Annotated in this window: 423 protein-coding genes, 6 pseudogenes and 1 riboswitch (1 of these 430 running past the window's edge); of the genes and pseudogenes, 239 read left to right on the forward strand and 190 right to left on the reverse strand. The window is 69.5% G+C overall.

The annotated features are described in order from the left end of the window. Positions 1 to 99 precede the first annotated feature (99 nt). A complete protein-coding gene (locus ACYVF6_RS20605; RefSeq protein WP_460523712.1) occupies positions 100 to 1,410 on the reverse strand; it encodes an MFS transporter in 1,311 nt (436 codons plus the stop codon). A 261-nt stretch (positions 1,411 to 1,671) separates the two neighbouring features. Between ACYVF6_RS20605 and ACYVF6_RS20610 the strand changes: the two genes are divergently transcribed. From ACYVF6_RS20610 to ACYVF6_RS20620, 3 genes are all read left to right on the forward strand, one after another. Further along, positions 1,672 to 1,800 (forward strand): hypothetical protein, encoded by a 129-nt coding sequence (locus ACYVF6_RS20610; RefSeq protein WP_460523714.1) that lies wholly within the window; start codon positions 1,672 to 1,674, stop codon positions 1,798 to 1,800. A gap of 93 nt (positions 1,801 to 1,893) precedes the next feature. Continuing rightward, positions 1,894 to 5,172 carry a S41 family peptidase gene (locus ACYVF6_RS20615; protein ID WP_460523716.1) on the forward strand — a complete coding sequence of 1,093 codons (3,279 nt, stop codon included), beginning with the start codon at positions 1,894 to 1,896 and terminating at the stop codon, positions 5,170 to 5,172. A gap of 294 nt (positions 5,173 to 5,466) precedes the next feature. After that, positions 5,467 to 6,342, forward strand: coding sequence for an EamA family transporter (locus ACYVF6_RS20620; RefSeq protein ID WP_460523718.1), 876 nt, complete (start codon positions 5,467 to 5,469; stop codon positions 6,340 to 6,342). A 26-nt stretch (positions 6,343 to 6,368) separates the two neighbouring features. On the opposite strand, the gene dgoD is transcribed toward ACYVF6_RS20620, so the two are convergent. The 3 genes from dgoD to ACYVF6_RS20635 all read right to left on the reverse strand — a co-directional run bounded on the left by dgoD (position 6,369) and on the right by ACYVF6_RS20635 (position 9,318). After that, on the reverse strand, positions 6,369 to 7,544 hold the full coding sequence (gene dgoD / locus ACYVF6_RS20625; RefSeq protein ID WP_460523720.1) for a galactonate dehydratase: 1,176 nt from the start codon (positions 7,542 to 7,544) through the stop codon (positions 6,369 to 6,371). Further along, positions 7,528 to 8,376: an SDR family NAD(P)-dependent oxidoreductase gene (locus ACYVF6_RS20630; protein ID WP_460523722.1), complete on the reverse strand. Its 849-nt coding sequence runs from the start codon at positions 8,374 to 8,376 to the stop codon at positions 7,528 to 7,530. The genes dgoD and ACYVF6_RS20630 overlap by 17 nt, the downstream gene beginning before the upstream one ends. A 192-nt stretch (positions 8,377 to 8,568) precedes the next feature. Next, positions 8,569 to 9,318 carry a FadR/GntR family transcriptional regulator gene (locus ACYVF6_RS20635; RefSeq protein WP_460523724.1) on the reverse strand — a complete coding sequence of 250 codons (750 nt, stop codon included), beginning with the start codon at positions 9,316 to 9,318 and terminating at the stop codon, positions 8,569 to 8,571. A gap of 133 nt (positions 9,319 to 9,451) precedes the next feature. Here ACYVF6_RS20635 and ACYVF6_RS20640 point away from each other — a divergent pair, with 133 nt between their 5' ends. The 3 genes from ACYVF6_RS20640 to ACYVF6_RS20650 are packed head-to-tail and all read left to right on the forward strand — an operon-like array spanning position 9,452 to position 12,843. Further along, complete coding sequence (locus ACYVF6_RS20640) at positions 9,452 to 10,996, forward strand: ABC transporter substrate-binding protein (protein ID WP_460523726.1); 1,545 nt, start codon at positions 9,452 to 9,454, stop codon at positions 10,994 to 10,996. An 18-nt stretch (positions 10,997 to 11,014) separates the two neighbouring features. Continuing rightward, entirely contained in the window at positions 11,015 to 11,995 is a 981-nt protein-coding gene (locus tag ACYVF6_RS20645; protein WP_460523728.1) for a carbohydrate ABC transporter permease, read from the forward strand. Then, a complete protein-coding gene (locus tag ACYVF6_RS20650) occupies positions 11,992 to 12,843 on the forward strand; it encodes a carbohydrate ABC transporter permease (protein ID WP_460523730.1) in 852 nt (283 codons plus the stop codon). The genes ACYVF6_RS20645 and ACYVF6_RS20650 overlap by 4 nt, the downstream gene beginning before the upstream one ends. Before the next feature lie 74 nt (positions 12,844 to 12,917). Here the strand turns inward: ACYVF6_RS20650 and ACYVF6_RS20655 are convergent, their stop codons facing one another. Next, positions 12,918 to 13,859: a hypothetical protein gene (locus ACYVF6_RS20655; protein ID WP_460523732.1), complete on the reverse strand. Its 942-nt coding sequence runs from the start codon at positions 13,857 to 13,859 to the stop codon at positions 12,918 to 12,920. Positions 13,860 to 13,868: 9 nt separating this feature from the next. Continuing rightward, positions 13,869 to 14,366, reverse strand: a complete 498-nt coding sequence (locus tag ACYVF6_RS20660) for a GNAT family N-acetyltransferase (protein WP_460523734.1) — start codon at positions 14,364 to 14,366, stop codon at positions 13,869 to 13,871. A gap of 82 nt (positions 14,367 to 14,448) precedes the next feature. Between ACYVF6_RS20660 and ACYVF6_RS20665 the strand changes: the two genes are divergently transcribed. After that, complete coding sequence (locus ACYVF6_RS20665; RefSeq protein ID WP_460523736.1) at positions 14,449 to 14,880, forward strand: MmcQ/YjbR family DNA-binding protein; 432 nt, start codon at positions 14,449 to 14,451, stop codon at positions 14,878 to 14,880. 18 nt (positions 14,881 to 14,898) lie between these two features. Beyond that, a complete protein-coding gene (locus ACYVF6_RS20670; RefSeq protein WP_460523738.1) occupies positions 14,899 to 16,233 on the forward strand; it encodes a winged helix-turn-helix domain-containing protein in 1,335 nt (444 codons plus the stop codon). 57 nt (positions 16,234 to 16,290) lie between these two features. Here the strand turns inward: ACYVF6_RS20670 and ACYVF6_RS20675 are convergent, their stop codons facing one another. From ACYVF6_RS20675 to ACYVF6_RS20745, 15 genes are all read right to left on the reverse strand, one after another. Beyond that, positions 16,291 to 18,165: an alpha/beta hydrolase gene (locus tag ACYVF6_RS20675; protein ID WP_460523740.1), complete on the reverse strand. Its 1,875-nt coding sequence runs from the start codon at positions 18,163 to 18,165 to the stop codon at positions 16,291 to 16,293. A 481-nt stretch (positions 18,166 to 18,646) separates the two neighbouring features. Then, positions 18,647 to 19,591: a serine hydrolase domain-containing protein gene (locus ACYVF6_RS20680; protein WP_460523742.1), complete on the reverse strand. Its 945-nt coding sequence runs from the start codon at positions 19,589 to 19,591 to the stop codon at positions 18,647 to 18,649. A 45-nt stretch (positions 19,592 to 19,636) separates the two neighbouring features. Beyond that, complete coding sequence (locus ACYVF6_RS20685; RefSeq protein ID WP_460523744.1) at positions 19,637 to 21,676, reverse strand: hypothetical protein; 2,040 nt, start codon at positions 21,674 to 21,676, stop codon at positions 19,637 to 19,639. A gap of 45 nt (positions 21,677 to 21,721) precedes the next feature. Further along, entirely contained in the window at positions 21,722 to 24,571 is a 2,850-nt protein-coding gene (locus ACYVF6_RS20690; protein WP_460523746.1) for a BTAD domain-containing putative transcriptional regulator, read from the reverse strand. Between the two features lie 230 nt (positions 24,572 to 24,801). After that, positions 24,802 to 25,764 (reverse strand): aldo/keto reductase, encoded by a 963-nt coding sequence (locus tag ACYVF6_RS20695; RefSeq protein WP_460523748.1) that lies wholly within the window; start codon positions 25,762 to 25,764, stop codon positions 24,802 to 24,804. 290 nt (positions 25,765 to 26,054) lie between these two features. Then, positions 26,055 to 27,104, reverse strand: a complete 1,050-nt coding sequence (locus tag ACYVF6_RS20700; RefSeq protein WP_460523750.1) for an ABC transporter ATP-binding protein — start codon at positions 27,102 to 27,104, stop codon at positions 26,055 to 26,057. After that, entirely contained in the window at positions 27,091 to 28,095 is a 1,005-nt protein-coding gene (locus ACYVF6_RS20705) for an ABC transporter ATP-binding protein (RefSeq protein ID WP_460523752.1), read from the reverse strand. The genes ACYVF6_RS20700 and ACYVF6_RS20705 overlap by 14 nt, the downstream gene beginning before the upstream one ends. After that, complete coding sequence (locus ACYVF6_RS20710; protein WP_460523754.1) at positions 28,092 to 29,009, reverse strand: ABC transporter permease; 918 nt, start codon at positions 29,007 to 29,009, stop codon at positions 28,092 to 28,094. Before ACYVF6_RS20710 ends, ACYVF6_RS20705 begins: the two co-directional genes overlap by 4 nt. A 4-nt stretch (positions 29,010 to 29,013) precedes the next feature. Then, positions 29,014 to 30,021 carry an ABC transporter permease gene (locus ACYVF6_RS20715; RefSeq protein ID WP_460523756.1) on the reverse strand — a complete coding sequence of 336 codons (1,008 nt, stop codon included), beginning with the start codon at positions 30,019 to 30,021 and terminating at the stop codon, positions 29,014 to 29,016. Positions 30,022 to 30,082: 61 nt separating this feature from the next. Continuing rightward, a complete protein-coding gene (locus ACYVF6_RS20720; RefSeq protein WP_460523758.1) occupies positions 30,083 to 31,900 on the reverse strand; it encodes an ABC transporter substrate-binding protein in 1,818 nt (605 codons plus the stop codon). A gap of 197 nt (positions 31,901 to 32,097) precedes the next feature. Then, positions 32,098 to 32,424 (reverse strand): rhodanese-like domain-containing protein, encoded by a 327-nt coding sequence (locus ACYVF6_RS20725; protein WP_460523760.1) that lies wholly within the window; start codon positions 32,422 to 32,424, stop codon positions 32,098 to 32,100. A 36-nt stretch (positions 32,425 to 32,460) separates the two neighbouring features. Then, positions 32,461 to 33,249: an SDR family NAD(P)-dependent oxidoreductase gene (locus ACYVF6_RS20730; protein WP_460523762.1), complete on the reverse strand. Its 789-nt coding sequence runs from the start codon at positions 33,247 to 33,249 to the stop codon at positions 32,461 to 32,463. Beyond that, complete coding sequence (locus ACYVF6_RS20735; RefSeq protein ID WP_460523764.1) at positions 33,246 to 33,398, reverse strand: hypothetical protein; 153 nt, start codon at positions 33,396 to 33,398, stop codon at positions 33,246 to 33,248. Before ACYVF6_RS20735 ends, ACYVF6_RS20730 begins: the two co-directional genes overlap by 4 nt. Before the next feature lie 9 nt (positions 33,399 to 33,407). Beyond that, entirely contained in the window at positions 33,408 to 34,295 is an 888-nt protein-coding gene (locus ACYVF6_RS20740; RefSeq protein ID WP_460523766.1) for an LLM class oxidoreductase, read from the reverse strand. After that, positions 34,292 to 34,741: a nuclear transport factor 2 family protein gene (locus ACYVF6_RS20745; RefSeq protein ID WP_460523768.1), complete on the reverse strand. Its 450-nt coding sequence runs from the start codon at positions 34,739 to 34,741 to the stop codon at positions 34,292 to 34,294. The genes ACYVF6_RS20740 and ACYVF6_RS20745 overlap by 4 nt, the downstream gene beginning before the upstream one ends. A gap of 74 nt (positions 34,742 to 34,815) precedes the next feature. Between ACYVF6_RS20745 and ACYVF6_RS20750 the strand changes: the two genes are divergently transcribed. Next, positions 34,816 to 37,584 (forward strand): ATP-binding protein, encoded by a 2,769-nt coding sequence (locus ACYVF6_RS20750; RefSeq protein WP_460523770.1) that lies wholly within the window; start codon positions 34,816 to 34,818, stop codon positions 37,582 to 37,584. Here ACYVF6_RS20750 and ACYVF6_RS20755 read toward each other — a convergent pair. Beyond that, positions 37,562 to 37,966, reverse strand: coding sequence for a VOC family protein (locus tag ACYVF6_RS20755; protein WP_460523772.1), 405 nt, complete (start codon positions 37,964 to 37,966; stop codon positions 37,562 to 37,564). The genes ACYVF6_RS20750 and ACYVF6_RS20755 overlap by 23 nt on opposite strands. Before the next feature lie 39 nt (positions 37,967 to 38,005). On the opposite strand from ACYVF6_RS20755, the gene ACYVF6_RS20760 reads away from it, so the two are divergent. Next, positions 38,006 to 38,335 carry a winged helix-turn-helix transcriptional regulator gene (locus tag ACYVF6_RS20760; RefSeq protein WP_460523774.1) on the forward strand — a complete coding sequence of 110 codons (330 nt, stop codon included), beginning with the start codon at positions 38,006 to 38,008 and terminating at the stop codon, positions 38,333 to 38,335. Here the strand turns inward: ACYVF6_RS20760 and ACYVF6_RS20765 are convergent. Both ACYVF6_RS20765 and ACYVF6_RS20770 read right to left on the reverse strand, forming a co-directional pair. Further along, positions 38,326 to 39,303 (reverse strand): cation diffusion facilitator family transporter, encoded by a 978-nt coding sequence (locus ACYVF6_RS20765; RefSeq protein ID WP_460523776.1) that lies wholly within the window; start codon positions 39,301 to 39,303, stop codon positions 38,326 to 38,328. The genes ACYVF6_RS20760 and ACYVF6_RS20765 overlap by 10 nt on opposite strands. Positions 39,304 to 39,388: 85 nt before the next feature. Beyond that, positions 39,389 to 40,306, reverse strand: a complete 918-nt coding sequence (locus tag ACYVF6_RS20770; protein WP_460523778.1) for a LysR family transcriptional regulator — start codon at positions 40,304 to 40,306, stop codon at positions 39,389 to 39,391. A 71-nt stretch (positions 40,307 to 40,377) separates the two neighbouring features. On the opposite strand from ACYVF6_RS20770, the gene ACYVF6_RS20775 reads away from it, so the two are divergent. Beyond that, positions 40,378 to 41,451, forward strand: coding sequence for an SDR family oxidoreductase (locus ACYVF6_RS20775; RefSeq protein ID WP_460523780.1), 1,074 nt, complete (start codon positions 40,378 to 40,380; stop codon positions 41,449 to 41,451). 10 nt (positions 41,452 to 41,461) lie between these two features. Here the strand turns inward: ACYVF6_RS20775 and ACYVF6_RS20780 are convergent, their stop codons facing one another. Beyond that, a complete protein-coding gene (locus ACYVF6_RS20780) occupies positions 41,462 to 41,863 on the reverse strand; it encodes a RidA family protein (protein ID WP_460523782.1) in 402 nt (133 codons plus the stop codon). A gap of 60 nt (positions 41,864 to 41,923) precedes the next feature. Beyond that, complete coding sequence (locus ACYVF6_RS20785) at positions 41,924 to 42,799, reverse strand: hypothetical protein (protein ID WP_460523784.1); 876 nt, start codon at positions 42,797 to 42,799, stop codon at positions 41,924 to 41,926. An 82-nt stretch (positions 42,800 to 42,881) separates the two neighbouring features. Between ACYVF6_RS20785 and ACYVF6_RS20790 the strand changes: the two genes are divergently transcribed. Beyond that, entirely contained in the window at positions 42,882 to 44,312 is a 1,431-nt protein-coding gene (locus tag ACYVF6_RS20790) for a hypothetical protein (protein ID WP_460523786.1), read from the forward strand. A gap of 13 nt (positions 44,313 to 44,325) precedes the next feature. Here ACYVF6_RS20790 and ACYVF6_RS20795 read toward each other — a convergent pair whose 3' ends face one another. Next, complete coding sequence (locus ACYVF6_RS20795; RefSeq protein ID WP_460523788.1) at positions 44,326 to 45,000, reverse strand: TetR/AcrR family transcriptional regulator; 675 nt, start codon at positions 44,998 to 45,000, stop codon at positions 44,326 to 44,328. 109 nt (positions 45,001 to 45,109) lie between these two features. On the opposite strand from ACYVF6_RS20795, the gene ACYVF6_RS20800 reads away from it, so the two are divergent. After that, positions 45,110 to 45,814: a DUF998 domain-containing protein gene (locus tag ACYVF6_RS20800; protein ID WP_460523790.1), complete on the forward strand. Its 705-nt coding sequence runs from the start codon at positions 45,110 to 45,112 to the stop codon at positions 45,812 to 45,814. 7 nt (positions 45,815 to 45,821) lie between these two features. On the opposite strand, the gene ACYVF6_RS20805 is transcribed toward ACYVF6_RS20800, so the two are convergent. Then, entirely contained in the window at positions 45,822 to 46,733 is a 912-nt protein-coding gene (locus ACYVF6_RS20805; RefSeq protein WP_460523792.1) for an NADP-dependent oxidoreductase, read from the reverse strand. 55 nt (positions 46,734 to 46,788) lie between these two features. Between ACYVF6_RS20805 and soxR the strand changes: the two genes are divergently transcribed. The 4 genes from soxR (at position 46,789) to ACYVF6_RS20825 (ending at position 50,010) form a co-directional block, all read left to right on the forward strand. Next, positions 46,789 to 47,271 carry a redox-sensitive transcriptional activator SoxR gene (gene soxR, locus ACYVF6_RS20810; RefSeq protein ID WP_460523794.1) on the forward strand — a complete coding sequence of 161 codons (483 nt, stop codon included), beginning with the start codon at positions 46,789 to 46,791 and terminating at the stop codon, positions 47,269 to 47,271. Positions 47,272 to 47,581: 310 nt separating this feature from the next. Next, entirely contained in the window at positions 47,582 to 48,286 is a 705-nt protein-coding gene (locus tag ACYVF6_RS20815; protein WP_460523796.1) for a GNAT family N-acetyltransferase, read from the forward strand. A gap of 53 nt (positions 48,287 to 48,339) precedes the next feature. Then, positions 48,340 to 49,104, forward strand: a complete 765-nt coding sequence (locus tag ACYVF6_RS20820) for a DUF6883 domain-containing protein (RefSeq protein WP_460523798.1) — start codon at positions 48,340 to 48,342, stop codon at positions 49,102 to 49,104. A 162-nt stretch (positions 49,105 to 49,266) separates the two neighbouring features. Continuing rightward, positions 49,267 to 50,010 (forward strand): D-Ala-D-Ala carboxypeptidase family metallohydrolase, encoded by a 744-nt coding sequence (locus ACYVF6_RS20825; protein WP_460523800.1) that lies wholly within the window; start codon positions 49,267 to 49,269, stop codon positions 50,008 to 50,010. Positions 50,011 to 50,014: 4 nt separating this feature from the next. Here the strand turns inward: ACYVF6_RS20825 and ACYVF6_RS20830 are convergent, their stop codons facing one another. Together ACYVF6_RS20830 and ACYVF6_RS20835 are read right to left on the reverse strand one after the other, a co-directional pair. Then, the gene (locus ACYVF6_RS20830) at positions 50,015 to 50,230 is read right to left on the reverse strand and encodes a hypothetical protein (protein ID WP_460523802.1); all 216 of its coding nucleotides are present in this window, start codon (positions 50,228 to 50,230) and stop codon (positions 50,015 to 50,017) included. Between the two features lie 45 nt (positions 50,231 to 50,275). After that, the gene (locus ACYVF6_RS20835; protein ID WP_460523804.1) at positions 50,276 to 51,994 is read right to left on the reverse strand and encodes a sensor histidine kinase; all 1,719 of its coding nucleotides are present in this window, start codon (positions 51,992 to 51,994) and stop codon (positions 50,276 to 50,278) included. A gap of 183 nt (positions 51,995 to 52,177) precedes the next feature. Here ACYVF6_RS20835 and ACYVF6_RS20840 point away from each other — a divergent pair, with 183 nt between their 5' ends. Next, the gene (locus tag ACYVF6_RS20840; protein ID WP_460523806.1) at positions 52,178 to 52,549 is read left to right on the forward strand and encodes a VOC family protein; all 372 of its coding nucleotides are present in this window, start codon (positions 52,178 to 52,180) and stop codon (positions 52,547 to 52,549) included. Positions 52,550 to 52,780: 231 nt separating this feature from the next. Here ACYVF6_RS20840 and ACYVF6_RS20845 read toward each other — a convergent pair whose 3' ends face one another. After that, entirely contained in the window at positions 52,781 to 53,197 is a 417-nt protein-coding gene (locus tag ACYVF6_RS20845) for a pyridoxamine 5'-phosphate oxidase family protein (RefSeq protein WP_460523808.1), read from the reverse strand. A 188-nt stretch (positions 53,198 to 53,385) separates the two neighbouring features. On the opposite strand from ACYVF6_RS20845, the gene ACYVF6_RS20850 reads away from it, so the two are divergent. The 5 genes from ACYVF6_RS20850 (at position 53,386) to ACYVF6_RS20870 (ending at position 58,528) form a co-directional block, all read left to right on the forward strand. After that, positions 53,386 to 53,910 (forward strand): hypothetical protein, encoded by a 525-nt coding sequence (locus ACYVF6_RS20850; protein WP_460523810.1) that lies wholly within the window; start codon positions 53,386 to 53,388, stop codon positions 53,908 to 53,910. Positions 53,911 to 54,129: 219 nt separating this feature from the next. Continuing rightward, complete coding sequence (locus ACYVF6_RS20855) at positions 54,130 to 54,336, forward strand: hypothetical protein (RefSeq protein WP_460523812.1); 207 nt, start codon at positions 54,130 to 54,132, stop codon at positions 54,334 to 54,336. 25 nt (positions 54,337 to 54,361) lie between these two features. Next, positions 54,362 to 54,793, forward strand: coding sequence for a MarR family winged helix-turn-helix transcriptional regulator (locus ACYVF6_RS20860; RefSeq protein WP_460523814.1), 432 nt, complete (start codon positions 54,362 to 54,364; stop codon positions 54,791 to 54,793). A gap of 535 nt (positions 54,794 to 55,328) precedes the next feature. Then, complete coding sequence (locus ACYVF6_RS20865; protein ID WP_460523816.1) at positions 55,329 to 55,958, forward strand: MarR family winged helix-turn-helix transcriptional regulator; 630 nt, start codon at positions 55,329 to 55,331, stop codon at positions 55,956 to 55,958. Positions 55,959 to 55,990: 32 nt separating this feature from the next. Then, entirely contained in the window at positions 55,991 to 58,528 is a 2,538-nt protein-coding gene (locus ACYVF6_RS20870; protein WP_460523818.1) for an MFS transporter, read from the forward strand. Positions 58,529 to 58,558: 30 nt separating this feature from the next. Here ACYVF6_RS20870 and ACYVF6_RS20875 read toward each other — a convergent pair whose 3' ends face one another. Both ACYVF6_RS20875 and ACYVF6_RS20880 read right to left on the reverse strand, forming a co-directional pair. Next, entirely contained in the window at positions 58,559 to 60,352 is a 1,794-nt protein-coding gene (locus ACYVF6_RS20875) for an FAD-dependent monooxygenase family protein (protein ID WP_460523820.1), read from the reverse strand. Continuing rightward, a complete protein-coding gene (locus ACYVF6_RS20880) occupies positions 60,349 to 61,035 on the reverse strand; it encodes a PadR family transcriptional regulator (protein WP_460523822.1) in 687 nt (228 codons plus the stop codon). Before ACYVF6_RS20880 ends, ACYVF6_RS20875 begins: the two co-directional genes overlap by 4 nt. Before the next feature lie 158 nt (positions 61,036 to 61,193). Here ACYVF6_RS20880 and ACYVF6_RS20885 point away from each other — a divergent pair, with 158 nt between their 5' ends. Continuing rightward, positions 61,194 to 62,267, forward strand: a complete 1,074-nt coding sequence (locus tag ACYVF6_RS20885) for a glycoside hydrolase family 172 protein (RefSeq protein WP_460523824.1) — start codon at positions 61,194 to 61,196, stop codon at positions 62,265 to 62,267. A 49-nt stretch (positions 62,268 to 62,316) separates the two neighbouring features. On the opposite strand, the gene ACYVF6_RS20890 is transcribed toward ACYVF6_RS20885, so the two are convergent. After that, on the reverse strand, positions 62,317 to 63,111 hold the full coding sequence (locus ACYVF6_RS20890) for a FadR/GntR family transcriptional regulator (RefSeq protein ID WP_460523826.1): 795 nt from the start codon (positions 63,109 to 63,111) through the stop codon (positions 62,317 to 62,319). A 248-nt stretch (positions 63,112 to 63,359) separates the two neighbouring features. Here ACYVF6_RS20890 and ACYVF6_RS20895 point away from each other — a divergent pair, with 248 nt between their 5' ends. From ACYVF6_RS20895 to tpiA, 11 genes are all read left to right on the forward strand, one after another. Next, positions 63,360 to 64,952 (forward strand): UxaA family hydrolase, encoded by a 1,593-nt coding sequence (locus tag ACYVF6_RS20895; protein ID WP_460523828.1) that lies wholly within the window; start codon positions 63,360 to 63,362, stop codon positions 64,950 to 64,952. Positions 64,953 to 65,130: 178 nt separating this feature from the next. After that, positions 65,131 to 65,622 (forward strand): Rieske (2Fe-2S) protein, encoded by a 492-nt coding sequence (locus ACYVF6_RS20900; protein WP_460523830.1) that lies wholly within the window; start codon positions 65,131 to 65,133, stop codon positions 65,620 to 65,622. Between the two features lie 68 nt (positions 65,623 to 65,690). Continuing rightward, positions 65,691 to 67,739 carry an excinuclease ABC subunit UvrC gene (uvrC, locus tag ACYVF6_RS20905; RefSeq protein ID WP_460523832.1) on the forward strand — a complete coding sequence of 683 codons (2,049 nt, stop codon included), beginning with the start codon at positions 65,691 to 65,693 and terminating at the stop codon, positions 67,737 to 67,739. Further along, the gene (gene rapZ / locus ACYVF6_RS20910) at positions 67,717 to 68,589 is read left to right on the forward strand and encodes an RNase adapter RapZ (RefSeq protein ID WP_460523834.1); all 873 of its coding nucleotides are present in this window, start codon (positions 67,717 to 67,719) and stop codon (positions 68,587 to 68,589) included. Before uvrC ends, rapZ begins: the two co-directional genes overlap by 23 nt. Then, positions 68,586 to 68,801: a hypothetical protein gene (locus ACYVF6_RS20915; RefSeq protein ID WP_460523836.1), complete on the forward strand. Its 216-nt coding sequence runs from the start codon at positions 68,586 to 68,588 to the stop codon at positions 68,799 to 68,801. The genes rapZ and ACYVF6_RS20915 overlap by 4 nt, the downstream gene beginning before the upstream one ends. Beyond that, positions 68,798 to 69,742 carry a gluconeogenesis factor YvcK family protein gene (locus ACYVF6_RS20920; protein ID WP_460523838.1) on the forward strand — a complete coding sequence of 315 codons (945 nt, stop codon included), beginning with the start codon at positions 68,798 to 68,800 and terminating at the stop codon, positions 69,740 to 69,742. The genes ACYVF6_RS20915 and ACYVF6_RS20920 overlap by 4 nt, the downstream gene beginning before the upstream one ends. A 209-nt stretch (positions 69,743 to 69,951) precedes the next feature. Then, positions 69,952 to 70,932, forward strand: coding sequence for a DNA-binding protein WhiA (whiA, locus tag ACYVF6_RS20925; protein WP_460523840.1), 981 nt, complete (start codon positions 69,952 to 69,954; stop codon positions 70,930 to 70,932). 67 nt (positions 70,933 to 70,999) lie between these two features. Further along, a complete protein-coding gene (locus ACYVF6_RS20930; protein WP_460523842.1) occupies positions 71,000 to 71,497 on the forward strand; it encodes a GNAT family N-acetyltransferase in 498 nt (165 codons plus the stop codon). A 234-nt stretch (positions 71,498 to 71,731) separates the two neighbouring features. Further along, a complete protein-coding gene (gene gap / locus ACYVF6_RS20935) occupies positions 71,732 to 72,754 on the forward strand; it encodes a type I glyceraldehyde-3-phosphate dehydrogenase (protein ID WP_460523844.1) in 1,023 nt (340 codons plus the stop codon). Positions 72,755 to 72,763: 9 nt separating this feature from the next. Further along, positions 72,764 to 73,945, forward strand: coding sequence for a phosphoglycerate kinase (locus ACYVF6_RS20940; protein WP_460524543.1), 1,182 nt, complete (start codon positions 72,764 to 72,766; stop codon positions 73,943 to 73,945). 52 nt (positions 73,946 to 73,997) lie between these two features. Beyond that, positions 73,998 to 74,774: a triose-phosphate isomerase gene (tpiA, locus tag ACYVF6_RS20945; RefSeq protein WP_460524544.1), complete on the forward strand. Its 777-nt coding sequence runs from the start codon at positions 73,998 to 74,000 to the stop codon at positions 74,772 to 74,774. A 434-nt stretch (positions 74,775 to 75,208) separates the two neighbouring features. On the opposite strand, the gene ACYVF6_RS20950 is transcribed toward tpiA, so the two are convergent. The 3 genes from ACYVF6_RS20950 to ACYVF6_RS20960 are packed head-to-tail and all read right to left on the reverse strand — an operon-like array spanning position 75,209 to position 77,518. Beyond that, complete coding sequence (locus ACYVF6_RS20950) at positions 75,209 to 76,030, reverse strand: amidohydrolase family protein (protein WP_460523846.1); 822 nt, start codon at positions 76,028 to 76,030, stop codon at positions 75,209 to 75,211. Continuing rightward, complete coding sequence (locus ACYVF6_RS20955; RefSeq protein WP_460523848.1) at positions 76,008 to 76,832, reverse strand: NAD(P)-dependent oxidoreductase; 825 nt, start codon at positions 76,830 to 76,832, stop codon at positions 76,008 to 76,010. The genes ACYVF6_RS20950 and ACYVF6_RS20955 overlap by 23 nt, the downstream gene beginning before the upstream one ends. After that, the gene (locus ACYVF6_RS20960; RefSeq protein ID WP_460523850.1) at positions 76,832 to 77,518 is read right to left on the reverse strand and encodes an RraA family protein; all 687 of its coding nucleotides are present in this window, start codon (positions 77,516 to 77,518) and stop codon (positions 76,832 to 76,834) included. Before ACYVF6_RS20960 ends, ACYVF6_RS20955 begins: the two co-directional genes overlap by 1 nt. A gap of 173 nt (positions 77,519 to 77,691) precedes the next feature. Here ACYVF6_RS20960 and ACYVF6_RS20965 point away from each other — a divergent pair, with 173 nt between their 5' ends. The 5 genes from ACYVF6_RS20965 to ACYVF6_RS20985 all read left to right on the forward strand — a co-directional run bounded on the left by ACYVF6_RS20965 (position 77,692) and on the right by ACYVF6_RS20985 (position 83,326). After that, the gene (locus tag ACYVF6_RS20965; RefSeq protein WP_460523852.1) at positions 77,692 to 78,210 is read left to right on the forward strand and encodes a gamma carbonic anhydrase family protein; all 519 of its coding nucleotides are present in this window, start codon (positions 77,692 to 77,694) and stop codon (positions 78,208 to 78,210) included. Positions 78,211 to 78,273: 63 nt separating this feature from the next. Beyond that, positions 78,274 to 79,464, forward strand: coding sequence for a CaiB/BaiF CoA transferase family protein (locus ACYVF6_RS20970; RefSeq protein WP_460523854.1), 1,191 nt, complete (start codon positions 78,274 to 78,276; stop codon positions 79,462 to 79,464). Next, the gene (locus ACYVF6_RS20975; protein WP_460523856.1) at positions 79,461 to 80,243 is read left to right on the forward strand and encodes a Clp protease/crotonase-like domain-containing protein; all 783 of its coding nucleotides are present in this window, start codon (positions 79,461 to 79,463) and stop codon (positions 80,241 to 80,243) included. The genes ACYVF6_RS20970 and ACYVF6_RS20975 overlap by 4 nt, the downstream gene beginning before the upstream one ends. A gap of 79 nt (positions 80,244 to 80,322) precedes the next feature. Continuing rightward, complete coding sequence (locus ACYVF6_RS20980) at positions 80,323 to 81,744, forward strand: transporter permease (protein WP_460523858.1); 1,422 nt, start codon at positions 80,323 to 80,325, stop codon at positions 81,742 to 81,744. Between the two features lies 1 nt (position 81,745). Further along, a complete protein-coding gene (locus ACYVF6_RS20985; protein WP_460523860.1) occupies positions 81,746 to 83,326 on the forward strand; it encodes an N-acyl-D-amino-acid deacylase family protein in 1,581 nt (526 codons plus the stop codon). Positions 83,327 to 83,338: 12 nt separating this feature from the next. Here ACYVF6_RS20985 and ACYVF6_RS20990 read toward each other — a convergent pair whose 3' ends face one another. Further along, positions 83,339 to 84,046 (reverse strand): alpha/beta fold hydrolase, encoded by a 708-nt coding sequence (locus ACYVF6_RS20990; RefSeq protein ID WP_460523862.1) that lies wholly within the window; start codon positions 84,044 to 84,046, stop codon positions 83,339 to 83,341. A gap of 140 nt (positions 84,047 to 84,186) precedes the next feature. On the opposite strand from ACYVF6_RS20990, the gene ACYVF6_RS20995 reads away from it, so the two are divergent. Continuing rightward, the gene (locus ACYVF6_RS20995; RefSeq protein WP_460523864.1) at positions 84,187 to 85,374 is read left to right on the forward strand and encodes an MFS transporter; all 1,188 of its coding nucleotides are present in this window, start codon (positions 84,187 to 84,189) and stop codon (positions 85,372 to 85,374) included. 3 nt (positions 85,375 to 85,377) lie between these two features. On the opposite strand, the gene ACYVF6_RS21000 is transcribed toward ACYVF6_RS20995, so the two are convergent. After that, a complete protein-coding gene (locus tag ACYVF6_RS21000) occupies positions 85,378 to 86,610 on the reverse strand; it encodes a type 2 periplasmic-binding domain-containing protein (RefSeq protein WP_460523866.1) in 1,233 nt (410 codons plus the stop codon). Positions 86,611 to 86,757: 147 nt separating this feature from the next. Between ACYVF6_RS21000 and ACYVF6_RS21005 the strand changes: the two genes are divergently transcribed. From ACYVF6_RS21005 to ACYVF6_RS21025, 5 genes are read left to right on the forward strand one after another with little or no spacing between them, the layout of a single operon-like run. Next, on the forward strand, positions 86,758 to 88,320 hold the full coding sequence (locus tag ACYVF6_RS21005; RefSeq protein WP_460523867.1) for a hypothetical protein: 1,563 nt from the start codon (positions 86,758 to 86,760) through the stop codon (positions 88,318 to 88,320). 39 nt (positions 88,321 to 88,359) lie between these two features. Further along, the gene (locus ACYVF6_RS21010) at positions 88,360 to 89,436 is read left to right on the forward strand and encodes a hypothetical protein (RefSeq protein WP_460523868.1); all 1,077 of its coding nucleotides are present in this window, start codon (positions 88,360 to 88,362) and stop codon (positions 89,434 to 89,436) included. Beyond that, complete coding sequence (locus tag ACYVF6_RS21015; RefSeq protein ID WP_460523870.1) at positions 89,433 to 90,017, forward strand: hypothetical protein; 585 nt, start codon at positions 89,433 to 89,435, stop codon at positions 90,015 to 90,017. Before ACYVF6_RS21010 ends, ACYVF6_RS21015 begins: the two co-directional genes overlap by 4 nt. Beyond that, positions 89,930 to 91,123 carry a sensor histidine kinase gene (locus tag ACYVF6_RS21020; protein WP_460523872.1) on the forward strand — a complete coding sequence of 398 codons (1,194 nt, stop codon included), beginning with the start codon at positions 89,930 to 89,932 and terminating at the stop codon, positions 91,121 to 91,123. The genes ACYVF6_RS21015 and ACYVF6_RS21020 overlap by 88 nt, the downstream gene beginning before the upstream one ends. Then, entirely contained in the window at positions 91,120 to 91,782 is a 663-nt protein-coding gene (locus ACYVF6_RS21025) for a transcriptional regulator (RefSeq protein WP_460523874.1), read from the forward strand. Before ACYVF6_RS21020 ends, ACYVF6_RS21025 begins: the two co-directional genes overlap by 4 nt. 64 nt (positions 91,783 to 91,846) lie before the next feature. Here ACYVF6_RS21025 and ACYVF6_RS21030 read toward each other — a convergent pair whose 3' ends face one another. Next, complete coding sequence (locus ACYVF6_RS21030) at positions 91,847 to 92,389, reverse strand: hypothetical protein (RefSeq protein ID WP_460523876.1); 543 nt, start codon at positions 92,387 to 92,389, stop codon at positions 91,847 to 91,849. A gap of 197 nt (positions 92,390 to 92,586) precedes the next feature. Here ACYVF6_RS21030 and ACYVF6_RS21035 point away from each other — a divergent pair, with 197 nt between their 5' ends. Together ACYVF6_RS21035 and ACYVF6_RS21040 are read left to right on the forward strand one after the other, a co-directional pair. Further along, a complete protein-coding gene (locus ACYVF6_RS21035) occupies positions 92,587 to 94,017 on the forward strand; it encodes an MFS transporter (RefSeq protein ID WP_460523878.1) in 1,431 nt (476 codons plus the stop codon). Beyond that, complete coding sequence (locus ACYVF6_RS21040; protein ID WP_460523880.1) at positions 94,014 to 94,439, forward strand: hypothetical protein; 426 nt, start codon at positions 94,014 to 94,016, stop codon at positions 94,437 to 94,439. The genes ACYVF6_RS21035 and ACYVF6_RS21040 overlap by 4 nt, the downstream gene beginning before the upstream one ends. Here ACYVF6_RS21040 and ACYVF6_RS21045 read toward each other — a convergent pair. After that, positions 94,426 to 94,707 carry a YciI family protein gene (locus ACYVF6_RS21045; protein ID WP_460523882.1) on the reverse strand — a complete coding sequence of 94 codons (282 nt, stop codon included), beginning with the start codon at positions 94,705 to 94,707 and terminating at the stop codon, positions 94,426 to 94,428. The genes ACYVF6_RS21040 and ACYVF6_RS21045 overlap by 14 nt on opposite strands. Before the next feature lie 153 nt (positions 94,708 to 94,860). Here ACYVF6_RS21045 and secG point away from each other — a divergent pair, with 153 nt between their 5' ends. Next, positions 94,861 to 95,094: a preprotein translocase subunit SecG gene (secG, locus tag ACYVF6_RS21050; protein ID WP_460523884.1), complete on the forward strand. Its 234-nt coding sequence runs from the start codon at positions 94,861 to 94,863 to the stop codon at positions 95,092 to 95,094. 128 nt (positions 95,095 to 95,222) lie between these two features. Beyond that, positions 95,223 to 95,579 (forward strand): RNA polymerase-binding protein RbpA, encoded by a 357-nt coding sequence (locus ACYVF6_RS21055; RefSeq protein ID WP_460523886.1) that lies wholly within the window; start codon positions 95,223 to 95,225, stop codon positions 95,577 to 95,579. Between the two features lie 176 nt (positions 95,580 to 95,755). Here ACYVF6_RS21055 and ACYVF6_RS21060 read toward each other — a convergent pair whose 3' ends face one another. Next, entirely contained in the window at positions 95,756 to 96,409 is a 654-nt protein-coding gene (locus ACYVF6_RS21060) for an HAD family hydrolase (protein ID WP_460523888.1), read from the reverse strand. A 191-nt stretch (positions 96,410 to 96,600) separates the two neighbouring features. Here ACYVF6_RS21060 and ACYVF6_RS21065 point away from each other — a divergent pair, with 191 nt between their 5' ends. Then, on the forward strand, positions 96,601 to 97,293 hold the full coding sequence (locus ACYVF6_RS21065; RefSeq protein WP_460523890.1) for an XRE family transcriptional regulator: 693 nt from the start codon (positions 96,601 to 96,603) through the stop codon (positions 97,291 to 97,293). 132 nt (positions 97,294 to 97,425) lie between these two features. Here the strand turns inward: ACYVF6_RS21065 and ACYVF6_RS21070 are convergent, their stop codons facing one another. The 8 genes from ACYVF6_RS21070 to tkt all read right to left on the reverse strand — a co-directional run bounded on the left by ACYVF6_RS21070 (position 97,426) and on the right by tkt (position 107,387). Then, on the reverse strand, positions 97,426 to 98,178 hold the full coding sequence (locus ACYVF6_RS21070; RefSeq protein WP_460523892.1) for a class I SAM-dependent methyltransferase: 753 nt from the start codon (positions 98,176 to 98,178) through the stop codon (positions 97,426 to 97,428). Between the two features lie 153 nt (positions 98,179 to 98,331). Further along, positions 98,332 to 99,204 carry a Rossmann-like and DUF2520 domain-containing protein gene (locus tag ACYVF6_RS21075; RefSeq protein WP_460523894.1) on the reverse strand — a complete coding sequence of 291 codons (873 nt, stop codon included), beginning with the start codon at positions 99,202 to 99,204 and terminating at the stop codon, positions 98,332 to 98,334. A gap of 9 nt (positions 99,205 to 99,213) precedes the next feature. Further along, positions 99,214 to 99,993, reverse strand: a complete 780-nt coding sequence (pgl, locus tag ACYVF6_RS21080; RefSeq protein WP_460523896.1) for a 6-phosphogluconolactonase — start codon at positions 99,991 to 99,993, stop codon at positions 99,214 to 99,216. Next, entirely contained in the window at positions 99,990 to 100,985 is a 996-nt protein-coding gene (locus tag ACYVF6_RS21085) for a glucose-6-phosphate dehydrogenase assembly protein OpcA (protein WP_460523898.1), read from the reverse strand. The genes pgl and ACYVF6_RS21085 overlap by 4 nt, the downstream gene beginning before the upstream one ends. Continuing rightward, positions 100,982 to 102,502, reverse strand: a complete 1,521-nt coding sequence (gene zwf, locus ACYVF6_RS21090) for a glucose-6-phosphate dehydrogenase (protein ID WP_460524545.1) — start codon at positions 102,500 to 102,502, stop codon at positions 100,982 to 100,984. Before zwf ends, ACYVF6_RS21085 begins: the two co-directional genes overlap by 4 nt. Before the next feature lie 23 nt (positions 102,503 to 102,525). Next, positions 102,526 to 104,133, reverse strand: coding sequence for a glucose-6-phosphate isomerase (locus tag ACYVF6_RS21095; protein WP_460523899.1), 1,608 nt, complete (start codon positions 104,131 to 104,133; stop codon positions 102,526 to 102,528). Then, positions 104,130 to 105,248 (reverse strand): transaldolase, encoded by a 1,119-nt coding sequence (gene tal, locus ACYVF6_RS21100; protein ID WP_460523901.1) that lies wholly within the window; start codon positions 105,246 to 105,248, stop codon positions 104,130 to 104,132. Before tal ends, ACYVF6_RS21095 begins: the two co-directional genes overlap by 4 nt. Positions 105,249 to 105,299: 51 nt before the next feature. Continuing rightward, positions 105,300 to 107,387: a transketolase family protein gene (tkt, locus tag ACYVF6_RS21105; RefSeq protein ID WP_460523903.1), complete on the reverse strand. Its 2,088-nt coding sequence runs from the start codon at positions 107,385 to 107,387 to the stop codon at positions 105,300 to 105,302. 250 nt (positions 107,388 to 107,637) lie between these two features. Between tkt and ACYVF6_RS21110 the strand changes: the two genes are divergently transcribed. Then, positions 107,638 to 108,573: a heme o synthase gene (locus ACYVF6_RS21110; RefSeq protein ID WP_460524546.1), complete on the forward strand. Its 936-nt coding sequence runs from the start codon at positions 107,638 to 107,640 to the stop codon at positions 108,571 to 108,573. A 96-nt stretch (positions 108,574 to 108,669) separates the two neighbouring features. Beyond that, positions 108,670 to 109,410, forward strand: a complete 741-nt coding sequence (locus ACYVF6_RS21115; RefSeq protein WP_460523905.1) for a tyrosine-protein phosphatase — start codon at positions 108,670 to 108,672, stop codon at positions 109,408 to 109,410. Here ACYVF6_RS21115 and ACYVF6_RS21120 read toward each other — a convergent pair. After that, positions 109,400 to 109,873, reverse strand: coding sequence for a hypothetical protein (locus ACYVF6_RS21120; RefSeq protein WP_460523907.1), 474 nt, complete (start codon positions 109,871 to 109,873; stop codon positions 109,400 to 109,402). The two genes, ACYVF6_RS21115 and ACYVF6_RS21120, sit on opposite strands and share 11 nt — an antisense overlap. A 72-nt stretch (positions 109,874 to 109,945) precedes the next feature. Here ACYVF6_RS21120 and ACYVF6_RS21125 point away from each other — a divergent pair, with 72 nt between their 5' ends. From ACYVF6_RS21125 to ACYVF6_RS21135, 3 genes are all read left to right on the forward strand, one after another. Continuing rightward, complete coding sequence (locus ACYVF6_RS21125; protein WP_460523909.1) at positions 109,946 to 110,662, forward strand: tyrosine-protein phosphatase; 717 nt, start codon at positions 109,946 to 109,948, stop codon at positions 110,660 to 110,662. A gap of 97 nt (positions 110,663 to 110,759) precedes the next feature. Then, entirely contained in the window at positions 110,760 to 111,707 is a 948-nt protein-coding gene (locus tag ACYVF6_RS21130) for a phosphoketolase family protein (protein WP_460523910.1), read from the forward strand. Positions 111,708 to 111,713: 6 nt separating this feature from the next. Beyond that, on the forward strand, positions 111,714 to 112,817 hold the full coding sequence (locus ACYVF6_RS21135) for an acetate/propionate family kinase (RefSeq protein WP_460523912.1): 1,104 nt from the start codon (positions 111,714 to 111,716) through the stop codon (positions 112,815 to 112,817). Here ACYVF6_RS21135 and ACYVF6_RS21140 read toward each other — a convergent pair. Then, entirely contained in the window at positions 112,814 to 113,422 is a 609-nt protein-coding gene (locus ACYVF6_RS21140) for a TetR/AcrR family transcriptional regulator (RefSeq protein WP_460523914.1), read from the reverse strand. The two genes, ACYVF6_RS21135 and ACYVF6_RS21140, sit on opposite strands and share 4 nt — an antisense overlap. 101 nt (positions 113,423 to 113,523) lie before the next feature. On the opposite strand from ACYVF6_RS21140, the gene ACYVF6_RS21145 reads away from it, so the two are divergent. The 20 genes from ACYVF6_RS21145 (at position 113,524) to ACYVF6_RS21240 (ending at position 142,412) form a co-directional block, all read left to right on the forward strand. Then, a complete protein-coding gene (locus ACYVF6_RS21145; RefSeq protein ID WP_460523916.1) occupies positions 113,524 to 113,928 on the forward strand; it encodes an ester cyclase in 405 nt (134 codons plus the stop codon). Between the two features lie 356 nt (positions 113,929 to 114,284). After that, the gene (locus ACYVF6_RS21150) at positions 114,285 to 116,099 is read left to right on the forward strand and encodes a phage tail sheath C-terminal domain-containing protein (RefSeq protein WP_460523918.1); all 1,815 of its coding nucleotides are present in this window, start codon (positions 114,285 to 114,287) and stop codon (positions 116,097 to 116,099) included. Positions 116,100 to 116,125: 26 nt separating this feature from the next. Then, the gene (locus ACYVF6_RS21155; RefSeq protein ID WP_460523920.1) at positions 116,126 to 116,647 is read left to right on the forward strand and encodes a phage tail protein; all 522 of its coding nucleotides are present in this window, start codon (positions 116,126 to 116,128) and stop codon (positions 116,645 to 116,647) included. A gap of 24 nt (positions 116,648 to 116,671) precedes the next feature. Then, positions 116,672 to 117,403: a hypothetical protein gene (locus ACYVF6_RS21160; RefSeq protein WP_460523922.1), complete on the forward strand. Its 732-nt coding sequence runs from the start codon at positions 116,672 to 116,674 to the stop codon at positions 117,401 to 117,403. After that, entirely contained in the window at positions 117,396 to 118,100 is a 705-nt protein-coding gene (locus tag ACYVF6_RS21165; RefSeq protein ID WP_460523924.1) for a hypothetical protein, read from the forward strand. The genes ACYVF6_RS21160 and ACYVF6_RS21165 overlap by 8 nt, the downstream gene beginning before the upstream one ends. After that, positions 118,097 to 119,293, forward strand: a complete 1,197-nt coding sequence (locus ACYVF6_RS21170; RefSeq protein ID WP_460523926.1) for a Pvc16 family protein — start codon at positions 118,097 to 118,099, stop codon at positions 119,291 to 119,293. The genes ACYVF6_RS21165 and ACYVF6_RS21170 overlap by 4 nt, the downstream gene beginning before the upstream one ends. A 36-nt stretch (positions 119,294 to 119,329) precedes the next feature. Continuing rightward, positions 119,330 to 121,240 carry an AAA family ATPase gene (locus tag ACYVF6_RS21175; RefSeq protein ID WP_460523928.1) on the forward strand — a complete coding sequence of 637 codons (1,911 nt, stop codon included), beginning with the start codon at positions 119,330 to 119,332 and terminating at the stop codon, positions 121,238 to 121,240. After that, positions 121,231 to 121,485: a hypothetical protein gene (locus ACYVF6_RS21180; protein ID WP_460523930.1), complete on the forward strand. Its 255-nt coding sequence runs from the start codon at positions 121,231 to 121,233 to the stop codon at positions 121,483 to 121,485. The genes ACYVF6_RS21175 and ACYVF6_RS21180 overlap by 10 nt, the downstream gene beginning before the upstream one ends. Beyond that, positions 121,482 to 127,676 (forward strand): eCIS core domain-containing protein, encoded by a 6,195-nt coding sequence (locus ACYVF6_RS21185; protein ID WP_460523932.1) that lies wholly within the window; start codon positions 121,482 to 121,484, stop codon positions 127,674 to 127,676. The genes ACYVF6_RS21180 and ACYVF6_RS21185 overlap by 4 nt, the downstream gene beginning before the upstream one ends. Beyond that, on the forward strand, positions 127,673 to 128,275 hold the full coding sequence (locus tag ACYVF6_RS21190; protein ID WP_460523934.1) for a hypothetical protein: 603 nt from the start codon (positions 127,673 to 127,675) through the stop codon (positions 128,273 to 128,275). Before ACYVF6_RS21185 ends, ACYVF6_RS21190 begins: the two co-directional genes overlap by 4 nt. Further along, positions 128,272 to 128,913: a hypothetical protein gene (locus ACYVF6_RS21195; protein WP_460523936.1), complete on the forward strand. Its 642-nt coding sequence runs from the start codon at positions 128,272 to 128,274 to the stop codon at positions 128,911 to 128,913. The genes ACYVF6_RS21190 and ACYVF6_RS21195 overlap by 4 nt, the downstream gene beginning before the upstream one ends. Positions 128,914 to 128,930: 17 nt before the next feature. Next, on the forward strand, positions 128,931 to 129,302 hold the full coding sequence (locus ACYVF6_RS21200; RefSeq protein WP_460523938.1) for a LysM peptidoglycan-binding domain-containing protein: 372 nt from the start codon (positions 128,931 to 128,933) through the stop codon (positions 129,300 to 129,302). A gap of 7 nt (positions 129,303 to 129,309) precedes the next feature. After that, positions 129,310 to 130,437, forward strand: coding sequence for a hypothetical protein (locus tag ACYVF6_RS21205; RefSeq protein WP_460523940.1), 1,128 nt, complete (start codon positions 129,310 to 129,312; stop codon positions 130,435 to 130,437). Positions 130,438 to 130,464: 27 nt separating this feature from the next. Further along, positions 130,465 to 130,977, forward strand: coding sequence for a phage baseplate assembly protein V (locus ACYVF6_RS21210; protein ID WP_460523942.1), 513 nt, complete (start codon positions 130,465 to 130,467; stop codon positions 130,975 to 130,977). 22 nt (positions 130,978 to 130,999) lie between these two features. Further along, on the forward strand, positions 131,000 to 131,332 hold the full coding sequence (locus tag ACYVF6_RS21215) for a hypothetical protein (RefSeq protein ID WP_460523944.1): 333 nt from the start codon (positions 131,000 to 131,002) through the stop codon (positions 131,330 to 131,332). Then, positions 131,329 to 131,775, forward strand: a complete 447-nt coding sequence (locus ACYVF6_RS21220; RefSeq protein ID WP_460523946.1) for a GPW/gp25 family protein — start codon at positions 131,329 to 131,331, stop codon at positions 131,773 to 131,775. The genes ACYVF6_RS21215 and ACYVF6_RS21220 overlap by 4 nt, the downstream gene beginning before the upstream one ends. Then, positions 131,772 to 134,984 carry a baseplate J/gp47 family protein gene (locus tag ACYVF6_RS21225; RefSeq protein WP_460523949.1) on the forward strand — a complete coding sequence of 1,071 codons (3,213 nt, stop codon included), beginning with the start codon at positions 131,772 to 131,774 and terminating at the stop codon, positions 134,982 to 134,984. Before ACYVF6_RS21220 ends, ACYVF6_RS21225 begins: the two co-directional genes overlap by 4 nt. 113 nt (positions 134,985 to 135,097) lie before the next feature. After that, complete coding sequence (locus ACYVF6_RS21230) at positions 135,098 to 138,793, forward strand: putative baseplate assembly protein (protein ID WP_460523952.1); 3,696 nt, start codon at positions 135,098 to 135,100, stop codon at positions 138,791 to 138,793. Beyond that, complete coding sequence (locus ACYVF6_RS21235) at positions 138,790 to 140,997, forward strand: hypothetical protein (RefSeq protein WP_460523954.1); 2,208 nt, start codon at positions 138,790 to 138,792, stop codon at positions 140,995 to 140,997. Before ACYVF6_RS21230 ends, ACYVF6_RS21235 begins: the two co-directional genes overlap by 4 nt. Positions 140,998 to 141,020: 23 nt before the next feature. After that, positions 141,021 to 142,412 (forward strand): DUF6519 domain-containing protein, encoded by a 1,392-nt coding sequence (locus ACYVF6_RS21240; RefSeq protein ID WP_460523956.1) that lies wholly within the window; start codon positions 141,021 to 141,023, stop codon positions 142,410 to 142,412. A 31-nt stretch (positions 142,413 to 142,443) separates the two neighbouring features. Here the strand turns inward: ACYVF6_RS21240 and ACYVF6_RS21245 are convergent, their stop codons facing one another. The 3 genes from ACYVF6_RS21245 to lexA form a co-directional block, all read right to left on the reverse strand. Then, positions 142,444 to 142,773 (reverse strand): TfoX/Sxy family protein, encoded by a 330-nt coding sequence (locus tag ACYVF6_RS21245; protein WP_460523958.1) that lies wholly within the window; start codon positions 142,771 to 142,773, stop codon positions 142,444 to 142,446. Between the two features lie 11 nt (positions 142,774 to 142,784). Then, positions 142,785 to 143,618: a hypothetical protein gene (locus ACYVF6_RS21250; protein WP_460523960.1), complete on the reverse strand. Its 834-nt coding sequence runs from the start codon at positions 143,616 to 143,618 to the stop codon at positions 142,785 to 142,787. A 111-nt stretch (positions 143,619 to 143,729) separates the two neighbouring features. Further along, positions 143,730 to 144,476 (reverse strand): LexA family protein, encoded by a 747-nt coding sequence (gene lexA / locus ACYVF6_RS21255; RefSeq protein ID WP_460523962.1) that lies wholly within the window; start codon positions 144,474 to 144,476, stop codon positions 143,730 to 143,732. Between the two features lie 246 nt (positions 144,477 to 144,722). Between lexA and ACYVF6_RS21260 the strand changes: the two genes are divergently transcribed. The 8 genes and pseudogenes from ACYVF6_RS21260 (at position 144,723) to ACYVF6_RS21295 (ending at position 153,453) form a co-directional block, all read left to right on the forward strand. After that, entirely contained in the window at positions 144,723 to 145,250 is a 528-nt protein-coding gene (locus tag ACYVF6_RS21260) for a LysM peptidoglycan-binding domain-containing protein (protein ID WP_460523964.1), read from the forward strand. Positions 145,251 to 146,641: 1,391 nt separating this feature from the next. Then, positions 146,642 to 147,139, forward strand: coding sequence for a transcriptional regulator NrdR (gene nrdR / locus ACYVF6_RS21265; protein ID WP_460523966.1), 498 nt, complete (start codon positions 146,642 to 146,644; stop codon positions 147,137 to 147,139). A 61-nt stretch (positions 147,140 to 147,200) separates the two neighbouring features. Next, positions 147,201 to 150,056, forward strand: a complete 2,856-nt coding sequence (locus ACYVF6_RS21270) for a vitamin B12-dependent ribonucleotide reductase (protein ID WP_460523968.1) — start codon at positions 147,201 to 147,203, stop codon at positions 150,054 to 150,056. An 82-nt stretch (positions 150,057 to 150,138) separates the two neighbouring features. Next, positions 150,139 to 150,498 carry a hypothetical protein gene (locus ACYVF6_RS21275; protein ID WP_460523970.1) on the forward strand — a complete coding sequence of 120 codons (360 nt, stop codon included), beginning with the start codon at positions 150,139 to 150,141 and terminating at the stop codon, positions 150,496 to 150,498. A 560-nt stretch (positions 150,499 to 151,058) separates the two neighbouring features. Beyond that, a pseudogene (locus ACYVF6_RS21280) lies at positions 151,059 to 151,484 on the forward strand (ATP-binding cassette domain-containing protein); the annotation flags it as partial. A 144-nt stretch (positions 151,485 to 151,628) separates the two neighbouring features. Then, a complete protein-coding gene (locus tag ACYVF6_RS21285; RefSeq protein ID WP_460524547.1) occupies positions 151,629 to 151,967 on the forward strand; it encodes an NIL domain-containing protein in 339 nt (112 codons plus the stop codon). Continuing rightward, positions 151,964 to 152,620: a methionine ABC transporter permease gene (locus ACYVF6_RS21290; protein ID WP_460523972.1), complete on the forward strand. Its 657-nt coding sequence runs from the start codon at positions 151,964 to 151,966 to the stop codon at positions 152,618 to 152,620. The genes ACYVF6_RS21285 and ACYVF6_RS21290 overlap by 4 nt, the downstream gene beginning before the upstream one ends. 20 nt (positions 152,621 to 152,640) lie before the next feature. Beyond that, a complete protein-coding gene (locus ACYVF6_RS21295) occupies positions 152,641 to 153,453 on the forward strand; it encodes a MetQ/NlpA family ABC transporter substrate-binding protein (protein WP_460523974.1) in 813 nt (270 codons plus the stop codon). Here the strand turns inward: ACYVF6_RS21295 and ACYVF6_RS21300 are convergent. Next, entirely contained in the window at positions 153,450 to 154,487 is a 1,038-nt protein-coding gene (locus tag ACYVF6_RS21300) for a DUF2293 domain-containing protein (protein WP_460523976.1), read from the reverse strand. The genes ACYVF6_RS21295 and ACYVF6_RS21300 overlap by 4 nt on opposite strands. Positions 154,488 to 154,877: 390 nt before the next feature. Further along, positions 154,878 to 155,213 carry a nuclear transport factor 2 family protein gene (locus ACYVF6_RS21305; RefSeq protein WP_460523978.1) on the reverse strand — a complete coding sequence of 112 codons (336 nt, stop codon included), beginning with the start codon at positions 155,211 to 155,213 and terminating at the stop codon, positions 154,878 to 154,880. Between the two features lie 50 nt (positions 155,214 to 155,263). Between ACYVF6_RS21305 and ACYVF6_RS21310 the strand changes: the two genes are divergently transcribed. From ACYVF6_RS21310 to ACYVF6_RS21325, 4 genes are all read left to right on the forward strand, one after another. Next, positions 155,264 to 156,076: a helix-turn-helix domain-containing protein gene (locus tag ACYVF6_RS21310; protein WP_460523980.1), complete on the forward strand. Its 813-nt coding sequence runs from the start codon at positions 155,264 to 155,266 to the stop codon at positions 156,074 to 156,076. Between the two features lie 85 nt (positions 156,077 to 156,161). After that, positions 156,162 to 156,359, forward strand: coding sequence for a hypothetical protein (locus ACYVF6_RS21315; protein ID WP_460523982.1), 198 nt, complete (start codon positions 156,162 to 156,164; stop codon positions 156,357 to 156,359). Between the two features lie 9 nt (positions 156,360 to 156,368). Beyond that, positions 156,369 to 156,869 (forward strand): GNAT family N-acetyltransferase, encoded by a 501-nt coding sequence (locus ACYVF6_RS21320; protein WP_460523984.1) that lies wholly within the window; start codon positions 156,369 to 156,371, stop codon positions 156,867 to 156,869. A 9-nt stretch (positions 156,870 to 156,878) separates the two neighbouring features. Further along, positions 156,879 to 157,577 (forward strand): maleylpyruvate isomerase family mycothiol-dependent enzyme, encoded by a 699-nt coding sequence (locus ACYVF6_RS21325; RefSeq protein WP_460523986.1) that lies wholly within the window; start codon positions 156,879 to 156,881, stop codon positions 157,575 to 157,577. A gap of 574 nt (positions 157,578 to 158,151) precedes the next feature. Here ACYVF6_RS21325 and ACYVF6_RS21330 read toward each other — a convergent pair. After that, on the reverse strand, positions 158,152 to 159,561 hold the full coding sequence (locus tag ACYVF6_RS21330) for an MFS transporter (protein ID WP_460523988.1): 1,410 nt from the start codon (positions 159,559 to 159,561) through the stop codon (positions 158,152 to 158,154). Between the two features lie 59 nt (positions 159,562 to 159,620). On the opposite strand from ACYVF6_RS21330, the gene ACYVF6_RS21335 reads away from it, so the two are divergent. Continuing rightward, a complete protein-coding gene (locus tag ACYVF6_RS21335) occupies positions 159,621 to 160,139 on the forward strand; it encodes a winged helix-turn-helix transcriptional regulator (protein WP_460523990.1) in 519 nt (172 codons plus the stop codon). Positions 160,140 to 160,361: 222 nt separating this feature from the next. Continuing rightward, positions 160,362 to 161,399 carry a sigma-70 family RNA polymerase sigma factor gene (locus tag ACYVF6_RS21340; protein ID WP_460523992.1) on the forward strand — a complete coding sequence of 346 codons (1,038 nt, stop codon included), beginning with the start codon at positions 160,362 to 160,364 and terminating at the stop codon, positions 161,397 to 161,399. A 247-nt stretch (positions 161,400 to 161,646) separates the two neighbouring features. Here ACYVF6_RS21340 and ACYVF6_RS21345 read toward each other — a convergent pair whose 3' ends face one another. Further along, positions 161,647 to 162,108, reverse strand: a complete 462-nt coding sequence (locus tag ACYVF6_RS21345) for a PNPOx family protein (RefSeq protein ID WP_460523994.1) — start codon at positions 162,106 to 162,108, stop codon at positions 161,647 to 161,649. 103 nt (positions 162,109 to 162,211) lie between these two features. Next, positions 162,212 to 163,924 carry a hypothetical protein gene (locus ACYVF6_RS21350; RefSeq protein ID WP_460523996.1) on the reverse strand — a complete coding sequence of 571 codons (1,713 nt, stop codon included), beginning with the start codon at positions 163,922 to 163,924 and terminating at the stop codon, positions 162,212 to 162,214. A 252-nt stretch (positions 163,925 to 164,176) separates the two neighbouring features. On the opposite strand from ACYVF6_RS21350, the gene ACYVF6_RS21355 reads away from it, so the two are divergent. Next, the gene (locus ACYVF6_RS21355; protein ID WP_460523998.1) at positions 164,177 to 164,383 is read left to right on the forward strand and encodes a hypothetical protein; all 207 of its coding nucleotides are present in this window, start codon (positions 164,177 to 164,179) and stop codon (positions 164,381 to 164,383) included. Between the two features lie 6 nt (positions 164,384 to 164,389). Beyond that, positions 164,390 to 165,874, forward strand: coding sequence for an amidase (locus tag ACYVF6_RS21360; protein WP_460524000.1), 1,485 nt, complete (start codon positions 164,390 to 164,392; stop codon positions 165,872 to 165,874). Between the two features lie 365 nt (positions 165,875 to 166,239). Here the strand turns inward: ACYVF6_RS21360 and ACYVF6_RS21365 are convergent, their stop codons facing one another. The 4 genes from ACYVF6_RS21365 to ACYVF6_RS21380 form a co-directional block, all read right to left on the reverse strand. Then, entirely contained in the window at positions 166,240 to 166,626 is a 387-nt protein-coding gene (locus tag ACYVF6_RS21365; RefSeq protein ID WP_460524002.1) for a hypothetical protein, read from the reverse strand. Further along, a complete protein-coding gene (locus ACYVF6_RS21370) occupies positions 166,623 to 169,040 on the reverse strand; it encodes an AAA family ATPase (RefSeq protein ID WP_460524004.1) in 2,418 nt (805 codons plus the stop codon). The genes ACYVF6_RS21365 and ACYVF6_RS21370 overlap by 4 nt, the downstream gene beginning before the upstream one ends. 155 nt (positions 169,041 to 169,195) lie before the next feature. Beyond that, complete coding sequence (locus ACYVF6_RS21375; RefSeq protein ID WP_460524006.1) at positions 169,196 to 170,464, reverse strand: SWIM zinc finger family protein; 1,269 nt, start codon at positions 170,462 to 170,464, stop codon at positions 169,196 to 169,198. Beyond that, positions 170,461 to 173,595, reverse strand: a complete 3,135-nt coding sequence (locus ACYVF6_RS21380) for a DEAD/DEAH box helicase (protein WP_460524008.1) — start codon at positions 173,593 to 173,595, stop codon at positions 170,461 to 170,463. Before ACYVF6_RS21380 ends, ACYVF6_RS21375 begins: the two co-directional genes overlap by 4 nt. 96 nt (positions 173,596 to 173,691) lie before the next feature. Here ACYVF6_RS21380 and ACYVF6_RS21385 point away from each other — a divergent pair, with 96 nt between their 5' ends. Next, positions 173,692 to 174,792 (forward strand): carboxypeptidase-like regulatory domain-containing protein, encoded by a 1,101-nt coding sequence (locus ACYVF6_RS21385; protein ID WP_460524010.1) that lies wholly within the window; start codon positions 173,692 to 173,694, stop codon positions 174,790 to 174,792. A 13-nt stretch (positions 174,793 to 174,805) separates the two neighbouring features. Here the strand turns inward: ACYVF6_RS21385 and ACYVF6_RS21390 are convergent, their stop codons facing one another. From ACYVF6_RS21390 to ACYVF6_RS21410, 5 genes are all read right to left on the reverse strand, one after another. Then, complete coding sequence (locus ACYVF6_RS21390; protein ID WP_460524012.1) at positions 174,806 to 175,813, reverse strand: NAD(P)/FAD-dependent oxidoreductase; 1,008 nt, start codon at positions 175,811 to 175,813, stop codon at positions 174,806 to 174,808. Positions 175,814 to 175,874: 61 nt separating this feature from the next. Then, the gene (locus ACYVF6_RS21395) at positions 175,875 to 176,330 is read right to left on the reverse strand and encodes a hypothetical protein (protein WP_460524014.1); all 456 of its coding nucleotides are present in this window, start codon (positions 176,328 to 176,330) and stop codon (positions 175,875 to 175,877) included. A 106-nt stretch (positions 176,331 to 176,436) separates the two neighbouring features. Continuing rightward, on the reverse strand, positions 176,437 to 177,204 hold the full coding sequence (locus ACYVF6_RS21400) for a GntR family transcriptional regulator (RefSeq protein WP_460524016.1): 768 nt from the start codon (positions 177,202 to 177,204) through the stop codon (positions 176,437 to 176,439). A 24-nt stretch (positions 177,205 to 177,228) separates the two neighbouring features. Beyond that, the gene (locus ACYVF6_RS21405) at positions 177,229 to 178,044 is read right to left on the reverse strand and encodes an alpha/beta hydrolase (RefSeq protein WP_460524018.1); all 816 of its coding nucleotides are present in this window, start codon (positions 178,042 to 178,044) and stop codon (positions 177,229 to 177,231) included. Positions 178,045 to 178,095: 51 nt separating this feature from the next. After that, the gene (locus ACYVF6_RS21410; RefSeq protein WP_460524548.1) at positions 178,096 to 178,845 is read right to left on the reverse strand and encodes an NUDIX hydrolase; all 750 of its coding nucleotides are present in this window, start codon (positions 178,843 to 178,845) and stop codon (positions 178,096 to 178,098) included. Positions 178,846 to 178,920: 75 nt separating this feature from the next. On the opposite strand from ACYVF6_RS21410, the gene nadA reads away from it, so the two are divergent. Genes nadA through nadC form a run of 3 tightly spaced genes read left to right on the forward strand, consistent with a single transcriptional unit; the run spans position 178,921 to position 182,437 of the window. Then, positions 178,921 to 179,928, forward strand: coding sequence for a quinolinate synthase (nadA, locus tag ACYVF6_RS21415; protein ID WP_460524020.1), 1,008 nt, complete (start codon positions 178,921 to 178,923; stop codon positions 179,926 to 179,928). Then, positions 179,925 to 181,565, forward strand: a complete 1,641-nt coding sequence (locus ACYVF6_RS21420) for an L-aspartate oxidase (protein ID WP_460524022.1) — start codon at positions 179,925 to 179,927, stop codon at positions 181,563 to 181,565. Before nadA ends, ACYVF6_RS21420 begins: the two co-directional genes overlap by 4 nt. Beyond that, a complete protein-coding gene (gene nadC / locus ACYVF6_RS21425) occupies positions 181,562 to 182,437 on the forward strand; it encodes a nicotinate-nucleotide diphosphorylase (protein WP_460524024.1) in 876 nt (291 codons plus the stop codon). The genes ACYVF6_RS21420 and nadC overlap by 4 nt, the downstream gene beginning before the upstream one ends. Positions 182,438 to 182,507: 70 nt before the next feature. Here the strand turns inward: nadC and ACYVF6_RS21430 are convergent, their stop codons facing one another. The 5 genes from ACYVF6_RS21430 to ACYVF6_RS21450 form a co-directional block, all read right to left on the reverse strand. Next, entirely contained in the window at positions 182,508 to 183,806 is a 1,299-nt protein-coding gene (locus ACYVF6_RS21430) for an AGE family epimerase/isomerase (RefSeq protein WP_460524026.1), read from the reverse strand. Between the two features lie 65 nt (positions 183,807 to 183,871). Next, on the reverse strand, positions 183,872 to 185,071 hold the full coding sequence (locus ACYVF6_RS21435) for an N-acetylglucosamine-6-phosphate deacetylase (protein WP_460524028.1): 1,200 nt from the start codon (positions 185,069 to 185,071) through the stop codon (positions 183,872 to 183,874). Next, positions 185,061 to 185,801 carry a glucosamine-6-phosphate deaminase gene (locus ACYVF6_RS21440; RefSeq protein WP_460524030.1) on the reverse strand — a complete coding sequence of 247 codons (741 nt, stop codon included), beginning with the start codon at positions 185,799 to 185,801 and terminating at the stop codon, positions 185,061 to 185,063. Before ACYVF6_RS21440 ends, ACYVF6_RS21435 begins: the two co-directional genes overlap by 11 nt. Positions 185,802 to 185,866: 65 nt before the next feature. Then, the gene (locus ACYVF6_RS21445; RefSeq protein WP_460524032.1) at positions 185,867 to 186,703 is read right to left on the reverse strand and encodes an alpha/beta hydrolase fold domain-containing protein; all 837 of its coding nucleotides are present in this window, start codon (positions 186,701 to 186,703) and stop codon (positions 185,867 to 185,869) included. A 53-nt stretch (positions 186,704 to 186,756) separates the two neighbouring features. After that, the gene (locus tag ACYVF6_RS21450; RefSeq protein WP_460524034.1) at positions 186,757 to 188,376 is read right to left on the reverse strand and encodes a glycoside hydrolase family 10 protein; all 1,620 of its coding nucleotides are present in this window, start codon (positions 188,374 to 188,376) and stop codon (positions 186,757 to 186,759) included. Positions 188,377 to 188,454: 78 nt separating this feature from the next. On the opposite strand from ACYVF6_RS21450, the gene rbsK reads away from it, so the two are divergent. Then, positions 188,455 to 189,366, forward strand: coding sequence for a ribokinase (gene rbsK, locus ACYVF6_RS21455; protein WP_460524036.1), 912 nt, complete (start codon positions 188,455 to 188,457; stop codon positions 189,364 to 189,366). Between the two features lie 160 nt (positions 189,367 to 189,526). On the opposite strand, the gene tesB is transcribed toward rbsK, so the two are convergent. Then, positions 189,527 to 190,399, reverse strand: a complete 873-nt coding sequence (gene tesB, locus ACYVF6_RS21460) for an acyl-CoA thioesterase II (RefSeq protein WP_460524038.1) — start codon at positions 190,397 to 190,399, stop codon at positions 189,527 to 189,529. 55 nt (positions 190,400 to 190,454) lie between these two features. Here tesB and ACYVF6_RS21465 point away from each other — a divergent pair, with 55 nt between their 5' ends. The 3 genes from ACYVF6_RS21465 to ACYVF6_RS21475 are packed head-to-tail and all read left to right on the forward strand — an operon-like array spanning position 190,455 to position 193,226. Then, positions 190,455 to 191,585, forward strand: coding sequence for a glycosyltransferase family 4 protein (locus ACYVF6_RS21465; protein WP_460524040.1), 1,131 nt, complete (start codon positions 190,455 to 190,457; stop codon positions 191,583 to 191,585). Next, positions 191,582 to 192,406, forward strand: coding sequence for an ABC transporter permease (locus ACYVF6_RS21470; RefSeq protein ID WP_460524042.1), 825 nt, complete (start codon positions 191,582 to 191,584; stop codon positions 192,404 to 192,406). Before ACYVF6_RS21465 ends, ACYVF6_RS21470 begins: the two co-directional genes overlap by 4 nt. After that, positions 192,372 to 193,226, forward strand: coding sequence for an ABC transporter permease (locus ACYVF6_RS21475; RefSeq protein WP_460524044.1), 855 nt, complete (start codon positions 192,372 to 192,374; stop codon positions 193,224 to 193,226). The genes ACYVF6_RS21470 and ACYVF6_RS21475 overlap by 35 nt, the downstream gene beginning before the upstream one ends. A gap of 6 nt (positions 193,227 to 193,232) precedes the next feature. Here the strand turns inward: ACYVF6_RS21475 and ACYVF6_RS21480 are convergent, their stop codons facing one another. Further along, a complete protein-coding gene (locus ACYVF6_RS21480; protein ID WP_460524046.1) occupies positions 193,233 to 194,741 on the reverse strand; it encodes a radical SAM protein in 1,509 nt (502 codons plus the stop codon). Here ACYVF6_RS21480 and ACYVF6_RS21485 point away from each other — a divergent pair. From ACYVF6_RS21485 to ACYVF6_RS21495, 3 genes are read left to right on the forward strand one after another with little or no spacing between them, the layout of a single operon-like run. Beyond that, a complete protein-coding gene (locus tag ACYVF6_RS21485; RefSeq protein WP_460524048.1) occupies positions 194,697 to 195,884 on the forward strand; it encodes a glycosyltransferase in 1,188 nt (395 codons plus the stop codon). The two genes, ACYVF6_RS21480 and ACYVF6_RS21485, sit on opposite strands and share 45 nt — an antisense overlap. 41 nt (positions 195,885 to 195,925) lie before the next feature. Next, the gene (locus ACYVF6_RS21490; RefSeq protein WP_460524050.1) at positions 195,926 to 196,882 is read left to right on the forward strand and encodes a dihydrodipicolinate synthase family protein; all 957 of its coding nucleotides are present in this window, start codon (positions 195,926 to 195,928) and stop codon (positions 196,880 to 196,882) included. Next, positions 196,879 to 197,937 carry a sialidase family protein gene (locus tag ACYVF6_RS21495; RefSeq protein WP_460524052.1) on the forward strand — a complete coding sequence of 353 codons (1,059 nt, stop codon included), beginning with the start codon at positions 196,879 to 196,881 and terminating at the stop codon, positions 197,935 to 197,937. Before ACYVF6_RS21490 ends, ACYVF6_RS21495 begins: the two co-directional genes overlap by 4 nt. A gap of 22 nt (positions 197,938 to 197,959) precedes the next feature. Here the strand turns inward: ACYVF6_RS21495 and ACYVF6_RS21500 are convergent, their stop codons facing one another. Next, positions 197,960 to 198,928: a sigma-70 family RNA polymerase sigma factor gene (locus ACYVF6_RS21500; protein ID WP_460524054.1), complete on the reverse strand. Its 969-nt coding sequence runs from the start codon at positions 198,926 to 198,928 to the stop codon at positions 197,960 to 197,962. Positions 198,929 to 199,008: 80 nt separating this feature from the next. On the opposite strand from ACYVF6_RS21500, the gene ACYVF6_RS21505 reads away from it, so the two are divergent. The 3 genes from ACYVF6_RS21505 to ACYVF6_RS21515 all read left to right on the forward strand — a co-directional run bounded on the left by ACYVF6_RS21505 (position 199,009) and on the right by ACYVF6_RS21515 (position 203,530). Then, the gene (locus tag ACYVF6_RS21505; RefSeq protein WP_460524056.1) at positions 199,009 to 200,460 is read left to right on the forward strand and encodes an efflux MFS transporter permease; all 1,452 of its coding nucleotides are present in this window, start codon (positions 199,009 to 199,011) and stop codon (positions 200,458 to 200,460) included. Positions 200,461 to 200,663: 203 nt separating this feature from the next. After that, the gene (locus ACYVF6_RS21510) at positions 200,664 to 203,159 is read left to right on the forward strand and encodes a DEAD/DEAH box helicase (protein WP_460524058.1); all 2,496 of its coding nucleotides are present in this window, start codon (positions 200,664 to 200,666) and stop codon (positions 203,157 to 203,159) included. Positions 203,160 to 203,227: 68 nt separating this feature from the next. Further along, entirely contained in the window at positions 203,228 to 203,530 is a 303-nt protein-coding gene (locus ACYVF6_RS21515; RefSeq protein ID WP_460524060.1) for a thiamine-binding protein, read from the forward strand. On the opposite strand, the gene ACYVF6_RS21520 is transcribed toward ACYVF6_RS21515, so the two are convergent. Then, complete coding sequence (locus ACYVF6_RS21520) at positions 203,517 to 203,993, reverse strand: cupin domain-containing protein (protein WP_460524062.1); 477 nt, start codon at positions 203,991 to 203,993, stop codon at positions 203,517 to 203,519. The genes ACYVF6_RS21515 and ACYVF6_RS21520 overlap by 14 nt on opposite strands. A 93-nt stretch (positions 203,994 to 204,086) precedes the next feature. On the opposite strand from ACYVF6_RS21520, the gene ACYVF6_RS21525 reads away from it, so the two are divergent. After that, positions 204,087 to 204,953, forward strand: a complete 867-nt coding sequence (locus tag ACYVF6_RS21525) for a LysR family transcriptional regulator (protein ID WP_460524064.1) — start codon at positions 204,087 to 204,089, stop codon at positions 204,951 to 204,953. On the opposite strand, the gene ACYVF6_RS21530 is transcribed toward ACYVF6_RS21525, so the two are convergent. Genes ACYVF6_RS21530 through ACYVF6_RS21540 form a run of 3 tightly spaced genes read right to left on the reverse strand, consistent with a single transcriptional unit; the run spans position 204,938 to position 207,037 of the window. Beyond that, positions 204,938 to 205,741 carry a spermidine synthase gene (locus tag ACYVF6_RS21530; RefSeq protein WP_460524066.1) on the reverse strand — a complete coding sequence of 268 codons (804 nt, stop codon included), beginning with the start codon at positions 205,739 to 205,741 and terminating at the stop codon, positions 204,938 to 204,940. The genes ACYVF6_RS21525 and ACYVF6_RS21530 overlap by 16 nt on opposite strands. A 10-nt stretch (positions 205,742 to 205,751) precedes the next feature. Beyond that, complete coding sequence (locus tag ACYVF6_RS21535) at positions 205,752 to 206,495, reverse strand: NACHT domain-containing protein (protein WP_460524068.1); 744 nt, start codon at positions 206,493 to 206,495, stop codon at positions 205,752 to 205,754. Continuing rightward, positions 206,435 to 207,037: an ATP-binding protein gene (locus ACYVF6_RS21540; protein WP_460524070.1), complete on the reverse strand. Its 603-nt coding sequence runs from the start codon at positions 207,035 to 207,037 to the stop codon at positions 206,435 to 206,437. The genes ACYVF6_RS21535 and ACYVF6_RS21540 overlap by 61 nt, the downstream gene beginning before the upstream one ends. Positions 207,038 to 207,183: 146 nt before the next feature. Here ACYVF6_RS21540 and ACYVF6_RS21545 point away from each other — a divergent pair, with 146 nt between their 5' ends. Both ACYVF6_RS21545 and asnB read left to right on the forward strand, forming a co-directional pair. After that, a complete protein-coding gene (locus ACYVF6_RS21545) occupies positions 207,184 to 207,891 on the forward strand; it encodes a TetR/AcrR family transcriptional regulator (protein WP_460524072.1) in 708 nt (235 codons plus the stop codon). A 14-nt stretch (positions 207,892 to 207,905) separates the two neighbouring features. Beyond that, positions 207,906 to 209,765 (forward strand): asparagine synthetase B family protein, encoded by a 1,860-nt coding sequence (gene asnB, locus ACYVF6_RS21550; protein WP_460524073.1) that lies wholly within the window; start codon positions 207,906 to 207,908, stop codon positions 209,763 to 209,765. 24 nt (positions 209,766 to 209,789) lie between these two features. On the opposite strand, the gene ACYVF6_RS21555 is transcribed toward asnB, so the two are convergent. Further along, the gene (locus ACYVF6_RS21555) at positions 209,790 to 210,812 is read right to left on the reverse strand and encodes a serine hydrolase domain-containing protein (protein WP_460524075.1); all 1,023 of its coding nucleotides are present in this window, start codon (positions 210,810 to 210,812) and stop codon (positions 209,790 to 209,792) included. Between the two features lie 275 nt (positions 210,813 to 211,087). Here ACYVF6_RS21555 and ACYVF6_RS21560 point away from each other — a divergent pair, with 275 nt between their 5' ends. Together ACYVF6_RS21560 and ACYVF6_RS21565 are read left to right on the forward strand one after the other, a co-directional pair. Further along, positions 211,088 to 211,756 carry a GAF and ANTAR domain-containing protein gene (locus ACYVF6_RS21560; protein WP_460524549.1) on the forward strand — a complete coding sequence of 223 codons (669 nt, stop codon included), beginning with the start codon at positions 211,088 to 211,090 and terminating at the stop codon, positions 211,754 to 211,756. Positions 211,757 to 211,877: 121 nt separating this feature from the next. Next, positions 211,878 to 212,651, forward strand: a complete 774-nt coding sequence (locus ACYVF6_RS21565) for a GAF and ANTAR domain-containing protein (RefSeq protein ID WP_460524077.1) — start codon at positions 211,878 to 211,880, stop codon at positions 212,649 to 212,651. A 119-nt stretch (positions 212,652 to 212,770) separates the two neighbouring features. On the opposite strand, the gene ACYVF6_RS21570 is transcribed toward ACYVF6_RS21565, so the two are convergent. From ACYVF6_RS21570 to ACYVF6_RS21595, 6 genes are all read right to left on the reverse strand, one after another. Further along, positions 212,771 to 213,493 carry an urease accessory protein UreD gene (locus ACYVF6_RS21570; protein WP_460524079.1) on the reverse strand — a complete coding sequence of 241 codons (723 nt, stop codon included), beginning with the start codon at positions 213,491 to 213,493 and terminating at the stop codon, positions 212,771 to 212,773. Between the two features lie 136 nt (positions 213,494 to 213,629). Further along, complete coding sequence (gene ureG / locus ACYVF6_RS21575) at positions 213,630 to 214,301, reverse strand: urease accessory protein UreG (protein WP_460524081.1); 672 nt, start codon at positions 214,299 to 214,301, stop codon at positions 213,630 to 213,632. After that, on the reverse strand, positions 214,291 to 214,953 hold the full coding sequence (locus tag ACYVF6_RS21580; RefSeq protein ID WP_460524083.1) for an urease accessory protein UreF: 663 nt from the start codon (positions 214,951 to 214,953) through the stop codon (positions 214,291 to 214,293). Before ACYVF6_RS21580 ends, ureG begins: the two co-directional genes overlap by 11 nt. Further along, positions 214,953 to 216,674 (reverse strand): urease subunit alpha, encoded by a 1,722-nt coding sequence (locus tag ACYVF6_RS21585; protein ID WP_460524085.1) that lies wholly within the window; start codon positions 216,672 to 216,674, stop codon positions 214,953 to 214,955. Before ACYVF6_RS21585 ends, ACYVF6_RS21580 begins: the two co-directional genes overlap by 1 nt. After that, on the reverse strand, positions 216,671 to 216,994 hold the full coding sequence (locus ACYVF6_RS21590) for an urease subunit beta (protein ID WP_460524087.1): 324 nt from the start codon (positions 216,992 to 216,994) through the stop codon (positions 216,671 to 216,673). The genes ACYVF6_RS21585 and ACYVF6_RS21590 overlap by 4 nt, the downstream gene beginning before the upstream one ends. Next, positions 216,991 to 217,293: an urease subunit gamma gene (locus tag ACYVF6_RS21595; RefSeq protein ID WP_460524089.1), complete on the reverse strand. Its 303-nt coding sequence runs from the start codon at positions 217,291 to 217,293 to the stop codon at positions 216,991 to 216,993. Before ACYVF6_RS21595 ends, ACYVF6_RS21590 begins: the two co-directional genes overlap by 4 nt. Positions 217,294 to 217,456: 163 nt before the next feature. On the opposite strand from ACYVF6_RS21595, the gene ACYVF6_RS21600 reads away from it, so the two are divergent. Next, the gene (locus ACYVF6_RS21600) at positions 217,457 to 217,930 is read left to right on the forward strand and encodes a carboxymuconolactone decarboxylase family protein (RefSeq protein ID WP_460524091.1); all 474 of its coding nucleotides are present in this window, start codon (positions 217,457 to 217,459) and stop codon (positions 217,928 to 217,930) included. Positions 217,931 to 217,996: 66 nt separating this feature from the next. On the opposite strand, the gene ACYVF6_RS21605 is transcribed toward ACYVF6_RS21600, so the two are convergent. Then, entirely contained in the window at positions 217,997 to 218,128 is a 132-nt protein-coding gene (locus tag ACYVF6_RS21605) for a hypothetical protein (RefSeq protein WP_460524093.1), read from the reverse strand. Between the two features lie 59 nt (positions 218,129 to 218,187). Further along, positions 218,188 to 218,304 (reverse strand): annotated as a pseudogene (locus ACYVF6_RS21610) (erythromycin esterase family protein); the annotation flags it as partial. A 369-nt stretch (positions 218,305 to 218,673) separates the two neighbouring features. On the opposite strand from ACYVF6_RS21610, the gene ACYVF6_RS21615 reads away from it, so the two are divergent. From ACYVF6_RS21615 to ACYVF6_RS21640, 6 genes are all read left to right on the forward strand, one after another. Beyond that, positions 218,674 to 219,255: an ATP-dependent Clp protease proteolytic subunit gene (locus ACYVF6_RS21615; RefSeq protein WP_460524550.1), complete on the forward strand. Its 582-nt coding sequence runs from the start codon at positions 218,674 to 218,676 to the stop codon at positions 219,253 to 219,255. Next, positions 219,255 to 219,869: an ATP-dependent Clp protease proteolytic subunit gene (locus ACYVF6_RS21620; RefSeq protein ID WP_460524095.1), complete on the forward strand. Its 615-nt coding sequence runs from the start codon at positions 219,255 to 219,257 to the stop codon at positions 219,867 to 219,869. The genes ACYVF6_RS21615 and ACYVF6_RS21620 overlap by 1 nt, the downstream gene beginning before the upstream one ends. 70 nt (positions 219,870 to 219,939) lie before the next feature. After that, positions 219,940 to 221,091: a pectate lyase family protein gene (locus ACYVF6_RS21625; protein ID WP_460524097.1), complete on the forward strand. Its 1,152-nt coding sequence runs from the start codon at positions 219,940 to 219,942 to the stop codon at positions 221,089 to 221,091. A 272-nt stretch (positions 221,092 to 221,363) separates the two neighbouring features. After that, positions 221,364 to 221,681 carry a hypothetical protein gene (locus ACYVF6_RS21630; RefSeq protein ID WP_460524099.1) on the forward strand — a complete coding sequence of 106 codons (318 nt, stop codon included), beginning with the start codon at positions 221,364 to 221,366 and terminating at the stop codon, positions 221,679 to 221,681. Positions 221,682 to 221,951: 270 nt separating this feature from the next. Beyond that, a complete protein-coding gene (locus ACYVF6_RS21635) occupies positions 221,952 to 222,269 on the forward strand; it encodes a hypothetical protein (RefSeq protein WP_460524101.1) in 318 nt (105 codons plus the stop codon). A gap of 94 nt (positions 222,270 to 222,363) precedes the next feature. Beyond that, the gene (locus tag ACYVF6_RS21640; protein ID WP_460524551.1) at positions 222,364 to 223,791 is read left to right on the forward strand and encodes an alpha/beta hydrolase family protein; all 1,428 of its coding nucleotides are present in this window, start codon (positions 222,364 to 222,366) and stop codon (positions 223,789 to 223,791) included. Between the two features lie 67 nt (positions 223,792 to 223,858). Here ACYVF6_RS21640 and ACYVF6_RS21645 read toward each other — a convergent pair whose 3' ends face one another. Further along, positions 223,859 to 225,523 carry a cellulase family glycosylhydrolase gene (locus tag ACYVF6_RS21645; RefSeq protein ID WP_460524103.1) on the reverse strand — a complete coding sequence of 555 codons (1,665 nt, stop codon included), beginning with the start codon at positions 225,521 to 225,523 and terminating at the stop codon, positions 223,859 to 223,861. Positions 225,524 to 226,044: 521 nt separating this feature from the next. Between ACYVF6_RS21645 and ACYVF6_RS21650 the strand changes: the two genes are divergently transcribed. The 9 genes from ACYVF6_RS21650 to ACYVF6_RS21690 all read left to right on the forward strand — a co-directional run bounded on the left by ACYVF6_RS21650 (position 226,045) and on the right by ACYVF6_RS21690 (position 237,208). After that, complete coding sequence (locus tag ACYVF6_RS21650; protein ID WP_460524105.1) at positions 226,045 to 227,439, forward strand: LacI family DNA-binding transcriptional regulator; 1,395 nt, start codon at positions 226,045 to 226,047, stop codon at positions 227,437 to 227,439. Next, a complete protein-coding gene (locus tag ACYVF6_RS21655; protein ID WP_460524107.1) occupies positions 227,436 to 228,383 on the forward strand; it encodes a carbohydrate ABC transporter permease in 948 nt (315 codons plus the stop codon). The genes ACYVF6_RS21650 and ACYVF6_RS21655 overlap by 4 nt, the downstream gene beginning before the upstream one ends. Next, positions 228,384 to 229,217: a carbohydrate ABC transporter permease gene (locus tag ACYVF6_RS21660; RefSeq protein WP_460524109.1), complete on the forward strand. Its 834-nt coding sequence runs from the start codon at positions 228,384 to 228,386 to the stop codon at positions 229,215 to 229,217. A gap of 11 nt (positions 229,218 to 229,228) precedes the next feature. Further along, the gene (locus ACYVF6_RS21665; RefSeq protein ID WP_460524111.1) at positions 229,229 to 230,506 is read left to right on the forward strand and encodes an ABC transporter substrate-binding protein; all 1,278 of its coding nucleotides are present in this window, start codon (positions 229,229 to 229,231) and stop codon (positions 230,504 to 230,506) included. A gap of 23 nt (positions 230,507 to 230,529) precedes the next feature. Beyond that, complete coding sequence (locus tag ACYVF6_RS21670) at positions 230,530 to 231,672, forward strand: ADP-ribosylglycohydrolase family protein (protein WP_460524113.1); 1,143 nt, start codon at positions 230,530 to 230,532, stop codon at positions 231,670 to 231,672. Between the two features lie 257 nt (positions 231,673 to 231,929). After that, positions 231,930 to 233,291, forward strand: coding sequence for an ADP-ribosylglycohydrolase family protein (locus tag ACYVF6_RS21675; protein WP_460524115.1), 1,362 nt, complete (start codon positions 231,930 to 231,932; stop codon positions 233,289 to 233,291). Next, entirely contained in the window at positions 233,278 to 235,200 is a 1,923-nt protein-coding gene (locus ACYVF6_RS21680) for a formylglycine-generating enzyme family protein (protein WP_460524117.1), read from the forward strand. The genes ACYVF6_RS21675 and ACYVF6_RS21680 overlap by 14 nt, the downstream gene beginning before the upstream one ends. Further along, complete coding sequence (locus tag ACYVF6_RS21685; RefSeq protein ID WP_460524119.1) at positions 235,197 to 236,381, forward strand: CaiB/BaiF CoA transferase family protein; 1,185 nt, start codon at positions 235,197 to 235,199, stop codon at positions 236,379 to 236,381. Before ACYVF6_RS21680 ends, ACYVF6_RS21685 begins: the two co-directional genes overlap by 4 nt. Next, on the forward strand, positions 236,378 to 237,208 hold the full coding sequence (locus tag ACYVF6_RS21690; protein WP_460524121.1) for an HpcH/HpaI aldolase/citrate lyase family protein: 831 nt from the start codon (positions 236,378 to 236,380) through the stop codon (positions 237,206 to 237,208). The genes ACYVF6_RS21685 and ACYVF6_RS21690 overlap by 4 nt, the downstream gene beginning before the upstream one ends. A 65-nt stretch (positions 237,209 to 237,273) precedes the next feature. On the opposite strand, the gene ACYVF6_RS21695 is transcribed toward ACYVF6_RS21690, so the two are convergent. Beyond that, on the reverse strand, positions 237,274 to 238,290 hold the full coding sequence (locus tag ACYVF6_RS21695; RefSeq protein ID WP_460524123.1) for an acyltransferase domain-containing protein: 1,017 nt from the start codon (positions 238,288 to 238,290) through the stop codon (positions 237,274 to 237,276). Positions 238,291 to 238,403: 113 nt separating this feature from the next. Between ACYVF6_RS21695 and ACYVF6_RS21700 the strand changes: the two genes are divergently transcribed. Beyond that, positions 238,404 to 239,237, forward strand: coding sequence for a fructosamine kinase family protein (locus ACYVF6_RS21700; protein ID WP_460524125.1), 834 nt, complete (start codon positions 238,404 to 238,406; stop codon positions 239,235 to 239,237). Between the two features lie 99 nt (positions 239,238 to 239,336). Here the strand turns inward: ACYVF6_RS21700 and ACYVF6_RS21705 are convergent, their stop codons facing one another. Beyond that, positions 239,337 to 239,888 (reverse strand): CHRD domain-containing protein, encoded by a 552-nt coding sequence (locus ACYVF6_RS21705; RefSeq protein ID WP_460524127.1) that lies wholly within the window; start codon positions 239,886 to 239,888, stop codon positions 239,337 to 239,339. Between the two features lie 255 nt (positions 239,889 to 240,143). Here ACYVF6_RS21705 and ACYVF6_RS21710 point away from each other — a divergent pair, with 255 nt between their 5' ends. Further along, the gene (locus ACYVF6_RS21710; RefSeq protein WP_460524129.1) at positions 240,144 to 241,553 is read left to right on the forward strand and encodes a hypothetical protein; all 1,410 of its coding nucleotides are present in this window, start codon (positions 240,144 to 240,146) and stop codon (positions 241,551 to 241,553) included. Between the two features lie 28 nt (positions 241,554 to 241,581). On the opposite strand, the gene ACYVF6_RS21715 is transcribed toward ACYVF6_RS21710, so the two are convergent. Together ACYVF6_RS21715 and ACYVF6_RS21720 are read right to left on the reverse strand one after the other, a co-directional pair. Continuing rightward, positions 241,582 to 242,565, reverse strand: a complete 984-nt coding sequence (locus ACYVF6_RS21715) for a phosphotransferase enzyme family protein (protein WP_460524131.1) — start codon at positions 242,563 to 242,565, stop codon at positions 241,582 to 241,584. A 40-nt stretch (positions 242,566 to 242,605) separates the two neighbouring features. Next, positions 242,606 to 243,910: an erythromycin esterase family protein gene (locus ACYVF6_RS21720; protein WP_460524133.1), complete on the reverse strand. Its 1,305-nt coding sequence runs from the start codon at positions 243,908 to 243,910 to the stop codon at positions 242,606 to 242,608. A gap of 69 nt (positions 243,911 to 243,979) precedes the next feature. Here ACYVF6_RS21720 and ACYVF6_RS21725 point away from each other — a divergent pair, with 69 nt between their 5' ends. Beyond that, positions 243,980 to 244,543, forward strand: a complete 564-nt coding sequence (locus ACYVF6_RS21725) for a helix-turn-helix domain-containing protein (protein WP_460524135.1) — start codon at positions 243,980 to 243,982, stop codon at positions 244,541 to 244,543. Here the strand turns inward: ACYVF6_RS21725 and ACYVF6_RS21730 are convergent. Both ACYVF6_RS21730 and ACYVF6_RS21735 read right to left on the reverse strand, forming a co-directional pair. Beyond that, complete coding sequence (locus ACYVF6_RS21730) at positions 244,540 to 245,460, reverse strand: hypothetical protein (RefSeq protein ID WP_460524137.1); 921 nt, start codon at positions 245,458 to 245,460, stop codon at positions 244,540 to 244,542. The two genes, ACYVF6_RS21725 and ACYVF6_RS21730, sit on opposite strands and share 4 nt — an antisense overlap. Positions 245,461 to 245,469: 9 nt before the next feature. Continuing rightward, entirely contained in the window at positions 245,470 to 246,483 is a 1,014-nt protein-coding gene (locus ACYVF6_RS21735; protein ID WP_460524139.1) for a helix-turn-helix domain-containing protein, read from the reverse strand. Positions 246,484 to 246,632: 149 nt separating this feature from the next. Here ACYVF6_RS21735 and ACYVF6_RS21740 point away from each other — a divergent pair, with 149 nt between their 5' ends. After that, positions 246,633 to 250,508, forward strand: coding sequence for a S8 family peptidase (locus ACYVF6_RS21740; protein WP_460524141.1), 3,876 nt, complete (start codon positions 246,633 to 246,635; stop codon positions 250,506 to 250,508). Between the two features lie 72 nt (positions 250,509 to 250,580). On the opposite strand, the gene ACYVF6_RS21745 is transcribed toward ACYVF6_RS21740, so the two are convergent. Continuing rightward, positions 250,581 to 251,492, reverse strand: coding sequence for a sigma-70 family RNA polymerase sigma factor family protein (locus ACYVF6_RS21745; RefSeq protein ID WP_460524143.1), 912 nt, complete (start codon positions 251,490 to 251,492; stop codon positions 250,581 to 250,583). Positions 251,493 to 251,617: 125 nt separating this feature from the next. Here ACYVF6_RS21745 and ACYVF6_RS21750 point away from each other — a divergent pair, with 125 nt between their 5' ends. The 7 genes and pseudogenes from ACYVF6_RS21750 to ACYVF6_RS21780 all read left to right on the forward strand — a co-directional run bounded on the left by ACYVF6_RS21750 (position 251,618) and on the right by ACYVF6_RS21780 (position 256,148). Beyond that, complete coding sequence (locus tag ACYVF6_RS21750) at positions 251,618 to 252,406, forward strand: SDR family oxidoreductase (protein ID WP_460524145.1); 789 nt, start codon at positions 251,618 to 251,620, stop codon at positions 252,404 to 252,406. 6 nt (positions 252,407 to 252,412) lie between these two features. After that, positions 252,413 to 253,267, forward strand: coding sequence for an LLM class flavin-dependent oxidoreductase (locus ACYVF6_RS21755; protein ID WP_460524147.1), 855 nt, complete (start codon positions 252,413 to 252,415; stop codon positions 253,265 to 253,267). 4 nt (positions 253,268 to 253,271) lie between these two features. Next, complete coding sequence (locus ACYVF6_RS21760; protein ID WP_460524149.1) at positions 253,272 to 254,060, forward strand: class I SAM-dependent methyltransferase; 789 nt, start codon at positions 253,272 to 253,274, stop codon at positions 254,058 to 254,060. A gap of 9 nt (positions 254,061 to 254,069) precedes the next feature. Continuing rightward, the gene (locus tag ACYVF6_RS21765; protein ID WP_460524151.1) at positions 254,070 to 255,011 is read left to right on the forward strand and encodes an SMP-30/gluconolactonase/LRE family protein; all 942 of its coding nucleotides are present in this window, start codon (positions 254,070 to 254,072) and stop codon (positions 255,009 to 255,011) included. 47 nt (positions 255,012 to 255,058) lie between these two features. Beyond that, positions 255,059 to 255,322, forward strand: a pseudogene (locus tag ACYVF6_RS21770) (glycosyltransferase); the annotation flags it as partial. 527 nt (positions 255,323 to 255,849) lie between these two features. Then, positions 255,850 to 255,936, forward strand: a pseudogene (locus tag ACYVF6_RS21775) (nucleotide disphospho-sugar-binding domain-containing protein); the annotation flags it as partial. An 86-nt stretch (positions 255,937 to 256,022) separates the two neighbouring features. Then, on the forward strand, positions 256,023 to 256,148 hold the full coding sequence (locus ACYVF6_RS21780) for a hypothetical protein (protein WP_460524153.1): 126 nt from the start codon (positions 256,023 to 256,025) through the stop codon (positions 256,146 to 256,148). Here ACYVF6_RS21780 and ACYVF6_RS21785 read toward each other — a convergent pair. After that, positions 256,141 to 256,563 (reverse strand): PNPOx family protein, encoded by a 423-nt coding sequence (locus tag ACYVF6_RS21785; RefSeq protein WP_460524155.1) that lies wholly within the window; start codon positions 256,561 to 256,563, stop codon positions 256,141 to 256,143. The genes ACYVF6_RS21780 and ACYVF6_RS21785 overlap by 8 nt on opposite strands. Positions 256,564 to 256,594: 31 nt before the next feature. Then, a complete protein-coding gene (locus tag ACYVF6_RS21790; protein WP_460524157.1) occupies positions 256,595 to 257,002 on the reverse strand; it encodes a hypothetical protein in 408 nt (135 codons plus the stop codon). Positions 257,003 to 257,181: 179 nt separating this feature from the next. Here ACYVF6_RS21790 and ACYVF6_RS21795 point away from each other — a divergent pair, with 179 nt between their 5' ends. Both ACYVF6_RS21795 and ACYVF6_RS21800 read left to right on the forward strand, forming a co-directional pair. Continuing rightward, complete coding sequence (locus ACYVF6_RS21795) at positions 257,182 to 258,033, forward strand: helix-turn-helix domain-containing protein (RefSeq protein WP_460524159.1); 852 nt, start codon at positions 257,182 to 257,184, stop codon at positions 258,031 to 258,033. Then, positions 258,030 to 258,209, forward strand: a complete 180-nt coding sequence (locus ACYVF6_RS21800) for a DUF397 domain-containing protein (RefSeq protein WP_460524161.1) — start codon at positions 258,030 to 258,032, stop codon at positions 258,207 to 258,209. Before ACYVF6_RS21795 ends, ACYVF6_RS21800 begins: the two co-directional genes overlap by 4 nt. Here the strand turns inward: ACYVF6_RS21800 and ACYVF6_RS21805 are convergent. After that, positions 258,197 to 258,910 carry a hypothetical protein gene (locus tag ACYVF6_RS21805; protein ID WP_460524163.1) on the reverse strand — a complete coding sequence of 238 codons (714 nt, stop codon included), beginning with the start codon at positions 258,908 to 258,910 and terminating at the stop codon, positions 258,197 to 258,199. The genes ACYVF6_RS21800 and ACYVF6_RS21805 overlap by 13 nt on opposite strands. Positions 258,911 to 258,920: 10 nt before the next feature. After that, entirely contained in the window at positions 258,921 to 260,297 is a 1,377-nt protein-coding gene (locus ACYVF6_RS21810) for an MFS transporter (RefSeq protein ID WP_460524165.1), read from the reverse strand. 64 nt (positions 260,298 to 260,361) lie between these two features. Between ACYVF6_RS21810 and ACYVF6_RS21815 the strand changes: the two genes are divergently transcribed. The 4 genes from ACYVF6_RS21815 to arfB are packed head-to-tail and all read left to right on the forward strand — an operon-like array spanning position 260,362 to position 263,468. After that, positions 260,362 to 260,877, forward strand: a complete 516-nt coding sequence (locus ACYVF6_RS21815; protein ID WP_460524167.1) for a winged helix-turn-helix transcriptional regulator — start codon at positions 260,362 to 260,364, stop codon at positions 260,875 to 260,877. A gap of 58 nt (positions 260,878 to 260,935) precedes the next feature. Continuing rightward, the gene (locus ACYVF6_RS21820) at positions 260,936 to 262,048 is read left to right on the forward strand and encodes a Gfo/Idh/MocA family protein (RefSeq protein WP_460524169.1); all 1,113 of its coding nucleotides are present in this window, start codon (positions 260,936 to 260,938) and stop codon (positions 262,046 to 262,048) included. 5 nt (positions 262,049 to 262,053) lie between these two features. Further along, on the forward strand, positions 262,054 to 263,040 hold the full coding sequence (locus ACYVF6_RS21825; RefSeq protein ID WP_460524171.1) for an SDR family oxidoreductase: 987 nt from the start codon (positions 262,054 to 262,056) through the stop codon (positions 263,038 to 263,040). Next, on the forward strand, positions 263,037 to 263,468 hold the full coding sequence (gene arfB, locus ACYVF6_RS21830; RefSeq protein WP_460524173.1) for an aminoacyl-tRNA hydrolase: 432 nt from the start codon (positions 263,037 to 263,039) through the stop codon (positions 263,466 to 263,468). The genes ACYVF6_RS21825 and arfB overlap by 4 nt, the downstream gene beginning before the upstream one ends. Positions 263,469 to 263,798: 330 nt before the next feature. Here arfB and ACYVF6_RS21835 read toward each other — a convergent pair whose 3' ends face one another. Together ACYVF6_RS21835 and ACYVF6_RS21840 are read right to left on the reverse strand one after the other, a co-directional pair. Beyond that, positions 263,799 to 264,815 (reverse strand): phosphotransferase enzyme family protein, encoded by a 1,017-nt coding sequence (locus tag ACYVF6_RS21835; protein WP_460524175.1) that lies wholly within the window; start codon positions 264,813 to 264,815, stop codon positions 263,799 to 263,801. 298 nt (positions 264,816 to 265,113) lie between these two features. Next, the gene (locus ACYVF6_RS21840; protein ID WP_460524177.1) at positions 265,114 to 266,013 is read right to left on the reverse strand and encodes a helix-turn-helix transcriptional regulator; all 900 of its coding nucleotides are present in this window, start codon (positions 266,011 to 266,013) and stop codon (positions 265,114 to 265,116) included. A 112-nt stretch (positions 266,014 to 266,125) separates the two neighbouring features. On the opposite strand from ACYVF6_RS21840, the gene ACYVF6_RS21845 reads away from it, so the two are divergent. From ACYVF6_RS21845 to ACYVF6_RS21860, 4 genes are read left to right on the forward strand one after another with little or no spacing between them, the layout of a single operon-like run. After that, positions 266,126 to 267,175, forward strand: a complete 1,050-nt coding sequence (locus ACYVF6_RS21845) for a zinc-dependent alcohol dehydrogenase family protein (RefSeq protein ID WP_460524179.1) — start codon at positions 266,126 to 266,128, stop codon at positions 267,173 to 267,175. Then, positions 267,172 to 267,495: a carboxymuconolactone decarboxylase family protein gene (locus tag ACYVF6_RS21850; protein WP_460524181.1), complete on the forward strand. Its 324-nt coding sequence runs from the start codon at positions 267,172 to 267,174 to the stop codon at positions 267,493 to 267,495. Before ACYVF6_RS21845 ends, ACYVF6_RS21850 begins: the two co-directional genes overlap by 4 nt. Continuing rightward, positions 267,492 to 267,866, forward strand: coding sequence for a DUF2255 family protein (locus ACYVF6_RS21855; protein WP_460524183.1), 375 nt, complete (start codon positions 267,492 to 267,494; stop codon positions 267,864 to 267,866). Before ACYVF6_RS21850 ends, ACYVF6_RS21855 begins: the two co-directional genes overlap by 4 nt. A gap of 39 nt (positions 267,867 to 267,905) precedes the next feature. Then, positions 267,906 to 268,874 (forward strand): aldo/keto reductase, encoded by a 969-nt coding sequence (locus ACYVF6_RS21860; RefSeq protein WP_460524185.1) that lies wholly within the window; start codon positions 267,906 to 267,908, stop codon positions 268,872 to 268,874. Between the two features lie 68 nt (positions 268,875 to 268,942). Here the strand turns inward: ACYVF6_RS21860 and ACYVF6_RS21865 are convergent, their stop codons facing one another. After that, positions 268,943 to 270,670, reverse strand: coding sequence for a prealbumin-like fold domain-containing protein (locus ACYVF6_RS21865; RefSeq protein WP_460524187.1), 1,728 nt, complete (start codon positions 270,668 to 270,670; stop codon positions 268,943 to 268,945). A gap of 417 nt (positions 270,671 to 271,087) precedes the next feature. On the opposite strand from ACYVF6_RS21865, the gene ACYVF6_RS21870 reads away from it, so the two are divergent. The 4 genes from ACYVF6_RS21870 (at position 271,088) to ACYVF6_RS21885 (ending at position 274,316) form a co-directional block, all read left to right on the forward strand. Then, a complete protein-coding gene (locus ACYVF6_RS21870) occupies positions 271,088 to 271,732 on the forward strand; it encodes a methyltransferase domain-containing protein (RefSeq protein ID WP_460524189.1) in 645 nt (214 codons plus the stop codon). Positions 271,733 to 271,826: 94 nt separating this feature from the next. Continuing rightward, positions 271,827 to 272,339: a SigE family RNA polymerase sigma factor gene (locus ACYVF6_RS21875; RefSeq protein WP_460524191.1), complete on the forward strand. Its 513-nt coding sequence runs from the start codon at positions 271,827 to 271,829 to the stop codon at positions 272,337 to 272,339. Next, positions 272,336 to 273,229 (forward strand): hypothetical protein, encoded by an 894-nt coding sequence (locus ACYVF6_RS21880; protein ID WP_460524193.1) that lies wholly within the window; start codon positions 272,336 to 272,338, stop codon positions 273,227 to 273,229. The genes ACYVF6_RS21875 and ACYVF6_RS21880 overlap by 4 nt, the downstream gene beginning before the upstream one ends. Before the next feature lie 52 nt (positions 273,230 to 273,281). Further along, positions 273,282 to 274,316 carry a hypothetical protein gene (locus ACYVF6_RS21885; RefSeq protein WP_460524195.1) on the forward strand — a complete coding sequence of 345 codons (1,035 nt, stop codon included), beginning with the start codon at positions 273,282 to 273,284 and terminating at the stop codon, positions 274,314 to 274,316. A gap of 28 nt (positions 274,317 to 274,344) precedes the next feature. On the opposite strand, the gene ACYVF6_RS21890 is transcribed toward ACYVF6_RS21885, so the two are convergent. Both ACYVF6_RS21890 and ACYVF6_RS21895 read right to left on the reverse strand, forming a co-directional pair. Beyond that, complete coding sequence (locus tag ACYVF6_RS21890) at positions 274,345 to 274,932, reverse strand: TetR/AcrR family transcriptional regulator (protein WP_460524197.1); 588 nt, start codon at positions 274,930 to 274,932, stop codon at positions 274,345 to 274,347. Further along, a complete protein-coding gene (locus tag ACYVF6_RS21895) occupies positions 274,929 to 276,122 on the reverse strand; it encodes a cytochrome P450 (RefSeq protein ID WP_460524199.1) in 1,194 nt (397 codons plus the stop codon). Before ACYVF6_RS21895 ends, ACYVF6_RS21890 begins: the two co-directional genes overlap by 4 nt. A gap of 134 nt (positions 276,123 to 276,256) precedes the next feature. Here ACYVF6_RS21895 and ACYVF6_RS21900 point away from each other — a divergent pair, with 134 nt between their 5' ends. After that, positions 276,257 to 276,853, forward strand: a complete 597-nt coding sequence (locus ACYVF6_RS21900; RefSeq protein WP_460524202.1) for a TetR/AcrR family transcriptional regulator — start codon at positions 276,257 to 276,259, stop codon at positions 276,851 to 276,853. Between the two features lie 48 nt (positions 276,854 to 276,901). Continuing rightward, the gene (locus tag ACYVF6_RS21905) at positions 276,902 to 277,813 is read left to right on the forward strand and encodes an alpha/beta hydrolase (RefSeq protein ID WP_460524204.1); all 912 of its coding nucleotides are present in this window, start codon (positions 276,902 to 276,904) and stop codon (positions 277,811 to 277,813) included. Positions 277,814 to 278,034: 221 nt separating this feature from the next. On the opposite strand, the gene ACYVF6_RS21910 is transcribed toward ACYVF6_RS21905, so the two are convergent. Continuing rightward, the gene (locus ACYVF6_RS21910; protein WP_460524206.1) at positions 278,035 to 279,171 is read right to left on the reverse strand and encodes a glycosyltransferase family protein; all 1,137 of its coding nucleotides are present in this window, start codon (positions 279,169 to 279,171) and stop codon (positions 278,035 to 278,037) included. After that, entirely contained in the window at positions 279,168 to 280,310 is a 1,143-nt protein-coding gene (locus tag ACYVF6_RS21915; RefSeq protein ID WP_460524208.1) for a glycosyltransferase family 4 protein, read from the reverse strand. The genes ACYVF6_RS21910 and ACYVF6_RS21915 overlap by 4 nt, the downstream gene beginning before the upstream one ends. Before the next feature lie 73 nt (positions 280,311 to 280,383). Here ACYVF6_RS21915 and ACYVF6_RS21920 point away from each other — a divergent pair, with 73 nt between their 5' ends. After that, the gene (locus ACYVF6_RS21920; protein ID WP_460524210.1) at positions 280,384 to 281,304 is read left to right on the forward strand and encodes a glycoside hydrolase family protein; all 921 of its coding nucleotides are present in this window, start codon (positions 280,384 to 280,386) and stop codon (positions 281,302 to 281,304) included. 168 nt (positions 281,305 to 281,472) lie between these two features. Continuing rightward, entirely contained in the window at positions 281,473 to 282,621 is a 1,149-nt protein-coding gene (locus tag ACYVF6_RS21925; protein WP_460524212.1) for an ADP-ribosylglycohydrolase family protein, read from the forward strand. On the opposite strand, the gene ACYVF6_RS21930 is transcribed toward ACYVF6_RS21925, so the two are convergent. Further along, entirely contained in the window at positions 282,606 to 283,469 is an 864-nt protein-coding gene (locus tag ACYVF6_RS21930) for an aminoglycoside phosphotransferase family protein (protein ID WP_460524214.1), read from the reverse strand. The two genes, ACYVF6_RS21925 and ACYVF6_RS21930, sit on opposite strands and share 16 nt — an antisense overlap. Before the next feature lie 36 nt (positions 283,470 to 283,505). Further along, on the reverse strand, positions 283,506 to 284,546 hold the full coding sequence (locus ACYVF6_RS21935; protein WP_460524216.1) for a TetR/AcrR family transcriptional regulator: 1,041 nt from the start codon (positions 284,544 to 284,546) through the stop codon (positions 283,506 to 283,508). 70 nt (positions 284,547 to 284,616) lie between these two features. Between ACYVF6_RS21935 and ACYVF6_RS21940 the strand changes: the two genes are divergently transcribed. After that, positions 284,617 to 285,270, forward strand: a complete 654-nt coding sequence (locus ACYVF6_RS21940) for a GNAT family N-acetyltransferase (RefSeq protein WP_460524218.1) — start codon at positions 284,617 to 284,619, stop codon at positions 285,268 to 285,270. Here ACYVF6_RS21940 and ACYVF6_RS21945 read toward each other — a convergent pair. The 6 genes from ACYVF6_RS21945 to ACYVF6_RS21970 all read right to left on the reverse strand — a co-directional run bounded on the left by ACYVF6_RS21945 (position 285,267) and on the right by ACYVF6_RS21970 (position 291,419). Next, positions 285,267 to 286,442, reverse strand: coding sequence for a 4-hydroxybenzoate 3-monooxygenase (locus ACYVF6_RS21945; RefSeq protein WP_460524220.1), 1,176 nt, complete (start codon positions 286,440 to 286,442; stop codon positions 285,267 to 285,269). The genes ACYVF6_RS21940 and ACYVF6_RS21945 overlap by 4 nt on opposite strands. Before the next feature lie 173 nt (positions 286,443 to 286,615). Beyond that, on the reverse strand, positions 286,616 to 288,076 hold the full coding sequence (locus ACYVF6_RS21950) for a benzaldehyde dehydrogenase (protein WP_460524222.1): 1,461 nt from the start codon (positions 288,074 to 288,076) through the stop codon (positions 286,616 to 286,618). Then, positions 288,073 to 288,873, reverse strand: a complete 801-nt coding sequence (locus tag ACYVF6_RS21955; RefSeq protein WP_460524224.1) for an ABC transporter ATP-binding protein — start codon at positions 288,871 to 288,873, stop codon at positions 288,073 to 288,075. Before ACYVF6_RS21955 ends, ACYVF6_RS21950 begins: the two co-directional genes overlap by 4 nt. A gap of 12 nt (positions 288,874 to 288,885) precedes the next feature. Continuing rightward, on the reverse strand, positions 288,886 to 289,686 hold the full coding sequence (locus ACYVF6_RS21960; protein ID WP_460524226.1) for an ABC transporter permease: 801 nt from the start codon (positions 289,684 to 289,686) through the stop codon (positions 288,886 to 288,888). After that, positions 289,683 to 290,441 (reverse strand): ABC transporter permease, encoded by a 759-nt coding sequence (locus tag ACYVF6_RS21965; RefSeq protein ID WP_460524228.1) that lies wholly within the window; start codon positions 290,439 to 290,441, stop codon positions 289,683 to 289,685. Before ACYVF6_RS21965 ends, ACYVF6_RS21960 begins: the two co-directional genes overlap by 4 nt. 3 nt (positions 290,442 to 290,444) lie before the next feature. Continuing rightward, positions 290,445 to 291,419, reverse strand: a complete 975-nt coding sequence (locus ACYVF6_RS21970; RefSeq protein WP_460524230.1) for an ABC transporter substrate-binding protein — start codon at positions 291,417 to 291,419, stop codon at positions 290,445 to 290,447. Positions 291,420 to 291,596: 177 nt separating this feature from the next. Between ACYVF6_RS21970 and ACYVF6_RS21975 the strand changes: the two genes are divergently transcribed. From ACYVF6_RS21975 to ACYVF6_RS22010, 8 genes are read left to right on the forward strand one after another with little or no spacing between them, the layout of a single operon-like run. Further along, positions 291,597 to 292,397, forward strand: a complete 801-nt coding sequence (locus ACYVF6_RS21975; protein ID WP_460524232.1) for a CoA transferase subunit A — start codon at positions 291,597 to 291,599, stop codon at positions 292,395 to 292,397. Next, a complete protein-coding gene (locus tag ACYVF6_RS21980; protein WP_460524234.1) occupies positions 292,394 to 293,140 on the forward strand; it encodes a CoA-transferase subunit beta in 747 nt (248 codons plus the stop codon). Before ACYVF6_RS21975 ends, ACYVF6_RS21980 begins: the two co-directional genes overlap by 4 nt. Continuing rightward, positions 293,137 to 293,871 carry a protocatechuate 3,4-dioxygenase subunit beta gene (pcaH, locus tag ACYVF6_RS21985; RefSeq protein WP_460524236.1) on the forward strand — a complete coding sequence of 245 codons (735 nt, stop codon included), beginning with the start codon at positions 293,137 to 293,139 and terminating at the stop codon, positions 293,869 to 293,871. Before ACYVF6_RS21980 ends, pcaH begins: the two co-directional genes overlap by 4 nt. Then, a complete protein-coding gene (locus ACYVF6_RS21990; RefSeq protein ID WP_460524238.1) occupies positions 293,868 to 294,377 on the forward strand; it encodes a peptidase associated/transthyretin-like domain-containing protein in 510 nt (169 codons plus the stop codon). The genes pcaH and ACYVF6_RS21990 overlap by 4 nt, the downstream gene beginning before the upstream one ends. Positions 294,378 to 294,402: 25 nt before the next feature. After that, positions 294,403 to 295,665: a class-II fumarase/aspartase family protein gene (gene pcaB, locus ACYVF6_RS21995; RefSeq protein ID WP_460524240.1), complete on the forward strand. Its 1,263-nt coding sequence runs from the start codon at positions 294,403 to 294,405 to the stop codon at positions 295,663 to 295,665. 8 nt (positions 295,666 to 295,673) lie between these two features. Then, entirely contained in the window at positions 295,674 to 296,450 is a 777-nt protein-coding gene (gene pcaD, locus ACYVF6_RS22000; RefSeq protein WP_460524242.1) for a 3-oxoadipate enol-lactonase, read from the forward strand. Next, the gene (gene pcaC, locus ACYVF6_RS22005; RefSeq protein ID WP_460524244.1) at positions 296,447 to 296,830 is read left to right on the forward strand and encodes a 4-carboxymuconolactone decarboxylase; all 384 of its coding nucleotides are present in this window, start codon (positions 296,447 to 296,449) and stop codon (positions 296,828 to 296,830) included. The genes pcaD and pcaC overlap by 4 nt, the downstream gene beginning before the upstream one ends. Next, on the forward strand, positions 296,827 to 297,630 hold the full coding sequence (locus tag ACYVF6_RS22010; protein ID WP_460524246.1) for an IclR family transcriptional regulator: 804 nt from the start codon (positions 296,827 to 296,829) through the stop codon (positions 297,628 to 297,630). Before pcaC ends, ACYVF6_RS22010 begins: the two co-directional genes overlap by 4 nt. Before the next feature lie 7 nt (positions 297,631 to 297,637). Here ACYVF6_RS22010 and ACYVF6_RS22015 read toward each other — a convergent pair whose 3' ends face one another. Beyond that, positions 297,638 to 297,793: a hypothetical protein gene (locus ACYVF6_RS22015; protein WP_460524248.1), complete on the reverse strand. Its 156-nt coding sequence runs from the start codon at positions 297,791 to 297,793 to the stop codon at positions 297,638 to 297,640. Positions 297,794 to 297,811: 18 nt separating this feature from the next. Here ACYVF6_RS22015 and ACYVF6_RS22020 point away from each other — a divergent pair, with 18 nt between their 5' ends. From ACYVF6_RS22020 to ACYVF6_RS22030, 3 genes are read left to right on the forward strand one after another with little or no spacing between them, the layout of a single operon-like run. Further along, on the forward strand, positions 297,812 to 298,432 hold the full coding sequence (locus ACYVF6_RS22020; RefSeq protein WP_460524250.1) for a hypothetical protein: 621 nt from the start codon (positions 297,812 to 297,814) through the stop codon (positions 298,430 to 298,432). Positions 298,433 to 298,468: 36 nt separating this feature from the next. Next, positions 298,469 to 298,714, forward strand: coding sequence for a DUF2630 family protein (locus ACYVF6_RS22025; protein WP_460524252.1), 246 nt, complete (start codon positions 298,469 to 298,471; stop codon positions 298,712 to 298,714). Further along, positions 298,711 to 299,616 carry an arginase family protein gene (locus tag ACYVF6_RS22030; protein ID WP_460524254.1) on the forward strand — a complete coding sequence of 302 codons (906 nt, stop codon included), beginning with the start codon at positions 298,711 to 298,713 and terminating at the stop codon, positions 299,614 to 299,616. The genes ACYVF6_RS22025 and ACYVF6_RS22030 overlap by 4 nt, the downstream gene beginning before the upstream one ends. An 86-nt stretch (positions 299,617 to 299,702) precedes the next feature. Here the strand turns inward: ACYVF6_RS22030 and ACYVF6_RS22035 are convergent, their stop codons facing one another. Beyond that, positions 299,703 to 300,389, reverse strand: coding sequence for a GOLPH3/VPS74 family protein (locus ACYVF6_RS22035; protein ID WP_460524256.1), 687 nt, complete (start codon positions 300,387 to 300,389; stop codon positions 299,703 to 299,705). Positions 300,390 to 300,433: 44 nt separating this feature from the next. Here ACYVF6_RS22035 and mgrA point away from each other — a divergent pair, with 44 nt between their 5' ends. Next, positions 300,434 to 301,474, forward strand: a complete 1,041-nt coding sequence (mgrA, locus tag ACYVF6_RS22040; protein ID WP_460524258.1) for an L-glyceraldehyde 3-phosphate reductase — start codon at positions 300,434 to 300,436, stop codon at positions 301,472 to 301,474. 359 nt (positions 301,475 to 301,833) lie between these two features. Further along, positions 301,834 to 302,010 (forward strand): hypothetical protein, encoded by a 177-nt coding sequence (locus ACYVF6_RS22045; protein ID WP_460524260.1) that lies wholly within the window; start codon positions 301,834 to 301,836, stop codon positions 302,008 to 302,010. 14 nt (positions 302,011 to 302,024) lie between these two features. Here ACYVF6_RS22045 and ACYVF6_RS22050 read toward each other — a convergent pair whose 3' ends face one another. The 5 genes from ACYVF6_RS22050 to ACYVF6_RS22070 form a co-directional block, all read right to left on the reverse strand. Continuing rightward, a complete protein-coding gene (locus tag ACYVF6_RS22050) occupies positions 302,025 to 303,218 on the reverse strand; it encodes a carbohydrate kinase family protein (RefSeq protein WP_460524262.1) in 1,194 nt (397 codons plus the stop codon). 507 nt (positions 303,219 to 303,725) lie between these two features. Further along, positions 303,726 to 304,679 carry a sigma-70 family RNA polymerase sigma factor gene (locus ACYVF6_RS22055; RefSeq protein ID WP_460524264.1) on the reverse strand — a complete coding sequence of 318 codons (954 nt, stop codon included), beginning with the start codon at positions 304,677 to 304,679 and terminating at the stop codon, positions 303,726 to 303,728. A gap of 134 nt (positions 304,680 to 304,813) precedes the next feature. Beyond that, complete coding sequence (locus ACYVF6_RS22060) at positions 304,814 to 306,352, reverse strand: ATP-dependent DNA ligase (protein WP_460524267.1); 1,539 nt, start codon at positions 306,350 to 306,352, stop codon at positions 304,814 to 304,816. Positions 306,353 to 308,431: 2,079 nt separating this feature from the next. Then, positions 308,432 to 308,635: a DUF397 domain-containing protein gene (locus tag ACYVF6_RS22065; protein WP_460524269.1), complete on the reverse strand. Its 204-nt coding sequence runs from the start codon at positions 308,633 to 308,635 to the stop codon at positions 308,432 to 308,434. Between the two features lie 5 nt (positions 308,636 to 308,640). Further along, complete coding sequence (locus ACYVF6_RS22070) at positions 308,641 to 309,492, reverse strand: helix-turn-helix domain-containing protein (protein WP_460524271.1); 852 nt, start codon at positions 309,490 to 309,492, stop codon at positions 308,641 to 308,643. A 573-nt stretch (positions 309,493 to 310,065) separates the two neighbouring features. Between ACYVF6_RS22070 and ACYVF6_RS22075 the strand changes: the two genes are divergently transcribed. The 3 genes from ACYVF6_RS22075 to ACYVF6_RS22085 are packed head-to-tail and all read left to right on the forward strand — an operon-like array spanning position 310,066 to position 312,372. Beyond that, entirely contained in the window at positions 310,066 to 310,899 is an 834-nt protein-coding gene (locus tag ACYVF6_RS22075) for an SAM-dependent methyltransferase (protein ID WP_460524273.1), read from the forward strand. 52 nt (positions 310,900 to 310,951) lie between these two features. Further along, on the forward strand, positions 310,952 to 311,182 hold the full coding sequence (locus tag ACYVF6_RS22080; RefSeq protein ID WP_460524275.1) for a DUF397 domain-containing protein: 231 nt from the start codon (positions 310,952 to 310,954) through the stop codon (positions 311,180 to 311,182). 47 nt (positions 311,183 to 311,229) lie between these two features. Continuing rightward, positions 311,230 to 312,372, forward strand: a complete 1,143-nt coding sequence (locus ACYVF6_RS22085) for a quinone-dependent dihydroorotate dehydrogenase (protein WP_460524277.1) — start codon at positions 311,230 to 311,232, stop codon at positions 312,370 to 312,372. 397 nt (positions 312,373 to 312,769) lie between these two features. On the opposite strand, the gene ACYVF6_RS22090 is transcribed toward ACYVF6_RS22085, so the two are convergent. From ACYVF6_RS22090 to ACYVF6_RS22110, 5 genes are all read right to left on the reverse strand, one after another. Beyond that, positions 312,770 to 313,843, reverse strand: coding sequence for a S1C family serine protease (locus tag ACYVF6_RS22090; protein WP_460524279.1), 1,074 nt, complete (start codon positions 313,841 to 313,843; stop codon positions 312,770 to 312,772). A 388-nt stretch (positions 313,844 to 314,231) separates the two neighbouring features. Beyond that, positions 314,232 to 315,659, reverse strand: coding sequence for a sensor histidine kinase (locus tag ACYVF6_RS22095; RefSeq protein ID WP_460524281.1), 1,428 nt, complete (start codon positions 315,657 to 315,659; stop codon positions 314,232 to 314,234). After that, positions 315,656 to 316,336, reverse strand: coding sequence for a response regulator transcription factor (locus tag ACYVF6_RS22100; protein WP_460524283.1), 681 nt, complete (start codon positions 316,334 to 316,336; stop codon positions 315,656 to 315,658). Before ACYVF6_RS22100 ends, ACYVF6_RS22095 begins: the two co-directional genes overlap by 4 nt. 95 nt (positions 316,337 to 316,431) lie before the next feature. Further along, positions 316,432 to 316,719: an acylphosphatase gene (locus ACYVF6_RS22105; protein ID WP_460524285.1), complete on the reverse strand. Its 288-nt coding sequence runs from the start codon at positions 316,717 to 316,719 to the stop codon at positions 316,432 to 316,434. Then, entirely contained in the window at positions 316,716 to 318,140 is a 1,425-nt protein-coding gene (locus ACYVF6_RS22110) for a DNA polymerase IV (RefSeq protein ID WP_460524287.1), read from the reverse strand. Before ACYVF6_RS22110 ends, ACYVF6_RS22105 begins: the two co-directional genes overlap by 4 nt. Before the next feature lie 123 nt (positions 318,141 to 318,263). On the opposite strand from ACYVF6_RS22110, the gene ACYVF6_RS22115 reads away from it, so the two are divergent. The 3 genes from ACYVF6_RS22115 to ACYVF6_RS22125 all read left to right on the forward strand — a co-directional run bounded on the left by ACYVF6_RS22115 (position 318,264) and on the right by ACYVF6_RS22125 (position 322,035). Continuing rightward, the gene (locus ACYVF6_RS22115) at positions 318,264 to 319,853 is read left to right on the forward strand and encodes a DUF4192 domain-containing protein (protein ID WP_460524289.1); all 1,590 of its coding nucleotides are present in this window, start codon (positions 318,264 to 318,266) and stop codon (positions 319,851 to 319,853) included. A gap of 268 nt (positions 319,854 to 320,121) precedes the next feature. Next, positions 320,122 to 321,597, forward strand: coding sequence for a glutamate--cysteine ligase (locus ACYVF6_RS22120; protein ID WP_460524291.1), 1,476 nt, complete (start codon positions 320,122 to 320,124; stop codon positions 321,595 to 321,597). A gap of 171 nt (positions 321,598 to 321,768) precedes the next feature. Then, positions 321,769 to 322,035: a WhiB family transcriptional regulator gene (locus tag ACYVF6_RS22125; protein WP_460524293.1), complete on the forward strand. Its 267-nt coding sequence runs from the start codon at positions 321,769 to 321,771 to the stop codon at positions 322,033 to 322,035. 356 nt (positions 322,036 to 322,391) lie between these two features. Here the strand turns inward: ACYVF6_RS22125 and ACYVF6_RS22130 are convergent, their stop codons facing one another. Then, complete coding sequence (locus ACYVF6_RS22130) at positions 322,392 to 323,231, reverse strand: hypothetical protein (RefSeq protein WP_460524295.1); 840 nt, start codon at positions 323,229 to 323,231, stop codon at positions 322,392 to 322,394. A 109-nt stretch (positions 323,232 to 323,340) separates the two neighbouring features. Here ACYVF6_RS22130 and ACYVF6_RS22135 point away from each other — a divergent pair, with 109 nt between their 5' ends. The 4 genes and pseudogenes from ACYVF6_RS22135 to ACYVF6_RS22150 form a co-directional block, all read left to right on the forward strand. Continuing rightward, on the forward strand, positions 323,341 to 323,724 hold the full coding sequence (locus tag ACYVF6_RS22135) for a universal stress protein (protein WP_460524297.1): 384 nt from the start codon (positions 323,341 to 323,343) through the stop codon (positions 323,722 to 323,724). Positions 323,725 to 323,736: 12 nt separating this feature from the next. Beyond that, positions 323,737 to 324,420, forward strand: coding sequence for an HhH-GPD-type base excision DNA repair protein (locus ACYVF6_RS22140; RefSeq protein ID WP_460524299.1), 684 nt, complete (start codon positions 323,737 to 323,739; stop codon positions 324,418 to 324,420). Between the two features lie 327 nt (positions 324,421 to 324,747). Then, positions 324,748 to 326,526, forward strand: coding sequence for an RNA polymerase sigma factor (locus tag ACYVF6_RS22145; protein ID WP_460524301.1), 1,779 nt, complete (start codon positions 324,748 to 324,750; stop codon positions 326,524 to 326,526). A gap of 135 nt (positions 326,527 to 326,661) precedes the next feature. Beyond that, positions 326,662 to 327,711: pseudogene (locus ACYVF6_RS22150) on the forward strand (RNA polymerase sigma factor); the annotation flags it as partial. 112 nt (positions 327,712 to 327,823) lie between these two features. Here the strand turns inward: ACYVF6_RS22150 and ACYVF6_RS22155 are convergent. The 3 genes from ACYVF6_RS22155 to ACYVF6_RS22165 all read right to left on the reverse strand — a co-directional run bounded on the left by ACYVF6_RS22155 (position 327,824) and on the right by ACYVF6_RS22165 (position 331,114). Then, complete coding sequence (locus ACYVF6_RS22155) at positions 327,824 to 328,564, reverse strand: YaaA family protein (protein ID WP_460524303.1); 741 nt, start codon at positions 328,562 to 328,564, stop codon at positions 327,824 to 327,826. Positions 328,565 to 328,643: 79 nt separating this feature from the next. Then, positions 328,644 to 330,293 carry a hypothetical protein gene (locus ACYVF6_RS22160; RefSeq protein ID WP_460524305.1) on the reverse strand — a complete coding sequence of 550 codons (1,650 nt, stop codon included), beginning with the start codon at positions 330,291 to 330,293 and terminating at the stop codon, positions 328,644 to 328,646. 110 nt (positions 330,294 to 330,403) lie between these two features. Next, positions 330,404 to 331,114, reverse strand: a complete 711-nt coding sequence (locus ACYVF6_RS22165; RefSeq protein ID WP_460524307.1) for a LysE family translocator — start codon at positions 331,112 to 331,114, stop codon at positions 330,404 to 330,406. Positions 331,115 to 331,197: 83 nt separating this feature from the next. Here ACYVF6_RS22165 and ACYVF6_RS22170 point away from each other — a divergent pair, with 83 nt between their 5' ends. Both ACYVF6_RS22170 and ACYVF6_RS22175 read left to right on the forward strand, forming a co-directional pair. Further along, positions 331,198 to 331,656 (forward strand): Lrp/AsnC family transcriptional regulator, encoded by a 459-nt coding sequence (locus ACYVF6_RS22170; RefSeq protein ID WP_460524309.1) that lies wholly within the window; start codon positions 331,198 to 331,200, stop codon positions 331,654 to 331,656. Between the two features lie 68 nt (positions 331,657 to 331,724). Continuing rightward, on the forward strand, positions 331,725 to 332,717 hold the full coding sequence (locus ACYVF6_RS22175; RefSeq protein ID WP_460524311.1) for an aldo/keto reductase: 993 nt from the start codon (positions 331,725 to 331,727) through the stop codon (positions 332,715 to 332,717). A gap of 124 nt (positions 332,718 to 332,841) precedes the next feature. Here the strand turns inward: ACYVF6_RS22175 and ACYVF6_RS22180 are convergent, their stop codons facing one another. The 5 genes from ACYVF6_RS22180 to ACYVF6_RS22200 all read right to left on the reverse strand — a co-directional run bounded on the left by ACYVF6_RS22180 (position 332,842) and on the right by ACYVF6_RS22200 (position 338,682). Further along, positions 332,842 to 334,371 carry a glucoamylase family protein gene (locus ACYVF6_RS22180; protein WP_460524313.1) on the reverse strand — a complete coding sequence of 510 codons (1,530 nt, stop codon included), beginning with the start codon at positions 334,369 to 334,371 and terminating at the stop codon, positions 332,842 to 332,844. 9 nt (positions 334,372 to 334,380) lie between these two features. Further along, a complete protein-coding gene (locus ACYVF6_RS22185; protein ID WP_460524315.1) occupies positions 334,381 to 335,397 on the reverse strand; it encodes a LacI family DNA-binding transcriptional regulator in 1,017 nt (338 codons plus the stop codon). 79 nt (positions 335,398 to 335,476) lie between these two features. Further along, positions 335,477 to 336,178 carry a hypothetical protein gene (locus tag ACYVF6_RS22190; protein WP_460524317.1) on the reverse strand — a complete coding sequence of 234 codons (702 nt, stop codon included), beginning with the start codon at positions 336,176 to 336,178 and terminating at the stop codon, positions 335,477 to 335,479. Positions 336,179 to 336,263: 85 nt separating this feature from the next. Then, complete coding sequence (locus ACYVF6_RS22195; protein ID WP_460524319.1) at positions 336,264 to 337,988, reverse strand: IlvD/Edd family dehydratase; 1,725 nt, start codon at positions 337,986 to 337,988, stop codon at positions 336,264 to 336,266. A 4-nt stretch (positions 337,989 to 337,992) separates the two neighbouring features. After that, positions 337,993 to 338,682: a GntR family transcriptional regulator gene (locus ACYVF6_RS22200; RefSeq protein ID WP_460524321.1), complete on the reverse strand. Its 690-nt coding sequence runs from the start codon at positions 338,680 to 338,682 to the stop codon at positions 337,993 to 337,995. Positions 338,683 to 338,781: 99 nt separating this feature from the next. Between ACYVF6_RS22200 and ACYVF6_RS22205 the strand changes: the two genes are divergently transcribed. From ACYVF6_RS22205 to ACYVF6_RS22225, 5 genes are read left to right on the forward strand one after another with little or no spacing between them, the layout of a single operon-like run. Beyond that, a complete protein-coding gene (locus ACYVF6_RS22205; RefSeq protein ID WP_460524323.1) occupies positions 338,782 to 340,077 on the forward strand; it encodes an ABC transporter substrate-binding protein in 1,296 nt (431 codons plus the stop codon). Beyond that, the gene (locus ACYVF6_RS22210; RefSeq protein ID WP_460524325.1) at positions 340,074 to 340,952 is read left to right on the forward strand and encodes a carbohydrate ABC transporter permease; all 879 of its coding nucleotides are present in this window, start codon (positions 340,074 to 340,076) and stop codon (positions 340,950 to 340,952) included. Before ACYVF6_RS22205 ends, ACYVF6_RS22210 begins: the two co-directional genes overlap by 4 nt. Further along, a complete protein-coding gene (locus tag ACYVF6_RS22215; RefSeq protein ID WP_460524327.1) occupies positions 340,945 to 341,802 on the forward strand; it encodes a carbohydrate ABC transporter permease in 858 nt (285 codons plus the stop codon). The genes ACYVF6_RS22210 and ACYVF6_RS22215 overlap by 8 nt, the downstream gene beginning before the upstream one ends. Positions 341,803 to 341,807: 5 nt before the next feature. Then, a complete protein-coding gene (locus ACYVF6_RS22220; protein ID WP_460524329.1) occupies positions 341,808 to 343,430 on the forward strand; it encodes a GH39 family glycosyl hydrolase in 1,623 nt (540 codons plus the stop codon). 10 nt (positions 343,431 to 343,440) lie between these two features. Further along, positions 343,441 to 344,874 carry an NAD-dependent succinate-semialdehyde dehydrogenase gene (locus tag ACYVF6_RS22225; protein ID WP_460524331.1) on the forward strand — a complete coding sequence of 478 codons (1,434 nt, stop codon included), beginning with the start codon at positions 343,441 to 343,443 and terminating at the stop codon, positions 344,872 to 344,874. On the opposite strand, the gene ACYVF6_RS22230 is transcribed toward ACYVF6_RS22225, so the two are convergent. From ACYVF6_RS22230 to ACYVF6_RS22250, 5 genes are all read right to left on the reverse strand, one after another. Next, the gene (locus tag ACYVF6_RS22230; RefSeq protein ID WP_460524333.1) at positions 344,871 to 345,068 is read right to left on the reverse strand and encodes an antitoxin; all 198 of its coding nucleotides are present in this window, start codon (positions 345,066 to 345,068) and stop codon (positions 344,871 to 344,873) included. The genes ACYVF6_RS22225 and ACYVF6_RS22230 overlap by 4 nt on opposite strands. 133 nt (positions 345,069 to 345,201) lie before the next feature. Next, entirely contained in the window at positions 345,202 to 345,423 is a 222-nt protein-coding gene (vapB, locus tag ACYVF6_RS22235; protein ID WP_460524335.1) for a type II toxin-antitoxin system VapB family antitoxin, read from the reverse strand. 40 nt (positions 345,424 to 345,463) lie between these two features. Further along, positions 345,464 to 346,375 (reverse strand): MerR family transcriptional regulator, encoded by a 912-nt coding sequence (locus ACYVF6_RS22240; protein WP_460524337.1) that lies wholly within the window; start codon positions 346,373 to 346,375, stop codon positions 345,464 to 345,466. Positions 346,376 to 346,408: 33 nt separating this feature from the next. Then, complete coding sequence (locus tag ACYVF6_RS22245) at positions 346,409 to 347,812, reverse strand: sulfatase family protein (RefSeq protein WP_460524339.1); 1,404 nt, start codon at positions 347,810 to 347,812, stop codon at positions 346,409 to 346,411. Positions 347,813 to 347,954: 142 nt separating this feature from the next. Further along, positions 347,955 to 348,149 (reverse strand): DUF7455 domain-containing protein, encoded by a 195-nt coding sequence (locus ACYVF6_RS22250; RefSeq protein ID WP_460524341.1) that lies wholly within the window; start codon positions 348,147 to 348,149, stop codon positions 347,955 to 347,957. 382 nt (positions 348,150 to 348,531) lie between these two features. On the opposite strand from ACYVF6_RS22250, the gene ACYVF6_RS22255 reads away from it, so the two are divergent. Then, entirely contained in the window at positions 348,532 to 350,613 is a 2,082-nt protein-coding gene (locus ACYVF6_RS22255; RefSeq protein WP_460524343.1) for a DNA gyrase/topoisomerase IV subunit B, read from the forward strand. Positions 350,614 to 350,626: 13 nt separating this feature from the next. Here ACYVF6_RS22255 and ACYVF6_RS22260 read toward each other — a convergent pair whose 3' ends face one another. The 5 genes from ACYVF6_RS22260 to ACYVF6_RS22280 all read right to left on the reverse strand — a co-directional run bounded on the left by ACYVF6_RS22260 (position 350,627) and on the right by ACYVF6_RS22280 (position 354,177). Next, positions 350,627 to 351,433: a hypothetical protein gene (locus ACYVF6_RS22260; RefSeq protein ID WP_460524345.1), complete on the reverse strand. Its 807-nt coding sequence runs from the start codon at positions 351,431 to 351,433 to the stop codon at positions 350,627 to 350,629. Between the two features lie 118 nt (positions 351,434 to 351,551). After that, complete coding sequence (locus tag ACYVF6_RS22265) at positions 351,552 to 352,436, reverse strand: hypothetical protein (RefSeq protein WP_460524347.1); 885 nt, start codon at positions 352,434 to 352,436, stop codon at positions 351,552 to 351,554. Positions 352,437 to 352,661: 225 nt separating this feature from the next. Next, positions 352,662 to 352,961, reverse strand: a complete 300-nt coding sequence (locus ACYVF6_RS22270; protein WP_460524349.1) for a hypothetical protein — start codon at positions 352,959 to 352,961, stop codon at positions 352,662 to 352,664. Positions 352,962 to 353,113: 152 nt separating this feature from the next. Beyond that, a complete protein-coding gene (locus ACYVF6_RS22275) occupies positions 353,114 to 353,617 on the reverse strand; it encodes a beta-class carbonic anhydrase (RefSeq protein WP_460524351.1) in 504 nt (167 codons plus the stop codon). Beyond that, positions 353,614 to 354,177, reverse strand: coding sequence for a thioredoxin family protein (locus ACYVF6_RS22280; RefSeq protein WP_460524353.1), 564 nt, complete (start codon positions 354,175 to 354,177; stop codon positions 353,614 to 353,616). The genes ACYVF6_RS22275 and ACYVF6_RS22280 overlap by 4 nt, the downstream gene beginning before the upstream one ends. Positions 354,178 to 354,419: 242 nt before the next feature. Between ACYVF6_RS22280 and ACYVF6_RS22285 the strand changes: the two genes are divergently transcribed. Beyond that, positions 354,420 to 355,838, forward strand: coding sequence for an APC family permease (locus tag ACYVF6_RS22285; RefSeq protein WP_460524355.1), 1,419 nt, complete (start codon positions 354,420 to 354,422; stop codon positions 355,836 to 355,838). Here ACYVF6_RS22285 and ACYVF6_RS22290 read toward each other — a convergent pair. Further along, entirely contained in the window at positions 355,753 to 357,507 is a 1,755-nt protein-coding gene (locus ACYVF6_RS22290; RefSeq protein WP_460524357.1) for an MFS transporter, read from the reverse strand. The genes ACYVF6_RS22285 and ACYVF6_RS22290 overlap by 86 nt on opposite strands. Beyond that, on the reverse strand, positions 357,504 to 358,199 hold the full coding sequence (locus ACYVF6_RS22295) for an LppX_LprAFG lipoprotein (protein ID WP_460524359.1): 696 nt from the start codon (positions 358,197 to 358,199) through the stop codon (positions 357,504 to 357,506). Before ACYVF6_RS22295 ends, ACYVF6_RS22290 begins: the two co-directional genes overlap by 4 nt. Positions 358,200 to 358,244: 45 nt before the next feature. Between ACYVF6_RS22295 and ACYVF6_RS22300 the strand changes: the two genes are divergently transcribed. Then, complete coding sequence (locus ACYVF6_RS22300) at positions 358,245 to 359,183, forward strand: hypothetical protein (protein WP_460524361.1); 939 nt, start codon at positions 358,245 to 358,247, stop codon at positions 359,181 to 359,183. A gap of 8 nt (positions 359,184 to 359,191) precedes the next feature. On the opposite strand, the gene ACYVF6_RS22305 is transcribed toward ACYVF6_RS22300, so the two are convergent. Next, on the reverse strand, positions 359,192 to 359,362 hold the full coding sequence (locus ACYVF6_RS22305) for a hypothetical protein (RefSeq protein WP_460524363.1): 171 nt from the start codon (positions 359,360 to 359,362) through the stop codon (positions 359,192 to 359,194). Between the two features lie 188 nt (positions 359,363 to 359,550). On the opposite strand from ACYVF6_RS22305, the gene ACYVF6_RS22310 reads away from it, so the two are divergent. Continuing rightward, positions 359,551 to 360,120, forward strand: a complete 570-nt coding sequence (locus ACYVF6_RS22310; protein WP_460524365.1) for a TetR/AcrR family transcriptional regulator — start codon at positions 359,551 to 359,553, stop codon at positions 360,118 to 360,120. 20 nt (positions 360,121 to 360,140) lie between these two features. On the opposite strand, the gene ACYVF6_RS22315 is transcribed toward ACYVF6_RS22310, so the two are convergent. The 4 genes from ACYVF6_RS22315 to ACYVF6_RS22330 are packed head-to-tail and all read right to left on the reverse strand — an operon-like array spanning position 360,141 to position 364,117. Continuing rightward, entirely contained in the window at positions 360,141 to 360,911 is a 771-nt protein-coding gene (locus ACYVF6_RS22315; RefSeq protein ID WP_460524367.1) for a DeoR/GlpR family DNA-binding transcription regulator, read from the reverse strand. 4 nt (positions 360,912 to 360,915) lie between these two features. Next, on the reverse strand, positions 360,916 to 361,914 hold the full coding sequence (gene pdxA, locus ACYVF6_RS22320) for a PdxA family dehydrogenase (RefSeq protein ID WP_460524369.1): 999 nt from the start codon (positions 361,912 to 361,914) through the stop codon (positions 360,916 to 360,918). Continuing rightward, the gene (locus ACYVF6_RS22325) at positions 361,911 to 363,095 is read right to left on the reverse strand and encodes a four-carbon acid sugar kinase family protein (protein WP_460524371.1); all 1,185 of its coding nucleotides are present in this window, start codon (positions 363,093 to 363,095) and stop codon (positions 361,911 to 361,913) included. The genes pdxA and ACYVF6_RS22325 overlap by 4 nt, the downstream gene beginning before the upstream one ends. Beyond that, positions 363,092 to 364,117: a 2-keto-3-deoxygluconate permease gene (locus ACYVF6_RS22330; RefSeq protein WP_460524373.1), complete on the reverse strand. Its 1,026-nt coding sequence runs from the start codon at positions 364,115 to 364,117 to the stop codon at positions 363,092 to 363,094. The genes ACYVF6_RS22325 and ACYVF6_RS22330 overlap by 4 nt, the downstream gene beginning before the upstream one ends. Before the next feature lie 157 nt (positions 364,118 to 364,274). Here ACYVF6_RS22330 and ACYVF6_RS22335 point away from each other — a divergent pair, with 157 nt between their 5' ends. Further along, a complete protein-coding gene (locus ACYVF6_RS22335; RefSeq protein ID WP_460524375.1) occupies positions 364,275 to 365,084 on the forward strand; it encodes an LLM class flavin-dependent oxidoreductase in 810 nt (269 codons plus the stop codon). A 10-nt stretch (positions 365,085 to 365,094) separates the two neighbouring features. Here ACYVF6_RS22335 and ACYVF6_RS22340 read toward each other — a convergent pair whose 3' ends face one another. Both ACYVF6_RS22340 and ACYVF6_RS22345 read right to left on the reverse strand, forming a co-directional pair. Continuing rightward, entirely contained in the window at positions 365,095 to 366,294 is a 1,200-nt protein-coding gene (locus tag ACYVF6_RS22340; protein ID WP_460524377.1) for a cytochrome P450, read from the reverse strand. 18 nt (positions 366,295 to 366,312) lie between these two features. Next, positions 366,313 to 367,341 (reverse strand): hypothetical protein, encoded by a 1,029-nt coding sequence (locus ACYVF6_RS22345; RefSeq protein WP_460524379.1) that lies wholly within the window; start codon positions 367,339 to 367,341, stop codon positions 366,313 to 366,315. A gap of 72 nt (positions 367,342 to 367,413) precedes the next feature. Between ACYVF6_RS22345 and ACYVF6_RS22350 the strand changes: the two genes are divergently transcribed. Continuing rightward, positions 367,414 to 368,028 carry a TetR/AcrR family transcriptional regulator gene (locus tag ACYVF6_RS22350; RefSeq protein WP_460524381.1) on the forward strand — a complete coding sequence of 205 codons (615 nt, stop codon included), beginning with the start codon at positions 367,414 to 367,416 and terminating at the stop codon, positions 368,026 to 368,028. 122 nt (positions 368,029 to 368,150) lie between these two features. Here ACYVF6_RS22350 and ACYVF6_RS22355 read toward each other — a convergent pair whose 3' ends face one another. The 3 genes from ACYVF6_RS22355 to ACYVF6_RS22365 form a co-directional block, all read right to left on the reverse strand. Beyond that, positions 368,151 to 370,598: a DNA gyrase/topoisomerase IV subunit A gene (locus ACYVF6_RS22355; RefSeq protein WP_460524383.1), complete on the reverse strand. Its 2,448-nt coding sequence runs from the start codon at positions 370,596 to 370,598 to the stop codon at positions 368,151 to 368,153. A 64-nt stretch (positions 370,599 to 370,662) separates the two neighbouring features. Beyond that, a complete protein-coding gene (gene yidC / locus ACYVF6_RS22360; protein ID WP_460524385.1) occupies positions 370,663 to 371,394 on the reverse strand; it encodes a membrane protein insertase YidC in 732 nt (243 codons plus the stop codon). A gap of 48 nt (positions 371,395 to 371,442) precedes the next feature. Beyond that, positions 371,443 to 371,673 (reverse strand): DUF6412 domain-containing protein, encoded by a 231-nt coding sequence (locus ACYVF6_RS22365; RefSeq protein WP_460524387.1) that lies wholly within the window; start codon positions 371,671 to 371,673, stop codon positions 371,443 to 371,445. A 72-nt stretch (positions 371,674 to 371,745) separates the two neighbouring features. On the opposite strand from ACYVF6_RS22365, the gene ACYVF6_RS22370 reads away from it, so the two are divergent. Genes ACYVF6_RS22370 through ACYVF6_RS22380 form a run of 3 tightly spaced genes read left to right on the forward strand, consistent with a single transcriptional unit; the run spans position 371,746 to position 377,326 of the window. After that, the gene (locus ACYVF6_RS22370; RefSeq protein ID WP_460524389.1) at positions 371,746 to 374,859 is read left to right on the forward strand and encodes a BTAD domain-containing putative transcriptional regulator; all 3,114 of its coding nucleotides are present in this window, start codon (positions 371,746 to 371,748) and stop codon (positions 374,857 to 374,859) included. Positions 374,860 to 374,905: 46 nt separating this feature from the next. After that, the gene (locus ACYVF6_RS22375) at positions 374,906 to 376,096 is read left to right on the forward strand and encodes a Rossmann-fold NAD(P)-binding domain-containing protein (RefSeq protein WP_460524391.1); all 1,191 of its coding nucleotides are present in this window, start codon (positions 374,906 to 374,908) and stop codon (positions 376,094 to 376,096) included. 54 nt (positions 376,097 to 376,150) lie between these two features. Continuing rightward, a complete protein-coding gene (locus ACYVF6_RS22380) occupies positions 376,151 to 377,326 on the forward strand; it encodes an MFS transporter (RefSeq protein ID WP_460524393.1) in 1,176 nt (391 codons plus the stop codon). On the opposite strand, the gene ACYVF6_RS22385 is transcribed toward ACYVF6_RS22380, so the two are convergent. Together ACYVF6_RS22385 and ACYVF6_RS22390 are read right to left on the reverse strand one after the other, a co-directional pair. Next, positions 377,321 to 378,172: an alpha/beta fold hydrolase gene (locus ACYVF6_RS22385; RefSeq protein ID WP_460524396.1), complete on the reverse strand. Its 852-nt coding sequence runs from the start codon at positions 378,170 to 378,172 to the stop codon at positions 377,321 to 377,323. The genes ACYVF6_RS22380 and ACYVF6_RS22385 overlap by 6 nt on opposite strands. A gap of 57 nt (positions 378,173 to 378,229) precedes the next feature. Next, entirely contained in the window at positions 378,230 to 378,751 is a 522-nt protein-coding gene (locus ACYVF6_RS22390) for a hypothetical protein (RefSeq protein WP_460524398.1), read from the reverse strand. A gap of 50 nt (positions 378,752 to 378,801) precedes the next feature. Here ACYVF6_RS22390 and pip point away from each other — a divergent pair, with 50 nt between their 5' ends. The 3 genes from pip (at position 378,802) to ACYVF6_RS22405 (ending at position 381,908) form a co-directional block, all read left to right on the forward strand. Then, positions 378,802 to 379,749, forward strand: coding sequence for an alpha/beta hydrolase family protein (pip, locus tag ACYVF6_RS22395; RefSeq protein WP_460524400.1), 948 nt, complete (start codon positions 378,802 to 378,804; stop codon positions 379,747 to 379,749). Between the two features lie 180 nt (positions 379,750 to 379,929). Then, positions 379,930 to 381,051: a DNA glycosylase AlkZ-like family protein gene (locus ACYVF6_RS22400; protein WP_460524402.1), complete on the forward strand. Its 1,122-nt coding sequence runs from the start codon at positions 379,930 to 379,932 to the stop codon at positions 381,049 to 381,051. Next, the gene (locus ACYVF6_RS22405) at positions 381,048 to 381,908 is read left to right on the forward strand and encodes an MBL fold metallo-hydrolase (RefSeq protein WP_460524404.1); all 861 of its coding nucleotides are present in this window, start codon (positions 381,048 to 381,050) and stop codon (positions 381,906 to 381,908) included. Before ACYVF6_RS22400 ends, ACYVF6_RS22405 begins: the two co-directional genes overlap by 4 nt. Here the strand turns inward: ACYVF6_RS22405 and ACYVF6_RS22410 are convergent. Then, on the reverse strand, positions 381,901 to 382,386 hold the full coding sequence (locus ACYVF6_RS22410; RefSeq protein ID WP_460524406.1) for a GNAT family N-acetyltransferase: 486 nt from the start codon (positions 382,384 to 382,386) through the stop codon (positions 381,901 to 381,903). The two genes, ACYVF6_RS22405 and ACYVF6_RS22410, sit on opposite strands and share 8 nt — an antisense overlap. Positions 382,387 to 382,900: 514 nt before the next feature. Beyond that, positions 382,901 to 383,128: a hypothetical protein gene (locus ACYVF6_RS22415; RefSeq protein ID WP_460524408.1), complete on the reverse strand. Its 228-nt coding sequence runs from the start codon at positions 383,126 to 383,128 to the stop codon at positions 382,901 to 382,903. 110 nt (positions 383,129 to 383,238) lie between these two features. On the opposite strand from ACYVF6_RS22415, the gene ACYVF6_RS22420 reads away from it, so the two are divergent. Then, on the forward strand, positions 383,239 to 384,003 hold the full coding sequence (locus ACYVF6_RS22420; RefSeq protein WP_460524410.1) for a hypothetical protein: 765 nt from the start codon (positions 383,239 to 383,241) through the stop codon (positions 384,001 to 384,003). Here the strand turns inward: ACYVF6_RS22420 and ACYVF6_RS22425 are convergent. After that, on the reverse strand, positions 383,993 to 384,199 hold the full coding sequence (locus ACYVF6_RS22425; protein ID WP_460524412.1) for a hypothetical protein: 207 nt from the start codon (positions 384,197 to 384,199) through the stop codon (positions 383,993 to 383,995). The two genes, ACYVF6_RS22420 and ACYVF6_RS22425, sit on opposite strands and share 11 nt — an antisense overlap. Positions 384,200 to 384,320: 121 nt before the next feature. Between ACYVF6_RS22425 and ACYVF6_RS22430 the strand changes: the two genes are divergently transcribed. Next, complete coding sequence (locus tag ACYVF6_RS22430) at positions 384,321 to 384,710, forward strand: VOC family protein (RefSeq protein ID WP_460524414.1); 390 nt, start codon at positions 384,321 to 384,323, stop codon at positions 384,708 to 384,710. A 41-nt stretch (positions 384,711 to 384,751) separates the two neighbouring features. Here the strand turns inward: ACYVF6_RS22430 and ACYVF6_RS22435 are convergent, their stop codons facing one another. Continuing rightward, the gene (locus tag ACYVF6_RS22435) at positions 384,752 to 385,759 is read right to left on the reverse strand and encodes a phosphotransferase family protein (RefSeq protein WP_460524416.1); all 1,008 of its coding nucleotides are present in this window, start codon (positions 385,757 to 385,759) and stop codon (positions 384,752 to 384,754) included. A gap of 199 nt (positions 385,760 to 385,958) precedes the next feature. On the opposite strand from ACYVF6_RS22435, the gene ACYVF6_RS22440 reads away from it, so the two are divergent. The 3 genes from ACYVF6_RS22440 to ACYVF6_RS22450 all read left to right on the forward strand — a co-directional run bounded on the left by ACYVF6_RS22440 (position 385,959) and on the right by ACYVF6_RS22450 (position 388,125). After that, positions 385,959 to 386,216, forward strand: coding sequence for a hypothetical protein (locus tag ACYVF6_RS22440; RefSeq protein ID WP_460524418.1), 258 nt, complete (start codon positions 385,959 to 385,961; stop codon positions 386,214 to 386,216). Positions 386,217 to 386,309: 93 nt separating this feature from the next. Next, positions 386,310 to 387,044: a class I SAM-dependent methyltransferase gene (locus tag ACYVF6_RS22445; protein ID WP_460524420.1), complete on the forward strand. Its 735-nt coding sequence runs from the start codon at positions 386,310 to 386,312 to the stop codon at positions 387,042 to 387,044. Between the two features lie 49 nt (positions 387,045 to 387,093). Then, complete coding sequence (locus tag ACYVF6_RS22450) at positions 387,094 to 388,125, forward strand: phosphotransferase enzyme family protein (protein WP_460524422.1); 1,032 nt, start codon at positions 387,094 to 387,096, stop codon at positions 388,123 to 388,125. A gap of 574 nt (positions 388,126 to 388,699) precedes the next feature. Here ACYVF6_RS22450 and ACYVF6_RS22455 read toward each other — a convergent pair. Genes ACYVF6_RS22455 through ACYVF6_RS22465 form a run of 3 tightly spaced genes read right to left on the reverse strand, consistent with a single transcriptional unit; the run spans position 388,700 to position 391,628 of the window. Then, complete coding sequence (locus ACYVF6_RS22455; RefSeq protein WP_460524424.1) at positions 388,700 to 389,716, reverse strand: phosphotransferase enzyme family protein; 1,017 nt, start codon at positions 389,714 to 389,716, stop codon at positions 388,700 to 388,702. A 47-nt stretch (positions 389,717 to 389,763) separates the two neighbouring features. After that, a complete protein-coding gene (locus ACYVF6_RS22460; protein ID WP_460524426.1) occupies positions 389,764 to 390,627 on the reverse strand; it encodes an amidohydrolase family protein in 864 nt (287 codons plus the stop codon). Beyond that, positions 390,624 to 391,628 (reverse strand): aldo/keto reductase, encoded by a 1,005-nt coding sequence (locus tag ACYVF6_RS22465; RefSeq protein WP_460524428.1) that lies wholly within the window; start codon positions 391,626 to 391,628, stop codon positions 390,624 to 390,626. Before ACYVF6_RS22465 ends, ACYVF6_RS22460 begins: the two co-directional genes overlap by 4 nt. Positions 391,629 to 391,713: 85 nt before the next feature. On the opposite strand from ACYVF6_RS22465, the gene ACYVF6_RS22470 reads away from it, so the two are divergent. Next, a complete protein-coding gene (locus ACYVF6_RS22470; protein WP_460524430.1) occupies positions 391,714 to 393,015 on the forward strand; it encodes an enolase-like domain-containing protein in 1,302 nt (433 codons plus the stop codon). Between the two features lie 262 nt (positions 393,016 to 393,277). Here the strand turns inward: ACYVF6_RS22470 and ACYVF6_RS22475 are convergent, their stop codons facing one another. Continuing rightward, entirely contained in the window at positions 393,278 to 393,790 is a 513-nt protein-coding gene (locus ACYVF6_RS22475; RefSeq protein WP_460524432.1) for a hypothetical protein, read from the reverse strand. A gap of 113 nt (positions 393,791 to 393,903) precedes the next feature. Here ACYVF6_RS22475 and ACYVF6_RS22480 point away from each other — a divergent pair, with 113 nt between their 5' ends. The 5 genes from ACYVF6_RS22480 to ACYVF6_RS22500 all read left to right on the forward strand — a co-directional run bounded on the left by ACYVF6_RS22480 (position 393,904) and on the right by ACYVF6_RS22500 (position 399,720). After that, complete coding sequence (locus ACYVF6_RS22480; protein WP_460524434.1) at positions 393,904 to 394,890, forward strand: carbohydrate kinase family protein; 987 nt, start codon at positions 393,904 to 393,906, stop codon at positions 394,888 to 394,890. Positions 394,891 to 395,158: 268 nt separating this feature from the next. Next, positions 395,159 to 396,073, forward strand: a complete 915-nt coding sequence (ctaC, locus tag ACYVF6_RS22485) for an aa3-type cytochrome oxidase subunit II (protein WP_460524436.1) — start codon at positions 395,159 to 395,161, stop codon at positions 396,071 to 396,073. Beyond that, on the forward strand, positions 396,070 to 397,857 hold the full coding sequence (ctaD, locus tag ACYVF6_RS22490) for a cytochrome c oxidase subunit I (protein ID WP_460524438.1): 1,788 nt from the start codon (positions 396,070 to 396,072) through the stop codon (positions 397,855 to 397,857). The genes ctaC and ctaD overlap by 4 nt, the downstream gene beginning before the upstream one ends. Then, positions 397,854 to 398,249: a cytochrome c oxidase subunit 4 gene (locus tag ACYVF6_RS22495; RefSeq protein WP_460524440.1), complete on the forward strand. Its 396-nt coding sequence runs from the start codon at positions 397,854 to 397,856 to the stop codon at positions 398,247 to 398,249. Before ctaD ends, ACYVF6_RS22495 begins: the two co-directional genes overlap by 4 nt. A 253-nt stretch (positions 398,250 to 398,502) precedes the next feature. Beyond that, positions 398,503 to 399,720 carry a L,D-transpeptidase gene (locus tag ACYVF6_RS22500; protein WP_460524442.1) on the forward strand — a complete coding sequence of 406 codons (1,218 nt, stop codon included), beginning with the start codon at positions 398,503 to 398,505 and terminating at the stop codon, positions 399,718 to 399,720. Positions 399,721 to 399,816: 96 nt separating this feature from the next. Here ACYVF6_RS22500 and ACYVF6_RS22505 read toward each other — a convergent pair whose 3' ends face one another. After that, positions 399,817 to 401,763 (reverse strand): multicopper oxidase family protein, encoded by a 1,947-nt coding sequence (locus tag ACYVF6_RS22505; protein ID WP_460524444.1) that lies wholly within the window; start codon positions 401,761 to 401,763, stop codon positions 399,817 to 399,819. A gap of 290 nt (positions 401,764 to 402,053) precedes the next feature. Between ACYVF6_RS22505 and ACYVF6_RS22510 the strand changes: the two genes are divergently transcribed. Beyond that, positions 402,054 to 403,154 (forward strand): hypothetical protein, encoded by a 1,101-nt coding sequence (locus ACYVF6_RS22510; protein WP_460524445.1) that lies wholly within the window; start codon positions 402,054 to 402,056, stop codon positions 403,152 to 403,154. 66 nt (positions 403,155 to 403,220) lie between these two features. Here ACYVF6_RS22510 and qcrB read toward each other — a convergent pair whose 3' ends face one another. Genes qcrB through ctaE form a run of 4 tightly spaced genes read right to left on the reverse strand, consistent with a single transcriptional unit; the run spans position 403,221 to position 407,413 of the window. Next, positions 403,221 to 404,912: a cytochrome b gene (qcrB, locus tag ACYVF6_RS22515; RefSeq protein WP_460524446.1), complete on the reverse strand. Its 1,692-nt coding sequence runs from the start codon at positions 404,910 to 404,912 to the stop codon at positions 403,221 to 403,223. Next, positions 404,909 to 405,943 carry a ubiquinol-cytochrome c reductase iron-sulfur subunit gene (qcrA, locus tag ACYVF6_RS22520; RefSeq protein WP_460524447.1) on the reverse strand — a complete coding sequence of 345 codons (1,035 nt, stop codon included), beginning with the start codon at positions 405,941 to 405,943 and terminating at the stop codon, positions 404,909 to 404,911. The genes qcrB and qcrA overlap by 4 nt, the downstream gene beginning before the upstream one ends. Then, the gene (qcrC, locus tag ACYVF6_RS22525; protein ID WP_460524448.1) at positions 405,940 to 406,746 is read right to left on the reverse strand and encodes a cytochrome bc1 complex diheme cytochrome c subunit; all 807 of its coding nucleotides are present in this window, start codon (positions 406,744 to 406,746) and stop codon (positions 405,940 to 405,942) included. The genes qcrA and qcrC overlap by 4 nt, the downstream gene beginning before the upstream one ends. Positions 406,747 to 406,765: 19 nt before the next feature. Then, positions 406,766 to 407,413: a cytochrome c oxidase subunit 3 gene (ctaE, locus tag ACYVF6_RS22530; protein ID WP_460524449.1), complete on the reverse strand. Its 648-nt coding sequence runs from the start codon at positions 407,411 to 407,413 to the stop codon at positions 406,766 to 406,768. 165 nt (positions 407,414 to 407,578) lie between these two features. Here ctaE and ACYVF6_RS22535 point away from each other — a divergent pair, with 165 nt between their 5' ends. Further along, positions 407,579 to 408,010: a hypothetical protein gene (locus tag ACYVF6_RS22535; RefSeq protein ID WP_460524450.1), complete on the forward strand. Its 432-nt coding sequence runs from the start codon at positions 407,579 to 407,581 to the stop codon at positions 408,008 to 408,010. A 267-nt stretch (positions 408,011 to 408,277) separates the two neighbouring features. Beyond that, on the forward strand, positions 408,278 to 409,318 hold the full coding sequence (trpD, locus tag ACYVF6_RS22540; RefSeq protein WP_460524451.1) for an anthranilate phosphoribosyltransferase: 1,041 nt from the start codon (positions 408,278 to 408,280) through the stop codon (positions 409,316 to 409,318). Positions 409,319 to 409,343: 25 nt separating this feature from the next. On the opposite strand, the gene ACYVF6_RS22545 is transcribed toward trpD, so the two are convergent. Continuing rightward, on the reverse strand, positions 409,344 to 410,147 hold the full coding sequence (locus ACYVF6_RS22545; RefSeq protein ID WP_460524554.1) for a flagellar basal body-associated FliL family protein: 804 nt from the start codon (positions 410,145 to 410,147) through the stop codon (positions 409,344 to 409,346). On the opposite strand from ACYVF6_RS22545, the gene ACYVF6_RS22550 reads away from it, so the two are divergent. After that, positions 410,142 to 410,519, forward strand: coding sequence for a hypothetical protein (locus tag ACYVF6_RS22550; protein ID WP_460524555.1), 378 nt, complete (start codon positions 410,142 to 410,144; stop codon positions 410,517 to 410,519). The genes ACYVF6_RS22545 and ACYVF6_RS22550 overlap by 6 nt on opposite strands. A gap of 126 nt (positions 410,520 to 410,645) precedes the next feature. Here the strand turns inward: ACYVF6_RS22550 and ACYVF6_RS22555 are convergent. From ACYVF6_RS22555 to ACYVF6_RS22580, 6 genes and pseudogenes are all read right to left on the reverse strand, one after another. Further along, positions 410,646 to 410,750 (reverse strand): annotated as a pseudogene (locus ACYVF6_RS22555) (DUF2510 domain-containing protein); the annotation flags it as partial. A gap of 41 nt (positions 410,751 to 410,791) precedes the next feature. Next, positions 410,792 to 411,076, reverse strand: coding sequence for an Lrp/AsnC family transcriptional regulator (locus tag ACYVF6_RS22560; protein WP_460524452.1), 285 nt, complete (start codon positions 411,074 to 411,076; stop codon positions 410,792 to 410,794). Positions 411,077 to 411,092: 16 nt separating this feature from the next. After that, the gene (locus ACYVF6_RS22565; protein WP_460524453.1) at positions 411,093 to 411,467 is read right to left on the reverse strand and encodes a YccF domain-containing protein; all 375 of its coding nucleotides are present in this window, start codon (positions 411,465 to 411,467) and stop codon (positions 411,093 to 411,095) included. Between the two features lie 61 nt (positions 411,468 to 411,528). Beyond that, positions 411,529 to 413,310: a DEDD exonuclease domain-containing protein gene (locus ACYVF6_RS22570; RefSeq protein WP_460524552.1), complete on the reverse strand. Its 1,782-nt coding sequence runs from the start codon at positions 413,308 to 413,310 to the stop codon at positions 411,529 to 411,531. A 143-nt stretch (positions 413,311 to 413,453) separates the two neighbouring features. Then, positions 413,454 to 414,233, reverse strand: coding sequence for a class I SAM-dependent methyltransferase (locus ACYVF6_RS22575; protein ID WP_460524454.1), 780 nt, complete (start codon positions 414,231 to 414,233; stop codon positions 413,454 to 413,456). A 21-nt stretch (positions 414,234 to 414,254) separates the two neighbouring features. After that, positions 414,255 to 414,935: a phosphotransferase family protein gene (locus tag ACYVF6_RS22580; protein WP_460524455.1), complete on the reverse strand. Its 681-nt coding sequence runs from the start codon at positions 414,933 to 414,935 to the stop codon at positions 414,255 to 414,257. A gap of 195 nt (positions 414,936 to 415,130) precedes the next feature. Between ACYVF6_RS22580 and ACYVF6_RS22585 the strand changes: the two genes are divergently transcribed. From ACYVF6_RS22585 to ACYVF6_RS22605, 5 genes are all read left to right on the forward strand, one after another. After that, positions 415,131 to 416,468: an NYN domain-containing protein gene (locus tag ACYVF6_RS22585; RefSeq protein ID WP_460524456.1), complete on the forward strand. Its 1,338-nt coding sequence runs from the start codon at positions 415,131 to 415,133 to the stop codon at positions 416,466 to 416,468. Positions 416,469 to 416,565: 97 nt separating this feature from the next. After that, positions 416,566 to 416,781: a hypothetical protein gene (locus tag ACYVF6_RS22590; RefSeq protein ID WP_460524457.1), complete on the forward strand. Its 216-nt coding sequence runs from the start codon at positions 416,566 to 416,568 to the stop codon at positions 416,779 to 416,781. Between the two features lie 151 nt (positions 416,782 to 416,932). Further along, a riboswitch (cyclic di-AMP (ydaO/yuaA leader) is annotated at positions 416,933 to 417,126 on the forward strand. A gap of 72 nt (positions 417,127 to 417,198) precedes the next feature. Beyond that, positions 417,199 to 418,167 (forward strand): C40 family peptidase, encoded by a 969-nt coding sequence (locus ACYVF6_RS22595; RefSeq protein WP_460524459.1) that lies wholly within the window; start codon positions 417,199 to 417,201, stop codon positions 418,165 to 418,167. Positions 418,168 to 418,268: 101 nt separating this feature from the next. Continuing rightward, the gene (locus tag ACYVF6_RS22600; protein ID WP_460524460.1) at positions 418,269 to 418,967 is read left to right on the forward strand and encodes a tyrosine-protein phosphatase; all 699 of its coding nucleotides are present in this window, start codon (positions 418,269 to 418,271) and stop codon (positions 418,965 to 418,967) included. 125 nt (positions 418,968 to 419,092) lie between these two features. Then, entirely contained in the window at positions 419,093 to 420,547 is a 1,455-nt protein-coding gene (locus tag ACYVF6_RS22605; protein ID WP_460524461.1) for a hypothetical protein, read from the forward strand. A gap of 149 nt (positions 420,548 to 420,696) precedes the next feature. Here ACYVF6_RS22605 and ACYVF6_RS22610 read toward each other — a convergent pair whose 3' ends face one another. Beyond that, the gene (locus ACYVF6_RS22610; protein WP_460524462.1) at positions 420,697 to 422,886 is read right to left on the reverse strand and encodes an MMPL family transporter; all 2,190 of its coding nucleotides are present in this window, start codon (positions 422,884 to 422,886) and stop codon (positions 420,697 to 420,699) included. A 5-nt stretch (positions 422,887 to 422,891) separates the two neighbouring features. Further along, positions 422,892 to 423,518 carry a TetR/AcrR family transcriptional regulator gene (locus ACYVF6_RS22615; RefSeq protein ID WP_460524463.1) on the reverse strand — a complete coding sequence of 209 codons (627 nt, stop codon included), beginning with the start codon at positions 423,516 to 423,518 and terminating at the stop codon, positions 422,892 to 422,894. 105 nt (positions 423,519 to 423,623) lie between these two features. On the opposite strand from ACYVF6_RS22615, the gene ACYVF6_RS22620 reads away from it, so the two are divergent. Further along, positions 423,624 to 424,757, forward strand: a complete 1,134-nt coding sequence (locus ACYVF6_RS22620; protein ID WP_460524464.1) for a glycosyltransferase family 4 protein — start codon at positions 423,624 to 423,626, stop codon at positions 424,755 to 424,757. A gap of 35 nt (positions 424,758 to 424,792) precedes the next feature. Here the strand turns inward: ACYVF6_RS22620 and ACYVF6_RS22625 are convergent, their stop codons facing one another. The 3 genes from ACYVF6_RS22625 to ACYVF6_RS22635 form a co-directional block, all read right to left on the reverse strand. After that, positions 424,793 to 425,668 (reverse strand): MerR family transcriptional regulator, encoded by an 876-nt coding sequence (locus ACYVF6_RS22625; protein ID WP_460524465.1) that lies wholly within the window; start codon positions 425,666 to 425,668, stop codon positions 424,793 to 424,795. Next, positions 425,661 to 426,185 carry a VOC family protein gene (locus ACYVF6_RS22630; RefSeq protein WP_460524466.1) on the reverse strand — a complete coding sequence of 175 codons (525 nt, stop codon included), beginning with the start codon at positions 426,183 to 426,185 and terminating at the stop codon, positions 425,661 to 425,663. The genes ACYVF6_RS22625 and ACYVF6_RS22630 overlap by 8 nt, the downstream gene beginning before the upstream one ends. Before the next feature lie 63 nt (positions 426,186 to 426,248). Next, positions 426,249 to 427,226 (reverse strand): hypothetical protein, encoded by a 978-nt coding sequence (locus ACYVF6_RS22635; RefSeq protein WP_460524467.1) that lies wholly within the window; start codon positions 427,224 to 427,226, stop codon positions 426,249 to 426,251. 92 nt (positions 427,227 to 427,318) lie between these two features. Between ACYVF6_RS22635 and ACYVF6_RS22640 the strand changes: the two genes are divergently transcribed. The 4 genes from ACYVF6_RS22640 to ACYVF6_RS22655 all read left to right on the forward strand — a co-directional run bounded on the left by ACYVF6_RS22640 (position 427,319) and on the right by ACYVF6_RS22655 (position 430,223). Then, positions 427,319 to 427,690, forward strand: a complete 372-nt coding sequence (locus tag ACYVF6_RS22640; protein WP_460524468.1) for a hypothetical protein — start codon at positions 427,319 to 427,321, stop codon at positions 427,688 to 427,690. A 58-nt stretch (positions 427,691 to 427,748) separates the two neighbouring features. Next, positions 427,749 to 428,852, forward strand: coding sequence for a WD40/YVTN/BNR-like repeat-containing protein (locus tag ACYVF6_RS22645; protein WP_460524469.1), 1,104 nt, complete (start codon positions 427,749 to 427,751; stop codon positions 428,850 to 428,852). Positions 428,853 to 428,945: 93 nt separating this feature from the next. Next, positions 428,946 to 429,164: a MoaD/ThiS family protein gene (locus ACYVF6_RS22650; protein WP_460524470.1), complete on the forward strand. Its 219-nt coding sequence runs from the start codon at positions 428,946 to 428,948 to the stop codon at positions 429,162 to 429,164. A 72-nt stretch (positions 429,165 to 429,236) separates the two neighbouring features. Then, complete coding sequence (locus tag ACYVF6_RS22655; protein WP_460524471.1) at positions 429,237 to 430,223, forward strand: DUF3500 domain-containing protein; 987 nt, start codon at positions 429,237 to 429,239, stop codon at positions 430,221 to 430,223. A gap of 66 nt (positions 430,224 to 430,289) precedes the next feature. On the opposite strand, the gene ACYVF6_RS22660 is transcribed toward ACYVF6_RS22655, so the two are convergent. Continuing rightward, positions 430,290 to 430,667 carry a DUF4267 domain-containing protein gene (locus ACYVF6_RS22660; protein ID WP_460524472.1) on the reverse strand — a complete coding sequence of 126 codons (378 nt, stop codon included), beginning with the start codon at positions 430,665 to 430,667 and terminating at the stop codon, positions 430,290 to 430,292. Between the two features lie 88 nt (positions 430,668 to 430,755). Between ACYVF6_RS22660 and ACYVF6_RS22665 the strand changes: the two genes are divergently transcribed. Continuing rightward, positions 430,756 to 431,331, forward strand: a complete 576-nt coding sequence (locus ACYVF6_RS22665; RefSeq protein ID WP_460524473.1) for a TetR/AcrR family transcriptional regulator — start codon at positions 430,756 to 430,758, stop codon at positions 431,329 to 431,331. Positions 431,332 to 431,343: 12 nt separating this feature from the next. On the opposite strand, the gene ACYVF6_RS22670 is transcribed toward ACYVF6_RS22665, so the two are convergent. Continuing rightward, on the reverse strand, positions 431,344 to 433,344 hold the full coding sequence (locus ACYVF6_RS22670; RefSeq protein WP_460524474.1) for a hypothetical protein: 2,001 nt from the start codon (positions 433,342 to 433,344) through the stop codon (positions 431,344 to 431,346). A 25-nt stretch (positions 433,345 to 433,369) separates the two neighbouring features. Here ACYVF6_RS22670 and ACYVF6_RS22675 point away from each other — a divergent pair, with 25 nt between their 5' ends. From ACYVF6_RS22675 to ACYVF6_RS22700, 6 genes are all read left to right on the forward strand, one after another. Beyond that, on the forward strand, positions 433,370 to 434,002 hold the full coding sequence (locus ACYVF6_RS22675) for an MBL fold metallo-hydrolase (protein WP_460524475.1): 633 nt from the start codon (positions 433,370 to 433,372) through the stop codon (positions 434,000 to 434,002). Between the two features lie 46 nt (positions 434,003 to 434,048). Next, a complete protein-coding gene (locus ACYVF6_RS22680) occupies positions 434,049 to 434,483 on the forward strand; it encodes a hypothetical protein (protein ID WP_460524476.1) in 435 nt (144 codons plus the stop codon). Positions 434,484 to 434,526: 43 nt separating this feature from the next. Beyond that, positions 434,527 to 436,113 carry an ATP-binding cassette domain-containing protein gene (locus ACYVF6_RS22685; protein ID WP_460524477.1) on the forward strand — a complete coding sequence of 529 codons (1,587 nt, stop codon included), beginning with the start codon at positions 434,527 to 434,529 and terminating at the stop codon, positions 436,111 to 436,113. 66 nt (positions 436,114 to 436,179) lie between these two features. Then, positions 436,180 to 436,614, forward strand: a complete 435-nt coding sequence (locus tag ACYVF6_RS22690; RefSeq protein ID WP_460524553.1) for an SRPBCC family protein — start codon at positions 436,180 to 436,182, stop codon at positions 436,612 to 436,614. Positions 436,615 to 436,672: 58 nt separating this feature from the next. Then, positions 436,673 to 437,617: an ROK family glucokinase gene (locus ACYVF6_RS22695; protein WP_460524478.1), complete on the forward strand. Its 945-nt coding sequence runs from the start codon at positions 436,673 to 436,675 to the stop codon at positions 437,615 to 437,617. 16 nt (positions 437,618 to 437,633) lie between these two features. After that, positions 437,634 to 438,677, forward strand: coding sequence for an ROK family glucokinase (locus ACYVF6_RS22700; RefSeq protein WP_460524479.1), 1,044 nt, complete (start codon positions 437,634 to 437,636; stop codon positions 438,675 to 438,677). On the opposite strand, the gene ACYVF6_RS22705 is transcribed toward ACYVF6_RS22700, so the two are convergent. Beyond that, complete coding sequence (locus ACYVF6_RS22705; RefSeq protein WP_460524480.1) at positions 438,674 to 439,411, reverse strand: GntR family transcriptional regulator; 738 nt, start codon at positions 439,409 to 439,411, stop codon at positions 438,674 to 438,676. The genes ACYVF6_RS22700 and ACYVF6_RS22705 overlap by 4 nt on opposite strands. A gap of 44 nt (positions 439,412 to 439,455) precedes the next feature. Here ACYVF6_RS22705 and ACYVF6_RS22710 point away from each other — a divergent pair, with 44 nt between their 5' ends. The 8 genes from ACYVF6_RS22710 to ACYVF6_RS22745 all read left to right on the forward strand — a co-directional run. After that, positions 439,456 to 440,487, forward strand: a complete 1,032-nt coding sequence (locus tag ACYVF6_RS22710; protein ID WP_460524481.1) for a Gfo/Idh/MocA family oxidoreductase — start codon at positions 439,456 to 439,458, stop codon at positions 440,485 to 440,487. A gap of 2 nt (positions 440,488 to 440,489) precedes the next feature. Beyond that, complete coding sequence (gene iolC / locus ACYVF6_RS22715) at positions 440,490 to 441,440, forward strand: 5-dehydro-2-deoxygluconokinase (RefSeq protein ID WP_460524482.1); 951 nt, start codon at positions 440,490 to 440,492, stop codon at positions 441,438 to 441,440. Then, a complete protein-coding gene (locus tag ACYVF6_RS22720; RefSeq protein WP_460524483.1) occupies positions 441,433 to 442,326 on the forward strand; it encodes a Cgl0159 family (beta/alpha)8-fold protein in 894 nt (297 codons plus the stop codon). Before iolC ends, ACYVF6_RS22720 begins: the two co-directional genes overlap by 8 nt. Then, positions 442,323 to 443,189, forward strand: coding sequence for a 5-deoxy-glucuronate isomerase (gene iolB / locus ACYVF6_RS22725; protein ID WP_460524484.1), 867 nt, complete (start codon positions 442,323 to 442,325; stop codon positions 443,187 to 443,189). The genes ACYVF6_RS22720 and iolB overlap by 4 nt, the downstream gene beginning before the upstream one ends. Beyond that, positions 443,186 to 445,063, forward strand: a complete 1,878-nt coding sequence (gene iolD, locus ACYVF6_RS22730) for a 3D-(3,5/4)-trihydroxycyclohexane-1,2-dione acylhydrolase (decyclizing) (RefSeq protein ID WP_460524485.1) — start codon at positions 443,186 to 443,188, stop codon at positions 445,061 to 445,063. Before iolB ends, iolD begins: the two co-directional genes overlap by 4 nt. Positions 445,064 to 445,080: 17 nt before the next feature. Then, on the forward strand, positions 445,081 to 446,577 hold the full coding sequence (locus tag ACYVF6_RS22735; protein ID WP_460524486.1) for a CoA-acylating methylmalonate-semialdehyde dehydrogenase: 1,497 nt from the start codon (positions 445,081 to 445,083) through the stop codon (positions 446,575 to 446,577). Positions 446,578 to 446,647: 70 nt separating this feature from the next. Continuing rightward, positions 446,648 to 447,658, forward strand: a complete 1,011-nt coding sequence (locus tag ACYVF6_RS22740) for a sugar ABC transporter substrate-binding protein (RefSeq protein WP_460524487.1) — start codon at positions 446,648 to 446,650, stop codon at positions 447,656 to 447,658. Positions 447,659 to 447,662: 4 nt separating this feature from the next. Beyond that, positions 447,663 to 448,658 carry the 5' portion of an ABC transporter permease gene (locus ACYVF6_RS22745; protein ID WP_460524488.1) on the forward strand. Its footprint extends 36 nt past the window's final position, so 996 of the gene's 1,032 nt are visible here — the first part of the coding sequence; the start codon lies at positions 447,663 to 447,665; its stop codon lies beyond the right edge, outside the window.

The raw sequence follows: 448,658 nt of genomic DNA on the forward strand, positions 1-448,658 counted from the left end.
ACGAGGTCTCCGCGTATGAGGTTCGTCTTGGTCGATGAACCCCTCTACCGGAGACCTCACTTGTCGACGATCACGACACGCCCGACTTCGAAACACGGCCTAGGCGGCCCTGGCTCCACCGCGTTCGGCTTCGATCTGTTCCAGGGACTTGCCGGCGGTGTTCGGCATGAAGAGGAAGCCGACCACACCGCTGATCAGCAGGAAGACCGTCAGCAGGGCGGCCACCGGTTTGATGCCCGCCGTCGCCAGGACGGGGACGAAGAAGCTCCAGATCCCCAGGAACGTCCGCGCCACCGCCCAGGTCAGTCCCTGTGCCGTCCCGCGCAGCATGGTGGGGAAGAGCTCCTGGCTGAACGTCTTGTACGTCGGTTCGCCGGCCAGCGAGCCGCCCACCGCGAACATGACGATGTTCAGCACGATGATCGGGATGACGAACGGCGAGAACAGGAACAGCCCGTACGCCACCACCTGCAGCAGCGCCCCCACACCCCACATCAGCCGGCGGGCGTTGTGGGAGCGGTCGGCCTGCGGCATGTAGATCAGCCAGACCGAGATCGCCGAGATGATGAAGCCGACGGCCGAAAGCCCAACGCTGGCAGCCTGTCCGCCCGCGTTCAGCGTACGGATGAAGTACGGCTGGAAGATCCCCGCCGTGCCCGCGGCCAGTCCCCAGAACACGTAGATCGTCGCGGTCCAGACGACCGCGCGCAGGTTCGCGCCGCGGAACAGCATGCCGAGCGTGACCCGCGCGGCGCCGACAGTGGAAGCAGCCGCGGCCGACGCCTGCTTCCAGCGGGCCGACTCCGTGAGCCCGCGCCGCAACGCCCACGTCACCACGGCGACGACGAACAACTGCAGGAAGACGATCCGGTTGCCCCACAACCCCAACGGCGAGAGGACGAACGCGAGCAGGAGTACGACCACCGGCCCCAGGCTCCACGCGATCTGCGTGTAGCCGAGCAGCTTGCCCCGCGCCTTCGACGGCGACAGCTCACCCACCAACGCCAACGACGCGGGTACGTCCGCGCCTACCGCGAGCCCCACGACCAGCGTTCCCGCGAACAGCATGAACGGGTTGACGGCGAACGCGATCAGCAGCACGCCGAAGGCGTACACCAGCAAGTCGTACTGGTAGATCCGCTTTCGTCCCAGCGTGTCCGCAAGCCGTCCGGCAACCAGGGCGCCGGCCGCACATCCCAGCGCGTTCGGCCCGATCGCGGCCAGCGCACCGACCGCGGTGTTGCCGAGCTCGAGGTATTCCTGGAACGGAGCAAGCGCCGCGCCCAGAGCCACGATCGAACCCGCGTCGAGATAGGACGCCATGCCTGCCAGCGATGTCCACTTCCACTGTTCCCGGGTGATCGTGCCGTCGTCGTCCCGCGTACGCACGTTCGGCTGCTGTGGGTCCATGCTTCCACCATGCGACGCCGAACCGCCGCCAAACCCACCACCCCCGATTTGTCCGGGGTCGGACGCGAAGGAGCTCGCCCGTGACGCCTACCTCTTCGAACCCGCTCGACCTGTCGGAACGTACGGTGCTGATCGCGGGTGGCGCGGGCGCACTCGGCCGCGTGATCGTGGAACGCCTGACCGGCCTGGGCGCGCGCGTCGTCGTCAACGACGTGGTGCCGGACGAGGAGGCCGCGGGGCCTGCCGGCAGGCGTGGCGTACGTGCGCGCCCAAGCCCATCCTGTGCAGGACTTTCCGGCCGAGACGTTCGACCGGATCGTGAACGTCAACCTCATGACAGGATCCGTGCTCGTCGTCGACGGCGGGTGCAGTCTGTACCCGATGGACTGAATCCATCTTGACGGCACGGGCGCGTGACGTCATAGTGATGTCACGATGATGGCGGCGGCGCTCGTGACCGTCGTTCGACAGGGGAGGCACTGAGTGGGCAAGGCAGCGGGTTACCTGCGGTTCCCGACGATCAGCGGCGACACGATCGTGTTCGTCAGCGACGACGATCTCTGGTCCGTCGGAGCCGAGGGCGGACGGGCGTGGCGGCTGACCGCCGGCATCGCCGAAGCAAGCCGTCCGAGACTCTCGCCGGACGGAACGCGGGTCGCGTTCACCGGCAAGGCGGAAGGCCCGACCGAGGTCTACGTCCTGCCAGCTGAAGGCGGTGACGCCCGGCGGCTCACGTTCGACGGAGCCCGGTGCGCGACCGCGGGCTGGCTCGACGACGACACGATCGTCTACGCCGGCAACGCTGGCCTCCCGTTCGGTGGCGACCAGCGGCTGCATCGCGTCAGTGCGAACGGCGGCGCTCCTGCCCTGCTGAACGTCGGTTTCGCCGGCGCGTTCTCCTACAGCACCCCAGGCGGCGGACCGATGGTGCTCGCCCGCCACACCGGCCGCGAGCCCGCCGAGTGGAAGCGCTACCGCGGCGGCACCGCGGGCCAGCTGTGGATCGACCAGACCGGCGAAGGTACGTTCCAGCCGCTGCTGCGCGACCTGCGCGGCAACCTCGCGTCCCCGTGCTGGGTCGGCGAACGCATCTACTTCCTGTCCGACCACGAGGGCATCGGCAACGTCTACTCCGTCCGGCCGGACGGGACGGACCTGCGCCGGCACACCGACCACGCCGACTACTACGCCCGCAACCTGACCACCGACGGCACCCGGCTGGTCTACCACTGCGCCGCCGACCTCTATCTGTTCGATCCGGCCGAGAACGCCGCCGAGCGACTCGACGTCCGGATCGAGGCGGCCGGAGGCCAGCGCGCCCGCCGCTTCGTCGACGCAGGCGAGTACCTCGACTCCGCGCGGCTGTCCAAGGACGGCGCCCGGATCGCGGTCACCACGCGCGGCAAGGCGTTCAGCCTCGGGGCGTGGGATGGTCCGGTCGCCCAGCACGGTGAGCCCGAAGGCACGCGCTATCGCATGCTGAGCTGGCTGCCGTCCGGTCAGGAGTTGCTCGCGGCCGCCGCCGACGTCGGGCCGGACGAGAGCCTGGTCGTGTTGTCCGCGGACGGTTCCGAGCCGCCGCGGCCGCTGGAGGGTCTCGACCTCGGAGGGATCAACAGCTTCACGGTGTCGCCTGCCGACGCGAGGGTCGCGGTCAGCAACCATCGCAACGAGCTGGTCCTCGTCGACCTGACCGGCGACGCGCCGGTCGCGACGATCCGCGACAGCAGCCGGTTCGGCCCGCTCGCAGACATGGTGTTCTCACCGGACGGACGCTGGCTGGCGTACCGCTTCCCCGAGGCGATGGCCGACCCCGACTCCGACCAGCACTCGTCGATCAAGCTGCTGCACGTGGAGACCGGGCGCACGGCACGGGCCGCCGAACGGGTGCTGCACGACTGCAGCCCGGCGTTCGACCCGGACGGCAAGTACCTCTATTTCATCGGCTATCGCGAGTTCAACGCGCTGTACGACTCGCTGCACTTCGACCTGTCGTACCCCCGCGGCGCCCGCCCGTACGCGATCGCGCTGCGGCCCGACGTGCCGTCGCCGCTCGTGACCGAGCCGCGCCCGCCGGGCGACGACAAGGAGAACAAGGGCAAGGAGGGCAAGGAGGGCAAGGAGGGCAAGGAGGCGGCCGTCCCAGACCCGGTGGAGATCGAGCTCGAGGGCATCACACGCAGGATCGTGCAGGTCCCCGTCGCGGAGGCGCGCTACACGCGCATCCTCGCGCTGCGCGGCAAGGTGGCCTTGCTGTCGACGCCGACGGACGGCTCGGTCTGGTGGGGTGATCAGCTGATGAACTACCAGGGCACCCTGGAGTGCTACGACCTCGCCACGAAGGAAACCGAGAAGGTCGCCGACCACGTGACCGACGTCCAGCTCAGCGCCGACGCGTCGACGTTGCTGTATCGCACGGGCGAACGGCTGCGCGTGCTCAAGGCGGGGGAGAAGGTGCCGGAGGGCGACGAGCCGGGCCGCAAGTCGGGCTGGGTCGACCTCGACCGCGTGAAGGTCAGCGTGCGCCCGGCGTACGAGTGGCCGCAGATGTTCCGCGAGGCCTGGCGGGCGGCCAAGCACTACCACTGGTCCGACACCATGTCCGGCGTCGACTGGCAGCGGGTCTACGACCGTTACGCCCCGCTGGTCGCGCGGATCGCCACCCGCGGCGAGCTGTCCGACCTGCTGCGGGAGATGCAGGGCGAGCTCGGCACGTCGCACGCGTACGAGTCCGGCGGTGACTACGGCCGGCGCAACGACTACGCGCAGGGCCATCTCGGTGCCGACTACACCGTCGACGCCGAGACCGGGGCCTGGCGGATCGCCCGGATCGTGCAGGGCGACCCGGCCGATCCCACCGCGTCGTCGCCGCTCGAACGTCCAGGTGTCAACGCCGCCGTCGGCGACGAGATCGTGGCGATCAACGGTCTGCCGGTCGGACCTGCCACGGCGGGCCCGGCCGAGCGGCTGGTGAACCTCGCCGGGCAGGAGCTGAACCTCACCCTGCGCGACAGCTCCGGCCGTACCCGGACCGTACGCGTCGAGGCCATCGGCGACGAGCGACGCGCGCGCTATCGCGAGTGGGTCGAGACGAACCGCCGGAAGGTGCACGAGGCCAGCGCCGGCCGGCTCGGGTACGTCCACATCCCCGACATGCTGCCGCCGGGATACTCCGAGTTCCTGCGCGGCTACCTCGCGGAGTACGACCGCGACGGCCTCGTGATCGACGTCCGTTTCAACGGCGGCGGGCACGTGTCCGGGCTCGTGCTGGAGAAGCTGGCCAGGCGGCGGCTGGGCCAGAACTACCTGCAGTGGAACGTGTCGCAGCCCTATCCCGCCGAGTCACCGCGCGGCCCGATGGTCGCGCTGACCAACGCGAACGCGGGATCCGACGGCGACATCGTGTGCCAGGGCTTCAAGATGCTGGGGCTCGGGCCACTGCTCGGCGAGCGCACATGGGGTGGTGTGGTGGGCTACACCCGTACCCAGCAGCTGGCGGACAACTCGATGACGACGCAGCCGATGCTCGCGTTCTCCTTCGACGACGTGTCCTGGGGCGTCGAGAACCACGGCGTAGACCCCGACATCGAGGTGCTGTGCGCACCGCAGGACTACGCGGCGGGCCGGGATCCCCAACTGGACAAGGCGATCGAGGTCGCGCTGGAGGAGCTGGAGAAGCGGCCACCGCATTCACATCGCCCGGCCGAACGTCCGCACCTCGGCCTGCCGACGCTGCCGCCGCGGCCCGGAACGACCGCGTAACGGCACGCGCCAAGGCGATCCGCGCCGTCCGGTCAGCTGCCGGTCGGCGTCGGTCGACGCGCTCAGGGCGCTCGCCCGCAGCGCGTCCGACCGACGCATCCAGCACGGGCGGGAGCTGTCGGGTAGCCTGAGCTCGTAGTGTCTAGGGTTCCGCCGCCGAGCTGATCGTCGCGCTCGGCGGGTCTGGTCCGAGCGACACCACCGGCGGCTGTGGACGGCTGCCGGTCATCTGAAGGGACAAAAGCCTGGAGGACCCCGGATTCCCGTGCCCTACGGGGATTCAGAGAGGTCCTCGTGAGTTTCGGTGTACTTGTCCTGTTGCTGGTCGCCGCCTCGGCGCACGCCGTCTGGAATCTCGTCGCCAAACGAGCCGGATGTGGTGGCACGCTGTTCGTCTGGATGTACCAGACCGTGTCGGCGATCCTGTTTCTTCCGGTGGCGGTTGTCGCGACAGTGGTGATCCACGTTCGGCCGGACAGATCCTGGCTACTCGCGGTGGCGGTGACCGGCGTGCTGCACGCGGGCTACGCCCTCGCACTGCAGCACGGCTACGCGGCCGGAGACCTTTCGGTGGTCTACCCCGTGGCCCGCGGCAGCGGCCCGCTCCTGTCGGTTCTCGCGGCGGTCGTCGTGTTCGGCGAACGGCCCGGGTGGATCGGCCTGGTCGGCGCGGTCGCGGTCGTCGCCGGGGTACTCCTGATCGCCATTCGGCCGCGTCAACGCAGTGCGGCTGTCGCGGTGAGCGTGCGCCACGGCCTGCTGGCCGGCGTCCTGATCGCGGCGTTCACGCTCTGGGACGCCTATGTCATGCGGGTCGTCGGCGTACCCGAGTTGCTCTACTACTGCGGACGGTGCTGCGTGCAGTCGTTGTTGCTCACGCCGTACGCGATCCTGCACCGAGGCCGGATCGCCGAACAGTGGCGAGCCAACCGGCCGGCCATCCTGACGATCGCCACCGTGGCGCCGGTCGCGTCCGTGCTCGTGCTGATCGCGATGCGAACGGCACCGGTGACACTCGTCGCGCCGGGCCGGGAGCTCTCGATCGTGATCGGGACGATCGTGGCGTGGCGCTGGCTCGGCGAACCTGATCCGGTACGCCGGCTGGGCGGCTCGTTCGTCGTCCTGACCGGCATCGCGGCGATCGCGCTCGCGGCGAGCCAGGCGCCGTAGATCCGGGTGGGGCATCGCGAAGGCTGTCACCATTCGGCGATCCTGCCGTCGGGGTGGCGCCAGTCCGGATCGGGCTGGCGCCATTCGCCGGCGCGGGCGCGGACGGCGCTCTCGGCGAGGTCGATGCCGAGGCCTGGGCCGGCCGGCACGGCGATCCGGCCGGCGTTCGACGTGAGCGGCTCCGGGTCGGTCAGGTACTCGAACAGCTCGCCGGTGCCGAGGCCCTCGTACCCCTGGTGGTAGTGCAGCCCGACGCTCTGCTCGTGCCACGGAACGTTCAGGCACGCGCTCGCCACCTGCAGCGACGCCGCCAGCGCGACCGGGCCGTACGGGCAGTGCGGCACCACCGCCACGTCGTACGCCTCGGCCATCCGGCAGATCTTCTCCAGCTCGAACAACCCGGTCAGCGACACGTCGGGCTGGAGGATGCTGACGCCGCCGCGCTCGAGCAGGCCGCGGAAGTCCCAGCGCGAGGTGAGGCGTTCACCGGTGGCCAGCCGAATCGACGGCGCGGCATCCGCGAGCGACGGCAGCAGGTCGTCGTGTCCCGGCGGGAGCGGTTCCTCCACCCACAGCAGGCGAAACCCCGACAGCTCGGTCAGCAGCTGCCGCGCCATCGTCCGGTGCACCCGCCCGTGGAAGTCCAGCGCCACCGCCAGCCGATCGCCGTACGTGGAGAGCAGCGCGTCGACCCGAGACACCACCGCGTCGATGTCGGCGGCCGAAGCGATGTAGTCGAGCTCGGACGTCGCGTTCAGCTTGACGGCCCGGAAGCCCTGGTCCAGCCGAGCCTGCGCGTCCGACAACACCGCAGACGGATCGCCCGGCCGATCGCCCGCGATCCACGCGTACACAGGGATCTGCTCACGCACGCGCCCGCCGAGGAACTCGTGCACGGGTACGCCGAGCCGCCGCGCCTTGAGATCCCACAACGCGTGCTCGATCGCGGCCGCGGCGGTGGCGACCACCGAGCCGTCGCGGAAGAAGCCGCCGCGGCGCATCCGCTGCCACAGCTCCTCGATCCGGTCGGCATCGGAGTCGCGGATGTTCTCGAAGATGTCCTCCAGCGCGCCCAGCACCGCGCGCCGGCGCTTGGGCACGATCGCCTCGCCCCAGCCGATGCCGCCGTCGGAGGTCGAGACCCGGACGAAGACCCAGCGCGGCGGCACACAGAACGCCTCGATGTCACGAATCTTCGGCACGCACGGCCTCCTCCCGGCGCGGCTGGGAAAGCTGGCTGTCGTGTCGCCGGGAGATCCGCCGCCCGCCGTCGACGGCGAGCACGGCACCGGTGACGTACGACGCCTGGTCCGAGGCCAGGAACGCGATCGTCTCGGCCACCTCGTCCGGCGTGCCGGCCCGGCCGAGCAGCGTGGGCGCGCCGTACTCGTCCTGCTCCCAGCTGTGCTCCAGCTTGGCCAGCATCGCCGGGCTGTCGACGATCCCCGGCGCGACCTGGTTGACCCGGATGCCGTGCTCGCCGAGCTCGACCGCCAGCGCCGACGTCAGCGCACTGAGCGCGCCCTTGGACGCGACGTACGGCCCGTGCCCCGGCAGCGGCAGGGCCTCCTGAACGCTGCCCACGTTGACGATCGCGCCCGGGCGGCCGTCGCGGATCAGCCGCTGCGCGACCGCCCGGGACAGCCGTGCGGCCGCGATCACGTTGACGGCGAGCACGTGCTGCCAGTCGGCGTACGTGCTGTCGAGCACGCCGCCCGACGGCGTCGTCGCCTGCGTGACCATCTGCGACGCCGACCTCGGACCGCGGTACGCGGCGGCGCAGTTGACCAGGATGTCGGCGGGGAAGTCGGAGTCGAGCGTTCCGGCCAGCGCCTCGAGCCCGCTCGGGTCGGCCAGGTCGGTCAGTTGTGGCCGCAGGTGGCCGGCGTACGGCTCGTCCCGCAGCGCGGCGACAGCGGGGGAGATGTCGACGGCGAGGACGGAGGCGCCGAGCTGGGCCAGCCGAACGGCGGTGGCGCGCCCGATGCCCTGAGCCGCTCCTGTGACGAGCGCGTACCGGCCCGCGAGATCCATGATGGAAGAGCTCCTTCGGTGTCGGCTGGCAGTGCCTTCGCGAAACGTGGGCGAGAGGTCAGACCAGTGCGAATGACCACGTTAACCACGGAAACCCGTGCTTCGCCACGCGTCGACACGTGGCGAAGCACCTACGGGCGTGGCGAAGCACCTGATGACCACGTTAACCACGTAATTCTGTGGTTAACGTGGTCATTCGCGTGCCCGCGCCGGCGCCGGCGACCGGTCGGCCGTGGTGTGCTCGCGCGCGATCCGGTTCATCGCGGCTCCGCGGGCGCTGCGGATGTGTGCCCGCGCCGCCCGTCCGGCGCCCGCGGAGTCGCCGGAGGCCAGCGCGGTCAGGATGCGCTCGTGCTCGCGCCGCGACTTCTCCCTGCGCCCGGGCAACAGCAGCGTCGTCTCCATGCCCGACAGCAGGATGTCGTGGAGTACGTGGCTGGTCTGCTGCAGGAAGCGGTTGTTGGCCGCGGCCGCGATCGTCAGATGGAACTCCGCGTCCAGGCCCGCGAGCTTCTCGAAGTCGGTCGGCTCGCGGTCGAACTCGGCCGCGAGCTGGTCGAGGATCGCCCGCAGCCCCGCCAAGTGGTCGGGGGTGATCCGTTCGGCCGCCCAGCTGGCCGCCGGCACCTCCAGGACCTCGCGCATCGCGAACAGCTCGCTCAGGCTGTGCTCCGCCTGCTGCAGCGAGGACCGCAGGTCGATCTCGGACGGGGGACGGGTCACGAACACGCCCTGCCCGTGCTTGACGATCAGCCGCCCGCGCGCCTGCAGGATCCGCACGGCCTCCCGCAGCGACGGCCGGCTGACACCGAGCAACTGCGCCATCTCACGCTCGGACGGCAGCCGGTCACCAGGCTTGAGCCGTTCGTCCCTGAGCAGCTGTTCGACCTGGGCGACGATCCGCTCGGACAGGCTTCCGCGCTTCGCTACCGGCTGCCACATGGCTGCTTCCTCAAGACTCGCTGGACAAGGTCGGCCGCCCACCCGCTCGGGCGGGCGGTCCACGGTGACCTCATAGTACGGCCGGTTTTGACACCTTGACCCGCACTGGTCAGTGGTCTAACCTCCGGCAGTGATGAACGATCCGAAGCGAATCAGCCGACGCGGCCTGCTGGCCAGTGGTGGCGGGCTCGCGGCGGCGGCCGCCGTCCCGGCGCTCGCAGGCTGCGGTGACGGCGCTGATCGGGGTGGCACGGGGAAGGCGCCCGAGGCCGGCATCCAGGTACCCGACGCCAAGGTGAAGTTGCCCTCCGGTGACGCCACGCTCCGCCTGGTCGACAGCAACGACACGAAGACTCCTTTCTGGAAGCAGTTGTTCGCGGCGTACCAGAAGAAGCACGCGAACATCACGTGCCAGTACGACGGCCTGCCGTGGAACAAGATCGAGGAGATCGTTCCACTCGGCATCCGGAACAAGACAGCGCACGACGTCATCCAGCTGCCGTCGACGATCCCGCTGGACCAGGCCGTCGACAGCGGCTGGGTCGCGCCGCTCGACGACGTGATCCCGGACATCCAGGCCTGGAAGAAGAACTTCCCCGAGCTGTCGTACGTCGAGGGCTCGAGAGTCTTCGACGGCAAGGTCTACTCCATCCGGCTGGCGAGCGACCGGCGCTACTACGGCGCGATCCACTACAGCAAGAAGCTGATGGACGAGGCCGGGTACGACCCGCAGGCCAAACCTCTCACCTGGGACGACTACCGCGACGCGGCCAAGAAGATCACCAAGGCCGGCAAGGGCCGCTACTACGGCGTGGTCTTCGAAGGCGGCCAGCCCGCGCGGCTCAGCGTCTTCGTCGACTACCTCGCCCGCGGAGCCGGCGCTGCCGCCGTCAACGGCATCGACCTGCGTACCGGGGAGTACTACTACACGCAGCCGCAGGTGACCGAGGCGATCGAGTTGATGCTCGCGCTCAAGCAGGACGGCAGCGTGTTCCCAGGCTCCAACTCGCTGCTCGCGCCGCAGACCTGGCCGCGTGTCCAGCGCGGCAACGTCGGCATGGTCTGCGCCGGTCCCTGGGTCACGGTGCTGTGGAACACCCAGAGCCCCGACTTCGAGTTCGGTGTCGCCGCCGCACCGGTCCAGGGCGACAGCGCGCTGCCGCAGGGTTTCTCCGAGCTCGGCGGCGACTCGGTGGCGGTCTACGCCGGCAGCAAGGTCAAGGAGGTCGCGGCCGACGTCCTGACCTACGTCACGAGCCTGGAGGGCCAGACCGCCTGGGCGAAGATCTGCGGTGTCGGCAACCCGCCCGTGTTGGAGGACGCGACCAAGGCGGCGGCGAGCAAGTTCACGCCGCAGGCCAAGCAGTGCGTGGCGCTCGGCGAGAAGCTGGTGGCCAATCCCGAGCCGCTGATCGCCAATCCCGAGATCGCCAAGGTGTTCAAGGAACAGAAGGCGCTCTCGCCCGACTTCGGCACGGTGATCCAGGGCATCTTCGTCGGCAAGATCACCAACGTCAAGCAGGCGTTGGCGGATCTGAAGGACCGCTCGGAGCAGAGTCTGGACGAGGCGATCGCGGCCGCGGCCAAGAAGGGCGCGAAGGTCTCCCGCGACGACTGGGTCTTCAAGAACTGGGATCCGGCCAAGAGCTACGCCAAGAGCGACTACGACGCCCGCTGACGGCGAAGGGACAGCTTGGTGTCGTTCTTGAGCCAGACCGCGCGGCTCGGCGGAGCCGACTCCGGCGGCGGAGGCACGCTGCGGGAGCGGATCTGGGGCGCGCGGTGGTGCTATCTGTTCATGCTGCCCACGCTCGTGCTGGCGATGCTGTTCACGTTCTACCCCCTGCTCGCGTCCTGGTACATCTCGTTCCTCGACTGGTCCGGGCTGGACCAGGACCGCGAGTTCATCGGCTTCGGCAACTACTCCGAGGCGCTGAACGACCCGATGTTCTGGGACGCGTTCGGGCGTACGTTCGCCTTCGCGTTCGCCACCGTCCCCACCGTGCTGGTGCTCTCGCTGCTCGTGGCCATCGTGCTGAACGACCAGTCGCTGCGGCTGCGTACGGTCTTCCGCACGGTGTTCTTCCTCCCGGTCGTCACCACGACGGCGATCGTCGGCATCGTGATGTCGCTGATCGTCAACCCGTTCGACGGACCGTTGAACGCGGCGCTGCTCAACGTGGGCCTGATCGACGCGCCGATCGACTTCCTCGGCAACCCCGACGTCGCGTTGTGGTCGGTCGCCGGCGTCTACGTCTGGAAGTGGATGGGCATCTCGATGATCTACTGGCTGGTCGCGCTGCAGACCGTGCCGAAGGACATCTACGAAGCAGCGCAGGTGGATGGCGCTTCCCGCTGGCGTACCCATCGGCACATCACGGTGCCGCTGATCTTCCCGTTCGCCGTCGTCATCACGCTGATCGGCTTCGTCGGCGCGCTGCAGACATTCCCTCTCGTCCAGGCGATGACGCAGGGCGGCCCGGCGATGTCGACCGAGCTCGTGGAGGTCTACATCTACCGGCTCGCGTTCGCCGCGGACCAGCAACCCCGCCTGGGCTACGCCTCGGCGGTCGCGGTGTTCTTCGGGCTGACCGTGCTGGTGCTCACGCTCGTACAGGCGTGGGGCGTACGCAAGGTGACCTCGGCGCGGCGGGACCTTTCCGGAGCCCGCCGATGACGATTGGCGGCAGTCGCAGGGGCCTGGCCGGCTACACGCGCGAGATCATCACCACACTCGTCCTGCTCCCGATCTGCTTCCTCTGGCTCTATCCGTTCCTCTGGATGGTCAGCGCCTCGCTCAAGACCGACTCCGAGATCTTCGGCAGCGTCGACCTCATCCCCGAGGTGCCGCAGTGGGAGAACTACGCGCGCGCGTGGTACGAGGCCAACATCGGGCCGTACTTCTGGAACACCGTCATCATCGCCGTCGCCTCGGTCGCGATCGTGACCATCACGACGGCGATGATCGGCTACGTGCTCGGGCGGTACTCCTTTCCCGGCAAGCGAATCGTCGTGGTGGCGTTCCTCGCGACGCTCTTCCTGCCGGAGGGCTACACCATCATCCCGGTCTTCGAGCTGATCAGCCGGCTCGGCCTGTCGGGCTCACTCTGGGGCATCATCCTGGCGGAGTCCGGCGGCGCGCACGTCATCATGATCTTCCTGTTCGCCGGCTACTTCCGGCAGTTGCCGAACGAGCTGGAGGAAGCGGCCAAGCTGGACGGCGCCGGCTTCGTCCGGATCTTCTGGCAGGTCATGCTGCCGCTGGCCAGACCGGCGATCGCGACCGCCATCATCCTGTCGTTGATGCGGGTGTGGAACAGCTTCCTGATCCCGCTGGTGCTCACGCTCGCGCGGCCGGACCTGCGCACGCTGGCCGTCGGCGTCTACTCCTTCCAGGGCGAGAACCTCAGCGACTGGTCCGGCATGGCGGCCGCGTCGACGATCAGCCTGCTGCCGATCGTGCTCATCTTCCTGCTGTTGCAGAAGTACTTCGTCGAGGGCATCGCCGGAGCTGTCCGCGGGTGAGGTTGTGAGTCGCTGCCGCGAGGGGAGCGCTCGAACTCGGCCGTGGGACTTCCAGATCGTTGTGGAGGACGGGGCTAGACGCCGGCTCGGCGGAGGCGTTCGGCTGCCTGCGTTCGCAGGGCGGTGCCGGCGATCGGCTGGTCGCTGTGGAGCGCTTCCCAGCGGGCGTTGTGGGCTGCCGGCCACAGGCTGGCCGCCCATGCGACCTCCCGTTCCTCGGTGGTGAACGCGCGTCCTCGCCTGTCCTGGTAGGCGGTCAGGAACGCTTCGGAGCTCTCGATCGGTGCCAGCGTTGGCCTTCCGGAGTTGGCGAACATGCCGCCGGCGGCTCCCACCAGTGCGGCTTCGGGCTGCCAGGCCAGGCTGTCCCAGTCGTGCACCGCCCAGATCTCGCGGCCGTGCCACCGCAGGTTCTGAGCCTCGTAGTCCGCGTAGCCGAGTACGCACGGCAGGCTCGCCGCCAGGAGCCGTTCGCGGACGCGGCGGACTGTGTCGACGACCTCTGTGGGCACGAGGCTCTGGTCGCGGTCGTCGAGGTAGTCGATCGCCGGCCACAGCCCCGGGTCGGTGTGGTCCCAGCGCACCCAGCGCGGGTTCGGCAGCGGCGGCGCAGCCGCGTTCAGTGTGGCCGGCTCGGACAGCTCGGACAGCTCGGACAGCAACCAGGCGAACACCTCGGCGTAACGCACGGCCACGTCCGGCGAGTCCCCGTACAACATCTCGCCGCCCCCGCGGAGCTCCTCGGCATGCACGGCCAGCGAGCCGACATCGACGACCGGCGTGAGCGGCAGTGCGCACGGGAACCCGCGTTCGGCGAGCCGGGCCTGCGCCGCGACACAGGTCGTGGCCCGGCCCTCCTCGGGGCGTGCCTTGACCACGGCGTTGCTGCCATCGGCCAGCCGGAGGCCGAACACCATCGAGATCGAGGTCCGGTGGAACAGCACCTCGGCGGGCGCGCTGCCCAGGTGGTCCAGGCACCAGGCCGGCAACCAGTCCGGCAGATCGTCTGTCGGCACGGCCCTGGCCTAGGTGACCGTCTTGACGTAGCGGTGGCAGGGGACGGTGATCGGCTCGCCGGCGCCACCGGCCTGGTAGTCGAACGCGCCGTCGTCGACCCAGCCGTTGCGCTCGTAGAACCTGCGGGCGCGTGCGTTGCCGGCGACGACCGCGAGCCAGGCTTGCTTGTGACCGGCGACGCGGACCTGTCGTTCGGCTTCGGCGAGCAGCAGGCCTGCGATGCCGGTGCCGCGGTGCGTGGAGGAGACGTAGACCTGCTCCACCTCGTCGTCCACGACCATGACGAATCCCGCGACGTCGTCGCCGACGGTGGCGATCGTCGTGTCGGCGACGCGCTCCGCGGCCCTGCGGTGGAACGACTCCGCCGTACGGGCGGCGACCAGCTCGTCGGGGACGTGGCCGAGGTGACCGTCCGGCCAGCCGTCGTGCCAGATCCTCGCGACGGCCGGCGAGTCACCTGACCCGGCGGGCCGAAGCGTCACCTGCGCACTCTCGTCCGTCGTCATGCGCTCGACTCTAGCGATCGGGGTCTGTCGGTGGGCGGAGGTAACGTCTGGCGCAGGACCTGGAAAGTGAGGTGAGGCCCTGGTGGGAGACAGGTCAGATCTGCCGCCCGAGCTGGTCGCGCGGCTGGGAAAGGTGTGTTTGGAGCTGCCGGACGCTTACGAGGAAGACGCGTGGATCGGCGTGCGGTGGCGAGTCCGCAAGCAGACGTTCGCGCACGTCTTCGGCGCTGACCTGGAGTGGGTCGCGGGCTTCGCGCCGGCGCTCGCGGCACCCGATGGGCCGGGCGCGGTGCATGCGGTGCTCACGTTCCGTTCCGAAGATCCGGAGCGTGATGTGCTGCTGCGCTCCGGCTTGCCGTTCTTTCCGATGGACTGGGGTCCGACCGTGATCGGCATGCTGCTCGACGATGCGCCCGACTGGCGGGAGATCGAGGAGCTGCTGACCGAGAGCTACTGCCTGCGCGCGCCGAAGAAGCTGATCGCGCTCGTCGACCGGCCGGGCGAGGCCGGCTGAGCTGGGTATCGTTCCGGCATGGCGGCGAAGTCAGCTGGCAAGGAGTCGATGCCGCGCGATGTGGCGCGGCGGATGGCGCTGGCCGCGCAGGGATTCGCGGCGCCGCGGCCGGCGGCCGGGTCGCGGGTGGACCGGCGGCGGATGGTCGCGATGGTGGAGCGGATCGGGCTGCTGCAGCTCGACTCCGTCAACGTGGTGTGCCGTTCGCACTACCTGCCGCTCTTCGCCCGGCTCGGGCCCTACTCTCGTTCGTTGCTCGACGAGTTGTGCTGGGGGCGGCGGCGGGCGCTGTTCGAATACTGGGGACATCAGGCCTCGCTGCTGCCGCTGAGCAGTTTTCCCTTGCTGCGCTGGCGAATGACCGCGGCCGAGCACTGGGACTGGACGAAGTGGTCGCCCGACGGGCTGCCTCCGAAGGACTGGAGCACCTCGCTCGACCCGGCGCTCCGGCTGGCACCGTGGGCCGTGATCTCCGGCATGGCGCGAGTCGCGCGGGAGACGCCGTCCCTGGTCGACGACGTGCTCGAGCTCGTCCGCCGCGATGGGCCGATCGCCGCCGGCGACGCGACGCCGGCCGACACCGCGCGCGGCGATGGTGACGACTACGGCACCGGCACGATGTGGAACTGGAAGAACGCCAAGATCGCGCTGGAGTGGCTGTTCTACCGTGGCGCCGTCAGCACCGCGTCGCGCCGGCACTTCGAGCGGCTCTACGACCTGACCGAACGCGTGCTCCCGGCCGCCGCGCTCTCGACGCCGGCGGTCGCACCGGACGACGCGCAACGCGAGCTGGTGCGGATCGCTGCGCGCGCGCTGGGTGTCGCGACGGAGAAGCAGCTCCGGCAGTACTTCCAGCTGCCGGCTGACCCCGCGAAGGCCCGGGTCGCCGAGCTGGTGGCGGCGGGGGAGCTGGTGCCGGTCAGAGTGGAGGGCGTTTCGCAGGCGATGTTCCGCTGGTCGGATGCCCCGGTGCCGGATCACGTGCACGCCCGCGCCCTGCTGTCGCCGTTCGACTCACTGATCTGGGACCGCGACCGGACGCTGAAGCTGTTCGGCTTCCACTACCGCATCTCGATCTACACGCCGGAGCCCCAGCGAGTGCACGGCTACTACGTCCTCCCCTTCCTCCTCGGCGACCGCCTGGTGGCCCGCGTCGACCTCCGCGCCGACCGCAAGACCTCGACGCTGACCGTGCCGGTCGTGCACCGGGAACCGGACGCGACACCGGCCCGTGAAGTGGCGGCCGAGCTGGCCGAGGAGCTCCGGCTGATGGCTACCTGGCTGGAGCTCGACCACGTTCAGGTCGCTGACCGCGGCGATCTTGCTCCAGCTCTCGCCAAGGCTCTCCACTGACTTGTTGGAGGCATCTCGGCCTGGAGACCGAGACACCTCCAACAGGTCGTTATCGCGTCAGCGGATCGACGCCGTCTGCGCTGCGGACCGGTCGAGGACCTGCTGCAGCAACGGGTTCGGCCGCTGGTCGCCGGCGCTGCGCAGCCCGTTGCGGCTGTTCGGCAGCGGTACGGACTTGCCGTCGACCGGGCCCCTGACCGGGTAGACCGAGCCGTCCTCCGGCAGCGGCGACGTGCCGCACACCTGGTCGCGGCCTGGGAGCTCGCCGCTGAAGACGTACCGGTCACCGATCGCCTCGACGCAGGCGGACGGGCCGCCGACGTACTGGCCGTGCATTCCCTCGTCGTCGATGGCGATGAAGCGGGTGTAGCGCGAGGTGTACTCGTGGGTGCGCAGCGAGCCTTCGTACGCCGTCGCCGGGTCGAACTCGCTCTGCACCATCAGGATGCGCGGCGAGCCGGTCAGGTTGGCGTTGCGATCCTGCGGCGCGTACGGCCAGTCGGCGCACATCGGCACGCCGTTGAGGTAGCCGAAGTAGGGGTACTTCCGCGCCATCCGGTCGGCCTCGCGCAGGTAGAACCCGACGTCGTGGCTCCACTTGGTGTCGTTGCAGCGCACCGTCGTGCCGATCGCGCCGAGGTTGACCACCTGGTCGTCCGCCGCGTCGGTCGCCGCCGCGGCGGCTCGGGCGTCGGCGATCGCCGAGCCGGGAGTACGGACGGCGGCCGCGGCCACTGCCGACGGTGCCGCGACGCCGTAGCGTGCCCGGATCGCCGCGAGTGAGTCGTAGGCTTGCAGCTCCGGCGCGATCCGCGCCCACGCGCGCTCGATGTGGGCGTTCTCGACCGCACCGGACGCCGACGGCGCCTTCACGAACTCGTCGTGTACGAGGATGTCGAGCGTCGCGCGGATGAAGCGGATGTTGCTGTATTCCGCGCTGTAGACGAGCCCGTCGAGGTTGTCGCCGCGCATCTCGCTCGTGCCGGCCTTTACCAGCGCGACGAGTTGCGCGCGCACGCTGTCGTACTTCGCCGTCACCTGTTTACGCGTCGACCCCAGCCCGTCGATCTGGTCGGCGTGCCGCGCGATCCACGGGAACAGCTGCGCGTCCCGCCGGCGCTGGCTGGAGAACGGGTCGAAGTTGACGTTGTCCCACTGCGAGTGGGTCCAGTCCATGTTGGAGTCGAGCACGAACCTGCCGACCCGGCGAGGGTACGTGTCGGCGTACCAGCCACCGAGCCACGTGCCGTAGCTGTAGCCGATGAAGTTCAGCTGCCGCGCGTCGAACAGCGCGCGCAGGAAGTCCATGTCGTAGACCGTCTGCTGGCTGCTCACGAACTGGCCGAACTCGGTCGCCGAGCACGCGTCGGACAGCAGCTTCGCCTCGGCCACCTCGGTGCGGTGGGTCTGGCGGTTGCGCTCCTTGTAGTCGGGCGTGGTCGGCAGCGCGTTCACCTTCTCGACGGTGGTGAGGCACTGCAGCGGCTGGCTGGTACCGAACCCGCGCGGGTCGAAGCCGAGCAGGTCGTAGTCGGAGAACAGCTGCGGCTTGTCGATCGCAAGACCGGCGGACAACGTGAGGCCGGCGCCGCCAGGCCCGCCGGGGTTGCTGGTCATCAACCCGCGCGACGTTCCGGTCGCCTGGCTGTAGGCGATCGCCAGGTTGATGTCGGGGTGCGCGTCGGGGTGGTTCCAGTCCATCGGCACCTTCACCTTGGCGCAGTTGGTGGTGGGCGCCTGGGGGTAGAGCTGCTTCACGGTCGCGTCGAACGGGCAGACGGACCACTGGATCGGCTGGTCCAGATATCGCTGCGGGATCGACGGCGTGGCCGGATCGGACGGCCCGCGTGCGGGCGCCGCCGCGGTGGCCGAAGCGCCGGACAGCGCGATGGAAACGGTCAGGACGACCAGGATGCTGAGGAGTTTTCTCACGTTCGATGCCCCTTCGGACTGTCCGCACAGCCCGGACCGCTCTGCCCTCCCCGTCGTGGCTGATGGCCCGGTGAACGCCACGTTTTCACACGCCGGCAGACGCTGTCCGCCGATTACGGGAAGCTTTCACAAACCTTGCCCCTCCCGGCCGACCCGCCCGCGAGGCGTTCGGCGGCGGCCAGGAGAGCGCGCATTGTCAGCCAATGGGACGGATCGAAACGCTCGCCACCGCACGTTCGACCAGCCCCGGCTCGGCGGCTTTCCACTGGCCGGCCGCCAGGCCCTCGGCATCCGCGTCCCGCACCCACGTGTCGACGTAGAAGTCGAGCCCGCCGATGTCGGTATGCCGTGTACAGCACCCATCGGTCGGCGCCCAGATAACGCGCCGTCTCGGGCAGCGCGATCCGCACGGCTGGATCGCGCTCCGAGACGATCTGGTTTCCCCGGACCGCACGCTCCGGCTCGCTCATCGACGACAGGCCTAGAGCCAGGCCTCGGCGAGCTTGATGGTCATCTCCTGCGAGTCGAACTCGTCGTGGTTACTGAGCACGACGATGTACGCGTCGAGTTCGGGGAACCAGGCGTTGAACGTGCGGAACCCCGCGTTGCCGCCGCTGTGGAAGCGGACGGCGTGACCGGCGATCGTGCCGAGCTGCCAGCCGTAGCCGTACGCGTCGGCCAGCCGGTCCGGGCCGGTCTTGGCGTGCGGCGTGAACGTCAGCTCCCGCGACCGGTCGGAGAGGAACGAGCCGGAGGCCAGCGCGCGGTCCCAGCGCACCATGTCGTGCGTGGTCGACCAGGCGTCGCCCGCACCCATGCCGAGCGAGTCGAGCTCGAACGAAGGCGTCGGCTCGCCATCGGCGTACGGCACGGCCATCCGGTCCTGGCCGTCCGGCATGCCGACGAGCGTGTCGGAAAGACCGAGTGGCTCGAAGATCTCCTCCTGCAGGTACGAGCGGTAGGGCCGGCCGCTCGCGCGCTCCACGATGTGCGCCAGCAGGACGTACCCAGGGCTGCTGTAGTACCAGTCGGTGCCCGGCTCGAAGCGCAGCGGCTTGGCCTGGAACGCCTTGATCGCCTCCGACGGTGGCGTCCAGCCGCACAGGTCGAGCTCGGGATGGTCGTTCCAGTGGTTGAGCCCGGAGGTGTGGGTCAGCAGATGGTGCACGGTGATCTCGCTCCACGCCGGCGGGCAGTCGGAGATCCAGTCGCCGACCGGGGAGTCGAGCCCGACGCGGCCGGCCTCGACCTGCAGCAACGTCGCCGCGGCGGTGAACTGCTTGCTGACCGACGCGAGCTGGAACCGCGTCGCCGGTATGCAGGCCACACCGTTGGCGACGTCGGCGAAGCCGCCGCTCGCTTCGTACAACGCCTTGTCGCCCCGGACGACGAGCACCGTTCCCTGGATCTGCGTTACCTCGGACATGGATGAACCCTCCCTGGATGATGTCATGATGACATTAACATGACATCAAGCTGGCGCAAAGGTCCACACCGTGCTGATCCTGCCGCCGGCGGGAGAGTTCTCGCTCGCGATGATCGTCAGCGACTTTGGCGTCCGCTTCCAGGTGCCGGCGTGGAACGGATCGGCTCGGAAGATCGACCGGCACCCACCGCTTCCCGGCGACGCCGACTGACGCAGGCGAGTCGGAGAGGTGACGTCGATCGTTCCGGACGAGCCGATCGCGCCGATCGTCGGTTGCCAGGCGCCCCCGCTTCCGCTGAAGGACTTCGCCGGCAGCGAGCCCTTGTCAACACCAGTGCAGATGACTGTGCCGGCCTGCCGTACTTCCGGAATGGTGTACGACAGCTTCCGCATGCCGGTGTAGTCGACGCTCACCTTGCCCTTCGGGTCGATCGTCAGCTTGATGCCCGCGCCGCCGTCGACGTTCCAGTGCCAGTCGCTGTTGCCCGGGCCCTGTGGGAGTGTCGATCTCGACGTGACGGAGACCGCACGCCACTTGCCCGGCTTCCCGGGCTTCCCGCAGAAGTCCTCGAGGCTCTGCCCGCTCACCGAGACGGACGCGTTCTCCAGGCCACCCGTCACGCCGGCGTACTGTTCGCCGCGTTCCATCGGCGTGAACTTGGTGCCGGCTCGTTCACTGTCGGGCGGGCACGTGCATGCCGACCCGCCGAGCGCGCAGTAGGTCGCCGACCGGGCGACGTCGAGCGTCACATCGGTGCCGACGGAAAGACTGATCCGCCCCTTGGCAGCCGGGCTGGGGTCGACCTGAACGACCTCGGCCGCGATACTCAGCCGCTTCATCCTGGCCGCCGTCGGATTCGACACCACGGAACGGGTGTCTCCGTTGGCGATGGTCTCCTGCTCGAACCTCGGCACGGAAGCCGCCAGGTTGGGACCGGTCGACATCCACGCCTTACCGCGCGATGGATCCTGGACGAAGCCGGAGCCCCAAGTCTCCTCGAAGCTGGAGCTCATGCCGGACGCCCGCCACGCCTCAGGCGTCCCGGTGCCGTCGCGCAGCTTCCGGCCCATCGGGTCGATGACCTTCCACGGATCGGTGCCAGTCTCGGCGAGGTGCACGAAGAACCCCATGCCGTCGTACGTCCGGCCTTCCAGAGGCAGGTTCGGGTGCCGCAGGTAGTACGCCCAGTGGTTGGCGAGCGGCTGGTTCGGCGGCCCGAGCGCGCCCATCGCCCAGGACGGCACACCTTCGGCGTACCAGTCCGGCAGCGGCGCGAGGCCGAACTTCTGGAAGATGAAGCAGTGCATGACCTCGTGGACCAGCGGCCCGCGTACGTCGGCCTCGAAGTTCGCCGCCAGGGTCGACCGCGGCCTGAGGTGGATGGTGCAACCGGTGACCCGGCCGTCCGCGACGTGGTCCGACCGCATCACGCCGGCGCAGGGATAGGTGTACATCCACGCGTCCGGGCCGGCCTCCTCGATGTCCTCCGTGGTGTCGACCGTCACGGTGGTCTGGATGCTCAGCGACCTGCCGAGCCTCGCGGAGATCTTGGCGATGGCGTCGTCGACCAGCTCGCGGTAGGGCCCCGCGCCGGCCGAGTCGGCCGTTTGACAGGCCAGGTTGGGGTTCGGTGTTCGCACTGGTGCGCCCAGCGCGCCGCCACCGGACGGTGCTCCTTGGAGCAGCTTCGTGCCGAGCGCCTTCAGCACCGCGTCGCGTTGCGGGCCGGTCAGCTCGTTCCAGTGGGCCAGGACGGATCGCACCGCGATCGTGCCGGAGACGATGTCGTCGGTGTTCCCGCCAGGTCGTTCGACGCCGGGGAGCGGCCCGATCGCGAGCGTGTACGCGGCCAGCGCCGCGTCCCTGCCCAGCCTGCCGTCCGGGCCGAGCCGGCTGATCGTCTGCTCCCACAACGTCGGCGCGTCGCCCCCGGCCGCGCGTGTCGTGGAAGGTGTCGGCTCAGCCGGCCCGTTCCCCCCGGTTTCCATCCCCGCGTTGGTGCACCCCGTGAGAGTGCCAACAGCCAGCACGAACGTGAGCAGTCCGCCCACGATCCCTCGTGTCGTGTTGTTCGATTGGCTCATGTGCGGAAGCTTGGAATTCCGCGCTAAAGGCTCGCTAAAGGTTGCTCAAAGCAGCTGGTCGACGGCTGTTGCGAGCGGTTCTTCGGGGATCTCGTACGCCCCTCCCAGCGCCGCCAGCGCGCCCGTGCGGGTCGCCTCCCGGTCCTGCTCATGGTCGGCTGAGAACGGCCGGGCGGCCAGGCGCTCCCAGCCGCGGTCGGCGGTGAGCAGGAGATGTAGCGCCTCCTTGGGTCTGCCCTCGTCCAGTGCCACACCGGCCAGGCCGTCCAGCGCGTTCAACTGGCCCGTGACGAGGTCGAGCCGGCGATAGAGCCGCAGGCTCCGTACGTACAACGACCGCGCATCGGCCGGCCGGCCCTCCGCTCTGGCCAGCGCCGCCAGGTTGCTCAACGCGAACGCCTCGCCGGTGCCCGGGCCCAGTGCGGTGGACCGTTCCAGCGCTTCGGTGAACGCGGCCTCGGCTTCGGCAATCCGGCCGAGTCCGCGCAGTGCCACGCCGAGCGGGTTGTAGGTCAGCGCCGTGCGGATCTCGTCGCCGAGCTCGCTGGTGAGCCGCAGGCAGTCCTCGGCGTACGCGAGGGCGGCGGAGTAGTCGGCCTGGTAGAGCGCGACGTGCGCCAGCCCGTTCAGTGCGCTCGTCATCCCGACCCGGTCGTCCAGCTCGCGGTAGGCCCGCAGGGCGAGCTCACCGAGCCGGCGGGCCTCCGCGTCGTCGCGGTTGGCCCGGGCCAGGGCCGACGAGGCGCGTAACGCGTCCGCCCGCAGCGCCCGTGGCACTGACCCGAGCGAGGGCAGCAGCTGACGCAGCCAGCTCCAGGCCTCGACGGCCAGGCCGTGGTCGTACCAGAACCACCACAGCGAAGACGCGATTCGCAACGCGGCTTCGGGATCGCGACCCTCGCCGAGGCACCAGCCGACGGCGGTACGGAGGTCGGGGATCACCTCGGTGAGCCGGGGTAGCCACCCGGAGTCGAAGCGCTCGCGGTTGGCGGTCTCGGCCAGCTCGGCGTACCAGGCCGCGTGCCGCTGCCGCAGCGGACGCTCGTCCACCATCTGCTCGGCGGCGTACTCCCGGATCAGCTCGAGCATCCGGTAGCGCGTGCCGCTCGGCGACGGCTCGGCCGTAACCAGCGACCGGTCGGCCAGCCGGACCAGGACGTCGCCGGGCTGTTCGGTGACGTACTCCGCCGCGTCCCGCCGGAACGCGCCCGCGAACACCGACAGGCCGCGGAACATGGCCCGTTCCTCGGCCGACAGGAGCGCATGGCTCCAGCCGATCGCCGCACGCAGCGTGCGGTGCCGGTCCGGTGCCGTCCGCGAGCGGGCGTCGGCCAGCCCGAGCCCGCTGTCGATCTCGGCCAGCGACATCACCCGCAGCTGGGCCGCGGCCAGCTCGATCGCCAGTGGCAACCCCGACAGCCGGCGGCACAGCTCGGCGGCCACCTCGGCGTTGCCGCTGTCGATCGTGAACCCGCGGCGCGCCTCGGCACCTCGAGCCGCGAGCAACCGGACCGCCTCGGGAACAGCGAGCCCGGACACCAGCCACACCTGCTCACCGGCCACACCGAGCGGCTCGCGGCTGGTCGCCAGCACGCGCAGGCCTGGGCAGTGGGCGAGGAGTGCGGCCACGAGCCGTGCGCTGTCCTCGATCACGTGCTCACAGTTGTCGAGGACGAGCAGCGCCCGAGTCCCGCGCAACTGGGCGGCGAGTACTGGCAGCAGAGGCTCACCACTCCGCGGCAAGATGCCGAACGCCTGCCCCACAAGCTCCGCCACCACCGACCCCGTCGCGGAGTCGGCCGCCGTCGAGCCGGGCGTGGCTGAGCTGGGCACCGTCGAGCCGGGCGTGGCTGAGCTGGACACCGTGGAGCGGGCGGGCGCGGACGCAGCCGCCACTGAGCCGGCCACTGCTGAGCCAGCCGCCGTCGAACCAGGTGCAGCTGCACCTGGTGCAGCTGGGCCGGCCACCGCTGGGCTGGGTGCTGCCGCGGCTAGTTCGACGACGTGAACGCCGTCGCGGTGGTCGGGTTCGGTGTCGCGGGCTAGTTCGAGTGCCAACCTGGTCTTGCCGGCGCCGCCCGGGCCGGTCAGGGTGAGCAGCCGGGTGCGGAGCAGGTTGCCGGCGAGTTGTTCGAGCTCGCGGCGCCGGCCGATGAACCGGCTGGCGGCGACGGGAATCGACGACGGCGGGTCGAGGGTCGGGTCGTGGCGGTCGATCGCGCGGGCGAGCGCGGCTACTTCCTCGCCAGGTGCGGTGCCGTACGCGTCGGCGAGGCTGGCGCGCAGCGCCTCGTACGCCATCCGCGCATCGGCGGTCCGGCCGCAGCGATAGAGCGCGAGCAGGTACAGGCCGGCCAGGCGCTGCCGAACCGGATGCTCGGCCACCAGGCCGGCCAGCTCGGCCACCAGCTGCGCGTGCCGCCCCCGGGCCAGGTCGGCGTCCAGCCGGTCCTCCAGCGCGGTGAGGCGGAGCTCGGTCAGCCTGGTCCGCGCGGCGAGCACATCGGGGGAGTCCGGAACACCGGTATAGGGATCGCCGCGCCACAGCTCGAGCGCGGCAACGAGGTCTCCCGCGGCGATCAGAGCATCGAACGTGAGCGCGTCGACCTCGGCGCAGCCGGCGTCCAGGAGGTAGCCGCCTGCAGTGGTGACCACCCGCTCGCCGAGCACCTTGCGTAGCGCCGACACGTGTACCTGCAGCGACGTACGCACGGTCGCCGGCGGGTCGTCACCCCACAGCTGATCGATCAGCCGGTCCACCGAGACCGGAGCGCCCGCGTTGGCGAGCAGGATGCCGAGCAGAGCACGTGGCCGAGGACGGTCGAGCGGGACGGCAACGCCGTCGACGAGAACGTCCAAGGGCCCGAGCACCCTGAACTCGACGGCGGTCGCCATGGCGCGTTTCCCCGTTCCCGGACCACACAATGACCACACAATGGTGTACGCAGCCTACTGCGGAGAAGTCCGGCGCAAACGGTGGCAGTGGGTGGAGATCGGACGACCCGCCCTCCGGGGGATCACGGGCCGGAGGACCGGTCAGTCCGTACGATGTCCGATCTCCGCACCACCACCTCCGCACCAACGAAGGCGCGGCAGTCAGCCGGCCGAGAAGTGGGTCACCAGGCCTACCAGGCGTAGTCCTCGGGTGCGGTCTTGTGGCCCGGGAAGATCTCGTCGATCCGCTCCAGCGTCTTGCCGTCGAGCGTGATCTCGAGCGCCTTCTCCGCGGTGTCGAGCTGCTCCATCGTGCGCGGCCCGATGATCGGCGCGGTCACGGCCGGCTGGGCCAGCAGCCAGGCCAGCGCGAGCTCGCCCGGCTCGTGGCCGAGCTCCTCGGCGAGGTCTTCGTACTGCGCCAACTGCTCGCGGTGCTTCTCGATCCGCTCGGCCTGGTTGCGGCGCTTGCCGTCGCGCTCCTTGCGGATCACGCCGCCCAGCAGGCCACCGGCCAGCGGCGACCACGGGATGATGCCGATGCCGTGGTGCTGCGCGGCCGGGATCACCTCGAGCTCGATCGCGCGGTTCAGCAGGTTGTAGATCGACTGCTCGCTGACCAGGCCGTAGTAGTTACGCCGGGCCGCGGCCGCCTGCGCCTCGGACAGGTGCCAGCCGGCGAAGTTGCTGCTTCCGGCGTAGAGCACCTTGCCCTGGGCGACGGCCGTCTCCAGCGCCTGCCAGATCTCGTCCCACGGCGTGTTCCGGTCGACGTGGTGGAACTGGTAGAGGTCGATGTAGTCGGTCTGCAGCCGCTTCAGGCTGGCGTCGAGCGCCCGGCGGATGTTGAGCGCCGACAGCTTGCTCTCGTTGGGCCACTGGCCCATGTCACCGTAGACCTTGGTGGCGAGCACCGTACGTTCGCGACGGCCGTCGCCGCCTGCGAACCAGCGGCCGACGATCTCCTCGGTCCAGCCACGGTGGTCCTGCCCGCCGTAGACGTTCGCGGTGTCGAAGAAGTTGATGCCCTTGTCGTGTGCGGCATCCATGATGGCGTGCGAGTCGGCTTCTTCCGTCTGCGGTCCGAAGTTCATCGTTCCGAGGCAGAGTCTGCTGACCTTCACACCCGTCCGGCCAAGTTGTGTGAATTCCATATCTTTCTATCCTTCGCGGCATTGCTGGCTGCGTCCAATAGAAAGTTTCGCTGGGACTCAGAACTGAAACTTCTCAATCGCAACTGAGTACGGACGCTAGGTTGCAGCCATTGCAACGTAGCGTGTTCGCCCCACGGCGCTGTACCGTATTGCCGTCAGTGTTTGTGCGGTTCCGCGCACGGACCTAGCCCCTGTCCGATTCGTGTGGGTACTCGACCAGAAACCTTGCACCCACACGAATCGACGGCTCGGAACCGCCCTGATTCGGATCTGTTCCAGATAAAGCCACTTCAGCTGAGTTCGAGCAGGCTGCTGATGTCGTGTCCGTCCAGTTGTGGCGTGTCGTCGTACAGATAGCAGTTCGCCGCGTGCCGTGGGGTGGGGAGGTACGCCGGTGGCGGAGTCTCCACGCACCGCTGCATCGCCGACGGGCAGCGGTCGGCGAACCGGCAACCAGGGTGGCGGTCCGGCACCTCGATACCGTTCTGTTTGCCGACTTTCTGCTGACCCCAGCGCAGCTTCGGGTTCGGCCACGGGATCGAGTCGATCAGCAGCTGTGTGTACGGGTGTTTCGGCGAGGTGATGACCGTCTCGACCTCGCCGGCCTCCACGATGCTGCCGCGATACATCACGAGGATGTGGTCGCTCACGTGGTACGCCGTGCCGAGGTCGTGCGTGATGTAGAGAATCGGCACGTTCAGCGTGCGGTTGACCGTGCGCAGGCTCTCCAGGATCGTCGCGCGCAGCGAGGCGTCGACCATCGACACCGGCTCGTCGGCGACGATCAGCTTCGGCCGCAGCATCAGCGCCCGCGCCACGATGATGCGCTGCCGTTGGCCGCCGGAGAGCTGGTGAGGATAACGCCCGAGGGTTTCGTCCGGCCGCAGCCCGACCGTCTCCAGCGCCGACACCATCAGGTCGTGCCGTTCGCCCTTCGACTTGGCGATCCTGAACTTCTGGATCGGCACCGTCAGCACGTGGTCGACCTTGTAGAACGGGTTGAACACGGCGAACGGATCCTGGAACACCGCCTGCACGTCACGGCGGAACCGGCTCAGCCGGTCGCCTCGTAGCTTCGAGACGTCCGAGCCCTGGAACCGCACCACACCCGACGTCGGCGAGATGAAGCCCATCAGCAACGACGCGAGTGTGGTCTTCCCGCTGCCGCTCTCGCCGACGACCGACACGATCTGCGGCTTGTCGCCTTGTACGGTGAGCGAAACGTTGTCGAGCGCGACGGTCGAGTCACGCGACAGCACGCCACCGCCGTAGACCTTGGTGACCTCGCTCAGCTCGACCAGCGGAGCCGTCTCGCGGTATGCACTGTCAGCGGCCGGCATGACTCTCCTCACCTTGACGTGCGGTCTCCAGCAGGTGGCAGGAGGCGAACCGGTTCTGGTCGTGCTCGCGGTACTCCGGTGCCTCCTCCCGGCACAGGTCCATCGCCTTGGGACACCGCGGGTGGAACAGGCATCCCTCCGGCAACGACCTCAGTGACGGCGGCAGGCCGGGAATTCCGCGGAACGTGCCACGCTGCTCCAGCTTCGGCAGGCTCTCGATCAGCAACTCGGTGTACGGATGCAACGGCCGCGCGAAAATCTCCTCGATGGGCGACAGCTCGGCCAGCTTGCCGGCGTACATCACCGCGAGCCGGTCGACGGTCTGCGCCATCAGGCCCATGTCGTGACCGATCAGGATGACCGCGACACCGAGCTCCTCCTGCAGCCGCATGATGGTGTCCATCACCTGCCGCTGCACCACGACGTCGAGTGCGGACGTGGGCTCGTCGGCGATCACGACCTGGGGCTCCATCGCGACCGCGATCGCGATGCAGGCGCGCTGTTTCATGCCGCCGGAGAGCTCGTGCGGGAACATCCGCCCGACATTGCGTTTCAGGCCCACCGACTCCAGCGCGGACCGGGCGCGCTCCCGGAGCTCCTGCTTGGAACGCCTGCCGTTGCCGAGAACGCCGTGGTCCTCGAGCGTGTCGACGATCTGGTCCTCGATCCGCGTGACGGGATTGAGCGAGTTCATCGCACCCTGCGGAATCATGCTGATCTTGCTGGAACGCCGTGCGCGCATCTGGCGCTCCGGCAGCTCGATCAGGTTCTCGCCGTCGAGCCGCACCTCCCCGGAGATGCTGCCCGGAGGCCGGATCAACCGCATCAGGGCGAGCGCGATCGTCGACTTGCCCGACCCGGACTCACCGACCAGCCCCAGTTTCTCGCCTGGCATGAGATCGAAGCTGACGCCGTTGACAGCCTGCACCGGACCCGCGTCGGTGTGATAGCGGACCTCGAGATCGCGGACGGACAGCACCGGATCGGTCATTGGGACCTCCTCGACCGCGGGTTGGCCCATTCGTCGAGGGCGAACGAGATGAAGTACAGCGACAGGATCAGCACGATGATGATGGCGATCGGGATTCCCCACCACCACCAGAGATTTCGCAGCAGCGCGGAGTACTTCTGCATCCAGAAGAACGTCATGCCGAGCGTCGGTTCACGTTGCGACCCGAGGCCGAGCAGCTCCAGCCCCAGCGCGCCGTAGACCGCGCCGATCAGCGCGCCGACGAAGCCCGCCAGCAGGAACGGTGCGAGGTTCGGCAGCAGTTCCCGCACGATGATCTCGGGGCCGCGCATGCCGGACAGCCGGGCCATCCGGATGAACTCCCGTTCCCGCAACGACAGCACCTGCGCCCGAATCCCGCGGGTCGGCCCGGGCCACGCGAACGCGGCCAGGATGAACGCCATGTTCTCGATCGAGATGTACTGCCGCAGCAGCGACGCGATGATGACCATCACGAGGAAGCTCGGGATCGTGAACATCACGTCGACGATCCACCGGATGACGTTGTCGATCCAGCCGCCGTAGAACGCGGAGATCAGCCCGAGGACGATGCCGATCGCGAGGCCGATCGCGCCGGCCAGCAGCCCGATCTTCAGGCTGAGCCGGGTGCCCACGATCATCACCGCCAGCAGGTCACGACCCTGCGAGTCGGTGCCGAACGGGTAGTCCAGCGACGGTGGCCGGCTGGCCGGACCCGCCAGCGGATAAGGGTCCTTGAGCGGATCGATGAACAGCTGGCCCAGCGTCGAGAACAGCACGAGCGCCAGGAACATCGACAGCCCGATGATCAGCAGCGGGTTGCGCCGCAGGTAGCGGAGGGCACCCACCGCCTTGGCGGCCACCGGAGACGGGGCGAGCAGGGTCGCCGTCTGGGTCGACGTCGTGGTCGCTGCCACTTTCTCACCCCTTCTCGTAGCGGATTCGAGGATCGAGCAACGGATAGATCAGGTCGACGACGAGCGTCGCGATGCAGACCGCGAACACCAGGATCATCGTGATGCCGTAGAGCAGGTTGTAGTCCAGCACCTGGATCGACCCGTTGATCAGGCCGCCGAGGCCCGGATAGGAGAACAACGTCTCGACGAGCACCGTGGAGAAGATGAACGTGCCGAGCGACATCACCAGGCCGGTGACCTGAGGCAGCAGCGCGTTGCGCACGGCGTACCGCAGGAAGATCCGCCGCGGCTTCAGTCCCTTCGCGTCGGCGAACGTGATGAAGTCCTCGCCGGTCGTCATCACCATCAGGCTGCGCATCTGCAGCGCCTGATGGCCGAGCTGGAACAGGATCAGCGCCATCGCCGGCAGGAACGCGTGGTCGAGCACGTCCAGCATGAACGGCAGGCTCCACTCCGGAGAGGAGGTCTGGGAGTACGCACCGGCCAGCGGGAACACGCGCCATCGGAACGCGAACGCGTAGATCAGCAGGAAGCCGAGCACGAACGCCGGCACCGCGCTGGTGAGCATGCTGGCAGGGATGAACGCGCGCAGCAGGCGAGGGGAGCGCGGCCAGCCGAGGATCGCGCCCAGGATCGTCCCGATCACGAACGAGATCAGGATCGCCACCACGCCGAGGCCGATCGTCCACGGCAGCGCGGTGCCGATGACGTCGTTGACCGTCCGCGGATACTGCGAGATCGAGTAGCCGTAGTCGAACTGGACGACCTTCAGCAACGAGTGGAGGTACTGCTTCCAGATCGGCTGGTCCAGGCCGAACTGCGAGTTGTACGTGTCGGCCATCGCCTGCAGGCCGGTCTGGTTGCGGCCGCCCTGCGTCGCCGCCTGCAGGAGGCGTTCCTTGATGGGGTCACGCGGGCTCAGCTTGGGGATGAAGAAGTTGATCGTCGCCGCTGTCCACATCACGGTGATGAGAAGCAGGATCCGCTTGACGAGGTACTGCCACGAAACCAATCCGAACCTCCTAGGCCCGGGCGGGCCGGCTCGCACCGGCCCGCCACGAGAACGTCGTCGCTCAGGCGCCCGTCGACTTGAGGTGGGTGAGCTCCAGTGGCAGCGTCTTGAACCAGAAGGCACCTGGCAGGTACGGGTCCTTGGCGGTCGGCCAGCCGGTCCAGTACTTCGTGTTGTAGGCGATCCGGTGGTACCACTGCAGCAACGGCGTGTGGGGCAGCTCGCGGAGATAGATCTCCATCGCCTGCTGGAACAGCGGCAGCTCGGCGGGGTCGTCGACCTTCAGTGACGCCATCTGCTCGACGATCTGGTCGAAGTCCTTGTTACGCCAGCGGCTGCTGATGTCGCCCGCGACCTTCACCTTGGAGTAGTGCCGCGAGTGCATCAGCTCCAGCGAGGGGTACGGGTCGGCGAGCGCGCCCGCGAAACCGAACAGGAACAGCTTCGCCGAACCGTCGGACATCCGCGTCGAGGAGTCGCCCGGCGTCTGCAGCGAGGCCTCGAAGCCGGCGTTGCGCAACTGCTCGGCGAGGATCGCGCCGTAGTCGTTGACCAGGTCGAGGATGCCGTAGATGGTGGCGTCGACGCGCTTGCCGTCCTTCGCCCACAGGCCCTGGCCGTCCTTGGCGTACCCCTTGCCGGTCATGATCTGGTCGACCTTGGCCAGGTCGTGCGCGTTGGTGGGGTACTTGTCGAGCGTCGGCTTGACCGCGTCGAGGTACTTCTTCAACGGCGGGAAGTCCGGGAACGGCAAGTCTGAGATCGTTCCCGCACCCTCGTACCCGATGTCGACCAGTTGCTGCCGGTCGATCGCGTGGTTGACCGCGCGCCGGATCTCGACGTCGTTGTAGGGCGGGACCGCGCAGTTGAAGAACAGCGACTGCGGCCACCAGTCGGTGTAGCCGTAGGGCGCGTTCCGGTCGGTCCAGGCGATGATCTTCGGGTTCTCCTTGACGACCTGCTTGATGACCGGCGGCCGCAGGTCGAGCGAGGAGTCCAGTTCGTCGTTGATGAGGCGCTGCGCGGTGTTGGTCGGGTCGGTGAACGGCACGACGACGATCCGCTCCGGGCCGGGCTGCTCGGCCACGCCTGCCTTGACGGCCCACCAGTCGTCCCGCCGGTCCAGCAGGCGCTGCTGCACGGTCCAGTCGACCATTTGGTACGGGCCGGTGACGACCGGCCACTTCTTGGCCGGGTCGTAGAACAGGAAGCCGTACTGGTTCTTCTGGTCCTTGAAGATGTGCTCGGGGACCAGGAAGATGCCGAGGTCGTTCTTCATGTAGAGGTAGTCGAAGACGAACCGCGGCGCCGGCTTGGTGAACTTGATCTCGATCGTCTTCTCGTCCGGCGCCTCCGCCGACTTCACCCACTCGCGGATGTCCGCGGAGTAGGTCATCGCCTGGTTCTTCTTGTCCTTCAGCATGTTGAGCGTGAAGGCGACATCGCCCGCGGTGAAGGGCTTCCCGTCGCTCCAGGTCGCGTCGGTCCGGGTGGTGATCGTGACGCTGGTGTTGTCGGAGGAGTACTTCGGATCGCCGTCCGCGAGCCATGGCGTGGTTTCGCCAGTAAAGGCTGAGTAAAAGTAGAGCGGCTCGAACATCGCCGCCAGGCCGCGCTGGTGGTTGAAGCCGGAGGCGTACGGGTTGCAGATGCCGACGTCGGAGCCGTCGCCGTTGGCCAGCATCAGCGTCTTCTCGCGCGGAACCTTCTTCGGCTTTCCACGTGGGACCTTCCGCGCCGGCGACTCACTCGACGACGGATCCGGAATCTCCGGTGCGGGCGGTGTGCCGCAGGCCGCGGCGACCGCCAGTCCGGCGGAACTCAACCCGGCCAGCTTCAGAAAATCACGACGCGAGCGGTCGGAAAACCCAGGTGGCATGACAGACCTCCAACGAACAGTCCCCGTTCACCGAGACACGCTGGAGCGTGGCGAGCTGGCCTGTGATCCAGCTCACCTCGCAATTGGTCTAGGACTACCGCTCGCGTCAAACCGTGTCAACGCAGGTTGCCGTCATAGTCCGGAAACGGCAATGTAACAAGGGATGAATCCGTAACCACCTGGGTGAATCGGTGGGGTCATGCGGACTCGACGGGAAGCCCGGCTTGCACCCAGTCCGCGATGCCTTCGGAATAGAGGCGAACGTCGGTGTAACCGAGGCGTTCGAGCAGGCCGGCCAGGTCAGGGCCACGTGTGCAGGCGGAATCGGTGGAGTACGTCACGATCGTCGCGCTCTTGTCGGGCAGGAGATCGGCGGCCTTCGCATCGGCCTCCTCGGAGGTCAGGTTGAGTGCTCCGGGCAGATGCCGCGCGGAATAGGGCGCGGCCGGCAACGCGTCGATTACCGTTACCGTGCCGTTATCGATGGCCGCCCGGAGTTCGTCACGTGTGATCTGCGTGCTCATATATCACCAATCCTTGGAGAAGTGGGGGGATATTCTTCAGCGGCCGAATGGCGCGATGCCGGCCAGCAGTCCGCCGTCGATCGGCAGCGTCGCGCCGGTGACGAACGACGACTGGTCCGAGCAGAGCCAGACGACCGCGTCGGCGACCTCGTCGGGCCGGCCGATCCGCTTGACAGGGAGGGTCTGGCCCATCTTCAGCAGGGCCTGCTCGCCGGCCCGTTCGACCTGTTCGGTGCGGATCGGCCCGGGTGCCAGTGCGTTGACCCGGATGCCGGCCTCGGCGTAGTCGAGTGCGGCGGTGCGGGTCAGGCCGATCACACCGAACTTGGCCGAGACGTAGCCGGACAGCCCGGCGACGGCCTCGAGCCCGGCCGTCGAAGCCATGTTGACGATCGCTCCGCCACCGCCGTCGAGCATCGCCGGGATCTCGTACTTCATCGACAGGAAGACGCCTCGGAGGCTGATCGCGAGCGCGCTGTCGAAGTCGTCGACGCTGACGTCCGCGAGCGGGGTCGGCCGGTGCCCGCCGCCCGCCGCGTTGTTGAGCGCGACGTCGAGCCGTCCGTACGCGCCGAGCGTCTGCTCGACCATGCGCAGCACGGAGGCCGGGTCGGACACGTCGGTCGGAACCGCCAGAGCCTTGCCGCCCTCCGCGCGGATCTGATCTGCGAGGGTGGTGAGCGACTGCTCGCTGCGCGCGGCCAGCACGACCCGGGCGCCGGCCCGGCTGAACGCCAGCGCCGTGGCCGCGCCGATCCCGCGGCTGGCACCGGTGACGATCGCGACCCGGCCGGCGAGCGGGTACTGGCCGTCCGCGCCGCTCATGTGTTCTGCTCCAGCCAGGTCTGGATCATCGTCGCGTTGGTGTGGATGCAGACGATCTCCAGCCGGTCCGGCCCGACAACCGCGATCTGCTCGCGTGCTCCTTCGAGCTGCTTCGGCGTCATCGTCGTGCGGGGAATCATGTGCAGCATGTTGGGCTCCTAGGGCCATTCGCTGATGACAGGGAACACCTCGCGGGCCATGACCTCCAGTGGCTCGATCCGCTCGACTCCGACGACCCAGCCGAACACGGTCTGGATACCCAGGTCCGACAGCCAGCGCAGCTTCGAAAGCAGCTCGGGCACCTTCTCGCCATTCTCGCCGACGTCGAAGAGGAACGGCGCGGTCTTCTCCAGCGCGTCGAAGTCGCGTCCTTCCTGCTCGAACAGGCGCTTCAGCAGGTCGAGCTGACGCGGGATCTCCGGCGTCGGGCGGATGTTGCACGCGTCGGCGTACTTCGCGACGAGCGGCAGCGTCCGCTTCTCGCCGCTGCCCGCGATCAGGATCGGCGGGTGTGGGCGCTGCAACGACTGCGGCACGTTGAGCGCGCGCTCCAGGCGTACGTGCTCGCCCTCGAACGGCTGCTGCGACCCCTGCTCGCCCTCCCACATCCGCAGGCAGACCTGGACCGTCTCGTCCAGCAGGTCGAACCGGTCGCGCAGCTTCTCCGGGAACGGCAGCCCGAGACCGGCGGCCTCCTCGGGGTAGTCACCGCTGCCGATGCCGAGCATCGCGCGGCCGCCGGACAGCACGTCGAGCGTCGTGACGATCTTCGCCAGCAGGCCCGGCGGCCGGTACGGCGCGGCGGTCGCGAGCGTCAGCAACCGCGCCTTGCGGGTGTGCGCCGCGAGGAAGCCGAGCGTGGTGTAGGCCTCGAGGTGGTTCTGCTCCGGCCCGCCCATGATCGGGTGCAGCCATACGTGGTCGGGGATCGTGATCAGGTCGAAGCCGGCCTCCTCGGCCGCGCCCACGACCTCGGCGAGCTTGCCCGCCAGCCCGTGGGCGCCGCCGTCCCAGTTCATCGCCGGCATGCCCATGCCCAGCTTCATGACGTCGCTCCGGGCGGAGGAGTCGGCATCTGCTTGCCGGGGGGCGGCCCGGGCATCGGAGGCGCCCCGGGCGTACCCGCGACGAAGCTGAACTGGACGTTCGACAGCTTCCAGGTGCCGTCGAGGCGGACCAGCACGATGGTGGTGCGGGCCTGTTCGGGCACCGGGTTGCCCTGGTAGTTGCCGGGCTGGACCAGCCGGGTCACCACGACCGCGGTGTGGTCACCGTACGTGCGCACCTGCACGTCCTCCAGCGTGAACGAGTCGTACGACAGGCCCTGCGGACCGTGCCGGCCGAGGTAGGCCGGGCGGGGGAGCAGGAAGCCGAGGGGCCCGATGCCGAGGAAGTCGTCGGTCAGCATGCCGTCGAGTGCGGCCTGGTCGCCGGCCAGCTCGGCCGCGGCCCATTGGTCAAGGACTGTTGTTAGCTCTTCGTGTTCTGTCATGTCGGCAACGGTATGCCGCATTCTTACCGGCTCGAATCAGTGAAATCGCCAGTCCGCTCCCTAGGCTGGGCTGCGTGGTGCAGGTGAAAGTGCTGGGTAGGACACGAGAACGCGCGGCGATCGACGAGCTGCTCGAACGTGCTCGAGGCGGCGCCGGCGGCTGCCTGGTCCTGCACGGCGAGCCGGGTATCGGTAAGACGACCTTGCTCGAGTACGCCGCCGAGCAGGCGAGCGGCCTGCGGGTGCTGCGCACTGCCGGCGTCGAGCCGGAGTCCGATCTCGGATACGCCGCGCTCCACCGGTTGCTGCTGCCGCTGCTCGACCGGGTCGACCGGTTGCCGGCGCCACTCGCCGGCGGGCTCGGCGTGGTGTTCGGCCGGGCGACCGGCGAGGCACCCGACCGCTTCCTGGTGTCGCTGGCCGCGCTCTCGCTGCTGTCGGACGCGGCCGAGGACGGTCCGCTGCTCTGCCTGATCGACGACGCGCAGTGGGTCGACACCCCGTCCCTGGACACGCTGGCTTTCGTCGCCCGCCGGCTGTCGGACGAGCCGATCGCGGTCGCCATGGCCGCGCGTGCCGACGAGGGGCAGGGCGTGCAGGTCGCCGGGCTGGTCGAGCTGCCGCTGGCCGGGCTGGACCGGGAGGCGGTGCGCGAGCTGCTGGCCCTGGGCGGGCGCGACGGGCTGCCGGCCGGCGAGCTGGACGAGTTGCTGCGGGCGACCGGAGGCAACCCGCTCGCGCTGCGCGAGCTGCCGGCTGTTCCCGTGTCCGGGGTGCGGGAGCCGGTGCCGCTGGCCACCGGACTGCGGCAGGCGTTCCTGGAACGCGTACGCCAGCGCGGTACCGCCTCGCAGCAGGTGCTGCTGCTCGCGGCCGTCGACGGCTCCGGTCGTACGGAGACGATCCGGAAGGCGGCGGCCTCACTCGGCGCCGACGCCGAGGCGCTCACCGACGGGACGCTCGACGACCTGCTGGCCGTCGACGGAGCGACGCTGGCGTTCCGGCATCCGCTGATCCGGTCGGCGGTCTTCCACGGGGCGAGCACGGCCGAGCGGCGGGCGGCGCACCGTTCGCTCGCGGAGGCGCTGCTGGGTTCGGAGGCTGACCTCGACCGGCGGGCCTGGCACCTCGGGCAGGCCGCCTCGGGCGCTGATGAGGAAGCGGCTTCGGAGCTGGAACGTTCGGCGGCGCAGGCGTTGCGCCGGGCCGGACCGGCGGCTGCCGCGGCCGCGTTGGTGCGTTCCTCCGAGCTGAGCGTTTCCGCTCCGGACCGCACGCGGCGGCAGGTCGCGGCGGCGACGGCGTGGTGGCAGGCCGGGTATGCCGCGCGGGCGACTTCGCTGCTGGACAAGGTGGATCCGGCAGGGCTCGCCGACGACAATGGGCGGCTGGACGCGCTTGCGACGCGTGCGCTGATCGACCTGCGGGCCGGCCGGCCCGCCGACGTACTCGCGCTGCTCCTGCCCGTGCTGCCAGCTGTCGTACGGGCTGATCTCCGTCAGCTGTTCCAGCTGCTGATGGTGATCGGCGAGGCCGCGTACACCGCGAACGCCGCCGGCACCTGGCAGACAATGCTCGACACCGTTGAGCAGCTGACGCTGACCGGCAGCGAGCCGGACGATGTGCTGGCCCGGCTGTTCCGGGCGGCATGCCGGATGCGATCCGGCGCCTCGCCCGGCCTGGAACCCGGCGACCTGGAGACGATCGAGCAGCTCACCGACCCGGCGCGGCTCGGCTGGGCGTGCGGGATGGCCTGGGGGATCGGCGACCACGCGCTCGCGAGACGGCTGATACACAAGGCGGAACGGCTCGCGCGCGGCTCCGGCGCGGCGGGGACGCTGGCATGGGTGCTCGACTACATCGTGAGCGAGGAGCTGACCCGCGGCCGGTTCTCAGGCGCCGAATCCTACGCGGAGGAAGGGTTTCGCTTCGCCGTCGAGTCGGGGCAGCCCAACACCGCGTGCCGGCACCAGAGCTCGCTGGCGTTGGTGGCGGCCTGGACCGGCCGGGAGGCGGAGGTCGAACGGCTGGCCGGACAGGTGCTCGCAGAGGCCCGGCGGCGCGGGCTGTCGAGCTCGGCGGCCCAGGCGTACCGCGCCCTCGGCCTGTCAGACCTGGCGGCGGGGCGGCCTGCCGAGGCATTGGAGCACTTCGAGGTGATGGCCGGCGACCCGCGCACCACCCATCCGGGGATCGTGCTGCAGACCGTGCCGGAAGTCGTCGAGTCCGCGGTCTGGTCGGGTGCGGGGGAGGAGCGGGCCGGGTCGCGCTTCGGTGCGTTCGAGACCTGGGCGGAGTCGGTCCAGGAGCCGGGACTGCTGGCACAGGCCGCGCGCTGCCGTGCGTTGCTTGCGTCGGCATCGGCGTCGGCATCGGCGTCGGCATCGGGGTCGGCGTCGGCGGAGGCCGATGCGTCCTTTCAGCAGGCGTTGGAGCTGCATGTGCTCGCGGAGCAACCGGTGGAGCAGGCGCGGACGGCGCTGGCGTTCGGCAGCCATCTGCGCCGCACGCGGCGGCGTTCGGAGGCCCGCACTCATTTGCGTACGGCCTTGGAGACGTTTCGGGCGCTCGGAGCTTCGGCATGGGCCGAACGCGCGGCCTCCGAGCTGCGGGCAACCGGCGAGACCGCCGCCAAGCGCACCGATGGCGCGGACGCCCTGCTGGAGCTGACACCGCAGGAACGCCGGATCGCCACAGCCGTTGGCGAAGGCGCGACGAACAAGGAGATCGCCGCACAACTCTTCCTCAGCCCGCGAACGGTGGACTACCACCTGCGCAAGGTGTTCCAGAAGCTCGGCATCAGTTCCCGGACGGAGCTGGTCAGGCTTTCCGCACGCCAGTGACCGTTCCGTCGTCGTCGGTGGTGTAGAGGCCCTTCGACAGGTCGAGCAGCACCAGCCGGTTGCCGAACGGATCGGCCACGACGGCTGCCCGGCCGACGGGGATGTCGAACGGCTGCGTGAGGACCCGCCCGCCCGCGGCGGCGATCCCTGCCGCCGCCTCGTCCGCCGAGGCGACCAGCCAGCTGGGCGCGTAGTCGAGCTCGGTGGTGAGGACCAGTTCGGTGTCGCTCTCCGGCAGGGCGAGCCCGGCCTGTCCGATGTCGTCGTTGCGCCACAGCAGCTCGTGTCCCAGACCCTCGCAGTAGAAGCGAATCCCACTGTCGAGGTCGGGTACGGGAACGGTGACGGCATCGACCTTGCGCAACCAGGGCTTGGCATCCATGTGCAGATTCTCTCGCACCGCTGTGTAGCATGTCCGGCCATGAGTTCGACAGCCGAACCGACGCGGTTGGATGCGCCTCGGGAGTGCAAGATAGCCGACTCGCTCGCCATCGTCGGCGACCGGTGGTCGCTCCTGGTGATTCGCGAGATCACGTTCGGCGTGCGCCGGTTCAGCGACATCCGGGCCAACACCGGGGCGCCGCGGGAGATCCTGACGAATCGGTTGCGGAAGCTCGAGCAGGCCGGGGTGATCGAGCGGCAGCGCTACAACGAGCGGCCGCCGCGGGACGAGTACGTGCTCACGTCCGCCGGCCGCGGGCTCAAGCCGGTCCTGCGTTCCCTTCGGCAGTGGGGCGAGCGCTACACCTGAGCCGGCTCAGCAGACTCAGCAGACTCAGCAGACTCAGCCGGGTGGGCATGGATGCAGGCCCGGTCCAGCCGGGGGAGGGCGTGCGACAACCGGTGCTCCGCACGATGCGCGATCCGGTGCGCGTCGGCCAGGCTGAGGTCGGCGGCCACGGCCAGGTCGGCCTCGGCCTGGAGGGCGTGCCCGACCCAGCGCATCCGCAGCGCGTCGACGCCGACCACGCCGGGCGTCTCCGCCAGGGCGAGCTTGGCCTGGTCCACCAGCGCGGGGTCCACGGCGTCCAGCAGGCGGGCGAGCACCTGCTTGGCCGCGCCGATCAGGACGGCGAGGATCGCCGCCGCGATGAGGAGGCCGGCCAGCGGGTCGGCCCAGCGCCAGCCGAGTGCCGCGCCGCCGGCCGACAGTACGACGGCGAGTGACGTCAGCCCGTCGGTCCTGGCGTGCAGGCCGTCGGCGACCAGCGCCGCCGATCCGATCTGCCGGCCGACGCGGATCCGGTAGGCCGCGACCAGTTCGTTGCCCACGAAGCCCAGCACACCGGCCGCTGCCAGCCAGCCGAGGTTGGTCACCTCCCGCGGCTCGATCAACCGCCGGATCCCTTCCCACACAGCGAATCCGGCCGACGCTGCGATCGCCACCAGGATCACGAGGCCGGCCAGGTCCTCCAGCCGTCCCAGGCCGTAGGTGAACCGCCGGCTGGCCGCGCGCCGCCCGAGCCAGAACGCGATCGCCAACGGCACAGCCGTCAGCGCATCGGCCGCGTTGTGCAGCGTGTCGGACAGCAGCGCCACAGACGACGTGAGCCCGACGAGCACTCCCTGCCCGACCGCCGTGACGAGCAGGGCCGCGGCCGACCACCACAACGCCCGCATGCCTCGCCGCGAGGCCTCGAGCGTGTCGTCCACGGTGTCTGCGGTGTCATGGGAATGCGGGACCAGGGCATGCAGGAATCGTCCACTCACAGCGCTCATCGTCACACGAAAACCCCGCTGCAGCACCTCGACAACTACGCGAACGCACCAACTGCGGGACGGTCGCACTCGCCAGTCGTTCGCGCTAGCTCCGTGCCGGCTCGAGCGCCCGCTGGACGTGGGCCGGCATCACGCAGGCATGCCGGACGAGAGTTTCGATGAACGCGGCCGTGAGTGGGTCCGTGCCACCGCTTCTCGTGTACGCGGCCAGCATTCGGCGGATCGCGGGTTGCGGCCGAAGCAGGCAGCCGTCGAAGCGGGGAGGGATGATGTTCGCGGGCACCAGTGCCGGGCCCAGTCCGGCAGCGGCCAGCATCGGTGCGGCCGCCGACTGCTCGGTGCGCACCGCCGCGCGTGGCGCGAAGCCCTCGGCCGCGCAGGCCTGGTCCAGCAACTCGCCGAGGCCGTTGCCCGGCGCGTAGTGCACCCAGTCGCGATCGGCCAGCGTACGTAGGCGAATCCGGCGCCGGCCGGCGAGCGCGTCATCGGCAGGTACGACGACCACGAACTCCTCGACCCCCAGTGCGTGCACCGGCCCGTCCCACGCAGGAGGCACCGCTCCGATCGCCACGTCGGCCCGCCCGGAGGCCGTCGCCGCGAGCAGCTCGTCCGCATGCCGATGCTCGAACAACCGCACCTGAACGGCTGGGCAGGACCGCCGCCAGGCCTTCAATGCCGGCGGCAGTACGCCGTGGCTGATCGAGTAGAGCGTCGCCACCTGGATCTCGCCGGCCTCGAGCTCGCCCACCTGCCGGGCCGAACGCACCGCCAGCGCGGCATCGGCCAGCGCCGCGCGGGCGTGGGGGAGCAGCGCCCGGCCCATCGGAGTCAACCGCACCGACCGCGGCAGGCGTTCGAGCAGCCGCCCGCCCACCACCCGCTCCAGCGCCTGGATCTGGTGCGAGAGTGCGGGTTGCGTGACGTGCAGCGTCTCGGCCGCCCGGGTGAACGAGCCGGTGTCGATTACCGTCACGAGGTATTCGAGCTGCCGCAGCGTTGCCATAAACAGAGAGTATGGCAACGATCAGAAAGAAGCCTTGGACTAATACTAGTGCCGGCCGCAGGCTGGGCACCATGAGCATCAGCACAGACCGCAAGGTCGCCCTCGTCGCCGGAGCGCAGGGCGTGATCGGCCGTAACCTCATCGAGCACCTGTCCACGTTGCCCGACTGGGAGGTGATCGGCCTGTCCCGCCGCGGCGGCGAGTCCACCGGAAACGTCCGCTACCTCACCGTCGACCTGCTCGACGCCGAGGAGAGCCGGGCGAAGCTCAGCGACCTGACCGACGTCACGCACGTCTTCTACGCCGCCTTCCAGGACCAGCCGACCTGGGCCGAGCTCGTACCACCCAACCTCGCGATGCTCGTCAACCTCGTCGACGCCATCGAGCCGGTGGCGCGAGGGCTGCGGCACGTCAGCCTGATGCAGGGCTACAAGGTCTACGGCGCCCACCTCGGCCCGTTCAAGACGCCGGCCCGTGAAACCGACGCCGGGCACATGCCGCCGGAGTTCAACGTCGCCCAGCAGGACTTCCTGGCCGAACGTCAAGCCGCCAGGACGGGCCCAGGCTGGAGCTGGTCCGCGCTGCGCCCGTCCGTCGTCTGCGGTTTCGCGCTCGGCAACCCGATGAACCTCGCGATGGTGATCGCCGTCTACGCCGCGATGTCGAAGGAGCTCGGCCTCCCGCTGCGCTTCCCCGGCAAGCCCGGCGCGTACGACACGTTGCTGGAGATGACCGACGCCGGCCTGCTGGCGAAGGCCACCGTCTGGGCCGCTACCGACGAACGCTGCGCCAACCAGGCGTTCAACATCAACAACGGCGACCTGTTCCGCTGGAACGAGCTGTGGCCCAAGCTGGCAACGCACTTCGGCCTCGACGTGGCAGCGCCACTGCCGATGCGGCTCGAGACGGTGATGGCCGACAAGGAGCCGTTGTGGAACGCGATGGTCGAGAAGTACGGCCTGCGCCCCAACTCCTACCAGGACGTCTCGTCCTGGCGGTTCGGCGACGCCGTGCTCGGCTGGAACTACGACTTCTTCGCCGACGGCAGCAAGGCCCGCAGGTTCGGCTTCCACGAGTACGTCGACACCGAGCAGATGTTCCTCGACATCTTCGCCGACCTCCGCCGCCGGCGAATCATCCCCTAGACGGTGGCTCTCATGACGGCAGCAGGGCGGCGATCGCGCTGACCTCGAGCAGCGCTCCCGGCACTCCGAGCCCCGCGACCCGGGCGCCCGTCACCAGGGGCGGTGCGCCTTCGCGCGCGAGCCGCGGCGCGATCGCGCCGTACACAGCCGCGAGGTCGGCGTTCTGGTCGATCAGCACGGTCCACGCGATGACGTCGGCGAGTGTGGCGCCGGCGGCTTCCAGGGCGATGGTCACGTTGTCGATCGTCCGGAGCGCCTGCTCGCCGGCGTCGGCGGACACGATGGCCCCGGTGGTGTCGACGCCGTTCTGGCCGCCGATGTAGATCGTCGTGGCACCGGCCGGCACGATCGCGGCATGGCTGAAGGCGGGGGTTCGGACGAGCCCGTCGGGCTGCAGGAGAGAGATGCTCATGGTAGCCATCCTGTCCGCTATCCCGGACAGGGTCGGTCCTAATTTGAAGACCGGGATGCCTCAGCCGCCGGTCGGCGGTGCGAACCACGGATTGCCCGCGGGAAAGAGGAACCGCCCGGCGATCAGGTTGAGCACACGCCGCGCCTGGTGGAACCGGTCGGCGACGTCCGACACGACCTGGAGCTGCTCGGTACGCAACGGCGCCAGCTCGCCGACGTGGCGATACCACCGCTCGCCGAGATACTCGAACAGCTCGATCGCCGGTGTCGACAGCAGCCGGTCCTGCTCGCCGCGCGCCAGGTGAGCCGCCCGCAGCACCCGGGAAGCGTCGACCGGCCCGAGCGCGTGCTGGCGTACGTAGTCGGGGAACACCCCGGCCAGGAACAGCGCCAGATCGCCAAGCCTGCGGTAGATTCCGGGCTTCTCCGCATCGGGCGCGGCATCGGCGAGTCCGGCCATCCGCACCAGGTCGAGCTCGCTGAACCGCCGCATCCGCAAGCCGCGCCGCGTGCGTACGACATAGCGTCCGCTCGCGACCTTCGTGAACGAGGTCAGCAACTCCGCGAGGAACACCCGGCGCCGCTGCGAGCCGAGGAAGTCGCGCAGCTGCGGCGTGTCGAAGACCGGGAGCCGCGACCCGCGCTGCCCACCCGGCTCCGGCACGTACGTCATCGTCGCCAGGTCGAGCATCGCGCGATGCACGGCGACCGCGAACGCGAGGAACGGCGACACGTTCACCGGCCGCCCGGACGCGATCGCGGCCGGCCCGTAGATCGCGTCGTAGACCTCGGCCGTCTCGACGAGTTCGGGCACGGCGGCGGGCATCCGCCGCAACTGGGCGGGGTCCGGTTGCTCTCGCGACGCGGCGGCCAGCAGCCGGAGGTCGGCGTCGCTCAAGTGGTCCAGATACATGCGACCCATCTGCTCGGCGTCCACAACTTTCACGGTACGCCGGCAACAAACCGATGGCGGTCCGGATCTGGCCAGATAAGCAGACGCCTTTGAGGGGGGAACCCAAATGCGTGAACACATCCGGACCATCGCTGCCTGCGTGGCGACGGCCCTGGCGGCAACGGCCGTCACCACCTCCGCGGCAGTGCCGGCGCACGCCGCCCGCACCATGCCCCACGTCGAGATAGGCATTCCACTGCAGGACGTGAACGGCCAGGCCGACGCCGGCGCGGTCGAGTTTCGCGACTCCAACGGCACGATCCAGTACCTCACCGCCCCGGAGCCCGGTCCCGGCGACCGGTTCGGCACCGCGACGGCGGCGGCCGACCTGGACGGCGACGGCGACGAGGACCTGCTCGTCGGCGCACCGGGAAAGGACGTAGCAGGGAAGACCGATGCCGGTGCCGTCTACGTCTTCCTCATGACCGGTCGCGCCGGCCCGGCGTACTGGCGGACGATCACCATGGACCAATCCGAGATCGACGGTGAGGCGCAGGCAGGCGCGGCGTTCGGGTCGAGTCTGTTCAACGAGCGGATCCAGTGGGACCCCGACGCCGGCGAGACGTTCATGGTCGGTGCGCCTGGCTACGACGTCGCGATCGACGGTGGTGGCGTCGCCGTCGACGCCGGTGCGGTCGTCGACCTGGACATCGGGTCCGGTCCACGGGTCTGGAGCGGCTTCCTGCTGACCGAGGCCGACTGGGAAGGCGAGCAGCCGGAGGCTTACGACCGGTTCGGTACGGCTCTGGCCGAGAACGACTCGATCCGCGGGATCGGCGCTCCCGGCGAGACGGTGAACGGCCAGGCCGGCGCGGGAGCGGTGTTCTACCGCGCCAGTCTCATCGACGTCGGGGCCGACGCGGTGATGACGCAGGACAGCCCGGGCATGCCGGGCGCCGCGGAGACCGGCGACCACTTCGGCCAGGTGCTGCTGAGCAACTTCGACCGTATCTACGTCGGCGTGCCGGACGAGGACGTCGGCACCGAGGTCGACGCCGGCATGGTGAGCACCATCCTCGACGGCGGCTGGGAGGACCAGCCAACGGCCGGCCCGGCGTTCACCCAGAACTCCGTGGACGACGTCACAGGCGCGGCCCTGGAGGGCGCGGCCGAGGCCGGCGACCGTTTCGGCGCGTCGTTCTCCTGGCAGGCGACCGGCTCCGGCTGGACGGAGGACCGTACGTCGGTGATGTCGATCGGCGTCCCGGGCGAGGACCTCGGCCCCGCGCGCGACGCGGGCATGGTCAACGTCCTGCATTCGGCGCAGGTGCGCGCGCTGACCGACGCGTCGCTGGGTGGGACCAACGAAACCGGCGACCGGTTCGGGCAGACGTTGCTGGCCAGGCCGGTGGAGTATCCCCTTGCTGTGGTCGGGATTCCGGGGGAGAACGGTGTCGGTGTGGTGAAGCTGACGACGCCGATCCGGGTGACGTGGCGTTCGGTTGTCGGCCCGGAGTACGACGGGCGTTACGGCTGGAGTCTGGGGTCGTCGGTGTAGCGACGAGGGCCTGTCAGCGCGGGCCGTACGCCCGCAGGAAGACGTCGACGCCCGCGAGTACACGACGCTTATCGGCGTCGGTGAAGCCGTCGTCGTCGCTCGGTGTGAACAGGGCCCGGTCGAGTGGGGCGCCGAGGACCAGGAACGCGAAGTGCTCGGAGGCCTGCCGCGGGTCTTCGGCGACGGACAGCAGGCCGCGCTCGCCAAGCCGCGCCATCGCGTCGGCGAGCGCGGTCATCACGCGGTCCGGCGCTCGTTGGTAGTACTCCCTGGCGAGCTCCGGAAAGCGTTCGGCCTCGCCGATGAGCAGCCGGCGCAGGCGTACGACCCGGCGGCTCAGGACCGATCCGGCCAGTTCGACGGCGATCGCCTTCAGCTCGGCTTCGACGTCTTCGGCCTTCGCGAGAGTCGACCCGAGGCCGGCCGAGAACTGCCCGGCGACCGCGAACGCGTCGGCCAGGATCTCGCGGAACAGCTGCTCCTTGCCGCCGAAGATGTTGTAGACGGTCCGCTTGGACACTCTCGCGGCCGCGGCGATGTCGTCGACGCTCGCGCCGACGTAGCCGTGGCGCAGGAAGTGCTCCGACGCCGCGGCGACGATCACCGCTCGCGACCGGGCGACCCGGGGGTCGAGCGCGCCGTCGCCGGCGGCCGCGGGTTGTCCCGTCCGGGTCCACACGAAAGCCACGCGCCCTTCTGTTCACCGATCTTCAGCACTGGTCAGTGTACAAGTACACCGTTCGGTGTAATAATGCCCTCTCCAGTGTAAGAAGTCCGAGCGGAAGGGCCAGAAAGCGATGAGCGTCAAGGCGCGACAGGGTGCGGGTTTCGACCGGGCGGCCGCCGTCACCCGTTCACTTCTGGGATGGGGCGTGGTGGTCGGACCGTTCTATCTCGTGCTCGGGATCGTCCTCGCGCTGACGCGCGACGGGTTCGAGATCACGCGGCACCCGCTCAGCCTGCTGATGCTCGGCGACCACGGCTGGATCCAGGCGCTCAACCTGATCCTCTCCGGACTGATGACGCTGGCCGCGGCGCTGGGGATCGCGCGGGCCCTGCGGTCTGCCGGCGGGAAACGGGCGTACTGGGCGGGCGGGCTCACCGGCGGGTACGGCGTCTGCCTGGTGGCGAGCGGTCTCGTGCCGCCCGACCCGATGGACGGCTTCCCGCCCGGAACTCCCGCCGGGATGGCGACCACGATGTCGGCGAGCGGCGCCGGCCACCTGCTGTTCGGCATGGTCGGGTTCGTGCTGTTCGCGGCCGCGATGTTCCTCGTGGCCGGCTGGTGGACACGCCGGGGTGACCGGGCCTGGGGTGTGTACTCCCGGGTGAGCGGGATCGTGCTGGTCGCCGGCTTCTTCGGTGGCGCGTTCATGCCCAGCGTCGAGCTCGGTGTGCTGACGTTCTGGATCGCCGTGGTGGTGGCCTGGGCGTGGCTCGCGCTGACGTCCGTCCGCTTCTACCGCACGGTCCCGCATCCCGATGGCGGCGGCGCTGCATAGGTCGCCGTCAGATCGTCAGGACGATCTTGCCGCGGCCGTGGCCGGTCTCCATCTCCCTGTGGGCTCCGGCGGCCTCGGCGAGTGAGTACGTCCGGCGGACGTGGAACGCCAGCTTTCCGTCGTCGTACAGCTTCGCCAGGCGGCCGAGGCGCTGCGCCGACCGGAGGTTCTGGGTGGTCTGCACGCCGAGCTCGGCGGCTTTGGCGTGCTCGACCAGCGTCACGATCCGGTGCGGATCGTTCGCGACCTCGAGCGCGACGCGCAGGGCATCGCCGCCGGCGGCATCGATCGCGGCGTCGATGCCAGTCGGTGCGAGCGTGCGGATCCGGTCGGCGAGGCCTTCGCCGTACGCGACCGGGATCGCGCCGAGGTCGCGGAGGTAGTCGTGGTTGTCCGGCCTCGCCGTGCCGATCACGAGCCCGGCGCCGGCGAGGTGAGCCAGCTGGACGGCGAACGTGCCGACGTTGCCGGCCGCACCGTGCACCGCGACGACCTCGCCGGGCTGGATCGCCAGCTGGCTGAGCGCGATGTCGGCGGTCTGCCCGCCCGCGGTGAACCCGCCCGCGACCTCCCACGGCATGCCGGCGGGCTTGGGTGTGACCTGGTCCGCGGGGACGACGACGTACTCGGCGTAACTCAGCAACGTGCCGAAGCCCAGCACCTCGTCGCCTGTCGCGATGCCGGCGACGTCCGCGCCGATCTCGTCGACGATGCCGGCGAACTCGTTGCCGGGGATGCCGGGCAGGTGGACCGTCGCCGTGGGCGGCACGTTGCCGGCGCGTACGGCGATGTCGTACGGCTGTACGCCGGCGGCTTTCACTTTGACGCGCACCTGGCCGGGGCCGGCGTGGGGGTCGGGGAGGTCCGTCAGTTTCAGGACCTCGGGCGGGCCGAACGCTTCGAAGGCTGCTGCTTTCATGCGCTCGATCCTCCAACCTGAACCATTGTTGAGGTCAAGCGCTAGGCTCGGCAGCATGACCGAACTCGCCTGGGACAGCCAAGAGCTCACCGTCGGCCAGCTGGCGGACCGCAGCGGAGTCGCCGTGTCCGCGCTGCACTTCTACGAACGCAAGGAGCTGATCCGCAGTCGGCGGACCACCGGCAACCAGCGCCGCTACACCCGCGACACGCTTCGCCGGGTCGCGTTCGTCCGGGCGGCCCAGCGGGTCGGCATCCCGCTCAGCACGATCCGCGAGGCCCTGGCCCGGCTCCCCGACGAACGCACCCCGACCGCCCGCGACTGGGCCCGGCTGTCGGCTGCCTGGCGTGGCGAGCTGGACCTGCGGATCCATGCGCTGACCGAGCTTCGCGACCAGCTCAGCCAGTGCATCGGCTGCGGCTGCCTCACGCTCGGCCACTGCAAGCTGGCCAACCCCCACGACGTCCTCGGCAAGCAAGGCCCCGGCCCACGCCGGCTCGCCGCCGCCTGCGCCGCCGGCAGCTGCGAGCCGGCCTGACCCGAAGCTGCGCCGGAGCTGGGCGAAGCTGCGCTGGAGGTGGGTCGAGGCGGAGCTGCGCTGGAACTGGGGCGGAGCTGCGCCGGGAGCGGGTGGAGTTGCGCTGCGAGTGGCGCCGAGCTGGGCTGGGGCAAGGCTAGGGGCGCGCTGGTGCGGAGGCAGGGGTGCGCTGGTGCCGGCGCTGCGCGGAGGTGCGCTGGGACTGGGGGAGGTGTGCTGGGGCTGGGCCGGTGCCGCTGGGGCTTGGCCCGTCCTGAGATGGTCTGAGCTCGTTGGTCCTGGGCGACGAAACCGGGAAGAATGGGTAAGCGTGAGCCAACCGCAGCCAGTGCCCGAGAAGCTGACCCGTCACCTCGAGAGCTGGCTTGGCCGCTGGCCCGCTCACCAGCCCGGGCTCGACATCGTTGCCTCCAGCAAGCGGACCCGTCCGGAGTGGGACGGCGTGATCCATCCGGCGTTCGGCATCGGAGAGCCCGAGCGCGCCGTGCTCTCCGTGCCGCCCGCGCCCGCGGACGCCATTCGTACGCGTTATGCCGCGCTCGGCGATCGCGACCAGTTGGGGGAGGAGCTGCCAGGGATGGTCGGCTACTCCGACCGCGGTTGGTTCCGGGCCTACTTCCGCTGGACGACCGCCCCCGCGCCACTGCCGGACCTGGGCGTGTGGATCTCCGCGATCGACCCGGCGGTGCCTACCTGGCTCAAGCCGTTCAACGGCGACGTGCTGGTGAAGTTCGACGACGAGACGGGCGACTACCTCGCCGGCGTCGGCATCAAGCGGCACGACGCGTTCGGGCACGAGATCGCCGTGGGCACAGCCGAACGCGCACAGGGCAAGGGATTCGCGCGCAGGCTGGTCGCGCAGGCGGCGCGCCGGATCCTCGACGAAGGCGCGATTCCGACGTACATGTACGAGACCGACAACCACGCATCCGCGAAGGTCGCCACGGCATCCGGCTTCCCGGACGTCGGCTGGAGCGCGTTCGGCGTCAGCGAAGAGCCCGTCATCCGCCTGTAACGAAGCGGCGAGCCGAGTTGTCCGGAAACGGCCTCTTCTTCTACGCTGCGCCAGTGTCTGGATACTGGCGTACGTCGGGCGTTGGCAACGGCGAATCCTCCGACGGCCGGCGCGATCGTCGTTCCCGTTCCGACGAACGTGCCGACGAGCGCGGCGACGAACGCAGCGAAGACAACGACGACGACAACGACGGTAACGGCGACGACAGCAGTGCAGGCCGCGCAGACGGGCCAGTCGACGCCGCCGCCCCCACCGAACGCGCCGGCCTGCCGTTCGGCGAGCTCTCCGTCGAGGAGCAGGCCGACCGCCTCCGCGGCCCGCAGCTCCCCGAAGCCTTCCACCTCGACCTGGCCAGGGAATGGAAGGACCACATCGACCGCGAGCTCGAGCTCCAGATCGGTGAGCAGGCCGCCACCCTGCCGGAGTTCGGCCCTGTCCTGCAAGGCCTCGGCGATCCCGTCATCGCGCACGACACCATCTACCGCCCCGGCATGGACCCCGACGATCCCGACGGCCAGGAGACCGCCGAGGCCTGGACCGACCTCGGCTATTCCCTTCAGGTGAAGGGATATCGCCCGCTCTACGCCGAGAATCTCGCGTACCTGTTGAGGGTTCAGCTCGCCTCCGCCCGGATCGAGAGCACCGAAGACACCGACGACGGCACGATCTACCAGCTACGCACCGGCCTGATCGGCGAGAACGGCCGGCACGCGATTCTCGTCTCGCGCTGGCTGCTACGCCACGGCCGGCAACGCCCAGAGCTCCTGCGCGTTTGGCCGGAACCCTTTCCAGAGTTGCCATCCGGCGACAGCGCGTGAGCTGGACGCGCTCCGGGCACTAAGCTGCCAGGCCGCTTCTGTCAGCTTTGCTTGACCCGGCGTCCCTTCCACGCCGAGATGGTTGGTGTCCCGCGAGGCCCGGATCGGATCCACCAATCCGTCAGCGTCCTCGCGCACGCTGAAGCATGGGAGGAACCCCACATGGGGCGTCTACTTCGCCGCCGCACAGTCCTAGCCGGATCGGCCGCCACCGCAGTGGCGGCGGCCACCACCGTCGTCGGCTGGGCCGGCCCGGCACACGCCGACGGCTGCTACACCTGGTCGCGCACGCTCAGCGAAGGCGCGAGCGGAAGCGACGTCACGCAACTGCAGATCCGGGTCGCGGGCTGGCCCGGATACAACAACCAGATCGCGATCGACGGCGCGTTCGGGCCGCAGACCAAGGCCGCCGTCACGCGATTCCAGCAGGCGTACGGACTGGGCGCCGACGGCATCGCCGGCTCGCAGACGTACGGCAAGATCTACGAGCTGCAGGACGACGACTGTACGCCGATCCACTTCTCGTACGCGGAGCTCAACGACTGCAACAGTGACTGGTCAGGCGGTGCGGTCTCGGCCGCGACCGCCAAGTCGAACGCGCTGCGCGTGATGTGGCGGCTCGAGGCCCTGCGGCACGCACTCGGCGACAACCCGCTGATCGTCACGTCAGGGTTCCGTAGCCGCGCGTGCAACAGCGCGGTGGGCGGCGCGTCGAACAGTCAGCACCTGTACGGCACGGCCGCCGACGTGATCTCCAACTACGCCACGCTGTGCCGGATCGTGCAGCAGGCGAGGTACCACGGGTTCGGTGGCCTGTTCGGTCCCGGCTACCCGGACCACAACGACCACATCCACTGCGACATCCGTGGCGGGACGGTCTGGGACGCGCCGAACTGCGGCGTCTAGCGACTTACGGGGTGTAGTCCTCGTCCTCGGCCGGCACGATCCGCCGCTGGTCGAGGACGTCGGCTTCGTCGGCCTCCTCCGGCAGCGGTTCGTCGGGGGATTCGGGCTCCTCGGCGTTGCTGAGCGGGCGGCGCTGCTCGGCGGCGTCGGCATCGGGTTCTTCCAAGCCTGGCTCGCCGTTCTGGTCCTGCGCCGCGCGCTCTTCCCACTCCTGCGTCATGCGCCTTGTTTACCCCGATGGGGAGTACGTAGGCATTGGTGCGGTTCACCGTTCCAGCGGCAGCCGCCACGACAGTCGCGTCCGGCCGCCCGGACGCTCGCCGACCTCGAACGTGCCGCCGTACGTATCGGCCCTGGCCACGAACGCCTCCAGGTCTGCACTGCCGGGTGGCGCGCCGTCGTTCTCGACTCCCACGATGAGCAGCTCGGCCTCCACGTCCGCGAGGACGAACACCGACACCTGATGCGCGCTGCCGCGAGCGGCCAGGCCGGCCAGCGCCTCGCGTATGGTCGCGACCAGTTGCGGGCGCAGCTCGTCGTCGACCGCGGAGTCGAGCGGTCCGGACAGCTCGACGTGTGGTTCGAAACCCAGCTGCCCGGCGGCCAGGTCGGCCGTCTGGAGCAGCTGCGCGCGCAGGCTGGCGCGCGCGGTGTGCGCCTCCTGCAGGAAGAAGATGGTCCGGCGGATCTCCGCGATCGTGGCGTCGAGGTCGCTTACGTACCCGCGAACCCGCTCGGACAGCGGTGCCGGCAACGGCTGCCGCGACAGGCCGAGCAGCCCGAGCGCGACCGCGAACAGCCGCTGGATCACCCGGTCGTGCAGGTCGCGGGCGATCCGGTCGCGGTCCTGGAACACCGCGAGCTCCGCGCGGTCGGCCTGGATCTGGCCGAACTCCAGAGCCAGCGCCGCATGCCCGGCGAACGTCTCGGCCAGCTGGAGGTCGACCTCGTCGAACGGCGGCGCGCCGGCCGAACGCACCATCGTCAGCACGCCGGCGGGCTGGGTCGCGACGCCGAGCGGCACGACGATCGCCGAGCCGTGCAGCAGGTCCGAGTCGGTCACCAGGTCCGAGAGCCAGTCGGTCACGCCGGAGGGGTGCCCGTCCAGGTCGTACAACCGCGGCTCGCCGAGCCGGAGCAGCTCGGGCAGCGACGTTCCGGCGACCAGTGCCGTCCGGCCGAGGGCGGCGTCGGCGCCGGTGCCAGTCGCGACCTCGACGACCAGGTGGTCTCTGCGCTCGTCCAGCTGCGCGAGCAGGGCGAGGTCGGAGCCGGCTACCTCGCCGACACGTTCGGCGATCAGGTCGAGCGTGCCGCCGGAGGTCGAGCCGGACAGCAGGCGGCTCATGATCTCGTTGGACGCCAGCAGCCAGCGCTCGTTGCGCACGGTCTTCTCGTACGACCGGGCGTTCTCGATCGCGATGCCGGTGGCCGCCGACAGGGCGATCAGGGCGTCCTCGTCCTCCTGGCCGAACTCGCCACGCCGCTTGTCGGTGACGTACAGCACGGCGTGGATCTCCTCGCGCACGCGCACGGGGACGCCGAGGAAGGAGTAGTCCACGGCGTCGGACCGGCTCACGCGGATGGGGCGCGGGTTGCCGATCAGGTCGCCGAGCAGGCCGAGCCCGCCGTCGGGACCGGACGTCACGACGTCGAGGTCTTCGGCGCTCTCCGACCCGAGACTGGCGAGCCGGCGGAAGTCGGAGATGGTCTGGTCGGGACCGACCACGGCGAGCGCGCCGTAACGCGCGTCGACCAGCGTGCAGGCGGCGTCGATGGCGGACACCGCGACGGAGGAGTAGTCGAGGCTGCGGCCGATCGAGACGACCGCGTCGAGCAGCCGATGGATCCGGTGCTCGTCGTCGAGGACCTGCCCGGCGCGTTCGATCAGCTCGCGCAGAACGGATTCCAGGCGGAGCCAGTTCGGACCGGGTGACACGGGCTCCCCGGGTACGGCGGCTGGCGCGTCGTCCTCGTCACGCATCGCGTCCCCCTCGAACACGGCCAGATCAAGGCTAACCTCTGCCGTTGGCTCGGTGCCGGTGTCATGCCTCAAGAAGTTGGCGGGACCTTCCTGGGGTCTTAGCGTGGGGTAGCACTCCTGGGACTGGTGACAGTGGAGTGCGTGAGAGAGGGCACGCGAGGTATGCCCTCTGGGAGGTCATGGATGCGACTGTTCAGAGTGATCGTTCCGGTGTCGAAGATCAATGCCGCCGCTCAGTTCTACGAAGGGCTGCTTGGGCTCTCGGGAAAGCGTGTGTCGAGTGGGCGGCACTACATCGACTGTGAGGGGACGATTCTGGCGCTGTTCAGTCCACGGGAGGACACGGACCCGTGGGACCCCCGACCCAATCCGGAGCCCGTGTATTTCGCCGTCGATGATCTTGAGGCGGTCCGCCGACGTGCGTCCGCTCTGATGGGTGCGGAGATTGACGATGGGATCGCTGTGCGGCCGTGGGGTGAGCGTTCCTTCTATCTGCGGGACCCGGACGGCAATCGACTCTGCATGGTGGATCGACGCACCTTGTTCACCGGATGAGATCCGCCCGGCTTGGCCACCGAGCCATCCGAGACGCCATGCCGACGGGCAGCCTTCGCATCGACAGCTCACCCGACAACACCGCCAGCACGACCCTCCACCGCCCGTCCGGCGGCACGACCGCGATCCTCTTCCTGCTCCCGAGCGTCAGTCCTCTCCGGCGCTCCCACTCGGGAGCCTGCCAGAAATCTTGGCGCAGCAGACCGGGGATCAGGGACGTTGGCGGGCGGGCTACGGAGTCGAGCCGTTGGGCAACCGCCTCCCGTTGACGAGCTCGATCTTGACTTCGATCAGCCGGTGGGAGTTGTGGGCGTCCCAGCCGCGAAGCGGCAGGCCGGACAGCTCTCGCAGCCGCGCGGGCTCGGACACCGGCGTCGCCTTGCCGACGAAGACGACACTCCATCCGCGCTTGAACTCGGTGTCGAAGTCGTCGACTTCGAACGCGACGACAGATCCGTTGGTCGCGTTGGCCAGCTTGCTGCCTTCGCTGGCTTTGAGATAGATCGAGCCGTCCATCAACGCGAAGGAGACAGGAGTGATCGCGGGCAGAGCCTGCTCGGTGAACACCACCCGGCCGATGGAGCCGGTGGCAGCCAGGGCCAGGCACTCGTCGCGCTCGAGAATTTCGAGCCCGGCGGCGTCGAACATAGAGGTCACCTCAAGGACCGGGAGGGTCAATGTCCATATTGTGCCGGACTTTATGGGATCTGGGGTAGGGCACAAGGACCCCCGCAACTTTCGCTGTTGCCTTTGTCGCGCATGGCGTTCGTGCACCGCTAGGTACATCCGTCCCATCCGGACGGGACCAATGGCACCCGTCCGGCCCAGTTCGCACGGTGATGCTGGAATCTCAGGGCCTGGACTCCAGCCTGCTGGTCGCCGCCGCCGTCGTCGTCCAAAAGGAGAGTGTCATGGCCGAGCCGAACACAGTGCGCGAGCGCTGGGCCGCCCTGCCGCCGCGGCTCGAGGAGCTGCGGCACACCGCTGACGAGGCCAACCTGCTGCCGCGCGGCGAGTTGCTGGACCGGCTCGCCTGGATCGCCGAGATGTGCGAGAACGAGCTGCTGGCGCTGGCCGCCTCCGACCTGGGGATCGACACGTTGTCGGCCCCTTCGTCCAGGAGTGGCGAGAGCGTCGCCGAGGCCGGACTACTGCGTCAGGTACTCGCGGTGCACAGCGGTCAGCTCGCGGCGTTCGTCGAGGAGCTGGCGGAGGCACGCCGCCTGTTCGCCTCCGACGACCCGGCGGGCAAACTCGCGGTCCGGCGGGCGTTGTACGGCCTGCACGCTGCGACGTCGGTTTACGTACGGGTGCAGCTGGACGTCGTACTGCCTCGGCTGGAGAGCTCGCTGCGGCGCTAGCCCGTTCCTGCTTTTGAGAATGCCGCGCCCGCGGCGTAACTCCGGCCCGTGGCGGCCAGTTAGTCGTGGCTGGAAGGCCGTTCGCGTTCTCGAACGGCGGGGGAGTACGATCGGTCACCGCACGTGAAGAGCGCGGGGCTTTACGTCACCGAACTCCGTCACGACCCTCGGGCCAAGGGCCGTGGCTCATGCGAAGGGATTGATCTGGGGTGGGATGCGATGATTCGCATCAAGGGTGACGAAGAGGCTGGCTACCTCACCATGGTCACCTGCGACGAGTGCCACGGCTCGATGATCTTCAAGCCCCAGGAACACGGCTTGTGGGTTGGTTCGGCCCGCCAGGTGCGGGTCTACATGGTGGAGCACAAAGGCTGGGTGTGGGATCCACACACCGGCGCGTTCTACTGTCCCGAACACTTCCGTTAAGGCTCGAACGCGGTACGTTCGACCGGTGAACGATGATCCGGTGCAGTTGGTCGAGCAGGAGCTCGCCTTCTTGCTCCGCCGTGCGCGCGGCACCTGGGGCGCCATCGCCCGTGACGTCCACCCCGACATCGGCGCCGCGGCGTACGGCATCATGCTGCATCTCCAGCAAACCGGCGGCGCCCGAATGACCGACATCGCGGCGTATTTCGGCATCGGCAAGCCGACGATCAGCCGGCAGCTGGCCCTGCTCGAGCGGATCGGCCTGGTCGAACGCACGGAGGACGCCGAAGACCGCCGCTCGGTCCGCGTACACCTCACCGAGACGGGGGCAGCGCGGTTGGGGGCCGCCCAGAACGCCCGCCGGGAACGCTTCCGGGCGATGCTGGCGGCCTGGCCCTCCGACGACGTGGAGACGTTGGGGCGGCTCCTCCACCAGCTGAACGATCTCCAGTTCTAACGACGACGGCGCCGCCGCTCCGGTGGTGGTGGTGACGCGCTGCCCGCGAGGCGAGCGGGCAGGACCGCCCCCGCCGCCGTGTGAGTAGCAGCCTTCCTGCAGCCGCACGCCCGCGAAACCCCACCTCAAGCCGGCGCCGACTATGTACCGGTGCAGCCTCGGCTCCACCTGCCCACCGCGCGCCGGTCGTGGTGGTGTGTGCCGCCGCTGTTGCCGCGCTGGTGCTGCTGCCGTCCTGCCGCCGGGCGCTGTGCTGCCGCCGCTGGCGCTGCCGCGTGCTGCTGGTACTGCTGCCGCGCTGGTGCGTCATCGCGTTCGCCGGGGTCTCGGCTTCGGCGTTGAGCTGTTGCCGCGCGTGCGACTGGGATCCGAGCTGCGAGTTGGCCGACGCCGTCTGTTGTCACACGCGCTGTCAGCTCGCGGCTGGCGCTGAGCCGGCCGTCGGCGGCCTCGCGAGCGGCGCGGAGGCCAAGCCACGCCGACCATCCTGCTGCCACTCGCTGCTCTCTTCCGCCACCCGCCGTGACCTGCGGCGATGCGAGCTGCCGCCCAGGCGCTCCGGTCAGCCAAAGAGGTTAGTTGCTTTAAGCATCTAATCGAGTTATGGTTGCCTAAAGCAATGAATATTTCGGGCAAGGCGGGCGGTGACGGTCTGGTGGACCGGGCTAGGGCGGAGCGCCTGATGCGGGCGATCAACGACATCGGACGCGCTCGTAAGGACGTGTTCGGCATGCTGGGCAGCGAGTGCCCGATCGGCTCGTTGAGCGTGCTCGGCGTGCTGGCCCGCAACGCGGACGCGAGGGTCGGCCAGGTTGCCGAGATTCTGCATATCGACATCTCGGTCGCGAGTCGCCACCTCAGCCAGCTCGAGGCGCACGGTTACGTCGCGCGCAGTCCGGATCCTGCCGATCGGCGGGCTCAGCTCATTCACGTCACGGCGGCCGGGCAGCGGCAGCTGGACCAGGTTTGGGCGAGCATGGCCGACTTCTTCGGCGCCGCGGTCGCCGACTGGAGCGACACCGAGATCGCCTACCTGACCGAACAGTTGCAGCGGCTCGCCGCCGCACTCGATCAGGCTCGCGAGCAAGCCCGCGAGGAAGCCCGCGACAACGTACGCGAGAAAGCAACGGATACACGGGAACCAGGAGTCAAAGCTCTCTCATGACGTCACAAGACGCACCCAAACCGTCGGAAACGATGACTCACCGGCAGGTGCTGGAGGCGTTGTCCGGCCTGCTGCTGGGGATGTTCGTCGCGATCTTGTCGAGCACGGTCGTGTCCACGGCCCTGCCGCAGATCATCGGCGACCTCGGCGGCACACAGTCGGCCTACACCTGGGTGGTCACCGCGGCGCTGCTGTCGATGACGGTATCGACGCCGATCTGGGGCAAGCTGGCCGACCTGTTCAGCCGCAAGCTGCTCGTCCAGATCGCGCTGATCATCTTCGTACTCGGCTCGGCGCTCGCCGGCCTTTCCCAGAACCCCGGCGAGTTGATCGGCTTCCGCGCCCTGCAGGGCCTCGGCACCGGCGGCCTGACCGCCCTGTCGCAGGTGATCCTCGCCGACATCATCAGCCCGCGCGACCGTGGCCGTTACATGGGCTACCTCGGCGCGGTCATGGCGGTCGGCACCGTCGGCGGCCCGCTGCTGGGCGGTCTGATCACCGACTCACTCGACTGGCGCTGGTGTTTCTACGTCGGCGTTCCGTTCGCCGTGATCGCGATCGCCGTTCTGCAGAAGACCCTTCACCTGCCGCGGATCCGCCGCAAGGTCAGCATCGACTACGTAGGCGCCGTGCTCCTCAGCGGCGGCGTCGCGACCCTGCTGATCTGGGTCACGCTCGGCGGCCAGCAGTTCGAGTGGTGGTCGACGACCACGCTGTACATGGTCGGCGGCAGCGTACTGATGCTCATCCTGGCGATCATCGCCGAAGCACAGTCGCGCGAACCGATCCTGCCGTTGTGGCTGTTCCGCAACCGTACGTTCGTACTCTCCTCGCTCGCGTCGATCGCGGTCGGCATCGCGATGTTCGGTACGTCGGTCTTCCTGAGCCAGTACATGCAGCTCGCGCGCGACAAGTCCCCAACGGAGACAGGGCTTCTGACGATCCCGATGGCCGTCGGCAGCTTCGTCTCGGCGACCGTGATCGGCCGGGTCATCACCCGGACGGGCCGCTGGAAGCGCTGGATGGTCCTCGGCGGCGTGCTCCTGACGACCGGGGTCGCGCTGATGAGCACGATCGACTACCAGACCAGCTTCTACGAGCTGGGTGCGTTCATGCTGATCCTTGGCCTCGGTGTCGGCATGCTGATGCAGAACCTCGTACTCGCCGTGCAGAACACCATCCCGATCACCGAGATGGGCGCGGCCAGCTCGGGTGTCGCGTTCTTCCGGAGCATGGGCGGCGCGGTCGGTGTCTCGGCGCTGGGCGCGGTGCTCGCCTCCCGGGTGACCACGCTGGTCCACGACGGGCTCGCCGAGCTGGGCATCCACGCGGGTGCGCTCGGGGGGAACGGCAACAGCGTTCCGGAGATCGACAAGATCCCCGAACCGATCCGTACGGTGGTCGAACGCGCCTACGGCGACGGCATCGCCGACATCTTCCTGGTGGCGGTTCCGGTCGCGGCGGTGGCCTTGCTGCTGGTGCTGTTCATCAAGGAGATCCCGCTCGGCCAGAAGAGCGGTATCGAGCAGCAGCTGGAGATGGCCGGCGGACGGCCCGTGGATGAAGCGGTTCCGGCGGGTGTCGCGGCTGCCGTGCCGAGTGAGCCCGTTCTGGTCGGCTCGGCCGGGAGCGGGAGCGGGAACGGCAACGGCAACGGCGGTGTGGCGGCGGTTGGTGGCTCCGGTGGTGGAGCCGGTGGCGGCGCCGCGGCGGCCGCAAGCGAGCAGGCGTTCCGGGCCAACGGTGCGCACAAGCTGGAGCCCACGTTCGATGTCGTCGACGGCCTGGGCGGTAGCGAGCCGGAGGAGGCCGGCGTCGTCCTCGGCGAGGTCCGGCGCGCCGACGGCACTCCCGTCGTAGACGCGGCGTTGACGCTGATCGACTCCGGCGGACGGCAGGCCGGGCGCGCGGCGAGCGATCCTGAGGGCCGCTACCAGCTGACCGCGGCCGGGCCCGGCTCGTACGTGCTGATCGCCTCGGCGTCGGCGACCCAGCCGCAGGCGGCGACGGTCACGGTGGACGGCCGCCCGACCCGGTTCGACGTCGTACTGGCCGGTGTGACCAGCCTGACCGGCCTGGTTCGCGCGCACGGTGTGAACCAGCCGGTCCCCGGCGCGACGGCCGTACTCGCCAACGAACGCGGCGACATCGTCGCGTCGGCGATCACCGGTGACGATGGGGTGTACCGCTTCGATCAGCTGGCGGCCGGCGTCTACACGCTGGCGGTACGGGCGGAGCGGCGGCAGCCGGTGGCGCTGCGGCTGACGCTCCCGGAGGCGGGCAGCGTCCGGCAGGACGTCGCGCTCGCGGGTGGCGCGCGGCTGCGCGGCCAGGCCTCGACCACGGAAGGCCGTCCGGTCGCCGAGGCGCAGGTCAGCGTCTACGATGCCGAACGCAACCTGATCGACGTCGTAACGACCGACGAGCGCGGTGCCTACGCGTTCGGCCAGCTGGCCCCCGGCGACTACACGGTCGTCGTGACCGGCTACCCACCCGTATCGACGACGGTCCGCCTCGAAGCCGGCCAGTCCATCGACCACGACGTGGAGTTGGGCTACCCGGAGCGGTAGGAAGCGGTAGGACGAAGGAGCGAGCGAGCGCTACGCCGGGCTGCCGAGCCAGTGGCGTAGCGCCCGCTCGAGCTCGTCCACATTGTCGAGAAGGTCGTCTACAAAAGTGTCCGCAGGATTGTCGACACTCTTGTCGCCACGATTGTCGCCACGATTGTCGCCACGATTGTCGCCACGATTGTCGACGGGATTGGCGCCACGATTGTCGACGGGATTGTCGACGGGATTGGCGCCACGATTGTCGACGGGATTGTCGGCGGGATTGTCGGCGGGATTGGCGCCACGATTGTCGACGGGATTGTCGGCGGGATTGGCGCCACGATTGTCGGCGGGATTGTCGGCGGGATTGTCGGCGGGATTGTCGGCGGGATTGGCGCCACGATTGTCGACGGGATTGTCGACGATGTGGGCGACCCACGCCGTGTGACCGTCGGGACGGACGAGGAGCGCGCGCAGCTCTGGATGTTCGGGGCTTCGTGCGCTCACAGCGTTCACTCGGCCCGCCCACTTCGTCGCCGGCAGCCGGAAGCGCTGCTGCTCGGTGAAGTCGACCAGCACCGCACGCCCGGACTCGAGCAGGCCGGTCAGCCGCCCGCCGCCGTCACCGTTCAGCCGGATGTCGGGCGCGAGCCGGCCCAGCCAGGGGTGGGACTGCTCAGCGTGCGGATGCATCTCGTACGTCGTGTCCAGCCCGATCAGGGTCTCCGCGAACGCCCGGTTCCCACCCGGATGCCGGGCGACGCGGGTCAACAGCTCGGCCAGCGGTGCCCCCTGCTCCGCGAGCTCGGCCAGCGCCACCTGGGCGCGGGTGCTCGCCAGCAGCCGCTCGCCCACCGCGTGCCGCTCGGTGTGGTAGCTGGCGAGCAGGTGCGCGGGTGCCGTTCCGCGTACGGTGGCGGCCAGCTTCCAGCCCAGATTGAACGCGTCGTCGAGGGCGACGTTGACGCCGATCGCGCCCGCAGGCGGGTGGATGTGCGCCGCGTCGCCGGCGAGGATGATCCGGCCTCTGACGTATTCCTCGGCCTGCCGCGCGGCATCGCCGAACCGGGTCAGCCACCGTGCGCGAACGATCTCCACGTGCCTGCCGAGGGTCGCGTCGACCACTGCCTGGAAGCGCTCCAGCGAGACCGGCTCGTCGCGGTCCTGGTTCGCCGGCGGGTCCGGATCGGCCACCAGGACGCGTACGTAACCCGGTCGCGGGATCACGAAGACGTTCGCGCTCGGGCCCGGGTGGTTGCCGGGCGGGAGCCCAGCGGGATCGGCCAGTTCGACGTCGCCGAGCAGCATGTGGAGCTTCGCCGCCGTGCCGGGGAACGCGATGCCGGCCTGCTTGCGCACCGTACTGCGGCCGCCGTCGCAGCCGGCGAGGTAAGCCGCCTCGATCCGGTCCTCGCCGTCCGGTCCGTCGATCGTCGCCGTGACCGCGTCGGCGGACTGCCGCAGCTCGCGCAACGCGTGCCCACGCAGCAGGGTCGTGCCGCGATCCAGCGCGGTCTCCTCCAGGATCTCCTCGACCCTCGTCTGCGGGATGCCGAGAGAGTACGGATGATCAGTCGCCGCGCCCTCCAGGCTCAGCGTGACGGGCAGCGAGGTGAACGGCGCGTGCGGAACCTGCCAGCCCTCGGCGACGAACCGGTCCGCGAGGCCGCGCCGGGCAAGCAGGTCGAGGGCGCGGGCGTTGAGGTTGAAGCCGCGGCAGAAGTCCGGACGCACCGGGTGACGTTCGACCAGCGTGGTGTCGATGCCGGCGAGGCGCAGCTCGCAGGCGAGCAACAGCCCGGCCGGTCCGGCACCGACGACGAGCACTTCGGTCTGCCGGGTCACGATCGCCTGCCTCCTGGTTCGCGCTTGCTGGACGTGGGTTTCGGGGCGCGCCCGGGCGCACCGGCCGCCGGGGTCTTGGCCGGTGGGTTGCTGGGAACGTTTCCAGGCAGCGCGCCGGGCCAGGGCAGGCTGCCGTCGCGGATCTCCCGGATGGTCTTGCGTACCCAGTCGACCTCGGCCTCCCAGGCGTGGACCTGGCACTCGACCTCGAGCATGAAGAGCCGCGGCACCTGGCCGGCGCCAACAGTCTCGGCGAGGATCTGCTTGGCCTCCTGGATGCGCACCGTCAGGTGCCGTACGCGTTCGACCAGCGCGTCGTCGGCCTGCCGCGGGCCGAGCGCGCCGAGGTAGGCGACCGCGGCGACGAACTTCGGATACTCGTCGACCGGCACCCGGATGAGCTCGTCCAGCCAGCGCACGAACTCCTCACGACCGAGCTCGGTGTGGACGTAGACCGTGCGCTCCGGCCGGGCGCTGTCGCGCACGGTTTCCTGGGGCGCGATCCAGCGCTCGCGCGCCAGTGCCTCGATCGTGTCGTAGAGCGAGCCGGAGTTGATCTTGAAGCTGCTGTCCTTGAGACGTTCGCGCAGCGTGCTGGAGATCTCGTACGGGTGCATCGGCTGCTCGAGCAACAGCCCGAGCACGGCGAGCGCCAGCGGATTGCGGATCTTGCGATTGGCCATCGGGCACCTTGGTCGGTTCCTATTAGTCGGTTCCTACTATACGTGAACGAACAATAGGTTCCGGCCATCTGGATCCATGCCGATGCGTCCTGGATCGGCCTGGCCGAAAGCCGCCCGCCGTTTTCGACGTTGTAGAACTCGTCGGTACAGTGCCGCCCATGACGATGAGTGGTTTGGGTGACTTGATCCGCGTCTCGAACGCTGTCTCGCGTTCGATCAGCGCGGAGAACTTCACCGGCGAAAAAGGTCGCGGCGGCGCCGCGACGACTGGAACCGGCGCGAACGCCGCCCGAGAGCTCGGCCAGACCTGGAAAGTGTCACCAAGCATCGCGATCGAGCCGGGGGAGACCGCGACCCTCGCGGACATCGCCGGCAACGGCACGATCACGCACATCTGGCTGACCACCCACACGTCGAACTGGCGCCGCCTGCTGCTCCGGTTCTACTGGGAGGGCGACGAGCGTCCCGCCATCGAGGTCCCGGTCGGCGACTTCTTCGGCCAGGGCTGGGGCAAGTTCGCCCAGCTGACCTCGCAGCCGATCGCGGTCAACCCGAACGGCGGCTTCAACTCCTACTGGCCGATGCCGTTCGCCCGCAACGCCAAGATCACGCTGGAGTCCCTCGCCGACGAGCGAGTAATCGTTTACTACCAGGTCGACTACGAACTGGGCGGCCGCGAGAACGACGACAACCTCGCGTACTTCCACTCGCAGTGGCGTCGCAGCAACCCGCTGCCGTACCAGACCGACCACACCATCCTCGACGGCATCCAGGGCAGCGGTCACTACGTCGGGACCTACCTGGCCTGGGGCGTCAACAGCGTCGGCTGGTGGGGCGAGGGCGAGGTGAAGTTCTTCCTCGACGGAGACGAGGAGTTCCCGACGATCTGTGGCACCGGCACCGAGGACTACTTCGGCGGCGCCTGGAACTTCGACGTGCCGGGTGAGGGCTACACGGCGTTCAGCACGCCGTACCTCGGACTACACCAGATCATCCGGCCGGACGGTTTGTACAGCAGCCAGCAGCGCTTCGGGATGTACCGCTGGCACATCGCCGACCCGGTTCGCTTCGCCCAGGACCTGCGCGTGACCGTGCAGGCGCTGGGCTGGCGTTCGGGCGGACGCTACCTGCCGTTGCAGGACGACATCTCCTCGACGGCCTTTTGGTACGGCCGCGAGACGTCGTATGCCCGGCCCGCGACCCCCGACGCCAACACCCTCGAGATTTGCTGAGCAGCCCGAGACAGCAGGCAGCAAGGTGTGGACGCAGGGGGTCGCATCGCTATGAGGAACGAGCAGCGGCGGCGGCAGCCTTGTTGACCAGCGTCGCTACGAAGTCCTCGGTGTGTTGGAGGTGTTCATCCATCAGGATCCCCGCGGCCTTCCGCGCGCGTCGGCGTACCGCGTCCATGATCTTGGCGTGGTAGTCGATCGCGCGGACGGCAAGCTCGGCATTCTCGACCGTTCGCCGTCGTACCTTCCGAAGCGCGTCGTCAACGGAATGGAACAACGTCAGTGCGAACGTGTTGCCAGCCGCCTGCAGCAGGCAGTCATGGAAGTCGACGTCCGCGGAGCTGTACGCGTCGAGATCTCGGCGCGCCCAGGCCGCTCGCATCTGTTCCAGGGCTGTCTGCATGCGTTCCAGGTCGGCTTCGGTGCGGCGTTCGGCGGCGAGCTCGGCGATGCCGCGCTCGACGATCCGGCGCAGCTCTGTGAGCTCGTGCGCCAGCTCGAACCCCTGCTCGGCCGAGGCGCGAGCGTTCAACACGGCACTGTCGAACGGCGACCACATCCGAGGGGGATTGACGAACGTACCGCGACCTTGCTGTACGCGCAGGACTCCGCGTTGACGGAGGTCCTTGATCGCCTCGCGGAGGGTGAGCCGGCTGACGCCGGCCTGTTCCGCGAGGACCGGCTCTGGTGGGAGCCGCGTGTCTGGTGGATAGACGCCGGCTACGACGTCGGCAAGCAAGTGTTCGGCCAGCTGATCGGCCAGACCCGATCTGCTGACGGTTGCGAATGCGCCCTCGGCCGTATGGACGGTCGAGGGCCGCAAATGGCCTATGCGGTGTGTCATGTCCTGCTCCTGCGTGGGATGACCACCTCAGGACAATCAGGTGGTCGAAGAGCGAGTCCACAGAGTAGAGGACGCAAACTTGATCTGTTCGCGCAGTGCCGTCATTCGGTTGCTCGGAGTGCACGTGCAATTGGCACGTTCCGTACGAAGCGGCAGGTCAGGTTGTTCTCGGCGGTCCACGGAGGCGCGAACTACCGTGGGAGTCTGATGATTTGTCGTATGAAGCCCGGAGAGGAAGCGAACAGGGCATGACCGGATCGGTAACGGGTGCGGAGCTGGGATCGACAGTGCCATCGACAGGGGGAGGAACGCTCGACGAGGTGGTCCTCCGTCTCCAGCCGGTGGACAACGTCGTGATCGCGATGCGCGACCTCGAGCCGGGGTCGTACCGGCTGGGCGGCTCGTCGCTCGTTGTGCGGGACCGGGTGCCACGGGGGCACAAGCTCGCGGTGTCGCCGGTCGCGGAGCACGAGCCGGTCCGGAAGTACGGCCAGGTGATCGGTTTCGCCAGTCGCGCGATCTCCGTCGGCGAGCACGTGCACACGCACAACACCGCGTTCGAGACGTTCGAGCGGGAGTACGACTTCGGCGTCGACCTGCGGCCGACGTCGTACGTGCCGGTGGAGCAGCGGGCGACCTTCCAGGGCATCGTGCGTCCCGACGGCCAGGTGGCGACGCGCAACTACATCGGGATCCTCACGACCGTGAACTGCTCGGCGACCGCCGCCAAGCTGATCGCTGAACGGTTCAAGTGGGATGCGCTGGAGGAGTTCCCGAACGTCGACGGCGTGGTCGCGCTGACCCACGACACGGGCTGCGGGATGGCGGGGCCGGGCAGCGAGGGCTTCGAGGTGCTGCGGCGGACACTGACCGGGTACGCCGCACATCCGAACTTCGCCGGCTTCCTCGTCCTCGGGCTCGGCTGCGAGGTCAACCAGGTGTCGTCGCTGGTCGCCGACTGGGAGATCCCGGACCACAAGTTCACGATCCCGATGACGATCCAGGAGCTCGGCGGCACGCGGAAGACGGTTGCCGAGGGGATTGCGCGCATCCGGGACGTACTGCCGGACGTCGACCAGGTCTCGCGTACGCCGGTGCCGGCGTCGGAGCTGATCCTCGCGATGGAGTGCGGAGGATCCGACGGGTACTCCGGCATCACCGCGAATCCCGCGCTGGGAGCGGCGGCCGACCTGCTGGTGCGGAACGGCGGCACGGCCGTCTTCGGCGAGACGCCGGAGATCTACGGCGCCGAGCACCTGCTGGCCAGGCGCGCGGTGTCGTCGGAGGTGGGGGAGAAGCTGGTGGCGCGGATCCGCTGGTGGGAGGAGTACACCCGGATCCACGGCGGCTCGATGGACAACAACCCGTCCCCGGGGAACAAGGAGGGCGGCCTCACCACGATCCTCGAGAAGTCGCTCGGTGCGGCGGCCAAGGGTGGCACGACCAACCTGTGCGACGTGGTGGAGTTCGCGGAGCGGATCCCGACGCACGGCGGGCTGGTCTTCATGGACACGCCGGGGTACGACCCGGTGAACGCGACCGGCATGGTGGCCGGCGGTGCGCAGGTGCTCTGTTTCACGACCGGCCGCGGCTCGGCGTTCGGGTGCAAGCCCACGCCGTCGATGAAGCTGGCGACGAACACGCCGATGTACCAGCGCATGACCGACGACATGGACCTCAACTGCGGCGTGATCGCCGACGGCGAGAAGTCGGTGGAGGAGGTCGGCCGCGAGATCTTCGAGAGGGTGCTGGCGGTGGCCTCCGGCGAGCCGACGAAGAGCGAGGAGCTCGGCTACGGCGACGAGGAGTTCGTCCCGTGGCAACTCGGCGCCGTGATGTAGCCCGCGGGTGAGTTCGCCGGCGCGGCGGGATGGCAGGTAGCTGTCATCCCGCCGCGTGGTCCCTGCGTGTTTCTGGATTCCTTCCATAGAACTGCCGGCCCAGGTGAACCGGGCCGGTGCGCCGGTACGTGTAGCTGGGCATACGCCAGTACAGAAACCGGATGGAAGGGACCTTCCCGTGAGCGACATCGAACGCAGACGCCTACTTGCCGTGGTTGCGGCAGCTGGAGCGGCCGTCCCCCTGGTCGCAGCCTGCGGCGGCGATGACTCCACCAGCCCCGGATCCGGCACCGAGACCGAGGACACCTCGGCACCCGAGGAGACGCCGAGTCCTTCGGAGACCGAGGAGACCCCGAGCCCGGAGGAGACGAGCGAGGGAGGCGGCAACGCTCTGGGCAAGACGTCCGACATCCCCGTCGGCGGCGGCAAGGTCTTCGCCGAGCAGAAGGTGGTCGTCACTCAGCCGCAGGCAGGCGACTTCAAGGGCTTCTCGGCGATCTGCACGCACAGGGGCTGCCCCGTCAAGGACGTCTCGGGCGGCACGATCAACTGCCCCTGTCACGGCAGCAAGTACAAGATCGCGGACGGCAGTGTGTCCAACGGCCCGGCCACCAAGGGACTGGCGGCCGCGAACATCAAGGTCGACGGCGACAGCATCACGCTGGCCTGATCAGGCAGACGGCGGCAACGCCGGGCGCGCGGCACCGGCTGTCGGCGCGGCGTCCTAGGCTCTAGGACGTGGCGGATCCTGCGACTTACCGGCCCGCGCCCGGCACCATCCCCAACAAACCGGGCGTCTATCGATTCCTGGACGCCCGGGGCAGGGTGATCTACGTCGGCAAGGCCAAGAGCCTGCGCCCGCGCCTGTCCTCCTACTTCCAGGACATCGCGGCGCTGCATCCGCGCACCCAGACGATGGTCACCACCGCCGCCAAGGTCGAGTGGACCACGGTCAACACCGAGGTCGAGGCGCTCCAGCTCGAATACTCCTGGATCAAGGAGTACGACCCGCGGTTCAACGTCAAATACCGCGACGACAAGAGCTATCCCTGGCTCGCGGTCACGATGGACGAGGACTACCCCCGCGTCCAGGTCCTGCGCGGTGCCAAGCGCAAGGGCGTCCGCTACTTCGGTCCTTACTCCCACGCCTGGGCGATCCGCGAGACGCTCGACCTCCTGCTGCGCGTCTTCCCGATCCGCAGCTGCTCCAAGGGCGTGTTCAACCGCGCCCGCCAGATCGGCCGCCCGTGCCTGCTCGGCTACATCGAGAAGTGCTCCGCCCCCTGCGTCAACCGCGTCAGCGAGGACGAGCACCGCGCGATCGTCGAAGAGTTCTGCGACTTCATGGCCGGCCACGCCGCCACCTACACCAAGCGGCTCACCAACGAGATGAAGCAGGCCTCGGCCGGCCTGGAGTTCGAACGTGCCGCCAAGCTGCGCGACGACCTCAAGGCCCTCGAGCGCGCGCTGGAGAAGCAGGCCGTCGTGCTGCCCGACGGCACCGACGCCGATGTCTTCGCCGTCCACGAGGATCCGCTCGAGATCGCCGTCCAGATCTTCCACGTACGCGGCGGCCGGATCCGCGGGCAGCGCGGTTGGGTCGCCGACAAGACCGACGACGCCGGCACCGGCGAGCTGGTCGAGCGGCTGCTCATGCAGGTCTACGGCGCCGAGTCCGGCGACGGCGTGCCGCGCGAGGTGCTCGTGCCCGCCCTGCCCGACGACACGACCGCGCTCACCCGCTGGCTGGAGGATCGCCGGGGCGCGCGGGTCGACCTCCGCGTTCCTCAGCGCGGCGACAAGAAGGCCCTGCAGGAGACCCTGGCCCGCAACGCCCAGCAGGCGATGGCCCTGCACAAGACCAAGCGGGCCAGCGACCTCACCACCCGCAGCCGCGCGCTGGAGGAGATCCAGCAGGCCCTCGTGCTGCCCGACGCGCCGCTGCGGATCGAGTGCTACGACATCTCCAACCTCCAGGGGTCCAACGTCGTCGCCTCGATGGTCGTGTTCGAGGACGGCCTCCCGCGCAAGACCGACTACCGCCGCTTCACCGTGCGCAGCCGCGGCAAGGACGACGGCGCCAACGACGTCGCGTCGATGCACGAGGTGATCACCCGGCGGTTCCAGCGCTACCTCGACGAACGCACCGAGCTCGGCGAGCTCGACGTGAGCGAGGAGGGCGTGGCCGCCGCGCTGGTCGATCCGGAGACCGGCAAGAAGCGCAAGTTCGCCTACGCTCCCGGGCTGGTGCTCGTCGACGGTGGACCGCCGCAGGTCGCGGCTGCCCGCAAGGCGCTCGACGAGCTCGGCATCGACGACATCCCGGTGGCCGGCCTGGCCAAACGGCTGGAAGAGGTCTGGCTGCCCGACACCGAAGACCCCGTGATCCTGCCACGCACCAGCGAGGGTCTCTACCTCCTGCAGCGGGTGCGCGACGAGGCGCACCGGTTCGCGATCACGTTCCATCGGCAAAAGCGCAGCAAGTCGATGGTGGAAAGCATCCTCGACGGGGTACCCGGACTTGGCGAGACCCGCCGGAAGGCGCTGTTGCGCAGGTTCGGTTCGCTGAAGAAGCTGCGCCAGGCGAGCATTGACGAGCTCGCCGACGTGCCGGGCATCGGGCCGCAGACCGCGACGACGATCGCGGCCGCACTCGTGCAACACACCTCCGGTGGTCCGGCGATCAACACCGCAACCGGCGAGATCTTGGATGATGGACCTTCCGAAACACCTGACGCCCACGCCCGACCCACGGGGAGTAGAGATGACGACGAGCCCGCCCCCTGAGCTTGTCCTGGTGTCCGGCATGTCCGGCGCCGGGCGCAGCGCGGCAGCCGACGTGCTCGAAGACCTCGGCTGGTTTGTCGTCGACAACCTGCCGCCCGAGCTGCTGCCGACGATCGTCAAGGTGGTGAGCTCCGGAGACAGCTCGACCTCCAAGATCGCGGTGGTGGTCGACGTACGGTCGGGCTCGTTCTTCCCGGCCCTGCAGGGCGCGCTGGAGGCGCTGCGGGCACGCGACGTCAAGCCGACGCTGCTGTTCCTCGAGGCCTCCGACGAGGTCCTCGTACGCCGCTACGAAAGCGTCCGCCGCCCACACCCGCTGCAGGGCGACGGCCGGGTGCTCGACGGCATCGAACGCGAGCGCGAGATGCTCGCCGACCTGCGCGGCGACGCCGACCTGGTGATCGACACCTCGACGCTCAACGTCCACCAGCTCGCCGCGAAGATCGTGAGCGCGTTCGGCGCCGAGGACGACCACGCTCTGCAGGCGACGATCGTGTCGTTCGGCTACAAGTACGGCATCCCCGTCGACGCCGATCTGGTCGTCGACTGCCGGTTCCTGCCCAACCCCTACTGGGATCCCGAACTGCGCGGCCAGACCGGGCTCGACTCCGACGTACGCGACTACGTGCTCAAGCAGGATGACGCGATCCCGTTCCTCGACCAGTATGAGAACGTGGTCGGCCTGCTGGCCCGTGGCTACCTCAGGGAGGGGAAGCGGTTCGTGACGATCGCGGTTGGCTGCACTGGAGGCAAGCACCGCAGTGTGGCGATGGCCGAGGAGCTGGGCCAGCGGCTGCACGCGCACGGCATCGAAAACCTCGTGGTCCACCGCGACCTGGGGCGGGAATGACCGGCGCCCGGCAGGCGCGGACCGCCGCGTCGCTGGTGGCCCAAACGCTGGCGGCGGGTTCGGTGACCGGGTGTGCCGGCCGGGCCGCGCACACGATCGTCCAGCCGGTGAAGCACTCCTACGACGGCGCGAACGTCGCGGGTTCCATCGATGGTGAAGGCCCGGGCCTCGCGGTCTGTCCGGTCCGCTCGGCGAGAGGTGGCGGCTCGTGACGGGTGCAGGTCCTCGAGTGGTGGCGTTGGGTGGCGGGCACGGGCTCGCCGCCTCCTTGTCCGCGCTCCGGCAGGTCACCGACCAGCTGACGGCGGTGGTCACGGTCGCCGACGACGGTGGATCGTCCGGGCGGCTGCGCAAGGAGTTCGGTGTGCTGCCGCCAGGCGACCTGCGCCGTGCGCTCGCCGCGTTGTGCGACGACGACGAGTGGGGCCGGACCTGGGCCGAGGTGCTGCAGCACCGCTTCTCCAGTGATGGCGAGATGGCCGGGCACGCGGTCGGCAACCTCCTGATCGTCGCGCTGTGGGAACGCCTCGGCGACGCCGTCGACGGGCTCGACTGGGTGGCCCGGCTGCTCGGCGCGCGCGGCCGCGTGCTCCCGATGTCGGCCGTACCCCTCGAGATCACGGCCGAGGTGGCCGGCCTCGACCCGGCCGATCCGGCTGCCGTACGCGAGGTCCTCGGCCAGGCCCAGGTCGCGTCCACCACCGGGCTGGTACGCAGCGTGGCACTCGTACCCCCCAACCCGCCGGCGTGCCAGGAGGCCGTCGACGCGATCGGCGAGGCCGACGGCATCGTGCTCGGCCCCGGCTCATGGTTCACCAGCGTGCTCGTCCATCTGCTGGTGCCCGAGCTCGCGGCCGCGTTGCGCAACACGCCGGCCAAGCGCATCCTCACGCTCAACCTCTCGCCACAGGTCGGCGAGACCCGCGGTTTCTCGCCCGAACGCCACCTCGAAGTGCTCGCCGCGCACGCCCCTGGCCTGCAGCTCGACGTCGTGGTCGCCGACGACGCGTTCGTCGCCGACCAGCCGGCGCTGGCGGCTGCCGCGGCCGCGCTCGGAGCCGAGCTGGTGGTCGCCGACGTCGCGTGCGACGACGGCTCGCCGCGCCACGATCCGGGCCGGCTCGCCCAGACCTACGCCAAGGTGCTGTCCTAGCGCGTGTCTCCCAGATATCGCCTGACTCGCGCCGTCCCGCATGGCCCGCCACCGGCAGAGCACCGCGGCCGGGACGTGAGCTTGACCGGTCCGATTCGGAAGACGTGCCCCGGCACGATGTGGAATCTCAGCCACTTACCACGTAAACCGGCCGAATTCGGGCACACCCGCGCTGTGCCGAACTGGCCCGAGCGTGGCAGGATCTGCGCATGGCGATGACGGCCCAGGTAAAGGCAGAGCTCACGAGCACCACGGTGACCAAACCGTGTTGCCGAAAGGCCGAGGTGTCCGCGACGCTGAGATTCGCGGGCGGCTTGCACATTGTGAGCGGCCGGATCGTGGTCGAGGCAGAGCTCGACACCGGTGCGTCGGCGCGCCGGCTGCGTAAGGACATCGCCGAAGTCTTCGGTCATCAGAGCGACGTGCTGGTCGTCTCACCTGGTGGGCTCCGCAAGGGTCATCGCTACGTCGTCCGCGTCGCGAAGGACGGTGAGGCGCTGGCCCGCCAGACCGGCCTGCTCGACCCGCGCGGCCGTCCCGTCCGCGGCCTGCCGCCGCAGGTGGTCAACGGCTCGACGTGTGACGCGGTGGCGGCGTGGCGCGGCGCGTTCCTGGCGCACGGCTCGCTGACGGAGCCCGGCCGCTCGGCCGCCGTCGAGATCACCTGCCCGGGCCCGGAGGCCGCGTTGGCGCTGGTCGGCGCGGCCCGGCGGATCGGGATCGCGGCCAAGGCCCGCGACGTTCGCGGGGTCGACCGCGTGGTCATCCGCGACGGCGACGCGATCGGCGCGCTGCTCACCCGGCTGGGCGCCCACGAGAGCCTGATGCAGTGGGAAGAGCGCCGGATGCGCCGCGAGGTCCGGGCCACCGCCAACCGCCTGGCCAACTTCGACGACGCCAATCTCCGCCGCTCCGCCCGGGCAGCGGTCGCCGCGGGCGCTCGCGTCGAGCGCGCGATGCAGATCCTCGGTGAGGACGTGCCCGACCACCTGCGCGTGGCCGGCGTGCTGCGGCTGGAGCACAAGCAGGCCAGCCTGGAAGAGCTCGGCCAGCTGCACGACCCGCCTCTGACGAAGGACGCGATCGCCGGCCGTATAAGGCGTCTGCTCGCCATGGCCGACAAGAAGGCATCTGTGCTCGGCATCCCCGACACCGAGGCCAGCCTGACGCCCGACATGCTCAGCACGTGACGGCCCGATGACCGACCATTCTTCGGCCCCGGCATCTCAGGGCCGGACGGCACCTGCGGTACGAGTCGTGAACCTGAGCGCGCCGGTCTTCCGGGCTCTCGCCGACGGCGACCTGGTGGCTGCGAACGCCGCCAGTCCCGTTCCCCTCACGGACTACTTCGTGGGGCCGGACTGGCGACCGGTCTGGCGGATGCGCAGCACACAGGTCGAGGACGACCCGGACAGCGCGGGCTGGGTCACCGGCGTCATCTGGGACAAGCAGCGGCAGCTCGCTGTCGGCCGGGCCGGTTACCACGGGCCGCCCGATGCCGACGGGATGGTGGAGATCGGCTACGCCGTCGACCCCGCGTACCGGCGACAGGGCTATGCCCGCGCGGCTCTGGAAGCCCTGCTGCACCGAGCCGCGGTCGAGCCGCAGGTGACTACCGTCCGCGTCTCGATCAGCCCCGACAATCTGGCGTCCTACCAGCTGGCGTCGCAGTACGGCTTCGTCGAGGTCGGAAGCCAGTGGGACGACGAGGATGGCCTGGAGATGATCTACGAGGCGCCTGCCGTCAAAGGCTGAGTAAACCCCACCGGAATCACGTTGCGAAGCGTTGTCGCTGGCAGCACCCCGTTACCGCGACGTCCACCGTGCGCGAGGCGCGTGGCGACCGATCTCGGACACCCGGTAAGGTCCCCGGTGGGGGAATTGGGCCTTGCCCCGGCAGGCCTCCGGAACCTGGCAACGCCGCCGGTGCCGAGCTCAGACTTGAGCTATGCAACGTAAGGCAATACGACCCATGCGAGGGAGCGTCACGTGACCATCCGCGTTGGTATCAACGGATTTGGCCGGATCGGCCGCAACTTCTTCCGGGCGGTTCTCGCCCAGGGCGCGGACATCGAGATCGTCGGTGTAAATGACCTCACCAGTACTGACGTACTCGCCCACCTGCTCAAGTACGACTCTGTGCTGGGCACCCTGAAGGCCGAGGTTCGGCACGACGAGAATTCCCTCATCGTCGACGGCAAGCCCTTCCGCGTGCTCTCCGAGCGCGACCCGGCCGCACTGCCGTGGGGCGAGCTCGGCGCCGACATCGTGATCGAGTCGACCGGCATCTTCACCAAGGCCGCCGACGCCAAGAAGCACGTCGAGGCGGGTGCGAAGAAGGTCATCATCTCCGCGCCGGCGACCGACGAGGACATCACGATCGTGCTGGGCGTCAACGAGGACAAGTACGACCCCGCCAAGCACACGATCATCTCCAACGCCTCGTGCACGACCAACTGTGTCGCGCCGATGGTCAAGGTTCTGCTGGACAACTTCGGTATCCAGAAGGGCCTGATGACCACCATCCACGCGTACACCTCGGAGCAGCAGCTGATCGACCAAGTTGCCGTTTCGCGTAAGGGCTCGGTCAACCTGCGCCGTATCCGCGCGGCCGCCCTCAACATCATCCCGACCACCACCGGCGCGGCCAAGGCCACCAGCCTGGTGATCCCGGAAGTCAAGGGCAAGGTCGACGGCATGGCATTCCGCGTGCCGGTGCCGACGGGCTCGGTCACCGACCTCGTGGTCGACCTCGAGCGCGAGACCACCAAGGAAGAGGTCAACGCCGCGTTCAAGGCGGCCGCCGAGGGCCCGCTGAAGGACATCCTGGTCTACACCGAGGACGAGATCGTCTCCTCCGACATCGTGAACACCGCGCCGAGCTGCACGATCGACAGCAAGCTCACGATGGCCAACGGCAACCAGGTCAAGGTCGTCGGCTGGTACGACAACGAGTGGGGTTACTCCAACCGCATCGTCGACCTGGCTCGCCTGGTCGGCCAGGGGCTCTAAGCCGTGCCGCTGCGAGCAACCAGCGAACTCGGAGACCTGCGGGGCAAGAGAGTTCTGGTCCGTTCCGACCTGAACGTCCCGCTCGACGGCTCCCGCATCACTGACGACGGCCGGATCCGGGCCAGCGTTCCCACGATCCGCGCGCTCTCCGAGCAGGGCGCGCGGGTCGTGGTGACCGCGCACCTGGGCCGGCCCAAGGGCGCGCCGGAGGAGAAGTACTCCCTGCGGCCCGTCGCCGCCCGGCTCGGCGAGCTGCTCGGCAAGGACGTCGCGTTCGCCACCGACACGGTGGGCGAGTCGGCGAAAGGCACCGTTGACGGCCTGGCCGACGGCGACGTCGCCCTGCTGGAGAACGTCCGGTTCAACCCGGGCGAGACCTCCAAGGACGACGCTGAGCGCGGCGAGTTCGCCGACCAGTTGGCGGCGCTGGCCGACTGCTTCGTCTCCGACGGCTTCGGTGCCGTCCACCGCAAGCACGCCAGCGTCTACGACGTCGCGCAGCGGCTGCCGCACGCGGCCGGCGGGCTCGTGCTCGCCGAGGTCGAGGTGCTGGAGAAGCTCACCAAGAGCCCGGAACGTCCGTACGCCGTCGTGCTCGGTGGTGCGAAGGTCTCCGACAAGCTCGGCGTGATCGACAATCTGCTGGGCAAGGCCGACCTGCTGCTGATCGGTGGCGGCATGGTCTTCACCTTCCTCGCGGCCAAGGGTTGTCCGGTCGGCAAGAGCCTGCTCGAGGCCGACCAGGTCGAGACCGTCAAGAAGTACCTGGCGGACGCCGGCGACCGGATCGTGCTGCCCACCGACATCGTGGTCGCGGCCGCGGTCGAAGAAGGCGCCACGCCGACGGTGGTCGAGGCGGACGCGATCCCCGACGACCAGATCGGGCTCGACATCGGCCCCGCGTCGGCCGAACTGTTCGCCGACAAGCTGTCAGGCGCCCGTACGGTGTTCTGGAACGGCCCGATGGGCGTGTTCGAGATCGCCGCGTTCGCGGAGGGCACGCGCGCGGTGGCCGAGGCGCTTACGAAGACCGACGGCCTGTCCGTCGTCGGTGGCGGCGACTCCGCCGCAGCCGTACGCACGCTGGGCTTCGACGAGTCGGCGTTCGGCCACATCTCGACCGGTGGTGGCGCGAGCCTCGAGTATCTCGAGGGCAAGACGCTGCCCGGCCTTGCCGTCCTGGAGGACTGAACACATCGTGGCCAAGAAGAAGAACGACCAGATCGAGGGCCGCCGGGTCCTGATGGCCGGCAACTGGAAGATGAACCTCGACCACCAGCAGGGGGTCAACATGGTTCAGAAGCTGGCGTGGGTGCTGAAAGACAAGCGGCACGACTTCACGTTCGTCGAAGTCGCCGTGCTGCCGGCGTTCACCAGCCTGCGGTCGATCGGGATCCTGCTGGAGAAGGACTATCCCGAGATCGCGTTCGGCGCGCAGGACGTCAGCCAGCACGACAGCGGCGCCTACACCGGTGAGGTGTCGGGGTCGATGCTGGGCAAGACGGGCGCGAAGTACGTCACCGTCGGGCACTCCGAACGCCGTCAGTACCACCACGAGGACGACGCGACCGTCGGCGCGAAGGTGCAGGCCGCGTTCCGGCACGGGCTGACGCCGATCCTCTGTGTTGGTGAGGGTCTGGACGTACGCAAAGAGGGCCGGCACGTCGAGCACACGCTGTCGCAGCTGCAGATCGCGCTGGAGGGTGTGAAGCCCGAGCAGGCGGTGGAGCTGGTCGTGGCGTACGAGCCGGTGTGGGCGATCGGCACCGGTGAGGTGGCGACCCCCGACGACGCGCAGGAAGTGTGCGGCGCGATCCGGGAGAAGCTGCTGGACCTCTACGACTCCGAGGTCGCATCGGCGGTGCGGATCCAGTACGGCGGCTCAGTGAAGTCGGCGAACGTGGTCGGCATCATGGCGCAGCAGGACATCGACGGCTGCCTGGTCGGTGGCGCGAGCCTCGACCCTGAGGAGTTCGCCGCGATCTGCCGCTACCGCGACCTGCCCTCGATCCCCAGCTGACGTCCTCAAGCAACGGAGGGCACCGCGACAGGTGTCCTCCATTGCTTGATTGGCGACAGGATTGTCTACGAAGTCGGCGACAGGATTGTTGCCGGTTCGGTCGGCGGTGTTGTGGTCTGTCTTGGTGGCGGGGTTGGCGACAGGATTGTCTACGGAATCGGCGACGTGATTGTCGGCGGTTCTGTCGGCGGTGTTGTGGTCTGTCTTGGTGGCGGGGTTGGCGACAGGATTGTCTACGGAATCGGCGACGTGATTGTCGGCGGTTCTGTCGGCGGTGTTGTGGTCAGTCTTGGTGGCGGGATTGGCGACAGGATTGTCTACGAAGTCGGTGACAGGATTGTCGGCGGTGTTGTCGTCAGTCTTGATAGCGGGATTGGCGACAGGATTGGCGGCAATCGTGTCGACAATCGCGTCGGGTTCCCACCGGGCGAACCTCACTCCCGCGTGGCGAACGCCGGCGCGGCCAGGCGGTACCAGCGGCGCGCGGTGCCGCCTCGCGCGTCCGCCAGTGCCGCGTCGTCCAGGCCGGCCCTGCGGAGCGCGTTGGTGAGGTCTTCCCAGGCCTCGAGGTAGGTCCGCCGCAGCAGGACGACGGGCCAGTTGCTCGCCAGCAGGAGCCGGTCGGAGCCGAAGCAGGACTCCGCCCAGTTGACGTACGCCGCCAGCGGCTTCGGGTTCCAGCGTGCCCAGGCCGTCAGCGCGTCGATCCCGATCGAGACCTTCAGCGCGATGTTCGGGTGCGCCGCCAGCCGCTGCACCCAGCCCGCCCACGGCTCCCAGCCCGCGCTCTCCACCGGCGGCCGCGCGAGGTGGTCGACCACGATCCGCAGGCCGGGCACCGCCGCGGCCACGTGACAGACGTGCGAGACCTGCCGCTCGGTCACCGCCACCACGTCCCAGGCCAGCCCGCGCGTGGCCAGTTCGTGGAAGACGTCGAGTACGTCGGTGCTCACCAGCCAGTCCGCCGATGACCGGCCGATCAGGCAGCGCACGCCGACGACCGGGGGAGTGGGCAGCCGCTCGAGCTCGGCGTACGCAGCCTCCGGATCGGACAGCGGCAGCCACGCGACCACGCCCCGGACGAACGCCGCCTCAGCGGCGTACTCGAGCAGGCGGACGTTCTCCTCCGCGGTGTCGACCGACTGGATCAGCACCGTGCCCGCGACGCCGGCGCGCTCCAGCTCCGGCGCGAGCACAGCCGGCTGGAACACCGGCAGGAAGTGCTGGTGCGCGTCAATCGTCGTCGCGATGGGCATGGGCTTCCACCGTATCGGCGAGCGTCTGGGCCAGCAGCCCGGCGACCGGAAGCCCCAGGTCCGCGGCCCGGGCCGCCGCCACGACGTCCCAGAGGTCCTTGCTCCACGGCCGGTTGCGTACGGGCACACCCGCCTCGTCGTAGGCCGCGGCGACCGTGTCGAAGAAGCCCCACGTCCGCGCGACCCAGGTGTCGCCGGTGCTCGTACGCACGACATCCAGGACGTCCGAACGCCGGACGCCGTACGCCTCGGCGAGCCGGAGCGCCTCGTGCGTCCCGGCCAGCGCGGCGCACATCATCAGCTGGTTGGCGAGCTTGGTCGCCGAGCCGGTACCGGGCGGACCGAGGTGTACGACATCGGAGGCGATCAGGTCGAGATAGGGCCGCGCGCGTTCCAGCACGGCGGCGTCGGCGCCGGCCATCACCGTGAGCGTGCCCTGCTCGGCACGTTCGTACCCACCGCTGACCGGCGCGTCGACGAAGCCGACGCCCGCGGCGGCGAGCGATTCCCCAAGCTTGCTTGCGGTTTCGGGCAGGATCGTGCTGTGTACGACGACCAGGCCCACGTCGGCCACACCGTCGACGACCGCTTCGACCGCCACATCGTCGGGCACTGCCATCGCCAGGACGTCGCAGCCGGCGAGGTCGGTCAGGCTCCGCGCAGCGAAGGCGCCCTCGTCGACCAGGGCCCGCACCGGATCCGGCCGCAGGTCGTAGGCCCGCACCTGCTGACCACCGCGCAGCAGCGCCTTCACCATGGGCAAGCCGAGGTTGCCCAGGCCGGCGAACCCGATCAGTGTCATCAGCTCACCGTCTCGTCCAGGGCCCAGCCCAGCTTCTCGTACAGCTTGCGCCTGCCCACCTTGTCCTTGTCCAGCTCCTGTCGCGCGTACTTCGCGACCACCTCGGCGTGCTCGATCGGCACCACGATCACGCCGTCGCCGTCGGCCACGATGATGTCGCCGGGCCGGACGAGCGCGCCACCGATGCTGACCGGAACCTGCGCCGCGTCGAACTCGATGCGGCCCTGGACCATGCTCTGCGCCCTGGTGCGGCAGAAGATCGGCACCTTCTGCAGCACGCACTCGTCGCGGTCGCGCACACCGCCCGAGGTGACGATGCCCGCGGCGCCGGCGGCGTACCAGCTGAGGGAGTTGTTCGACCCGATCTCACCGACGGCCACATCCGGCGGCGACTCCACGACGACGACCTCACCGCTGGTGAGGTTCTGCTCCAGGGGGTAGGAGTAGAGCTCCTTGTACCAGTAGGAGTAGGCCCACGTGGTGTACTCCTCCGGGGTCATCGGCGGCACGACCTTCTCCGAAAGCCGGTGCCGCATCGTGTGAGCCGGTCCGTGCAGCCGGGCGCCCTGGAACATGGGAGCGATTTCAGGGGAGACCGTGCCCTTGCCGTGCAGGCCGGCCCAGTCCATGCCGTCGCGTACGTCGGATACCCGGAGCCCTTCGAACAGCGCACCAACGTCGGTCATCTGCGGCCTCCTCGGCTATTGACTCGGCTCGGCTATCGGCTAACTATTGTTTACAAAAGACAAGAGGTCGCCGCAAGGGGCAGCTCTGGAGGCCGCGGTGGCCAACACCGGCCCGCCGCGACGGGGTGAGGCCGCGCAAGTCGAGCTTGCCTCACGGATGGAGTGAAGCCCTGATGCGGATCGCCCTCGGCGACGTCGAGCCGAAGGTCGCGGACACCGCGATCGTGCTGCCGACGGTGACGGTCATCGGCGATGTGGTGATCGACGCGTACGCGAACCTCTGGTACGGCTGCGTCGTCCGCGGTGACGAGGCGCGCATCACGATCGGCGAGCACACCAACCTGCAGGACGGTGTGATCGTGCACGCCGACCCGGACTTCCCGGCGACGATCGGGCCCAGATGCACCGTCGGGCACGGGGCGATCATCCATGGCTCCACAGTGGAGAGCGACAGCCTGATCGGCATGCGCGCCGTCGTACTGAACGGCGCGACGATCGGCCGCGGTTGTCTGGTCGCCGCCGGTGCGGTCGTTCGCGAAGGCATGCACGTGCCGCCGAACTCCTTGGTGGCCGGCGTTCCGGCGAAGGCACGCCGCGAGGTGAGCGACGCCGAGCGGCAACGCATCGAGGACTCCTGGCGCGGTTATGTGGAACGGGCCGCACGTCACCGCGCTGCCCTGGAGGCGCCCTGACGCCGGCGCCAGTTCATCAGGGGTGTGGTGATGACCGGCATCCAAGGGAGGTAGGAAGAGACTGTGCAGCAACCAAGTCTCGAAGGCGTCCGCGTGCTCGAGGTCGGCATCTTCATGGCCGGGCCGTACGCCGGCATGCAACTGGCCGATCTCGGCGCCGATGTGGTGAAGGTGGAGGCGCCGGGAAAAGGCGATCCGGTCCGCGAGATCGGACCGTTCCTCGACGATGAGAGCTCGCCGTTCGTCCGGCTCAACCGCAACAAGCGCTCGACGGTCATCGACCTCAAGCACCAAGCGGGCAAGGCGGCGTTCGAGCGGTTGATCGCCGATGCCGACGTCCTGCTGGAAAACCTGCGTCCGGGCGCGATGCGCGGGCTCGGTCTCGGCTACGACGAGGTCAGGCGGCTCAACCCCGGCCTGGTGTACGTCTCGCTGTCCGGTTGGGGACAGGACGGGCCCCGGGCCGGCCTGCCCGGGCTGGACGTGATGGCGCAGGCGCGGTCCGGGTTGATGAGCATCACGGGTGCACCGGACGGCGAGCCCGCGAAGATCGGGGTGCCGGTGTGTGACCTGGTGTGCGGCATCTACGGTGCGCTGGCGGCGGTCTCCGCGCTGCGCGCCCGCGATCGCGACGGGCAGGGACAGCACATCGACGTCTCGCTGTTCGAGGCCGGCATCTCGCTCGCGGTCTGGGAGGCGGGCAAGTACTGGGCGACCGGCGAGGTCGGCAAGCCGCTCGGCTCCGCCCACCAGACCAGCGCGCCGTACCAGGCGTTCCGTACCCGCGACGGCTGGATCACGATCGGTGCGGTCACCCGCAAGACCTGGCAGGAGTTCTGCGAAACGCTCGGCCTGCAAGAGCTGCTGGCCGATTCGCGGTACGCCACGGCGTACGAGCGGCACGGCCTGCGGCACGAGCTCGTGCCCGCGATCGAAGCGGCCACCGTCGCCTGGACGACGGGCGACCTGGTGGCCAAGCTGGACGAGGTCGGCGTGCCGTGCGCGCCGATCGCCGACTACGCCGAGGTCTTCGACGACGAGCACGCCAACGCGCGCGACTACTACTGGGACGCACCGCATCCGCGGCTCGGCGCCGTACGGCAGCTCGGCTCGCCGATGCGGCTGTCGGAAACGCCAGTCGTACGCCGGGCGGCCGGGCCGGTGCTCGGCGCCGACACGCGTGCGGTCCTGAGCGCGGCTGGGTACTCCACTGAAGAGATCGACGAGTTGATGCGGGCAGGAGCGGTCGCGTGAGCGATGAGACGAACGAGGTGCTGGTCGAGCGCGCCGGCGCGGTGCTGCGGCTGACGTTCAACCGGCCCGAACGCCGCAACGCGATGACCTGGGCGATGTACGACGGGCTGGTGGCCGCGTGCGAGCAGGCCGACAGCGACCCGGAGATTCGCGTTCTGGTGTTGACGGGAGCAGGCGGCCAGGCGTTCGTCGCGGGCACCGACATCGACCAGTTCCTGGAGTTCGAGACCGGCGCCGACGGCGTGGCGTACGAGGAGAAGATGGCGGCGATCCTCGACCGGCTGGCCCGCGTGCGCGTGCCTGTGGTCGCGGTGATCCAGGGATTCTGCGTGGGTGCGGGGCTGGCGATCGCGAGCGTGTGCGACCTGCGGATCGCCGGCCGGTCGGCGCGGTTCGGCATCCCGATCGCGCGGACGGTGGGCAACTGCCTGTCGATGACCGTCTACTCCTTGCTGGTCAGCCACTTCGGTCCGGGACGCACGCTCGACCTGCTGCTGCGCGCCCGGCTGCTCTCCGCCGAGGAGGCGGACGACGCCGGCTTCCTCACAGGGCTGTGCGCCGACGACGAGGTGGAGGCGAAGGCCGCCGAGACGGTCGAACGGCTGCTCGGGCACGCACCGCTGTCGATGTGGGCGGCCAAGGAGGCAGTCCGCCGGCTGCGTACGACGGTCTTGCCGGATGGCGCGGACATCGTGGAAGCGGTCTACGGCAGCGACGACTTCAAGGCCGGCGTCCGTGCGTTCGTCGGCAAGCAGCGGGCGGAGTGGACCGGCGGCTGACCGCTGCCTGTCGATCGCCGGCCTGCCGGATCCGGACAGCGAAACATGTCTGGCACCAAGACCGGATATCTGTAGACAGATGGCCACTACCGAGACCGCCGCGAGCCTCTACGACACCGGCCTGTCGCCCGCCAGGCAACGGATCAACCTCGGCATCGCGCTGGCCGGGCTGCTGCTGAGCGCTGTGCTCGGCTTCCTCGTCCAGCCACCGACGATGTGGGGCCTGCTGCCGATCGTGCTGAACGCCGTGCTCTGCCTGCTCGGCATGGACATCCTGATCGCGACCGTCGCTGCCGTGGCGTCGGCGGCCCTGCTGGCGCAACCCGCGCCCGTCGACTTGGGCAAGCTGCTCGGCGCGTCGATGGGCGACCCGATCACCGTCATCGGCATGGTCATCGTGCTCGGTGCCGGCCTCGGCGAGGTGGTCCGTCGTACGGGCGTCGCCGAGCTCGTCGTCCGCGGGATCCTGAACGTGACCGGCCGGCACAACCAGACCGCTGTGCTGGCAGGCGTCCTGGCGTCGAGCGCGATCCTCGTGGCCGGCACCGGAACGCTGGCCGGCTCGATCGCGATCGCGGCGCCGATCGTGGTGCCGGTGTGCGCACGGGTCGGCTTCACGCGCTCGGCGACGGCCGCGATGCTGTTCGTCGGCGGGTGCGCGGGCCTGGCGCTGGCTCCGTTCGCGGGCTCGAACATCGCGATCCTGACGGCGGCCGAGGTGGGCTACGCGCACTACCTCGCGGTCGGCGCGGGACCGCTGGCCGCGTTGTCGATCGCGATGGCGTTCGTCGTCATACCGTGGATCCAGCGGCGGTCGGCGAAGACCGGCGACTTCTACGCCGACGAGGAGTCCGGCAACCAGGACGAGACGCTGATTCAGTACCGCACGCCTGTGGCCGCCCTGGTGTTCTTCGTCCTGCTGGTGGTGTCGGTCGTGTACGCCGCGATCGCGCAGGGCGGCACGGAGTTTCCCCTGCTGGCGTTGCCGATCCTCGCGATCGCGACCGGGATGGCCGGCGGGATGCGGCTGGAGCAGGTGTTCAACGCCGTCTACCAGGGTGCGGCCAGGCTGATCAGCATGCTGCTGTTGTTCTGGCTGCTGGCCGCGCTGTTCCAGGCGCAGGACCTGCTGAAGCCGTACGACGTGATCCTGGCGCGGTTCGGCGACGAGCTGTCCACGCTCGACGGGGTGGCGTTCGCGCTGGCGATCGCGTTCATCGGCTGGATCGGCGTTCCGGGCGCGACGGCGGCGCAGGTGACGCTGATCGACAAGGTGTTCGGGCCGATCGCGACGGCCGTCGGCGTCAGCACGTCGGCGTGGGTCATCGTGCTGCTGTGGGCGTCGAAGGGCGACACGTACGGACCGTTCCCGAACGCGAACATGGTGGGTCCGATGGGGTTCGCGCGGTCGCCGTCGTTGCGTAACCAGCTGCTGACTGGATGGATCATCATGCTGGCAGCGTCGGTAATGTATGTGCTCCTTCTGACTTTGGTGGTGTGAGATGGCCTACGACCTGGTGCTCCGTGGCGGCAACGTCATCGACGGCAGCGGCGCCGACGGGTTCGTCGCCGACGTCGCGGTCGCGGACGGGCGGATCGCGGAGGTCGGCCAGGTGGCGGCCGGCTCGGCGGCGCGTGTGCTCGACGTGGCCGGAGCGGTGGTGAGCCCTGGCTTCATCGACCTGCACTCGCACACCGACTACACCATCTTCAGCGCGCCCTCCGCGATCACGCAGGCGACGCAGGGCGTGACGACGCTGGTGACCGGCAACTGCGGCTTCTCGCCGTTCCCGATCGTGCCCTCGCACGCCGAGGAGCTGCGGTCGCACGGCGGCTTCCTCGCCGACGGGCTCTCCTGGGAGTGGGAGTCTCTGAAGGACTACGCCGACGCGCTCGACGCGTTGCCACTCGGCGTCAACCTCGCCTTGCAAGTCGGACACGATGCGCTGCGGATCGGTGCGATGGGGCTGGCCGAGCGGGCGCCGTCGGCCGAGGAGCTTTCGGTGATGCGGGCGCTGCTCGCGCAGGCGGCGGCAGATGGCGCGGTGGGCTTCTCGACCGGGCTGATCTACGCGCCGGGCCTGTACGCGTCGCTGGACGAGCTGGTCGCACTGGCCTCGGAGGCCGCCGCGGCCGGGCTGCTCTACTCCACCCACATGCGCAACGAGGGCGAGGCGTTGCTGGAGGCAATCGACGAGGCGCTCACGACCGCGCGACGTTCCGGCGTGCGGCTGGAGATCTCGCACCTCAAGGCCGCCGGCTCACAGAACTGGGGCCTGGTTTCGGAGGCGCTCGCGGCCATCTCGGCGGCGCGCGGGGATGGTGTCGACGTGGCGGCCGACCAGTATCCGTACACCGCTTCGAGCACGACGCTCACGGCGTGGCTGCCGGGCTGGGCACTGGACGGTGGCACGTCGGAGCTGCTGCGCCGGCTGGCCGATGAGGGGGAGTCCGCCCGGATCGCGGGCCAGCTCAGTGGCCTGTCCAGGGAGCTGCGTGCGGAGGCGATCGTGCTGGCGGACACGCCCGACGGGCCGTACCGCCGCTTCGTCGGGCAGAGCGTCGCGGACGTGGCGCGCGAGCTGGGGTTACCGCCGGCCGAGGCGATCCTCGAGGTGCTGCGCGGCCAGCGCGGCTCGGTGGGCATCGTCAACCACACCATGTCGGAGGACGACGTCCGCCAGGTGATGCGCGACCCGATGGTGAGCGTGGCGAGCGACAGCCACACGCCGGGGTGTCCTGGCCGTGGCCGGCCGCACCCGCGCGGGCTGGGCACGTTCACCCGCGTCCTCGGCCACTACGCCCGCGACGAGGACGTGCTGGGACTGCCGCTGGCGGTCCGCAAGATGACCGGCCTGCCGGCCTCCCGCCTCGGCTGGTCCGACCGCGGTGTCGTGCGTCCGGGAGCTGTCGCCGACCTCGCCGTGTTCGACCCGGCGACAGTCGTCGACCAAGCTACGTTCGACGATCCATGGCAGCTGTCGACCGGGCTGATCCACACGCTGATCGCGGGCGAGCCGGTGCTGGAGGCAGGGGAGCCGACCGCCGCCGCCCCGGGTGCGGTGCTGCGGAGGACCGCCTGAGGCAGGCCGTCATCACATGGAGCCGAGGTGGTGGTCCAGGACACGCTCTAGCCACTCGGTGACTTCGGGAACGACCTGGGTCGACAGGGCGGGCTCGCTGTGGCATTCCTGGTGGTCGAGGCCGGGGAACTGGATGACCGTGACGCCGCGGGCGGTGAGGGCGTCGCCGTGGCGGCGGAGGTGGCGGTCCTGGTTGCGGTCGGCCGTGCCGGCGTAGACCAGTCGTGGAAACGGCATCCGGCCTAGTTCGTCCAGCCAGTCGTAGCGCTTGAACCAGTGCCAGAACGTACGCGGGGCCACGGGCACGCGTTGCTCGCGCTCCATCCGGGCCATCCAGGCGTCAGTCGGCTGGTCGATCAGGGAGGCACCGCCGGCGATCAGGGCGGCGACGCGTGCCGGTGCGGCCTGCGCGACGGTCGCCGCCATGCAGCCGCCCTGGGAGTAGCCCCAGACCACGAAGCGGTCGACGGCCTCGGCATCCACCACGGCGAGGACCTGCTCGTAGAGACCGTCCGGCGGATAGTCGGTGGGCCGTTCGCTTCTGCCGAAGCCCAGGGGCTCGATCTGGATCACGTGGTAACGGTCGGCAAGCAGGGTGAAGAGGTCGTAGTCCTTCGGCAGCCGGTGTGGCTTGACGAGCACCACCGCCGGGCCCTCGCCCACGACGCGGTAGGCGAGCCGGTGCCCGGCGAACAACACTTCGCCGTCGCGGGGTTCCATCCGGACCATGGTAGCCAGCGGTGGATCTCTGCTAGGCTGCTTTCCGAAAGCGTACAACCACATATCGTTTGCACAGGGCTTCGTTGGGTGGGACACAACCGGAGGTTGTTGTGTTCCGCCCTTATTTTGTTGTACTCCGTGTGCCTGGCCTCGCCCTGCCGCTGCTCACGAGCTTCCTCGGCTCGCTGCCGATCGGCATGCTCAACCTCGGCATCCTGCTGCTCCTCCAGTCCACCACCGGGTCGTTCACCCGCGCGGGCGCGGTCGTCGCCGCGTTCAGTGTGGGCAACGGGGTCGGGCTGCTCGTCCAGGGCCGGTTGATCGACCGGCGCGGCCAGTCGGCCGTACTCACCACCACCGCGTTGCTGTGCGGGCTCTCGCTCGCACTGCTCACGCTGCTCGCCGTCGAACGTGGCCCGATCGTGGCCATCGGCGCGCTCGCGGTCGTGGGCGGGGCGTGCCTGCCGGCGGTCATCACCTGCATGCGGATCCTGATCCCCGAGCTGGTCCAGGTCGCACCACAGCGCGCGGCCGCGTACGCCTTGCTCGGCACGCAGTTCCAGATCGCCTCGATCGCCGGTCCGCTGGTCGTCTCCGCCCTGCTGGTGCTGGCGAAACCAGCCATGGCCGTCATCGCCGCCGGCGTTCTCGCGACCAGCGCGGGGCTCGTCTTCGCCGAGACACCCGCGTCCCGGAGCTGGCACCCGTCCACGAAGCCCGGCAAGACACACCACACCACTGCCAGGCAGTTGTTGACGCCTGGCGTGACGACGCTCCTGATCGCCGCACTCGGTGCGGGAACGGCCGCCGGCCTGGCCAGCGTCGCGATCCCCGCGGTCGCGGTCACCACCGGCACCGCGTCGCTGGCCGGCCTGCTGTTCGCGGCCGGGTCCGCCGGCGACCTGGTTGGCGGACTGGTCTACGGCGCCCGAACCTGGCGCATGCCCCAACCGCTGCGACTGGTCACCTGCCAGCTCTCCATCGCGGCTGCGGGCAGCTTGCTGGCCTGCACCACCGGGCGGCCGCACCTGATGTTCGCCCTGATGTTCCTCACAGGCCTGGCCCAGGCACCCGGCGGCATCGCCATCTCGATGCTGCTCGACGCCGTTGCCCGCAAGGGAGTCCTCGGCCAGTCCTACACCTCGATGGTCGCGGCCGGCCTGGCCGGCGCGGCCGCGGGCAGCGCGATCGGCGGCGCTGCCGGCGACCGGACAGCGCCCTGGGTGCTGTTCGCGATCGAAGCCGCCGTGATGGCGGCGACCGCCGGTTTCACGTTCTGGCGCAGGCGAACCTTGGCCGGGCAGTGGGAACCCGATCTCGACGGGTAGCGCTCATCGGATGACGGCGTTCGCGGCCTTCTCGGCGTCGGCCAGTGCCTGCTCCGGACTCTTCCTGCCCAGCAGCGCGGCCTGGATCTCCGGCGCCAGCGCCGCCATCACCTCACGTGCCCGCGGGTGCGGCGGTCCGGCCGTGGCCAGGTCGACGTGCTTCTCCGCCGCGCCGAGGATGGGATCCGAAGCGTACAAGGAGCTTTGCGACGTACGAGGGGAGAAGTAGCCGGGCAGCGCGAGGTACTTCTTCATGACGTCGGGCCGCGTGACGTACGCGACGAACGTGCCGGCCTCGTCCTTGTGTGCGGAGCGCTTGAGGATGGCCAGCGAGCCGACCGAGCCGTACGTGACGTCCTTGGCCTGCTTGAACGGCGCGAGCACGGAGACGTTCTCCTTGCCCCAGTAGCCGGCCAGCTGCCGCGGTGCGCTGCTCTGCGTGCAGGCCACCTTGTTCTGCGCGACGGCCTGTTGCTCGGCCGGCGGGACCTTCGTCAGCGGCTGCGGGTCGACGAGCTTCTCGTCGGCGAGTTTCCTCAAGTACGTCAGGGCTTCCAGGCCCTGCGGCGAGTTGAACGCGACCTTGCGGCCGTCCGGGCTGAACACGTCGCCGCCGGCCTCCCACAGGTAGATGTAGAAGCTGGTGTCGAGCGTGCCGGCCGGGTCGGCGGGATAGTCGGTGAGATAGAGGCCCTTGGCGGCGAACTTCGGCCCGAGCGCGGCGAAGTCGTCCCAGCTGGCCGGCATGCTGGAGACGCCTGCCTGCGCGAACACCTTCTTGTTGCAGACAGGCGTGACGACGGTCATCAGCAGGGGAGCGGCCAGCAGGTTTCCCCGCGGTGACACCGACTCGACGGCGTTCTCGCGGTAGTCCCGGACCGTCGCCTTCGGGAGGTACTCCTCGGCCGGCAGCAGGGAGTTCTCCCACGTGGGCAGCTGGTCGGAGGTCAGGTAGACGATGTCAGGGCCCTTGCCACCGGAGACGGCGGTCCGCAGCTGCCGGTCGCGGTTCGCCCACGGGTAGACGGTGACCTCGACGTCGATGCCCGGGTTGGCTTTCCTGAACTCGGCTACCGTGTCGTTCCAGAACTTCCTGTGCTGTGTCTTGTCGGCGACGACGGGATAGATCCACATCGTCACGGTGTCCTTCTCGCCGGCGCTGTCGGATCCGCAAGCGACCTGCCCGGCCAGCAGTGCCAAGCCGGCCGCCGCGGCGGCGGCCCTGCGAAGGCGCATCGTCTCTCCCCACGGGTTGTACAGCGGGCCTGACCGTAAGACGTCGGGCTGCTCGGCGTCAACAACGTTCGGATAGTTCTCCGGAACTAGTCAGGTCAATGCTCGTGCCTGATGCCTGGAACCGGAGAGATTTCTACTGTTCCCGGTGTGTTCCGACGTGCACTGTTCATCTTGGTCGCCCTCTGGGCGGTCCTCGGCGCCGCCACACCCGCGCTGGCGCACGGCCTCAGCGCCGAGGCCGACCTCGCGCTCGCCCAGACGATCGCCGGCAACGAGCTGACGGTCGTCGTCCGGCGAACCGACGAGGTACCGGGCCCGGTACGCGTGGACGTGATCGCACATCGTCCGGTCCGCGCGACGGACGTACGCCTCGGGCTGCGGGCGCGCACAGGCGGCGACCGCTCCACGGCCGAGCTCACGCTGGTGGCCGGCCGCGCCGGCACCTACGCGGCGACCCTGCATGCCGAACGGACCGGCCCACACCTGCTCGAGCTGGGTGCGGGCGGGGAGACCAGCCTGCTGCCGTTCCAGCTCCTGGTTCCACGCGCCAGCGGCTCAGAGCTGCTCGGCTCCGGCGCGTTCGGCGTCGCGAGCGTGCTGCTGATCGGAGCCCTGACCAGTGGCGCGCTGGCCCGCCGGGTGCCGGCTCTCGCGCTCGGCAGCGCCGCGGTACTGGCCGCCGCGGTCGGGCTCACCGCCGGCCTGCTCTCGTCCCAGCTCAACCCCGCCCGGCCGCCCGCGCGGCCCTATGCGCAGCTGAACCTGGCGGCCGCGTCCACACCGCGGGCCGGCACGCCGTTCACGCTGCGGCTGTCGCTGCTGGACGGCGCCACCGGCTATCCGGTCGACGATCTCGTCCCGAACCATGCGGCCCTCACCCACCTCGTCGTGACGAGCGAGGACGGTGGGTACTTCCGGCGCGTCCATCCGATCCGGACGGCCGCCGGGCAGTGGGAGGTACGGCTGACAGCCGATCGCCCGGGCCGCTATCTCGCCTGTCTCGAGCTCGAGCGCGCCGGCTCCGGCGGCCAGCTGGTCGCGGGCAGCTTCGGGGTGACCGGCGCTGCGCCGGTGACCGCGAAACCGGTCGTGGCCGAGCACCTGCGGGCGACGGCCGGCCGGGCGACCCTGATCGAGGTCGACGCAGGCTCCGGCGTGCAGCCGTGGCTCGGCATGGCCGGGCACCTGATCGTGCGCGACCGGTCCGGCGGCTATCTCGGGCACGTACACGAACAGCTCTCGATGCGCCCGGGCGGACCGCCACCGGACGAGACGGTGGCGAGCTACGGCCCGACGCTGCGGTTCACGTTCAGATTCCCCAAGCCGGGCAGGTACTTCGCCTGGGTGCAGTACGTGCGGGACTACGAGATCCACACCGTCGCGTACGTCGTCGAGGTCGGTGCGGGCGCCCCCGAGCCGGAACAGGCCGGCAGCCAGGGCAGGAACTACACCGTCCGGGTCGGCTTCGACGAGGCCATGCGCGAGGCCACCATCCACGTGGAGCCGGACGCGCGAACGGTCGATGTGTCGGCCGTGATGCCCGGGATGGGCCACGCGACGCCGCCCGTGGCGGCACGCAAGCTCGCGCCAGGCAGGTTCCAAGCCCGCACCGAGTTCTTCGGCATGCGAGGGGAGTGGGAGCTCTCCGTCCGTGTCACCGGAGCCGCGGGCGCCGAGATCATCACGATTCCAGTAGCGGTCAACCAGTAACCCAGTAACCCAGATAACCCAGTCAGATGGAGGAGTTCAATGGCAGAGCTACCGAGAAGGGAAGTGGTCGGCGCCTGGACGATGCTGCTCGGCTACGTCCTGCTGATCTTCGGCCTGGCCTGGGACGCGCAATGGCACATCGACGTCGGCCCGGACACGTTCTTCACCGCTCCACATCTCTTGCTGTACAGCGGTCCCGCGATCTACGGCCTGAGCTGCCTGGCCGTGGTCCTGCTCAACACCTGGGGGCGGCCCGAGCCCTCGGACCGGCCGGCGGTCGCCGTGCTGCGGGTGTTCCGGGCGCCGGTGACGTTCCTCGTCGGCGGCATCGGCGCGGCGCTGTTCATGTTGTACGGCGCCGCCGACCTGTGGTGGCACGAGGTCTACGGCTTCGACATCGCGCAGGGCGACACGCCCTCACACGTTGGGCTGCAGTGCGCCTTCCTCGCCACCTCGGCCGGTCTGGTGATGGCGTTCGCCGCGTTGCGCGGAACGCGATCCGGCCGCTGGGGCTTCGCGATCTCGTGTGTGTTCGGGCTGATCGGCGCGCTGCCGCTGGCGACGTCGACGCCGCCGCTTCCCGGCGTGTCGTCGGTCGGAATCGGCATCGGCGCGGTGTGCGCGCTGTTCCTCGGCATCATCGCGGGGACGACGCGCGGCGTCGGCTGGCTGTTGGCGTGTGCGGCGGCGTTCGTCGCGGTGCAAGGGCTCATCTACCTGTTCGCGCCCTGGGCGACCCGGACCTACGCCGACGCGATCGGCCTGTCGTTGCGCGACTACGCCAGCCAGCAGTCGGCGATCGCCAGCGCGATGCCGATCACGTTCCCTGTCGTACTGGCGATCAGCGCCGGCGTGATCTGGTTCGCGCGGAGAACCGGCGCCAGGCCAGGCGTCGTGCTCGCGATCCTGGGCGGGGCGACGATGGTGCTCACGATGCTGCTGTTCATGCTGCTCGCGCCCGAGGGCGGTCTGGTGCCCAACCTGCTCGTGGGTGCGCTGGTGGGTTCCGCTCTGACCTGGCTCGGCTGGCACGCCTCGGCGCTGCTGCGCCGGCTCGCGCCGCGGGACGTGCCGGGAATGGTGCCTGGAGAGGCGCCGGGAGAGGTGACAGCATGAGGCGGCTGTGGGCGTTGCTGCTCGTCGCGTGCGCTGCCGTGCTCGCCGGCGCCGGCCCGGCTGCAGCCGCGGCCGGACGGCTCGACATCGTGCACAGCGAGCGGGTCGAGCTGGGAGACTCGACGCTGATCGTGTCGTTCACCCGCTGGCCGCTGCAGGAGAACCGCTCGCTGGACTTCACGTTCGCACCGGCCGGCGGGATCCAGGAGCGGACCGCGAGACTGCGGGCGATCGACCCGTCCGGTCGGCCGGCGGGGACGCTTGGGCAGCTGGGAGCCGTCGAGGACGACTCGGGATGGTTCCCACTGCCACGGCATCCGCGCGACCGGAGTGTGTGGGGACTGGACGTGGTTTCGCTGCCGGAGGAGGGGAGATGGCGGTTCGAGTTCGAGGTGAAGGGCCCGGAAGGGACGTCGACGGCGAGCCTGCCGCTCGAGGTGGGACCGCAGCCGGGTCCGCCGTACGCGCTCAGCTGGACGGTCGCGATGCTGCCGTGGATCCTGCTGATCCCGCTGCTGGCGTACGGCTGGGTCCGCGCCCGGCCGCTGCGGCTGGCGGGCACCCGCGCCTGGAGTGGCTGAGCGACGGCCTGCTGGTCTGCCTGCCGCCGCTGGTCGGCGGGGTGATGGCGCTCGCCGGCGGGATCCGCGGCCCGTACTGGCCGATGGTCCTGCTGACGCTGGCGGAGTCGCTCACGCTGGCGTGGTACCGCCGGTTCCCGCTGGCCGTGCTGATCGTCGTCACCGGGATGGAGTTCGCGCTGGCGGCGCTGGACATCCCTGTGTTCGTGGGGATCCTGGTGGCGGCGACCGGGCTCGGCGCGTGGGGCAGGCCCAGGCAGCAGCGGATCGGGATCGCGGTCGTGCTCGGCGTGCTGCTGACCGCGGGGGTGCTCAGCCTCTTCCTCAAGCACGGCGAGCCGCTCGTCGTCGCGTTGGTGTTCGCGATCGTGACGATCCTGATCGTCGGCTTCGTCGCGATCGGCCGGGCCGGCGCCCGGCAGCGAGTCCGGATCCAGGAACTACGGGAGCACTCGCGACGGTTGGAGGCCGCCCGGGAGCTGGCTGGGCAGCTGGCGGCCGAACACGAGCGTGCCCTGCTGGCAAGGGAGTTGCACGACATTCTCAACCACGCGGTGACCGCGATGGTGCTGGACGCCGAGGTCGCGGCCGACACCGGCAAGGACACCGAGGTGACGTTGCGGCGGGTCGCGAGCATCGGGCGGGAGTCGCTGGCGGAGCTGCGCCGGCTGCTCGGCGTACTCCGCGATCCGCCGGACGGGCACGACCCGCTGGCCGTACCGCCGCGGCTGGACCAGCTCCCGGAGCTCGTGTCGGGCGCGCGCGGGCGGCTGGAACGACGCGGTGAGATACGGCCGGTGGACGCGAGCATCGAGCTCGCGGTCTACCGCGTCGTCCAGGAGTCGTTGACGAACGTCACCAAGCACGCGGGCGGCGAGGTCGAGGCGGAGGTCGTGTTGTCGTACGCGCCGGACTCGTTGGACGTGCGGATCGGCAACGCCGCGGGCGACCGAGCGTCGCGTCCGGCCGGGAGCGGCGGCGGGCTGGGGCTGATCGGCATGCGGGAACGGGTGGAGCTGCTGGGCGGGCAGCTCCAGGCCGGCCCGCGACCGGACGGCGGGTTCGAGGTGCGCGCGGTACTCCCGCTGCGGGGTGTGGCGCCGTGACCCGCGTGCTGGTCTGCGACGACGAGCAGTTGCTGCGCGAGGCGCTGGTCAAGCTCGTCGAGGCCGCGCTCGATCTCGAGGTCGTCGGGTCGGCCGTCAACGGTGCGGAGGCCGTCACCGCGGCCGCCGAGCTTCGTCCCGACGTCGTGCTGATGGACATCCGGATGCCCGTGCTCGACGGGATCGAGGCGACCCGGCGGATCGTCCGCGCCCGCGGTGACGGCCCCGGCCGGCGGGTGCTGATCCTCACGACGTACGACCTGGATCGCTATGTCTATGAGGCGCTGCAGGCCGGTGCCAGCGGGTTCCTGCTGAAGGACGCGCCCAGCGAGCGGCTGCGCGACGGCATCCGGATCGTCGCGGCCGGGCAGGCCGTCCTGGCACCGGAGGCCACGGCGCGGATGATCGAGGCGCTCCAGCCACAGCTGCCGACACGCGAAGACCGAGCTCTGCTGGCCGCGCTCGGCCGGCTGACCAGCCGCGAGCGCGAGGTCTGCGAGCTGATCGCCGAGGGCCACTCCAACGACGAGATCGCCGCCAGGCTGGTGATCAGCCGGTACACCGTGAAGGTGCACGCCTCCAGCATCCTCGCCAAGCTCGGGCTCACCGACCGGATGCAGGTCGTCCTGGCCTGGTCGCGGCTGCGCACTCTGTTGTGATGCCACGGGTTCAGCGGCGGGGAGGGGCGGCCGCACGGGTCGCGGCCACCCCTCGGCAACGCGCCTACAGACAGCCCTCGAAGCTGGTTTCGATGTCGCCGCCGGCGTTGTGCCAGCCGTCGGTCGGATGGAACCGGGCGTCGCTGCCCCAGTTCCCGGGCCGGCCGATCGCCTGGAACCCGTAGTAGATGTACTGCACACCGGGCCGGATCTCTCCGAAGCCACCGGCATCCAACCGTCCCGAGGTGATGACGGTTCCCCTGACACCATCGACGGCCAGGGCGTTCTGGTTGACACAGAGGAGCTTGTTCACGATCCGGAGATCGTTGGCCCAGGCCGGCAGGCCGGAGCTGTACGGGCCGTACCAGCCGGCACCGCCGAGCGAGCCGTCCAGCTCCGTACACATGCTGAGCGGCCCGAACCCGGTGTCCAGGTAGGGGAGGGGACAGCTGATCCCCGTGGACGGATAGACGTCGAAGATCGGTTCCGCGTTCGGTGCGTATGTCGTGGTCGAGCGAGCCCGTGGGCTGGAATCGGCGGCCGCGGGGCCGGCGATCCACGCCAGGCCCAGGAGAGCCACGCAGATCAGGAAGAACGCGCGCCTCATCCGACCTCAACTCCTTTCCTTTCTCGGTATTCAGGTCTTCACCCGTCACGGTGACGCCGTCCGGTTGCACCGGTGCTTCACGGCTGTTGCACACGTCGCGGGAGCGGGAGCCCGGGACGGGCCGGCTGCCGCGGATCGTTCGAAACGGCGCAAACTCATTTGGCCTTGTCCCGGTGGAGCACGCACAATTGCGGTTCGTGAGTAGTTCCTCCGAACCCGGTGCCGCGGAGTCCGCGCCCAGCTGGCGGCGCAAGCTGGCCGCCCTCCGGCTCGACATCACCCCGCTGAAGACCTCCCGAGACTTCCGGCTGCTCTGGTCCGCGGGCACCGTGTTCTATCTCGGCGCGATGGTGGCCTACGTCGCGTTGCCGTACCAGCTGTACGACCTCACCAAGTCGAACTTCGCGGTCGGAGCCCTCGGCCTCGTGCAGCTGATCCCGCTGATCGTCGCCGGGCTGTACGGCGGAGTGCTGGCCGACCGGCTGGACCGGCGGCTGGTGATGGTCTACACCGGCGTCGCGCAGTTCGTCCTGGCCGGTGCGCTGCTGGCCAACGCGCTGCTCGAGCACCCGTCGGTCTGGGCGATCTACGTCATCGGCGGGCTCTACTCGATCGCGTCGTCGCTGCAGCGGCCCAGTCGGGAGGCGCTGATCCCTCGGACCGTACGCCACGACGAGCTGCCGGCCGCGGTCACGCTGGCGTCGTTCGGCGTGCAGGTCGGCATGCTGACCGGACCGGCCGTCGGCGGCCTGCTGATCGCCCAGGCCGGCCTGCCGTGGGCGTACGCCGTGGTCGTCATCGGCTACGCCATCGCGACCGGGCTGCTCGCGCTGCTGCGCCCGTACGCCCCGACCGAGCAGGCCGACGAGGGCAACGGCCCGCTCGCGACACTCCGCAGCATCGGCGACGGCCTGACGTATGCCGTCCGCCGCAAGGACTTGCTCGGCACCTACGTCGTCGACCTGGTAGCGATGCTGATGGCGATGCCGACCGTGCTGTGGCCGGCGTTCGCCCAGGACGTGCTGCACCAGCCGACCACGCTCGGCCTGATGTACTCCGCCGGCACGGTCGGCTCGCTGCTCGCGACCGCCACCAGCGGCTGGACGAACCGCGTCCACCACCACGGGCGGGCGGTCGTGCTGGCCGCGGCCGCCTGGGGCGCGTCGATCGTGGTCGCCGGGCTCTCGCCGTCGGTGTGGCTCGCGCTGTTCGCGCTGCTGCTGGCCGGGGCATTCGACCTGATCAGCGGCGTGTTCCGCAGCATCATCTGGAACCAGACGATCCCCGACGAGCGGCGGGGCCGGCTGGCCGGCATCGAGATGCTGTCGTACTCCATCGGACCGCTCGGCGGCGAGGCTCGCGCCGGCTTGGTCGCCGACGCGACCAGCGTGCGGGCGTCGATCGTGAGCGGGGGAGTGCTGTGCGTAGCCGGCGTGGCGTTGGTGGCGGCCTGGCTGCGCGACTTCTGGACCTACGACGCCCGGACCGACGAGCACGCCGTCCGCGAGCGCGAGCTGCGCGAGGCGCGTGCCGCGGAGGAGGCCAAGACGGCGGCCGAAGCCGGAATCGGGACCGGCGATGTCCGCGATGTCACAGCCGAGCACGCCGGTGCGTCACCAGGGGCATGACCACTACCAAGCCAGAGGCCTCTCCGGCGACCCGGCAGAAACTAGGCGCGCTGACCACGACTGTGCTCGTCCTCGGCGTGCTGTCGTTCCTCGTGCCGGGCGTGTGGATCTTCGTGGCGACCAGGAACTTCGCCGAGGTCGCGGCGCCGTGGGCGGACTTCAGCGCCCATTTCCTGCGCGACGCCGGAGCGTTCCAGATCGGGATCGGCGTGGCTGTGCTGGGCGTACTGCTCTGGCGGGACGCGATCGGCGTCGTGCTGGCCGGACTCGCGGCCGGGACGCTGATGCACGCGCTCTCACACGGAATCGACGACGACTACGGCGTAGCGATCGGTTTGGCCGTTTTCGGACTCCTGGTGGTGCTGGCCCTGGTGCTTCACCTGCGGCAGATCAGGCGGATCAGGCGGATCAGTCGCCGTTGAACGGGAACAACGGGCGCCACTCCCGCATCAGCTCGACCTCGTAGACCTCTGCGGGGTAGGGGTCGTCGGCCAGGATCTGGCGTACTTCTGCCTCGTCGGCCACGTCGTAGAGCAGGAGCGCTCCCGCGTCGTCGGCGAAGGGACCGGCCGTCACCAGCTTGCCGGCCTCTCGCAGCGATGAGAGGTACTCCCGGTGCTTGGGCCGGGCCTGCAGCCGACGCTCGTTCTCTTGTGGCACGAACCGGAACTGAACCGCGAAGATCGCCATGCCCGGGAGCGTACTAGCCGGGTTGTGGACCGGGCGATACGCGGTTGGTGAGGACCGCGTGACAGCGGAAGTGGCGACAGTGTCGTACGCTGGTGGTTCGCACAGTGCCGAACCGCGGCGTACTCACGTTTGGACAAGGGGTTCACCGGACCGATGGAAATCGCGTTCTCGATCCTGCTGATCCTGGCGAGCGTAGTGCTCGTTGCGCTGATCCTGCTCCACAAAGGGCGGGGCGGCGGATTGTCCGACCTGTTCGGTGGCGGCGTCTCCTCCAACATGGGCGGCGTCTCCATTGCCGAGCGCAACCTGGACCGCATCACGATCGGTGCCGGGATCATCTGGTTTGCCTGCATCATCGCGCTCGGATTGCTCTACAAGATCGGCTGACGACCGCCAGTTCGGATTCGCCGGCCAACGCCTCTTCCCCACTCCCTCGCAGACCGCGAGGTCCGGGGTCGTCCCCGGAATTACTCGGAAACACAGTCGTCGTACGGTATTTCAAGGGAGATAAGTCCGTGGCAAGTGGAAGCGCCATTCGAGGTAGCCGAGTGGGTGCAGGGCCGATGGGAGAAGCCGAGCGGGGCGATTCCGCTCCCCGTCAGCGGGTTTCTTACTGGTGTGCACATGGGCACGAGGCACGCCCGAGCTTCGCCCTCGATGCTCCGATCCCCGACTCCTGGGACTGCCCGCGCTGCGGGCTCCCCGCCAGCCTGGACTCCATGAACCCGCCGCCGGTTCCCCGTAACGAGCCCTACAAGACGCACCTGGCTTACGTGAAGGAGCGCCGCACCGACGAGGAGGCCCGCCAGATCCTCGAGGAGGCGCTCGCGTCCCTGCGTGCACGGGTCGACCGCGGCGAAGTCCTGCTCTGACCTGACCGGTGCTTTTCGCACCCGCAACGCCTGTCGGCGAGCAGGCTCGTGAGTTAACCCTGAGCGGCGTCCGCCTGGCGTCGTTCCGCGGCGACCGAGCACTGCTCGCCGACAATCGTTCGAGCTGTGGGCCACCATGATCCGGTATCAGACCGGGTGTCATGGTGGCCCGCTCGTCAACTGATGATCTGCCTGATGACCGCCGCCACGTCGTCTGCGACGAGAGTGGGGCGGTAGGCCAGCTCTGCGGGCCACTCGCGGCCACGGCGGAGCCAGGCGGTCGAAAGCCCGAGCCGGGCAGGGCCGCCGATGTCGGCCTCCTCGGTGTCACCGACCATCCAGGCGCCGTCCAGGGTGCCGTCGACCACCGCGGCCGCCGCCTGGAAGATTCCCGGCTCCGGCTTCCGGATGCCGACCGCCTCCGAGATCACGCAACCGGCGACCAGGGCGTCGAGCTTGGCGTTGCGTACCTTCGCCGACTGCTGCGCCACCGCCCCGTTCGTGACGACGACCGGCGTCCAGCCGGCCGCGGTGGCCGCGCGCAAAGCCTCGTTGACGCCGGGTTCGAGCCGGGCACGGTTGGCCGCACCCCACCGGAGGAACTCCCGGAACTTCTCGACGGGCAGCGCGCCATCGTACCGCTCGCGTAGCGCCTCGACGAGCTCGGTTCGGGGAGCATGCCCGCGCCGGTCGAGCAGCATGACCCACTCCAGGTCGCCGAGCGGCAGACGGTGGGTCTCGTAGAACTCGATCAGCCCGGCCTGGAAGGCCCGGTCGCGGTCGATCAGAGTGTTGTCGAGGTCGAGCAGCAGCAACGGCCGGGAGGGCACGCCAACCTCCGATTGTCGGTGCTTGTCGGTGGGAGCTGATTACATAGCAGCCAACACATCGCAGTGCTTGTCGTCGGTGACAAGTCGGGCTCAGCCCGATGATACGAGTCGCCTCCACACGGTGGCGCACACGTCGAGCGCTTCGCCTCGCCCGGACAGGGCGTGGCGCAGGGATCTACGGAAGGTGCGCCATGGAGTGGGGTATCAAGATCGGCAAGCCGGTGGAGCACTGGCTCGAACAACTCGACAACGACGGGCTGCTGCGAGTGTGCGCGGCGCTCGACCTGATCAGCGAGCAGGGGCCGAGAATCGGCAAGCCACTGGTGCATCGCACCCACGATCCGGTCGACGGCCGGGAGCTGCGCATCGCCGCGCGGCGCGGTCGCGAGCTCAGGGTCCGCTTCACCATCGACCCCGACGGCTACGCGGTCCTCCTGCGCGACCTGCGCCCCGACCGCCCGCCGCGGCCGGGACGGCACGCACGCACCGGAACGGGGGCGGGATCGGGACATGGGCCTGGGCATGGGCTCGGGCTTGGGCTGCCGGGGCTGGGGCCGGGTGCTGCCGCCGGCGCCCCGGACACGTTCGTGGAGTGGTCGCGGCTGCGCGCGTTGCTCGACGTCGACGAGTCCAGAGTTCGGCGCTACCTCGCCCGCCTGCGTTCCGAGCTGTCCGGCGAACGCCTGGCCGACCTGCGCAAGGGCCACCTCCTCACCCGCCGCGACCTCGCCTCCGCGATGGGCGTCCGCACCTCCAAGGTCGCCCGCCTCGAAGCCGGCGAGCTCGAGCGCACCTCACTCGGCCAACTACGTGCCTACGTCCAAAGCCTCGGCGGCGACATCGAGCTCGCCGCCACGTTCTCCAACCGCCGGATCCTGCTGTAACCAGCGATTGGCCCGTTGCCACCCAGTCAGAACGGACGAACCGGCTATCCGCGGTTGGCCGTGCTGGCCTGCTGGTTCAAGCGTGTGTGCCGCCGGCGTGTCTGCGGGTGGCTGCTGTGCTGTCGCCTTCAATCACGCGGACTCGCAGATGCAGAGTTGAAGCGGCGTGTCCGCGGCAAATGGTCGACCGGACCAGTCACCGAATCGCTCGACGAGCCGCAGTCCGCCGAGCGAGACGAGCAGCGGCAGCTCCTGCGGGAAGATGCTCCTGATGTCGAGCGGTGCGACGACGAAGTCGGGCTCGGAGCTGGTCGAGAGATACCACGTCCCGCGGGTGACCTGCGCGGGCGCATCGTAGATCTCGGCGACATCGACGCTGACGTTGCCACGGTCAGGATCCAGGAACGACGACGACTCTCGGGTGCGCCGCACGCCATCGGCTTCGGCAAGTTGGCGCACGCTCGGGTTGAAGACATCGAAGACGAACCGTGCTCCAGGTGCCAGGTGTCTTCGAACCGACCGGAAGCAGCTCACCAGATCCTCAGCCTCATGCAGATGCAGGAGGGAATTGGCTGTGATGAACACGAAGTCGAAGGTGCGGCCCAGATCGAAGGCCCGCATGTCGCCCTGCGTCCATTCCACCGCTACCCCGTGCTCGTTCGCCTTACGCTGAGCCTCAGCCAGCATGTCCGACGAGAAGTCCAGGCCGACGCACTGATGCCCGTCGGAGGCGATGGGGATCAGCTTGTGTCCGGTGCCGCACCCGAGCTCCAGTACGCTCCCGCCTTGCCGACTGGCGTCGGCCCGGTAGAAGTCGACTGCGGGCCCGCCGCCCGGGAACATCAGGTCGTACAGCCTCGCGTGCGAGTAGAACGCTTCACTCATGGAGCGCTTCCTCCCTTCCGACTCGTCCGCAGATCGCAGCGCGCATCGCAGGCAGGTAAGGGCTCTCGCTGCGAGGGACACCACGATGACCCCGACATCTGCGGTTCTGTGGCGGCCTGCCACCCAGGTAATGGCTGTGGCCGCCGGCGCACCTCATGCCGAAGGCTCGTCCAGGTAGCCGAGCACAGCCCCTGCCTCAGCCTGCGACGACGTCCCGTGCGCGAGAGCGCGCGAGGCCGTCAGCCGCGCCAGCGCGACGTACGCCTCGACCACCTCCGGAGACGACACCGCCGCCAGTGCTGAGAGATGCGCCCGGATCGTGCCCACGTCACCCCGGCGCACCGGCCCCGTCAACGCCTCGTCGCCCAGCACGAGGGCGTTCTCAAGAGACTTGCGGAAGATCGGCCCGAGCAGGTCGGCGGGCGCGGACACCTCCGCCGTACGCAACAGCTCGAGCGCGGTCGCCGTCAACGTGATGATGTTGTTCGCCGCGAACACCATCGCCGCGTGATAGAGCGGCCGGGTCTCATCCGGCACCCACACCGGCACGCCGCCGAATCCCGCCACGAACGCCTCGACCGCATCCCGCGCGGAAGGCGGCGACGTGACGCCGAACGGCAACCCCTCGACCAGCGTGTGGTCCTGCTCCGTCCCGGCGAACGTCATGACCGGGTGCAGCGCCACCGGCACCGCACCGAGAGCCGCCTGCAGGCTCGCGAGCCCGGATCGCCCACTGGTGTGGACGATCCACTGCCCGTTCCGCACCGCCCGCGACGCGGCCAGCGACTCCACGACCGAAGGAATCGCGTCGTCGGAGACGGTGACGAACACGACCTCCGATCGACGTGCCACCTCGGCAGGCGAGACCAACGGCACCGAGGGCAGCCAGCGTGACGCACGAGAGCGAGCCGAAGCCGATCGCGCCGCTGCCGCCACGACCCGGTGGCCGGACGCGAGCAGTGCCGCCCCCAGAGCGGAGCCGACCCTGCCGACACCGATGAACCCGATCGCCCGTGGATCAGCCACCAGACGAAACTACGAGATGACGGGCGAACGCAGGTCCGGGGGCAGCTCCTTGGCCGCCGCCCGGTCGAGCAGCCACAACGTACGGTCCTGCCCGCGCGCACCGGCCGCTGGGATCTGGACGGATCCGGCGCCCGACAACGCCAGCCTGACGGCCGACGCCTTGTCGTCGCCGCCCACGCAGAGCCACACCTCGCGCGCGGTGTTGATCGCGGGGAGCGTCAGCGAGATCCGCGTCGGCGGCGGCTTGGGGGAGCCGTGCACCGCGACCACCGAGCGTTCCTCTTCGTACAGCGCCGGCTTCTCCGGGAACAGCGACGCGATGTGCCCGTCGGGCCCGACGCCCAGCATCAGAACGTCGAACACCGGTACGGAGGAGTGGTTCGCCGGCTGGACGGCAGCGCCGAGCTCCGAGGCGTAGCGTTCGGCCGCCAGCTCGGGATTCGCACCCGCCGGGCCGTCGGAGGCCGGCATCGCGTGCACCCGTGCGGGCGACACCTTCACGTGGTCCAGCAACGCCGACCGCGCGCCCGTCTCGTTGCGCTCCGGGTCGCCCGACGGCAGGAACCGCTCGTCACCCCACCAGAAGTCGACCCGTGACCAGTCGATCGCGTCCCGCGCCGGCGACTTGGCCAGCGCGGCGAGCGTCGCGGTTCCGACGCCGCCGCCGGTGAGCACGATCGAGGCCACCCGCCCGGCCGCCTGAACGTCGGCGAGGCGGGTGGCCAGCCGGGCGGCGATCGCCTCGGCCAGCTGGTTCCTGTCCGCGTGTACGACGATCTCTGGTTTCATGACCTCGCCTTCGCCGTCTTCTTCGTCGACTTGGCCTTGCCGCCGCTGCTCTTGCCGTTGGTGGACGTGGACCTGCCGTTCGCGGCAGCAGTGGACCGCTTGTGCAGCTCGGTGACCGCCTCGGCGTAGATGTCGTCCGGGTCGAGCCGGCGCAGCTCCTCGGCCAGCAGCTCGGCCGTGCCGCGCCGCTTCAACGCGACGGCCCGTTCCGGCTGCCCGGGGATGGCGTAGCGCGCCAGCAGCCCGTCCGGCCGGGTGATGGCGATCTCGCCGTCCGGCGTCACCAGGCGAACGGCGGTGATGCCGGGACCGTCGGACGTCTTCACCGACGCGGGCGCCTTCAGCTTGTCGGCCAGCCAGGACGCGATCAGCTCCGCGCTGGCGTTGGACCGCTCGGCCTCCACGACAGCAGCCTTCACCGAGCAGGGGTACTGGTCCAGTGCCGCGGCGAGCAGCGCCCGCCACGGTGTCGTACGCGTCCAGGTCAGGTCGGTGTCGCCGGGGGTGTACTCGCCGCAGAGCCTCTGCAGCGCCGCGATCGGACGCTTGCTCCCGGCCGCGTCGGTTACCCGGCGCCTGCCGAGCGCGCCGATCGGGTCCTCGGCCGGCTTGGTCGGCGCCTTGCCCGGCCACCAGACGACGACCGGCGACTCCGGCAGCAGCAACGGCATCACGACCGAGTCGGCGTGCCTGCCGAGCTCGCCGTAGAACCGCAGCAGCACGGACTCACCGGACATGCCCTCGGCGATGCGCACCGACGCGTCCAGCTTGGCCGGCTGCCGTCCGCCGTGAACGATCACGCCGAGCACCCGCGACGGGTGCTCCTTGCCGGCCTCGCCCGCCGCGGCCAGCGCCTCGGCGTACCCCTCTTCGTCGGTCACCACGACCAGCGTCAGCACCATGCTCATCGCCGGGCTGCCGGCCGCCCGGCGGGCCTGCACCAGGGCGGACGAGATCTTGCTGGCGGTGGTGTCGGTCAGCTCGATCTTCACGGGCGTCTCCAGGTTCGTCCTTCGCGGGCCAGCATCTCGTCGGCCGACGGCGGACCCCACGTGCCGGAGGCATAGCTGTCAGGCGTGCTCTTCTCGGCCCAGTAGTTGACGATCGGGTCGAGGATCTTCCACGACAGCTCGACTTCCTCCGACTGCGGGAACAGTGGCGGCTCGCCGAGCAGGACGTCGAGAATGAGCCGTTCGTAGGCTTCCGGCGACGACTCGGTGAACGCGCCACCGTAGGCGAAGTCCATCGTGACGTCGCGGATCTCCATCGCCGCGCCCGGCACCTTCGAGCCGAACCGCATCGTGACACCCTCGTCGGGCTGGATCCGCATCACCAGGGTGTTGCTGCCGAGCTCCTCGGTCGCCGTCGCCGTGAACGGCAGGTGCGGCGCCGGCTTGAACACGACCGCGACCTCGGTGACCCGCCGCGGCAGTCGCTTGCCGGTACGCAGGTAGAACGGAACGCCCGCCCAGCGCCGGGTGTCGACCTCGAGCTTGATCGCGGCGTAGGTCTCGGTGTGGGAGGTGGACGAGATGCCCTCCTCCTTCAGGAAGCCGTTGACCTTCTTGCCGCCCGCCCAGCCCGCGGTGTACTGCGCGTGCGCGGTGTGCAGGTCGAGCCGCCGGGGCAGCTTGACCGCTTCGAGCGCCTTCACCTTCTCGATCCGCAGCGCCTTGGGATCGAAGGAGTTGGGCTCCTCCATCGCCGTCAGCGCCAGCAGCTGCAACAGGTGGTTCTGGATCACGTCGCGGGCCGCGCCGATGCCGTCGTAGTAGCCCGCGCGGCCGCCGATGCCGACGTCCTCGGCCATCGTGATCTGTACGTGGTCGACGTAGTTGGCGTTCCACACCGGCTCGAACATCTCGTTGGCGAACCGCAGCGCCAGGATGTTCTGGACCGTCTCCTTGCCGAGGTAGTGGTCGATCCGGAAGATCGCCTCGGGCGGGAACACCTCGGTGACCGTGCGGTTGAGCTCCTGCGCGGTCTCGAGGTTGCTGCCGAACGGCTTCTCGATGACGACCCGCCGCCACCCGTCCGCCTGGTCGGCCAGGCCGTGTTCCTTCAGCTGCTGCACGGTGATCGGGAAGATCTTCGGCGGCACCGAGAGGTAGAACGCGTGGTTGCCGTTGGTGCCGCGCTCCCGGTCGAGCTCGTCGATGGTCTTCTTCAGCCGCTCGAACGACGCGTCGTCGCCCAGCTCGCCGGGGACGAAACGGGTGCCCTCGGTGAGCTGCCGCCACACCTCCTCGCGGAACGGCGTGCGGGCGTACTGCTTCACCGAGTCGTGCACGACCCGCTCGAAGTCCTGGTTGGCCCAGTCGCGGCGGGCGAAGCCGACCAGCGCGAAGCCGGGTGGCAGGTAGCCGCGGTTGGCCAGGTCGTAGACGGCCGGCATCAGCTTCTTACGAGCCAGGTCGCCGGTCACACCGAAGATGATCAGTCCGCACGGCCCGGCGATGTGGGGGAGCCGCCGGTCCTGCGGATCTCGTAACGGATTCGCAGGGTCCATGTCCGAGCTCAGTCCAAACACGGTCACGCGGACACTCCCTCCAACGCTGCGAGCAGCTGGGCGATGCCGGCCTTGCGATCGGTGAGATGCAGGCGGATGACCGGCTGTCCGGTCTGCGCGAGCACCACCGCGTCGCCGGCTGCCTGCGCGCGCTGCAGCTGGCCGAACGTGAACGGCCGGCCCGGGATCTCGAGGTCTTCCACAACGTCGCCCGTGAGCTGGACGAAGCCGCCGTTCTTGTGGCCGCCCTTGTGATACTGGCCGGTCGAGTGCAGGAACCGCGGGCCCCAGCCGAACGTGGTCTGCACGCCGCTGGTCCTGGCGACCAGGTTGCGCAGCCGCTCCGCGTCGGCATCGTCGTCGCGGTCGAGATAGGCCTGCAGCGCGAGATAACCCTTGCTGGGAACGAGGTGCTTCAGCAGGCCGAGCACCGCGGTCAGCGTGGTCTCGCCGCGCATCACCTCAGGCTGTGCGTAGACCTCGACCGCGCCCTCGGTGAACGCGTGCGGCAGGTTGTCGCCCGCAGTGGGGTTCTCCAGCAGCTCGCGCGCCTGCGCCTTGGCCGCCTCGACGTTGGGCTGGTCGAACGGGTTGATGCCGATCACCTTGCCGGCGATCGCGACCGTGGTCTCCCACAGCTGGAACATCGCGCCGAGCGGACCGTCGGAGCGGATGCTCGGCACGCCGTAGTCGGCCTCCCCGAGCGAGACGTACGTCGCGTCGTTGGTGGAGATCCAGCCCGGCGTCTTCTTGCTGGCCGGTCCGACGTCGACGGGCAGCAGCCCCTTGTCGTCCTTGCCGGTGGACTCCGCGATCAGCTGCTCGGCCCAGGCGCCGAATCCGCGGATCGACGTCGAGCCCTCGCCGATGACGACCTTCTCGCGCCCTTGGCCGTGGGCCGCGCCGAGCGCGGCACCGATCACGAGCGCGGGGTTTTCCTTGGACGCGGTGGCCAGCAGCGGCAGGACCGCCTCGGCGTCGTCGAGCAGCTCGGCGATGTCGGCGCCGGCCAGGCCGGACGGCACCAGCCCGAACGCCGTCAGCGCGCTGTAGCGACCACCGACGTTCGGGTCGGCGAGGAAGACCTTGCGGTAGCCCTCCTTGGCCGCCAGCTCGGCGAGCGGCGAGCCCGGGTCGGTGACGACCACGATCCGGCTCGGACCGTCGATGCCCGCGTCGGCGAACGCCTTGAGGTAGGCGCGCCGCTGGCTGTCGGTCTCGACCGTGCCACCGGACTTGCTGGACACCACGAGCACACTGCGGTCGAGCGCGGTGCCGAGCGAACGCCGGATCACCGCGGGGTCGGTCAGGTCGAGCACGGTCAGCGGGACACCGGCCGTACGTGTGATGACCTCGGGCGCGAGCGACGAGCCGCCCATGCCGGCCAGCACGATGTGGTCGAGGCCCTCGGCCAGCAGTTCGGCGCGCAGGGCCTCGATCTCGGCCAGCAGCGGACGTGAGGTCCTGGGCAGGTCGACCCAGCCCAGCCGGATGGACGCCTCGGACTCAGCTTCAGGACCCCACAGCGTGGCGTCCTTGGCGGCGAGTTTCTCCGGCACCTGGTCCTTGCGGAGCTCCAGCGCTGTCGCGCTGAACCAGTCGCCGTCGATTCGCCAGTCGAGCTCGCTCACTTCTTCGCCCCGTCTGCGTTGGAAAGTGCGGTCTGAACTGTCTCGAGTAGTTGCTTCCAGCTCGCCGCGAACTTCTCGACACCCTCGTCCTCGAGCACCTGAACGACATCGTCGTAGGAGATCCCGAGTGCTTCGAGCTCGGCGATCAGCGCCCGCGCCTCGTCGTAGCCGGAGCGAACGGTGTCGCCGCGCAGCTCGAGGTGGTCTTCGCTGGCCAGGATCGTCGCCTCGGGCATTGTGTTGACGACGCCGCCTGTCACCAGGTCGGCGACGTAGAGGGTGTCGGGGAGATTCGGGTCCTTGGTGGACGTCGACGCCCACAGCGGCCGCTGCGGCCTCGCGCCGGCGGCCTCCAGGGCCTTCCAGCGGTCGGACGCGACGACCTGCTCGTACGCCTCGAACGCCAGGCGAGCGTTGGCGATCGCGGCCTTGCTGCGCAGCGTCTGCGCGTGCTCTGAGCCGATCTTGTCGAGGCGCTTGTCGACCTCGGTGTCGACCCGGCTGACGAAGAACGACGCGACGCTCTCGATCGTCGACAGGTCGTGGCCGTTGGCCTTGGCCTGCTCGAGCCCGGACAGCCAGGCGTCCATCACCTCGCGGTAACGCTCGATCGCGAAGATCAAGGTGACGTTGACGCTGATGCCCTCGGCCAGTGCCGCGGTGATCGCCGGCAGGCCCTCGGCCGTCGCCGGGATCTTGATGAACAGGTTGGGCCGGTCGACCAGCCACCACAGCGCACGCGCCTCGGCGATGGTCTTCGCGGTGTCCTTGGCCAGCCGCGGGTCGACCTCGATCGACACCCGGCCGTCGACGCCGTTGCTCGCGTCGTAGGCGGGCCGCATGACATCGCAGGCCCAGCGGATGTCATAGGTGGTCAGCGCGCGGACGGCCTCTTCGAGGTCGACGCCACGGACCGCGAGGTCCTTGACCTGCTCGGAGTATTCGTCGGCGTCCGACAGCGCCTTGGCGAAGATCGTGGGGTTGCTGGTGACGCCGACGACGTGCTTGTCCTTGACCAGCGCGGCGAGGTTGCCCGTGCTCAGCCGCTGCCGGGACACGTCGTCGAGCCAGATGGCGACGCCGGCCTTCGAAAGCTCACCGAGTCGATCGGTCATGAGCTGTCATTCCTCTCTAGAAAAGCTCTCGTGAAGCTCTGCTGCCTGGAACTACTTGGACGCCTCGAGGGTCTCTCGCGCGGCCTGCGCGACGGCATCCTCAGTAATCCCGAACTCACGGAACAGGGTCCTGTAATCCGCCGAAGCGCCGAAGTGCTCGAGCGAGACGATGCGACCTTGGTCACCTGCGAAGCGGTACCACGGCTGGGCGATGCCGGCCTCGACACAGACCCTGGCCTTGACCTCGGGCGGGAGGACGGAGTCGCGGTAGGACCGCGGCTGCTCGTCGAACCATTCGACGCACGGCATCGACACCACGCGGACCGCGACGCCCTCGGCGGAAAGGATCTCGTGGGCCCTGACCGCGAGCTGCACCTCGGAGCCGGTGGCGATCAGGACGACGTCGGGCTGCTTGCCGTCGGGCGCGTCCAGCAGGGTGTAGCCGCCCTTGGCGACACCCTCGACCGAGCCGAAGCCAGCGCCCGTGGAGCGGTCGTAGGTCGGGAGGTTCTGCCGGGTCAGGGCGAGCGCGGTCGGGCCGTTGGTGCGCAGCAGCGCCTGCCGCCAGACCTCGACGGTCTCGTTGGCGTCGCCGGGCCGGGCCACCGACAGGCCGGGAATCGCGCGGAGCGCGGCCAGGTGCTCGATCGGCTGGTGGGTCGGACCGTCCTCACCGAGCCCGATGGAGTCGTGCGTCCAGACGTACGTCACCGGCAGCCGCATCAGCGCGGCGAGCCGGACCGCCGGGCGCATGTAGTCGGAGAACACCAGGAACGTGCCGCCGTACGGACGCGTGCCGCCGTGCAGCACGATGCCGTTGAGGATCGCGCCCATGGCGTGCTCGCGGATGCCGAAGTGCAGCACGCGGCCGAACCAGTCGCCCTGGAACTCCTTGGTCGCGTGCTCCGGCGGAACGAACGACGGCTGGCCACCGGGCGTGGTGTTGTTGGACTCGGCGAGGTCGGCCGAGCCACCCCAGAACTCGGGGAGGTGCTCCGCGAGCGCCGTGATCACGCCGCCGGAGGCCTTGCGGGTCGCGACGTCCTTGCCCGCCTCGAACGTCGGCAGCACCTGCTCCCACCCGTCGGGCAGCCGGCGCTCGCTCATCCGGTCGAGCAGCGCGGCCCGCTCGGGGTTGGCGGCCCGCCAGGCTTGGTAGCCCTCGTCCCACGACTTGTGGGCGGCGGCACCGCGCTCGCGTGCCTGGCGAACGTGCTCGAGCACCTCGGGGTCGACGTCGAAGTGCTTGCCCGGGTCGAGGCCGAGCACCTGCTTGGTCGCCGCGACCTCCTCCTCGCCGAGCGCCGAGCCGTGCGACTTGCCGGTGTTCTGCGCGTTGGGCGCCGGCCAGGCGATGATCGTCTTCAGCACGATGAGCGACGGCTGGTCGGTGACCGCCTGGGCCGCGCGGTAGGCGTCGTAGAGCGCCTGGACGTCCTCGTGGTAGCCCTTGTCGGTCTTCCAGGCCACGGTCTGGACGTGCCAGCCGTACGCCTCGTACCGCTTGGCGACGTCCTCCGAGAACGCGATGTTGGTGTCGTCCTCGATCGAGATCTGGTTGGCGTCGTAGAGCGCGATCAGGTTGCCGAGCTGCTGGTGGCCCGCGAGCGCGCTGGCCTCGTGGCTGATGCCCTCCTCGACGTCGCCGTCGCTCATGAAGGCGTAGATGTAGTGGTCGAACGGGCTGGCGCCGGGCTTGGCGTCGGGGTCGAGCAGGCCGCGCTCGCGGCGGGCGGCCATCGCCATGCCGACCGCGTTCGCGACGCCCTGGCCGAGCGGACCGGTGGTGGTCTCCACGCCCGCGGTGTGACCGTGCTCGGGGTGGCCCGGCGTGCGGCTGCCCCACTGCCGGAAGTGCTTCAGGTCGTCGAGCTCCAGCAGCCCGTAGTAGAAGAGCTGGATGTAGAGGGTGAGGCTGGAGTGGCCGCAGGACAACACGAACCGGTCGCGACCTGTCCAGTCGGGGTCGGCCGGGTCGTAGCGCATCAGCCGCTGGTAGAGCAGATACGCGGCAGGGGCCAGGCTCATAGCGGTGCCTGGGTGTCCGTTGCCGGTGTTCTGCACCGCGTCCATGGCAAGCGTGCGGATGGTGTCGACCGCGCGCTGATCGAGTTCGGTCCACTGCAAGGCGTTGTCCATACCTGTTCCGGCTACCTGTTCCACGTTGGCCTGTGTGATCATCTCGGGGTCCGGGGTCGCCCCCGGGGAAGCACTGCCGCCGTGTTGGAGCCTACTCGTGCGACATTGAGCCACGGTGAACGCTCGCCGTCGCACCCGCGCGAGCAGAACTACTACGTCCGCCGTAGACTGCTCGGCGGCCCTTCGGTGGGGATCTCCTCCCCAGAGCTTCCTTGAGGTGTACGTGACGGCAGTCGACCAGCGGCCCGCGGTGTCCGAGGCGGGCACGGCAGACGCTGCTTCCGCGTCCGCTCCGGTGGGCTGGCGGGACGTCGTTTCCGCCTACGTCGCGCTGACCAAGCCGCGCATCATCGAGTTGCTGCTGGTCACGACCGTGCCGGTGATGTTCCTTGCCGAGGGCGGCGTGCCCTCGATCCCGCTGGTGCTGTTCACCGTGCTCGGCGGCATCCTGGCGGCCGGCTCGGCCAACACGCTCAACTGCGTGCTCGACCGCGACATCGACGAGCGGATGCGGCGCACCCGTCGCCGGCCGCTGCCGCGACACGCGGTGAGCGCCCGGAACGCCGCCGTGTTCGGCGTGCTGCTCGGCACCGTGGCGACGTTGTGGCTCGGGCTGCTCGTCAACTGGCTCTCGGCCGCGCTGGCGCTCGCGGCCAACGCGTTCTACATCCTCGTCTACACGATGGTGCTGAAGCGACGCACGTCACAGAACATCGTGTGGGGCGGCATCGCGGGCTGCTTCCCGGTCGTGATCGGCTGGACTGCCGTCCGCGACTCGCTCGGCTGGGCACCGCTCGCGCTGGTGCTGGTGGTGTTCTTCTGGACGCCGCCGCACACCTGGACGCTGGCGATGCGTTACAAGGAGGACTACGCCGCCGCCGGCGTGCCGATGCTGCCGGTCGTGAAGCCGGAACGTTCGGTGGCGCGGCAGATCGTCCTCTACTCCTGGGCGACCGTGCTGGCCTCGCTGGCGCTGTGGCCGATCGCGCCGACCGGCTGGGTCTACCCCGTCGCGGCGGCCGTGCTCGGCGGTGTGGTGCTGGTCGAGGCCTACCTCCTGCTGTTCCGCGTCGTACGCGGGCGGACCGGGCCGGCCCTGCGGCCGATGCGCTTCTTCCACTGGTCCAACCTCTACCTGGCGCTGCTCTTCGTCGCGGTCGCGCTGGACCCGTTGATCAGCCGCTGATCAGCTGAGTTGTCCGAGTTGTCTGACCTGAAGCTGACCTGACCCGGCCGGTCTCGGCCCGGACCGGAGGTCCGGTCGCCGAGTAGCCTGGAGTCGATGTCTGCTGCTGAGGAGCTCGACAGCTCTTACCTTCCCCTGCATCTCGACTGGCCCAAGTGCCGCAACGCGCGCGATCTCGGCGGGATGCCGACGGTCGACGGCCGCCGGATCCGCTCCGGTGCGCTGATCCGCACCGACGGGCACAACAAGCTCACGTCCGAAGGCGTCGAGGCCGTCCGCGCCTACGGTGTGTCCCGGATCATCGACCTGCGCCGCCAACGCGAGCTGGACAGATCGCCGAGCCCGTTCCACGGCGATCCGGTCTACTTCCACCTGTCAGTGCAGAACCCCGCCGATCCGGATCACGAGTGGCTGACGCTGGCCGAGATCTACATCGCGATGCTCGACCTGCGCCCGAAGCTGTTCACCTCGGCGGTGGCGTCGATCGCCTCGGCTCCCGAGGGCGGTGTCGTCGTGCACTGCGCCGGCGGCAAGGACCGGACGGGTCTGATCGTGGGCATGGCGCTGGCGGTCGCTGGTGTCGACCTCGACACGATCGCGGCCGACTACGCCCTCACCGAGGAACGGCTGGCCGAGGAGTCGGCGGCCTACCTCGAGCGGCTGGACGACCCGAAGATCCGGGAGATCACCCGCCGGCTGCAGCCCACGCCGGCGGCCAACATGGTGCAGGTCTTCGAGCACCTGACCAGCAAGTACGGCAGTGTCGTCGACTACCTCACGGCCGGCGGCATGACGGCCGCCCAGCGCGACGCGCTCCGCGACCGCCTCACCGCATGACGGTCGCGGCCAGGTTGCCCAGGTCATAGGCCACCGCACAGCCCGCGAGTGCGAGCGGAACCGCGACCCAGCCGACGATCCGGGATCGCCCGGCCAGCCAGTAGCCGGCGACCAGCAGTGCGGCGGTGACGGTGATCACCACCGTCCAGGTGACCAGCCCGGCGAGCTCCCCGCCCGAGGTGGCCTCACACCGTGCCACGAGGTCCGGGTCGAAGTCGGCCGGGTCACTGTCCTGCCACCCGAGGATCGGCGGGCAGTCCGGGTCCTCGTACATCAGCGAGGCGAAGAACAGCGACACGAAGCCGGCCGGCAACCCGATCATGATCGCGACCGTGATCAGGATCCGGGCGACGACGCGTGCGCCCGCCGTGACGTCCTTCCGCCTCCGCACCTCGATCACCACGGCACGACCCGCGACGACGATCGCGACGATCAGGATCAGGGCGACGATTCCCGGCGGCATCCGCGGGAGTCTAGGGGAGCGGAGCCGTTGTGGCATTGGAGGCAGGCGACCGGCTCGCGATACGTTCGGGCGATGACTGACGGCGCACTCTGGCTGGACTGGGAAGGCTGCCGCAACGTACGCGACGCCGGCGGTGTTCTCGGCGGCCGGGTCCGTCTCGGCGCGCTGGTGCGATCCGACAGCCACTGCTTCCTGACCGACGCCGCCGTCGCCGCGGTCCGCGCGTACGGCGTGAGCCGGATCGTCGACCTGCGCCGCGCGGACGAGTGTGAGGCCTGGCCCAGCCGGTTCGCGGGCGACCCGATCTATCGCAACCTCCCGTTGCAGGACCCCTCCGATCCCTCCGACTCCTTCGAAGCGCCGTCGATGACCGCCAGGTACACCGCGATGCTGGACCAGCGCCCCGAGCTGTTCGCGGCCGCGGTCGCCGCCATCGCCGACGCCCCACCTGGAGCCGTTGTCGTGCAGTGCGCGGCCGGCAAGGACCGGACCGGGCTGGTGGTCGCACTGGCGCTGGCACTGGCGGGCGTACCGGCGGAGCCGATCGCGGCCGACTACGCGCTGAGCGACGAGGCCATCCGGCAACGCAACGACGAGATGCTGGCCGGCGTCGTCAGCGAGGAGGAACGCGCGCGCTGGCGCTCGATCCGGCACGCCCGCCCGGAGACGATGCTGGAGACGCTGGCACACCTCGACGAGGTGTACGGCGGCGCCCGTGGGTATCTCGTCGAGGCAGGCCTCGACGAACTGCGCTGTGATGCGGTTCCGCGCCGGTTGCTCGGCGACTAACGAGCCTTCCGGCCCCACTCGGCAGGGCGGTTGGCCGTTCGTTTCGGTGTGTGTCGCCGGGGAAGCTGTCTGGCACACCCACTTCGTGGAGGCGCTGATGACCAACGACGGCGAGCCAGCCGCGCTGTCCGACAAGGAGCTCGAGCTGCTCGACGCCTACTGGCGCGCGGCGAACTACCTCTCGGTCGGTCAGATCTACCTGCTCGACAACCCTCTGCTGAAGGAGCGGTTGCGTCCCGAACACGTCAAGCCCCGGCTTCTCGGGCACTGGGGCACGTCGCCCGGACTCAACCTCGTCTACGCCCACCTGAACCGCCTGATCAACGCTCATGACGACTTGGAGGCGCTCTACGTCACGGGCCCGGGCCACGGTGGGCCCGCACTGGTCGCCAACGCCTACCTCGAAGGCACGTACTCCGAGATCTACCCCGACATCAGCCAGACCGAGGACGGCATGCGCAAGCTGTTCCGCCAGTTGGGAATCGGCATCTGGGACTGGGCCGGTGGCGACCCCGCGCGCGAGCCAGACGTCGTACTGGCGTGCGCCGGTGACGTACCCACGATGGAGACGCTGGCCGCGACCGACCTGCTGCGGCAGCACCTGCCCGACCTGAACGTCCGTGTCGTCAACGTGGTCGACCTGATGCGGCTGCAGCCCGACACCGAGCATCCACACGGGCTGTCGGACCGGGCGTTCGACGCGTTGTTCACCCGCGACAAGCCGGTCATCTTCGCGTTCCACGGTTATCCGTTGCTGATTCACCGGCTGACCTACCGGCGGACGAACCACGGCAACCTGCACGTCCGGGGCTACAAGGAGGAAGGCACCACCACGACTCCGTTCGATATGGTCATGTTGAACGATCTCGACCGGTTCCATCTCGTGATGGACGTGATCGACCGGGTTCCGGGGCTGGGAGTGCGGGCGGCGCCGCTGCGGCAGCAGATGGCCGACGTACGGCTCGCGGCTCGGCGCTACACCCGGGAGCACGGAGAGGACGTGCCCGAGATCGCCAAGTGGACCTGGCCGGCTGAGAAGAAGTAGGTGCGGATGCGTGTCCTGACCGTCAACGCCGGGTCGAGCACGCTCAAGCTCAGCCTTCTCGAAGGCGACGAGGTGGTGGCCAAACGGCTGGTCGAGCGGTCGTCCGGCGACGGCTCGTCGGCGGGGTCGGCGTCGGTGGAGAAGGAGCTGTCGTCGGCGCTGGAGGAGCTCGACCCGCCCGACGCCGTTGGCCACCGGGTGGTGCACGGCGGCGACAAGTACAGCTCGGCGGTGCGCATCGACACTTCCGTACGCCACCAGCTCGCGGAGTTCACCGGGCTGGCGCCGCTGCACCAGCCGCCCGCGCTGGAGGGGATCGACCTGGTGGGCCGGCTGCTGCCGGACACGCCGGCGGTGGCGTGCTTCGACACCGCGTTCCACTCGACGCTGCCGCCGGAGGCCACGACCTACGCCCTGCCGGCCGACTGGCGATCGGCGTACGGCTTGCGGCGTTACGGGTTTCACGGGCTCTCGCACGCCTACTCCACCCGGCGGGCCGCGGAGCTGCTCGGCGCGATGCCTGCCCGGCTGGTGATCTGCCACCTCGGCGCGGGCGCTTCGCTGTCCGCCGTACTCAACGGCGCCTGCGTCGACACGACGATGGGCTTCACGCCGCTGGAGGGCCTGGTGATGGCGACCCGCAGTGGCGACGTCGACCCGGGGATCCTCACCTGGCTGCTGCGCAACACCTCGCTGGATGCCGATGCGCTCGAGAACGGGCTGCAGCACCGTTCCGGCCTGGCCGGGCTCGCGGGCACGGGCGACATGCGCGAGGTGATCGCCCACGCCGCCGACGGCGACGTGGATGCTCGGCTGGCCCTGGACGTCTATCTGCACCGGCTGCGCGGGCGGATCGGCGCGATGGTGGCGAGCCTCGGCGGCCTGGACGCGCTGGTCTTCACCGGTGGCATCGGCGAGAACGCCGCCGGCCTGCGGGCCGACGTCGTGGCAGGCTTGCGCTTCCTCGGCCTGGAGCTGGACCCCGTCCACAACAGCCGGACCGAGCCCGACGCCGAAGTGGGCCGCGACGGAGCCGCCGCGCGCTGCCTGGTGATCGCGGCCCGCGAGGACCTGCAGATCGCCGCCGAGACGAGGGAGCTCCTCGGCTAGCTCGGCCGGCCGGGGTTGGGCCGCAGCCCGTCGAGGATGAGCTGGGCGAGATGTGCCGAGCGCTTGCGGCTGTTGTCGGCGTTGGCGTGCCGGATCGCCGCGAAGGCGCCGGCGACCAGGGCCAGGACCTCCTCGACCGTGACGTCACCGCGGACGGCTCCGGCCGCCTGCGCGCGGTCGAGCAGGCCGGCGACCTGACCTCTGAGGTCGGCCGCGATGCCTGGGGCCGCGGTTCGCAGGTCGAACTCCGCGGCCGCCAGTGCGCTCTTCACCGCCACGTTCTCGGCGCCCATGGCGATCATCCGGGAGAGCTGAGTGAACAGCGCCGCCGGATCGTCGGTGGCTGCGAGCGCCTTCGCCTCGGCCACCAGCCGCTCGAGCTCGTCGGTCACGACGGCGAGATAGAGCGCTTCCTTGGTGGGGAAGTGCCGGTGGACGGTGCCGGGCCCGACTCCCGCACGGCGCGCGATCTCGTCGAGTGAGACAGCGAGGCCGTCGTTGGCGAACAGCCGCTGCGCGGTCCGCAGAATCCGGGCGCGGTTCCGGCGCGCGTCGGCGCGCAGCTCGCGGCTCGCCACGGCGTGCTCGGATGGTGGCCTGGACATGTCGGCCCAGTCTAACCGGGGCGCCGCACCGGATAGACTTGGGCATAACCGGGGCGCCGACCCGGTTATCCGAACCCGACGACCACGAGGAGATCGCACCGATGACCACCACGAGCGATGCCGCGAACGCCGACCTGGTGCGGCGGATGCAGGAGTGCTTCAACAGCCGGCAGTTCGACGGGGCAGCCGGCCTCTTCACGTCGGACTACTTCAGCCATCCACTCGGCAGCACCGGATTCGAGGCGGGCAGGGACGTCTGGGAGAAAGTCGTCGCCCGGTTTCCCGCCATGCGCGTCATCGCGGAGGACGTCCTGGTCGACGGCGACAAGGTCGTCGTCCGTTCCTCCGTCGAGGGAATGACTCCGGAGGGCGACCCGCTCCCCACGATGATCGAGATCTTCCGTGTCCAGGACGGGCGGCTCGCGGAGATGTGGGGAGTCAGCGAAGGCCCGCAGAAGAGCGTTCTCGACCAGGGCCGGACGATCAGTCCTCAGACGTCTGAATAACGCCGCCGCTCAACGACGATGTCGACTTCTCAAGGCCACCAATGTACGGATCACTCGGGCGGAGTGGGTCATCCGGGAATACCCGGCATAATCGCCACAGGTGGGGGATCAGTCGTCTTGTCAAATAGATCAACAAAGCTTTTGCAGGGATAGTTGACACGATTGCACCAAGCCTCTAATGATTGGTGACGGTCGTTCCTTGGGGGGATGGCCTCAAGCCACGCAGACGACACCAGCGGAGGGGAATCCACGAGCCTCGCGTCTTCTTTGCTTGTGCGAGGTGTGTTCACGTGCCTTGGCCCCGCATATCTTTCTCCGCTTGGCGAGCTGTGTCTCGTTAGAGAGCAGGAGGGGGTATGGCGACGCAGACCTCGTATCCCGGGGTGTACATCGAAGAGCTTCCCAGTGCGGTCAGAACGATTACCGCGGTCACGACGTCGGTCACGGCTTTTGTCGGTTCGACCAGGCGAGGGCCGCTGGACAAACCAGTCACGATCACCGGTTTCGCCGATTTTGAACGCCAGTTCGGCGGGCTCGACGCGAAGAGCCCGGTGAGCTACGCCGTCTCGCACTTCTTCACCGGTGGCGGCACGCTGGCCGTCATCGTCCGCGTCGCCAACGCTGCACAGGCCGCGTCGGTGAGCATCCCGGACCAGTCGCCGCAGCTCGTCGTCACCGCCCAGGACGCCAGCGAGTGGGCCAACGGCCTGCGAATCGCGATCGATCCGGGCGACAACGACCAGTCGTTCGGACTGCGCGTCATCGACCCTGGCGGCGTCGAGGTCGAGAGCTTCCGCAACCTCTGGATGGAGCCCACCCATCCACGTTTCGTCGAGTCCGTCGTCAACCCGTCGTCGGGGTTCGTCCAGGTCGACGCGAACGGTACGACCCTGCCGCCGCCGTCGGGCACGGTGTCGAGCGACCTGTCCGGTGGCATCCCCGACCTGGCAGGCAAGACGCTGCGGGCAAGCGTCGATGATCCTAGTGTCGATCCGATCGAGATCACGCCGGTCGCGGACGGTGCCACCGAGCCGGACACGGTTGCCCGGCTCGCGCTCCTGCTCGAGCGCGCCATCCGTTCGGCTTCGACGAGCCGCGCGTTCGCCCGGGCCCGGGTCAACGTCTTCGGCGGCAGGCTGCAGGTCGTGTCCGGCACGCCCGACACGACGATGACGTTGACCGACGTCGTGGCCAACGACCTGGGCCTCACCAGCGCGCAGGCGAACGCGTACGCCCTTGGCGGCGGCAGCGACGGGCAGCCGCCCGAGCTCGGCGACTTCCTCGGCAGCGAGGCCGACAAGACCGGCATCCAGGCCCTGCGCGACGTCGCCGACGTCAACCTGCTGGCACTGCCCGACATCGCCGACAGCGACCGGTTCTCCGACGACCAGCGGTTGCTGATCCTCGCCGCGGCCGAGGAGCTCTGCGTCGACAAGCGGATGTTCCTGATCGTCGACAGCCCGTCGGCCTGGGACACGCTGGAAGAAGCCCGCGCCGGCATCGCGGTGTACGACAGCATCCGCAGCAACTACGCGGCGATCTACTTCCCCCACATCCAGCTCACCGACCCGCTCACCGGCCAGCTGCGCAGCTTCCCGCCAAGTGGCGCGGTCGCGGGCATCATGGCCCGCACCGACGGCAGTCGTGGCGTCTGGAAGGCCCCGGCCGGCACCGAGGCGCGCCTGTCCGGCGTGCGCGCCTTGACCGTCACGTTGACCGACCCCGAGAACGGCCTGCTCAACCCGATCGGCGTGAACTGCCTGCGCAGTTTCCCGATCATCGGTCCGGTGGTGTGGGGTGCCCGCACGCTCGAAGGCGCTGACGCACTGGCCTCGCAGTGGAAGTACGTACCCGTCCGCCGGCTGGCGCTGATGATCGAGGAGAGCCTGTACCGCGGCACGCAGTGGGTGGTGTTCGAGCCGAACGACGAGCCGCTGTGGGGACAGATCCGGCTCAACGTCGGCGCGTTCATGGACACGTTGTTCCGCCAGGGCGCGTTCCAGGGCACGACGGCCCGGGAGGCGTTCTTCGTCAAGGTGGACAAGGAAACCACGACCCAGGACGACATCAACCGCGGCATCGTCAACATCCTCGTCGGCTTCGCCCCGCTGAAGCCTGCCGAGTTCGTCATCATCAAGATCGAGCAACTCGCCGGCCAGCTCGAGGTCTGAGGGCGAACCGGAAGGAGGGGTACGACATGGCCGAGTTCACCGTCAACGCGCAGCGGTTCGACCCGTACAAGAACTTCAAGTTCCTGGTGATGTGGGACGGCCGGGTGGTCGCCGGCATCAGCAAGATCAGCCCGATGAAGCGGACCAGCGAAGTCGTCAAGCACCGCAACGGTGGTGACCTCAGCACACCGCGAAAGTCGCCGGGCCGGATCGAGTACGAAGCGCTGACGCTGGAGCGCGGCGTCACCCACGACCCGGAGTTCGACCGCTGGGCCAACAAGGTGTGGATGGTCGGAGCCGGTCGCGGTGGTGAGGTGTCCGCGCGCGACTTCCGCAAGGACATCGTGGTCCAGGTGCTCAACGAGGCAGGCCAGGTCGCCCTTGCGTACAAGGTGTTCCGGGCCTGGCCCAGCGAGTACCAGATCCTCGGCGAGATGGACGCGAACGCCAACGCCGTGGCCATCCAGCACCTCAAGCTGGAGTGCGAGGGCTGGGAACGCGACAGCGAGGTGCCGGAGCCCGAAGAGCCGTCGTTCCAGATCCCGTAGGGCAGCTTCCAGGAAAGGAGCCGCATGGCCGGTCCTGCTCAGCTGCTGGCCACCTGGGAGGCGGGGCTCGCGACGGGCGACACCAACCGGGGCCTGCTGCTGCACGCGCTCGCTCGCCCGTCGGCGGTCGTCGAGGAGCTGCTCGACGCCACGGTCGGCACTCGCACGGCTGACCTGTTCGCCTTGCGGGGAAGGCTTTTCGGTGACCGGATGACGGTGTGCCTGACCTGCCCGGGCTGCGGGCAGGTGCTGGAGTTCGACCTCGACGTGGGCGCGGTCACGTCGAGCGTGCTGCCGGTGTCGAGCGAGCCGCAGACCATCGTTCGTGGCGCGTGGACGGTCGAGGCGCGGCCACCGACGCCGAACGATCTGCTCGCCGTCCGCGAGCTCGGGGATCTCGGCGCCGCCCACGAGGCGTTGCTGGAGCGCTGCGTGCTCGCCGCTTCCCGGAGCGGAAAGGCCAAGCGGGCTTCGGAGATCCCCGCGTCGGTACGCCAGGCCGTCTCGGCGGCGCTGCTGCGGGCCGACCCTGGAGCCGACGTCCAGCTGGACGCCACCTGCCCGGAGTGCGGCGGGCAGGCGCCGGCCGAGCTGGACATCGTGCCGTACCTCTGGGCGGAGCTCGACGCCTGGGCGCGATCGACCTTGCTCGACGTCCATCTGCTCGCGTCGTCGTACGGCTGGACCGAGCCGGACGTGCTCGCGCTGAGCCCACCTCGTCGGCGCTACTACTTGGAGTTGGCGGGCCATGCCTGAGCAGTACGACCTCTTCGACCGGCTGCTGGCCCGGGACGCCGGCCGGCGGCTGGACCGGACACCGGCGCGGCCGCGGCTGCCCGAGGTGTTCCAGCCAGGTGCGTTCACCGAGCAGCCCGTCGAGGTGACGGCTGCTCCTCCGTCCGCGCGGCCGGAACGGGCCGAGCGGACGGGGCAGGAGGAGCCCGCGACCTCCGGCGAACCGCCCGCCCTGGTCCGGCTTCTGCGTCAGGAGGCCACGCATCGGATCGAGCAACGCGAGCGGGTCGTGGAGCCCGCGCCGGTGGCCTTTCCGCAGATCGTCGAGCGCCTGACCGAACGGGTGGTGGAGCGACCTGGCCCCAGGGCACCTGGTCCCGCGGGCTCGCCGGCTCTGGTCGAGGTCGTGCGGGAACTCGACGGCGGAGGAGAGCCGCCGCGACCGGTTGCGGCGCCGGCGGAGCGCCGGTGGTCCTCCGCCGGCGCGCCCACGGAAGCCGGCCGCCGGATCGGCGGCGAGCCGTCGCCCGTACGGCACAGTGCCGTCGCGCGGCAGGAGCCGGTCGTGCAGATCAGCATCGGACGGCTGGAGGTCACCGCTGCCGGTTCGGCGGGCGAGGCCGCCAAGCCCGCGGCCGCCGAACGCCCGGCCCGCCCGGCGGCGACGGTGAGCCTGGACGCCTTCCTGGCCAGGGAGAGCGGAGGTGGCCGCGGATGAGCAACTACCTCGCGATCGCGCAGGCCAGCGAGGCGCTGAAGCTCTTCGTCCAGCGCTCGGTGATCGAGGACACCGGCTTCCAGGTGGACGTGCTGGTGCGCAAGCCGCCGGCCGAGCCGTTCGAGCAGCCGACGATCACCATCTTCCTGTACCAGATCTCGCCGAACAGCTCGCTGCGTAACCAGGACGCGCCGACCCGCGATGCCGGTGGCGCGTTGCTCAGGACTCCGCAGGCGGCTGTCGACCTGCACTACATCCTGAGCTTCTACGGCAACGAGGCCGAGCTGCAACCGCTGGTCCTGCTGGGCTCGGCGGTACGCGCGCTGTACTCCGAACCGATGCTCTCGCGTGCCGACATCGAGCAGGCGGCCTCGGCGGTCTACCTGGTCGGCGGCGACCTGGCCGCGTCGGCGCAACCGATCCGGTTCACGCCGACGAAGCTGGACATCGACGATCTCTCCAAGCTGTGGTCGACGCTGACCCTGACGACGCCGTACGCCACCTCGGTCGTCTACGAGGCCACGCTGGTCCTGCTCGACGGCCGGGGTGCTCCGAAGGCCGGGCGTCCGGTGCTGGCGCGGAACATCCGGGTCGTCCCGCGGATCCGCCCGATCGTCAACCGCGTGCTCACCAGGGATCCCGCCTCGACCGAGCAGCCGAGTGAAGGGCCTGTTCCACGAGGCAACGAGGTCCACCTGATCGGCACCGACCTGACCGCCGACGACGTACAGGTCGCGATCCACGAGCACCTGGTGACTCCGTCCGACGTACGTGACGACCGGGTGCTGTTCACGCCGGACGACACGTTGTCGCCGGGCGTCTATCCGGTGCGGGTCATCCACCAGATCGGGTTCAACGGCACCAGCCGCCGGCTCGACTCGAACGTGTCCGCGCTGATCCGCCAGCCCACGGTGGAGTCGGCGAGCCTGCAGGGCGGCGTGGTGACCGTACGGCTCGACCTGCCGGTACGCAGGGACCAGCGCGTCGTGCTGCTGCTGGACTCGCTCGACGCGCCGCCCGAGCGACCGGTGAGCTACCAGTTCAAGGCGGCGTTCCCGCTGCCCGACGCGGCCGACGACCGGCAGGCGGCGGTCCGGGTCCTCGGCGTGGGGGCCGGCACGTACCTCGTGCGGGCCACGGTCGACGGCGTCGAGAGCAGATCCGACTTCGCGAACCCGACGGTCACGTTCTAGGCACGTTCCAGGCACGTTCCAGAGAAGGGATTTGGTATGCGGGGGGCCGGCACACCGGGCGACGTTCACCGGCGGGCAGTGCTCGCCGCGGTGGACGCCGTGCTGGCCCGCGTCGACGCGCACGCGGCGGACGCGCCGAAGCCGGTGGCCGTGAGCGTGGCGGACGAGTTCGCCGGCTCCGCGCTGGGGACGCTCTGCGCGTGCTTCGGGCTGACGGAGTTCGAGACCGACGTTCTCGTCCTGGCCGCCGCGATGGAGCTGGACCCGACGGCCGCAGGCCGCTGTGCCTCAGCCGGCGGCGAGCGGCCGTACCCGACGTTCTCCCTCGCCCTTGCGGCGTTGACCGATCCGCACTGGAGCGCGCTGACCCGGGCCGCGCCGCTACGCCGGTACCGGCTGCTCGAGCTCGACGACAGCGGCGTGCTCACCACGTCGAGGCTGCGGATCGACGAGCGCGTCCTGCACTTCCTGCTCGGTGTCTCGCAGCCGGACGTACGGCTGGAGGGCATCGCCGAGCCGGTGGGACCGCTAGCCGCCGATGGTGGCGCGCTGCCGGCTTCCCACCAGAGGGTGGCCGGCCTGCTGGCGGAGGCCTGGGACCGGGACCTGGTGGGCGCCGACCCGCAGACCCGGCGGGAGATCGCGGCCGCGGCGGCGTCGGAGTGTGGTCTCGCGCTCTACGTCTGTGCGGCCGCGCACCTGCCGGCCGATCCGGGTGAGCGGGCCGCCTTGGCGCGGATCTGGGAACGCGAGGCGGTGATGCTGCCGGCGGCCCTGCTGGTCGAGGTGGCCGATGCCACGCAGGCGGCGCCGGCCGACGCGTTCGCGGCCGGGCTGAACGTGCCGGTCGTCTTGTCCAGCACGGATCTGCTGCCCGCGTCGACGCGGATCCGGGAACGCGTCATGGTGCCCGGACTGGAACCCGCCGAGCAGCAGGAGCTGTGGGCAGACGCACTCGGGGCTTCGAACGGACATGCCGGAGGCCTCGACGCCGGTGCGCTGCAGGCGCTGGTCGCACAGTTCTCCCTTCCCGCGCACGTGATCCGGGCCGCAGGTGCCACGGCCCGGCGCAACGACGACGGCGGCGACTTGGTGGACGCGGCGTGGCGGGCCGGGCTGGCGCACGCCCGGGTCGCGCTGGACGAGCTCGGGCAACGCGTGGAGCCGCAGGCCGGCTGGAACTCCCTGGTGGTCCCTGGGCCGCAGAGCACGATCCTGCACGAGATCGTGGCGCACGTACGGCAGCGTGGAACCGTCTACCAGCAATGGGGATTCGACCGCGTGCTGCGGCGGGGGCTCGGCGTGACGGCGTTGTTCGCGGGCGGGAGCGGCACCGGCAAGACGCTGGCCGCCGAGGTGGTTGCCCACGAGCTGGGGCTCGACCTGTTCGTCATCGACCTGTCGCAGGTCGTCAGCAAGTACATCGGCGAGACCGAGAAGAACCTCCGCCGGGTCTTCGACGCGGCCGAACGCGGCGGCGCGGTGTTGTTGTTCGACGAGGCCGACGCGCTGTTCGGCAAGCGCAGCGAGGTCAAGGACAGCCACGACCGCTACGCCAACCTCGAGGTCAGTTACCTGCTGATGCGGATGGAGGCCTATCGCGGGCTGGCCGTGCTCACGACGAACCTGAAGAAGTCGCTCGATCCCGCGTTCCTGCGGCGGATCCGGTTCGTCGTCGACTTCCCGTTCCCCGCGCCACCCGAGCGGGCGGAGATCTGGCGCCGGGTGATCCCGCGGCAGGTTCCCGCCGACGGGCTCGACATGGACCGGCTCGCGCAGCTGACGGTGGCGGGCGGCAGCATCCGCAACATCGCCTTGTCCGCGGCGTTCCTGGCGGCCGACGAGGGTTGCGCGCTGCAGATGCGGCATCTGCTGGCGGCCAGTCGTACGGAGTACGTGAAGCTGGAGCGCGCGCTCACGCCCGGGGAGGTCGCCGGATGGGTGTGAGGCTGACCATCGACGAGCTCGTGCTGAACGGGTTCGACCGGCGTGCCGGTGAGCGGGTCGCGCTGTCGTTCCAGCGCGAGCTGACCCGGCTGCTGCGCGAGCAGCCGCCGGCGGTGCCGGAAGCCGATCGGGAGATCGACGTGGCGCGAGGTGTTTCGGCGCACGCGCGAACGCCCCGGCGGATCGGCATCGAGCTGGCCCGCGCCGTGCACACGTCGCTGACCGATTCGGGTGAGCGGCCATGAGCAAGATCTCCGCTGCTCAGCAGGCCGAAGCCAGGCGCAAGCCGGCCGGGGTCGCCGCGACCGAGCCGCAGCGCCGGCGCAAGCGCGGCGTTCCACCCATGCCGGCCGAGATCCTCAACCAGGCAGGACGTCCGCTGGACGCCGGGTTGCGGCGTGAGATGGAGGCCCGGCTCGGCTCTACTTGCTCCGCCATACCCGGAACCCCCGCCTTTGACTTCTCGCGCGTCCGCATCCACGCCGACCGAGACGCCGACGCGCTGACGTCGTTGCTGGGTGCGGATGCGGTCGCGGTGGGAACGGAGATCTTCTTCGCGGCCGGACAGTTCCGCCCCGAGACGGATCTGGGCCGGTCGTTGCTGGCCCACGAGCTGCTGCACACCGTGCAGGTGCCGAACGCACCCGGGCCGCTGCGACTCGGTCGTGAGCCCGGCGCGGTGAGCCTGCCGCAGGACTTCGTCGAACGCCAGGCAGAACAGGCCGTCCGGGGCGAGTCGGGGGTGGTCGAGCAGATCGGAGCGCGACCGTCGTGGCTTCGGTTCGCGACCCTCACGGCGGACCAGCGCCGCGTCGAGCAGCTCGACCCCGCCACCGTCGTCGACCGGGTGGCCGCCGGCGTCCTCCGTAACCTGCGCGGCGACCCGTCCGACGCGTCGGGCCGCGTCCGCCTGCAGCTCGTCCGGCTCGCGCCCGAGTTGAAGGAGTCGGTGCTCGACAAGCTGTCGATCCGGCTTCCGACCGCCGAGTACGTACGCGTGGTGGAGCTGGTCGACAAGGTCGACACCCCGGCCGGGCCTGCCCCGGCGACCGTCGACGTACCGGCGCCGCTGGACCCGATCGGCGGCCCGGAGGTGGAGCAGGCCGAGCAACAGGACCACGCCGAAGCCGAGCAGAGCGACCGGCGACAAGCCGACCGCGAGACCGAGGACGTACCCGACGAGGAGCAGCAGTCCACCGAGGACACGGACATCGACCAGGAGCGGAACGACCAGTCCGAGCAGTCCGAGGAGGACGAGAACGAACGCGCGGAAGCCAAGCAGGACGACGACAAGAGCCGCGACGACACCGAGAAACAGAAGCAGAAGGACAGTACGGAGGAAGACGAGCAGAAGGAGGAGGACGAGCGGGCCAGGCAGGAGGACGAGGCCAAGGCCAAGGAGGACCAGGGCAAGAAGAAGGACCAGGACAGGGACGAGGACCAGCAGGCCGAGCAGCAGCAGGGCGCGGCTGCCGGTGCGGCCGAGTCCGCGGCGGTGCTTGGTGGCGTGCAGGCGGCACCCGCCGGGCTGGCACCGATGGTGGGTGCGCAGGCGACGCCGGCCGCGCGGGACTCGACCGGTGGCCAGGAGTCCGTTCGCGAGGACCGGGCCGACCAGGTGGCCGAGGACCCACAGGGGCCGCTGGTAAGCCATGGACTGGACGAGCGGCGTGGGCGCGCGGACGAGGAGACGGCCGAGCAGGAAGAGCCCGTCGAGACCGAGCCGTCGGCCGACGCCGAGGTCGCGGAACCCGAGCCCGAGCTGGAGTCTCCGGAGGCGGCGAGCGAGCGGGCGGAGGAGGAGTCCGGCGAGGACAAGCCGCCGCCCGACCCCATACCGAAGAACGACCTCGACGTCTCGCAGGTGCCGACCGCCGACGAGGAGCTGCGGCTGCCGGTGAGTGGCGAGCCGCCGGCGCCCAAGCCGGCTCCGAGCTTCCCCGCGCCACCGCCGGTCGAGGCCGAGCCGGCGGAGCAGGAGGACGCCGAGCGTGAGGAGCGCGCGGAGGAGGACCGGTCGTCCGGCCAGGACGATCTCGGCGACGACCGCCGGCTGGAAACCGAGGCGGAGGAGACCGCACAGGCGCCGGACCGCGCGCGGCAGGATCCACCGGAGGAGATGGAGACCGACTCCGCGGTGGGCGTACGGGAGCCGCGGGCGGAGCCGGGGGAGCAGGCTGAGCCGGCCGGTCCGACAGAGGAAGCGCCTGCTCTGGCCGGCGGCGCTTCGCCTGGGCCAGAGCCGGAGCCGCCTGGGCCGATGGGTACGCAGGCGCTCGCTGGACCTGGTGCCGGACCTGGGGCTGGGCCGGAGGCCGGGTTCGAGGCCGGACCGGGGGAGCGGTTGCCGGGTGGCCCTGGGCTGGAACAGCAGCCGGCCGGTCCGGGTGTGGAGCAGGGGCCGGCGATGCCGGGAGCGCTGCCCGCGGACGCCTCGCTCGAGACCGGAGGTGGCGGCTGCGCGGGCGCCGCGCCACCCACGACGGAGGCCGGCGAGCAGGGCGGCGAGGTCGCCCCCGGCGGAGCCGGCGGTGGTGGCGAGGCAGCGGCAGAGGAGCCGGAAGCGCAGGCGGAGCCGCCGGACGTGTCGGCGCAGGAACCGAAGGCGGCGCTGGCCGTCGTGGGCAAGCTACCGGCCGCTCACATGCCCATGGCGCTCGGCGGCGTGGACCAGTCGGTCGGGCGTACGGCCGGCGAGGAGCACCAGGAGCTGGCCGCCAGTCCGCCTTCCGTACAACGGCCTTCGGGTGCGCCACAGACGCTCGACCATCCGCCGAAGTCGGCGCCGCCGGCCGCGCAGAGCCTCCGGCAGTTGGTCCGCGTAACACCGGAAGCCCTTGCCGAGCAACGCCGCGCGCATCCGCCGCCGACGCCGGCCGGGCCGAACCCGGCATCCGGCGTCCAGGCGCCAAACATCGCGGGCAACGGGCAGGGGCAGATCAGCCAGGCCGAGGTGACCAACTTGCAGGCCGCGGTCGACGGTGTGCCGACGACCGACGCGCGGCTGCACCAGACGGTCGGGCCGGCGCCGAAGGTGAAGCTCGAGGGCGAGACCGATCCGGCGCTGGGCGACGAGCAGAACCGGCAGCTGCGGGAGCAGACCGGAGAGCTGCAGTCGATCGGCCGGGAGGACTCCGCCCTGCCGTTGGGCGAGGACCAGATCTACCCGAACGTGCCCGGCGAGACCTTGCGAGCCTCCGTACCGGGGCACCAGGCGACGCGGCGCGGGCGTTCGGCTCCGGCCGGTGGAGGGGCCGCCGCCGGGCCGGAGGCGACGGACGCGAAGTCGCTGTCGCTGGTGGCGGAGCAGGAGAAGGGCCAGGAGCTGCGGGCCGGCTTCGGGCAGGGCGACCAGCAGATGGGCACGGCCGGCGACGAGAAGTCGGCGAAGTCGACGGAGGAGCGGCAGACCAACCAGGAGGAGATCGACCGCGCGATCGCGGCCAACGGCGACCAGCAGGCGCTCGAACGTACGCGGGCGAAGGAACAGGCGACCGGGCAGCGCGCCGCGTGGCGGGCCGAACAGGACAAGGTCGTCGGGGAGCAACAGGCCAAGGCCGACACCGAGCACACCACGAAACGGCAGGGCATCTACGACAAGAAGTCCGAGACCGACGCCAGCATCGAGACGAAGAAGAACGACGAGAACGCCAGGATCGAGCGGGAACGCAAGGCCGCCGAGGAGAAGGCGCGCAAGGAACGCCAGGAGAAGAAGGAGGAGTCGTCGAGCTGGTTCGACCGGGCGGTCGGCTGGGTCAAGGACCGGTTCGACGACCTGGTCAACGCGATCAAGGGCGTGTTCGACGCCGCGGTCAAGCTGATCAACGACATCAAGGACGCGTTCAAGGACTTCGTCAACGACCTCATCGACAAGGTGGCCGGCGCGATCATCGGGCTGATCAACCTGCTCGCCGACGCGCTGATCCTGATCAGCGGTGTGCTGCTGGCGGCGTTCCCCGGCATCCGCGACAAGTTCCGCACGTTCATCGAGAACACGCGCGACGCAGCCGTGCAGAAGGTCCAGGAGGCCGCCGACAGCCTGAAGAAGGCGGTCAACGCGCTGATCGACAAGATGGCCAACGCGCTGATCGGGATCCTCCGGCTGTACGAGAAGGCGTTGCTGGCCGCCGTCAACTTCGTCCGGTCGGCGGTGATGGGGGCGCTGGAGTTCGTACGGAACGCGATCAAGCTGCTCGGCGAGTTCGCGGCGCTGGTGAAGGACATCGCACCGGATCCCATTGGCTGGTTGAAGAAACTCGGCGTCGCCGCGCGGGACGGCATCCGGAACCACCTGTGGAACGCCGTCAAGACCGGCGTACGGCAGTGGTTCAACGAGAAAGTCGAGTCGGTCGTCGGTATCGGCAAGCTGCTGTGGAACGTACTGGTCAAGGGCTGCATGTCGGTCGCGCAGATCGGGCAAATGGCGTGGCAGGCCATCATCAAGGCGCTGCCGATGATGATCATCACGCTGGTCATCGAGAAGCTCGTCTCGCTGATCATCCCGGCGGCCGGCGCGATCCTGACCATCATCCAGGGCCTGGTGGCCGCGTGGGGAACGGTGAGCCGGATCATCGCGGCGTTCTCGAAGTTCTTCACGTTCCTCAAGTCGGTGAAGGGCGGCGGGCCTGCGGCCGCCGGCAACTTCGCCGCGGCGGTGGCGGCCGGCGTCGTGGCGTTGCTGGAGTTCATCGCGAACTTCCTGCTGGCGCGATTGGGCTCGGCCTTGAAGGGCGTCGGCGGGCGGCTGAAGGCGCTGGCGCAGAAGATCATGAAGGGCTTGGGCCGAGGGGCGAAGTCCGTGCGCCGCGCGGCGGGCCGCGCGGTGAATGCGGCGCGCTCGGGCATGCGCCGAGGCGCGGCGGCCGTCCGTTCCGGCGTCCGCCGCGGTGCGTCCGCGGTTCGCCGGGGTGCGGCATCCGCCGGCCGGGCTGTTCGTTCGGGTGCCCGCCGCGCGGGATCGCTCGCACGTACCGGCCTCCGCCGCGCGGGCACCGCGGTCCGCAGCGCCGGCGCCGCGGTCAGGCGCGTGGTCGGCCCGGCCGTCCGCGCCGTAGGCCGCACCCTGAAGCGCGTCGGGCGCCGCATCGCCCGCTCGAGGGTCGGCCGCGCACTGGCTCGCAGCGCCCGTCGGCTCGGCAACGCGCTGAAGCGCCAACGGGACCGCTTCCGCAACTGGCGCCAGCGCACGAAGGACCGCCGCCGCCAACGCCGCGAGGACCGGAAGAAGAAACCGCAGGAGACGAAGGAACAGAGGCTCGCCCGGATCGTCGCCCGGATCAAACCTCGACTCGCTCGCATGCTGGATCGGGGTGTCGGCAGGCTCGTGTTCGGCGGCGTCCTGACCGGGATGCGGTTGTTCTACCGGCTGTCTGCCCTGGTCGCCTCGAGCGCACACCGGTTCAACGTCGAGGCCCGGCTCAACCCGGTATCCGCCGTCATCGACGGGATCGAGTTCGAGCCTAAAGACCTGGTCACCTACATGCACCGGCTGGCCGAGGCGATCATCGCGGCCGGGCAGCGAACCGCCTCGCCCAACGTCGAGCGCGCCAAGTTCAACAGCAGGAACAAGCGCCGGCTCACACCGGCAGAGGAGTCCAGCCTTCCGGCGAAGAAGCAGCGCGAGCTCATCGAGGTGCGCCCAGGTGCGCGCGGTCAGGACGTGCACGCCGCGATTACGCGGGACCCGCAGACGAACCCTGGAACCGCCAGCATCATCCGCTATCTCGACCAGGGCAAGGGCTACAGCAAGGACGTCGGTCGCAAGCAGGGTGGCCGCTGGATCACCGACAAGTCCGGAAAACGTGTACTGCTGGGCAACAAACCCGAGAACCAGCTGGTGCTGATGGAGGATCCGAAGACCGGCAGGCGTCGCGCCCTCACCTATCCGGAGCTCACAGCCAAACTGGCAGGCAACGACGCCGCCGGCCAGCGCAGGATCGCGATCGGCGCGCTCGCGCGGTTGCAGGGTCGCACACCGGTCGGCGCGGAGGCAGGCGTCGCCGACGAGCTGTCGACCTGGATCGTGCAGACGGAAGCGAGGCGCAACCCGGCTGCGTTCGTCACCTCGGCCCTCGCGCTCGATACGGTCGCCCGGGCGGGGGATGACAAGGGTGCGCCCCAACTCTCGCAGCTGGTGAAGGATCTGCCGATGGGCCCGGCCGGCGCTCAGCAGAACGCGCGCGATCTCGACCGGATCCTGCGCGCTCCCAACCGGACGTTGGACTCGGCCCCCAAGGGAGCCAGGGAGCTCGCTCAGGCCGAGATCAACGCGCTCAAGATCTGGGTGGAGACGCTTCATATCCTTACCGACGACGACAAGTCGGCTGAGGACGTCCAGACCAGGCTCAAGATACGGATCCGGGACCGGATGTTCGTCATCTACGCCCTGACCCCAGCCGAGCGCACCTTCGTGATCGGAAAGGTAGGCCCACGTTGACAATCTTTGGTCCCAGGGCGACCCCGCGATATGTCCTGCGCGCCGGCGAGCCGGAGGAACAGGCCAGTGGGTTCGCCGACGAGCAGGGCTGGGATCTGATCAGCCGAGAGCAGGCCGATCCGGACCGGGGCCGGGAGTTCGAGCTGATGTGGGCGACCGACCGGCCTGTCACCTTTCACTACCAGGAAGACAACGTGGCGCACGAGGGCTACGCCTATCTCGCCGGGGACGACCGCGAACTGGTGGCGGGCTACGAGTCCCAGTTGGTGGCGGCGCTCGACCACTGGTCGTTCGACGACCTGCTTCGCGAGGTGAGCGAGCAGCCGGACGGGCCCGATCGTGGAGCCGCGGTTCTGCGGGCGGGCATCGGCGCTCCGATGGACTTCGACCAGCGTTTCTTCGACGTCATCCACGCGGCGATGACCGATGAGAACCCACAGATGCGGGGGATCGGCGTGCTGGCCTGCTCGTACTCTCCGCAGCCCCAGTTCCGGCCGTCGCTCGAGGCGATCGCGGAGAGCGAACCCGACCCCGAGATCCGGGACCTCGCGAAGTCGACGCTGCGGGCATACGACGAGTTCGAGATTGGTGGCGCATGACCAGGTTCGCTGATCTGCCGAAGCCGATCCGGTCCGGCATCGTGATCGTGGATCCGATCCGGGGGACGCCGCAGCGGATCATTGTGATGCAGTTCAATCCCGAGACGCTCGAACGCAGTCTCGCGCCCCAAGCGGCCGGCGGCGAGCAGCAGGGTGACCGCACCGAGGCCCTCAGGCTGAAGGGCCCAGCCATCGAGAGCTGGAAGTTCGTCGCCGAGATCGACTCCACCGATCAGCTCGAAACGCCTGCCCCGCTTGGCATCCATCCCGAGCTCGCCGCCCTCGAGATGTTGCTCAACCCGCCCAGCACCACCGTCAGGACCAGCAACGCGCTGTCGGCGTCGGGCACGCTCGAGATCAGCCCTGTCGAGATGCCGCTCACGCTCTGGGTCTGGGGCAGCAAGCGCGTCCTTCCCGTACGCATCACCGAGCTCGGCATCACCGAGGAGGCGTTCAACCTCGACCTCCACCCGATCCGGGCGACCGTCTCGATCGGACTGCGGGTTCTGACGGTCAGCGACCTGCCCGCCGGCCACCGCGGCGCGGAGCTCTATCTCGCGCACCTCACCCAGAAGGAACGACTGGGCGGCACGACAGCCGCCGGCAGGCTCGAGCAGCTCGGCATCCAGGGCATCTAGGAAGACGAGGGGGAACCATGACCGCCACACCGCTGGACGCGATCCCCGCACCCAGCCCCTATCCGCGCACCAGCCGCTACTACGCCACACCCACCGCCGTGCACACCACGCCGGACGGGCGGCGGCAGATTCCCTATCTCACCAGGCGGTTCCTGCCGCAGCCGGCGACGCTGGTCCAGATCGACGAGCATGTGGTCAGCGAGGGCGACCGGCTCGACCTGATCGCCAACCGGTTCCTCGGCGATCCCGGCGCGTGGTGGCAGGTCGCCGACGCCAACCCGAGCCTGGATCCGCGCGAGCTGACTCAGACGCCGGGTACGAAGCTCCGCATCACCATGCCGCAAGGCATTCCCGCCAACGCCGGCACCGTCAACGGCCCGAACGGCTGACCCGACGATGCCAGACGTCTCGCCGCTGCGGCTGACCATCCTGATGGGACGCCAGATCGCCGTGCCGGTGCCTCTGCCGGTCGCGGAGGCCCTGCTGTCGGCGCAGGTCACGGTGGCGGCAGGGCAGCGCAGCGGCTTCCAGCTGTCGTTCGACCTGTCGAAGTCGGGCATCATCAACAAGACCCTGCTGCCCGCCGGCCTGTTCGACCCGCCGACGCGCGTCATCCTGGCGGTCACCGTCAAGGGAACACTGTCGGTGCTGATGGACGGCGTGATCCTCCGGCAGGAGGTCGGCATCAGCGGCGTGCCGGGCCAGTCCACGTTGACGGTCACGGGCGAGGACCTCACCGCGCTGATGGACCTCGAGCACCGGACCCAGCTCTACCCCGCGCTCACCCCCGCGGCGCAGGCCCTGACGATCATCGGCCGGTACGCGCAGTTCGGCATCGTCCCGCTGGTCGTACCCGAGCTGATCCCGCAGGTCACGTCGCCGACCAAGCTGATCAAGACGCAGGACGCGACCGACCTCGGCTATCTCAACGAGCTGGCCAAGGCCAACGGCTACGTGTTCTATCTCGACCCCGGGCCGGTTCCTGGCGTGAGCAAGGGCTACTGGGGCCCGGAGGTGCGGCTCGGCGTTCCGCAACCCGCCCTCACGGTCAACAGCGACCACACTTCCAACGTCGACCAGCTGACGTTCGGCTACGACGGCTCGTCCCGGGAGCAGCCCGTGGCGCGCGTGCAGATCCCGTTCACCAAGATCTCGGTCTCGCTGCCGGTGCCGGAGGTGAGCATCCTGCGGCCCCCGCTCGCGGTGAAGGCCGCTCCGGCCCTGAAAGAACGAGTCATCAACGACACGGCCAAGAAGGAAACGCCCGAGGCGCTCGCCGAGACACTGGCCAAGGTCGCCGAGTCCGCCGACGCGGTGAGCGGCTCCGGCCAGCTCGACGTCGTCCGCTACGGCCACGTGCTACGCCCACGCGAGCTGGTCGGCGTCCGCGGCGCGGGCATCACCTACGACGGCCTCTACTACGTCAAGAGCGTCACGCACAACCTGCAGCGCGGCGCCTACACCCAGAACTTCACACTGGCCCGCGAAGGCCTGATCTCCCTTGTTCCACGAGTGATCCCGTAGACCCGGACCGGAAAGGAGGCCCACCACATGCCCGAACCTGGCAAGCACTACGGCAAGTACCGCGGCAAGGTCGTCAACAACATCGACCCGGAGCAGCGAGGGCGGATCCAGGCTCAGGTGCCGGACGTCCTCGGCGATGTCGTCTCCTCCTGGGCGATGCCGTGTGTCCCGCTCGCCGGTACGCAGATGGGGTTGTACGTCGTGCCGTTGATCGGGGCCGGCGTCTGGGTGGAGTTCGAGCAGGGCGATCCGAGCTACCCGATCTGGACCGGCTGCTGGTGGGGCTCGTTCGCCGAGGTGCCGAAGCTCGGGCTGGTCGGCCCGCCGCAGTCGCCCAACATCGTGCTGCAGACCAACGGCCAGCACGTCGTGGTGATGTCGGACCTGCCGGGTGGGCCCGGAATCACGTTGAAGACGCCTTCGGGCGCGTCGCTCATCATCAGCGACCAGGGCATCTTGCTCAACAACGGCAAGGGTGCCTCGATCACGCTCGTCGGCAACACCGTCACCGTCAACCAGGGTGCGTTGGTCGTGACCTAGAAGCGTCGAAGGGGAGGGAACAATGGCAGGCAATCTGCTGCATGTCAACGCGACCGTGACGTGCCCGCACGGGGGACAGGCGACGATCCGGCCGGCGCAGACCCGCACGGTCGTGAGCGGTCAGGTCGCGAGCACGCTGGCCGACGTCTACACCATCACCGGCTGCCCGTTCACCGTCGGGAACAAGCCACAGCCCTGTGTGCTGGTGCAGTGGGTCAGTCCGTCGGCCCGCATCAAGATCAACGGCTCGCCCGCGCTCCTGCAGGCGTCGACGGGCCGTACGGTCTCGGCCGAGCAGATTCCGCAGGGCGCGCCGATGGTCTCGGTCGTCCAGCAGCGGGTGGTGGGGCTGTGAGCAAGCAACGTTACGCAACCACAGCAGGCGAAGGTGACGCCCGCGCGGTCGTACTCCGGGCGCAGGACCGGCTGCCGCGCCGGACCGACATCGCGTTCCCGTTCCGGATCGACGCGCGCGGCCGGACCGCCGACGTCGGATACGACGACCACGTACGCCACCTGATCGAGCTGCTGTTGTTCACCAGCCCGGGCGAGCGGGTCCGGCGACCCGACTTCGGCTGCGGCCTGCTGGACCTGGTGTTCGAACCGAACAGCCCCGAGCTCGCGTCGGCCCTGCAGCTGTCGATCCAGGCCCAGCTCCAGCGCTGGCTCGGTGACGTCATCGACATCGAGCTGATCGAGGTGGAGAGCGAGGAGAGCGTCCTCCGCGTCCACATCAGCTACGTGATCCAGGCGACCGGCACCAGGCGGACCGACGTGTTCGAAGGGGGAACGGCGTGACCATCGAATGCTCTACCGACAAACGCCGGGCCGACGTACGCCGGGCGCATCGCAACGGCGTCGACGGCGTGGAAGCGCACGACGACGGCAGCACGCTGACCGTGACGTTCCTGGGCAAGGCGCCCCGGCACCTGTCGCCCGCCAACCTCCGGATCGACGGCGGCCGGCGCGTCACCGACGTTCGCGTGGTCGACATCCAGATCGAACGCGAGGACGATCCCGAGCTCGACGACCGGATGTTCGTCACCGTCGACCGCTCCGGCGACACCTCGACGTATCGCTTGTGCGTTGTGGAGAAGGACTCCTACGGCCGGCCGGGCACCACGCCGCTGCGCGGGTTCGACCCGCGCTACCACTGCGCCGACTTCACGTTCAAGCCGCAGTGCCCGCGCGACCAGGACTGCGTGTCCGCCGAGCCGTGCCCGCCCGTGCAGCACGAGCCGCCGGTCATCGACTACACCGCAAGGGACTACGACACGCTGCGCCGGCTGCTGCTCGACCGCATGACGCTGACCGTGCCGGACTGGAAGGAACGGCACATCCCCGACCTCGGCGTCACCGCGGTCGAGTTGCTGGCGTACGTCGGCGACGAGCTGAGCTACCACCAGGACGCGGCCGCGACCGAGGCCTATCTCGACACCGCCCGCCTCCGCGTTTCCGTCCGCCGGCACGTGAGACTGATCGACTACGCCATGCACGACGGCTGCAACGCGCGTACGTGGGTCGCGCTGACCACCGATCGCAAACTCACGCTGGAGCAGGGCGACTGGCGGTTCGTCGCACTGGACGTGAGCCAGGTCGACCCGAAGGAACGACCCGAGCTGGCCCCCGTCATCTCCGACGAGACGCTGGAAGAGCTGCCGCCCGGTGCCCGCTTCGAGATCTTCGAGCCGATTGTGGCCGAGGCGCTGACGATCCGGCCCGCGCATAACGAGATCCGGTTCTACACCTGGGGCGACGCCGAGTGCTGCATCCCGCGGGGCGCGACCTCCGCGACCCTGCGCGACTGTGCCGACGCCGATGACGATGACGGCGACGCCCGGCTGAAGCTGAAGCCCGGCGACGTACTCATCGTCGAAGAGGTCCTCGGCCCACGTACCGGCGCACCTGCCGACGCCGATCCGACGCACCGGCAGGCGGTGCGGCTGGTGTCGGTGAGCAGGTCCGTCGACAAGCTGTACGACCAGCCGATCCTCGACGTGGCCTGGGATCCCGAGGACGCGTTGACGTTCCCGGTCTGCGTGTCGGCTGTCGGCGGACCGGAGTGCGCGCTGATCGAGAACATCTCCGTGGCCCGCGGCAACGTCGTGCTGGCCGATCACGGGCGCGACCTGACCTACTGCGGCGCCCGCAGGGAAACGCATCCGGTCCCGCCGGCCCCGGTGCCGCCGCTCGACTGTGCTCCCGGGCCCTACTGTCCGGACCGGCCCGAGCGCGGGCCGGCGGGCGACCTGATCGCCACGTTGCTGGAGCAGACGCGAGCCGGCGAGCCGTTCGACGAGGAGGCGTACATCGACCTGCGCCGGCTCGTCGGCCAGGCCGCGCTGGACCGGGCGGCCGTCGACTTCCGCGCACCCGCGCCCGAGCAGACCGACACGCTGGAGACGTTGCTGGCGCAGCTCTCGTACCCGTCGCTACGGTCGCGCTGGCGTCCCGTCCTGACCTACGCGCCCGTGACGCAGGCCACCCTGTTTCCCAGCCCGGGTTGGGTTTCCGCCGGCCAGGCCGCCGTGCTGGCGACGATCGACGACCGGGCGCGAGCGCGGCTCGAACGCCTGCTGCGGGAGCTCGAGGACCACGACCACGGCCGTCACGACCACGGCGGCGGCAGGGACGAGGACCACAGCGAGGACAGCGACCACAGCGATCACAGCGACTACGGCAGAGACCATCGTGACCGCCACGACGGCGATCTGGACGACGACGACGTCGCGTGGCTGCGCATCCTGTTCGGGCAGGCGATCCTCGACGAGCTGGACCTCGCGCACCACCCGGCAACCGCACTTCGCCACCTGATCGCACGGTTCGACGAACTGCTCGCGGCCAAGCTCGCCCGGCTGGCCCGGCTGGTCGCGCGTACGCAGGGCGGCGAAGTACTCCCCGCGAGCGTCGGCTGGGAGATCGCGCAGACCTGGGGCGAGGCGCTCGCCGCCGGCCTGGACCCGGCCGGCGAACGGCTGGCCGGACCGGCCGCCGTCGCGCTCCGCCAGGACCCTCGCGACGCGCTGCCCGCCGTACACGTCAAGGCCTACGACGCGATCGGCGAGCTCGCCGGCACCTGGCTGCCGCGCCGCGACCTGCTCTCAGCGGGGCCGAGGGACCGCTGGTTCGTCGGCGAGCTCGACGACGACGGCCGGCTGGCGCTGCGCTTCGGCGACGGCGAGCACGGCTCGAAACCACCGCCCGGTGGGGAGTTGAAGGTGCGCTACCGCGTCGGCAACGGCACCGCCGGCAATCTCGGCGCCGACGCCATCAACCACCTCGTGCTGTGCTGCGGCGCGATGGACGACGGCGTGACCGAGGTCCGCAACCCGTTGCCCGCGACCGGCGGCACCGAGCCCGAACCGCTCGACCAGGTACGCCAGCTCGCACCGCTGTCACCACGCCGGCAACGGCTGCGCGCGGTCACGGCAGCCGACTACGCCGAGCTGGCCGGCCGGGTGAGCGGCGTACAACGCGCGGCGGCCGAGATCCGCTGGAGTGGAGTCGGCCAGGAGGTACACGTCGCGATCGACCCGCTGGGTGCCGGTGCGCCCGACGCGATGCTGCTCGCGAAGGTCGCGCGCTTCCTCGACGCGTACCGGCGGATCGGGCACGACCTGATCGTCGAGCCGGCCACGCTGGTGCCGATCGACCTCGAGCTGCTGGCCTGCGTCGCGAGCGGATTCCAGGAGGGACACGTACGCGCGGCGTTGCGCCGGGTGCTCGGCAACCGGCGGCTGGCAGACGGCCGGCTCGGGTTCTTCCATCCGGACGCGCTGACGTTCGGCGAGCCGGTCCGGGTCAGCCGGCTGGTGTCGGTCGCGGCCGCGGTGCCGGGCGTCGTCAGCGTCCAGGTCACCAAGCTGCGCAGGCTGTTCAGCCCGGAAGCGGGCGAACTGGAGGAAGGCCTGCTGCGCATCGGCGGGCTCGAGGTGGCCCAGCTCGACAACGATCCTGACCGGCCCGAGGCCGGCAGGCTCACGATCAACCTCGGAGGTGGCCGGTGAGCTGTGGCACGGACTCTGGATGCGGCGGCTGCGGTGGCTGCGGCTGCTGCCAGGGCGTCCAGGCCGAAACGCCCGTACGGACGGACAATCCGCCGGGCCGCACGGAGATCGCGGTGCGAGTCGGCACCCACGGGCAGTTCTTCTCCTCGATGCTGTCGCGACTGTCCGGCCCGGCCTATCCCGCACTGCGTGGGCTGCGGGTACGCAGGCCGGACGATCCGGCGATCGCGCTGCTCGACACCGGAGCGGTGCTCGGCGACCTGCTGACGTTCTACACCGAGCGGATCGCGGTCGAGGGCTACCTCCGCACCGCGATCGAGGAGCGCTCGCTTCGCCTGCTGGGCAAGCTGGTCGGGCATGTCCCGCGGCCCGGCGTGGGCGCCGGCGTACATCTCGCGTACACGGTCGACCGTGATCCGCTGACCGGCGAGGACGTTCCGGTCGCGATCCCGCAGGGCGCGCGTTCACAGAGCGTCCCGGGTCCGGGGGAGGAGCCGCAGTCGTTCGAGACCGCGGAGGACCTGATCGCTCGCAACTCCTGGAACCAGTTGCAGGTCCGCACCCGCAAGCCGTACCAGGTCAACCTCGGTACGACAGGTATCGACCGGCGCGTCCTGCATCTGGCCGGTGCCAGCACCAACCTCGACCCGGGCGATCGTCTGCTGTTCGTCTTCGGCACCGAGACGGGACGCCAGGCCCTGGACGTGGTCCAGTCCGTCGAGATCGACTCGATCAACGACACCACGGCGGTCGGGTTGCCCGGGCCGAGCCTGCCGACGTTCCTCGGGCTCAACGAGCAGTTCCGCACACTGGTCGCCGACGCACACGAGCACGAGATGTTCGGGCGCAGCCGGATCGTCCGCCGTTTCGTCGAGGTGCTGGACGACATCGTGGCCCGGCTGCCCGAGCTGCCGGACGAAGACCTCGCCGCCGGCGCCGCGGCCGAGGACGAGCAGGAGATCGACACGCCGACCAAGTTCGGCAGCGAGCTCGACACGGCGCTGGAGCGGCTCGCCGAGTCGCTCCAGGTGGCGCACCAGTACGAGAACGTCGTGGCGTACCTCACCGAGCTCGGCGCCGCGCTGGCCGGCCTGCGGGCACAGGTCGCGCTGCTAGAGCCGCCGCAGGAACGACCGAAGGAGTCTCGGCCCCAGCCGCTGTACGAGGCACTCGCGCTGTACCGCTTCTCGGGCGGTGGCGGCGAGAACGGCAGCGTAGGAAATGGCAGCCAACCGCCCGCGGACGATCCCGCGCTGCTCGGCCTGGCTGCTCTGCTGGGCGCGCTGCGGCTGCCGCCGGCCAGCCCGCCGCGATCGGCCAAGAACCTCGTCCTGGATCCCGCGAAGGTGTTCGGCACCGGCTCGGACGCCGGTGTCCAGCTCCTGTCCGCGCTCGACCCGCGGCTCGGCAACCTCTACAACGCCTGGGCGAAGGTCAACCTCACCGCGCCGCCCGCACTGGCCGGCCTGCAGGCGATGCGTGTCGTCGCGACGCCGTTCGGCGCGACCGCGCCGCTGCGGCAGGTCACCAACCCCAGCACTGGACGCCAGGAGTTCGTCGACTGGCCGCTCATCGGCGCCGTGGCTGTCACGGCTCAGGTCCTCTTCAGCGGCGAGCGCCCGTCGCTGCTGTTCCTGACCTTCACGGAGAACAACGTCTCGCAGGTGCAGCTACGGTTCCTGCCGTTCGACGGCACGATCGAGAACTTCGGTCCCGGCCGCGCGCGGGTGACCACGAAGACAACCGGAAGCGGCGAGGACGAGGTCGTGACCAGCGTCGAGGTGGAGTATCTCGACAAGTTGCCCAACCAGACCGTCACGCTCTCCGCGATCGACAGCGAGGACGTGGTGACCATCACGGTGTCCGACGGCGACGAACTGTCGTTGGAGCTGGAGGAGGGCCAGGTCAAGGAGGACGTCCACGACGGCTTCTCCGTCACGGCCCGCCGGTCCGGAAGCGGGCAGATCCCCTTCGCCGAGGTCGAGATCGGCTCGGGTGGGCAGCCGGTCAGCAGGGACGTGCTCGCGCTCGATGCGGTCTACCAGGGCATCGGGCCGGGTAGCTGGGTCGTCATCGACCGGCCCGGCAAGGGAAATCCCACGTTGCGTCAGCTCATCACCCGCGTGGAGTCGTCGCGCGTGATCTCGCGGGCCGACTTCGGGATCACCGGCAAGGTCACCGAGTTGACTCTGGTCGACGAGTGGCTGGACGAGAACGACAGCTCGCTCGCCGACATCCGCAACACCACGGTCTACTCCAAGGGCGAAGCGCTGGAGGTCGCGACCGAGCCGGTCACCGACGACGTGTTCGGCGACACGATCGAGCTGGCCCAGTTGTACGACGGGTTGCAGCCCGGCCGCTGGATCGTCGTGACCGGCGAACGTACCGACATCCCCGACACGCCGGGGGTACGGGCGGCCGAGCTCACGATGATCTCCGGCCTCGAGCACGACGTCGCGCCACCGTTGCCGGGCGACTCGGTGCACTCGACGATCACGCTGGTCACGCCACTCGCCTTTACGTACAGGCGGGAAACCGTGTCGATCCTCGGCAACGTCGTGCGCGCCGACCAGGGCGCGACCCGCGACGAGCCGATCGGCAGCGGCGACGCGAGCCAGGCCGGGCAGAGCTTCCGGCTGTTCCAGGGCCCGCTCACCTGGCTGCCGGCCGACAACCCCAGTGGAGCCAGGAGCACGTTGGAGATCAGGGTCGACGGCGTGCGCTGGGACGAGGTCGACAGCCTGGCAGGCCGCGGCGCGGACGAGAAGGTCTACGTCACCAGCACCGGCGACGACGGCCGTACCCTCGTGACGTTCGGGGACGGCGTGCACGGCTCCCGGCTGCCGACCGGGCAGGAGAACGTCCGAGCGCGCTACCGCGTCGGGCTCGGCAAGGCCGGCAACGTCGTCGCCGACAAGATAACGACACCGCTGACCCGGCCGCTCGGTGTCACGGCGGTCACCAACCCGCGACCGGCGACAGGGGGAGCGAACCCCGACGACGCGGCCGCCACCAGGCGGCAGATCCCGCTGGCGATCTCCGCGCTGGACCGGCTGGTGTCGGTGCCCGACTACGAGGACTTCGCACGGGCACGGGCGGGCATCGGGCGTGCGTCGGCGGCGCGGCTGGTCGCCGGCGGCCGCGAGCTCGTACACGTGACGGTCGCCGGAGTCGACGACATCCCGCTCGCCGACGACTCGGATCTCGTCAGCTCGTTGCGATCCGCGCTCGTCGCGTTCGGGGATCCGCAGCTGCCGGTCGCGGTCGCTGTCCGCGAGCTCGTCCTGCTGATCGTGTCGGCCGGCATCCGCGTCGCGCCGGCGTACTCCTGGGAGCTGGTCGAGCCGGTCGTACGCGCGGCGCTGGTGGCCCGGCTCGGCTTCGGCGCCCGCGAGCTCGGCCAGCCGGCGTACCTGTCGGAGGTGATCGCGGCCGCGCAGTCGGTGCCCGGCGTCGACTACGTGGACGTCGACGCGTTCACCGGCGTACCCGCGAGCATTACGCCCGTCGGCCTGCAGGAGCTGGCGGCCGCCCTGACAACCCCGCAGAACGCGGTGCCTGCCCGGCTGGCGATCGCCGACGAGGCGTCCTACGTCGTCGAGCTCGCCGAGGGCGAGTCGCTGACGCTGGTGGCGGCGAAGAACGGCATCACGGTCGCCGAGCTGTTGCGGCTCAACCCCGACATCTCGTCGGCCGATCCGCTACCTGCCGGCCGGCGGGTGCGCGTCTTCGCCGGCGTCCGGCCGGCCCAGCTGGTCAGCCTGTCCGCCGCAGTGCCGAGCACGCTTGTTCTGAAGGAGATCCGATGAGTGATCGGCTGAGTGAGCTGCTGCCGGTTCATATCCGCAAGCGGGACGCGGAGTCGGGTGGCGCGCTGCGGGCCCTGTTGGCGGTGCTGAGCGAGCAGGTCGACCTCGTACGCGACGACATCGACCAGCTCTACGACAACTGGTTCATCGAGACCAGCGACCGCTGGGCCGTGCCGTACCTCGCGGATCTCGTGGGTTACGAAGTGCTGCGGGGTTACGAGGAAGCGCTGGCCGCCGGCGGCCCGGCCGCCGCGGCGCTCGCGGCCCGGCTGGCGCCCCGGCGGGACGTCGCGAGCACCGTCGCCAACCGCCGGCGCAAGGGGACGTTGCCGTTGCTGGAGGAGCTGGCACTGGCGGTCGCCGACTGGCCGGCGCGAGCCGTGGAGTTCCACCGGCTGCTGGTCGGTGCGCAGCCGGTGAAGGTGTTCGGCGCCACGGAGTCGCTGGCCGCGTCGCGGTCGCGGCTCGGGTACGTCGATCTGCGGCGCGGCGACCTGCTGGACTTCGCCGGTGGGCCGTTCGATCCGCTCGGGCACGGCTCGGCCGCCGCCCGCGTGACGTCGAGCCGTCGGCAGGGTGACTATGGCGTGCCCAACGTCGGTTTGTTCGTCTGGCGGCTGAAGCCGTACTCCATCACGCGAGCACCGGCCTACTGCATCGACCGGGCACGTAACCAGTTCACGTTCTCGATCCTCGGCAACGACGTGCCGCTGGTTACCCGGCCGGTCGCGGAGCCGGGTGCGGCCCACATCGCGACCGAGGAGAACGTGCCGGCGTTCATCTCCCGGCGCGTGCTCGCCGATCGGCTGGCCGACTACTACGGGCCGGGCAAGAGCTTCGCGATCTGGCGGGACGCGCAGCGCGACCCGGTGCCGCTGGCCGACATCGTGGTCGCCGACCTGACCGACTGGACCTACCGCGCGCGGCGCGGGCAGGTGCTGGTCGATCCGGAGCTGGGGCGGATCGCGTTCGGGCCGCGGTCGGCGCCCCGCCGTGGGGTCTGGGTGACGTACCACTACGCGTTCGGCGACGACCTCGGTGGCGGCGAGTACTGGCGAGGCGTGGGCGCCCTGGTCTCCGAGCCGAACGCGGCGAAGGTCTACCAGGTCGGGCCGGGTGCGGAGTTCGCGCGGATCACCGACGCGTACGAGGCCTGGACCCGCGACAACGCGCACGGCGACCAGCCCGAGGCGATCATCGAGATCGTCGACAGCGGCTCCTACCAGGAGCAACTGGAGTTCGTGCTCGGGCAGGGCGACCGGCTGGAGCTGCGGGCGGCCGAGGGCGTGCGGCCCGTACTCCGGCTACTGGACTGGTACTCCAACCGGCCGGACTCCTTGCAGGTCAGGGGAAACCCGCCGGCGGAGGACGACGACCGGCCGCCCGGGCGGTTCACGATGAACGGGCTACTGGTCACCGGTCGCGGGGTCAGCGTGACCGGGGCCTTGAGCGCGGTCGTTCTCCGGCACTCGACGCTGGTGCCCGGCTGGTCGCTCGAACCGCACTGCAAGCCGACGCATCCCGAGGAGCCCAGCCTCGTCCTGGAGAACACGTCGGCGTGCGTGCAGATCGAGCGGAGCATCCTCGGCACGATCCTGGTCATCAACGACGAGGTGCACGCCGATCCGATCCCGATCCACCTGGCCGACTCGATCCTGGACGCGACCGGATCGGACCGCGAGGCGCTGTCGGCGCCGGACTGCCAGCACGCACACGCCATCCTGCACGCGTACCGGGCGACGGTGATCGGGGAGGTGCACACGCACGCGGTCCGGATCGGCGAGAACTCCCTGTTCGACGGGCGGATGCACGTCGCGCGGCGGGGGATCGGCTGCCTGCGGTTCTGTTACGTCACGCCCGGATCGCGCACGCCCCGGCGGTACCACTGTGAGCCGGACCTGGTGTGGGCGGCGCTGCGGGAGCTGGTGGAAAGCGGGGACGTGTTGCCGGGCGACCTGGCGAGGTTGCGGGAGCTCGAGGCGTTCCGGGTGCGGCCGCGGTACACCTCGCGCGACTACGGAACGCCCGCGTACGCACAGCTTTCGCGGTCGTGCGCGGTCGAGATCACCCGCGGTGCGGAGGACAGCTCGGAGCTGGGGGCGTTCCACGACCTGTTCCAACCGCAACGGGAGGACAACCTGCGGGCGCGGCTCGAGGAGTTCTCGCCGGCCGGCTCGGACACCGGAATCATCTTTGTTTCCTGAGGTTTCCTGGGAGGGGATTTCACATGCACGGCGACTTCTCGCGATCGACGTTCCGGCCGGACCAGCACTTCTCCGCCGTACTCGCACAGCAGGGGCGAGTGCAGCTGGACGCCGAGGACAACGAGCAGGCCGCGATCGCGCTTCAGCTGGCGCGGACGACCGCCGCCGACCTGATCGGGCCGCACGGAGGGCCTGGCGGCGGCTTCCTGGTCGGGCACTTTCGGGACGGGGCCGGTCAGCCGGCCGATCCGCCTGATCTGACGATTGGGGAAGGGCGGTACTACGTCGACGGGGTCCGGGTCGACTCGACACGGGTGCCGCCCCTTCCGGCCGTACCGGAAGGGGATTCTCCGCCTTCCGAGGCGCCGCCGGAAGCGTGGTCGTATTGGGACCAGCCGTTCGCCTACCGGGACCGCGAGATCGACGACGACCGGCTGCCGACGGACTTCCCGTACCTCGTGTACCTCAAGGTGTGGGACACGCTGGTCACGGCGATCCAGGACCCGTCTCTCCGGGAGACCGCACTCGGCTCGGCGCTACCCGACACGGCGGCGCGGGCGCGTACGGTCTGGGAGGTGCTGCCCGTGCGGCTCGAGCTCGGGAACGACGACCAGCCGGAAGCCGCCTTCGACCGGTGGCTGGCCGGGCTGGCTCCCAGGGAGTGGCTGGCGGCGCGGGCCGAACGGCCGGCCCGGGTCGAGGACGACCCGTGCATCACGGCACCGGACTCGCGGTTCCGTGGTCCGGAGAACCAGCTGTACCGCGTGGAGATCCACGCAGGCACCGCCGACTCCGCCGATGGGAGGGCGACGTTCAAGTGGTCGCGCGACAACGGGTCGGTGACGTTCCCGGTCGCGTCGGTCTCCGGGCCTTGGATCACGCTGGCGGCTCTGGGGCGCGACGACAAACTCGACCTGCACGTGGGGGACTGGATCGAGGTCCTGGACGACGCGAAGGCCGGGCGCGGCCTGGTGGAGCCGTTGCCGCAGGTGATGGAGATCGACGTGGCCGGGCGCCGGGTTCGGCTCTCGGAGCCACCGCGGGGTGCGGTGGGCGCGCTGCCGTCGCTGCATCCGTACCTGCGGCGCTGGGACCACACCGAGACCCGCCGGCGTGGGGCGCCACGTCTTCTCGACGGCGCGGTCGAGGTCAAGGAAGGGCAGTGGATCGACCTGGAGGACGGCGTACAGGTGTGGTTCGGCGCGGACGGCCGCTATCGAGCCGGTGACTACTGGCTGATCCCCGCACGCACGATCCCGGGGACGGTCGAGTGGCCTGTGGACTCTCTCGGGCAGCCCTTGCTGGCCCGTCCAGCGGGCGTGCAGTATCACTACGCGCCGCTGGCGTGGGTCACCGGACCCGAGCCGTCGCAGGTGCAGGACCTGCGCAGGACCTGGACGCCGATCGCCGGGTGACGGCTTCGCGTGGGCTAGCTGGCCAGGGCCGTCACTTGGCCGGCAAGGACCGTGCGTAGGAGACACTGCGGCGCACCCACGCGGTGAGCTGGTCGTCGCTCTCCACCGCAGTGGGGTCGACTCGCAGCCAGCCCCGCATCTCGCGTCCGCCCATGATCGCGGGCTGCACGTGCTGGTCGATGAGGTCGGGTGCGTTGTCGGCGCCTACCCGAGCCAGCAGGCCGCCCTTGCCGCTGACGGCCACCGCCATGGTGCCGTCGACCAGGAACGCCAAGCCGCCGAACATCCGCCGCTCGTCGATCCCCTCTTCGGAGGCGACGAGCTCGCGGATGCGTTCGGCCAGGTCGTGGTCGTAGGCCATGCCGATCCGGCTCAGACTTCCGGCTCGGCCACCGGCAGGCAGACCGCGATCGGGGTCTGCTGGCGGCCCTGCCCGAACGGGTTGTCGCGGAACAGGTCGCAGAAGAACTCGATCACCCGGTCGGTGTCGTGCCCGAGTACGTCACGGCCGAGGTCGTTGGAGTCGATCACGACCGTGCCGCCGAAGGTCTTCGCCAGTTCGTCCGGCACCGCCTCCCGGATGGCCGCACTGAGCTGGCCGGCCACCTGGTCGGGGTCCTTCGGCGGCAGCTTCGCCGACACGTTGGACGGATAGGCGGAATAGGACGTGGGGCCGTCGATCGCGTTCACCCGGTGACCGGCGACTTGGTAGAACCAGCCCTTGCGGCCGAGCAGCTTGCCGACCACGCTCGCACCGGCCGCCGCGACGATCCGCGGCAGCCCGGCCTCGTTGATCGCCAGCTGCATCGTCCACGGGCTGCCCAAGCCGATGCCGTAGGGCGTGCGCTGAACGAACTTCGACAGCACCTTGGCCGGAGCGCCGGGGTTGATCTCCCAGGTGAAGTAGGAACGACCCTGGGAGATCGCCACGATCTTCTCGCTGACGACGACGTACCACTTCTGGCCGAAGCCGGCCTGGAACCGCTTGTCGGCGGCGGCCAGCTCGGTGGTGCTGGTGACGTAGGACGTCACCTTGTCGGCGAGCGCGTCGTCCCGCGCGAACAGCTCGGTCTGGATGGGGATGCGTGCCCAGTGTCCATCCCCACCCAGCTCGATCGTCAGGCTCTTGCCCTCGTTCGGGTCCAGTGGTGCTTTGGGGGTCGGCGGCTCGTGCTTGCCGTCCCCGATCGTTTCTGGCTCGGACATGGGCACCCCTCGGCTCTCGGGGGTGTGGGGGTCGTCCCCCACACGATGACGACAGCGGTGATGTGCTCGCGCTCTCCGCGAGCACAGCTGTCCCGTCGCCGCTGGGCGGTTCTAGACGCGACGTAGGACGGCGACGACCTTACCGAGGATCACGGCGTCGTCTCCAGGGATGGGGTCGTACGCCTCATTGTGCGGGATCAGCCACGCATGCCCGTCCTTGCGTTGGAGCGTCTTCACGGTGGCCTCACCGTCGATCATGGCCGCGACGATCTCGCCGTTCTCGGCGTCAGGCTGCTGACGTACGACGACCAGATCGCCCTCGCAGATCGCGGCGTCGACCATCGAGTCACCCTTGACGGTCAGCATGTAGAGCGTGCCTTCGCCGACGAGCTGGCGTGGCAGCGGCAGCACCTCCTCCACTGCCTCCTCGGCGAGGATCGGCCCACCAGCGGCGATCCGGCCGACCAACGGCACGAACGCCGGCACCGGATGCGCCTCGTCGAAGCCCGCCTCCTCGAACGCGGTCGGCGCGCCCTCGATCGGCTGCAGCACCTCGATCGCGCGGGGGAGCGTCGGGTCGCGGCGGATGAAGCCCTTGGTCTCCAGGCCCTTCAACTGGTGCGCCACCGACGAGGACGAAGTTAAGCCCACCCGGTCGCCGATCTCGCGCATCGAAGGCGGATAGCCGCGCTCCTGCACACACTCGCGGATGTAATCGAGGATCCGGCGCTGCCGCAGCGAGAGGCCGGTCGCGTCGGGTGGGCCGTCGGGAAGCTCCCGTACGAGAGCGGTCGGCTCGCCACCGGCGTCGTCGGACGACGACTTCCGCGGTTCGCGAGCTCTGGTCTGCTTGGGCATTGCGATGGTCTCCTAACCAGCCGAGCTGAGGCGTGGGTTCTCGCTTACCTGACGTTAGACCGTCGGCGCGCTTGGTTCAAACATCTGTTCGACCGGCGTGTTGGCGTGTCGCGGTGAATTTGATGACTGTCCGCGCCACGCCGATCGAACGAATTTTCGAGCCTTCGTACCCATTGTCGGTGGCTTGGTGTACAACTTTGCACATACGTTCGTTCGAACGGTCGTTCGACGCGCTGGAGGTTTGAGATGAACGCATCGGCTGCCACGCGGCAGGGCTGGGCACCGTCCCTGCGGTCGGCCGCGCCCGGGAAGAAGCGGGCGGCGCTCGCGCTGGTGCCTGCTCTCGCGCCGGCGCCGGCACCCGTTGCGCCGGCCAGCCGTCGCAGCGCCGGACGGGCTGGCGCCGGAGTCCGCTCCTGCACCATCGACGACCAGGGCCGCGACCAGGCGCTGCGCGCCGCCGGCCTCCGCCTGACCACCCGCGGCCGCTGGGCCGTGGTGATCACCTTCATGGTGCTGGTCATGGTGGTGGCGGGCAGCCTCGGCCTGGTCCTGACCGAAGTCGTCAGCGCCGCCGTCCCGAACAGCCCCACCCCGACCAAGGTCGTCCAGGTCCAGCCGGGCCAGACCATGTGGCAGATCGCCGAGTCCGCCGCTCCCACCGCCGACGTCCGCGTCACGGTCGACCAGATCGTCAAGCTCAACGGCCTCACCAACGCCGGCGACCTCACCGCGGGCGACTACATCCGCGTCCCAGCCCCGAACGCCAGGTGATGCCCGACCAACCTCAACCGCCCCAACCCAAGCCCTGGTCGCCGCATCACCACTAGGCGCCGAACCACCCGCCACCGCAACACCGCCAACCTCGACCTGCGCCTCCGCCGCAGTGGGTCATCCGCCCCGCGCCGCCATCTGCCACCGGTCATGCCGCGCCACCGCAGAGCCCCGTCCGTGGGCTCGCCGCAGTGGGCCGCCATCCGCCCCGCGCCGTAGAAGCCACCGCCGGTCATGTCGAGCCACCGCAGAACCTCGTCCGTGGGCTCGCCGCAGCGGGCTATCTCGCCCGCGCCGCAAGGCCATCGCCACCTCGGATCTTCGCTGACTCTGCTGACTGTTTCGCCGCCAAGCGGGACGTCGCCATTTCGCAGCAGTGGGCTACCCAGCCCGCGCCACCAACCGGGTCGCCCATGACTGCCAGCCACCGCTGCCTGACGCGCAGCCGCCGCGAGCGCCACCGGGTCGCACCGTTGCGTCGCCGCCGCGATGCCCGCCTGCCATACCCGCGTTGCGCGCGATGGCGGTCGAGCAGTTGTGGCCGCGCCGCCGCGATGCCCGTCGGTGGTGCGGCCGACGTGCCCATCTCCGAAGCGATCGGCGATGCGCTGCCGTGCCGCGACGCCCGCCCACCTGCCGCAGCCGCCGCGCCGTTTTGGCGGCGCCACCCCGGACGCCGGCCTGCATGCTCGGCTGCCGTGCCCGCCGGTGGCGCACGCCCGCCGCTGAAGCCATTGGCGATGCCCTGCCGTGCGTGCCATGGCGCCGAGGCGCGGCGCCAGTCACTCGCTTGCCGCGACGCATGCCTGCCGTGCCTCACCACTCGACGGTGGCGGCCGCCGTGCCGCAACGCGTTGGTCGCCTGCTGGGTCGCTGGCTTTCGATCCGGCCTGCGCGCACGCCGGATCGGAGCTGCCGCGATCGGGGCGGATCCACGCTGCCATAGCCACTCGGAGTTTTCGTGATCATGCTCGCCCGCCGTACGCACCGCTCACCAACCCGCGCCGCCGACTACGAAGCGTGACAACCACCCCAATCGGCCGCCCCGACCGCCGTCCGCGGAAGCTTCTCGCCAGCTGAGCTGGACCGATGCCGGACCGTGAAGAAATGCCCGGCTTTCCGCCTCGACACGACACGCGCGTCGCTTGCATTGGCGTCCGACTCGACGTACGGTAACCCCTAGATCTGGTAGTTACACGGTTGTAAGTCGTCCACAGGTAGTGTTGAGTAGCCCACAGGTTCTCCCCAGGCGATCCACAGGCTCATCCCCAGGTGATTGTCCGGCCAGAACGCTCCACGGCGCGCGCGACACGCCCGCACCGACCAACCCGCAGCCGCACATCATGATCACGGTGCGCACACAAGTCCAGCCGGAGAGAGGAGCCGCAGCCATGCACTGTCCTTTCTGCCGCCACCCCGACAGCCGGGTGGTCGACAGCCGCACGGCCGACGACGGCACCGCCATCCGGCGGCGCCGGCAGTGTCCGGAGTGCGAGCGACGTTTCACAACGGTCGAGCAGGTGACCTTGGCCGTGGTGAAACGCAGCGGCGTCACCGAGCCGTTCCAGCGCGACAAGGTCGTCTCAGGCGTACGCAAGGCCTGCAAGGGCCGTCCGGTCAACGAAGATGCCCTGGCCCAGCTCGCCCAGCGAGTCGAGGACGACATCCGCGCGGGCGGGAGCGCCGAGATTCCGGCTCACGAGGTCGGCCTGGCGATCCTCGGGCCGCTGCGTGAGCTCGACGAGGTTGCCTACATGCGCTTCGCGAGCGTCTATCGGGGATTCGCGAGTCTCGACGACTTCGAGACCGAGATCGCTCTGCTACGCGCCGAGGCCACCGAGACCGTGCCCGAGCCGGAGACCCGCCAGGACGCGAGCCCCCGGCCGTAAGAGCAGCAGCACAAGCAGGCATTGAACGAAACACACGGGAACCGAAGCAAGGAGAGGCATCATGACGGACACGGTGAGCGGTCCCACCCGCGGGGGAACCAAGGGACGCTCGGCGGCGAAGGGTTTGAAGGTCGAGCGGATCTTCACCACGCCCGGCACGCATCCCTACGACGAGGTGACCTGGGAGCGCCGTGACGTCGTACAGCAAAACTGGAAGACGGGCGAAACCGTCTTCGAGCAGAAGGGCGTGGAGTTCCCGGCGTTCTGGTCGGTGAACGCCTCCACGATCGTCACCACGAAATACTTCCGCGGCGCGGTCGGCACCGACCAGCGCGAGTGGAGCCTGCGCCAGTTGATCGACCGGGTGGTGAAGACCTACCGCGGCGCCGGCGAGCAGCACGGCTACTTCACCACCAAGGCCGACGCCGACCTGTTCGAGCACGAGCTCACGTGGATGCTGCTCCACCAATACTTCAGCTTCAACTCTCCGGTCTGGTTCAACGTCGGCACGCCTTCGCCGCAGCAGGTGTCGGCCTGCTTCATCCTGGCGGTCGACGACTCGATGGACTCGATCCTCAACTGGTACAAGGAAGAGGGGCTGATCTTCAAGGGCGGCTCCGGCTCGGGTGTGAACCTCTCCCGCATCCGTGCCAGCAAGGAGCTCCTGTCGTCCGGCGGCACCGCGTCCGGCCCGGTTTCGTTCATGCGCGGCGCCGACGCCTCCGCGGGGACGATCAAGTCCGGCGGTGCCACCCGCCGCGCGGCCAAGATGGTCATTCTCGACGTCGACCACCCTGACGTCGAGGAGTTCATCGAGACCAAGGCGCGCGAGGAAGACAAGATCCGCGCGTTACGCGACGCCGGCTTCGACATGGATCTCGGCGGCAAGGACATCGTGAGTGTCCAGTACCAAAACGCCAACAACTCCGTCCGCGTCACCGACGAGTTCATGCGTGCGGTGGAGCAGGCCGACCAGTTCGGGCTGCGCTCGCGCACGGACGGTGAGGTGCTGGAGAAGGTCGACGCCAAGGGCCTGTTCCGCAAGATCGCGACGGCCGCCTGGGGGTGCGCCGACCCGGGCCTGCAGTACGACGACACGATCAACGACTGGCACACCTGCCCGGAGACCGGACGGATCACGGCGTCCAACCCGTGCAGCGAATACATGCACCTCGACAACTCCTCGTGCAACCTCGCCAGCCTCAACCTCCTGAAGTTCCTGAACGACGACGGCAGCTTCGATGTCGTCAACTTCGCGAAGGCCGTCGAGATCATCATCACCGCGATGGACATCTCGATCTCGTTCGCCGACTTCCCGACCGAGGCGATCGGCGACACCACGCGTAAATACCGCCAGCTCGGCATCGGTTACGCCAACCTCGGCGCGCTGCTGATGGCCACCGGCCACGGCTACGACTCCGACGGCGGCCGCGCGCTCGCGGCGGCGATCTCGTCGCTGATGACCGGCACGGCTTACAAGCGTTCGGCCGAGCTGGCCGGGGTCGTTGGGCCCTACGAGGGTTATGCCCGCAACGCCGAGCCGCACAAGCGGGTCATCCGTAAGCACGCCGCCGCCAACGACGCGGTGCACAGTGTCGGCAGCATGGACCGCGATATCCTGAAGGCAGCCGGCAAGGCGTGGGACACCGCGCTGAAGGTCGGTGAGAAGAGCGGCTACCGCAACTCCCAGGCCAGCGTGATCGCCCCGACCGGCACGATCGGTCTCGCGATGGACTGCGACACCACCGGCATCGAGCCCGACCTGGCGCTGGTGAAGTTCAAGAAGCTCGTCGGTGGCGGCTCGATGCAGATCGTCAACAACACCGTGCCGAACGCGCTGGCCAAGCTGGGATACCAGCAGGAGCAGATCGAGGCGATCGTCGAGTACATCTCCGAGCACGGCCACGTGGTCAACGCACCCGGGCTGAAGCAGGAGCACTACGAAGTCTTCGACTGCGCGATGGGCGAGCGGGCCATCAAGCCGATGGGCCACGTCAAGATGATGGCGGCGGTCCAGCCGTTCGTCAGCGGCGCGATCTCCAAGACCGTCAACATGCCGGAGACGGCGACGATCGAGGAGATCGAGGACATCTACTTCCAGGGCTGGAAGCTCGGCCTGAAGGCACTCGCGATCTACCGCGACAACTGCAAGGTCGGCCAGCCGCTGTCCAACGCCAGGAGCAAGGCGAAGGAGAGCGAGAAGGCTGCGGAGACGGAGCAGCCCGCGGTCGTCGTGGAGTACCGCCCGACGCGCAAGCGCCTGCCGAAGTCGCGGCCGAGCCGCACCACGTCGTTCACCGTCGGCGGTGCCGAGGGCTACATGACGGCGGGCTCCTACCCCGACGACGGCCTCGGCGAGGTCTTCCTCAAGCTCGGCAAGCAGGGCTCCACGCTGGCCGGCGTGATGGACGCGTTCTCGATCGCGGTGTCGATCGGCCTGCAGTACGGCGTTCCGCTGGAGACGTTCGTCCAGAAGTTCACCAACCTGCGCTTCGAGCCGGCCGGCATGACCGACGACATGGACGTGCGGATGGCGCAGTCGATGACCGACTACATCTTCCGGCGGCTGGCGCTCGACTACCTCCCGTTCGAGAAGCGGTCGGCGCTCGGCATCTACTCCGCGGAGGAGCGGCAGCGCCAGCTGGAGACCGGCTTCTACGAGCCGATCGAGGAGTCGCCGTCGAGCGGCGACACCGGCGACCCGGCATCGCTGAAGCAGGTCGAGTCCAAGCCATCGTCGAGCGAGACACCCGCAGCCAAGCCCGCGGGCGACGCGCACACGTCGACCGAACTCCTGGAAGCGATCCAGGGTACGACCGCCGACGCGCCGCTCTGCTTCACCTGCGGCACGAAGATGCGGCCGGCCGGAAGCTGCTTCGTCTGTGAGGGCTGCGGCAGCACCAGCGGCTGCAGCTAACGAGAGCACTGGAGGGCGGAGTGGTGACGCTCCGCTCCGCCCTCCAGACCAACCCATTGAACGCTTCAGGGGAGGAGCGTCCGTGAACCCACCGGAGCTCGACCAACTGCTCGACGACTTCGTGTCGTGGACCCGCGGCCGTGAAGACGCCGACTCCGACCAGGCCCGCATCGTCTACGTCGCGCTGACCAGCAAGCCGGACTTCCCCGGCGCGAGCCCGCGGCGCTGGCGCAAGGGCGACCTGACCGAGCTACTGCTCGAGATCCTGCCGCGCACCTACGCCGCCGACCCCGCCTGGATGACGGCGACGATCCCGGCGCTGCGTGCCTTCTTCCGCTTCGCCGCCGACACTGGCTACCTCGACGCCGATTCCGCGGCTGCGGGCGAGCTGTTGGCCGAGTTGGAGGCGTTCGAGCCGCGGCAGGTCACCACCGCTGTCTGACCCTGGCCGGTCAGGATCCGGCTCCCGTCGTGGAGCTGGATTCGGCACGTCCGGGTGTCCCAGACTGGGTGGCGCCGATGATTCCGGCGCTGCGAGCGTCCTTCTGTTTCGCCCGCCGACTCCGGCCACCTCGACGCTGACTCCGCTGCTGCGGCCGACCTTCTTGCCGAGCTGGAGGCGGTCGAGCCGGGGCAGGTCTCCACGGCCGTCTGAACACCTGGCCGGTCAGGATCCGGCTCCCGTGGTGGAGCTGGATCCGGCAATCTCCTACTCAAAGAATAGGAATTGTGACCGGCTTCACACGCCGTATCGGGAATCGTCGCTGTCGGCGACCGGTTGGAGACCAACGTGAGCGCGCCCAATCCCGGTGGCCGTCTGTGTCCGCCGTCCTCCATGCCCGGCTCCAGCGCACGCTGTTGAGCTGAGCCGCACGGACCTGCCCGCCCACACCCACGCTTCCCGAAGCCCCACAAAGACTCTGGACCCACCCTGTGATCCGAATCGAAGGCCTGCGTAAGACCTACCGAACACCCGGCCGGGAAGTCGTCGCCGTCGACGGCGTGGACCTCACTGTCGAACCGGGCGAGATCTTCGGTGTGCTCGGCCGCAGCGGCGCAGGCAAGAGCACCTTGCTCCGCTGCGTCAACCTGCTCGAACGCCCTGACCAGGGCACGATCTCCGTCGACGGCCTGGAGCTGACCGGCCTGGCCGGCGCGACCCTACGCGAAGCCCGCCAGCACATCGGCATGATCCACCAGCACTTCGCGTAGCTGAGCTCGCGTACGGCCGCGGGCAACGTCGCGTTTCCGCTGGAGGTGATGGGCCTCCCGCGCGAGGAACGCAACACCCGCGTAGCCGAGCTGCTGGATCTCGTCGGCCTCGCCGACCACGCGAACGCCTACCCCGCACAGCTTTCCGGTGGCCAGAAGCAGCGTGTCGGAATCGCCCGCGCGCTCGCCGGGCGGCCCAAGGTGTTGCTGTCCGACGAGGCGACGTCGGCGCTCGACCCCGAGACCACGGGTTCGATTCTCGAACTGCTGCGCGACCTCAACCGGCAGCTGGGCCTGACCGTGCTGCTGATCACGCACGAGATGGACGTCATCAAGCGCATCTGCGACTCCGCCGCGATCATGCGCGACGGCAGGTTCGCGGAGTCCGGAAAGATCGGAGAGTTGCTGGCCAAGCCCGGCTCGGAGCTGGCCCGCGAGCTGTTCCCGCTCGGCCCTCCGCCGCCCGCGGAGCCGAACGAGACGATCGCCGACGTCACGTTCACCGGAGACCAGAGCTGGGTTGCCGCGCTCGCGCGAAACCACGCCGCCGACGTACGTGTGCTGGCCGGCGCCACCGAGATCGTCGCCGGGCTGCCCGCCGGCCGGCTGCGGATCGCCTTGCCGGGCAGGCCGGAAGCCAACGCCGCCGCGCTGGACTACCTGCGCGGCCTCGGACTGATCGTCGAGGTGACCCGATGAGCTGGACCGACTTCGCCCCTGACCTGTGGAGCGCGACGATCGAGTCGCTCTACATGGTCGCCGTGTCGACCGCGCTGACGGCCGTGCTGGGCCTGATGGTCGGCGTGCTGCTCGTCCTCACCGACCGCGGCGGCCTGCTGGAAGCCCGGGGCCTGAACACCGTGCTCGGCGTGGTCGTGAACGTCGGCCGCTCGCTGCCGTTCATCATCCTGCTGGTCGCGATCATCCCGTTCACGCGGTTCGTGGTCGGCACCTCGATCGGTACGACAGCGGCGATCGTTCCGCTGACCGTGGCCGCGATCCCGTTCTTCGCAAGGATTGTCGAGGCCGCGATCCGCGAGGTCGACCCAGGCGTCGTCGACGCGGCGCTCGCGATGGGCGCGACCCGTCGCGAGATCGTCGTCAAGGTGTTGTTGCGCGAGGCTCGGCCCGGACTGGTCGCCGGCCTCACCATCACGGTGATCGCACTGATCGGGTACTCCGCGATGGCCGGCTTCGTCGGCGGCGGCGGGCTCGGCGACCTCGCGATCCGGTTCGGCTACCAGCGCTTCGAGACCGAGGTCATGATCGCCACCGTAGTGCTGCTGATCGTCCTCGTCCAGCTCGTCCAGATGCTCGGCGACCGGGTTGCCCGGCGCCTGTCCCACAAGTAATCGCAAGGAGAACAACAGACATGCGACGCATCATCGCTGCCCTGCTCGCCACCGCCGGTCTGGCCGTGGGCCTGGCCGCGTGCGGTGCGGGCGACTCCTCCGATGCGGACGCACCGCTGAAGGTCGGAGTGAGCCCGGTACCCCACGGCGAGATCCTCAACTACGTCAAGGAGAACCTCGCCGAGAAGGAGGGGCTGAAGCTCGACGTCATCGAGTTCAACGACTACGTTCAGCCCAATGTCGCCTTGAGCGAAGGCGAGCTGGACGCCAACTACTTCCAGCACGTGCCGTACCTCAACGAGGAGAAGAAGTCCAAGGGCTACGACTTCACCGCGCTGCAGCCGGTGCACGTCGAGCCGCTGGGCGTCTACTCCAAGCAGGTCGACAAGCTCAGCGACGTACCGGACGGCGGCGTGGTCGCGATCCCGAACGACCCGTCGAACTCCGGACGAGCGCTGAACCTCCTTGCCCAGAACGGTTTGCTGGAGCTCAAAGCCGGTGCGGGCGTCAACGCCACCCAGCGCGACATCGTGAGCAACCCCAAGCACCTGAAGTTCGACGAGCTCGAGGCCGCACAGCTGCCCCGGAGCCTGGACGACACGGCGCTCTCGGTGATCAACGGCAATTACGCCATCCAGAGCGACCTCACGCCGGCCAAGGACGCGCTGGCGCTGGAGTCGGGGAAGGACAACCCGTACGCCAACCTCGTCGTCGTCCGCGAGGGCGACGAGAAGGACCCGCGCGTGGTGAAGCTGGAGAAGCTGCTGCGTTCGCCCGAGGTGAAGAAGTTCATCGAGGACAAGTACAAGGGTTCGGTGCTGCCGGCCTTCTAGCCGGCGACGCGCCAGCCGTCGAGAACCTTGTCGATGGTGTCGCGGATCCGTTCGCGGGCGATGTCGCGGGGAACGCCCGACATCAGCAGCTGGTCGTAGTCGGTGTCCTCGTGCCGCACCGACGCGACCACCGCGAACGTGACGGCCTCCGGGTCCAGCGAGCGGCCCGCGGCCGACCTGCCGACCCGCCCGCTGCCGCGCACGGCGGCGTGCCTGGCGATGCGTTCGGCGCGGTCGGCCGGGCACGCCGGGAACAGGCGGAGGATCTCCGCTGTCATGTCGGCGTAGAGCTGGACGTCTTCACGCTCGCGTCGCTCCCGGCCGCGTTCGCGTTGCCGGGCACGCGCGTCGGCGTCGGCGAGGCATTGCTGCTCGGCGGTTTCGAGCGCGGCCTCCTCGACCAGCGTGCCCTTGCGTTCGTGCCGTTTGCGCCGCTTGTTCCAGCGAACGACGATCGCCGACAGCGTGCTGGCCTGCTTCGATCGGCGGGTCAGTGCGGTGTCGCCGGCCGGCAGGAAGACCAGGTGGTCGAGGTCGACGCAGGTCAGGCACAGCGGTGCGCCGTCCTCCAGCATGAGCAGTGAGCCGTCGCGCCGGCCGCACTCGGCGCAGGTGAAGTCCTTCTCCGGTTGCACGACCTCGAGGTCGGGTGCCTTGCTCTGCCGTTCGACCAGTTTGGCGCGTCTGGACTCCGGCAGGTCCGGCGAGATCCAGTGGGTACGAAAGGAGGTCTCGTCGCCGGCCCCGACGAACGCCAGCGGGCGGCGCTCGCGGGTGCTCGACACATAGTCGACGGTCATCGGCTGCAGGTCGTTGGCCTGGGCCCAGCCCTCCAGCGCCGCGACGGCGGCCCGAAGTTTCTCCGTGTCGACCTGGATCTCGATGCCGAGCCGGCTGATCCGGCCCTGCCGCCAGCGGTCGATCGAGCGGCTGGAGACCCAGCCGAGCGCTGCGAGCACGTCGACCGGAGCGACGTACTTCTGCTTGGCCAGCGCGGCCGCGGCCGCCGTCTCCACGCGCTGGGTGAGCTTCACGGACACGAGCCTAACCTCACTTCATCCGCAAGACCGGACCCCTTGGCGTGAATGGCAAACGCGCGCCTTCCGTCACCAGGAACGCGTGGAGAACGGCTCCTCGGTCTTCGGCGGCTGGACCAGATCTGGTCCGGGGCGCTGGGCGAGGGACTCGAGAACCCAGCTGTGGATGCCGTTCGCCGCTGCCCAGGCCAGCCAGCCGTCCGCAGACGCGCGCAGGTGAACGTGCACCAGCCGGTTGACCAGCGGAGGCGATCGGCCTGGCCAGCGCGTTGTCGGTCGCGCGGTTTCCGGCTCCGATCACGATCGAGCCGGGCGGCAGCTCGTACGTACCGATCCTGCCCAGGATGAACGGTGCGGGGCCGAGCTGCCAGCTGGTTTCTCGTTCTGCTAGGGAGCTACGACGTCCCAGTGCTCGGCCAGCAGGTCGTCGTCCACTCGCCAGATGTCAACGATGGCGCGGCTTCTCGGCGCTCCCGGCGTGTGCGCCTGATAATGCACGGCCACCAAGTTCCCGTCGGCGACGACATGCTGGATGTCGACTTTCGTGTCGGCGATGGGGGAGCCGACGAGGTAGTCCATGGCCGCTGTCCGGCCGGCCGGAATGTCCGGGTTGTGCGAGCTGAAGTCCTCGTGCAGCAGCCGGCCGAGGCCGTCGAAGTCGCGGGCCGCGAGCCGCTGATATGCGTTCAGGACAAGCTCTTTGCTCGATGTCAACGCTGTCATGTCAGCCAGCATGCGGGTTCGGCCGGCGGCAGTCGATAACCTCTGAGGTCATGAACTCCCGTTCGTTCGGCGAGCTGCTCCGCGACTGGCGGCGGCGCCGCGGCCTCACACAGCTCGACCTGGGGCTGGAGGCGGGCGTGTCGACCCGGCACCTGAGCTACGTCGAGAACGGCCGGTCGCAGCCGAGCCGGGAGATGGTGGAGCGTCTGGCCGAACGCCTGGACGTACCGCTGCGGGAGCGCAGCCAGCTGCTGGTGGCGGCGGGCTACGCGCCGACGTACCAGCAGCGATCGCTCGACCTGCCGGAGATGGCGGCCGCGAGGCAGGCGCTGAACCAGATCCTCGACAGCCACGAGCCCTTCCCCGGCCTGGTGGTCGACAGGTACTGGAACGTCGTGTTCGGCAACGACGCGGCGATGGCGTTGTTCGAGGACGCCGATCCGGAGTTGGTCGCCCCGCCGGTCAACGTGTTGCGGCTCGCCCTGCATCCGAAGGGCTTCGCGTCCCGGCTGGTCAACCTGGCGGAGGTGCGGACGAGCCTGCTCGGGCGGCTGCGGCGTTCGCTCGAGGCATCCGGCGATCCGGGGCTGGCCTCGTTGTACGAGGAGGTTCGCGGCTATCCGCCTGGTGAGGAAGCGTTTCCGTCGCAGCCGCTGCAGCCTTCGCAGCCGGGGCCGAACGAGATCGCGCTGCCGCTCCGCTTTCGGACCGACGACGGCGAACTCGCGTTCTTTTCAACGGTTTCAACGTTTGGCACGGCGTACGACATTACGTTGAGCGAGCTGTCGATCGAGCTCCTTTTCCCGGCGGACCGCAAGACAGCGGAGCTAATGACCGGCCGCCCCGGCCCCGTCGTAGAGTGAGCGCCGTGGAGTCGGAGGAGTTCGAAGCCCGGCAGCGGTCCCGTGGATACCTCCACGGCCTGATGGTGGAGACCGCACGGAAGCGGTGTCGCTCTCGGCGAGCATCGCGACGGCAACGTTCACCCGTGCCGCGGGGGAGCGGGCTCAGTTCGACTCCCGGTTGTGGTTTGGTGCGGGGATCGATGACGTCGTCGACTACTTCTCGTGGCGGCTGGCGGATGCCGCCAGGCACGTGTTGAACAACTGGTGCTACTGGTTCACGAGCTGGCGGCCAGGGGCATGAAGGGAAAGCGTGAAGTTCACGATTCGACAAGCCGGACTTGACGACGTAGATCGGGTGGTCGGATTCGCGATCGCCCACCTGGGCGGGGATCTCGCCACCTGGATCACCCGCTTCGATCCCGACATCCACGAGCCGCGCCGGTGTCTGCTGATCGCGGAGTCCTCGTCCGGCGAGGACGGGTCGGGCGTCATCGCTTATGGGCGAGTGTCGTACTTCGAGCGGCCCCTGGACAGTCCGCCTTCCGTGGCGCCTGCGGGCTACTACCTCGGCGGTGTGCTGGTCGACCCGTTGGCCAGGCGATTCGGCGTTGGGCGGGCGCTGACCGTGGCGCGGATGGAGTGGGTGCGGGAGCGTGCCGATGAGCTGTGGTACTTCGCCAACGCGCGTAACGAGGCGTCCCTCGAGATGCACCAGGAACTGGGGTTCGAAGAGGTGAGCCGGTCGTTCACGTTCCCTGGCGTGACCTTCGAGGGTGGTGAGGGTGTGCTGGCGGTTGTGCGGTTCCGTTAGCGTGCAGGTATGAGTTCCTTGCCCGTAACGGGTTTGCATGCCGAAGTGATCGTCGCGCAGCATGTGGTGCGTGCGCAGATCGACGGACTGACCGAGGCGGAGGTGCGCGCGCCGTCGAGCCTGCCGGACTGGACGCGCGGGCACGTACTCGCGCATCTCGCGACGTTCTCGCAGGCGTTCGCGCGCCAGACGCGATATGCCCTTGCGAGCAAACTGATCGAGGTCTACGACGGCGGCCGGCCGGGCCGCAACGCAGCGATCGAGGCACTGGCCGGGGCGTCGGCGCCCGACCTGGTGCGGGCGGTGAACGACGGGTTCGCCGCGCTGGAGGCAGGCTGGGCCGAAGCCGAGCCGGACGACTGGTCGCGCCCCGTCACCTACCGCGACGGGACGCTGCTCGGCACGCTCTACTGCTGCTGGCGCGAGTTCGGCATCCACGCCGTCGACCTCGACCTCGGCGTGACTCCGGCGAACTGGTCGCCGGAGTTCTGCGCCCACGTGATCGACTTCCTGCAACCGCGCACGCCGGATGGCGTCCAGCTCACCCTGGCAGCGTCTGACGGAGACACGTGGACGTACGGCACGGGCGCGGCGGTCGAGGTCAGGGGAGAGCTGACCGACCTGACGGCCTGGTTCGCCGGCCGCGCACCGAGAGGTCCCCTGGAGTCGTCGACAGGTGCGCTGCCCGAGCTCGCGCCGTGGCCGTAGGCCGACTGCCGCCACACTCGCCGCCGCCCAGCCCAACAGCCCGCCAGCCACCCGTCCGACGCCGACAGGCTGGCAGGGTCAGCCGGCTGACCTGGCCGCTGCCTGACCCGACCGGCGCGGGCCTGCTGCGCGAGTGGCAGCGCTCGCGATGCCTGGCTTAGCCGGCCCGGGCAAGCTGTCCGGCCGGCAACCCGACTGGGTGGCATGACTCTGCCGGCTGCTGTCTAGTACGGCTGCTGTCTAGTACGGCTGCTGTCCAGTACGGCTGCTGTCTGGCGCGGCTGCTGTCCAGCCGGTCCGCAGTCAGAGGCGGTCGCTGGACGGCGTGCCGGCGGGGTGAGTGGCAGCGCCCGCGATGCGTGGCCTTGCGATCCGGCGGGCAGTCCGACCGGCCGGGCACTGCACGCTGCTGGCCGGCGCGGCCGCTAGCCAGCGGATCGGCTGCGTAGGTCGCAGGCGTTCGCGATGCCTGGCTCAGCTTGCTGGCGAGCGGTCCGGCTGGCCGGGCAGGGCTCTGCTGGCTCCTGTCCGGCCCCAGCCGTTGTCAAAGCGCGGCTGCGGTTCGGCGCAGCCGTTAGGCGGCCTGCTGAGCGGGCCGGAGGATGAGCGCCATCGCTGCTCCAGCCAGGGCGATCAGCGCTGCCACCACGATCGCGGTGTTGAGGCCGGTGGCGGCGTTGTGGTCGGGGCCGGAGGTGGCTGCCACGATCGCGATCATCATGGCGACTCCGATGGAGGCGCCGATGTAGCGAGCCGTCTGGTTCGCTCCCGAACCCATGCTTGCCCGGCCGGCCGGGACGCTCGCGATCGCGAGGCCGGCGAGTGCCGCGTTCGTCAGTCCGCTGCCGATACCGGCGATCAGCAGACCGGCCACCGCTCGCGGCCAGGACCACGACTCCGCGATCCCGAGCAGCACCAGGTCGCCTGCCGCGGACAGCGCGAGCCCGATGGCCAGCTGGACTCGCGGGCTCACCCGCAACCTCCGCGACTGCAGCGCCGCCAGGAACGCCATCCCCGACCAGATCCCGAACGTCGCCGCGCTGCCCAGCGGCCCGAAGCCCTGCGCCGCCTGCAGCACGGTGGGGAAGTAGCTCATCAACCCGATCACGGACAGTCCGGTGATCAGCGCGCCGACGGTCGCGAGTACGAACAGCGGTTGCCGCAGCAGCCCCAGGTCGAGCATCGGCGCCCGCCCTCGCCGTTCGACCACGACGAACGCCGTCAGCGAGACGACCGCCACTGCCAGCAGGACGGCCACCGACGGCCGCGCCCAGCCGAGCCGGCCCTCGGTGAGAGCCGCCAGCAACGCGGTCAGCCCGACGCTGAGCGTCCCAACGCCGGCGGGGTCCAGCGCCCGCGACTCCGCGGCCTTGGACTCCTTCAGGACCAGCAGAGCGAACGGAATCAGCCCGGCCGCCGCCACCGCGAACACGCCGTACCCCAGCCGCCAGCTCCACGCGTCGGCCAGCGCGCCGGAAACGATCGGGCCCAGCGCGATCCCGAGTCCCAGCATCGCGCCCCACAGTGCGGTCGCGTGCGCGCGCCGGGGACCAGCAGGGTAGGTGTGCCCGATGATCCCGAGGCTCGTCGCCAGCATCGCTGCGCTGGCGCCGCCCTGCACCACCCGGGCCAGTACGAACACCAGCGTGCCCGTCGCCAGCGCCGCCACAGCACCGGACAACGCGAACAACCCGGCGCCGATCACGAAGACCCGCTTCCGTCCGTAGTCGTCGGCCAGGCTGCCGACGGTGAGCAGCAGCGCAGCGAGTCCGAGCACGATGCCGTTCAAGATCCAGGTCTGCCCGGTCAGGCCGGAGCCGAGGCCCCCAACCGTCTGCGGCAGCGTCGTCATCGGCGCGCAGTAGTTCATCAGCGTGATCAACGTCGCGGCGCTGACCACGGCGAGTGAAGCGCCGGCCCGCCGATGTTCACGGCCGGCGGCGGTCGTAGCAATCTGCGTCTTAGGTTCGGTGATTGAACTCACCCGGCAGACCGTAGCATGCGTTGGTTCATTCAACGAACCGACAAGGTAAACTCTTGGTCATGGCACTCGGCAAGGACTACGCGGGCCAGGACTGCTCGATCGCCCGCGCGCTCGAGCTGATCGGCGAGCGGTGGACGCTGCTGATCGTGCGCGACGCGTTCTACGGCGTACGGCGCTACAGCGACTTCCTCGGCCATCTGGAGATCCCGCGTGCCGTGCTGGCCGAGCGGCTGAACGCGCTGACCGACGCGGGCGCGATGGTCAGGCACCGCTACCAGGAGTCGCCGCCGCGCGAGGAGTACGTCCTCACACCGATGGGGGAGGACCTCTTCCCGATCGTGTACGCGCTGCGCGAGTGGGGCGAGCAGTACTTCCCGGGCGCGAACGGCCCACGGCTGCTGTTCTTCCACACCGAGTGCGACCGGCAGCTCGACGCCCACGCCAACTGCCCGAAGTGCGGTACGCGACCCGAGCTGCGCGACCTGGAAGTACGACCCGGCCCGGGATCCGCCTCCAAGCGCACGGACCGCGTGGCAGCGGCGTTGAGGAGGCCTCGCCGCCTGCTCGAGCCGATCTGAGCCTCCGGCACCCGCCAGCACCGCTCGGCCAGGCGGCACCGCTCGGCCGGCACGGCTGGCTCGGCCAGGCGGCATGGCAGGCACCGCTCGGCCGGCACGGCATAGCCAGGCGGCACGGCATAGCCAGGCGGCACCGCTCGGCCGGCACGGCTGGCTCGGCCAGGCGGCACGGCTCGTCGGCGTTTGCCGGCTTTGGGGGTGGCCGGGTTTAGGCTGCCGGTGATGGACACCACAGCGATCGGCAACGAGCAGCCGGACGCCACCGCCCTCTCGGCCGCCCGCGCCGGTGACGAGGCCGCGTACACCTCGCTCGTCGAGCCCTACCGGCCCGAGGTGCACGCCCACTGCTACCGCATGCTCGGCTCCGTCCACGACGCCGACGACGCCGTGCAAGACACGCTGCTGCGTGCCTGGAAGGCCATCGACCGCTTCGAGGCACGCAGCTCGCTGCGCTCCTGGCTCTACCGCATCGCCACCAACGTCTGCCTCGACGCGATCGGCCGCCGCGCCAAGCGGGCGCTTCCGGTCGACCTCCGCCCGTCGGCCGAGCGGGCCGTCGCCGAGGAGCGGCCGCTCACCGACTTCCCCTGGCTGGAGCCCTATCCAGACCAGGAGCTCGCTCCTGGCCACGCGGCGCCGGACGCCCGCTACGAGCTGCGCGAGAGCGTCGAACTGGCGTTCGTCGCCGCGTTGCAGCACCTGCCAGGCAACCAGCGCGCCGCGTTGCTGCTGTTCGACGTCCTCGGCTTCTCCGTACGCGAGATCGCCGACACGATGGCGACCACCCAGGCGTCGGTCAACAGCGCGCTCCAGCGGGCCCGGAAGATCCTGCAGGAACGCGTGCCGGAGCCCAGCCAGCAGCGCACGCTACGGGCACTGGGCGACGAGAAGATCCGCAAGCTGGTCGCCGACTACTCCACCGCACTCGAGAACGGCGACCTCGACACGCTGCTCAAGCTGCTGACCGAGGACGCTTCGTGGTCGATGCCGCCACTGGCCGACTGGTACGCCGGTCATCAGGCGGTCGCCAACTTCCTGGTGGAGAAGCCGCTCCGAGTCCGGTGGCAGCACCTCCCGGCCACCGCGAACGGCCAGGTCGCGGTCGGCTGCTACTGGTGGAACGAGGAGCACCAGGACTTCCGCGCCGGCGTGCTCGACATCCTGACCCTGCGCGGCGACCGGATCGCCGCCGTGACCGCGTTCATCGACGGCGAGCTCTTCGAGCAGTTCGGCCTGCCGAAGATCTACCAGCCCGCCTGAACGCGCCGGGCAGCCTCGGGCTCGGCCCGGTTTGCCGCGTCGGAACGGGCAGGTGTGCTTCGGCGGCTACGGCCGGCGGCTTCCGGCTGGGGTCGGTATGCCGCGTCGGCGTGCCGGGGTGCTCTGCCAGCTGTGGCCGGCAGCCTCCAGCTGGGATCGGTGTTCCCGCGTCCATGCCAGGGCAGGCCGGGAGTGGTGACACCGCGACAACGCGAGATCCACCCGCCCGGCCGAAATACCGGGGCGCTCACTGCAGCTTCGTCAGCAGCCAGCCGCTCAGGTCGGTGTAGCCCGGCTCCTGTGAGCTTGCGACCCGCACGCTGCGGCTGGAGCGCGGCCCGTCGACGTACCACGAGATGATCTTGGTCGGCGTGATCCGGATGATCTCGCGGGAGAAGAACGGCACAGGCGGCTCGTGGTCGGTCAGCGCCACCGCCGTGCCCCGCACCTCGATGCCTCGCGGCGACCACGGATCGACCGTCGCCACGTCGTCCACGACGAACGAGACCGAGCTGCCTGCCTGGACGTTCCGGAACTTCTTCGACCCACCCAGCCCGTGCCCGCCGATCACGATCGAGCCGGCGTCGAGGAAGAAGTTGACCGGGCTGTTCTGTACCTGCCCGTCCGGCGAGACGGTCGCCAGCCGACCCAGCGGCTGCGTGGCGAGGTAGTCGAGCTCGGCCTGGGTGAAGATCTCGGACGTCGGCATGTCGGCAATTCTCCCTTTCTCGCGGCACACAAGGGCAGCGAGCCCACGCCGCCATACCTGAAAGGGTGACGCGGGCCGGGGCATTCCGGACCCGGCCCACAATTCAGCCGGCCGCCGGGATCTCCACCGCCGCGAAGTTCCAGCGATGCCGGTTCCCAGTCCAGCTGCTCGCGGTGTCCAGCCGTACCTCCGTGCCCGGCATGGCCACGAACCCGGAGCGTCGCTGCAGCCAGTACGAGTCGCCCCACTCGTCCTCGACGTACTCGTCGACCATCACCTGTCCCGCACCGACCACCCGCGAGTGCGCGCCGTCCCAGTCGTTCCCGACGCCCCAGACCAGTGCGTGCGCGGTGGTCGTGGTCAGGCTCACGCCGGCGTGTGTGTCGTCGGACCCGGACGCCACCGCGACCGCGCCCGTACGAGCCGGGTCCGCGTCCCGGAACGCCACCACGGTCAGCGATCCGGCCGAGGCGGTCTCCTCCCGTACGGCGGTCACGGCGACGTCGGTCAGCGCCGACGGAGCCACCGCCCGCCAGACCTCCGACGTGCCCGGCCGATCGTTGGCCTGGGCCACCCGCCGCCAGTGCAGCCCGCCGCCGTAGACCCGCGCGATGCACTGGTCCGGATCTCCGCTGGAGGCGACGAACGCGTACAGCACCTCGCCCGGATCGTGCGTCGACAAACGCGGTGACGTGATCCGGTACGACCCCGGCGGCGCCTGGTGCGTGGTCGCCTGGACGTCGACCGTCGGCGGGGCGGTGTTCAGCGGGTCCGCTGTGCTCTCCGCACGGAACGCGTCGTACAGCGGCTTCGGGCTCCCGTCGAGGTTGAGCAGGTCCATCGCGCCACCCTCGTGCGAGGCGATCGTGAACAGGTTCGCCGCCCACACGTCGTGTTCGCGCAGCATGCGGATCATCGCCGCGACATACGGCTGGACGAACGCCGGATCGGCGGCCCGAGCGTCGCTGTTGTCGATCGTGTAGTTGTACTCCGAATCCGCGATCTTGATCCGCGTGCCGATCGGTTCGCCATCCAGCGACAGGCCGTCCCAGATCTTGGCGATCCCGGTACGCAGCTGGTCGATCTGCCCGCCCCAGTACTCGATCCGGCGGAGGATGTCGGCGAGCGTCGGGTCGTCGGTGGCGTTGGGGTAGGTGTGCAGCGACACGAAGTCCGGCACCACGTCGGCGTCGCCGGTCGCGACGTAGGTGTCGCGGACGCGGGTCAGGAAGTCCTCGACGTAGGCGACCGACTCGGGGTTGGTGTTGGCATGCGCCGGCCCGCCGACGTAGATCTCGAATCCCATCGACCGGGCGTACTTCTTCAGGTCCGGTACGACCCGGTTCCACTCCGAGGCGTACCGCTCGGCCGTCCAGCCGCACTGCTTGTCGGGCTCGTTGCCGAACTCGTACAGCTGCACCCGGCTCCCGGCCTGCTTGACGACCTCGCGCAGCCACTCGGTGTTCCAGTAGTCCGGCGCGGCGTCGCACTGCTGGTCCCAGATCGGAGGCAGCTTGAGCAGCGGAGTCGCCCCAAGATCACGGATGCCGTCGATCGCGGAGTTGAACTGCTCGACCGTCATCGAGTCGGCCTGACCCTGTTGGAGGTAGTCGAATTTCTTCCACACACCCCACCGGATAAGGTGCGTCCTGGCCGCTACGACCGACTGCCGGGCAACGGGCTGGTTGACCGCGATTCCGCCGTCGAGATCCCAGGCTCCGATCTCCGTACCGAAGATCAGATCCTTGCGTTCGAAGACGGATCGGTCGAGCGGCGCCGCGATCCTGGTCGCGGTTGCGTCATCGCTTGCACGCATGCCCACAATGGGGAAAGTGGCCAACACGAGCAAGACGAGGGCCACCGGGGCCGAAACACCACCACGTCGCATGTCAACTACGTCCGGTTAGCCCGCAGCGGGGTTACAGCACCGTCCACCCAGAGCACGACTGTTAACCGCGTTGTCACACACAGACCGGGTACGAGATGCGACACTCGCCTCGAACGCATACAGAACCGCGACGTACCACCCTGGTACCGACCTGCACCTACCGAACCGGAGGAGGTTTCGATGACTCTCGAGCCGCTTGGCTTGACTGGCCGAACTGAGCTCACCGCCGATGCGTTGCTGATGATGTCGAATCTGACTCCGGACGAGCCGGACAGCTCGACGCTCCAGCGCGCTCACGCCGCCGCCCGGATGCGGGCGAGCCGGCTCTACGCGGTGTCCGCTGCCCTGGCCGAACCACCCGGCCTCATCTTCCGCGCGAATCCCTGAGCGCGGGTGGCAACCCCAGACCCGATCCCGCAGTCGGTACCCCTTGGCATCGCCGAAGCTCGGCTCGCCATTGACGCGGGACTAAGCAGTTGTACTGACATCGTCAACAGCTGCCTGCGTGCCGCCGACGGCTTCGACGAGGCGCTGGGCGCGTTCGCGACCCGCTTCGAGGAGTCGGCGCTCGCTTCGGCGCAGGCAGCTGACGAACGTCGGCTGGCGGGGGACAGCGGTGGCTCGCTGTCCGGTATCCCGCTCGCCGTCAAGGACCTGATCCTGACCTCCGAAGGGCCGACCCGGGCGCACAGCGCGGTGCTCGACGAGGGCCTGGCTGGGCAGGACGCGGTTTCCGTACGCCGGCTGCGCGAGGCCGGCGGGATCATTGTCGGCAAGGCGGCGACGATGGAGTTCGCCGTCGGGCCGCCCGAGCAGGTGGCCGAGCCGGATCGGCTGCCCAGCCGGGCGAGCCACAACCCGTGGGACCCCGCGCGCTGGACCGGCGGTTCGAGCGCTGGGACGGCGTGCGTGGTGGCGTCGGGCATGGCGCTCGGCGGGCTGGGCACCGACACGGGCGGGAGCGTACGGATCCCGGCGGCGCTGTGTGGCATCACGGGCATGAAGCCGACGTACGGGCTGATCCCCAAGACGGGGTGCATCCCGCTGGCGTACAGCCTCGACCACATCGGGCCGATGGCCCGTTCGGCGTACGACTGCGCGCTCCTGCTGGAGATCCTCGCCGGCCGCGACGACGGCGACCCGGCGAGCGTCGACCTGGTGCCGCAGGCCTACGCCGCGCAGCTGGCGGCGGCCGTGGGCCAAGACCTGTCGGGCCTGACGATCGGGGTCGACTCGCTGACCCGGTTCGTGGAGCCGCACGTGCTGGACCCTGCGGTGCCGGACGTCTTCGCGTTGGCGGTGGCGGCGCTGCAGGACCTGGGTGCGCTGATCGTGCCGGTCGAGCTGCCGTTGTACGAGGAGCTGACCGAGGTCTATAACGTCACGATGACGGCGGAGGCCCTGGCGTACCACGCCCTCGACCTGTCGACGCGCTGGCACGACTACGGCGTCGGCACGCGAACGCTGCTGGCGTCGGGCGCCTTCTACACCGCGGCCGACTACGTACAGGCGCAACGGATCCGGCGGGCCGGGCAGAAGGCGCTGGCGGAGCTGTTCGGCACGGTCGACCTGGTGGTGACGCCGACGACGAGCGTGGCGGCGCCGCTGCTGTCGGAGCTGGACCGCTACTACAGCGTGGAGGGCCTGGCGGCGCTGCACACGCAGTACTGGAACGCGGTCGGCAACCCGGCGATCTCCGTGCCGATGGGCTTCAACGGCATGGGCCTTCCGCTGGGCCTGCAGATCGTCGGCCCGCCGTTCGCGGATGGCGCCATCCTGCACGCGGCCGATGCGTACCAGCGCCGCACCGACTGGCACCGGCGCGTGCCGGACCTGGTGCGCCCGCTGTACGCGGCAGAGCTGTCGCCGCAGGCATGAGGTACTCGTCGGATCCGACTGTTCGGCTTCGACAGTCGGATCCGGTTTGGTACTCGGTCCCACCTGGTACCGAGTTCCAGTTGGGACTGGGTTCCAGTTGGGACTGGGTTCCAGTTGGGACTGGGTTCCAGTTGGGACTGGGTTCCAGTTGGGACTGGGTTCCAGTTGGGACTGGGTTCCAGTTGGGACCGAGTTCCAGTTGGGACCGAGTACCAAGCTCGATGGCGAGCGAGCGGTCCAGCCGCCCGGTGCGGCCGGTCGTGTTGGGCAGCTCGCTGCGTCTGGCGGGACCGAGTACCAGTTGGAACTGAGTACCAGCTGGGCTCCAGTCGCGTCCGGTTGGTCGGGGCGCCTGCTTGGAGCGGTCAGCTGGATTTGGCGGCGGCCTGGAGGGCGGCAACCGCTGAGGTGACGTCGGAGTGCCAGGCTCGGAGCTCGACCACGGTCGGGGCGAGTTCGAAGCTGTGGTGGTGGGCGACGCGGGACAGGGAAAGCCAGGCGCGGCGGGCTTGTTCGGCCACGTCGGTGCCCACGAAGTCGGGAAGCAACAAAAGCTGGGCTCGCATCGGGGCGCCGCGGGCTTGGGGCAAGCGGGCCTTCCACAGCTCGTCCAAAGCCGACTCCAGCGCGAGCCGGGTCAGCCAGACGCAGGCCCGCGGCCACACCACCGGCGGCCCCGAGCCTTCGCCGAGTAGGCGGTCGGCCTCCTGCAGGAAGGTCTCCGGCGACGCGCCGGAGACCGCCGCGCTCATACTTGCGCCAGTCGTTTGGTCAGCCGGCGCACGACGCCGATGAGCTGCATCGGGTCGCCGATTTCGGCGCGGCCGTGGGTGGCCTGGTCGCACATCCGGAACGCGGCCTGCGCCCGCGCGTCGTAGGAGCCCAGCTCGCTCGCCACGTCGGAGGCGCGGTCGAGGTCGTCGAACAGGCACAGTGCGGTGATCTGGCTCAGCGTCGTGGCCTTGCCCAGCCGCTCCTCGATCCGCAGGTGTGGCACGCCCTTGTCGAGCTCGCGGCGCCAGATCGCCCGGTGGCAGGCGGCCTCGATCGCCGAACGGCACAGGCCCGCCACCACCGGGATACGGGTGGCCGTCGTGAACTGTTTGGTCTTCGCGATCGCCTGGGCGTCGTCGAGGTAGAGCTCGATCGGGTCGAGGACGCGGCGCAGCTCGATCTCGGAGTTTTCCCGGCGTACGACCTCCCAGATCGTCGACGGGAGTTGCAGCCTGCGCAGGGTCTCGGGCAGCCGGTCGTCGTGGCTGAACACCACGACCTGGTGGGTCTGGGCGGCCTCGACCAGCACTCGGGCCAGACCGTCGACCTTGGACGGGTCCATCGCCTGGACCGGATCGTCGATCACCACGAAACGGAACGGGCTCTCGGCAGCCGTCGCCCGCGGCAGGAACAGCGCGAGCCCCAGCGCGTGCAGCTCGCCCTGGCTCATCACGCCGAGCCCGCCGGTCTCGATCGAGTCGACCGCGACGTCGAGCTTCAGTTGCCGTCTGGTGCCGAGCCCGTCGAGCCGCAGGTCGCCGAGCTCGACGTTGCTCTGCTGGCGCAGCTGCTGCCAGATCGCCCGCGAACGATCGGCGAACGGAGCCAGCCGCTCGTCGCGCAGCACCTGGGCCTGCTTGCGCAGCCAGTCGAGCGCGGTCTTGACCGACCTCGCGTCGGCATCGAGCGAGGCCGCGCTGCCGGCCACCTCGACCCAGGCGGACAGCCGGCGCGCCAACGGACGCCAGGTCTCGTCGGCCGACGCGAGCACGCGCGCCGCCTCCGCGCGCACGAGATCGGCAGCGGCCGACACCCGCGCGTATCCGGCCTCCACGTGACCAGCCAGGGCTTCGTCGCCGGCGTCGGCCGGTGGCTCGGCCCACGCGGACCACTCGGCGAGCAGCGGCGCCGTGTCGACACCGTCCTGTTGCGAGAGGAGCGTGCGCGGCGGCGCCAGCAGCGTTCGCACCGAACGCCGGGCGACGCCAAGCTTCGTGTGTGCTTCGTCGATCGCCTTCGCCTCCGACTGCAACTGCTCGACCTCGGCGGCCGCGCCGCCGCGCCAGTCGTCGTCGAGCCGGCCCTCCCCGCACACCGGGCAGAGACCACCCGGGCCGTGCTGGTCCTGGTGGTCGATCGCGGCGCGCAGCAGCTTGGCCCGTCGCCTGGCCGCGTCGGCGCTCGTGCCTGCCATCGCCGACACCGCCTGGCTCGCGGCGGCCAGCGCCTCGAGCCGATCGCGAACGTCGGACGACGGTGGCACGGCGAGCCCGGCCAGCTGGCGCAGCTGCCGCAACTCGCCGACGTCGGCCACCTCACCGGCCGCCAGCCGTTCCAGCCCGGCCAGGTCACCGGCACCCAGCAGCTCCAGCGCCTGCCCGGCCCGCGGATCGTCGGCCTGCCCGAGCGCGGCGGTCAGCCCGGCCAGCTCGGCCGACAGCCGTTTGGTCTCGTCCTGCAGGCGTTTGCGCTCGGCCTTGAGGCCGGTCTCCAACGACACCAGCCGGTCGAGCCCGAGCAGGCTGTGCAGGGCATCGTGTAATTCGGTCGGCTTCGCGTTGAGCAGGCTGCCGAGCTCGGCGTAGGAGAGGAACGGCCGGTAGAGCTCGAGCGCGTGGTCCCACCCGAGTGAGCTCAGCGGCTGCACGGCTCCGTTGGGGGGTACGACAACGGCGTCGGCGTCGCCCAGGTCGGCTTCGGGCTCCCAGACCCGGCTGACCTTGGTGGTGCCGCCGGTGGCGTCGAGCGCCAGTCCGATCGTGATCGAGCACGGGTCGGGGGAGTGGAGGTTGCGCCAGCCCTCGCGCCACACCGCCGGCCGGCCCTTCCACCGATGACTGTCGCCGGTGAGCGCGAACTCCAGCGCCTCGGCGAAGCTCGACTTGCCAGAGCCGTTACGTCCGACGATCAGCGTGAGCCCAGGACTCGCCTGCAGCTTGACCGAACGCCGCGGCCCGATGCCGCGAAAGCCCTCGACGACGATGCTGCGGAGATATGCCTGCAAAGGCCGGGTTCGCGGGGTTTGCGCCGGAACGCGCGCCCCGGCAACGCGTTCGTCGTCGCCGGACGACTGAGCGAGTCCGGCGAGGATGAGCGCGGCGGCGTCCTCGTCGAGAGCGGTCTGGTCCAACCGCTCCAGCACGAGCTCCCGCAGCAAGTCATCCGCGGCCATCTCGCCCCCTCCGGGCTATTTCGAACAACCTAGGCCGCCACTCTACGAGCCGCCGCCGACATCCGCGCCCCCGCCGCGAGGACCACGGGTGCGAGGTCATCCAGGTCTTGTCAGGCGAACTTGCATGGCAGCTGCGCAACGACCGGCGCATGTGGTCATTGCGGCCCGGCGCGGAGGGCGGCCAGCGCCGACGCCGGATCGGAGGCCGGGGCACCGGCCAGATCCCAAGCGCCGAACGACTTCACGAACGGGTACCACTGAGAGTCGTGTCCCAGCCTGAGCTGGTGCTTTCCGCAGGTCAGCCGGTTGCTCTCCACGCGGACATCTTCACCGGGGTACGCCGACGCCAGCGCGGCCGCCGCCTCCGACATCACCGCGCTGTCGGGATCCCACGGCTCACGCAGCACGTCGACGCCACCCGCGCCGCCGAACTTCCACGCGATCGCCCATCCGGTCAGCTCCCGGGCGGGTACGCCGGCGTGCCGGGCCGCTTCGCTCAGCTCGTGCGTGCCGAGCAGCTCCACCGCTCGCCGCGCCGCGTCCTGCTCGTAGGTCAGCTCGCACGAAACGGCCTCACCGGTCGCCAGGGCCCACGCTCGCTCGGCGGCGTCGGTCGCGAGCGTGGCCAGTGCCTCGGCCGAGATCCCGGACTCCGCCGGCGGGGGTACGCCGAGTGCCGCCGGCCGCCCGGGCTTCGGCGGAGGCACCGACACGTGCGGCAGGTCGTAGTCGATCGAACGGGAGTAGGCCTCCCTGGCCACCACCCCTTGATCCTCGAGCGATTCGCCCGCGGGCCGTGGTCCCGCGGCTGTTCCCCGCCGCGACCGCAGGGCCGTCAGCACCTCGTCGCGGGACCGGCCGCGCAACTGCAGAAGCGCGAACGGGTCTTCGTCGAGCGCCTCGGCGATGACGTAGCAGACGGCCGCGGAGTGCTTGCAGGGATCGGCCCAGTCCGGGCAGTTGCAGCGCGGCTTGACCTCGCCGGTGCCGGGCAGCAACGACAGCCCAGCGTCGTAGGCGTCGTCGACGATCTCAGGCGGCAGCTCACCGTCGAGCAGCGCCGCGGTGCGCCCGAGCTGGGCCGCGATCATGTCGAACACGCGGTCCCACTCCTCGGCGGAGAACGCTCGCACCCGCACGGTCACGACGTACGGATCGAGCCGCGAGCCCTGCACCCGTGCGAGCACCACGCCAGGGGCGACCTGCAGCTCGCGAACCGTTCCGCGACGGGCGTAGCCGCGACCGCGCGACAGCCGGTTGGACTCGAGCTCCGCGCGTTCTTCCAGCGCCTCGACCCACGCGCGACCCCACCAGGTACGGCCGAACGACCGGCGGCTGCCCGGGCCACGCGCGGCCGGCGGGCGGTGGTCTTCGCCGTCCCGGTTGGCCCACCACGGACCCGGCACCGCCTGCGTCGGGCTCATTCGCGAGCTCCGAGCTGAACCAGATCGGCCAGGGCGTCGTTAGAGAGCTCGGTGAGCCAGCCCTCGCCGGAGTCGACGACCGCGTCGGCCAGCTCGCGTTTCGCCTGCATCAGCTCGCCGATCCGGTCCTCGAGCGTGCCCTCGGTCATCAGCCGGTGCACTTGAACCGGCTTGTCCTGGCCGATGCGGTAGGCCCGGTCGGTGGCCTGGTCCTCGACCGCGGGGTTCCACCAGCGGTCGTAGTGGATCACATGGCTGGCCTGGGTGAGCGTGAGGCCGACGCCGCCGGCCTTCAACGACAGCAGGAAGATCGGCACCTCACCGGCCTGGAAGTCGGCGACCATCCGGTCACGCTGCTTGACGGGCGTGCCGCCGTGCAGGAACTGGGTGCGCACGCCTCTGCCGGCCAGATGCTTCTCCAGTAAGGCGCACATCTCGACGTACTGGCTGAAGATCAGCACCGACTCGCCCTCGTCGAGGATGACGTCGAGCAACTCGTCGAGCGCCGCGAGCTTGCCGGAACGCCCGGCGATCGGCCCGTTCTCGTGGAGGTATTGCGCGGGATGGTTGCAGATCTGCTTCAGCGTCGTCAGCAGGCCGAGCACGAAGCCGTTGCGCTGGATCCCTTCGAGGGTTCGGATCTTGGCCATCGTCTCGTCGACGACGGCTTGGTAGAGCGAGGCCTGCTCCGAGGTGAGCGGCGCCACCAGATCGGACTCGGTCTTCGGCGGCAGCTCGGGCGCGATGCCGGGGTCGGACTTGCGGCGGCGCAGCAGGAACGGCCGGGTGATCCGGGCCAGCCGGGCGGTGGCGTCGGCGTCGCGGTAGCGCTCGACCGGAACGGCCAGGCTCTGCTGGAACTTCGGCAACGTGCCGAGCAGGCCGGGCATCGTCCAGTCGAGGATCGACCAGAGCTCGGACAGGCGGTTCTCGACGGGTGTGCCGGTGAGCGCGACCCGGGCCACGGCGGGCACCTTGCGGATCGCGCGAGCCGTACGAGACAAGGGGTTCTTGGCATGCTGCGCCTCGTCGGCGACGACCAGGCCCCAGACGGCGTCGGCCAGCTGGTCGGTGTCGCGCCTCGCGACGCCGTAGCTGGTGAGCACGACCTCGTCGGGCTCGAGGTCGTCGAGGTCGCGGACCGCGCCGTGGTAGCGGCGGACCGGAACCGTCGGCGCGAACTTCGTGAACTCGCGCTGCCAGGTGCCGAGCAGCGTTGTCGGGCAGATGACGAGCGTGGGCCCGGCGCCGAGCTCGCGGCGGTGGAGGTGCAGCGCGATCAGCTGCAGGGTCTTGCCGAGGCCCATGTCGTCGGCCAGGCAGCCGCCGAGGCCGAGGCTGGTGAGGTGAGACAGCCAGGACAGGCCGCGGCGTTGGTACGGACGCAACGTGGCCAGCAGATCAGGCGCCGGCTCGAGATCGTGGTCGGCGGCCGGCGCGTCGGCGATCGCGGCCGCGAGGTCGGCGAGCTGGCCGGTGGTGCTGAACGCGACCAGCTCACCGTCGGCCTCGAGTTCGCCGGCGAGCGTGGCGGCGAGTGCTTCGGCCGTGGTGAGGCGGCGTTTGGTCTTCCTGCGCAGGCGTTCGAGCATCTCCTTGTCGACGCGGATCCAGCGCCCGCGCAGCCGGATGAACGGGCGCTTGGCGTCGGCCAGCGCGGCCAGCTCGTCCTTGGTGAGCGGCTCGCCGTCGAGCTGCGGCTGCCAGCTGAACTCGACGAGATTCTGCAACGACAGCGTGGTTTCGACGCCGCCCTGCGGGGTGGGAGTGGACGCGGTGGCCTTCATCGCGAGGCCGCCGCCGAACAGCTCCTTGGGCCAGAGCACCTCGAGGCCGGCGGCGTCGAGGGCTTCGGCGCCTTCGTCGAGCAGGTCGTCGAGGTCGGCGTCGCCGAGGTCGATGCCGGTGGGGGTCGCTGCCTTGAGCGCGGCTTCGAGTGGGGGCCAGGCGCGGGCGCCCCGGCGCAGACCGAGCATGAGGTCGGCCTCGGCCTGCTCGCCGAACCGGGAGAGCACGGCGGCCGGAGCATGCCAGAAGTCGGCGATGTCGACTAGCAGGCTGGGGTCGGCGACGCTGCGCAGTTGGAGGACCGCACGCCAGGGCGCGGTGTCGTCGGCGTACATCGCAGCGGTGCCGACCGCCTTGTCGCGGGCCTCGCCGTCGGCATCGGCATCGGCCGCTTCGTGGCTGGCCTCGTTCTCGGCGCCGGCTGCCTCGGTGTCGTAATCATTGGCGACAGGATCGCCGACAGGATCGCCGACAGAACTGGCGACAATCGCGGCACCAGGATTGGCTGCGGGATTGGCGACGGGATTGGCTGCGGGATTGGCGACGGGATCGCCGACGGGATTGGCGACAATCGCGGCACCAGGATTGGCTGCGGGATTGGCGACGGGATCGCCGACAGAACTGGCGACAATCGCGGCACCAGGATTGGCTGCGGGAATGGCAGCGGGATTGGCGACAGTCGCGGCCTCGGGGTGGTCATCGTCGTCCGTGGGTTGGACGCGCAGGACGACCTTGGCGCCGGCCTGGTCGGCGCGTGCAGCTTCCACCAGCCAGCCGGTCGCGCCCGGCACAGCCACCGGTTGCCGACCGGCGAACGGTTCGGCGGGCCCGGCCAGGTGAGCGGCCGGCGTGCGGACCAGATGGTCGGCCAGCGCGTCCCAGAACTCGCGGACCAGCGCACCTGCGGACCGGATGCGTAACGGTGACGTGCCTTCGATCGGCAGTGCGTGGGCCTGCGGTGGCACGGTCGCCACGAACTCGCGTAGCCACCCGTGGTCGGACGGGTCGAGCGGCCCGACTCGCCAGGTGCCCGTGCCGTCGCCTGCGACCGCCGGCAGCAGCCGGCCGCGGGCGATCAGGCCCAGTCCGGCGAGGGCGGCCAGCGCCCAGGCCCGGCAGGTGCTCGGTCCGGACTCGGTGTCCCAGCCGAGCAGGACCGGCAGCGCGGCCGGCAGCGAAAGCAGCTGCGCGGGCTTGCGCACGCGCCGGACTCGTCCCGATTTGCCGGTGGGCAGCGCGAGCTCCACAGTGCCGTTGGTGTCGCCGTCGACGTTCCACAGTGCGAGCACGCCATCCCGAGCCGGCCGGCCCGGGACGAACACTGCTTCAACGCTCGACGACACCTGACGCAGCTTAACCTCGGGCACCGACATGGCTGGTTCCGGACAGCTTCCGCTCGTTGGATACCACCTGGGCCGGATCGCGGCTTTGCTGGGACGATGCGACGGCGCCGATTTCTCGCGCTCACGACCGGCGCTGCCAGCGCTTTGGCGCTGCAGGGAGTCCGGCCGGACGTTGCCGCGGCTGCCGACGGAGTCTCCGGCCGGGTCACCGACGTCGCCGGAGCGGCGTTGCCGAACGTCGAGGTCGTCGCCCGCCGGCCGGACGGGTCCGAGGCCGGTCGCGGTCGTACGAAAGAAGCGGGCGAGTACGCGATCGGGCTGCCGCCAGGCGCCTACCAGGCCACGGCGTACGCGGCCGGTTACGACCCGCAGGAGCGCGACGTGTCGGCCGGCGGTCCGGCCAAGGCGGACTTCGCACTGACCGCGACGACCAAGTTCTCGGGGACGGGACGGATGGTGCCCGGCCCGGTGAGCGAGGGCACGCCGCAGGACATCGTGCTCGCCAACGACCTGCTGGCGATGGCCGTCGCCGTGAGTACGGTCGACGCGGAGCTGCCCGGCAGGACCACGGGCAAGCCGGTCGACCTGGCGGCGGTGGGGCACCTGGACCAGCTCGACTGGCTGAGCCTGCCGTACGCCGCGTCGGCTCCGCTGCGTGGTCCGGATGCGTGGAGCCGCGGGCTGGTCTCCGCCTTGTTCACCGAGCTGCCGTCCGCGCGCGGTGCGCGTGCGGAGGCCCGCAGCGTCGGATTCGCCAACGAGAGTGGCGATGTGCTGGTCACGACAACGTACTCGATCGCACCTGGCGAGCCGTGGGTCGCCGTGGAGAGCGTGTTCGCCAACGGCTGGCAGGACGGGCCGATCGTCGCGTACGTCGGCGACGTGATCGACCGCGACGGCGATGCGCAGCGCAGTGGTGTCGCGGGGCACGGCGTGATCACGACGCCGGAGGACCAGCCGGCGGAGTACGTGCCGGCCGGCACCTGGATCGGCATGGCCGGCAACGACCGGCAGACCTACGGGCTGGTCTACGAGGACGAGGATTTCGTGGCGTACGGCACGGGCGCCTGGATGCTGACCGAACGCCGGATCGAGCTGCCGGCAGGGGAGACGTACACACTGCGCCGCCGCATCGTCGCGATCGACAACGGCGACGACAACGACCCGTTCGCCGTCCTCGAAAGGCTCAGCGGCTAACGACGGACGACCATCAGAAGCGATCCGGGCGGCAACCCGACAGAGCCGACTCAACGGTTCCGTCGACCAGCTCCCGCGCGACCAGGCGGCCCACGGCCGCGGCGAGCGTGACCGCCGAGTGCATCACGGCCACATAGAGGCCGGGGACGTCGGTGACCAGGCCGATGATCGGCTCACCGTCGGCGGGCATCGGGCGCACCCCGAGCCGGGTGCCGAGCAGCTCGACGTCCTCGGCGCCCTGGAAGGTGGACCGGACGGCGGCCAGGGTCTGTTCGGGTGAGTCCGCGGCGGCGATCAGCCGGTCAGCGGAGACCTGCCGAAGGTCGAAGTCCTCGGTGTTGACCACGGTGCGGACCAGACCGGCCGGGGCGCGAAGCTGGAACAGCGGCGACGGCGACGGTTCGACCGGGACGCGCGCACCGAGCGGCGCGCTCAGCGCCGCCGTGGCGACTCCGGCCGCCAGCACGACCGTCGTACCGGACAGGGATCCCGCCGTCGTCTCGACCCCGGCGGTCCGGCCCGCTGTGTCCCGGCGAACCGCGGTGACCGGCGTGTCCAGCTGTACCTGAGCTCCATGGCTGCGAGCGCCCGCGACCAGCCGCTCGGTCACGCCCACCGAGTCGACAGCGCCGTCACCCGGCGCCCAGACCGCCCACTCCGGGGGCTGCCGAAGGGCGGGCTCGAGCGTCGCAACGGTGGCCGCGTCCACGATCGTCTGCCCGGGCCCGGCGTCCGGCGCATCGTACTTTCTGGTCCAGCTCAGCGAGCCGGACCAGGTCACCGGGAGTCCCGGCAACTCGGCCGCGAGCCGGTGGTATTCAGCCGCCGCGGTGGCCCGCAGCCCGGCGGCCGGACCTGTACGCACGCCAGACGCTCCGACCCAGGCGAAGGAGTCCGCCGTCACGCCGGCGCCCGGCCGCCCGGCGTCGACCAACGTCACGATGGCGCCCGCGCGAGCGGCGTGATAGGCCACCGACGCGCCGACGATGCCGGCGCCGACAACGACCAAGTCCCTGCTCACCGTTGGGTTCGACACCTTCGCGAGCCTAGCGTCCGTAACGATTGCCCGCGTGGCCTGTCGCTCAGGCGGCGAGCAGCACAGGGCTGAAGCCCGTGAGGTTGCTGTGGTCGTGCTCGGCGCGCCAGCCGAGCTCGGTCAGCAGGATCAGCTCACCGGTGTAGACGGGCAGGCGATGGTCGGCGTGCTGCCAGCCGATCAGCCAGCTGTATTCGGCCGGCTCGAAAGCGAGATCCCCGTTGCGCGCGACAATCGTGACGAACGAGTGGCGCGGCGGCCCGATCGTGGCACGTGGCTCGAACAGCTGACGTGCGGCATGCTGCGCGAGCTGCGCGCAGAGCCGTGCGTCGGTTGGTGTGTCGTCGCCTTCGTAGATCACCATCGTGTCGAGCAGTTGCTGCGTCGTGGACGGGAGCTCGACGAGCGCGGCCACGACCACACCGGGGTAGAGCCGATGCCGGCGCGCGATGCCGTCGACGGCGGCTGCCGGGTCTCGCAACTCCCACGGATACGGTGCCATGGAACGATGATGCGCCTTCCGCGCGATCGTTCGCCATTCTTTTCCACAGGCCTGTGTGAAGTTGAGGGTTTCTACCTAGGTACACGGAAGCGGGACGTGAGTACGTCTACTGGCCGGTCCGGCGGGCCCGCGTGAGGACTTCGTACCGATCGCCGCGATAGACCGACCGCCCGGACTCCAGCACCAGACCCGCGGCATCCCGGGTCGTCTGCTCGATCAGCAGACATGGCTGCCCAGGGCCGATCTCGAGCAACGACGCGTCGGCCGGTTCGGCCAGTACGGCAAGGATGTGGGCGTCGCAGGTGACCGGGCGAACGCCGTGGAGTTCCTCGAGCGTGCCGAACAGCGAGCGTTCCTCCCAGTCGAGCGGCTCCAAGCCGGGAAAGCGTTCCAAGGCCACTCTGGTGCGCTCCAACGCCATCGGCGCACCATCGGCCGTGCGTAATCGGAGGAGGTGCAGCACCGGCGACTCCTCGGCGACCTCCAGCAGCCGGGCGAGTTGAGGCGGTGCCGGGACGACATCGGAGGACAGGACGCGCGAGCCCGGCGTCAGCCCGCGCGCCCGCATGTCTCTGCTGAACGACGTCAGCAGATCGGTGTAGGCAGGCTTGGGCTGGGCGACGACCGTGCCGTGCCCGTGGCGGCGGAAAAGTACGCCGTCGAGGACCATCCGTTCGATCTCCTGACGGACGGTCGTGCGCGAAATAGCGAAATGGTCGGCGAGCACGCGTTCGGAAGGCATCAGCGCGCCAGGGCCGATTCGTTCGGCCAGCTCTTCGAGAATCTTGCGCAGCTGATGACCTTTGGGCAGGTCACCAGCGAGGGTGCTCACCGACAGCAGTTTCGGGTCGAGTTCGTGCCGGGACCGAGGCATGCGGAACACTATCGGATTTATGGGTCATCGGTACGAATCGGCGCGCCGTAATGCGACATCCGCGAATGCGCTGACCCGGGCCAGCCAGCGTTCTGGTTGGTCACGGTGCAGGCAGTGCCCCCCTGACAGGATCGCGAAGTTTCCGGGTGGAAGCAGGCGCTGAACGGCCTCCCGGTCCAGGCCGCGCAACGCGCTCGGCGCGTCCTCGGCCGGCAGCATGGGATTGTCCGGAGCCGCGAGTACGAGCACTGGCGCCGCCGCGGTCGCGATCAGGTCGACCAGATGCCACTCCCGCGGTCGCCGCAGACCGGCCGCGATCGCGCCGGTGTCGGCGAGTGCGATGCCTTCGACGCTGTGCTCGACGTCGCGGATATCCCAACCAGGGTTGGCGGTTCGCTCCCGGCGCACCAGTCGGGCCTGGTCCTTGCGGGCGAGCTCGGCGTCGGCGAGGAGCTTCCGCGCCGAGGCACCACGATCGCGGGGAGACGTACCGGGCGGGTCCTCGAGTACGAGCGCCCGGGCGATCTCCGGCCGCTGGTCGGCCAGCGACAGTGCGACGACCGCGCCCAAGCTGTGCCCTATCAGCAGGTCGACGGGGAGTTGCAGACCAGGCGTGGCGTCGAACTGCGTCGAGACCGCATCGGTCAACGTTTTCAGGTCGAACGGACGCCGCATCCGTCCCGCGTCGCCGTGGCCGGGTAGGTCGAAGGCGTAGGTATGCCAACCCCGCTTGGCCATCTCGGGCCCGATCCGCCACCAGGTGCGTGCGAGTGACAACATGCCGTGCAGCAGGACAGCCCGGCCGCGTTCGGGCCCGGGAGGGACCCACTCCAACGTCATGGGGGACATTCAACCCGATGTCCACGAGCAAGATCAGTTAACCCGGGAACGTCAGCCGGTCTTGGCCGGTGGCCGGAACACAGCGAACTGGTCCGTGATCCGGATATCCCTGCACGTGAAGCGGAACAGCGCCGCCGGCCGCCCGCCCGACGGGCCCGGCGGTGCCATCTCACCGGTCGGCTCCAGCAGTCCGCGCCTGGACAGCACGCGCTGCAGGTTGGTCGCCGACACGCGATAGCCGAGCGCTGCGGAGTAAAGCGATCGCAAAGCCGAGATCGTGAAGACCGGGGGAGCGAGGGCGAAGCCCACGTTGGTGTACGACAGCTTCGAGCGCAGCCGGTCTCGCGCGCGCAGCACGATCGCCTGGTGGTCGAACGCCGTCGCGGGCAGCGCGTCGACCGGGTGCCAGGCGGTGTCGGACGGGAGCTCCGGGTCGACGTCCCAGGGGATCAGCCCGAGGAACGCGGTCGCGATCACGCGCGGCGCCGGCATCCGATCCGGTGCCGAGAACACCGCGAGCTGCTCGACGTGCGCCAGCTGGCGTACGTCGACCTTCTCCGCTAGTTGCCGGCGTACGGAGGGCTCGATCGCCTCCTCCAGGCCGACCCGCCCGCCGGGAAGTGACCAATGTCCCAACTGCGGTTCGCGGGCGCGTTGCCACAGCAACACCTGCAGTGACAATCCGCGGGTGGCAGGCTCGTCCGCATTCTGGGCACCCTGAGCCGGTTCCTCAGCGGAGCTGTCCGAAAGCGGCCCTTGGGAGCGCACCTGCAGCACCGCCGCGAGAACTTCATGCTCCATCCGACTCACGCGGTGATAGTATCGCCGACAGTTTTCGATTCATAGGCGAAAACCCTCGAAAGAGGGAGGGTGAAGATGACCACGGTGGTCGACACAGACGGCAGGTACGCCGGAGTACTGCCTGACCAGGCTTGGCAGGACGAGGTACGGAGGCTCGCGAAGGAGCGGGACGCCGTGATCCTCGCGCACAACTATCAGGTGCCCGAGATCCAGGACATCGCAGATCACACGGGCGACTCGCTCGCGCTCAGCCGCATCGCCGCGGCCAGTGAGGCGTCGACGATCGTGTTCTGCGGCGTCCACTTCATGGCCGAGACCGCGAAGATCCTGAGCCCCGGCAAGACGGTCCTGATCCCGGACCAGCGAGCCGGTTGCTCACTCGCGGACTCCATCACGGCCGACCAGTTGCGTGCTTGGAAGGCCGAGCACCCCGGCGCCGTCGTGGTGTCGTACGTCAACACCACAGCGGAGGTGAAGGCAGAGACCGACATCTGCTGTACGTCCTCCAACGCCGTCGAGGTGGTCGCGTCCGTCCCGGCCGACCGGGAGGTGCTGTTCCTGCCCGACATGTTCCTCGGCGCGCACGTCCGGCGGGTTACGGGCCGGGAAAATCTGCATGTGTGGGCCGGTGAGTGCCACGTCCACGCGGGCATCAACGGCGCGGAGCTGAGCGCGAAGGCGACCGCGTCTCCTGACGCCGAGCTGTTCGTGCACCCGGAATGCGGTTGTGCGACGTCCGCGCTCTACCTCGCCGCGGGCGGGGCGGTGCCGGCCGACCGCGTGAAGATCCTGTCGACCGGCGGCATGCTCGACGCGGCGAAAGCGACGCGTAGCAAGGCGGTTCTGGTCGCGACCGAGATCGGGATGCTGCACCAGCTGCGCAAGGCGGCGCCCGGCGTCGACTTCCGTCCGGTCAACGACCGCGCGTCGTGCAAGTACATGAAGATGATCACCCCGGCGGCCCTGTTGCGCTCGTTGCGCGAAGGCGTCGACGAGGTGCACGTCGACCCGGCGATCGCCGAACGCGCACGCGGTGCGGTGCGGCGGATGGTCGAGATCGGGCAGCCGGGCGGCGGCGAATGAGCGGCCCTTCAACTTCCACCGGATGGGAGGCGGCCGCCGACCTGGTCGTCATCGGGTCGGGCGTCGCCGGGCTCACGGCCGCCCTGGAGGCGACCAGGCTCGGCCTGCGCGTGCTGGTCGTCACCAAGGCGGCAGCCGACGACGGCAACACCCGTTGGGCACAAGGCGGCGTGGCCGTCGTGCTGCCGGGTGAGCACGACGCCGACGACTCCGTACGCCGGCACATCGACGACACGCTCGAGGCCGGCGTGGGGCTCTGCGACCCGATCGCGGTCACCACGATCCTGGCCGACGGGCCGAGCGCGGTCGCGGCGTTCCGGCAGCGCGGTGCGCGCTTCGACGCCCGTCCGGACGGGCAGTTGTCACGTTCGCGCGAAGGCGGGCACACGGCGTTCCGCGTCGTGCACGCCGGCGGTGACGCGACGGGTGCGGAAGTGCAGCGAGCCCTGCTGGTCAACGCCAGCGAACGCAGGATCGCGTTGCTGGAACGCCATGTGGCGGCCGATCTGGTCCGTACGCGTTCCGGTGCGGTCGCCGGCGTGCTGGTGCTCGACGACGACGGTGTGCCCGGTGTGGTGCGCGCCCCGGCCGTCGTGCTCGCGACCGGCGGGCTCGGCCAGCTCTACCAGGCGACGTCCAATCCGGAGGTCGCGACCGCCGATGGGGTCGCGCTCGGGCTGCGGGCAGGGGCGGCGGTCGCGGATCTGGAGTTCGTGCAGTTCCATCCGACCGTGCTGTTCACCGGCCGCGACGCGATGGGGCGGCGGCCGCTGGTGACCGAGGCCGTCCGCGGCGAGGGCGCCGTGCTGATCGACGCGACCGGTGAGCGGGTGATGAAAGGCGTTCACCCGTTGGAGGACCTCGCTCCGCGTGACGTGGTGTCGTCCGCTGTCAACCGCCGGATGGCGTCGGCGCCGGGCGGAGTCTCGGACCACGTGTTCCTGGACGCGACGATGATCGAGGACTTCGCGTCGCGGTTCCCGACGGTGCAGGCGGCCTGCGCGGCTTCGGGAATCGACCCCGCGCACGAGCCGATCCCGGTGGCGCCGGCAGCGCACTTCGGCAGCGGCGGCGTGGTGACGACCGTCGACGGGCGTACGTCGGTGCGCGGGCTGTATGCCGCGGGCGAGGTCGCGCGTACCGGCTTGCACGGCGCGAACCGGCTCGCGTCCAACAGCCTGCTGGAGGGCCTGGTCGTGGGTGCGCGGGTGGCCCGGGCGGCCGTCGCCGACCGGCTGAGCGGCCTGCTGGCCGACCTGACGGCGCTCGACGTACCGGTGGCGCTGCCGCTGCTGCTGGCGCCGTCGGATCGTGCGGTGTTGCAGCAGCTGATGAGCCGGCACGCCGGCATCGGCCGCGACGCGCACGGGCTCGCGACCATCCGCAAGACACTCGACTCGATCTCGGTCGCCCGGGTGGTCGACTCCCGTACGTCTGTCGAGGACGCGGCACTCGAAATCGTCGCGAGAGCTCTTGTTCTGCTGGCATCCGCGCGCGAGGAGTCGCGTGGGAGCCACCTGCGTACGGACTACCCCGGACGAGACGACCAGCACTGGCGGCGCAGCCTGACCGCGCGTCTCGACGACACGGGCGTACCCATGTTGTGTGGAGAACTGGCGCTGGGAGGCGCGGCATGACTGAGTTGGACCTGGATCTGGACCTGAACCTGGACCTGACCGACGTACGGCGGGTTGTCGAGCTGGCGCTGGGGGAGGACCTCCGCTACGGCTCGGACGTCACGACGGAGTCGACCGTGCCGGAGGCCGCCGTCGCGGAAGCCGACATCACGCCCAGGCAGGCAGGGGTGGTCGCGGGCATCGCCGTGGTGCTCGAGACCTTCGAGGTCGTCTCGCCCGGTGCCGTGTCGGTGCTGTCGAGGCTGAGCGACGGCTCGCCGTTGGTGCCGGGCGTGCCGGCTCTCACAGTGCGCGGGCCGGTGCGGACGTTGCTGACGGCCGAGCGCACCGCGCTCAACCTGCTGTGCCACCTGTCGGGCGTCGCGTCGCTGACCGCGCAGTGGGTCGCCGAAGTCTCCGGCACCGGGTGCGTTGTCCGCGACACCCGCAAAACCCTGCCTGGCTTGAGGTTGCTGGAGAAGTACGCCGTGCGCTGTGGCGGTGGCGTCAACCACCGGCTCGGCCTCGGCGACGCGGTGCTGATCAAGGACAACCACGTCGCGGCGGCCGGCTCGGTGACCGCGGCCTACGAAGCGGCCCGGGCCGCCGCGCCCGACCTGCCCTGCGAGGTCGAGGTCGACGACCTGGCGGGGTTGGACGAAGCCCTTGCCTGCAAGGCCGAACTCGTGCTTCTCGACAACTTCGGCGTCGCCGAGTGCGCGGAGGCGGTCCGCCGTGTCCGGGCGATGGGCGGCGACACGAAGCTCGAGGCGTCGGGCGGGCTGACGCTCGACGTGGCGCGTGCGTATGCCGAGACCGGCGTCGACTACCTTTCCGTCGGTGGGCTCACGCACTCGGCGCCGGCGTTGGACCTCGGTCTCGACCTGCGGTAACCCTCGCGCTGGTTGGAGGAATGGCGGTCCAGAGACCGACATTCCTCCAACAGGTCGGGTGCGAGCCTGGCTAAGGGTTCGCCTCCGCGGCGGCCTCGGCCTCGAGCTCGACGAGGTAGAGCAAGGAACGCGGGATGTGTAAAGAGTCCTTCACCGGCAGGGCGACCACGCGCTCGACGGGCGTGCCGTCGCGGCCGCGGATCTGGATCCAGTCCTTGCCCGGGCCGGCCGGGAACGTCGACATGGTGTAGGAGCGCACCTTCTCGTGCCAGCGCGCGAGCTGCTCGTCGTCGTAGCGTCGCGAGAGCATCGCCGTGGCGTACAGCGCCTCGGCGTGCACCCACCACAGCTTGGTGTCCCAGGTCTCGCGGACGAGCTTTTCGTACGGGTCGTTGAGCAGCCGTCCGGTCGGCGCGCCGCCGTTGAAGTCGACGCAGCGGAACAGCCCGCCGTCGACGTCGTCCCAGCCGATCTTCAGCGCGTGCCGCGCCACCAGCGGGAACCACTCTTCGTCGTCGAGGATGTCGCTGACGCCCGGAACGGTGTCGGCCGCCTGCGCGAGGAACCACAGGCACTCGAGCATGTGGCCGGGGTTGCGGTGCCGTGCGAGCAGGGTGTCGGACAGGCCGTCCTTGCGCGGGCGAAGCTCGAGGATCTCGTCGTTCTGGTGCAGGCCGCGGCTGATCGACGTCGCCGCTCGCGCGGTGACCTCGGCGCTGAACGGGCTGCCGGTCGCACGGTGCACCTCGGCGGCCGTCCGGATGAGAATCATCGGCGGCGCGAAGGAGGAGAAGTGCGGGTGCACGGGGTAGGGCTCGGTGCGGGCCCGGCTGGTGAAGATGCGGTCCTCGGCCGAGTGCAGGATCATCTCGGCGGCCGACGCGGAGTCGGCGTCGTCGACCACCCAGGCAAGCGCGGCCAGGCCGAGCGCGACGAAGCAGTCGGCGAACACGCTTGTGTGCAAGCCGGATCCGGGCGTCGGCTCGTACGGTGTGCCGGCCCGGTCGGTGACGTAGGCAGTGGTGTAGTCGGGGAGCAGCGCGTGCTTGATGACGAAGCGGGCGGCCGACTGCGCCAGCTCGATGCAGCGTTCGGCGTCGAGGTCGCCGTGCGACTCCAGCACGCCGCGTTGCAGAGCGTCGGCGGTTCGCGCCATCAACCAGATCCAGCGGCCCTGAGACCAGGTGAACTTGTCGGTCGAGATCAACCGTTCGCCGCTGTTGTCCCAACAGGTGAAAACTCCGCCGTGCTCATCGTCTGGGCCATGCCGAAGCCACCAGCCAAGCACGTCACGAGTGAGATGTTCACGTAGTTCAACGTTGGCAGGCTCAGGCATACGTGCGCGTCTCCTACCTTGGTCGCCGGCCATGTTTTGCCCCTCGCCTCCCGGCCATGAGTCTGGTCGACTCAGACCCCTCGCGTCAACCCGTTCACCTAACTGGACGGCGTTGTAATCGCCGTTCCGGTTACGAAAACCTGCTCGATGACGAGCGCTTCATCTCCCGGTAACCAGCGGAAACGGATCAGGTCGGCGGGCGCTCCCACTCGCAGCGCACCACGGCCGCCGCCAACCAGCCGTCCGGGTGACCGGGTGGCCAGTCGTACGGCGTCGCCGAGCGAGTGACCCGGCAGGTTCGCGACTCTGGCGACGCAGTCGGAGAGCGGACGCGCGGCGCCGGCGAGTAGGGGAGTACCAGCGTAAGACAGGCGGCCGTCGGCCGTCAGCTCGACCTCCCCACCGACCGGGGTCTGGTAGACGCCGGGCCTCTCACCGGCCAGTGCGACCGCGTCGGAGACCAGGAACGCCTGCTCGCCCTTGGCGCGGAGCATGACGGTGAGGGTGTCGGCCGGCAGGTGGTGACCGTCGGCGATCAACCCGGCGGCGAGGCGGTCGTCGGCGAGCTGCGTCCAGAGGTAGTTGGGATGGCGCTTGATGGTGGCGTGGGCGCCGTTGCCGAGGTGGGTGGAAAGGGTCGCGCCGGCGTCTGCGGCAGCCGTGATCTGCTCGGGGGTGGCGTGAGTGTGACCGATCGCGACGTGAATTCCCTGTCCGGCCAATTCGGCGATGTAGGCGTTCGAATCCGGCCAATGTGGTGACAGTGTCACCATTCCGACGACGTTATTGCTGGCAGATTGCCAGCGTTGGAATTCCGCGATATCAGGTGGGCGAAGGAATTCTTTCGGATGAACACCGCGCGGACCGTCCTGGTCCGACAGATGCGGGCCCTCGACGTGGGCGTAGGGGATGGCGTGCGCCACGAGAGGGTCTTCGGCGCGGGCGGCCTGGATCCTGCGGAGGGCGGCGACGATCTGGTCCTCGGCCGAGGTGATGACGGTGGGGACGACGGTGGTGACGCCTCGTTCGAACAGCGCGTGGACCATGGCCACGATGGCGCCGGGGCCGGCGTCGGCGGGAGCGGCGTTGACGTCGTATCCCGCGAAGCCGTTGACCTGCACGTCGACCAGGCCGGGGGTGAGCCAGGCTGGTGCCTTGTCGCCTGGTTTGTCGCCTGGTTTGCCGGCTGTCGGCTCGATGGCGGTGATCCTGCCTTGCGCCATGGTGACGCGGAGCGTGCGGCCGGTGGTGGGGTCCGTGCCGGTGACCTCGGTGCTCGGGCTCGGCTCAGAGCTCACTCGCGGAGTCCTTGTCGAGGTAGAGCGTGCAGGCCTCGTGGGTGCGCAGGGCGGTGGCGGGGCAGGCGGTGCCGATCTTGTCGTTCAGGGTTTTTCGTACGGCGGCGGCCTTGGCCGGTCCGGGGACGACGCAGAACAGTCTCGCCGCGTTCAGCAGCCTGGGGACGGTCAGCGTGATGGCGTGGGTGGGGACGTCGTCGAAGGCGGGGAAGCAGCCGTCGTCGACCTGCTGTGTACGGCAGACGTCGTCGAGCTCGACGACCTTGACATCCAAGGGATCGTTCAGGTCGGCGACCGGCGGATCGTTGAACGCGATGTGACCGTTGACGCCGATGCCGAGGCACACGATGTCGATGGGCGCGGCGGCGAGCTCGGCGGCGTAGTCGGCGGCGGCCTGCTCGGGCTCCTTGTCCGGGTCGATCAGGTGAACGGCCTGAAAGGGCAGCTTGTCGAAGAGCGCGGCACGCAGCCAGTTGGCGAACCGCTCGGGCGCGCCGGCGGGCAGCCCCACGTAGTCGTCCATATGGAACGCGGTGACCCTCGACCAGTCGATATCCTGCTCGGCGACGAGTGCGTCAAGCGCCTCCTGCTGACTCGGCGCGGCGGCGAAGATCATGCGCACACCTGCCCGTGGGTCGGCGTCCAGCCGGGCCCTGATCTCGTCCGCCACATCGGCGGCTGCGGCCCGCCCCATCGACTCTCGATTGGGAAACGTCTGCACGTTGAGCATGTACTGGAGTGTGCCAGACGGAGGCGTGAGTCGAGATGTGGGCAGGACCTTTTCTTCGCTAGATTTCAGCGTCCTCGCAGGTGGTGGTCGAAGAACGCCAGTGCCTGCTTCCCGAGCTCGGTCCAGGGCTCTGCCGGCCATTCGCCCTCGCCGTCGGGCTGGAGGTTGTGGTAGCGGCCGGCCATCGCGTGGAAGGTCACGTCGGCTCCGGACTCGCGCAGTTTCCCGGCGAAGTGCTCCGCCGACGCGAACGGCACGGTCTCGTCCTCCGTGCCGTGCACGATCAGGAACGGCGGCGCGCCCGGGCGGACGTGGTGCACCGGACCCGCCTGCCGCATCAGCTCGCGCCGCTGCGCCGGCTGACCACCAAACAGCGCCGACAGCACCTCGCCCTGCCCGTGATCGTCGGTCAGGGCCCACTCGAAGTCGGCAGGTGCGCACCGCGCCACCACCGCCTGCACCGCGGCATCGGGAGAGGGAGAGACGCCGAGCAACGCGGCCAGGTGACCGCCGGCGGAGTCGCCCCAAGCGCCGATCCGATCAGGGTCGATGCCGTACGTAGCGGCCTGCGAACGCAGGAACCGAACCGCCGCCCGCACATCGTCGAGTTGCGCGGGAAACGGCGCCTGGCCGGTGAGCCGGTACGACACGTTGACAGCGACGAACCCGTGCGCGGCCAGCAACGGGCTCAGCCAGGGATACCAGCCGTGGGTCCGTGAGCCCCACGCCCAGCCACCACCGTGCAGGTACACCACAGCGGGCACGGCCGACGACGGCAGTGGTGACGGCACCAGTACGTCGAGATAGAGCCGGCTCTCCCACTCCGGTCCGGGCACACGCGCGTACTCGACACCGGTCACGTAACGGAAAGCGCAGGGAGCACCCGCGAGCGACATCAGCATGCCCCGACGCTAGACAGTCATCGCCCGGCGTGCAAAGGCTGAATTGCGAGCGCCTACTTCGCCTTGACGGTCACCGCCTGGCTTGGCCTGCTCTCGTTGGCCACGCGGTCGAGGGCACTGACCGCGTATGTGTAGTGCTTCCCGGCCGCCGCCGTCGAGTCGGTGAACGCCTGCAGCGCACGCCCGTTCCCGCGCACGGCGGTGAGCAGGTGCGTGGCGTCGGTGAAGTCGCAGGCGTCCAGTCGGACCTTGCCGTCGAACCGGTAGATCGCGTACGACGTCGACCGCTTCGAAGCAGGCTGCAGGTCGGCCCAGGTCAGCCGGACACCGCCGGATTCTCCACGAGCGTTGACGATCGCGGGCGCGTGCGGGGTCCATCCACCCAGCTGCGGCATGACCGGCAGCAGTGCCGGGCGGCTGTAGTGGTCGGCCTGCAACAGGTCCATGTGCCCGAGCCGGTTGGCGCGTACCTGAATGGCCGAGAAGTAGACGTCGCCGCTCACCTGGGGGTACGAACGGTTGAAGAACAGGTGCTTGGTCATCTCCGACGGGTCCTGCCAGGCCGGCGACTGTGTGGACGTCTCCACCTTGTATGTCGCCTGCCCGATGTAGAGCTGCACGTCGGTGCCCGCGACCTGCTCCGACCACCAGGGGATCAGCTTGGCGTAGTCGGCCGCGGTGAAGCCGATGTTCCAGTAGACCTGCGGAACGATGTAGTCGATCCACTCCTCGCGCACCCACTTGCGGGTGTCCGCGCCCAGGTCGTCGTAGGTCTGTACGCCGGCCGTGGTGTCCGAGCCCTCCGGGTCGGTCGCCTTGTTGCGCCAGACCGCGAACGGGCTGACGCCGAACTTCACCCACGGCTTGGCGGCCTTGATCCGCTGCGACAGCTCCGAGATCAGCAGGTCGATGTTGTTACGCCGCCAGTCGGCCTTGGTCGCGAAGCCGCCGCCGTACTGCGCGTACGTCGCGTCGTCGTTGAAGACCTGGCCGGCGACGGGATAGGGGTAGAAGTAGTCGTCGAAGTGCACGCCGTCGATGTCGTACTTCTCGACGGCATCCATGATCGCGTCCTCGACGAAGTCGCGAACCTCCGGAATGCCGGGGTTGTAGTAGTAACGGCCGCCGTAGAGCACGATCCACTCCGGATGCAGCCGCGCGGGATGGTTCGGCGCGAGCTCCTCGAGCTTGTCGTTCATCGACACGCGGTACGGGTTGAACCAGGCGTGAAACTCCAGGTTGCGCTTGTGGGTCTCGCGCACCGCGAACGCCAGCGGGTCGTAGCCCGGGTCGGTGCCCTGCGTGCCGGACAGCCAGCGCGACCACGGCTCGTACGGCGACGGCCAGAACGCGTCGGCGGTCGGGCGGATCTGCACGATGACGGAGTTCAGCTGCCGCTCCTGCGCGAGGTCGAGCCAGCCGAGGTACTCCGTCTGCTGCTGCTCGGCGGTCAGGCCGGTACGCGACGGCCAGTCGATGTTGGTGACGCTGGCGATCCAGTACGAGCGCAGCTGCCGCTTCGGCACGGCCGGGTCGGGCGGCGGGCACGTCACCGCCTCGTCAGCTTGGGCGGCGGTCGCTCCGGCAGTCGCTCCAGCGGTCGCCGCGGCTCCCGCGGTCAACCAGCTCACGGCCGCCAGTCCGGTCATCGAACAGAACGTTCTCCTGCGCATCGCTCAAACCTCCTCGCAGGATTCTGGCACGTCGCGCCTGTGTATGGGGAGTTTTTGGCGTCCGGTTACGGTAGCTGCATGTCAAAGGCCGGGGTGTGCGTGTTCGGCAGCGCCAACATGGATCTGGTGGTCTACGCCGACCGGGCGCCGGGAATGGGCGAAACCGTTGCGGGCAAGCGTTTCGTCACGATCGCGGGCGGCAAGGGCGCGAACCAGGCGATCGCCGCGGCGCGCGCTGGCGGCCGGGTCGCGATGGTCGGCGCGGTGGGCCACGACCCGTACGGTGACGACCTGCTCGCGGTGCTCTCCGACGCCGGCGTCGACGTCTCAGGCGTCGCCCGGGTCTCCGAGGCAACCGGAACCGCGCACATCGTGGTCGACACGAGCGGCGACAACTCGATCATCGTCGTACCCGGCGCGAACGGCTCGCTGGCGTCGGTGCCGCCCGCGCTGTCCGCGGCCCTCGACGGAGCCGGGGCCCTTCTGATGCAGCTGGAGATCCCGCTGGAGGCGGTGACCGAGGCCGCCGAGCTGGCCCGCGCCAAGGGTGTACGCGTCGTACTGACGCCGGCGCCGGCCCGCGAGCTGCCCGGCGAGCTGCTCGACTGTGTCGACCTGCTGCTGCCGAACGAGCACGAGGCCAAGCTGCTGACGGGAGCGTCGTCGGTGGAGGAAGCCGCGTCGGCCTTGCTGGAACGCGTGACCGACGTCGTGGTGACACTGGGCGGCCGGGGCTCGCTGTGGGCGGCGCGCAGCGGCGAGCGGGTCGAGGTCCCGTCGGCGAAGGTCGAGGTCCGCGACACCACGGCGGCGGGCGACACGTTCGCGGGTGCACTGGCCGTGGCGTTGGGGGAGGGCCGCCCGATGCCGGATGCCCTGCGGTGGGCGACCGCCGCGGCCGGCGTGTCGGTTCAGCGCGAAGGCGCCAGCCCGTCGATGCCCAGCCGTCCCGAGATCGACGCCGCGCTCTCCGTCGTCAACGCCGGCTAGGGGGTGTCCTGCAAGTGTCGCCGGGCTGCGGCGGCCCTGGCCCCACGCTGGCTGCGTTGGACGAAGATCGCCCGTATGACCGATACGAACGACTCCGCCCGCCTTGCCAGCCCGGCGCCATGACCGTCCTCGCTATCCGCCGACACTTACAGGACACCCCCTAGCCGCGAGTGTCCTTGCGCTGCCGGATCAGGCCCTCCTGTACGACCGAGGCGACCAGGCGCCCGTCGGTGGTGAACAGCCGGCCGGTGGTGAAGCCTCGCGAGTACGACGCCGACGGCGAGACCTGGTCGTACAGCAGCCATTCGTCCGCCCGGAACGGACGGTGGAACCAGATCGCGTGGTCGAGTGAGGCCGTCTGCAGCCCCGGCGTACCGATGTAGACGTCGTGCGGCACCAGGGCGGCGCCGAGCAGTGTGAGGTCGCTGGCGTAGGCGAGTACGCAGGTGTGCAGCACCGGGTCGTCGGGCAGGTCGCCGGCGGCGCGGAACCAGACCCGGGCCTGCGCCGGGTGCTCCGGATCCTGCGGCATGCCGCCCCTGCGTGAGTCGCCGACGTAGCGGACGTCGAGCGCCGCCCACTCCTCCGCCCAGGCCTCGCTGGACCGCCCGGACGCGCGTTGCATCACCTGAGCCAGGGTCGGGCAGTCCTCGGGCGCGGGTGCCTTGGGCGCGGTGTCCTGATGCTCGAAGCCGTCCTCCGGCTGGTGGAACGACGCCGACATGTAGAAGATCGTGCGCCCGTGCTGCCGCGCGACGACCCTCCGGGTACTGAACGAGCGCCCGTCACGGGTGCGTTCGACGTCGTAGACGATCGGAACGCCGGTGTCGCCCGGACGCAGGAAGTAGGCGTGCAGCGAGTGCACCGACCGCCCGGCTTCCATCGTCCGATACGCGGCGACCAGCGCCTGCCCGGCGACCTGGCCGCCGAAGACCCGCTGCATGTGAGTCTTGGGCTGCCTGCCGCGAAACAGGTTGTCCTCGATCACCTCGAGGTCAAGCAGGTCGATCAGTTCATCCAGCGAAGCGGGCACGTGGATCAGCATAATTTGTCCGGTACGAGATCCAGCGGCCGGTTAACATCGTCGCATGCGGATTGGGATCGACGCGTACGTCACCGCACCGCATCACGGCGGGTTCATCAGCTATATCTCGCATATCGCGGAGAATCTCGCGGCAAGCGGCAAGGACGAGATTCTCCTTTACGCCCCGAGCACGTCTCCTGTCGAGCTCTCGCTGCGCAACGTCTCACCGCGTCCAGTCGGGTTCGACCTGGCCGGCTATCCCGAACGGCTGGAGCGCGACATCACCTGGCATCAGCAGGCCCTCTTCAGTGCGCTCGAGACTGATCAGCCCGACGTCCTGCTCGGCACGTCGTTCTTCCTGCCGTTGCGATGGCAACGGCCGATGGTCGTCACCGTCCACGACGTCATCTTCGAGCACCATCCGGAGTACTTCACCGCCGCCAACCTGGAGTTGTACCAAGTCTGGGGCAGGCGATCAGCGGAGCGAGCCGACGCGATCCTCACCGTCTCCGAGTCGACGGCCAAGGAGGTCGAGGTCGCCTGGGACCTGCGGGACAAGCCGATCGTTCCGGCGCCGCTCGGTCACTCGCTCGGTTTCCTGCCCGCCAGCCGGGAGGAGTCGAAGCGGATCGTCGCCGGCCAAGTATTCGAAGGAACGGTAACCGACTACGTCCTCAGCGTTGCCGCTGGTCACCGCAGGAAGAACCTGCCAGGCCTACTCGAGGCCTACGCGCTCCTTCCAGCCTCGCTGCGCCGCGCCAATCCCCTCCTGCTGGTCAACCTCGACATCGAACGAACGCACCGGCTCGTAGCCGACCAGGGCCTGAGCGACGACGTCCGCATCACTGGACGGCTGCCGGACGAGCTGATCCCGCATGTGTACACCGCCGCGAGAATGCTGGTGCATCCGTCGTTCTACGAAGGATTCGGCATCCCGGTGCTCGAGGCGATGGCGTGCGGAACCCCGGTCGTGTCCTCGATCCGGCCGGCGATTCCCGAGGTCACCGGCGACGCGGCCCTGCTCGTCGACCCCGACGACACGTCGGCGATCGTCGAAGCGATGACCCGCGTCCTGACCGACCGAGGGCTCGCCGAGTCGCTGGGAGCGGCTGGACGCATACGAAGTCGGGCCTTCGACTGGGCGACGACAACGAGGATCACGCGCGACGTACTCGCCGCGGCAGCCGCCGCATGACCTACCGCCTGCGCGCCTACGGAGGACTGGCCGCACTCCAGGCACGAACCGTGTTGACCTACCGCGCCGACTACTTGTTCGGGCTTGTCGGCGTCCTCCTGCAGGTGTTCCTGCTCAAGGTCGTGTGGACAGCGGTCTACGCTCAGGCAGGCAGCGACCGGATCGCCGTCAACGGAGGAAGTGCGCAGATCACGCTTTCGATGCAGATCGCCTACGCGACGTTGGCGAGCCTGCAGTACTGGCTGCTCTCACCCTGGTCGTTCACGACGACGCACTACCGGATCCGCGACGGGAAGATCGCCATCGACCTGCTTCGCCCGTTGCGATTTCTCGAGCAGACGTTGGCCGGTCAGGTCGGCGCGACCGTCGCCATGCTTCCGTTCGTGCTGGTGGCGCTGCCGTTGGCTGTCCTGATCGGCGGTGCGCAGGCGCCGGAGTCCGTCATGAGCGGACTGGCGTACGCCGGAGCGCTGGTTCTCGCCTACACCATCAGTACATTGGTAAACGCCGTCGTCGGCCTGGTTCCGTTCTGGACCCTCGAGGTCCAGGGCATCTTCATGATCTACCGGATGCTCGCACAGTTCCTCGCAGGCGCTCTGGTTCCCTTGTGGTTCATGCCGGACTGGCTGCGCACCATTGCCGAGTGGCTACCGTTCCAGGCCACGACCTACACCCCGATGGCGGTGTATCTGGGGCAGGTCGAGGGTGTGGACGTGTTCGGAGCGCTCGCATTGCAGCTGTTCTGGTGCGTCGTGCTGTGGTTCCTGTTGCGCATCATCTGGTCGCGTGCCCTACGTCGCGTTGTCGTGCAAGGCGGGTGAGCGCATGTGCGCGAAGGTCCTGCGATTCTGGCGGATCTATCTCGCCTTGACCGCCGCCGCGTTCCGCAGCCAGCTGCAGTATCGCGGCAACCTCATGCTCTCCATGATCGGTGGAATCCTGTTCCAGACAGCGGGCCTGGGTTTCGTGTGGGTGGTGGTGAGCAAATTCGGCGGAATCGGCGGCTGGAGCCTGGCCGAGGTCGCCTTCCTGTACGGGCTGCGGCTGATGGCACATGCTGCCTTCACCGCACCGCTGTCGCAGGTCTTCCTGCTCGACCTTGTCGTCCGGGAAGGCGAGTTCGATCGCTACCTGGTCCGGCCGGTCGGCGCCCTCGTCCAGCTCGTCACACGCGGGGTATCGCTGTCGGTGTTCGGCGATCTGGTGGCCGGCGTCGCGGTGTTGACGGCGGCTGCTCGGCTGGTGGACGTCGACTGGTCACCGCCGGCGCTCGCGTTCCTGTTCCTGGCGGTCGTTGGTGGAGCACTGGTCGAGGCCGCTGTGCAGTTGGTCGTGTCCACGTTGTCGTTCCGGCTGGTGTCGGTGCGCTCGATCCGGGTAACGATCGACCAGATCTTCGGCACGTTCAGCGGATACCCGCTTTCGATCTTCCCCTCGGTGGTTCGGTTCGGCGTCACGTTCCTGCTGCCACTCGCGTTCGTGGCATACCTGCCCGCGACGGTGTTACTGGACCGCACCGGCGAGCTGTCCATCGATCCGTGGGTCGCCTATCTCTCACCGCTCGCCGGTGGACTGCTGTTCTACGCCGCGTACCTCTTCTGGCGCAGGCAGACCGAGCACTACAACAGCACCGGCCACTGAGCCCGATCAGCGCTCCTCGAAGGAACCTTGTAGGACGTTTGCCCGCTCTGCAAGCGAGACCTTGCCCTCGGTCAGCCTGCGTACCTTGGCGATCGGCCACTCGCCGTCCGGCCCGGGCTTGGGGTAGAGCACGAGGGCCCTGGCGATCTGACGATAGAGGTCGCAGGCAGCGGAGTAGAGCTCCTCGCCGAACTGCGGGGTGTCGATCGGCACCTGGTTCGAGCCGAGATAGCGGCAGGCGTGGTACAACGCGCCCACCTCGGTGACAACGCGATCGGAGGATCGTCTGGTCGCGCCAGGTAGGGCGGGACACAGATGTGGTGACGAGATCATGTGCTGCATCTGGTTGAGCTCGGGATCCTGCTCCACAGCCCACCGGCGCGGCCCGGGCTGGTAGCGGGCGTATGCCATGCCTGGGTTGCCGACATGGATCTGGCACAACGACACAGCGCCACGTGAGTCGGATCCGTCGTTGCCGAAGACATAGACCTGCGGAACGTCGAGGGCAGGACATGCATGGAACGGCTTCGCCGACTCCGCGCCCGATTCCAGGCGGTCGACATGATCGAGATAGGCGATGGTGAGCTGTTCGTCGCCGATCACGTGTTGTCTTAGCTCCGTCTCGGTGAAATACAGCAGAGGGACGTTGAAATGGGTGAGCTCGGCACGATGGGCGTCGCGGAAGTCGTAGAGCTGCCGTGCGAGTGCACGCCAGGCCAGCGGATCGACGTGATCCAGACCGGCTTGGTCCGGGTCGTCGATGCCTTCGAGCGATCCGCAATGGAACGCGAATCCCCGCACGCCCAGATCGTAGAGTTCGTGCACGGAGTCGACGATCGTCGGATAGTTGAGCGGCCAGACTGTCAGCTGAACCTTGATCGGCAGGTCGTTCTCGACACAGTGACGAATGACCGCCAGCGTTCGGCGATGGGCGTAGTCGCGGCCGCGAAGCGTGTTGTTGACTGCTGGATCCGTGGAGTCGAGGCTGATATTCAGCTTGTACATACCGTTTTCGAACGCCTGCCGGAACGTCCTCTCGAAGCGCTGAATCGACACGGCGCCGTGAGTGATGGACATGAAAGGCAGCCCGCGGGCGGCCACCCAGGAAAGCTTCGTGGCGGATCCGGCGGGGTCCATCGTCGGTTCCGCCCCGATCAGGAAGAAGTCCTGCAGGCCGTCACCCAGTGCCTCGATCTGACCGGTGAAGTCGTCCACATCCACGACTTTTCGCCTGCCGGTCGCCCGGTCCGACTCGGTCTCGCCGGCCCGCAGGCGGCTGCCGGTGTAGCAGCCAGGACAGGCGAGCTGGCAGCGATCGTCCCCCTGATAGGTGACTCGAAGGACTTCCCGCTGATCCAGAAAGGCCGGATCATACGGATTTGGGGCCTGCGAAACGCGCTGCGTCACCCGAGGAAGATTCAGGTCTTTCGAGGTCTTGACTCCCACCCGATCCTGAATCGGACTGTAGTCGTGCGGGTTGCGCCACGCGATGCGAGGATTGGTTTCGACGCCCATCGACCCGTCCCCCTAACGGCCGTCACTGGCGAGAAACTCACGTTAACCCGGGGATTGACTTGGAGCAAGATGAAAGTCCTGGTGACGTCCGATCCGCCCACCGGGCATGTGCGACCGCTGCTTCCACTTGTCGATGCGCTGCTCGAACGCCGGCACACCGTTCATGTCTGGACAGACGAAACGGCCTTAAGACACTTCCATGGCCGCCCCGTCGAGACGCACGCGCGACCGGCGAGCAGCGAGCAACTCTCCAGAGTCGAGCTGGCGACCGCGAGCTTCGAAGCTCTCGGACCGGTCATCGATCGGGTCCGGCCGGATCTCCTCGTGCACGAAGGTTCCGAACGCGGGGCAGAGTTGCACGCCGCCGTGTCCGGCCTGCCTTCCCTTTCGGTGCTGACATCGAGTGACTCCGTGCTGAACCGGGTCGTCGCGCTGCAGCACGGCGTTCTCGAAGCGGCGAGCGTCGCGCTCGGCCTGGAGCACGCGTGGCGGTCTCGGTTGTATGCACATCCGCGCCGAGTCACCTATATGCCACGTCAATATCACCAGCCCACCGACGTTCGTTCGTTCGCACCCAACCTCGAGTTCCGCCGTTACCGGCTTCCAGAACAGGCCGGCAACGAGCGGTTCCCGACCGGCCGGCGACGAGTTCTCGTCACGTTCGGAACAACCGATCGCGTGCCTCACAAGGAGGTCATCGAACGAATACTGACGGAGCTTCCGCTCGACGAGATCGACGTCGAGGTGGCCTGCCCGCCGGCTCTCTCCGAAGAACTTCAGGACCGCTTTCCGTCAGCCGGCATCCTGGGCTTCACGTCGATCGTGGATCGGCTGCCGACAGTTGACCTTGTCGTCACCCACGGCGGGGCGAGCACCGTCACAGAGACGCTCTTCATGGGCGTGCCGCTCTTCCTCATGCCGTTTCGCGGCGACCAGTTCTACACCGCCGAGCGCTGCGTGTCCCAACATGCGGGAACAGTTGGTCGCTGGACCGCTGGGAAAGACACTGCCGTCTCCAAGGGCATCGTCGCGGCGTTGGAGGATCCGTCCTTGCGCGATGGCGCTCGGCGAATGAGCCGGATGATGCGCGCGCTTCCCGAGTTGACCGAGCTGGTCGACCGCGTCGAGGCCGAAGTCGTCTGAGCTGCCGAAGATCGACTTCACTTGCGCTACGGTCGGTCGCTGTGACGGAACTGAGACCTGAGGCCGAGGCCGGAATCCCGAGCGGTGTGATCCCGCCGCTGTGCACTCCGCTGACGCCGCAACGCGACATTGACGTGGCTTCGCTCGAACGGCTCTGCCAGCACCTCCTCGACGCCGGGGCCACGGGGCTTTTCGTCGGCGGATCCACTGGTGAGGCGGCCTATCTCTCCGACGAGCTGCGCGTCCGCGTACTCGAGATCGTCGTCCGTTACGCGGCCGGCCAGGTGCCCGTCTTCGCCGGCGTGATCGACATGACGACGCCGCGGGTTGTCGCGCACGCGCGGGCGGCGGAGAAGCAGGGGGCGGACGCGCTGGTCGCCACCGCGCCGTTCTACGCGCCCACTCATCCGGCCGAGATCGGCGTCCACTTCCGGACGATTCGCGCGACCGTCGACCTGCCGTTGCTCGCCTACGACATTCCGTCCGCCGTCCACACGAAGGTGCCGGCCGCGCTGGTCGCCGAGCTCGCGACCGCCGGCGTGCTCCAAGGGCTGAAGGACTCCAGCGGCGACCTCGACGGTATGCGTACGGTCCTCCAGCTGCTCGACCCCGACGTCCGTGCGGCCGGCTTCAAGGTGTTCACCGGTTCGGAGGTGATGGCCGACGTCGGGCTCGCGCTCGGCGCCGACGGCATCGTGCCGGGTGTCGGCAACGTCGACCCGGAGGGCTTCGTCCGGCTGTACGAGGCCGCGACGAGCGGCGACTGGGCAGCCGCCGCGCGCGAGCAGGAGCGCCTGCGCCGCCTGTTCAAGCTGATCACCGTCGGAGACTCGACCCGGATGGGCCGCTACTCCTCCGCGATCGGCGCGTTCAAGGCCGGGCTGCTGCATCGCGGCGTGATCGCGCACGGCACGACGAGCCTGCCGATGATCCCGCTCTCGGAGTCGGAGACCGCGGCCGTCCGTCCCTACCTCGTGGAAGCCGGCCTCGTGTCATGAGCTCTGAGGCCGGGACTGCCAGCGGCACCGTGGTCTTCGAGTCGGGTACGGACGGCTACCACACGTTCCGCATCCCGGCGATCGTCCGCACCGACGCCGGAACGCTCGTCGCGTTCGCCGAGGGGCGGCGGGAGGGAGCCGGCGATGCGGGCTCGATAGACCTGGTGCTCCGGCGTTCGGCCGACGGCGGCGCGACCTGGGGGCCGCTGCGGGTGGTTCACTCCGATCCGCCGCACACGGTCGGAAACCCCGCACCCGTTGTGGATCCGGCCAGCGGCGACATCGTCCTGCTGACCGTACGAACGGCCGGCTGGGCGTCGGAGGACCGGATCCTGCGCGGCGAGGTCGAGGCAGCCGACGCACGGCGAGTGCTGCTGCAGCGCGGCACGTCCGACGGCGAGACGTGGAGCGCGCCGCAGGACATCACCGACGCCGTGAAGCCGGCGGACTGGCGGTGGTACGCGACCGGGCCCGGGCACGCGATCGCCTTACGGCACGGGTCGTTCGCGGGCCGGCTGGTGTGCCCGGCCAACCACTCGACAGCCGACGGCTACGGCGGCCACGCCCTGCTCAGCGACGACGGCGGCCGGTCGTGGCGGATCGGCGCCGTGCAGCCCGCCGACGGCACGGTCGACGCCAACGAGACGACCGCCGCCGAGCTCCCGGACGGCCGGGTCTACTTCTCCACCCGTAACCAGGCCCGCGACGCGCCGGCGACGCGGGCGTACGCACTGAGCGACGGCGGCGGCGAGAGCTTCGACCAGCCGTACGTTCCGGCTCCAGGACTGCGTACGCCGGTGGTGCAGGGCAGCGTGCTGGCGATCGGCAGCCGCCTGGCCCACTCCGGTCCGAGCGACCCGTCGGCGCGCCGGCGGATGGTGGTCCGGATCAGTTCCGACGGTGGGCTGACCTGGCGTACGGCATGCGTGGTGTCGGAGGCGCCTGCGGCCTACTCGGATCTGGTCGAGCTTGGTGGGCAGGTCGGTCTGTTGTACGAGACCGGTGTGGACGGCCCGTACGAGCGCATCTGCTTCGAACGGATCCGCTGGACCTAGCCGGCGTAAGCCACCGGGCCCGTCAGCCGTCGATGCGGTCGGGGGTGCCGAAGGCGCGTAGGCAGTCGCGGCCGAAGAAGACGGTGATGTGGCTGATGCCCTCCTTCGACATCGAGAGCACCTGCACCGAGTGCAGGAGGTAGGCGCCCACCTCGTCGTCCACGTACGCCAGGACCGCCGGCTGGCCGTTGGCGCCGGCCGGGAGCATGCGGAACCGGTGCGCCCGCGGCACGCGCGTCGCGAGGAAGTCGAGGACGGTCGCACGCCCCGCGAAGTACTCCACGGCCGGTGGCATCTCCAGCACCACGGCCTCGGCCAGCAGCGAGGTCAGCAGCTTCATGTCGCCGGCCTCGAACGCGCGTACGTAGCGCTCCAGCATCGACTTCCGCTCCGGTTCCGACGGCTCGGCCACGGAGTCCTCCGAGAGCGACAACGACGCCAGCGTCGCCCGTGCCCGTTGCAAGGCGCTGTTGATCGCCGGCCGGCTCATGTCGAGCAGCGCGGCGACCTCTGCCGCCGGCCATTGCAGCACGTCACGCAGGATCAGGACTGCCCGCTGCCGCGCCGGCAGGTGCTGTAGCGCCGCCACGAACGCCAGCCGCATGCTCTCCCGCGACACGGCCGCGGCCGCCGGATCGACCGGCGCGCCGACGAACAGCAGATCCGGGATCGGTTCCAGCCACGGCACCTCCGGCGCCCGCGTCAGGCGGTCGTGCGGATCGGACGAGGGCGCCCCCAGCGCTGACGGCAGCGCCCGGCGCTGGGCGTTCTCCAGCGCCCGCAGGCAGGCATTCGTCGCGATCCGGTAGAGCCAGGTCCGCATCGACGCCCGCCCCTCGAACTCGGAGTACGCCCGCCAGGCCCGCAGGTACGTCTCCTGTACGAGGTCCTCGGCGTCGTGCAGCGAGCCGAGCATGCGGTAGCAGAACGCCAGCAGCTCCCTGCGGTAGGGATCGGCCAGCCGTACGAAGTCCGGGTTCGCATCACTCACATACGTAATGATCCGTGAGCCCCCCGAAATTCATCGCCGGCCACCGATGAATCGGCGCGGCCCCGCGTATCGGTACCGCCATGACGACAAAACAACGTTGGGTCCTGGTGCTGACCTCGGTCGCGACGTTCATGGCCGCGCTGGACGCCCTGGTCGTGGTCACCGCGATGAGCACGATCCACCGTGACCTTTCCGCCTCGCTCGGGTCACTGCAGTGGATCGTCAACGCGTACAACCTCTCCTTCGCCGTCCTGCTGCTGACCGGCGCCGCGCTGGGCGACCGGCTGGGCCGCAGGCGCGTCTTCGCGAGCGGGCTCGTGCTGTTCGCGCTCGCCAGCGCCGCCTGCGCGGTGTCGCCGACGGCGGGGACGCTGATCGCCGCGCGTACGGTGCAGGGCGTCGGCGCCGCTCTGGTCATGCCGCTCGCGATGACGCAGCTCACGGCGGCCTTCCCGCCCGAACGCCGCGGCCGCGTGCTCGGCCTGTTCGCCGGCGTCTCCGGGCTGGCGATCTTCGCCGGGCCGTTCGTCGGCGGTGCGATATCGGAGGGTCTGGCCTGGCAGTGGATCTTCTGGTGCAACGTGCCGATCGGCCTGCTGGGCGCGCTGCTCGTACGGGCGCGGCTGGACGAGACGTACGGCCCGAAGACAAGGTTCGACCTCCTCGGCAACGCCCTCGTCACGGCCGGTGCGCTCGGCCTGGTCTGGGCGCTGGTCCGCGGCAACGAGGCGGGCTGGGGGAGCGGTGAGGTGATCGGCTCGGCCGTGGCCGGCGTCCTGCTGCTGGCCGCGTTCGTCGCCTGGGAGCGCCGGACGGACGCGCCGATGCTGCCGATGCGCTTCTTCGCCTCGCGGGCGTTCAGCGCGGCCAACTTCGCGGGCTTCGCGTTGTCCGCCTCGACGTTCGGCGTGGCGTTCCTCGTACCGCAGTTCCTGCAGAACGGCCTTGGCGACGACCCGTTCGAGGCCGGCTTGAAGCTGATGCCGTGGACGGGCACGCTGATGGTCTGTGCACCGATCGCGGGCGCGCTCGCCGACCGGATCGCCGAACGCTGGTTCGTGGTGTCCGGCCTTGTCCTGCAGGGCGTTTCGATGCTCTGGCTCGGTTCGGTCACCTCGGCAGAGCTCTCGTACGCGGGCCTGATCGTCCCGTTGATGCTCGGTGGCGTGGGGATCTCGATCGCGATGCCGACGGTGCAGCGCGCGGTCGTCGGAGCCGTGGCGCTCCCGGACATCGGCAAGGCCTCGGGTACGTACACCATGTTCCGCTTCCTCGCGACCGTGTTCGGTGTCGCGATCGTCACCGCGGTGTTCGCTGAGCAGGGCGGGTTCGGATCGCCGCAGCTGGTCGCGAGCGGAGCCGGGCCAGCGTTGCAGGTCGCGGGCGTGATCGCGCTGGTCGGAGCGGCCGGCGGAACGCTCGTACCTGCCCGGAGCCGACGCCCGGTGGCCGCGCCGCTGCCGTCCGACGGCAACCTCGGGTGGGCATCCTCCTCGGTCTCGCGCCAGAGCGGCGCCAGGCACGGTACCTAGCGTTCGTGTGCGTTGGCCAACGCACACGAACACAGAAGGTGACCGATGCGAAACAAGGACTGGTGAACCATGCGTGACCGCGAATACTGATCGACCGACACCATGGCCTGATCGGGTCGGTCAGAGCGGCGAGCTGGCTGTGTGAGTGCTCGCGACGGCGAAAAGCAGTTGAGGACGGGCGCGTGGACCGCGACCCTGATCAGGTGCGCCAGAGATTTCTCACGGAGTTGGACGTCCAGCCCGACCCGTTCCAGACCGAAGCACTGGACGCCCTCGATGCGGGGCGTTCAGTGCTGGTCATGGCGCCCACAGGTTCCGGCAAGACGCTGGTCGCCGACTACGCCATCGCCCGCGCGCTCGAGGCCGGCACGACCGCGGTCTACACCACTCCGCTGAAGGCGCTGAGCAACCAGAAGCACCGCGACCTCTGCAAGCGGCTCGGCAAGCAGCGGGTCGGGCTGATCACCGGCGACCGTGTGGTCAACCCCGGCGCGCCCGTGCTGGTGATGACCACCGAGGTGCTGCGCGCGATGCTGTACGACCGCGCGTTCGCCGAGCGCGGGCTCGGCGTCGTCGTGCTCGACGAGTTCCACTACCTCCAGGACCCCGACCGCGGCTCGGCCTGGGAAGAGGTCGTCATCCACGCGCCGGCCGAGGCGAGCCTGGTGTGCCTGTCCGCGACCATCCCCGACGCCGAGGTCGTGCGCGACTGGCTGCGGGACGTCCACGGCCCGACCGCGCTGATCGTGGCCGACCGGCGGCCCGTCGAGCTCCACCACGTCTATGCCGTGGGCAGCCTGCGGTCGGCACCGAAGCTGCTTCCGATGCACGTCGACGGGCAGATCAACCAGATCGCCGAGCTGTTCGACGGCAACCGCCGCGCCACTCGTACGGAGGACGGCCTGCGGCAGCGCGATCGCGGCCGGGCCGTGCCACCGCAGCGGCCCGACCTGCTGCAGAGCCTGGCCGAGTCGAGCCTGCTGCCCGCGATCTGGTTCATGTTCTCCCGCGCGGGTTGCGACGACGCGGTCGCGTCGCTGGTGGCCGACGGTGTACGGCTCACGTCGGAGGCGGAGGCCTATCGGGTCCGCGAACTCGTCCGTTCCGCGCTCACCGAGCTGGACGCCGGCGAGCTGCGGGCGATCGACGCGGAGTCCTGGCAGCGCGGGCTGGAAGCCGGGATCGCTGCTCACCATGGCGGCCTGGCCCCCGTGCAACGCGAGGTTGTCGAGGCGGCGTTCGGCGAAGGTCTGTTGAAGGTCGCGTTCGCGACCGAGACGCTGGCGCTCGGCGTCAACCTGCCGGCCCGTACGGTCGTGTTCGACCGGATGGTGCGGCCGGGCGGCGAGCTGGTCTCGGCGGCGGAGTTCGCGCAGCTGGCGGGACGGGCCGGGCGGCGCGGCATCGATTCCGCGGGACAGGTGATCGTGCCGTGGTCGGAGCAGGTGTCGTTCCGGCGGATCGCCGATCTGGTGGGCGGGCGGCTGGCGTCGATCCGCTCGGAGTTCCGGGTGACGCCCGCGATGGCCGCCAACCTCGTACGCACGACGGGCCACGCGGGAGAGGCGGTGTCGTTCGTCGAGTCGTCGTTGCGGCACCGGCTCGACAGCCTGCAGGTCAAGACGCTGCGCGCGGACCTGGCCGAACGTCACGCAGAGCTTGCGCTCCTGCCCGCTGCCGAGGTGCCGTTGCCGGCCGGGGACTCCGGCGCCGACCAGGCCGAGTTCCGGCAGCGGATCGAGCAGAGCCTGACCGGACTCGAGCCCGGTGACGTCCTGATCGACCCGTCCAGAACGGCCGCCGGTCCGGTCGTCGTGCTCACGGTCGGGCGCAAGCGGGGCAAGGTCTACGTCGAGGCCGTGCGGCCGGACGCGCGGCGCGTGCAGCTCACCGTGCAGTCACTGCGTACGCCGATGGTTTCCTGCGGGCGGATCGACCTGCCGGAGTGGGTACGCACCGAACGCGGGCACGCCCGGCGGGCCGCCGACGCCCTGGCGGCGTTCGACCTGCCCCCGGTGGCCGACGTCGCTCCACCGGCTGCCAAGCCACGGTTGTCGCGGTCCTCCGATGGCCGCGAGCAGCTGACCGCCTCGATCGCCAAGCTGGAAAGCCTGATCGCGGCCGCGACGGGTGCGGTGGAGACGGAGCTGGCCGCGGTGATCCGGCTGTTGCGGCGGCGCGGTCACCTTTCGGATTGGTCGCTCACGCGGTCCGGACACGTCGTGCGCCGGCTGTTCCACCCGTCCGGCCTGCTGCTCGCCGAGTGCCTCACGGCCGGTGTACTCGACCCGCTCGAGCCGGCCGAGCTGGCGTCGGCGGCCTCCTGGTTCACCGTACGCACGTCGCTCGGCGGCCCGCGGCCGACGGGCTTCGCCAACCAGCGCCTGGTGGAGGCGTACGAACGCGTGCGCGACATCACCCGTTCGGTGCTGTCCGACGAGCAGTCGGAGGGCCTGCCGCCGACGCAGCACCCCGAGCCGGCTCTGGGCGTTCCGGTCTACCGGTGGGCGAACGGCGACCCACTCGACGTGGCGATCGGCTCCAGCGGGGTGCTGGTCGGCGACCTCGTACGAGAGCTGCGGCAGGTGGCCGAGCTGCTCGACCAGGTGCTCACCGTGCCGGGCTCGCACCGGGCAGCCGCCGATGCCGCCATAGCCGCGATCCGCCGCGGCACAGTCGTCTCCGGCGACGTCGCATAATCGGCCGGCTGGGAAGCGACCGGCACCACGCGCTGATGGCCGGAGTGCGACGACTTAGGGTTGACGGCATGATCGTGGCGTTCAGCATCAGCCCTGGAGCGGGCGACGAGACCGGTGGCGTCAGCGAGGCGGTCGCCGAGGTCGTACGCATCGTTCGCGCGTCCGGCCTGCCCAACGAGACCAATGCGATGTTCACCAACATCGAGGGCGAGTGGGACGAGGTGATGGCCGTCGTCAAGCAGGCGGTCGACGTGGTGGCGGCCACGTCGCCGCGGGTCGGGCTGGTGCTGAAGGCCGACATCCGTCCGGGCTTCACCGGCCAGCTGTCGGCCAAGGTCGAACGCGTCGAGCGGTTGCTCAGCGACGAATAGCAGTCCTCGCGTCCCACACCAGGCTGTCGACGAAGTGCACGTCGTACTTCTCGTGCATCGAGGCCAGCTCGGCCTCCGGGATCTCGCCGCTGAGGATCTTCGGCAGCACCCGGAAGTAGTCGAAGCGTTGCACGCCCGGCGTGATGAACACGAAGGCGTCGACGCGCGACCCCGGCGTCGCGCCGAAAGCGTGCACGACTCCGGGCGGCACCGCCACCAGCCCACCCCCGGAGACGGTCACCAGCTCGTCGTCCAGCAGGATTTCCAGCGCACCGTCGACGATGCAGAACACCTCCCAGGAGGCCTTGTGGAAGTGCGGTCTCGCGTTGTCGGCGCCGGCCGCGATGGTGCCGCTGGAGATGCTGAACGCTCCCTGGCTGGCGTCGCTGTCGGCGCGCAGACGGATCGGGTTCACGCCTTCGAGGACTTCGGCTTCGGATGCCTGTACGACAATGGGTTTCATGCCTCGATTCCAGCGCGGGAACGACCACCGGCCAAGAAGCGGTTTCGAACCACAGTGATCACCGATCCTGATCACTGGAGCTGGTGACCGCTGATGGAGATCCGTCAGCTGCGTTACTTCGTGGCTGTCGCGGAGACCGGCGGGTTCGGCCGCGCGGCTCGCAGCCTCAACATCGTGCAGGCCGCGGTCAGCCAGGACATCCAGCGCCTGGAACGTGAGCTCGGCGTCCGGCTGTTCGACCGGTCCACCCGGCACGTGCGCCTGACTGCCGCCGGCACCCGCCTGCTCTCAGAAGCCGAAACGGTGCTGCGAGCGGTTGAACGGACGCGCCAGGTCGCCGCCGACCTGAGCTCCGGCCGCGAGGGCGTGATCCGCCTCGGCATCGGCCGCGCGTTCGACCGGCAGGTCCACAACCTGCTCACCAGCCTCGCCAACGACCTGCCCGGCATCGGAGTCGATCCGGTCCGCGCCACCCGGGCCGACCGGCTCGCCCGGGTACGCAACGGCGAGCTCGACGCGGCCGTCGTCCGCGACGTCGACCCGCCGCCGGGCCTGGCCGCGACGCCACTGTGGACCGACCAGGTGCTCGCGGTCCTCCCCGCCGGCCATCCCGCGGCAAAGGGCGACGTCGCCCGCGCCGCCGACCTCGCCGACCTCGTCCTCCGGCTGGCTCCACGCCACTCGAACCCGCCGTTCCACGACCTCATCGTCCGTACGTGCGAGGCCGCCGGCCTGTCGCCGCAGCGGGGCGAGCCGTTCACCACGCTGCAGGGAATGCTGCACGACATCGGCGGCGGCGAGCCCGCGTGGACCGCGTTCTACCCGCTGGACGAGCCGCCCCAAGTCGACGGCGTGGCGGTACGTCCGCTGGCCGGCGTGACGGTCGGAGCATTCCTCGTCACCAGGCCGGACGGCGAGTCACCCGCGGTGATCCGGCTGCTGGCTCAGCTCAGGTCGTGAAGCGCGGGCGTGCCGGCAACGAGCTCGGCGACGCGTTCGGGTAGTACGACCCGGGCGCGGATGACGCCGGACGACAGCTTCCGGGTGAGCGGCTGGAGGGGGAGCGGGCCGTTCGAGGCGAGCAACAGCACGTTGCCGTACCGCCGCCCGCGCAGCTGCCCGGGCTCCGCGACCATCGCCACCTGGTCGAAGATCGTACGCAAGCTGGCGGCTTCCATCCGGGCGTGCAGCTGCTGCGCGCGATCGGCGACGTTGGCGACGTAGACGCCGCCGGGCGCCAGCACTCGTGCGACCTCCCGGGCGAACTCCACGGTCGTGAGGTGCTCGGGCACGATGTTGCCGGCGAACGCGTCCCGGATAACGATGTCCTGGCTGCCGGCGTGCAGGGTCGCCAGCCCTTCGCGGGCATCGGCGGCCCGCAGGCGGACGCCCGTACGCCGCCTGAGGTCGAACGCCTCGCGCATCAGCTCGGCGAGCAGCTCGTCGATCTCGAACACCACCTGGATCGACCCCTGCCGGGTGGCGGCGACATAACGGGCGAGCGTGCAGCCGGCCCCGCCGAGGTGGGTGACACGCAGCCGCTCGCCCTCCGGCGCGGCGACGTCGAGCAAGTCGCCGATCCAGCGTACGTACTCGAACACCAGGATCGTCGGGTCGTCCAGGTGGACGTACGAGCTCGGTACGCCGTTGACGTTGACGAACCACCCACCAGGATCGTCCCGGTCGGCGATCAGTTCTGCTTCGCCGGTGCTGATCGCGTGCACACCGGCGAGGTTGCGCTCTGCCACGCCAGGCAGGCTAATCGATGTGGCCGGAGCGGTACGCGGATGCAAGCCGGTCCTGCAGCTTCGCGTGCCGGAACTGGTACGCCGGGCCGACCCGCCGCAGCAGCCCGAGCCGGTGCATGTCGGCCAGGAACGCCGTCAGCCGCAGCGGGAGCCGTCGCCGGACCCTCGATGCCAGGGCGGCGGGCGTCAGCACTGATTGCCGGGCCACGTAGTCGTACTCCCCGCGGGTGTCGAGCCGGTCGGCGAGGAAGCCCAGCCAGCGCTCGGCGTTCGCCGCGCTCCAGCGTCGCTCGCCGGCGGCAGCCGAGACGACCGCCTCGACGAGCTGGTCCAGCAGGTGTTCGGTGATCGCGTCGACGGTGGGAAACGCGCTCGGGTCGCACAGACCGGAGGGTTCACGGCGGCCGTCGACGTAGACCTTGCGCAGCAACCAGAGCGTGAGCGGCGTGCTCAGCGCGCGGGCGAGGACACCGGCCGGTTCGGCTTTGAGCTGGGTGAACAGGCGCGGCCACCCGGCTCGACCCGGTGGCAGGCAGCGTTCGAGGTGGCGCAGTACGTCGGAGGCCTTCAGCGGGACGGGCTCGATGACCGCGGCGCCGGCCAGGACATCACCCGCGCAGCCGGCGACCGCCGAGGCGTACTCCTCCGTACGGCAGGTGAGGATCAGCTGGTCGGCGGGTGTCAGCTCGGCGTTCAGCGCGGCGATCGCCTTCGCGCGTACCGGCTCGGCCAGCTCGTCCAGGCCGTCGAGCATCGGGAGGACGTGCCGGCCGGCGACCAGCCGCTCCGCTGCGCCGGTGCCGGTGCCGGGACCGACCGCGCGCAAGGCGGGATAGGTCTCGTCCAGCCGGCGGACCAGCCAGGACTGGAGCTCTGCTCTTCCGGGTTCCAGCCGGACATCGTGAACAGGACCGGCACGGCGTCGCCGCGTTCGGCGGTGCTCAGCAGCTCGTGCAGCACCAGCACGGCGAGGGTCGTCTTGCCCATGCCCGGCTCGCCGACGATCGCCAGCCGCCGGTGGCCGAGCCGGCGGAACCGTTCGACGATCTGGCCGGCCCGATCCGGGGTCCCGCTGAACCGTAGCCGGCCCCAGCCGAGCAGGAAGAAGCTCAGCGGGTTGGAGCTGAGCACGTTCTTCGCGTGGTCCAGCAGATCCAGTTCGGTCAGTCGCCAGCGCACGTTCTGCGGTGCGGGATCGTCCAGTCGCCGCACCGCGATCTCCTGCCGCCACTGGTCGAGCGCGAGCTCTGCCAGTAGGTTCCGGGCCTGCTCCAGCTGCGCGGCCGTCGCTCCCATGCGTTCATGGTGCCGTGTTCGAACGGCGAGATCAGCCGAACGATCGACTTCTTGACCGTCGCCGTGCCGCGAGCTACGGTGACCGATGACTGGATATCTATTTCAGTCACGAGTCATCAGTCACCAGCCAGATCCGGGAGCAGCCGATGACACCCGCGCAGCCGACCGACCGGCGGGAACGAGCCGACCGCATCCTCGATGTCACGTCGGACCTGCTGCTGCGCTGGGGCGCGCGGCGGGTGTCGATCGACGAGGTGGCCAAGCGAGCCGGCGTCGGCAAGGGAACGGTCTACCTCCACTGGCGCAGCCGCGAGCAGCTGTTCGCGGCCGCCGGCGCGCGCGAAGCCGCTGCCATGGCCGATGCGATCGCCGCCGCGATCCGCGACGACCCGGCGGAGGTGGCGTTGCATCGCGTCCTGCGCCGGATGTACGTCGAGGCGATGGCGCGGCCGATCCTGCGTGCCATCTATACCCAGGACTCCGAGGTGTTCGACAAGGTTCTCGCGGAGCCGGCCCGGCAGCCCCTGCAGGCGGTCAAGCTCATCGCGCTCCGCGAATATCTCGGCCTGCTCGCCGGCAACGGCCTGCTTCGCGACGGGCTGGATCCGGAGAACGTCGACTACCCCCTGACCGCGACGCTGTTCGGCTTCTTCGCGGCCGAGCCCTTCCTGCCCGACGGTCTCGCGCTCGGCGTCGAGGACAAGGCCGACCAGCTGGCGATGGTGCTCCATCGCGCATTCGAGCCCACCCGGCCTCCGGTCAGGCGGCAGCTGCGAGCCGTGGGCGGCAAGGCAGCGGACATCTTCACCCAATGGGCGTCCGACTACCGCACGTCCATCTACGGCGACGACTGACCAGGAGAACCCCTATGTGCGGAATCACGGGCTGGGTGTCGTACCAGCGCGACCTCGCCTCCCCGTCGGAGCGCGCGACGCTCGAGGCCATGACCGGAACCATGGCGCTGCGTGGTCCGGACGCGAGCGGTGTCTGGACCGATCGGCACGCCGGCTTGGGACATCGCCGCCTCGCGGTGATCGACCTGGCCGGCGGCGCGCAGCCGATGACGGCGGAGGCAGAGGCGGGCGATGGCCGGCCGGTCACGTTGGTCTACTCCGGCGAGGCGTACAACTACCGGGAGCTGCGCGCCGAGCTGCGCCGCCGCGGGCACGCGTTCCGCACGGAGTCCGACACCGAGGTCGTCCTGCGCGGCTATCTCGAATGGGGCGAGGCCGTGGCCGAACGACTCAACGGCATGTACGCGTTCGCGATCTGGGACTCCCGCACCGAAACCCTCGTCCTGGTGAGGGATCGGCTCGGGATCAAGCCGCTCTACTACTACCCGACCGACGACGGCGTGCTGTTCGGCTCGGAGCCCAAGGCGATTCTCGCCAACCCGCTGGCCGATCCCGTCGTCGATCTGTCCGGCCTGCGCGAGCTCTGCACGATGGTCGTGACGCCCGGGCACGGAGTCTGGGCCGGCATGCACCAGGTCAAGGCCGGCACGGTGCTGTCGGTGAGCCGGTCCGGCCGGCGCGAGCAGACGTACTGGCGGTTGGAGACCAGGCAGCACACCGACGACCGGGACACCACGGTCGCGAACGTTCGCGCGTTGCTGGACGACATCGTGCGCCGGCAACTGGTCGCGGACGTGCCGCGCTGCACGCTGCTCTCGGGCGGGCTGGACTCCAGTGTGATGACCGCGCTGGCGGCACGCGAGCTGGCCGGCCAGGGGGAGAAGGTGCGTAGCTTCTCGGTCGACTTCGCCGGCCAGGTCGACAACTTCACCGCGGACGAGCTACGCGGCACGCCGGATGCGCCGTACGCGCACGAGGTCGCCGAGCTGGCCGGGTGCGAGCATTCCGACATCGTGCTCGACAGCGCGACACTGGCCGATCCTGCCGCGCGGGAGGCGGTCGTACGATCGCGTGACCTGCCGTGCTACGGCGAGGTGGACGTGTCGCTGTTCCTCTTGTTCAAGGCGATCCGGGACCGCTCGACCGTGGCGCTGTCGGGCGAGTCGGCGGACGAGGTGTTCGCCGGCTACTCCTTCATGCACGACGCCGAGGTGCAGCAGGCGGCGACGTTCCCGTGGCTGGCCGGGCTCGGCGGCATGCTGCCCAAGCTGCTCGGCGATCCCGCGATGTTCCAGGGCGATCTGGCCGCCCGCCTCGACCTGCCGTCGTACGTCGCCGATTCCTACGCTACGGCGGTCGGCGAGTTGGAGGAGGTCGCGGGCGAGGACGAGGACGCCTGGCGGAAGCGCAAGATGTGCTACCTGGAGATCACGCGGATGCTTCCCGCGTTGCTGGAGCGCAAGGATCGGCTCAGCATGGCGGTCGGGCTGGAGGTACGGGTGCCCTACTGCGATCACCGGCTGGTGGAGTACGTCTACAACACGCCGTGGTCGCTGAAGACGTTCGACCAACGGGAGAAGAGCCTGCTCCGCCACGCGGCCAGGGACGTGCTGCCGCAGTCTGTGGTCGAGCGGGTCAAGAGCCACTACCCGTCGACGCAGGACTCGGCCTACGACGTCGCGTTGCGGGCGCAGGTGCGCGACCTGCTGTCCAGTCCGGATCATCGTGTGTTCGAGCTGGTGGACCGCCAGTGGGCAGCCGATCAGGCGTCGGGACGGGGACCGGCCATCCTGACGCGGATGCGGAGCGAACGGGTCCTCAACCTGGCCACCTGGATGGAGCTCTACCAGCCACGGCTGTCCTTGGCGAGCTAGGTGCTGCCGCTCTTCATGGTGGCGTCATTCGACCTTGGGTGTGCTCCTGCCCCACATGTGCACGAAACGCCCGTGCGGTGGAAGGTCGAGGAACGCCACTGGATCCCACGGCCCTTGGCTACCTGAAGTGCGTTGGACAAATCGCACGTTGTCCAATGCCCGGAGGTCCAGTTCCAAGATGTCGGTCCCAAGCTCGCGGGACATCGGCTCCTGCAGGCGCAGGATGCCCTTGAGCCCAGCGGCGCCGAAGACCACCTCGAGCTCCCACCCGCGGCGCAGGTAGGTGCCGAGGTAGGGCCGCGGATCCACGTCGTCGGGCGCGTTCTCATCGCTGGTTGGCTCCGCCTCAGGTGGGATCTGGATGCCATGGAGCGCACCGAGAATCTGGTTGAAGAGGTCGTGCTGGAGGCCGCCACCGTTGCCTCCGTTGGTGGTCAACGCCAAGCCCACTTGCCGGCCGGGCAGGATTCGCAGGAAGGCGGAGATTCCCACCGCTCCGCCATCGTGTCCGATCAACCGGTCTTTGCCCCTGTCGAACAGTTGCCACCCCACGCCCCAGCCGGCACCCGTCCGCGCGTCTGGCGAGCCGATGTGAAGGCGCTGCATCTCGGCGACGGCTTCCTGGGACAGTACGCGAGTCCCGTCTCCAGAGACACCACCTGCGAGATGCATCCGGGCGAAGCCGAGCAGGTCGCCGATGCTGCACAGGATCCCACCAGCCGGACCTGCTGAACGTGGCACTGGCCAGGCTGCGACGGCGAGGCCATCCAGGTGTCCTACCGCCGTCCTGAAGCCCGGGTTGCCGTAGGAGTAGATCACGCCCGGCGATGCCAAGCGCGGCAGATCCGAGCAATCCCGCACGTAACGCTGGAGCGCATCGTCTCCCCGGCCGGTATCCCCGTAGCTGTCCTCAAGTCCGCTGGAGTGGGACAAGAGATGACGCAAGGTGACAGCCGGCTCGCCAGCGCGAGGCGGCAGTGCCAGCTCGTCCAAGACGTCCATCACCGGTGCGTCCAGATCCACCAGTCCGCGATCGGCCAGCCGCATGATCACCGTCGCGCCCCTGCCAACTTCTTGACTCATGACCAGGTTGCGCGTGGGGTTGGTGGGGATGGGTGGGGCTAGGGTGAGGTGGTTCAGTCGTGTGCCACCGCGTCTTGGTACGGCTTGTAGGCTTGCCGCCGCCGGGAGGTTCTGGTCGCCCTCTTCAGGGGAGGTTGTGAAGGGTGGTGAGTGGGTCGGAGGATGTCGCGGATTCGATGTCAGGGCTGGTGTCGGCGGTGTTGTCGGCCCTGCGTGCGGGTGGCGACGTGTCCGGTCCGATGGTTCGGGTGTGTCAGGCGTGCGTGGCTTTGCTGCCGGTGGATGGCGCGTCGATCTCGGTGATGCTCGGCAGGCAGCATCGGCAGAGCTTGTACGCCACGGATTCCGTGGTGGAACGCATGGAGGCTGTGCAGTTCGGTTTGGGTGAGGGGCCGTGCTATGAGGCGTTCGAGACCGGGCGGCCGGTGCTGGTGCCCGATCTCGAGCGGGATGCCGGGGCTTCGTGGCCGGTGTTCGCGGGAGAGATCCGTGGCTGGTCGCAGACCGAGCCGGCGATGGGGCGGGTTGGAGCGGTCTTCGCGTTTCCGTTGCGACGGGGGGCGGCCAGGTTCGGTGCGATTGATCTGTATCGGCGTGAGCCTGGCTGGCTGTCGGATGCGGAGGTGGAGCTGGCGTTGCGGATCACCGATGTCGCGACCAGCGCCTTGCTGGCGGTCTCCAGCACTGGCCCGGAGGGCGAGATCAGCGAGGCGTGGTTGCTGGACCTGACGCGGGATCGCGCGGTTGTGCATCAGGCGACGGGGATCGTGATCGCCCAGTTCGGGATTCCGGCTGACGAGGCACTGGCCAGGTTGCGTGGCTACGCCTTCACCACGGGTCGTCTGCTGGAGGAAATCGCCTCCGATCTGGTGGCGCGTCGCCTGCATCCACGGGTGATCCAAACATGAACGACCAGCCCGCGAACAGCCCAGCGATGATCAGCCGGCGAATGCCGCGGATCAGTCCAGGGTCGAACCGTTACAACCTGTATGCCGGGCGGCTACGGTTGTCAGGGGAGATGAGACAGCTATGAGTGACCACTCCAACCCAACCGAAGAGGGCCAGCCGCTGGTGCTGGCGTTCGTGGACATGGCCGACACGTTGGTCGACGACTACGACGTGGTGGATTTGCTGCACAGGCTTGCCGGCTACTGCGTCACGCTGCTGGGTGCGGCCGCGGCGGGGCTGTTGCTGTCCGACCAGCGGCAGGGCCTCCATGTGGTTGCCGCCTCCAACGAACGGACCCGGCTGCTGGAGTTGCTGCAACTACAGGCCGACGAGGGGCCGTGCCTGGACGCCTACCGCACCGGCGAACCCGTCAACATCACTGACCTGTCCACCGTCGTGGAACGCTGGCCGGTGTTCGCACCCGAAGCCCTCAGGGAGGGTTTCGGGTCTGCACACGCCATCCCGCTGCGACTGCGTGGACAGGTCATCGGCGCGCTGAACCTCTTCAGCAGCGCTGGTCCGCTCGGACCGGACGACCTGACGATCGCGCGTGGCCTGGCCGACACAGCCACGATCGGCATCCTGCAAGAACGCGCCATCCGGCGCGGCGAGGTCCTCACCGAACAACTCCAAGGCGCCCTCAACAGCCGGATCAGCATCGAACAAGCCAAGGGCGTCCTGGCCCACGCCGGCCACCTCGACATCGACCAAGCCTTCGAGCACCTGCGCGGCTACGCCCGCCGCCACCGCCGGAAACTCAGCGATGTTGCCGAAGACCTCGCCACCGGACGCCTCCAGCCCACCACCGTCCTCACCGGCCAAACCCACCCGACCGACCGGCAAACCTCACAGTAATCGACCACCGGTCACACCCACCACCGGAAACCAGGAGCCCCCCACAGCCTGAGTGGGCACGTGACAGCGCACTTCGCGGCCCTTGCATGCCTTGCCCGCAACCGCTCTTCGAGCACCACTCACGTACCCACGAAGGAGTTGTGAACGCGCCGGAGCGCGAGCGCGTCGGCCGCGACGGTGGTGACGAGAGTTCCCTGTCCTGCGAGGGGAAGCACGGCGTAGTGGCCTTCGACGGCGATGTCCGTTTCGGGCTTGGGTTCGGGACCGGCGCCGGCGAACAGCAACGAGCCGGCAGCGCGGGCTTCGCCGAGTACGGCGGGGCCGTTCCAGGCTAGTGCGGAGGGCCCGACGGCCAGTTCGTGCGCGAGCAGGGGAGCGCCGCCGTAGTCGACGACGAGCCGGCTGACCGTGTCTCCGCCGGGCTCGCCGTGGCGCCCGCAGGCCAGTTCGTCCCGCCAGAGCAGGTGGCCGCCTTCGGTGACGTCGATCTCGGCGACTGCCCGATGCCGGCAGCCCTGGGCGGCGATCACGGGCTCGGGGAGCCAGCGCAGCGCGGCGTTCTCGGCGACGGTGGCGGTGACCTCGGTGCGCGACCAGTCGCCGTGGTGGCTCGGGAGGGCGACCGACGCGGCGACCGTACGTACGACGAGCGTGGCTCCGGCCTCGACGTCGATCTCGATGCGGAGGTGGTCGCCGCCGAGCGGTCCGGCGGCGCCGCCGACCAGATGGACCTCGCCCGCGCCCGTACGCCTGAGCAGCAACGGCGACTGCGACCGCAGGACGGTGAGCCGGGTCGTGCCGGCCGGCCCCGCGGCCGCGACGATGCGCGCGGTGGCCCTCACACCCGCCCTTCCCCCCGGTGCTGGCGCGCGAATGACCACGTTAACCACGCCTTTGGCGGGTTAACCACGCCCCGGGGCGTGGCGGGGCTCCTGCTGGCGTGGCGAAGCGCGGATGGCGTGGCGAGGCGCTCGGCGTTCATCGGGCGGTGACGGCCAGCCGGTCGCGCACCCAGCCGGTGACGGCCGACGCCGCCGGATCTTTGGCCAGCGAGCAGAACAACGTCACCCGACTGCCGCGCACCGCGGCCGCGTCCCGTTCCATCACGGCGAGGTCGGCTCCCACCAACGGCGCCAGGTCGATCTTGTTGATCACCAGCAGGTCCGACGTGGTGATGCCGGGTCCACCCTTGCGGGGCACCTTGTCGCCGCCCGCGACGTCGATCACGAAGATCTGGAAGTCGATCAGCCCGCGGCTGAACGTGGCCGTGAGATTGTCGCCGCCGCTCTCCACGAGAACGAGATCGAGCGGTGCCAGCCGCGCCTCCAGGTCGTCGATCGCTTCGAGGTTCGCGGAGATGTCGTCGCGGATCGCGGTGTGCGGGCAGCAACCGGTCTCGACCGCGCGGATCCGTTCCGGTGCCAGAACGCCGTTACGCAGCAGGAAGTCGGCGTCCTCCGTGGTGTAGATGTCGTTGGTCACCACGGCCAGCCGGAGCTCGTCGCGAAGCGACCGGCACAGCGCGGCGACCAGTGCGGTCTTGCCGGAGCCGACCGGGCCGCCGATGCCGATGCGGAGTGCTCTCCCGTCGCCGGGCGAGATCGAGAGCGGTTTGGCCGCGCTCTCGGTGGGCGAATGGTCAAGATGCAAAGAGACGCACCTCCCAGGTGGCGTGGTCGGCAGCGGAGATGTCGAGCAACGGCGCGCTCGCCATCGGCAGCTCCCGCAGGGGTTTGCCGGCGGCGGTTGCGGCTTCGCGCGCGACCTGCTCGCAGGCGGAGCCAAGGCGGGCCAGCACCGCGTGGACGGCGTACGGATCGAGCCCGAGCATCCGGATCGCTGCCGAGGCAGGTCCGGAGATCGAACCATGAGCAGAGGCGAGCGCTGCCTGGTCGGGTGGCACACCCGCCACGGCCGCGAGGAGCCCGAACGCCACCGGCTGGTGCGGGCCGTCCGGCCGGGCGGCGGCGAGCTCGTCCAGCCGCGGCGAAGGCCAGATCGCCCGTCCCGCGCGGATCAGCGCGCGTCCCTGGCTGCGCGACACCTGCCGAAGCGGAGGAGCCGGCGTCCGTACGTCGGCGGCGACATCGGCCGCGGCCGGGTCGGCACCCGCGCACACCGCCGCCGCAAGCGCGGCGCCGACCATGCCGCTGGTGTGCAACCGGCCGAGCAGGAACCCTTCCAGGCTTGGGATGTCGTGCACCCGGCCGGCCTGTACGGCGGACTCCAGCCCGCCGGAGTGCGCGTGGCCGCCCGACGGGAACCGGCCGTCGGCCAGCAGCAGAAGCGTGGCGAGGCTCATCAGAACAAGAAGTAGCGCTGCGCCATCGGCAGCCGTTCGACGGGCTGGGGCTCGACGACCACACCGTCGACTCGAACCGTGAACGTGTCGGGGTCGACTTCGATACCGGGCAGCGCGGAATTCTCCGGCAGGTCGGCCTTGCTGCGCCGGCGTACGTCCGCGACGGCGGCCAGCGGGCGCACCAGTTCGAGTTGCTCGGCGAGTCCGGCATCGATGGCGGCCGGACTGACGAAGGCCAGGCTGGTCAGCCCCGGAACGCGTCCGTACGCACCGAACATCGGGCGCGGCAGCACGGGTTGTGGTGTCGGGATCGAGGCGTTCGCGTCACCCATCGCCGCCCAGGCCAGCGCTCCGCCCTTGAGAACAGCGTGCGGCCGTACGCCGAAGAACGCCGGCTCCCACAGCACCAGGTCGGCGAGCTTGCCCGGCTCGACCGAGCCGATCTGGTGGTCCAGGCCGTGCGCGACGGCGGGGCAGATGGTGTACTTCGCGACATAGCGCCGCGCCCGGTGGTTGTCGGCACGGCCGTCGCCCGCGAGTGCGCCGTACCGCTGCTTCATCACGTGCGCGGTCTGCCAGGTGCGCGTCACCACCTCACCGATCCGGCCCATCGCCTGGCTGTCGGACCCGATCATCGAGATCGCGCCGAGGTCGTGCAGCAGGTCCTCCGCGGCCATCGTCGTCGGCCGGATCCGGCTCTCGGCGAATGCCAGATCCTCTGGTACGGAAGGGTTCAGGTGGTGGCAGACCATCAACATGTCGAGGTGCTCGTCGAGCGTGTTGACGGTGTAGGGCCGGGTCGGATTGGTGGATGACGGCAGGACGTTGGGCCGGCCGGCCACCGTGATGATGTCGGGCGCGTGCCCGCCGCCGGCGCCTTCGGTGTGGTACGCGTGAATGGCCCGGCCCGCGATCGCCGCCAGCGTGTCCTCGACGAACCCCGCCTCGTTCAGCGTGTCGGTGTGGATCGCCACCTGCACGCCGGACGCGTCGGCGACCGTCAGGCACGCGTCGATCGCGGCGGGCGTGGTGCCCCAGTCCTCGTGCAGCTTGAAGCCTCCGGCACCGGCGCGCAGCTGCTCCCAGAGTGCTTCCTGGTTTACGGTGTTGCCCTTGCCGAGCAGGAGAACGTTGACCGGCCAGGGATCCAGTGCCTGCAGCATGCGGGCCAAATGCCACGCGCCCGGCGTGACAGTGGTGGCCTTGCTGCCTTCGGCCGGGCCCGTACCGCCGCCGATGATGGTCGTGATGCCGGCGCCGAGCGCCTCGTCCAGCAGCTGTGGGCAGATCAGGTGCACGTGGCTGTCGATCGCGCCCGCCGTCAGGATCCGGCCGTTGCCGGAGATGACCTCCGTCGACGGCCCGATCACGAGGTCCGGGTGTACGCCGTCCATCGTGTCGGGATTGCCGGCCTTGCCCAGCGCGACGATCCGGCCGTCGCGGATGCCGACGTCGGCCTTGACGACGCCCCAGTGGTCGAGCACGACGGCACCGGTGATGACTGTGTCGGGCGCGCCCTCGGCCCGGGTCGCGGTCGACTGGCCCATCGACTCGCGAATCACCTTGCCGCCGCCGAAGACCACCTCGTCGCCGGCGTACGGGCCGGCGCTGCGGTCGTCCTCGATCTCGATCAGGAGGTCGGTGTCGGCCAGCCGGATCCGGTCGCCGGTGGTCGGACCGTAGAGCGCGGCATAGCGGGAGCGCTCGATCTCGTTCGTCATGCGGTCGGCCCGTCCAGTGGTCCGCCGCTCGCGCCCCTGAGCCCGGGGACGATCCGCCTGCCCGCGATGGGGACCACCTCGACCTCGCGGGGGATGCCGGGCTCGAACCGGACGGCCGTACCGGCGGCAACGGCCAGCCGGGTGCCCCAGGCCGTCTCGCGGTCGAACTCCAGCGCCGGGTTGGCCTCGGCGAAGTGATAGTGCGAGCCGACCTGGACCGGACGGTCTCCGGTGTTGACGACCGTGAGCGTACGGCGTTCACGGCCTGCGTTGAGTGCGATCGGCCCGTCGCCGTGGAGGATTTCGCCGGGTGTGCTCATGGAATCGGCTCGTGGACGGTGACCAGCTTGGTGCCGTCGGGGAAGGTGGCCTCGACCTGGACCTCGGTGAGCATCTCGGGGATGCCGTCCATGACGTCCTCGCGGCTCAGCACGTGCCTGCCGGCCTCCATCAGGTCGGCGACGGTGCGTCCGTCGCGCGCCCCTTCCAGCAGGAACGACGTGATCACGGCGACCGCCTCGGGATGGTTGAGCCGCAGGTTGCGGCCCCGCCGCTGGTGCGCGAGCTCGGCGGCGACATGGATCAGCAGCCGCTCCTGTTCGTGTGGGGTCAACCGCATGCGCCGACAATGACCGCCGTCCTTTGCCGACGTGTTACCGAACCATCACAACGCTGTATCGCGTCGGGCGAGACACAGCTCACGTTCACTCACGTCACGATTGCTCGATCCTGCTGGTCTACGAGGTGTAACGACCAACAGCGAAACGACGAAGGAGTGCACGATGGATGCCCGGTTGAACCTCTTCGGCAACCAGGTCGCTGGCAAGTTCCTGAAGCACATCGTTGGCGCGAGCCGGACGGTCAAGGGCTCGCCGCTCCCGGCCGCGACGCAGGAGCTGGTGGCGCTGCGGGCCAGCCAGATCAACGGCTGCGGCTACTGCGCCGACATGCACAGCAAGGACGCCCTCGCCGCAGGGGAGAGCACGCTGCGGCTCAACCTGGTGGCGACCTGGCGGGAGGCCACGGTGTTCACCGACGCCGAACGGGCGGCGCTCGAGCTGGCGGAGGAAGGCACCCGCCTGGCAGACGCGGCCGGTGGTGTGCCGGACGAGGTGTGGGCGAACGCCGCCAAGCACTACGACGAGGACCAGCTCGCCGCACTGGTGTCGCTGATCGCACTGATGAACGCGTTCAACCGCCTGAACGTCATCACCCAGCAGCCCGCGGGCGACTACGTGGTCGGCCAGTTCGGATAGCTCGACCTGGTGGAGGGATCCCGGCGTCCGAGCCGGGATCCTCCACCAACGGAGTGCCTTCCGCCGTCAGGGCAGCAGCTGGGCGGGGCTGGTGTCGTGCAGATGGATCAGCAGGTCGTAGCCCCGGCCGAGCGCGACCGTGGTCGTCGGCGCGGGGTAGTTCTCGGCGAACTCGAACGTGGGGCGCGCGGTACGCAACCAGTCGGCCGCTGGTGGGCGTACGCGGCGCAGGTCGACGAGATCTCCTCGGAGACGATCCGGCGGGGATCGCCCCTGCCGTGCAGGACGTAGTCGTTGAGCCGGAGGCCGCCGCTCCAGCTCGCCTCGAGCGCGAACGTCGTGAAGCCCTTCTCCTGTGAGAGATATCGGAAGATCCGTGCTTTGGCCGTGAAGACTCATGGGTGCTGTGCGTTGCTTCACCGACGCCCACGACCCGCGTCCCGCCGACCATCTGGCCGAGCGGGCGTAGGTCTCCGACCTGGGTCGGGCCGGCGGAGGGATTCAGCGGATGGGCCGGGCGCTCCAGCGCCCGGACGCCGCCGGCCTCCGGCGACCCCGCGGTTCGGCCGGGTTGGGCCACGGTGGCGATGGCCAGGCCGAGGATGGCGAGAGAATGGGGACCTCAACTATAGTTGGGGTTTGACTGTCAAGTGAATTCGCTCAGAGCGTATACGCCCACAGCGATCATGCTCAGAGTGAACGTATCTTATTTCGCGCCCTGCTCGCGACTAACGTCCAACCTCATGAGCGAGAACACCAGTGCCGCGCCCTTGTTGGACGACGCCGTCTATCAACGGCTGCTGAAAGAACGCATCATCTTCCTCGGCTCGGAGGTTCGCGACGCCAACGCGAACGCGATCTGCGCGCAGATGCTGCTGCTCAACGCCGAGGACCCGAAGAGAGACATCTGGCTCTACATCAACTCACCCGGCGGTGTCGTCGACTCCGGGCTCGCGATCTACGACACCATGCAGTTCATTTCGAACGATGTCGCGACCGTCGCGATGGGAATGGCCGCCTCGATGGGGCAGTTCCTGGTCGCGGCCGGCACCAAGGGCAAGCGATTCGCCTTGCCACATTCGCGCATCATGATGCACCAGGCGCTTGGCGGCGTCGGCGGCACCGCGTCCGACATCAAGATCCAAGCTCAGCAGGCGATTTACCAGAAGAAGAAGCTGTTCGAGCTCACCGCAGAGCACACCGGCCAGCCGTTCGAACGGATCGAAGCCGACGCCGACCGCGACCGGTGGTTCACCGCCGAGCAGGCCAAGGAGTACGGCTTCGTCGACCACGTAGTCACTTCTCTGCAAGATGTGAGGCCCTGATGGCCGACTACTACATCCCACGCTGGGAGGAACGCACTCCCTACGGCTATCGGCAGATCGACCCGTACGGCAAGCTGTTCGAGGAACGGATCCTCTTCCTCGGCTCGCCGATCACCGACGACGTGGCAAACGCCGTGACGTCGCAGTTGATGTGCCTGGAGTCGATGGATCCCGATCGCCCGATCCAGATGTACATCAACAGCCCGGGCGGCTCCGTCACCGCGACCACCGCCATCTACGACACCATGCAGTACATCACGTGCGACGTGCAGACGGTCTGCCTCGGCCAGGCGGCGTCCGGCGCCGCGGTGCTGCTGGCGGCCGGCGCCCCGGGCAAGCGTTCGGCGCTGCCCAACAGCCGGATCGTCATCCACCAGCCCGCGATGCAGGGCAGCGACTACGGCCAGGCCAGCGACCTGGAGATCCAGGCCAACGAGATCCTGCGCATGCGGGCGCTGATCGAACGCCTGATCTCCGAGCACACCGGACGCCCGCTGGAGGAAGTGGCGCTCGACATCGAACGCGACAAGATCATCGCCGCCGATGAGGCCATCGCCTACGGCCTGATCGACGAGGTGATCTCCTCCCGGAAGCAGAGCCTGGTCGCGGTCTGATCGCCGGCTGAGCCGGAATCGTCCACGCGTTCGACGGCAACGTGCATGCCGGTTCGGAGACAGTGGCTCCATGAGGAGCAGGTTCCCGGGTCGACACACCATCGTCGTCGCGCTCGTGTCAGTGGTCGCCGCCGGGATCACTGCCGCGAGCTCGCCGGCGCCGGTCGCCGTTGCCGGCGCCGCCGAGACGAGTCCGATCGGTTTTGCGAGCGTGAACGCGCTTGGCCTAGACGGCACGACGGGCGGGATCGCCGGGCCCACCGTGACGGTGACCAACGCGACCGATCTCGCCTACTACGCCGGGCGCAACACGCCGTACGTGATCATGGTTTCGGGCCGGATCACGTTCGACGACATGATCACGGTCGTCGCCGACAAGAGCATCATCGGCGTGGGCTCGAACGCCGAGATCTCCGGTGGCGGGCTGCAGATGGGCTCGACGACGCGTCCGGGCAACAACGTGATCGTCCGCAACCTGACGTTCACCAACGCCTCCGACGACTCGGTGAGCGTGACGAACTCCGCGCACCACGTCTGGATCGACCACAACGACTTCTCCAGCGGCTTCGACGGCCTGCTGGACATCAAGCGGGCCAGCGATTACGTCACCGTGTCGTGGAACCACTTTCACAACCACAGCAAGACCGCGCTGGTCGGCCACTCCGACACCTACACGCAGGACGTCGGGCACCTGCGCGTGACGTACCATCACAACTTCTTCGACGGTACGGAACAGCGGCATCCGCGGGTGCGCTTCGGCGATCCCGTGCACGTGTTCAACAACTATTACCTGAACAACGGCCTGTACGGCATCGCGTCGACGATGAACGCCGGTGTGCTGGTCGAGGGAAACTACTTCGAGAACGTCGCGCACCCGAGCCACGTCGGCTACGACAAGAGCGGTCCCGGACGCCTGGTGGCGCGCGACAACGTATTCGTCAACTCGGGCCTGCCGGAGACCGCCGGCACGGTCACCGAGCCGCGGACGTACTACGGCTACACGCTCGACAACCCGGCGAACGTCCCGTCAATCGTGCGCGCCGGCGCCGGCACCGGCCGACTCGCGGCGGCCACCCAAGCCGCGCCGACCGCGCCACGCGATGCGGCCGCTGCGTCGAACGCCCCAGACGCGGCGGCCGCCGTCGCAGCGACAGCCGACGATTTCGCGAGCGTGAACGATCCGGGCAATCTCGCCGTCGAAGGCCGGGGTCGCCAACGTTGAGGTCGTCGCGGTCGGCAGCGCGGCGGAATTAGGGCCATATCCGCCTGGATCACTACGAAATCGTCGATCCGGCCGGTGGCTCGATCGCGTTCGCTACAGCTGCGAGATCTGATGTATGACAGTCCTTTGCCCCCGGGCGACATGACCAACGGCCGGTAGGCTGGGCCGAAATCCTCTTCGCGCGGGCCGCTGGGCGCCCGGACGATATCGGTAAGTAACCACGGGCGCTGTCGAGTGGACAAACCGTGTAAGCCAGCGGAAGAGGCGCCGCCATGAAGACGTTCTACAAGTACAAGATCGCTCTCTTGACGGAAGGTCGGTGGCAGGTCACCGTCGTCGAGAAGCGGAATTTCAGCCGCGACCCGCGGTCTATCGCACGCCAGTTGCTCGAACAGTGGATCATTGGCCAACAGGGGCACCTGCCAGGTGGGCGAATCGTCGTTGTCTACGGCGGGAACGACGGGGCCCCGGCAGGCATCATTCCGACGGTCCGCGTGCAGGTGTACAGAAGTGGACCGACTGGTGAAGACGGCCCGTTGACCGCGGCCGCGTATCTGGGACACGCGATGCGGGACTACGGAGCCGCCTGACGTCCGTCGCCGGAAGGACGATTGCCGCAAGTATTCACGAAAGCATCCCGAACGGAGAGGGCCGCAGCCGACGCCCGGCTGCGGCCCTCACGTATGCGCCGATGCGGCCCAACCCGAAGCCAGGGACCAAAGGCCCGCGATCCCCGTGTCCGTTGGACCGAACTTCGGCTGCACGCTGCAAAAACCCGTAACTGCGTCGGTATCCAGGCGTCAAACTCAACAAGACAGGCGCGCAAAAGAAAGGCGACCGACATGGGGTGGGGTGCGCTGTTGAAACAAATGATGCTGGGGAAGCCGCGGTCGAAGCGGCAGCCCTATGAATACACGATCTCGCGCTGGAAGGAAAATGACTGGCGGGAGGGGCCACCGGAACGAATCCTTTCCAACCAGCGAGCTCGCGTCCTCGCCCGGCAGCTGCTGGAGCGTTGGGTCAACGACCATGTACGAGACCTTCCAGGCGGCCGGATCGTCGATGGTGAAAAGGGCGGCGGACTTCCGAAGGGCGTCCTGGAGCCGAACGTACGGGTCAGGGTCTACCAGACGATGGAAGCGGCGTACCTCGTTCATCTGCGCAAGGACTACCAGTAGGTCATCCTTCGGTCCGACGTAGGCGCCGAAGATTCGATCGCCGGTCTGACGCGCATCCGCCCGCACTCGTTGAGAATCGCTTCCTGTGAACGAGATGATCAGTGGAATCGGCCTGACGCCGATCGAAGTAGTCCTGGTGCTGGGCGCACTCGCACTGGTGTTGGCCCGCTGGCTTCCGCCGCGGTTTCGGCGCCCGGTCGCGATCGGCGCCGCGGCGGTGGCATTGGCCTCGGCGGCGGTGCTCGTGGCGCTCGGTCTTCGCTGGCAGCTGATCCCGGTGCTGGTGGCGGTCGTGGTGGCGCTGCCGTTCCTGGCCCGGACCATGCTGGGGAAGGCCGGCGACCGGCGGGTTCGCTGGTGGCTGGCCGGACTGGGTTCGGCCGCCGGCGTCCTGGCGATCGTCGCCGGTGTCGGCACGGCGGTCGCCTTCCCCATCGGGGACCTCCCGACGCCGACCGGCAAGTACGCCGTCGGCACCACCGTCCTCGAGTGGACCGAGCCCGATCGGCCCGAGACGTGGACGGCCGATCCCGACGACGTGCGTACGCTGCAGGCCCAGCTCTGGTACCCCGCCGAGGCGAGCCCGGACGAGGCGGAGCGGGCGCAGTACGCCGGCCGCTCTCAGGCCGAGGCGAGCTTCGCGACCGGTGCCTTCGCGGAATATCTCGGGCTTCCCCCGTTCCTCCTCGATGGCGCGGTGGCGTCCCGCACCAACGCGGTGCCCGGCGCGCCGGTCGCCTCCGGCAGGGAACGGTTCCCGGTGGTGCTGTTCACACCGGGCATGGGCGCCGGGCGCTGGACGAACACCGCCTGGGCCGAGGAGTTGGCCAGCCATGGTTACGTGGTCGCCGCGCTCGACCACCCCTACGACACGGCCGCGGTCATGTTCGCCAACGGCCGGACGGTTCCCAGAGCCAAGCACCACATCAAGAACGACGCCGACGGCTACCGGCTGGGCGAGCAACTGGCGGCGGTGAAGGCCGCCGATCTCAGTTCGGCCCTCACTCGCCTGGGCCGGCTCGACCGCGGCGAAGTGAAGAGTGTCCTCGCCGGCCGGCTGGACACCGGCCGCGCCGCGGTCGTCGGCATGTCGGCAGGCGTCGGCGGCGCCACTCAGGCGGCCCGCACCGATGAGCGCTTCTCCGCTGTGGTCGCCCTTGACGGCTTTCCGTACGACGCCCGTCCCGGGCCGTACGACCAGCCGATGCTGGCACTGACCCACGAGGGTGCGCTGGAGGACAATCCCAGATATGGCCCCGCTGTGAAGCGCGTGCTCGGGCTCAGCACGGCGACCTCCTACCTGCTCGTCGTCCCCGGCACCACCCACGGGACCTTCACCGACGCGCCGCTGTGGTGGCCGCCGGTGCCGTCACTGGTCGGCTCCCTCGGGCGCACCGAAGGCAACCGCGTCATCTGCGAGCTGACGATCGGGTTCCTGGACGCCGAGCTTCGCGACCAGCCGACCGACCTTCCAGGCCTGCTCTCCAAGCATGGCCGGCTGAGCGTCTACGACGACGAATAGACGAATAACGGTACGTCCGTCGTGGGTATGCGCGGCCGCGCATACCCACGACGACCTTTCGCACGGCCTATTGCGTGGTGCAGGTGGTGCCGTTGAGGGTGAAGGTGGTGGGGTTGGTGTTGGTGCCGGTGTGGGTGGCGTTGAAGCCGATGCTCGTGGAGTTTCCTGGCGCGATGGTGCCGTTCCAGGACAGGTTGGTCGCCGTTACGTTGGCGCTGCCGGACGGCTGGCTCCAGGTGGCGGCCCAGCTGTCGGTGATTCGCTGGCCGGACGGGAAGGAGAACGCCAGGGTCCAGCCGTTGATGGCGGTGGTGCCGGTGTTGGCGATGGTCACGGTGCCGGTGAATCCGTTGTTTCCGCCCCAGTTGTTGGCTGAGTAGGTGATGCGGCAGGTGCCGGTGGTGCCGCCGCTTTGTGTGGTGAAGGTGACGAGCGCGGAGTTGCCGGACAGGTTGCCGGCGCCGTCGCGGGCGCGTACGTAGACCTGGTACTGCGTGTTGGCGGTCAGCCCGGTCAGCTGGACGGAGTTGGTGGCGGAGGCGGCCAGTTGCGGGTCGGTGGCGCCCTGCTCCCGGTAGACGTTGTAGCCCGCGAGCCCGCTGCCACCGGTGTCAGCGGACGTGCCCCAGGTGAGGTTCGCCGTGGTCGCTGTGACGCTCGAAGCGGCAGGCATTCCCGGCGTCGTCGGCGGAGTGGTGTCGGTGCTCGTACCGCCGTAGATCGTCGCCCGGCGAGAAGTGGCAACGATTCCATTCGCGCCGTTGAAGATCCGCTGCCCCCACGACGTCAGCGCGCTCGGGTTGAAGTTCGTCGTCATGTCGAGGTACTCCACGCCGCCGCCGTTGCCGCTCCACGACCAGCCGATGTACCCGATCCCGCGCGACTGTGCCTGCGCCATGATCGTGTCCTCGTCGGGGTTGCCGTCGGAATGGTTGAACCCGAACTCGCCGATGACGAGCGGCAGGCCCGCGGTCTGGAACGCCTGCAGATAAGCAGTGATCTCGGCCGCGGTGTCGAACACGCCGTACATGTGGATCGAGAACACCGTGTTGGCGTCGGGATCGCTCGCGAAGATCGACGCGGCGTTGTCCCGCATGACGAACTGCCAGTCCTGCCCCCAGTTCGGCGCGTCGACCATCAGCGTGTGGTCGAATCCGGCGCTGCGCATCCTGGTGATCGCGTTCCGCGTGGCGGTCGTCCACTGCGCGGCGTTGTTGTTGCCGATCGGCTCGTTGCCGAGGTTGATGATGACGTAGTTCTCCTGGCCCTGGAGCGCGCTCTGCACGCTGATCCAGTAGCTCACGGCCTGGTCGAGCGTGGCCGCGGCACCGTCCTCGCCGAAGCCAGTGGTGTCGTGTGCCTCGAGGACGCAGATCAGGCGGTTCTGCTTGCACAGGTTGATGATCTGCGTGACTTCGGCGGCCGGCGTCGGCCCCCACCGCTGCCCGCTGCCGAGCACCACGCGAACGGTGTTGGCGCCGAGCGCGCTGATGTTGGCGTACGAGCTGGTCTGGCTCTGGTACCAGACATGCGGATGGCTGACCCCACGCATGACGAACGGTGTGCCGTTCGCCTCGACGAGACGGCCGCTGCTCACCCGCAGCCCGACCGCCGCCTGCGACGGCTGCACGAATACGAGAAGGGGAACGAGCAGCGCCACCACTCCGGCGCCGGCGAGCATCAGCCGCCGAAAGCGCCCCGGCCGGAGACGAGCCCGGAAAGTCGCGATCATGATCTACCTCAGCCTTGGGATGGGGACGAGGAACGACGGAATTAATTAGTTTGGGTGACCCGTAAAAATTAATTGCTGGTGCGGTCTCGCTGGCCGGCCGACAGCGTGATCCCAGCTCAGCCGGAGGTTGCAGGGGAGCGGCGGCACACCTGGCAACCCGGCCGGTTCGGGGGAGCGCCAGGTGCTTGGCAGGCGCGGCGGCAGAACAACCCGCGCGATTCCAAGCCGGCGCAGCCCAAGGACCGCCGGTGAGTCAGCTTCGCCGATGCCCTCCGCGAAATGTCCGTATGAGCTGTGAACCGATTGCCGTCAGCCTGAAACTGACGTCTGGCCGGCCCGCAGGGCGAGCCAGCTCGCTCTGGATGCAGTGTGGGAGCGCTCCCAAATTCGTAGCGTACAGGAAACGCCCGGGATGCGGAAGTGGTCGGCTTGACGTGTCAGACGGTTGGATGTAATCGTTTACAAGAACGATTACAACATCCCTGTGACAGTCCGGCGACCGAAGGTGAAGCAGCATCGCCATGGCCCAACTCGAAGCCGACCCTCCGCCCGGCACCGGCCGGCCGACGGTGCAGACCGTCGCCGAGCTGGCCGGGGTTTCGGTCGCCTCGGTGTCGCGCGTGCTCAACGGCCTGCCGGCCAGCGAGGCCATGACACGTAAGGTGCGCGAGGCCGTCGAGCGGCTCGGCTACCTGCCTGACGCCGCCGCGCGTTCGTTGAAGGCCGGCCGCACCGAGCAGCTGGCGTACGCGGTCCACGACGTGGGCAACCCGACGTACGTCACCGTCATGCGCGCGATCGAGTCCGTCACCCGTGCTGCCGGCTACCGGCTGCTGGTGAGCTCGACCGACGCGGACCACGACGTGGAGATGTCGCTGCTGCGCAGCCTGAGCCAACGGCACGTCGACGGTCTGGTGATCAGCCCGATCCGGATCACCGACGAGCACCGCGAGGCGCTGCGCAACGCGCCCGTCCCGGTCGTCGTGGTCACCGGATCGACGTCGGAGGGCCTCGGCGTCGAGGTCGACGCCGTGACCACCGACTCCCGCCTCGGTGTCGAGCTCGCCGTCACTCATCTCGCGGAGACCGGACGCATCCGGATCGGCTTCATCAACGGTTCCGAGGACACTGTGCCTGGCCGCATGCGGCTCGCCGGCTATCGCAACGGCCTGGCCGCCAACGGCCTGCCGCGCTTCGACCTGCTGGTGGAGACCGCGGGCGAGTTCACCTACGCCGCCGGCTACCAGGCCGCCCGGCGCCTGTTCGAACGCATCCGCCCGGACGCCGTGATGTGCGCCAACGACCTGATCGCGGTGGCCACGATGCGCGCCGCCACCGAGGCCGGCCTGCGCATACCGCAAGACCTCGCGATCGTCGGCGTCGACGACATCGAGCTGGCCGGCATGGTCTACCCGAGCCTGTCCAGCGTCTCACTGGGTTCCGCCGAACGTGGCCGGATCGCCGCCCGCTTCCTGCTCGAACGGATCAAGGAGCCAGGCCTGCCACATCGCCAGGTACGCGTCTCGCCCCGCCTGGTCGTCCGTGAGTCCTCCGCCCCAGCCGGCAATCCTGGCGACGATCCTGGCAGCGATCCTGGCAGCGATCCTGGCAGCGATCCTGGCAGCGATCCTGGCAGCGATCCTGGCGACGATCCTGGCGACGATCCTGGCGACGATCCTGGCGACGATCCTGGCAGCGATCCTGGCGACGATCCTGGCGACGATCCTGGCGACAATCTTGCCGACGATCCTGGCGACGATCCTGGCGACGATCTTGGCAGCGATCTTGGCGACGATCTTGGCAGCGATCTTGGCGACGATCCTGGCGACGATCCTGGCGACGATCTTGGCGACGATCCTGGCGACGGCGGCGCTCGTACCGGCTCAGGCTCGGAGGAAGGGGCCGGCGGCCGATGAGGCCGACGAAGACCGAGCCACGCTCCGCGCCCGCAGGCCCGCCCAGGCCGCGCCGGAAGTACCGCGCGCCCGGCGAGACCGACCGGCGCGAGGCGTATCTTCTGCTGGTCCCCGCGCTGATCCCCGTCGTCATCTTCAGCGTCTATCCGCTGCTGCAGGGCATCTATCTCGGCTTCACCGACGCCCGCGCCGGGTTCAACCAGGACACCCACGTCACCGGATTCGCCAACTACGCCGAGCTGCTCCACAACGGGCTGTTCTGGAACTCCTTCAAGATCGGTCTGATCTGGTCGTTCGCCGTCACGATCCTGCAGTTCGTCCTGGCGCTCGCGCTCGCCCTGCTGTTGAACCAGAAGCTCCGCTTCCGCTGGCTGGTAAGGACGCTCGCCCTGGTTCCCTGGGCGATGCCGAGCGTGATCGTCGCGATCATGTGGCGGCTGATCTACCATCCCGACGCCGGGCTGCTGAACGAGGCGCTCCTCAGGCTCCACCTGATCGACCACACCGTCGACTGGCTCGGCACGTTCGAGCTCGCCCTCCCCGCGGTGATCGTCGTCGGCGTGTGGGCGGGGATGCCGCAGACCACCGTGACCCTGCTCGCCGGCCTGCAGAACATCCCGGGCGAGCTGCACGAAGCTGCGGCCGTCGACGGCGCGAGCACCTGGCAGCGGTTCTGGCAGATCACGCTGCCCCAGTTGCGCCCGGTCATCGTCGCGATCACGTGTCTCGACTTCGTGTGGAACTTCAACTCCTTCGGCCTGGTCTACGTGCTCACCGAGGGCGGGCCCGGCGGCCAGACCATGCTCCCGATGCTGTTCGCCTACAACGAGGCGTTCCAGTACGGCCACTTCGGCTACGCCGCCGCGATGGGCAACGTGATGGTGATCCTGATCGTCGGCATGGCGGCGTTCTATCTCCGGATGCGAATGAAGGAGGTGGACTGAGTGCGCGCGCACCCGCTCTCCCGCCTCGGCCAGTACGCAGCGCTGGCGTTGTTCATTCTCTTCCTCGGTTTCCCCTTGTTCTGGATGGTTTCGACGGCGTTCAAGACGCCGCAGGAGATCACCGCGCTGCATCCGACGCTGTTTCCGCAACAGCCGACGATCCAGAACTTCGCCGCCGCGCTCAACGACTCCGGTGTCGTACGTGCGGGCATCAACAGCCTGGTCGTCGCCGTGTCGACCGCGCTGCTCACGCTCGTCGTCGCGCTGCCGGCGGCGTACGCGCTCGTCCGGTTCCGGACCGCGCTGCGCAAGCCGGCACTCGGCTGGATCCTGGTCAGCCAGGTGTTCCCGCAGATCCTGATCACCATCCCGTTGTTCGTCATCCTGCGGCAGATCGGCTTGCTCAACAGCGTTCCCGGGCTGATCCTCGTCTACATCGTGTGGGCGTTGCCGTTCACGCTGTGGATGCTGCAGGGGTACGTTCGCTCGATCCCGTCGGAGATCGAGCAGGCCGCGGCCGTCGACGGCGCCGGGCGCCTGCGCACGCTCATCTCCATCGTGCTGCCGTTGCTCGCACCCGGCATCGTGGCAACGGGAATGTTCACGTTCATCGTCAGCTGGAACGAGTTCTTCTTCGCTCTGGTCTTCCTGCAGGACCCGGAACTCAGCACGCTTCCGCTGGCGCTCGCACGGTTCATCGGAACCGAAGGCGCGGTACGGCTGGGCCCGCTGGCCGCCGCGTCCCTGCTGGCGACCCTGCCAGGACTGGTGTTCTTCGCCTTCCTGCAGCGCCGGCTGTCCTCCGGGCTGATGAGTGGCTCGGTCAAGGGATGAGAGGAAAACCAATGAAGTACAAGGCACTCGCTGCAGTCGCCCTCGCAGCCGTGGGCTCACTGCTCGCGGCGGCGTGCGGGTCGTCCTCGGGGGACAGCGACGGCAAGGCAGGGTTGACGTTCTCGACGTACGCCTGGCAGACGGAGACGGTGAAGGCCACCAAGAACATCGTCGCCGCCTGGAACAAGAGCCATCCGGACACGCCGGTGAAGATGGTGCCGGTCGACGCCGACTCGGTGCACGACAAGCTCGTCACGCAGTTCGGCGGTGGCGAGGCGCCCGACATCATCCACGACGAGTCGGCCGACCTCGGCGGCTTCGCGCAGCAGGGCTACCTCGCCGACCTCGGGCCGCTGCTCTCCGACGACGTGAAGAGCCAGGTGAGCAAGGACGTCTGGGGCTCGGTGACCTACGACGGCAAGGTCGTCGGCATGCCGACGTTGCTGCAGTCGTACAACGTCTTCGTCAACACCGACCTGCTGAAGCAGGCCGGCATCACGCCGCCGACCACCGACAACCCGTGGACGTGGGACGACTTCCAGGCGGCCGCCAGGAAGCTCACCAAGGGCAAGACCTACGGCGTCGGCTGGGGCCTGAAGTCTCCGGTCGCGGCCGTGATGAGCCTGTCGATGAACTTCGACGGCAAGTACTTCGACGGCGCCGGCAAGGACGCGAAGCTGACGTTCGGCCCGAACGAGCAGCAGGTGCTGTCGCGGATCCACGGCATGATCTACGACGACAAGTCGATCGCGAAGGAGTCGACCAGCCTGTCGGCAGGCGACATCCTGCCCGGCTTCTACGGCGGCAAGTACGCCATGATCGTGGCCGGCAACTACAACGTCCAGCAGATCCTCGAGCAGGCGCCGAAGGACTTCAACTGGCAGCTGCTGCCAGCCTTGAAGGGCACCTCGGTCACCCAGGCCGCCAACCCGCAGACGCTTTCGGTCGCCGCGCAGAGCGAGCACCAGAAGGAAGCCGCGGAGTTCGTCGCGTACTACGCCAACGCGCAGAACCTCGCCAAGCTGGCGCAGGGCGACTGGCTGATCCCGGCGACGACCGGCGCGTCGGAACAGGTGCTGAAGGACACCAAGGGCGAGGACGGCTGGGACACGATGGTCGCCGCCGGCAAGACGCTCGCGGTCGCACCGTTCCAGAAGGTCGACAACTACCCGCAGTGGAAGGACCAGATCGCCACTCCGGGATTCCAGCAGTACTTCGCCGACAAGGTGAGCATCGACGAGCTCGGCAAGCAGCTCGAGTCCGGCTGGCAGTCGGTCGCGGGCCGGTGAGAAACCAAGGGAGATCAGTGAACGTGCTCGAACAACGGGCGGTCGGATGTCTGGCCGGGGCGGCTGTCGGTGACGCACTCGGCGGCGCGACCGAGGGGCGCAGCCCGGAACAGATCAGGGAGCGGTACGACGGCTACGTCACGGGGATCGTTCCGCCGTTCCTGCCCGACTGGGCGACGGCCCGGCCGATGTCGCCGTACCACAAGGGCGACGGCCACGTCACCGACGACACGTTGATGACCAACCTGGTGGTCAAGGTGTACGAAGCCAAACGCGACCACCTCGACGCCTACGACGTCGCCGACCTGCTGGTTCCTTTGATGCTGGACGAACGCGTCTGGATTCCGGAGCTGGAGAAGGAGTCCGTCGCTCTCGTGCGGGTCTTCCTCGCCGAGAAGTGGCTGGTGAGCCGGCTGCACTACGGGCACGTCGATCCGCGCGAGGCCGGCGTCGGCAACATCGTCAACTGCGGCGCGGCGATGTACATCGCGCCGGTCGGCATCGCCAACGCGGCCAACCCGCGCGGCGCGTACGCCGAGGCGATCGAGCTCGCCGGTGCCCACCAGAGCAGCTACGGGCGCGAGGCCGCAGGTGTGATGGCGGCCGCCGTGGCCGAGTCGATGCGGCCTTCGGCAACCGCGACGAGTGTCGTCGAGGCGGCGCTCTCCGTTGCGCGCGACGGCACGCACACGGCGATCGAAGCGGTCGCCGGCGCGGCCGCGAAGGTGCCCGCCGGTGACTGGAAGCAGGCGATCGGCGTCCTGCGCGAGGCCGTGATTCCGTTCGACACAGTGGGTCCCAACTATCGCGAGCCCGGGCTGGGTGCGCGGCGGCCGAGCCGCCTGCACGCCATCGAGGAACTGCCGGTGGCGCTCGGCATGGTGCTGATGGCCGGCGGCGACTACTCGGCGGCGGTGCTGGGCGCGGTCAACTACGGCCGCGACTCCGACTCGATCGCCACCATGGCGGGCGCGATCTGCGGTGCGCTGAACGGCATCGACTCGATCCAGCCGGAATGGCGCGACGCGGTGGAGGCCGGCAGCCGGCTCGACCTCTCAGCGACCGGCCGTTCGATGGCGCGAATCGCGTTGGAGATCAGAGCAAAGGACAAGGAACGGCAAGCGGCGTACGACGCGGCCTTCGCACCGCTCGAGAGCACCGTGTGAGCAGCACTCTCGGGACGCGAATGACCACGTTAACCACGCTTTCAGCTGGTTAACCACGCCCCGGAGCGTGGCGAGGCTCCTATTCGCGTGGCGAAGTGCGGACTTCGCGGCTACGCGGGCGAATGACCACGTTCGCCACGCCAGTAGGTGGTTCGCCACGGCCCGGGGCGTGGTTAACCCGCCAATTACGTGGTTAACGTGGTCATTCGCGGCAGAACGAGTGGGCGAGTTGGGCGAGTTGAACGGGAAGGGTGAGCATGAGGGTCACGTGGGTCCAGCCGGAGGACGTCCTCCCGCACGAGTTGCGGCAGGCGACGGCCGAGGGCAACGACGTCACGGCGATCGCCGAACGCTGGCGGCGGGCCGGGGGACCGGTCGCGCCGCCGTACGGTGGAGCGTCCAAGCCGCCGGCGAGTGACGAGCTGCGAGCACTGGCCAGGCAGTTGCTGGCCGAGCTCGCGGAGCTCGCCGGCGCCGGCTCGGCCGACGAGCCGAACGACATCGAAGCGATCCGGGCGGCCTGGGACGGCATACCGGAGCTGCCGAAGCCGCCGGCGGGCCACGCCGGCACAGAGCTGCTGGACCGGCTGCACGGCGGCTGGCTCGGCCGGGCGTCCGGCTGCCTGCTGGGCAAGCCGGTCGAGCGGACGCCGCGCGAGGGCATCCGCGAGATCCTGGAGGCCACCGGCCGCTACCCGTTGGACTACTACTTCACCGCCGTCGGCCTGCCCGAGGAGGTGAGCGCGAAATGGCCGTGGAACCGCGCCAGCCGGCCGACGTCGCTGGTGGAGAACATCAACGGCATGCCGGAGGACGACGACACCAACTACACCTTGCTGGCGTTGCACATCCTCGAGACGTACGGCCGCGACTTCACCACTGACGACGTGGCGCAGACCTGGCTGCTGGAGCTTCCGGCCGGCCGGGTGTTCACGGCCGAACGCGCCGCCTACCGCAACCTGCTCGACGGCTACGACCCGCCGGAGACGGCGGTCCGAGGCAACCCGTTCCGCGAGTGGATCGGCGCGCTGATCCGTACCGACCTGTACGGCTGGATCAACCCCGGCGACGTCGCGACCGCGGCGGAGATGGCGTGGCGCGACGCCCGGGTCTCGCACACCCGGAACGGCTTGTACGGTGCGATGTTCGTTGCGGCGATGGCAGCGGCAGCCTGTGTCACCGACGACGTGAGCACCGTGCTGGACGCCGGCCTGTCGGTCGTGCCGCCGCGCAGCCGGCTGGCGCTCGCCGTCCGGCAGGCACGTGAGCTCGGACGCAGCGGGCTCAGCCTGGACTGCGGGCTCGACCGCCTGCACGACGCGTTCCAGGGCATGCACTGGGTGCACGTGCTCAACAACGCCGCGCTGGTGGCGTACGCGCTGGAGTACGGCAAGGGCGACTTCGCGACGTCGATCTGCGCGACCGTGACCGGCGGCTGGGACACCGACTCCTCGGGCGCCACCGTCGGCGCGATCACCGGCGCGCTGGCGGGCGCGAAAGCCCTTCCAGAGCAGTGGATCGCGCCGCTGAAGAACCGCATCGCCTCCAGCATCACGTCGTTCGACGGCATCGGATTCGACGAGCTCGCCGAACGCACGGTACGCCATGTTTCCCGCTAGCTTCGACCCGCTCGTACCGCGGCCGATCGACCTGCCGACGGCTGTTCCGCTCGCGGAAGGCGCCGATCTGAGCGGGCTCGACGAGGCGAAGATCTTCGCCGCACCGGACGACCCAAACGAGTGGGACGGCTGGCGGTCGCAGCTACGCCGATGGCGGGCCGAGGCCGCCGCGCGGATCGGTTACGACGGCTCGATGTACGACCGGCCGGAGCTGGCCTGGACCGCAGGGTGCTACTCCGTCTGCCTCGCATGGCTGTGGGACGAGCAGCTCTACGACCACGAGACCGGCCGGTTCACGCCGGAAGCCTTTCTGGACCACGGAAATCGTGAGTTCGGCGGCTACGACGCGGTCGTGCTCTGGCACGCCTATCCCGTGATCGGCGTCGACGAGCGCGACCAGTTCGACTTCTACCGGCAGGTGCCCGGCCTGCACGAGCTGGTGCGCGCGTTCCAGGCGCGCGGCGTGAAGGTGTGCTTCGACTACAACCCGTGGGACGTCGCGGATCTGCGGCTGCTCGCCGACGTGGTGAAGGACTACGGCGTCGACGGTGTCTTCCTCGACACGTTGAAGGAGGGCAGCGGCGAGCTCGCGGCGCTGCTCGAAGGCGCTGCCCTGGAAGGCGAGTCGCGGGTTCCGCTGGCCCGGATCGGCGACCACGCGATGTCGTGGGCACAGTGGTTCGCCGACAGCGCGGTCCCCGGTGTGCTGCGAGCGCGGTGGTTCGAGCGCCGGCACATGTTGCACCACACGCGGCGCTGGAACCGGGACCACAGCGAGGAGCTGCAGTCTGCATGGCTGAACGGTGCCGGGATGCTGGTGTGGGAGAACGTCTTCGGCGTGTGGGTCGGCTGGAACGACCGTGACAGGTCGATCCTCCGCGCGATGCTGCCGGTGCAGCGCCACTTCCACGACCACTTCGTACAGGGTGAGTGGACGCCGCTCGCGTCCGGTCCGCCGTACGCGTCGAGGTTCGACCTGCCCGGCAGCAGCCTCTGGACGATCGTCAACCGGTCGGATCACGACTACGCGGGTCCGCTCGTGCGTGCGGAGGACCGGCCAGGCGTCCGGTGGTTCGAGGTCACCAGCGGCACCGAGCTCGTGCACCAGGACGGGGGAGTCGCGGGCCGGATCCCCGCGAGAGGGATCGCCGGAGTGCTGGCCACCGACCGGGTGGACGCGCCGCTGCTGGAGTTCCTGCGGCATCGGCAGGGCACGCGCCTGTCGGCCGATTCCACGTTTCCCGCCCGTGAGACCGTGCGCGTCCGGCCCTATCGGACGACGAGGGCTCCGGACGGTTTCGCCAGCGTGGCAGGCGGTTTGCGGCACCTGACGATCGACTATCGCGTGCGCGAGACCGGGCTCTACGACGAGACGCCCTACGTAGAGGAGTGGAAACCGCTGCCTCCGCGCCTGCATCAGCCCTGGCAGCGCAAGGAGACCGTCAGCGTCGGGTCGTTCGCCATCCAGCCGCTCGAAGTCAGCAACGCCGAGTTCCGTGCCTTCCTCGACGACTCGGGCTACCAGCCGAGACAGCTGGAGCGTTTCCAGTTGGCGCACGGGACCGAGGAACAGCCGGTTACGCACGTGAGCCTCGCCGACGCCCGGGCGTACGCGAGCTGGGCCGGGCTCCGGTTGCCGACCGAGCATGAGTGGCAGATCGCAGCCGAGGCAGGCCTTCTGGAGCGGCGCGAGCCGCTGGTGTGGAACTGGACCGAGAGCGAGCACACCAACGGACGTACGCGATTCGTCATCCTCAAGGGCGGAGCGGCGTTCCGGGCCGAGGGCTCGGACTGGTACGTCGACGGCGGTCCGCAGGAGCCGTCGGTCTCGGTGAAGCTCTTGCTGTGCGGGGATCCCGTCGCCCGCTCGTCGCAGATCGGCTTCCGATGCGTAGGAGACCTGCCATGAACGCGCTCGACGGCATCAAGGTGATCGAGCTGTCGACGCTGTTCGCCGGCCCGCTGACGGCGACGTTCCTCGGCGACTTCGGCGCCTCGGTCGTGAAGGTCGAGCACCCGCGCAAGCCCGACCCTTCTCGTACGCACGGCGTCAGCAAGGACGGGATCGGCCTGTGGTGGAAGGTGATCGGGCGCAACAAGCGGACCGTCACGATCGACCTGTCGCGGCCGGAGGGGCAGGATCTGCTGTGCCGGCTGGCCGAGGACGCCGACGTGCTGGTGGAGAACTTCCGTCCCGGCACGCTGGAGCGCTGGAACCTCGGCTACGAACGGCTTTCCGCGATCAACCCCGGACTGGTGCTGGCGCGGGTGACGGGGTTCGGGCAGACCGGACCGTACGCGCGACGGCCCGGTTTCGGCACGCTGGCCGAGGCGATGAGCGGATTCGCTTCGCTGACGGGCGAGCCGGAAGGCCCGCCGGTGCTGCCGCCGTTCGGGCTGGCCGACGGGATCGCCGCGTTGGCGACGGCGTACGCCGTGATGGTGGCGTTGCGTTCGCGCGAGCAGACCGGACGTGGGCAGGTCGTCGACCTCGCGATCATCGAGCCGATCCTGATGCTGCTCGGGCCGCAGATCACGGCGTTCGACCAGCTGGGCTTCATCCAGCCGAGGAGCGGGAACCGGTCGGCGAACAACGCGCCGCGCAACATCTACCGTACGGCCGACGGGCGCTGGCTCGCGGTCTCGACCAGCGCGCAGAGCATCGCCGAGCGCGTCATGCGGCTGGTGGGCCGAGCCGACCTGGTGGAGCAGCCGTGGTTCGCGACCGGGCGACAGCGGGCCGAGCACGCCGACGAGCTGGACGCGGCTGTGGGGTCGTGGATCGCCGCGCGTTCGGCGGCGGAGGTGGTCTCGGCGTTCGAGGAGGCGCAAGCGGCGGTTGCGCCGATCTACGACGCGTCGGACATCGTGGCCGATCCGCAGTACAACGCGATCGGGACGATCGCCTCCGTCGACGACCCCGACTTCGGTGAGCTGCGCATGCAGAACCAGCTGTTCCGGCTGTCGGAGACTCCGGGCGCGATCAGGTGGAGCGGGCGTGCGCTGGGTGCGGACACCGACTCGGTGCTGGGCGAGCTCGGCCTGTCCGCGGGGGAGATCGCCCGCCTGCGAGAAGCGGGCGTCGTATGAACCGGCCGCCGCTGACGTGGCTCTACGTTCCGGGTGATCGGCCGGATCGCTTCGGCAAAGCGTTGGACAGCCCAGCCGATGTGGTGATCCTCGACCTGGAGGACGCGGTCGCGCTGCCGGGCAAGGCTCTCGCGCGTTCGGCAGTGTGCGAGTTTCTCTCCGCCGAGCAACCGAAGCCCGTGCAGGTGCGGGTGAACGACCTGCGAGGACCGCTCGGACGGGAGGACGTGGCCGCGCTCGCCGGGCTGCCGGGGTTGGCGGGTGTGCGGGTGCCGAAGGTGGAGTCCGCATCGGAGCTGGCGGCGCTCGGCGAGTTGGGCGTGCCGGTGCACGCGCTGGTCGAGAGCGCGGTCGGTGTGGAGGCGGCGTTCTCGATCGCGTCGGCCGGACCCTGGGTGGCGAGCATCGGACTCGGCGAGGCGGACCTGTGCAGCGAGCTCGGCGTGACGGAGGAGGCCGGGCTGGCCTGGGTCCGCGGCCGGATCGTCGTGGCGGCCCGAGCCGCGGGCTTGCCCCGGCCGTCTATGAGCGTTTACGTATGCCTGAGCGATCCGGCCGGACTGGAGCAGTCCTGCCTGGCGGGCCGGGCGCTGGGCTTCCGCGGCCGAGCGGCGATCCACCCGTCCCAGCTGCCGGTGATCGAACGCGCGTTCCTGCCGACGCCCGAGGAGACCGCGGCGGCGAAGGAGCTGCTGGCCGCCGTCGAGTCAGCCGCTCTCGACGACAGGGGAGTGGCGGTGCTCCCGGACGGCCGCTTCGCCGATCGCGCGATGGTGGAGGCCGCGGAGGAGACGGTGGCGCTGGCAGGCCGCTCCGCCATGCGCTGAGTTAAATATTACGGGTGACCCGTACAAATTAATTCCAGCCGGTGGCCGGCTTGCGCTGGGCACCGTCACAGTGGCGAAGGCTCGCCGGGAAGCCGGAACCAGCCGGTGCGGAAGTGCCACGTCCGCCCGGCGGTGATGTGGTCGATCACGCCCCGCTGCAGCGAGGTCGTCCTCGGAAGTCGTTCGAGCTCGTCGATACCGCGCCGGAACAGAAACTCGACGATCGTCGAATTCTGGTCAGGACCTACGTCGTCGAGCAACGTGAAGCGGCGCTGGAATCGCATGATGTTGGTGTCGGGATCGAGGTACTCCGCCAGTTGCGGATCGAGCACCCACGAACTGCACGTCGCGTACTCGAACCGCTCGTGCGGGAAGTGGGTGGCGAAGAAGCGCTGGGCGCGGCCGATCGCGTCGTCACAGGCGTCGGGAGTGAGCCGTCCCGTTGGAATGTGCAGGCCCAGCGCAGGTGCACCTGGGCGTGGCGCACCTTGACTCCCTGACCCGTCGAAGTTGATGAGCAGGCGCTCGAAATGCAGCCTGCCGATCGGGTAGACGGTGCCCCGGAAGTGATGGGTCAGCCAGTCGTGGGTGTGCAGGCCGCCCGTGCCGTAGCGCGCCTTGTGGTTGCCCATCTGTTCACCCAGGCAGGCCAGCGCGGCCCAGGAGTCGGCGTCGGAGATGCCGAGGTCGCGGTGGTAGTCACGGGTGAACGGAACGCAGAGCAGGAAGGTCCAGGCGTAGAGGTAACGGCCTTCGGCGCCGAGCTCGGCCGGGCACCTGGGCCAGGGCGGCAGCGGACCGACCGTCCCGATCCCCGCGACGAGAGCCGCGAGCGTCCGCTCGAGGAGCCACCAGAGCGCCGGCGACCGGTCCGCCGACGGCTTCGCCGCGAGCATCTCGGCGATGTCCTCCGGCGTGAGTCCGAGCCGGGTCAGGGTGCGTTCGGCGTCGGCGTCGGCGTCGGCGTCGGCAGGCAACGAAACGGGTGCGGGATCGTGGGTGGCGAGGTGGCGCACCTGCGGGACGGCCTCGGCTGGGAGAGCGAGAGTCCGTACCACCCGGTCCGCTTCGGAGTCAGCCACGGTTGACACTTCTACAACCTGGATGCCGCGGCTGACAAGACCACGACGGTTCGAGTACGCGGCCGCGGGTCGCGGTGGGGGTGTCGGTGGGCGGTGGCTCTAGGGTGTCGCGGGTGTGGACACCACCGCCTGGAGCGAAGCTCGAGCCGTTGACCGGCGGCGCCAACCACAGCGGCTGGCTGGTCACCGAGCCGGGCGGTGCCCGCTATGTCGTGAAGACGACGCCTGACCTGCCGCCTGACCTGTTCGAGGCCGAAGCCGAAGGGCTCACCGTGCTCCGCGAGTCCGGCTGCGTCACCGCCCCTCACGTACTCGAGGTCAGCGCCGATCTGCTCAAGCTGGAAGCGCTCGAACGCGCGCCGTCGTTCGACGACCACACGTTCTGGGAACGGCTCGGCCGCGAGCTGGCGCAGTTGCACCTCACGGCCAGACACGACCGGTTCGGCTGGCACCGGGACAACTGGCTCGGCACCGTGCGCCAGTACAACACGTGGATGGACGACTGCTATGAGCACTTCGTCCAGTTGCGCTTGCTGCGCTACCTCGGCGAGCCGATCGTCGAGCAGACGTTGAGCCGGGCCGACCGGGCGGACATCGAGCGGATCTGTGCGCGGTTACCGGAGCTGCTTCCGCCGTCATATCCGGCGTTGACGCACGGCGACTTCTGGCACGGCAATATCCTGGCCGACGCCACCGGCCGGCCCGCGTTGATCGATCCGCACGTGTCGTACAGCTGGCCGGAGGTCGATGTCAGCCTGATGTTCTGTTACGGCGGTCCGGAGCGGTTCTTCGCGGCCTATCACGAGCTCCGCCCGCCGACGGCGGCTGACTGGCGGGAGCAGCTGCGCCTGGTGCATCTGCGGGAGCTGCTGAGCGTGCTGTCCCACGGCGACGACGTGGCCAACGTCCACCAGCAGATCGTCGCGCTGGTGCGGCGGTACGGCTGACCGGCGCCGGCCGCTGCGGCCGCCCGGGTCTGGGCACGCCGAACCCACGGCGCCGCTCACTGCTCGCCCCCGTGCGGCGGCGCCGTGGTCCGTCGTATGTCAGTGGTTGTGCTCGATCTGCCCCCGCACTTCGCCGCCCGTGTACTTCATCGAGTGCACGTTGACGTACGTCTTGTCCGCGCGGATCGCGTCGAAGAGCTCAGTAAGCTCTCCTGCCCCGATGCCCTGCGTGGTGGGCCCGATGACGTCGGCTGCCTTGATCGTCCCGCTGATGGTGGCGGGAGCGTTGGGGCAGGCCTGCGTACCCGCGGGTCCGTTGCCGAGGTTCGAACACAGGAACACGCTGATGCCGCCGCTCTGCGCGCGGCCGCCGAAGTGAATGTGTGCCTGCGTCACCGCGGCCTCGAGGTCGCGATAGCTCAACCGGTAGTTGATCTCCCCGGACTCCTCGTCGATTACCGCCCGGAACGTCGCGGATCCGGTCGTGGACAGGGTGTTCGGGTCCTCCTGGTATCCGCTCAGCTTGACGCGAACGGTCGTCGTGTCGCCCGAGTCGCCACCACCTCCGCTAGCCAGCGCCACCGAGCCGCCCGCGATCGCGAGCACCGCCACCCCGATTCCAACTGTCAGAACGCGTGCCCGACTGAACATCGGCACCCCTCCCAGGTTTGTTGCGGCAGGCTGCTATACCCACCCGTCAATGTCACACGGCTGGCCGGGCGGGTGGGTTCATCGGCTTGGCAGAATTGGACAGTCGTCGACGACAGGGTGGGAAGACGCATGGCTCGTCTGGTCGGGGTCATCGGAGTTGCCGTGCTGCTGCTGTCGGCCTGTACAGGCCACCCGGCACCGGCGCCCACGTCCACCGCAAGCCGCCCAGCAGGGGTCAAACCACCCAATCCGTACGTGAATCCGGTACGCGAAGCGGTTGCCGAGCTGGCGTGGGCGCCGGCCGTGCGCTATCGGGGCAGTGTCAACGACCCGCTCCGGCGTTCGGTCGAGGTCGACCTCACGATGACGATCGAGGGATCCGGCGCCGGAACGTTCGAGGTGGCCGGGCAGTCCGGGCAGCTGCTTGTGGTCGACGGCGCGACCTATCTGCGGGCCGGCGCGGCGTTCTGGCGTACGTTCCCGCGCGTGCTCGAGGAGGGCGCGAAGGCCGAGCGTGACCTGCGTGCGAGGGACGGCGAGGCGTACATCGACGATCTGGTCCGGTCGACCGTCACCGCGATGGCCGGTGGCCTTACGAGTCACTGGGCGAAGGTCGACCCGGCCGATCTCGGGCTCGTCGACCCGGAAACCCTCGCACCGCAGGCGATCGCGAGCTCGGCCGGCTTCGACCTGGCCCGGGTGGACGCGGCCGGCTCCGGGCTGCCCACCACGGTCGGCAGGACGGCGGCGACGAAGCTGACGGCTGGGACGGGGACGGCTGCGATGGCCTACTACCTTCGCCGGAGCGCGCCGTACCGCCTGCTCCGCGTCGAGGCGACCAGCGGTGCGGCGGGCCTGCGGCTCGACGTGGTGCGGCTGTCCGCGCCGGCCGCGCAGCAGGCGCGCGACGACATCGCCTTCCAGGTAGGCGGTCTGGACACCGCGCTGGACCTGCAGATCGAGCTCGAGTACATCCCGAAACGGACGATCGACGTGAGCTGCTCACGTTCGGGCGGCTGCAGGAGTACGGCCAAGCTCACCACGGCCGGCAAGCTGCCGCCGCTCGCAGGGGGAACGATGTTCGTCGTCGGCGTCGGGCCGAACGGATACCTCGGCACCTGCCTGACGCTGTTCGGCGGCTTCGGTGTGGGTGCGACGAAGCAGGCGGCGTGCACGATCAACACGGCGGCGCTACGCAAGTGGTACAACGCGGGCACCGGTGAGGACGCGTGGTTCAACTCCGTCCTGCTGCCGAACCGCGGCCTCGGAACGGCCGCCCTCGAAGCGATCCGGCGCCGGCTGGCAACCCCGTCGACGTCAGCGGAGCCGGACCCGGAGCCGCCGTCCGCCGGTGCCGCGGCGGCTGTGTGGGAACGCTGGACAGGCGTGTCCGCGACGGACGGCGGCTGCGAGATCTACACCCGGATCCCGCCGGAGTGGGTTCCCCTCCTCGGCGGCGACCCGCTGGCCCTGGCCAACCTGGTGGCGATGCGTCCCGCGACCCACCGCTCGCGCGTCGAGGCCGGCTGGTCGGTCCGGCGTACCTTGCTCTTCGGCCGCAAGCCGGCAGCCACGGAGATCGAACGCTGGGCCCGCGACCTCGACCGCCTCCACGGCGCCCGGATGCAGGTGGCGGCCAAGGGCGTCGTGCCGTCGTGTGACTGAGTGACAGGGCCGCGCCGGCCTCGTGTTGTCACAGCGCTCGATCGAGTGACCGCCGGATGTAGTCCATCACCTTGTCCAGGTCGGCCGCGAAGGCCGGATTGACCTGGACCATCCCGGCGTACCACAGGCCGAAGGCCACGTCTCGAGTGGTGACGAAGTCGTCGAGGTGAGCGAGATCGGGCAGTTCGCGGCGTTCGGCGTAGCCCTCGAGCAGGGCCGCCCGGATCGCGCTGATGTCGGTCCGGCTTCGGTTGTCCCACAGGGGCACCGCGAGGTCGTAGAGCCAGTAGCCGAATCCGCAGTCGTCGAAGTCGATCACCCGCACCGCATCACCGTCGAACAGGGCGTTGTCGAGATGCAGGTCGGCATGGATCAGGCCGAAGACGTCCGGCTTCGATCCGAGGTCCGTCATGACGGCATCCATCCGGCGTGCGATCTCGTCGAACTGCGCGCGCACCGGTGCCGGCAGCAGGTCCCAGCACGCGGCCGCGGAGACGCCGCCGTACTCCATGGTGTTGCCGAAGAAGGTCTCCCAGTCCCACCGCATGCGTACGAAGCCCGCCGGCGGTGTCCACACCGAAGCGTGGTCGTGCAGACGGGCGAGGACGCCACCCAGTCGCCGGAAGTGCACCGGCCGCGGATGGGCTGCGCGCATCCGTCCGTTCTGCCAGCCGAGGACCGAGCAGACCCGGCCGTCGGCGACGGTGGACCACTGTCCGTCGCGGGCCCGGATCGGCGCCGGCACGCTCAGCTCCGTGTCCGCCTGCAGCGCGGCCAGCCAGGCCAGCTCCGATCCGACCGCGACCCGCGAGTCGACTCCGGGACCGTGCCGGTTCGGCCGGTGTACGCGCATCAGGAACCGGCCATCGCGGGAGTCGACCCGGAACGTGGTGTTCTCGCCGTGCGCGATGAACGACAGGCGAGGCTCGTCGATCAGGTAGTCCGCGAGTGCCCGCATAGCTGTCCGGCGGAGGCGCGCGACCTGTGCGCGCTTCGACACCAGCTCGGGCATTCCCGCAGCGTAACGCCGCCGCCTCGGTCGCCGCCGGGAATTAACCGTTGCCGAGCAGGGTCCGGACGTCGTCGGGGCCGGCCAGCAGCGCATCCGGATCCAGCGTCGCCGGGGTGACGTGCGGCAGGTGGATCAGCGCGTCGAATGCTTCCAGGGGGCGATAGCTGTGGTTCGTCGTACCCAGGCGCTGCTGTGTGATGCCGCGGAGCGTGGCTTCGTCGGACGTTGGCAGGCGGTGCAGGTCGACGCCGAACGGGCCGTCATGGGTGGCCGCCATTGTCCCGTCGAGCGTGGCCGGGCCGGGCGCGGGCAGCTCCTTGAACAGCTTGCCCGCAAGGAAGTCCGCGACGTTGTCGGTGAGCGTCTCGCCGGTGCCGGAGGTCGTGCCGATGACCTGGTAGGCGTCGCCGAGGCGGTCGGCCAGGTGCAGGCCGAGCGGCGTCGCCGGTGGCATGCCCGGCAGGGTGGCGGGGAGGCGCTGGAGGTGGGCGTTGTGTGCGGCGAGGACGACCTTCGGCTCGCGGCGGAGGAGCGCTTCCATCGTGTCGGCCATCGCTGCGTCGCGGTTGAACAGCACGCTCTGCTGGTCGCCCTGGCTCATCGCGCGGGCCACGCTGTCGAGCGTGACCGTGAGGCGGGCGGCGCGCAGTGCTCGGTCGTACGCCTCCTGCGTTGTGCGCTGAACGTAGTCGAGCCGCCGGCCGTGGACGCGTTCGGCGAGACCGGTGAGGCCGGCCGTCAACGCGTCCTTGCGCCCTTGGGCGAGCTCGCCGTAGGCGCCGAACGCCGTGTAGATGGCGAACGGCGACTGCGCGGCGAACGTCGCCGCTGTCTCGCGCAGGCTCGGGTCGACGGCGTAGTCCGGGTCGGCCTGTGCCAGAAAGGCGATCACGGCGTCCAGGCCGGGCAGGAGCGAGGCGTTGGAGCCGGACAGGTCGACGCCGGTGAAGCTCACGTCCTGGCGGCCGCGGAGGTATTCCAGCTGGGCGCGCACCTCGGTCCACAGTCCCATCAGCGACGTCAGACCTCCGGCCATGACCTGGCCGATCTCCTTGTCCTCGCCCTCGCCATGGATCCAGGCGTCGACCCGATGGCCCTCGACGTAACCGGTCTCCATCGCGAACGCGCGGAACCCGTGGCGCTCGATCAGGTAGCGAAGCACGCGGTGGCGAAGCTGCAGGAACTCGCGGTTGTAGTGCGCGCTCTCACCGATCGCGACCACCCGCGCCCCGCCGATCACGTCGTCGAGCCAGGTCAGGTCGTCGAGCGGAGCATCGGGGTCGAGCGTGTGGAGCGGGTGGATCGCCCTGGGGCTGAGTCGAGTCGCCTCGGTGTTCGCGGTCACGGGTCTGCTGCCCTTCGTAGAGGCTACTCCCAATTTTGGAAACGGTACCAGATGTGGGATCGTGGCGTCGTGGATACGCTCGATCTGCTCCTGCACCCGGTCCGGATGCGCATCGTCCACGCGATGTCCGGCGGCCGGCCCCGTACGACGTCCGAGCTCTGCGCCCGCCTGCCCGACGTACCGAAGACCTCGCTGTACCGGCAGGTCGCGATCCTGGCCGAGGGCGGGATCCTCGACGTGGTGGACGAGCGGCGCGTGCACGGCGCGGTGGAGCGGCACTACCGGCTGCGCCAGGACCGCGCCCGAATCGACCTCGAGGCAGCCAAGCGGATGAGCCTCGACGACCACCGGCACGCCTTCGCCGGCGCGGTGGCGACGCTGCTGGCCGAGTTCAACGCCTACCTCACCCGCGACGGCGCGGATCCGGTGGCCGACCAGGTGGGCTACCGGCAGGGCGTGCTGTGGCTCAGCCCGGAAGAACTGGCCGAGTTCGTCGCCGACCTGCTCACGTCCTTCCGCGCGAGAGCGGAGAACGGCCCCGGCGCCGGCCGCCGCCCCTACCTCCTGAGCGCGATCTTCTTCCCCTCCGACGCCCCCGATCCCGACCCCGACCACGCGAAGGACCGAGGCTAGGCCTGGCCCTGTTCGCGGAAGGCGACCTGCACTCCCGCCTGGAAGCGCGAGTTCACCCCGAGCTCGTCGAGGAGGGCGGCGATCCGGCGCTGGACCGTACGATGCCCCACGCCCAGCCTGCGCGCGATCGCGGCGTCGGTGAGGCCGGACAGCAGGAGCGCGATCATCCGCTCGTCCCCGGCGTAGGTGCCTGGCCGGGCGCGGACGTCGAGGGGGATGGCGCGCTGCCAGAGGTTCTCGAACAGTTCGCTCAGCACGTCGAGCAGCGCACACGGCCGTACGACCACCACCGCCTCGATTTCGGCTGCGGGATCGGAGCGCAACGGCAGCACGGCAGCCGCGTCGTCGACCAGCAGCGTGCTCATCGGCAGGTCCGGCAGTGTTCGCGACAGGCGCCCGGGTCCAGGCGCCAGCGGCGACACCAGGAACGCCCGATCGTGGATCGTCCGGCACGACACCGCCGCCGGTACGCGTTCCAGATCCAGCAACCGCACCTCGGCTGCCGGCGGGCCCTGCGACAGGCACCGCAGCTCTCGCCGGGCGCTGCCGTTGAGCTGCCCGAGTCGCTGCAGCACCGCCTGCCGCCCGGTCACCACCTCGATCAGCGAACGAGGCGGCCGGCCCGCCGCCCGGTGCTGCTCGGCCAGCCGCGCGGCGTACTCCCGCGCGGCAGCCAACCGCCGTTCCTGCTCCAGTACCAACGACTCCAGCGCGACCGGCGGCGCCGCCACCAACACCGAGCCGGACTGCTCGACCAACCCCTTCGCCCGCAGGCCCTCCAGCACCAGCTCCAGCGGCTCCGGCCGATCCCAGACCAGCCGCAGCCGGGCCAGGGTCGCACGGGGTACGTCGAGCAGCAGGAGGTACGCCGTCTCCTCCACCCCGCTGAGCCCGAGCGCCGCCAGCCCGCCGTCCATAAGAAGCTCTCAACCTTCCCCGGACACAGGCTTGGTCAGCCAGCCACGCCGGACCGCCTGGTATCCGGCCTGGAACCGCGTCTCAGCGTCCAGCCGCGCCATCATCGACCGCAGGTGCCGGTGCGCGGTGCGTTCGTGCCAGCCCAGATGCTCGGCGATCGCCTTGTCGGTCAGGCCCGCGAGCAGCAACGGCAGCAACGCCCGCTCGGTCTCGGTCGGCCCGTCGACGGTCATCAGGTCCGGCCGCCCGCGCGCGACGTGCAGCGGCACGGCGCGTTCCCAGTACGTCTCGAACAATGCGGACAACGCCTCCAACAGGACCGAGTCGTGTACGACCAGCCAGCAGTCGACGTCCACCGGGTCGGTACGCAACGGCAGCATCGCCATCGAATGGTCGCTGAGGCCGAGCTTCATCGGTACGCGCGCGACCCGCGCCTGCTCGCCCCAGCCGATCGTCTGGTCGATGTCGGGCAACCGGCCCGGCCGCCCGACGGCCTGCCAGTCGTAGATCACGCGATACCGCACACCGTTGCGCAGCCCTTCGAGCTCGAAGTGGCTCGGAGCCGCGGGATCGTTCAGGTACGGCGGCGCGTCGAAGCCGCGCATCTCCTCCCGGGCGCTGCGAGTCAGCTCGTCCAGCCGGGCTTGCACCGCCTCCCGGCCGCGCACGATCTCGACCAGGTCGAGCGGATCGCCACCGGCGTACGAACGTCCGAACCGCTCGGCCAGCTGTCCGATCCGCTGTCTCGCGGCCGCCAGCGAGCGTTCCCGGGCGGCGATCAGCGCGTCGGTGGCGGCACCAACCGGGACGACGACGTGCCTGGGCGGATCGTCCGGCAACCGGGCGACCAGCCCGAGGCGCTCGAGCCGGCGCAACACCTCCTGCACCGAGCCCTCCGAGCCCCCAGCGATCCCCGCCCGCTCCACGAGCAAGCTCAGCTCGTCGGTCGTGACCGGTGGCAGCGCCACCATCAGCTCGTACACCGCCTGTTCGGCGGCCGAGATCCCCAGGGCAGAAAGCACGTTCCCGATGATGAGGAGTGTCGCTGGCGCGCCGCTGGCGTATTCACGCCGCTGGCGTAAACCCGGCGCCCGCAAGGGTTCAAACGGCTTCCGCCGGATGTCAGGGTCACCCATGTGCGGATGCAGTTCAGACCCTTTGGGAGACACCCATGAAACGGCCCTTCTTCGCGGCGACGGCTGTGACGGCGGTGACGGCCGTGCTGGCCACCTTCGCCGTCGGCCTCGCCGCGCCGCCCCCGACCGCGGCGGCACCGCCGCCGGACGCCAACGGAACAAGGGCGATTCCGGACGGCACGGCGAAGATCACGTTGATCACCGGCGATCAGGTCGACTACCGCATGGACGCGGCCGGCCACATCGAAGCCGACTTTCTCAGCGAGACGCCGTTCCGCGGCGAGTCCGGCCCGGACGGAACGTACGTGATCCCGGTGGCCGCGGAGCCCTACCTGGCGTCCGGGCTGCTTGACAAGGAGCTGTTCGACGTCCAGTACCTCGCCGAGCACGGCTACGACGACGCCCACCGCAAGGACGTGCCGGTGATCGCCGATGTGGGTGGTGCGCTGCAGGCGAAGACCATCCGGCAGCGCACCGAGCCGCTGGCCGCGAGCCACACGAGCGCCGTCCTGCAGAGTGTCGGCGCGGCCGCGTTGTCGGTGAACAAGGCCGAGGCGAAGGCGTTCTGGACCAGCCTGACCAGGCAGCGATCCACCGTGACCAAGCTCTGGCTGGACCAGAAGGTGGAGCCCGTGCTGGACGAGAGCGTTCCGCAGATCGGCGCGCCGGAGGCCTGGGCCAAGGGCTACGACGGTACGGGTGCCAAGGTCGCGGTCCTCGACACCGGCTTCGACACCGAGCACGCCGACCTCGCCGGCAAGGTGGTCGCGTCCCAGTCGTTCATCCCCGGTGAGCCGGTCGACGACCTGCACGGGCACGGCACCCACGTCGCCTCGACGATCGCCGGCTCCGGATCGGCGTCGGGCGGGCAGTACAAGGGCGTCGCACCGGGCGCGGACCTGCTGGTCGGCAAGGTGCTGAGCAACGCCGGCAGCGGATCGGTCTCCCAGATCATCGCCGGAATGGAGTGGGCGACCGGGCAGGGCGCGGACATCGTGTCGATGAGTCTCGGCGCTGGTGCGAGCGACGGCAGCGACATCCTGAGCCAGACCGTGAACGAGCTCACCGAGTCGACCGGCTCGTTGTTCGTGATCGCGGCCGGCAACGACGGGCCGGACAAGGAGACCGTCGCGACGCCGGGGGCGGCCGAGCTCGCGTTGACCGTGGGCGCGGTCGACAAGCAGGACAAGCTCGCGAGCTTCTCCTCGCGTGGTCCGCTGGTCACCAGTGCGGAGCTGAAGCCCGAGATCACCGCGCCGGGCGTGGCGATCACGGCCGCCCGGGCCGGCGGTACGACGCTCGGCACTCCGGTCGACACCAACTACACCACGCTGAGCGGTACGTCGATGGCCACGCCTCACGTCGCGGGTGCCGCCGCGATCCTGCTGCAACGGCACCCGGACTGGACGGCGGCCCAGCTGAAGTCGCAGCTCGCGGCCACGGCAAAGGACGGCGGCTATCTCGCCTGGGAGCAGGGCGCCGGGCGGGTCGACGTCGCGCGATCCGTCTCGCAACAGGTCACGGTCGACACGGCCAGCATCTCGCCGGGCGTGGTGGTCCTCGGCTCGGAGCCGCGGACGACGCGGCTGACGTACGCGAACCCCTCCGCCGAGGCCGTCACGCTGACCTTGCGGGGAACGCTGCGGAACGCCGCCGGCGAGCCGGCACCGGCCGGACTGCTCGGGCTCGACCACGACGAGCTGACCGTCCCCGCCGGTGGAACGGCGACGGCCGTCCTCACGCTCGACGCGTCCGGCGAGGTTCCGCTCGGCGTGTACGAAGGGGTCGTGCTGGCCACCAGTGCGGGCGGCGACAGCCTGCGCGTGCCGATCGGGCTGCGCGTCCTGCCGACCATGCAGAAGCTGACCGTTCGCCTGGTGAAGCCGCGCCCGGTCGGCGAGCTGTCCTACTTCGGCATCACGCCGTGGGAGGTGCGACGGATCGACGACGTGGAGCTGCCGTGGCGCGAGCCGCTGGCCTGGCGTGAGACCGACGACCCGAACGTCATGGAGGGGAGCGCGCTGGTGCCGGCCGGCACCTACCAGATCAGCGGGTCGGCCGACTGGTACCTCCGCACCGGTACGACGGTGCGGCAGTTCGCCTCGGTCGCCGAACCCGAGGTGGTCGTCGGCCAGGGCACCACGACCGTGATCGACCTGCGCAAGCTCGTCCCCGTCAAGGTGAGCACCGACCGGCGGACGGAGGTCGCCGCCGCGATGTACGCGTTCACCCGGACGACCCAGAGCGGAGTGCTCTACGGCAGCTGGCTGGGGACCGCGCAGTGGGCCTATCCGACTGCTGAACCGAAGCTCGGCACCTTCAAGCTGAAGGTGCACGAAACGCTCGCGCAGCCACAAGCGGTGGTCGAGGTGACCGCGGATCGTCAGCGGATGACGGTGCAACCGAGGTATCTCACGCTGGCGAAGGGTGAGCCCGGGCAGGGCAGAGCTGTGCCGAAGTTCGCTCGCGACCGGTCGCTCCAGCTCGCAACGATCGACGACGTACGCGCCGGCCGCGACGTCCGCGGGAAGCTGGTGTTCGCCGACCTGCGCACGGAATCCCCGGCGGCCAACGGCTGGCTGGACGACATCAAGGCGGCGCTCACCGCCGCGGCCGACGCCGGCGCCGCGGGTGTGCTGATGAGCAGCGAGCTCTTCCCCGACCTCCTCCTGTTCGGAGACCACCGCGACGCACTGCGGGTTCCGGTGCTGTGGCTCGACCGGCCGGAAGCCATCCGGCTGGGCGCGTTGCTGAAGGACGTCCGGCGGCCGGCCCAGGCCGAGATCGACGCGCAGCTGGACTCGCCGTTCGAGTACAAGCTCTGGTTCCACGAGCTCGGCCGGGTACCCGACCGGCTGGTGTACACGGTGCGGACGAAGGATCTGAAGCGGGTCGACACGAGCTACCACTCGGAGCTGGCCGTCGATCCGGACGAGAGCAACAGCTACGAGGCGTCCCACGTCTATCGGCCGGAAGACACGCACAGCATCGCGATCGCACGATGGTTCGACGCTCCCGTGCGCCGGACGGAGTACTCCAACCTCACCGGCCCGGACGTGGTCTGGTCGTCGTCGTACACCCTGCAGGACCGGAAGACGAACACGAGACGGTCGGGCCACAGCGACGTCAGGGTGACCGACCTCCGCGCGGCGCAGGACGACTGGGGCGAAGCCCCGAGCACGCCTGGGCAGCCGAAGATCGACGTGGGGAGGCATCAGCAGATCTTCGAGCTGTGCGCGGCTTGCCGGCAGGCGGACACCCTGTGGTTCACTCCGCTCCTCCTGGAAGGCCGCGGCGTGCACTCGATGAGCGGCCTGCGAGGACAGGTGCCGCGGTTGTACGCCGGCGGCGTGCAGATCCCCGCGGGCTCGACCGGTCGCGACTTCCCGCTGCCGCGCGAGTCGAGCAGCTACCTCCTGGAAGCCACGTGGACGCGGGGATTCCCCGGGTCGGCGTACCCGAGCAGCGTGGAGAGCAGCTGGTCGTTCAGGTCACCTGGCACACCGGTCCGTGACGAGGTGCGGCCGCCGTACGCCACGGCCGCGCGCGCCTACTTCGGCGACACCCGGCCGGCTGCCTATCTGCCGCTCATCTTTCTCAGCTACGACGTGCCGCTGGCGCTGGACAACACGGCACGGGCGGGGCATCCGTTGCGGTTCACGGTGACGGCCGCAGGTTCCGAGCCGGGGAGCGGAGTGGACGTGCGCGGCCTGAAGCTCGAGGTCTCCTACGACGACGGCGCGCAGTGGCGAAGCGTTCCGGTACGGGCGCTCGGTGGTGGGGCGTACGACGTGACGCTGCTGCCGCCAGGGGACAGCGGGGGAGCGGTCAGCATGCGGGCCAACGCGTGGGACGCGCACGGCAACCGGGTGACCCAGACCGTCATGCAGGCGTTCGGTCTGCGCCGCTGATCCGCACACCGACCGGTCGACTCGAAACTGACCCACCGCCTGCCGGACCTCCGGCGAGCGGTGGGTCAGGCGTCAGTCGAGGACGGCGAGCTCGAGCGACGCCAGTCGGTCGGCGTCGGCAATGACGTCCATCTGGGTGATGTGGTCGCCGACGATCGTGAAGGACAGCGCGATGGCCAGTCTGCCGCGCGCGGGCATCACGAGCCCGACCGATCCGTCGACCAGCGCGACCTCCGACCGCGCTGCGCGCAACGCCGCGAGCCGCGCGCCCTTGGCCACCTGCTGGGCGCCCCGCAGCACGAACGGCGTAGGCGTTGGACCGGCCGCCGCGTCGGCCCGCAGGACGACGTCCGGGTCGAGCACGGTCAGCAAAGCCTCGAAGTCGCCCTGGCGAGTCGCCGCCAGGAACGCTTCGACCACTCGGCGCTGCCGGGCGAGGTCGGCGGTTCTGGACGCCGGCGACGCACCGCGTACCCGCCGCCGGGCGCGGCTCGCGAGCTGCCGGGCCGCGGTCGGCGAGCGTTCGAGCATCGGCCCGATCTCGTCGAACGGCACCGCGAACAAGTCGTGGAGGACGAACGCCACCCGCTCGGCCGGCGTCAGCGTGTCGAGGACGACGAGCAATGCCAGCCCAACGGAGTCGGCCAGCACCGCTTCCTCCTCCGGGTCGACGCCGGCGTCCTCGCCAACGGCGAGCTCCGGCAGCTCCGGTCGGTCGGGCCGGTCCAGCGGCTCCTCGTGCCGCGCCCGCCTGGACCGCAGGAAGTTCAGGCAGATCCGCGCCACCACCGTGGTCAGCCAGCCGGGAAGGTTCTCCACGCCGCCGGCTCCGGCGCGGCTGATCCGGATCCACGCCTCCTGCAGCGCGTCGTCGGCCTCGCTGAGCGACCCCAGCATCCGGTACGCGACGCCGCGCAGCCGCGGCCGCTGCTCCTCGAACCGCTCGGCCAGGCTGATCAGCTCGCCCCGGGCGTCCTCGTCCATCCGGTCACTCCGTCCCACAGCCCCCGCCCACCACCGTGATATCGGCCTTCGGGTCACATTCCTACGGCCCGCTGTGTCACTGCACTGGACACGGGAAAGTCCCTTGCTGTGACACGGAGGAAATGATGACAAACGTGCTACTCACCGGCGGTACGGGCACGCTCGGCCGGCTCGTCGCGCCATTGCTCGCCGACGCGGGCCGCAAGGTGCGCGTGCTCAGCCGAACCGCCCACGAGCCAAAGCCGTCGATCGAGTACGTCCGGGGCGACCTGACCACCGGCGAGGGAGTCGAGCGAGCCGTCGCAGACGTCGACACCATCGTGCACTGCGCCGGCACCCAGAAGGGCGACGGAGACAAGGCCCGCCTGCTCGTGGAGGCCGCTCGCAAGGCGGGAAACCCGCACCTGGTCTACATCTCGGTGGTCGGTGCCGAACGGATCCCGGTCGAGAGCGGTGTGGACCGCTCGATGTTCGCCTACTTCGAGTCCAAGCGGGCCGCCGAGCTCGTCATCGAGCAGTCCGGCCTGCCCTGGACCAACCTGCGGGCGACCCAGTTCCACGACCTCACGCTGATGACCGCACGAGCCCTGGCCAAGCTCCCCGTCGTTCCGTACTTCTCCGGCATCCGCTTCCAGCCCGTCGACACCCGCGAGGTCGCCGAGCGGATGGCGGAGCTGGCCCTCGGCGAGCCGGCGGGGATCGTGCCCGAGCTCGGTGGTCCGCAGGTGTACGAGATGAAGGAACTGGTGCGCAGCTACTTGAAGACCGCCGGCAAGCGCCGGCTACTGGTGCCGCTGCGCGCGCCGGGCGCCGCGGCCAGGGCGCTACGGCAGGGCGCCAACCTCACGCGCGGCGAGCAGCGGCTCGGGCATCGGACCTGGGAGGACTTCCTGGCCGCCAGGCTGGCACGCTAAGGCAGCATGACCCAGCCCATGACCCAGCCGATGACGCAGCCCACGATCCACTCCGCGCTCTGGTTGCCGATCTTCGACGCGCTCGCCGATCCGCTGGTCGTGCAACGGCTGGCCGTGCAGGCCGAGGAGGGCGGCTGGCACGGCGTCTTCGTCTGGGACCACGTGCGCTGGCGGCCGCCCGTACGCCAGGTCGCCGATCCGTGGATCACGCTGGCGGCGATCGCGGCTGCCACCGAGCGCGTACGGATCGGCCCGATGGTGACGCCGCTGGCCCGCCGCCGGCCGGTCAAGGTCGCCCGGGAGACCGCGACGCTGGACCTGCTGAGCCAGGGCCGGCTCACGCTCGGCGTCGGCCTGGGCAGCGACCGGTTCGGCGAGGAGTTCTCCCGTACGGGGGAGTCGATCGAGGACCGGGTACGCGCGCAGCGGCTCGACGAGTCGCTGGCGATCCTGACCGCCGCCTGGTCGGGCAGCGCGGTGAACCATCGCGGCGAGCACTTCGTCGTCGACGACATCGAGTTCCTGCCGCGCCCGGCGCAGCGGCCGGGCGTGCCCGTCTGGGTCGCCGCGTTCCCGGGCAACCGCCGGCCACTGCGGCGGGCCGCGCGCCACGACGGCTTGTTCCCGGTCAACCTGCAGGGCCCGGACCAGCTCGCCGAGATCGCCGGCACGGTGGCCGACCTGCGCAAGGACCAGCAACAAGCAGGCCCGTACGACATCGCCGTGGCGGTCGAACCGGGCATCGACCCGGCGCCGTACGTCCGGGCCGGCGCGACCTGGCTGCTGACCGACTTCGAGGCCGAAGACGTCACACTCGACGCGGTACGAGGCGCGCTGCGCGACGGACCGTACGGAGGATGAGCTCATGATCCCGCATCGCCTGAAGTATTCCGACCTGCTCGACGCCGAGATCGCGCCGCACAACGTGCGGTTCCGGGCAGCCGCCGGCATCCAGCCGGGGGAGCGTGTCCTCGACATCGGCTGCGGCACCGGCCAGTCGACCATCGAGGCCGCGCGGGCTGCCGGGCCGGACGGGCACGTGCTCGGCGTCGACGTGTCGGAGCCGATGCTGGAGTTCGCCCGCGAACGCGCAGCCGGGGAAGGGCTCGGCAACGTGGCGTTCGCGGCGGCCGACGCCCAGGTGCACCAGCTCCCGGCCGAACGCTTCGATGTGTGCATCAGCCGGTTCGGCACGATGTTCTTCGCCGACCCGGACGCGGCGTTCGCCAACTTCGCCCAGGCGCTGCGACCCGGCGGCCGGCTGGTCCTGCTGGTCTGGCAGACGGTCGACCACAATCCCTGGTCGACCGAGGTCCAGGAGGCCCTGCAACCTGGAGTGCCGCCGAGCTGGCAGCCCGGGCAGGACCCGTTCTCGCTCGGCGATCCCGCTGTCGTCGAACAGCTGTTGACGGCAGCCGGGTTCACCGATGTGGAGTTCGAGGACGTCGACGAGCCGATCAGCTACGGCCCCGACCCGGCGACCGCACTCGAGTTGTTGTCCGGTTTCGCGGCCGTCCGGCAGGTGCTCGAGAAGCTCGACTCCGCCGAGGCCGGCCCTGCCAAGCAGCGGTTGACCGAGCTGCTCACCGCCCACCACACCGACGACGGCGTCCTGGTCGACTCCCGCGCCTGGGTCGTCACCGCCCGGCGATAACGTCGGCGCGTGAAGATCAAGGCGGTCTGGGAACGCCGGGACGAGCGGTTCGCCCGGGTTGACGGCGACGAATACCTCGAGGTTCTGTTCGACGACGGCGACTGGGTCGAAGGCCCGGCGTACTTCCCAGCCGGTCGCTACCTCCTCTTCAGCGACATCCCGAACGACCGCCTGCTGCGCTGGGACGAGACGAGCGGCGAGGTCGGAGTCTTCCGCGAGCCGGCCGGCTACACCAACGGCCACACCGTCGACCGCGCCGGCCGGTTGCTGAGCTGCGAGCAGGGCGGCCGCCGGGTCAGCCGCACCGAGCCCGACGGCACCGTCACCACGGTCGCCGACAGCTGGGACGGCAAGCGGCTCAACAGCCCGAACGACGTCGTGGAGCACTCCGACGGCTCGATCTGGTTCACCGACCCGAGCTACGGCATCGACAGCGACTACGAGGGCCACCGCGCCGACAGCGAGATCGGCGCCTGCCACGTCTACCGCGTCGCGCCGGACGGCGAGGTCCATGTCGTCGCCGACGACTTCGTGCGGCCGAACGGGCTCGCGTTCACCGCCGACGAGCAGGAGTTGTTCGTCGTCGACACCCGGCAGAAGCACATCCACCGCTTCGGCGTCGGCAAGGACAGCAAGGACAGCAAGGACGGCAAGGACGGCAAGGGCGGCAAGGGCGGCAAGGGCGGCAACGGCGAGTTGGAGGACCGCGGCGTCTTCCGCGTCTGTGAGTCCGGCAGCTTCGACGGCGCCCGGTTCGGTGATCAGGACACTTGTCGAACTGTTGACTTGTTCTCTTGTTCTCTTGTTGAACAAAACTACCGAGGCGCGACTCCGACGGCCGCCTGTGGGGCGCGGCCCACGACGGCCTGCACTGCTTCGACCGTCGTCACCGCCACCACGACCGTCTACCGGATCCGGCTCAACGTCACCGGCGCGAGGTACCCCATCTGATGCGAGTGTTGTTGTCGACGTACGGCTCACGCGGTGACGTCGAGCCGATGGTCGCGCTGGCGGTGGCGTTGCAGGCAGCCGGCGCCGACGTGCGGGTCTGCGCGCCACCCGACGAGGAGCTCGTCGCGCTGCTGGCCGGTGCCGGCGTGCCGATGGTGCCCTACGACCGGCCGTGGCACACCTGGGAGCGGCCGTCCACGCCCGAGGAGCAGGCGCGGCGGGCGAGCGAGTTCATCGACGCGCAGTACGACACCCTCGCCGCCGCGGCCGAGGGCTGCGCCGGCGTACTGGCCACCGCGATGTCCATCTTCGTCGCGCGCACAGTAGCCGAGCGGGCGGGCATCCCGCACCGGTTCGTGGCGTTCGCTCCGATCGTGGTCGAGGACATCGGCGCGCAGGACTGGAAGGCGATGTTCGGTGAGCCGGTCAACGCCCACCGCGCGTCGATCGGCCTGCCGGAGCTGAACGATGTGGCCGACGTCGGTGAGTTCCTGTTCACCGATCGGCCCTTGCTGGCCGCGGATCCGACGCTCGGTCCGCTGGGGGAGACACCCGGGCTCGACGTCGCGCACGCCGGCGCGTGGATCCTGCCGGACGAGCGTCCGCTTCCGGCAGACCTGGAGGCGTTCCTCGCCGCGGGCGAGCCGCCGGTCTACGTGGGGGTTCGGGAGCATGCGTACCACCACCGACGAGACCGGTCACGCGGCCATCGCGGCGGTCCGCGCGCAGGGCCGCCGGGTGTTGCTGGCGCGCGGCTGGGCCGGACTGGCCCCTCGCCGACGACCGGGACGACTGCTTCGCCGTCGGCGAGATCAACCAGCAGGCGCTGTTCGGCCGGGTGGCCGCCGTCGTACACCACGGCGGCGCCGGAACGACGACGACCGCGGCCAGGGCCGGCGCTCCGCAGGTGGTCGTCCCGCAGGCCGGCGGCGACCAGCCGTACTGGGCCCGCCGGGTCGCGGAGCTCGGCATCGGCACCGCCCACGACGGCCGGCGCCGACGATCGAGTCGTTGTCCGCGGTGCTCGGGCCGGCGCTGGCCCTTGAGACCCGCGAGCGGGCGACCGCCGTCGCCGGCCAGATCCGTACCGACGGCGCGACCGAGGCCGCGAAGCTGCTGCTCGAAGCCTTCAGCTAGCGAACAGGTGAACCGTCCGGCGAGGTTCGTACCACGTCTCGCCGGCCGGTTCACCGTCGAGATTCCAGCTCCACGAGACCGTAGGCGCGATCCGGGCGTAGATGCCGGGACCCACCATGCCCACCCGCTCGATCGGCTCGTCGGCCACGCCGTAGACCCGCAGGCTCCGCGCGACGAACGGGTCGAACGACACCAGGTCGTCGAAGACCAGCGCGATCTTGCGGTTGCCGGCCACGATGTTGCGGAACTTGCGCGTATGAACCACGGCGTCGCCGACACCGCCGATCCAGAAGTACGTGCCGTCGTACTCACACGCGAGCGGCACCACGTCCGGCTGCCCCTCGGAGTCGACGGTGGCGACCCGGGCGAGTGGCTGCGAGCGCAGGTAGGCGATCTCCTGATCGGTGAACGTCACTCGGAATCTCTCCTTCGTCAGCTGCTTGCTGTCACCCTCTACACGAACGCCCACCGCTCGGATCGACATCCGCGAACTGGTCGATCCCGCCGAGCTCGTCGATGTCCTCGATGTCGTCGAGGATGAACCCCGGCCAGACGGCTTCGACCTCCGGCCAGACGATCGCCAGCTCACCGTGCCGGGAGAGCAGCTCCCGGGCCTGCTCGACGCTCCGGTAGCGCCCCAGGTAGGCGGTTCCGGTGAGCGGACTGCGCAGGAAGACGTACGCGGCGCGCGGTGTGTCGAACCCCCACGCGATCGCGTCTTCCGGGTGAGTGATCGCGTCGGTGGTCACCCACCGGGTTTCGTAGAGCGCGAACGGACGTGGGATCTGCCGGTCGTCGCGGAGGTCTAGAGTTGTCGGGTTGGAGTCGTCGGGCGTCGTGCACTCGATGAGCATGGGCGTTCGGCCTCCGGCCTCAGGGCCGGGACGGACATGGCTGGCAAACCCGTTGACCGTCCCGGCCATATCTTTCCTTTGCCGCAATCGCAGTCGGTGACTGTGCTTGCACGCAGCAGAGTTGCACAGATCGCAACGATGTGCAAGCGTTAGGTAACATTGCGCTGAAGGAGGTCGTGTTGTCGGCGAAGAAAGGCCCCACAGTGCGGGCGCAGATGCTTGGGCATGCGCTGCGCAGGCTGCGCGAGACGTCCGGCAAGACGGGGCGCGAGGTGGCCAGCGATCTGGGCAAGGACACCTCGACCGTCAGCCGGATCGAGAGTGGGTTCTCGCCGCCGCACGAAGAGGAAGTCGTCAAGCTGCTCAACATCTACGGCGTCGACGACGAGTCCGAGCGCCAGGTGATGCTGCGCCTGGCTCGCGATGTCTATCGGCGCGGCTGGTACGACGCCTACGGCGACTCGCTCGACGAACCGCTGATCGAGCTGTCCTGGCTGGAGTCGCGAGCTGTCGCGCTCCGCTCGTTCGCAGCCGTGGTGTTGCCTGGCCTGTTGCAGACCCAGAGCTACGCACGCGCGATCCACGATGCGGTCGGCGCCCTGCCAGAACCGGAGATCGAGCGCGGTGTCGAGGCGCGAATGCTGCGGCAACAAGCGCTGACTCGCCAGGATCCTGTGCGCTACGAAGCCGTGCTCGACGAGGCGGTGCTTCGCCGGCCGGTCGGCGGCACCGAGGTGATGGCCGGGCAGCTCGAGCATCTGCTCGACCTCATCAAGCGTCCGAATATCACGTTGCGCGTGCTGCCGTTCGCAGCAGGCGCACATGCCAGCCCGGATGGCGGATTCGAGCTCGTCGAGTTGCCGTCGCCCTATCTCCAGATCGGTCACGCCAACACTCCGACCGGAATCGTCTATGTCGAAACTGAAGCGCTCCAGCAGCTGATCACGACATACGATCGGTTGTGTAGCAAGGCACTCGACCCCAGCGAATCCATCGCCCTGATGAAGGCGGTGGTCAAGGAGTTCACATGACCGACGGCTCGACGTGGCGAGTCAGTTCCTACAGCAGCAGCGGGGGAAACAATGCCTGCGTCGAGGTTCGGTACTCGGTGGAAGAGATCGCGGTGCGGGACTCGAAGGACCGAGGTGGACCCGTTCTCGGTTTCGCGACGGCGGACTGGCGCGCGTTTCTCCGTCAGTTCAGCTGATCGATCGCGCTCTCGGCGAGCTTGACCGCGACCGGTAGCGCCTCTTCGTAGGTGAGGTTCTCTCCGCGCAGCATGGGCACATTGTGCTGCTCCGGGTAGTCCGCGCCTTCCCAGTACGCCTGTACCAGCACGTTGCGCGTCCGCACGGCGACGTGCGCACCCTCGATCGCGTACTTCTTTCCGTCGGTCTCGATGATGTTGCTGGCCTTGGTGCCGAACGCCTCGTCTCCCACGCCGTCGACCGGCAGCGGGTTCGCGTCGTCCTTGTCGCGGGTGAACTCCTCACTCGCGTCGATCACCGACAGCTTGGTGTCGTCGCTGTGGATCGCCTCGATCGAGAGGCTGAAGTACCGGGCGCCATCGGGCTTGTAGTACTGCCACACGCAGTGCTGCTGCTCACCGTCGTCCAGCGTCATCTGGCCCGGCTCCTGGTCGCGCAGCTCCGCGGGCACCACGGACCGGTCGATCAGTCCGCAGAGCTTCGCCGGCAGCTTCTCCACCACCTCGCCGGTCGCGGGCTCCGCGGACGTGGTCTCCATCGGTACGGAGTAGGGCGTCGGGCTCGGCGAGGCAGCTCGCCGGTCGCGGTCGGCCTCGGCGGCGACCGCGGCCCAGGCGACCAGCGCGGCGACGCCGGCCAGCCCGAGCACGGATGCCGCGACGGCGACAGCGATGCGCCGTCGCGGTGGTGCGTCGTACATTCCGGGCATGCTACGGGTTCGCGATGGCGCGACCCTGGCGCCGTAGCCCCATGCCCGCGACGGCGACCGCGACACCTACAGCGACCACGGGTACGACGAACCCGGCCCGGATCGCCTCCAGCGGCGTGTCACCGAGACCGGCGGCGTAGACAGCCGTCGCCGCCGACAGGCCGAGCGCCGTGCCGAACTGCGAGGCGGTGTACAGCAGTCCGCCGGCCAGGCCGTGCTCGCGCTCGTCCACCCCGTCGGTCGCGGCCATCGTCAGCGGTCCGTACGCCAGCGTGAACGCCAGCCCGAGCACGACGAAGGCCGGGAGCATCGCGGTGTAGGCCCAGTCGAGCCCGACCGGCAGGAACAGCAGGTACGCCACCACTCCCAGCACGAGCCCGCCGAACAGCACGGGCAGGTTGCCGTACCGGTTGACCAGGCGCGGTGTCAGCGTCGGCGCGAGTACGACGTCGATCGCGACGACGAGCATCGCGAGGCCGGTCTCCAGCGGGCTCCAGCCGCGCAACTCCTGCAGGTACAGCGTGACCAGGAACTGGAAGCCGGCGAACGCGCCGATGAACAGCAGCGCCGTGACATTGGTGCGAACGAGCGGCGCCGACCGCAGGATGCGGAGCCGGACCAGGGGATGGGGCACCCGCCGTTCGATCGCGACGAACGCGGCCAGGAGCGTCAGCCCGCCGGCGAACGCGCCCGCCGTTCCCAGCCGGCCGCTACCGGCGTGCTCCAGCCGGACCACGGCGTAGACCAGCAACAACATCGCGCCGGTGATCGTGAGCGCACCACCGATGTCGAACTCGCGCGCGCTCGGCCGCTGCAGCGGCACCGGGTCCTTCACCAGCGGGATCGCCGCCAGCAGGAGCAGCGCAGACAGGATGACCGGCGCGAAGAACACCCAGCGCCAGCCGGCCGTGACCAGCACACCACCGGCTGCCAGGCCGAGCAGGTAGCCACCGGCGGCAGTACCCGCGTAGAAGCCCAGCGCCCTGGTTCGAGCCGGACCCGCGGGAAAGTTCGTGGTGATCAGCGCCAGCCCGGCCGGCGCCATGAACGCCGCCGCGACGCCCGTCGCGAACCGGGCGAGCAGCAACAGCCAGCCCTCGTTGGCGATTCCGCCGAGGCCGGAGAACGCCAGGAAGACCGTCAGCCACAGCAGGAACATCCGGCGCCTGCCGAGCAGGTCCGCCGCCCGGCCGCCGAGCAGGATGAACCCGCCGTAGCCGAGAACGTACGCACTGACCACGCCGCTGAGCATCCCGGTCGACAGGCCGAGGTCCTCCCGGATCGACGGCAACGCGACGTTGAGCATCGCCACGTCGATGCCTTCCAGGAAGATCGCGCCACACAGGACGAACAGCACGCCCCACGCGCGAGCGTTCATGCTTCCTCCACGTTCGTTGGTTCTGATTGGTTACCAGGTGGATCTTCGGGGACTATTGGGGACCGTGGAAGAAGGAACTTCAGAGTCCCTCGGTTACTCCGGGGATACCGGTCACTGCGAGCTGGCCGACACCGATGACTACGACGTCAAGCAGTGGGACGTGCGAGAGGGCTGCGAGGTGCGGCAGATCCTCGACCGGATCGCCGACAAGTGGTCGCTGCTCGTCATCGCGCTGCTCGACTGCCAGGGCCTGCGGTTCTCCGAGCTTCGCCGGGAGATCAACGGCGTGAGCCAGCGCATGCTGTCGCGCACGCTGCGCCACCTGGAGCGCGACGGCCTGGTGAGCCGTACGGTGCACGCGGCGGTGCCGCCGCGGGTCGAGTACGCGCTGACGCCGATGGGGCGGACGTTGCACGGCACGATCCGCGCGCTGGTCACCTGGACCGAGGAGCACCAGCTGCAGATCGCGGCGGCACGGGCGGCGTACGACGTCCGGATCGCGGCCGAGGCCTCGGCCGCGACCGCGGAAGCGGCCCGGCGGGATGCGGTCGCCCGTGAGGTGCTCGACAGCTTGCGTTGAGGCCGTGTCCGGCCAGCCGTGACCCGATCCGGGTGGCACCGGGCATGCTGGCAGAGTGATGCCGGACCCGGTGAAGTTCCAGTTCGAGTACGACCAGCGGATCCGCTGCGCGTTCATCGGCGCGGGGGAGCACGCGTTCCGCAACGTCTATCCCGCCTTGCAGTACGCGCCCGTCAACCTGCTCGCGGTGTGCGACGTGCGCGCGGAGCGGGCCGCGACGTACGCACGGATGTTCGGCGCCGCGGCGCACTACAGCGACCACCGCGAGATGCTCACGCGAGAGCGGCCGGATGCCGTCTTCATCGTGACGTCGTACGACAACGTCACCGGGCGCGTGCAGGCGACCGACATCGCGCTGGACTGCCTGCGGGCCGGCGCGCAGGTCTGGATGGAGAAGCCGACGGCCGCCTCCGTACGAGAGATCGAGGAGCTCGCGCGGGTCGCGTCGCAGACGGGCCGGTTCGTCATGACCGGGCTGAAGAAGATCTTCACACCGGCCATGGAGAAGGTGAAGGAGCTGATCCAGCAGCCGGAGTTCGGCCCGGTCGCGTCGATCTCGGTGCGTTATCCGCAGAGCCTGCCGCCGCCGGAGCAGCGGCACGACCTGCTGTCGATGCGGGGTTTCCTCGACCACATCTACCACCCGGGCGCGATCCTGGGCTTCCTCGGTGGGCCGGTCGCGCGGTTCTCGTACGAGTGGGAGCCGTCGTCCGGCAGCAGCGTGGCGTCGTTGCGGTTCGCGTCGGGCGCGATCGGCTCGCTGCACCTGGCGTCGGGGGTCGCGCACACCAGCCCGCTCGAGCGGGTCGAAGTGATCGGCCGGGACGCCAACGTCGTGGTCGACAACGGCGTGCGCGTGACGTACTACCGGCCGGGCGGGCACCGGGCGTACGGTCGCTCGGCTTCGTTCCTGGTCGATTCCGAGAGCGCGCCCGTGGTGTGGGAGCCGGAGTTCTCGCTCGGGCAGCTCTACAACAAGAACCTGTTCTATCTCGGCTACGTCCCTGAGGTCGTTGCGTTCTGTGAGTCGGTTTCGCGGAACTCGCCACCGGCGAAGGGGACGTTGGACGATTCCCTGGAGATCATGCGGTTGTTCGAGGCATACCAGCAGGTGCCGGCCGGCACCGTGGCAGAGCTGCCGTTGAAACCGACGCCTGTGAAGGAGAACTGAACGACATGGCGCCTAGAGTCCTGTTCATCGGCGGCACGGGCACGATCAGCTCGGCGTGCAGCCGGCTCGCGGTCGAGTCCGGGCTGGAGCTGACGATCCTCAACCGGGGCAGCACCTCGCATCGTCCGGTGCCATCCGGTGCCGAGGTCGTGCAGGCCGACATCCGGGATCCTTCCTCTGTGCGTTCGGCGCTGGGAGACCGGACGTTCGACGTCGTGGCGGACTTCGTGGCGTTCACGCCCGAGCACGTCGAGACCGACATCTCGCTGTTCTCGGGCCGGACCGGGCAGTACGTCTTCATCAGCTCGGCCTCGGCGTACCAGACTCCGCCGGCGCGGCTGCCGATCACCGAGTCGACGCCGCTGCGCAACCCGGAGTGGGAGTATTCGCGCAACAAGATCGCGTGCGAGCAGCTGCTGGTGGACGCGTATCGTTCCTCCGGCTTCCCCGCGACGATCGTGCGGCCGTCACACACGTACGACCAGACGGCTCTTCCCGTTCTGGGGCGCTGGACCGACATCGACCGGATGCGGCGCGGACTGCCGGTCGTCGTGCAGGGGGACGGGACGTCGCTGTGGGTGCTGACGCACTCGGACGACTTCGCGAAGGCGTTCAACGGGCTGCTGGCCAACCCGCAGGCGATCGGCGACTCGTTCCACATCACGTCGGACGAGGTGCTGACGTGGAACCAGGTCTACACCGCCTTGGGCGCGGCGGCGGGCGTGCCGTCGCCGGAGCTGGTGCACGTGCCGTCGTCGGTGATCGCGCGGGTGTCTCCGTCGCTGGGGCCTGGCCTGCTCGGCGACAAGGCGCACTCGGTCATCTTCGACAACAGCAAGGTCAAGGCCCTGGTGCCCTCGTACGTCGCGACGATTCCGTTCGCTGTCGGTGCGCGGGAGATCATCTCGTGGTACTCCGCTCATCCGGAGCGGCAGGTTGTGGACCAGGCGACGAACACGCTGATGGACGACCTGGTCAAAATGGTTCGGTGACTGACGACTCCTCCCTGACCGTCCGGCCCGGCATCTCGATCCCGCGCGGCGAGCTGTCCTGGCGCTTCTCGCGATCCAGCGGGCCAGGTGGTCAGTCGGTCAACACGACCGACTCGCGGGTCGAGCTGTCGTGGGATCTCCTGGGGTCGTCGGCGCTGCCGGCGTCGCTGAAGGAGCTGGCGGTCTCGCGGCTGGCCCGGCGGTTGCGGGACGGTGTGCTGACGGTGACGGGGGAGGAGCATCGATCGCAGCTGATCAACCGGCGGTTGGCGGAGGAGAAGCTGGTGGCCGTTGTGAAGCGCGCCATCGAGCCTGGGCCGCCGCGGCGGCGGCCGACCAAACCGACGAGGAGCTCGGTCCGCCGCCGGCTCGACACCAAGCGCCGCCGCAGCGACACCAAACGCCTCCGCCGCTCCACCGACGACTGAGGTCGGCGCTTGCTGCCGCCCGCGTGACTTTGGGGCTTGGGTTGTTTCGCGGCGGGTGGCCTTGGTGGGTTGCCTCCGGCGGGTCGGACACTCAGGGCTCGGAACCGGGGGCTTCCCGGCCCCTCACCCGCCGGACGCGCCACCGAAGGTTTAGCCGACGCTGCCCAGGGCCGCAAGGCTGCCTCAGCGTCGGTTTGCTTTTGGTTTTGGCCTTGCACCCCTGGGCATCGCCGGCCAAATGCAAGCATGTCGCGTCCGACGGGTGAGGTTCCGGGAAGCCAGGGACCAAACTGTGCAGGTGCACAGCCCTTTACTCTCGGCGCTCTTCGGCTACTGGGGCTGTGCCGCGCCCTCCTGGTCGCAGGCTTCGGCGAGGGTTTGTTCCCAGGAACGTGCCTTCGCCACGACCTTGGGCAAGTACTCGATCCGGGCTCGGATCTGCTCCTCACTGTGGCCGCCTTGGAAGTATCCGCCGAGTGCGGTCGTGATCGTGGCCAGGTGTTGGCCGATCACCCGATCCAGCGAGCCCGTCCGTACGACCAGCGGCTCGCCGCCGGCTGCGATGTAGGCCGCGTGGGCTCGCCGGATCACCTCGGGATCCGGGTCGAGGCCGTGGGCTCGGCCGGCGAAGTCGACGAAGACGTACGCCGATTCCAGCGGAACGCTCTCCCAGCCGGCGGAGTCCCAGTCGATCACGATGGGACGATCGCCGGCCAGCAGAACGTTCGACGGCTTGAAGTCCAGGTGGCTCACGACGTAGGGCGGCGAGGCGTTGAACGTCGCGAGGACGCGGGTCGACTGGTCGAGTACGAAGTCGAGCTGCTCCCGCAGCGCAGGCGCCCAGGACCTGCCGTCGCGTTCACCCTCGTCGAGCCAGTCCAGCCATTGCCCGTGCGGCACCCGCGGATCCTGGCCGTACCACCAGTTCGGATCCGGGCGCGTGTCGAGCGGCCACAGCTGATGGATGTGCGCCAGCGTGGCACCCGCCCACTCGGCGAGGTCGTCGTCCCGGCCCACCGTTCGATGTCGCACGTACGGAAACGCGCGGAACAGCCCGTACCCCTCGATCCGGGCGACGCTGCCGAACGCCGGCCGCACCGGCACGAGGGGCGCCGGCGTGTCGATGCCGGCGCGCAGAGCCCGCCGCTCGAGCTCCATGATCCGCTCGTACCGGTCACGCCACGGCAAGTCGTCGTATGGCCAGAACTGCTTCACCAGTACGCGTCCGTCGCCGGTGTCCAGGCACCAGAACTGCTTGAACCCACGATGAGGCAACGGCTCCAGGTTGCCAATCGGCGGCGTGAGCCCGAACGCCTCGGCGAGAGCTTCGGCTGTCACGTCAGTCACGAGCCATCCCTCTCACCCGAACGACCAGCTGGTCCACCGTCGTCATCGCGTACCGCCTCTCCCGAGCCGAGAGCGGCAAGGCGCTTGGCTCGTAAACGAAAAGAGCACCCGAAGCCACACCAACCGCTTGACACGGTTGGCACGTGGCTCCGGGTGCTCTAAGCCAAAGCTTCCTTGAGCTAGCGCACCGGTCCCCTCAAAGCGAGAGACTCGGCGCGTTCCCCCGAAGGGATATGGGGTTGTTCCGTGAACGCTAGCAAAGCGAGCAACGCCGGAACATCTGATTAGCCGGCCGCGCTCATTCGGCGCCGGCGGACACGCTGGGCTGCTCCTGCGTCGCCGCCCAGTGGGCGAGGAGCTGCAGGGCGTCGGCCGAGGCGGTGCCGGGCGGAGCTGTGTAGATGATCAGCGTCAGCCCGGGGTCGGACGGGAACTCCATCGCCACGAAGTTCATCTCGAGGTCTCCGACGACTGGATGGTGCATCCGCTTCATCCCGGTGCGATGGAACCGCACGTCGTGCGCGGCCCAGCGGGTACGGAAGGTCTCGCTGCGCGTCGACAGCTCGCCGATCAGTTCGGTCAGCGCCTTGTCGTGCGGGTTACGCCCGGCCGTCGAGCGCAGGATCGCCGCGATGTCGTCGGCTACGCGTTCCCAGTCGAGGTAGAAGTCCCTGGACGCGGGATCGAGGTAGACGAACCGTGCGGTGTTCGCCGGGCGGCGCGGGTCGGCGAGAACGGGGGACAGCAGCGCCCGCGCCAGCCGGTTCGCCGCCAGGATGTCGTGCCGGTCGTTGCGTACCCACGCGGGCGCCTCCGTGATCGCGTCCAGCGCCTGCTGGATGACCGGACGTACCTGCTTGGTCGTGGCCCGGCGCCGGCTCGTCGGCGTCGCGGTCGACTTGCGCGCGAGATCGAACAGGTGCGCCTGCTCGGCCTCGTCCAGCTGCAGCGCACGGCCGAGCGACTCGAGCACGCTGTCAGAGGCACCGGCGAGATTCCCGCGCTCCATGCGTACGTAGTAGTCGACCGACACGCCCGCGAGCATCGCGACCTCCTCACGACGCAGCCCCTTCACCCGGCGGTTGCCGCCGTAGACGGGCAGCCCCGCCTGCTCCGGGGTGAGCCGGGCACGCCGGGAGCCGAGGAACTCACGAATCTCCGCTCGGTCGCGGTCACGGTCGCGGTCGCGGTCGTCCATACGACCACGCTACGTCACGCCCGGCAGTCCGGGCGAGAACGAGGGAGGTACTGCCGTTACCTGGAACGACAGGAACTCCCCACCTCGTCGCGGATCGCATTCACTGGACGACATGCGAGCAACCTTCATGTACGGCGCCGGTGACGTTCGGGTCGAGACCGTCCCGGACCCGGTGCTCAAAGAGCCAACCGACGCGATCGTACGCGTCCTGCGGTCCTGCATCTGTGGCAGCGACCTGCACCCCTACTACAATCTCCCGCCGGCAACACCAGGCACGGAGGGCCACCCGATGGGCCACGAGTTCGTCGGCGTGGTCGAGGAGACCGGCTCCCAGGTGACCACGCTCCGCAGCGGTGATGTGGTCATCTGCCCGTTCGCCTGGTCCGACGGCACCTGCGACTTCTGCCGCGAAGGCCTGCAGACCTCCTGCCGTACCGGCGGGTTCTGGGGCCGCAACGGGATCGGCGGCCTGCAGGCGGAGGCCGTCCGCGTGCCGCTGGCCGACGGAACGCTGGTGAAAGCGCCCGTCGAGGAGAACGACGACGAGCTGCTCCCTCACCTGCTCACGCTCTCCGACGTCTACGGCACCGGCCACCACGCCGCGCTCAAGGCCGGCGTCAACCCGAGTACGACGGTCACCGTGATCGGCGACGGCGCGGTCGGGCTGATGGCCGTGCTATCGGCCAGGCGCCTCGGCGCCCAGCAGATCATCCTGATGGGGCGGCACAAGGCGCGTACCGACCTCGGAGTCGAGTTCGGCGCGACCCACGTCGTCGCCGAGCGTGGTGCGGAGGGCATCGCGCGAGTACGGGACCTGACCGGCGGCGACGGCACCCACACGGTGCTGGAGGCCGTGGGCTACCGCGAGGCGTTCGACCAGGCGCTCGGCGTCGTCCGGCACGGCGGCGTGATCAGCCGGGTCGGCGTACCGCAGTTCGCCGAGGTGCCGTTCGGCTTCGTCGACACCTTCGTTCCGAACATCACGCTCACGGGCGGCGCGGCACCGGCGCGGGCGTACATCGAGGAGCTGATGCCCGACGTCCTGGCCGGAAACGTCCAGCCGGGCAGGGTGTTCGACCAGACCCTCGGCCTGGACGACATCGCCGACGGCTACCGCGCGATGGACGAGCGCAAGGCGCTGAAGGTGCTGGTGCGGCCATGACCGAACGAGAGCAAACCCCGGCCCAGCGCATCATCGGAGACTTTTCCCCCAAGCTCGTCGAGCTCACCGACAACGTGATTTTCGGTGACATCTGGGAACGACCAGAGTTGTCGCATCGCGACCGTAGCCTGATCACGGTCGCCTGCCTCATCTCCGGCGGCAACACCGAGCAGTTGCGGCACCATCTCGCCCGGGCGAAGGACAACGGACTGACCGAGACCGAGCTCAAGGAGGTCATCATCCACTTGGCCTTCTACGCCGGCTGGCCACGTGCGATGTCCGCGGTCGGGATCGCCAAGGAGGTATTCGAAGAAACATGACCAGTTGGACAGCGGACGAGTTGAGCCGGATCGGCGAGGCCGAGGAGCTCCGGATCGCGTCGGTACGCAAGGACGGCACGCTGCGCCCGTACATCACGATCTGGGTCGTGCGCGCCGGCGACGAGCTCTACGTGCGCTCGGCCTACGGCGTCGACAACCCGTGGTTCCGCCGGGCCAAGGCCAGCGGCACGGGGCGGATCGAGGCCGGCGGGCTCGAGCGCGACGTGACGTTCGCCGAAGCCGCCTCCGACGCCCAGGCAGCGATCGACGCGGCGTACCACACGAAGTACGACCGTTACGGCCCGAGGATCGTCGGACCCGTCACCGACGCCAGGGCCGCGGCCGCGACGTTCCGGCTGCTGCCACGCTGACCGGCCACGCATCCGACAAGGACAAGAAGGAATCCGCCCATGGAATACACACGGCTTGGCAACTCCGGACTGAAAGTCAGCCGGATCTCGCTTGGTTGCATGAGCTTCGGCGACACATCGCGCGGCTTCAACCAGTGGGCGCTCGACGACGCCGCGGCCGAGCCGATCTTCCGGCAGGCCGTCGAGCTCGGCATCACCTTCTGGGACACCGCGAACATCTACGGTTTCGGCAGCTCGGAGGAGATCGTCGGCCGGGCGATCCGGAAGTACACCCGCCGCGAGGACGTCGTGCTGGCGACGAAGGTGTTCTTCAAGCTGCACGACGGTCCCGGCGGCTCGGGCCTTTCCCGTAAGGCGATCATGGAGAGCATCGACGCGTCGCTGGCCCGGCTCGGCACCGACTACGTTGACCTCTACCAGATCCACCGCTTCGACCCGGACACTCCGGCCGAGGAGACGATGGAGGCACTGCACGATGTCGTGAAGGCGGGCAAGGTGCGCTACCTCGGCGCGTCGTCCATGTGGGCCTGGCAGTTCTCGAAGCTGCAGTACACCGCCGAGCTCCACGGCTGGACGCGTTTCGTGTCGATGCAGAACCAGTACAGCCTGATGATGCGCGAGGACGAGCGCGAGATGTTCGGCCTGCTGGCCGATCAGGGTGTGGGCAGCATTCCGTGGAGCCCGCTGGCCAAGGGGCGCCTGGCCCGGCCCTGGGGAACCCAGACCAACCGCGCCGACACCGATCCCATGGGCAAGCGGTTCACCACCGAGCAGGACAAGCCGATCGCCGACGCGGTGGAGCAGGTCGCCAAGGACCGCGGCATCCCGATGGCGCAGGTGTCCCTGGCCTGGGTCCTCCGCAACCCGGTCGTCGACGCGCCCATCGTCGGCCCGACCAAGGACCACCACCTACCCGACGCCGTGGCGGCGCTGGACGTCCACCTCACCGACGACGAGGCCGCCTCGCTCGAAGCGGCGTACACCCCTCGGCACCCGACTGGTTACTGAGGAGCTGCGACGCGGGGAGAGCCCGAGGATTGGCCTCGGGCTCTCCACCGGTCACTGCTTTGCGACTACTACGGATCGATCACGATCGTGCAGGTGACGGTACGCGGCGACGGGTCGATCGGGATGTCCTCGTGGGTCACCGAGTTGTCCCAACCGGTTGCCGGTGTCGTGCTGGGGGTCGTCCCGGCGTTGGTGCACACGATCGACGTGGCACTGGTCTCGCCGGAGCCACCGTCGCGGAAGTTGACCTGGATGTCCGCGAGCGGTGCGTTGGTGAACGTCGCCGTGTTGGCGGCGCTCGGCTGGTTGTCCGTGCAGTTGGTTCCGACCACGACCGTGGCGGTCACGTCGGTCTGCGTGGCACCGCCGTAGCCAGGCGGCGGCGTGGTCTCGTTGACGGTGTACGCGCCAGGGCTCAGGCCCGAGACACAGATCTCACCGATCGTGGAGTCCTCGTCGCCCGTGCCGTTGTCCGTCACGCTCGAGCTGTCGTAGGAGAACACGGCCCCGGCGTTGGAGACCAGGGTGTTGCTCTTCGTGCTCTGCTTGACGATTCGCAGGGCGCCGCGCTGCAACGTGTTGGTGTACGTGCAGTCGACGACGTCCAGCGGCTTGAGGTTGAAGCTCGCCGTTCGGGTGGCTTCGTTCTCCGTGATCGTTGTGCCGTGGGACGTGTTCGAAGCCGAGCAGTCGATGTTGCTCAGCGCGAAGGCCGGGCTCGGGTCGGACTCGGTGACGGTGTAGGACCCCTGCAGCACCTGGGAGCCGTAGTCCTGCGACTCGCCGTTCTTCAGGTCGAACGTCGACGGGCTGAGTCCGCCGGTGGTCGTGTAGTCGAACGTCGTGTCGGTCGGATCCGGGCTCGGGTCGGTCACCTTGCGGATGATCACCCTTCCACAGTTGGTGATGTTGACCGCACCAGGACCCACGAGGTCCTTCATCTGGGCGGTCGCGGAGTTGCCGGACGACCGGCTCACGGCGTACGCCTTGCCGAACGACTCGCAGTCGGTCGAGGAGAAGACACCGGCGTCGGTCAGGTTGATCCCGGCCTCACCGAACTCGTTGGTTCCGAGCGTCACCGGTGGTGCCGGTGGCGGCGGCGCGATCGCGTCCGAGACGGAGCCGGTGGTGTTCACCTTGGCCTCGGCGAAGCCGAGCGCGGTCAGGTTGGTGGAAGGTCCCCAGCACGGCGGGCTGTCGGAGCCCACCTCGCAGGAACCGGAGGTGACCCAGCGCCGCAGCGTGATGGTCGGGGTGTCAGTGGCGCCACCCTCGAAGTCGTAGACGATCAGCATGTCGCCCGCGGTGCGGCGCACCAGGCCGCCCGAGCCGGCGGGACACGCGGTCGTGCCCTTGTTGAACTCGAAGCCGATGTGCGCCGACGGTGAGGTGGTGTTCTGCGGAATTCGCACCCAGGACAGGCCGAGGAAGACATCGCCGCCCACCGTGTTGCTGGTGACGTAGACCCGTTTCAGGTCGTCCTTGTTGGGTGCCTTGGCACCGATGACCGAGGCGCAGTCGTTGTCCTGCTTCACGCCGCCCGCGAAGGCGGAGTCGGTGCCGGTCGCCTGTGCGTCCTCCAGTCCTGTGAACGCCCAGCCGGCAACGGTTTTGCTCGACGTCCGGGACGGCGCGCTCCCGACCCACGTGGTGGGAGCGAAGTCGTTCCAGTCCATCAAGGTGTTGTGGACCAGGTTGCCGTCGGCGAACTCGAAGCCCGCGTCTGTGGAAACACTCGCCGACGCGGGTCCGGCGGATGCCAGCAGGCCAACTGCTGTTAGTGAAAGCGCCGCCATTCCGGCCAAAGCACGTTTGGACCGGCTGGCACGACGATGGGTCGGTTTGACACTCGAGGATGGATTGAGGTGTTGCATGTGCCCTACCTACGAGCCGAAGAAAAATACCCTCCCTGATCCGCGACGCATGACGGGTCGCGGTTGACGGTGACACGCCTTGTTTCGCAGGGTTACAGGACAGGCAGCGCCACCGACTCGAGCGCCACGCCTCCGAACGGGGCAGATCAAATGCCCCTGATACACGCTCCAGGGATGACGTTAAGCCCTCCTTGACGAAGAAAGCACCAGGTCGCAGGTCCCGACTTTCCGGGTGACCAAAGTCCTGATGACCGACTGTTCGGCGTACTCACTTCCGGTAGCTCCTTGTTCAACAGGGCATCTCGGAGGCGAGCCGGCCGGATCTGCTGTACTGGTCGTGTGCTGATCACCTCGCGGTCGTTCGTGGAGTACCAGGCGATGTTCGACCTGAGCGACACTGACCTGGAGTTGTCCATCCTGGACTGCTGCGCCGGCGCGTCCGGCTTCACCGCGGAGCTGGCCGCCCGCGGCGGCTCGGGCGCGGCGGTCGACCCGGCGTACGGCAGGCCACAGCACGAGGTGCTCGCCGCGATCAGCACCAGTGCCTCCGGAGCCGCGCAGCTGATCGACGAGAACCAGGACCGGTTCGTCTGGTCCTGGTACGGCACGCCCGCCAGGCGCGACCAGTTGCGTGCGGAGGCCGCCGGGCGGTTCGCGCGTGACTATGTGGAGCGACCGCATGCCTACGTGGCCGGTGCGCTGCCGGATCTGCCGTTCGGCGATGGTGCGTTCGACCTGGTGTTGTGCTCGCATCTGCTGTTCACCTGGGCGGACCGGCTGGGCGAGGACTGGCATCGGGCGGCGCTGCGGGAGCTGGCCCGGGTGGCGCGCCGTGAGGTTCGGGTGTTCCCGCTGGTGCTGCAGGGCGCGGGGGAGCCGGTGGAGTTCCTCGACCGGCTGGCCGGCGAGCTGGGTGCCGAGCGGCGCGCGGTGCCGTACGAGTTCCAGGCCGGTGCCGACCAGATGCTTGTGATCGCGCACTGAACGTCCGTAATTTCTGCCGGCTTCGTGACAACCTGTTCCCAGCGCGTTCCGTCCTCTCCGGCGACAGAGTGAATGCGCACGAACGGGTGGTGACGTGAGCAGGCGAAGCAGAGCTGACTTCGCGACGTACGTCGCCGCGCGGCGGACCTATCTCCGGCGCGTGGCGTACCTCGTCTGCGGTGACTGGCACGCTGCGGAAGACCTGGTGCAGACCGCGCTGGCGAAGCTGTACGTCGCCTGGCCCCGGATCCACGGGGAGGGCACGGAGGATGCCTACGCGCGGCGGATCGTCGTCCGGTCGCATGTCGACGAGCTGCGCCGGCCCTGGCGGCGTGAGACCGCCGGGCTGGACGGTTTCGACGCCGCCGCGCCGGAAGGGCTTCCGTTCGAAGACAGCTACGCCTTGCTGAACGCGTTGAAACGACTGCCCGACAGGCAGCGAGCGACCGTCGTCCTGCGCTACTGGTGTGACTTGTCGGTCGAGGAGACCGCACGTGACCTGGGGTGCTCGGCGGGCACGGTGAAGAGCAACACCGCGCGGGCGATCGCGAGCCTGCGAGCCGCTCTGTCGATGGATGACGCAGCGACCGAGAGGCAACCGAAATGAATGACGAGGACCAGCTGAGCCGCACGTTCGAGGAGCTCGACTTCTCCGACGAACCGGCGATGACGTCCGGCCCGGACGATGATGTCCGGCGTGGACAACGCCGGCTGCGCCGCCGCCGTGCCGTGATGGTGGGGGCAGGGTTGGCAGCGGGCGTGGTGATGGCGACCGGCGCGGTCGCCGTGCTGCCCAACGCCTTCCGGGACGACGCGACGTTGCAGGTCGCGTCCGGAGACCCGCGGGGCATACCGAGCGAGGGGGCGTCCACGGTTTCCCCCTCACCCACACCGACAGTGCCGTCCGCGAAACCCACGGTCGAGCGCGGCGAGTCGACGGCGAAGGCGCCCGGGGACGACCCGTTCCCGTACCCCGCGACCCGGGCGCTCCTGCTCGACGCGGCCGTCCGCCATCTGGATCCGGGGCGCGAGCACCTGCCCGAGCAGAGCGAGAACGTCCAGACCGGCGGCTACAGCGTCGGGTCCAAGCTCGACTGGGCCGTGTCCGGCGAGGACGGTCTGGGCATGGTCAAGGTGGTCGTCACCTCGACGGAGGCCGAGAAGGACGAGCACGCCGTCGATGGGCTGCTGCAGGAGGTCGGGTGTCTCGACGAAACCGACGGAAAGAACCTGTGCGAGAAGCAGACGATCCCCGGCACCTCCGAGCAAGCCTGGGTCGGCGTCGATCGCAGGGGCCAGGAAGCGGCGCTCAGCGTTCTGTACCAGCGCACGGACGGATCGTACGTCGGCATCGGTACGTTCGACCTGTTCGGCAACAACTCCCAGACGCCTGTCTCGAGGGTCGACGTGTCGCTGGAGCAGGCGTTGGCGTTCGTGACCGATCCCGGGCTGAAGCTCGTGCCGGGCGACAAAGCCGGAGACGGCCAGCCGAAGTAGTTCGTCGATCGGCGTTCACGTCAAGGTCGCCTTGCCCACATAGGGTTCCGGCGTGGACGCAGTCAATCTCCTGGCCCGTCGGGCCGTACTGACAGGAGCCCTGGCCGGTGTGCTAGCCACCGGTGAGGGCACGGCATCGGCCGCGAGCCGGCATCGGCGCCAGCCGATGCGAGTGTTGATCGCGACGAACGAGCCGTGGGGCACCTACCACGTCGAGCCGCTGCTGGCGGAGGCTGCGCGACGGCGGTGGCAGCTGACCCAGCTGGTGCCCGACTACTCCCAGATCTCACCGGACGATCCGGTGCCGGTCGCGACCCCTGACGACGCTCCCCGAGCGGACCTGCTCGTGGTGGCGGGTGCGGGCGACTGGCCGGCCGACTGTGCGCGGCGGTTCCGGCTTCGGACTCGGCTTCCGCTTGCCGCGAGCGGGCTGGCGTATCTCGGGCCGGCTGAGGCGCCACTGGCCGGGGAGCTCCGCGATCGGCTGCGCGTACGTACGGCCGCGTCTCCGGCAGCGGCGAGAGCGTTCGCCGGCTACCTCGGTACGCACCGGAAGGTCCGCGTCGTCGGCTCGCCGCAGACCGACAACCTGCCGGTCCGCCGGCCGGAGGCGGGATTGGTGCTGGTGCTGACCAGCGTCACGTATCCGGACGACACCGGCTCCGCGGCGCCGGGGACGCAACTGCTGCTGGACTCGGCCGCCCGGCTGCGGGCGGCGGGGAAGCGAATCCTGGTCGGCCTGCACCCGCGGGAGGACCGCTCGCTGTGGGAGCAGTACGAGATCAGCGCCGTGCCGTCACTGGAGGCGTCGGCCCGCGCGGAAGCCGCGATCGGCATCCCGGGAACGGTGTTCCCCCTGGTGGCGGCGGTCGGCACCCCACTGGTCGGCTGCGTCGATCCGGCCCTGAACGTACCGGACTACCTCCTGTCCGTCTGCTCCTCGACGATCGACGACGCCACGCTCGCGGAGGACGCGGTAGCAGAAGCCGAACTGCCGGACGCGAAGACGCTGGAAGCGGCAGTCGGCCCGATCGGCGGCTCAGCCGCCCGCCTGCTCGACGCCTGGGAACACGCCGCCAATCACTAGCTGGCCCTCCGGATCGTCGTCACTGCTGCTAGCAGGCTCGGGATCCGGGGACCTCGGCCGAGGAGGGTGGCGGCAGGGTGGTCGGCGAGGTTCGCAGGCCGTCGATGAGTAAGGCGAGGTAGCGCCTGCGGTCCGCGCCGGCTGGGTCGCCGGGGTGTGCCGTGGACAGGTTCATGGTGATGACGGCGATCAGATCGCGAGGTAACAGCTCCGGCCGCACCACGCCTGCGTCGACTGCCCGCTGGAGCACCGGTTCGAGGGAGCGCAGGAAGCGTTGCGCGCTCTCGGTCGCGAACGTCTCGAACTCACGCGCCAGCGAGATGACGACCTGCCGCCGGGCTAGCACCTCGGTGATGGCCTCGAGCGCTCCGGTCAGGTCCCGCCACGGGTCGTCGGTGTGCACCGCGGTGGTCGGTTCGAGCTCGGCGGCCAGAACGTGCTCGAAGACGGCCCGGACGAGCTGGTCGCGAGCGCGGAAGCGGCGGTACACCGTGGCCACACCCACGTTCGCGCGTTGAGCGATCTCCTCCAGCGTCACCTCCGGACCGATCTCCTCGAAGGCCAGCACCGCGGCACCGACGATCCGTTCCGCGTTGCGGGTGGCGTCGGCTCTCACCAGGTGACCAGGAGCGAGCGCAGGCCGTACACAGCGCTGAAGGCCCGGAACCCCACCTGTTCGTACGGCTCGGCCAGCGCGAGCCCGGGAAACCGCGAGAGCAACGCCGGGAACGCGATCCGCATCTCCATCCGTGCCAGCGGAGCCCCGATGCAGTGGTGCACCCCGTGGCCGAACGCGACGTGACCGGGTGCGCCTCGCGTGATGTCGAGGGTGTCCGGGTGCTCGATGAAGTGGGGGTCGCGGTTGGCCGCCGGGAGCACGGGAACCACCAACGAGCCCTCGGGTATGGCGTGTCCGGCGATCTCGACGTCAGTCGTGGCCGTACGTGGCGGCAACGAGTGCACGATCGACAGCCAGCGCAGCAACTCCTCGATGGCGGGTTCGATCCGGGCCGGGTCCTCGCGGATCAGGGCCAGCTGGTCCGGGTGCCGCAGCAGTGCCAGGGTGCCCAGGCCGAGCATGTTCGACGTGGTCTCGTGTCCCGCCAAGAGCAGCAGGCTCGCGATTCCGATCAGCTCGTCGGTGCTGAGGTCGTCGCCGTGATCCCGAACGAGCATCCCGAGCATGCCGTCGCCCGGATCGGCCTGCGCCTTCGTGACCAGCCCGGCCATGTACGCGTGGTCCGCCTGCCGGACCGCACGCCGCTCCTCGATCGGCAGCGACACGTCCACCAGCCGAGCCGACCGGTCCTGGAACTCCGCGCGGTCGGCGTACGGCACGCCCAGCAACTCGCAGATCACCAGCGAGGGAACCGGCAGCGCGAAGTTCGCCACCAGGTCGGCCGGCTTGCCATCCCGCTCCAGATCGTCCAGTGCCGAGTCGACGATCTCCTTGATCCGCGGCTCCAGCCGGCGCATCCGGCGGACCGTGAACTCCGCTGTCAGCATCCGGCGCAACCTCGTGTGCTCCGGCGGGTCGAACGAGATCAGGCTGCCGGCGCGCGCCCTCGCCAGCTCGGCCTCGTCGATCTCGACGACACCCTGGAACGACGTCCGGGCGCTGCTGAACCGGACCGGATCCGACAGCACCTCGCGAACATCCTCCTGCCGGCAGACGAGGTAGGCGGGCAGGCCGAACGGCGTCTCCCCCCGCAGGACACCCTCGCCGTCGCGTACTCGCGCCAGCTCCGGCGCGGGGTCGAACCCGTTCCGCCGCATCTCCAACGGCAGCTCTGCTGCTTCGGTCATCTTCCGACCTCGTTCCCATGAGGCTGTAGAGACGCCTCGACGTTAGCACATAAATGATAGGGGCCTATCGGTTAAATCGCAGGCTCAAATGAATCGCTTGGTGCCGACCGAACGGTCGTGCTATTTTCGTTCGCATGAGCAAGGCCGATCTCACGCGGCTGGCCGTCCTCGACACCGCACTCCGGACCGCCAGCACTGTCGGTCTGCACGGCCTGACGATCGGCTCGCTGGCCGAGCAGGCCGAGCTCTCCAAGAGCGGCCTGTTCGCCCACTTCCGTTCCAAGCAGACGCTCCAGCTCGCCGTGCTCGACCACGCCGCCGACCAGTTCGTCGAGCTCGTGCTGCGGCCTGCGCTCAAGGCGGCGCGCGGCGAGCCGAGGGTGCGCGAGCTGTTCGAGCGCTGGCTCACCTGGAACCGCGAGGTGCTGCCCGGCGGCTGCATCTTCGTGGCCGCGTCGACCGAGTTCGACGACGAGCAGGGGCCTGTACGAGAACGGCTGGTCGCCCACCAGCGCGACTGGCTCGAGGCCCTGGCCACGATCTTCCGCTCGGGCGTCACCGACGGGCAGTTCCGCGCCGACGCCGAGCCGGAGCAGTTCGCCCAGGACTTCCAGGGGATCCTGCTCGCCTGCCATCACGCCCAGCGCCTGCTGGACGATCCGCGGGCGGGGGAGCGGGCCCGGCGCGCCGTCGACGCGCTGCTGGCCGCCGCCCGCCGAGACTGCGACTAAGACCACCGACCACCCGCAGCCTGCGTTCCCAGAGGGAGAAGGGCAGCCATGCCGGCACAGAAAAGCACGACCGTTCGTTTCTATTCGGCGTTCCAGGTCCGAGCGATCCGGACGGTGTTCGGGCTCGCTGAGCGGTTCGCGCCCGAGCTCGGCGGCCGCTGGGCCGAGCGGCTGTGGTTTACGCTGCCTCCGCGCCGGCTCGACCGCGAAGCCCGCCGAGCCCCGGACCTGCCGGAGCCGGCCGCCAGGGTCAGCGTGCCGTTCCGCGACGGCCGGATCAAAGGCGACTCGTGGGGTGACGACGACAGTCCGCTGATCTTCCTCGTCCACGGCTGGGGCGGCTGGCGCTCGCAGCTCGACGCGTTCGTGGCGCCGCTGGTGGCCGCGGGCTTCCGGGTGGTGTCGTTCGACGCGCCGAGCCACGGCGAGTCCTCGCCAGGCGCGTACGGCCCGGTCAGCAGCACGCTGCTCGAGGCCGGCGAAGCGGTCCGGACCGTCGCCGACCGGCTCGGCCCGGCGTACGGCGTGGTCGCGCACTCCGCCGGCGCCTGCGCGGTCACCCTCGCGTTGCGGGACGGCGTGGTGGCCAAGCGGGTCGTGTTCGTCTCTCCGATGGAGAAGCCCGAGCCGTACACCCTTCCGTTCGCCGCACAGCTCGGCTTCGGCGAGCGCGTACGCAAGGCGATGATCGCGCGTTCCTCCCGCCGGATCGGCGTCACCTGGGACCACTTCGACCTGATCGCGACGGCAGACCAGCTGACCGTGCCGCCGACGCTGGTGATCCACGACCGCGACGACACCGAGACGAACTGGTCGGGTGGCGCGGAGCTGGCCGAAGCCTGGCCCGGCGCCCGCCTGATGACGACCGAGGGCCTCGGCCACAACCGCATCCTGATCGATCCGGCCGTGGTGAAGGAGTCGGTCGGCTTCCTGCTGGCCGAGGGTGCTTCCAGCGCTTAGTGGGTGTCCTGTAAGTGTCGGTGGATAGCGAGGACGCCCGGCGGCGTAGCCGCCACCTGAGCAGAGTGGCGCCGGGCTGGCACCACGGTGGTGGTGCGGAAGGGTGCCGGGCTGGCAAGGCGGGCGGAGTCGTTCGCACAAGGTCATACGGGCGATCTTCGTCCAACGCAGCCAGCGTGGCGCCAGGGCCGCCGCAGCCCGGCGACACTTACAGGACACCCCTAGCTCTTGGCTCCTGACCGCCACAACCGCCTGGCCTGCACGGGCGTGCTGTGGATCTCGAGCATGCGATCGACGGCGGCCGACCAGGGGTACTGTTCGGCCCGCTCGCGGGCAGCCTCCCGGCGAGCCGTCTCCGGCAGGTCCAGCACCTGCAGCACGGCATCGGCCAGCAGCGCCGGAGTCGTCGCGGGCGCGAACGCCCCGCACTCCGGCGTGATCAGCTCCCGCCCGCCGCCGAGGTCTGCGGTGACGACCGGCGTGCCACACGCCAGCGCCTCCAGGATGGCCAGCCCGAACGTCTCGCCCGGGCAGACCGACAGCGACACGTCCGCCGCCGCTATCCGTTTGGCGAGCTCGGAACGGTCGGTGAAGTGCGGGTGGAACGTCACGGGCGCGTCGTCGGCGAGGCGCACCAGCTCCGCGCGGTCCGGGCCGTCGCCGTAGACGTCCATGTCGAACGGCGCGCCGCGCCGGTGCAGCTCGACTGCCGCCGAGATCGCGAGGTCGGGCCGCTTCTCATACGACAGCCGGCCGACGTGCAGGAGCTTCGGCAAGCCCTGCAGCGTTCCCGACGGCCGCCGGCCGGGGTGGAACGTCGTGAGGTCGACGCCGAGCGGTACGCGCACCACGCTCGTCCCGCCAACGCGTCGAAACTCCTCGGCCGCGAACGCCGACGTGACGACCACCTGGTCGAACGCGCGCAGCAAGTACCGGTTGACAAGGCTGGAGCCGACCCGCAGCCCGGTCTGCCAGCGAATCCGCGGCGCAAGGTGCGAGTCGAGCCGTTCGTGCGACAGCAGCACACTGCGCACACCGCGCCGGCGGGCCCAGCCGGCCGCCAGCACCATCGTCGTCTTGTCCGAGACCTCGATGCTGGTTGGGCGGAACCGATCCAGAGCCTCCCGGACCCGCCACGGCTCGACCACCATGCGGTAGTCGTTGCCGCCGACCAGCGGAGCGCGGAACGTCATGATCGCGCCGTTCTCGGTCTCCTGTAGCGAGTCCTCGGGCCCTGGAACGAGCAGCAGCCGCTCGTGTCCCGCCGAGACGTAACCGCGACCGAGTGCGTCGACCGCGGTACGCAGACCACCTGAGGTCGTGCTGTAGAAGTTCGCCAGCTGAGCGATTCTCGTCATGCCACCAGCCCGGTCGCTCGAGTGCCATTCCCTTGCAGTACGGCCTTGTAGTGCACGTCGATCAGTTCGTCGAGAATGTGTGACCAGTCCCTGCGAAGCACCGACCGCCGGGCCGCGTCACCCATCCGTAGGCGCAGCGCGGCATCGTCGGCGAGGGTCCGGGCGGCGGCGCGCATCGAGGCGATGCCGGCTTCGGAGTCCTCGGGTGCGTAGAGCAGTCCGGTGCGCCCGGGGTCCACCAGGTCGAGCAGTCCGCCCGCGGCAGGTGCGACCGGTGGAACGCCGCTGGCCATGGCTTCCTGAGCGGCCTGGCAGAACGTCTCGTGCGCACCCGTGTGAACGAACACGTCCAGCGAGGCGATCGCCTTGGCCAGTTCGGCACCGCGAAGCATGCCGAGGAAAGCGGCACGCGGAGCGACGGCCCGGGTCTCCTCCAGCGCCGGGCCGTCGCCCACGACCACGAGCCGGATGCCGTCGAGGTTGTCCAGATGCCTCAGGAGATGAACGCGTTTCTCGGTCGCGACCCGCCCGACGTACCCGATGAGCACCTCACCGTTCGGGGCGAGCCGGGCCCGCAGCGCGTCGTCCCGGCGAGACGGATCGAACTGGGCGAGGTCGACGCCGCGCCGCCAGCAGAAGACTCGCGGCACGCCGATGCCTTCGAGCTGGGCGACCGCCGGTTGCGACGGCGCGAGCGTTCGGCCCGCCCGGGCGTAGAGGCGCCGCGTCCACGCCCAGATCGTGCGTTCCACACCGACGAAGCCGTACTGCTGCGCGAACCCGACCACGTCGGTCTGGTAGACGGCAACCGTCGGAATGCCGTGCTTTTCGGCGATCTTCAGTCCGGACCTGCCGATGACGATCGGTGAAGCGAGATGAATGATGTCGGGCCGGAACTCCGCGATCGCCTTACGGATCGCGCTGTCCGGAAGGCCGAGAGGCAGCTCGGGATACATGGGCAGCGGCATGCTGCGTACCCGGATCACTGGGGTCGAGCCGTAGGTCGCGTCTCCTGGACCGGGCGCGATGACAAGCGAATCATGCCCACGTACACGGAGATGGTCGGCCAGGTGGCGGACGGAGTTCGTGACTCCGTTGACCTGCGGGAGGAATGACTCCGCGATGATGGCTACTCGCACATTTCCGCACGATCGGGTACCAAGGTGAACGCTGGGTACTCCCGTAGTTCCGCAGAAGGAAAGGTGTCATGACATGAGTGCGCCGTTGTTCAGGGACCCGATCCACGACGGTGCGGCCGACCCCGTAATCCTGTGGAATCGAGACGCTGAGCAGTGGTGGATGGTCTACACCAGCCGGCGGGCGACCGCCGAGGGAATGGGCGTGGCCTGGGTGCACGGCACCGATCTCGGCGTCGCGTCCTCGCCCGACGGCCGCGAATGGGTTTACCGGGGAACGCTTTCCGGTCTCGACGTCGAATGGGGCCGCAATACCTATTGGGCGCCGGAAATTCTGTGGCAGTCCGGTGAATATCACATGTACGTCAGCTATATCCGCGGTGTCCCTGCGCAATGGGCCGGACACGACCGCCGAATTCTCCACTACACCAGCCCGGATCTGCTGAAGTGGAGCTTCCAGTCCAGGCTCGAGTTGAGCTCGGATCGCGTCATCGACGCCTGCGTCCACGAGCTGCCGGACGGCCGGCACCGGATGTGGTACAAGGACGAGGCCAACGGCTCGCACACCTACGCCGCCGACAGCGACGACCTCTACCAGTGGGAGGTCGTCGGTCCGGTGCTCACCGAGCGCCCGCACGAAGGGCCGAACGTCTTCCGGCTCGGCGGCCACTACTGGCTGCTGGCCGATGAGTGGCGCGGCCAAGGCGTGTTCCGTTCCGGCGACCTGGACCACTGGGAGCGGACCGGCCTGATTCTCGACCAGCCAGGCACCCGGGCCGACGACGGTGGGATCGGCCTGCACGCCGACGTCGTGGTGAGCGGCGACGAGGCGTACGTCTTCTACTTCACGCACCCGGGCCGTCACGGCGGCGACACCGGAGACTCCTACGACACAAGGCGGTCCTCGATCCAGGTCGCCCGCCTGAGAGTGGTCGAGGGCACCCTGCTCTGCGACCGCGACGAGGAGTTCGACCTGGTTCTCACGCGGCCTACATGACCTCGAACCAGCCGTTCGAGATTCCGACCGTGAAGAAGACCCCGGCGGCGAGCATCAGCACGGCCAGGACGACAGCTGCGATGCGCCGTTTGCTCATGACATTCATTGACTTACCCCCTGCGAAACGAACGATCGGCTGGTCAGAGGGGTTCCGCTACGCTTCGCGGTGTGACTGAGCAGGGCGGCGGGCAGGCGATCACACATCCGAAGGACTGGCCGAGGGAACGCCAGGAGACGTTTCGATCACGCGTACGTGGCTGCCTGCTCGGCGGTGCGATCGGCGATGCGCTGGGTGCCCCGATCGAGTTCGTTCAGATCGAGCAGATCCGGGAGGACTACGGCGAGGCCGGGCTCACCGACCTGGCACCGATCGGCGGCAGGCGCGGCTTGGTCACCGACGACACGCAGATGACGTTGTTCACCGTCGAGGGGATCATCCGGGCCGCCGTGCGCTGGGATCGCGGCGTCTGTCATCCGCCGGCCGTCGTGCACCGGGCGTACCTGCGCTGGCTCACCACCCAGGAACGGCAGACCCCGCCGGACGACGTGAGCGGCTGGCTCGGCCGGCAGCAATGGCTCTACGACGTACGCGCACCCGGCAACGCGTGCTTGTCAGGCCTTCGCTCGGGCCGGATGGGCACGTTGCAGGAGCCGGTCAACGCCTACTCCAAGGGCTGCGGCACGGTGATGCGCTCGGCGCCGTTCGGCCTGATCCCGACGCCCTGGTACAAGATCAAGAACGCGTTCGACTTCGCCGTCGAGTGCGCGGTGCTCACCCACGGACACCCGACCGGCTACCTGTCTGCGGGCGCGTTCGCCGCGATCGTCCGGCAGCTGATCGACGGCGTACCGCTCCCGGCTGCGATCGACGGCGCGCTGGTGCTGCTCGCGGAGTACGAAGGCCACGAGGAGACGACGGCCGCGCTGCGCAAGGCGGTGGAGCTGGCCGGCTCGGAGCACACACCGTCGCCGGAGGCAGTACACCAGCTGGGTGGCGCGTGGATCGCGGAGGAAGCGCTGGCGATCGGCGTCTACTGCGCACTGGTCTACCCCGACCCGCCGCAGATGCGGCAGGCGCTGCTCCTCGCCGTGAACCACTCCGGCGACAGCGACTCGACCGGCTCGGTGTGCGGCAACCTGCTCGGCGCCTGGCACGGCGAGACGGCGCTGCCGGCCGACTGGGTCGCCGAGGTCGAGGGCCGCGGTACGATCCTGGAGCTGGCCGACGACTTCGCGATGGAGTTCACGCAGGAGTCACAGCTGCACGGCGACTACGGGCCGTACACCCAGTGGACGCAGCGCTATCCGGGCGCCTGACCCAGGATCTTGCGTACGGCGCCCGCCGCCCAGTCGTCGAACAGCCGGGCGTCGAGGTGGGGCAGCAGGTCGTGCTGGGCTTCGACGGCCCAGCGCAGGATGACGAACCAGCGGATGCCGATGGCCTCGGCACTGGCGTACGGCGACGGGTCGATGCCGTACTCGTCGAGCAGCATCACCAGGTCGACGTCTGCCGGCGCGAGGATCGGGCGCTGCCAGTCGATCACGCGATAGCCGTCGCCGGCCAGGAAGATCTGGTCGGCCCGCAGGTCACTGTGCACGACCCGCGTGCCGTTGCCGATCAGGGCGAGCACGTCGTCCGACTCCGCCCATGTGCGTACGGCCTCGATCCGCTCGGGCGCGATCGACGGGAACCGGCCGGTGCGGACCAACGTGCCGAGCTTGCCGAGCGCCTCGGTGGTGACGGCGTGCCAGGCTGCCGGCGTGCCGATGTCGTAGTAGACGGGCAGGTCACCCTTGATCTCCCCGATCTGCTCGACGACCCGCCTGGCGTGCTCGACGAAGCCGGCCTCGTCGAGACTGGCGTCCTGCAGCGTCGGCGCGTCGATCCAGTCGACGACGAGCGTCGTGCACCCGCCGAGCCGGCCGAGGACCTGGACGTGCGGCAGGAGCGGTGAGGTGGCGGCGCGATAGAACGCCGCCTCGACCGTCGGCGGCAGCTGCGACTTGTAGACCAGCGTCCGGCCGTCGTCGAGCCGCAGCTTCCGCACCCAGGACAGCGGCCACTCGTGGATCGTTTCGCGGCTCTCGACGGCGGAGCCGAGCAGGCGGCCCAGTTCCGCGTCGTCGTGGGCCACGAGATCGGTGAAGAACGGGTGCGTCAGCATCCAGCCGACGCTAGCGCCGATTGACGACGATCCGCGTCATATTTCTCGCCGCCGCTCGATCAACGCCTCCAGGCCGTCGAGCAGCAGATCCAGCCCGAACGTAAAGTCTGCGTCCTCGACCCAGCCCTCGGAATCCGCCATCAACCCAGACCGCATCATCCCGGCGAGCACCGGGTACGCCCGCGGGTCGAGCACCCGCGCCAGCAACTCGCCGTAGCCGGCCGCCCCGTCGACGACCGGATTACCGGCATTGACGGCATAGGTGAGCGTGGCGTCGCTGAGTGCGTATCCGGTCAGCGCGGTAACAGCGCGAAACTTCTCGCTCTCGTCCAGCGGCGTGTCACCGAGCGCGGCCAGCGCCGCTTCGAGCCAGGCCAACCGCCGCGGCCCGATCGGCGGCACAGCGCCGGGGAGTGACAGCAGCCACGGCCGCGCCAACAGCGCATCACGATTCGCGCGCGTCCACGTGGCGAGGTAGCTCCGCCACGCCCGACGGGCGGTGTCTCCACCTCCGCCATCGCCCGCGGCCCTGGCATCGGCGACGGGATCGGCGACAGGATTGGCGACAGGATCGCCGACGGGATTGGCGACGGGATTGGCGACAGGGGCGACGGGATTGGCGACAGGATCGCCGACAGAACGGGCGACAATCGCGGCACCAGGATTGGCTGCGGGATTGGCGACGGGATTGGCGACAGGATCGCCGACGGGATTGGCGACAGGATCGCCGACAGAACTGGCGACAATCGCGGCACCAGGATTGGCTGCGGGATTGGCTGCCGGATTGGCGACAGGATTGGCCACGGGATCGGCGTGCTGTGGGGGAGGCGGCAGCGCGGCCTCGGCCATCAGCGTCAGCAGCTCGTCCTTGCTGCCGACGTAGCGGTAGAGCGCCATCGTCGCCACGTCGACTCGCTCGGCCACGCTGCTCATCGACACCGCCGCCAGTCCGCCGGCGTCGGCGAGGTTGATGGCGGCGGCTGTGATCGTCTCCAGGTCGAGCCGTGGCCGCGGGCCCTTGCGCGCCACGGTCTCGCGGCCCCACAGCTTGGCGACGACTGGTGGCAGCTCTGGCATGGCCATCCTTCCGCGTATGTGCTACACAGTATGGCATACGCGGTAAGCCCCGCCGAAGGAGCGCAGCACGATGGCCACGATCGAGATCCGGACGTTCACCGAGGCCGACCGCGCCGAGCTGCGGGAGCTGTACGCCTGCGAGGCCGAGGGCTCGCCGGTCGCGTCCCTGTGGGGTCACCCCGAGTCCGAGGCGTCGATCTACCTCGATCCCTACCTGGACCTCGAGCCCGAGTCGCTGTTTCTGGCCGTCGTCGACGGCAAGCCCGCCGGCCACCTGGCCGGCTGTGTCGACAGCGCGAAGTTCCCCGGCGAGGACGAGCGGATCGAGCGCGCGATTCGCTCGTACCGCCTCTACACCAAGCCGAAGCCGATGGCGTTCTTCGCCCGCGCCTCTGTCGGCATGGCCCTGGCCGCGATCCGCGGACTGCCCGTCGCCAAGGAGCTCGACGACCCGCGCTGGCCGGCCCAGCTGCACATCGCTGTCACGCCCGCGGCCCGCGGCACCGGCGCGGCCCACGGCCTGATGGACGCCTGGCTCGACCGTCTCCGCTCCACGAACACCCCCGGCTGCTATCTCCAGACCCAGGTCCAGAACGTGCGGGCGGTGCGCTTCTTCGAGCGCTCCGGCTTCACCAAGTACGGCGAGCCCGCGCTGATCCCCGGCATGCGCTGGCAGGGCAAACCCTTGTTCCAGCAGACGATGGTCTGGACCAACAACAGCTAGAGCGGCAGCCCCACGTAGTTCTCCGCCAGTGAGGTCGCCGCGGCGCGGGAGCTCACGGTGTAGTGCAGCTGCGACAGCTGGATCCGCCGCTGGAACTCGTCCTGGTCGGGGAACCTGTGCAGCATCGACGTCATCCACCACGAGAAGTGCTGCACCCGCCAGACCCGCCGCAGGCAGACGGTGGAGTACGCCGCGAGCCGTGACGCGTCGCCGGAGTGGAAGAAGGCCGCCAGCGCACTTGCCAGCACCGTCACATCGGCGACCGCGAGGTTCAGGCCCTTGGCCCCGGTGGGCGGCACGATGTGCGCCGCGTCCCCCGCCAGGAACAGCCGTCCGTGCTGCATCGGCTCGACGACGAAGCTGCGCATCGGCGTGATCCCACGGTCGAGGATCGGCCCGGGCCGCAACGTGAAGCCCGACGTGAGAGCCATTCGCGTCTGCAGCTCCGACCAGATCCGCTCGTCGGGCCACTGCGACAGGTCGTCCCACGGATCGACCTGCAGGTAGAGCCGGCTGATCTCCGGCGTACGCATGCTGTGCAACGCGAACCCGCGCTCGTGCGAGGTGTAGATCAGCTCCTCGCTGGCCGGTGGCGTGTGCGCCAGGATCCCCAGCCAGGCAAAGGGATACTCCCGCTCCAGCACCCGCAGGACGCCACCGGGAATCGTGGGCCTGCTGACACCGTGAAAGCCGTCGCACCCGGCGATCACGTCGCACTCGAGCACCTCGCGCGTGCCCGAGTCGGACGTGAACTGGACGCGAGGCTTCTCGGTGTCGATGTCGTGCAAGCTCACCTCGGACACGGAGAACAGCAGCTCACCGCCGTCCGCCCGGCGCCGGGCGACGAGATCCTTCAGCACCTCGTGCTGCGCGTACACCGTGATCCCACGGCCGCCGGTCAGCGCGGCGAAGTCGATCCGGTGCCTCGTCCGGTCGAACCGCAGCTCGACACCCTCGTGCCGCAAGCCCTGCTGGAACAGCCGATCGGCCAAGCCCACCTGGCGAAACAGGTCGACCGTGGTCTGCTCGAGCACGCCCGCACGCACCCGGCTGGTGATGTGGTCGAGGCTCTTGACCTCCAGTACGACGGAGTCGATGCCGCGCAGGCTCAGCAGGTGGGACAGCAGCAGTCCGGCAGGTCCCGCACCGATGATCCCCACCTGCGTCCGCATCACGTGCTCCTTCTAGGCCGGGCCTGGCGAATATCGCCTGACGCGCGACGCCTGGCATCCACGCTGCCTGCACCGTCGTCGGTCACAGGAGGCCCCTCCAGCTTCCCTCCGCCGGCTTGGCAGCGCGGCGCCATGCGCCGCGCGCTTGACCGGCCCTCTTCGCCAGACACGACCTAGAACGGATAGGCCGCCACATCGCTCTGCATCGTGACCCACTGGGTCTCGGTGAACGCCTCGATGTTGGCCGCGGCACCGCCGAAGCGCGAGCCCGTGCCCGACTCACCGACGCCGCCGAACGGCACCACCTGTTCATCATCGACGGTTTGGTCGTTGATGTGTACGGTTCCGCTGGGAATCCGCTCGGCGAACGCCAGCCCGCGCAGCGGGTCGGTGGTCAGGATGCTGAGCGAGAGGCCGTACGGCGTCGCCGCCGCCAGCGTGGCCGCCTCGTCGATCGAGCCGAACGACAGCACCGGCGCGACCGGCCCGAACACCTCCTGCTCGTACGCCGGCATCGTCGGCGTCACGTCCGCGAGCACGGTCGGCTGGTAGAACAGGCCCTCGTACGTCCCTCCCGCCGCCAGCCGTGCGCCGCTCTCCACGCTCGCGGTCACCAGCGAGTGCACCTTGTCCCGTTGCCGCTCGTCGATCAGCGGGCCGAGCGCGACCTGCTCGGTTGCCGGGTTGCCGACCGGCAGCGCGGCGGCCTTGGCCGCGAGGCGGTCGACGTACTCCGACACCAGACGCTCGTGCACCAGGTGGCGTCCGGTCGTCATGCAGATCTGGCCCTGGTGCAGGAACGAGCCCCACGCGGCCGCCGAGACCGCGCGATCGAGGTCCACGTCGTCGAGTACGACCATCGCCGAGTTGCCGCCGAGCTCGAGGTGCGCGCGCTTCAGGTGCCGGGCCGCGAGCTCGCCGACCCGCCGCCCGACTGCCGTCGAGCCGGTGAACGAGATGACCCGCACGTGCGGCGAAGCGATCATTGCCTCACCGACGTCCGCGCCGCCGGGCAGGACATGCAACAGCCCGGCCGGCAGCCCGGCCTCCTCGAAGATGCGGGCGAACAGCACGCCACCGGCGACGGCGGTACGCGGGTCCGGCTTCAGCACGACGGCGTTGCCGAGCGCCAGTGCGGGAGCCACCGACCGGATCGCGAGGATCGTCGGCACGTTGAACGGCGCGATCACGGCCACGACGCCGGCCGGCAGCCGCCGGGCCAGGCTCAGCCGTTGCTTCAGCGTCGGCAGGATCTGACCGAGCGGCTGCGAGGGCAGGCTCGCCGCCTCGTAGCACATCTGCGTGCTCAGGTGCAGCTGGAACTCGGCCATCGCGGGCACGGCACCGGTTTCCCGGACCACCCAGCCCGCGAGTTCCTCGAGGTTCTCCTCGATCGCCTGCGCCGCCCGCCGGATGATCGCGCCGCGTTCCTCGAACGGCGTCGCGGCCCACGCTTTCTGGGCGGCCGCGGCGGCTTCGGTGGCCGCGGCGACGTCCTCGGCGTCGGCGATGCCGATCCGGCCGATCTCGTCGCCCGTGGCGGGTTCGATGACCGCGGTGTCGCCTCCGTGCGGCCGGGTCCATTTCGTGGAGTAGAGGGATGAGGTCCAGATGGACGGGTCCAGGAGAGTCATGATGACGTCCTCTGTCGATCTTGTGGGTCCGAAAGCCGTTGCGCGGCCTGGACTTCGGCGTACACGTGACGGCGTAGCTCGGTGAACTGCGTGTCCGCGCGCGTCAGCAGCTGATCGCGTTCGGCCGGCAGCCCGATCTTCACGTCGTCCTGGATCACGCTGGGGGAGGAGGACAGCACGAGCACGCGCTGCCCGAGGTAGACGGCCTCGTCGATGTCGTGCGTGACGAACAGGATGGTCACGCCGAACTCCTGCCAGATCGACCGGACCAGGTCCTCCAGGTCGGCCCGAGTCTGTGCGTCGACGGCGGCGAACGGCTCGTCCATCAGCAGCACCTTCGGCTCGTACGCGACCGCCCGCGCGATCGCGACCCGTTGCTGCATGCCGCCGGACAGCTGCCACGGATAGGCCTGCTGCGAGTCCCGCAACCCGACCGCGTCGAGCGCCCGGGAGACCAGCTCGGCCCGCCGGTCCCTGGCCAGCTTCTTCGTTTTCAGGGGCAGCTCGACGTTCCGCGCGACGGTCATCCACGGGAACAGGCTCCGCCCGTACTCCTGGAAGACCACGGCCATGTCCGGTGGGGGAGCGACGACCTGAACGCCGGCGAGCTCGACGGTTCCCGCCGTCGGCGGCAGCAGGCCGGCGACGCAGCGAAGCAGAGTGGTCTTGCCACATCCGGACGGCCCGACCATGCAGACCAGCTCGCCCGCCTCGACCCGGAACGTCAGGTCGCGGATCGCCTCGACGGTCCGGCCCTTGGCGTCGTAGACCTTCTTCAGGCCTTTGACTTCCAGCACAGGTGCTACTCCTTATTGCCGTTGTCGTGGCCGACTGCCGTGGTACCAGTGCAGGATGCGGCGTTCGGCGAGCCAGTAGAGGACGGCCAGCACAACGCCGAGCAGGCCGAGCACGACCACGCCGGTCCACATCTGCGCGATGTCGAACCCGGTCTGGAACTGGCGGATGATGAAGCCGAGCCCACTGACGTTGGCGAACATCTCACTGATCACCATCAGGATGATCGAGATCGGCAGCGCCAGCCGGATGCCGGTCATGATCTGCGGGCTGGCGGCCCGCAGCACGAAGTAACGCAGCCGCGCGACACCCTTGATGCCGTACGCCCGGCAGGTGTCCTCCAGCACGAGGTCGGCCGAGCGCACGCCCTCGACCGTGTTGAGCAGGATCGGCCACAGGCAGCCGGAGATGATCACCAGGATCCGCATCCGGTCGCCGATGCCCGCGAGCAGCAGCAGGATCGGGACGAGCACCGGTGGCGGGATCGCGCGCAGGAACTCCAGCACCGGCTCGACGACCGCCCGCAGCTTCGGCGACGAGCCGATCGCCACGCCGAGCCCGATCCCGAGTACGCAGGACAACCCGAGGCCGATCAGCAGCCGGCCGATGCTCGGCAGCACGTCGGCGCGCAGCCGTTCGCCAGTCCAGAACTGGGTGAACGCGTCGGCGATCGCGCCCGGCGACGGCAGGTAGTACATCTGCAGCTGGATGCTCGCCCACCACCACAGGGCGATCAGGACCAGTGGCAGCAGCAGGATCTGGAGCAGCACCCACAGGACGCGCAGCAGTCGCAGCAACCAGGCCGGGCCGTTCATACCGCCGCCTCGCCGCGTACGGACGTGTGCCAGTGCAGCACGCGTCGTTCCAGCAACCGGACGCCGGCGTTGACCAGCACGCCGATCGTCCCGATCACCAGCACGATCGCGTACACCACCTCGGGCTGCGCGCCGCTGCCGCGAGCGGTGCCGATCTGCTGGCCCAGGCCCGGGCTGCCGATGATCATCTCGGCGGTGATGGCGAGGATCAGCGCGACGGAGGCACCGAGGCGGAAACCCACCAGGATGTACGGCAGCGCGCTCGGCACCGTGACGTACCGGATCCGTGCCCATCGAGAGAGCCGGTACGACCTCGCGGTCTCCTCGGCCACCGGATCGGTGTCGGCGACACCGTGCAGGACCTGGATGTAGACCTGCCAGAAGCAGGCGTACACCACCAGCAGCAACGTCGAGCGGATGTCGGTGGCGAACAGCAGGACCGCCAACGGGATCAGGGCGATCGAGGGGATCGGCCGCAGGAACTCCACCGTCGACCGCGTGAACTCCCGCAGGAGAGGCACCGAGCCGACCAGGAACCCGAGCACGACCGCCGCGATCGTCGCGATGCCGAGGCCGGCGACCCACGCGATCATCGTGTCAAGCACGGCTTGCCAGAACTCTGGAGTGCCGGCCTCTCGGCCAAGGGCTCGCAGGACTACGGTCACCGGCGGGAGGTCGTCCGGGGAGACGAGCCCGAGCCGGGGTAGCGCCTCCCAGACTACGAGAGCGCCGACTACGCCGAGCAGACCGAGCACTGGCTATCCCACGTTGGCGAACAGCGCGTCGATGTCGGCCGGCTTGGTGAGCGTCCCGTCCTGTTGCGCGTCCTTCGCGATCGCCTCGGTCGAGGCCTGGTTGACGTCCACCGGGAACTTCGGAAGCGTGATCTGGTTGGCGATGTCGGGCGTGATCTTGGTGTAGGTGCCGAGGATCTTCCGCACTTCGTCCGGATGCGCGTCGGCGTACTCCATCGACTTCTTCATCGCCCTGGTGAAGCGCTCGACCAGCTCGGGGTTCTCCTTCAGCAGTTTCTCGGTGGTGAAGTACATCGCGATGCTGAGGTCGGGAGCCGGGTCGACGTAGTTCGACGCCACCGGACGCGCGCCCTGGCTGCGGGCGATCGTGACGAACGGCTCGACCAGGCAGGCGGCGTCGATCTGGCCCTTCTGCAACGCCGGCGGCTGGTCCGGGAAAGGCAGCTCGAGCGGCTTCATGCTCTTGGGATCGCCGCCCGCCTTCCGGATCGACGCGCGGATCGTGGTGTCGCAGATGTTCTTCTGGTTGTTGACGCCGACGACCTTGCCGGACAGGTCCTTGGCGGTCTTGATGTCGCTGTCGCCCTTCACCATGACGGCCGCGAAGTCCTTGCCCTGCTGGCCTGTCGACGAGACGCCGTTGCTCACGATCTTCAGCGGCAGGCCCTTCTCGCGGGCGATCAGCAACGAGACGATGTTGGCGAACGCGAACTGGAACTTGCCGCTCACGACGCCGGGCACACTGGCCGCGCCACCGGAACCGACCTGCAGGTTGAGGTCGATGTTCTCGTCGGAGAAGAAGCCCTTCGACTTGCCGAGGTAGATCGGTGCCACGTCGACGATCGCGATCACGCCGACCGTGACCTTCTCGGTCTTCGAGCCCTGGTCGCCGCCCGAGCCGCAGGCGGTGGCCACGAGGCCGAGCAGGAGCAGGGAGATGCTGACGATGCTGCGGCGGCGCTGCCATGGGCGGCCCATGGGTATCCCTCCCACATGGGTACGGGTGTTCGCGAACCGAACGTCTGTACTTATCGCAACTTAGGCCCTTGGCGGGTGAGCCGTCAACAGCTCGCGTCGCGGTGGTTGACCGTTCGACGCCCCGCTGGGTAACGTGCGGATAACGACCTAGAGTGCGGATATCGAACGGAGCGGTCTGTGGCGCAACTGGTCTCGCTCGCCGACGGTGTGCGTGAGCTCGTCCAGGACGGAGACACCGTTGCGCTGGAGGGCTTCACCCACCTGATTCCCATGGCGGCCGGCCAGGAGATCATCCGGCAGCAGCGGCGGGACCTCACGCTGGTCCGGATGACGCCGGACCTCGTGTACGACCAGCTGATCGGTGCGGGATGCGCGCGCAAGCTGGTGTTCTCCTGGGGCGGAAACCCCGGAGTCGGATCGCTGCACCGCTTCCGCGACGCGGTGGAGAACGACTGGCCGCGACCGCTGGAGATCGAGGAGCACAGCCACGCCGGCATGGCCAACCGCTACGTGGCGGGTGCGTCCGGGCTGCCGTTCGCCGTGCTGCGTGGCTACGCGGGAAGCGACCTGGTGAAGCGCAACTCCACGATCAGGACCATCACCTGCCCGTTCACCGGCGAGGTGCTCGCCGCCGTGCCGGCGCTCAACCCGGACGTCACGATCGTGCACGCACAGCAGGCCGACCGGCAGGGGAACGTCCAGCTGTGGGGAATTACCGGCGCGCAGAAGGAGGCCGTGCTGGCCGCCAGGCGTTCACTGGTGACTGTCGAGGAAATCGTCGACGAACTCGAGCCGCGACCGGGTGGAGTCGTGCTGCCCGGCTGGGTGGTGACGGCCGTCGCCGAGGTGCCGGGCGGTGCCCGGCCGTCGTACGCGCAGGGCTACTACGACCGCGACAACACCGCCTACCAGCAGTGGGACAAGGTGAGCCGCGACCGGAAGGCCTTCCAGGACTGGATTTTGGAGCTGGCGGCATGAGCTGGTCCGCGGATGAGCTGATGTCGATCGCGGCGGCGCGGGCGCTGGAGAACGTCCGTACGTGCTTCGTCGGCATCGGGCTGCCGAGCACCGCCGCCAACCTCGCCAGGCGAGTGCACAACCCCGAGCTGGTGCTGGTGTACGAGTCGGGGACGCTGGGCGCCAAGCCGGACCGGCTGCCGCTGTCGATCGGCGACGGCATCCTGGCCGAGACCGCGCAGTCGGTCGTGTCGGTGCCCGAGATCTTCAACTACTGGCTGCAGCCCGGCCGGATCGACGTCGGCTTCCTGGGCGCGGCCCAGATCGACCGCTACGCCAACATCAACACGACCGTGATCGGCCCGGACTACCGGCGCCCGCGGGTGCGGCTGCCCGGCGCCGGGGGAGCGCCCGAGATCGCGGGCTGCTGCGGCGAGGTGCTCGTGGTCGTCCGGCAGAGCAAGCGCACGTTCGTCGAGCAGGTCGACTTCATCACCTCACTCGGATACGGCACCGGGCCGGGCGACCGCGAGCAGCTCGGGCTGCGCGGCAAGGGCCCGGTACGCGTCATCACCGACCTGGGCGTCCTGGAGCCGGACCCGTCGACCTGTGAGCTCACGTTGACCAGCGTGCATCCCGGCGTGGACGTCGATGCCGTCCGCGCGGCCGTCGGCTGGGACCTCGCGGTCGCCGGCGAGCTGGGCACGACGCCGGAGCCGACGGTGCGGGAGCTTTCGGAGCTGAGGGAGTTGGAGCGAGCGTGAGCGACGTACAGCGCGATGCCCAGGGGTACGTACGAGACGACGACGTCCATCCGCCGCTGTGGTACCCCGACTACAAGTCGACCGTGCTCAGGGCGCCGGAGAAGCCGCTGGTGCTGCTTCCGCACACGATGACCGAGCTGACCGGACCTGTGTACGGACCTGAGCGGATCGGCGCGACCGACAACGACCTGACCCGGCAGCATGCCGAGGAACCGATCGGCCAGCGCATCATCGTGCACGGGCGCGTGCTCGACAGCGACGGCCGGGCCGTGCCGAACGCGCTGGTGGAGGTCTGGCAGGCCAACGCGTCCGGGCGTTACCGCCATGTCGTCGACAACTGGCCGGCACCGCTCGACCCCAACTTCACCGGTGCCGGGCGGACGCTGACCGACTCCGAGGGCCGGTACCGCTTCGTGACGATCAAGCCGGGCGCGTACCCGTGGAAGAACCACCTGAACGCCTGGCGGCCCGCGCACATCCACTTCTCGCTGTTCGGGCAGGCGTTCGCGCAGCGGCTGGTGACGCAGATGTACTTCCCGGACGACCCGTTGTTCGGGCAGGACCCGATGTTCAACTCCGTACCGGATCCGAAGGCGCGGCAGCGGATGGTCTCGAAGTTCGACTGGACGCACACCGAGCCCGAGTGGGCGCTGGCGTTCGAGTGGGACATCGTGCTGCGTGGCCGGGAGGCGACGCCGTTCGAGTCCGCGGACGGAGACGATGACGAATGACGGGCTACCCCACCACGCCGTCGCAGACCGCCGGGCCGTTCCTCGCGATCGGGATGGTGCGCGCGGGCGAGGAGTACGCCGTGCCTTCGGATACGCCGGACGCGATCTGGATCCGCGGCACGGTCACCGACGGCTCGGGTGCACTGGTGCCCGACGCGCTGATCGAGACCTGGCAGCTGTCGCCGAACGCGCTCGGACGTTGCCCGACCGGCCCGGACGGTACGTACGGGATTCTGACCGTGAAACCAGGGCAGGTTCCCTACGTGGACGGAACGACGAGCCAGGCGCCGCACATCGACGTGGCGGTGTTCGCGCGCGGCCTGCTCCGACAGCTGGTGACACGGATCTACTTCGCCGACTCGGCGGACGCCAACGCCGCCGATCCGGTGCTGGCCGGGCTGCCGCCGGACGCCCGTGAGTCGCTGGTCGCCGAGCGCACCGTCGACGGCTACCGCTTCGACATCAGGTTCCGAGGCGACGGTGAGACGACGTTCTTCGCCGTTTGACCTCCCCGAGGAGTGGGTGCGCGCCATGCTCGAGGCGGAGGCGGCGCTCGTCGCGGCGCAGGCCGAGGCCGGACTCGTCCCTGCCGACGCGGCCGAGCGGATCGCCCGGACCTGCCGGGAACTGGACCTCGACGTCGCGGCACTCGGTGTGGCCGCGGCGGAGGCCGGCACACCCGTCGTCCCACTGGTGAAGGACATCTCGGCGGCCGTGAGCGACGCGGACGCCGACTACGTCCATCTCGGCGCGACCAGCCAGGACATCGTCGACACGGCGATGATGCTGGTCGTTTCGCGAAACCTGCAAGAGATCCGCGGACAGCTCGAAACCTCCGCCGAGGTCGCCGCCGGCTTGGCCGCGACTCACCGCAGGACCGTGATGGCCGGGCGGACGCTGCTCCAGCAGGCGGCGCCGACGACGTTCGGGCTGCTGGCCGCCGGCTGGCTGGCCGGGCTGGACAGCGTTGCGGACCACCTGCTCGACGTACGGGAGAACCACCTCGCCGTCCAGCTCGGGGGAGCGGTCGGAACCCTTGCGTCGTTGGAGGATCGTGGCCTGTCCGTACTCGCGGCGTACTCCTCCGGGCTCGGCCTGGCGGAGCCGGCGGTGCCGTGGCACACCGAGCGCAGCCGGGTCGCCCAGGTCGCCTGCGCGCTGGGCGAGGCCGCCGGTGTCGCCGGGAAGATCGCCCGCGACGTCGTCCTGTTGTCGCAGAACGAGCTCGGCGAGGTCCACGAGGCGCGTCGGCCGGGCAGGGGCGGCTCGTCGACGCTGCCGCACAAGCGCAATCCGGTGGCGGCCGTGACGGTCTCGGCGTTGGCGCAGCAGGCTCCCGGGCTGGTCGCGACGCTGTTGAGCGCGATGCCGCACGAGCTGCAGCGGGCCGCCGGCGCCTGGCAGGCCGAATGGGGCCCGCTGGACGACCTGCTCCAAGTCGTCCACGGCGCTGCCGACTCGTTGCGGGAATGCCTTTCCGGGCTGGAGGTCGACACCGAGCGGATGCGGGCGAACGTCGACGCCGGGGGCTCCCGGTTGCTGGCCGAGGCGTTGAGCACCGGACTGCGTCCCGTCCTCGGGCGGCGGATGGCGCAGCGGCTCGTCACGGCTGCCGGCCAGGAAGCCGTTGCCACTGGGGTTCCGGTCGCCTCCGTGCTCGCCGGCAGGCCGGAGATCTCCTTGTCTCGTGGCGAGATCGAGGCGTTGCAGGATCCCATGGGCTATCTCGGAGCCGCGGAGGCGTTCGTCGACCGGGCGCTCGCGGCACATGACGAACGGAGGAACCGGCAGTGACGCCAGAAATGAGCACCGTACCGCTGCACTTTGTGCGTGAGGGCCGGTCCGACGGGCCCACGGTCGTGTTCGGCGGCTCGCTGGCGTCGAACCTGTCGATGTGGGAGCCGATCCTGCCGCGGTTCGCCGACTCGTTCAACGTCGTGCGGTACGACCTGCGCGGGCACGGCTCGTCGCCGGTGCCGGCCGGGCCGTACGAGATCGCCGATCTCGGCGCCGACCTGCTGGCGCTGCTCGACCGGCTGTCTCTTCAGCGGGCGCACCTGGTCGGGCTGTCCCTCGGCGGGATGGCGGCGATGTGGGCGGCCGCGCACGCACCGGACCGGGTGGACCGGCTGGTGCTGTGCTGCACGTCGGCGCAGCTCGGCCCGCCCGAGATGTGGGCCGAGCGGGCGGCGCTGGCGCGTAGGGGCGGGACCGCGGCGGGAGCGGATGCGGCGATCGGGCGGTGGTTCACGCCGTCGTTCGCGGCCGCCGAGCCGGAGCTGGTCGCGCGTACGAAGGCGATGATCGCGGCGACCCCGGACCAGGGCTACATCGAGTGCTGCGGTGCGATCGAACGGATGGACCTGCGTCCCCTGCTCGGCTCGATCACGGCACCGACGCTGGTCGTCGCCGGCGAGCACGACCCGGCGACTCCCGTGGACCACGCGGAGCTGATCGCGGGTCTGATCCCCGACGCGCGGCTGGCCGTCGTGGCGTCGGCCGCCCACCTGGCCGTGGCCGAGCAGCCGGACGAGGTCGGCAAGCTGATCGCGACACACCTGGAGGGCGGCATCGGATGAGCGATCACGGTGACTATGAGAATGGCCTGGCTGTGCGGCGTGCCGTGCTCGGCGACGCACACGTCGACCGGGCGCTGGCGGGCGCTGACGAGTTCACCGCGCCGTTCCAGGAGTTCATCACGCGGTACGCCTGGGGCGGGGTCTGGACGCGCGAGGGCCTGGACCGGCGGACGCGCAGCTGCGTGACACTGGCGGTGCTGACCGCGCTCGGACACACGCGTGAGTTGGAGATGCACGTCAAGGCGGCGCTGCGCAACGGGTTGTCGGCGGCGGAGATCGGCGAGGTGTTGCTGCATACCGCTGTGTACGCCGGCGTTCCGGCCGCGAACGCGGCGTTCGCGACGGCGCAACGGGTGCTTGCAGAGGAGCCGGAACAATGAGCGAGGCACGAGGCTCCCACTTCGTCCAGTCGCTGGAACGCGGGCTCGCGGTGATCGGCGCGTTCAACGCCGACGCGCCGGAGTTGACGCTGAGCGAGGTCGCGCGGTCGACGGGGCTCACGCGGGCGGCGGCGCGGCGGTTTCTCCTGACGCTGACCGACCTGGGCTATGTGCGTACGGATGGGCGGCTGTTCTCGTTGACGCCGCGCGTGCTCGAGCTGGGGTACGCCTACCTCTCGAGCCTGTCGCTGCCCGAGGTCGCCGAGCCGCACCTGGAACGGCTGGTGGCGGAGATCCGCGAGTCGTCGTCGGTGTCCGTGCTGGACGGCGACGACATCGTCTACGTGGCGCGGGTACCCACGTCGCGGATCATGACGGTGGCGATCAACGTGGGCACGCGCTTCCCGGCGTACGCGACGTCGATGGGGCGGGTGCTGCTGAGCGGGCTGCCCGAGGCCGAGCTCGAGGCGTACTTGGCGCGGGTGGAGGTGAAGCGGCTGACCGCGCGTACGGTCTCGTCGATCGGCGCGTTGCGGTCGGAGCTGGGACGCGTGCGTGCGCAGGGCTGGGTGATCGTCAACCAGGAACTGGAGGAGGGCCTGCGCGCGGTGGCGGCGCCGGTGCGCGATCGTTCGGGCCGCGTGGTGGCGGCGGTGAACGTGTCGGCGCACGCGGCACGCAGCTCACTGGAGTCGATCCGCCGCGAGATCCTGCCGTCCCTGCTGGCGACGGCTGCGCGGATCGAGGCGGACCTGCATGTGGCGACGCGCGGAAAGAGCGAGCGTCACCTGAGCGGGTGACGTCCTTCTACTCGCCGACCGCCTCGGCGTATCGCTCGTGCAGTCGTGCGCGGATCTCCTGCGGAGTGTAGGAGCGGCGCTTGCGTTCCGCGCGCACGATCACCACCCCGGTCGCCGCGACACCGAGGAGAGCGGCCACACCTGCGATCTTCCACCAGCGCATGGGCCTAGATTAGGCGGCGTGGACCTCGACGAAGCGGTCGACCTGACTCGTACCGGCGATCTGTGGCTGTTCCGCGGCCGTTCCAGAGCCGACCGGGCGATCCAGGTCATGACGAACAGCCCGGTCAACCACGTCGGCATGGCCGTGGTGCTGGACGACCTGCCACCGCTGATGTGGCACGCCGAGCTCGGCAAGTCGCTGCTCGACCTCTGGACCGGCACCCACCACCGCGGCGTCCAACTCCACGACCTCCGCGACTCGGTGCTGGTGTGGGGCCGCAGGTATGGACAGCAGGCCTGGCTCCGCCAACTCGATCCTTCAGTGACCCGGGTGCACGAGGACGCGGCGCTGCGCACGATCGCGCGGCTGTCCGGGACGCCGTTCCCCTCCACGGCGAAAATGGCGACCAACTGGCTCCGCGGCCGCGTCCCGTTCCGCCGAGGGGCGTCCGACGCCGCCCTCGAAACGGCCTACTGCGCCGAAGTCATCGCGACGACCTACCAGGCGATGGAGCTGCTGCCGAAGAAGCGCAGCGCCAGCTGGTACGACCCCGGCCGCTTCTGGAGCGGCGACGACCTGAACCTCGAATCCGGCTTCTCCCTCGGCGGCGAGCTCCCCGTCGAGCTTCCCGCCGGCTAGTTGTGCATTCCGCGGTCTGGGGGTAAGCAGAGCACCGTGAAAGACAACGAGATCTTCGCCCAGATCAACGAGCTCGTCGACGAGGAGCACTCACTCCGCGACAAGCTGCGCAACGGTGAGGTGTCCGCCGAGGACGAGCACGAGCGGATTCGGGAGCTCGAGGTCACGCTCGACCGCTGCTGGGACCTGTTACGGCAGCGCCGGGCACTGCGTGAGGCCAACGCCGATCCCGAGCAGGCCAAGACCCGCCCGGCGACCGAGGTCGAGGGCTACCAGCAGTGACGGCCGGCCGCCCGCCGGCCAGGCTCGCGGTTCTCGACGCGCCGTCCAACCTCGGGCTGCGTCCGCCCGCGCCGGGAACCGTGCCCGGCTGCTACAAGCTGGCCGGCGCGCTACGTGACCAGGGCCTGGTCGCGCGGCTCGGCGCCCGCGACGCCGGCTACGTCGTGCCGCCGCGTTACGACCGGGGCGACTGGAAGCCGGGCGACGGGGTGTTCAACGCCGCCGCGATGGCGGAGTACACCGCGAAGCTGGCCGACCGGATCACGCGGGTGCTCGACAACGGCGAGTTCCTGGTGCTGCTCGGCGGCGACTGCTCGATCCTGCTCGGCCCCGTCCTCGCGCTGCGCAGGCGCGGACGCTACGGCCTGGCCTACTTCGACGGCAGCGCCGACTTCCGCCACACCGGCAACTCCGACCACGTGGGCGCGGCCGGGGGCGAGGGCACCGCGCTGGTCACCGGCCGCGGCCAGCCCGACCTGACCGACATCGACGGGCTGCGGCCGTACGTACGAGACGCTGACCTCGCCGTGCTCGGCATCCGCGACTACGACGTCCACCTCGCCGACCTGGCCGAAGCCGGCATCGCCAACTGGACCGCCCCGGCGATCCGCGAACAGACGCCGGCGGCCGTCGCCGGCCAGGTGCTGCAGCGGTTCGAACGCCTCGACGGCTTCTTCGTCCACACCGACGTCGACGTCCTCGACCCGTCGATCATGCCCGCCGTCGACGCCCCGGATCCCGGCGGACTGACCTACGCCGAGCTGACCGGCCTGCTGCGACCGCTCGTCGCCGCTCCCGGCTGCGTAGGCCTGGAGATCACGATCTTCGACCCCGACCTCGACCCAGACGGCAAGCTCGCCACCGAGCTCACCGACCGGCTCGTCGCAGCCCTCGGCCGTTGATCCAGGCCACCTCGGCACCAATCCCGCTGCCACCCGCCGGCGCGGTCGTCGTCACCAATCTCGCCCGGCCAGGTGCCGGCAGCGGGTCAGCTACTGCCCGACGCCGAGCCGGCAGCCGAAGCCGCCACAACGGCCGTCATCACCGCCTGGTTGACCGCTTCGACCGCCTTGCGTACCGCATCACTCGCCCACTCGCCCTTCGCGATCGCCTTGGCCCGCTGCTTCACCATCCGCTTGTCCACGCCGGCGAGACCCGCGACCACCTTCGGCACGGCGTCGATCGCCCACAGCAGCGAGATCACCGCTGCCGTACGCGGGTCCGGTGTGGAGCCCACGACCAGGACCGCGTGCAGGCGCCCGCGCAGGTCCTGCTCGTGCGCTGAGTCGGCGGCAGGCCATCGCGTCGTCGGGAACAGTCCGAGAATCTTGCCCTGCTCCCGGCGCAACACGCCGCGCGACGCAAGCCCGTTCAGCAACCTGTCGCGCAGCCCCTTGGCCAGCTTGCCGACCACGTCCTGCGGCCTGCGGTCCTTCTCCGCGATCACCGCGAGCCCGGCGTCCAGCTCGGCCGAGCCCGTGGGCGCGGGATCCCGGACGTACAGCCGCCCCTTCTTCACCGGTCCGTCCGGACCCGCGACGTCGACCTTGCCGTGCTCCGCCAGCTCGAGCAGGACCGCACCCGCGAGCGCGTAGTCGACCCGGGTGCTGTCGGTGATGGACTTCCCGGTCTCGTCGTCGGTGAGCAACAGCAGGATGTCTTCGGCGATCAACATGGGGTCCAGTCTTCCCAGTCGCACTCCCTGTGCACATCCCTCTCATGTCTGACCTGCCCTACATCTATCGAGCGAGGGGCGTGGAAGACTGGTCGGTCATGGGATATGACGCCTCGTTTGACCGTTATGAGCACATGGTCTACCGCCGTTCGGGACAGAGCGGTCTCAAGCTGCCCGCCGTCTCGCTCGGCCTCTGGCACAACTTTGGCGACGACGTGGAGCTCGACCGCCAGCGCGACATCCTCCGTCGTGCGTTCGACCTCGGTGTGACGCATTTCGACCTGGCCAACAACTACGGCCCGCCGGCGGGCTCGGCCGAGCTCAACTTCGGCAAGCTGTTCCGCCAGGACTTCCAGCCGTACCGCGACGAGCTGATCATCTCCACCAAGGCCGGTTACTACATGTGGCCGGGGCCGTACGGCGAATGGGGCTCGCGCAAGTACCTCCTGGGCAGCCTGGACCAGAGCCTGCAGCGGATGGGTCTCGACTACGTCGACATCTTCTATTCCCACCGCTTCGACCCCGACACTCCGCTCGAGGAGACGATGGGCGCGCTGGCGTCGGCCGTCCAGCAGGGCAAGGCGCTCTACGTCGGCATCTCGTCGTACTCCGCCGAGGACACTCGCCGGGCCGCGTCGATCCTGTCCGACATGGGTGTACGGCTGCTGATCCACCAGCCGTCGTACTCCATGCTCAACCGCTGGATCGAGCCCGACCTGCTCGACGCGCTGGAGGAGGTCGGCGCCGGTTGCATCGCGTTCTCGCCGCTGTCGCAGGGCCTGCTGACCGACCGTTATCTCAACGGCATCCCGGAGGGCTCGCGCGCCACCCAGGGCAAGTCGCTCGACCCCAACCGGATCACCGAGGAGCAGGTCGCGCAGCTGCGGGCGCTCAACGAGCTGGCGCAGAAGCGCGGGCAGACGCTGGCCCAGCTCGCGCTGGCCTGGATCCTGCGGCACCGCGTGATGACGTCGGTACTGATCGGCGCGAGCAGCGTCGCCCAGCTCGACCAGAACGTCGCGACGATCGAGAACCTCGACCTCAGCGAAGCCGAGCTCGCCGAGATCGAACAACTGCTGGCTTAGGCCGCGTTTCATAAATATCGCCTGACGCGACTTCGTCGGACGCGCTCTATTGAATTTGCGCCTCCGGCGCGTGGCTGGCATCCACGCTGCCGGCCCCGCGGCGCCTCGCGAGTGTGCCGGACACGAGCGTCGGCCCGCGAAACCGGCAGCGCGGCGCCATGCGTCGCGCGCTTGACCGGCCCTCTTTATGAAACACGACCTAGGGTCGAAAGTCAGGGCTGACTCCGGGAGTTTGCCGGATCACCCGTTCGGCCGGGTCGGCGTAGGTTTGATCACGTACGGATCGACGACACATTCGCGTCCTTGTCGCGCACGGTGCCTTGCCGTGCGCGGCAAGAACGCCCGACGGGGAGGACCCCATGCTGCTCAAGGTGATCATCGCCATCGCCGCGATCTGGCTGGCGCTGGCGGTGCTCGGCTTCATCTTCAAGAACCTGCTGTGGCTCGGCGTGATCGCACTGATCCTGTTCCTGGCGACCAGCGCCTGGGGCTGGGTCAAGCGCAACAGCGACAGCTCGTCCAAGTACAGGTCGTAGCCGCGGCCGGCGACCTATGGTTCGAGGTCGTCGACCTCGAACCCGATGGTCGCCGTGGCCCGGCGCACCTCGCCGACGGGCGTGTCCGGCACGACGGACTCCAGGAAGCGGTACTCCTTCGCGACCTTGCCGAGGCCGGGCACCCGCTTGGCGACCTGCCACCAGGCCGCGATGTCGGCCCAGCCGGGAGCCGACAGCGAGCCACCGAAGTGCTGGACGGACAGCGCGGCGCAGAGGTTGGCGAACCGTAGGCGGTCCAGCAACGGCCAGCCGGCCAGCGTCGCCGTGACGAATCCGGCGGCGAACACGTCGCCCGCGCCAGTGGGGTCGAGCGCCTCGACCGGGAGCGCGGGCACGTCTGCGTACTCACCCGTCTCACCGTCGATGGCCAACGCGCCGTCGCCGCCGCGAGTGACGACAGCCACAGGGACGATCTCGGCCAGCTTGCGCAGGGCCGCCTCGGGCGTGTCGGTGCGGGTGTAGGCCATCGCCTCGGGCGTGTTGGGCAGGAACGCGTAGCAGGCGGAGAGGTTTTCGAGCACCTGCGCCGACCACTGCTCACTCGGATCCCAGCCGACGTCGGCGAACAGCAGGGCGCCTTCCGAACGGGCCTTCTGCGTCCACTGCTCGACGTTCTCCGAGACATCGATGAAGCACGCACGTGTGCCAGGCGGCCCCGACCCGTTGCCGGCGATCATCTCGTCGGGGCCAACGGGCGGCTCGTGCGCATGCGTGATCATGCTCCGGTCGTTGTGCGACGCCAGCGACACCGTGACGGGGGAGTGCCAGTGCGGGAACCGCCTGGACCGCGACAGGTCGACGCCTTCCTGCACGGCCAGCGTGTCGCGGCAGAACTCGCCGTAAACGTCATGCCCGAACGCGGCCGCGAGGGACGTGCGCAGGCCGAGCCTGGACATCGCGGTCGCGAGGTTGGCGATGCCGCCGGGGGAGCATCCCATGCCCTCGGAGAACACCTCGGTCCCGCCCGAGGGTGGCGCGGACAGGCCGGTGAAGATGATGTCGAGGAACACCGTGCCGGACAGGAAGACGTCGAACTCCGGATCAAGCGGCGTCCGTACGGCGGCAAGCGGATCGTGCGCCGGCCCCCGCCCGACGATGCCGCCGAGCTCCCAGGAGGTGGCGCTGGCTTCGTTCGGCCTGCTGTTCGCTTCGCTTTCAGCGTCCGAGGCGCCCAACCCCGATGCCATCCGCTCTCCTTGATGCTGTGCTTGCTGTACCGGCGGTGATTCCGGCCACGGTAGCGCGCAACGAGAGGTTTGCGTGGAGCGGTCCTCCAGATACCGGAAAACCTGTGGCCCGAACGGACAAAGCGCCAGCCCAGCTTGACGACATTCCGGCCACCAGCCACCCGCGAGCCCGCGGCAACCCCGCCCGCTCCCCACGGCCCGCCCTTCGCCCGCGCGCTGTGCTGCTGCCGGCCTAGCCGCTGCTGTTGCTGTTGGTCCGCGACGCCGCGCGCTGTGCGATCGGCCGACTCGCGCCACCCTGCAGAGCCGCTGGCGCGCGCTCTCGCCGAGCCTCTGCCATCACCTTCGCGCAGTCTGGCATGGCTGGACAGTTGTGCTGCTGCCTGCCGCCCCGTCGCCCTGGGCAGCTCCGCTGCTGCCACCTCGTCCTGGCGGGAACATCCCCCAGACATGCTCGCGCCCTCCGGGAGCGGTGCTCCGGGAGGGCGCGAGTGGGTGCTTCGACGGTTAGGCGGCGTTGGGTCCGACCAGGTCGGGCTCCGCGACCTTGCGCAGCCGGTGCAGGGCATCCCGCTCCAGCTGGCGGACGCGTTCCCTGGACAGGCCCAGCCGGTCGGCGATTTCGGCGAGCTTCCACGGCCGGCCATCGTCCAGGCCGTAGCGAAGCCGCACGATCTGCGCCGAACGCGGGTCGAGGGTCTCGATCAAGGCGGTCAGACGGCCACTCGACTCGGCAGCGACAACTGTCTCGTCCGGGCCGGGCATCACGTCACGGGCCACCAGGTCACCAAGCGACGTCTCACCGTCTTCGTCGACAGTGGCGTCCAGCGAAACGTGGTCGCGGCCCCAGCCCACGAGCTCCTTCACCCGCTGCTCGGGAACCCCGAGCTGCGCGGCGAGCTCCGAGTGCTCAGGCTCACGGCCAAGCTCCCGCTCGAGCGCACGCCGGGCGGCGCCCAGCGCGTTGAGGTCTTCGACAACATGGACGGGCAGTCGCACAACCCGGGCCTGCTGGGCAATGCCTCGGGTGATCGCCTGCCGGATCCACCACGTGGCGTACGTGGAGAACTTGAAACCCTTGGTGTAGTCGAACTTCTCGATCGCGCGGATCAGACCGGTGTTGCCTTCCTGAACCAGGTCGAGCAACGGCAGTCCGGAGCGGCCGTAACGACGGGCAATCGACACCACCAACCGGAGATTCGCTTCGAGGAAGTGCCGCTTGGTACGCCGACCTTCCTCGGCAAGCCAAGTGAGCTCTTCAACGGTCGCGCCGGCCGGTGCACGCCTCAGACCGTCGTCGCCCTCCTCGAGGAGCTGCTCGGCGATCTGGCCCGCCTCGATAGCCTTGGCCAACTCGACCTCGGTGGCCGCGTCGAGAAGCGGGGTACGCGAGATCTCGTCGAGGTAGCGGCCTACAAGGTCGCGCTCTTCGACGTGATCTTCAGCATGCCTGCGACGCACTGGCAAAGTGGCACCTCCTGCTGGACGGGCGTATCCTCAACTCTTCGACTGACTCCGCTCTGAGCCCGTACACTCAGCCCAACGCCACAAGACGCTGGGCAATTCCCGGTGGTTGCTTTTTTGTGCTACGAGTCTCACGTGCTCGTGTTTCCGTAGTGGATCGTGCGCACAGCGTCTACAGTGTCGGCTTCGTCCGCGCGCTTGTCCAGCCGATAACGAACAACGCGAGCGAACCGCAAAGCCATTCCGGCCGGATAGCGACGTGAAGTCTGTACCCCGTCAAAGGCGATCTCAACAACCTGTTCCGGCCGAACGTAGACAGTCCAGTCGTCGCGGTGATCTTCGAGCTCCAGGAAGCGCTTGGTCTGCCATCTCAGCGTCTCGTCGGTGAGACCTTTGAAGGTTTTCCCGAGCATGACGAACTCACCGGTGTCTGGGTTACGCGCACCGAGGTGGAGGTTGGACAGCATCCCCGTGCGCCTGCCGTGTCCCCACTCCACGGCCAGCACTACGAGGTCGAGCGTGTGCCGCGGCTTGACCTTGATCCAGCTGGCGCCTCGCCGGCCGGCTTCGTAGGGCGCGTCGAGTGCCTTGACCACCACCCCTTCGTGCCCCTGACCAGTGGCGGCGGCGAAGAATCGGTCGGCCTCGCCAGGGTCGTCGGTGACCAGCCGCGGGGCCCGCTGCTCGGCTGGGAGGAGGCGTTCGAGCGCCGCGAAGCGTTCGGCGCCGGTGGCACCCAGCAGGTCGTGGCCGTCGAGGTGAAGGATGTCGAAGAAGAACGGACGCACCGGCACCTGCCCGCGTAGCCGGTCGACGTCGAGCTTGCTGCCCACCCGGCTCGCCGTGACCTGGAACGGCAGCGGCCGGTCCTCGTCGCCGAGCGCGATGACCTCGCCGTCGAGGACCACCTGGTCGGCATCGAGCGCCGCGACCGCCTCGACGACCTCGGGCAGCCGCCCGGTCACTTCGTCGAGCGTGCGGGTGTAGATCGTGATCTGGTCGCCGACCCGGTGCACCTGGACCCGGATGCCGTCGAGCTTCCACTCCAGCGCGGCGGGCAGGCCGGCCTTCTCGAGAGCTGCCGCCATGTCGGGCGCGGGGGAGGCCAGCATGGGACGCAACGGGCGGCCGAGCTCGAGCTGGAAGCGTTCGAGCGCCTGCGCACCCTCGGCGAGCACCGCACCGGCGACCGGCGGGATCGCGCCCGCGAGCATCACCGCCCGGCGTACGTCGGCCGCCGGCGCGTCGGCGACCCGGATCACCGCGTCGAGCATGATCCCGTCGAGCGCGCCCTGCCGTAGCTCACCCATCGCCAGCCTGGCGAGGAACCGCTGCTCTGTCTCGGTGGCCCTGCCCATCAGGTCGGCCAGCAGACCCTGCCGGGCGGCCGTCGATCCCTTGCCAGTGGTCTGCGAGATCGCCTCGAACGCGGCGTCGACCTCGCTGACCCCGAGCGAGGGCTGCTCCGCCGGCTCCGGCAACTCGCGAAACGCGGCCCAGCCCACACCGGTCTTGCGCTGCCTCAGCTCACCGGCGAGGTAGGAGACCAGGAGCCCCACTTCGTCGGCGTCGGCCGCGCGCAGGGCAGTAGATATAAGGTCGACCTTCTCCAGCCGTGAGCTGGTGGCCGACACGGCGGCCGAGGTGGATACGAGGTCCGCGAGCAACATGGACAGCATTCTTCCCCTGAGCACCGACAGTCGCGCAGGAACGACGTGGGGCCAGATTTCCGGCCTCCGAACGCCCGAAGTCGCCAGCGCCACCGATGGATTCTGTGAAACGCAAATTGTGGATGCACTGGACCGCATCCTGAGCGCGACGTTCCGGCCACGCAGACAGTACGAACTGTCCCGGGTTTCCGTACGGCCCGCAGCCTGAGGCTGACACCGCGCACACGCCGGCGAACCGGTTCCTGGGGGAGATGGGTCGCCTGGCTCGCGCGCACGGCCGCGCAGCGGAGATGTAGCGCAGCTCGCACGGTGATCGCACGGTAATGGCGGCAACGGCCGGGTTGTGAGCAGGATTGCGCAGCGCCGTGGCGCCGCAGGCTGCATCCGCGGGCAGGAACGCGCTGGTCACGAGGCCCTGGCGGCCTATACGGCCGCGCGAGCGCGAATGGGAGTGTCCGAGACTGATCGCGCAGGCGACGCGAGGCGTCCGTGAGCCCGGGCGCCACGCGCCGCAAGCCGCGCTTGCGGCGGCATAAGCACTGGTCACCGGCCGTGCGGCCGCGTATGAGAGCTCCGAGGACCTGATCGCGCGCTGGCGGGCCAGGCGTCCGCAGCGCCGCGGGATTCACCCTTGCAGGCAGAAGCCCTGATCACGCGCGCATGGCGGGCGGCCCGGCCGCGTGACCGTCAGCGGAGAACACCGGCGAGTTCGATCGGACGCAGGCGGTGCCGGCGTCCCCGGCGCCACGGCACAACAGGCCCCGCAGGCCGCGCTTGCGGCAGGATAAGCACTGGTCAGGGGAACGCATCGGCTGGCTGGGCCGTAGTCGACCGTGTGGACTGATTGCGCAGGCGGCCACCGCGCCACGGCACCGCAGGCCGCTCTCGCGGACAGAATGCTGGTCACGAGGACGCCGGCCGATCCGGCTGCGAGGTTGTCGGCAGTGGGAGCGCCGCGGGTCTGATCGCCCGAACAGCGCCAGCGCCCACAACGAGCCTGCGGGAGGATTCAGCTTGCGTAGCTGCCACTCCAGTGGCTCGGTAGCCGCGTAAGCGCTGGTCACAAGCGCACAACCACACAAGTCAGCCAAGCCGAGCCGGGGGAGTCACCGTCAAGCGATCGCTGCCGACAACCCGGCCTTGGCGAATTTCGGCGCTAAGAACGCCATCCAAAACGCCCCTCACACAGAAGAACGCGGCGAAGCCCTTGTCTTCGGCACCTCCCCATTCCCTGAGGCGCTGAAGACAAGGACCTCGCCGCGCGGCGACCGAGGCTCTGGGGCAGGAGCCTCAGCTGGTCCTTCGAATCAACTGGTCCAGGAGAAGCGGCGGCTGGTAGCCAGCCAACGCTCCGCCCAGCGCAGCTCAGGACATGGCCAGTCCTGAGCGCAAGAAACGCAACAACACAACCTCTTGTGGGGGAGAGGGAGGACCCACCGCCAGCGAACTGTTAGGGGCGACCGATCGGGGCGGTGGGTCCGGCCTACGAGTTGCGCATGAGCGTCGACATCGGATTCGGGCCAGTCGACGTGGCCAATGCCAGGTATGTGGTGGGTCACGATGCTCTCCGGTTGGGGCGGGCCGGTGATACGAGGGCTCGTAACTTCGCTACTGCAACTGCATTTACTGCTGATGTTGCTGTGCGCAATCCCGAGCTGTTAAGCGCTTTACGAAGCCACTCTGAGCACCCTGAGGTCCCATGAGGCCCCACTACCTGGCAGTCGACCTTGCGCAACACGATCCTCTGCCTTCCTGACTCGGGATCTGTGATTCACACATACTGAAGCGTAGGCTATGAACCACGATCTTGGCAATCGCATCCTGGGAAAGATTCCAGGCGTTTTGCCTGGTTCGTGGGCCAATGACCGGCTATAACCGTTTCTGTGATGGGCCCTGTACCAAGCGTCGCCGCCGTTGTAAGGTGGCCGACGAGCCTTGAGACAGGGGCTTGTGACAAAAAGGATCCCCCCGGGCGGCACCCCGGGGGGATCTGTCGTACCTGGGCCTTAACTTCCGGCCGGTGGCCACGCTAGGGGGCTCGCGTGCTCAAGCACGCGCTGCGCGGCCGTCTGAGGCCGCTCAGATGTCGAAGCGGCCGGCCTTCACGTCGCTGAGGAACGCGGCGAACGCGGGGCGCGTAACAACGTGCGCACCCTCGTGCGGGTTCTTGCTGTCGCGGATGGCCGTAACGTCGGAGAAGTTGCCGGCGATCTCCACGCAGCCGCTGTTGCCAGAAGTGCTGAGGCTGGCCTTCTGCCACTTAGCCTGAGACAGGTCGATCATGGGGTCTACTCCAAGGTTTCTGCGAGCTGCTTGAGAGCGGCCGTGGTCGCTGCCGGATCCAGAGCTGCGTCGCGGATTTTCTCGTACGTGTCGGTGTACGTACCTACCTCGTCGGTCTTGTCCACCTCCTCGATGCTGAGCTCGGTCTCCAGGAAGACCATGCTGGGCTCATCGCCGGGGAAGTCGTAGATGCTGATCGCCGACGTCATGCCCGGGTGCGGACCGTCCTGAAAGCGGAGCAACCGAAGCTCGACATTGGGGCGCCGGCTCATCTCGACCAGGTGAGCCACCTGGGCGCGACGGTCGGACTGCGCACCCCACTGATATCTGAGCGAGGCTTCGGTAATCACCGCTACCAGTTCTGGCGCCGTACCGTCGGTGCGATCGAGGATCGCCTGCCTGCGCAGACGCACACCGACCGCGCGGTTGCGCCATGCTGACGACCTCGGACCTACGCGCAGCTGAGCCTCCATGTAGGCAGGCGTCTGCAAGAGACCTGGAATGACCAACGGAAGGTAGGTACTGATGCGAGCTGCGTCTGCCTCGTACCCGTGGACCTCGCTCTCGACCACGTCGGCATAGTCACGCCACCAAGCTCTGGCGCGCGCCAGCATCGCGAGGTCCTCGAGTTGTTTCTGCTCCTCGTCGGAGACACCGTAGATCCGAAGCAGATCGCGGATATCGCTCATCTCGGGGCGAACCCATCCGTTGGCTTCGAAGCGGCCGACCTTTCCGCGTCCCCAGTTCAGCCGGTCGCAGACCTGGTTGGCGGTGTAGCCGTTCTCGACTCTGAGCTCGGCCAGCCTGCGGGACAGTCGCCGCTTGGCGATCGTGGCCCCGTAGGTCTCATCGGTCACCCCGGTCCTCCTTGACGATGGGTCCTTCTGCTCCTTGACAGAACGACTCAAGGAACATAGTGCCTCCTCAAATTGTGAATCACAAGTAGGCGCCTCGGGCTCCGCGAAGTGCATCGTAAGCGTACGTCCACGTGAGGGCGCCCGCTGAAACGACCTGACGAGGCCTTTCCTGCTCATTGTGACCACAAGACAAGATCAAGTAATGGCAACCGGCAGGTCCGGACGTGATGTCGTCGAGAACGTGAGCGCCGGCAAGGCGCCGAGACCGCCGCGTCGGCGTGTTGCGGGTAGTACTGTCGTGCGCAGGCGATCTGATCAAGCTCGCTCGCTGGTTTCGACCCTGCATGTGCCTCACGTACCCGATGAGTCAGATCCGATGGTTGTGTCCGTTTCGGCCGAACTTCGGTGAAATTCGGTCGGAGGTGGGCTACGAACCGGCCGCGATCACCCTTCCGTTGGTGCTTGGTGTTGTCACACGGTACTGAGCGGAGCCGCATGGTGGAAGGTGGCGCGCACGTACCATCCGGAAAGAAACCGGCAAGTAACGTTGCGTCAGAGCTTTGGGGAGCATGTATGAGCGATGAATCCATGGCGACAGCGCCACCTGGTGTCGATCCGAACACCCCGAGTGTCGCCAGGATCTACGACTACATGCTCGGCGGTACGACCAACTACGAAGTCGACCGGATGGCCGCCAAACAGCTCGAGGCGATGTTCCCGGAACTCAAGGACTGGGCCTGGTGCAACCGCGGCTTCCACCAGCGGGCCGCGCGCTGGCTGGCCGGCGAGGCGGGCATCACGCAGTTCATCGACCTCGGCTCCGGCTTACCGACCGGCAACAACACCCACCAGGTCGTCCAGGACATCAACCCGAAGGCCCGAGTCGTCTACGTCGACCTCGACCCGATGGTCGCGGCGTTCGCACCGCAGTTGCTGGCCGACGCCCAGAACGTTCTCTTCCTCTCCGGCGACGTGCGCGACCGCGACGGGCTGCTCGGCGACCCCGACCTCCGTTCGATGATCGACTTCGACCAGCCGGTTGCCTTGTTCATGACCGCTGTCGTGCACTTCCTGCCCGACGAGTCCGACCCATGGAGTCTGGTCGCCGGCTACCTCGACGCCGTACCGGTCGGCAGCTACCTCGCGTTGTCGCACGGAACGCTCGACAAGGCGCGCCCGGAGTACATCGCGCGGGTGCAGGCGCTGTACGCCAACGCCAACGAGCACGCCAACCCGCGTACCAAGGCGGCTGTCGAACGATTCTTCGACGGGCTGGAGCTCACCGCCCCGTATCCTGGCGCGCGGCCTGGCGTGACCTACGGTGGGTTGTGGGGCGCCGAAGACCCCGAGGACGCGGACGACGAGGCCTCGCGCGGGTTGTACTGCGGCGTCGCGCGGAAGTACTGACCGAGTTCGACGTACCTGGACTATGTACATAGATACGGACAGAGGAGCCGCCGTGACCGGCACGACCAAGCCGAGCATCGAACAACTCGGGCTGGATGTCGAAGCACAGGAATGGCAGCGTTCCAGCGACGGGCCGGGAGCGGTCGAGATCGCGTTCGCAGGTGAGTGGGTGCTGCTGCGCGTCGCCGACGACCCGGAGCAGCGGGTGCTGGTCTACAACCACTTCGAATGGGAGTGCTTCCTCGACGGCGCCAAGAAGGGCGAGTTCGACCACGCCGTCTGACCGTGCGTTCGAGGGTCGGTTCGGAGCCGGCTCTATGATCGGTGCCGGTGTACACGCTCCTTTACCGCCTGGTCCTGTGCCGGATCCCTGCCGAGACGGCACACCGGCTGGCGTTCGGACTGATCCGGCTCACGGCCGCGCTGCCTGTTCTGCGTAACGTCGTGGCGCGGTGGTTCGCGCCGGTGCATCCCGCGTTGCGGCTGCGCGTCCTCGGGCTCGACCTGCCGGGTCCGCTCGGGCTGGCCGCGGGCTTCGACAAGGACGCACGCGGAGTGGACGCGCTGGCGGCGCTGGGATTCGACTTCGTCGAGGTCGGAACGGTGACGGCGCGGGCGCAGCCCGGCAACCCCCGACCGCGGATGTTCCGGCTGCCGGCTGATCGCGCGCTGATCAACCGGATGGGCTTCAACAACTCCGGTGCGGCCGAGGTCGCGTACCGGCTGGATCGGCGAGCCCGCCAGGCTGCCCGGCGCGGCCGCGTTCCGCTGGCCGTGACCGGGGTGAACATCGGCAAGACCAAGCTCACGCCGGAGGACGAGGCGGTGGGCGACTACGTGACGAGCGCGCGGACGCTGGGGGAGTTCGCCGACTACTTCGTGGTCAACGTGAGCTCGCCGAACACGCCCGGCCTGCGTGACCTGCAGGCCGTCGAACGGCTGCGGCCGCTGCTGAAGGCGGTCCGCGAGGCCCTCGACTCGGCGGTGACCGAGCGGCGGGTGCCGCTGCTGGTGAAGGTCGCACCGGACCTGTCGGACGAGGACGTCGACGCCGTGGCGGACCTGGCGCTGGAGCTGGGGCTCGACGGCATCATCGCGACGAACACGACGATCTCGCGGGCCGGCCTGCGTACCTCCTCGGTGGCGAGCGAGGTCGGCGGCCTGTCGGGCGCGCCGCTGCGGGAACGAGCACTCGAAGTGCTGCGCCGCCTCCACACCCGAGCAGGCGACCGCCTGGTCCTGGTAGCAGCCGGCGGCATCGAATCCGGCGATGACGCGTGGGAACGCATCCGCGCGGGTGCGTCGCTCGTACAGGGCTACACGGGCTTCATCTACGGCGGACCGGGCTGGGCCTGCCAAATCCACCGCGACCTCCTCCGCCGCATGCGAGCCGAGGGGTTCGGCTCGCTCGAGCAGGCGATTGGGAGCGGCATTGCCCGCGGTGAGAGCACGGAGCGCTCAGCCGGGGCCTGACCTCACCGGCGCGCCGCGGCCTCGGCGATAGCCGAGCCCAGCCATCCACCCGCACAAGCTCGGCGCGCTGCTCTCGCGCGCGCGGCCTGCGCGGCCGCCGAGGGAGCCCGACACGGCGCGCGGCGGCCACGACCGGTGTCGCAGGGTGACCACGGCAGGTAGGCCAGCCGTCAGCGAAGCGAAGCGGCTCGCCGCGGCCGAACAGCCACCGGTGAGCCGCTTCGTCTCGCCCCAGGTAGACGATCTATTCCAAGGGGTCGCCTGACGCGCGACGCCTGGCATCCACGCTGGCTGCGTTGTCGTCGATCGCCGGAGGCCCCTCCTGGCTCCTCCTCCGCCTTCCCAGCGCGGCGCCATGCGCCGCGCGCTTGACCGGCGATCCCTTGGAATAGATCGTCTAGCGGTCCGAGCCGAGCTTGATCTTCGTCGTCTTCTCTTGTCCGTTGCGGACGAACGTCAGCGTCACCTCGTCGCCTGGGCGGTGCGACCTGACCGCGGCTACCAGGCTGTCGCCGTCGGTGATGGCGCGGCTGTCGAGCTTGGTCACCACGTCGCCCTGTTGCAGACCGGCCTTGGCTGCGGCGCTGCCCTCGGTCACATCTCCGAGCGCCGCGCCTGCCGTCGTACCGCCCCGGCCCTGCGCGGTGCCCACCTGCACGCCGAGCAGCGCGTGCTCGGGCTTGCTCCCGGCGGCCAGCTGCTTGGCGATCGGACGGGCCTCGTCGATCGGGATGGCGAAGCCGAGGCCGATGTTGCCGGACTGGCCGCCCTGCTGGCTCTGCGGTACCTGCGCGATCGCCGTGTTGATGCCGACCACCCGGCCGGACCTGTCGAGCAGCGCGCCGCCGGAGTTACCGGGGTTGATCGCCGCGTCGGTCTGGATCGCGTCGATCACGGTCTCGCTGCTCTGCCCGGAGGACGAGCCGGTGTTCACCGGCCGGTTCAGCGCGCTGACGATGCCCGACGTCACCGTGCCGGCCAGCCCGATCGGCGCGCCGATCGCCACGACCTCCTGCCCGACCTTCAACGCGTCGGACGAGCCGAGCGTCGCCGGCTTCAGGTCGCTGACTCCCTGGGCCTTGATCACCGCGAGGTCGGTCACCGGGTCGAGCCCGATCACGCGCGCCGGTACGGTCTTGCCGTCCTGGAACGTCACCTCGAGCTCACCGGCCTCGGCAACGTGGTTGTTGGTGAGGATCTGGCCGTCGGCCGACAGGACGATCCCGCTGCCGCCGCCGGTGCCCTGCCCCGTGTTGATCGTGATCGAGACGACGCTCGGCAGCACCTTGTCGGCCACCGCCTGCACCGACCCGGACGGCGCGCTCGACGCGTTGGTGTTGGACGGTGAGTTGTCCAGCGCGCTCGGCGCGCTCGCCGTCGCCTGGTCGTCGCGGGTCAGCGCGTAGACGCCGACGGCACCCGCACCGCCACCGACCAGTCCGGCAGCAAGCGCGGCGACGAGTACGGCCACGCCCGCTCGCCGCTTCGGACCCGACGGCGGCCCGCCGAACGGCTGCGGAGGGAGCGGACCGATCGGCGGCCCTTGCGGAGGCCCCCACTCCTGCGGCCGGTAGAAATGCGGTCCCTGGTGAGGCCCAGGCTGAAGCCCCGGCTGCCCGCTGGGCTGAGGCCCTTGCTGAGGACCGGACTGCGCGCCAGGAGCACCAGGAGCACCAGGTTGAGGACCGGGCTGTGACGGCTGCTGCGCGGAAGACTCGCTAGCCGGACGCTGTGGCGGCTCAGACGGCTGCACGGGTTCGATCCTCGTCTCGCTCATGGACAGAAAGGGTGGTCGCTCTACCTGAACTCAGCCTAAGAGCTACCCGAGGGAATCCGAAGAACTCGGATCCCGCGCCTGCCTACGCCGGCTGCGGCTGAGCGATCCGGGGATCCGACATACCCGGGATACGCAGGACGAACAGCGCCCCACCCCCCGGCGCCCGCCCCGCCTGGACGTAGCCTCCGTGGCGTTCGACCGCCTGCTTGACGATGGACAGCCCGAGCCCCGATCCCGGCATCGTCCTGGCCTCGGCCGAACGGTAGAACCGCTCGAACACGTGCGGCAGGTCGACCTCCGCGATGCCCGGCCCCTGGTCAGCGACCGACAGCACCCCGTCGCGCAGGCGTACGGTCACCGCCCCGTCGGACGGGCTCCACTTCGCCGCGTTGTCGAGCAGGTTGGTCACCGCGCGTTCGAGCGTCTGCGCATCGCCGATCACCGTCCACGGCCGCAGCTCGACGTCGAAATGTACGGACGGCGCCCTCCGCTGGACCCGTTCGAGCGCGTGCGCGGTGACCACGGCGAGGTCCAGCGGAGCGCGCGTGTCGGACGGCGGGTCCTCCCGCGACAGCTCCACCAAGTCGCCGACCAGCGCGGACAGCTCCATGATCTGCGCGCGTACGTCGTCGATCAGGCTCGCCCGATCGTCCGCCGACAGCCCGGGCCGGTTCTCGCTCTGCGCCAGCAGGTCGAGGTTGGTACGCAGGCTGGTGAGCGGCGTACGCAGCTCGTGGCCGGCGTCCGCGACCAGCCGGCGTTCCCGGCTGCGTGCCTGCGCGAGCGCGCCGAGCATCGCGTTGAACGCGTGTGCCAGCCGTGCGATCTCGTCCTCGCCCCGAACGGGGATCGGGCGCAGGTCGCCGGTACGCGCGACGTGCTCAGCCGCACCGGTCAGCCGCTGGACCGGTCGCAGCGCGACCCGCCCGATCTCGAACCCCGACCATGCGGCCAGCAGCACACCGCCACCACCGACGAGGAAGAGCACGAGGCCGAGCGCGCGGAGCACCTGCTGTGTGCTGTCCATCGACTGGGCCATCACGAACGCCAGCCCGGGGTTGTCATCGGATGACGGGACGGCGATCACGCGGTAGCGGTGCCCGTCGTTCGCGATGTTCGTGCGCGCGCTGAAGTCGGAGAGGCCGGCGGCGACCTTGCGCTCCGGCAGGCCCATCGGCGGCGGGGTGTTCTCCGCCTGCGGCAGGATCGGGGCGCCTCCCTGGGTGATCATCGCGACCTTGACGTCGGCCGCGCCGAGGTACGCCACGGGCACATCCCGGAGCACCCGCGGGTCGCCGAGCGGGCCGCTGGCCGCGTACTCCGCGCGCGTCAGCAGGTTGGCGTCGAGTTGGTTGAGCAGGGCGCCGCGCACGGTGACGTAGGCCGCGATCGAGATCAGAACGACGATCAGCCCGACGCCCACACCGGCGACGAGACCGATCCGTTTGCGCAAGCTGAGCGTGCGGAAGCGTTCGCGGTAGGACTCGAGAGGACCGGCCTGCTCGCTCACGGCGGGGTTTCTCGCAGGACGTAGCCGACGCCGCGGACGGTGTGGATCAGGCGTGGGTCGCCGTCGCCTTCGGTCTTGCGGCGGAGGTAGCCGACGTAGACCTCGAGCGAGTTCGCCGACGTCGGGAAGTCGAAGCCCCAGACGTCCTCGAGGATCTGGGAACGCTCGAGCACCTGGCGCGGGTGCCGAAGGAACAGCTCGAGCAGCGCGAACTCCGTGCGGGTCAGGCTGATCTGCCGTTCGCCGCGCTTCACCTCACGGGTCACGGGGTCGAGCGAGAGGTCGGCGTAGGTGTAGATCGCGGCGCCGGGCTCGGGCGTGGTGCGGCGGAGGAGCGCGCGCAGCCGGGCCAGCAGCTCTTCCAGCGCGAACGGCTTGGTGAGGTAGTCGTCGGCGCCCGCGTCGAGACCGGCCACCCGGTCGGCGATCGCGTCACGCGCCGTGAGGACGAGGATCGGTACGTCGTCGCCGCTGGCCCGCAGGGCCCGGCAGGTGGCGATGCCGTCGAGGCGGGGCATCATCACGTCGAGCACGATCGCGTCGGGATGATGTGTGGCGACGGCCTTCAGAGCCGTCTCGCCGTTGTCCGCGAGGTCGACTTCGTAGCCGTTGAACACCAGAGAGCGCCGCAGCGACTCGCGTACGGCGTGATCATCGTCAACTACCAGGATGCGCACGCGTTCAGTGTGCACCCAAGCACTAAGAAGAAGCTGAAGGCGCGGCGATCAGCACGGTGTCGTGGAGCTCGAGGTCGGTGGCGACCCGCCCCAGCTCATGCCGTCGGGCGGATCTGGAAACCGGACAGCCCTTCGACAGGTTCGTCGATGACGTCGACCGTAGTCACGGACGCGGTGGGTGGGCCGGTTCTGCTCCAGTCGATCATCTTGCCGACAGCCGCTGGACTGCCCTCGAACACGGCCTCGACGCTGCCGTCTCCGCGGTTGCGTACCCAGCCGGCCAAGCCGAGCTTGCGCGCGTTGCGGCGGCAGGTGTCGCGGAAGAACACGCCGTGGACCCGGCCGTGACAGACCACACGGGAACGGGTCAGCGGGACGCTCATGAGTCCAACTGTGCCAGCCGGTGGGCGGTCGGCCACAGCGGTGTGTAGGGCGCGAGATCGGGATCGGTCGTGGCGTACGTCCGGATCGGTCCGGGGGTCGTGAAGGCGGTTTCGAAGCGGACGGTGACGACGCCGCGGCCGGAGCCCCAGACCCAGCCGGGGCCGTGCTCGGCGTGGAAGACGTCCGAGCCGGGCGGCCAGCGGCGGGTACCTGGCTCGTCGCCGCCGGTGTCGCCTCTGGCGCCGGCCGTGCTGGGGGCACTGGGCGCGCTGGATGCGCTCGGGGTGGCGCTGGAGCCGTCTGTGGGCTCGGGGACCTCGGTGTTCTCGGTCTCGGCGGCCGCGTCCGCGGTCTCGAACAGGTCGTCCTGTACCCAGTCGGCCAGGCCGGAGACGCCAACGCCGAGCAGGCGTACACCGGCGGAGGTGTCCACCTCGTCGAGCAGGCGCTTGGCGAGCCGGGTGATCACGCGTACGTCGTCGGTGGGGCCGGGCAGGGTGGCCGAGCGGGTGTGAGTGGTGAAGTCGAACAGGCGGATCTTCAGCGTGACCGTACGGCCGGAGAGCTTGGCGCCGGTGAGGCGTTCGGTCGTACGGCGGGCCAGGCGGTCGGTGAGCATCTGGAGCTGGGCGCGGTCGGCGATGTCGCGTTCGAACGTGTCCTCGACGCTGATCGACCGCGACTTGGCCTCCGCGCCGACGATCCGGTCGTCCTCGCCGTGGGCGAGCCGGGCCAGGACGCCGCCGTGGGCCTGGCCGAGGAGCGCCTTGAGCTCGTCGGCGCCCATCCTGTCGAGCTCCTCGATGCTGTGAACACCGGCGCGGCGGAGGCGTTCGTTGGTGGCGGGCCCGACGCCGGGGATCTTCGAGACGGGCAGGGGATAGAGGAGCTCGCGCTCCTGCCCGGCGGGGACGACGAGCAGGCCGTCGGGCTTGTTGAGGTCGCTGGCGATCTTGGCGATCAGCTTCGACGTACCGGCGCCGACCGAGGCGGTGAGGCCGCCCGTGACGTCCCGTACTGCTTGCTTGATCTCCTTCGCGAGCTGTTCGACGGCGGCGGGGGAGAGGTCGCGGTGGTCGCCCTCGGCGAGATCGACGTACGCCTCGTCGAGCGAGAGCGGCTCGACCAGCGGGGACACCTCGTTGAGTACGTCGCGAACGGCGCGGCTGGCCTGGCGGTATGCGGCGAACCTGCCCGAGAGGTAGGCGGCGTTGGGACACCTCGCGCGCGCCTCGACAGTGCGCATGGCCGACCGGACGCCGAACACGCGAGCCTCGTACGAAGCGGTGGAAACGACGCCACGCGGCCCGATCCCGCCGACGATGACGGGCTTGCCGCGCAACGACGGCTTGTCACGCTGCTCGACGGCTGCGAAGAATGCGTCGAGGTCCAGGTGGAGGACACTCGGCTCACTTCGCATGTGGTCATCCTCGCAGGCGGTGCCCAAGGGCATGGCCTGACCGGAATTCCTCCACAGGTCGGTGCTTTCCACAGCTTTCCGCTCGTCTCCCCGCGAATCGGGTGGATGCGTAACGCTTTCCGCATGAACCGAGACAGTACGAAACCGCAGACCGCCAAGCCTCCCGCCGGCGCACCGGACGCTGCCGCCGCGGCGCCCACACAATCCAACCGAGACGGCCCGCCGGGCGCGAGCATGTGGCTGCGCACGCCGGAAGACGTCCTAGCCCGCATCCCCTTCGCGATCGGCTTCCACCCCACCGACAGCCTCGTAGTAATAGCGGTCAACGCCAACGGCCGCTCCGACCTCGTAGTCCGCGCCGACCTGCGCCCCCGACGCTCGTCACCAATCGCCACGGACGACACCGGGCCCGCCCCCGCCGCAACCCGTATCGCAGCCCATCCCGCTGCTTGCGACTCGACAACCCCGCCGGCGGGCGGAGCCGCCGAGCCAGCCCACGCCGCCGCAGACGCTGCTGTCCCGACGGCCGCCACGATCACGGGCGTCGTCAAGCCACCCCACCCGTCCGCCGCACGCATGGTCGTGGGCGACACCGAGCGCGCTGGCGGAACCATCGTTCCGGCAGGCAGCGGTCGTGCTGCTCCGGATGAAGCCGTTACCGAGCCGGCAGGCAGTGCCGGCGAGCCGGCCCACGCAGCCACCACACACGCGATCACCGCCGACGCCGCCACCGCCGGGTTCGGCCGGATCACCACGGATCACGAAAGCGCGGACCCTGCCACCACCCTTCAGCTGGGCAGCGGCAGCACGGCCACGCCGGCCGAAGACGACTGGCCGGACTTCGCCCATCAGCTCGCCGCTGCCATGGTGCACAACGGCGCCAGCTACGCAGTCCTGGTCGCCTACACGACGTCCGCCGACCTCGCGAGGCGTTCCACCGGCATCCTCGCTGCCGCCCTCGCCGCCTCCGGGATCGGTTTGCTCGACGCCCTGTGGGTCGACGGCAGCCGATGGCGTTCCCTGTCGTGCCACGACCCTCATTGCTGTCCCACCGAAGGCAGGCCGTACGACGCCGAGGCGAGTCGCGTCGCCGCGGAGTCGGTCTACCACGGCGAGGTCGCGTTCGCCGGAGAAGCCGAGCTCCGCCGCTCGATCGCACCTACCCGCGGCCTCGCCAGGATCGCGATGCGACGAGCCACGGCCCGGATGGACGCCGAGGCCAGCCGCCGCTACCTCCGCGTGGAGAACGAGGAGGTGCAGATCGCCTCGTCCATACGAGCAGACGGCAAGGCCTACGTCATGCGCCTCGTGGAGCGCTACCTCTCCAACGGCACCAGCCCCACTGACGACGAGGTCGCCTGGGCCGGCATGTACCTCTACGACATCCACGTCAGAGACGCCGCCTGGCTGCGGATGACCACGCAGACCGCCCAGCAACACGTCCAGCTGTGGCGCGAGATCGCCCGCCGCGCGCTCCCGCCGTACAACGTGGCGCCCCTCGCGCTGCTGGCCTTCGCCGCCTGGCTGTCCGGCGACGGCCCGCTGGCCCGGTGCGCGGTCGACCGCGTGCTGGACGCCGATCCCACCTATTCCATGGCGCACCTCATCCGCGACGTCGTGGCCGCCATGGTGCCGCCCTCGGTGTGGCCGCCGGACGATTGGCCGGCCGAGTCACGGGAAGCAGGTGAGGCCAAGCAACCACAAACCGACTGATAGCGACAGCGCCAACGCGTCGCACCCACCCACACGCCGACCGGCTACCAACCGACAGGAGACGACTCGAATCTGTAACCCGACCGACCCCGAGACGCCCCACGTACGAGCCACACTGGTACAGACCTCATGCTCCAGCCAGCGCCGGCGCCGGCTGGCCACGGCCTGACCGTTAGCGGAAATTCCAGTCGTGTGATCCCGGTCAGACCACTGGCGATCCGCATGAATCGGTGTCACGCTCCCAACTAGACGTGGGGGAGGAGCGGCGATGGGACAGGACATCGAGCCCCAGGCATTCACACGTGAGGATCGGACCAGTTTTCGCAGGCAGTTGCACCGAGGTTTGGACGCCTTCCGGCGGATGTTGTCGGAGTCGGTGCTCGAAGCGGGCAGTTCCTTTACCGGCTTCGAGATCGAACTGAACCTCGTCGACGACAGCGGGGATCCCGCACTTCGCAATGCGGAGATCCTCCGCGCACTGGGTGACTCCGCCTTCCAGACCGAGCTGGCCCGGTTCAACCTCGAGGTCAATATCGCACCGCGCCGGCTCAGCGAGCACGGCCTGCGGGAGTTCGAGGAGGACGTACGTACCCGGCTGGAGGCCGCGGCCATCACCAGCCGCGAGTTCGACACGCGCCTGATGATGGTCGGCATCCTGCCGACGCTGACCACCCGCCACATGTCGGTCGAGACGCTTTCCCCGAACGCCAGGTACATGTTGCTCAACGAGCAGATCTTCCTGGCCCGCGGTGAGGACATTCACATCGACATCGATGGTGTCGACCGCCTGATGATGACGTCGGATTCGGTCGCCCCGGAAGCGGCCTGTACGAGTACGCAGCTGCACATCCAGACCAGCCCGGAGGCGTTCCCCACCTACTGGAACGCCGCCCAGGCGCTGGCCGGAGCCCAGGTCGCGATCTGCGCCAACGCGCCGTTCCTGTTCGGGCACGAGCTCTGGCGCGAGACGCGGATCAAGCTGTTCGAGCAGGCGATCGACACGCGGAGTCCGGAGCTGCGTCTCCAAGGCGTACGTCCGCGCGTGTGGTTCGGCGAGCGCTGGATCACCTCCGTACTCGACCTGTTCGAGGAGAACGTCCGCTACTTCTCGCCGCTGCTCCCCGTCTGCGAGGACGAGGACCCGCTCGAACTTCTCGAACGCGGCGACACGCCACGCCTTGCGGAGCTGAGGCTGCACAACGGCACGATCTATCGCTGGAACCGGCCGGTGTACGACGTCGTGGAGGGCAAGCCGCATCTGCGCGTCGAGAACCGTGTGCTGCCGTCCGGGCCGAGCCTGCAGGACACGCTCGCCAACGCGGCGTTCTACTTCGGGCTGACCCGGCGAATGGCCGAGGAGGAACAGCCGGTCTGGAACCGGATGTCGTTCGGTGCCGCCGCGGAGAACTTCGAGAATGGTGCGAAGTACGGCATGGACGCCAGGCTCTACTGGCCGGGCATCGGCACCGTCGACGCGCCCGAGCTCGTACTCCGGCGGCTGCTCCCGCTCGCGCGCGAAGGGCTGGATCGTTGGGGCGTCGACACCAAGGACTCCGACCGGCTGCTCGGCATCATCGAGCAACGCTGCGCGCTACGGCAGAACGGCGCGGCGTGGCAGGCGAACATGTTCCATCGCCTGCACGACCGCAGCACGTCGGATCGTCAGCAGGCGTTGCATGTCATGACCCGGCACTACCTGGAGAACATGGCCGCCAACATCCCCGTACACAGCTGGCCCATATGACTCCCGCGGGCAGCTCACAGCCGTCCCACTGGGTGGGGTTCGGTTCCTGAGAAGTCCCGACTTTACCCACAGGCGAGGCAACCACCCTTCGGTTTCGAGCGTCTCAAGCCGGAGAGGGGGTCGATGAGGATGCCCAACTACATGAGAGGGCGCGGCGCACGGCGTGCCGTGATGCCCACACGTTCGTGGGACTGGCAGGAGTACGCAGCCTGCCGAGGTCATTCGTCTGACCTCTTTTTCGGTCCGGAGGGCGAGAAACCCACGGAGCGCGACAACCGGGAGAAGCGTGCGCTGGTCGTATGCGCGCAATGCCCGGTACGCGAGGCATGCCAGAAGCACGCACTCGGCTTGCCGGAGACGTACGGGGTATGGGGCGGCACCACCGAGTCCGGCCGCTCCGCGATCCGGCGTCGCAGGGTTCCGTCACCAGCGGCCTGACCGGCTGTGAAGAGCCTTCGAGCGCTCGGACCGAGCTTCTCGAGTTGGGCACTTTCAAGACGGGGCACATGAACCGGTCTGGTCCGCCGGCGCCACCAACCGGCGTCGGCGGGCAGTGACCGGACCATCGGAAAGCGCGGCTGAGCCGCACTGATCAACGCTCCCACGCGCGTAGCCGACCCTCGGCTGCGCGCGATTTTGCATGCGTGGACGAGCGCCCGTCCGGGTGAGCCCCGCAGTCGCCGCGGTCGCGGCCGTGGCGATGGCCGTGCCGGGATGCACGATGGCGATCACCGTGGAGAGCCCACCGTGACGACTGTGATGGCCACGGTGGAGGCAGCCATGCCGGTGGGCCGTCAGGTGGTGCCGGGGTGGCCGGGTGGTGGGCGGCGGAGCCAGTGGCGGGGCAGCTCGACGACGCTGTTTTCGCCCAGGTCGATCCAGCCGTGGCGGGTGATGGTCCAGACCGGGCCGCGGGTGCAGCCGCCGATGTCGCAGGCGATGGGCCAGGCGCGGAGCCAGCCGAGGTCGTCTTCGGTGGGTTCGAGGGCGCCGGGGCGCTTGATCATGATGCCGATCGGGGTGGGGGAGTCGAGGTGGCCGCGCGAGCGCATACCGCTCAGCGTGGCGACCAGCAGGTCGACTCGGAGGGCATGGTCGAGGCCGGGCCGGCCCACGCCGATCCGGAACGCGCCTCCGGCTGTGTCGTTCGCGCCGGCATCGGTACTGCCGCCGCTGCGACGCCTGCCGCTGCTCCCGCTGGCACCGCTGCCACGCGTGCCGCCGGTACTGCCGCCGCCGCGCTCGCCGCCACGCCAGCCGCCGCCGCCGCGTCCGCCATCGCTGCCAGAGCCGCTGCGCCCGCTGGCGTCGCGGTCGCTGGCGTCGCGGTCGCTGGTATCGGCGGCGGGATGCCAGTCCTGGCCGCCGCTGGTGGCGGTTGGCAGTCCGAGGGGGCGGTCGCTGCCACGTGGCGGGAGCGGCATCCCTGTGGGCATCGGTGGCGCGGTGAGGGGGACGATCGCCGCGCCGCTGGGGAGCGGTACGCCTGACGCCGACAGGCGGCGGAGGCCGACAGTCGGCGGGAAGGCGCGGCCGTCCACGCGTTTGCGCAGCTCGTAGACCTCGCCGCGGAGTGCGCTGCCGAGTTGTGGGGGCAACGTCCGGTAGTCGACGGTGCTCGACCGGTGATGCATGCCGCAAAGACTGCCTGATTCCGCGGCGCGCGCGTTGCCGCAATCCACAGGCCGCCGCTTGTAGTACCGTCCCGATACCAGAAAAACGCTGCTCGGAGGAGGGAAGCGCGTGCCGGCGATCGTCGTCAGTTACGTCGACAAGCCCGAGGGACACGCCGCTCTACGCGCGGCCGCTACCGAAGCGACCCTACGAAGTCTCGGCCTGGTGGTGATCAGCTCGCAGCGCGACAGCGACGCGGTCCACGCGCTGCCGGCAGAGTTGAGCGCGCATCTCGACGAGGCGGGCGTGAGTTACGAGGTACGCGATCCCAACCTCGACGTCGAACCCGCAGACGATCTGATCTCCGCAGCGGAAGAGCTTCAGGCCGAACTGATCGTGATCGGGCTGCGCAGGCGGTCACCAGTTGGCAAACTGATGTTGGGCGCGAACGCCCAGCGTGTCCTGCTGGACGCCTCTTGTCCTGTCCTCACGGTGAAAGCGGAGCTGGACTGAACCATGACGTCGGTGAAACCCACGCCGAAACCGGCGGCCAAGCCGGCCAAGAAAACCGCCGCGAAGCCGCCTGCGGCCAAGGCAACCAATCCGGCCGTCGTCACCCTCGCCGAGCCACCCACGCTCAACATCGTCGGCGATCCCGCCGCCGATGCCGAGCTGGCTCGCAACCCGTTCTCCCTGCTGACCGGCATGCTGCTGGACCAGCAGTTCCCGATGGAACGCGCGTTCGCCGGCCCCTACGTGATAATCCAACGCCTCGGCGCCGACACCCTCGATCCTCAGACGATCGCCGCGTACGATCCGGAGGCGTTCGTCAAGCTCTGTCAGGGGCCGCCTGCCGTTCACCGTTACCCCGGTGCCATGGCCGCGCGGATCCAGGAGCTGGCGCGCATCGTCCTCGACGAATACGACGGTGACTCGACCAGGATCTGGTCGGACGGTACGGCCAAGGAGATCGTCCAGCGCCTGCGTGCGCTCCCCGGCTTCGGCCCGGCGAAAGCCACGATCTTCCTGGCCCTACTCGGCAAGCGGTTCGGCGTCAAACCGCGCGGTTGGGTGACCGAGACCGGACCACTCGGCAAGCCCACGGCCTACCGCTCAGTAGCCGACGTCGTTGACACGGCGTCGCTCGCCAAGGTCCGCGCCACCAAGCAGGAGATGAAGAAACGCGCGAAGCAGGAGAAGGCCGGCTGAGCGTGTCACAACCGTTCCATAACAAGCAGCACGCCAGGAGGTCGCGATATCCGCGATTCACTTGGCGTGCGACGTATGCTTGGACATCACCGAACATTCCGGCCCATCGCGTGAGGCGCCCCTCGTGCTGCGACAGCCTCCACATCGGTACACGCTGATGCCCAGCTGTCGACTCAGCGGTCACGACGTCTTCGCGACGTGCCAGAATGCTCCCTCAACATATCCGCCCGGCATCCACCGCCCGGCCACTCTCACCACGGAGCAGACGAGAGGAAGTTCGTGTCGTCCCGCACGTCCCGGAATGCCCAGCTTCTCCAGATCCCTGAAGTGCACCAGCTCGTTGTACGAGGACGGGAACGTGGCTACGTCACCGCCGCGGAGGTGCGTGGTGCCTGCGAGGACGTGGGTATTGACAAGTCGCAGTGGGCGAGCTTGCTGCGGTGTCTCGGTGAGGAGGGTGTGACCGTGTCCGTCGACTCGACGCAGGCGACCACGCCTTCCCGCAAGCGGGTCTCCGCCGCGTCGTCCAGGCGAACCGCCGCTGCCGTGACGCAGGACGCGACCACGCCGGTCAGGCCGGTGACCAGACCGCATGCCGTACCCACCAGCCCCTCCAGCTCCAGCAGCCCCGCAGGCCCGGCGAGCGGCGCCAACGGCACCGCCAACGGCCGTGCGACCGGCACTCCGCCGGCGGAGGCAGCTGGGCCGGCTGAGGCAGCCGAATCGGCCGACGCCGCCACAAACGGCTACGGGAACGGCTCGTCGTCCGGCACTGTCCCAGCCCAGGGCACTACTTTGGGCAGTAACGGACAGGCCGCCGGAACCAAGCAGCCGGGCTCCGGGGCCAATCCCGGAGACACACAGTCGGAGCAGACCGTGCATGCCGAGAACAACCCGCAGCCCGAAACCGACCTCGAGCGCGCCGCCAAGGCCGTCTCCCCGGCCAAGGGCAAGGCGAAGGCCAAGCCGGCAGACCGCCCCAAGGTCGTGAGCAAACCTGGCAAGAAGACCGCGGCGAAGTCCGCGGGCGCTGCCAAGACGGCCAAGAAGGCCGCCGAACCCGGCGCCGAACCCGCCGAGGGCGATCTCGACATCGAACTCGAGGGCGAGCTGGTCGTCGAGGAAGAAGGCTTCGTCCTGTCCGAGGGCGACGACACCGACGAGCCCGAGCAGCAGGTGCTCGCGGCCGGTGCCACCGCCGACCCGGTCAAGGACTACCTCAAGCAGATCGGCAAGGTGCCGCTGCTGAACGCCGAGCAGGAGGTCGAGCTCGCCAAGCGGATCGAGGCCGGCCTGTTCGCGGAGGAGAAGCTCGGCACCGAGTCGCACACGCTGTCGGCCGATGTCTACACCCAGCTCGACTGGATCGCCGAGGACGGCCGCCGCGCGAAGAACCACCTGCTGGAGGCCAACCTCCGCCTGGTTGTCAGCCTGGCCAAGCGCTACACCGGCCGCGGCATGCTCTTCCTCGACCTGATCCAGGAAGGCAACCTCGGTCTGATCCGCGCGGTGGAGAAGTTCGACTACACCAAGGGCTACAAGTTCTCCACCTACGCCACCTGGTGGATTCGCCAGGCGATCACCCGAGCGATGGCCGACCAGGCGCGGACCATCCGTATACCAGTTCACATGGTCGAGGTCATCAACAAGCTCGCGCGCGTGCAGCGCCAGATGCTGCAGGACCTCGGCCGCGAACCCACGCCGGAGGAGCTCGCCAAGGAACTCGACATGGCGCCGGACAAGGTCGTCGAGGTGCAGAAGTACGGCCGTGAGCCGATCTCCCTGCACACCCCGCTGGGCGAAGACGGCGACAGCGAGTTCGGTGACCTGATCGAGGACTCCGAGGCGATCGTCCCGGCCGACGCGGTGTCGTTCACGCTGCTGCAGGAGCAGCTCCATGCCGTTCTCGACACGCTGAGTGAACGCGAGGCGGGCGTGGTGAGCATGCGGTTCGGCCTGACCGACGGTCAGCCGAAGACGCTGGACGAGATCGGCAAGGTCTACGGTGTGACGCGCGAGCGGATCCGGCAGATCGAGTCGAAGACGATGAGCAAGCTGCGTCACCCTTCGCGTTCGCAGGTGCTACGCGACTATCTCGACCAGTAGCCGATTGTCGGCTAGAATTCGCCCTCTTGGCGATTACCAGGCACACTTGGGTCCCGTGCTCCGTATCAGGCGCACGGGACCCTGCTTTTATGGCCGAAGCTCGCAGAGGGGAAGCACGTGGTGGCAGGAACCGTTAAGACGGCCAAGAAGTCGGACACCGACGAACTCACCATCGAGGGCGATCTGAGCAAGATCGAGCTCGAAGAGGGTTTCGTCCTGTCGGAGGACGACGACTCCGACGAGCCCGAGCAGCAGGTGCTCGCGGCTGGTGCCACGGCCGACCCGGTCAAGGACTACCTCAAGCAGATCGGCCGCGTGCCGTTGCTGAACGCCGAGCAGGAGGTCGAGCTCGCCAAGCGGATCGAGGCCGGCCTGTTCTCCGAGGAGAAGCTCGACGGCGAGGGCCAGAAGCTCCCAGCGGCGAAGTTCGAGGAACTGGAGTGGCTGGCCGAGGACGGCCGCCGGGCGAAGAACCACCTGCTGGAGGCCAACCTCCGCCTGGTCGTGAGCCTGGCCAAGCGCTACACCGGCCGCGGCATGGGTTTTCTGGACCTGATCCAGGAAGGCAACCTTGGCCTGATCCGCGCGGTGGAGAAGTTCGACTACACCAAAGGCTTCAAGTTCTCGACGTACGCCACCTGGTGGATTCGCCAGGCGATCACGCGGGCGATGGCCGACCAGGCCCGCACGATTCGTATACCGGTTCACATGGTCGAGGTCATCAACAAGCTGGCCCGCGTGCAGCGGCAGATGCTGCAGGATCTCGGCCGTGAGCCTACGCCGGAGGAGCTCGCCAAGGAGCTCGACATGGCGCCGGACAAGGTCGTCGAGGTGCAGAAGTACGGCCGTGAGCCGATCTCGCTGAGCACGCCGCTCGGTGAGGAGGGCGACAGTGAGTTCGGTGACCTGATCGAGGACTCCGAGGCGATCGTCCCGGCCGACGCGGCGAGCTACCTGCTGTTCCAGGAGCAGCTCTACTCCGTTCTCGACACGCTGAGTGAACGTGAGGCGGGCGTGGTGAGCATGCGGTTCGGCCTGACCGATGGTCAGCCGAAGACGCTGGACGAGATCGGCAAGGTCTACGGTGTGACGCGCGAGCGGATCCGGCAGATCGAGTCGAAGACGATGAGCAAGCTGCGTCACCCTTCGCGTTCGCAGGTGCTGCGCGACTTCCTGGAGGGCTGAGCGCTCCGGCGGCCGCCGGCTGGCCGGGCCACGTGGAGCGTTGGCCGGCCGGCCGCTGGACCGGCAGTCCCCGTGCGAGCCGGGCGAGGACGTCGAGTGCCCGAAAACGCGCTCAGGTCGTGACGTCGATGGTGCGCGGGCTGCCTCGACGAGATCCGGCGGAAAGCGAGGCGGCGTAGCCGAGCTCGGCCAGCAGCTTGGCCAGGTCCTCGGGCGACGCGGGATCGGCGCCGGTCTCCAGCAGCGAACGCGCGACCCGGCCGCGGGTCGCCTTGGCCATGTGGCTGACGACCTTGCCGTCAGCCGTCAGTACCCGGATCGCGGCGGCGTGCTCGCCGGGGTTCCACGCAGAGGCGTACGTACTTGAGCGCAGGTCGACCACGAGGTCGGACCGGCTGCCCAGCGCCTTGGTGATCGCCGGGCGCCACAGTCCCGCGAGCGGGCCGATCCGTGGCAGCCGTACGCCCATCGACAGCCGGTACGGCGGAACCTCGTCGGTGATCCGCAGGACGCCCCACAGCCCGGAGAACACCAGCACCGACTCGGCTGCCTGCTCGAGCGGAACCGGCAGTGTTGACAACCCGAGGTTGTCGTAGAGCACGCCGGTGTACAGCTGCCACGCCGGCAACGTCGGCGCGTCGTGCAGCACGCGGTTACGTTCCAGATCCTCGGCCTGGCCCGGCGTCAGACCCAGCACCTGCGCGCCGTTGCGCTGGCCGGACACGCGTACCAACGTCGACAGGACGCGCTTGCGGGTCGCGGCCAGCGCGGGGAAGCCGAGGGACGCCAGGTCGAGTGCCGGGCCGTTCCCCGTGCTCGCCTTGCCTTCCGAGGGCGGCAGGAGTATCAGCACGAGCAGCGAGGATATCTGACCCGAAGGGCCGATATCAGGGTGGTGGCGGGGGCTGTGGGACGGCCTGGCCGCTTGCCGCTCAGCCGGACCGGCGACGCTCGGCGCGTTGCGCCTCGTACAGCGAGGGCGGGAAGAGGCCGGGCGTGTTGGCGCCCTCGATGTAGCCCACCGGCTGCTCGAACGGGCCGTCACCGGTGATGACGCCGGAGCATCCGATCGCGTAGTTCTGCGCGCTCGGCGGCTTCTGCACGACCAGCTGAGTGCCGGCCAGGTCGCAGTTCCAGCCGACGCCGTGTGCCGTCGCCCAGCCGTGTCCCGTTCCGTAGCTTCCGCGGTTGTAGATGCCGAGCGTAATCGAGGTCGCCGGCGCGATCTCGCGGTGGTTGTCCCACAACAGCGCCTGGGTCCAGCGGCGGTGGCCCTCGCTGGAGGCGAGGCTGCCCTCCGACGTACACCGCAGGAACACCACGCCGGACGCGCTGGAGGTTCCGTTGGAGACGTACGCGTGCCGGGCCTTGGTGGCGTGGCAGTTCCTGAACAGGATCTGCTGGGAGTACTTCTCGGTGTTGAAGTTGTAGCGCAGCCCGCCGGTGACCACCGATACGGGATCGAGCGCGCGGCAGTCCTCGATTGTCGCGCGGGTGACTTCGTCGGTCTCGACGGCGGCCTTGGCGAAGTGCAGCATCGTGCAGCCGCGGATCCAGACGTCCTCGGCCTGGCGTACCTTGACGGCGTTCCAGGCGTGGTCCTCGTCGGCATCGGGGTCGCCGAGGTACTCGATGTCGATGCGGAGGTTCTCGACACCGAGGCGGGCGACCACGCCGGCGCGGTCCCACGTGTAGACGTACGACTCGGCCAGCGTGCGGTCGAGGTGGTTGAACACCGGCACGTCGACCGTGACGCGGTTGCCGGTGATCGCGGTGATCCGGCGCTGGTAGACGATCGGCTGGCTGCCGACCGTCCACGGCTCGTCGACGTCGGTCGCGCCACCGTCGACGGCCGCGAGCCAGGCTTCCGTACACGGGTGGGTGATGATCAGGTCGTCGCCCTTGTGCAAGGCGGTGGCGTCGTCGACTTCGAAGCTGCGGGCGCCGACCTGGACGAACTCCGAGGTGACCGCCGTCCGGGTGCCGGGGACCTCGCCGGACCAGCCGGTGGCGGCGCCGCCGCCGACCACGAGCAGGTCGCGCTGATGCGGTACGTCGCCGATCGCCCGGATCACGGTGTTGGAAGCCGGGTCGGCGTCGTCGCCCACGCCGCGCAGGACGACGCCGTCGTGGTTGAGCCGGACCGTGCCGTACACGGCGTAGGTGCCGGCACGCAGCAGGAGCGCGCCCCGGAAGCCGTTGGAGTCCAGCGGGCGCCGGCCGACGCGATCGATCGCGGCTTGCAGATGCGCCGTGTTGTCACCGTCGACCGGAGAGACGGTGGCGACTGTCGGGACGTGAGGGATGGGATGGTCGGCGTTGCGGTAGCCGGCGTGGCTGAAGTCGGGGATGCGGTTGCGTTCGGAGTCCTGGCCGTAGATCAGATGCCCGTTCTCGTCGTAGTGGACCCGGCTGGACTGCCAGGAACCCGCCGGAGCTTGGATCCCGGCCGCCGCCGCTGCTGTCGTTGCCGAGCCGAGCTGGACGGCCAGGTGCGCTGCGGCGGCGCCACCGGTGACGGCGAGCAGCTGTCGTCGGCTGAACGGCGAGCGGGCGCCCTCGGATCGCGCGGACTCCACCATGGTTAGTCAACCTCCCTGACTAAATGTCCCGGCCTGTGCTTCGTCGCTGTCAGTCTCGGTGCGCGTCCGGCGGTTGGCAAGCGCTATCCCGACGGAACTTCCGGACAAGCTCACAGCACCGTTACCGCCGCGACGGCGAGCAGCAGGGCGGCCGAGACCACGGGAAGGACACGGCCGGCCCGGCTCGAGCTCGCCACCCGCCGCCCGATCCGGCCCGCGGTGAGCGCGACCGCGCCGTAGCCGACCGCGCAGGCCAGGACGTGGAGCAGGCCCAGCAGAGCAAGCTGTCCGCCGACGGGAAGTGCGGCCGCCTGGTCGGCGAACTGGGGGAGGAGGGAGAGGAAGAGCAGCAGGGCCTTCGGGTTCAGCAGGCCGGTCAGCATGCTCTGCCGGAACACCGTGCCGGCCGACGCTTCTCCCACCCGAGCCACCCGGGCCGGCCGGCCCTGCTCCGAGGGATGCGGTTGGTCCGGCAGATCCGGCGGGCGCGGCAGCGACGTCGGCTGCTCGACCTGGGCGGTTCGTGGTTCGGTTCGGGCGCGGGCCTTGCGCAGCATGCCGATCGCGAGGAAGACGAGGTAGGCGGCGCCCGCGTAGCGCAACACAGGCAGGACGCCGGGTACGGCGGCCACCGCCGCGGCCAGGCCGGTCGCCGTGAGCAGGGTGTAGGCCACGTAGGCCGTGCAGATGCCGGCCACCGCCACCAGCCCCGAGCTCCATCGCCCGAGCGAGCGGGCGATCACGTACAACCAGTCCGGTCCGGGCGTCAGCACCAGCAGCCCGTCCACCACGAGGAACAACAGCACGGACGATGCGTTCACGTTCGCGACGCTAGTGACGACCGCGAGGCAGCCGATTGCTACTTCATGCGCCCGAACATCAAGCAGTGGCAGGATGTTGCGCCATGGATCGCATCGACCGCAGGATTTTGCGCGAGCTGCAGAGCGACGGCCGGCTCAGCAACACCGACCTCGCCGCCAGGGTCAGCCTCACCCCCTCGCCCTGTCTGCGCCGGGTCCGCCAGCTCGAGCAGGACGACGTGATCCGCGGCTACCGCGCAGTCCTCGATCCCGCCAAGCTCGGCCGCGGCTTCCAGTCGTTCGCGACCGTCGTGATGCGGAACGAGGACCACGAGACGATCGCGGAGTTCGAACGGCAGGTCGCGGCGCTGCCGGAGGTGATCGAAGCGCACCGGCTGTTCGGCGACCCCGACTACCTGCTGCGGATCGCCGTCGCCGACATCGCGGCGTACGAACGGTTCCGCACCGACGTGCTCACCACGCTGCCCGGCGTCGGGCAGCTGACCTCCCACCTCGCGATGAAGGAGGTCAAGGCCAACACCGGCATACCCACCGGTGCCTGATTGGACCGGCTACGAAGCCCCGGGAGCGGACCGGTGCACCGGCCCGGTTGCCGTCTACCGTCGACGACATGGACAACCGACTTCTGGGCAGAAGTGGTATCGAGGTCAGCCCGCTCGGCTTCGGGTGCTGGGCGATCGGCGGCCCGTTCCACGACACCGAGGGCAACCCGCTGGGCTGGGGCGAGGTCGACGACGCCGAGTCGACCCGGGCGATCCACCACGCGCTCGACAACGGCATCACGTTCTTCGACACCGCCGACGTCTACGGCTGCGGCCACTCCGAACGCGTCCTCGGCAAGGCGCTCGGCGCGCACCGCGGCGACGTCGTGATCGCCACCAAGTGGGGCAACACCTTCGACGAGCAATCCCGGACGATGCACGGTCCCGACGCCTCCGTCACCTACCTCCAGCAGGCCGTCCGCGGCTCGCTCGACCGCCTCGGCACCGACTACCTCGACCTCTACCAGCTGCACGTCCAGCCCGACACCAAGGACGAGGCGATCGCACTCCGCGAAGCCTGCGAGCAGCTGGTCGACGAGGGCCTGATCCGCGCGTACGCCTGGAGCACCGACGACCCTCAGCGCGCCGCGCTGTTCGCCGAAGGCGCGCACTGTACGGCGGTCCAGCACCAGCTCAACGTCGTCGAGGACGCACCGGAGATGCTGGAGCTCTGCGACCGGCTCGGCCTCGGCAGCGTCAACCGTGGCCCGCTCGCGATGGGCCTGCTCGCCGGCCGCGACGCCAGCCGACCGACCAGCCAGTCCGACATCCGCTCGGTCGCACCGGGCTGGCTGAGATGGTTCAAGGACGGCGTTCCGACGCCTGAGTTCACTGCCGTCGTCGCCGCGATCCGCGACGTGCTCACCAGCGACGGCCGCACACTCGCCCAGGGCGCACTGGCCTGGATCTGGGCGCGTAGCCCGCGCACGATTCCGATTCCCGGCTTCCGCACCGTCGAGCAGGCGGGGCAGAACGCCGCCGCGTCGGCTTATGGTCCGCTGCGCCCCGAACAACTCGCCGAAGTCAAGTACGCCTTGCGCACGCTCGACGACCGGAAATAGTCGCGAAAGTTCATGCAACCGCCTGCCGCGGTTGTTGGTTAACGACGGTAGGACCCGGCTCACAGGTGCGAGCCAACCCTGTGAGCCGGGCCGCCAAATTTCTACCGACGTCCGCAAAATCCCCTTATCTACGAAGGGGTTTCGCGTTGAAGACCTCCATTGCCATAACCGGCCGCAGGTTACGTTCCGGGCCACCCTGGCTGAAGTAGGACCGCAACCGGTCATCGAGCAGTGCGTTGCCGATCGGCCCGATGATCATGGCTTCGTCCAACGCCAGATAGCGTTTCGCGGCTGTGTCACTGCGTACGGCGATCGAGTCGTAGAATCCGCCGGGCCCGTAGGAGTCCAGGTTTCGCTCCATTTTCCGCAGATTGTCCAGTGCTGCCTGTTTCGCAACGGGCATCGCGAGGAACGACGCGTGTGGCGTGACGACTCCGTCGCCGAACGTCGGCAACGGCGTGCCTTCGCGGCACCCTTCGAAACCCTTGTCCACATTGGTGGCTTCACGGTCGGACGGGTAGCCGCCGGGGTCCATGCCCATCTCGTCGACGCCGTAGACGTTGTAGCCGCCGAACGGGTTGCTGGCCGGCGAGAAGCCCCAGTAGCCGTACTTCGCGTCGAGCAGGCCGTGCTCGATCTGCCCTTGCACGTAAACGGGATGGTTGACGCCCCAGCTGCGCTTGCCCCAGCGTTCCTCCGGTACGAACATCGCGGGCATCATCGCCTCGAACATGTCGCCGCCCCAGCTCGGAACGAACTGCATGCCGCGATAGCGATAGGCGCCCTCGAACACCGAAATTCCCAGGTAGGTGGCGTTCTGTCCGACCGGCCGCTGCTCCACCCAGCTCCAGTCGCAGGTGGACGGGAACGTCCGGTTCGGGCCGAAGTACCACTTCTGCGGCACCTGCCCGAGTGAAACGCCAACGTAGCCGGAGATCCGGGCCTCGGTGATCGCTGTGTCGTAGTGGAAGCAGGTCTTCCACAGCGTCGTGCCCTTGTACGCCGTGGGCTCGACGCACTCGTCGACGGGCTCGAAGTCGTAGAAACCGCCTCGCATCAACCCGCCGCCGACGTTGTGCTGCGAGGTCGGGTTGGCGGTGTAGTAGACCCCGAAGTCCATTTCGTCCAAGAGAGCTTGGGCCTTACGCCCTGTGGGACCCGGCATCGCGTTGCGTACGACCATGAACGCCGCCGCCAGCCAGCCGTTGTCGACGCTGGAGGCGAACGGCTGGACGACATCGCCGGAAGGGAGCTCGTACAGCACCGCTCCGGTGTGCGGGTCGTACCAGTTGTAGAACATGCCGGTGGCCTCGTTGTGCACAAGGCGATCAAGCGTGCTCAACGTCTGGTTGACCCGGCGTTCGGCATCCGAACGCGAGATCAACCCGAGGTCGCGAGCGATCACCGTGCTCCAGAGGTATCCGCCGATGTTGGTGGGCGAGGTGTATCCCGAACGGGTCGAGGCGGCCAGCTCGCCGCCGATGTTGTCGTGCGGCAGGCCGGTCGCCGGGTCGGTCATCGCGACGAACGACTTCCAGGCGTCGCCCGCGTAACGCAGCATGGTCGCGCGGTCGGACTCGGCCGGTGAGGCAGCGGCCGGGACGGCAGTCATGACGAGAGCGACTACGAACAGGCCGAGCAGACTTCGTCTCATATGTGCTCCTCAGTGAGCTCCGCAGCTCGCCCGGACGACGAGCTCGGTGCGAAGGGTGACGCGCGTGGCGGGCGCGCCCGGGTCGGTGAGCCGGAGGTCGAGGGTTCTGGCGGCTTGCGCGCCGAGCTCGCGCATGGGCTGCCTCAGCGTGGTCAGGGCGGGACGCACGTGACGCGCGGCCATGATGTCGTCCCACCCGGTGATCGCGAGGTCGCCGGGCACCCCGGAACCGAGTTCCTCAGCCGCGAGCATCGCGCCGAGCGCGATCTCGTCGTTCGCGCAGACCAGCACGTCGGGCGGATCCGGCCCGAGCAACGCGGCGGTCGCCGCGTTGCGCCCGGCGGTTTCGTTCAGTGCGCAGGCGAACGGCCGGTCAGGGGCCGGCTGGCCGGACTCGGTGAGGGCCGCACGCAACCCGTGCCAGCGTTGCTCGACGTCGGGCGAGGAGTCCGGATCGCCGAGGAAGCCGAACCGCCGGTAGCCGTGGGCGAGCAGGTGGCCGGTCAGATCCCGTGCCGGTCCGGCGTTGTCCGCTCCGATGACGTCCAGGTCGTCGACGGCCGGCCGGGCGAGCAGCACGACTGGCACTCCGGACGTGGCGATCCCTCGTACGACGTCATCGCTCACGGTCCGGCCCATGATGACCATGCCGTCCACCCGAGAGGCGAGGTCGCGGACCAGCTCCGCCGCGTTCAGGCGGCGGTGCGTGGCGAGGATGAGCACGGAACGCCCGAGCTCCGCGGCCGCCTCCTCGTAGCCCAGGACGACGTCGGCGTAGTAGGGGCCGGACAGGTCGGGAAACACGATGCCGTTGGCGGCCTGGCGTCCCTCCGCAAGCGACCGCGCCGGCCGGCTGGGTACGAAATGGAGCTCACGGGCGGCCCGCTCGATCCGCTCACGCGTCGCCGGCGCCACCAGGTCCGACCCCCGCAGCGCCCGCGACACGGTCGCGATCGACACACCCGCTCGCTGCGCAACCTGGTAGATCGTCGGATTCGAGCCCTCAGGGGGTGTAAGCGCTTTCATCGTGTCCCGAAGTATCGGACCGAACTGGCGATCTGTGAAGTAGCTCGCGAGCTGTTTCTGCCGTTCGCGTGGATCGACGTCAGTGTCTGCTTGTGGTGTCGACCGAAACCGAACAGATGAACTTGACCCGCTTGCCCTGACTCGGACGGATCCGGGCGAGCGCGAGGAGTGGACGTCGGGTGGCTAGGCGGAGGTTGACCAGCCCGAGCCGCGCGGCGGTGTCCTTGGGCGAGAGCCGGCCGATCGCGGCGCCGTCGATGGCGACCTCGAGAACCCCGAGCGTGATGCCGATGTTGGGCCGGTCGGCGGTACCGCCGGTCAGCCGTGCCCAGCACGTTGCGGGCACGTTCCGCCGATCGAGGCGGGCCAGTGCCTGGTAGAGCGACTGTCCCTCGTGGTGAAGGACGTCGCGCGGAACGTAACCGACATAGTCGGGTCCAACGAATACAGCGACCGCACCGGAGTGGTGCGGGTTCGCCCGGTCGCGCACGAGCTGTGCCATGACGTACCTGTGCGGCTGGGCGGCGGCCAGGTGCCGGCGCAGCTCGTCCTGGTGATAGCTCTCACCCGCGACGCTCGAGTAGCCTTCCGGCCGGAGCGTGGGGGCGGTCGACGTCCAGTCGGGAGCCAGGACCTGAGCCGGTGGTGCTGGACGGTACGGCTGGGCAGGTTGCCGGATGGCAGCGGGCTGAGCGTTCCGCCGGACCGTCGGCTCGACGTTCGGGCGAGCGGCCGGCTTCGCCTGGAAGGTCGAGGCGAGCCAGTCGGAGAGCTTTCCCATACGTCGCTCCGGAGTCATGCGGCAGTCGAGGTCGGTGCGCTGACTGGACGCTCCGTGCGATCGGCGGTTACAGGTGCCCAGCGGCTCAGAACTTGGCCTGGTCCTCGGTCGTCACCGGCGTACGGCCGCGCAGGAACGTGAAGTCGCAGCCGGTCGGGGCCTGCTCGACCTGGTCGAGGAAGAGGCGGCCGTAGCCGCGGTCGTAGGCGGGTGCGGCCGCCTGCCACTCCGCCGACCGCCGCGCCAGTTCGTCGTCCGGGACGCACAACGTCAGGCGGCGTTCCTCCAGCGACAGCTCGATCTCGTCGCCCGTACGCACCATCGCCAACGGCCCGCCGACCGCGCTCTCCGGCGCGACGTGCAGGACGATCGTTCCGAACGCGGTCCCGCTCATCCGGGCGTCCGAGATCCGAACCATGTCGCGGACGCCCTCGGCCAGCAGCTTGCGCGGGATCGGGAAGTTGCCGACCTCCGGCATGCCCGGTCCACCGATCGGGCCGACGTTCTGCAGCACGAGCACGTCCGACGCCGACACGTCCAGCGACGGCGAGTCGATCCGGGCGCGCAGGTCGGCCATGCCGTTGAACACCACGGCCCGCCCGCGGTGCCGCAACAACGCCGGGCTCGCCGCGGCGTGCTTGATGACCGCGCCGTCCGGAGCGAGGTTGCCGCGCAGTACGGCCGTCCCTCCGTGTGGCCGCAGTGGCGACGACACAGATCGAATGACGTCGCCGTCGACAGGCCTGGCGTCCGCGACGTTCTCCGCCAAGGTACGCCCGGTCACCGTCGGCGCTGAGCCGTGCAGCAACGGCAGCAGCTCCTTCAACAGGGCCGGAACGCCACCGGCGTTGAAGAACTCCTCCATCTGGTACGCGCCGATCGGCTTCAGGTTCGCCAGCAGGGGAGTGCGCTCGCTGATCTCGTCGAACAGCTCCAGCGGCAGGTCGACCTCGCAGCGCCCCGCGATGGCCGGCAGGTGGACGAGCGCGTTCGTGCTCCCGCCCAGTGCCGACAACAACACGATCGCGTTCTCGAACGCCTGCCGCGTCAGGATCGACGACGGCCGGATGCCCTCCCGCGCCAGCGCCACGGCCCGCCGTCCCGAAGCCTGGGCCAGCCGCAGCCGCCGCGAGTCGACCGCCGGGATCGCGCCGTTGCCAGGCAGCGCCATGCCCAACGCCTCGGTCAGCGAGTTCATCGTCGACGCCGTGCCCATCACCATGCAGTGCCCTGCGCTGCGTACGATCCCGTCCTCGATCGCCTTGTACGTCTCGTCGGACAGCGTTCCCGCGCGGTGCTCTGCCGTGAACCGCCGGCAGTCGGTACAGGCCCCCAGCGTCTGCCCCTCGAAGAAGCCGTTGAGCATCGGCCCGCCACTGACGATCAGCGCGGGTACGTCGGCGCTCGCCGCACCCATCAGTGCCGCCGGCGTCGTCTTGTCACACGACGCCAGCAGGACAACGGCATCCAGCGGCTGGCTGCGGATCATCTCCTCGGTGTCCATCGCCGCGAGGTTCCGCTGCAGCATCGACGTGGGGTAGAGGAAGTTCTCGCCGAGCGAGATCGTCGGGAACTCCAGCGGCGTGCCGCCCGCCTGCCAGACCCCACGCTTCACCGCCTCGCACAAGTCGCGGAAGTGCTGGTGGCAGTTGTTGAGCTCGCTGTAGGTGTTGCAGATCCCGATGATCGGCCGGCCGAGGTCCTCGTCGTCGAAACCCATCGACTTGGTGAACGCGCGATGGATGAAGCCGGCGACGCCCGGCTCCCCGAAGAAGCTCGCCCCACGGTTGTCTCCACCGTTGTCTGGCACTGCGTCAGCCCTCTCCCTGCTCGTCGTCGCCCTGCGCCTCGACCAGCCGACGGTACGCGCCCTCCAGGTGCGCCTCGATCGCGGCGACCGCCTGGTCACCACGTCCGGCCGCGAGCAGCTCACGGATCTCGGTGTGCTCGCGGAACGCCAGCTCGCTGAAGTCGTGCCGCACGGTGTTGCGCGAGAACAGGAACGTGTAGACCTGCCCGCGGATCTGCTCCCAGCTGCGCTGCAGCCGCCGGTGCTCGGCCGCGGTGTACACGATGTCGTGGAACGCCAGGTCGAGCACTGCCGCGTCCCGAGGGGAGTAGTCGTCGCGCAGGTGGCCGAACTTGGCCAGGATCTCGTCCATCGCGGCCAGTTGACCGGCCTGGATCCGGCTCGCGGCGCGCGAGGTGGCCAGTCGTTCGAGCGCGAGCCGCAGCGTGTAGACCTCTTCGATGTCGGTCAGCGAGAGCTGCGCGACCTCCGCGCCGCGATGCCGGCGGAGGACGACGAGGCCTTCCCGCTCGAGCTGGACCAGCGCCTCACGGACCGGTCCGCGCGAGACCTGGAGCGCCTCGGCGAGCTCGGCTTCGCGCAGGTGCTGGCCGGGCGCGAACGTCCCCTGCGCGATCGACTCGCGCAGCGCGTTCGCGGCAGTCTCGGCGAGCGACGGGGTGATGGCCGGGGTGAGGGGTCCGGTGCCGGACATCTTCACCCTCCTCTCTTGACCGCGCGTGTTGTCAACAATCTACTGTCGGCAATACCAGCGGATGCTACCAATCGGTCAATCCGGAAGCAGGCGAATGAAATGCCTGACCCTGAACAGAGCTGGGCACCGACCTGGACCAGAAGAAGTCTGCTCGGAACCGCCGCCGCGGCGGGTGCCGGACTGGTGGCCGGTTGCGGCTCACCGTTCGACGACACCACCAGGTCCGGCGGCAAGGTGCTGGAGTTCGTGACGTTCTACGGCGGCCCGGACGGCGCGATCATGCAGCACATCGTGGACCGCTACAACAAGAGCCAGGACGAGGTGACCGTCCGGTTCTCCGCGCCGGCGTACGGCGGCGACTACCTCACCAAGCTCCTCACCGCCTCGATCGCGGGCGCACCGCCCGCGGTGATCGCCGTGCACAGCTTCGAGCTGCCGCCGCTCGCGCGCTTCCTGCACCCGATCGACCTGGCCGGACTCGGCCTTGACAAGGCCGACTTCCTGCCGGCGATGTGGGAGCTCCCGACCTTTCGCGACCAGTTGCTCGGCGTCACGATGAGCGTCGGCCCGCTGGCGCTGGTCTACAACCGCAAGCACTTCGAGCAGGCCGGCCTCGACCCGGACCGGCCACCGACGACCAAGGCGGAGTTCGTCGAAGCCGGCCAGGCGATCCGGCGCAAGACCGGCAAGTACGCCTTCGTCCGCGATCCGGCCGCCTGGATGCCGTGGCTCACGTTCAACTGGCAGGCGGGCGGCGAGATCTTCGACGCTGCCGGGAGGCCCTTGCTGGACAGCGAAGCGGCCATCGCCGCGGCCCAGCTGGAGCAGGACATCGTAGGCAAGTACGGGATCGGCTACCCCAAGTACCTCGCCGACGGCACCGCTCCGCTGGAGACCGAGCAGGTCTCGATGGCGTTCTTCGGGCCCTGGGAGCTGTCCAACGTGATGGCATCGAACACCAAGCAGGGAACGGACTTCGCCGTCGCCCCACTGCCGCAGTTCTTCGACGGTCCGCGAGCGGTGATGTCGACCTCGCACATCTACTGCATCCCGAAGCAACGTGAGAACGACGGCTGGATCCAGGAGCAGGCCGGCAGGTTCGTGTCCTGGCTGCTGCGCGAGGGCAGCCTGGAATGGGCCACGACCCAGGCGCCGACCAGCAAGCACGTGATGGAGCAGGCCAAGACCAGCGACGACCCGCTGGTCAAGACGATGAGCGTGTACGTCGAGCAGTCGAAGTACGCCCACTTCATGCCGTACGCGCCGCGCTGGTCGGAGGCCTACACCGTGTTGACCGACACGATGCAGCGCATCGCCTACGAAGGCGCGCCGGTGGAGCGCGAGATGAGGGCGGTCCAGCGTCAGGCGGCGGCGATGGTGGGGAGCGCCTCATGAACCTCCTGCGTGGAAGGGCGAAGGCCGCCTGGATGTTCCTGCTGCCGTTCCTGGCGCTGTTCGTGTTCCTGTGGGCGTATCCCGTGCTACGCGGGCTCTACCTCAGCTTCACCGACACCAACCTCGCCGCGGGAACGGGCGGTTTCGTCGGCCTCGGCAACTACGCCGACCTGCTGCGCGATCCCGCGTTCCACAAGACGTTCGGCAACACAGTGCTGTTCGTCGTGCTGAACGTTCCGGTTCTGGTCGCCGCCGGACTGTTGCTGGCGCTCCTGCTCAACTCACCGCTCGGCGGGCGAGCCGCGATCCGCGCGGCGTTCGTTTCGCCTTACCTGCTTCCGGGAGCGGCGGTCGCCATCGTCTGGCAGTTCGTGCTCAACCCGCTGGACGGCCCGCTCAACAAGGTGCTCGGCGCGCTCGGCATGCCCACGCAGGACTGGCTCACCCAGCCCGGCGAGGCGATGGGTGCGGTCGTGCTGATCACGCTGTGGTGGCGGGTCGGGTTTCCGTTGCTCGTGCTGCTCGCGGCGTTGCAGGACATTCCCGAGGAGCTGTACGAAGCGGGCCGGATCGACGGCGCCGGCGCGTGGCAACGGTTCCGGCACATCACGTTGCCCGGCATCGCCCCGGTGCTCGGGCTGGTCGTGATCCTGCGGCTGATCGACTCGTTCAAGGTGTTCGAGCAGGCGTACCTCGTGACCGCGGGCGGGCCGGACAGCAGCACGCGTATGGTCTTGCAGCAGCTGTACGAGACGGGATTCCGCGAGTTCCGCACCGGCTACGCCGGCGCGATCGGCTGGACGCTGGCCATCGTCATCCTGCTCGTCACGCTGGTCCAGCTGGCCTTCCTGCGCAGGAGTGAGCGCGATGCCTGAGCGTACGTACGACCAGACCACGCGCCGCCGGGCGCGCCGGCGCGCCACGCTGATCGCCGTTGTCTTCGCGGTGTTCTGGGCGCTGCCGCTGCTCTGGGTGCTGTCGACGTCGTTCAACACCTCGTCGGCCGTCACCCGCGGGAACGCCTTCGTACCAAGCGATCCGACCCTTGGGAACTGGACGACGCTGGCCGACCCCGAAGGCCGCGCGGTCAACATCTTCATCGCGTTCTTCAACAGCACCGTGGTCGCGCTGGTCGCGACGGCGGGCGCGCTGCTGGTGTGCTCGCTGGCCGCGTACGCCCTTGCCCGCTTGCCGTTCCGCGGCAACCGGGCGGTGTTCCTGCTGCTGCTCGGCACGATGCTGCTGCCGCACGAGGTGCTGCTGGTTCCGCTGTTCCAGCAGTTCAACGAGCTCGGCCTGCTCAACACCTACGGCGCGCTGGCGTTGCCGCACATCGTGTCGATCCTCGGCGTCGTGCTGCTACGGCAGTTCATGCTCGCGCTGCCGCAGGAGCTGCTGGAGTGCTCGCGGATCGACGGGGCGAACGCCTGGCAGACCTACTGGCACATCGTGCTGCCGTTGACGAAACCGGCGATGGCGACGCTCGGCCTGTTCGTGTTCCTCGGCGCATGGAACGACTTCCTGTGGCCGCTGATCGCCACCAGCACGCCGGCGATGCAGACGCTCCCGTTGGCGCTGGTCACGTTCCGCTCGGCGTACGGGTCGCTCGACTACGGCGTGGTGATGGCCTCGGCGGTGCTCGTGATGACGCCGCCGCTGCTCGTCTTCCTGTTCGCCCAGCGCTTCATCATCCAGGGCATCAGCCGGACCGGTTTGAAAGGTTGAGGTAATTGGCTATCGAGAATGCAGAGAACGCGACGGTGACCGTCGACTGCGACCGCTCCCTTGGGCCGGTGCGCCGGCTCTGGACGAGCCTCGGCTACGACGAGATCAACTGGACGTACACACCGTTGGGCAAGCGCACGCTGCGCAAGATCGGCGACTTCGCCGAGCAGCCCTATCTCGTCCGGCCGCACTACGTGTTCTGCAGCGGAACCGGCTTCGGCATCCCGCACTGGGGCAGCGGCAACGTCTACCACGAGGACGAGGACGGCAAGCCCTACTACGACTTCGCGATCGCCGACCAGGTGTACGACTCGATCGTCGGCGCCGGGCACCACGCGCTGGTCGAGCTGGCGTTCACGCCGTTGGCGCTGGTGCCCGAGCAGGCCAAGGAGGAGTTCCCGTTCGAGAACAGCCCGACGGCCTACTCCGGTTACGAGGCCGGCTGGTGGAGCTATCCGCCGAAGGACTACGAGCGGTGGGGCGACCTGGTGGCAGCCCTGGTCGAGCACTGCGTCGATCGTTATGGCGCTGCCGAGGTGTCGCAGTGGCTGTGGGAGCTGTGGAACGAGCCGGACATCTTCTACTGGCGCGGCACGCCCGAGCAGTTCTACGAGCTCTACGACGTGACGGCGCGCGCCGTCCGCCGGGCGCTGCCGCAGGCGAAGGTCGGCGGCCCGGCGGTGACCGGCGGGGGAGTGTCGTTCCTGCGTGGGTTCCTCGCGCACTGCGCGGAGTCGGGTGCGCCGCTGGACTTCGTTTCGTTCCACACCAAGGGTGCGGCGTTCAAGCCGTGGCGGGTCTATGGTCCGCTGGGCGCGCCGGCGCCGGAGCGGCAGTCGCCGTCGTCGGCGAAGATGCTGCGCGAGGTGCGTGCGCTGCTCGACGTGGTCGGCTCGTTCGAGCAGTACGCCGGCCTGCCCTGCATCGTCGACGAGTGCGACGCCTCGGTGCCGGCGCACTGGGGCGTCTACGACAACGCGAACTTCACGTACCGCAACACGGAGTACTACCCGGTCTTCCAGTGCAAGCTGATGAAGCGGCTGTGGGACCTCAACGAGGAGTCGCGGGCGAAGGTCGAGCAGGCGACGACGTGGAGCTTCTACTTCGAGGGCGAGCGCTACTTCGAGGGCACGCGCAGCCTGGTCACGACGTCCGGCATCGACAAGCCGGTGCTGAACGCGTATCGCATGTTCGCCGAGCTCGGCTCGGAACGGCTGGCGGTCTCCTCGGACCGCTCCGGTGCGCCTGGGGACGAGGAGGTGGACGCGCTCGCCACGCGGGCCGGCGACGGCCGGCTGTGCGTACTGGTGTGGCGGCACACCGACGACCAGTACGCGACGGCCGCACCGGCCGAGGTGGCCGTCCGCCTACGAGGCCTGGCCGCAGGCTCGTACGACGTCACGCACTGGCGGATCGACCGTGACCACAGCAACGCGCACACCGTGTGGCAGGCGCTGGGCGCGCCGCAGGACCCGACCGACGAGCAGTTGGCGGCGATCTGGGAGCGGCAGGGCCTGGAACGCGCGGAGCCCGACAGCTCTGCCGCTGCCTCCGCGGACGGGCTGACGCTCACGACGCGGTTGCCGCTTCCGGCCGCTTCGTTGTTCGTTCTGACTCCGAAGGGATAGGCAGGCAGGCGTGGAGATTCCCCAGCAGCTGTTGATCGGTGGTCGTTGGCGGGACGCGTCCGACGGCGGAACACTCGACGTGCTCGACCCGGCGACCGAGGAGGTCGTGGCCACCGTGCCACGCGCGACGGCGTCCGATGTGGCCGCCGCACTGGCCGCGGCGGAGGCCGGGTTCCAGCAGTGGCGGCGCACCTCACCGGTCGAACGGGCGAACGTGCTGCGCGAGGCCGCGCGGCTGATCCGTTCGCGGCAGGCGGCGATCGCGCGGACGCTCACGCAGGAGCAGGGCAAGCCGCTGGCCGAGTCGTCGGCGGAGGTGGCGCAGGCGGCCGACTACTTCGAGTGGTACGCCGGCGAGGCCGAGCGCGTCTACGGCCGGGTCGTCGAGGTCGGTGGCCGCAACCGGGCCCGAGTCGAGCGCCGGCCGGTCGGTCCGGTGGCGGCGTTCACCGCGTGGAACTTCCCGGCGGCGCTACCGGCGCGGAAGATCGCGCCGGCGCTGGCGGTGGGGTGCTCGATCGTGCTGAAGCCTGCGGAGGAGGCGCCGCGTACGGCCCTGGCACTGGCCGCTGCCTGCGTGGACGCGGGTGCGCCCGCCGGTGTGGTCAACGTGCTGACCGGAGAGCCTTCGGCGATCAGCACTGCGCTGCTCGCGTCGCCGGTGATCCGGAAGCTCAGCCTCACGGGCTCGGTACCGGTCGGGCAGGAGCTGGTCCGGCTGTCGTCGGCACACCTGCCGTCGGTCAGCCTGGAGCTCGGCGGGCACGCGCCGGTCCTGGTGTTCGCCGACGCCGACCTCGACGCGGCGGTCGAGCAGTGCGTACGCGCGAAGTACCGCAACACCGGGCAGGTGTGCATCTCGCCGAGCCGGTTCTTCGTGCAGTCGGAGGTGGTCGCGGAGTTCACGTCGCGGTTCGTGGAACGGGTGGACGCGCTGCGGATCGGTCCAGGGCTGGAGGACGGCGTCGACGTCGGGCCGCTGTCGAACGGCCGGAGGCGGGAGGCCGTCGAGAAGGCGATCGCCGATGCGGTCTCGCGGGGCGCGGAGGTCCGCTGCGGCGGGCGGCGTCCGGCGGGGTTCTCGCGTGGGTTCTTCTACGAGCCGACGGTGCTGACGTCGGTGCCGGACGACGCGGAGCTGATGAGCGTCGAGCCGTTCGGCCCGGTCGCACCGATCCGCCCGTTCTCGACGCTGGAGGAGGGCCTGGCACTGGCGAACGGCGTGCCGTACGGCCTGGCGTCGTACCTCTTCACCACCAGTCTCACGACCGCCCACGATGCCGCCGACGGCCTGGAGACCGGCATGATCGGCGTGAACGAGGTCGGCCTGGCCAAGCCGGCGCTGCCGTTCGGCGGTGTCAAGCTGTCGGGCTACGGCCGCGAAGGCGGCATCGAAGGCACCGACGCCTACACCGTGCCGACCTACGTCAACGTGCGGATCTAGGCGTTCTCGAGGTCGGCGAACGTCTCGGTGAGCCGGATGAGGTCCTGCTTCGTGACGCGATCACCCGTGGGCGCGGCGGCGTTGAGCAGCGACCGCCGCAGATAGGCGGCCGTGGACAGACCCGACCGCCTGGCGGCAGCATCGATCCGCACGGCGATCTCGTCGGGTACGCCGTGGATCCGCGACTCGGCCATCGCTCACCTCCGGCGCACAACCTATCGGTCGACAGCACTCGGAAACCGGACATTCCACCCCGTGTCGAGCACGTTGCCGGTGCAGGCCAGGGACGGAGGCAGCTCGATGGTGACCCCGCGCTCCTCCTGCCGCTCACGCCCAGGAACGCCCCATCACGGCTGGGTCGCCGAGGTCGGCGAACGTCTCGCCGAACTCGATCAGATCCTGCTCTGTGACATCGCGGCCGGCGGGAGCGGCGGCCTCGAGCAACTCACGACGCAGGTAGTCGAGCCGGGACAGACCCAACCGCTTGGTTGTGGCGTCGGCCCTGGCCACGACCTCGTCCGGAACGTCTCGCATCGGCACGTCGGTCATCGCACCTCCGATGTAGCGATATCCGGTGAATCACCCAATGCTACAGGTCGACAGCGGTGAGTTTCAGTGCTCGGATGGCCCAGTCGAGCGCCGGCACTTGCGGTTCGGGTGCGGGCCAGTCGTTGATCACGGCGAGCAGCTCGGAGTAGCGCTCCCGGCGGTGGTCGTTCGCGGTCTCCAGCCGGTACAGCAGCCGCGATCGATCGCCGTGCGGTGCGTACCGAGTCACCAGCGCGTCGACCACCGGACGCGCTTCGGTGGAGGCCGGATCGATGCCGGCCGCCACTGCCGGGCCGGCCTGGTCGCGGACGACGGCCACGATGTCGGGCTGGAGCCGGCCGGAGGCTGTCTCGGCGACGTGCTGCTCCGCGACCAACCGGAGCGCCGAGCGGAAGCCCTCGTCCCGCGTCAGTTCGGCCAACTCGATCCAGGCCTCGACCTGCGCCGGCGTCGCGTTCTCCGGCAGCTCCGGCGTCATCGTCCGCCGGACGCCGTCGAATCCGCGCTCGGCCGGCAGCCCGCCGAACGCAGCGTCGAGGAACTCCTTGATCAGCTCCTGCCGTTCGCCCTCCGAAAGTCTTGCCAGCTGGTGCATGCGCTCGATCTCCTCCGGTGTGGAGCCCAACCTGGCCACCACCGAGAGCACCGCGTGCCGCAGCCGCAGGACGCGGATGCGTACGGCCAGAGCGTCGGCGTGGGCAGCGGCGACGTCGACGAGCGAGGCCTGCCTCTCGACGACCCGGCGGATCGTCGGCAGGTCGAGCCCGAGGTCGCGCAGCGTCCGGACGAGCTCCAGGCGGGCGAGGGCGGCGGTGTCGTAGCGGCGGTATCCGGCAGGGCTGCGGTCGGTCGGCGGCACGAGTCCCTGATCGGAGTAGAACCGGATCGTCTTGACCGAGAGGCCGGTACGCCGGGCCAGGTCGCCGATCGAGTAGGGCGCGTCGCCGTTCATGCCGTCACCCTGTCGGCTCCAGCCAGGGGAGAGTCAAGCCGGCGTGTCGCCGACCTCGGCCTGCAGCCGGGCCAGTTCGGCGGCCAGCTCGTCGCGCACGCCCGCGTACGCCGGATCGGCGTAGACGTTGTGCAGCTCGTGCGGGTCGTTGACCAGGTCGAACAGCTCCCACTCCGGCTCGCGCGGCTCGTCCCTGGTGTTGGGCTGGCCGAGCGCCTGGCCGTAGTAGTAGATGAGCTTGTGCGTCCTGGTCCGCACGCCGTAGTGCGCCTGGACGCGGTGGGGCTCGCTGAGGTGCTCCCAGTAGCGGTAGTACATCGACGTCTGCCAGTCGCCCGGTGTCTCGCCGCGCAGCAGCGGGAGCAGCGACCGGCCCTGCATCCGCGGATGGGCGGGCACGCCGGCCAGCTCGAGGAACGTCTGCGCGAAGTCGACGTTGAGCGCGATGTCGTCGCAGGTGGTGCCGGGCTCGATGAGCCGCGGGTAGCGCACCAGGAACGGCATCCGGAGCGACTCCTCGTACATGAAGCGCTTGTCGTACCAGCCGTGGTCGCCGAGGAAGAAGCCTTGGTCAGAGGTGTAGATGATCAGCGTGTCGTCGGCCAGGTCGTGCTCGTCGAGGTAGTCGAGCAGGCGGCCCACGTTGTCGTCGACGGAGGCGACGCAGCGGAGGTAGTCCTTCATGTAGCGCTGGTACGCCCACTCGGCGAACTCGCGGCCGGACAGGCCGGCGGGTGGTTCGACCTTCAGATCAGTGGCGGTGAGGTCGCGGTTGACCCGCATCGTCGCCTCGGCCGCGGCACCGGCACGTTCGGAGTAGTCGTCCCAGAACGTCTCCGGCAACGGGATGTCCTGGTCGGCGTACAACTTGGAGTGCTTCTCGTCGGGCTCCCACGGCCGGTGCGGTGCCTTGTGGTGGACGAGAAGCGCGAATGGCCGGTCGCGATCGCGGGCGTCGAGCCAGCCGAGCGAGAGGTCGGTGATCAGATCTGTGGCGTAGCCCTCGACCCGCCGTACGCCGTCAGCTGAACGGAATCTCGGATCGTGATACTCGCCCTGGTCGATCAGTACGTCCCAGTAGTCGAAACCGTACGGATCGTGGTCATCGCCCGCGCCCAGATGCCACTTGCCGACGATCGCGGTCTGGTAGCCCTCGTCGCGCAGCAGCTCCGGGAAGCCGGGCTGGCGGGCGTCGAACGTCGGCCGCAGCGTGGTCACGCCGTTGACGTGGTTGTACGTGCCGGTGAGGATCGCGGCGCGGCTCGGGGCGCAGATCGAGTTGGTGCAGAACGCGTTGTCGAACCGCATGCCCTCGGTGGCCAGCCGGTCCAGGTGCGGCGTGGTGTTGACCACGCTGCCGTACGCGCCGATCGCGTGGGCGGCATGATCGTCTGACATTACGAAGACCAGGTTGGGACGTCGGCCGGCTGTCGTCATGAGGACGTACTCCCTGGTGGCGAACATGAAAGTGCCGGTCGACCGTTGCGACCGGCACTGTGGCATGTGGACTTGTAGTGCTCAACGCTGAGCCGAATGGAGCGGCTTGCGATCTCGGCGGAGGGAGTCCGCGTCGCCGGCACTAGTCGTGCAGCCGCTCCGTCTCGTCGTGGATGTCGGTAGCGACCTGCTTGAGCTTGTCCGCGTGCTCACGTCCGTGATGTGCGCAGAAAAGCAGCTCGCTACCGCCTGGCATGGACACCCTGATGTAAGCCTGGGCGCCACAGCGGTCGCAGCGGTCTGCGGCCGACAGCGGTGGGGCAACTGCAGCAGTCACGTGTCTTCTCTTTCGACTCGACTGTTCCTACTTCGACAACATCAAACCAGGTTCAGGCTGTTCCCGCATATGCCGGTTGTGGACAAGTTCCGCTCCGAGCGAACTGGTGGGAGGTTCCGTACCGGGTTTGGCGCTGTCTTCTTATAGATACTGCTGGAACGTCCTTTGTTTCCAGGCTAATTCCGTGTGTCTGATCCGTTACATCGACCCGGTTGTGGTAGGTCGCCTCCCTCCGGCGTGGGAACCTCGGCTTTGTCGGTGCCCCTGGATACCCTGAGGGCGGTTCGTCGCACGTATGTCGGAACGGATTCGCTGAGCGCGACCGGTCCGGCACGCACTGCCATAATGCGTACGGCGTCAGTCGGGAAAGGAGCCCACCTCAGTGGCGAGTCGGCCTGCGGATCTTGATCACTCCGCCTACACCGCGCGGCACCTCACAGTGCTCGAGGGCCTGGAGGCTGTCCGGAAGCGTCCCGGTATGTACATCGGGTCCACCGACAGTCGCGGCCTCATGCACTGCCTGTGGGAGCCGATCGACAATGCGGTCGACGAGGCGCTGGCCGGTGCGTGCACCCGGATCGAGACGATCCTCTATCCCGACGGCTCGGCAGAAGTACGCGACGACGGGCGCGGCATCCCGGTCGACATCGAGCCGCGGACCAAGCTGTCCGGCGTCGAGGTGGTGTTCACCCGGCTGCACGCGGGCGGCAAGTTCGGCGGCATCTCTTATACCGCGTCCGGCGGTCTGCACGGCGTCGGTGCCTCGGTGATCAACGCGCTCTCGGCACGGCTCGACGTCGAGGTCGACCGCGCGCCGGCGACCTGGGCCATGAGCTTCCGGCGCGGCGTGCCCGGCGTCTTCGACGGCGACGGGCCGGCGGCCGGGTTCCACAAGGAGTCCGGGCTGCACAAGGCCGGACGGGTGAAGAAGGGCGTGACGGGCACCCGGGTGCGGTTCTGGCCCGATCGTCAGATCTTTACCAAGGACGCCGTCTTCTCGTTCGACGAGCTGGTGACCCGCTGCCGGCAGACCTCGTTCCTGGTGCCGGGGCTCGAGGTCGTGGCGCGCGACCTGCGCGGCGACGAGCCGCTGGAGGAGTCGTTCCGGCACGACGGCGGCATCTCCGAATACTGCGAGTTCCTGGCCCGCGACGAGGCCGTCACGTCGGTGATCCGCCTGCAGGGCGGTGGCCACTTCACCGAGACCGTGCCGGTGCTCGACGACAACGGCCACATGGAGACCAAGGACGTCGAGCGTGACCTGGCCGTCGACGTCGCGGTGCGCTGGGGGAGCGGCTACGAGACCGAGGTGCGCTCGTTCGTCAACGTGATCGCCACGACCAAGGGCGGCACCCACGTCTCCGGCTTCGAGCGGGCGCTGGGCAAGACGTTCAACGAGGTGCTGCGCAACTCCCGGCTCCTGCGTTCCAGCGAAGCCGACGTGATCAAGGACGACGTGCTCGAGGGCATGACGGCGGTGGTGACCGTCCGGCTGGCCGAGCCGCAGTTCGAGGGGCAGACCAAGGAGATCCTCGGCACGCCGGCGGCGTCGCGGATCGTCTCCAACGTCGCGCAGAAGGAGCTGAAGGCGTTCCTCACCTCGACCAAGCGCGGTGAGAAGGCGGCCGCCCGGCTGGTGCTCGAGAAGGTCGTCTCGGCGTCGCGGGCGCGGCTGGCGGCCCGGCAGCACCGCGACGCGCAGCGGCGCAAGAACGCTCTGGAGTCCTCGGCGCTGCCGTCCAAGCTGGCCGACTGCCGCTCGACCGACGTCGACCGTTCCGAGTTGTTCATCGTCGAGGGTGACTCGGCGCTCGGCACGGCGAAGCTGGCGCGCTCGTCCGAGTTCCAGGCGCTGCTGCCGATCCGCGGCAAGATCCTGAACGTCCAGAAGGCCTCCGTCACCGACATGCTGAAGAACGCCGAGTGCGCCGCGATCATCCAGGTCGTGGGCGCCGGGTCCGGACGGACGTTCGACCTGGAGGCGGCCCGCTACGGCAAGATCATCTTCATGGCCGACGCCGACTCCGACGGCGCCCACATCCGCTGCCTGCTGGCCACCCTCTTCTGGCGCTACATGCGCCCCCTGGTCGAGGCCGGCCGGGTCTACACCGCCGTGCCGCCGCTGCACCGGGTCGAGCTGATCAACCCGAAGAAGGGGCAGGACAAATACATCTACGCCTACTCCGACCCGGAGATGCAGCGCCTGCTCGTCCAGCTCGACAAGCGCAACGTCCGGTGGAAAGAGCCGATCCAGCGCTACAAGGGCCTGGGCGAGATGGACGCCGACCAGCTGGCCGAGACCACGATGGACCCGCGCCACCGTACGCTGCGCCGCATCACCGCCGCAGACGCCGAGGCCGCGGACAAGGTCTTCGACCTCCTGATGGGCAACGACGTCGCCCCGCGCAAGGAGTTCCTCGTGGCGGGCGCCTACGAACTCGACGAAGCCCAGATCGACGCCTGAGCTTTCTGTCGTCCTACGAGCTGAACCGGGGCAACTGCCCCGGGTCATGCCTGCCCGGGTAGGGAAAGTCCACCCTGCGGAAGCGATCGATGGCTGCCTGCGTACCAAGCTCCTCGCGCCGCTCGGGGTGCTCGAGGTAGAACGTGAGCGCCCAGTACGCCAGCGCCGGGTGGATCGCCAGGTGTCCCGCGCCGACGTGGTTCATCCAGCGGCTGTCACGGAACATGCTGAACTGCGCAAGCCAGTTCTCCTCCGGGACATGTCCGGCGGACAAGTCATCCTCGTCGTATCCCAGGTGGATCTTGATCATGCCCAGGCGACGTCCGCTTACAGCTGTCACATAGCGCAGCTTCTCCCATGGTGTGAAGACGCACCCAAACCATGACCAGTGGTAGACGCCCTCTGTTGACAGCCCAACCCCCATGCGGTGCCGCCCTCGGATGAAGTAGCTGAACAGATAGGGCACGAAGAACACGGTCAAGTACGGGCCGAACTGTGCGAAGAATGCCAGGGCGGCCCGCCCGGAGGCACCTCCCACGCCTGCGAGATCATCCGCAAGCCATGGGAACACCCACAGCAACGCGATCATCGCGATCATGAACGCTTGATAGGCGAGCTCCCAGACCCGCGAATATGGCGCGAACACCACCTGGCTCGCAGATGATCGAACGGGGAGTAGGCGCACAGCAGCAGTCCCGCGAGTGTGGGACAGATGGAGCGCGTCGTAGGAGATGACGGAGCCGACCCCGACGATGCAGCCGAACAAGGCGCCGAGCGTTACCAAGGTCAGATCTCTTGGGTGAACAGTGAGACCGATCACAGCAATCAGGACGGACAGTGCCAGGAGGCCATAGCCGATTCGTTCCCACCGGATCTGGCTTCTCAGGTCCTGCTCCCACGCAGTTGGCCATGGCAGGCCAGCCGCCTGCGATCGGCGCCTAGCCATTGCCGGCCTCCGGGAACGCCCAGCGGTCATCGATGATCACAGGTGAAGGATGGAGGGTTGGCTTGAGCGCCTTCTCATAGGCCGCGTCCACGATCTTGTTCATCAGCATTCCGGCCAAGGATCCGCCAATGAGTGCACCAATACCTGCAGGTCCGCCAAACCTGGAAATGACCCACGCGCTCGCATATAGTGCACCGATGTTGGAGGCTGCGGCCTGGTCGAAGGGCTCGCCGGAAGCCATGTCGAGAGTGATGCCGACGACAGTAAAGAGGTATCCGCTCTTGCCGGCGACTCTGGCGACGATGCCGAGTGTGTCAGCCCGGTTCAGTGGGACCCTGGCCTTCTCCGCGTACTCGTGGGAGATGTCGTCGAGCATCCCAGCGATGTCGTGGGCCTTGCGGGTGCGCACCATGTCTGCGAGGAACTTGGCCTTGTCGCGGGTGAACGTGAGCGGCCAGGAGCGTTCTATGAACCGCAGCTTGTACTGCTCGGCAAGCCAGCCGGCGTGACCTGTGATGATGTCACTGGCGCTGAGATACCACTGTCCCTTGATCTCGGCGACGACCCGATCTCCCACGCTCTTGAACTCGGCGATCTCGGCCCGGGCTGACTCCACGAGTGCCCGGATCTGGTCGTAGAGCTCACGTTCGCGGTCGTACGTGGCGGCCTGCTGGTCCGGGTCGTCCACCTTCTCGGGGCCGATCCAGATCTCCTGGAGCGTGGGCACCATGACCTCGCCGTTGACCACTTGCACCTCGGTCGGATTGTTCGCGACGAGTTGTCTGGCCTGGTCGATCTGGCCCTGAGCACCCTCCAGCCGGTCGGCGTACGCGTCCAGATGATCGGCGGTCCGGTGGATGTCGGTGACGAGCTTCATGATGGCTTCGCTAGCGGAAGGCGAAACACCCTGGGCGAAGCCGAACCCGGCGTGATCCCTCCAAGCCCCCTCCGCGTACATCCGAGCCTCCGTCAGCGCGACGGACAGTCCGGATACCGGTGGAGCGAGGGCGGTGCGGGCCCAGTTGGCCAGCGCGCGGATCCCGGCGGGGTCGCCGTCGCCGCGGACGCCGTGGCTGGTGCGTTCGTGGGTTCTGGCCATCGGTCAGTCGCCCGCCTCCTCCAGGTCCTGCAGCACATCCTCCAACCGCCAGGCGCTGACCTGCTGGCCGGCAGCGTAAAGGATCGCAGACTCCACGACGGCCAGGGCTGCCATCCGGGTCCGGACAACGAGTTCGACCTGCTGGGTGATCAGGACGCTCTGGAGCTCGCCTACCTGGTCTGCCAAAGGTCCGGCCTGGATCTCTGTCGGCATGGTGGCCGCGGCATCGTCGATCTGGTCAGCTGCTTCGAACAGCAGCTGGGCGATCTTCAGCAGTGCGTGAACGCTCACTTCCTTGGCCATGTTCTCCCCGTGCTCCCCGTGCCCCTAGGTTCCCGCCCGTAGCCTCCGCGCACCACAGCGTAGGGGCGGGCTGGCCCGATGTACAGAAACTGGCTCATGCCGGACAGCGCGCCACAGGCGCCGTCCGGCATGAGCGACGTTCGTAGGCCCGGTCAGACGGAGCGGGTGAGCCGGCCGGTGTCGACGTCGAAGATGAAGCCGCCGACGGTTACGTGGGACGGGATCAACGGATGCGACCGCACTCGTCGTACGTCGGCGGCGAGGGTTTCTTGTTGGTCTTCGATCGCGCCGAAGGCGAGGTTGCCGGGGTAGTGGCCGCTCGCGCGCTCGATCCGGTCCCGGATTTCGTCGTCGGAGCGGGCCACCATCGCGCAGCGGGTGTGGGGGACGACCATGATTCGCCGGACCTGCAGCAGGTGCACCGCCACCACCAGCGCCGGCAGCACTTCGCGCGTTACGCGGCCGCCCGGGTTGCGCAGCACCTTCGCGTCGCCGGCTTTGAGGCCGAGCATGCGTAGCGGGTCGATCCGGGAGTCCATGCACGTGACCACGCAGACGCCCGCGTGGGCCAGGCCGTCGAACCCTCCGAGGTACTCCTGAGCATATTCGGCGTTCGCCCCGAGCAGGTCGTCGAACTCCGCCCCGAGCGCGCTCAAGCTGACTTCCACTTGATCGAGCAGCCCATCGCCGGCCGGTGCGGCTCCGGCACCGGCTTCCCCGCCAGGGTCAGGTCCAGCGCCGTACGCAACAGCGAGCCGGTCAGCGGCTCCTGGTTCTTCGGCGAGCTCGCGTCCATCGCGCCGTGGTACGCCAGCCGCCGGCCGGCGTCGAAGACGAAGAGGTCGGGTGTGCACGCCGCGCCGTAGGCCTGGCCCACCGACTGGTCCGCGTCGACTAGGTACGGGAACGACCAGTTCGCCCGGATCGCCTGCTCCTGCAGGGCTTCCGGCTTGTCGTCCGGATAGGCGTCGGCGTCGTTGGTGCAGATCGCCACGGCGGACAGCCCGCGCGGCGTGTACTCGCCGACGATCCGGCCGAGCTCACCCTCGATGTGCTTGACGTACGGACAGTGGTTGCACACGAACGCGACCAGCAACGCCGCGCCTTTCAGGTCGGCGAGCGCCACGTTTCCCTTGCCCGCGGCACCTTCGACGGCGGGCAGGGTGAAATCGGGCGCCTGCGTGCCGAGCGGTATCTCGTTCGACTCAACGGCCATCTGCGGCTCCTGCGTTCTGCTCATCTGACTTCATGGCCAAAACGCTTCCATCGTGACCTATACCTGCAACCTCACCGGCAGCCGGGCACCCGTCGTGAGACTTACGAAATGATCACTTTGAGGGGTTTACGTAGCGCATTCGACGGGGGACTCTGGGCTGGAAGGAGCGGGGGAGCCGCGGCCGCAGGCCGCAAACCGCGGGGGCTGGACAAGCACCGCGCGACTGTACGGGAAGGAGCCACATGTCCGACTCTGTGAAGGCCGCAGCCGCGCCGAGCGGCCAACCCGAGCTCAAGCGCGTCATCGGCCCGAAGCTGCTTCTGTTCTTCATCGTCGGCGACATTCTCGGTACGGGCATCTACGCCCTGACCGGCCAGGTGGCCGGCGAGGTCGGCGGAGCGGCCTGGACGTCGTTCGCCCTGTCGTTCGTCGTCGCGATGTTCACCGCGACGTCCTACCTCGAGCTGGTCGGCAAGTACCCCCAGGCCGCGGGCGCCGCGCTCTACACCCAGCGGGCGTTCAACATCCGTTTCCTGACGTTCCTGGTGGCCTTCACGGTGATGTGCTCCGGCCTCACCTCGGCCGCGGCAGCGGCGCGAGCGTTCGGCGGCGACTACCTCAGCCAGTTCTTCTCCGCGCCGGTCATCGTCGTCGCGGTGATCTTCCTGATCGTGCTCGCGCTGATCAACTTCCGCGGTGTCTCCGAGTCGGTCAAGCTGAACGTCGTGCTCACGAGCATCGAGCTCACCGGCCTGCTGATCGTGATCGGTGCGGGCGTCGCAGGGTTCGCCGAGGGCAAGGGCGACGCGGGCGTGGCGTTCGAGTTCAGCTCGAACGGCAACGCGCTCGGACTGATCATCAGCGGCGCCGCGCTGGCGTTCTTCGCGATGGTCGGCTTCGAGGACTCGGTCAACATGGCCGAGGAGACCCACAACCCGCAGAAGACGTTCCCGAAGGCGTTGTTCCTCGGCATCTCGATCACCGGCGTCATCTACATCCTGGTCGCGTTCTTCTCCACGACGCTGGTCCCGATCGACAAGCTCAAGGACTCCACCGGCCCGCTGCTGGAGGTCGTGAAGACCGGCGCGTCGTGGTTCCCGCTCCAGCTGTTCGCGTTCATCGCGCTGTTCGCCGTGATGAACTCCGCACTGATCAACATGATGATGGCCTCGCGGCTCGTCTACGGCATGGCCAACGAACGGATCATCCCGCGCTCGCTCGGCTCGGTGCACCCGTTCCGGCGTACGCCCTGGGTCGCGATCATCTTCACGACCGTCCTGGCGATCGGGCTGGCGGCCTACGGCACGTTCGCCAAGATCGGCGACGCCAGCGCGCTGTCGGCGCTCGGCGGCACCACGTCGCTGCTCCTGCTCGCGGTCTTCACGCTCGTCAACATCGCCGTCCTCGTGCTGCGCAGGCACCCTGTGGAGCACCGGCACTTCAGGGCACCGACGATCCTCCCGATCCTCGGCGTGATCTGCTGCGGCTACCTCGCGCTGCCGTTCTCCGGTCGCGACGTCATCCAGTACCAGATCGCCGGTGTGCTCGTCCTGATCGGCATCGCGCTGTGGTTCGTCACGTGGCTGACGCACGGTCGCCGGGTGGCGGAGTTCGATGCGGCTCAGCTGTCCGAGGAACCCGAGCTACCCCCAGAACGATGAGCGCGATCACGCCGGCCGCCGCGGCGCACACCGCGGCGCCGGCGAAGATCGTGTGGATCTGGACGAGCGCGGCCTCCCGGATCGCGTCGCTGTAGGCCGGGCAGGACGCCGGCGAACGCGGGCAGAGCTCGTCCGGCGCGGGGATCTTCGCGTTGTACTCGAAGAACCGGCGCAGGCCCACCGCCGTCAGCGCCGACAGCCCGACCAGCATGCCGACCATCCGCGCCACCACCAGCAGCGCGCTTCCCACGCCGTGCGCGTCCGAAGGCGTGGCCGCGAGCAGGGCGGCGTTGACAGGCGCGATCGCGAGTCCGAAGCCCAGCCCGCACACCACGAGCACCACGTCGGCGCCCCAGCCGTGCAGGGCCTGCTGGTCCCAGCCGGTCATCACGCCGAACGCGCCCGCCGACAGCAGCATCGCCACGCCGGTGATCGGGCCGGCCGGCAGCCGCCGGGTCAGCCAGCCGCCGAGCAGCGCGCCGACCGGCAACGCCACCAGGAACCGGACGAGTACGAACGCCGCGCCCAGTTGCGAGTCGGGGTAGATCGTCGCGCGGGCGAACACCGGTACGTCGACCAGCGCCGCGATCAGCGCGGACCCGACGAAGAAGCTGATGACGAGCGAGCCCCAGGCCGCCTTCGCCCGCAGCGCGCCGTGCGGGATCAGCGACACCTTCGCCCGGCGCTCGCGTACGACGAACAGCGCCAGCGCGACCGCCGAGCCGGCCAGCAGCCACGGCCCGGCGGGGGAGAGCACCTCGGTCTGCGGGTCGGCGACCGCGAACGTCACGACCACGCCGCCAAGCGCGAGCCCGAGCAGCAGCGCGCCGACGAAGTCCGCCGACTTGAACACCCCCGGGATCCGCCGCAACGGCAGCAACGGCCGCGCAGCGGTCAGCTCGCGTACGACGAACGCCACGAGCAACAGCAGCCAGGCGATCCCGATCGGTGTCGCGACCCGGGAGTTGATCCACGTCCAGTCGAACGGTACGAACGCCAACCCCAGCGTGACGTCCTCGACCAGTTGCCGCGGCTCGATCAGGTCGAGCGCGAACCCGGCCAGCGCGAGCACGAGCAGCAGCAGGCCGGGTACGTCACGGATCCGCGTGCGCTTGCGGACGAACCCCGCGGCGAGCAGCAGGCCGCAGGCCAGGTTGATCCAGAAGATCGCGCGCCAGTCGGCCCAGATCAGGATCGCGGCGCCGAACAACGGACCGAGTACGCTCCCGAGCTCCTGCACCGCGCCGACAACGCCGAGCGGAAGCCCACGCCGCCCCGGCGGCCACAGGTCGGCGACCAGCGCGAGCGTCGCCGGCACCAGCCCGCCACCGCCGACGCCTTGCAGGAACCGCCCGCTGACGACCTCGCTGAGGTCGTGCGCGCCCGCGGTGATCAACGAGCCGAACGCGAACAGCAGCAGCGATCCGACCAGGACGGGCGACCGCCCGAACAGGTCCGAGAGCCGGCCGATCAGCGGCAGCATCGCGATGTAGCCGAGCAGGAAGCCGGAGATGATCGGCGCCGCCCGCTGCATCTGGTCGACGTCGAGCCCGACGCCGGTCATCATGTCGGGCAGCGCGAGCACGACGACATAGGTGTCGGCCGCCGCGAGCAGAACACCTAAGCAGGCAAGGGCGAGCCGGCCGCGCCCCTCGGTGAGAACGCTCATTGGGCCGGTGCTTTGATCTCGACCGGCTCGCCGTACCGGTCGAGTGTGACGGTGTACGTGCTGATCGTCTTCTCGTCGTAGAACGGGCCGCGGAACGTCGCCTTGCGCAGCTGGCTGCTTCCGGACTCGACGTAGAACGTCGTCTGGATCGTGCCCTTCTGGTTGGCGACCAGCAGGAACCGGCCGACCACGCTGGCCGGCAACGTCGCCGTGATCTGGGTCAGGACTTCCTTGCCGGCCCGCGACTGCCCCTTGTTCTGCGGCTGTTTGGCCGCGGTGATGAACGACGACAGCCCTTTCTCCGGGCTGAGCAGGTCGGCGGGATCGGTCACGCCGAGCCGCTCGGGGTCGGTCTTGGTGAAGGTGTCGCGCAACGGCAGCTTGGCGTACAGCGTGCCGTCGATCGACACGACCTGGACGGTGGCGGCGAGCCCCCCCAGCGCGAGCCGGAAGCTCCCGGAGAACGAGCTGGGTCGTTTCGCCGAGCCGGTGGCGCTGACGAGATACGAGCCGCTCTCCGGCAGGTCGGCGCCGGCCACCTCGAAGTGGAGTGTCTGGGCCTCGTCCAGCTTCTGCTTGGCGGCCGTCAGGATCGCTTTGGGGTCCTTGGGCTGGTCGTCGCTACAGCCCGCGGCGACGAGCGTGAGGCAGCACAACAGCAGGCACAACCCGGTACGGAGAGGTCGACGCACGTCGCTAGCCTGTCACATCTTTCCCTTCTCATGGGTGGTGGATGGATGCTGCAGGCCGTGGAGGGCGGGCCGTACCGTTGCGCGCTCGTCGTCAAGCTCGAAGCCGAGGTCGACGAGGCGTTGCTGGCCGCGATCGCGGAGGCGACCGGCCTGAGGTTCGAGGAGTACGGCTACGGCGGCTTCGGCGGCGAGACCTCCGCGACGGTGTACACCTCCGGCGACAACCTGCTGATGGACGTGCTGTGCGACGAGGCCGGCGTCAAGGCGATGTTCGTCTGGGCGGACTCGGCAGAGCACGCGACCGGTGTGCGCGACGCGATCGGGGCCGCGATGCCGGCGTGGAGCGAGCAGATGCTGCGCGGCCAGCTGGAGGGCACGTACGAGGACACGCCCGAGGCGCTGGTCGCGCTGCTGATGGCGTGCGGTGGCGCCAACCCCGGCCAGGAGACGCTCGATCTCCTGCAGCGCGCACTCGACCACGACGACGAGGAGGTCCAGGCGGCCGCCGAGTACGCACGGCTGGTCGCCTCCGAGCTCAGGCATCCGCCGGTGGTGATGCGGGAGCAGCCGGAACGCGAGCTGGAGGAGATCCTGCGGCCCGCCGAGCCGATCCAGCCGGCGGCGGGTGAGTCGCGGCACGTCACGGTGCGCGCGGGCATTCCAGATCGGGCCGTGCCCCGGCCGGTCACCTGGCTCAGCACGCCCTACGACGACCCGGACGACCTGCTGTTCTGGATGATGCGGGCCGGCTGGGTGGCCGAGGTGATGGACATCCGCCCGGACTCCGAGTGGCACGAGCAGATCTACTGCCCACGCGACAGGCGGACCGCGCTCCACCTCGTCCAGCATCCGGCCGTCGGCAACGTGCACATCGCGCTGCACGGAAACGCGGTCGACGCGACGGCCGCCGCTCTGGTCACGGACCTGGGCGCCGAGATCCTGGCCGGTCCGCCCGAGGACTGGGAGCGGACCGCCGCCGGCTGAGCGGCGAGTCAGGCCGGCAAGGTGTCGGCGTAGGCGAGCACTTCGGGGTGGCCGAACACGCCGGGCAGCCCACCGGTGCGGACCAGCACGGTACCTGGCGCTAGCTCGCCGCGGCGGGCGGCTGCGACCAGGCCGGCCGTCGTCGCGCCGGGGCCGAGCGCAACCACTCCAGCTTGCATACCTTGTTGCCTCCGCCGCCGAGCCCGGTGAGGTCGCCGCGCTTGACGGGCAGGTCGCCCGGGCCGAGTCCGGGCGACGGCGGCGAGCCGTGGCGGCGGCTCGACCGGCGTCGGCCAGGTTCCGGGTGGGACAGGAGCGATCGCGCTGGTCACGCGCTCTACTATAGAAATCGGAGGGATTTCCGGATATGTCTCAGACCAGCGAACGCGGGCTTCGTGCGGACGCGCTGCGCAACCGGGTGAGCCTGCTCGCCGCCGCGTCCAAGCTGTTCGTCGAACGTGGACCAGACGTCTCGTTCGTCGACATCGCGAAGGCCGCCGGCGTCGGCGTCGGGACGATCTACCGGCACTTCCCGACCCGAGAGGCCCTGATCGAGGCCGCCTACCGTTCGGAGCTGGACGCCGTGTGCGAGGCCGCGCCCGAGCTGCTCGGCTCCCTGCCGCCGGACCGCGCGCTGCGCGGCTGGATGGATCGCTTCATGGACTACGTGTCGACCAAGGTCGGCATGAGCGAGGCGATCAAGGCCGTGGTCACCGCGGGCGGCAACCCGTACGCCCAGAGCCGCGAACGCCTCGGTGCCGCGATGGAGGTGCTGCTTTCGGCCACCGCCGCGGCGGGCGCCACCCGGCCCGGCATCGATCCGGAAGACGTGCTGCTGACGTTGAGCGGCATCGCGATGGCCGCGGCCACGGCGGATCGCGAGCGGGCGGGCCGGATGCTCGACCTGCTGTACGAGGGTCTGCGCACGCACGACTGACTCCCCGAAGAAACAGCCGCTCAGTCCTCGGCGACCACCACGTCGACCAGGTGGTCGGCGTCGAACGGTGCCAGCTGCTCCGGCGTCGCGCTCGCGTCGGTGACCAGCGTCCATGGCCGTTCCAGCGGCGTCCAGGCGTGGAACGGTGCCCGGCCGAGCTTGCTGGAGTCGGCCAGGACGTAGATCTCACGGGCTTGCTCGGCCATCAGCGACTTCAGCGACGTCTGCGCCAGGTCGGCCTCGCAGATCCCGCGCCCGGCGACCAGGCCGTCGGCGCCCAGGAACACGCGATCCGCGGTGATCCTGCGGACGGTCTGCTCGGCCAGCGGACCCACCGTGCTCTCGCTGATCCGCCGGAACGTGCCGCCGACCCAGATCAGCTCCACGCCCTCGGCCCGCATCAGCTCCGACGCCGGCGTGAGCCCGTTGGTCACGACGCGCAGGCCGGTCCGCCCGCGCAGGTGATGGGCCAGCAGCCCGGTGGTGGTGCCGGCATCGAGCAGGATCGTGTCGTCGTCGCACACGAACGCGGCCGCCGTCCGGGCGATCGCGTCCTTGGCCTCCGGCGCGACGTGCGTACGTTCGCGCAGCGAGGGCTCCGGCCGGTGCGGCGCCAGCATCGCGCCGCCGTACGTACGCGCGATCCGGCCCTGCTCGGTCAGCCGGCCCAGGTCGCGGCGGACCGTCGAGGCCGAGACGCCCAGCCGGCGGCTGAGCTCCTCGACGCGCGACTCGCCCGCGACGACGAGTTCGTGGATCCGGTCGAGCCGCTCGCTGGTCTTCGTACGCACGGCTCTACTCCGCTCGCTCCGGCGCCAGCTCGGCGGCCTGCCGCAGCGCCTCCAGCAGGCTGCGCTCGTCAGCTTCGCCGGTGCCGGCGATGTCGAACGCGGTGCCGTGATCGACCGACGTCCGGATCACCGGGAGCCCGACCGTGATGTTCACGCCGGCCTCGAGCCCGAGCACCTTGACGGGGTTGTGACCCTGGTCGTGGTACATCGCGACCACGATGTCGAAGTCGCCGCGCACCGCGCGGAAGAAGACCGTGTCGGACGGCAGCGGACCCTGCGCGTCGATGCCGGCGGCGCGCGCCGCGGCCACACCGGGCGCGACCTTCGACTCCTCCTCACCGCGGCCGAACAGGCCGTTCTCGCCCGCGTGCGGGTTGATGCCGCACACGGCGATCCGCGGCTCCGCGATGCCGGACTTCACCAGCGTCTCGTGCGCGCGCCGGATCGTACGTTCGACCAGCGGGGCGTCGATCTTCTCGATCGCGTCGATCAGCCCGATGTGGGTCGTGCAGTGGATTACGCGGAGCTTCGGCGCGGACAGCATCATCGAGACCTCCGGCGTACCGGTGAGGGCCGCGAGGATCTCGGTGTGCCCGGGGTAGACGTGCCCGCCGGCATGCAGCGCCTCCTTGTTGAGCGGCGCCGTGCAGATCGCGTCGACCTCGCCGGCGACGGCGAGCTCGACGGCGCGTTCGACGTAGCGGAACGCGGCGTCGCCCGCGACGGGGGAGAGCTCGCCGAACGGCAGGTCGTCCGGAATCAGCCCGAGGTCTACGCAGTCGATCGCGCCGGGCTGGTAGCTCGCCTCGTGCGGACCAGGCACCTGGCGGATCTGGACGGCGGCACCGGTGATCTTCGCGGCCTTCGCGAGCCGGCCGGCGTCGCCGATGACGAACGGGCGGTAGGCGCGGTAGGCCTCCGGACGGGCCAGCGCCTTGACCACCACCTCCGGCCCGATGCCGGCCGCGTCGCCCATCGTGACGGCGATGATTGGTCGATTCATCTCGCTCCCTCGGTGATCTTCCTGAGTTTGGCACGGGCGGTCGTCAGCGTGCCGGTGTCGCCGAACGCTCCGGCCTTGGTGACAACGGGGATCTCGCGCTCGGACCGTACGCCGGCCGACAGGGGTACACCCGGCTCCAGCTCGTCGACCAGCCGGAGCGCGGTGATGTCCCAGGCAGAAAGGATCCCGGCGGCGGTGTCGCCACCGGTGGCGATCAGTGCGCCGGCCTGGTCCGCGCACGGCCGGACGAGCTGGCCGAGCGCCTGGGTGAGCCGTTCGTCGTCGACGCCTTCGCGGCCCTCGGCGTCGATCGTGACGACGACGTCGCGGCCGCGGCCGAGCAGCCCGGAGATCCGGAGCGCGAGGCTGGTCCAGGCTGATCGGTCGGTGCCGGCGAGCACGGGCACCGGAATACCGATGTGCACGACGCCGGACGCCACCAGGTCGGCCGCCTGCTTGCGTGCGATCGGACTCACGCTGCCGACCGCGATCAGCGCCGGGCCGGGTGCCAGGTGAGCGGCGGGGCTGGGCTCCGGTGCGTTCCCGGCGAGACCGAGGACGGGTGGCAGGTGGTGGGCCAGACCGGCGGAGCCGGCCCAGACGACCGGCGCGTCCGTGCGAGCGCCGGCTTCGGCGATCGTACGCAGGTCGTCGTCGGTCTCGGCGTCGAGCACGACGGCCCGCGCACCGGATGCCAGCAGGCGATCGAGCGAGCCCGCGCGGACGTCCTCGAGGGTGGCGAGCGCAGTCTTCAGCCCGGCCCGGCGCAGCAGGTCGGTGACCGGGCCGAGGTCGGCACCGTTGACGTACTGCCGGCCGCCGATCGTGGTCCGCCCGGTCGCGGGGAACGCCGGTGCCACGATCGCCGCCGCGCCCTCGTGCCAGGCGTCGAGCGCCACGGCCACCTCGGCGCCGACCTGCCCGCGCAGCGTGGAGTCGATCTTCTTGTAGAGCGTGGGGACGCCGGCGGCTCGCAGCCCCGCGACCACGTGTCCGCAGGTCGCCGCGGCTTGTTCCGCGTCGAGCCGCCGGGTGGCGGTGTCGATCGCGAGTACGTCCGGCCGGTCCACCGGCAGGTCGCCGGTCCAGGTGACGGTCGCGGACAGACCGGCGCGCAGGAAGCCGACACCGGCGTCGGCCGCTCCCGTCAGATCGTCGGCGACGACCGCGACGTGCGTCATGGCCGGGCCGCCGGGGCAGGAGCGGCGGACTCCGCGGGCTTCGACGGCTCCGGATCCTCATCCGTCCGGCGGTGGCGGCCGACCCGGGCGGCCCACCAGGCCGTGACCAGCGGCGTCAGGATCGCGGTCACCACCACGCTGGCGGCGACCAGGATCGTCGCCTGCTCGGCGGCCTTGGCGTAGACGGGGTTCGCGTCGGCGACGATGGCCGGCACGGCGGCGGCGTTGCCCGCGGTCGTGGCGGCGGCCAGGCCCGCGACGCCGTTGCCGCCGGTCAGCTTGTCGGCGATGACCAGGACCGTACCGCTGACGATCACCACGCCGAAGCCGAGCAGGATGCCGAGCAGCCCGGCGTGCCAGACGTTCAGCAGGTTGATTCCCGCACCGAGCGCGAACGCGAAGAACGGGATCATCACGGGCACCGCGCGACCGAGGAACTCGCGCAGGTCCTTGTCGAGGTTGCCGAGCGCGATGCCGAGCGCGAGCGGCAGGATCGCGCCGACCAGCGTCTGCCACGGGAACGCCGACAGCCCGGCGACGCCGAGCGTGACCATCGTGAGGAACGGGCCGGACTCGATGCTCATGATCGAGTACGCCGCCACGTCGCGCGACTTGCCGAACTGGCCCATCAGCGCCATGTAGAGGCCGCCGTTGGTGTCGTTCAGCGCAGCGACGACCGCGAGCGTCGACAGGCCCGCGAACAGGCCGCCGTCGACCGGCAGCTCGCCGAGGAGGCGGCCGAAGATCAGGCCCATCGCGACGCCGATGACGACCTTGGCGAGGAAGAGCGCACCGCCCTTCTTGGCGATGTACGGCGTGGAGCGAAGCTCGATCGTCGCGCCCATGCAGACGTAGAACACCGCGAGAATCGGCATCGCGCCGGAGAACAGCGCACCCGTGAACGAGCCGAAGTATTCACCCGCGCCGGGCCAGGCGGTGGCGATCACGGCACCGGCGAACAGCGGAACGATCATCATGCCGCCGGGGATCCGCTCGACGGTGCGCTTGATCGGGATATGCATCAGTGGAACTCCTTAGACGGACCTGCGTGATCTGGGCATGTCCGCCGGTCAGGTTATTGCTGTTGCGTTAAATGCGCAATAAGAGTCCATCGTGATGCGCGGTTCGCGCAAATCGGCGTCCGGAATAGGTCGCTTCGAGTCCGAGGTTGCCTTCTACATGCGCTTCGGTGTCTACGTTCCCTCCTACGGCCCATACGGTGATCCGCTCGTCCTGCGCGATCTGGCGATCTCGGCCGAGACCGCCGGCTGGGACGGGTTCTTCATCTACGACGTGACAGTTCCACAGGGGCGTGAGCTCCCTCCTGTGGCCGATCCCTGGGTCGTGCTGGCGGCGATCGCGCAGGCCACCGCGACGATCCGGCTGGGTCCGATGGTCGTGCCGCTGCCGCACCGGCGACCGTGGACGCTGGCGCTGGAGGCCGGCACGCTGCAGGCTCTGTCCGGTGGACGGCTCGTCCTCGGTCTGGGCGCGGGTACGCCGGCCGATTACACGATGTTCGGCGAGCCCGCCGGGAAGCTCGGCTCACGCTTCGACGAAGCCGCCGCCCTGCTGCGCCGGTTGCTCGGGGGAGGTGTCGTCGATCACGCCGGAAACCACTACAGCGTGTCGGGTGCTGCGTTCGGGGCGGTCGACGTACCTGTGTGGACGAGTGGGTTCTGGCCGCGAAAGACGCGGGTGCGGGGTGCGCTGGGAGCCGACGGCCTGTTCCCGCTGATCCGCGACCCCGGGAACGACTTCCGGCCACCCAGGCCCGAGGAGTTGCCGGGGATCCGCGCGGACTTCGTGTCGGCTGGTGGTCGTGCCGACGGTGACCTGGCGGTCTGGTCGCAAGGGATCGAGTGGTCGGCCGGGCTGGCCGAGGAGTACGCCGCCGCCGGCGTGACGTGGTGGTTCAGCGACGGCTCGGAGGTGACGCCGGACGAGCTGCGCGAACGGATCGCGGCCGGCCCGCCCGGCGTCGCATGACTCGCGTACCTCAGTCCCAGGTGACCGGGAGCCGGTGCACGCCGTAGATCGCCATGTCGTCGCGCATCGGCACCTCCTCCGGCGGCACCGCCAGCCGCAAGGCCGGGAACCGGCTGAACAGAGCCGAGAATCCGACCTGCATCTCGACCCTCGCCAGCTGCTGACCCAGGCACTGGTGGATGCCGTGCCCGAACCCCACGTGGCCGTGCACCGTCTGCTCCAGGCCGAGCGTGTCGGGGTTGCCGAAGTGTGCCCCGTCCCGGTTGGCGGCCTGGAGCGACACCGTGACGGTCTGCCCGGCCTTGATCACCTGCCCACCGAGTTCGACGTCCTCGAGTGCGGTGCGCATCGTCATCGGAACGATCGTCAGATAACGCATCAGCTCCTCGACGGCGTGACCGACCGCGGCCGGATTGCCGATCGCCGTCTGGAACGCCGCGAGCTGGTCCGGCCGGCTGATCAGCGCGTACGCACCCAGCGCCAGCATGTTGGCGGTGGTGTCGAACCCGGCGCCGATCAGGACGCTGCCGATCGCCGCCAGCTCCTCGTCGGTGAGGTCGCCTTCGCTGATGAGCCCGCTGAGCAGGTCGTCGGTGGGCTCGGCGCGCTTGGCGAGCACCAGGTCGTACATGTACCGCTGGACCTCGGCGAACGTCGCCATCTTCTCCTCGAGCGACGTGTCGAGCCGCAGCATGTCCCGCATGGCGTCCTGGAAGCGGGCACGCTCGGACGAGGGCACGCCCAGCAGCTCGCTGATCACGAGGCCGGGGATCGGCTGCGCGAACGCCGTCACGAGGTCTGCTGGCGGGCCATGCTCCTCCATCGCGTCCAGGTGCTCGGTGGCGATCTGCTCGACCTGGCCGGTGAGCTGCCGCATCCGCCGGACCGTGAACTGGCCGGTGAGCTGCCGCCGGTATCGGGTGTGCTCGGGCGGGTCCATCGCGGTGAAGATGCCGGGCGGCGCCGGCTGTAGTGGTGTACCGGCCAGCGGATTGTGCGTCAGCTCGGCGCGACGGCTGAACCGCGGATCGGCCAGCACTTCGCGGACCAGGGCGTGCGGCGTCACGAACCAGCCGACGTGGCCGTCGGGATAGACCATCGGGACGACAGGGCTCTCCTCGCGTAGCCGGGCAAGCTCCGCGGGCGGGTCGAACGGGCAGCCCGCCGTCCGTTCGGTGGGCAGATGGATCGGTGTGGCGGTCTCGGACATCTCTGGTGAGCGTTCCTCTCAGTGCGTAGGTGTGAGGCTGTGTGGCTCGCTTACGCGGCGCGCCGCGTAAGCGAGCAGGGCGATCGCGCCGGCCGTGAAGACCGTGTTGCTCGCCAGGTCCAGGACCAGGCCGGCGTCGTCCAGGGAGCGCCACGGGAACGAGTGCCAGGCGTAGGTGAGCAAGGCACCTCCGGCGAGCGCGAGAATGTGCGCCTGCGACCAGTCCGGCCGGCGAGACCAGCGGGTCACGACGGTGATCGTGATCGCGAACAGCGCGAGGTTGGCGACCACGTTGACCCAGGCGGGTATCCGTAGCGCCGCAAGCCATGGCGAGAGACCGGTGGGGTCGGCCGCGTACAGGAGAACGAACGCTGCTCCGGCAGCCGCGGCGAAACCGCAGGCGAGCCACGGCGACGGCACCCTGCCGGCGGCGGGCTGAAGTCGGCCGGGCCTGGGAAGCCGTAACGCGATCGTGGCGATCACGGCGACGATCACAGCGGCGACGACGAGCTGGGTCACACTGGCGACGCCCTCTCTGGTGGCTGTGAGGATCGAGTCGCCGACGATCGTCAGCGTGAACAAGACCGCGGTCACACCGAACCCGACCTTGCCGAGCCACGGCGTCGTTCGCCGTTCACGGGCGATCGTCTCGGCCAGGGCGATCGGAACGCTGATGCTCCAGACGGTGTGGACTCCGACCATGAACAGCGTCCACGGCAGCCCCAGACCGAGCCCGGAAACGTAGCCGTAGTCGAGGATCCGGAAGCCCGCCCAGTTCTGGTTGAAGAGAGTCTGGGTGACGAAGGTCTCCTCGAGCATGCCGTACGCCAGGGCGAGTCCGAGCATCGTCGGCCAGCCGCGGCCGGTGCGGCGGGCGTACTCGCGGATGAGCAGGGCGCCGCCGCCGTACAGCAGAGCGATCAGGGGGAGGGCGATGAGGTAGGTGAGCGTGATGTTGCCCATCAGGAACTCGGCCACCAGCGGGGCGAGCAGGACCAGCCCGACCGGTGGGGCGAGCCGGCGTAGCCGGCCGTTCGATCGATCCATGGCCTCTATTTGAGTACACCAGGTGTATTAATGCAACTGGACTATCGATAGTCGTAATGTAATCTGTGCGACATGCAGGAGATCAACCGGCGCGAGCGCAAGCGGCTCCAGACCCGGCAGCTGCTGATCAACACGGCGTTCCGGCTGTTCAAGGAGCAGGGGTACGACGAGACGACGATCACGCAGATCGCGGCCGAGGCGGACGTGGCGAAGAAGACGTTCTTCAACCACTTCCCGGCCAAGGAGGACGTGGTCTTCGCCGAGTCCCTGTCGTACTACGACTACGCGTTCGACGTGATGGCCGAGCCGGTGCCGGGCGAGAGCGCCGCCGACCTGCTGTCACGCACGTTCGACCGGATTCTCGAGAGCTACCTGGCGCACTGGCCGATGGGCGGCGACCCGGAAGTGACGGAGACCTACGCCCGGCTGGTGATGACGGTTCCGGCGCTGCAGGCGCGGAGCCTGCACATCATGTTCGACATGCAGCGGAAGATGGCGGAGGCGCTGGCGAAGGCGTTCCCGAACCAGCTGGACCCGATCAGCGCGGCCTCGGCCGTGGGCGCCCTGATGGGTGCCGTCCAGGCGGCCGGCATGGCGAGCTACGAGCTGGGCCGCTCGGAACAGGACACGATCGCCGACACCCGCCGCGCCGCCGAGATCGCGCTGCGGGGCCTGCGCGCGCTGTAGCGGCCTGCCGCCGGCTGGCGTCGTCGGATGGGGAGCCCTTCATGCGAACGTGTCGCGTGCAGGGCACACCCATCCGAAACGAGAGCGCCGGAGCTGCCCGGCCGCGGACGGCGCGGGCAGGTCTAGCCGAGCGATCCCGAGACCGCGGCGATCGGCTGGGCCGCGGGTGTGCCGGAGCCGTCGCGCTTGCCGGTGGCTCCCGGTAGTTCGATCGGTGCGCCACTGGCCGCCGACGCCTTGGCAGGTGCCGGCCCGGCCCAGGCGAAGATCAGGCCGTCCTCTCCACGCAGGAAGCGGTGGCAGCGGACGCCGGCCGTCGCGCGGCCCTTGGCGGGGTATTCGTCGTAGGGCGTGACCTTCACCGAGCCCGCGTCGGTGCCCGGCAGCGCGGACGACGAGCCCGACACCGTCACCACCGACACCACGCGCGTCGAGTCGATCGCGCCGAAGAAGACCACGCGAGCACCCGACGCAAGGCGGATGCCCGCCATGCCGCCGGCCGAGCGGCCCTGCGGCCGCACCACCGAGGCCGGGAAGTGCAGCAGCTGCGCGTCGGAGGTGATGAAGACCAGGTCTTCCTCGCCCGTACGCAGCTCGACCGCGCCCACCACCTCGTCGGAGCCCTCGAGCGCGATCACTTCCCAGTCGTCGCGGTTGGTGAGGTGCTCGGGCCGGACCCGCTTCACCACACCGGTCGCCGTGCCCAGGGCAAGCCCCAGCGACTCGGCCTCGAGCGTCGTCAGGCACAGCGGGCGCTCGCCCGCCTCGAGCGACACGAACTCCGACACCGGCGCGCCGCCCTGCAGGTTGGGCGCGTTGGCGGTCGGCGGCAGCGACGGCAGGTCGAGGACGTTGAGCCGGATCAGCCGTCCGCGGCTGGTCACCAGCCCGATCTGTCCGCGGGCCGTCGCCGGAACGCCCGAGGCCAGCACGTCGTGCTTGGCCCGGTCACCAGAGCCCGACGGCCGATCGGACCCGGCAGTGCGCGCCAGCAGGCCCGTCGAGGACAGCAGCGCCCAGCACGGATCGTCGGCGACCTCCAGCGGCACCGCGGCCGTGACGGCCTGCCCGGCCGACTCCAGCAACACGGTCCTGCGCGGCGTGCCGAACGACTTCACCACGTCGGTCAGCTCGTCGGACACCAGCTTCTTCAGGAGGTTCTCGTCTTCGAGGATCGCGCGTAGCTCGTCGATCGTGCGCTGCAGCTCCGACTGCTCCTTCTCCAGCTCGATCCGGGAGAACTTGGTCAGCCGCCGCAGCTGCATGTCGAGGATGTACTGCGCCTGCACCTCGGACAGATCGAACACGCTCATCAGGCGTTCCTTGGCGATCGACGCGTCGTCGCTGGAACGCACGATCTGGATCACTTCGTCGATGTCGATGATCGCGATCAGCAGACCCTCGACGAGGTGCAGCCGGTCGGACGCCTTGCCGAGCCGGAACTGCGTGCGCCTGCGCGTGACGTCGTAGCGGTGCTGCAGATAGACGTCGAGCAGCTCCTTCAGCCCGAGCGTGCGCGGCTGCCCCTCGACCAGGGTGACGTTGTTGATGTTGAACGACTCTTCGAGCGGCGTCGCCTTGTAGAGCTGCTCGAGGATCGCCTCGGGGTGGAAGCCGTTCTTGATCTCGATGACCAGCCGCAGCCCGTGCGCGCGGTCGGTGAGGTCCTTGAGGTCGGCGATGCCCTGCAGCTTCTTGGTCTGTACGAGCTGCTTGATCCGCTCGATCACGCGCTCGGGCCCGACCATGTAGGGCAGCTCGGTCACCACGATGCCCTTGCGCCGCGGCGTGACGTTCTCGATCCGCGCGGTCGAGCGCATCTTGAACGAGCCCCGGCCGGTCTCGTACGCATCGCGGACGCCGTCGAGCCCAACGATCTTGCCGCCGCTCGGCAGGTCCGGCCCGGGGATGAACCGCATCAGCGACTCGACGGTGGCGGTGGGGTGCTTGATCAGGTGCTTCAGTGCCTGGACGACCTCGACCAGGTTGTGTGGCGCCATGTTGGTCGCCATGCCGACCGCGATCCCGGTCGTGCCGTTGACCAGCAGGTTGGGGAACGCAGCCGGCAGCACCGACGGCTCGGTCTCCTGGCTGTCGTAGTTGGGCTTGAAGTCGACGACGTCCTCGTCGAGCGAGGCGGTCATCGCCATCGCAGGGGGTGCCATCCGGCACTCGGAGTAACGCATGGCGGCCGGTTCGTCGTCGAGCGAGCCGAAGTTGCCGTGCCCGTCGATCAGTGGCAACCGCATCGCCCACGGCTGCACCAGGCGGACCAGCGCGTCGTAGATCGCACCGTCGCCGTGGGGGTGCAACTTACCCATCACCTCACCGACCACGCGCGCGCACTTGACGTGCCCGCGGTCGGGACGGAGGTTCATCTCCGCCATGGTGTAGAGGATGCGGCGCTGCACCGGCTTCAGGCCGTCCCGCGCGTCGGGCAGGGCGCGCGTGTAGATCACCGAATAGGCGTACTCGAGGAAGCTCTTGCGCATCTCCTCACCGACGTCGATGTCGGTGATGTGCTCCTCGAACTCCTCGGGTGGCTCAGCGGTGCTCTTGCGGCGGGCCATGCGCTCATTTACTCCTAGATCGAACGGATGTGCGTGCACCTATTCTGGCGCGAAGGACCGGCAGTTAGGCGGAACGACCCGCCCAAGCCCAGCGTTCGACCGTGCTCCAGGCGGTGCTCGTCAGCAAGTAGAGCGCGGCTGCCAGCGGGGCGAACGCGGCCGCCAGCAGTGTGCCGTACGCCAGGAACGGTGTCACCTTCGTCATGGCCGCGACACCGGGAACCGTCTCCAGCTCGGGTCCCGGCGGCGGCATCAGCTGCCTGGTCAGGCGCGCCGACCACCAGGCTACGACCGCGATCAACACGAAGACCGCGAGGTAGACCAGCAGGTCGGGACTCACCAGTATGCCGGGCAGGCCGGCCAGGAACCGCCCGCCCAGCGGCAGGCCGAACAGCGTGTGCGTGAGCAGCAGGTTCGTCGTTCCTCCGATCATCGGAGCGGTGAACAACCGGTACAGCACCGCGACGACCGGTGCCTGAGCGAGCATCGGCCAGATACTCGCGAACTGGGAGACACCGTGCGTGCGGCGCAGGTCGGCCAGCTCGCGCAGCAGCCGGCCGGGATTGCTCGCGTGCTGTTTGCGCAGCTCGAGCTCCTTGGGCCGCAGCGCGCGCTGGGCGTTGGCGCTGCGGATGGCCATCCGGCTGAGCGGCATCAGCAGGAGCCGGACGGCGACGGTGCAGATGATGATCGCGGCGACCGTGGAGCCGTCGCCGAGCAGGGGAGTGAGGAACGAGGCGATCGCCGCGACGCCGGATCCGGCGAGCGCGACGACAGAGTCGATGACGGACAGCATGAACGAGCCCTTTCGCGCGGAAGGAAGAGAGTGAGAACGGCGAGTGCGTCAGTGCGCGGAAGGGGCTCGGGAACGCGGGCGGCCGGGTGCGTCAGGGCTGAGCTGAACGACCGGCACCAAGCCGTACGACACCGGCTTGAGCAGGCTGGTCGGGCCGGAGCCGCCGTGAGTGGGTCTGGCGGAACGGCCGGCGGCCAGGCGGACGAAGAGCATGGCGAGCAGGCCGGCCATCGCGGTCAGCGCGAGGAGCCCGGCCGGGTCGAGCAGCGACCACACCATGCTCCCAGCCTATGCGCACGGCTCGAGGAGGTGGGGCCGCGCTCGCCGCGAGCTTCGGCCAGAATCAGCGCTGTGCGGTTCGGGATCCTCGGCGAGACCTCTGTGTGGCACGACGACGGCAGCGAGCTCGCGCTCGGCGGCCCGGCCCGGCGAGCCCTGCTGGCGCTGCTGCTCGCCCGGGCCGGCCACGTCGTCACGACCGACGCGCTGATCGACGACCTGTACGGCGCCGGCCCGCCGTCCGACGCGGGCCACGCGCTGCAGTCCCAGGTCTCCCGCCTGCGCCGGCTGCTCGGAGACACCGCGCCGATCGAACGCACCGCCGCCGGCTACCGCCTGGCCGTCGACCCCGAAGCCGTGGACGCGCATCGCTTCGAGCAGTTCGCCGACCAGGGCCGGGAGGCGCTCCGGCGCGGAGACCACAGGCTCGCGGCCGGACTGCTCCGCGAGGCCCTCGCGCTGTGGCGCGGCGCCGCCCTCGCCGACGCCACCGAGGCGCCGTCGGTCCAGGCCTGGATCACCCGGCTGGACGAACGCCGCCTCGGCGCGCTCGAGGACCGGATCGAGGCCGACCTGTTGGTGGGGGAGCACCGCGCGGTCGTACCCGAGCTCCAGGACCTGGCCGCCCAGCACCCTCTGCGCGAACGGTTGCGCGGCCTGCTCATGCGCGCGCTGCACGCCGACGGCAGACCGGCCGAGGCGCTCGTCGCGTACGAGGAGATCCGCCGCCTGCTGGCAGATGAGCTCGGCACCGATCCATCCGAAGAGCTGGCCGCCATCCATCAGGCGCTGCTGCGCGGCGACCAGCCGCACCAGCCGCGATCGCTGCCGGCCCAGTTGACGAGCTTCGTCGGCCGGGCGGAGGACCTGGCGAAGGTCGCCGAGTTGCTCGGTACCACCCGGCTGGTCACGCTGTTCGGTCCCGGAGGTTCCGGCAAGACCCGGCTGTCGATCGAGGTCGCGAGCCGGGCGCCCGATGCCTGCCTGGTGGAGCTGGCTCCGTTGCGCGACGGCTCCGACCTGCCGCAGGCCGTGCTGTCCGCGCTCGGCCTGCGGGAGAGCGGTGGCCTGCAAGCGGGCCTGCCCGCCGTCACGGCCGTCGAGCGCCTGCTCACCGCGCTGAGCGACCGGCCGCTGCTGCTCGTACTCGACAACTGCGAACACGTCGTCGCCGCGGCCGCGGAGCTCGCGGACCGGCTGCTGGCCGGCTGCCCGAAGCTGCGCGTACTGGCGACCGGCCGCGAGCCGCTCGGCCTCACCGGCGAGCACGTCTGGCCGGTACGACCGCTCGAGCTGTCCGCCGCCGTCCAGCTCTTCACCGAACGCGCGACCGCCGTACGTCCCGGTTTCGACCTGTCCGCCGGGGAGACGGGCCTCGCCGAGCGGATCTGCGAGGCGGTCGACCGGCTGCCGCTGGCGATCGAGCTCGCGGCCGCGCGGGCGCGTACGTACGACCTGGCCGAGATGGCCCGCCGGCTCGACGACCGGTTTCGCCTGCTGTCCAAGGGCAGTCGTACGGCCGGCGAACGGCACCGCACGTTGCGCGGCGTCGTCGCCTGGAGCTGGGACCTGCTGCCGGAGGCCGAACGCGCGCTGGCCAGGCGGCTCACGGTGTTCGTGGGCGGAGCGACCGCGGCCGCCGCCGAGCAGGTCTGCGGCCTCCCCGATCCGGAGGATCTGCTGGACTCCCTGGTCGACAAGTCCCTGCTGGAGCTGGTGAACGGGCGCTACCGCATGCTCGAGACGATCCACGCGTACGGGTCGGAGCAGCTGGAGCAGGCGGGGGAGGCGGCCGCGTATCGACGAGCACACGCGGAGTACTACCTCACGCTGGCTCAGGAGGCCGACCCGTACCTCCGCGGCGAGGAGCAGCTGACCTGGCTGGCCACGCTCGCCGGTGAGCACTCGAACCTGCAGGCCGCGTTGCGCCGCGCGGTCGACGGGGGCGCCGTCGAGCTCGGGCTGCGCCTGCACGGCGCGATGTCCACCTACCTCTGGATGCGCGGAATGCGGACGCAGGCGATGGAGCATGCCGTCGCGTTGCTGGACCAGGTGGGCGAACAGCTGCCGGCCGAGCTCGCGGAGGAGTACGTCCTGTGCGCGCTGGCCGTCGCTCCCAGCGCGACCGGGCGGTCGATCTGGGACCGCCACCGGGCATCCGCGGAGGCCGCCGTGACCAGCCTGGACCAGCCGCGCCGCTATCCGGTCCTGACGTTCCTCTGGCCGATGGTCAACGCCAGCGAGGGAAATCCCGAGGTCGCGCTCACCGTGATCCGGCGCGGCCAGGCGAGCGCCGACCCGTGGGAGCGCGCTGCCGCACACCTGATCTGGGGCTATCCGCACCTGGCCGGTGGTGAGTTCGCCGAGGCCGAGCGGGAGTTTCGCCTGTCGCTGGAGGGATTCCGGGCGCAGGGTGACCGCTGGGGCACCGCGCTCGCGCTGGACGCACTGGCCGGCCTCGCCGACGTGTGCGACGACCGGCTCGCCGCGATCGCGTACGCCGACGAGGCTCTCGTCCTCTGCGAGCAGATCGGCGGTGGCGAGGACGTCGCCGACCTGCTGTGCAACCGCGGCGACTTCCGCCTGCGTACGAAGGATCACGTAGGCGCGCGAGCCGACTACGAGCGAGCCGCGGAGGTCGCCCGGGCGGCCGGCAGCTCGACGTTCCACGCCGCGGCGCTGCGCGGGCTGGCCGACATCGCCCGGCTGGAAGGGGATCGGTCGGCGGCTCGTGACCTCTACGAGGCCGCGCTGAACGGGCTCGAGCCGCACTGGGTACGCGGCATCGGTCACCAGGTCAGCGCCGCGATCGGCCTCGGCAAGCTGGCCGAGACCTCCGGCGACGTGGACGAAGCTCGCAGCCGTTACCTCGAGGCAGTCGAGCTGGCCGTCCACGCCGGGCCGCTGGTGCTCGCGGCCGGGGCGTTCGAAGGACTGGCGAGCCTGGCACTCACCGACGGCGAGCAGACCAAGGCCGCGATGCTGCTCGGTGGTGCCCGGGCACTGCGCGCGGTCGATGCCCCCGACGAGCCCGAGCTGGCTGCCCGCATCGAAGCGGCGCTGGGCGCGTCGTCGTACCGCAGCGCGTACCAGACCGGCGCGCGGCTCGGCCCGGGCGAAGTGCTCCGGCTGGCCGGCCTGTCCAGCGAGGCGATCGAGAGCTCACCGCGCGACGGCCTGTGGTGAGCGAGCGGTGAGCTCCCGGTGAGCCCGTCCGGACAGGCTCACCGGCATGAACACCGACACCAGCAAGAACATCCTGATCTCGGGCGCGAGCGTTGCCGGCCCGGCCCTGGCGTACTGGCTGCGGCGCCACGGCTTCAACCCCACGATCGTCGAGCGGGCGCCGGCTCTGCGGGACGGCGGCTACGCGGTCGACTTCCGCGGCTCGGCGCACCTGTACGTGCTGGAGCGGATGGGGATCCTCGACGAGATCAAGCAGGCCGCGACGCACATGGGCGCGACGGCGTACGTCAACGCCGAGGGCAAGCAGCTGGCCACGATGCCGGAGGACCTGTTCAGCGGCGATGTGGAGATCCTGCGCGGCGACCTGGCACAGATTCTCCACGACCTGACCAAGGACTCTGTGGAGTACATCTTCGACGACTCGATCACCGCGCTGTCCGAGGACGAGACTGGTGTGTGGGTGGAGTTCGAACGTTCGGAGCGGCGGCGGTTCGCGGTGGTGGTCGGTGCGGACGGGCTGCACTCGAACGTACGGCGGCTGGCGTTCGGGCCGGAGTCGGACTTCGTGCGCAACCTCGGCCTGCACTGCGCGATCTTCACCACGCCGAACCTGCTCGATCTCGACTACTCCGGGCTCGCGTACAGCACGCCGGGCAAGCTGGTCGGGAGCTACTCCGCGCGGGCGAACACCGAAGCCAAGGCGATGTTCTACTTCGGGTCGTCGGACCTGACGTACGACCGGCGGGACATCGCGCAGCAGAAGGCGATCGTGGCCGCGGCGTTCGAGGGCGTGGGCTGGGAAACACCGCGGCTGCTGGCCGAGATGGACGCCGCGACGGACTTCTACTTCGACTCGATCAGCCAGGTGAAGATGGACACCTGGTCGCGCGGGCGGGTCGTGCTGCTGGGCGACGCCGCGTACTGCCCGTCGCCGCTGTCGGGCATGGGCACCGGGCTCGCGATCGTGGGCGCGTACGTTCTCGCGGGCGAGCTGGCGGCCGCCGGTGGCTCGCACCAGGCGGGGTTCGCGGCGTACGAGGCCGCGATGCGGGACTACGCCACCGGCTGCCAGCGGGTCGGTGAGGGCGTGGGGAAGTGGATGGTGCCGGAGAACCGGTTCATGGCATGGTTCCTCCGGCAGAACTACAAGGTGCTGCCATACCTCCCGTGGAAGGGCCTGATGGCCAAGGGGATTCGCAAGACGGCGAGCGCGATCGAGCTGAGGACCTACGGGTGACGGTACGGTCGGCGTGGTAGCGCTAACACGATGTCGGCGGAGGGAAGAGGGCGGATGAGCGAGGCCGTGCGGCCGGTGGCCGAGGATGCGCGCACAGTGCGTCGCGCGCGATTCGCGGTGGCCGCGGTGTTCTGCGTACACGGCGCGGTGACGGGCTCGTTCGCGACGCGAGTGCCGTGGATCCAGGAGCACGCCGGGGTGAGTGCCGGACAGCTCGGCGTGGCGCTGGCGTTCCCCGCGATCGGTGCGGCGCTCGCGATGCCACTCGCCGGGCGGATCAGCCACCAGCTGGGCACCCGGCTGGCGCAGCGGGTCCTGCTGGCCGGCTGGACGCTCGCGCTGATCCTGCCGTCGCTCGCGCCGAACCTGGTCGGCCTGTGCCTGGCGCTGTTCGTCTACGGCGCGACGTCCGGCATGGCCGACGTGGCGATGAACGCGCTCGGCGTCGAGATCGAGAACCGGCTGGGCAAGTCGATCATGTCGGGGCTGCACGGCATGTGGAGCGTCGGCACGCTGGTCGGGTCCGCGGTGGGGGTGCTGGCGGCTCACCTGGGTACGAGCGCGCAGTTGCATCACCTGGTGGCGGCCGTCGTGCTGACTGTGGTGGGGCTGGTCGTCTGCCAGGGCGTGCTGAACCTGCGGCCGTCGGACGACGAGGAGGCGCCGCCGCGGTTCGCGCTGCCGCCGAAGTCGGCGCTGCTGATCGGTGCCGTCGGGTTCTGCGCGGTGTTCGCGGAAGGGGCGGGGCTGGACTGGTCGGCTGTGTACCTGCGGGACGTGCTGTCGTCCTCGGCTGCTGTCGCCGCGGCCGCGACCACGTTCTTCACCTTGACGATGGCCGTCTCGCGGATCGTGGGCGACGGGCTGGTCGACCGCTTCGGGGCGGTGCCGACGGTCCGGGTCAGCGGTGTGCTCGCGACGCTCGGTGGCGTGCTGGTGGTGGCCGCGTGGCACCCGCTGGTGGCGATGCTGGGGTTCGCGCTGATCGGCTGGGGGATCGCGGTGGTGGTGCCGCTTGCGTTCGCCGCGGCGGGCCGGAAGGGACCGAACCCCTCGCAGGCGATCGCCGGTGTTGCCACGGTGACGTACACCTCCGGGCTGGTCGCGCCGTCGCTGATCGGCGGCATCGCCGAGGCGTCCAACCTGATGGTGTCGTTCGGCGTGGTGGCGGTGCTGGCGTTCGGGGTGGCGGTGTTCGCTCAGGTGCTGCGGCCGAACGGGAAGTCATAGCGTGCGCTGGAAGAACTCGAGCGCGAGGTGGGCGAACTCGAGGTAGCGCACCTTGGGCCAGGCGGAGTCCGGCTGGTCGTTCCAGTTGTGGTACCCGCCCTCGATCGTGACGAGCCCGGCCGGTGCGCCGGCGGTCGTGAGCGCCTGGTGCAGCCGCTGGGCCTGGCTGTACGGCACGGTCTCGTCGAGTGTTCCGTGGGCGATCAGGAACGGTGGTGCGTTCCGGTTCCTGTCGACGTGGATTGCCGGTCTGGCGAGCCGTCGTAGTTCCGGCTGCTCGGCGCGGGTGCCGCCGAACAACTGGCACAGGACCGGATGGTCGCTGTCGCAACCGGCGTCGAGGAAGTCCGAGTGGGCGCTGGCGATCGCGGCCGCCTGCACACTGCTGGATCCTGACGGCGTTCCGGAGTCGCCCTCGAGCTCGGGCAGGTCGCCGGTGACCGCGGCGAGCGCCGCGAGGTGACCGCCCGCCGAGTGTCCCCAGATCCCGATCCGGTCCGGGTCCAGCTGGTATCGCTCGGCGTTGGCGCGTAGCCAGCGGATCGCGGCCTTCACGTCGTGGAGCTGCGCCGGGAACGTCGCGTCGCCGGAGAGCCGGTAGTCGACGCTGGCGGTGACGAAGCCGTGGGCCGCGAGCAGCGCGCACCAGTACGTCGGCCCGCCTTCCCGGCCGCCCGCGTACCAGCCGCCGCCGTGCAGCCAGATGGTCGCGGGTCGTGGAGTCTTTGCCGGCTCGCTCGGGGCGATCAGGTCCAGCAGTAGTGGCTCGTCGCCGGCCCGTCCGTACTCGAGTCCGGGCAGCAAGGTCAGCGGCACCTGCCGCTCGATGGGTGGGATGAACAACATGCCGTCCAGTCCACCCGCCGGCGGTGGCGGTGGCCAGAGCGACCGGCGGAGTTTCTGCTACGGCAGTGGCAGCCAGCCCTGCGCGGTGATCAACGGGACCAGCTCGTCCTGGTCGGCGAGGAGGGTCCGGTAGATCGTGCGGTGGTAGTGCTTGCGCAGCAGGAGCTCCCGGGCCGCTTCCTCGCCCAGCAGGTCGGCCAGGCTGACGTACTCCAGCGAGTTCACGACGAGGTGCAGGACGTTCGAGAACGCACTGCCGCATCCGGCCGGCGGCTCGACCGGCAGGTCCGGGTAGCGCCGTCCGAGCTCCTCGAAGATCGGCGGCCTGTCGCCGGGCCAGGCGACGTACCAGTGCAGCTGCTCGTGCACGTACGCGGAGAGCAACTCCTCACCGGAGTACCTGGCGTTGAGCGTCAGCACCGGATGGCTGTGCGGCACCCTCGCTCGCTCGTCGATCCGTACGTGGGCGGTGTGCAGCCAGCGATCGAGTGGGTACTCCCGCAGGAGCGCCGCCAGGCACTGCTCGGTCCGCGCCTCCGCGCCCGTGCCGTTCACGAGCTCGATCGCCGGCAGCGTCATGGGCCTTATTGTCGCGCGGATCGGGGCGTGGCTCGCTAGGTTTCTTCCTCGTGCACTCACCCACTGAGCCGTTCGATCGCGGCCTGCTCGACGTCGGCGACGGGCACGAGATCTACTGGGAGGTCAGCGGCAACCCGGCCGGACAACCTGCGATCTACCTCCACGGCGGGCCGGGCGGCGCGCCCGCCGGCAAGGGCTGGCGGAGCTTCTTCGACCCCGAGACGTATCGCATCCTGCTTTTCCATCAGCGGGGTTGCGGGAACAGCCGGCCGTTGGCCAGCGATCCGGACGCCGACCTGAGCGTCAACACCACCTCGCACCTGGTCGCCGACATCGAGGCGCTCCGCACGTTCTTCGGCGTCGAACGCTGGACGATGCTCGGACTGTCGTGGGGCACCACGCTCGGGCTGGCGTACGCCGAGACTCACCCCGATCGGGTCAGTGGCCTCGTGCTCGGCCTGGTCACCCTCACCACCCGCCGCGAGGTCGACTGGATGACCCGCGACCTGCGACGACTCCACCCCGAGGAGTGGGAACGCTTCGCCGCGATCGTGCCCGCATCTCTTCAGGGCTTGCCGATCGTCGACGCGTACGCCGAGCTGCTCGCCGATCCCGACCCGTACGTACGCGACCGGGCGGCGCATGAGTGGATCGCCTGGGACCACACGCAGATGGGCAATCCGCCGTCCGCGAGGTACCACGACCCGGACGTGCGGCTCGCGTCCGCCCGGCTGATCACGCACTACTGGCGCAACTCCGGCTTTCTCGACGACGACCAGCTGCTGCGAGACGCCGGCCGCCTCGACGGCATACCCGGCGCGATCGTCCAGGGCGCGCACGACGTGAGTTGCCCGCCCGACCTGGCCTGGGATCTCGCCCAGCGGTGGACCACCGCCGAGCTGACGATCGTGGACGCCGGCCACGGCCACAGCCGTACGACTCCGGACGCGTTCCCGGCGGCCGTGACCGCGGCGCTCGACAGGCTTCGGCTCCCCTAGACGATCTGTTCCAGGGGGTCGCCTGACGCGCGACGCCTGGCATCCACGCTGGCTGCGTTGTCGTCGATCGCCGGAGGCCCCTCCTGGTTCCTCCTCCGGCTGTGCCCATCCCCACGAACGGCGCCATGCGCCGCGCGCTTGACCGGCGACCCCTTGGAACAGATCGTCTAGCCTTGGCGCATGACGGTGCACGAGCTCCCGCGGCAGGACGCGCGGCGGATCGCGGTCCGGGCGCAGCTGCTGGACAAGCCCAGGCCGGCCGATCTGCTGACGGTCGTACGCCGGCTGACGTTTCTGCAGCTCGACCCCACGGCCGCGATCGCGCCGAACGCCGATCTTGTGGCGTGGACCCGGCTCGGATCCTCGTACTCACCGAAGGACCTGGTGCAGGCACTCGAGGACCGCACGCTGATCGAGCTGGGGGCACTGATCCGTCCGGCGGAGGACATCGCGCTCTACCGCGCCGAAATGGAGGCCTGGAAGGTCCCGGTCGAGGAGGCTGTGGGCCTCCGCGACTGGCAGGTGCAGCGCCGCGAGTGGGTCCGGGCAAACGACGCCTGCAGGCGCGACATCCTCGCCCGGCTCGAGGCGAACGGCCCGCTGCAGTCTCGTGAGTTCCCCGACACCTGTGCGGTCCCCTGGGCGTCCACCGGCTGGACCAACAACAAGAACGTCACGCAGTTGCTGGGGTTCATGGCAGCCTCCGGCGACGTCGCGATCGCCGGCCGGGTGGGTCGCGAACGGCTGTGGGACCTGGCCTCCCGGATTTACCCCGACGACCCGGTCGTGCCGGCGGAGGAGGCGGAACGCAGGCGCGGCGAGCGACGGCTGCAGGCGCTCGGCATCGCCCGGGCCAAGGGACAGGCGATCCCGGTCGAGCCGCTCGATGTGGGCGAGGTCGGCTCGGAGGTGCGGGTCGAGGGCGTCAAGGGCGACTGGCGCGTCGACCCGGCAGCACTCGACCAGCTCGGACAGCCGTTCACCGGCCGGACCGCTCTGCTGTCGCCGTTCGACCGGCTGATCCACGATCGCAAGCGGGCGATCGAGCTGTTCGACTTCGACTATCAGCTGGAGATGTACAAGCCGGCGGCCAACCGTCGCTGGGGCTACTTCGCGTTGCCGATCCTTCACAAGGACCAGCTGGTCGGCAAGCTCGACGCCATCGTCGATCGGAAGGCCGGTGTGCTCCGGGTCAACGCGATTCACGAGGACGTCCCGTTCACCAAGACCGTCACGACCGCCGTCCACCGGGAGATCAGGGACCTGGCGCGCTGGCTCGAGGTCGATCTGGTCATGCCATGATCCACCGCTTCTCGATCGGGCGGCTGTCCTGTGTCGTCATCAGCGACGGGCAGCCGGAGCCGCCGTTGGAACCGGAGCTCGCCGACTTCTTCACGCCGGACTCCGGTGTGCCGGCCGCGGCCTTGCGTGCTGCTGCCGAAGCCGAGGGGCGTACGACGTTGACGTGTGGATACAACTGCCTGCTCGTCGAGACCGCGGACGGCGTGGCGATCGTCGACACCGGGCTGGGCGCGCGGTTCCTTGGGTACGGGCCGTACATGGAGCCGCTGGTCGGCAAGCTCGGCGCCGGCCTCACGCAGGCCGGCACCGCGCCGGACCAGCTCGCCGCTGTGGTGTTCACGCACCTGCACCAGGACCACGCGCGTGGTGCGGTCTGGCCCGGTGAGCCGGCCTTCCCGGCGGCGGTCGCGTACGCCCACGAGGCCGAGGTCGCCTACTGGTCGGCCTCGCCGGCCGAACCCGGGGCGGCGCCGCATCTGGAGTCCGCCCGCGAGGCGATCCGGCTGTTCGGTGAACGGCTGCACCCGTTCGAGGCTGGTAGCGAGATCCTGCCGGGCGTGCGTGCGGTCGACGCCAGGGGGCACACGCCGGGGCACACCGCGTACCTCCTGGAGTCACGCGGCGAGCGGCTGCTGTGTGTCGGCGACCTGTTCTACGATCGGCTGCAGCTGCGTCATCCCGGCTGGCGCACACCCTGGGACCTCGACGTGGAGGCGTCCGTAAGCAGCCGTCGTGCCCTGCTGGCCTGGGCGACCGACGAACGGGTGCTCGTGCACGCCTATCACCTGCCGTTCCCCGGCCTCGGGCGGATCGAGCGCCACGGCGACGGTGCGTATGCGTGGACGCCGGTCAGCTGACGCCTGCGCGGGTGGGCGCGAGCGCGGCCACGTAGATCGCGGCCGGATTGCCGGGTTGCCAGCCTGGCAGGGGATCGATGGTGTCGACCTGGACGAACCCACTGTGCTCCCAGAACGCGCGGGTCGCGTCGTACGGCGCGTAGCCTGCGCTGCCGTCGAGCGTCTTGACCTCGACGACCCGCAAGCCGTCGTTGGCGAGCTCGCCCAGCGCCCGGTCCACAACGCCGGTCGCGACACCGGTGCGATGCGCGTCCGGCGCGACGGCGAGCCACAGGATCTCCGCGGCCTGCCGCGAACGTCGTTCGACCACGGCGAAGCCGATCACGGTGTCGTCGCGTACGGCCACCCACGCGGCATGCGTACGCAGGTCGGCCTCGACCTTCGCCGGCACGTCGTCGGTGAAGTAGTCCGGCAGGGCACGCACGATGCCCACGCAGGCAGGGATATCGGCGGGTTCGGCGCGGCGCACGGTCTGCATCCCCCCATCCAACCCGATCCCGCTTGAATGGATCCGAGTCCGTCCGCTGTCCGGTCCGGCATGTGCTCGGCGACTCGGCCGCCGGATCGGTCATCGACGCCACGACGGCGAGTCCGGGTGTGTAAGCCGCCGCGCCTGGCCTGGCAACGGCTGTCCGCTTCGGCGGGATCGGGCACACGTCATTTGCAGGGCAGCGCGGGACAGGTTCGCGGAGGAGCTGGCGGTGTTTCCTGGACGATCCGCCGCCGCTGCCGGGCTGCCGAGCGGTGCGCACGTGGCCGGCGGTCAGCTGGACTGCGGTGCCCAATAGCTGGTCAGCAACGCAGTGAGCCTTCTGCCTTTGGAGGACCGGATTCTGGCTCGCCGTCAGGTCGCGAGCGCGTCGGCGGCCGTGCCTTTGCCGGCTCGTCAGTCCCCGTATCATCGCGTGGTTCGGTCTCCGGGCTCGCGGCAAGCTTCGGCAGACCATCCTTTGTCAACGCGGGCGGACCCAGCCTCGCCGAGCACATCCGGGTCACGCCTCAGTCGCCACGCGCCGTCCGCCGCGCCATTTCGCGACGTACGGCAGGACGAACATGTACAGCCCCGAGAACAGCATCAGGCCCAGCGGCGGCAGCGGCGTGTAGAGCACCCACAGGGGAGGTTCTGCCTGCGCGATCGCGACGAAACTGGCGATGACGGTCGCCGTGAAGATGATGGCCAGCCAACGGTGTACCTGCCTGATGGTCTTGCTCCAGTTCATCTGGACCTCCTCGATGCGGAACCGCGGATCTCTATGGCAGTCACGCTAGGTCCGGTCCGGCGGCCGGCGCTTCTCGATTCCTGACCGGTTGCGCTGGCTAGGGTGACGAGGTGATCGACGCAGACCCGGCCGACCGGCCCGCCCTCGCCGCGACTGTCCACGATCCGCACGGTCACTTCCTCGACGGCCTGCGGAGACTCGCCGATCCGTTACGTGAGGTCTTCCACGGCATCGGCGTCCTGGCGACGACGGCGACGTCGAACGCCGTCGTCTCGTTCCTCGAGAACGAGCTCGGCGCCGCGGTCGGCCGGGCGGAACCTGCTGCCGAACGCATCGGCACCCACCGCAGGGAGGCGGTCCGGCTGGCGACGACGTTCGAGCCGTCCGTCGTCCTGCATGCCGACCTCGACCACGCACTGCGCTGGATCGAGACGGATCCCGCCGAGCTCCGGCAGCATCTCGCGGAGCTGCCGGCCGACTTCGTTGTGATCGGCCGGACCCAACGCGCGATGGACGCCTGCCCGCGCCGCCTCCGCGACACCGAGGCGATCGTCAACCACGTCTACCGGCTGGCCACCGGGCGCGCCTGGGACCTGATGTTCGCCACCCGGGCGATGTCTCGCAAGGCCGCCGCCGTCATCGTGGAGCACGGCGCCGAAGACTCGATCGCCAACGACGTCGAGTGGCCCTTCGTGGCCGAACGCATGGGCCTCAGCGTCGCATACCGCGAAGCACACGGCCTGTCGTACCGCATCACCGCCGATTTCGACACCGACGCCGACCGCCACGACGACGACCCGCTCGCGTGGGTCACGCGGGTCGAGCTGGCGAACCTGCACGTCCAGACGCTCAAGCGGCTGCTCATCACGGGGTGACGACGATGCGTTCGGCGCCGTTGGCTTGCGTCCAGGCGGTCTCGATGTCGGCGAGCGGGACGGCTCGTGCACAGATCTCGAACGTGCCGGCAGCGATCTTGGCGGCCAGGCGGCCGACGGGATGGCCGCCTGGCTGAGGGGACGTGGTGGCCGGCGAGGCGGCCGAGCTGATCGATCCGATGACGCACAAGCTCAACGCGGCCCGAACGCAGAAGGCTCACGGCGTTGCTGACCAAGCTCCTGTAACCGCCGTCGGCCGGCCACCCGGAACGTATACCTGGTTGCGGTCGCATGCCGTGGGTTCGTACGTTTCGGGCATGCAGATCGTCGTGACGCTGGACTGTGTGGACCTCGAGGCGCAGGCGGAGTTCTGGCTCGCCGCGCTGGCGCCGCTGGGGTACCGGCGTGCCTTCGACGCGTCGCCGTACCTCAGCCTGACGACGCCAACTTCTGGGCCGACCCTGCTGTTGCAGCGCGTTCCGGAGACGAAGCAGGGCAAGAACCGGATGCATCTCGACCTCGACCTGGATCTCGACATCGAAGGCCTGGCGGCCGAAGTCGAACGGCTGGAACGGCTCGGCGCCCGGCGGGTGTCCGGCGAGCTGTACGAGGTCGGTCACCGGTGGGTCGTGCTGACCGACCCGGAAGGCAACGAGTTCTGCGTGTTCGTACCGCCGTCGCGCGCCGGTCGTCCAGACCGCGGGTAGCGGCGGCCCGGACGACCGGCTGATCACGTCGATGGCTGAGGTCAGAGCCGGTCGATGGCGTCACGCAGGAGCGCGTCGCGGCGTGCGGTCACCGCGGCCGCGTCGAGCGGTCTTCCCTCGTCGTCGCGGCCGGGCCAGCCGTCGAGGACGGTTTGCGTGTTGAGCGCGGCCACCGCGTCCCAGTAGGCCACGTGGGTGGCCCGCCGGCCGGCCTCGCGCTCCCACCCATCGGTGACGTAGTCCCGCCATTGCCGGCCATACGTGAGCGCCATCTGGAACCGGAAGCCGCCGAGGTCGACGCCGGGATTGCCGGCGCCGGAGTCCTTCCAGTCGATCAGCGCGAGGAACGTGTCGCCGTCCCACCGCGTGTTGCCCCACCACACGTCGCCGTGGACGAAGCCGACCGGCTCGTCCGGCCGGCCGTACTCGCGCAGGCAGTCGTCGGCCCACAGCAACAGCGGCGTCGACAGCGGCTGGTTCACCCAGCCGCGGACCCCTTTGGCGGGTATGCCGGACCACTCGCACAGCGAGTCGACGACGTTGTCCTTCTGGTCGTCCGGACACGCGCGATAGAGCGTACCCCACCGGCGCATGCGGGCATGGTCGTCGGCCGACGTGGGGCGGTGGCGCAGCGGCAGGTCGGGACGCGGCTCGAGCGGAATCTTGTGTACGCGGGCGAGTGCGGCTCCGGCTGCGCGCAGGTGTGCCGCCGTTATGTGATCCGGCAGCGTGCTGCTGCCGGGCAGTGCGGTCTCGAGGGTGACCGGTACTCCGGCGGTGCGGCCGTCGAGGTCGGCGGCGAGCAGTCGCGGAGCCGGCAGCCCGTGCTCCTCGGCGTATCGCAGCGCCGCCGCGCCGGTGGCGATCTGCTCCGGCCCGATCCGGCCGGCGACCCGCAACACCACGTTTCGGGTGTGGCCCGGCTCCTCGACGTGCAGCAGCCACGGGCCACGGCCGACGTTCAGGCTCTCGACAGAAAGCACGGTCGCGTCCGGATGGAGTGCGCGGCTTGCCCAGGCCAGGGCGGCCTGGCTTGGCAGGTGAGTCATCTTCGAAGGTCCCTTCGACAGCGGATGTGTACGAAGGGGAGCGGGGATCAGGCGCTCGATGTCTGCGCCAATACCGATCCCGCCCACGAAGAGCTTGCCTGACCTCCCCTTCCACGTCAATCGCAGTTCGAAAACTCTCACTTGCCTCATTCGAACATACACTCTAATATATCCCCATCTCTCCCTCAAGGAGCCCACCATGAGACGTCCACCGTTCCTCGAACAAAGCGGGCTGGTCCCGCCGGCACGCGGCCGCCGGGCGGCCAACGCGGTCCGGCGCAGCGAGATGCGCTGGAACCGTGATGTCGGCCTGACCAAGCGACAGGAGATCAGACTGTCCAGGCGACGGGACGACGACTGGCTTGCCACGTTCGCGCCAGAGGACCGAGACGAGATGGCGCGCTGGCTCCTGCCGATCGACGCTGTTGAGGTGGGTGATGCCATGCCCGACCACTGACAACTCAACAGTGTGAATCGGAGCGGCTTGAGCTTGAGCTGGGGCTCGGCTTGGAGCTCGTGCGCGGCAGCCGGCGATGCTATGAAGGTCGGCATGGACATCGCATTCGCCGCATACGACGAGGTCGCCGACGCTTACCACGAAGCAGTCGCCGCCAACGGATCGACGCTGCACGATCCGGTCTTCGAGGACCTGCTCGACGACGTGGCCGGTCGCCGGGTGCTGGCGGTCGCCTGCGGGCAGGGCAGGGAAGCACGCCGGCTGGCCGATCTCGGCGCGCAGGTGGTCGGGGTCGACGCGTCGGCACGGTTGCTCGCGTACGCGCGGGAGTTCGAACAGCGCGAGCCGAGCGGCATCACGTACCTACAGGGTGATGCGCGTGACCTCCGTGCCCTCGACGACGACAGCTTCGACGCGGTCGTGTGTCACATGGCGCTGATGGACATCCCGGACCTCGAGCAGGTCGTCGCGGCGGTCGGGCGCGTGCTGCGCTTGGACGGATGGTTCGTGTTCTCGATCGTGCACCCCTGCTACAAGACGCCGGCCGACGGCGAGCTCGTCGACCACGTGGACGGCTCCGTGCGCAGGACGGTCGGGAAATACTTCGTGGAAGGTCCGTACGACAGCGCGACGAGGTGGGCGGCCCTGCCACGACGCGCGCATCACCGGACGCTGAGCACCTACCTCAACACCCTTGCGAGCCAGGGACTCTGCCTGACGCGCATGGTGGAGCCGGTGGGCGACCGAGCGATCTGGCAAGAGGTGCCGGGAACCCTCTACGCCCAGTGCCGCAAGCTGCGACCGGCGGGTGACGGCCCGCGGGTGTAGCCACCGCAAATGGTTGGACAGCGGTTGGTCGTCGCCAGATGATGGCGCGATGGTCGTACCAGCGAGCGGTTCCACCGTCCCGACCGACGAGGAGATCCTGAAGCTCGCGGCCGAGATCGCGCCCGATGCCGAAGCGGTCCGCCTCGGCGGATGGATAAGCGTCAACTTCCGGTTGAAGCGGTCCGCTCGGAACGAAGGCGAGCGCGCCGAAAGTGCGACCGACGGCGATCTGGTCCTGCACGTGCACCCGCGCTACCTCAGCCGGCGCAGGATCCGCGCGGTCCAGCGGTTGCGCCAAGCGGCGGCAGCGTCCGGCCTGATCGTCCCGCTCGCACTGCCGCACCGCGGCGCGACTGTCATCCGCTGCGGCACCTCGCTCGCGGAGATCGAGCACTTCCTGCCGAACGAACAGCTCCCGCCGTCATGGCCGGCGTACCGCTGGCTGTACCGCGCGATGGGAACCATCCACCGCGTCCTCGCCACGACCGACGTCGAGCTGCCGCGCCCGCTGCACACCCACTACGCGGCGGCGGGCACCCTGCGCAGCTGGATTCCGCCGACGAATGCCGCCGCCCGCGACCATCCGGAGGCGACCGCCGCGGCCGAAGGGCTCGACGTGGTGACCAGGCGGATCCGCAACCGATGGGTTCCACCGAGCCAGTTGCCGACCCAACTGGTCCACGGCGACCTGAAGCTCGAGAACGTCCTGCGCGCCCCGACCGGCCGCACCATCTACCTCGACTTCGGCCACTCCGCCCGGCGCCCGCGCATCCACGACCTGGCGTTCGCCCTCACCCACACCGTCCTCACCGTCGACGGCGACGTACCGACCGATCCGGCCGCGTTTCCGTGGGAACAGGTCCCGCCACTGATCGAGGAGTACCAAGCAGCCGCCGGCTGGACCCTCACGCCGGTCGAACGCCGCGCTCTGGCTCCGTACACGGCCGCAGTCCGCCTCTACTTCGGTTGCGCCGCCTGGCACGCAGCCTCCGATCCGATCGACTGGTTGTGCGGCCAACGCCCGTCCCTCGACCTGAGCCAATGGCTCCTCGACCACCCGGACGCCATCCTGCCCACCTGAAGCCAGCCGCCCAGCCCACTTCCACCCGCAGGCCACACCATGCCCGCGTCGGCAAAGCGCACGCCTGCCACCGCCGCCTGCCGCCGACCGGTCCGGGCAGGCAGGGGACCCGGCCGCGAGCTGGGCCGCCCGCGGTGCCCGCCCACCTACGCGAAGCCGCCCACCGGCGACCGGCACCGGCGACCGGCACCGGGCTGCCGCCGCTGTCCCGGCCGCCACCCTCGGCTGGCGTGCGACCGGGCAGGCGTGCGTCCGACGGCGAGCTGGGCCGCCCGAGGGGCACGCTGCCCCACACGAAGCCCGCCCACGGCGCTGGCAGCCACCGCCTGCGGCCTGCCACCGACCATGCCGGGCTGGCGCAGAGTCGGCTGCCACCGCGACCGCTGGGGCAGGGCGGCTGGGCGAGCGTTCGGCTGCGGGCTCGCCTGCAGGAAGTGCGCGCTGCTCCCACACGAAGCGCCCCACCCTGCGCTACTCCAGGCTGCTTCCGCTTCTGGGCTGCCTCTGGGCCGGGCTGCCACTCGGGCAGGCGAGCGGTGCGCGGAGACCGGGCCGCTCGAGGCGCACGCTGCTGCTACGCGAAGCCGGCCACCCATTGGTCGATCTCGTCGACTACCAGCAGGGCGCGCACGACGTCCTTCGCGGTTTCGTTGGCGTGACGGCGGGCGTGCTCCTCAACCTCGAGCCGTGCCACCCAGCCGCCGATGCCCCACAGCGGCTGGCGGGCGAAGGCCCAGGGGAGCGCCGCCCTCTCGGCCGGGGTCAGGGGTTCGCCGAGCCCGGTCTCGTAGGCGGCGACGAGCGGCACCAGCGCGGCGATCCGCTCGCCGGCGGTCCAGAAGTCGAAGTCCCAGTCGGAGAACCACAGCGTCAACGCAAGGTCGTCGATTCGGGTCCGCTCGCCCATGAAGTCGAAGTCGGCGACGGCGACCGGTTCCTCGCCGCGGAAGTAGACGTTGTTGTCCCAGAAGTCGCCGTGCACCACCTGCCGGGGCAGCAGCCCGACGAACTCGGTCTCCCCAGCGGCCACCGCCGCAGCCAGCCGGTCGGAGCGATCGGCGAGTGATACCTCGTCAGGCGTCAACCCCACCCAGCTCCGAATCCGCGCGGTCCCGCGAGCCGTGCCCTCCAGAACCTGGTCCGGCTCGATGTGGTTCACGATCCCCGCGGACCGGCCGCCGCGGGTAAGCGGGAGGTCGCGCAGCACAGCGTGGATGCGGCCGAGCCACGGCATGCCGCTCCGAATCCGCGAAGCGGTGTTCATCCGACCGTCGTGCGAGACGTAGCGTTCGACCTCGATCAGCCGATCCTCGAACGGCACGAACGGCGAGCCGTCCAGCGCCGGGACCACCTCGACACATGGGACGCCGGCGCGGTCGATCTCCGATCGGGCGTGCTGCACGTCCGACAGGCGCCCCGGGCTGACCGACTGGCGGTAGACCCGCGCCACCACCTGCTCGGTTCCCTTGTGCAGTAGGAGGTTGCGGTTGAGGCTGCCGCCGAGGTCGCGGACGTCGCCGCGGTCGAGGGCGTACCGCGACTCCAGGAACCGGAGCAGCTCGTCCGACAGTTCGGCGCGCGAGTCATCCATCCGGCCCACGCTAGAGACGCGAACCAGCCGCGGGCCAGCCGATTTCGTCAGACCGTCAGCCTGTACACCCGCCGTGCATTGCCACCGAAGATCGCCGAACGCTCATCGTCGGAGAAGCCGGCCGTCAACGACTCGGCGGTCGACGCCCAGCCTTCGTACGACGACGCCAGCAGGCAGACCGGCCAGTCCGACCCCCACAGCACGCGGTCGGTGCCGAACGCCTCCAGAACCACCTCGACGTACGGCCGCAGCTGGTCGATCGTCCACCCGTCCCAGGCGGCCTCGGTGACGAGCCCGGACAGCTTGCACGACACGTTCGGCAGCGCCGCCAGCGACCGGATCTGCCCCGCCCACGGCTCGAGCTCGCCCGACGGGATGACGGGCTTGGAGCAGTGGTCGAGGACGAACGGCACGTCGGGCAGCGCCGCGACCGTACGCACCGCCGCCGGCAGCTGGACCGGGATCGTCAGCAGCTCGTAGAGCAAACCTGCCGAGCCGACCGCCCGGATGCCGCGCTGGACCTCCGGCCGGCACAGCCACTCCGGATCGGGCTCGGACTGGACGCCGTGGCGGATGCCGCGCAGACAAGCGCCGCCCTCGCCCTCGGCCAGCGAGGCGAGCGTGTCGGCCACCGACGCCGCGGTGAGGTCGACCCAGCCCGTGACGGCCGCGACCAGGGAGCTCTTGGCCGCCAGTGCCAGGAACTCCCGGGTCTCCTCGACCTCGCCCAGCGTCTGCACCAGCACCGTCGCCGAGACCCCGGCAGCCGAGGCCACCGGCGCGAGGTCGTCGAGCCCGAACGAGCGCCGGATCGGCGCCATCGACTCGGGGTCGATCCACGGCTCGTCGCGTACGGACAGGTCCCAGACGTGGTGGTGCGCGTCGACCTTGTTGGTCACCGGGTCGCTCATGGGCGCGCAACCCCAGCCGCGGCCAGGTCACTCCAGAGCGCCTCCGGGATGTCGTACCCCATCATCGCGAGGTTCTCGTCGAGCTCGTCGACGCTGCGCGCGCCGGTCAGTACGCACGCGACCGCCGGATGCGCGAGCGGGAACTGGATCGCGGCGGCCTTCAGCGGGACGCCGTGCGACTCGCAGATCGCGCCCAGCTGCCGCGCCCGCTTGACGAGCTCCTCGGGAGCCTGCGCGTAGTTGTACGTCGTGCCGCCGGCCAGCAGCCCGGAGTTGTAGACGCCGCCGATCACGATGCTCGCGCCGCGCTCGACGCACGCCGGCAGCAGGTCTTCGGCGCCGGACTGGTCGAGCAGCGTGTAGCGGCCGGCCAGCAGGACCACATCGATGTCGGTCTCGCGAACGAATCGGGTCGGGATCCGCGACTGGTTCATGCCGACGCCGATGGCGCGCACGACCCCTTGCGAACGCAGCTCGTGGAGCGCGGGATAGGCGGAGGTAAGCGCTTCCTCTTCGTAGTCGTCAGGGTCGTGGATGTAGACGACGTCGGCCCGGTCCAGCCCGAGCCGCTCGAAGCTCTCCTCCAGCGACCGGCGTACGTCGTCGGGGCTGTAGGCGTAGATCGCCTCCGACGGCCTGGCGTCGGCGAACCCGTCGCGGTTCCAGCTCTCGTCGGTGGCCTTGGTCTCGACGATCAGGCGTCCGACTTTGGTCGACAGAACATAGCTGTCGCGGCCAACATCGGCCAACGCGGCGCCCACCCGCTGCTCGGAGATGCCGTATCCGTAGAGCGGAGCGGTGTCGACGTAGTTGAGCCCGGCATCCAGTGCCGCGCGCACCACGGCGTGCGCCGTATCGTCCGCAACATGGGTGAACAGGCCACCGATCGGCGCCGTACCCAGGCCCAACTGGGTGACCTCGACGTCGCTGCGTCCCAGCCGATTCCGCTGGGTGGCGCGACCGTGATCCGACCGCATACCCGAAGTCGCACTGTCCGTCATGTGTACGGGACCCTCCTGGTTCCGCGTTTGCCAGCCTCAGGGATCCTATAGGAAAATGCCCTTCGGCGGACTTGAAGGAGATCGTGTGACCACCATCGTCGCAGTTGATGTGCACGACGTGCGGTTCCCCACGTCGAAAGGCGGGCACGGCTCCGATGCCATGAACCCGGATCCTGACTATTCGGCGGCCTACGTCGTCCTGCGCGCGAGCGACGGGCCCGACGGGCACGGCTTCGCGTTCACGATCGGCCGCGGCAACGAGGTGCAGTGCGCTGCGATCCGTACGCTCGCGCCGGCGCTGGTCGGCCGTTCGGTCGAGGAGATCTGTGGTGACCTGGGGCTGATCTACCACGAGCTGGTCTACGACTCGCAGTTTCGCTGGCTGGGCCCGGAGAAGGGCATCATGCACATGGCGATCGGCGCGATCGTCAACGCCGTATGGGATCTGGCGGCCAAACGGGCCGGCAAGCCGGTCTGGAAGCTGCTGGTCGACCTGACACCGGAGCAGGTCGTCGGGCTGGTCGATTGGCGGTATTTGTCCGACGCGCTGACACCGCAGGAGGCGCTCGACCTGTTGCGGACGGCCGAATCCGGCAAGGCCTCGCGAGAGGCGGCGTTGCGGGCCGGCGGGATCGCGGCGTACACCACGACGCCTGGCTGGATCGGGTACGACGACGAGACCGTCGACCGGCTGTCGCGGGAAGCGGTTGCTGCGGGGTTCAGGCAGATCAAGCTGAAGGTCGGACGAGAGCTCGCCGACGACCGGCGGCGGTTCTCGGTCGCGCGCAGGGCGGTCGGCGACGGGATCCGGATCGCGATGGACGCCAACCAGTGCTGGGACGTGGCGGACGCGATCAACTGGGTCAAGCAGCTGCAGGAGTTCGACCCGTGGTGGATCGAGGAGCCGACGTCGCCCGACGACGTACTCGGCCACGCCGCGATCCGCAAGGAGATCGCACCGATCAAGGTCGCGACGGGGGAGCACGTGCAGAACCGGGTGATCTTCAAGCAGCTGCTCCAGGCCGAGTCGATCGACGTGCTGCAACTCGACGCGGCGCGGGTCGGCGGGATGAACGAGAACATCGCGATCGTGCTGCTCGCGGCGAAGTTCGGCGTGCCGGTCTGCCCGCACGCGGGCGGGGTCGGGCTGTGCGAACTGGTCCAGCACATCGCGATGTGGGACGAGGTGTCGGTCGGCGGGCACCAGCCGGACCGGGTGGTGGAGTTCGTGGATCACCTGCACGAGCACTTCGTCGACCCGGTGGTGGTACGCGACGGAGCGTACGTCGCGCCGACCGCGCCGGGATTCAGCGCCGAGATGCACCCGGAGACCCTGCGCCGCTTCGCCTTCCCCGACGGCCCCGAGTGGGCCGCGCCAACCCTCTGATCCGCGCCAATGACCACGTTAACCACGCTTTTGGCTGGTTGACCACGCCCCGGGCCGTGGCGAAGCACCTACTGGCGTGGCGAACCGCCAATGACCACGTTAACCAGCCAAAAGCGTGGTTAACGTGGTCATTAGCGCGGAGCCAGGGCGAGGACGGGCAGGCCGAGGCGGGGCGAAGACGGAGCAGAGAGAGGCCGGGGGGAGAGTCAGAGGGCGAGGGCAGGGCAGAACCAGGGGGAGCGAGGGCGGCGTACGAGCCCGGTCAGCCGACGACCGTGACTCCGGTGGCTCCGTCGATCAGCTTGCGGTTGGCCAGCGGTTCGTCCAGCGTCACCGTGGTCGTCCGCTCCTGGATGACCTGGGCGCACATCGGCTGGTCCTTCGTGTTGACCTGCCGCGCATGCAGCGTCACCACCACCGAGGCCGGCTCCTCCACGACCGCCGCCCGGTCGAGGGCGGGCGAGCACGGCGTCGGCACCTCGTACGTCACCTCCACCTTCCGGGCGTCCCTCTTGTCCACGTTGGCGGACTTGATGACGTACGTCCGCTTCACGTTCGGGTCGCGCGGCTTCTTCGACGGCAGGCTGGGTCGCTCCGTCATCGGCGGTCCCGTGGTCGTCGGCGTGGACGTGGCCGGATCGCTCGGGCCCGGCGTAGCCTCCAAAGTAGCCACGTCACGACCACACGACGCGACCAACAGCACTGCCACGGCCAGCACAGCCGTCAGCACCGCCGCCTGGATCGTCGCCACCGAGCGTGGCCGGTTTCGTAGCATCACGTCAGCTCGGACGCACGCCCCCCGCGCGACGGTTCCGATACCGGTCAGCGACCAGGAGCCCGATCGGTAGGGTTGGCCACTTCGCAAGCCAGTCGATGGAGGGTTCTCCCGTGCGCATTGCCGTAGCCGGCTCGATCGCGACCGACCACCTGATGACGTTCGATGGCAGGTTCAAGGACTCGCTTGTCGTCGACCAGCTCGACAAGCTCTCGCTCTCGTTCCTCGTCACCAAGCTCGACGTCCGGCGGGGCGGCGTGGCCGGCAACATCACGTTCGGGATGGGCTGCGTCGGCCTCAAGCCGATCCTGGTGGGCGCCGTCGGCGAGGACTTCGACGACTACCGCTCGTGGCTGGAGCGCCATGACGTCGACTGCGAGTCGGTCCACGTCTCCGAGGTCAACCACACCGCGCGCTTCATTTGTACGAGCGACCAGACGCAGGCGCAGATCGCGACGTTCTACTCCGGCGCGATGGCCGAGACCCGCAACATCGAGCTGAAGCCGATCGCCGACCGCGTGGGCGGGCTCGACCTGGTGCTGATCGGCGCCAGCGACCCCGAGGGCATGCTGCGCCACACCGAGGAGTGCAAGCAGCGCGGCTACAAGTTCGCCGCCGACCCGTCGCAGCAGCTCGCGTTCGCCGGTGGCGACCTGATCCGGCCGCTGATCGACGGCGCCACCTACCTCTTCTCCAACGAGTACGAAGCCGCGCTCACCGAGCAGAAGACCGGCTGGAGCGCCGCCGAGATCCTCGACAAGGTCGAGATCCGCGTGGTGACGCTGGGGGAGAAGGGCGTCCGCATCGACCGCAAGGGCGAGCCGCCGATCCAGGTCAGCGCCGCCCCGATCGCGGCGGCCGTCGACCCGACCGGTGTCGGCGACGGGTTCCGGGCCGGGTTCCTCGCGGGTCTGAGCTGGGGCCTCCCGCTCGAGCGCGCCGCCCAGATCGGCTGCGTGCTGGCCGCCTACGTCATTGAGGCCGACGGCCCGCAGGAGTACGAGCTGTCGACCGAGGCGTTCCTCGCCCGGGTGGCCGCCACCTACGGTGACGATGCCGAGGCCGACGTCCGCCCGCACCTGCGCTGCCCCAAGCCGTAACCAGCCGCAACCAGCCGCAATCACCCGTAACCCGCACGCCTTCGACGAAAGCTGGAGGTATCTCGGCGTAGACACCGAGGTGCCTCCACGGGTCGTCGCCGGCCGTCACCGTGGGAACACGGCCGAAGCCGTCAACGACACGGTGTAGGAGATACGGCGGGGCGAGCCCAGCCGGGGCACAGCCGGGCGATATGGTGCTGTCCGGCTTTGAAGCTCGGCAGTCAATCCGGAGAAGGGCGTCTTCGTGGGTTCGAACGCTGGTCATCCAGTGGCTGGCACTACAGCTGGCAGAGTCGCGGAACGGCGGTCCGGCCGCAAGACCGGACTGCGCACTGGACTGGGCATGGTGTCGCTGGCGGCCGTGGCGCTGCTCCTCGGCAGTGGTTGCTCCGCCCAGTCCGCGGCGGAGTGGAAGCGGGTCGGTATGCCCGAGCCCGCCACCGACCGGGCCGACCACGCGCTGAGCCTCTGGCAGGGCACCTGGATCGCGGCGCTGGCGGTCGGAGTCCTGGTGTGGGGCCTGATCATCTGGTCGGTGATCGCCTACCGCAAGCGCAGTGAGGCCGTTCCCGCGCAGACGCGCTACCACGTGCCGATCGAGACGCTGTTCACGGTGGTCCCGTTCATCATCATCGCGGTGCTGTTCTTCTTCACCGTGCGAGACCAGAACGCCATCCTGCACGTCGACAAGACGAACCCGCCGACCTACCAGGTCAACGCGGTCGGGCAGCAGTGGGCGTGGACGTTCAACTACACCGAGAAGGGCCAGCCGAAGGAAGAGGGCACCTGGGAGACCGGCACTCCGGCCGACCTTCCGACGCTCTACCTCCCGGTCGACGAGCGGGTCGGCGTCACGCTGACCACGCCGGACGTCATCCACTCCTTCTTCGTGCCGGCGTTCCTGTTCAAGATGGACGTCATCCCGGGCAAGCCGAACTACTTCGAGTTCACGCCGACCAAGGAAGGCGTCTTCGACGGCAAGTGCGCCGAGCTGTGCGGCGCCTACCACTCGCGGATGCTGTTCGAGGTGCACGTGGTCAGCAAGGCCGAGTACCAACAGCACCTCGCCGACCTGAAGGAACGCGGCCAGACCGGACAGGCCGAGGGTGCGCCGTGGGTCCAGCCGGGCCACGAGAACGCTCAGGACGCCGCGGCTGCCGAGGGCGAAGGAACCAACCAATGACGATTTCGATTGAACGCCCGCAGGGCGCGACGACGGTCGCGGCGGAGCCGGAACGCAAGCGGACGCTCGGCCAGAAGGTGGTGAACGTCCTCACCACCACCGACCACAAGCTGATCGGTCATCTCTACCTCACGACGTCGTTCGTCTTCTTCCTGATCGGCGGCGCGATGGCGATGATCATGCGCGCCGAGCTGGCGAAGCCGGGCATGCAGGTGCTCGGCAAGGCGAAGGGTGAGGAGCTGTTCAACCAGCTCTTCACGATGCACGGCACGATCATGCTGCTGCTGTTCGCGACGCCGCTGTTCGTCGGCTTCGCCAACGTCATCATGCCGCTGCAGATCGGCTCGCCGGACGTCGCGTTCCCACGGCTCAACATGTTCAGCTACTGGCTGTTCCTGTTCGGCGGAATCATCACGCTGTCCGGGTTCATCACGCCGCAGGGCGCGGCCGACTTCGGCTGGACGGCCTACTCCCCGCTGACCGACGTGACCCGATCACCGGGCGTCGGCGGCGACTTGTGGGTGATGGGGCTCTATCTGGCCGGTCTGGGCACGATCCTTGGTGCCGTCAACTTCGTCACGACGATCTTCTGTATGCGCGCACCCGGCATGACGATGTTCCGGATGCCGATCTTCACCTGGAACATCCTGGTGACGAGCCTGCTGGTGCTGATCGCGTTCCCGATCCTGGCCGGCGCGCTGCTGATGCTGGAGGCCGACCGCAGGCTCGGGGCGCATGTCTTCGACCCGACCAGCGGAGGTGCGCTGCTGTGGCAGCACTTGTTCTGGTTCTTCGGGCATCCAGAGGTCTACATCATCGCGTTGCCGTTCTTCGGCATCATCACCGAGATCCTGCCGGTGTTCAGCCGCAAGCCGATCTTCGGCTACACCACGCTGATCATGGCGACGCTCGGCATCGCCGCGCTGTCGGTGGCGGTGTGGGCGCACCACATGTTCGTGACGGGAAGCGTCAACCTACCGTTCTTCTCCTTCATGACGTTCTTGATCGCCGTACCGACAGGCATCAAGTTCTTCAACTGGATCGGAACACTATGGCGAGGTTCGCTGACGTTCGAGACTCCCATGTTGTGGGCGATCGGCTTCCTCGTGACGTTCCTGTTCGGCGGCCTGACCGGCATCATCCTGGCGTCGCCGCCGCTCGACTTCCACATCTCCGACACCTACTTCGTCGTGGCGCACTTCCACTACGTCGTGTTCGGCACGGTCGTGTTCGCGATGTTCGCGGGCTTCTACTTCTGGTGGCCCAAGATGACCGGGCGGATGTTGAACGAGACGCTCGGCAAGATCCACTTCTGGACGCTGTTCTTCGGCTTCCACCTGACGTTCATGGTCCAGCACTGGCTCGGTGTCGAGGGCATGCCGCGGCGGTACGCCGACTACCGGGTCGAGGACGGCTTCACCACGCTCAACATGGTGTCGACGATCGGCGCGTTCTTGCTCGGCACGTCGACGATCCCGTTCATCCTGAACGTCATCCAGTCGCGTAAGAACCGCAAGGTCGAGGTTGACGACCCGTGGGGCTGGGGCCGCTCGCTGGAGTGGGCGACCTCCTGCCCGCCGCCACGGCACAACTTCACCTCGATGCCGCGGATCCGTTCCGAGAGCCCGGCGTTCGACCTCAAGCACCCCGAGATCGCGTTGCTCGAGCTGAAGCAGGCGAACGGGCTTCCTGGGTCAGACACCTCCAGCCAGGAAGGCCGCGAGGAACACCTCGAGGAAGTCGCGGGCAAGGCCCGGTCCGATGAGAAGGGCAAGGACAAGTGAAGGTCGAAGGGATCCTGATCGCGATCCTGACGGTGTTCTTCGCCGTCGTGACTCCGGTCTACTGGTTCGTTTCGCACGAGGTCACGGGTACGGCCGCGCTGGTCCTGACCACCCTGCTGGGTGCGCTGATCGCCTTCTACCTGCTGATGATCGCCCGCAGGATGGACGCGCGTCCCGAGGACCGGGACGACGCGGAGATCGCCGAAGGCGCCGGCGAGCTCGGTTTCTTCAGCCCCTACAGCTGGTGGCCGCTGTGGTGCGCCGCCTCGTTCGCGGTTGCGGCGCTCGGGATCGCTGTGGGCTGGTGGTTGTTCATCATCGGCGTCGGGTTCGGCGTGGTGTCGCTGCTCGGCTTCGTGTTCGAGTACTACCGAGGCGAACACGCGCACTGAGACTCACCGGTCTCTGACCGGACCGGCGGCCGGCCGCGTACCACGATCCTGGAGGGGGATCGAGGTGCGCGGCGGTCGCTGGTTTGTCGGTTGCGTCGGTTACTCTGGTGGGCGCCAGGGAAAGGCCAAGCTTGGACAAGCCGGGCAACGTTTGCCACGGTTCAACGCGTCCATTGGTCGTGAAGGTGAATTGGTTCTCTAACCAGCGAGTGCTCTATCTGGGGGTAGGGGAATGACGAAGGTGGGGGCGGGAATGATGGACCGTCGGCGGTTCGGCGCGGCGATCGCGGCGGCGGCTGCCTTGGTGCTTGTTCCCGGCTGCTCTGATGATGGCGCGTCAGTGGCGGCAAGCGACGAACCGGGTGGCCGAGGCGGCTCGTCGAAGCAGGACGACAAGAAGCCCGCGCCCAAGCCGACGCCGCAGGCGAAGATCACGGTCCTGCCGGCCAAGGACGCCGACGACGTGAAGCTCGACTCCGTCGTGAAGGTCGGCGTCACCGGTGGAACCCTCTCCAGCGTCGCGGTCACCGACAAGGCCGGGAAAGAGGTCGAGGGCCAGTTCGACGCCCAGCGGACGATGTGGACCGCGAGCCAGATCCTGTCTCCCGAGACGAGCTACCAGGTGAAGGCCGAGGCCAAGGACTCCGCCGGCCTGAGCTCCAAGGTCAGCCAGAGCTTCCGCACGCTGAAGCCGGCCAAGACGCTCGGCACCGACATCACGCCCCTCGACAAGACCACGATCGGCGTGGGCATGCCGATCGTCGTGAAGTTCAGCGAGCCGATCGCGAGCTCGGCGCGGGCCGACCTGGAGCGCCGCCTCGTCATCGAGACGTCGAAGCCGGTCGAGGGCGCCTGGCACTGGTTCACCTCCGAAGAGGTCCACTACCGCCCGAAGACCTACTGGCCGGCCCACACGAAGGTGACGCTGAAGGTCAACACCAAGGGCGCCAACAACGGCAACGGTGCGTGGGGGATCAAGGACAAGGTCCGCACGTTCACCATCGACAAGGCCATCATCTTCAAGGTCAACCTCAAGACCCACCACCTGAACGTCTACATCGACGGCAAGAAGGCGCGCAGCATCCCCGTCACCGGCGGCAAGAAGGGGTGGGAGACGCGCAGCGGCACCAAGGTGGTCCTCGAGCGCCGCACCAACATCCGGTTCAAGAACGAGGCGATCGCTGCTCCGGAGGAATACGACCTGGTCGCGCCGTACGGCCTGCGCATGACGTGGAGCGGTGAGTTCCTGCACACCGCCGACTGGTCGGTGGCCTCGCAGGGCAAGCGCAACGTCAGCCACGGCTGTGTCGGTATGAACGTCCCCAACTCCAAGTGGATCTGGCAGATCGCCCACATCGGCGACCCGATCGAGGTCATCAGCACCGGCGAACGCATGCCGGTCACGGGCAACGGCTTCGGCGACTGGAACATGAGCTGGGAAAACTGGAAGGCCGGCTCGGCGCTCGCCTAGTCGTCCGTCCCCAAATCCGTCGTCAAAACAGCCACGGCTGGGGCCGCCCGGAGATCCGGGCGGCCCCAGCTCGTTTGTCCGGCCGGTGGCCGGTGCTCAGCCGACCTGGTACGGCCGCATCATCTCGTTGTCCTCGTGGTCGATGATGTGGCAGTGCCAGACGTAACGCCCCGCCAGGTCGAACCTCGCCTTGATCCGGGTGGTCTCACCGGGCAGCGCGACCACGGTGTCCTTGGTGCCGGTCTCCCAGCTGTCCGGGCCGCGGACCACCCCGTCGGCGCTCCGCCGGTCGACCACCTCGAACTGCACGAGATGGACGTGGATCGGGTGCGCGTCCTCGGTGAAGTTGCCGAGCTCCCACAGCTCGGTCGCGCCCACGGCGGGGTTCTCCGTCAGCTCGTCGCCCCACATCATGGGATTCGGGCTGCCGTCGGCGTTCGTCGTGCCGAGCCGCCCCGAGGTAGGCGCCTCGATCGACTCGTCCTCGAGCTCGTTCAACGACAGTGACCGGGTACGACTGGCGGCACCCAGTCGCGGCGCGCTCGGCAACGTCAGCCGGCCAGGCGGCGTACTGCCGTCCGCCCCGGTCCGCGTGCCCACCACGAACCGCATGACCTGTCCGGTCGTGCCCGGATCCGCGGCGTCGAAGTCGGTGCCGGGCTCCCCGCCACCGAACGGCTCGTCCGGCCCTTCGTTGACGAGGTACAGCGCGGTGCCCTGCCGTACGCCTGTGAAGTCGACGATCACGTCGGCACGCTCGGCGGGCGCGAGCCGTACGGTCGCCTGCTGCGAAGGCGCCGGCAGGAAACCGCCGTCGGAGCCGATCTGCCAGCAGGGGAGGGCGGCGGCAACCGGCCGTTGCGCCAGCGGGTTCGCCGCGACCTTGAGCAACAACACCCTGGTGTTGCAGGTGTTGAGCACCCGGAACCGGTAGCGCCGCGGCTCGACGGTCAGCGTCGGCCAGGTCCGGCCGTTGACCACGATCGTGTTGCCGAAGTACTCCGGGTTCCAGATCGGCGGGATCTCGCTGTCGGGGATGAACGGCCCATCCGGGTCGACGTCGCCGAAGAACCCGCGGCCGGCGGGGAAGAACTGCGAGCCGTCGGAGTTGAACGACTTGTCCTGGATGACGAGCGGGATCTCGTGGTACGCCGTGCCGGCCGGATCGCCGGCCCTGGGTGCCGGGCCGGGGAGAACGCCGGCCGGCAGGTCGCCGCCACCGCCACGCAGCAGGTAGAGCCCGTGCAGCCCGGCGTGCAGGTTCACCCGGGTCATGCCGAGGGTGTGGTCGTGGAACCACAACGTCGTCGCACGCTGGTCGTTGGGGTACTGGAAGACCGCGCCCGCGGCCGGCCAGGCGGCTCCCGTACGCGCCTCCGCGGTCGACCGGAACCGGCTGTAGAACGAGCCCACGGTGGCGTACCCGGAAGGGATGTCGCGCGCGGGCGGCAGGTACCAGGCCTCCGGATACCCGTCGCTGTCGTCAGAGGTGTGGGCACCGTGGACATGGGTGACGGTCGGGACCGGCCCGGTGTACGCGCCGGGCGTGCTGGTGAACTCGGGCCTGGAGTCGCGCCCCGTGGCGCCGCCCGGCGGGTTGGCCCAGTGCAGCGTGGGGTCGACCGGCAACAGGTGCCGCCGGTACCTGCCTGACCCGTCGACCAGCTGGTTGAGCCAGGTGATCCGTACCGGACGTCCCGCGGTCGCCTCGATCGTGCGCGCCGGCGCCCGGAACGTGCCCGAGGCGTCGATCGAGCCGTACCCCCACACAGCCGTGGCGGGGCTGCCCGTGGGCAGGATCTGCTGGGTGAACTGCCGGACCGCGATCCGGTAGACGTCGATGCTTCCACCGCCCGTGGTTCCGCTGGCCGGCATGGGTCTGGGAAGCGGTAGCGCGGTGACGTACTTTGGAATCGTTCGAGGATCCAGGCTGCCACCGGGCAACGGAGCAGCGAATGCGACGCGTCGGACTGCCTGTGGAGCGATCCCGATCAAGCCGAGGCCGGCTCCGGACAGCAGCAGCCGGCGCCTGGAGAACGCCATGACGTGCCCCTTTCTGAGCGCTTGGTTCTGGGCGTCTCGAATAAGCGCTCGGAGCGTACGGCGGCCTGTGCGGCCCCGGCAGGGACGAAACCAGGCTGGGGGAATGCGCCGAAACCCCCTACTTCGAGGTGCGTGGAAATCGGTGAAACGGACTGTCCTGGTTGCCGATTCCTGTCCGTCTACAGCCTGTTATGCCGCGAAACGCTGAGTTACTTTCTGCTGTAACCCAGCGAGGCGGGGAAGCGACGCGCTCTCGGACAGTTTCATCGCATCGTCAAACAGGGGGACACATGCGCGGCTCACCGCGTTCACCGCAACTCACGCTCCGGCGACTGGCCCTCGGGCTCGCCGCTTCCGTTCTCACCCTGGCCGGCACAGCCGGCACGCTGGCGGCATCGGCCGGACCAGCGCAGGCCGCTCCACAGCCATGGGGCTTCGCCCACGTCAACACCTCCGTCCTCGGGCCACTGCCCGACCTGCAGCGCCAGGCCACCGGCTCCGGCGCTGTCGTTCAGCTGACCGCTGCCTTCGGCGGGCAGTACGAGGTCCGATTTCCCGGCGTGGGCGCTCCCCGGGGTGTCGTCCATGTGACCGCGATCAGCGGCGCCGGTAACTGGTGTCAGGTCCGCGCCTGGGCACAGGTCGCCGCCGACGAGCTCGTCCGGGTCGACTGTTACCGGCCAGGCGGCGTCCTCGCGCCGACCAACTTCAGCGTGGTGTTGACCGGCACTCGCGAGCCCGCGCCGGGCGGCCACGCCTACGTCCACACCAATCCGGCCGGCGGGCTGCTCTCGTCGTTCAATTCGAGTGGGGGAGCCAACGTCGTCACGCCCGTGGTGCCCGGAATGTGGCGGGCCAGCATCCAGGGCTTCGGCGCGGCCACCCGGGCCGGCAACGTCCAGGTGACGGCTGTGAACGCGGCGATGGGCGCACGGTGCAAGGTGACGAACTGGTGGCCTGCGGCCGCCTCCCAGGAGCTCCTGGTGAGCTGCCGCGACGCTGCCGGCAGTCTCCTCGACACCAACTGGACGTTGAGCTACACGCTCCAGCGCTCGATCCTCGGCGTGTATCCGCCGAGGCTGTTCGCGTACTGCCTCGACACCGGCACCTGCGCTCCCAGCCCGACCAGCTACAACAACCTGGGCTGCGCCAACTCCGTGATCTCCGCGGGCCTCGGCCTGCGCCTGCTGGAGTTCACGTGCGTCGGCATGTTCCCGAGCCACGTCACGGTCACCTCGTTCGGGGACGGACCGCAGTACTGCGGCCTGCTGGCGCCCTGGGGCGTCGGTGGCGGCAACTCGGCGATCATCCGCGATGTGGTCTGTTACGAGCCGTCCGGCGCGGCCTCGCCGACGACCATGTCGTCGGTCGCCTACACCGGTATTCAGTAACCACACGCCAAAGCGAAGGGCACCCGGGGCCGAAGCCGCCGGGTGCCCTCCTGCTGGGTACGAGAACTAGTCGGTCGTGCTGGCGACCTTCTTGCCGGAGCCCGCCTCGACCTGGCCGACCGGGTGGCCGTCACCGTCTGGGAGCTCGGCGTGTACCTCGTCGGCGTGGCCGTGCGAGTGTGCCGCCTCGAGCTCCTCGACCGTCGGCTTCTGCACGTCGTCGCGGAAGTAGAAGTGGGACGCGCGGACCCGCAGCTTGCGCAGCGGACCGCCCGGCGCTTCCACACCGTGCTCGTCGACGGACTCGGCCGGGTCGATCGGCACCTGCCGCTCGTGAGCGGTGAGGGCGTACGCGTGCTCCGGCTCCAGCGCTGCGTGCACCTCGATGAACTCGCCGCTCGGCTGCCGCATGACGATGCCGGTCTCGCGGCCGTGCATGACCTCGGCCTTGTCCTTGCGCTGCAACCCGATGCAGATCCGCTTGGTGACCATGAACGCGATCACCGGCAGGACGAAGATCGCGAACCGGAGGAACCACGTGATGTGGTTGATCGCGATGTGGAAGTGGGTGGCGATGATGTCGTTGCCACCACCGACCCACAGCAGGCCGTAGAACGTCATCGCCGCCACACCGAACGCGGTACGCGTCGGCTGGTTGCGCGGACGGTCCAGGACGTGGTGCTCGCGCCTGTCGCCGGTGACCCACTGCTCGATGAAGGGGTACAGGATCATCGCCGTCACCAGCAGGCCCATCAGGCCCAGGCCAGGCACCGCGATGTTCCAGCTGATCGTGAAGCCCCACAGATGGGTTTCCCAGTTGGGCATGAGGCGCAGCCCGCCCTCGACCCAGCCGAGATACCAGTCCGGCTGTGTGCCGGCACCCACCATCGACGGAACGTACGGCCCGAACACCCAGACCGGGTTGATCTGCATCGTGGCGCTCATCAGAGCGGTGATGCCGAACACGATGAAGAAGAAGCCGCCGGCCTTGGCCGCGTACACCGGAAGCGCGGGGTATCCGACGACGTTCCTGTTGGTCCGCCCAGGCCCGGGGTACTGCGTGTGCTTGTGGTAGACGACCAGCCCGATGTGCACCGCGATCAGGACCAGGATCAGGCCCGGAATCAGCAGGATGTGCACGGGGTACATCCGCGGGATGATCACGTCGTTCGGGAACTCGCCACCGAAGATGAAGAACGAGAGGTACGTTCCGACCACCGGCACGGCCCGGACCAGACCCTCGACGAAGCGGAGGCCGGTGCCGGACAGCAGGTCGTCAGGCAGCGAGTAACCCGTCAGGCCGGCCACGAACAGCAGCTGGATCAGGATCGCGCCGATGATCCAGTTGAGCTCACGTGGCTTGCGGAACGCGCCGGTGAAGAACACCCGCAGCATGTGGATGGTCATCGCCGCCGCGAACAGGATCGCCGCCCAGTGGTGGACCTGCCGCATCAGCAGGCCGCCGCGCACCTCGAACGAGATGTCCAGCGTGGACGCGAACGCCTCGGACATGTGCTGCCCGACCATCGGCGCGTACGACCCGTCGTAGATCACTTCCTGCATGCTCGGCTTGAACCACAGGGTGAGGAACGTGCCGGACAGCAACAGGATGATGAAGCTGTACAGGGCGATCTCGCCCAGGAGGAACGACCAGTGGTCCGGGAAGACTTTGCGCAGCAGGCCCTTGCTCAGTTTGGCGATGCCGAGGCGCTCATCGAGGAACTCGACGGGCTTGGCGATCGCCTTGCTTTCGATCATCCGCGCTCCCAGTAACTCGGCCCGATCGGTTCGGTGAAGTCGCTCTGCGCCACCAGATAGCCGTCGGAGTCCACCATGATCGGCAGCTGCGGCAGAGAGCGCGCGGCAGGACCGAAGACCACCCGGCCGTTGTCGGAGAGGTCGAACGTGGACTGGTGGCAGGGGCACAGCGTGTGGTGTGTGATCCGCTCGTAGAGGTTGACCGGGCAGCCGACGTGGGTGCAGACCCTGGAGTAGCACATGATGCCGTCGACGGTCCAGGTCTTGCGGTTCTCCCGGGCCTTGATCTCGTTCGGGCTCATCCGGATCAGCAGCACCTGCGACTTGGCGCGGGCGTTGTTGCGCTCCTTGCCCTCTTCGAGGTCCAGCAGGTTGGCCGGAACGGCGTTGACCAGCGCGCCGAGCTCGAGGTCTTCCGGCTTGAGCGGCCGGAACGTGATGTCGTTGAGGATCCGGGTGCCGCGGCGCCAGATCGTGTGTGCCGACTTGTTGCCCGGCAGCGGGCCGAGGTCGGCCAACAGGATGATCGGCGGGAGCCCCAGCAGCGCGAGCGCGCCGATCAACGTACGCCGGATCAGGCTGCGACGGCCGATCTGGCTCTCGTCGGCGCCCTGCTGCAGGATGTCCAGCGCCTCGGCGCGGTCCTCGGAGGTCGAGCTGGCCGAGTGGCGTTCCTCGACGATCTCCTGGTCGGCCATCAGGCGCCGGGCCCACTGGACGGCGCCGACGCCGATCAGCAGCAGCGCCAGGCCGATCGTGACGCCGAGTGCCAGGTTGGAAGCTCCGAGCCCGAGGAACGAAGCCTCCTTCGGCACCGCGAAGTAGGCGACGACGAACGCGACCAGGAGCAGAGCGGCCAGGCCGAAGATGCCGGCCACCTGCCGCTCGGCCCGCTTGGCGGCCTTGTCGTCGACGTCGGTGATACGGGGGAGGTGCGGCTCCAGACCCGGGTCGGGAATGGGGTCGCCGGGGGCGTGGCCATTGGTGGTGGCCAGCTCAGCCGAGTGCTCCTTGTGCTGCACTTCGCTCATCGCTTGACCTTCGTTCCCTTCGCGGCGATCCAGACCGTCGCGATGATCAGTGCGCCGATTCCGAAGAGCCAGCCGTACAGACCTTCGGTCACCGGCCCGAGCCCACCGAGGTCGAAGCCGCCGGCCTTGGGCTGGTCCTGGACCTCCTGGAGGTAGGCGATGACCTTCCGCTTGTCCTCAGGGTGGATGGTCCTGTCGCCGAAGACGGGCATCTGCTGTGGTCCCGTCAGCATCGCCTCGTAGACGTGCCGCGGCGTAACGCCGTCGAGGTTGGGCGCGGACTTACCCCAGGGGAGCGCACCGCCCTTGCCGACGACGTTGTGGCAACCGGAGCAGTTCGTCCGGAACAGCTCGCCGCCCTCGGCCATCTCGGCGTCGGTGACACCCTCGGTGTCGTACTCGGCCTTGTCCGGGATCGCGGCGCCAGGTCCGAGCGAGGCGACGTAGGCGGCCAGCGCCGCGATCTCCTCGTCGTTGAAGACCGGCGTCTTCTTCTGCATCTGGGGTCCAGGCTGCTGCGCCGGCATCCGGCCGGTGCCGACCTGGAAGTCGACCGCGGCAGCGCCGACGCCGATCAGCGAGGGTCCCTCGGTCCCGCCTTCGCCGTTCAGGCCGTGGCAGGTCGAGCAGCTCACGGCGAACAGCTTGCGGCCCTCTTCGACCTGTGTTGACTGTGCGGCCTCCGCCGACGCCTTCGTCGAGGGTGCCGCGATCGCGTACAGCCCGCCGAACGCGGCGAGGGCGAACAGCATGACGACCACACCCGCGAGTGGATGCCGCCGCCGGGCTGACAGAAATCTCACGCCCGCTCCGTCCTACTACCTACTGGATGATGTAGATGGTCGCGAAAAGTCCGATCCACACGATGTCGACGAAGTGCCAGTAGTAGCTGACGACGATCGCGCTGATCGCTTGCTCGTGGGTGAAGCGCCGGGCCATGTACGTCCGTCCGAGCACGAACAGGAACGCGAAGAGCCCGCCCGTCACGTGGAGGCCGTGGAAGCCCGTGGTGAGGTAGAAGACCGAGCCGTACGCGGAGGACGAGATCGTCACGCCCTCGGCGACCAGCTCGGAGTATTCGTAGACCTGGCCGCCGACGAAGAACGCGCCCATCACGTAGGTGAGCACGAACCACTCGCGCAGACCCCAGCTGAGGGGCCTGAGAAGGCTGCCGGTGCGGTCGAGCTGTCCGCGTTCGGCCGCGAACACGCCCATCTGGCAGGTCACCGAGCTCAGCACCAGGATCGTCGTGTTGATCGACGCGAACTGCAGGTTGAGCTTCTCGGTCTCCTGCGCCCACAACTCCGGCGACACCGCCCGAATTGTGTAGTACGCCGCGAATAGCGCGGCAAAGAACATGAGCTCGCTCGCCAGCCACACGATCGTCCCCACGCTCACCATGGAGGGGCGGTTGGGGTGGCCGTGGAAGCGTGCCGTTGGCTCTACGGTTGCGGTCGCCACGAACGTCATTATGTCGGTAGGTCCTACACGTCGTAGTGGTACCCCCTGCGACCGGCGCGCCGTGTGCACAGGCGGGGTCTGACGAACACGCACAGAACACAGAGGAGACACTCACGACAACTGTGACGAGACCAAGCCGTTCGACGTGACATCGTCCTCGGTACGATCACTGTCGTGAGCGACGCCAACGAGACGAGCCCGCGCCCCGTCCGGGTCCTGGTCTACTCCGACGACCGTAACGTGCGCGACAAGGTCCGCTTCGCGATCGGCAAGCGGCCCGTGAAGGACCTCGGTCCGTTCGAGTACGTCGAGTGCGCGACCCAGCCGGCGGTGCTGAAGGCCGTCGACGCTGGTGGGCTGGACGTCCTGGTGCTCGACGGCGAGGCCGTCCCGGCTGGCGGGATGGGCCTGGCCAGGCAGCTCAAGGACGAGATCTTCCGCTGCCCGCCGATCATGGTGCTGACCGGGCGTCCGCAGGATGCGTGGCTGGCCACCTGGTCGCGTGCGGAGGCGGCGCTGCCGCACCCGCTGGACGCCGTGGCACTGGCCAAGGCCGTCGTCGAACTGGCAAAGCAGCGGCAGGCGGCACTGCCCGCGACCGCCTGACCACGCTCAGCGTTCCCACACCACCCACCGCCGCCCCCGCTCGGCGCGAATGACCACGTTAACCACGCAATTGGCGGGTTAACCACGCCCCGGGGCGTGGCGAAGCACCTACTGGCGTGGCGAAGGGCGAAATGCGTGGCGAGGCGCGAATGACCACGTTAACCAGCCAAAGCCGTGGTTAACGTGGTCATTCGCGGATGGAGCGGTGAGCCGTCACACGGGGCACTAGGGTGTGCTTCGTCAAGTTCTCGTTCATGGAGGCCCGCGATGGCGGATCGGCCGCAGCCGACCTGGAAGCACGTGCTGGCGACGCTCGTCGCCGGCCAGGACCTGACCATCGACGAGACCGCGTGGGCGATGGGCGAGATCCTGTCCGACTCCGCCACGCCCGCGCAGATCGCCGGCTTCGCCGTCGCGCTGCGGGTGAAGGGGGAGACGGTCGAGGAGCTCGACGGCCTGATCCGGGCGATGTACGAGCACGCGGTGACCATCTCCGTTCCGGACCGCTCGGTCGACGTCGTGGGCACGGGTGGCGACGGCGCTCACACCGTCAACATCTCCACGATGTCGGCGATCGTGGCCGCCGGAGCCGGCGCCAAGGTCGTCAAGCACGGCAACCGCTCGGCGTCCTCGCTGTGCGGCGCGGCCGACCTGGTCGAGTCGCTCGGCATACCCCTCGACCTCGAACCCGAGCGGGTGGCCGAGCTGGCCGACGAGGTGGGGATCACGTTCTGCTTCGCGCCCCGGTTCCACCCCGCGCTGCGGTTCGCCGCCGCGCCGCGCCGCGAGCTGGCCGTTCCGACGACGTTCAACGTGATCGGGCCACTCGCCAACCCGGCGCGGCCGCAGGCCCAGGCGGTCGGCGTGGCCGACCCGCGGATGGCGGCGCTGGTCGCGGGCGTGTTCGCCGGCCGCGGCGCCGACGCACTGGTCTTCCGCGGTGACGACGGCCTCGACGAGCTGACCACGGCGACCAGTTCGCGGATGTGGGTGGTCCACGACGGTGCGGTCAGGGAGGTCTCGCTGGACCCGGCCGAGCTCGGCTTCGCCTACTCGCCGGCCGATGCTCTGCGGGGTGGCGACGTCGCGTTCAACACCGACGTCACCCGGCGCCTGCTCGCGGGCGAGCAGGGCCCCGTACGCGACGCGGTGCTGCTCAACACGGCGGCGGCGCTGGTGGCGTACGAAGGTACGGGCGGCGCTGTCGTCGACCGGATGCGCGACGCCGCTTCGCGGGCGGCGCAGGCGATCGACACCGGCGCGGCCGCCGACATCCTGGCCCGCTGGGTCCGCGCCGCGACGGCTTGACCGAAGCGGCCCTGCCGGCTGGCTGCTAGGACTCGACCTTCAGCGAGTCGATCGCCTTCTGGACGTCCTTCTGCAGGCCCTTGTTCGTGTCGGGCACCGAGCCCAGGAAGACGCCCGGCACGGGGGCCCCCTTGATGTCGACCACCACGATGGAGACGGTCTCACCCTTGGCCTTCAGGCCAGAGATGTTGTAGCTGAAGTGCTCCTTGAGCAGCGTCGCGTCGTATTCGCCGACCTTGATCTTCGAGCTGCCCAGCGGCTGGCGGCCGACGTTGGCGTTGTTGAAGTTGGACGTGGCGAACCATTCGGCGATGTTGCCGGCGGTCTGCTTGGCGTCCTTACCGACCCATTCCGGACTGGCGTAGCCTGCCGACGCCAACGCCACCCAGTCGGACTCGCCGTCCCACTTCTCCTCGGTGGTGTACGTCTGGGCGGTGCTCAGCAGCAGATCCTGGCCGAGCGCGTCGCTGGACTTCCACGGCTTCGCGAGCGGCGTGAACGTCAGCCGGCCGGCGATCGGCACGTTGGTCGGGCCGGGGGTCTTCTGCTCGTCGGGCGGCTGGGTGCGCTGCGGGCCGGGAGTGTTCGGAAGGCTCTCCTCCGGCGTCGGCCGCGGCTGCTCGGGCTCGGTCTGCTGCGGCGACGGCTGCTGCGTGGTGTCGTCGGAGGCGGTGGGGGTGTCCTTGTCGCGGTTGACCCACCAGACCCCGCCGGCGATCGCGGCGATCAGCACCACCGCCAGGCCGATGCCGCCGATGATCAGCGCGTTGCGGTTGCTCTTGCCGTTGCCGCCGGGCTCGGAGCTGAGCACCTCGGTGTACTGGTGCATCGGATCGTAGGGCGGAGGTACGTAACCCGGCCCAGGCGCGCCCGGGGGAGGCGGGATCGGCGGCCGCTGCTGTGGGGCGAACAGTGGAACTCCGCCCTGGCCCTGTTGACCCGGCTGGCCCTGCTGAGGCTGTGGAGCCTGCGAGCCGTGCGATCCAGGCGGCGCGAACGGGTTGGCCGGCGGAGGCTGCTGACCGGACTGACCCGGTTGGCCGGGCTGGACCGGCTGGACCGGCTGGACCGGCTGGACCGGCTGGACCGGCTGGACCGGCTGGACCGGCTGGATGGGCTGGGTCGGCTGGCCGGTTTGATCGGGCTGTCCACTTTGCGAGGACTGGCCGGCTTGCGCGGACTGCCCCGGTTGCGCGGATGATGCCGCCTGCTCGCCGGCGCCCGGCTGCTGCGGCCGCTGAATCGGCTTGGTCGCATGCTCGGTCGAACCGCCACCCGAACTACTGGGCGGCGTGACAGGGGACGGACTGACGGGGGCCGGCGCGCTCGGATCGGAGGTGAGCGTCGTGGTCCATTGCCGCCCGTCCCACCAACGGAACATGTTGGGCATTCCGGAAGGGTCGGTGTACCAGCCGGCCAGCTTGTCCGTCATGCGCCAAAGCGTATCGGGGCCAGGTGAGAGTTGGCTGAAGATCAGCTTTCCGGTAGACCGATGCTGAACGCGGCCTCCAGGTCGTGCCGGGAGTAGGTCCGGTACGCGATGTGCGTCTCGGTGGCCAGCACTCCGGAGACCTTGTTGAGCCGGTCGGCGATGACCTGTGCGATCTCGTCGTGCTCGCGCACACGCACCATCGCGATCAGGTCGATCTCACCCGTGACCGAGTAGACCTCGCTCACCCCGTCGAGCGCGGCGATCTGTTCCGCGACCTCGGGAATCTGGGACACGTCCGCCTGGATGAACACCATTGCTGTGATCACGCTACGGAGGTTAGTCCTAGGCGTTGTCGACGATGCGCGCGCCCAGCGGAAGCAGCGAGACGGGGATCAGCTTGAAGTTGGCGATGCCGAGCGGGATGCCGATGATCGTGATGCACAGGGCGATCCCGGTGGTGAGGTGACCGATCGCCAGCCAGATGCCGGCCACGATCACCCAGATCACGTTGCCGATCGTCGACAGCGCGCCGGACTTGGGATCGCGTACGACGGTCCGCCCGAACGGCCACAGCGCGTAGGCCGCGATCCGGAACGACGCGATGCCGAACGGGATCGTGATGATCAGGATGCAGCAGATGATCCCGGCCACGACGTAGCCGATCGCGAGCCAGATGCCCGCCAGCACGAGCCAGATGACGTTCAAGATGGTGTTCACGAGCTCAGCATCCCCCAGTTTGTTGTCTTCCAGGTTCAACGACGCAGCGGTCGCGCGGGTTTCAGCGCGGTGGCCGGTGCACCGTGCGCAGGCCGCGCCGGTCTTCCGCGTCGGCGTAGGTCTCACGGCCTTCGTAGGCCCGGGCTAACCAGTCGAGGTGGGACTGCGCGCCCGAGATCGGGCAGCTCCACTCGCCGTCGAGCTCGACCAGGCGTACGCCGGGAGCCTCCAGCCAGGCCAGGATGCGCTCGGTCTCCTCGGCCGTCGCGGCCGGCTTGGGCAGCGGGGGCTCGGCGACCGTCTCGGCGGCGGCGACGATCTGCTCGATCACCGGCATCGGCGGGGTGCCGGGCGTTACGACGCCGGCGCCGGCCAGCCGGCCGTAGCGGATCACGTGGATCTCCCAGCCGCCTTCGGCACCGCGGACCGCACCGACCAGTTGCGGGCAGCGGGCCAGGGCGACCATCCGCTGGGTGCGGGCGGCGGCCCGGATGAACGCGGCCATCCGGTCTCGATGCGCCGCCGCCTCTTCGAAGCGTTCGTGCCCGGCCAGCCGTTTGATCCTGGTCACCAGCGCGTCGATCACCGGCGAAGGGTCGGCCTGGATGGCCGTGCGGACCGCCTCGATCTGGTGGCCATAGGCCTCGACGTCGATCCCGCCCACGCAGGGCGCGCTGCAACGGCCCATCTCGGCCAGCACACAAGCCGATCCGCGCCGTGGGAACCGGGCCAGCCGGTCGGTGCACTGCCGGATCGGGAACGCCTCGTGCAGCGCGGACACCGCCTGCTCGGCGACCTTTCGCGAGCCGAACGGGCCGACGTAGGTGGCGCTGTCGGCCTGGACGTCCTTCACCATCGACAGCCGGGGGAACGGCTCGACCGTGACCTTGATCCAGGTGGCTCGCTCGGGGAACCTCGAACGCCGGTTGTAGCGCGGCTTGTGGGCGGCGATCAGTCGCAGCTCGCGAACCTCGGCCTCGAGCCCGGTCGCGCACTCGATGCCGTTGACGCCGCTGGCGATCCCGATCATCTCGCCGATCCGGGTGCGGGTCTCCGACGCCGTGAAATAGGAACGGACGCGGGTGCGCAGGTCTTTCGACTTGCCGACGTAGAGCACCCGGCCGCGGTCGTCGACGAAGAGGTAGACGCCCGGCGCGTGCGGCAGGCTGTCTGCCAGGTGGCGCTTGCGGCGCTGAGCGGGCGAGACCCGCGAGGTGTAGGCCGACAGCTCTTCGAGCGTGTGAACGCCGAGCGGGCCGAGGCGTTCGAGCAGGCCGTGCAGCACGTAGACGGTGGCCTGGGCGTCGCCGAGCGCGCGGTGCTCGGGCGTGACGGGGGAGTGGAAGAGCTTCGCGAGGCTGCCGAGCTTGCAGTTGGGCGCGTCGTCGCGGGTGACGACCGCACGGGCTAACCGCGCGGTGTCGATCACGTCGAACGACGGCCAGCGGCAGCCGTGGACGTCGGCCGCGGCCTTGAGGAATCCGACGTCGAACGGCGCGTTGTGGGCGACCAGGACGCAGCCGCGCGCGAACTCCAGGAACGCGGGCAGGATGCCGCCGATCCGCGGCGAGCTGGCCACCATGCCGTCGGTGATGCCGGTCAGCACGGCGATGAACGGCGGGATCGCCTCGCCGGGGTTGACGAGGGACTGGAACTCGCCGAGCACTTCACCGCCGCGCACCTTGACCGCGCCGATCTCGGTGATCCCACAGTCGGCAGGCGATCCACCGGTGGTCTCGAGGTCGACGACGCAGAACGTCACGTCGCGAAGCGGCGTGCCGAGGTCGTCCAGGCTCAACTGCACCCCGGCGATCGCCTCGCGTTGTGGTTGGCTGCTCGCCATGCCCACTATCGGGCCCACTGTTGGCGCGGTCATGGATTACACGCTAGGACCGACCACCGACATTCCTCGCCCACGACGCGCCGACGGCACGCGACCGGGATCTGACGGTGCGGAAACCACGACCCAGCCGCGATTGAGCAGAACTAGTGCGTGATGCGGATCTTCGACTGGCCGTGCGGCCGCTTCTCCCAGTCGTCCATGAACTTCGCCGACAGGCCGTACTTCTCCGCCAGCGAGACCAGGGTCTCGGTGCGGTAGTAGAAGTCTTCCCGAAGGACGTGGTGCTCCTTGCCCTCGGTGCGGTCGAAGGTGAAGTCGAAGAACCCGTCCGGCGCGAGCACCCGGCCGACGTGCGCGAAGCACTCCTCGATGACGTGGAGCGGCGAGTGCGAGAAGACGCTGTGCGCGTGGACCACGTCGAAGTGCTTGTCCGGCAGGAAGGCGAACTTCAGGTCGCGTACCGGCGTGAGGTGCGGCAGCTTGTCCTGGAGGTTGTACGCGACCAGGGTTTCCTGCGCCGCCACCAGGATGTCGGGCGAGATGTCGATGCCGTAGTAGTTGCCGGGGTCGAGGTGGCCGATGAACAGCCGCCCGGCGCGGAGGTTGCCGCAGCCGATCTCCAGCATGCGATGGGCGGGTGTCAACCCGTGCTCGCGGAGATAGTCGAACTGCATCGTGCCGAGCGCGACCCAACGGTCGTGTGAGCGGCTGCCGACCGCTGCCTCGGGGCTGCGCGCGGCGTCGGACTTCATCACCGCGCGGTAGTACTTCACATGGTCGCCGCCGCTGCGTACGCGCAGCATGAGATCCCGGCCGGTCCGCCGGACGTACGGCATGACCTTGGCCGGGTTGCTCATCGCATAGCGCAGCTTGTAAAGCAGGCTAGATCGGTTCTTGTCGCTCACAGTTCCGAAGTCAACCATGTCCGCAGCGTGCGGACGTTCCTACCCGCCTTCCGACGGCGCGTCCTCCCAGCCGGCCGTCGTGGCGAATCGTTCCTCCCAACGACGTACGGCCTCGCCGCCCGGTTCCCATCGTTCGCAGAACTCGCGCAGGCTCAGGCACTTGGCGAGCATCGCCGCCTGGCGTACCGGCCAGTCGGGCACCTCGCCTGCGTACGCGTCGAAGAACGCGCCGAGCAGGGGCACGCGATCGGCGTGGTGAGCGCGGACGATCCACTCGCACCAGGCGAGGTCCTCGATCGGCTCGCCGGTGTGCGCGAACTCCCAGTCCAGCAGCGCGGTGACCTGCAGCGACTCCGGATCGAACAGCAGGTTGTTGGGGCCGAAGTCGCCGTGGACGAGCACCGGGCCCTCGCCGAGCTCGCTCGCGTCGAGCTTCTGCAGCTCGCCGAGCAACGCGCCACAGGCGGCCAGCACAGTCCTGGCCGTCGCCTCGTCGCGATCCAGCAGCTCCTGGCCGTGTACGCCCTCGACGAAGCCCAGCGTGAGGGTGCCATCGCCGGCTTCCACCAGCGGCGGCAGCGGCAGCCGGCCGGCATAGCTGGACAGGATGAAGCTCTCGCGTTCGAGCCGCTGGTCCGCGCCTGGACCGTCGTAGGCCTTCACGACGACCGAGCCGTCGCCCTGGGTGTCGTTGGTATAGCCGTGCGCAAGTCGTCGCATCCGGACCGATTGTGCCTGACGGTGGGCCTGGACGCACGTGGGTAGACGTTCAAGCGTTCAGACGTGTCGTTCCGGCCGGTGCTCGTCCCGGTGCTCGTCTGGGCTCGTCCCGGCCGGACGACCGAGGGCGGACGTGCGAATGCCACGCGTCGCGCCCTCGAGACCCTCTGGAAGGTCTCGTCTAGTGTCATCGGCATGAGTGAGGGAGCGGTCGTGCCGGATGAGGGCCCGGAGGAGGTGACCGAGGAGGTCACCGTCCCGCTGCCCGAGTCCGTCCGGCAGCGCGTGGTCGGGCTGGCGTCCGACGCCCTCGCCGCGCTCAGCAGCGACGAGCTGCCCGCTGCTCTCAGGCCGTTCGCCCGGTTCGCGCCGGCCCGGCGGGCCCGGCTGGCCGCGACTCCGCTCGCCGCCGCGCTCGACAGCGACGCGCTGTTCCGGCAGCGGGTCGCTGCCCGCTATCGGCAGCGGGCCCCACACCTGATCGAAGCCCTGGAGAACGGCCGTACACCACCGGCAGTCGACCCGCTGGAAGTCGCGGCGGCGGCCTACCTCGTCCGGCCCGAGGGCTGGGCTGACCTGCTCGGCACGATCACGGACCGGCTCGAACGCGAAACCGCGGCGAGCGCCAGCGGCCGCGAGGCGAAGAACGCCGAGAAGCTGCGTGAGCAGCTCGCCGACGCGCGCACCGAGGCCCGGCAGGAGCGCGACCGACTGCGCGGCGAGCTGGCGACGCTGAAAGAGGAGAACGTCACGCTGCGGCGCACGGTCAAGCAGGCCAGGGACCGGGCGAAGGCCGCCGAGCAGCGTGCGGAGGAGGAGGCCGCGGCCGCCCGTGAGATCCGCGACCAGTCGGCCGCCGAGGTGGCCCGGATGGAGGCCGAGCTGCGCCGGTTGCGGGCCCGACTCGCCGAAGCGGAGAGCGCGGCGGAGTCCGCGCGCCGGACCGTGCGCGAGGGGCGCGACCTGGCCGACATCCGGCTGCGCCTGCTGGTCGACACGCTGGTCGACGCCGCGCAGGGCCTGCGCCGCGAGCTGGCGCTGCCACCCACCAAGACCCGTCCCGCCGACACCGTACGAGCCGCCGAGCCCGGATCCGGAAGCCAGCTCAGCGGCGCCGACGCGGAGGCCTCGCTCGAGGCGTTGCTCGGCCTGCCTCAGGTCCACCTGATCGTCGACGGCTACAACGTGACCAAGACCGCGTGGCCGACGATCCCGCTGGAGACCCAGCGCACCCGTCTCGTCAACGCGATGGGCGGGCTGGCCGCACAGACCAGGGCCGAGCTCACCGTCGTGTTCGACGGCGCCAACCTCGACGCGATGCCGCAGATCACGGTGCCGCGGGGCGTCCGCGTGCGGTTCAGCCCCGGTGGCGTGACCGCCGACGACGTGATCCGTGAGATGGTGGCGGCCGAGCCCGAAGGGCGGCCGGTGGTCGTGGTGTCCAGCGACCGGGAGATCGCCGAGTCCGTACGCCGCAGCGGTGCCCGGCCGGTGCCGGCGAGTGGCCTGGTCAGGCTGATGAGCCGCAGCTGAGACCAGCTCGGGCCCACCCTCCGATCAGGTCGAGCTTGACTGTCGGTGCTCTGCTCTAACGTCTTCGTCAGACCGCAAGGAACTATCTGGAGGCGTCATGCAGATCGACTGCGACAGCTGTGTCGTACGGGGACCGCAGGCCTGCGGTGACTGCGTCGTGACCGTCCTGCTCGGGGCTCCGCCCGCCGGTGTCGAGTTGGACGCCGAGGACCGTCAGGCGCTGGACATCCTGGCCGATTCTGGACTCGTGCCACCGCTCCGGCTGGCCCGGACCGACACCGACGAGGCCCCACGTTGGGCCCAAGGTGCGTAGATAACTCTCCGAACAAGACTTGACACAATGCGTAAGCAGGGGTTTTATTTCCTTTACGAAAAAGAAGCTCCAGTGATTTGAAACATCACGGATTGGTCACTAGAGTCGCTCGCCAGGTACTTGTTCAAGGACGTCGGCTAACCGGCCGGCGGCAGGTACCCCGCTTAATCCCCGTCCGGCAAACCCACGGACGAGGAGCCGGGGACCCACCGTAGTTCCTGGGGTGAATCGGTACGCGTCCCTTGATGCACAGGCAAGCAGGCATCGCATCATGGGCGCGTCTCGTAGGGCTACCTCCCGGCCCGAACCCGTCAGCTCACCCGGTAGGCGTAGAGGAAGGAAAGGGGCCCGACCGCAGTGTCGAACCGCCGCAAGCGTCCGTCAGGGCGTGCGCTGCTAGCCCTGGGTGCCGCCTCCGTGGCAGCCGTCGTCGCCGTTCCAGGCGCGAGTCTCGCTGATCCCACCCCGTCGATCGCCGAGGTGAAGAAGCAGACCGAGAAGCTGCACCACGAGGCCGAGCAGGCCGCCGAGTTATCCAACGAGTACTCAGACAAGATGACCGCTATTCAGCGCAAGCTGAAGAAGCTGGACACCGACCTCGAAGCGCAGCGCGCCAAGGTTCAGGAGCTGCGCCGCAACATCGGAGCCTTCGCCGCCGCCGAGTACCGCGCGGGTGGCATGGACAGCACGATGCAGCTACTGCTCGCCGACGACCCTGACAAGTTCCTGGCGCAGATGAGTTCTGCGCGGGCGCTGCGTGGTCAGCAGGGCGACGTGCTGGTTCGGCTGCGTGCCGAGCAGAAGGAGCTGGCTGAGCGTGAGGCCCTGCAGAAGGCCGAGCTCGCCCGCTTCAAGGACGCCCAGAAGCAGGCCAAGGACCGGCTCGAAGAGGCCAAGGCCAAGCAGGCCAAGTCCGACGACCTGCTGAAGCGCCTCACCGCCGCTGAGCGTCAGCGGCTCCAGGAGCTGGAAGACCGTCAGAACCGCACGTCCCGTGGCAGCGATCGGGAGATCCCGTCCGACCTCCCGCCCGGCTCCGGTCGCGGCGCGATCGCACTTGCCTTCGCCAAGAAGCAGGTCGGCGAGCCCTACGTCTTCGGTGCCGACGGCATGAGCACGTGGGACTGTTCCGGGCTGACCATGATGGCCTGGGACGCAGCCGGTGTTTCGCTGCCGCACTCGGCGAAGCAGCAGTACTACCAAGGCCCGAAGGTCTCCCGGTCCCAGCTGGAGCCCGGCGATCTCGTCTACTACTACAGCGGGATCTCCCACGTCGCGATCTACGCCGGCAACGGCATGATCCTGCACGCGCCGCGCCCCGGCAAGAACGTCGAGTACGCCCCGATGGACGAGATGCCCTACGTCGGCGCCACCCGGCCCGGCTAGAACGACCTGGAGTCGAATCGCTTTCGAAAACGGTGGACGCGTCCGAGCCGGACGCGTCCACCGTTTCTGTCTGTTGTTGCTTCTGAGGGGGAGGAGTACCTGTGACCCGACCGGGTTTCCTGGACTGGCCGGACTGTCTCAACGCTCGCGACCTCGGCGGCCTGCCACTCGGAGGCGGTGCCAGGGTCCGCCGGGGCGCCCTGGTCCGTTCCGACAACTTCGACCGGCTGACGCCCGCGGGCGTCGCGGCGGTCCGGGCGGCAGGCGTGAGCCGGATCGTCGACATACGTACGCCGGGGGAGTGCGAGCGCTATCCGTCGGCGTTCGCCACCGACCCGCTCCGGCGCAACCACCCGGTGAACGTCGCCGATGAGCCCTACGACACCACGCTCGACCTGGCGAGCCTGTACCTCCAGACGCTCGACTTCAACGCTGCTCGCTACGCCTCCGCCGTCGGCGCGATCGCCGACGCACCGCCCGGGTGTGTCGTCGTGCACTGCCATGCCGGGAAGGACCGGACCGGCATGGTCGTCGCGCTCGCGTTGACGCTGGCCGGCGCAGAGCCCGCGGCGGTCGCGGACGACTACGCCGTGGTCGGTGTGCCCGACGTGATGCAGCTGGTCGGAGGCTCCGGGCCGGCGACCTCTCCCGACCTCGAGGCCCCCAGGGCTGAGACCATGCTCGCCGTACTGGAGGCGCTGCGGGCCGATCATGGCGGTGTCGAGGGCTTCCTGGGCCGCGCCGGGCTGGCCGCGGACCGGATCCAGGCACTTCGGGAGCGGCTGCGGGCACCGTCCTGACTGTGGTTGGCGGTGGTTGGGCCGAGAACCGACCGGCTTGCCTGCTTCGGCCGCGTTCATATGCTTTTCATCTCGCTTTGTGCGAGTGGGCCCGCACGCACCCGATTCCCCTCTAGGATTCCGGGGTGGCAGAGCACCGCTTCAGGCACGTGCGGCCGCGCGGTGCGCGCCGGCTTGCGCCGCTGCAGCCTGCCTGGACCCGCAAGGGATGGGCGCTGCTGCTGGCCCGCTTCCTGACCAGGGTGAGCGATGATCGCTCGGCCCGGCGCTGGACGGTGCTGTCGGCCACCGCGTTCGTGTTCGTCCTCGCGGCCGCGTTCGGCATCGGCATCCCATCGGCCAGGCAGACCCTGACCCAGCCGCCCGTTCCGGAGCAGGCCGCGGAGAGCAGTGACACCGCCGCTTCCGCCGGCACACTCGCCGGCCGGCTGTCGGCCACCCGGGTCGACGAGGCCGAGCAACTGCTGCAACGGCAGGCCGCGGCCGTCCGAAAGGGCGACCGGGCGGCATACCTCGCCACGATCGACCCGCGGTCGAAGAGCTTCGCCAAGCTCGCGGCTCGCACCTACGACAACCTCCGCCGCCTCGAAGTGGCGGAGCTGCGGTTCAGCCGGCCGGTCGAGGACGCGGGCGGCCTGACGCCGGACCGCCGTCGCGAGCTCGGCGGCACCGCCTGGCTCGGCGAGGTCGAGAGCACGATCCGGCTCACCGGCATCGACTCGGAACCCTGGGTCGCCAAGCTGCGGATGGTCTTCGTCGAACGCGACGACAAGGTCTACCTCGCGGCCGACCAGGAAGGCATCTCCTCGAGCCAGCCGCTGCCGTTGTGGCTGACCGACGAGGTGACGGTCATCCGCGACGAGCACAGCATCGTGGTCGGCTCCGGCCCGGTCGACCGGCTGCGGGCCTACGCGCGTACCGCCGACCGCGCGGTTCCCCGCGTCACCGACGTCTGGGGCGACGACTGGACACAGCACGTCGTGATCCTCGTGCCACGTACCCAGCGGGAGATGGAGCGGCTGATCGGCGCGGAGGCCGGCAGCCAGAACGCGGTCGCCGCCGTAACGACCTCGGTCGGTCGCGCCAACGCCCGGCGGGCCTCCCACATCGTCGTCAACCCCAGCACGTTCGGCGAGGTCGGCCCGCTCGGCCGGCTGGTCGTGCTGACCCACGAGACCACCCACGTCGCGAGCCACGCGACCGTGAGCGGCATGCCGATGTGGCTGTCCGAGGGCTTCGCCGACTACGTCGGGTTCAAGGAGGCCGGCCTGTCGACCTCGGTGGTGGCGGAGGAGCTGTTCGACTCCATACGCGCGGAGGGCGCACCGAGCCAGCTGCCCGACGGCAACGACTTCGACCCGCGAATCGACCACCTGGACCGCGCGTACGAGTCGGCGTGGCTGGCCTGCCGCTACATCGCCGCGCACTGGAGCCAGGACACGCTGGTGAAGTTCTACCGAGCGATGGACAGCGCGCCCACCAAGTCGGCGCAGCAGGCGCTCTACTCCGACCTGCTCGGCGTCACCCAGGACCAGTTCGTCCAGGGCTGGCGGGAGTACGTCGAGGTCGTAGCCGGCTGAACGCCACGCCGGCGAGGACGAGGCCCGCGAGCGAGACCACCAAGGCCGGCCAGATCTCGAACGGGATCGATCGGCAGGGGTGACAGGACCGCCGGGCCAGGTTGTACGTAGTCAGGACGGAGCCATGCGGGAGCGGCCCGCCCGGTTGCTCAGCGGATGGCGCCGACCCGGGGTCGTTCGTCGGCGGGTGGGTCGGCGGCCGGGTCGGTCTGCTGGGTGAGTGCGGCGCCCTCGACGTCCAGCGTCGGGAGCCAGCGCAGGCAGCGCGGCAGCCACCACGCTCGTTCACCGATCAGGGCCAGCGCGGCCGGCACCAGGATCATCCGGACCACGAACGCGTCCACGAGGATGCCGATCGCCAGGGCGAACGCGACCGACTTGATCGCCGCGTCACCCGAGGGTACGAAGCCGGCGAACACCGAGAACATGATCAGCGCCGCGGCCACGACCACCGGTGCGGCCTGCCGGAACCCCGTGACGATCGCCTCTCGTGGTGCCGCTCCACGGTGGTGGGCCTCGTGCATCCGTGAGACCAGGAAGACCTGGTAGTCCATGGCGAGGCCGAACAGGATGCCGATCACCAGGATCGGCGTGAGGCTGATCAGCGGCCCGGCCGAGTCCAGATTGACGGCCGAGGACAGCCAGCCCCACTGGAACACCGCGACCGTCGCGCCGACGGACGCGCCGACGGTCAGCAGGAAGCCGAGCACACCGACCAGCGGGACCAGCAGCGACCGGAAGACCATCACCAGCAGGATCAACGCCAGGCCCACGACCAGGACCAGGTAGATCGGCAGCGCCCGGTCGAGCGAGAGCGCCACGTCGACGCTGACTGCCGTCGCTCCGGTGACGTACGTCGTGAACCCGTCGAGGCCGGCCAGCTCGTCCCGCAGGTCGCCTACGAGGTCCTCGGTCGCCTGGCTGGTCGGCCCGGACTTCGGGATCACGGTGAGCATCGCCGCGGTGTCGTCGTCGTTGTGGGTGGGCGGTACGACGAACGCGACCTGGCCCGCGATCTCCTGCCCGACCCGCCCGGCCGCGGCAGTGGCGTTGGAGCCCTCGACGAGCACCACCAGCGGGCCGTTGAAGCCGGGCCCGAAGCCGTCGGTGAGCAACTGCTCGGCCCTGGCCTGCGTCGAGCCCTCGGCCGGCGTCTGCACCAGCGTCGTCTGCATGGACGCGGCCGGCACCGCGATGATCCCGAGCACGACGATCGACAGCAGCAACGCCGGAACGCGGTGCCGCGTGACCGTACCGATCCAGCCGCGGTAGAAACCGCGATCGGACGCCGGAGCAGGAGCAGGAACGGCCGAGGTGCCGCGCTGCTTACGCGGCAGCACCCGCCGGCCGAGATAGCTCAGCACCGCCGGGACCAGCGTGATCGCGACCAGCACCGCGACCACGATGGTCAGCGCGGCCGCGATACCCATCTGCGTAAGGAACGGGATGCCGACCACGACCAGCCCGGCCAGCGCGATCACCACGGTGACGCCGGCGGTGACGACCGCCGAGCCCGCCGTTCCGACCGCGGTCCCGATCGCCGTCCCCACATCTGTGCCGCGCCGGAGCTCCTGCCGGTAGCGGTTGACGATGAAGAGCGTGTAGTCGATGCCGACCGCGAGCCCCAGCATCGTGGCCAGGATCGGTGTCGTCGACGACAGGTCCATGAATCCGGTCGCGATCATCACGCCCAGCGCGCCGATGCCGACCCCGACGCCGGCGGTCAGCAGGTTCATCCCCGCGACGATCAGCGAGCCGTACGTCAGCGCGAGGATCACCAACGCGACGACCACACCGGCCGCCTCCGTCACGCCTCCGACGTGCGGGGGCTCGGTCGTGGCGTCACCCGTCACCTCCACCGTGAGCCCGCTCGACGACCGGGCGTCGGCGACGGTGTCCAGCAACGCCCTCTGCTGCTCCTCGGTCACCTCGCCGACGGGAGCGGAGTAGGTCACCGTGCTGTACGCCGTGTCCTGCTCGCGGTTCACCGCGGGCGCCGCCGGGTCCAGCGGGTTGCTCGCGGACGCACCGGGCAGCGCGGACAGCTTGGTCACCAGCGCGGTGATGGCCTGGACGTTCTCCCGGGTCGTCAGCTTCCCGCCGTCCGGTGCCTGCACCACGACGCGGGCGGTCGCGCCGCCGCCGGCGCCGAACTCGTCCTCGATCCGGTCCAGTGCGTTGGTCGACTCCTGGCCCGGAATCGAGAAGCTGCTCGAGGTCGGGCCGGACAACGTGAGAGCGCTCGCCCCCGTGCCGGCGAGCACGACCAGCCAGAGGAGGACGACGATCAGCCGGCGCCGATGTGCGACGAAACCGAGCCGGTACAGCAGACGTGCCACAGGATTCAGGCCTCCACCTGGTCAGAGTCGGATTCAGGGTCGGATTCAGGGTCCGATCGAAGGTCGGACACCGCATCGGCCACCGGGTGGCCGAGCGCGTCGTGACACGTTGCGATGATCAGCGGCCGCCAGGCGGTCTTGTCGCCTACGTGGTTGGCGGCCAGGGAGAGTACGGCGAGCGCGCTCAGCGCTCCGATGACCCGGACCAGGCGTTCCGACCGCGGGTCCCGCGGGTCGGCGCCGAACATCTCGAACACGAGCAGGTCGTCGTCCTCGAGCAGTGCGGTACGCAGCTCAGGTGCGGTGGCCGCCTGGAACGACAGCGCCACGAGTCCCGGCCGGTCCAGCGCGACCTCGGTCAGCAGCTCCAGCAGGCGGCGGTCCCGCGCCGGGCCGGCTGCCGGACCCTCGGCCTGCTCGCGCACGTGCCGGCTCTGTATCCGGCACGCCTCCTGGGCGGCCTCGTAGAGCGCTTCCTTGCTCGGGAAGTGGTGCAGCAGCCCGGCCTTGGACAGGCCGACTGCCTCCGCGATCGCCGAGAGCGACGTGTGCGCGAACCCGTGCTGGGCGAACAGCGCGGCCGCGTGGTCGAGGATCTCCTCGTCTGCGTGCTGCCGGAACGGACGTGTCACGGCTTCGACCGTACAAGCGCTACCTACCGAATCGGTTGGTAAGCCGACCGAATCGGTTGTGACGTTGCTCGCAGGCTCGCGAACGGCGATCGATACATTTGCGCTGTGGCGCGTACTTTGGTGGTAACCAACGACTTCCCGACCAGGCAGGGCGGGATCGAGGCGTTCGTGCTCGCGCTCTGCCAGCGGCTGGACCCGTCCGAGGTGGTGGTCTACACCGCGTCGATGCCGGGGGACCGGGCCTACGACGCCACCCTTCCGTTCCCCGTCGTACGCGACCAGGCCGGAACGCTGCTGCCGACGCCTGCCGTCGGCCGGCGCACCCGGGACGTCCTGCGCGCCGAGGGCTGCGACCGCGTGCTGTTCGGCGCCGCCGCGTCGCTCGGGCTGCTCGCCAAGGGCCTGCGCGAGGCCGGAGCCGAGCGCCTGGCCGGCCTGACCCACGGCCACGAGACGCTGTGGGCCCAGCTTCCGGCCACCCGGCTGGCGCTGCGGCGGATCGGGCGGACCACTGACGTTCTGACCTACCTCGGCGACTACACCCGCTCGGTGATCGCACGGGCACTCGACCCGGACGATGCCGCCCGGATGGTGCGGCTGACGCCGGGCGTCGACACCGAGACGTTCACGCCGAGCGGCGAGGGCGCGGCGGTCCGGGACAAGCTCGGCATTCCTGCCGAGGCGCCGGTCGTCGTCTGCGTCGCCCGGCTGACCGCGCGCAAGGGCCAGGACACGCTGATCCAGGCGTGGCCGCACGTCCTGCACGACATCCCCGACGCGCGGCTGCTGCTGGTCGGCGACGGGCCGCACCGGCCGGCGCTGGAGCGGCTCACCGACGCCCGGGGTGTACGCCACGCCGTGACGTTCGCCGGGCCGGTGCCATGGGCCGAGATCCCGCCGTACTTCAACGCCGGCGACGTGTTCGCCTCGCCGTGCCGTACCCGCTTCGGTGGGCTGGAGCCGGAGGCGCTCGGCATCGTGTTCCTGGAGGCGCAGGCATCCGGACTGCCGGTGATCGTCGGCGACTCCGGGGGCGCTCCCGACGCCGTGCTGCACGGCGAGACGGGGTACGTCGTCGACCCGTACAACCCGGTCGCCGTCGCGGCGAAGGTCACGAGCCTGCTGCGGGACCCGGAACGCGCCCGGGCGATGGGCAAGACCGGCCGCGACTGGGTGCGCGAGGAGTGGTCGTGGACGCGCTCGGTCGAGACGCTGCGGTCGGTGCTGGCCCTCGACTGAGATCCGCCCACGCTGTGCTGCCCTCTACGTGAGTTCTACTCCCAGGTCGCGGTCTCGGGGTCGATGCCGTGGGCGCGTGCGCCGGCGTCGATGCTCTGCCGGAACCAGGTGGCGAGGCCGGAACGGATGCCGTCGTAATGGGCGGCGAATCCCGGATCGGCCTCGAACCTGCGGCCGAGGCAGACCTGCATCTGCCTGGTGAGCGGAAAGTACGAAGCGAAGACTTCGCGGTGCCGCTCGACGAGCTGGTTCGCTTCCGGGCTACCAGGCGTGACACCGGCGTCCATCGCATCGGCGAGGGCGCTTTCGAGGCCGGCGACGGCGTCGGCGATGGCCTGCCATTCCTCCGGACCGCGACCGGCTGAACCCTCGGCGTACTGGAGCCACTGCTTCGTGTCGCTGTAACGCTGCCGGGCTTCGGCGGGCCAGTCCGGGTTCCACTGCGGGCCGAAGATCGCGGCCTGCTGCTCGGCGGTCAGCAGCAGGCCGCGATCGTGGGCGTCGATCATCCGGTCCAGTCCGGCGCTGAGCCGCTGGAGGCGGTCGATCCGCTCGGCGAGCTGGGTGCGCTGTGCGCGCAACGCACTGGGCACGTCCACGGCCGAGTCGTCCAGGACGACCCGGATCTTGTCCAGGTCGAGGCCGACCTCGCGGTAGACGACGATGCGGTGCAGGCGTTCCAGATCGGTGGCGGTGTAGAGCCGGTACCCGGCAGCCGTGCGCAGCGACGGTCGCGCCAGGCCGATCTCGTCCCAGTGGTGCAGGGCGCGTACCGTCACGCCCAGCCGCGCCGAGACTTGGCCGACGGTCAGGCCGGCGTCGTCCTCGGCATCCGAGGCATCCTCGGCATCCGAGGCATCCGAGGCATCCGAGGCATCCGGGGCATCGGGGGCGTCGACGGCATCAGGCATGCTCCCTATCCTCACCCGGTGGGGTGATCCCGACGGCTGCGAGGTTGCGCGCCTCCTCGCTGGCCGGGTCGAAGGGCTTGGCAGCGGTGAGAACGATCCGTGCGTTCTCGGGCGTGATCACCTCCACGTCGCGAGTGTTCCAGGGCGTGTCGCGTGGACCGTCGACCGAGCTCGGGCGCAACGTACGACAGGCGTCGGCGAGGGAATCGACCTGGCTGAGCACGCACGCGAAGCTGAAGCTGATCGCCGGCGCCTGCTCCGGAACGCTCGCCGCCGCGACGAGCAGGACGTCCTGGAACGCCCACCGGCGCAGATGCACGAGTCTGCCGGGGATGCCGAACAGCTCGACGAACCCGAGCCCGCGCGTCCAGAAGCCGACCGACGCCGCCAGGTCGGTCGTGGGGATCGTCGCGAACGAGGGCATTCCGTAGATGCCGAGAAACAGCTCCGGCGGAACCGCGTCCGGGCCGGGCGGGGGCACAGGGCTCATCTCGAACGCGTCGTAGTAGTCGCTCATGCGGCCACCTTTCAGCCTCACGCCGCGTGAGGGTCAAGCCGATTACGCCGACAGTCGGGATTCCTAGCGAGCGACGACGGTGAACTCCGCGGTGCGGATCCGGCCCTGGTGGCGGAAGTCCAGGAACAGCCGGTAGGTGCCGGCCGAGGGCACCTCGGTGTCGAACGTGACGGTCGGCCCGGCCCGGCCCGCACTGCTGGGCTCCGGATGAACGTGGAGATAGGCCAGGTCACCCGACCGGAGGACGACCAGGTGGCCGTACGACTCGAGGTACGGCTCCAGGTCGGTGACCGGCCGCCCGGCTCTGGAGATGGTGAACGTCAGCCGGCTCCGCCGGCCGGGCGTGAGCGTCCCGGTTCGCTGGATCGTGTAGCCGGACAGGCCGGCGACCAGGCGCTCGGACGGCAGCGCGCGCGGCACCTGGTTGCCCGGCACGGTGAGGTCCGCGCCCAGCGTCAGCGGCGCCGCGCGCCCGGCCGGCTGGAAGTCGGCGAACACGCGATAGGTGCCGGCGCGGGCGAACGCCAGCACCGCCGTCCAGGTGCCGTCGGGGGAGAGACCGGGGTGCAGGTGGCGGTAGTACGTCAGGTCGCGGCGGATGACCACGAGGTGGAGCGGCTTGCCGTGCCTGGCGGTGAACGCCGTCGCCGGCCTGCCGTCCGGTCCGATGATCTGGAATGTCAGGCGGGCGGCCCGGCGTACGGCCGGGGCGGCGGAGGTGAGGCGGAGTGTGTAGCCGGCCTCGGCGACCTGGAGCCCGCCGGGCATCGCCGCGGGGGCGGGCTCGTTCGGATGGGTCGGTGCCGGCCCGTCAGTGGGCCGGGGCTGGTGAGTCCGCGAGTGCGTCGGGCCGGCGCTTGGCGAGTGCGTCGGGCCGGTCGTCGGCCGGCTGGTGTGGTCTTCGGTCGGCCCGGCCATCGCCAGGTGTCCCTGGGGACCCGCGCTCAACAGTGGCTCGGCCACCCGGCCGATACCGGCTGCGACGACGAACATCGCTGCGAGCCCGACGAGGTACGTCGCGATCTTCAGCGGTATCTGCATGGCGGCCCACCACCTCTGCGCAAGGTGCCGCCCTGGTTCTTCCCGGCCCGACCGGCCTTGCCACCTCACATCTGATGAGTACGGTGGCTGTCGTGCCCGTTGTGGATCTCGCCGACGACTCGTTCGTCGCCGCGCCGCCGGCGGTGGTGGCGCCGAGCATCGCCGCCGCGGCGTTCTGGCGGTCCTGCTGGCCCGGCCTGGAGCTCACCGCCCACCACGACAGGGGCATCGAGGGCGTGCGGTGGTACGTCCGCGGCGCGCTGACCGGCACCGCGGAGGTCTGGCTGGAGCCCTACTGGGAGGGCGACGGCACGCTCGTCCACGTCTTCCTGCGCGCCGATCCGGACGACGGCCGCCGCCGCTCGGCGGCTCAGGTCCAGCGGCTCAACCGGAGATACGCGGTGGACCTGAAACGTTCCCTGTTCGTGCTGAAAGACCAGGTAGAAAAGCTGCACGCGGGCTGACTCAGGGGAACTTGGCAACCTCCCAGCCAACGGGGGTGGCTGAGATTAGGCTGCCGACATGGCTACGAATGTTGTATTGGCGATCGGGACCAGAAAGGGACTCTTCCTGGCCCGTTCCGCCGACCGGTCCGCGTGGGACGTCACGGGGCCACACCTCCCGATGCAGGAGGTCTACGCCATCGGCATCGACGCCCGCACCCGGGCCGACGGCCGTCCGCCCAGGTTGCTCGTGGGCGCGAGCAGCTCCCACTGGGGACCGAGCGTTGCCACCAGCGACGACCTCGGCGCCACCTGGAACGAGCCCGAGACCGCGCCCATCTCGTTCCCCGAAGACACCGAGGCCTCGCTCGAGCGGGTCTGGCAGCTGAGTCCGGGCCCGGCCGACCAGCCGGAGGTCGTCTACGCCGGCGTCGAGCCCACCGCGCTGTTCCGGTCCAACGACAGCGGCAAGAGTTTCGACCTCGTACGCGGGCTGTGGGATCACCCGCACCACAAGGACTGGGGCCCTGGCGCCGGCGGCGCCGCGATCCACACCGTGCTGCCGCATCCGGGCGGCAAGCGGGTCACGATCGCGATGTCGACCGGTGGCGTCTACGTCAGCGACGACGACTGCGCGACCTGGGACGCACGCAACGCCGGCATCCGGGCCGTCCACGTGCCCGAGGACCAGCAGTTCCCCGAGTTCGGGCAGTGTGTGCACAAGGTCGCGGTCCACCCCGACCGGCCGGAGCAGCTGTTCACGCAGGTCCACCACGGCGTCTACCGTTCCGACGACGGCGGCTCGACCTGGGAGTCGATCGCCGACGGGCTGCCCGGTGACTTCGGCTTCGCGATGGTGGTGCACCCGCACCGGCCCGGCGTGATCTACAACTTCCCGCTCGAGGCAGACATGCGGCGCTACCCGCCCGAGGGCAAGGCGCGGGTCTACCGCAGTGAGGACGCCGGCCAGACCTGGACAGCTCTGTCCGACGGCCTGCCCGAGCAGTTCTACGTCTCCGTTCTGCGCGACGCGCTGGCCTGTGACGACGCCGACCCGGCCGGGGTCTACTTCGGCACTCGTTCCGGCGAGGTCTACGCCAGTCCCGACGAGGGCGACAGCTGGCAGCAGGTCGTGGCGCACCTGCCCGACGTGGTGTGCGTCCGCGCGGCGCGGGTCGACTGAGCCGGATCTGGAAGTGGATTCTGACTGATGCAGGTCACAGTGCGAGTTCCAAGCGTGCTGCGAGCCGAGTGCGGCGGCGCCTCGGTGCTAGAAATGGAACTGAGCGAAACCGCCACACTTGGCGTACTTTTCGGCCGGCTGGCCGAGGCCCATCCGAGGCTGGAGCGGCGAGTACGCGACGAGCAGGGTGAGGTGCGGCGTTTCGTCAACGTTTATGTCAACGGTGACGAGTCGCGGCACCTGGGCGGCATGTCGGCGAGCCTGAACGATGGTGCGGTCGTTCAGATCATTCCGTCGGTCGCGGGTGGTTGAGCTCACGACGTGGACACGCGGCTGGCGTTTTCGGGCCGCGTGAAGGGGCGACCAGCAGGGAGGGCGACAACCATGAACGAGGCTCGGCGCGCGCCGGCCATCGTACGCAGAATGGCGAAGGCGGCGAACACGTTCCTCGCCTCGCTCCGGCCAGAACAACGTGCGGTGGCCACGGCGAGATTCGACGTGGCAGACCACAAGGCGTGGACCTATCTTCCTGGTCCGCGTCCTGGACTGTCCCTGGCCGAGATGACGAGTGAGCAGCAGGCGTACGCGCTTGACCTGCTCGACATCGGATGCAGTCCGATGGGTGTGCAAACCGCGCGGGCGATCATGCAACTCGATGGGATCCTGCGCGCGATCGAACAGCAGGCCGACAAGCCTGGCTGGGAACGCCGCCATCCCGAGCACTACTGGATCCGCGTGCTCGGCGAGCCCGGCGGCGCGGAGCCGTGGGCGTGGCGGATCAACGGGCACCACCTCGCGGTGCACCTGACCATCGTCGAAGACTCGATCGCGGTGACCCCGCAGTTCTTCGGCGCCAACCCCGCCCGGGTTCCGTCCGGGCCGCATCAGGGCCTGCGCACGCTGCCAGGCGAGGAAGACCTCGCCCGTAATCTTCTGGCGGCGCTGAACACCGCGCAACGCAAGGCGGCCATGACCCAAGCCGTCGCACCCGACGACATCCTGACCCGCCGTGACCCGGTGGCCGATCCGACGGTGATCCCGCGCGGCCTGGCCTACGGCGACATGCACGAGATGCAGCGCGATCTGCTGCGCCGGCTGATCCGGCTGTACTTCGACCACACCACTCCGGAAGCGGCCAACGCGGCGTGGAAACGGGCCGAGGACTCCGGCCTGGAGACGGTGACGTTCACCTGGGCCGGCAGCGACCGGCCGGGGGACCCGCACTACTACGCCGTGCTCGGGCCGACGTTCCTGCTGGAGTACGACAACGTGCAGGACAACGCCAACCACATCCACACCGTGTGGCGCGACCTGGACGGCGACTGGGGCGAGGATCTGCTGGCGGCGCACTACGCCGCGCACCAGCACTGAGCGCGCTCTGATCGAGGCGGGCCGGGCACGAGCGTTTCGTGCCCGGCCCGCCTCTTTGTCGTTTCTTCAGACGGCGAAGAGCAGGGCGGCGTTGACCAGCATCACCATGGCGGTGGCGAAATGGATGCCGAACGCGACCGCTTTGGTGCCGCCGTTGCGCAGCACGATCATCATGTCGCCCAGCGGGGCGATCGCCGCGACCAACATGAACCAGGCCTCGGCGTGGGCGCCGGCGAAGGCGAGCAGGGCCAGGCCGACCAGGCCGAAGGTGCCGTCACGCACGCCCTTGATCGTCAGATAGGCGGGGTCGCCGGCACCGTCCGGCTTGGCCGGCACGCCATAGCCGGCGGCTGCGGCCTGAGGGGTGAGCAGGAAGCGGGCACCGACGTACACGAGGAGCAGGTTGAGGGCGATCGCGAGGCCGTAGGCGATGGGGGACAGCATGATCTCTCCAATTTCTAGCGCTGCTAGGAATGGTAGCGACGCTAGCATGTCGTTGCTAGAAAAGCTAGCGATGCTAGAGTCCGTTGTCATGACGATCCAGGCGCGCCGGGAGCGCGAGCGGGCGGAGCGGGAGCAGCTGATCATCGAGTCGGCTCGGGAGCTGGCCGAGGCCGAAGGCTGGGACGCGGTGACGACCCGGCGGCTGGCCGAGCGGGTGGGGTACAGCCAGCCCGTGCTCTACAGCCATTTCGCCGGAGGCAAGAGCGCGATCATGGCAGCGGTCGCGTTGGAAGGCTTCGCGAGCCTGGCCGATGAGTTGCGCGCCGCCCGATCGAAGGCGGGCGGCCCGCGCGAGGAGGTCGCCGCCATCGGCACCGCCTACACCGCGTTCGCCGGCCGCCATCCGGCGCTCTACGACGTGATGTTCGGCCAGGCCGTCGACCTGCCGTTCGCCACGGCCGAGGCGCCGCCTGCGCTACAGGCGGGGTTCAACGAGATCGCCGAAGCCATCCGCCCGTTCGCCGCCGCAGACGACCTCGTCCTGTTGACCGAGACCTACTGGGCGGCCCTCCACGGCCTGATCACGCTCGCCCGTGGCGGCCGGCTCCCGAAACAAGCACAAGCCCGGAGACTCGAGCTCCTGCTGGACCGCTTCACCGTCTAGGCCCGGACCGCCCTACGCGCGGAGCGGCGGCTCGCCGTTCAGGCCGGGGCGGAGCATCAGCGTCAGCGCCCAGTCCTGGTCGTTGGCCAGCGGATCCGCGACGTAGCCGGGCAGGTCGTCGATCGCGGAGGGGAAGACGAATGCGCACGACGCTCCGCCGTCCGCGGTGAAGTCGGCCAGGTTGGCCAGGCAGACGTCCCGGATCACTGCCTCGAGGTCGACGCCCTCCCAGCCCGCCGGCAGGTCGACGTCGGCCGGCCAGTCACGCAGGGCACGGGCCGACAGCACGCTCCAGTAGTGCGGGAACGTGTCACCCCACAGGCGCAGCTTCCCGAACCAGTAGCCGTCCCAGTGCCGGATCGATACGTTCCGCAGCCGCACGTGCGGCTGCCGACCCGCGAAGGCCAGGAGCCACGGCAGCGTCGTCCGCAGCGAGTCGTGGAGGGCGGGCTCGGGAGAGATGCGCCACGCCCCCTCCAGGATCGACAGCAGCGGCGCCACCATCGACTGCTCGTACGCCACCTCGTGCGCCGGCAGCTCCGACCCCAGCGCCGCGAACGCGAGCCCGTGCGAGACCAGGCGGCCGCGCAGCCGGTCGGCGTCGGCCGTGCGTCCGTGCTCCGAGCACAGCCCGGCCACCCGGTGCACCGCCTCCGCGACGCCGATCGCGAGGAAGCCCTCGCCGCCGTCCTCGTAGTAGGCATCGAGGATCGCGACCGCCCGGGTCAGATCCTCCGGATCGCCGAAGCCGGTGAACAGCTCGGCGAACAGCTGCGCGAACCACGGGTTGTTGTAGAGCCGCTCGGTCCGGCTCGACGTACTGCTGTCGCGCACGCGGCCGTCCGGGCGCACGATGTGCTCGACGCAGAATCCCTTGTACGCGAGCAAAGCGCGGTCGGCCTCGGCAGCGTCGGCGAGCCAGCCGTGCGCGCGGGCGGTGAGCAGCAGGTGCGCCATGCCGACCCGCTCGCGGGCGTCGTTCCAGTCGGCCCAGCCGAGGTCGTGTGGGAGCCGCAGCCCGGTCGAGGTGTCGTACGGCACGAACGCCGCGGCCCGGCTGCCGTCCCGTTCGACCGCACGGTGGTTTCGGAGCACGGCCTCGACCCGGCGGCCGACCAGCTCCGCCAGTGGCGTGTGATGGAGTACGGCCACCCGCGAGCGCCGGCCGTCGGCGTGGGCGACGTCCTGGTGGGTGATGCCGTGTGTGCCGGACTCGACCGCGACCTCGCCGTTGTCGTTCGCATGCAGGGAGATCGGCGTGCCCGTGGCGGCGGCCAGCACGTCCGCGGCGATCGTCGAACGCCGCCCGCCCAGCGCGGCGGCCACGTCGGCGGTCCAGCCGATCTCCCAGCCGAGCGCGAGCTCCTCACCGGGCGCGAGCGCCAACTCCGGCTGGCCACCGAACGCGTGCGGTGCCCGGGCGTGGTCGGTCGCGTGCAGCTGCAGGACACCGCGGACGTTGGACGACGTACCGATGTGCCGGCCGGCTACGGAGTAGGCCCACAGCTCGCCTTCGGTCAGGTCCAGCGCGAGCACCGGTGCCGCGCCGTCCATCCGGATCGCCACCAGCCATGACTCGGCGCCGCCGGTCCACACGTGCGCGTGGCAGCTCTCGAGCAGCACCTGCTTGGCCGGCCCGTAGACGTCGCGGATCGGCGTGGTGACCGCGAACGACCCGACCGTGACCGGTGACGGTGTGGTGTTGCGCAGGACGTACCGCTCGCGCCAGCTCTCGCCGAACTCCCGCGTGGTCTCCACGACCAGCCCGTCGACCGGCTCGTGCCGCAAGGACACAACGCTGTCGCCGAGCGAAACCGAAGCAGGCCGTGCGAACCGTCCCGACCCGGCGTCGGTGATCAGCAACCCGGTGCCCCACCGCCACTCCGGCCCGAACCAGCCGACCCCGCTGTCGAGCACGGCGTTCAGCGCCGGATGCAACCGATGCTTGACGCCGACGACCAGTCCGTCGTCGTCGACCTCGACAGTGCCGTCACCACAGGGATACGCGCGCATGGTGCAGCACCTTAGCCTTGCTGCCATGCGGATGACGAAGTTCACGCACGCCTGCGTACGCCTCGACGACGGTGATCGCTCGCTGGTCATCGACCCCGGCGGCTGGGGCGATCCGGGTGTGCTCGACGGCGTCGACTCCGTGCTGGTCACGCATCTGCACGACGACCACATCGACTACGACCTGGTGATCGAGCACGCGAAGGCGAACCCGCGCCTCCGGATCTGGACCAACGCGCAGGCCGCCGGCGGCTTCGGCGCCGTCGCCGGCCAGGTGACCGTCGTCGAGCCGGGGGAGCGGTTCGACGCGGATGGGTTCGAGGTCCGGACCTACGGCGGACGGCACGCCGCGGTGCACCCCGACTATCCGGTTGTGGCCAACACCGCTTATCTGGTGGAAGATGCGCTCTACCACCCGGGCGACTCGTTCGCCGTGCCGGACGCCACCGTCGACACGCTGCTCGTGCCCGTGCACTCCGGCTGGATGAAGCTCGCGGAGGCGATCGACTTCGTCCGGATGGTACGGCCGCGGCGCTCGTACCCGATCCACGACGGATTCATGAACGACATCGGCAGGCGCAGCGCCGACAACCACCTGCGCAAGCTCGGCCGTACCCACCACGGCCGGCTCGACCCCGGAGACGTCGCGGAGCTGGGGTGAGCCCGGCGCCATCGCCGTGCCAGCACTCCCGCGTAGCCTCCGAGAGATGAGCGAACCGGAACGTGAGACCGCCGCCGGGCCAGGTCTCGGGGCGAGCCTCATCCTCGGGATCGCGTTCGTCCTGTCGGTCTTCCACTACGCCGACAACGTGGCTCGCTTCGACCGCTACGCGCTGAGCCCGGACAGTCCCGTGACCGCGCCCTTCCAGGTTCTGCTGGCCTGGGTGATCTTCACGGTGGCCGGTGTCATCGGGTACGTCCAGCTGCGTCGAGGTCGCTGGTGGCCCGCAGCCGTGCTGGTCGCGTTCTACTCGCTCAGCGGGTTCGTCGGTCTCGGTCACTACGGCGACGCGTCACCCGGCGAGTTCGACGCCCTGCAGAACCTGCTGATCGTGACCGACATTCTGGCGGGGTTCGCCGTACTCGGGCTCGCACTCTGGCTGGTCTTCAAGCGGGCGCTGCCGGCGATGAACCGGGCGTAAATCGTTCGACCACGGCGCCCGGAGCCGGTCAGACTGGCCTGTCATGGGCCATGTCGAGGTGTCGGGCGTCGAGTACCGCCTGCCCGACGGCCGGCCGTTGCTGGCCGAGGTGGGCTTCCGCGTCGGTGACGGCGCGAAGGTCGCGCTGGTCGGCGCGAACGGCTGCGGCAAGACCACCTTGCTCCGCATCATCGCCGGCGACGTCGAGCCCATGGCCGGCTCGGTGACCAGGAGCGGCGGCCTCGGCATCATGCGCCAGTTCGTCGGTACGGGCCGCGGCGCCGCCACCGTCCACGACCTGCTGCTGTCGGTCGCGCCGGAACGCATCCAGGCCGCGGCCGCAGCCCTGGAGAAGGCCGAGCTGGCCGCGATGGACCACGACGACGAGCGCACCCAGCTCGCGTACGCCACCGCGCTCGCCGAGTGGGCCGACGCCGGCGGGTACGACGCCGAGGTGCTCTGGGACGTCTGCTGTACCGAGGCGTTCGGCGTGCCGTACGACCGGGCGAGGTACCGCGACGTCATGACGCTCTCCGGTGGCGAGCAGAAGAAGCTCGTCCTCCAGGTGCTGCTGCGCGGCCCCGACCAGGTGCTGATCCTCGACGAGCCGGACAACTATCTCGACGTACCCGGCAAGCGTTGGCTGGAGCAGCGGCTCAACGAGACGCCGAAGACCGTCCTCTACGTCTCCCACGACCGTGAGCTGCTGGCCAACACCGCGCAGCAGATCGTCACGCTCGAAACCGGCTTCGACGGCAACACCGCCTGGGTGCACGGCGGCGGCTTCGCGACCTACCACCAGGCGCGGCTGGACCGGCACGAGCGCTACGCCGAGCTCGGCAAGCGCTGGGAGGAACGACGGGACCAGCTGGCCGCGCTGGTCAAGGCGCTCCAGCTGGCCAAGTCCCCGAAGACGCAGGCCGCGGTCACCCGGCTGCGCCGGCACGAGGCGACCCGCCCGCCGGACCCACCGCGCGAGCAGAAGATCCGGATGCGGCTGCGCGGCGGCCGCACCGGCGTGCGCGCGCTGACCTGCGAAGGCCTCGCCCTGCGCCACCTCACCGACCCGTTCGATCTCGAGGTGTTCTACGGCGAGCGGCTCGCGGTGCTCGGCGGGAACGGAACCGGCAAGTCCCATTTCATGCGGTTGCTGGCGGCGTGGCCGAAGCCGGACGCCGTCGCGCACGAGGGCGCCTGGAAGCTGGGGGCGCGGGTCGTACCCGGGCATTTCTCCCAAACCCACGAGCGACCGGACCTGGCCGGCCGTACGCTCCTCGACATCCTCTGGAAGGACTGCGCGCTGCAGCCTGAGGAGGCCGCCCGTGTGCTCAACCGCTACGAGCTGACGCCCGCCCGCGAGCAGCGCTTCGACACGCTGTCCGGCGGCCAGCAGGCGCGATTCCAGATCTTGCTTCTCGAGCTGTCCGGCGCGACCATGTTGTTACTGGACGAGCCCACCGACAACCTCGACGTCGCTTCGGCCGAGGCACTGGAGGCGGCGCTCGCCGAGTTCGACGGCACCGTGCTCGCGGTGACCCACGATCGCTGGTTCACGCGCTCGTTCGACCGGTTCGTCTCGTTCAGCGCGGACGGCCGCGTGGCTGAGGTCGCCGATCCGGTGTGGCTGTAACCTGCCGGTACGACGCTGGAGACTCCGTGCGCGGTAGAGGGGCAGGGCGTAGTGGCAGAACAGACGATGTCGAGTGTGACGATCGAGGCGGAACCGCCTGCCATCATGGCGGTGATCGCTGACTTCGAGGCCTACTCGACCTGGGCCGCCGCGGTGAAGGAGGCCGCGGTCCTCGAAACCGGTGACGACGGCCGGCCCAGCTCGGTACGGTTCGTGCTCAACGCCGGACCGGTGAAGGACGAGTACACCCTCGCCTACACCTGGGACGACGACCGTGAGGTGCACTGGACACTGGTCGAGGCGAAGGTCCTGAAGCTGCTCGACGGCTCGTACACGCTGCGAGACCGCGGGCGCGGCAAGACCGAGGTCACGTACAAGCTGTCGGTCGACCTGACGATTCCGATGATCGGATTGCTCAAGCGCAAAGCTGAGAAAGTGATCATCGATACCGCGCTGAAGGAACTGAAGAAGCAGGTTGAGCAGGGCGGTACGAAGGAGTGAGCCGGCTCGCGCGCGGACCGGTGAGTGGCTACAAGGACTTTGAACGAGGCGGTGCGGTGTGGGTTTGACAGTCGGCGTCGACATTGGCGGTACGAAGATCGCCGCCGGTCTCGTTGACGAGGAAGGCACGCTGGTCGAGGAGACCAGGCGGGAGACTCCGGCGACCAGTCCGCCGGAGATCGTCGACGCCATCGCCGACATCGTGAAGGAGCTCTCCGGCCGGCACCAGATCGAGGCGATCGGCATCGGCGCGGCCGGATTCGTCGATGCCACGCGATCCACGGTGCTGTTCGCGCCCAACCTCGCCTGGCGGCACGAGCCGCTGCGGCAGGGTGTCGAGTCGCGTACCTCCGTTCCGACGGTGGTCGAGAACGACGCCAACGCCGCTGCCTGGGCGGAGTTCCAGTTCGGCGGTGGGCGCGACGTGCAGGACATGGTGCTGCTGACCGTCGGCACCGGTCTCGGTGGCGGCCTGGTGCTCGCCGGCGAGCTGTTCCGCGGCGCGTTCGGCGTGGGCGGCGAGGTAGGCCACCTGCGCGTGGTGCCCAACGGGCATCTGTGCGGGTGCGGCAACAAGGGCTGCTGGGAGCAGTACGCCTCCGGCTCGGCGCTGGTGCGCGAGGCCCGGGCGTTCGCGCGGTCCGGTTCGCCGCAGGCGGCGCCGCTGCTGGAGATGGCCGACGGCGACGCGGAGAAGATCCAGGGGCCGATGGTGACGCAGGCGGCGCAGAACGGTGACGTACCCGCCCGGGAGCTGCTCGAGGATCTCGGGCGCTGGCTCGGCGAGGGGATCGCGTCGCTGGCCGCCGTACTCGACCCCGCCGCGGTGGTCGTTGGTGGTGGCGTGGCCGACGCCGGTGACCTGCTGCTGGAGCCGGCGCGGGCGGCGTTCGCGCGTAATCTCACGGCTCGCGGGCATCGTCCTCAGTTGGAGATTCGGCTCGCGTCGATGGGCAACGAAGCCGGGATCATCGGCGCTGCCGACCTGGCGCGCCGGCGATAGAGGTGATGGAGTCTCGATGGCGTTGATCCAGGCGTTGACGATCGGGGTCGACATCGGTGGCACGAAGGTGGCCGCCGGGGTGGTCGACCCGGATGGGAAAGTGCTTGCCCGATTACGGCGGGACACCCCGTCGACCTCTCCACAGGCGACCGAGGACACGATCGCCGAGGTGGTCGAGGAGCTGCGGGCCACGTACGAAGTGATCGCGGTCGGCATCGGGGCGGCAGGCTGGATCGACGTCACGGGGACGTCGGTGCTGTTCTCGCCGCACCTCGCGTGGCGTCACGAGCCGCTGCGCGACGCCGTGCGCCGGCGCGTACGGCTGCCCGTGACCATCGAGAACGACGCGAACGCCGCGGCCTGGGCGGAGTGGCGGTTCGGTGCCGGTCAGGGCGAGTCGCATCTGGTCTGCGTGACGTTGGGCACCGGCATCGGCGGCGCCGTGATCACCGACGGCGTGATGCTGCGCGGCAAGTACGGCGTGGCGGGGGAGTTCGGCCACATGACCGTGGTGCCGGGCGGGCATCGCTGCGAGTGTGGAAACCGGGGCTGCTGGGAGCAGTACGCCTCCGGGAACTCCCTGGTGCGAGAGGCCCGTGAGCTGGCGGCTTCGGGCTCGCCGGTGGCCCAGAACCTCCTGGACCGGGTGGGCGGCGACCCGTTGCGCATCACGGGACCATCGGTGACGGAGGCCGCCAAGGACGGCGACCCGGTGGCCGTCGAGCTGCTGGAAGAGGTCGGACGCTGGCTGGGCGTGGGCCTGGCCAACATCGCCGCTGCCTTCGACCCGGGAACGTTCGTGGTCGGCGGCGGAGTCTCCGACGCGGGTGACCTGTTCCTCGGCCCGGCGCGCTCGACGTTCCGGCGCACCCTGACCGGACGTGGCTTCCGCCCGGAAGCGCAGATCCTGCGCGCTGCCCTCGGCCCGGATGCCGGCCTGGTGGGTGCGGCGGATCTGGCGAGGGAGAACATCCGGCTGTTCCGTCGCCGCCGGCGCCACAACCGCAGCCCGGCGAGCGCCCGCCTGCGCGCGAGAGTCGACCGGCTTTCCGACCGCTAGCGGTCCACGAGCGTAAGCTCGAACGTGTAACGCGACGCCCGGTAGAGGTGTGTGCCGTACTCCACCGCGCGACCCTCGTCGTCGTAGGCGATGCGGGTCATCGTCAGCACCGCGGCGCCCTTCGGCTCGCCCAGATCGCGGGCTTGGGCCGTCGACGCCACCCGCGCGCCGATCGTCTGCCGCGCCACCCTCAGCTGCACACCCTGCGAGCGCAGGATCTCGTACAACCCGCGCTCCTGCAGCTCCGCCACATCGAGCAGCGCCAGGTTGGTCGGCAGGTAGTTGGTCATCAGCGCCAGTGGCTCGTCCTGCGCGCTCCGCAGCCGCTGCAGGCGCAGCACGTCGGTCCCGGTGCGCACTCCGAGCGCGTGCCCCACCTCGTCGTCGGCCACCACGACACGCAGGTCTCGCACGACGGTGGTCGGATGCTGACCAGACCTGGACAGGTCGTCATACAACGACGACAGCTCGATCGGCCGCCGGACCTGCGACTGGACCACCTGAGTGCCGACGCCGCGTTTGCGGACCATCAGCCCCTTGTCGACGAGGTACTGGATCGCCTGGCGCATCGTCGGACGCGACAACGCGAGCTGTTGGGCCAGTTCGACCTCGTTGGGCAGCCGCGTGCCGGGTGCCAGCGTTCCCGCCAGGATCGCCTGCTCGAGCTGCTGGGCGACCTGGAAGTAGAGCGGCACCGGGCTGCGGCGATCGACTTTCACGGCCGGCTGTGTCACGGTGGACAGCCTAACGTCATAATGTCCTGACAAACGTTCGGACGGTGCGTAACGTCGCCGTTAAGTTTCGCCGGGCCTGGCGTGCCTGGGCGGGGCACGGCGCGAGGAGGTTCCACATGCGGCTTGGCTTGGTCGGAGTCGGGCGGATCGGGCGGCTGCACGCCCGCACCCTGCGCGACCTCACCACGGTGGAGGAGGTGACCGTCGCCGATGCCGACACCGTACGTGCCGAGCAGCTGGCCGCCGAGCACGGTTTCCGGGCGGCGCCCGACGTCCGTACGCTGCTGAAGGACGCCGACGGCGTGGTGATCGCCGCCGCCACGCCCGCACACGCCGAGCTCGTCCACCAGGCCGTCGAGGCCGGGGTCGCGATCTTCTGTGAGAAGCCGCTGGCCTCCACCGTCGCCGAGACGAAGGAGATCCTGGACAAGACCGTCAATGCCGGCATCCCTCTCCAGCTCGGCTTCCAGCGCCGCTTCGACGCCGGCTTCCTGGCCGCCAGGAACAGGCTCCGGGCCGGCGAGCTCGGCGTCCTCCACTCGATCTGGGCCTGCACGATGGACCCCGCACCGCCGCACGCCGGCTACATCCCCACGTCCGGTGGCCTGTTCGCCGACTGCAGCGTCCACGACATCGACGCCATCCGCTGGGCGACCGGCCGCGAGATCGTCAGCGTGAGCGCGACCGGCGCGAACAAGGGCGAGGGTTACTTCGCGGCCGCCGGCGACGTCGACACCGGCCACGCGCTGCTGACGCTCGACGACGGCACGCTCGCGGCGATCGCGGGTGGCCGCTACAACGGCGCCGGCTACGACGTCCGCCTCGAGTTGCACGGCGCCAGGGCGACCGCCGTCGCCGGCCTCGACGGTGTGACCGGCACGAGCTACCCGAGCTTCGCCGAACGCTTCGGCGCCGCCTACGTCAAGGAGCTGGAGACGTTCGTCGAGGTCGCCGCCGGTCGGATCGAGTCGCCATGTCCGGGGGAGGATGCGTTGGAGGCGTTGTACGTCGCGCTGGCCTGTGAGCGGTCCCGGCGCGAGCAGCGAGCGGTACGCGTGGCGGAGGTCAAGCAGTGACAGTGACAGCGTTCGACCTGATCACGATGGGGCGGGTGAGCGTCGACCTGTATCCGAACGACATCGGCGTACACCTGCAGGACGTGCGGACGTTCTCCAAGTTCCTCGGCGGCAGCGCCACCAACGTCGCCGTGGCGGCCGCCCGGCACGCCCGCCGTACGGCCGTCATCACGCGCACCGGCAACGACCCGTTCGGCGAGTACATCCACCAGGCCCTGCGCGGCTTCGACGTCGACGACCGGTTCGTGACCCCGGTCGACGGCCTGCCGACGCCGGTGGTGTTCTGCGAGATCTTCCCGCCCGACGACTTCCCGCTCTACTTCTACCGGTTTCCCAAGGCACCCGACCTCGAGATCTACGAGAACGAGCTCGACCTCGACGCCATCAGGGAAGCGCGCATCTTCTGGGTCACCGGCACCGGGCTGTCCGAGGAGCCCAGCCGCACCACCACGCTGAACGCGCTGCGGGCCCGCGACCACAAGCACCCGACGGTGCTCGACCTCGACTACCGTCCGATGTTCTGGAGGTCGGTCGACGACGCCCGCGACGTGATCGGCAAGGCCGTCGAGCACGCGACCGTGGCGGTCGGCAACCTCGACGAGTGCGAGGTCGCCACCGGCACCCGCGACCCCGACCAGGCCGCCGATGTCCTGCTGGGCAAGGGCGTCCAGCTCGCCGTGGTCAAGCAGGGACCGAAGGGCGTCCTGGCTCGTACACCGAACGAGGAGGCCGTCGTACCTCCGGTGCCGGTCGAGGTCGTCAACGGCCTGGGCGCCGGCGACGCGTTCGGCGGTGCGCTGTGCCACGGCCTGCTGGAGCGCTGGCCGATCGAACGTACGATGCGGTTCGCCAACGCCGCGGGTGCGTACGTCGCCGGCCAGCTCGCCTGCGCCGACGCGATGCCGACGCAAGCGCAAGTTGACGAGCTGTTGGCTGGGGTGACCGATGCCTGAGGTCGATCTCCAGCAGCTGGCCGAGATCCGCGCCTGCGAGCCGGCCACGATCGAACGCGCCTACGCCGGCCGCCACCGCCGCCCGCTCCTGGAGCCCGGCGGCCGCCTGCTGATCGTCGCCGCCGACCACCCGGCCAGGGGAGCGTTCCGCGCCGGAACGAACCCCCACGCCATGGGCGACCGCGCCGAGCTGCTGGCCAGGCTGCTCGTCGCGCTCGACCGCCCGGGCGTCGACGGCGTACTGGCTGCGCCCGACCTCGTGGAGGACCTGCTCCTGCTCGGCGCGCTGGAGGGCAAGGTCGTGATCGGCTCGATGAACCGCGGCGGCCTCCCCGGCGCGGTGTTCGAGGTCGACGACCGCTTCACGGCCTACGACGCCGACAGCATCCAGCGGTCCGGTCTCGACGGCGGCAAGATGCTGCTCCGGATCGACCGCCAGCACCCGGCCTCGGCCGCGACGCTGGAGAGCTGCGCACACGCCGTCTCCGCGCTGGCCGCCCACCAGCTGATGGCGATGGTCGAGCCGTTCATCTCGAACTCGGAGGATGGTTGCGCCGGGCTCAGCAACGACCTCAGCACCGAGGCCGTCGTGCAGTCGGCCGCGATCGCCGCCGGGCTCGGCAGGACGAGCGCGTACACCTGGCTGAAGCTGCCCGTCGTCGACGACATGGAACGGGTGGCCGCCGCCACGTCGCTCCCGATCGTGCTGCTGGGCGGCGAGGTGGCCGAGGATCCCGACGTGGCGTACGCCAGCTGGGCCAAGGCGCTGGCACTTCCGACCGTACGCGGACTCGTGGTAGGACGGTCGCTGCTCTATCCACCCGACGATGATGTGGTGTCGGCAGTGGACACCGCAGTCGGGTTGATGATCGGGGAGGATCAGTGACGGAACAACGCCACCATTTCAAGGCCTGGGAGCTCGCCAACGAGTCGTGGAGCCTGTGGCTGACGCCGAAGATCGCGGGCTGGAGCTTCAGCGGCCTGCGGACCGCCGACCTGCGCAAGGGCCAGGCGCTCGGCCTGTTCACCGGCGAGGAGGAGATGCTCGTCCTTCCGCTCGCGGGCCAGGGGATCCGGGTGGAGTGCGACGGCCGCAGCTACGTTCTCGCCGGCCGCGACAACGTGTTCTCCGGTCCGACCGATTTCGTCTACGTGCCAAGGGATTCCGAGGTCGTCGTGCAGGCTGACGCCGACGTACGCCTGGCGTTCCCGTCGGCGCGCTGCAAGCACCGGCTGCAGCCGCGTTACGGCCCGGCGTCCAAGGTGCCCGTCGAGCTGCGCGGAGCCGGCCAGTGCAGCCGGCTGGTACGCAACTTCTGCGCGGCCGACGTCTTCGAGACCGACAAGCTGATCGCCGTCGAGGTCGTGACGCCCGGCGGCAACTGGTCGTCGTACCCGCCGCACAAGCACGACGAGCACCGGCCGGGCGAGGAGTCGGTGCTGGAGGAGATCTACTACTTCGAGGTCTCCGACGAGCTCGGCATGGCCTACCAGCGGGTCTACGGCACGCCCGAGCGGCCGATCGACGTCCTGGCCGAGGTGCGCACCGGCGACGTCGTGTGCATCCCGCACGGCTGGCACGGCCCGTCGATGGCCGTCCCCGGCTACGACCTCTACTACCTGAACGTGATGGCCGGACCCTCCGACGAGCGGGCCTGGCTGATCTGCGACGACCCCGACCACGGGTGGATTCGCGAGACCTGGAAACACCAGCCGATCGATCCGCGCCTCACGGGAGGCAATGCATGACCAATCCGGGAAAAAGCACCGTCCGACTGACCGTAGGCCAAGCCCTCGCCCGGTTCCTCGCCAACCAGTGGAGCGAGCGCGACGGTGTAGAACAGCGGCTGATCGCGGGCTGCTTCGGCATCTTCGGCCACGGCAACGTCGCCGGCTTCGGCCAGGGCCTGCTCGAGTACCACGGCGAGCTGCCCTACCTGCAGAGCCGGAACGAGCAGGCGATGGTGCATGCCGCCGTCGGGTACGCCCGGATGAAGAACCGCCTGTCGACGTACGCCTGTACGAGCTCGATCGGTCCGGGCGCGACCAACATGGTCACCGGCGCCGCGCTGGCGACGATCAACCGGATCCCCGTCCTGCTGCTGCCCGGCGACATCTTCGCCACCCGCGTCGCCAACCCCGTGCTGCAGGAACTGGAGGACCCGCGGTCGTACGACGTGTCGGTCAACGACTGCTTCAGGCCGGTGTCGAGGTTCTGGGACCGGATCAACCGGCCGGAGCAGCTCATCCCGTCGGCGCTCGCCGCGATGCGCGTGCTCACCGACCCGGTCGAGACCGGCGCCGTGACGCTCGCGCTGCCGCAGGACGTGCAGGCCGAGGCGTACGACTGGCCGGAGGAGTTCTTCGCCAAGCGGGTCTGGCATGTCGCCCGCCAGGTGCCGGAGCCCGCGGCCCTCGAACGAGCGAAGGCGTTGCTGCGCGATGCCGAACGTCCGCTGATCGTCGCCGGCGGCGGCGTGATCTACTCCGAGGCGACCGAGGAACTGGCCCGGTTCGCCAACGCCACCGGCATCCCGGTCGCCGAAACCCAGGCCGGCAAGGGATCGCTGGCCTGGGACCACCCGCGCAGCGTCGGTGCGATCGGCGCGACCGGCACGACGGCCGCCAACGCGATCGCGGCCGAAGCCGACGTCGTGCTCGGCATCGGCACCCGCTACAGCGACTTCACAACGGCATCGCACAGCGTCTTCGCCGAGGGCGCGACGTTCGTCAACCTCAACGTCGCGAACTTCGACGCCGCCAAGCTCGGCGGCACCACGCTGCTCGCCGACGCCAAGGCCGGCCTCGACGCGCTCACGTACGCCCTCCAAGGCTGGCAGGCGCCGCCCGCTCACACCGAACGCGCCGCCGAGCTCGCTGCCGGCTGGCAGCAGGTCGTCGACGGCGCCTACTACACAGCCCACACGCCGTTGCCCGGCCAGACCGAGGTGCTCGGCGTGGTCAACGACGTGTCCGGCCCGCGCGATGTCGTCATCAACGCGGCCGGGAGCATGCCGGGCGAGCTGCACAAGCTGTTCCGGGCAAGGGATCCGAAGCAGTACCACGTGGAGTACGGCTACTCCTGCATGGGTTACGAGATCGCCGCCGGGCTCGGCGTGAAGCTCGCCGCACCCGACCGCGAGGTGATCGTGCTGGTCGGCGACGGCTCCTACCTCATGCTGGCGCAGGAGATCGTGACGTCGGTGCAGGAAGGCGTCAAGCTCACGATCGTACTCGTGCAGAACCACGGGTTCGCCTCGATCGGCTCGCTGTCGGAGTCCGTCGGATCGCAGCGGTTCGGTACGAGCTACCGCTACCGCAGTCCCGAGACCGGCCTGCTGGACGGCGACGTCCTGCCGGTCGACCTGGCCGCCAACGCCGCCAGCCTCGGCGCCGACGTCCTGCGCGCCGGAACGATCGAGGAGTTCCGCGCCGCGCTGGCCAAGGCCCGCGAGGCCACCCGCACCACGCTCGTCCACGTCGAGACCGACCTGTTGTCCGGAGCACCGGACTCCGAAGCCTGGTGGGACGTTCCGGTCGCCGAGGTCTCCTCGCTGCCCTCGACGCGTGCGGCGCGCGACACCTACGAAGCCAACAAACCCAGCCAGAAGCGTTATCTGTAAGGGAGGTGCGGACACCCATGCGCACCGTTGAACACTGGATCGCCGGCGCGCCGACTCAGGGCGGATCCACCAGGCGTGGGCCCATCTGGAACCCCGCCACCGGTGAGCAGCAGGCCGAAGTCGTGCTCGCCACGGCCGACGACGTCGACCTGGCCGTGCAGACGGCCGCGAAGGCGTTCGAGAGCTGGCAGGACGTCTCGGTCGGCAAGCGCGCGAAGATCCTGTTCGCGTTCCGCGAGCTGGTCAACGCCCACGTCGACGAGCTCGCCCGGATCATCTCTGCCGAGCACGGCAAGGTGATTTCCGACGCCCAGGGCGAGGTGCAGCGCGGCCTCGAGGTGATCGAGTTCGCCTGCGGGATTCCCCAGCTGCTGAAGGGCGACTTCTCCGACCAGGTCTCCAGCGGCGTCGACGCCTACTCGTTCCGGCAGCCGCTCGGCGTCGTCGCAGGCATCACGCCGTTCAACTTCCCGGCCATGGTGCCGATGTGGATGCACCCGATCGCGATCGCGTGCGGCAACACGTTCGTGCTCAAGCCGTCCGAACGCGACCCGTCGGCGTCCCGTCTCGTCGCCGAGCTGTGGCAGCGGGCCGGCCTGCCCGATGGCGTCTTCAACGTCGTGCACGGCGACAAGGAAGCCGTCGACGCGATCCTCGACCACCCGGGCATCGCCGCGGTGTCGTTCGTCGGCTCGACGCCGATCGCGCGGTACGTTCACGCCCGCGCGAGCGCGTCCGGCAAGCGTGTCCAGGCCCTCGGGGGCGCGAAGAACCACGCGGTCGTGCTGCCCGACGCCGACCTCGACTTCGCGGCCGACCACCTGACCGCCGCGGGCTACGGCTCGGCCGGCCAGCGCTGCATGGCGATCTCGGCCGTCGTCGCGGTTGGCGCGTCCGGCGACGCGCTGGTGGAGAAGCTGCGCTCGCGAGCCGGTGACGTGAAGGTTGGGCCTGGCGACGACGACTCGGCCGACATGGGGCCGGTCGTCACCAAGCAGGCCGAGGAACGGATCGCCGCGTACCTCGAGGTCGGTGCCGCCGAAGGCGCCGAGCTGGTCGTCGACGGTCGCGGCCTCACGATCGACGGCCACGAAGAGGGGTTCTTCATCGGGCCGTCCCTGCTCGACAAGGTCACACCCGAGATGCGGGTGTACCAGGACGAGATCTTCGGACCGGTACTCGTCGTCCTGCGGGCGGAGACGCTCGAGCAGGCGATCGACCTCGTGAACGCCAACCCGTTCGGCAACGGCACGGCGATCTTCACCAGCTCCGGCGAGGCGGCGCGAACGTTCCAGCGCAGGGTGACCGTCGGCATGATCGGCGTGAACGTGCCGATTCCCGTCCCGATGGCGCACTACAGCTTCGGCGGCTGGAAGGACTCGCTGTTCGGCGAGCGGCATGCCTACGGCGTCGAGGGCGTCGACTTCTACACCCGCGGCAAGGCCATCACGTCACGCTGGCCGCACGTCGAGCACGCCGCCGACGCCGCGTTCCACTTCCCGACCACCAAGTGACCGAGTGACCGGCTGAGCACCTGAACACCGCAGTACCCAATCCACAAAGGGCTCTTGACCAGGAGGATCGATGAAGCTACTCCGTACGTTGGGTCTGGTGACGATCGCGGCTGCGCTCGCGATCGGCGGCTGCTCGAACGACGAGCCGCAGACGAACAACGACCAGTCGACGGACAAGAAGTCCGAGTCTGGGAGCGAAAACCAGTCCAGCGGGTCCGGCGACCTCACGTTCGCCGTCGTCACGCACGGAACCGCGGGTGACGCGTTCTGGGACATCGTGAAGACCGGGGCCGACCAGGCCGCCAAGGATCAGAAGGTCAAGGTCACCTACAACAGCGACGGCGACCCGGCCAAGCAGAGTCAGCTGATCGACAACGCGGTCGCGTCGAAGGTCGACGGCCTGATCGTGTCGATGGCCAACCCCGACGGTGTGAAGTCCAGCGTCGAAGCGGCCGTGAGCAAGGGCATCCCGGTCATCACGATCAACTCCGGGCTGGAGCAGTCCAAGGCGTTCGGCGCGATCACGCACATCGGCCAGAGCGAGCAGCTGGCCGGTGAGGCGGCGGGCGAGAAGCTCGCCGGGGCCGGGCTGAAGAACGTGATCTGCGTGGTGCACGAGGCCGGCAACGTCGGCCTGGAGCAGCGCTGCGCGGGCGCGAAGTCCAAGCTCGCCGGTGCTAAGCTTTCCAACCTGCAGGTCGACATCTCCAACATCGCCGACGCGCAGAACACCATCAAGAGCAAGCTGCTGTCCGACAAGACCATCGACGGCGTGCTGACGCTCAACCCCGTGGTGGCCAAGGCCGCGGTGCAGGCCAAGCAGGAGGCGAGCAGCCAGGCGCAGCTCGCGACGTTCGACGTCTCGGAGGAGATCTGCGACTACGTGGCGGGCGGCGACCTGCTGTTCGCGGTCGACCAGCAGCCCTACCTGCAGGGCTACCTGCCGGTGGTGTTCCTCGCGCTGAAGGCCCGCAACGGCAACGACGTCGGTGGCGGGCAGCCGGTCTACTCCGGTCCCGGCTTCGTCACCAAGGACAACGCCGCGCAGGTGAAGAAGTTCGCCGCCGCGAAGACGCGATAGTTCGATGGCTGTCATCACCGAGGAAGGCCGCCTCACGACGGTGAGCCTGGTGACGCGGGTGCTGCGGCGTCCAGAAGTGGGCGCCGCGGCCGCCGCGGTCGCGGTGTTCGTCTTCTTCTCCGTCATGACCGAGGCGTTCCTCACGATGGGCGGCATGGCGACCTGGCTCGACTCGGCGTCGCTGTTCGGCATCATGGCGGTCGCGGTCGGCCTGCTGATGATCGGTGGCGAGTTCGACCTGTCGGCGGGCGTGATGACCGGCGCGACCGGGCTGATCGTCGGCATCCTCACGATCCAGTACGGCGGCAACGTGTGGGTCACCGTGCTGATCTCGCTGGTGTTCGCACTGGTGGTCGGCGCGTTGAACGGCCTGCTGGTGATGAAGACAGGCCTGCCCAGCTTCATCGTCACGCTCGGCACGCTGTTCGTGCTGCAGGGCCTCAACCTCGCGCTGACCAAGCAGCTCACCGGCCAGGTGGCGATCCAGAACTTCGACGACGTGCCCGGCTACTACGACGTGAAGTGGCTGTTCGGCTCCACGATCGCCTTGTTCGGAACGAAGTTCCAGATCTCGATCGTGTGGTGGTTCCTGCTGACCGCGCTCGCGACCTGGCTGCTGTTGCGTACGCGTGCCGGCAACTGGATCTTCGCGGTCGGTGGCGCGGCACACAGCGCGCGTGAGGTCGGCGTGCCCGTGCTGGGGACGAAGATCGCGCTGTTCATGGTGACGGCTGGGGCCGGCTGGCTGGTCGGCATGCTGCAGCTGTTCCGCACCTCGACCGTGCAGGCGTCCACCGGCATCGGGCAGGAGTTCATCTACATCATCTGCGCGGTCGTCGGCGGTTGCCTGCTGACCGGCGGCTACGGCTCGGCGATCGGCGCCGCACTCGGTGCGCTGATCTACGGCATGACGTACCAGGGCATCGTGTTCGCGCAGTGGGACAACAACTGGCTGAAGGCGTTCCTCGGCGTCATGTTGCTGCTCGCCGTGCTGGTCAAC

It is taken from the genome of Flindersiella endophytica (assembly GCF_054779015.1).

Coding starts and splice junctions, on each gene's coding strand:
- ACYVF6_RS20605 (WP_460523712.1), bottom strand. CDS start 1,410: ATGGACCCACAGCAGCCGAACGTGCGTACGCGGGACGACGACGGCACG.
- ACYVF6_RS20630 (WP_460523722.1), bottom strand. CDS start 8,376: ATGGATCTCGCGGGCCGGTACGCGCTCGTCACAGGAGCGGCTCAGGGC.
- ACYVF6_RS20635 (WP_460523724.1), bottom strand. CDS start 9,318: ATGTGGCAGCCGGTAGCGAAGCGCGGAAGCCTGTCCGAGCGGATCGTC.
- ACYVF6_RS20640 (WP_460523726.1), top strand. CDS start 9,452: ATGAACGATCCGAAGCGAATCAGCCGACGCGGCCTGCTGGCCAGTGGT.
- ACYVF6_RS20650 (WP_460523730.1), top strand. CDS start 11,992: ATGACGATTGGCGGCAGTCGCAGGGGCCTGGCCGGCTACACGCGCGAG.
- ACYVF6_RS20660 (WP_460523734.1), bottom strand. CDS start 14,366: ATGACGACGGACGAGAGTGCGCAGGTGACGCTTCGGCCCGCCGGGTCA.
- ACYVF6_RS20670 (WP_460523738.1), top strand. CDS start 14,899: ATGGCGGCGAAGTCAGCTGGCAAGGAGTCGATGCCGCGCGATGTGGCG.
- ACYVF6_RS20680 (WP_460523742.1), bottom strand. CDS start 19,591: ATGTCCGAGGTAACGCAGATCCAGGGAACGGTGCTCGTCGTCCGGGGC.
- ACYVF6_RS20685 (WP_460523744.1), bottom strand. CDS start 21,676: ATGAGCCAATCGAACAACACGACACGAGGGATCGTGGGCGGACTGCTC.
- ACYVF6_RS20690 (WP_460523746.1), bottom strand. CDS start 24,571: ATGGCGACCGCCGTCGAGTTCAGGGTGCTCGGGCCCTTGGACGTTCTC.
- ACYVF6_RS20695 (WP_460523748.1), bottom strand. CDS start 25,764: ATGGAATTCACACAACTTGGCCGGACGGGTGTGAAGGTCAGCAGACTC.
- ACYVF6_RS20700 (WP_460523750.1), bottom strand. CDS start 27,104: ATGCCGGCCGCTGACAGTGCATACCGCGAGACGGCTCCGCTGGTCGAG.
- ACYVF6_RS20705 (WP_460523752.1), bottom strand. CDS start 28,095: ATGACCGATCCGGTGCTGTCCGTCCGCGATCTCGAGGTCCGCTATCAC.
- ACYVF6_RS20720 (WP_460523758.1), bottom strand. CDS start 31,900: ATGCCACCTGGGTTTTCCGACCGCTCGCGTCGTGATTTTCTGAAGCTG.
- ACYVF6_RS20725 (WP_460523760.1), bottom strand. CDS start 32,424: ATGAGCACGCAGATCACACGTGACGAACTCCGGGCGGCCATCGATAAC.
- ACYVF6_RS20730 (WP_460523762.1), bottom strand. CDS start 33,249: ATGAGCGGCGCGGACGGCCAGTACCCGCTCGCCGGCCGGGTCGCGATC.
- ACYVF6_RS20735 (WP_460523764.1), bottom strand. CDS start 33,398: ATGCTGCACATGATTCCCCGCACGACGATGACGCCGAAGCAGCTCGAA.
- ACYVF6_RS20740 (WP_460523766.1), bottom strand. CDS start 34,295: ATGAAGCTGGGCATGGGCATGCCGGCGATGAACTGGGACGGCGGCGCC.
- ACYVF6_RS20745 (WP_460523768.1), bottom strand. CDS start 34,741: ATGACAGAACACGAAGAGCTAACAACAGTCCTTGACCAATGGGCCGCG.
- ACYVF6_RS20755 (WP_460523772.1), bottom strand. CDS start 37,966: ATGGATGCCAAGCCCTGGTTGCGCAAGGTCGATGCCGTCACCGTTCCC.
- ACYVF6_RS20760 (WP_460523774.1), top strand. CDS start 38,006: ATGAGTTCGACAGCCGAACCGACGCGGTTGGATGCGCCTCGGGAGTGC.
- ACYVF6_RS20765 (WP_460523776.1), bottom strand. CDS start 39,303: ATGAGCGCTGTGAGTGGACGATTCCTGCATGCCCTGGTCCCGCATTCC.
- ACYVF6_RS20770 (WP_460523778.1), bottom strand. CDS start 40,306: ATGGCAACGCTGCGGCAGCTCGAATACCTCGTGACGGTAATCGACACC.
- ACYVF6_RS20775 (WP_460523780.1), top strand. CDS start 40,378: ATGAGCATCAGCACAGACCGCAAGGTCGCCCTCGTCGCCGGAGCGCAG.
- ACYVF6_RS20780 (WP_460523782.1), bottom strand. CDS start 41,863: ATGAGCATCTCTCTCCTGCAGCCCGACGGGCTCGTCCGAACCCCCGCC.
- ACYVF6_RS20790 (WP_460523786.1), top strand. CDS start 42,882: ATGCGTGAACACATCCGGACCATCGCTGCCTGCGTGGCGACGGCCCTG.
- ACYVF6_RS20800 (WP_460523790.1), top strand. CDS start 45,110: ATGAGCGTCAAGGCGCGACAGGGTGCGGGTTTCGACCGGGCGGCCGCC.
- ACYVF6_RS20805 (WP_460523792.1), bottom strand. CDS start 46,733: ATGAAAGCAGCAGCCTTCGAAGCGTTCGGCCCGCCCGAGGTCCTGAAA.
- soxR (WP_460523794.1), top strand. CDS start 46,789: ATGACCGAACTCGCCTGGGACAGCCAAGAGCTCACCGTCGGCCAGCTG.
- ACYVF6_RS20825 (WP_460523800.1), top strand. CDS start 49,267: ATGGGGCGTCTACTTCGCCGCCGCACAGTCCTAGCCGGATCGGCCGCC.
- ACYVF6_RS20830 (WP_460523802.1), bottom strand. CDS start 50,230: ATGACGCAGGAGTGGGAAGAGCGCGCGGCGCAGGACCAGAACGGCGAG.
- ACYVF6_RS20835 (WP_460523804.1), bottom strand. CDS start 51,994: ATGCGTGACGAGGACGACGCGCCAGCCGCCGTACCCGGGGAGCCCGTG.
- ACYVF6_RS20840 (WP_460523806.1), top strand. CDS start 52,178: ATGCGACTGTTCAGAGTGATCGTTCCGGTGTCGAAGATCAATGCCGCC.
- ACYVF6_RS20845 (WP_460523808.1), bottom strand. CDS start 53,197: ATGTTCGACGCCGCCGGGCTCGAAATTCTCGAGCGCGACGAGTGCCTG.
- ACYVF6_RS20855 (WP_460523812.1), top strand. CDS start 54,130: ATGATTCGCATCAAGGGTGACGAAGAGGCTGGCTACCTCACCATGGTC.
- ACYVF6_RS20865 (WP_460523816.1), top strand. CDS start 55,329: ATGCGAGCTGCCGCCCAGGCGCTCCGGTCAGCCAAAGAGGTTAGTTGC.
- ACYVF6_RS20870 (WP_460523818.1), top strand. CDS start 55,991: ATGACTCACCGGCAGGTGCTGGAGGCGTTGTCCGGCCTGCTGCTGGGG.
- ACYVF6_RS20880 (WP_460523822.1), bottom strand. CDS start 61,035: ATGGCCAATCGCAAGATCCGCAATCCGCTGGCGCTCGCCGTGCTCGGG.
- ACYVF6_RS20885 (WP_460523824.1), top strand. CDS start 61,194: ATGACGATGAGTGGTTTGGGTGACTTGATCCGCGTCTCGAACGCTGTC.
- ACYVF6_RS20890 (WP_460523826.1), bottom strand. CDS start 63,111: ATGACACACCGCATAGGCCATTTGCGGCCCTCGACCGTCCATACGGCC.
- ACYVF6_RS20895 (WP_460523828.1), top strand. CDS start 63,360: ATGACCGGATCGGTAACGGGTGCGGAGCTGGGATCGACAGTGCCATCG.
- rapZ (WP_460523834.1), top strand. CDS start 67,717: ATGACGACGAGCCCGCCCCCTGAGCTTGTCCTGGTGTCCGGCATGTCC.
- ACYVF6_RS20915 (WP_460523836.1), top strand. CDS start 68,586: ATGACCGGCGCCCGGCAGGCGCGGACCGCCGCGTCGCTGGTGGCCCAA.
- whiA (WP_460523840.1), top strand. CDS start 69,952: ATGGCGATGACGGCCCAGGTAAAGGCAGAGCTCACGAGCACCACGGTG.
- tpiA (WP_460524544.1), top strand. CDS start 73,998: ATGGCCGGCAACTGGAAGATGAACCTCGACCACCAGCAGGGGGTCAAC.
- ACYVF6_RS20950 (WP_460523846.1), bottom strand. CDS start 76,030: ATGCCCATCGCGACGACGATTGACGCGCACCAGCACTTCCTGCCGGTG.
- ACYVF6_RS20955 (WP_460523848.1), bottom strand. CDS start 76,832: ATGACACTGATCGGGTTCGCCGGCCTGGGCAACCTCGGCTTGCCCATG.
- ACYVF6_RS20960 (WP_460523850.1), bottom strand. CDS start 77,518: ATGACCGACGTTGGTGCGCTGTTCGAAGGGCTCCGGGTATCCGACGTA.
- ACYVF6_RS20965 (WP_460523852.1), top strand. CDS start 77,692: ATGCGGATCGCCCTCGGCGACGTCGAGCCGAAGGTCGCGGACACCGCG.
- ACYVF6_RS20980 (WP_460523858.1), top strand. CDS start 80,323: ATGGCCACTACCGAGACCGCCGCGAGCCTCTACGACACCGGCCTGTCG.
- ACYVF6_RS20985 (WP_460523860.1), top strand. CDS start 81,746: ATGGCCTACGACCTGGTGCTCCGTGGCGGCAACGTCATCGACGGCAGC.
- ACYVF6_RS20990 (WP_460523862.1), bottom strand. CDS start 84,046: ATGGAACCCCGCGACGGCGAAGTGTTGTTCGCCGGGCACCGGCTCGCC.
- ACYVF6_RS21000 (WP_460523866.1), bottom strand. CDS start 86,610: ATGCGCCTTCGCAGGGCCGCCGCCGCGGCGGCCGGCTTGGCACTGCTG.
- ACYVF6_RS21010 (WP_460523868.1), top strand. CDS start 88,360: ATGGCAGAGCTACCGAGAAGGGAAGTGGTCGGCGCCTGGACGATGCTG.
- ACYVF6_RS21015 (WP_460523870.1), top strand. CDS start 89,433: ATGAGGCGGCTGTGGGCGTTGCTGCTCGTCGCGTGCGCTGCCGTGCTC.
- ACYVF6_RS21030 (WP_460523876.1), bottom strand. CDS start 92,389: ATGAGGCGCGCGTTCTTCCTGATCTGCGTGGCTCTCCTGGGCCTGGCG.
- ACYVF6_RS21040 (WP_460523880.1), top strand. CDS start 94,014: ATGACCACTACCAAGCCAGAGGCCTCTCCGGCGACCCGGCAGAAACTA.
- ACYVF6_RS21045 (WP_460523882.1), bottom strand. CDS start 94,707: ATGGCGATCTTCGCGGTTCAGTTCCGGTTCGTGCCACAAGAGAACGAG.
- secG (WP_460523884.1), top strand. CDS start 94,861: ATGGAAATCGCGTTCTCGATCCTGCTGATCCTGGCGAGCGTAGTGCTC.
- ACYVF6_RS21065 (WP_460523890.1), top strand. CDS start 96,601: ATGGAGTGGGGTATCAAGATCGGCAAGCCGGTGGAGCACTGGCTCGAA.
- ACYVF6_RS21070 (WP_460523892.1), bottom strand. CDS start 98,178: ATGAGTGAAGCGTTCTACTCGCACGCGAGGCTGTACGACCTGATGTTC.
- pgl (WP_460523896.1), bottom strand. CDS start 99,993: ATGAAACCAGAGATCGTCGTACACGCGGACAGGAACCAGCTGGCCGAG.
- zwf (WP_460524545.1), bottom strand. CDS start 102,502: ATGGACCCTGCGAATCCGTTACGAGATCCGCAGGACCGGCGGCTCCCC.
- tal (WP_460523901.1), bottom strand. CDS start 105,248: ATGACCGATCGACTCGGTGAGCTTTCGAAGGCCGGCGTCGCCATCTGG.
- tkt (WP_460523903.1), bottom strand. CDS start 107,387: ATGGACAACGCCTTGCAGTGGACCGAACTCGATCAGCGCGCGGTCGAC.
- ACYVF6_RS21115 (WP_460523905.1), top strand. CDS start 108,670: ATGTCTGCTGCTGAGGAGCTCGACAGCTCTTACCTTCCCCTGCATCTC.
- ACYVF6_RS21120 (WP_460523907.1), bottom strand. CDS start 109,873: ATGCCGCCGGGAATCGTCGCCCTGATCCTGATCGTCGCGATCGTCGTC.
- ACYVF6_RS21125 (WP_460523909.1), top strand. CDS start 109,946: ATGACTGACGGCGCACTCTGGCTGGACTGGGAAGGCTGCCGCAACGTA.
- ACYVF6_RS21130 (WP_460523910.1), top strand. CDS start 110,760: ATGACCAACGACGGCGAGCCAGCCGCGCTGTCCGACAAGGAGCTCGAG.
- ACYVF6_RS21135 (WP_460523912.1), top strand. CDS start 111,714: ATGCGTGTCCTGACCGTCAACGCCGGGTCGAGCACGCTCAAGCTCAGC.
- ACYVF6_RS21140 (WP_460523914.1), bottom strand. CDS start 113,422: ATGTCCAGGCCACCATCCGAGCACGCCGTGGCGAGCCGCGAGCTGCGC.
- ACYVF6_RS21145 (WP_460523916.1), top strand. CDS start 113,524: ATGACCACCACGAGCGATGCCGCGAACGCCGACCTGGTGCGGCGGATG.
- ACYVF6_RS21150 (WP_460523918.1), top strand. CDS start 114,285: ATGGCGACGCAGACCTCGTATCCCGGGGTGTACATCGAAGAGCTTCCC.
- ACYVF6_RS21155 (WP_460523920.1), top strand. CDS start 116,126: ATGGCCGAGTTCACCGTCAACGCGCAGCGGTTCGACCCGTACAAGAAC.
- ACYVF6_RS21160 (WP_460523922.1), top strand. CDS start 116,672: ATGGCCGGTCCTGCTCAGCTGCTGGCCACCTGGGAGGCGGGGCTCGCG.
- ACYVF6_RS21165 (WP_460523924.1), top strand. CDS start 117,396: ATGCCTGAGCAGTACGACCTCTTCGACCGGCTGCTGGCCCGGGACGCC.
- ACYVF6_RS21170 (WP_460523926.1), top strand. CDS start 118,097: ATGAGCAACTACCTCGCGATCGCGCAGGCCAGCGAGGCGCTGAAGCTC.
- ACYVF6_RS21175 (WP_460523928.1), top strand. CDS start 119,330: ATGCGGGGGGCCGGCACACCGGGCGACGTTCACCGGCGGGCAGTGCTC.
- ACYVF6_RS21180 (WP_460523930.1), top strand. CDS start 121,231: ATGGGTGTGAGGCTGACCATCGACGAGCTCGTGCTGAACGGGTTCGAC.
- ACYVF6_RS21185 (WP_460523932.1), top strand. CDS start 121,482: ATGAGCAAGATCTCCGCTGCTCAGCAGGCCGAAGCCAGGCGCAAGCCG.
- ACYVF6_RS21195 (WP_460523936.1), top strand. CDS start 128,272: ATGACCAGGTTCGCTGATCTGCCGAAGCCGATCCGGTCCGGCATCGTG.
- ACYVF6_RS21200 (WP_460523938.1), top strand. CDS start 128,931: ATGACCGCCACACCGCTGGACGCGATCCCCGCACCCAGCCCCTATCCG.
- ACYVF6_RS21205 (WP_460523940.1), top strand. CDS start 129,310: ATGCCAGACGTCTCGCCGCTGCGGCTGACCATCCTGATGGGACGCCAG.
- ACYVF6_RS21210 (WP_460523942.1), top strand. CDS start 130,465: ATGCCCGAACCTGGCAAGCACTACGGCAAGTACCGCGGCAAGGTCGTC.
- ACYVF6_RS21215 (WP_460523944.1), top strand. CDS start 131,000: ATGGCAGGCAATCTGCTGCATGTCAACGCGACCGTGACGTGCCCGCAC.
- ACYVF6_RS21235 (WP_460523954.1), top strand. CDS start 138,790: ATGAGTGATCGGCTGAGTGAGCTGCTGCCGGTTCATATCCGCAAGCGG.
- ACYVF6_RS21240 (WP_460523956.1), top strand. CDS start 141,021: ATGCACGGCGACTTCTCGCGATCGACGTTCCGGCCGGACCAGCACTTC.
- ACYVF6_RS21245 (WP_460523958.1), bottom strand. CDS start 142,773: ATGGCCTACGACCACGACCTGGCCGAACGCATCCGCGAGCTCGTCGCC.
- ACYVF6_RS21250 (WP_460523960.1), bottom strand. CDS start 143,618: ATGTCCGAGCCAGAAACGATCGGGGACGGCAAGCACGAGCCGCCGACC.
- lexA (WP_460523962.1), bottom strand. CDS start 144,476: ATGCCCAAGCAGACCAGAGCTCGCGAACCGCGGAAGTCGTCGTCCGAC.
- ACYVF6_RS21260 (WP_460523964.1), top strand. CDS start 144,723: ATGAACGCATCGGCTGCCACGCGGCAGGGCTGGGCACCGTCCCTGCGG.
- nrdR (WP_460523966.1), top strand. CDS start 146,642: ATGCACTGTCCTTTCTGCCGCCACCCCGACAGCCGGGTGGTCGACAGC.
- ACYVF6_RS21270 (WP_460523968.1), top strand. CDS start 147,201: ATGACGGACACGGTGAGCGGTCCCACCCGCGGGGGAACCAAGGGACGC.
- ACYVF6_RS21285 (WP_460524547.1), top strand. CDS start 151,629: ATGCGCGACGGCAGGTTCGCGGAGTCCGGAAAGATCGGAGAGTTGCTG.
- ACYVF6_RS21290 (WP_460523972.1), top strand. CDS start 151,964: ATGAGCTGGACCGACTTCGCCCCTGACCTGTGGAGCGCGACGATCGAG.
- ACYVF6_RS21295 (WP_460523974.1), top strand. CDS start 152,641: ATGCGACGCATCATCGCTGCCCTGCTCGCCACCGCCGGTCTGGCCGTG.
- ACYVF6_RS21305 (WP_460523978.1), bottom strand. CDS start 155,213: ATGACAGCGTTGACATCGAGCAAAGAGCTTGTCCTGAACGCATATCAG.
- ACYVF6_RS21310 (WP_460523980.1), top strand. CDS start 155,264: ATGAACTCCCGTTCGTTCGGCGAGCTGCTCCGCGACTGGCGGCGGCGC.
- ACYVF6_RS21325 (WP_460523986.1), top strand. CDS start 156,879: ATGAGTTCCTTGCCCGTAACGGGTTTGCATGCCGAAGTGATCGTCGCG.
- ACYVF6_RS21335 (WP_460523990.1), top strand. CDS start 159,621: ATGGCACTCGGCAAGGACTACGCGGGCCAGGACTGCTCGATCGCCCGC.
- ACYVF6_RS21340 (WP_460523992.1), top strand. CDS start 160,362: ATGGACACCACAGCGATCGGCAACGAGCAGCCGGACGCCACCGCCCTC.
- ACYVF6_RS21345 (WP_460523994.1), bottom strand. CDS start 162,108: ATGCCGACGTCCGAGATCTTCACCCAGGCCGAGCTCGACTACCTCGCC.
- ACYVF6_RS21350 (WP_460523996.1), bottom strand. CDS start 163,924: ATGCGTGCAAGCGATGACGCAACCGCGACCAGGATCGCGGCGCCGCTC.
- ACYVF6_RS21355 (WP_460523998.1), top strand. CDS start 164,177: ATGACTCTCGAGCCGCTTGGCTTGACTGGCCGAACTGAGCTCACCGCC.
- ACYVF6_RS21365 (WP_460524002.1), bottom strand. CDS start 166,626: ATGAGCGCGGCGGTCTCCGGCGCGTCGCCGGAGACCTTCCTGCAGGAG.
- ACYVF6_RS21370 (WP_460524004.1), bottom strand. CDS start 169,040: ATGGCCGCGGATGACTTGCTGCGGGAGCTCGTGCTGGAGCGGTTGGAC.
- ACYVF6_RS21375 (WP_460524006.1), bottom strand. CDS start 170,464: ATGAGCCCGACGCAGGCGGTGCCGGGTCCGTGGTGGGCCAACCGGGAC.
- ACYVF6_RS21385 (WP_460524010.1), top strand. CDS start 173,692: ATGCGACGGCGCCGATTTCTCGCGCTCACGACCGGCGCTGCCAGCGCT.
- ACYVF6_RS21395 (WP_460524014.1), bottom strand. CDS start 176,330: ATGGCACCGTATCCGTGGGAGTTGCGAGACCCGGCAGCCGCCGTCGAC.
- ACYVF6_RS21400 (WP_460524016.1), bottom strand. CDS start 177,204: ATGCCTCGGTCCCGGCACGAACTCGACCCGAAACTGCTGTCGGTGAGC.
- ACYVF6_RS21405 (WP_460524018.1), bottom strand. CDS start 178,044: ATGACGTTGGAGTGGGTCCCTCCCGGGCCCGAACGCGGCCGGGCTGTC.
- ACYVF6_RS21410 (WP_460524548.1), bottom strand. CDS start 178,845: ATGGAGCATGAAGTTCTCGCGGCGGTGCTGCAGGTGCGCTCCCAAGGG.
- nadA (WP_460524020.1), top strand. CDS start 178,921: ATGACCACGGTGGTCGACACAGACGGCAGGTACGCCGGAGTACTGCCT.
- ACYVF6_RS21420 (WP_460524022.1), top strand. CDS start 179,925: ATGAGCGGCCCTTCAACTTCCACCGGATGGGAGGCGGCCGCCGACCTG.
- nadC (WP_460524024.1), top strand. CDS start 181,562: ATGACTGAGTTGGACCTGGATCTGGACCTGAACCTGGACCTGACCGAC.
- ACYVF6_RS21430 (WP_460524026.1), bottom strand. CDS start 183,806: ATGGCCGGCGACCAAGGTAGGAGACGCGCACGTATGCCTGAGCCTGCC.
- ACYVF6_RS21440 (WP_460524030.1), bottom strand. CDS start 185,801: ATGCTCAACGTGCAGACGTTTCCCAATCGAGAGTCGATGGGGCGGGCC.
- ACYVF6_RS21445 (WP_460524032.1), bottom strand. CDS start 186,703: ATGCTGATGTCGCTCGCGGGTGCTCCCTGCGCTTTCCGTTACGTGACC.
- ACYVF6_RS21450 (WP_460524034.1), bottom strand. CDS start 188,376: ATGCGCAGGAGAACGTTCTGTTCGATGACCGGACTGGCGGCCGTGAGC.
- rbsK (WP_460524036.1), top strand. CDS start 188,455: ATGTCAAAGGCCGGGGTGTGCGTGTTCGGCAGCGCCAACATGGATCTG.
- ACYVF6_RS21465 (WP_460524040.1), top strand. CDS start 190,455: ATGCGGATTGGGATCGACGCGTACGTCACCGCACCGCATCACGGCGGG.
- ACYVF6_RS21470 (WP_460524042.1), top strand. CDS start 191,582: ATGACCTACCGCCTGCGCGCCTACGGAGGACTGGCCGCACTCCAGGCA.
- ACYVF6_RS21480 (WP_460524046.1), bottom strand. CDS start 194,741: ATGGGCGTCGAAACCAATCCTCGCATCGCGTGGCGCAACCCGCACGAC.
- ACYVF6_RS21495 (WP_460524052.1), top strand. CDS start 196,879: ATGAGCTCTGAGGCCGGGACTGCCAGCGGCACCGTGGTCTTCGAGTCG.
- ACYVF6_RS21505 (WP_460524056.1), top strand. CDS start 199,009: ATGACGACAAAACAACGTTGGGTCCTGGTGCTGACCTCGGTCGCGACG.
- ACYVF6_RS21515 (WP_460524060.1), top strand. CDS start 203,228: ATGATCGTGGCGTTCAGCATCAGCCCTGGAGCGGGCGACGAGACCGGT.
- ACYVF6_RS21520 (WP_460524062.1), bottom strand. CDS start 203,993: ATGAAACCCATTGTCGTACAGGCATCCGAAGCCGAAGTCCTCGAAGGC.
- ACYVF6_RS21525 (WP_460524064.1), top strand. CDS start 204,087: ATGGAGATCCGTCAGCTGCGTTACTTCGTGGCTGTCGCGGAGACCGGC.
- ACYVF6_RS21535 (WP_460524068.1), bottom strand. CDS start 206,495: ATGCTCGACGGCCTGGACGAGCTGGCCGAGCCGGTACGCGCGAAGGCG.
- ACYVF6_RS21540 (WP_460524070.1), bottom strand. CDS start 207,037: ATGGGAGCGACGGCCGCGCAGCTGGAGCAGGCCCGGAACCTACTGGCA.
- ACYVF6_RS21545 (WP_460524072.1), top strand. CDS start 207,184: ATGACACCCGCGCAGCCGACCGACCGGCGGGAACGAGCCGACCGCATC.
- asnB (WP_460524073.1), top strand. CDS start 207,906: ATGTGCGGAATCACGGGCTGGGTGTCGTACCAGCGCGACCTCGCCTCC.
- ACYVF6_RS21555 (WP_460524075.1), bottom strand. CDS start 210,812: ATGCGGCTGGCCGATCGCGGACTGGTGGATCTGGACGCACCGGTGATG.
- ACYVF6_RS21560 (WP_460524549.1), top strand. CDS start 211,088: ATGGTTCGGGTGTGTCAGGCGTGCGTGGCTTTGCTGCCGGTGGATGGC.
- ACYVF6_RS21565 (WP_460524077.1), top strand. CDS start 211,878: ATGAGTGACCACTCCAACCCAACCGAAGAGGGCCAGCCGCTGGTGCTG.
- ACYVF6_RS21580 (WP_460524083.1), bottom strand. CDS start 214,953: ATGAGCCTCGCCACGCTTCTGCTGCTGGCCGACGGCCGGTTCCCGTCG.
- ACYVF6_RS21585 (WP_460524085.1), bottom strand. CDS start 216,674: ATGACGAACGAGATCGAGCGCTCCCGCTATGCCGCGCTCTACGGTCCG.
- ACYVF6_RS21590 (WP_460524087.1), bottom strand. CDS start 216,994: ATGAGCACACCCGGCGAAATCCTCCACGGCGACGGGCCGATCGCACTC.
- ACYVF6_RS21595 (WP_460524089.1), bottom strand. CDS start 217,293: ATGCGGTTGACCCCACACGAACAGGAGCGGCTGCTGATCCATGTCGCC.
- ACYVF6_RS21600 (WP_460524091.1), top strand. CDS start 217,457: ATGGATGCCCGGTTGAACCTCTTCGGCAACCAGGTCGCTGGCAAGTTC.
- ACYVF6_RS21615 (WP_460524550.1), top strand. CDS start 218,674: ATGAGCGAGAACACCAGTGCCGCGCCCTTGTTGGACGACGCCGTCTAT.
- ACYVF6_RS21620 (WP_460524095.1), top strand. CDS start 219,255: ATGGCCGACTACTACATCCCACGCTGGGAGGAACGCACTCCCTACGGC.
- ACYVF6_RS21625 (WP_460524097.1), top strand. CDS start 219,940: ATGAGGAGCAGGTTCCCGGGTCGACACACCATCGTCGTCGCGCTCGTG.
- ACYVF6_RS21630 (WP_460524099.1), top strand. CDS start 221,364: ATGAAGACGTTCTACAAGTACAAGATCGCTCTCTTGACGGAAGGTCGG.
- ACYVF6_RS21640 (WP_460524551.1), top strand. CDS start 222,364: ATGATCAGTGGAATCGGCCTGACGCCGATCGAAGTAGTCCTGGTGCTG.
- ACYVF6_RS21645 (WP_460524103.1), bottom strand. CDS start 225,523: ATGATCGCGACTTTCCGGGCTCGTCTCCGGCCGGGGCGCTTTCGGCGG.
- ACYVF6_RS21650 (WP_460524105.1), top strand. CDS start 226,045: ATGGCCCAACTCGAAGCCGACCCTCCGCCCGGCACCGGCCGGCCGACG.
- ACYVF6_RS21655 (WP_460524107.1), top strand. CDS start 227,436: ATGAGGCCGACGAAGACCGAGCCACGCTCCGCGCCCGCAGGCCCGCCC.
- ACYVF6_RS21665 (WP_460524111.1), top strand. CDS start 229,229: ATGAAGTACAAGGCACTCGCTGCAGTCGCCCTCGCAGCCGTGGGCTCA.
- ACYVF6_RS21675 (WP_460524115.1), top strand. CDS start 231,930: ATGAGGGTCACGTGGGTCCAGCCGGAGGACGTCCTCCCGCACGAGTTG.
- ACYVF6_RS21680 (WP_460524117.1), top strand. CDS start 233,278: ATGTTTCCCGCTAGCTTCGACCCGCTCGTACCGCGGCCGATCGACCTG.
- ACYVF6_RS21685 (WP_460524119.1), top strand. CDS start 235,197: ATGAACGCGCTCGACGGCATCAAGGTGATCGAGCTGTCGACGCTGTTC.
- ACYVF6_RS21690 (WP_460524121.1), top strand. CDS start 236,378: ATGAACCGGCCGCCGCTGACGTGGCTCTACGTTCCGGGTGATCGGCCG.
- ACYVF6_RS21705 (WP_460524127.1), bottom strand. CDS start 239,888: ATGTTCAGTCGGGCACGCGTTCTGACAGTTGGAATCGGGGTGGCGGTG.
- ACYVF6_RS21715 (WP_460524131.1), bottom strand. CDS start 242,565: ATGCCCGAGCTGGTGTCGAAGCGCGCACAGGTCGCGCGCCTCCGCCGG.
- ACYVF6_RS21730 (WP_460524137.1), bottom strand. CDS start 245,460: ATGGACGGCGGGCTGGCGGCGCTCGGGCTCAGCGGGGTGGAGGAGACG.
- ACYVF6_RS21740 (WP_460524141.1), top strand. CDS start 246,633: ATGAAACGGCCCTTCTTCGCGGCGACGGCTGTGACGGCGGTGACGGCC.
- ACYVF6_RS21745 (WP_460524143.1), bottom strand. CDS start 251,492: ATGGACGAGGACGCCCGGGGCGAGCTGATCAGCCTGGCCGAGCGGTTC.
- ACYVF6_RS21750 (WP_460524145.1), top strand. CDS start 251,618: ATGACAAACGTGCTACTCACCGGCGGTACGGGCACGCTCGGCCGGCTC.
- ACYVF6_RS21755 (WP_460524147.1), top strand. CDS start 252,413: ATGACCCAGCCCATGACCCAGCCGATGACGCAGCCCACGATCCACTCC.
- ACYVF6_RS21760 (WP_460524149.1), top strand. CDS start 253,272: ATGATCCCGCATCGCCTGAAGTATTCCGACCTGCTCGACGCCGAGATC.
- ACYVF6_RS21790 (WP_460524157.1), bottom strand. CDS start 257,002: ATGCTCATCGAGTGCACGACGCCCGACGACTCCAACCCGACAACTCTA.
- ACYVF6_RS21800 (WP_460524161.1), top strand. CDS start 258,030: ATGACCGACGGCTCGACGTGGCGAGTCAGTTCCTACAGCAGCAGCGGG.
- ACYVF6_RS21805 (WP_460524163.1), bottom strand. CDS start 258,910: ATGTACGACGCACCACCGCGACGGCGCATCGCTGTCGCCGTCGCGGCA.
- ACYVF6_RS21810 (WP_460524165.1), bottom strand. CDS start 260,297: ATGAACGCTCGCGCGTGGGGCGTGCTGTTCGTCCTGTGTGGCGCGATC.
- ACYVF6_RS21820 (WP_460524169.1), top strand. CDS start 260,936: ATGCCGGACCCGGTGAAGTTCCAGTTCGAGTACGACCAGCGGATCCGC.
- ACYVF6_RS21825 (WP_460524171.1), top strand. CDS start 262,054: ATGGCGCCTAGAGTCCTGTTCATCGGCGGCACGGGCACGATCAGCTCG.
- ACYVF6_RS21840 (WP_460524177.1), bottom strand. CDS start 266,013: ATGGACGACCGCGACCGCGACCGTGACCGCGACCGAGCGGAGATTCGT.
- ACYVF6_RS21845 (WP_460524179.1), top strand. CDS start 266,126: ATGCGAGCAACCTTCATGTACGGCGCCGGTGACGTTCGGGTCGAGACC.
- ACYVF6_RS21850 (WP_460524181.1), top strand. CDS start 267,172: ATGACCGAACGAGAGCAAACCCCGGCCCAGCGCATCATCGGAGACTTT.
- ACYVF6_RS21855 (WP_460524183.1), top strand. CDS start 267,492: ATGACCAGTTGGACAGCGGACGAGTTGAGCCGGATCGGCGAGGCCGAG.
- ACYVF6_RS21860 (WP_460524185.1), top strand. CDS start 267,906: ATGGAATACACACGGCTTGGCAACTCCGGACTGAAAGTCAGCCGGATC.
- ACYVF6_RS21865 (WP_460524187.1), bottom strand. CDS start 270,670: ATGGCGGCGCTTTCACTAACAGCAGTTGGCCTGCTGGCATCCGCCGGA.
- ACYVF6_RS21880 (WP_460524193.1), top strand. CDS start 272,336: ATGAATGACGAGGACCAGCTGAGCCGCACGTTCGAGGAGCTCGACTTC.
- ACYVF6_RS21895 (WP_460524199.1), bottom strand. CDS start 276,122: ATGACCGAAGCAGCAGAGCTGCCGTTGGAGATGCGGCGGAACGGGTTC.
- ACYVF6_RS21900 (WP_460524202.1), top strand. CDS start 276,257: ATGAGCAAGGCCGATCTCACGCGGCTGGCCGTCCTCGACACCGCACTC.
- ACYVF6_RS21905 (WP_460524204.1), top strand. CDS start 276,902: ATGCCGGCACAGAAAAGCACGACCGTTCGTTTCTATTCGGCGTTCCAG.
- ACYVF6_RS21910 (WP_460524206.1), bottom strand. CDS start 279,171: ATGACGAGAATCGCTCAGCTGGCGAACTTCTACAGCACGACCTCAGGT.
- ACYVF6_RS21920 (WP_460524210.1), top strand. CDS start 280,384: ATGAGTGCGCCGTTGTTCAGGGACCCGATCCACGACGGTGCGGCCGAC.
- ACYVF6_RS21930 (WP_460524214.1), bottom strand. CDS start 283,469: ATGCTGACGCACCCGTTCTTCACCGATCTCGTGGCCCACGACGACGCG.
- ACYVF6_RS21935 (WP_460524216.1), bottom strand. CDS start 284,546: ATGCCAGAGCTGCCACCAGTCGTCGCCAAGCTGTGGGGCCGCGAGACC.
- ACYVF6_RS21940 (WP_460524218.1), top strand. CDS start 284,617: ATGGCCACGATCGAGATCCGGACGTTCACCGAGGCCGACCGCGCCGAG.
- ACYVF6_RS21945 (WP_460524220.1), bottom strand. CDS start 286,442: ATGCGGACGCAGGTGGGGATCATCGGTGCGGGACCTGCCGGACTGCTG.
- ACYVF6_RS21950 (WP_460524222.1), bottom strand. CDS start 288,076: ATGACTCTCCTGGACCCGTCCATCTGGACCTCATCCCTCTACTCCACG.
- ACYVF6_RS21960 (WP_460524226.1), bottom strand. CDS start 289,686: ATGAACGGCCCGGCCTGGTTGCTGCGACTGCTGCGCGTCCTGTGGGTG.
- ACYVF6_RS21970 (WP_460524230.1), bottom strand. CDS start 291,419: ATGGGCCGCCCATGGCAGCGCCGCCGCAGCATCGTCAGCATCTCCCTG.
- ACYVF6_RS21980 (WP_460524234.1), top strand. CDS start 292,394: ATGAGCTGGTCCGCGGATGAGCTGATGTCGATCGCGGCGGCGCGGGCG.
- ACYVF6_RS21990 (WP_460524238.1), top strand. CDS start 293,868: ATGACGGGCTACCCCACCACGCCGTCGCAGACCGCCGGGCCGTTCCTC.
- pcaB (WP_460524240.1), top strand. CDS start 294,403: ATGCTCGAGGCGGAGGCGGCGCTCGTCGCGGCGCAGGCCGAGGCCGGA.
- pcaD (WP_460524242.1), top strand. CDS start 295,674: ATGAGCACCGTACCGCTGCACTTTGTGCGTGAGGGCCGGTCCGACGGG.
- pcaC (WP_460524244.1), top strand. CDS start 296,447: ATGAGCGATCACGGTGACTATGAGAATGGCCTGGCTGTGCGGCGTGCC.
- ACYVF6_RS22010 (WP_460524246.1), top strand. CDS start 296,827: ATGAGCGAGGCACGAGGCTCCCACTTCGTCCAGTCGCTGGAACGCGGG.
- ACYVF6_RS22015 (WP_460524248.1), bottom strand. CDS start 297,793: ATGCGCTGGTGGAAGATCGCAGGTGTGGCCGCTCTCCTCGGTGTCGCG.
- ACYVF6_RS22035 (WP_460524256.1), bottom strand. CDS start 300,389: ATGTTGATCGCCGAAGACATCCTGCTGTTGCTCACCGACGACGAGACC.
- mgrA (WP_460524258.1), top strand. CDS start 300,434: ATGTCTGACCTGCCCTACATCTATCGAGCGAGGGGCGTGGAAGACTGG.
- ACYVF6_RS22045 (WP_460524260.1), top strand. CDS start 301,834: ATGCTGCTCAAGGTGATCATCGCCATCGCCGCGATCTGGCTGGCGCTG.
- ACYVF6_RS22050 (WP_460524262.1), bottom strand. CDS start 303,218: ATGGCATCGGGGTTGGGCGCCTCGGACGCTGAAAGCGAAGCGAACAGC.
- ACYVF6_RS22060 (WP_460524267.1), bottom strand. CDS start 306,352: ATGTTGCTCGCGGACCTCGTATCCACCTCGGCCGCCGTGTCGGCCACC.
- ACYVF6_RS22065 (WP_460524269.1), bottom strand. CDS start 308,635: ATGATCGACCTGTCTCAGGCTAAGTGGCAGAAGGCCAGCCTCAGCACT.
- ACYVF6_RS22075 (WP_460524273.1), top strand. CDS start 310,066: ATGAGCGATGAATCCATGGCGACAGCGCCACCTGGTGTCGATCCGAAC.
- ACYVF6_RS22105 (WP_460524285.1), bottom strand. CDS start 316,719: ATGAGCGTCCCGCTGACCCGTTCCCGTGTGGTCTGTCACGGCCGGGTC.
- ACYVF6_RS22110 (WP_460524287.1), bottom strand. CDS start 318,140: ATGCGAAGTGAGCCGAGTGTCCTCCACCTGGACCTCGACGCATTCTTC.
- ACYVF6_RS22115 (WP_460524289.1), top strand. CDS start 318,264: ATGAACCGAGACAGTACGAAACCGCAGACCGCCAAGCCTCCCGCCGGC.
- ACYVF6_RS22120 (WP_460524291.1), top strand. CDS start 320,122: ATGGGACAGGACATCGAGCCCCAGGCATTCACACGTGAGGATCGGACC.
- ACYVF6_RS22125 (WP_460524293.1), top strand. CDS start 321,769: ATGCCCACACGTTCGTGGGACTGGCAGGAGTACGCAGCCTGCCGAGGT.
- ACYVF6_RS22130 (WP_460524295.1), bottom strand. CDS start 323,231: ATGCATCACCGGTCGAGCACCGTCGACTACCGGACGTTGCCCCCACAA.
- ACYVF6_RS22160 (WP_460524305.1), bottom strand. CDS start 330,293: ATGGTGGAGTCCGCGCGATCCGAGGGCGCCCGCTCGCCGTTCAGCCGA.
- ACYVF6_RS22170 (WP_460524309.1), top strand. CDS start 331,198: ATGGATCGCATCGACCGCAGGATTTTGCGCGAGCTGCAGAGCGACGGC.
- ACYVF6_RS22175 (WP_460524311.1), top strand. CDS start 331,725: ATGGACAACCGACTTCTGGGCAGAAGTGGTATCGAGGTCAGCCCGCTC.
- ACYVF6_RS22180 (WP_460524313.1), bottom strand. CDS start 334,371: ATGAGACGAAGTCTGCTCGGCCTGTTCGTAGTCGCTCTCGTCATGACT.
- ACYVF6_RS22185 (WP_460524315.1), bottom strand. CDS start 335,397: ATGAAAGCGCTTACACCCCCTGAGGGCTCGAATCCGACGATCTACCAG.
- ACYVF6_RS22190 (WP_460524317.1), bottom strand. CDS start 336,178: ATGGGAAAGCTCTCCGACTGGCTCGCCTCGACCTTCCAGGCGAAGCCG.
- ACYVF6_RS22200 (WP_460524321.1), bottom strand. CDS start 338,682: ATGTCCGGCACCGGACCCCTCACCCCGGCCATCACCCCGTCGCTCGCC.
- ACYVF6_RS22205 (WP_460524323.1), top strand. CDS start 338,782: ATGCCTGACCCTGAACAGAGCTGGGCACCGACCTGGACCAGAAGAAGT.
- ACYVF6_RS22210 (WP_460524325.1), top strand. CDS start 340,074: ATGAACCTCCTGCGTGGAAGGGCGAAGGCCGCCTGGATGTTCCTGCTG.
- ACYVF6_RS22215 (WP_460524327.1), top strand. CDS start 340,945: ATGCCTGAGCGTACGTACGACCAGACCACGCGCCGCCGGGCGCGCCGG.
- ACYVF6_RS22230 (WP_460524333.1), bottom strand. CDS start 345,068: ATGGCCGAGTCGCGGATCCACGGCGTACCCGACGAGATCGCCGTGCGG.
- vapB (WP_460524335.1), bottom strand. CDS start 345,423: ATGACCGACGTGCCGATGCGAGACGTTCCGGACGAGGTCGTGGCCAGG.
- ACYVF6_RS22240 (WP_460524337.1), bottom strand. CDS start 346,375: ATGAACGGCGACGCGCCCTACTCGATCGGCGACCTGGCCCGGCGTACC.
- ACYVF6_RS22245 (WP_460524339.1), bottom strand. CDS start 347,812: ATGACGACAGCCGGCCGACGTCCCAACCTGGTCTTCGTAATGTCAGAC.
- ACYVF6_RS22265 (WP_460524347.1), bottom strand. CDS start 352,436: ATGAAGCTCGTCACCGACATCCACCGGACCGCCGATCATCTGGACGCG.
- ACYVF6_RS22270 (WP_460524349.1), bottom strand. CDS start 352,961: ATGGCCAAGGAAGTGAGCGTTCACGCACTGCTGAAGATCGCCCAGCTG.
- ACYVF6_RS22280 (WP_460524353.1), bottom strand. CDS start 354,177: ATGGCCGTTGAGTCGAACGAGATACCGCTCGGCACGCAGGCGCCCGAT.
- ACYVF6_RS22285 (WP_460524355.1), top strand. CDS start 354,420: ATGTCCGACTCTGTGAAGGCCGCAGCCGCGCCGAGCGGCCAACCCGAG.
- ACYVF6_RS22290 (WP_460524357.1), bottom strand. CDS start 357,507: ATGAGCGTTCTCACCGAGGGGCGCGGCCGGCTCGCCCTTGCCTGCTTA.
- ACYVF6_RS22300 (WP_460524361.1), top strand. CDS start 358,245: ATGCTGCAGGCCGTGGAGGGCGGGCCGTACCGTTGCGCGCTCGTCGTC.
- ACYVF6_RS22305 (WP_460524363.1), bottom strand. CDS start 359,362: ATGCAAGCTGGAGTGGTTGCGCTCGGCCCCGGCGCGACGACGGCCGGC.
- ACYVF6_RS22310 (WP_460524365.1), top strand. CDS start 359,551: ATGTCTCAGACCAGCGAACGCGGGCTTCGTGCGGACGCGCTGCGCAAC.
- pdxA (WP_460524369.1), bottom strand. CDS start 361,914: ATGAATCGACCAATCATCGCCGTCACGATGGGCGACGCGGCCGGCATC.
- ACYVF6_RS22325 (WP_460524371.1), bottom strand. CDS start 363,095: ATGACGCACGTCGCGGTCGTCGCCGACGATCTGACGGGAGCGGCCGAC.
- ACYVF6_RS22330 (WP_460524373.1), bottom strand. CDS start 364,117: ATGCATATCCCGATCAAGCGCACCGTCGAGCGGATCCCCGGCGGCATG.
- ACYVF6_RS22335 (WP_460524375.1), top strand. CDS start 364,275: ATGCGCTTCGGTGTCTACGTTCCCTCCTACGGCCCATACGGTGATCCG.
- ACYVF6_RS22340 (WP_460524377.1), bottom strand. CDS start 366,294: ATGTCCGAGACCGCCACACCGATCCATCTGCCCACCGAACGGACGGCG.
- ACYVF6_RS22345 (WP_460524379.1), bottom strand. CDS start 367,341: ATGGATCGATCGAACGGCCGGCTACGCCGGCTCGCCCCACCGGTCGGG.
- ACYVF6_RS22350 (WP_460524381.1), top strand. CDS start 367,414: ATGCAGGAGATCAACCGGCGCGAGCGCAAGCGGCTCCAGACCCGGCAG.
- ACYVF6_RS22355 (WP_460524383.1), bottom strand. CDS start 370,598: ATGGCCCGCCGCAAGAGCACCGCTGAGCCACCCGAGGAGTTCGAGGAG.
- yidC (WP_460524385.1), bottom strand. CDS start 371,394: ATGCTGTCCGTCATCGACTCTGTCGTCGCGCTCGCCGGATCCGGCGTC.
- ACYVF6_RS22365 (WP_460524387.1), bottom strand. CDS start 371,673: ATGGTGTGGTCGCTGCTCGACCCGGCCGGGCTCCTCGCGCTGACCGCG.
- ACYVF6_RS22375 (WP_460524391.1), top strand. CDS start 374,906: ATGAACACCGACACCAGCAAGAACATCCTGATCTCGGGCGCGAGCGTT.
- ACYVF6_RS22380 (WP_460524393.1), top strand. CDS start 376,151: ATGAGCGAGGCCGTGCGGCCGGTGGCCGAGGATGCGCGCACAGTGCGT.
- ACYVF6_RS22385 (WP_460524396.1), bottom strand. CDS start 378,172: ATGTTGTTCATCCCACCCATCGAGCGGCAGGTGCCGCTGACCTTGCTG.
- ACYVF6_RS22390 (WP_460524398.1), bottom strand. CDS start 378,751: ATGACGCTGCCGGCGATCGAGCTCGTGAACGGCACGGGCGCGGAGGCG.
- ACYVF6_RS22400 (WP_460524402.1), top strand. CDS start 379,930: ATGACGGTGCACGAGCTCCCGCGGCAGGACGCGCGGCGGATCGCGGTC.
- ACYVF6_RS22405 (WP_460524404.1), top strand. CDS start 381,048: ATGATCCACCGCTTCTCGATCGGGCGGCTGTCCTGTGTCGTCATCAGC.
- ACYVF6_RS22410 (WP_460524406.1), bottom strand. CDS start 382,386: ATGCAGACCGTGCGCCGCGCCGAACCCGCCGATATCCCTGCCTGCGTG.
- ACYVF6_RS22415 (WP_460524408.1), bottom strand. CDS start 383,128: ATGAACTGGAGCAAGACCATCAGGCAGGTACACCGTTGGCTGGCCATC.
- ACYVF6_RS22430 (WP_460524414.1), top strand. CDS start 384,321: ATGCAGATCGTCGTGACGCTGGACTGTGTGGACCTCGAGGCGCAGGCG.
- ACYVF6_RS22435 (WP_460524416.1), bottom strand. CDS start 385,759: ATGACTCACCTGCCAAGCCAGGCCGCCCTGGCCTGGGCAAGCCGCGCA.
- ACYVF6_RS22440 (WP_460524418.1), top strand. CDS start 385,959: ATGAGACGTCCACCGTTCCTCGAACAAAGCGGGCTGGTCCCGCCGGCA.
- ACYVF6_RS22445 (WP_460524420.1), top strand. CDS start 386,310: ATGGACATCGCATTCGCCGCATACGACGAGGTCGCCGACGCTTACCAC.
- ACYVF6_RS22450 (WP_460524422.1), top strand. CDS start 387,094: ATGGTCGTACCAGCGAGCGGTTCCACCGTCCCGACCGACGAGGAGATC.
- ACYVF6_RS22455 (WP_460524424.1), bottom strand. CDS start 389,716: ATGGATGACTCGCGCGCCGAACTGTCGGACGAGCTGCTCCGGTTCCTG.
- ACYVF6_RS22460 (WP_460524426.1), bottom strand. CDS start 390,627: ATGAGCGACCCGGTGACCAACAAGGTCGACGCGCACCACCACGTCTGG.
- ACYVF6_RS22465 (WP_460524428.1), bottom strand. CDS start 391,628: ATGACGGACAGTGCGACTTCGGGTATGCGGTCGGATCACGGTCGCGCC.
- ACYVF6_RS22475 (WP_460524432.1), bottom strand. CDS start 393,790: ATGCTACGAAACCGGCCACGCTCGGTGGCGACGATCCAGGCGGCGGTG.
- ctaD (WP_460524438.1), top strand. CDS start 396,070: ATGACGATTTCGATTGAACGCCCGCAGGGCGCGACGACGGTCGCGGCG.
- ACYVF6_RS22500 (WP_460524442.1), top strand. CDS start 398,503: ATGATGGACCGTCGGCGGTTCGGCGCGGCGATCGCGGCGGCGGCTGCC.
- ACYVF6_RS22505 (WP_460524444.1), bottom strand. CDS start 401,763: ATGGCGTTCTCCAGGCGCCGGCTGCTGCTGTCCGGAGCCGGCCTCGGC.
- ACYVF6_RS22510 (WP_460524445.1), top strand. CDS start 402,054: ATGCGCGGCTCACCGCGTTCACCGCAACTCACGCTCCGGCGACTGGCC.
- qcrB (WP_460524446.1), bottom strand. CDS start 404,912: ATGATCGAAAGCAAGGCGATCGCCAAGCCCGTCGAGTTCCTCGATGAG.
- qcrA (WP_460524447.1), bottom strand. CDS start 405,943: ATGAGCGAAGTGCAGCACAAGGAGCACTCGGCTGAGCTGGCCACCACC.
- ctaE (WP_460524449.1), bottom strand. CDS start 407,413: ATGACGTTCGTGGCGACCGCAACCGTAGAGCCAACGGCACGCTTCCAC.
- trpD (WP_460524451.1), top strand. CDS start 408,278: ATGGCGGATCGGCCGCAGCCGACCTGGAAGCACGTGCTGGCGACGCTC.
- ACYVF6_RS22545 (WP_460524554.1), bottom strand. CDS start 410,147: ATGCACCAGTACACCGAGGTGCTCAGCTCCGAGCCCGGCGGCAACGGC.
- ACYVF6_RS22570 (WP_460524552.1), bottom strand. CDS start 413,310: ATGGCGAGCAGCCAACCACAACGCGAGGCGATCGCCGGGGTGCAGTTG.
- ACYVF6_RS22575 (WP_460524454.1), bottom strand. CDS start 414,233: ATGGTTGACTTCGGAACTGTGAGCGACAAGAACCGATCTAGCCTGCTT.
- ACYVF6_RS22580 (WP_460524455.1), bottom strand. CDS start 414,935: ATGCGACGACTTGCGCACGGCTATACCAACGACACCCAGGGCGACGGC.
- ACYVF6_RS22585 (WP_460524456.1), top strand. CDS start 415,131: ATGAGTGAGGGAGCGGTCGTGCCGGATGAGGGCCCGGAGGAGGTGACC.
- ACYVF6_RS22590 (WP_460524457.1), top strand. CDS start 416,566: ATGCAGATCGACTGCGACAGCTGTGTCGTACGGGGACCGCAGGCCTGC.
- ACYVF6_RS22625 (WP_460524465.1), bottom strand. CDS start 425,668: ATGCCTGATGCCGTCGACGCCCCCGATGCCCCGGATGCCTCGGATGCC.
- ACYVF6_RS22630 (WP_460524466.1), bottom strand. CDS start 426,185: ATGAGCGACTACTACGACGCGTTCGAGATGAGCCCTGTGCCCCCGCCC.
- ACYVF6_RS22635 (WP_460524467.1), bottom strand. CDS start 427,226: ATGCAGATACCGCTGAAGATCGCGACGTACCTCGTCGGGCTCGCAGCG.
- ACYVF6_RS22645 (WP_460524469.1), top strand. CDS start 427,749: ATGGCTACGAATGTTGTATTGGCGATCGGGACCAGAAAGGGACTCTTC.
- ACYVF6_RS22650 (WP_460524470.1), top strand. CDS start 428,946: ATGGAACTGAGCGAAACCGCCACACTTGGCGTACTTTTCGGCCGGCTG.
- ACYVF6_RS22655 (WP_460524471.1), top strand. CDS start 429,237: ATGAACGAGGCTCGGCGCGCGCCGGCCATCGTACGCAGAATGGCGAAG.
- ACYVF6_RS22660 (WP_460524472.1), bottom strand. CDS start 430,667: ATGCTGTCCCCCATCGCCTACGGCCTCGCGATCGCCCTCAACCTGCTC.
- ACYVF6_RS22665 (WP_460524473.1), top strand. CDS start 430,756: ATGACGATCCAGGCGCGCCGGGAGCGCGAGCGGGCGGAGCGGGAGCAG.
- ACYVF6_RS22670 (WP_460524474.1), bottom strand. CDS start 433,344: ATGCGCGCGTATCCCTGTGGTGACGGCACTGTCGAGGTCGACGACGAC.
- ACYVF6_RS22675 (WP_460524475.1), top strand. CDS start 433,370: ATGCGGATGACGAAGTTCACGCACGCCTGCGTACGCCTCGACGACGGT.
- ACYVF6_RS22680 (WP_460524476.1), top strand. CDS start 434,049: ATGAGCGAACCGGAACGTGAGACCGCCGCCGGGCCAGGTCTCGGGGCG.
- ACYVF6_RS22685 (WP_460524477.1), top strand. CDS start 434,527: ATGGGCCATGTCGAGGTGTCGGGCGTCGAGTACCGCCTGCCCGACGGC.
- ACYVF6_RS22690 (WP_460524553.1), top strand. CDS start 436,180: ATGTCGAGTGTGACGATCGAGGCGGAACCGCCTGCCATCATGGCGGTG.
- ACYVF6_RS22700 (WP_460524479.1), top strand. CDS start 437,634: ATGGCGTTGATCCAGGCGTTGACGATCGGGGTCGACATCGGTGGCACG.
- ACYVF6_RS22720 (WP_460524483.1), top strand. CDS start 441,433: ATGCCTGAGGTCGATCTCCAGCAGCTGGCCGAGATCCGCGCCTGCGAG.
- iolD (WP_460524485.1), top strand. CDS start 443,186: ATGACCAATCCGGGAAAAAGCACCGTCCGACTGACCGTAGGCCAAGCC.
- ACYVF6_RS22735 (WP_460524486.1), top strand. CDS start 445,081: ATGCGCACCGTTGAACACTGGATCGCCGGCGCGCCGACTCAGGGCGGA.
- ACYVF6_RS22740 (WP_460524487.1), top strand. CDS start 446,648: ATGAAGCTACTCCGTACGTTGGGTCTGGTGACGATCGCGGCTGCGCTC.